The sequence below is a fragment of the Arthrobacter sp. Leaf69 genome, assembly GCF_001422645.1.
Lineage (GTDB): Bacteria > Actinomycetota > Actinomycetes > Actinomycetales > Micrococcaceae > Arthrobacter.
Map to the genome: position 1 here is coordinate 343,017 of NZ_LMLR01000010.1, position 455,254 is coordinate 798,270.

Sequence of the window (455,254 nt, forward strand, 5' to 3'; positions counted from 1 at the left end):
GATGCAAACCGGGCTGCCGATGAGGCCGCGCAGACAGCGGAGGAACGCAAGCTCGACGCCCAGCGCGCCAGCGACGCCCAGCGGGAGGCCGTGTCCACGGCCAGGGCGCAGCGCACCGTGCTGGTGGACCAGCTGGCGACCCTCAAGAACACCACCGTTGCGTTGGAATCGGCCCGCGTGGATGCCCTGGAGCGGCAGCGCCAGCAGGACCGGCTGGCGGCAGTAACGGCAGCCGCCGCGCAGGGCCAGGGTCAGGCGCCCGGCCCGCGGCCGGAGCCCCGGCCCGGCACCCTTCCGGACGCCGGGGACCCCGCCCCGGGAAACCAGGGTCCGCAGGCACCCGCCGCGCCCGCTCCGGCGCCGCCGGGCGCACCCGTTCCCGCGCCGGCGCCATCCGCGCCCGCCGTCCCCGCTCCTGCACCGGCACCTCAGCCCGCGCCGGCTCCTGCTCCTGCTCCTGCTCCTGCTCCTGCTCCTGCTCCTGCTCCTGCTCCTGCTCCTGGCGGATCCAACCAAACAGCGATCTCGGTGGCTCACGGCAAGGTCGGCGCGCCCTATTTCTACCAGTACGGCGGAACGGGCGCCCGCGGCTTCGACTGCTCCGGCCTGGTGCAGAACGCTTTCGCCGCAGCCGGAAAATACCTGCCGCGCACGGCGTCCCAGCAGTTCGCCCAGGCGCCCGTGCACGTTCCGCTCTCCCAGGCCCGGCCGGGCGACTTGCTGGTCTGGGGATCGGCACCGGGTTTCTACCACGTGGCGATCTACCTCGGCGGCGGCCGCGTGGTCCAGGCACTGAACGAAGACGCCGGAATCACCGTGACGGACCTTGCGTCCATGTCCGGGATGCAGCTCCACCCCGTCGCGGCCCGATACTGAGCCGTTCCCGCCGCATACATCTGACCGGCTCCTGCCGGGAACCCTCCCCTAGGAAAGCACGTCCTTCGTGATGAACCTGCCGTAGGCGAGCGCACCGAAAACGGCGACGTAGCCGCCCTGCAGCAGCGAGTTCGTCAGGAAGGAATCCCAGGCGACCGGCTGGCGAAGCAGGTCCGCGAAGTCCAGCCAGTAGTGGCTGAAGAGCCACGGGTGCAGCCACTCCAGCTGTGGCAGCGCGTCGAGGACCTGCGACACCACCGCGAGCACGACAGTGGACGCCATCGCCCCCACAGGCACGTCCGTGAGCGTGGACATAAAGAGCCCGATCGCCGAGAGGCCCATCAGGGAGACGGCAAGGTAGGCGGCAATCAACAGGAGCCGCAGCATCGCCTCCGACGCCCCGATCGAGTCCCCGGAGAGCAGGGTGACCGGTCCCACCGGGAAGAGGGCCGCTCCGATCGCGGCCCCGACCAGCGCCACCACGAGCGGCGCCGCGACGGCGAACGCCACCGCACCGGCGTATTTCACGAGCAGCAGCCTGACCCTGCCCGCAGGCGCGACCAGCAGGTACCGCAGGGTTCCCTGCCCGGCCTCGCCGGCCACGGTGTCGCCCGCCACCACACCCACGGTCAGCGGCAGGAACAGCGGAACGGAGACCAGCATGGCGGTCACGCCAACAAACAAACCGTTCTGGGTGATCCGGTCCAGGAACGCCGGACCCCGGCCGGGCGGCACCGCGGAGGACACCCGCACCGCCACGGCAATCAGGATGGGGATGGCCGCCAGCGCGCACAGCATGGCCCAGGTACGGCGGCGCCGGAACAGCACACCGAGTTCGGACGCCAGCAAGCCGCGGCTCTGGCCGCCCCGCCGGACGGTCTCCGCAGCGGGGGCGCCTCCTGGGGTGTGGCCGGGGCTGACACCAGCACCGGAGATGACACTGGGACTGGATTTTTCACTGGACAACGTCGAAGCCCTCCCCCGTCAGCGCCACAAAACGCTCCTCCAGGCTGACCTGCTCGGTCGCGAAACCGCGGACCCGGACACCTGCCGCCACCAGGGCGGCCACCACCGCCTCCGGTGCCACCGCCCCGTCAGCCCCCGCGGGAGGTACCCCGGCCGGAAGAGGCGCGTAGAGCACGTCCCCGGCGCCGTTGGAACCGGGGACGCTCACCGCCGCGCTCAGGCCCAGCCGGGCCAGCACCTCGGCCGCGGCGCCGGCGTCGGGCGTCAGCACCCGGATGCGGGCCTGTCCGTCCTGGCGCAACTCCGCGAGAGTCCCCTGGGCCACCAGCCGGCCCGCGCTCATGATGGCCGCGTGTGTGCAGATCTGTTCCACCTCGGCCAGCAGGTGGCTGGAGACGAACACGGTGGCGCCGTCCGCCGCGAGCGAGCGCACCAGGCTGCGGACCTCCCGGGTGCCCTGCGGATCCAGTCCGTTCGTGGGTTCATCCAGGACCAGGAGTTCGCGGGGGGCCAACAGTGCGTTGGCGATGCCCAGCCGCTGCTTCATGCCCAGCGAGTAGGCCCGCACTTTCTTGTCCGCGGCATGCGTCAGCCCCACCCGCTCCAGCGCCGACCGGACCCGGGCCTTCCGGGTGGCGGCGGGAGCACGCGGGTCCGCGGCGTCGAAGCGGTGCAGGTTGGCCGCGCCGGAGAGGAAGGGGTAGAAGGCCGGCCCCTCGACCAGGGCGCCCACGCGCGGCAGCACCTCGCGCAGTTGCCCCGGCATTTCCTGGCCGAGGAGCCGGACCGAGCCGCTGCTGGCCGCAGCGAGGCCGAGCATGAGCCGGATGGTGGTGGTTTTCCCGGAGCCGTTGGGGCCCAGGAAGCCGAAGACGGATCCCCTTGGCACGGCCAGGTCGACGCCGTCGACGGCTAGCTGGTGGCCGAAGCGCTTGCTGAGGCCGGTGGTCTCGATGCACAGGTCCGTCGCGTACGGTTCCGTCGCCGGCCCGGCGGCGGTCACGCGGCGGTCACGGGGCGGTCACGGGGCGGTCACCGCTGCGTGGCGGCGGCCTGCAGCCGCTCCAAGGGCACGGAACCGGCGAGGATACGCCCGTCGTCGAGGATCAGGACATTCACCAGCGACGTGGACACCAGCCGTCCGCCCGGCACGGCTACAGCGGCCTGTTCCAGCAGCGCGGCGGCGCCGGACGAGGTTCCTGCCGCGACGGAGGAGTCAGGCTGCAGCGGGTTGGCGGCCGCGGGGTCCTGAACCTCGGTCTGCGGCGGGATCTGGCCAGGAAGTGCTGCGGTTCCTGCGGGGAACTCCAGCACGGATTCCCAGCCGGTTCCGGTGACGGTGGGCCGCTTCGCGGTCTTCGCTGCGGCCGGGTCCGACGGCGGCACGGCGGCTTTTTCGTGATGCGCCGGCAGTGGGATCTCTTTGACGGTGGCCCCGGGCGGCGGGGTGAAATTGAAGATGGCGGAATCCGGGGTTTCAAGCGTGAGAGCAGTGAAGGCGACGCTGAACGCCGGCTCGGCCTGTCCGCGGGCCTTCACTTCGACGCCGAGCGGAAGTCCGCTGGCGCCGTCGACCGCGATGGCGACCGAATCCACCAGGGTGACCTCGGACGCGGGGGTGAGCACCAGATTGTAGGCTGCCCGTCCGGCGACCTGGACGTCCGGGCCGACGGTCACCTCAGTGCTCGCGTCGAGCTTGGCGAGGAGCTTGTCAGCCAGGTCTTCAGGCGTCGCCACGGCTCCGGGGCGGGCTTCATGGCGGCCGGCAGCATCGGCAGGAAGCTGGGCGTGGGCGGCGGTATTGTCCTTGGAGTTGTAGAACCAAAGCTCGTCGCCGTTCCGGACCGCGTTCCGTTCGGCCATCCGGTCCATGATCTGCACCCGCGCCTTGCCGGGCCCGTCAAGGTAGACGCGGGCCGTGTGCGGGCCGGTCAGCAGCTCCAGCCACGCGGTCTCCGCGGACCCCGCGCCGGGCCCGGTCTTCGGAAGTTCCGGCAGACCGATCTCGGAGCTTTGTTCCAGCGTCCCGGACAGGGATTTCTCGCCGTGCTGGGCGATCATCAGCAGCACCTGTTGCGGCGTCTTCTCCGGCAGCGGGTCCCCGGCGCTGGCGGGGAGGGACCCGGACAGGACACCGGCCGCGATCACGGCAGGCACCGCCACGGCGGGCATCCAACGCAGCCATCTGCGCGTCATTGCGACCGCGCTCCAACCTTGCAGCTCATGGTTCAACAGTACGCCTGGAAGGGTCACGATTCATCCCCGCCCCGGCAATCGGCCCGGCGTCCGGCACGACGGTGCCGGCGGCGCCGTCGATCGTGATGTTCTGCCCGGTGACGATCCGCGAGGTGGCGTCGGGGACGCCGACCACCGCGGGGATTCCGTACTCCCGGGCGACGACGGCGCCGTGCGAGTTGGGCCCGCCCATTTCCATGACCAGCCCGCCTGCGGTGAGGAACAGCGGCGTCCAGCCAGGATCCGTGGATGGCGCCACCAGGATCTCGCCGGGCTCCAGACGCGCACCCCGCGGTTCCAGGATGACTCGGGCCGCGGCCGTCACGATGCCCGCCGACGCTGGAGAGCCCGTGAGTACTCCCCCGGGTCCGGCCTCCGCCCTGCCCCGGGGCCCCTGCAGTGCTTCGGGTTCCGTTCCGTCCGAGAGCAGTACCCGCGGGATGTGCCGGCGGCCGAGTTCCTGCGCGTAGTCCTCATGGCGCTGCGCCACGAGATGCTGCAGCCGCCTCCCGCTGAGGCCTTCGCGGACCTCGGCCAGGTCCAGGAAGAAGACGTCGTCCGCCTCCCGGATGCGGCCGGCGCCGGCCAGTTCCGCTCCTATGACCTGGAGTTGCCCGCGCACCGCGGCCAGGGCTTCGACGATGTGGTACTTCGGCAGCTCACGCAGCCCGGCAAACATCCGGGTGCGCCGCAGTGCCGCACGCACCAGCGCTCCGCGCAGCCTGCTTCGCTCCCCGGCAAGCGCGGCCAACCGCGCCACATGCTCCTCGGCCTCCCGCGCCGCCTTGCTGAACTGCCGGTCCGGCGCCTGGCCGGGATCATCCAGCCGCAGATAATTGGCCAGGACACCGAGAATGTGGGCCGGGTCGTCGGACCAGCGGGGCATCCCCAGATCGATTTCCGCCACGGCCCGGTGGCCGTAGCGGCCCAGGAAACCGGCGAGCCCGGACTGCACGACGGCGGGGAGCCCGCGGGCGCGGTAGCGGCGGACCAACTCCGGCACGACTGCGTCATGCGCTGCGGCGCCATCGAATACTGCGTCATCAAACGCTGCGGCGTCGAAGACTGCGGCCGCTGCGGGGTCGGCCCGGATGGCCACGGCGAGTTCCCACAGGGCCAGGTCCATTTCGGTGGTCACGTTGTTGGGAAGTCCCCGCAGGACCGGTTGCAGCGCCCCGGGGCCGGCGTTGCCTCCCAGCAGCCTTCCGGCGGCTGCCAGCAGGGCAAACCCCAGCGCGGGCAGCGGCAGGATGTTGGGTACCACCGGAAAGAGTTCGTGCCCCAGGATGCGCTCCACATGGTCCAGCCGCTGCGCGGGCGTTGACCCGGCGGGCACCACCAGGGCAGTCCGGAACCGTTCGCCGAATTGTTGCGCCCGGCGCAGCGCCGCCTCCGGCCGGAAGAGGGCGCGGAGCAGGGACTCCGGAACCCGTGCGCGGGCCGCCACGGGGGCGATGTGCCGGAGCACCTGCCACGGGGACCTGACGGTGACGGAAAACCGGGGGTCGTCGAACAGCCGCCGCAGCACGGCCGCGGAACGTGCTTCCATGACGTCGAATACCCGCGGCACCACCGCCCGTCCAACGGTGCTGCGCACCACCGGCGTCAGGTCGAAGAAGAGGCGCTGGCCCGCCTGGACGTAGGGCCCCGGACCGTCGTGGGGCACCGGGACGTCAAAGTGCGCCGCGCGTGCCACGGACGAGGCAATCAGCCGGAATCCCGCCAGCCCCATCGGGGTCAGGGGGCGGGTCAGGCCTTGGGCCAGGCTGAAGCAGAGGTAGACCCGCGTCCCGTCCCGGACCCGCTGCCGCTCCGGCAGCGGGTAGAGGGTGGTGATGGGCCGCGACTGCGTCAACCACGGCATTCCCCCGGCGTCGATAGCCCATTCGAGGTCCTGCGGCGCGCCGAAATGCATTTCCGCCCGGCGGCCCAGCAGGTCCAAGGCCGCAAGGCGGGCATCGTCCAGGCAGGGCTGCGACCCGGAGCCGGACTGCTCGACCCGTTCGGTTCCGCCGCCCGGCAGCGGCCGGATGGCCACTCCCTTGCTCCCGATTCGGCGCTCAAGAATCTTCTGGGTGGCGCTGTCGATGACGAAGTGGTCCGGGTTGACTGCCCCGGACACCACCGCCTCGCCGAGGCCGGGGCTGGCGTCGACGACCGCCTCGTGCCGCCTTCCCGTCAACGGGTTCGCGGTGAACAGGACACCCGCCACGGCAGCGTCCACCATCCGCTGGACCGCCACGGCGAGAGACACCGTCGAGGGGCTGATCCCGTGGGTGGCACGGTAGCTCACGGCGCGGTCCGTCCAGAGCGAGGCCCAGCACTGCCGGACCGCCGCCAGGACGGCGTCGAAGCCCACAACGTTCAGGACGGTGTCCTGCTGGCCGGCGAAACTGGCGAAGGGCAGGTCCTCGGCGGTTGCGGACGAGCGCACCGCCACAGGCGCTTCCGTTCCCAGCGCCGCGTAGGCGGCCCGGACGGCGTCGGCAATGTCAGCGGGGACGTCGGCGGCGAGGACCAGCCGGCGGGCGGTGGAGGCCAGCCCGGCCAGCCCGGGAAAGTCGTCGGCGGCGGTCGCCGCGAGGGCGGTGTGGATGGCGTCGAGTCCGGCCGGCGAGGTGGCGCGCCGGTAGGCCCGCGTGGTCAGGACGAAGCCGTCCGGAACCGGCAGCCCTGCCCGCATCAGTTCACCGAGGTTGGCCGCCTTGCCGCCGACGTCGGGAAGCATCTCCGCGCTGACCAGTTCAAGCGGGAGCACGAGTTCCTGCAGGGGTTTGCGCCCCGGTTCCTGCCGCTGGTCCTGCGCTGGCGTGCCGGCGCCAGGGAGCTGCTCCACCCGCCGGCCCTCCCTTCAACGCCCGCCCGGTGTCCGTTCCGGGCTACGAGTCGCCGAGGATGGGGCCGAAGTTGACCCGGTCCGCCAGCCGTGGATCGTCCCGGTCCGGGACCACCATGACGGGGCCCTTGGCGTGGTGCAGGATGCCGTCCGAGGTGGACCCGAGCAGCATCCCGGCGAACCCGCCGCGGCCGCGGGTGCCGACGACCACAAGCTCCACATGCCTGCTGGCCTCGACGAGGATGTCCACGGGCGAGCCATCCACGAGCTGGGTCTCCACCGTGAGGTGGGGAAAATGGCTCCTGATCCACGCGGTACCGGCCTCGAGCTGCGCCCTGATGTCGGCGAAGAGCGCGTCACGGTCCATCGGCGCGGGGACCCAGGCCAGCGACCCGCTGTACTGCGGAACGGCGCACACCACCCGCAACGGCGCCGAGAGCCGCTCGGCCTGCGCCGCCGCCTCCAGCACCGCCACGCGGGCCTGTTCGGAGCCGTCGACGCCCACCACCACGACGTTTTCCACCGGCACGCGCCCGGACTTCGCGCGCTCCGCCAGGACATGTTTGTCGTCGGTGGTTTCGCCCAGGCGGTCCGAGCAGATCAGGGGCACCGTGACCGTGGGGCACTTGGCGTGCGCGGGGAGGGCGCTGCTGACGGAGCCCAGCAGCCGGCCGACGAAGCCGCCCCGGCCCCGGGTGCCGAAGACCAGCAGTTCGGCAGTTTCGGACATTTCCAGCAGGACCCCGGAGGCATCGCCGTTCTCGACGGAGGCGTCGACGTCGATGAGGTACCCGGCGACCTTGTGCACGGCCTGCTGCAGGATGGCCTCCGCGCCCTCCCGGATGACCGAATCATCCACGGTGGCGTACCCGCCGTCGAGCCCTGATGCCGCGAAGATCGGAACGGAATAGGCGGTCACGATGTGCAGCGGACGGCGCCGGCGCTCGGCTTCACGCGCGGCCCACACCAGGGCGCACTTGCTGTGGTCTGAACCGTCGACGCCGACCACGATCCCACGGGGAGCTGCGGACCCGCCGGGGACTTCCCCTGCCGGATCCGGATGCACCTGTTCTCGGCCCATGGGGTCCGCCTCCTCGCGATTCTTGCCTGATGTTGCGGCTATTCTGCCAGACGAGTCCGGGTGCAGCGTCCAATGGCGATGCGCCCGAAGAATCTGCGGGGTCGAACCCCTGATCTTCCCAACTATTCTCGGATTGCGGGGAACAAGCAAGCGGAGCGGACGTCCGCCGGGAGGGTGGTCTTCACCCAGGTTTTACGCAGTGTTTACACACCATCCGGCGGTCCTGAGCGCCAGCGGATTTGGCGGGCCGCGCCGCCCGGAAAGCCCGGAAATCCCGGGAGCCGCCAATGTTTCATCTGCTCTATCCAAGGCGGGAAATGTTAGGTATTCTTCGAGGCGTTGCTGAACCGAGACTCGTGTTTCAGAACGTGTCCGGGGCATCGGCTCCGCGACTTGCACCATTCGAGGAGGACCCTGCAGTGTCGAGCATGCCAATGTCCGGGGGAATCGAGCGGACCGCCGCCATCGTGATCGGCACCGGCCTGTCCGGTCTGGCCGTCGCGAGCGAGCTGCAGCGGCGCGGCGTGGACTCCATCATTGTGGACGGACTCGACCTGCTGGGCGCCGGCCAACCGGCCAACACTTCGTCGCTGCAGCGCTGCGATGCGGCCGACGCCGCCAGCTTGCGGGAACGCAACGAGATCCTCCGGCACCTGCGCAACTACGCCTCCAGCCACAAACTGGATGTGCGGAACAACATCAGGGCCCTGCAGCTGGACCATCTCGACGCCGGCATCACCGGACCCACCCAGCAGTGGGCGGTCCGCACGCCGGGCGGTGTGCTCCTGGCGGACCACCTGGTCCTGACCCGCTGCGCCCACAGCCAGCTGCGCCGGATGCTCTCGGAGCTCGGCATGGCTGCGGGCCACAACCTGATGGCGGCCATGCACGCCCTCGGGATGTACCTCGTGGGCGTGGGCGAACTCATCACCCCGACGCCGAAGGAAGTGCTGCGCCAGGCCAAGGTGGTGGGCCAGGCGATCTCCGCCAAGGTCTACCCCGACGGCTTCCCCGCCGTCCTGCCCGGGGGCTATGCCCTCGCCGCGCCGGCCTAGGCTGCGCACCGGCCAGGAGCCCGCTTTTTCTACCACAACGGGGTCATCTACGGCCCCTCAAGGGGCTGGCGGTTCCAGCGCGGAGTGAACCCGCGTTGCAACTTGTTAGCTCTTGGTGTCGCTTCCGGAGTCCGAGGTGAGCCGGCGCTTGGCCATCACGCCCAAGGCGATCACGATGCCGACCGCCGTGCCAACGAAAATCACTATGCTCCACGGGAAAGGCTCGGAGGAGTCGGCCGGCTGGGTCGGTTCCTGGGTGATGCCCGGCTGGGCGGTTCCCATGGTGGGAACCGCAGCAGCCCCCGTCGAGCCTGCCGCTGCCGCGGTGGCCGTAAACGTGAAGGTGCCTTCGATCGGGTGCGAGTCCGAACTGACCACCCGCCACACCACCGTGTAGGCCCCGGCCGGCGCCCCCGGCTTGAGCTTCTGCGAGGCCACGTTGTCCACGATCTCCACCGCGCCGTCGGCCCAGTTGGTGCCGGCGGCATCGTTCACCAGCATCTGCGAACCGAGCCCGAGAGGGTTCTTATTGAACGTGACCGACACCGTCTCCGGCGGCGTTGCCACGGTGGCGCCGGTGGCCGGGCTGGTGGACTCGGCGGCGTCGTGGGCCGAGGCCGGGGCAACGGCACCCAGCAGGGCGGCGGTGAAGATTGCGGCGCCCAGGAGGGCACTCAAAAGCTGTCGCATGAGGCGCATGGAAATGCTGCTCCTAGTGTTGTCTTCCTTACAGACTAGGCGAAAACGCACGGTTGGCCGCCGGGCGCCTAATAGGCTTGGGGTAACACCCATCACCCCCGGAGGACTAATGCAAGACCTAATGCTCAAGCAGGGCTCCGCACTTGACCGGTACTTCAAGATATCCGAGCGGGGGTCGAACTTCTCGCGGGAAATCCGCGGAGGCTTCGCCACGTTCTTCGCCATGAGCTACATCGTGGTGCTGAACCCGTTGATCCTTTCCGGCCCCGATTCCACGGGCGCCACCCTCGGCTTTCCCGCCGTCGCCGCCGTCACCGCGTTCGTCGCCGGCATCCTGACCATCCTGATGGGCGCGTGGGCCAAGCACCCCTTCGCAATGGCAACCGGCCTCGGGGTCAACGCCTTTGTCGCCGTGACGGTGGCCACCAACCCCGGCCTGACCTGGCCGGACATGATGGGCCTCGTGATGCTCTCGGGCATCACCATGCTGATCCTGGTCCTTACGGGTTTCCGGACTGCGGTCTTCAAAGCGGTGCCGGAGGGTCTGAAGACGGCGATCGTCGTCGGCATCGGCCTGTTCATCGCCCTGATCGGGCTCGTCAACGCAGGCTTTGTGCGCCGCATCCCGGATGTCGCCGGCACCACCGTTCCGGTCGGCCTGGGCTTCGACGGCAAGCTGATGGGCTGGCCCACCCTCGTCTTTATCTTCGGACTGATCCTCACCATCGCCCTCGTGGTCCGCAAGGTCAAGGGCGCGATCCTGATCGGCATCGTCGCCTCGACAATCCTGTCCGTGATCCTGGAATTCACGCTGCACATCGGCCCCAGCTTCGACGGCAAGACCTACAACCCGCAGGGCTGGTCCCTGGTGGCCCCGGCGTTCTCCGAATGGGCAGCCCCGGACCTGTCGCTGATCGGCCAGGCCAACCTGTTCGGCGCCTTCGAGCACCTGGGCTTTGTCGCCGCGACCCTGCTGGCGTTCGTGATCCTGCTGAGCATCTTCTTCGACGCCATGGGCACCATGGTGGGCCTGGCCACCGAGGCCGGCAGCATCGACAAGGACGGTAACATCCCCAACGTTGACCGCGTGCTGCAGGTGGACGCGCTGGGCGCGATCATCGGCGGCGGGGCTTCCGTGTCCTCGAACCAGATCTACGTTGAATCCGGCGCGGGTATCGGGGAAGGCGCCCGGACCGGGCTGGCCTCCATCGTCACGGGCCTGCTGTTCCTGGTGGCCATGTTCTTCACCCCGCTGATCAACCTCGTGCCGTTCGAGGCAGTGGCCCCGGCGCTCGTCATCGTCGGCTTCATGATGGTTTCCCAGGTCGGCAAGATCGACTGGCAGGACCTGGGCATCGCGATCCCGGCCTTCCTGACCTTCACGCTGATGCCGTTCACCTACTCGATCGCCAACGGCCTGGGCGCCGGCTTCATTACCTTCGTCCTGATCCGCACCTTCCAGGGCCGCGCGCGCGAGGTGCACCCGCTGATGTGGGCTGTGGCCGCGGCCTTCCTGCTGTTCTTCGCGATCGGCCCGATCGAGGCCGCCCTCGGGATGCACTAACCCCACCCATCGCCGAGGTGAGACTTCGCGCCCATGTTTGTCCAGACCATGGGCGCGAAGTCTCACCTCGGCGGCGTTTAAGCGGGATTTCCGGGATTTCGGACAGCACAACGGCGCCGCGGCTGGTTTTCCGGCCCGGGCTGCGGTGAGCTAGGGGCATGGTTTCTCCCGCGCCCGCCGTTGATGTCCCGCCGCAGCCTTGGACCGGACGGTTCGACGGCGACGGCCCCGAGCACCGCCGCTGGTGGCAGGCTGTCACCCCGTACGCCCCGCACGGCGCCCAGTCCCCTACCGTGCACCCCTCGTCCGCTGGCCCCGGCACGCCCTCGGCCCGCACCGGCTCCTCCCGCCCGGCAGTCATTCTCGGCTTCGGCAGCGACGCCGGGGTGCGCCGCAACAAGGGCCGCCCCGGCGCCGCCGAGGCCCCTGCGGCCATCCGTGCCGCCCTCGGTCCGCTCGCGTTCCACTTGGGCCGGGACCTGCACGACGCCGGCGACGTCACCGTCACCGGCGACGCCCTTGAGGCCGGGCAGGCGCGTGCCGGGCTCGCCATCACCAGCATGCTCGACGCCGGCCAGCTTCCCGTGGTGCTGGGCGGCGGGCACGAGACCGCGTTCGCGAGCTACCTGGGCGTGGCCGGTTCGGCGGCGGTCCGCGAGGGCCTGCGCGTGGGGGTGCTGAACCTGGACGCCCACTTTGACCTCCGCGATGAGGCCCGGCCCAGTTCCGGCACCCCGTTCCTGCAGATGGCCCGCGCGGAAGCTGCCGCGGGCCGCGAACTGAAGTACGCCGTCGTCGGGATCTCCGAGCCGGCCAACACCCGGGCGCTGTTCGGCACCGCCGCGGACCTTGGCGTGGACTACCTGCTCGACGAGGACTGCTCGGCGGAGGCCGCGCACACGTTCGTGGCGGCTTTCCTGGCGCAGGTGGACGCGCTGTACCTGACCATCGACCTGGACGTGCTGCCGGCCTCGGTGGCCCCCGGTGTGAGCGCGCCCGCCGCGTTCGGTGTGCCGCTGCCGGTCATCAGCGCCGTCTGCCGCCAGGTGGCCGCGAGCGGGAAGCTCCTGCACCTGGATGTGGCCGAGCTGAACCCGGAGTTCGACATCGACGGCCGGACCGCGCGGGTCGCCGCCCGGCTGATTAATACGCTGCTGGGGTAGCCGAGGCAGCAACAGCACAACGTCAAATGGGTGTTTTGGGCGCCTTGCCCTCGTCACCGTGCTGCTGCACTGCCTTCCGTTCGCGGAGCCGGTCCAGCCGGTTCATGACGGGAGCAGTGGTGGCCCCGTGCAGCACGATGGACATTGCCACGACCAGGCCGATGAACGCCCACAGTTCCTCTGCTTGGGCGTTGAAGTCACCTTTGCTGAGCGCGTACGCGAGATAGTACAGCGAGCCGATGCCGCGGATGCCGAAAAAGGCAATGGCAATCCGTTCCCGCGGACCGGTCTTGCCCCGGGCCAGGCCGATCCAGCCGGCGAGCGGACGGACGAGCAGCAGGAACGCCAGCGCCACCAGGATCTCCGGCCAGCCAATGCCGGCCAGCAGACCCCGGGCTATCGCGCCTCCCAGCAACACCAGAATGACCACCGTCATGAGACGTTCGAGCTGCTCGACGTAGGAGTGCATGACGCGATGGAAGCCGTGCGTGCGTTCCGCGGCCCGGATGGTCACGGCGCACACAAAGACGGCGATGAACCCATAGCCTTCCAGCATTTCGGTTATCCCGTAGGCGAGGAACGTCGCTGCCAGCGCCACAAAGCCCTCGGAGTGGTTGGACAGCCGGACGCTGTCACGGGCAGAGAAGAACAGCCGGCTCAACGCTTTCCCTGCCAGCCAGCCGACCAGCAGGCCCATGCCGATCCGCCACAGGACATCGGTGAAGAACCAGGGGACAAACCACTCTGACGGCGCAGGACCGAACAGGCTGATGGCAATGGCCAGGTAGACAAAGGGGAACGCCAGCCCGTCATTCAGGCCTGCCTCGGAGGTGAGGCCGAATCGGATTTCGTCTTCGCCACGCTCGGTTTCGCCCTCGTCGTCGGCAGGCTCGCCCACCTGCACTTCAGAGGCCAGCACGGGGTCTGTCGGTGCGAGCGCGGCTGCCACCAGCAGCGCCGCTCCAAGCCCCAGCCCCAGCGCCCAGAGCCCCAGCAGTGTCAGGGCGATAATGCAGATCGGCATGGCCACCCCCAGCATCCGCCAAGTGGTGGACCATGTGCGTCGTCCCACGGGACGGTCAAGGGCCAGGCCGGCGCCCATCAACGAGATGATGACGCAGATTTCCGTCAGGTGCGTGGTGAACTCCCCGTATTGCAGGGGATCCGGGTCCGGCAGCTCCGGGATGAAGGAAAAGGCCAGCATGCCGGCGGCCAGGAAGACCATCGGCATCGACAGCGGAGCGTTGCGCAACAGCTTGGGCAACAGTGCGGCGGCGAAGACGGCCAGGCCCGCCGCTGCGAAGATGATGCTGGGAGCCTCGAACACTGCGTATGCCTCCTGCCGGACCCCGATGCCCGGGGATGAATAGGGGCACCGTCCCTGCGGAACGGCGCCCCTTCACCAAGATACGCGTGTGTGGCGCGAAAACCGTGAGCGGCTAGCTGCGCCGCACCTCCACGCCGTCGGATTTCAGGAAAAGCCCGTTCTCAGCGCCGGACGATTCCGCCGGGACCAGCCAGAGAACATTGCCGCTCAGTGAGACTTCTTCGACCTCACCGGCCGCCAGAACCTGTGCATGCTTGAGGATTTCGATCCGATCGCCGGCCTTGAGGCTCCGCCAGTCGGAAACCGCCGTGGCCAAGGCCAGGCGCCTGGACATTACCGTCCCGCGTGCTTTCATTGAACTTCTACCCCTTTGTATATGTTCTTCGTCACAACTTCGTTGGTGTGACTTTCCATTTGTACTACAGTTCCCGCGCCCCCGCTGGCCGTGTTGCCCACTATTTCGGGGGCGCCGGGAATTGTTCACCGAAACTGCATTTTGTTTTTCCTCAGGCGAGATTTCCGACGGCGGATTCGGCTGCCGCCCGGACCTTGCCCGAGGCAACGAGGACGTCGGCCGCCTCCAGCTCCGGGGACAGGAACCTGTCGGTTCCCGGACCGTCGACGACGTCGCGTAGCGCCGCGATCACCGCGGTTCCCGCCGGACCCGGCACGAGTTCGCCGCCGGAGAGCTGGGTGCGGATGTCAAGCGCCCTCGCCGAGGTGACGAGTTCGATCGCCAGGACGCGGCGCAGGTTCTCCACGGCGCGGCGCAGCTTGCGGGCCGCGTGCCAGCCCATCGAGACATGGTCCTCCTGCATCGCGGAGCTCGGGATCGAGTCCACCGACGCCGGGACGGCAAGCCGTTTGTTGTCCGAGACCAGGCCGGCCTGGGTGTACTGGGCGATCATCAGGCCGGAGTCGACGCCGGGGTCGGCGGCCAGGAACGCCGGCAGCCCGTGCGAGCGGGCCGGGTCCAGCATCCGGTCGGTGCGGCGCTCGGCGATGGAGCTCAGGTCCGCGACGGCGATGGCCAGGAAATCCAGCACGTACGCCACGGGGGCGCCGTGGAAGTTGCCGTTTGAGCTGACGCGGCCGTCCGGCAGGACCACCGGGTTGTCGATCGCGGCCGCCAGCTCGCGGGAGGCCACCAGGGCGGCGTGGTCCACGGTGTCGCGGACGGCCCCGGCCACCTGGGGTGCGCAGCGCAGTGAGTAGGCGTCCTGGACCTTGGTGTCGTTGACCCGGTGGGAGGCCACGATCGGGGAATTGGAGAGGACCCGGAGCATGTTGTCCGCGGAGGCCGCCTGGCCCGGGTGCGGGCGGAGCGCGGCGTGCAGCTCGGGCAGGAACACCTGGTCGGTGCCAAGCAGCGCCTCGACGCTGAGCGCGGCGGTGATGTCCGCCGTCGTGAGCAGCTGGCGGATGTCCGCGATGGCCATCAGCAGCATGCCCAGCATGCCCTCGGTGCCGTTGACCAGCGCCAGGCCTTCCTTCTCGGCCAGGGTGACGGGTTCGATTCCGTGCGCGGCGAGCAGTGCGGCGACAGGTTCCTCGCCCCGCCCACCGTAGGTCACGCCGTCGGGCCCTGCGGCTTCGCCCTCGCCCATCAGGACCAGGGCGCAGTGCGACAGCGGGGCGAGATCTCCGGAACAGCCAAGCGAGCCGAATTCGCGGACCACGGGTGTGATGCCGGCGTTGAGGACATCCACCATGGTCTGCAGGACCACGGGGCGGACGCCGGTGCGGCCGGAGGCGAGGGTCTTGGCGCGCAGGAACATGATGCCACGGACCACCTCGCGTTCCACGGCCGGGCCCATCCCGGCGGCGTGGCTGCGGATCAGCGACTTCTGCAGCTGGGTGCGCAGGTCGTTGGGGATGTGCCGGTTGGCCAGCGCCCCGAAACCGGTGGAGATGCCGTAGGCCGGGACCTCGCTGTGGGCAAGGTCGTCGATGTGGGCCCGGACCTTGGCGACGGCATCGAGGGCGTCCTGGGCGATGGTCACCTTGGCGTCGTGGCGGGCGACGGCGACGACGTCGTCGGGGGTGACGCCGCTGGAGCCGAGGGTGACGGTGAGCGGTTCGTGGGTTGTGAGAGTCATGGTGATTCCTACTTCTTTGCTTCTGCGGAGTCTGTGGACTCCTGCATGGGGATGCGGACGCCGCGCTCTTTGGCGACCTCAACGGCGCGGTCGTAGCCGGCGTCGACGTGGCGGATCACGCCCATGCCGGGGTCGTTGGTGAGGAGGCGTTCGAGCTTCTGCGCGGCGAGGTCGGTGCCGTCCGCGACGGACACCTGGCCGGCGTGGATGGAGCGGCCGATGCCGACGCCGCCGCCGTGGTGGATGGAGACCCAGGTGGCGCCGGAGGCGGTGTTGAGCAGGGCGTTGAGCAGCGGCCAGTCGGCGATCGCGTCGGAACCGTCGGCCATGGCCTCGGTCTCGCGGTACGGCGAGGCGACGGAGCCGGAGTCGAGGTGGTCGCGGCCGATCACGATGGGCGCCTTGACCTTGCCCTCCTTGACGAGCTGGTTGAACAGCAGCCCGGCCTTGGCGCGGTCGCCGTAGCCCAGCCAGCAGATGCGGGCCGGGAGGCCCTCGAACTCCACGCGTTCCTGCGCGGCGTCAATCCAGCGGTGGAGGTGCTTGTTTTCGGGGAAGAGTTCTTTGATCGCGGCATCCGTGACCGCGATGTCCTCGGGGTCGCCGGAGAGTGCCACCCAGCGGAACGGGCCGAGGCCCTCACAGAACAGCGGCCGGATGTAGGCCGGGACGAAGCCGGGGAACTCGAAGGCGCGGTTGTAGCCGCCCTTGCGGGCCTCGTCGCGGATGGAGTTGCCGTAGTCGAACACCTCGGCGCCGGCGTCCTGGAACTCGACCATGGCCTGGACGTGCTTGGCCATCGAGGCCTGGGCCTTCTTGGTGAAGCCCTCCGGGTCGGCGGCGGCCTCGCGGTGCCATTCCTCCACGGTGATGCCTTCGGGGAGGTAGCTCAGCGGGTCGTGGGCGGAGGTCTGGTCCGTGACAATGTCGACCGTGAGCTCGCCGGCGTTGTGGCGGCGCAGGATTTCGGGGAAAACGGTGGCGGCGTTGCCGACGTAGCCCACGGACCAGCCGCGGCGCTCTTCCTTGGCCTTCAGGACTTTGGCGATGGCGGCGTCGAGGTCGGTCTCCACCTCGTCGAGGTAGCGCTTGCCGGCGCGGCGGCGCAGGTGGCTTTCGTCGACGTCGACGATCAGGCAGGCGCCGTCGTTCAAGGTGACGGCCAGCGGCTGCGCGCCGCCCATGCCGCCGCAGCCGCCGGTGAGGGTCAGGGTGCCGGCGAGGGTGCCGTTCTCGTCCCCGGTGAGCTTGCGGGCGATCGCGGCGAAGGTTTCGAAGGTGCCCTGCAGGATGCCCTGCGTGCCGATGTAGATCCAGGATCCGGCGGTCATCTGGCCGTACATCATCAGGCCCTCGGCCTCGAGCCGGCGGAACTCGGGCCAGGTGGCCCAGTCGCCGACGAGGTTGGAGTTGGCCAGCAGCACGCGCGGCGCCCATTCGTTGGTGCGGAAGACGCCCACCGGCTTGCCGGACTGGACCAGCAGGGTCTCGTCCTTCTCCATGGTTTCCAGGGTGCGGGTGATGGCGTCGAACGCGGCCCAGCTGCGGACGGCGCGGCCGGTGCCGCCGTAGACCACCAGGTCGTCGGGGCGCTCGGCGACCTCGGGATCGAGGTTGTTCATGAGCATGCGCAGCGGGGCTTCCGTCTGCCAGCTCTTGGCGGTGAGCTCGGTACCGCGGGCTGCTTTGACCGGGCGGGCACCGGTGGTGAAATCGGCGGGTGCCATGAGGGGCTCCTTTGTATCTTGGTGGTTCTGGGATTGAGGTTCTATATCAACTAAAGCCTGTCCGTAGCCGCGGAAACAGTGCCTGCAGACCGGTGCTGTCCGGGATTCCAGACCCTCGAACGCACCTCCCCCGCCCGCTGTTGCGCTATCACTTTTGGTGCCTAAATCGCAGGTACAAGCACCGTAAGTGATAGCGCAACGGGGGTAGGGACAGGGGTCAGGCGGAGGGGCGGCCGTGGATCCGGACGGAGAGTTCGTCGGCGACCTTCTGGACCCTCGCGGCGAGGGCGGGCCACTCCTCCGCCGGCAGCTTCTCCTCAAGGAAAGTCACGGCGACGGCGGCGGTGGGCCAGCCCACGTGGTCCGTGACGGCGGCGGCGATCGAGCCGAAGCCCGGCGTCACCTCCCCGTGTTCGGTCGCATAGCCGCGCTGCCGGACCTGGTCCAGGTGGGAGGACAACGCCGAGTACTTCATGATGGGCGACTCGGTCTCGTGCCGGGCGCTGAAGGCCGCCGCATTCGGGTACAGTGCCCGGACCTGTGATTTCGGCAGCGCCGCGAGGATAGCCCGTCCGCTGGCGGTGAGGTGGCTCGGGAGCCGGACCCCGACGTCGGTCACGAGGGAGGGCCGGTTCTTCGCCCGCTCCTCCACGATGTAGAGCACATCACGGCCGTGCAGCACGGCCAGGTGGGCGCTTTCGCCGATCACGTCCACGAGCGAGGCGAGCATCGGCCGGCCCAGGCGGGAGAGCGGCTCCTGCCGGGAATAGGCCGAGCTGAGCTCGAAGGCACTGATCCCGAGCCCGTACCGCTGCTCCTCATGAAGATGGAGTACGAATCCGTTGGCCTCCATCACACCGAGCAGGTGGTACACACTGGAGCGCGGCAGCCCCAGCGCGGAGGCAATGTTCGACGCCGCCATGGGCCCGCGCTTGGAGGCCAGCAGTTTCAGGATGCGCAGGGTATTTTCCGCCGCCGGAACCTTGGAGGCCACCTTTGCCGGGGCGGCCCGTGGCGCCGCTGTGGTGGAAGGCGGGGTGGTGCTGGTGGCTGGCATGTTTCCTCTTCATTGGCGCGGTGTCCGGTATCCCGTACTTAAGCATGCGCCCGGACCGCGCCTCCGGACGGCCCGGACCGCCTCGAATTGTCTGGAATCCCGGACATAGTGTCGTCCCGGGCCGGCTGCACCGCGCAGGAGGAACCCGCGGGCTTGCGCAGCCGGCTGCCGCGGCCGGGATGTCTGAAATCGAAGACACTAAGTGCCCGTGAGGCTCATCACAGCCGGGCTCAACATGGTCTGCTGGATAGCGATCCCCCTCCCAATGACGAGAAGGTATTCGCATGCAACAAGCCACTACGGACATCAAGCCAACGCCTCCTCCGGGACCGGGCAACGCCAACACCGTCAGCGCCGCCGTCGAGACTGTCCTGAACCGCGGACTCAACGTCCGCCACATCCGCTTCATGGCACTGGGCTCGGCGATCGGCACCGGACTGTTCTACGGATCGGCCTCGGCCATCCAGAAGGCCGGCCCGGCCGTGCTGCTGGCGTACATGATCGGCGGCGCCGCAGTGTTCATGGTGATGCGCGCCCTGGGTGAAATGGCCGTGCGCCACCCCGTGTCCGGTTCCTTCGGCCAGTACGCCAGCCGCTACCTCGGCCCGCTGGCAGGCTTCGTGACCGGCTGGACCTACGTGTTCGAGATGGCGATCGTGGCCATCGCGGATGTCACCGCCTTCAGCATTTACATGGGCTTCTGGTTTCCCGAGGTCGAGCGCTGGATCTGGGTCCTGGCGATTATCTTCTTCCTGGCGGCGCTGAACCTGCTCAGCGTCAAGGTCTTCGGCGAACTCGAGTTCTGGTTCTCGCTCATCAAGGTGGTGGCCATCATCGCGATGATCGCGGGCGGCGCCGCCATTATCGTCTTCGGCTTCCAGGCTGGCGGCGCCACCGTGGCCCCCGGACTGGGCAACCTCGTGGAGCACGGCGGACTGTTCCCCAACGGCTTCGAAGGACTCCTGGCCTCGTTCGCCGTCGTGATGTTCGCATTCGGCGGTATTGAAACCCTGGGCATCACCGCCGGCGAGGCTGCGGATCCGAAGAATGTCATACCCAAGGCCGTCAATACGGTTCCGGTGCGCGTGCTCCTCTTCTACGTGCTGACACTGGGTGTCCTCATGAGCCTGTTCCCCTGGAACGAGATCGGTACCAACGGCAGCCCGTTTGTCCAGATCTTCAGCGGACTGGGCATTCCGGCGGCACCGCACATCCTCAACGCCGTGGTCATTACCGCCGCGTTGTCGGCGATCAACAGCGACATCTTCGGCGCCGGCCGGATCCTGTTCGGCCTGTCCCGGCAGGGGCACGCCCCCGCGAGCTTCGGCAAGGTCTCCCGCCACGGCGTGCCGTGGATGACCGTGGTCATGATGGCGGGCATCCTGCTGGTGGGTGTAGTCCTCAACGCCGTCATTCCGGAGAACGTCTTCCTGCTGATCGCCTCGATCGCGACGTTCGCCACCGTCTGGGTCTGGGTGATGATCCTGGCCTCCCACGTGGCAATGAAGCGCGAGATCTCCCGCCAAGGGCTGCCGGCATCGGAATTCCCGTCCCCGTGGTGGCCCGCGGCGTCGGTGGCGACGATCGTGTTCATGGCCCTTGTCATCGGAATTCTGGGGGCGTTCGAGGACACCCGCGTGGCACTCTATGTGGGCGCCGCCTGGCTTGGACTGCTCGTGATCGGGTACCGGCTTTGGGTCCGCGGTCACGGCCGGCTCCGCGCCGAGCTCACGGACGAAACCGCGCAGCTCCCGCAGGTTCCGGCGGGAAGGTAGGGACGCCGGGGCCCCGCAGCCGGCCGCGGGGCTAAAATCAGTCATGGTCCCCGCCACCAACCTGCTGGCCTTTGCCCTCGCGGCCTTCCTCCTCATCGCCGTGCCGGGACCCAGCGTGCTGTTCGTCATCGGCCGGACGCTGGCCCTGGGCCGCAGGGGCGGACTTCTGAGCGTGCTGGGCAACGCCCTCGGGGAGCTGCTGCAGATCGCCGCGGTTGCGTTGGGCGTGGGGGTGGTGCTGGCCCAGTCCGCCGTGCTCTTCAGCGCGGTCAAGTTCGCCGGCGCGGCCTATCTCGTCTACCTCGGAATCCAAGCCATCCGGCACCGCGGCGGAGGTCCGACGACGGCGGAACCCTCGCGTCCGGCGTCGACGTTCAGGATCCTCCGGGAGGGATTCATCGTTGGTGCCACCAACCCCAAGTCGATTGTCTTCTTCGTTGCCGTGCTGCCCCAGTTCGTGGACTATTCCGCGGGCGCCATTCCGGTGCAGCTGGCGACGCTGGGGGCCCTGTTCCTAGCCATCGCGCTGGTCTCGGACAGCGGCTGGGCGCTGATTGCCGGCACGGCCCGGCGCTGGTTTGCGAGCTCACCCCGGCGCATCGCTGCCCTCGGCACCACCGGCGGGGCCATGATGATCGGGCTTGGCGGATTTCTTGCCCTCGCGGGGAACGCGGCGGAGCCCCAGCCCGGCAAGTAGTCGGCACAACGGCCCCAAGTGGTGCCCGGTCCGGCGGGCGTAGAAGTTACTCGTGTGACGAAAGGGACGCAGGGCTACAGTTGCTTCACGGCGGTACCGGACGGGCAGCGACAACGCCTGGGGAGCACACGCAGCTGGTCCGGAGCCGCCGATCTACCAAGTGGCACTCGTTTCGAAGGAGTGGTTCCGATGGCCCCAGCATCTCCACAGGCGCAACGCCAACGAGGCCGCGCGACCGCCCTCCTGTCGAAGTGGTCCAGCCGCGCCAGGTCATCGCGGATTCCGTTCCGGGTGGGACAGGTGCTGATCGGGGACGATCCCTTCAACGGCCGCCGCCTGGGCACAGTTGCAGTCATCGAGGCCCCCTTCGTAGGGCTCCGGACGGCCGGCAATACACCGGAGGACGTCCTGTTCTACGACTACCGGCAACTACGGTTCCCAGACTAGTGGACGGGCCAGATGACATGAGCGCAGCGAACGTTTCCTCCCACTTCCTGACCATCGCGGAAGTCGCTGCGGCAATGCGGGTGTCCAAAATGACCGTCTACCGGCTGGTGAAATCGCATGCGATTGCGGCCGTGCGGGTGGGCCGTTCGTTCCGGGTGCCGGAAGAGGCCGTCAACGACTACATCCGCCGCGCCACCGAACCGGCAACCAACGACCACACCGACGGCAAGGCGACGGACTGACCGGTGCCCTGGCCGGCCCGCCCAGCGCACCGGCGCCCGGTCAGCGGGCGGACCAGCCGCCGTCCATGGTGTAGCTGGCGCCGGTGACCATTCCGGCGTCGTCGGAGGCCAGCCACGCAACGAGGGAGGCGACCTCCTCGGGCTCGACGAGCCGCTTGACGGCGGCTTCGGTCAGCATGATCTTGGCGAGCACTTCGGACTCCGGGATCCCGTGCACTTTGGCCTGGTCCGCGATCTGGGACTCGACCAGCGGCGTCCGGACGTAGCCCGGGTTGATGCAGTTGGAGGTGACGCCGTGCGCGCCGCCCTCCAGCGCCGTGACTTTGCTCAGGCCTTCCAGTCCGTGCTTGGCCGAGACATAGGCACTCTTGAACGGCGAGGCACGGAGCCCGTGCACGGATGACAGGTTGATGATCCGGCCGAAGTTGTTCGCGTACATGTGCGGCAGCGCGGCGCGGATGAGCAGGAACGGCGCTTCCAGCATGAGCGTGATGAGGCGTCGGAAGTCCGCCGGATCGAAGTCCTCGATCGGGCTGATCTGCTGGATACCGGCGTTGTTGACGAGGATGTCGCAGTCCAGGCTCACTGCCTGGAGGGTCTCGACGTCGAGCAGGTTGACTGCCCAGGAGGTGCCGCCGACTTCGTCGGCGAGGGCGGAGGCCGCGGCCTCATCCACATCCGCGATCACCACTTTGGCGCCGCGTGCCGCGAGGGCGCGGACGCTGGCGGCGCCGATCCCGCCGGCTCCGCCGGTGACCAGGGCCTTGCGCCCGTTCAAGCTGCTCTCCATGTCTGCACTCCTCAAGTTCGCGGTCTTCAACGGCCCAGAGGAAGTGCGATGCACGGCACTGAGCAGCTTCACTGAGTATTGCCGCACATAGTGGGCGTTTCAATGGTCAAACCAGCACCCCTCATGTGCAGAATTGCAGATATGAATGCGAACCCCGATGACCTGCTAGTTCTCCTGGCCGTCTCCCGCTCCGCGAAGTTCACCACGGCGGCGCAGTCCCTCGGGCTGAACCACACCACGGTGTCGCGCCGGATTGCCGCGCTGGAGAAGGCCCTGGGCGGGCGGGTACTGTCCCGCGCGTCCGGCGGCTGGGAGCTGACGGACCTTGGCGCGGAAGCGGTGCAGGTGGCCGAGCGGGTGGAGGCAGCGATCCGGAGCCTCGAACAACCCGGCAGAACCCCGGACCCCATCACCGGCGTGGTCCGGATGACCGCGACGGACGGCTTCAGCGCCTACATTGCCGCCCCCGCGGTTGCCAGGCTGCGCCGCGACCACCCCGGGCTCAGCGTCGAGATCATCACCGTTACCCGGCGAGCGCTCCAGCAGCGTTCCGGGCTGGATATCGAGGTGGTGGTGGGCGAACCGCAGGTGCACCGGGCCGCGGCGGCCCGGCTCGGCGAGTACATGCTCGGCATGTACGCCTCCCGCGACTACCTTGCCGAGTACGGCACCCCCACAACAATCGAGGAACTGACCACCCATTCGCTGGTCTACTTTGTCGATTCCATGCTTCAGGTGGACGATCTGGATGCCCCGCGCCGGCTGGTCCCGACCATGCGGGACGGCCTGAGTTCCACCAACGTCTTCGTCCATGTGGAGGCGACGCGCGCCGGCGCCGGCATCGGGTTCCTGCCGTGCTTCGCGGCGGACCTGCATCCGGACCTGGTCCGGCTGCTGCCGGACGAGTTCGCCGAACTGCTGCCGTACTGGATGGTCCTGCGGCCCGACTCCATGCGCCGCCCCGCCGTCGCCGCGGTGGTGCAGGCGCTGCGCGAACAGACGAAGGCCCACCGCGAGGCGCTTATGGGCCGCGGCGGCTCATCGACTGCTCCGTAGGCGCCGTTTTAGGGCGCCAAAAGGGCCGTTACGGAGCAATCGGCGACGCCGGGTCCACAGTTTTCGGGTCATGGCGGACCGGGGCGCCGGCGGCAAAGGACCGCACCTTGGCGTCGTTCCAGATGTGGGCGGGCACCGCGCCGCCCAGCAGGCGCCGCGCCAGCCCGGGGTCGTCGTCGAACGGGACATCACTGCCGGCCATGATCATGTTCCCGTAGCGCCTGCCCTTGAGCATCGCCGGGTCCGCGATGATCACGGTGTGTTTGAACGTCTCCGCGATGGTCGCGGCGTCCTCGCGGGCGTTCTTCAGGTCCGGGGCGTCGCCGGAATTCACCACGTAGATCCCGCCGGGGGCAAGGACGCGCTGCACGTGCCCGTTGAATTCGCGGGTGGTGAGCGGCCGCGGCGTGAGCGAGCCGGCAAACACATCGCGGATGACCAGGTCACGGGTCTGCGGCGTCAGGCTTTCAGTCACCTCGCGGGCCTCCCCCACCCGCAGGCGCATCAGTGGCGCCTTCGGCAGGTCAAACCAGCCGCGGACATAATCTGCCAGCTTGCCGTCCAGTTCCACCACCACCTGGCGGGCCTCCGGGTAGGCGGCGTGGAAGTAGCGCGCCAGTGAGCATGCTCCCCCGCCGAGGTGCAGGGCGCGCAATTTTGGCCGCGGTTCCCGCGGCCAGCGCGACTCCACCAGGGCCGCGATCCAGCGCATGTACTCAAAGTCGAGGAACAGCGGATCCGCGAGGTCGATATGCGAACTCATGACGCCGTTGATCCGCAACAACCAGCCGCTGGAGTTGTCCTGGTCAGGGATGAGCTCGCAGTCACCGGTGTCGATGTAGTAAATGCCCTCCACGGGCCCGTCGGGGCGGCTGCCCTTCGGCACGTCCACCACTCCGGCCGTCTTCTCGGTGCTGTTCCGGCCGGCAGCCCTGCCCCGCTTCGCCATCAGCCATGCACCGTTTTGCTCATGTTTCCAGCCTAGTTCACCGGCCGCGGCGCCATCCCCCGCTATGGGCCCGCCGGGCTGGCCCGGTTTTGGCGGTATCCCCGGCGTCCCGGCCGTCCCCGCGCTGCGGCAACCCGCGGCCCGCCAAAGATGGGCCACATCCGCAGCGGCCGGACCGGGGCCCTCCGCCAGCCGAAAGAATTAAAACCAAGGGTACTTACTATTTGATAGTAATCATGCTTACTATTAGTTCCCCAGTTATTGCTGGTTCGTGATCAGCAGCCGATCTTGAAAGAGAGCGAAGATGACAGAGAACCAATGGCCCCAGGACGGCAGCTACGGCACGCCTACGGCCACCCAGCAGACTCCCCTCCGGCCGGAAACCACCTTCCCTCCGGTTCCCAACGGCAGCGGCGCAGGCACCTTCGATGACGGCAGCACCTCCAAGACCGACGTGGCCAGGGATGAGGCCGCGGATGTGAAGCGCCAGGCCGCAGACTCCGCCCACAGTGTGGCCGAGACCGCCAAGACCGAGGCCTCCAACGTCGCGGCCGAGGTGAAGACCAACGCCAAGGATCTCCTGCACCAGGCCAAGTCCGATCTGACCGACCAGGCCGGCACGCAACAGCAGAAGGTCGCGGACGGCCTGCGCTCGATTTCCACCGAACTGCACAGCATGGCCACCGCTTCAACGGAGCCCGGCGTGGCCACCGACCTGGTGCGCCAGGCCGCCGAGAGGTCCTCCGCCGTGGCGTCATGGCTCGACGGCCGCGACCCGGGTTCCCTCCTGACCGAGGTGAAGTCCTTCGCCCGCCAGCGTCCCGGCACCTTCCTGCTGCTCGCGGCCGGCGCCGGCGTCCTGGCAGGGCGGCTCAGCCGCAGCCTGAGCGCCGGGGCACCGGACACTCCGGGCACCAGCGCCACCCGGGTCCCGGACACCGGCACGGCGGTTCCGCCGCCGCCCGTCCAAATGCCTGCCCCTGGAGCCACGACGGCGGGCTACGCGGACACCAACCCCCCCAATCCGCTCCACGCCGACCCGCTCGGCAACGGCAACCGGCAGGACCGCTGGGCCTCCGAGCCCGCAGCTTCCGACCCGTTCGGCAACGGCGACCGGCAGGACCCGCTCCGCGACGATCCGTTTGACGGTGGCCGTCGATGACCAGCGAAATGCCCCACACCGCAGCCCACGCCAAAGCCGAAACGTCGTCCCTCGGCGATCTCCTGGGCGATGTCACGCGGGACATGTCCACCCTGATGCGGCAGGAAGTCGAGCTGGCGAAGGTCGAGCTCAAGCAGTCCGCGACCCGTGCCGGCAAGGGCGCAGGGATGCTGGCCGGTGCCGGCGTCGCGGGCCACTTCGTGTTGTTGTTCCTGTCCCTGGCGCTCTGGTGGGCGCTCGGGACCCTCATGGGGCTCGGCTGGTCCGCCGTCGTCGTCGCCGTCATCTGGGGAATCGTCGCAGCCATCCTGGCGGCCATGGGCCGCAAGGAACTCAACGCGATCAAAGGCATGCCCCAGACCGCCGAGACGCTTCAGGAAATCCCGCCCACCCTCAAGCCCACCCCCTAGGTACAGCGAGGAAACACGATGAGTGAAAACCCGGATGTCATCCGAGCAGATATTGAAGCAACCCGCGCGCGGCTGGGCACGAACGTCGATGCCGTCGCGGACAAGGTCACCCCGTCCCACATCGTCCAGCGGCAGACTGACAGAGTTAAAGAAAACGTCAAAGACGCCGTCTTCGGCGCGAAGGAGAAGGTCATGGGCTCTGCCGACCACACCGCGGGCACCATGCACTCGGCCGCCGGCAGCGCCGGGGCGCACCTGAGCGACGCCGGTGCCGCGATCGGGGATGCGCCCACCCAGGTCAAGACCAAAACCCAGGGCAACCCGCTGGCGGCAGGACTGATCGCCTTCGGGGCCGGCCTGCTGGTCTCCTCCCTGATACCGGCAAGCCAGAAGGAACGCGAAGCCGCGGATGCCCTGAAGACTGCGGCCGAACCGCTCACAACGGAACTCACCGAGGCCGCCAAGAACGTGGCAGAAGGCCTCCGGGAGCCGGCACAGGAAGCCGTGGAGAACGTCAAGGCAACAGCCGCCGACGCCACCGAGCACGTGAAGTCGGAAGGCCAGGGCGCCGTGGCGGACGTCAAGGACCGGACGGCCGAGGCCAAGGACAACGTCCAGCAGCTCTAGTCCCGCTTGACCCGGCCGGCCGCCCTGCGCACACGCGTGCGGGCGGCCGGCCGCTGTGCTTAACCCGATGAAAGAAGATTTCCCATGGCCCAGAACCCTGCCACGGCAGACAATGACTCTATGACCGACGCCGAAACGGCTGAGAGCAGCACCGCCAAGGCCCGCACGGCACCCGCTCCGGACGACTCCCGCAAACCGGACAGTCCGGCCGACGTCACCAAGCCCTCGTGGGAGTACATCGCGAAGAAGACCCTGCGTGAGTTCACGAAGGACCAGTGCCCTGACCTCGCCGCCGCCCTGACCTACTACTCGGTCCTCTCAATATTCCCCGCCCTCTTGGCCCTTGTGTCCCTGCTGGGCATCTTTGGTCAGGCTGAGAAGACCACGTCCGCGCTCTTGGAGATCGTCCAGGGTTTCGCGCCGGCTGAAACCGTCGAGGCGATCCGCCAGCCGATCGAGCAGCTCAGCAGTAACTCAGCAGCCGGACTCACCCTGGTGGTGGGCATTGTCACCGCCCTCTGGTCCGCGTCAGGCTACGTCGGGGCGTTCGGACGGGCCATGAACCGGGTCTACGAAATCGACGAGGGCCGGCCGTTCATCAAACTTCGGGGCACGATGCTGGCAGTCACTATTGCCACCGTGCTGATCGTCCTGGTCCTTTCAGCGATGCTGGTCCTGAGCGGGCCGGTGGCCGAGTCCGTCGGCAACACCATCGGCCTGGGCGGCGCCGTCCTGACGGCCTGGAACATTCTCAAATGGCCGGTGATCCTGTTGCTCGTGATCCTTGCGATCGCCATCCTCTACTACGCCACGCCGAACGTGAAGCAGCCGAAGTTCCGCTGGATGAGCCTTGGATCGGCCATCGCTTTGGTGATCTTCCTGCTGGCCTCCCTGGCCTTCGCCTTCTACGTGGCCAACTTCAACAGCTACGACAAAACGTACGGTGCGATCGGCGGCGTGATCGTCTCGTTGCTGTGGCTCTGGATCCTCAACATGTCCCTGCTGTTCGGGGCAGAGTTCGACGCCGAGATGGAGCGGGGCCGCCAGCTCCAGGCCGGCATCGAAGCCGAGGAAACCATTCAGTTGCCGCCCCGGGATACCAAGCAGAGCGACAAGCTGCAGGCGCGCGAAGAGGAAGACATCCAGCGCGGCCGCGAATTGCGTGAGCGGAGCAGTCGTGCGGACACCGACGCCGCCACGCCCCGGCCCGGTCCCGCCTCCGAGCCGCGCAACCCGCGGGACCAAAGCCCCTAGCCCTTCGGGGCCCCATGCGTTCTACTGGGGCCAAAGTACCGCCCGGAGGCGGACACAGCTGACCGGGAGGACGCATGACGGCACCCGATACAGGGCAGGGCCCCGGAACGGTGGCCGTGGGCTACGACGGCTCGGAGGCTGCGCAGGACGCCGTCCGGTGGGCCGCGGAATATGCCGCTGCCGGAAATTACAGGATGAGGGTGGTCCACGCCTGGGTCTGGCCGGTGTTCACCAAGAAGCTCGGCCCGGTCAAGGGCGTGGAGGGCAGCGGGCTGCGGCACTCGGCGGAGGCGATTCTCGCCGAGGGCGTTGACCTTGCCCGCACGTCCCTCGCCGCCGCCCGGACCGCCGCACAATCGGCACAAGCCGGCCCCACATCCTCTGCGCCTGTCCCCGCCGACGGAGCCGCGGAAGGAGTGGCCCCCGGCGCCACCGCCGGAACCGATTCCGACGTCGAAGGGGTCATGGAAGCAGGACTCCCGGCGCCTGTGCTGCGCGACGCGGCGGGTGACGCCCGCCTCCTGGTGGTCAGCAGCCGCGGCCTGGGGGGTGTGCTGGGGCATGTTGCCGGATCGGTCTGCCTGGCCCTGGCCGGGTCCTCGCCCTGCCCGTTGATGGTGATCCGCCGCCGGCGCGGCCCCGGGCAGGCCGCGGCCCCCGTTGTGGTTGGCATCGACGGGACGTTCCGGAGCTCCGCGGCGCTGGCCGGTGCCGCCCGTCTTGCCACGATCATCGGGGCGCCCCTGCAGATTGTCCATATCGACAAGACCTCCGGCAGGACCCGTGAAGGCCATGGCCGGCATGTCAGGCACGGCCAGGACCTGCTGGACCATTTCCTGGCGGAGGCCCGGTCGCTGGCCCCGGACCTGTCGATCACCGGCGTCCTGCGGGAAGGCCACGCGGCGTCCAAGGAACTACTGGCGGCCGCCACTGACGCCGAGGTCCTGGTGATTGGAACCCATAACCGTGAGGGCGGGCCCGGGAACACCGTCACCGCCGTCCTAAATAAGGCGCGCTGCAACGTCCTGATTACGCGCTGATCCCACCCACCGGACCACCGCCTTCAGAGGGGAGCTGAAGGTTTTAGCAGAGGAGGACGCCCGTGCGAGCCTGGCGGGTAGGACAGCCCGGACCGATGAGAAGCGGCCCCCTCGTGGCGGATGAGTGCCCCGACCCCATACCCGGCCCCGGGGAGGTGCTCTTGAAGGTCCGGGCTTGCGGGGTCTGCCGCACGGACCTTCACTTGGCCGAGGGCGACCTCGCCCCGCGGCACCCCGGCGTCATTCCGGGCCACGAAGTGGTGGGCGAAGTAGTGGCGTGCGGGCCCCGCGCCACACGGTTCTCCCCCGGCGACCGGATCGGGGCGGCCTGGCTCGGCGGGACCTGCGGCGTCTGCCGCTTCTGCCTGCGCGGGCAGGAGAACCTCTGCCTCTCGCCCCTGTTCACCGGCTGGGACCGCGACGGCGGCTACGCGGAACTCATGACGGTGGCCGAGGACTTCGCCTACCGGCTCCCGTCGAGCTTCCCGGACGAAGAAGCTGCGCCCCTGCTGTGCGCGGGCATCATCGGCTACCGCGCGCTTTCCCGGGCCGAGCTGCCGATCGGCGGCCGGCTCGGAATTTACGGCTTTGGCGGGTCAGCGCATCTGGCGGCACAGATCGCCCTCTACCGGGGTGCCCGCGTGTACGTGATGACGCGGTCGGAGGAAGCGCGCAACCTGGCCCTTGAGCTGGGGGCGACCTTTGTCGGCGGCGCCGATGAGCAGCCGCCGGATCCGCTGGACTCGGCCATACTGTTCGCTCCGGCCGGCGACCTGGTTCCGGTGGCCCTGCGGGCCCTGGACCGCGGCGGCACGCTCGCCGTGGCCGGCATCCACCTGAGTGACATTCCGCCGCTGCACTACGCCACGGAGCTGTTCCAGGAACGCCAGTTGCGCAGTGTCACGGCCAACACCCGGGCCGACGGCGAAGAGTTCTTCCGCATCGCCGCGGAGATCCCGCTGCGGCCCACCACGGTGCCCTATCCGTTCTCGGCCGCGGACCGGGCCCTGCTGGACCTGTCGGAGGACCGGATCACGGGCGCTGCCGTGCTGCGGATGGATTCCGCGTAGCCGGCGACCATGGGGCCGGGTCAGGCGGCCGGCGCGTCCGTGCGGGATCGCCCGGTCAGTCGTCCCGGCGCAGGAACTCGTGTTCCTGCCCGGCCCGGAGCAGCACCCGCCGCGTACCCACCCGCACCAGCACCGGGGCCGCGTCCCCGGGAGCTGCCGACACCCTCAGGCGGTCGCGCTCCAAATGCACGGCGAGCATCTGGTCCCGGTAGCGGACCCGGAAGTCCACGCGGCTGAGCTCCGCTGGCAGCCGGGGCGCGAAATCGAGGGCATCGCGGGTGATCCGCAGCCCGGCGAAACTGCGCTGCACGACGTCGATCGTCCCGGCCATGGCACCCAGATGGATGCCGGAGCTGGTGGTTCCGCCCTGGGTGTCGTCCAGGTCCGCGTCCAGAGCCTCCCGAAAGGTCACCCACGCCCGCTCGGGATCGCGCTGCGCCAACACCGAGGCGTGGGCCACCCGACTGAGCGTGGATCCGTGCGCCGTCCGGGCCAGGTAGAAGTCCACCGTGGCGGCCATCTGCGCGGAGGTGACGGCATAACCCATCCGGGCCAGGAACCGGATGAGCTGGTCCTCGCCCAGGACGTACAGCAGCATCAGGACGTCGGCTTGTTTGGCCAGCCGGTAATGATTGGTGCTGTCCCCTTCCGCCTCCAGGATCAGGTCAAGCCGCTCGATGAGCCCATAGCTGCGCCGGTAGTGTTTCCAGTCGAGTTCCCGGAGCGCACTGTAGCCGTCGAACTGGCTGATGACACCGTCGTCGTGGAACGGGACGAACATGCGCCGGCTGAGGTGTTCCCAGGCCGCGATCTCGGCGGCGGTGATCAGCAGCCGGGCGCGCAGTTCGTCCATATCGAAGCCCTGGACCGAATGCATGATCCAGACGGCTTGGTCGAAAACCCACGCCGCCATGATGTTGGTGTACGCGTTGTCGTTCAGTCCGCCGCCAGGGTTGCCCGGGTTGCCGGTGTGGTATTCGTCCGGACCCATAACGCCGCGGAGGTGGAAACGGTCATGCGCCGCATCGAATTCGGCCATCGACGCGAACAACCGTGCGACGTCGACGATGATTTCCGCACCGTGCCCGGTCAGCCACCCGCGGTCCTGGGTGGCCTCGAAGTACTGCCAGGCGTTGTAGGCGACAGCGAGTCCAACATGCCGCTGAAGCCGGGAATAGTCCGGCATCCAATGCCCGGACAGCCGGTTGAACAGCAGCTTAGGTGTCTGTTCGGTGCCGTCCCCGCCGCTTTGCCACGGGAACAGCGCCCCCTTCAGCCCGGCCGCCCGCGCGGCATCGCGCGCTGCACCGAGCCGCCGCCACCGGTAGTCGATCAGCTCCCGCGCGAGGGACGGCAGCCGGGAGTTGAGCAGCGGGAGGACGAACAGTTCGTCCCAGAAGACGTGGCCCCGGTAGCCCTCGCCATGCAGCCCGCGGGCCGGAACGCCGGCGTCCAGTTCCGCGGTGTGGGTGGTGAGCGTCTGCAGCAGGTGGAAGACGTGCAGGTTGAGGATGAGCTGCGCCTGGGAGCTGGCGTCGAACTCAATAACGAAGGGCTGGAGCAGGATCGCCCACGCGGCCTCGTGCTCGGCCTGCAGTGCCTCAAAACTGCCCGACGCGCGGGCCAGGACTGCCCGCGCGGCCGTCAGCGGCGAGGCAATGGCGTGGTCCCGGGAAGAGGTCACGGCCACGGTTTTCAGTACTGTCAGCTGCTCCCCCTCGGCCAGGGAAACATCGAAGCGGTGCGTATACAGGCCGCCCAGCTGCTCGGGAATCCCGGCCCCCGCCGGCCCGCCGGTCCGGACGACGGCGGTCCGGAGCGCGAGGCCGATCCCGATCCCGCTGGTGACGGTCCGGACTTCCACCGTGAGCTCCGCGGCGCCCGGGCCGGCCCCGGATGCGGAGACCTGGACGGACCCCAGATGCCGGTTGGACAATGCCGCGTCCTCCGGGACGTTGGAGTTGGTGACGTCCGTGTCGCAGCCGCTGCGGACACTCATGTCCCCGCCCCAGCCGACCGCCGTGATGACAGTCTCGAGCGCCGCGAGGTGCGGCGCGGCCATGGAGACGAGGCGGCGCTGCAGCAGCTGGAGCTGCCGGCCGGCGTCGTCCTCCAGGATCGCTTCCCGGGTCAGCACGGCACGCTTCAAATCCAGGGTGCGCCGCTCGCTGCGGAGCGAGAGCCCGCCCTCGGACCACCACGCACCGTCGCCGATCCGGAGGTCCAGAGGCAGCCAGTCGGGGATGTTGACCATGTGCTCGTCCACCGTCTCCTGGCCCAGGACAACGCTGCGCAGGGAGTTGTAGACGCCGGCGAGGTAGCTGCCCGGGTAGTGCACTTCCCCGGCGCGGTGCTCCGGCGCCGCACCCCTGGTGGCCAGGTAGCCGTTGCCCAGGGTGGTGAGGGCTTCACGGTGGCGTTCGTGCGCCGGGTCGAAGCCCTCGTAGACCAGCAGCCACGGGTGGGTGATGACGAGTCCGATATCAAGTTGGCTGAGATCTTCGACGACGACGTCGGCGCCCGCCGCCTCCAGCGCTTCCCGGCGCCCGTCCCGGTCGATGCCAACGACGAGCCCGAAGCCGCCGCGCCGCCCGGCTTCCACCCCGGCGGCTGAGTCCTCGATGACCATGGCCCGGGCCGGCGGAATCTCGAGCCGGCGCACCGCTTCCAGCGGCAGCGCGGGGGCCGGCTTGCCCCCGACGTCGCGGTCCAGGGCCGTCTGCCCGTCGATGACGTGATCGAAGACGTCCTCCAGTCCCGCGGCACCCAGCAGTGCCCCCGCGTTCCGGGCGGAGGTGGCCAGCACCACGGGAATCCGGCCCGCCTTCAGCCTGCCGAGCAGGTCCGCGGTACCGGGGAACGCCCGGACCGGGTTGTTGCCGAGCAGTTTCTCGAACAGTTCGCTCTGGCGTGCCGCGAGCCCGAAGGCTGTCCACGCCCCGGAGCCGTCCGTGGGCGAGCCGTCCGGGACTGCCCCGCCGCGGGAGCCGAGGAAGGCGGCTACCGCGCCCTCCCAGGTCCGGCCAGCCACCTGGTCCCGGTAGTCGTCGGCGGTAAACGGGTCCCGGCGGGTTCCGGCGGGCAGCCGCGGGTCCTGGAGGGCGTCGTCGAAGAGTTCCTTCCACGCCGCCGCGCGGAGCTCCGCCGTGTCCGTGACCACTCCGTCGAGGTCCAGGATCACGGCATCAACGGGGGCCAGGGCGGCGGCAACGGTGGGCGACTCCGTCATGCCACACCCGGATCCACGTTCCGGACACCGCGGCGGTCCCGTTCCGCCGCAATTACCTGCCCGTCCCGGGCTTCCCTGACGGCCATCAGCCCAGCAACGCATCGAGCGTGGTGAAGCCGTAACCGGCCTGCCGGATCCGCTCGATCATCCCGGGCAGGGCGTCTGCGTCCAGGGTGGTTCCGTCGTCGGGATTGGAACCGATGTGCATCAGCACGATCTCGCCCGGCTGCAGCCGTGCGAGCACGCGGTCCGCCACGATCCGCGCCGTGATCCCTCCGCTGCTGCCCTTCCAGCCCAGGGTATCCACGGTCCAGCGGACGGGAAGATAACCGTAGGCGTTGACCGTGGCGATGGTCCGGGCGTCCCGGTCGCCAAGGGGGAACCGGAACAGCGGACGGGGGTCCCCTCCGCCGGCCTGGATTGCCTGCTGTGCCGCCGAAAGCTGCTGTCCGATCGCGGCATCGCTGAGTCCGGTGAACCCCGGATGGGTCATGGAGTGGTTGCCCAGGCGGTGGCCGCCCGCGACGATCGCGGCGACTCCGACCGGGTTGGCCGCGGCCCAGTTGCCGGTCAGGAAAAACGTGCCGCGCACGCCTTTGGCGGCCAGCGTCTTCAGGATGCTTGGCAGCCCCGCCGAGTTGGCGCCGGCGTCGAACGTCAGGGCCACCACCCCTCCGGCCCCCGGAATCACTTCGAGGTCGCGGCCGGCCAGGGCGGCAGGAAACGGCGGGGGCGCCGGAGCGGGAGGCTTCGGAGCCGGGACGGCGGGCGGCGGTGCGGGAGCCGGTGCGGCCGGGACCGTTGCGCCGGCGGTGGTGGCCGGAGCGTCCGACGGTGGCGGCGAGGGCGCGGTACTGGCCGGCGTCATCGCAGACGGACTCGCAGTGGCCGAGGGCGAAGCCGGACTGTCAGTGGCCGAGGGCGGGTATGTCGGCCCCGCTGCGGGTGGCACCGACGAGAAGACGACCGCCAGCACCACCGCGGCGGCCAGCAACAGCACGGCGAGCGCAACCGCGAGCCATCGGCGTCGCTCGCCCCGGAAGATCGCCCACATGATTCACTGTGGCGCCGCCGGTCGCAGCGGGACTAGGGCTGAAAGGCCCGCGCGGCCTGCGGCGCGGCGGGAATCAGTCGGTCGGCCCGGCACCGGTCGAACAAGCTGATAAAGGCATCTTCCGTGCGGCGGTACCCGGTGAAGCCCGCCAGTCGGCTCTTGCTCATGTCTGTGACCACTTCGAGGTTCCGGCCCAGATCACCGTCTGTGTGCCACCAGGACGCGAGCCGTTCCAGTTGGGGTTCAGCCAGCCCATAGCGGGCGGCCATGTCCGCCCAGATGCCCTCCCTGCCGAGCATCTGCTGTTCCAGCGGGCGGGGCTGCCCGGAGTAGCCTTCGGGCTCGACGCCGAAATAGGCGGCCAGCGCGGGCCACATGCGCCGCCAGCGGAAGATGTCACCGTTGACGATGTTGTAGGCCTCGTCCGCTACCCCGTCGGCAGTGGCCGCCCAGATCATGTGTTCTGCCAGCAGACCGCTGTCGGTCATGTCAGTCAGGCTGTTCCATTGCGTCTCGGAGCCGGGAAAGATGAAGGGTTGCCCGAGTTCGCGGCAAATGGATGCCTGTACGGCGAGCGTGAGACCCATGTTCATCGCATTTCCGACCGCATGCCCTATCACCGTATGCGCCCGGTGGACGGACCAGCCGAAGCCTTGCTTCCCCGCGGCAGCCCATAACTCGTCCTCCTGGGCGTAGTAGAAGTTGGGCGTCGGCAGCCTCGGCTCGCTTTCGCGGAAGGGAGTGTCCGGCATCTCCCCCGCCGCATACGCTTCAAAGGGGCCCAGATAGTGCTTCAGCCCGGTCATGAGGGCCACATGCTTCACCGGGTGGCTGCTGAGGCTGGCGAGCAGGTTCCGCAGCATGGCCGCATTGGTCTCGATGTTTTCTTGTTCCGTGTTCATCCGCGACCAGGCGGTGTAGAACACGTGGCTCGGCCTTTCGCCAGCCAGGGCGGCCCGCAAGCTCTCCACCGAATTCAGATCCGCGCTCACCTGGCGGACACCGCCGCGCCGGATCCGGCTGCGGGACAGTGCCACCACGTCCCAGCCCTCATCCAGGAGCCTGTCGACCAGGGCGGATCCGGCAATCCCGGTGGCCCCAACCACCAAGGCAGTCTTCGTGTTGACGGTGTCTGAGCTGCTTCGCACGCCATTCCTCCTGATACTGTCCGTTGCGCCGTCACCGGGTCCCAGGCTGCGGGCCGTTCTGGCCGGGACGGCTCGCTCCCGGCCCGTTCCAGCGTCTCATGCCCGTGGGGGGGACGGTTCGCCCGCGCTTCGTAACCTGGGCCCGTACGGGCCTCCGGGGAAGGGGACGGCAGTAGGATGCAACTAGTGGAAGGCGCGTAAAGATAGCGCGAATTCGAAGGCAGGATATCCGTGAAACTCTTGCTCCGCTATCCGCTGGTTGCGGGCACGCTCGTTGCCCTGCTCGCGGTGCTGATACTCCTGCTGTCCGGGCAGCCGTTGATTGCGCAGATCGCAGCCAGCATCTATGCCCTGGCCGTGGCGGCTTACCTTGCCGTCGGGATGGCCCGCCGGCTGGCGGGCGGCCAGTGGGGCATCGACATCCTCGCGGTCACCGCGATCGTCAGCACCGTCCTGGTGGGCGAGTTCATCGCGTCCATGATCATTGTCCTCATGCTGGCCGGCGGGACCGCCCTGGAGGACTACGCCGCCGGCCGGGCCAAAAAGGAACTAACGTCCCTGCTGGAACGCGTCCCGCAGACGGCCCACCGCGAGCGCGGCGGCACCTCCGCCGCCGGAAGCACCGCCGCCGGAACCCAAACAGGAGAATCCACCGCATCCGAATCGCAAACAAACGGCCAGCACGAGGACGTGGCCGCCACTGATGTCCGGATCGGCGACATCCTGCTGGTGCGGCCCGGTGAGGTGGTGCCGCTGGACGGCGTCCTGCTCTCCGAATCCGGCACCTTCGACGAATCCTCACTCACCGGGGAGAGTCTGCCGGTGGAACGGGTCGCCGGCGATCCGCTGATGAGCGGATCCCTCAACGGCGAGGCCGCGGTCCGGATGCAGGTATCGGCCCTGATGGAGGATTCGCAGTACAGCCGCATTGTTGCCCTGGTCAAGGAAGCCTCGGAGAGCAAGGCACCCATGGTGCGGCTGGCTGACCGGTATGCCATACCCTTCACGGCCCTCGCCTACGCCCTGGGCGCCGCCGGCTGGATCATCAGCGGAGACCCTGCCCGGTTCGCCGAAGTGCTGGTGGTGGCCACTCCCTGCCCGCTGCTGATCGCTGCCCCCGTGGCGTTCCTCGGCGGGATGAGCCGCGCCGCGCATTCCGGCATCATCGTCAAATACGCCGGCGTCCTGGAACAACTGAGCCGGATCAAGACGGCCGCCTTCGACAAGACGGGCACCCTGACCTACGGCCGGCCCGCCCTGATCGGTGTCCGGACAGCCGGGTCCCTGACGGAGGACGAGGTCCTGGGTCTGGCGGCCTCGGCCGAACAGTATTCCTCCCATGTGCTGGCCGCCTCGGTGATGGACGCAGCGCGGGACCGCGGCCTGGTCTTCGAATCCGCCACGGAAGCCAGTGAATTCGCCACACACGGCGTCCGGGCCCGCTTCGACGGCCGCGACGTGGTGGTCGGCAAGCCCAAATTTGTCGCCGAATCGGCCGCCGGCGTCGCGGAAATGGCACTGGCCAGCGGCGAACTCGCCATTTACGTGGGCGTGGCCGGTGAATTCGCCGGCGCACTCGTGATGAGCGACCCGATCCGCACGGAAGCCCGCCGCACGCTGGCGGAGCTGGAGTCCATGGGCGTGACCCGGACAGTCATGCTGACCGGGGACGCGCTCGCCACCGCCCAGCACATCGCACAAGGGGCCGGCCTCACCGATGTCCGCGCCGAGTGCCTGCCGCCGGACAAGGTTGAAGCCGTCCGGTCCCTGCCGCTCCGTCCGGTCATGATGGTCGGCGACGGCGTCAACGACGCCCCCGTCCTGGCGGTCGCCGACGTCGGGATCGCCATGGGCGCACGCGGCTCGACGGCGGCCGGCGAGTCCGCCGACGTCGTGATCATCCTCGACGACCTGTCCAAGGTGGCGTCCGCCGTGCGGATCGGGCAGCGCACCGTGAAGGTGGCGCTGCAGAGCATCTGGATCGGCATCGGGCTGAGCGTCGCCTTGATGCTCGCGGCGGCGGCCGGCTATGTCCCGGCGATCGCCGGGGCCCTGTCCCAGGAACTCGTGGACCTGGCCACGATCCTCAACGCGCTGCGCGCGCTCAGTCCCGGCAAGAGTGCCGGCAGGGGCGCCGGGAAGAAGGGAACGGGCACCCCGGGGACGCGTCGAACGCTCGACGGCGGCGCTACCGGGCCGGCGCCTGTTTCTCGGCTTCCGCGATCCGCGGAACAGTCCTGAGGTAGCTGTCCGGGTTCAGCGAGATCGAGTCGATGCCCTCGCGGACCAGGAATGCCGCGAACTCCGGGTGGTTGCTGGGACCCTGGCCGCAGATGCCGATCTTGATCCCGGCGGCATGGGCCTTGCGGATGGCCTCGCTGATCATCGCCATGACGGCCTCGTCCCGCTCATCGAAGAGCGCGGCCAGCTGCGCCGAATCCCGGTCCACGCCCAGGACCAGCTGGGTGAGGTCATTGGAGCCGATGGAGAAGCCGTCGAAGCGGGTGGCAAACTTTTCCGCGAGGACAACGTTGGATGGGATCTCGCACATCATGTAGACCTGCAGGCCGTTCTCACCCCGGACCAGGCCGTTCTCCGCCATCACGGACAGCACCCGGTCCGCTTCCTGCGGGGTCCGGCAGAACGGGATCATCACGATGATGTTGCCGAAGCCGAGCTTCTCCCGGACCCGTTTGAGGGCCGCACACTCAAGGGCGAATCCCTCGCGATAGCGCTCGTCGTAGTATCGGGAGGCGCCGCGGAAGCCGAGCATGGGGTTCTCCTCCGGTTCCTCGAAGGCCGAACCGCCAATCAGGTGCGCGTACTCGTTGGTCTTGAAATCGCTGAGCCGCACGATCACGGGCCGGGGATGGTACGGCGCGGCGATCTTGGCGATGCCGAGGGCCAGGGCGTCCACAAAGTAGTCCTTCGGGTCCGCGTAGCTGCTGGTGAGGAGGCGGATCTGCTCTGCGTCCCCGGCGTCGGTGACCCGCTCCGGGTGGACCAGCGCCATCGGGTGGACCCGGATGAGGCTGCTGATGATGAATTCCATCCGGGCGAGCCCGACGCCGTCGGCGGGCAGCCGCCACCATTGGAAGGCGGCGGCGGGGCTGGCGATGTTGACCATGACTTTGGTGCGCGTTTCCGGCAGCTCCCCGAGGTCCACCTCCTCGGTGTCGAATGCCAGGCTCCCCTCGTACACGCGACCTTCATCGCCCTCGGCGCACGAAATGGTCACGGCCAGGCCTTCCGCCAGGACCGTGGTGGCGTTGCCGGTGCCGACGACGGCGGGGACCCCGAGTTCGCGGCTCACGATCGCCGCATGGCTTGTGGGGCCGCCGTGGTCGGTGACGATGCCGGCCGCCCGCTTCATGACCGGAACCCAGTCCGGGTCGGTCATCTCCGTGACAAGGATGGCGCCGTCGCGGAAATTCTCGATGTCCGCCGCGCTCCGGATCACGCACGCGGTGCCCTGCGCTATCGAGTCGCCGATCGCGGCGCCGGAGGCCAGCACCGTGCCGGTTTCCCGCAGGTGGTGGAGGGTGAACCGGGAGCCTGATTTCTGCGACTGGACCGTCTCCGGGCGGGCCTGGACCATAAACAGCTCCCCGGTCACGCCGTCCCGGGCCCACTCCATGTCCATCGGCCGCGCGTAGTGCTCCTCCACGCTCACCGCCCAGCGCGCCAGCGCGAGGATCTCGGCGTCGGCCAGGACGAAAGCGCGGCGTTCGGCGTCGGAGGTGTCCACCATCTTGGTCCGCGCATGGCCGCCCCGGCTGTAGACCATCTTCCGGTCCTTGGAACCGAGGGTCTTTTCAATGATCGGGCTGATGTCGCCCGCGCCCGCGGGAGCCGCCAGGAGCGGCTTGAACACAAGGTACTTGTCCGGGTTGATGGTGCCCTGGACCACGGTTTCGCCGAGGCCCCAGGCGGCGCTGACCACGGCCACGCGGGGGAAGCCCGAGTCGGTGTCGATGGAGAACATCACCCCGGAGGCGCCGACGTCGGAGCGCACCATCCGCTGGACGCCGATCGAGAGGGCGACATCGAGGTGGTCAAAGCCCTTGACCTCGCGGTAGCTGATGGCCCGGTCGGTGAACAGGGAGGCGTAGCAGCGGCGGCAGGCGTCCAGGAGTTCACGTTCCCCGGTGATGTTCAGGAATGTCTCCTGCTGCCCGGCGAAGCTGGCGTCCGGCAGGTCCTCGGCGGTGGCGCTGCTTCGGACCGCGACCGAGAGCCGGTCCTGGCCGGCGCGCTCCCCCAGGTCCCGGTAATGGGAACGGATGGATCCGGCGATGTCGTCGGGAAACTCGCTGTCCAGGAACAGCTCCCGGATGGCCTCCCCGGTGGCGCGCAGCGACGTTTCACCCGCGCGATAGGACTGGATCCGCGAGCGCATCGCGGCCTCGATCCCGTTGGCGTCGAGGAACCGGCGGTAGGCGTCCGCGGTGGTGGCGAAGCCGTCCGGCACCCGCACACCCTTGGCTTTGAGGGACTGGATGAGTTCGCCGAGGGACGCGTTCTTGCCGCCCACCTGCGGGACATCACCCATGCCGATCTCTTCGAACCACAACACCGGGGAGTCAGCCATGCACCCATCCTGTGGCGGCGGGCGGTCCGGGGTCAGAGTCTTTGGACCTTTGTGCCCGGTGTGGCAGTCCCGGCCCGGCGGTGGCGGGCGATCTTGTACAGCCAGTCGGCGAGCAGCACGGCGGGTATGGCGGCGAGCGCCACCGCCAGGCCACCGGGCGACGGCGGGGCGTGGCCCAGCAGGGCGGCCAGCGGTCCGAGGAACAGGAAGACGGCCAGCAGTCCCAGTTCGGCCAGCACCGCCCACACCAGCAGCCGGTTGCTGAACCAGCCGAGCCGCCAGGGCGGCACGGAGGCGCTGCGGCAGGCAAACGCGTTGGCCAGCTGGGCCAGGACCACGGTGGTGAACGCGGCTCCGGAGGCTGCCATCAGCACGTCCGCCGGGGGCAGTTCCGCGCCCGGCGTCCAGCCGGCACCGAGCAGCACGGCCGTGTACGCCGTCATTTCGAAGAAGGCCTCCACCGGGCCCAGCAGCCCGAACACCCGGAACATCAGCGCCTTGTCCATCAGGTGGCGGCGCTCCGGCGGCCGCTTCAGTGTTCCCTTGCTCGGGGCCTCGCTGCCCAGCGCCAGCGCGGGGAGCAGGTCCGTGCCGATGTCCAGTGCGAGGATCTGGAGCACGCTCAGCGCCAGCGGGAACCGTCCGCCCGAGAGGGCCCAGATGACGAAAGGGGTGAGCTCGGCGACGTTGTCCGTCAGGTGGTAGGTCAGGAAGCGCCGGATGTTCGCGTACGTGGCGCGGCCCTGCTCCACCGCGGCGATGATGGTGGCGAAGTCGTCATCCAGCAGCACCAGGTCCGCCGCCTCGCGGGCGACGTCCGTGCCGCTGAGCCCCATGGCTACACCGATGTCGGCCTGCTGGAGGGCCGGGCCGTCGTTGACGCCGTCACCGGTCATCGCCACCACATGGCCGCGGTGCTGGAGCAGGCGGGCCACCCGGAGTTTCTGTTCCGGGGTGACCCTGCTGACCACCACGCCGTCGCGGTCCAGCAGCGCCGCCAGGACGGCGTCGTCCTCGGGCAGGCTGTGTCCCTCCAACACCAGTTCGGGTGAGCCGATCAGTCCGGTTTCGCGGGCGATGGCGGCGGCGGTGAAGGCATGGTCGCCGGTGACCATGGCCACTTTGATGCCGGCCTCGCGGGCCGCCTCGAGCGCCACCCGGACCTCGGCCCGCGGCGGGTCGTGCAGGCCGATGAGTCCCAGCAGGGTCAGGCCGCTCTCCACTTCCTCGAGCCTGAAGTTGGCGCCCGGCGGGCCGGGCAAGCTCCGCTCGGCCACAGCCAGAACCCGCAATCCATGGGAGGCCATCTGGTCGACCATCTCCAGGGCGCGGCCGGCGCCGTCCTCGCCACACAGTGGAATCACGGATTCCGGTGCCCCCTTGACGAAGAGTGTGGTGCCAACGATCGCGGACTCCCGCAGCCGGCGCGGATCGAAGGCGAAGCGGTGCGACAGGTCGGGTTCCTCGGGTTGCTCCCCCGATGCTGCCAGCCGCGCGGCCAGCGCGCCTATGGCGGCCTCCATCGGATCGCCCTCGGCGATCCACCGGCCCTCGTGGGGCACCGCGCGGCCCACGGAGGCGGCCAGCGCGGCGATGCTGAGGTGCCGCGCCTCCCCGGCTCCCGTCCCGGTGACCTCAGCCTCCGGCCCGTACCCTGCGCCGATAATGCTGACCAGCCCGGCCGGGGTCCACACCTCGACGGCGTTCATCCGGTTCTGGGTCAGCGTGCCGGTCTTGTCCGTGCAAATGAAGGTGGTGGAGCCGAGGGTTTCCACCGCTTCCAGGTTCCGGACGAGCGCGTTGCGCTGTGCCATCCGCTGTGCCCCGACGGCCAGGGACAGCGTGACCGTGGGCAGCAGGCCCTCAGGCACCAGCGCCACCATCACGCCGATGGCGAAGAGGAACGCATCGCGCCAGGAGATGCCGACCAGAAGGGAGAGCACGAAGAACAGCGCGCCAATGCCCAGGGCCATCGCGGCGGTGATGCGGACGATTCGTTGCAGTTCCAGCGCCAGCGGACTCGGCGGAGCTTCGACCTTTCCCGTCAGGGCTGCGATTTCGGCGAGCCTGGTTTGCCCGCCCGTGCCCGCCACCACGCCTTCAGCCTGGCCGTTGACCAGGAAGGTCCCGCCATAAACGGTGTCGCCGGGGACTTTGGTGAGCGCCTCGCTCTCACCGGTAAGCATCGATTCGTCCACCGAACAGCCTGCCGCGACGGCCAGCCGGAGGTCCGCCGGGACCCGGTCGCCGGCCACCAGCAGGACGGCGTCGTCCGGGACGAGCTCGGTGGTGTGGATCTTGACGATCCGGCTGTCGCGGCGGACCGAGACCATCGCCGGGAGCAGTTCGCGGAGCTTCGCGGCCGCATGCTGGGCGCGCTCCTGTTGGATATAAGCGAACACCCCGTTGACCAGGATCACGACGACGATCGCGACGGCCAGTTGCGGCATGCCGGCCAGGTAGGCCAGTACGGAGGCACACCACAGCAGGATGGCGAAGAAGTGGGTCAGTTCGGCCAGTAGCCTCCGCCAGCCAGGCACCGTGCCGGCCTCGGGCAGCTTGTTCGCCCCGAATTGTTGCAGCCTTCGCGCCGCCTCCGCCGAGCTCAGGCCGGCGACGCCAGGCAGAGCGCCGGCGTCCGGGCCCCCGACGGGAGCCTCCGGTGTCACGGCTGGCCGGGGCCGCTCAGGCGTAGCACCGCAGACCGGCCCGGGTCAGGTAGCTCATGGATCGAGCGTGCTCCCGGTCGCCGCCGCAGGTTAGGGCCAAAGGTCACGCGGGCGTCTTCAGGCTCGTTCCAGCTCCGTAGCTTGGTCCGGGCCGGCGTACTCTCGATCAGACGCTTGGGCCGGGCACGAACTCGCGGACCTCTTGCGCGCAGCGGCAGGCGACGGCGATCTTGGCAGCCCGTTGATGGCCGGCAGGCTCGCCCCCTTGTGGTCTGTTACCGAACTCGGCTTAGCCTGGTGCAGGCTTGAGGCGGGGAAACAGCGCCTCGGCATTGCCGCGGTCTATCGACGCGCGCAAGGAGGGGGCCATCCGGTAATGCTCGTACTGCATGTTCAGGAAATCGATCCCCGGCGCCGGCGCAAACGGGAAGTCAGTGCCGTATGTGATGCGGCCAGGATCGGCCACCTCGAGCAGGCTGGGCAGCGCCGATGGGCTGGCGGACAGCGCGACGTCGTAATAAAACCGCCGCAGGACGGACTGTTCCTTATCTGTCAGCGCCGCCAGCGCGCTGAGAGCCAGTTCCCTATTGTTGAGCATCGTCAGCAGGATCCTGTAGGCGATGTAAGGCACGAAGCCGCCCGCGTGGGCGAGGATGAACTTGATTCCCGAATACTTCTCCATCGCACCGGACAGGATCAGGCTGAGTGCAGTGCGGGTGGTATCGAGCAGGAAATCTGCGGCGAAAGCGGGTATGCCCGGTACCGCCGGTGCGGGCAGTTCGCCGGGATGGATGAACACTACGGCCCGGCGGTGGTGAAGAAACTCCAGCAGAGGCTCAAAGCCCGGATCGCCCAGGTATCGTCCGTCGTTGTTGGCCAGCAGCACGATTCCGTCCGCGAGCAGGGTGTCCAGGGCGTACCGGGCTTCCGCGAGGGCACCTTCCACGTCCGGCAGCGTAAGGGTCGCGAAGAAGCCAAACCGCTCTGGCCGCCCGGCCACCACCTCGGCACTGTACTCGTTGACCTCCCGAGCCCACTGCCGCGTCTCAACTGCGTCCCCGAAGTACACTCCGGGCGTGGACAGGGACAGGATGCCGGTCTGCACGTCGTGCCTGTCCATGAACTTCATCGCTGAACGTTCGGACCACGACGGCAGACTTAAGCCGCCGGACCGGATGCCCTTGTCGCGCATCCAGCGTGCGTAGCCCGGCGGAACGATGTGCTGGTGTGTGTCGATGCGGTTCGGCCGGCTCATCCGGATCCTTGTCCACGTGCCCGTCGCGTTGATCCGCCGGACCCCGAAGATTAGCGGATGTGAACAATCTACTCGCCAGGGCCGCCAGGTGGGCAAAACGGGCGAACCATTGCTGGGTGTACTCTCGCCGAACTACCGCGTCAGACCGCTCGAGGAATCCGACCTCAAGAAACGGTTCGGCGAAGAATTCCAGCAATACCGCGACACGGTGCGCTGCTGGATCCATCACCCGTAGAAGCCTCAGCGCGGTGGTTCAGTTGGGAAGTGAGCGCACCACCCGGGCAGGCGAGCCCACAACAACGGAGTTTTTCGGTACGTCCTTTGTCACTACGGACGCAGCCCCCACGACGGCGTTATCACCGATCGTCACGCCCGGCAGAATGGTGGCGTTGGATCCGATCCACACATTGCGGCCAACGACGATAGGGGCCGGGTGCATGTCCGTGCGGCGGCTCGGCATCAGGTCGTGGTTGAGTGTGGCCATCACCGTGTTGTGCCCGATCAGGCAGTCGTCCCCGATGACGACACCGCCCTGGTCCTGAAACTTGCACCCCGAGTTGATGAAGATCCGTTTTCCGAGGGTGATGTTCTTCCCGAAGTCGGAGTAGAAAGGCGGGAAAACCGTCACGGATTCGTCAATTGGCTTGCCGGTCAGCTGGGCCAACAGCTCCCGCACCCGCGCCGGTTCCTGATATCCGCTGTTAAGCTCGCCGGTAATGCGCAGGGCATCCTGGCTTGCCCGGTGCATGAGATCATGCCAGGGCGAGTCCCCCGTTATGGTCCGGCCGGCATTAAGCATTTCAAGGAGATCGTCGAGTTCCATGTGTCCTTTCAGTCCGATGTCAGACGGAGTTTGCGTGCAAGGCGATTTTTGGCCTCGAAGACCTTCTGCGCCATGTGATCGCAGACGGTAGGCAGGCCAGCCCCAGCAGAAAGCCCAATGAGTGAAGGTCTCCGCTATCTCCTCCCGGGTGAACCCGTTGTATTGGAGGTTTCCTGACGGGGCGCAGCCGCTATGGATCCGGTAGCTGCCCAGCTGGCGAGCAGCCGCAGTCGCTCAGCGCTGGGCGAGCCGGGCTCGGCGGTGTAGATCATAAGGACGCAGCCCGGGTCGGCAGTGATAATGAGTTCTTCGTAGGCGAGAGTGAGTTCGCCGACGACGGGGTGGTTGAATCGTTTTGTGCCGGTCCCGTGGGTCCGAACGTCATGCGCGCCCCACAGCTGCCGGAATACATCGCTGCGCGTGGACAGCTCACCAACGAGGTCCTGGAGCCCCTTGTCGTTGGGGTCACGGCCGGCTTCGGCCCGCATGATCGCCACGCACATCTCAGCGAAGAGCTCCCAGTCAGGATAAAAATCGCGGGATGCAGGGTCGAGGAACTGGAACCGGGCCAGGTTCGGCGTACGACCGCCGGCGCCGAAGAGGGGCGCATAGAAGGCCCTGCCGAGCTCGTTCGTAGCTAGAAGGTCCTGGTTCTGGTCGCGAACGAAGGCAACGCCGTCGGTAATTGTGTTGAGCACCCAGTGCAGGCTAGGTCGACTGATGGCGTTTTTCGTGGATCGCCGGCGGGGACGCCCGGATAGCGGAATGCCGTCAGCTGCGCGGGCGAGGTCGAAGAGGTGGGTTCGTTCCGTGTCATCGAGGAGAAGGGCGCGGGCGATGGCGTCAAGCACGGACGAGGAGGCTCCGCCGATAGCACCACGTTCGAGCTTGGCGTAGTACTCGACGCTGACGTCGGCGAGTGTCGCAACTTCTGTGCGGCGAAGCCCGGCAACGCGTCTGTTCGGCCCGGCGGGAAGTCCGGCCTGTTCGGGGGTGATCTTTGCCCGGCGCGACATCAGGAACTCGCGTACCTCGGCTTTATTGTCCATGCCACGAGAATACGTCCCTGCGAACTTCGGTGGGGTCCCCTGCTGGTACACCCCTTGATAGAGACTCCCCCGCGGGATGGTCCGCGTGTTGACTGGATAAAGACTTACCAGCGGTACGCCCCCGACCAGCACGTAACCGCGCGAGCCGCCTGCGGGCAAGGAGACTAATGAACACCACCACCGTTCCGGCGCCGGCCCCGGTAGCTACCGAGCAGGCGAAACAACTGCCGCTCGCCACTCTGGCCGCTCTGGCGGTCATCGGCTTCGTCCTCGTCGCGACGGAGACCATGCCGGCCGGGCTGCTGCCGGTTATCGCCACCGGGATGGGCACCAGCGAAGGCACCGTCGGACTGTTCGTCAGCGCCTACGCCCTGGGCACAGTGATCATCACGATCCCCGCCATCACGATGACCCGGGGCATGCGCCGCAAGCCATTGCTCCTCGGCGCGGTCCTCGGCCTCATCCTGGCCAACACCACCACCGCCCTCTCAAGCGACGTAACCCTGTCACTGGTGTCGCGTTTCATCGCCGGCGCGTTCTCAGGAATCCTCTGGGGCATGCTGGCCGCCTACGGCCGGAAGATCAGCCCTCCCTCCCATGCAGGCTTGTCGCTGGCGATCGTCTCCCTCGGGGCACCCGTCGGATTCGCTCTCGGCACACCCTTGGGGGCCTGGCTCGGCACGACCTTCGACTGGCGGTGGGCCTTCGCCGGGCTCACCGCGGTGGCCGTTATCGCCGGTGTGCTCATCGCGGCGATCGCGCCCGATGCCGATGGGCAGCCCGGAACCTCCCGGCTTCCGCTGGCGCGGGTCTTCCGCATCCCCGGCATCGCCGTGATCCTGGCCGTCATCTTTACCTGGATGCTGGCCCACAACACCATCTACACCTACATCGCCCCGTACCTGAGGACTACGGGCAGCAGCCTCACCCTCGACGTCGAACTCTTCATCTTCGGCGTCGCCTCGATCGCCGGGATCATCATCACAGGCGCGCTCCTGGACCGCCACCCCCGCCCGTTGCTGCACGGAAGCGTCACCTTGTTCATCGCAGCCGCGGTGGTGCTGCTGGTCGGCCACACATCGGCCCCGGCGATCATCGCCGCGACCGTGCTGTGGGGGATCACGTTCGGCGGGGCGGCCGCCCAGCTCCAAGCCGCCCTCACCACCACCGGAGGCGCGGACTCCGACGTGGCGAACTCGTTCCTGCCGGTGGCGTTCAACCTTGCCATCTTCACCGCCGGCATCCTCGGCGCCGCCCTGCTGACGAATTCCAGCGGCCTGGTACTTGCGGTCGTGATGATCGTCGCCGGCCTGGCCGCACTCATGCTGACCATCTACGGACGCCGCACCGCATTCCCCGCCCGCCTCTAACAACATGAAACGGCCGCAGATTCGCCCTCCGCGCATCCCCGGAAAGGATCCACCTGTGAACACTCGCAACCGTTTTTCACCGGGAAAAGCCTTGCGGGCAGGCCTCGTGGCGCCTGTACTGGTTCTGATCGCTACCGCTATCGCTATGACTGGCTGCACCGGCAGCCCGGGCAGGAGCGCGTCCCGAACTCTCCGCCCGGGACCGCAGCCTCATCACCGTGGCCGTGCGCACCGCCGGCGGGAACACCGAGCAACTGGGCTTCCACCTCGGCCGCGCCGTCGACAACGGCGTAACCCAGGAAGAGCTCATCGAAGCCATCACCCACGTCACGATCTACGCCGGCTGGCCCAAGGGCATGGCCGCGATGGGCGTAGCCAAGCAACTCTTCATCGACAACAAGTAAGGAAAAATCATGAACATCGAACCCACCATGCCCACTGCGAAAAACCCGGCCGCGCAGTTCGCCGGCGACGTCTGGCTCGACCCGATCGCGCTGCCCCACGAGCCGGACCAGACGATGGTGGTCGCAACCGTCCGCTTCGCCCCCGGAGCTCGGACCGCCTGGCACTCCCACAAGCATGGCCAGTACCTGCGGGTCACCCAGGGCGTCGCCCGCTTCGGCGGCCGTGACGGCAGGATCATTGAAGTCCACCCGGGCCAGACTCTGTACACCCCGCCCGGCGAGGAGCATTGGCATGCTGCCGCCCCCGGTTGCTTCATGGAACACATCGCCATGCTCCAGAACTGCGAAGACCCCACCACCACGACAACCTGGGGCGAGCACATCACCGATGACGAGTACAACGGCGATTAGGCAGACCGGAACGGTTCGCGCGGCATCTGCCCGCCCCGGTCCGCGTCAGTCGGCCGCCGGTGCCCGGTGTAATCCCAGCGTGCGGAGGTAGGCGCCGAAGCCGTGCGGTGCCCTGGCGTGGATCCGGCCCGAGGTCAGTACGCGCATGCTGTCGGTGGCTGTCACGGTGAAGGCCCGGTTCCGGAGGCTTTGCACCAGGGTCCGGTCCTCGTGCGAGGCGAGCTTGGGGAAGCCTCCGGCGGCCAGGTATGCAGAGGCCCGGACCCCAAAGTTTGCTCCGTAGATGTGCGGGTGGTCCTCCTCGAAGGGATGCCGCTCCAACCAGCGCCGGCGCAGCTCCGCGTCCATCCCGGCGGGGTCCGGTTCCACCGAACCCAGCACCGCGTCGGCTCCGGCCTCGGCGAATTCCAGCTGGCGGACGAGCCAGTTTTCCGGAACCTGGGAGTCGGCGTCGGTGTTGGCCAGCCATGTCCGTCCCGCCCACGGCGGCGGTGTCCAGCGTTTGCCGGGCGGCCTCCGCCGGGTTGCACCGATACCGGCGGCCCGGATGCCGGCCGCGCGGCTTGCCCCGGCGTTGCGGAGGCTTACTTCGAGGGCGTTGAAGCGGCGGTCCGCCGCAACGTACTGGGCCGCGATGCCGGCGGAGCCGTCCGTGCAACTGTCCAGCACCACTGTCACCCGGACGTCCACTTCGGGCCGGACCCGGTGCAGCGCGTCGGCGGCGCGCTGCAGGGCGAGCAGGGCGCGGCCAAGGTGCTCCTCCTCGTTGTGCGCGGGGAGGACGACGGCGAACCGGTCGATGCTGAGTCCGCGGGGCAGCGGCAGGGCAAGGGCGGCCATCTAGCTGTCCGCTCCCGGCACGACGGTGGCTGCCGTCCGCTGATCCCCGCCGGGACGGGGCGCGATCAGGATTTCCAGGATGAAGTCGCGTTCCCGGTACAGTCCGGCGTCGGCCCAGCCGAGGTGGCGGCGCGCGGCGGCGTGGACGGAGTCGCCGTCGAGCTCCCAGCCGGAGACTGGGTGGCGCCAGTGGCACAGGGCCAGGGTGCCGCCGGGCAGGAGTGTGGCCTCGACCCGCTCGAACAGCTCCGCCAGTTCGCCGGGCGCGAGGTAGTAGCCCACCTCGGAGACCACGATCAGGTCGAACCGGCCCTCCGGCCAGTCCTGCGGGACGGTGAGGTGGCGGGTCCGGGCGGCCGGCAGGTGTTCGAGGCGCCGGGCGGCGTGGGCCAGCGCGGCGCTGCTCGCGTCGACGGCCAGGAAGGTTCCGCAGCGTTGGGCGAGTTCCACGCTGAGCGTCCCGATCGAGCAGCCGATCTCGAGTCCTGCAGTGTAGTTCCGGCCGGGCAGCGCCGCGAGGGTGAGGGAACGCTTGCGGTGTTCGTACCAGCTGGTCGTGTACTGCCACGGGTCGTCGTTGCCGGTATGGACGGCGTCAAAAACGCCTTCCGCGTCAGCGGCGGCGTACGCGCCCCCGGTGCCGGCGGCTCGGGCGGCCGGACGCTGCCACGCGAACGTCTCAAACGGCCGCTCAAAGTGCTCCAGGAATGACGGCGGGAGCAGCACCTCGTCGCCCGACTGGCCGGAGAGGGCGCGGACCTGGGAAGTGTGGGAGGCCATGGCCGCCGCCTTGGCCTGCTGCTCGGCAGGGGCCAGCGGCAGGCGCAGCCAGGACTGCCAGGCCGGGTCCGCGGCGTCGGCCCAGAGCCAGTACCAGATGGGGTATTCCAGCAGTCCGTGGCCGCCTGCGCCGGCTGCTTCGGCGGCGGCGGAGCCGAGCGTGTCGTGGTCCGTGTGGCCGTCGTGCCGGTAGGGGGCCACCAGCGTGATCTGCTCCGCCAGCAGTCCCGACTCGGCCGTCTCATCGGCGATGGCCTGCCGCAGTGCGGAGATCACCTCGGCCCGGTGTGCGGCGAGCTGGCCGTCCGGCAGGGCGAGGAAGCGCCAGTCCGGATCCGGCAGCAAGTAGCTGAGCCCGCCGCCGAATTCCTGGAGCCGGACGGCGGCGAGCTGTTCCGGCGTCGTGGTGGGTGAGTCCGGGTGGGAGGCCTCCCCCGCGGTGCACAGCAGCACCGTGACGCGGGCGCCGAGCCGCCGGAGCCGGGCCATCAGCCCACCGGCGCCGAGGGATTCGTCGTCCGGGTGCGCGGCGAGCACGATGAACGCCTGGCCGGCGAGTTCTCCGGCGTCGAGCGGCAGCTCCGGGAGCGCGGCCAGTCCGCTGGCGGCCCAGGCGTCCTCGCTGGTTCCGGCGTCCTGGTGCGTGAAGCTCACCACGGGTGGTCCCCTTTGAGCGTGAGGGCACCGAGCTGGGCGTCGTCGCGCATGCCGTGGTGCTGGCGGATGTACAGGGCGAGGTCAGCCATGCGCTTCCCGTAGACGGGGTCGAACGCCAGCGGCCCGGGGCCGAGGTTCTGGCTGACCAGCGTTTGGATGCGTTCGACGGCGGTGGCAGTGTTGCCGCGGACCCGCAGGGCCTCGCTCCACGTGCCGGGGCCCGAGAGGTCCCCGGCGTCGATCCGTGCGGCGGTCCGGGCGAGGTACGCGGTCAGGGCGGTGAGGGTGCGGTCGATCTCGCCAAGGTGGGCGAGCGCGAGCTGGTCCGGTTCGCGGCCGCCGTCGGCCGCTTTGAGCAGGGAGTCCTGGAAGCCGCGGGCCACGGCGACGGCGCCGCCCAGCCAGCAGGCGGCCACCCCCATGCCGCCCCAGGCGAAGCCGGGCCGGCGGTAGTACCAGCCGGCGTCGCCCAGGGGCACGGCCGGAACCGAGTCGAAATGCACGGTGCCGCTGGGGATTTCGCGGAGTCCCCGGCTGGTCCATTCCGGGTCCGCGAAGCCCACGCCAGGGGCATGGAGGTCGACGGCGAACGCGGCCCGGCCGCCGTCGTCCAGATGGGCGGTCACGACGGCGTGGTCCAGTTGGGCCGCTAGGGAGCACCAGGGCTTGGATCCCTGCAGCAGGAAGCAGCCGTCCGCCGGTTTGGCTTCGAGCCGCAGGCCCGCGGCTTCGGCGGCGAAGACACCCCAGGCGCCGTCGAAGTGGACACCGTCGAAGTCCGGGCAGTCCCAGCCTGCCAGCGCCGCGTGGCCGGCGGCCTGGGCGAGGATCGCGGAGGCGTCCAAGTGCGGTTCGATGGCCCGGCCGGCCGCGACGTCGACGGCGGTGACGGAGGCCAGGAGCTCCCATAGGAAGGCGGTGCGGCCCTCGCCAGGTTTCGGTGCGGCGTCGCCTGCGGCTTTGGCCAGGTCCAGCAACGCCGGGACGTCGCCGACGGCCGACAGTGCGTCGACCAGCAGGGGGTTGAGGCCCGCCAGATCCTCCGGCGCGGAACTGATCCTCACTGCGCGGGGCCGCGGGGAAGCGGAAGTCCGGTTCATTCGGCCTGCTCTCCTTCGAAGTGCGACTGGTGCTGCCGGCACCCATGCCGGCCGGGTGTGGCTACTGCTCGGTAGATCCAGCCCGTCCAGTAAATCTAAGCACACTTAGCACTTTCGGAAATGCGCTGCCAGCTGCTGGCCGGCGGCGCCGACTCCCGGCTGTTACAGCACCCGCGCCAAGGCGAAGCCGTCCCATCCTTTGGAGCCCACGGTCTGGATGACGGTGGCGTCCAGCCGCGGGTCCTCGCCGAACATGTTCAGCGCACTGATGATGCCGGGGGCGTTGACGGCGTCCATCGAGGGATCCAGCACGGCGCCTTCCCAGACCACGTTGTCCATCACGACGGCGGTGCCGGGCCGGCCCAGGCGGATGGCCCAGTCGAGGTAGTGCGGGTTGTTTTCCTTGTCCGCGTCGATGAAGACAAAATCGAAGGGCTCCGCGCCCTCGTCGGCGAGCGCCTGAAGTGTGTCCAGCGCTGCCCCGACCCGGATCTCCACGAGGTGGCCCAGCCCGGCGGAGTCCACGTTGGCGCGGGCCACCTCGGCGTGTTTGGGGAGGTATTCGCACGTGAGCAGCCGGCCGCCGTCGGGCAGTCCCTGGGCCATCCAGATGGTGCTGAAGCCGGCCAGCGTTCCGATCTCCAGCACGCGGCGGGCGCCCGAAAGCTGGACGAGCAGTTTCAGCAGTTTGCCGGCATTCGGGGCGACTTCGATCGGGGGCATGCCCGCCTCGAGGGCGGTGGTGACGGCGCGTTTCAGTGAGTTGTCAGGGCGGACCACGGCCTCGGAGAGGAAGTCCTCGACGGCGATCCACCGGCTGGTGGGCTGATGCTCGAACATGCCCTTCAGTCTTCCAGCTGGCCCGTCCCGGCGGTAGGCTCCGGGCCGTCGGGATTTTAGCCCGCGGCCGGGTCTGCGGCGTCCCGGAGGGCGTGTTCCAGGCGGTCCAGCTTTCCGGTGAGTTCGCCTGTGTAGCCCGGCCGGATGTCCGCCTTGATGACGAGGGAAACCCGGCTGCCGTAGCGGCCCACGGCCTCGGTGGCGCGCTTCACGACGTCGAAGACTTCATCCCACTCGCCCTCGATCGTGGTGAACATCGAGTCGGTGTGGTTGGGCAGACCGGACTCCCGCACGATCCGAACCGCGTCGGCGACGGCATCGTGGACCGACGCCTCGTCCGACCGGACGGCCGCGGAACCGGCGGGTGAGTCATCGGTGCGGACGGGACGGCCCGAGGGTGCGACGGAAAAGGCAAGCAGCATGGCTCCAGTCTCGCACGTGATCGGGCCCTGTGACGGCGTGGCTACGGGCCCGTTACTCTCCATTGCCGGGCCTGGACTGGGCCCCGGATCGGGCCGGAGCCGTCACATAAGGGACTACCCGGTAGTAACCTCCCGGCTACGGCTTAGCGTTGCTAACCTAAGCAAATGAACCGGGTAGCAGACCGCAGGCCGCTCCGCGCCGATGCCGCGCGGAACGTCGACAAGATCATCACCGCCGCCCGCCAGTGCTTCCGGGAGCACGGCCCGGAAGTCCCGCTGCAGACCATTGCCGTGACCGCCGGCGTCGGCCCGGCCACGCTGTTCAGGAACTTCGCCGACAAAGAGGAACTGGTCCTCGCGGCGCTGCACCGGCAGCTCGGACTGCTGGTTGATCCCGTCATCGAAGAGGCCCTGGCCGGGCCCGATGCCGCCGACGGCCTCTTCCGTGTCATCGATGCCCTCATGGGCGTAGCCAGCGAGGAAGCCAACCTGCTGGGAGCCGTCGCCGGCCGGCGCGGACTGCTCACCGGCATCACCGGTGACCTGATCGAATCCGTGGCCGTGCTCCTGGGCCGCGGCCAGGGGCAGGGAACCCTGCGCAGCGACATTTCCATGACGGACATGATCCGCCTGCTGGCCATGCTGATCGGCGTCGTGGACACCATGGAGGCCGGTTCGGATGCCTGGCGCCGTCCCGTCGCCCTCGTCGAGGACGCCATCCGCACGGAGCGCCCGACGCGTCCCCTCCCGCCGCAGGCCCCGCTGCCGGGCACCGCGTTCGACTCTTACCTCGGCTGACACCCGTGTCATGGGAAACCCTGGCGGGCGCCGTTGGCGGGGTCTTGGTGGTTTACGCCGTCCTGTTGCTCCTCCTGTGGGGCTATGCGCGCCGGCACCCGGAAACAGTCGCGATGAAGGATGCACTGCGGTTACTGCCGGACCTGCTGCGGCTCCTGCGGCGGCTGCTGGCTGACAAGTCTCTGGGCGCCGGTGTGCGGATACGGCTCGCCCTGCTCTTGGTGTACCTGCTCTCGCCGATCGATCTTGTGCCGGATTTCCTGCCCGTGATCGGCTACGCGGACGACATCATCATTGTGGCCCTCGTGCTGCGCTCGGTGATCGCGCGGGCGGGCGAGGAAGCGGTGCGCCGGCACTGGCCGGGAACGTCCGACGGGCTTCAGCTCATCCTCCGGCTCGCCGGCCTCGGGGCACCGCGGTAGGGTTTCAGGCGCTGAAGGCCGCCGCGGCGGGGGCACCGTCGAACCGCCGGAGGATCTCCTCGGCCACGATCCTGAGTTTGACGTTCCTGGTGTTGGAGACCTTGGTCAGCAGCTCGAACGCTTCCGACTGCGAGCAGCGGCTCTGGGCCATAAGAATGCCGGTGGCCAGGTTGATCACGGTCCGCGACCTCATCGCCTGCAGCAGGTCCCGGCTCATGCCCTGGGCGGTTTCGAACCGGACAGCCAGCCTGACCACCTTGGCGGCCCGGACGGCGAGCGCCTCGCAGGCTGCCACGGCGCCGTCGTCGAACGCCTCAGGCGACGCCGAAAAGAACGTCAGGGTGGCCGCCGCGTCCCGGTCCTCAAGCAGCGGCACGGCGAGAACGCTGCGGTTCCCGCGCTGGGCGGCGGCCCGCTGGTAGCGCCGCCATCTCGGATCCATCGTCGTGTCCGGCACCAGCACGGCCTGCCTGGTCTTCCGGGTCTCCAACCCCGGCCCCTCCCCGAGTCCGTCCTGCAGGCCGTCCAGGATCCGGGCCTCGGGGTTGCTGGCAGCCACAACCACCGTCCGGCGGGGCCGGGCCAGCCGCACGGAGCACAGTACTTCGCGGCCGGTTTCGGCTGAGGCAAACTCGGCGGCCAGGGCGGAGAGTTGGCGGAGGAAGTCCTCCAGCACGTCATTTTCGAGCAACAGATCCTGCAGACGCTCCGACAGCCGAGATCTGAACATCAGTCTTCCGCGGGCTTCTCTTTGGCCTCGTCGAGGTGGTGCTGCAGCTTCTCCTCGGCTTCCCGGCGCCGGCGCGACACATCGCGCAGTTCCCTGGTGGACTCGGCTCCCGGCGGAACGAACGGCTCGTGCGGTTTGGGATGCTGGCCCTTGCCGGGCGCAGGAGTATCCGGATCGTCTTTGTCGCTCATATCCGAATGCTCCCACGGGGCCCCGGCGGCAAGTAGGGACTAAAGACCGTTGCTAACCGGTCAGCTCCACCCCATGAGCCGGAGTCCGGCCGCGGCGCCGGCTCCGGCGAGGACGACCACCAGGAAGGGCGCCCGGAGCATCAGGGCGATGCCGGCGGCAGCAAGGGCCCCCAGCCGCGCATCCAGCACCAGGGCCTGGCCGGAGGCCACGGTGTTCACGATCGTGAGGGACGCCAGTAGGCCGATGGTCATGGTCCCGGCGATCCGCGACATCCGGGGGTCCCGCAGCACGCTCGCCGGGACCAGATAGCCCAGGAGTTTCCAGCCGTACGCCAGCACACAGGAGAGCAGCAGCCACATCCAAAGGGTCATGTGGCATCCCCCTGCGGGTGCGTGTGCGGGTGTTCCGCGTAGGGGTCCACGTCGGGTTCCAGCCCTTCGTCACTGCGGCCGTGGCTGAACCAGCCAATGGCAGCCGCCACCACCGCCGCCACCAGGATCGGCACCCCGGCGGGCACGAACGGTACGGCCAACACGGTGGCCAGGGCACAGACGACGGCGATCGCCACAGGTTCGCGACCCTTGAGCCGCGGCCACAGCAGCCCCAGGAACGCCGCGACGGCGGCGCCGTCGAGACCCCACTGCTTGGGATCCCCCAGCGCGCCTCCGGCGAGCGCGCCGACGGCGGTGAACACATTCCAGAGGATGAAGATCCCCAGGCCCGCGGTCCAGAAGCCGCGCTTCTGCTCGAGCGGATCCGTCTGCCCGGTGCTCGTGGCGGTGGACTCGTCGATAGTGACGTGGGCGGCGGCAAACCGGAGCAGGCCACGCGGCTGCAGCAGGGCGTTGATCTGCATGCCGTAGATCCCGTTGCGCATGCCGAGCAAGGTGGCGGCGCCCATGGCCGCGACGCCGGAACCGCCCCCCGCCACCACCCCGATGAACGCGAACTGCGAGCCGCCACTGAACAGCAGCAGGCTCAGGGCCATGGTCTGCCAGAAGTCGAGACCGGAGGTGACGGACAGTGCACCGAAGGACACCCCGTAGAGCCCGGTGGCGATGCTGATGGAGAGCCCCACCCGCACCGCCGGGGACTGCAGGAGTTTCACGGCCGGACCGGTTTCCGCGGGACAGGTTTTGTCAGGCTCCAGGCCCAGGCGATAAGCGGCGCCTGCAGCGGCAGCCGCAGGGAGTGGATGCGGCGCTGGCCGGGCGTCCCGTCCGGGCCGTAGGCCTTGCGCAGGGCGCCGAGGTGTCCTGCGATGAACAGCGTGAACATGGCCGTGACGCAGCCGGCGGCCGCGCGACGGGTCGCCGGAACCAGCAGCCCGACGGCGGCACCCGCCTCGAGCAGGCCGCTGACCGCCACCCATTCCTCCCGGGACAACACGGCCAGGGGGCTGTTGGACTGTTCGCCGGAGTCGTCGCGGCAGAGGAAGTCGGGCACAACGGGGCCGAAGAACCCGGGGTCCTCGAAGTGCTTGCCGGCGCTGGCCAGCAGCAGGGCACTCATCGCCACGGCAGAAAGCGTCTGGGTGTCCCGGCCGGACCAGCGAGATGGCATGGAACAACTCAATCACAGCGACGGACCCCTCGCTAACTGCGTCCGAAGGCGCCGGAAAGGGGACTTTCCGCAGGGGCCCATCCCGGGCAAACCGGCGTAGCTTGTTGACTATGAGCAGTGTGGTGGACATGACCGGTGTGGTGAAACGCTTCGGGTCCGTGACGGCCCTGGACGGACTGGATTTCGACGTGGCCGCCGGCGAGGTGCACGGCTTCCTGGGCCCCAACGGGTCCGGCAAGTCCACCACCCTGCGGCTCCTGCTGGGCCTGCTGCGTTCCGACGCCGGGTCCATCCGGGTGCTCGGGCTGGATCCGTGGCGCGACGTGGCGGCGCTGCACCGCAGGCTGGCCTACGTCCCCGGGGACGTTGCCCTGTGGCCCAACCTGACGGGCGGCGAGGTGATCGATCTGCTCGGCAGGCTGCAGGGTGGCCAGGACCGCGCCCGCCGCGACCGGTTCCTGGACCTGTTCGAGCTGGATCCCAGCAAGAAGGCCCGCACGTATTCCAAAGGGAACCGGCAGAAAGTGGCGCTTGTCGCCGCCTTGGCCACCGACGCCGAATTGTTCCTCCTGGACGAGCCGACGAGCGGGCTGGATCCGCTGATGGAGGACGCGTTCCGCGGCTGTGTCCGCGAACTGCGCGGGCAGGGGCGCACCGTGGTGCTGAGCAGCCATATCCTCAGCGAGGCCGAGGCCCTCTCCGACCGGGTCAGCATCATCCGCGCCGGGAAGGTCGTGGAGACCGGCCCGCTGGAGCAGCTGCGGCACCTGACCCGCACCTCGGTCACGGCCGACGTCGCCGCGGTGCCGCCCGGACTGGACCTCCTGCCCGGCGTTCACGACGTCGTGGTGACAGACCACCGGGTCAGCGCCCAGGTCGAGCCCGCCGGCCTGGGCCCGTTCCTGCACGCGCTGACCTCCGTGGGCCTGCACGCGCTGACCAGCCAGCCGCCGACACTGGAGGATCTGTTCCTGCGGCACTACGGCTCCGGAAACGACGCCGGCACCGGCGCCGGTACGGCCGTCGGCGCCGTTGCCGACAGCGCAGTCCCGCGGCGGTCCGGCGATGCCTGAGACCCTGGCGGGAACGGGCGTCCTGATCCGGCTCGGACTGCGGCGGGACCGCTGGTTGCTGCCCTTCTGGATTGCCGGTTTTGCCCTGGTTACCTACTCGACGGCGCTGGCCGGCACCGAACTCTACCCGGATACGGCGAGCCGGGTGGAAGCCGCCACCGCCCTGAACGCGACCGCCTCGATGGTGGCCCTGTTCGGGCGGATCTACGATCCCACCTCGATCGGTGCGCTGTCGCTGATCAAATACACCGCGTTTATGACCGCCATCCTGGCCGTCCTTATGGTGATCCTCGTCATCCGGCACACCCGCGGCGACGAGGAGAGCGGCCGCCTGGAGCTGCTCGGCGGCGGCCGGCTGGGCCGTGACGCGCCGCTGGCATCCGCCCTCACCATCAGCCTCGGCGCCAATGTGGTGCTCGGGCTGCTCGCGGCGGCCGCGCTGGCCGCCGGCGGGCTGCCGGCCGCCGGGTCTCTCGCGTTCGGCCTTGGCTGGGCCGCCACGGGGATGGCGTTCAGTGCCGTGGCGGGTCTGGCCGCGCAGCTGACCGCCAGTGCCCGGGCCGCCACCGGGCTCAGCATCGGGTTCATCGCCGTCACCTATGGGCTGCGCGCGGTCGGAGACCTGGCCGAGCCGGGGCCCTCCGTACTGTCCTGGCTCTCACCCATCGGGTGGAACCAGCAGATCCGGGCGTTCGCCGGGGACCGCTGGTGGGTGCTGGCGTTGCCGGTGGCCCTGTGCCTGGTCCTGGTCCCGGCCGCTTTTGTGCTCCGGGCCGGGCGCGACCTCGGGGCCGGCCTCCGCGCCGAGCGCCCCGGGCCGGCCGCCGGGTCGCTCTCCGGCGTCTGGGACCTGGCGGTGCGCCTGCAGTACCGTGTGCTCCTCGCTTGGGCCATGGCGTTCGTCCTTTTCGGCGTCGTGATCGGATCCCTGGTCAGCAACGTGGGGGAACTGCTGAATTCGCCAAACGCCCAGGACCTGATCAGGCTGCTGGGCGGCCGGGAAGCCCTGACGGACGCTTTCCTGGCCGCCGAGATCAGCATCATGGGCGTGCTGGCGGCGGCATATGGGGTGTCTGCGGCCAACCACCTGCGCAGCGAGGAGGCCGCGGGCCACACCGAAGCGCTGCTGGGCACGGCCACTACGCGCATCCGGTGGGCCAGCAGCCACTTCATGTTTGCCCTGGCCGGGGTCGCTGCGCTGCTCCTGCTGGCCGGGGTGTCGATCGGGGCGGGCGCCGCCTTCGCCATCGGCGACGCCGCACTGGTGGGCCGCAGCACCGTCGCCGCCCTGGCCCAGGTCCCGGCCGCGTGGGTAGTGACCAGCGTGGCGCTGGGGGTGTTTGGCTGGGCGCCGCGGCTGGCCGGGGCGGTCTGGGGCTTCCTCCTGGCCTTGGTGGCCCTGGGCGAATTCGGGGTGCTCTGGAACGCGCCCGAGTGGCTCATGGACCTTTCCCCGTTCAGGCATTCGCCGTTGCTCCCGGTGGACTCCGGGGGCCTGCCGGCGCTGGCGGCTCTCACCGTGGCCGCGGCGGCCGTCGCGGCGCTGGGCTACGCCGGCTGGCGGCGCCGCGACCTGGCAGCGTAGCCGGTGACTCTGCCCGTTTAGTGGCTCCGGGAGCCGGCCGACAGTTGGGCGAGGACCTGCGCCGGCCTGTTCGTGGTGATCTCGTGGATCCCGAGGCCCTGGCACAGGGCAACGTCGTTTTCCGAGTCCACCGTCCACACCCGGAAGCGGCGCCCGGAGCCGAGCCAGCGCCGGATGGTGCGGGAATGCTCGCGGACATAGTCAATCCCCGGACCGGCCAGCCCGGTCTCGCAGTCGTCCAGGATCCGCTCAGCTTCGGTCTGCGCTGCCTTCATGACGTTCGCCAGCGCCCCGCCGGTGAACGCGCCCAGGCCGAGTTCCTCCCGGAGTTCCTCGACGTTCACCTCGTCCACCAGTTGGCAGACGGCGGAGGCCGGGACTGACCTCAGCAGGTGCTTCACCGAGTCCGGGCTGAAGCTCATGAAGGACACCGTGATGTTGCCCAGCCGCGACGTCGCCGGATCCCAGCCTTCGGACCGGAGGACCTGCAGGACGCGGTCCTCGAGTTTGAGCTGAAAGGGGCTGGGGTGCTTGAACTCAATCGCCAGGCCGATTTCCCGGCCGGCGTTCCGCAGCAGCACCAGCAGTTCCGGGAGTGTCAGGAACTGGGCGGACCTGGCGCCATAGTCGTCCGGAATCCTGACGCCCTTCCAGGAGGAGAAGTCCAGTTGCCGGAGCTCGTTAAGAGTACGGTCCGCCACGGGGCCGGTACCGTCCGAGGTGCGGTCCAGGTTGGCGTCGTGCAGCAGCACCGCATGCTGGTCCCGGGTGAGGTGGATGTCGCACTCCACTCCGTCGGCGCCGTCGGCGATTGCCTGCAGGTAAGCGGCCCGGGTGTGTTCGGCGAACGCTTCGCTCGCCCCGCGGTGGGCGTAGACCAGGGGACGGGCTGCGGCGGACTCGTCAGTCGTCATGCTGCCACGTTAGCCGACGGGCCCCGCCAAAGCGGGGCTAGGCTGGGCACATGCAGGTGAACACTGAGCCAAGTACCCGTCCGGAAGGCCCCGGCGGCGCCGGAGAACGCACTGCCGGGGAGCCGGCCCGCCGCCGGTCCGTGGCATCGGGCGACGCCGAGAAGGCGGCCGCGCTGCGGAAGATGAAGCTGCTGGCGCTCTCGCTGCTGGTCCTGATGGCCGTCATTTTTGTGGTCGCCTTTGCGTTCCAGGAGCAGTACCCCTGGCTCGAATACGTCCGGGCCGCGGCTGAGGGCGGCATGGTGGGCGCCCTCGCGGACTGGTTCGCCGTGACAGCCCTGTTCAAGTACCCCATGGGCATCAAGATCCCGCACACCGCCATCATTCCGCAGCGCAAGGACCAGATCGGCGCCTCGCTGGGCGAATTCGTGGAAACCAATTTCCTCTCCGAACAGGTGGTCCACGAAAAGCTCGCCTCCGTTGACATCGCCCGCAAAGCCGGGACCTGGCTCTCCGGGCCCGGCGGCGCCGACCGCGTCGCCAAGGAAGGCGCCGCCGTCATCCGCGGGGCGTTTACGGTGCTCAACGACGACGACGTCCAGGCCGTGATCGAGGGCATGGTCCGCCGGCATCTGCTCGCCCCGCCGTGGGGTCCCCCGGTGGGCCGGGTGGCACAGCGGATCTTCGAGGACGGGCACCACCACGCCCTGGTGGACGTGCTGGTGGACCGCACCGTGGACTGGGTGCGGGACAACCAGGAAACGGTCAACCGGCTGGTCACCGACCGTTCGCCGACGTGGGTGCCGTCGTTCGTGGACGGGCTTGTGGGCGACAAAGTCTACGTGGAGATCCTGAAGTTCACCCGGGCCGTGCAGTCGGATCCGCAGCACCAGGTCCGCCTGTCGATCGACAAGTACCTCAAGGACCTCGCGCAGGATCTGCAGCATGATCCGGTGATGATCGCCCGGGCCGAAGGCATCAAAGCCCAGGTCCTCGGCGATCCCGAGATCCGCGAACTGGCCTCCCGCACGTGGGGCACCATCAAAGCCGCTCTGCTGTCCGCCGTCGACGACCCGCACAGCGAACTCACCGTACGGTTCAAAGCCGCCGTGCATGACTTCGGCACCCGCCTGGTGGTCGATCCCGAACTGGCCGGCAAGGTGAACAAGTGGATCGGGGACGCCGCGGGTTACCTTGTCCGGACGTACCGCTCGGACATTGCCGGCGTGATCACCGATACCGTGGCCCGGTGGGACGCCGAGGAGACCTCGCAGAAGATCGAGCTGCAGATCGGCAAGGACCTGCAGTTCATCCGGATCAACGGCACCGTGGTGGGGGCCCTTGCCGGGCTCGCCATTTTCACGGTGGCGCATCTGGTCTTCGGCTGACAATCCGCCACTCCTTGGGAAGTACGGCTAGGCGGCCATGACCTTGGCCTTTGCCCGGCCGGGCAGGGCAACGATCGTGAAGGCCAGCGCGGCCAGCGCCGTAAAGACCAGGAGCAGCAGCCCGATCGAGTAGCTGTGCGTCGCGGGATCGTACGTCGCTCCCATGATCAGCGGCGGGAAGTAGCCGCCCAAGCCCCCGGCCGCGCTGACCACGCCGCTGATGCTGCCGACTTTCCCCGGCGGGGCGAGCAACCCCACCCAGGCGAACACTCCGCCTGTTCCGAGGCCCAGCGCCGCCGCCATGGCGACGAACGTCAGGCCGGCGGGGACTTCGCCGTCGGGCTGCAGGTTCACCACCCAGGCCAGGACCGCGACGCCGGTCAGTGAGGTGATCACGACGGGCTTAGGCCCGAACCTGTCCGCGAGCACGCCGCCCACCGGCCGGGCCAGCACGGCCGCCAGCGCGAAGCCGGCGGTGCGGGCGCCGGCGCCGCTCGGATCGAAGCTGTACACGTCGCGGAGGTAGGTCGGCAGGTACGTCGCGAAGGAAACGAAGCCGCCGAAGACTACGGCGTAGAGGAAGCACATCTTCCACGTGATCGGGGTCTTCACGGCATCGAGCAGCTTGGGCAGGACGGGGAGGTTGTTGCGGGTCCAGCCCGGTGCTTCCTTCATCAGGAACCACACCAGGGCCGCCATGACCGCGAGGATCCCGGCGATCAGCAGGTGCGTGGGGAAGTAGCCGATTCCCGCGACCAGCCTCGGGTTCAGGAAGGCGGCCAGCGCCGTGCCGCCCATCCCGGCGCCGAAGACGCCGGTGGCGAAGCCGCGTCGCGACGGCTCGTACCAGGCACTGACGAACGGGATCCCGACGGCGAAAACGGTCCCGGCGACGCCCAGCAACAGCCCGGCACCGAGCACCAGGGCGAAGGAACTGAGGACCCCGCCGACGGCCACGAGCAGGATCGGCAGGATGGAGGCCAGCAGCACGAAGGTGAACATGGCCCGGCCGCCGTACCTGTCCGTCAAGGCGCCGACGACGATCCGGCCCAGCGAGCCGACGAAGACGGGCATGGCCACGAGCACGCCCGTAGCGGCCGGGGTCAGCTGAAGATTCACGGTATAGAAGGCGCCGAGGGTGGCCACCGAGTTCCAAGCCCAGAATCCGGCCACCGACGCCGAGGTGGCGAGCACGAGGTTGAGCGTCCGCCCCGCAGTGGCGGTTGAAGGAACAGGCCCGGATCCGGCCACTGGTCTTCCTCTCAGTTCGACGTCAGTTCAACAGGGCGGCACCGGTCCGGCTCAGCGGTTCCGGGTGTCCCGGTCGCGGGTCCCGACGGCGGACCAGCCGCGGCGGGCCGCGACGTTGGAGGTCCGGGCGTCCGCGGGGCCGGTTGTGCTGCCGTCCCGGTCCCGGTCCCGGTCCCTCGAGCGGTAGACGATGTAGGGGCGGAAGAGGTAGTGGAACGGGGCGGTGAAGGCGTGGACCAGCCGCGTGAAGGGCCAGATCACGAAGAGCGCCATGCCCATTAGGGTGTGCAGATGGAAGGAGAAGGGCGCAGCCGCCATCGCCGCGAGGTCCGGCTGGAAGATGAACAGGGAGCGGAACCATGGGGCCACGGTTTCGCGGTAGTTGTGTCCGTGCTCGCCCTCGAAGACGCTGGCCAGGGTGGTCCACAGGCCGAACACAATGGCGGCAGTGAGCACCACGTACATGGTCTTGTCGTTCGTGGTGGTGGCCATGAAAACCGGCCCCGTGGTGCGGCGGCGGTAGATCAGCAGAAGAATCCCGCCCAAGGTCCCCACCCCCGCGATCCCGCCCACCAGCAGGGCATTGAAGTGGTAGAAGTCCTGGCTCATCCCCGCCGCCTGGGTCCACGCCATCGGGATGACCAGGCCGAAGAAGTGGCCGGCGATCACGGCGAGCAGGCCAAAGTGGAACAGTGGTGAGGCGATCCGGAGCAGCCGGGATTCGTACAGCTGGGAAGACCTTGTGGTCCAGCCGAACTGGTCGTACTTGTAGCGCCAGACCAGCCCGCCCACCAGCACAACCACCATGACGTAGGGCAGCACGCCCCAGAGCACGATGTCCAGTGCGGAGATTCCGACGGCGGATCCGGGCTCGGCTTCGGATGCCAGCATGGTCAGGCCCCCTTCACGGGCAGCAGCCGCGGATCGTAGGGGTCCAGGCCCACCGCCTCGGTGGGTGGGCCGTAACCGGCCATCCGCATGACAGCCTGCTCGTCTGCCGGGGATTTCCCGGGCAGGGTGGCACAGATGGCCTGCAGGATCCGGGCGTGCGGAAGTTCGTCCCGGAGGAGCCCGAAGCGGAGCATCTCCAGGCTCGCCCGGAAGCGGGTCAGCAGGTCGCGGCCGGCGGCGAGGTCCACCAGCGCGGCGTACTCGAGGACCATCGGGAGGTAGTCCGGCAGTTCCCCGTGGGTGTCCACCAGGATGTCGCTTTGCCGGTAGGTTTTCTTGAAGTTACCCAGGACTTCGCCGCGGCGCCGCGTGTCCCCGTCCGTCCAGTAGGACAGATGCAGGGCGTGGCGTTTGCCGAGGTCGAACTCGCGCACGTAATGGGCCTGGCTCTCCATCGGGGGCGTGAATTCCAGCGAATCCAGCACCTCCCGGAAGTCCGCGGCGGCGCCGGGGAACTCGCCCAGCGCGGCGCGCATGAGCGGCACCCGGCCGATGAGGTCCTCGTCCGGGTAGGACAGGCACCAGGCCGCCGCGAGGTAGACCACCTGCTCGCGCCGGCTCACGGCCGTTCCCCCGCCGCCGGCGGGGCCGCTGCGGAGCCAGCGGGCGGCTTCTCCGGAAAAAGCCCCGTCGGCGCCCCCGTACCGTCCCAGTTCAGCAGGTTCACCCTGCCGCGCAGGGTGGTGTCGCCGGGCGCGGAGCCGGACGTCTGCCGGTCGCGGAGAGCGTTGAAGGTTTCCACGGCCACCGGGACGGGCCTGCCGCTGGCCTCGCCGAACGGGGCGGAATCCTGCATGCCAGGCCCGCCCTCGAAGTCCAGCGAGCAGCCCATCTCCTCCAGATCGTGGGCCTGTTCCACGTGGGCCTTCGGGATGACGTAGCGCTCCTCGTACTTCGCGATCGCCATCAGCCGGTACATCTCGTACATGGTCTGGCTGTCCATGCCCACGGCTTCGGGGATGGAGTCGTCGGGGTCGTTGCCGAGGCTGATGCCGCGCATAAAGGAGCGCATGGCCGCGAGTTTCTTCAGCACCGCGGTGACCCGGTCGGCGTCGCCGGCAGTGAAGAGTTCTGCGAGATATTCCACCGGGATGCGCAGCGCGTCGATGGCGCCGAACAGGTTGCCGGCGTCCTCGCCGTCGTGCCCCTGGTCCCGCAGCAGGTCCACCACGGGTGAGAGCGGCGGGACGTACCAGACCATCGGCATTGTCCGGTATTCGGGGTGCAGCGGCAGGGCGACCTTGTAGACCTTCGCCAGGGCGTACACCGGCGAGCGCCGGGCGGCGTCAATCCAGTCCTCCGGGATGCCCTGGGCCCTGGCCTCGGCCTGGACGGCGGGGTCGTTCGGGTCGAGCAGCACATCCATCTGGGCGTCGTAGAGTTCCTGGGGGTCCGTGACGGACGCCGCCCCGGTGACGGCGTCGGCGTCGTACAGGAACAGACCCAGGTACCGCAGCCGGCCCACGCAGGTTTCCGAGCAGACCGTCGGCAGCCCCACTTCCACCCGCGGGTAGCAGAACGTGCACTTCTCGGCCTTGCCGGTCTTGTGGTTAAAGTAGATCTTCTTGTACGGGCAGCCGGTGACGCACTGGCGCCAGCCGCGGCACTTGTCCTGGTCCACCAGGACAATCCCGTCCTCCACCCGCTTGTAGATCGCGCCGGAGGGGCAGGAGGCCATGCAGGAGGGGTTGAGGCAGTGCTCGCAGATCCGGGGCAGGTAGAACATAAAGGTCTGCTCGTAGGCGAACTTGATCTTGTCTTCGGAGTCCCGCCGGACCTTTTCCACGATCGGGTCCAGGTGCCCGTTTTCGGTGGAACCGCCCAGGTCATCGTCCCAGTTCGCCGACCAGGTGATCTTCGTGTCCTTCCCGGTGATCAGCGACTTGGGCCGGGCCACCGGGAAATCGTCGCCCAGGGGCGCGTCCACGAGGGTCTTGTAGTCGTAGGTCCACGGCTCGTAGTAGTCCTTGAGCTCGGGCTGGACCGGGCTGGCGAAGATCCCCAGGAGTTTCTTGACCCGGCCGCCGGCCTTGAGGACCAGCTTGCCGTGCTTGTTCAGCGCCCAGCCGCCCTTCCATTTGTCCTGGTCCTCGTAGCGGCGCGGATACCCCTGCCCGGGGCGGGTTTCGACGTTGTTGAACCAGACGTATTCGGTGCCCGCACGGTTGGTCCAGGCCTGCTTGCAGGTCACGGAGCAGGTGTGGCAGCCGATGCATTTGTCCAGGTTCATGACCATGCCCATTTGAGCCATAACACGCATCAGTACTGCACCTCCTGGGAACGACGGCGGACGGTGGCGACCATGTCGCGCTGGTTCCCGGTGGGGCCGAGGTAGTTGAACGCGTAGGCCTGCTGGGCGTACCCGCCGATCAGGTGCGAGGGTTTGACCAGCAGCCGGGTCACGGAGTTGTGGATGCCGCCGCGGCGTCCGGTGGCCTCGGACTTGGGCACATCAATGGTGCGTTCCTGCGCGTGGTGGACGTAGACGACGCCGGCCGGCATCCGGTGGCTGACGATGGCCCGGGCCACCAGGACGCCGTTGATGTTCAGGCACTCCACCCAGTCGTTGTCCTTGACCTGGATGGCCTCCGCGTCGGCGGGGCTCATCCAGACCGTTGGCCCGCCGCGGGAGAGGGAGAGCATCAGCAGGTTGTCCTGGTATTCGGAGTGGATGGACCATTTGGAGTGCGGCGTCAGGTAGCGGACCACCACCTCCATGGCCCCGTCCTGGCCGAGTCTGGGTTCGCCGAAGAGCTTGTGCATGTCCAGCGGCGGCCGGTAGATCGGCAGGGCTTCGCCGATGTCGATCATCCAGTCGTGGTCGAGGAAGAAGTGCATCCGGCCGGTCAGGGTGTGGAAGGGCTTGAGCCGTTCGACGTTGATGGTGAACGGGGCGTAGCGCCGCCCGCCCGTTTCGGAGCCGGACCATTCCGGGGAGGTGATCACCGGGACGGGGCCGGCCTGGGTCTGGGCGAAGGTGATGAATTTTTCCTCGGACCCCTCGGACAGGTCCGCCAGTTTCCGCCCGGTGCGCAGTTCCAGGTCCTTGAATCCCTGCACCGACAGGGCGCCGTTGGTGGTGCCGGAGAAGGCCAGGATGGCCTCGGCCATTTTCGCGTCGGTGTCGATCGCGGGGCGGCCGTCCGCGGCGCCGCCGAGCATCACCCCGTTGGAGCGGCTGAGCCGGTCCAACGCTCCAGCGAGTTTGTACGTGACGTTCTTAACCGTGAAGCCCAGTTTGTCGGCCAGCGGCCCGACGGCGGCCAGCTTGTCCGCGATGGCCGTGTAGTCACGCTCCACGACGGAAAAGACGGGCATGTTCTGCCCCGGAACCGCGGGGATGGACGTGTCCCGCCAGTCCCGCACGATTCCGCCGGGCTGGGCGAGTTGGCCGGGGGTGTCGTGCTGCAGCGGCACGCTCACGAGGTCCCGGCGCACGCCTAGGTGGGTCACGGCCTGCCGCGAGAACTCCTGGGCCAGCAGGTGGAACATGTCGAAGTCCGTTTTGGTCTCCCACGGCGGGTCGATCGCCGGCGTGAAGGCGTGCACGAAAGGGTGCATGTCGGTGGAGGACAGGTCGTGCTTCTCGTACCAGGTGGCGGCCGGGAACACGACGTCGGACAGCAGCGTGGTGGACGTCATCCGGAAGTCCGCGGAGACCAGCAGGTCCAGTTTCCCTTCCGGCGCCTGATCGTGCCATTTCACGTCCCGGGGTTTGAGGCCTTCGGCGTGGTCCTGGCCGAGCACATTGTTGTGGGTTCCCAGCAGGTTCCGCAGGAAGTACTCGTTGCCCTTGGCGGAGGAGCCGAACAGGTTGGAGCGCCACAGCACCAGGGTTCGGGGCCAGTTCTCCGGGGCGTCCACGTCCTCGATCGCCGGGTTGAGGGTGCGGTTCTTGAGCGCGTCCGCGATGTAGCCCGGGGTGTCCTTCGCCGTGCCGGCGGCGACGGCGGCCTCCGCCTCGTCCGCGAGGTCCAGCGGGTTGCGGTCGAACTGCGGGTAGAACGGCATCCAGCCGAGCCGGGCGGACTGGGCCAGTGCGTCGGCGGTGTGCATGCCGTCCATGGCCCCGGTGGACAGCGGGGACTTCAGCGCGTCCGCGGAGTAGCCGTCCTGCCGCCACTGGTCCGTGTGCATGTACCAGTAGCCAGTTCCGATCATGGTCCGGGGCGGGCGTGACCAGTCCAGGGCATTGGCCAGCGACAGCCAGCCGGTGACCGGCCGGGTCTTCTCCTGCCCCACGTAGTGCGCCCAGCCGCCGCCGTTGCGGCCCATGCAGCCGGTCAGCATCACGAGCGCCAGCACCGCGCGGTAGGTGGTGTCGCCGTGGAACCACTGGCAGATCCCGGCGCCCATGATGATCATGGACCGGCCCTTGGACTGCTCGGCGTTCAGGGCGAATTCGCGCGCCACCCGGATGCAGGCCTGCGCGGGGACGGAGGTAATCTCTTCCTGCCAGGCCGGGGTGTAGGGCGTCGCGGCGTCGTCGTAGCCAGCGGCCCACTCCCCCGGGAGCCCGGCACGGCCCACGCCGTATTGGGCCAGCATGAGGTCGAACACGGTGGTGACAAGCTGGCCCTCCACCTCCAGGACAGGTACTCCACGCCGGAGTACGCTGCCGGTGCCGTCCGCTTCCTCGAAGCAGGGCAACAGGATCTCGGCGCTCTCGGCGGACACTTCGCGCAGCGACAGCGCCGGTTCGATCCCTTCAAGGTCCAGGTTCCATTTGCCTTCGCCGCTGCCGGAGTAGCGGAACCCCAGGGAGCCGTTGGGGACGGCCGGGCGCCCGGCCGCCTTGTCGAACATTACGGTGCGGAACGCCGCGTCCTCGGCCCCGGCCTCGGCCGGGAGGTCCCGGGCGGTGAGGAACTTCGACGGGCTGAGGGAGCCGTCGTCGCGCCGTTCGAGCCGGACCAGGAACGGCAGGTCGGTGTACTGGCGGACGTAGTCTGAGAAGAACGGGACCTCCCGCTCGACGAAGAATTCCCTGAGCATCACGTGGCCCATCGCCATGGCCAGGGCCGCGTCGGTTCCGGCCTGGGCGGGCAGCCATTCGTCGGCGAACTTCGTGTTGTCCGCATAGTCCGGGCTGACCGTGACCACCTTCGTGCCGCGGTACCGCACCTCAGCCATCCAGTGCGCGTCCGGGGTGCGGGTCACGGGGACGTTGGATCCCCACATCATGAGGTAGCCCGCGTCCCACCAGTCCCCCGACTCCGGGACGTCGGTCTGGTCTCCGAAGACCTGGGGGCTGGCCACGGGTAGGTCCGCGTACCAGTCGTAGAAGGACGTCATCACCCCGCCGATCAGCTGGATAAAGCGGGTTCCGACCGCGTGCGAGACCATCGACATCGCGGGGATCGGCGAGAAGCCGGCGCAGCGGTCCGGGCCGTAGTTCTTGATCGTGTTCACATGGGCGGCAGCCGCGATTTCGATCGCTTCCTGCCACGACACCCGGACCAGGCCGCCCTTGCCGCGGGCCAGCTGGTAGCGGCGGCGCCGCTCCGGGTCTCCCACGATGTCGGCAAAGGCCAGCACCGGGTCGCCCAGCCGGGCCTTCGCCTCGCGGTACATTTCGACGAGGACACCCCGGGCGTAGGGGAAACGCACGCGCGTCGGCGAGTAGGTGTACCAGGAGAAGGCCGCGCCGCGCGGGCACCCCCGAGGCTCGTATTCCGGGCTGTCCGGGCCCACGGAGGGGTAGTCGGTCTGCTGTGACTCCCAGGTGATGATGCCGTCCTTGACGTACACCTTCCAGGAGCACGAGCCGGTGCAGTTCACCCCGTGGGTGGAGCGGACCACCTTGTCGTGGCTCCACCGGTCCCGGTAGAAGATGTCGCCCTTGCGGCCGCCTTCCCGGAACACCGCCCTGCCGTCGCCGGTCTGGTCCCATTTTGTGAAGAATCGGCCCAGCTTCAACATTGCGTCCGAGGCGGGTCCGTCTAACCCCGCGGAGCCTCCGGCAGTCATGCCTTCAAGCTAGGTTGCCGTTTCGGACCCGGATAGGGCCTTGCGGCACTGGCCAGAATCCGCCGGGCGGGGTGCTGGCGCCGGCCGTCGGGCAGGGCTCAGGCGAAGCTTTCCAGCTCCACTCCGGCGCCTACCAGGGCCGCGCGGATCGCCGTGGCCGTCTCGATGGAGCCGGGGCTATCGCCGTGGATGCACAGAGAATCCGGTTCGATCCGGAGCACAGTGCCGTCGACGGCCTCCACTTCGCCCTTGGTGGCGAGGCGGAGGGCCCGTTCGGCGATCCGGCCGACGTCGTGCAGCAGGGCACCGTCCTGCGAGCGCGGCACGAGCGTGCCGTCGGGCAGGTAGGCGCGGTCAGCGAAAGCCTCGGAGAAGACCGGGTGTCCGGCGTCCTTGGCGATCCCCAAGAGGGCCGAGCCCGGGAAGCCCAGGACGGGGAGTCCCGGATCGTAGGCCTGGATGGCGGCAACCACGGCGGAGGCCTGTTCGGCGTCGCGCACTGTCCGGTCGTAGAGAGCCCCGTGCAGTTTGACGTAGTCCACGGAGGCCCCGACGGCGTGCGCCACCCCGTCCAGGGCGCCGAGCTGGTACAGCACGGCGCCGAAAAGATCATCGAAAGTGATGTCCATGGCCCGGAGGCCGAATCCGGCCAGGTCCGGGTACCCGAGGTGGGCGCCCACCCGGACGTCCAGCTCGTAGGCTTCCCGGCACGTGTCCAGCATGGTCACGGGGTCCCCGGCGTGCAGCCCGCAGGCCACGCTGGCGCTCGTGACCAGCGGAAGCATCGCGGCGTCGTCGCCCATGGTCCAGGTCCCGAAGGACGCCCCCAGATCAGCATTCAGATCCAAAACGTGCCGCCTTTCTCCGCAGAGCTGTCCTTCGTGTCCTTCTCCTGCAGGGCTTCAGGGTGCCCCGCCTGCGGCGGGCCCCCGAGCTCTCCGGGAATGACGAGCGGCATCGGGCCGAACGCCTCCTTGGCGTTCGCGACGACGGCGCGGCCCATCACGCGGTTGCCGACGCCGCCCACGACGGCGCCGATGCCGAACGGCAACGCCCGGCCCAGCCAGGCCGTGCCCTGCTGTTTCAGGAGGGTCCGGAGGAACATCGTCTGGATCCGTTCCCGCACCGTGCCGAAGCCGGCCAGCGGTACCCGGCGGGAGAAGAGGGAACCCCACGCCTGCGTGGGGCCCCTGCCCTGCCCGGCTGCCTGCCCGCTCAGGGAGCTCAACAGCGCGGTGCCCTCCTCGCCCAGCATGATCGCCATGACCAGGGTGCTGGCCTTCTCGGGATCCACCAGCCGCACCCCGTGGAGTTCGGCCAGGGAGGTGGAGAACAGTGCGGTGGCTTCGAGGAACCCAACCGTGGCGGCGGCCGAGAGGCCCAGTGCCGCTGCGGTCCCGACGCCGGGGATAACGGCCGCCCCGCCCACCAGCGCACCGCCGCCGGTGACGGCGAGGAGATAGTCCCGTTCCAGCGTCGCGGCGAGCTGCGCCGCAGTGGCCTGGGGGTGCCTGCGCTGGAGCCGGCGGAGGTTCGCCAGCACCAACGGGCGCTGGACTTCAACGGCCCGCAGGAGCACATTGTGGACGCCAGGCTTGGGATTGCCCTGGGCATCGAACATCGCGTTGTGTGCTGACTTCTGGGCAATATTTATTGCCGGGTTGCGTAGCTTGGCCATCATCGCCTCTCCGTGAACCGTAAGTGTGCTGAGTTTCATCCGGTATTAACACTAGGCCACCGGCCCTTCCGCCCGCGCCTCTGCCGCCGAATGGCAACGCGGCTAAAGCGCCCGCGATTCGGCCACGGCCAGGAAGGCCGATGACGCCGGGCCCAGCGGTCCGGGGTACATGGTGGCGGCGCCGGGCCATTCGACTCCGAATTCCGTGAGCCGCCCGGTGCTGCACGGCAGGTAGACGTTGCTGAGCGCGGCGCTGGCGTTGCCGAGCTGGAAGTTGGGAGCGGCGAACTGCCGGCGGTCCAGAACACCGCTGATCTCCAGTTCGGCTTTCCGTCCGGTGGCCCGCAGACCCTGCCCGGCGTCGAGCTCGACGTCGAACTCGTCGCCCGTGTGGCTGATGCCGTCCAGCGGGAACCGGGCGGCCTCCGGGAAGTGGCGGGTCAGTTCGGTGGCCAGGGACGCGGCAAAGAACGCATCGGTTCCATAGCTCCGCCAGCCCTGTCGGGTGGCGACCAGCAGGGCATGACCTACGCCCCAGCGCGACCAGTCGGCCATCCAGAACGACGCGAAGCAGCTCGCCGGCTCGCCCGGCAGCAGCAGGCCGCCGGCATCCACCGGGTGCAGGGCGAGGCCCGCGTTGGTGCCGATGAATGCCAGGCTGCGCCGCGCCGTCACGGCGGCCGATGTGTTCATGACAGGAGCCTATCCGGGGGCGCCTCCGCTGCGCGGAAGCGCCCCGCCAGCTCCGGATCTAGCGCGGTGTCCGGATGAGCTTCTTGTTGACGAACTCATTCATGCCGAACCGTGCCAGTTCGCGCCCGACGCCGGAGCGTTTCACGCCGCCGAACGGCAGATCCGCCTGGGTTTCGGCCACGGAGTTGATGAACACCATCCCGGTATCCAGCTGGTCAGCCACATCCTTGGCCTTCTCGGCATCGGCGCTGAAGACCGCGCCGCCGAGGCCGTACGGGGAACCGTTGGCCAGCTCGATGGCTTCCTCCACGCCGGCGACCTTGTAGATGACCGCCGCAGGGCCGAAGAGCTCTTCCGAGAACGCCCGCATCCCGGGGATCACATCAGTCAGCACCGTGGGCTCGACGTAGGCGCCGGGGCCCTCGACGTGGTGACCGCCGGTCCGCAGGGTGGCGCCCTTGTCCACAGCATCCTGGATCTGCTCTATGAGGCCGTCGGCGGCACTCTGTGAGGAGAGCGGGCCGAACCGGGTGTCGGCCAGCAGGGGGTCGCCCGGCTTGATCGCGGACATCCGGGCGGTGAATTTCTCCACGAACGCCTCGTACAGGTCCTCGAGGATGATGAACCGCTTAGAGGCGGTGCAGGCCTGCCCGGCGTTCCCCATCCGTCCGCTGACGGCAGCCTTGACGGTGGCGTCGAGGTCCTCGGAGTCCAGGACAATAAAGGGGTCGCTGCCGCCTAATTCCAGCACGTACTTCTTCAGGTTCCGTCCGGCCACCTCGGCAACGGCCGAGCCTGCCCGCTCACTGCCGGTCAGCGAGACTCCTTGGACCCGGTCATCGGCGATGACCTCCGCCACTTGGTCGTTGCTCAGGAAGAGGTTGATGTAGGCCCCTTCGGGGAGCCCGGCATCCTTGAAGATCTGCTCGATGGCGAGGGCCGACTGGGGGCAGCTGTCGGCGTGCTTGAGCAGGATGGTGTTGCCGAGGATCAGGTTGGGGGCGGCGAACCGCGCCACCTGGTAGTAGGGGTAGTTCCACGGCATGATCCCCAGCAGCGGCCCGACCGGCGCGGAGCGGACGATGGCCTCGCCGCCGCCCTTGACCTCAAGGATTTCGTCCTTAAGGAAGGACGGGCCCTCGTCCGCGTAGTAGGCGTAGATGTCAGCCACGAGGCCCACTTCGCCGCGGGACTGGGCCAGGGGCTTACCCATCTCCGTGGCAATCAGCCGGGCCAGCTCGTCCCGGCGCTCCCGGTACAGCTCGGCCACCCGGGCAATCACCTTCGCGCGGGCCTCTACCGGCGCCGATTGCCAGCCCTTGAAGGCCGCCTTCGAGTCCGCCAGCGCGTGCTCCACCTCGGCCGCGGTGGCGAGGGGAAATTCCTTCAACGTTTCTCCGGTCGCGGGGTTCACTGTTTTGTAGGCAGTCATTAATCCACCATCTCCGTTTCTGAGTAGTCCAGCCCAACCGGTCCCCGGCCGCCGCCGCGTTGTTGCGGCAGTCCGGCCCTCCGGGCCCGGTACGTCGGAACGGGCTGCCCCGATAAGGTCACCCGTCCCACTAGGCGGCAACCCCGGCACCTGTCCTGCTATTCCATCCGGTCCCCGGGGGACGGCCCGCGTCCGCCGGGCTGGGACGGGTCCGGGCCGGCCCCTAGACTGGAGCCATGCGCTCACCGAGGGCCTTCCGTCCGTTCGTGCACCGGGAATACCGTGTGCTGATAGCGGCCCTGGCCATCTCCATTTTCGGCTCCGGGATGTGGGCCGTGGCGATGGTCTACGAGGTGATCCATCTGGGCGGGGGCCCGCTGGAGCTCTCCCTCGTGGCGGCCGCGGGCAGCGTGGGCCTCGTCGCTTTCCTGCTGGCGGGCGGCATCGCGGCGGACCGGTTCCCGCAGCGGCTCCTGATCATCGCGGTGGAGGGCGCCAACCTTGCCGTGATCGCCAGCATCAGCGGGCTGGCCATGCTGGGCTGGCTGCAGCTCTGGCATCTGGCGGTAGGAGCGTTTGTGCTGGGAGTCGGGGCCGCGTTCTTCTTCCCGGCCTACTCCGCCATCCTCCCGCGGATCCTGCCGCCGGAGGACCTGCTCGCGGCCAACGGCCTGGAGGGGACCATGCGGCCCGTCCTGCAGCAGGCCGCCGGCCCGGCCGTCGCGGGCATCCTGGTGGCCGCCCTCTCCCCCGCGCACGCCGTGACGGGTGTGGCGGCCTGCCACCTGCTGGCGTTCTGCATCCTCAACCTGCTCCGGCGCGAGCCCCTCCCGGGGACCGAAAGCTTGACAGCCGCGGAAGGCGGCACTGCACCCGGCCCGCGCGCGAAGACGTCCGTGCTGCACGACCTCCGCGAGGGCGTCAGCTACACAGTCCGGACCCCCTGGCTGCTGTGGACCCTGCTGTGGGCCTGCATCTCCGTACTGTTCCTGATCGGCCCCATCGAGGTGCTCCTGCCGTTCGTGGTCCGCGATCAGCTCGGCGGCGACTCGCGCACGTTCGGCTTCCTGCTCGCGGTCATGGGCATCGGAGGCGCCGCAGCCTCGTTGGCCACTGCCTCGTTCCCGCTGCCGCGCCGCTACCTCACCGTGATGATGGTGGGCTGGGGCGCCGGCAGCCTGCCGCTCGCCGCCGTCGGCATCATGGACAGCTTCTGGGCGCTGGCGGCCGCCCTGTTCATCTTCGGCGCCACCGGCGGCATGGGCATGGTCATCTGGGGCACGCTGCTGCAGCGCCGCGTGCCGCCGCACCTGCTGGGCCGGGTCTCAAGCCTGGATTTCTTTGTCTCGCTGGCCCTGATGCCGGTCTCCATGGCCCTCGCCGGACCGGCCGCGGAGGTGATCCCGGTGGGCCTCATCTTCCTGGTCGCCGGGACCGTGTGCCCGGTCATGGCTGTCGTCGCCATGATCGCCGCGCGAATGCGGGCCGATGAACAAGCCCACCCCTTGGAGGACGGCCGCGAGAGCATCGGCGCGGACGGGAGCCCCGGCGGCACCGGGGCCCGCTCCTAAGCAACGCGGGGACAGCTAGCGCCCATGTCGGCGGGGATCATGGGAGTGACCCCGCGTTGCTATGGCGTGCTCAGACCGCCGCGCGCACGATCGGGATGGACGCCGTCGGAAGTCCGCTCGGGAAGATCGTGGGTTCCGGCTCCGCGACCGGGGCCAACGGGACCCGGACCGGGTCGCCGCCGACCGTGAACAGTTCGCCGCGCACGTCAACGTCGAGCGGTGCGCCCTCACGCACGGTCAGGCTGATGGCACCCTGGTCCAGTTCGATTTTCAGGAGCCGGCCCTGGATCTTCAGGTGGAACGACAGCCCGTCCCAGTCGGCGGGCAGGCGCGGGTCGAAGTACGGCACCTCGCCCTGGTCCCGCAGGCCCGCGAAGCCGCTGACCAGCGAACTCCAGACCCCACCGGTGGAGGCGATGTGCACGCCGTCGATCGTGTTGCCGTGTGTGTCGTCAAGGTCGATGAACAAGGCATGGGTGAAGTGGTTCAGCGCGGCCTCGCCGTAGCCCACCTCGGCCGCCATGATGCCCTGCACGCAGGCGGAGAGCGTGGAATCGCCGGTGGTGATCGGATCGTAGAAGTCGAAGGCGCGGCGCTTTTCCTCGGCGGAGAAGTCCTGCCACTGCAGGAACATGGCCAGCACGCTGTCCGCCTGCTTGAGGACCTGGTGCCGGTAGATCACCAGCGGGTGGAAGTGCAGCAGCAGCGGGTACTTGGACCGCGGCGTGCTCCAGTCCCACGGCTCCAGGGTCATGAAGTCGTTGTCCTGCGAGTGCACCTGGAGGTCCTCGTCGTAGGGCAGTTGCATCCGGGTGGCTGCCTGCTCCCAGAACTCGCGTTCGGCGTCGTCGATCTCCGGGTGGTCCAGCGCCGCCGCGGCGCGCAAGTTAAACCGCGCCATGACGTTGGTGTACAGATTGTCATTGACGACGGCTGTGTACTCGTCCGGGCCGGTGACGCCGTGGATGTGGAAGAGTCCGTCCTTGCCGAAGAAGCCCAGGGACGCCCACATCCGGGCGGTCTCGATCAGCAGCTCGGAGCCCAGGGTCTCCTGGAACTCTTGGTCGCCGCTGGCCCAGATGTAGCGGTTGGTGGCGAAAGCGATCGCGGCGGCGATGTGGAACTGGGCCGTGCCGGCGGCGTAGTAGGCGCTGGCCTCAAGGCCGTTGATGGTGCGCCAGGGGAAGAGGGCGCCGTCCACGCTGAGCTCTTTGGCGCGGATCTTGGCCTCGGGCAGCATGTTGTGGCGGAACTCGAGGACCTGGCGGGCGTTGCCCGGGCTGGTGTACGTCAGGTACGGCATCAGGTACACCTCCTGGTCCCAAAAGTAGTGCCCCTCGTAGCCTGAGCCGCTGACCCCCTTGGCCGGAATGCCGGCGACGTCGGCGCACGCCGTGGCCTGGGCCAGCTGGAAGAGGTTCCAGCGGACCCCCTGCTGGAGTTCGGTCTGCCCGGCGAGGACGATGTCGCTCGTGGTCCAGTAGTTGCGGTAGTGCGCGGCGCTTTCAGCGAAGATGTCCGCGAGCGGTTTGAGGCCGGCTTCGGCGTCGTCGGCCAGGTCCGCAGAGGCCTGCCCGACGGCGTAGCTGACGCTCTTCTCCAGCACGAACGGCTCGTCGGCGCCGACGGCCAGGACGTAGCGGACGCTGCTGTCGTCCTCGTGCACCTGGGTGTCGAAAGGCTGCACGCCGGCGTTCGTCCAGTGGTCCACGGCCAGGCCGATCCGCTGTTTGGATTCGGCCGTCTCCCAGGACAGGCGCAGCGAGCCGTCGCCGCCGTCGAGCCGTACCGGAAGCAGCACGCGCCCGGCGTGCCTGCCCGCGCGGCGCGGGTCGTGGGCCGAGTGGTCCTCCACCGGCTGGTCCTGGCGGTTGATGACCGAGGAGGTCACGTCAGCGGAGACGTCCCGGTCCGCGGCAACTTCCAGCGAGATGCCGAGCGCGCCGCGGGACTCATAGCCGACGGCCCGGCGTTCGGTGGTGGTCACAGTGGCGCCGGAGCGGCACTGCCAGGTGATCCGGCACTCGTAGACTCCGGTCGCGAAATCGACGTTCCGCCGGTAATCCAGCACGGTGGATTCGTCCAGGCTCAGGCTTTCGCCGTCGATGATCACAGTGAAGTTGTTTGCATCCGGGACGTAGAGGATCCGCTGGCCGGTACGGGCGAAGCCGTAGGCGTTCTCCGCGTGCTTGATGTCCCAGGTTTCGTGGAAGCCGTTGATGAAGCTGCCCGGCAGCTCGGCGTCGGCGGCCGCCCAGTGGGCGCCGCGGATGCCGAGGTGCCCGTTGCCCAGGCTGAAGAGCGTCTCCAGGGTGCCGGCGTTGCCGGGGAGGTGGACGGTCTCCACCAGCTGCCAGGGGTCGTTGGGGAACCGTGCGCGGTCCGAGGTGATGAGGGCCATAGTGGGGGCTTTCCTTGTGGGCGGTGAAAGTGCTGCGGTGAACGTGGCTGCCGGGCGGATGGGAAGGCTAGAGGAGCTCGTCGAGGTCGTTGACCACGAGGGTGGCGCCGGCGGCCAGCAGGGTCTGCCGGCCGGCGCCGCGATCCACGCCGATCACCGAGTGGAAACGTCCCGCGCTTCCGGCCTGGACCCCGGAGACGGCGTCCTCGACGACGACGCAGGCCTCGCTGGGCAGGCCCAGCAGCCGGGCGGCGTACTGGTAGGTGGCCGGGCTGGGCTTGCCGGGCAGTCCTTCGGCCACGGCGACGATGCCGTCAACCACCACCGGGAAATAGTCCGAGAGCCCGGCGGCCTTGAGCACGGCCGGGGCATTGCGGGAGGAGGAGACGACGGCGAGCTTGAGCCCGCGGGCCAGCGCGGCGTCAATGAACCGGACGGAACCTTCGTAGGGCTTGACGCCGCCTGCCTCGACGATGTCGTTGAAGACCTTGTTCTTGCGGTTGCCCAGGCCGTGGACGGTATTGTGCGCCGGGTCGTCATCCAGCGGGCCCTCGGGCAGCACGATGTTGCGGGAGGCCAGGAAGTCGCGGACGCCGTCGAAGCGCGGCTTGCCGTCAATATGGTCGAAGTAGTCGCTTTCGCGGTATCCGGGCGCCTCGGGGACGGTCCGGAGGAACCCGTCGAAGAGTTCCTGCCACGCACGCTCGTGCACAATTGCGGTGGGCGTCAGGACGCCGTCGAGGTCAAAGAGGATGGCGGAGGCGCTGGTCCAGCTCGATGGCGTGCTGTTGGAAATCTCAGTCATGGTCGATGGTCCTTTCAGACGGGGTATCTAAATCGGCGGGCGGGCCGGCGGCCGTTGTGTCGGGCGCACCGGGGCGGGCCCGGAAACTCTTGGACGGCGGCACCATGCGGACGGCGCAGGCCGGCCGGCGGGTAGTGGAGGGCGCCGGTCAGCGCCGGCGGCGGGTGCTCTTGCGCTCTATCAGTTTGGTCTCCAGCACGTGGCTGGACGGCGGATTCGGGAGCCCCGAGCGGTGGAGCCGGTCAATCAGCAGGTTGGCCGCGAATGCGCCCTGGTCGGCCACCGGCTGGGAGATGGTACTCAGTCCCAGGAAACAGCTCATCTGATGATCGTCTATTCCTATGATGGACACGTTCTTGGGAGCAGACAAACCAAGATCCCTCAGGGCCATGAGGGCGCCGAAGGCCGTTTCGTCGCAGCCGGCGAGGATCGCGGAGGGCATCCGGCGGTTTTCGATCAGCTCGATCATCGCCCGCCGGCCGCCCTCGATGCTGGACCCGGCGTCGAGCACCAGGTCCGGGTCGACCGTCAGGTGATGTGCGCCGAGCGCCTGTTCGAAGCCCCGCAGCCGCTCGCTGGCGGTGATGAGGGAAGGCTCACCGGTCTCGCTGCCGGAGAGCATGGCCACGTCCCAGTGGCCCAGTCCCAGCAGGTGTTCGGTGGCGGCGCGGGCCGCTGCGGCGTTGTCGATTCCGACGTTGTCCCAGGGCACGTCGTGCATGCCCACACTGGCCACGGCCAGTCCGGAGCCGGCCAGGTCAGCAAGTTCGGCTTCGCTGAGGGCGATATTGAGGAGCAGGACGCCGTCCACCCGCTGGGACAGCCCGGCCAGGTCGCCGAAGAGTTTGCGGTGCACACTTTGCCGGTTCCGGAGGCTGATCAGGACGGTGTCGTAGCCTCCGCCGGCGAACACTTCCTCTGCCGCTTCGACGGCCTGCGCGAAGAACCATGCGGTGGCGGTGGGGGCGATGATGGCAATGGAACCGGTGCTGCCGCCGGCCAGCCGGGAGGCTGCCGGGGAGGCTTTGTACCCGAGTTTCGCGGCGGCGTCGCTGACCTTGGCCTGTGCGCTGACGGAGACGTTCGGAAGGTTGCGGAGGGCCCGGGAGACGGTGCAGATGGAGAGTCCGGAGAGTGCGGCGACGTCTTGGATGGTGGCGCGCGGCGCCTTGGCCTGCAGCACGGGCTCAGCCCTTTCTTCCCCCTGAAGTCGTGGGCCGGAAACATGGCCAAGGTCGAGTGTAAACGCTTACAAAATTGGCGCGCAAGTGGATAAACAAAGAAAAGGTCCTTTGGCCCTGCCGCACCGGTGTACTGGTGGCTAGGCAGCTCCGGGTGGGCCGTCCCGGCGCAGCACGTAGTGGCGGAGGAACGCGCTGACGTCCACCAGTTCGGCCGCCGAGATGGAGTGGCCCATTCCGGGGTAGGTCCGCGCCGTGAGACTGGTGTGCGCGTGGAGCCACTCCTCGGTGTGTTCCGTGGCGGCGTCGTTGATCACAAGGTCGTCCCGGTCCCGGCCCCAGAAGAACGGCGGGCGTGACTCGAACGATTCGCTCATCGCGAGGAGTTCGTTTTCCAGGACAAAGCCGGAGAGACCGACGGCGGCCCGGAACTGCGCCGGCCGCAGCCGCAGCAGGGTGCTGGCCATGGCCATGCCCTGCGAGTAGCCGAACAGGCTGACACTGCTGTGCTGCGCCTTGACGGATTCGATCCAGTCAAAGACCGCGTTGGTGGAGGAGATGACGTCGGCGAAGTCATGGGTCAGGAAGTAGTCCAGCAGGAACCAGCCGTAGCCGTCCCCGATTTCCTTGGGCCCGCGCAGCGCGGCGCAGGTGAATGCGGGCGGCAGGGAGTCGAACAGCTTCGCCATCCGGGACTCATCCCTGCCGTAACCGTGCATCATCACCAGCAGCGGCGTGCCGGGGCGTTCGTGTTCCGGCTTGGACCAGACGACTGTCTCCATCGGAACAGCCTAGCTTTCGGTGATCACCAGCGCGGTGCTGTGCCCGCCGAAACCGAAGGCGTTGGCTATGCCCGCCTTCGCGGGCTGGCCCGACACTGTGGCCCGGATGAGGTTAAGGTCGATCCCGGCGTCGGGCTCGCCAAGGTTGCTGGTGCCCGGGACCGCCCCGGTCTTCAGGGCCTGGATCATCACGATGGCGCCGAGCGCCCCGGCTCCGCCGAGGAGGTGCCCGGTGAGGGATTTGGTCGACGTGACGGGAACCTGGTTCCCCAATACGGCATTGATGGCTTCCGCCTCCAGGCGGTCACCCACGGGCGTGGACGTCGCGTGGGCGTGGACCAGGCCGATGTCCCCGGCGCCAAGTCCGGCCGCCGCGATCGCCTTTTCCATAACCCGGCGCTGCATGGCGGGATCAGCAGCGACGATGTCGACGGCGTCGGATGTCACCGCGGTCCCGGCCACGACGCCTAGGATGTCGGCCCCGCGGGCCCGGGCGTGGTCTTCACGCTCCAGGACCAGGATCGCGGCCCCCTCGGCCAGCACGAATCCGTCCCGGTCCCGGTCGAAGGGCCGGGACGCGGACTGCGGGTCCCCGTTGCGGGTGGACAGCGCCCGGATCTGCGCGAACCCGCTGACGATCAGGCCGTTGATGCAGGAATCCACGCCGCCGGCGATGACGACGTCGGCCGCCCCCGCCCGGATCATGTCGGCCGCCTGCGAGATGGCCTCGGCCCCGGAGGCGCAGGCGCTCACCGGGGTTCTGGCCCCGCCTTTGGCGCCTACCTCCATGGACACCCAGGCCGCCGGCGCGTTGACCATGATCCGGGTGAGGGTATGCGGGGATACCCTGCGCGGGCCGCTGGCATCCAGCGTCCGGGCCTGCTCCAGGGTGGTGTCCAGGCCGCCGTAGCCGGAACCGATCACCACAGCCAGCCGCTCCGGGTCAGCCTCGGGACGGCCGGCCTGTGCCCACGCTTCCCGGGCCGCGATCAGGGCCAGATGCCCGCAGCGGTCCATCCTCTTGTATTCGGGGGTGGTGAGCTGCGAAGCGACGTCAACGCCCACCCGGCCGGCCATGCGGACGGGGAGGCCCTGCGCCCAGTCCTCCTCCAGCGCCGCGATTCCGGAACGTCCGGCCAGCAGCGCGGCCCAGGTCTCGGGCGCGGTCCCGCCCACAGGGGTGACCGCACCGAGTCCGGTGACAACAACTCTGGGAGAAACTTCAGGCATGGGTACCGGCATTCTGTGAGGCCCTTCGGGCGGCCCGCGGGGACTGCAGGGTCGGCGGGTGTGCGGGGCGTGTGGCGAGCGGGAAGTGACGGCTTGCGGGCGGGGCGTGTGGCGGGCGGGAAGGGCGTGTGGCGACGGCTTGCGGGGGGACGGCAGGCGCGGGGCTGCCGCGATGCACCTTTTAAGAGTACGGGGATCCTGCGCCCGGGGCCGCCTCGGTGTCGCGACTGTGAATCCGCCACGGAATCGGACAACCGCACCCCGGATCCGCGCCGCGGTTGTCCAAAACCGCCGCGGAAAAGACTTTGACGTGCGGAAACTGCCGGAGTGGCGCAACGCGAATCGTTGAAACTACACACACCGGGCTGTAGCGTGACGGTGGACAGCATGCTTAGCAATGCCTATCCGTCCCACCGGACACAAGGAGCAAGTCATGAGAATCGGTTCCTCCATCTTCCTTATCGCCCTGGGCGCCATCCTGGCCTGGGCCATCGCCCCCGGACTGATCCCCAACGTGGACCAGACCATGGTGGGCTACATCCTGATGGCGGTGGGCGTGATCGGGCTGATCGCATCCCTGGTCCTGGCCTCCCCGGGACGCAGCCGCACCCGCCGGGTGAGCGAAACCCGCTCCGTCGTGGACCCCAACACCGGCGAAACCATCACCCGGAACGAGAGCCGCGACGCCGGCATCTAGTCCCGGCGGGCCGCAGTGAGCCCAACGAACAATCCCGACGCCGGGCCGGACCTCCAGGAGGTCTGGCCCGGCGTCTGCTGTTTGCCCCCTTCCCGGCGCGAAGACTGGACATGTCCCCCGAGCCCGCAAACCCACGAGGATGGACATGCCCCACGCCTGCTGCCACGGGTGAACATAACCCCCACCTGCCCACTCCCCGGCGCGAAGAGTGGGCATGTCCCCCCGGGAGCCCGTGAACACCCGATGCGGACATGCCCCGCGATTCAGACCCCGGCTGGACATAGTCCCCATCTGCCCACTCGCCGGGGCGAAGACTGGGCATGTCCCCCCGGCGCGAGAACCTGCGGGATGGACCTGCCCCGCGCCTGAGACCCCGGCTGGACATAGTCCCCACATGTCCACTCTCCGGCGCGAAGACCGGACATGTCCCCCGGGGGCCGGGGTGACTTTTCTGCGTTCATGTTGTTTTCCATTGACAAAGCAACAGATTCAAAGATAAAGTCAATCAAGTCCACCGCATGTGATGGCTATCACGGAAGTGGCAGGAAGGCCCGCAGTACTGACACAAAGGAGAGCCAGTGTTCGCCGAGGAACGCCAACAGTTGATTGTTGGGCTCATCACTGCCAGTGGCCGCGCCAGCGTCACGGACCTCGCCGAGCGCTTCAGCATCACCACCGAGACGGTCCGCCGGGATCTCGCCGCCCTCGAAGCCGCCGGCAGTGTGCGCCGGGTCCACGGTGGCGCGGTGTCCCCGGACCGCTTCAGCACCAACGAGGAGAGCATCCTGGTCCGGACCGACCAGCGGCAGCCGGAAAAGATCCGGATCGCCGAGGCCGCCCTGGCGCTCATCCCGCAGGACGGCACCGGCAGCGTCCTGATCGACGCCGGATCCACCACCGAGTCCCTCGCGGAGCTCCTGGCCGCCCGGACGGCAGCAACCACCGCGATCTCGGGCCCCGTCCCGGAGCTCGTGGTCATCACCCACTCCCTGCCCATCGCGGCCAGGCTGTCCGCCGAACCCGGTATCGCCCTGCACCTGCTGGGCGGGAAGGTCCGCGGACTGACCCAGGCCGCCGTTGGCCAGTCCACCGTCGAAGCCGCCCGCCGGATCCGCCCGGACGTCGCCTTCATTGGCACCAACGGCATCCACGCAGCCTTCGGGCTGAGCACTCCCGATCCTGAAGAAGCCGCTGTCAAGGCTGCCTTCGTCCAATCAGCACGCCGCATAGTGGTGTTGGCTGATTCCTCTAAGCTGGACGCCGAAACCCTGGTCCAGTTCGCCTCGTTGAAAGATCTGGACACCTTGATCACTGACACGAAACCCAGCCCGGACCTGGCCGACGCCCTCGCGGACGCCGGAGTGGAGGTGGTGGTCGCATGATCGTCACCCTGACCGCCAACCCGAGCCTGGACCGCACCGTGGCGTTGCCTGGACCCCTGCTCCGCGGCGAAGTCCAGCGGGCCGTCTCCGTCCGGCAGGAATCCGGCGGCAAGGGAGTCAACGTCTCCCGCGCCCTCGTCGCCTCCGGCATGACAACAGTCGCCGTGCTCCCCGGAGCCGAAGCGGACCCCGTCCTCGCCGGGCTCCGGGCAGGCGACGTCCCCTTCGCCGCCCTCCCGATCGGCGAGCCGCTGCGCAGCAACGTGGCGCTCACCGAGCCCGGCGGCGTCACCACCAAAATCAACGAACCCGGCCCGGTTCTCAGCGCGGACCAGCAGGAAGCCCTGATCGGGCTGCTGCTGGACCGCTCCCGCGGCGCCAGCTGGGTTGTCCTGGCCGGATCGCTCCCACCCGGGGTCCCGGCCGACTTCTACGCCACCGTCACCCGGCGGCTGCGCTCCATGGATCACGGCAATGAGGCTCCCCTCATCGCCGTCGATTCCTCCGGCGAACCGCTCGCCGCCGCGATCTCCGGCGATGCGCTGGGGAAACCGGATCTCCTTAAACCCAACGCCGAGGAACTGGTGGAACTGGCCGCCGCAGCCGGATTCGCCACCAACAAGTCCGCCGAGGAACTCGAAGCGGATCCGGAGGCAGCCGCGGTGGCCGCCGCCGCCGTCGTGCGTTCCGGGGTGGGTGCCGTGCTGGCAACACTCGGGTCCAAGGGTGCGGTGCTTGTGACGGCCGACGGCGCGTGGCTGGCCACGCATCCGCCGGTCACTGCGGTGAGCACGGTAGGCGCCGGCGATTCCTCGCTGGCCGGCTACCTGCTCGCCTCCGGCCAGGGCGCCGCCCCGGCCGATTGCCTCCGTCAGGCCGTGGCCCACGGTGCCGCCGCCGCTTCCCTGCCGGGCTCCACAGTCCCGGCAGTCCACCAAACCACCCCCGATGCCGTAACCATCACGGCCCTCCGGAAGGATTGACAGTGACTCAGCTCATTACTACCGAACTGGTCGAGCTCGACCAGAACCTGGGCAGCTCGCCCGAGGACGTGATCCGGCACCTGGCAGGCAAAGTTGCAGCCAACGGCCGCGCCACAGAAGTTGAAGGCCTCTTCGCCGACGCCTTCGCCCGTGAATCCAAGACCGCCACCGGCGTCCCGGGCGGCATCGCCATCCCGCATTGCCGCTCGACGGCGGTCACCGAACCGACGCTCGTAATGGCCCGGCTCTCCCAGCCGGTGGACTTTGGCGCCAAGGACGGTCCCGCGGACCTGATCTTCTTCATCGCGGCCCCCGAAGGCGCGGACCAGGAGCACCTCAAGCTACTCTCCAAGCTGGCCCGCTCCCTGATCAAAAAAGACTTCACCGCGGCCCTGCGCGCCGCCGGCTCCGAGGCCGAGGTGGTTGAGCTCGTGGAAGGCGCCCTCGCGGACAAGCCGGCGGCGGCGCCGGCGGCAGCTGCCGCCACCGGCGTCACTGCGGGCGCAACCGCCGACGCAAACGGCGAACCGGCCCCCTCCGAAGCGGCCCGTCCCAAGCGCCTGGTCGCCGTCACCGCGTGCCCCACCGGCATCGCCCACACCTACATGGCCGCCGATTCGCTTGTGGCCGCGGCAAAGGAAGTCGGCGTCGACCTGCAGGTGGAGACGCAGGGGTCCTCCGGCGCCAAGGCGCTGGACCCCGCCGTGATCGCCGCCGCCGACGCCGTGATCTTCGCCGTGGACGTGGATGTGCGCGGCAAGGAGCGTTTCGCCGGCAAGCCGGTCATCAACGCGCCGGTCAAGCGTGGCATCGACGAGCCGGACAAGATGGTTCAGGAGGCCCTCGCCGCTGCGGACAACCCCAACGCCCGCCGCGTCCCGCACTTCGGTGAGGACCAGGCGCAGCAGGAGGCCGAGGAGAAGGGCGAGCACTTCGGCACCAGACTGAAGAAGGCGCTGCTCACGGGCGTCAGCTACATGATCCCGTTCGTGGCAGGCGGCGGCCTGCTGATCGCCCTCGGCTTCCTGTTGGGCGGTTATGACATCACCGCTTTCGCGGACAAGATCCTGGCGGAGAACAGCCTCACCAATCTGCCGACCGAATACCCGGAACTCGCCTGGGGCCCGCTGGGCGCCTACCTGGGTGCCGTGATGTTCAAGATCGGCGCCCTGTCACTGGGCTTCCTCGTCCCTGCACTGTCCGGCTACATCGCGTACGCCCTCGCTGACCGGCCCGGCATTGCCCCGGGCTTCGTCGCCGGCGCCGTTGCCGTCTTTATGGGTGCCGGATTCATTGGTGGCATTGTGGGCGGCCTGATCGCCGGCTATGTGGCACACGCGATCGGAAAGCTCAATGTGGCCCGCTGGCTGCGCGGCCTGATGCCGGTGGTTATTATCCCGCTCGTGGCATCGTTCGTGGCATCGGGCATTCTGTTCGTTTTCCTGGGCGCCTACATTGCCTCGATCACCGCCGGGCTCAACAACTTCCTTGCCGGCCTCACCGGCGCCAGCGCCATCGCCCTCGGCGTCATCCTGGGCCTGATGATGTGCTTCGACCTCGGCGGACCGGTCAACAAGGTTGCTTACTCCTTCGCCGTCGCCGGCCTCGGCGCCGCCTCTGTCGCCAACCAGGCCCCGTGGCAGATCATGGCAGCCGTCATGGCCGCCGGCATGGTCCCGCCGCTGGCCATGGCACTCGCCTCCACCGTGCTGAACAAGAAGCTCTTCAGCCTGGCAGAGCAGGAAAACGGCAAGGCGGCCTGGCTGCTGGGAGCGTCCTTCATCTCCGAAGGCGCCATCCCGTTCGCCGCCGCGGACCCGCTCCGCGTCATCCCCGCCAGCATGCTCGGCGGCGCCGTGACGGGCGCCATCTCCATGGCAGCCGGGGTGGGATCGAAGGCCCCGCACGGCGGAATCTTCGTCTTCTTCGCGATCGACAACTTCCTGATGTTCGTTGTCGCCATCGCAGCCGGAACCGTCGTCACGGCCTTCGCAATCATCGGGCTCAAGCGCTACGCAGTCAAGAAGCCGGTTGATACGGTGGAACAGGTTCCCGTAGCCGCCTGAGCCGTCCAGAAAAACCTTCCTGGCTGATATTCCCCAAGCTGAAACCAAGGAGCAACAATGACCGAACGTAACGCCACCATTGCCAGCCGCGTCGGGCTGCACGCCCGACCGGCCGCGATCTTTGCCGAGGCTGCAGGCGAGTTCGATCTCGAAATCACCATTGCCCGCCTGGGCGAACCCGTTGACGAGGCCATGGATGCCGCAAGCATCCTGTCCCTCATGAGCCTGGGCGCGTCCCACGGCGAAGTTGTGGTGCTGCGCGCCGAGGGCGATGGCGCCGACGCCGCCCTGGAGCGTCTGGTCCAGATCCTCGAAACGGACCACGACGCCGAATAGCGTCACCGTCCGGCGACGCTGCCACCGGCTCCGAGGCCCGGTCGAACCCTGAAGAGGGTGCGGCCGGGCTTCTGCGTTCCGGCACCCTCGGGGGGTTCCCGGGAAATTCCTCAGCAAACTTAGTAACTGCTTGTCACGGCCCGGCCGCGCCGCTAGTTTGGAAACCACGGCACCACCACCCGTGGGCTGCCGCAGGACCAGTTCCCGGCCGAAGGAGACGCCCCGTGGCAACCGTGCAGCACAGCATTGAAGTCGACGTTCCCGTGTCCACCGCGTACAACCAATGGACCCAGTTCGAAACCTTTCCCGAGTTCATGAAAGGGGTCGCGGCCGTCGAACAGATCGACGAGACCTCCCTCCAGTTCCGCACCGACATCGCCGGCGTCCGTCGCGAATACTTCGCCCAGATCACCGAGCAGACGCCCGACCGGAAAATCGCTTGGGTCAGCACGGACAAGCCGCGCAACGCCGGGACCGTGACGTTCGAACCCCTCGGTGCCGAGCGCGCCCGGGTCAACGTGGAACTGGAGTGGGAGCCCGAGGGGCTCATGGAAAAGGCCGGCTCGGCCGTCGGTGCGGACAGCCGCCAGGTCACCGCGGACCTCGGCCGCTTCAAAGAGTTCATCGAATCCCGCGGCATCGAAACCGGCGAATGGCGGTCCTCGGTGGCCCGGGGCGAAGTGGAAGACACCACCGGCGGCCCCTACATCCAGCCAGGGAGGTAGCCGTGCCCACGAAAAAGAACGGCCCGCGGGGCGCCGAAAGCCCCAGCATCAAGGATCCGGAACTCTACGAAGAGCTGCTGGAGGACGGGGCGTCGAAGCAGAAGGCCGCCCGCATCTCCAACGCCGCCGCCAAGAAGGGCCGGTCGGCCGTGGGCCGCAAGGGCGGGAATGCCGGTGACTACGAGGACTGGACCGTCCCCCAGTTGAAGGCGCGCGCCAAGGAGATCGGCCTCAAAGGCTACTCGGCGAAGAAGAAAAGCGAGCTCATTTCCGCGCTCAGGAACTCCTGATCCCGGTGGCCGCCGGCCGGACCGGCTCCCGCTCAGGCCTCCTTGCGTGCGGCCCCATCGGCAGTCTTCGCGGCGGCAGCCTTCGGGGATGCCTTCGTGCCGCCGGTTTTCGCGGTGGTTTTGGCGGTGGTTTTCGTGCCGGCTTTGGGAGCGGCCCGGGAGGCCGACTTGGGCGCGGCCTTGGCCGCCGTCGACTTCGCGGCGGGCCTGGCGGCGGATTTGGCAGTGGATCCGGCGGTGGGCTTCCCGGTGGATTTGGCGGAGTCCGCTCCGGACACTGCCCCTCCCCCGCGTTTCTTCTCCAGGCTCCGCTTGAGCGCCTCCATCAGGTCGATCACCTCGCCACTGCCGGCCTCGGCCGCCGCGACGCCGAAGGTCTCCTCGGTGTCCAGGGACTCCCCCTTCTCCAGCTTCGCCTCGATGAGCTGGCGCAGCTGCAGCTGGTAGTCGTCGGTGAACTGGTCCGGCTCGAAGTCCGCCGCCATCGAGTCCACCAGCGCCGCGGACATCTCGCGTTCCTGCGCGGAGATGCGGATGGTGGTTTCGAGCGCGGGGAAGCTGGCCTCCCGTACCTCGTCGGCCCAGAGCAACGACTGCAGGACCAGGACGTCTCCGCGGATCCGCAGGGCCCCCAGCCGGGTCTTGTCCCGCAAGGCGAACTGGACGATGGCCACCCGGTCGGTGTCCTCCAGCGCCCGCCGCAGCAGCACATAGGCCTTGGGCGACTTGGAGTCGGGCTCAAGGTAGTAGCTCTTCTCGAACGTCATCGGGTCCAGCTGCTCGGCCGGCACGAACTGCACCACGTCAATCTCGTGGCTGTTCTCGGCCGGGATGGACTTCAGCTCCTCGCGGCTGAGGACCACCGTCCGCCCGTCGTCCTCGTAGGCCTTGTCGATGTCCTCGTAGTCCACGATCTTGCTGCAGACCTCGCAGCGGCGCTGGTACCGGATCCGTCCGCCGTCGGCATTGTGGACCTGGTGGAGGCTGATGTCGTGGTCTTCGGTCGCGCTATAGACCTTGACGGGCACGTTGACCAGCCCGAACGCTATCGCGCCTTTCCAGATGGCTCTCATGGATCAAGTGAACATCACAGTTGCAGGCAGGTGAAGACCTTTGACTGAAACCACGCCGGCCGGCGGCAGGGAGCGTGTCCGGGTTGCCGGCCGCGAAATGGTTATCACCAACCTGGACAAGGTCATGTATCCGGAGACGGGCACCACGAAGGCCGACGTCCTGGCCTATTACGCCGCGGTGGCGCCGGTCCTGATTCCGGCTGCGGCGAACCGCCTGGCCACCCGGAAACGCTGGGTGCACGGCGTCGGGACCGCCGATGCCCCTGGCGAGATGTTCTTCCAGAAGAACCTGGACCATTCGACGCCGGGGTGGGTGCCGCGGGCGTCCATCACCCACAAGGACCGCACCATCCAGTACCCGCTGGTCAATGATCCGGCCACCCTGGCCTGGCTCGCCCAGATCGCGGCCCTCGAGATCCATGTCCCTCAGTGGCGCGTGGATTCCCACGGCAACCAGATGCCTCCGGACCGGCTGGTGCTGGATCTGGATCCAGGCGAAGGGGCCGGGCTGGCCGAATGTGTTGAGGTGGCGAAGCTCGCCCGCACCATCCTGGAGGACGTGGGACTGGAGCCCGTACCCGTGACCAGCGGGAGCAAGGGCATCCACCTGTACGCCGCGCTCGACGGCACACAGAGCTCGGAGCAGATCTCCGAGTTCGCCCACGAACTGGCACGTTCACTTGAGGCCGACCACCCGGAGCTTGCCGTGAGTGACATGAAGAAGACGCTGCGCACCGGCAAGGTCCTGGTGGACTGGAGCCAGAACAGCGCCGCAAAGACCACTATCGTGCCCTATTCCCTGCGGGGCCGGCTCCGGCCCACGGTGGCGGCACCCCGGACCTGGCGCGAACTCAGCTCGCCGTCCCTGCACCAGCTCGACTACCAGGAGGTCCTGCAGCGGGTGAAGTCCGGCAAAGATCCCTTCGCCGTCATCTCCGGCAAGCGGCCGGGTCCCGACGCGGCGGCAACCGGCGACGCGGCGGCAACCGGCGACGGCGGTGACACCGATCCGCGGCTGGAGACGTACCGCGCCAAGCGGGACGCGGCGTCCACCCCGGAGCCGTTCACGGCCGAGCGCCACCGTGCAGGCGCAGAAGGAGCGGAACCCGGCGACGGCACGCTCCGGGAGAAGTTCGTTATCCAGGAACACCACGCCAGCCGGCTGCACTACGATTTCCGGTTGGAGCGCGACGGCGTGCTGGTGTCCTGGGCGCTGCCCAAGGGTGTCCCCACGTCCAAGACGAAGAACCACCTCGCGGTCCAGACCGAGGACCACCCGATGGACTACGCCGACTTCGAAGGCACTATCCCCAAGGACCAGTACGGTGCCGGGACCATCAGCATCTGGGACCACGGGTACTACGAGTGCGAGAAGTGGATCGCGGGCAAGGAAGTGATTGCCACCCTCACCGGACAGGACGACGGCGGGCTGGGCGGCGCCCGCAGGTTCGCCCTGATCCACACCGGCCGGGGCGACGACCAGTGGCTCATCCATCTGATGGACCCCCTCGCCGCGAAGGACTCGAAGGCGGGGCGGACCGCCCCGCCGCAGGACGATGAAGCGGATGCCGCCACAGCGCCGGCCGGTGGCCAGCCCGCCACCCTGGTTCCTGAGGACTTCAAGCCGATGCTGGCCAGCGCCGGGAGTATTTCCGACCTCCCGGACAAGGACTGGCAGTTTGAGCTCAAGTGGGACGGGGTGCGGGCCCTGATCGTCGGGGACGCGAAGTCCATCCGACTGATCAGCCGCAACGGCAACGACATGTCCGCCGCGTATCCGGAGCTGACGGACCGCACCTGCTGGCCGGAGCAGGATTTCATCGCCGACGGCGAGATCATCGCCGTCGGCCCGTCGGGGCGTCCCGACTTCGGGCTGCTGCAGGGGCGGATGAAGCTTACGAGGGCCGCCGACGTCGCGAAGGCGCGGGCGTCGACGCCGGTGCGGCTGATGCTGTTCGACCTTCTCGCCGAGCATGGCAAGGACCTCCGCCGGCTCCCGCTCAGCAAGCGCCGGACCGGGCTGGAAGCGTTTTTCACCCCCTCCGACTGCCCGGTGGAACTCTCCGGGCTGATCGACGGCGATATCCGGCACATCCTGGAAAGTGCCGAGGAGCTGGGGCTCGAGGGCGTGATGGCCAAGCGCACGGACGGCCGCTACGTCGGGCAGCGCAGCAGGTCCTGGCTCAAGCTCAAGTTCGAGCGCACCCAGGAGGTGGTGGTCGGCGGCTGGCGGCCGGGCAAGGGCGAGCGCGGGCAGTCCGTGGGCTCGCTCCTGCTGGGGATCCCGGACGGATCCAGGCTGCGCTACGTGGGACGGGTGGGCAGTGGCTTCAGTGCCCGCGAGCTACTGGAACTGCGCCAGCAGCTCGATGCGCTGCCGCGGAAGACCTCGCCGTTCAGCGACGTGCCGGCAGCCGACGCCTCGGACGCTCACTGGGTGAGCCCCAGACTGGTCGGCGAGGTCACCTACGGGGAATGGACCGGCAGCGGCAAGCTCCGGCATCCGGTCTGGCGCGGATGGCGGCTGGATAAGGAGCCGGGGGACGTGGTGGTGGAGGACGGCTGAGGGCAGCGAAAAGCCCGGGCCAACCGTTGCGGGTTGACCCGGGCTGATGCCGACCGGATTAATGCCGCCGGCCTGTAGCGCCGACCCGTGACCGCGGGCGGCGGTCAGGAGGAGTGCGGGGTGTCCGGCGGGGTGATCCGGTGAACCGCGTTCACCGCGGCCCCCTGAGCCAGCCGGCCGTGCTTGACGTCGTGTTCCTTGGGGTGGCGGTGTTTGCCGTTGCCGTCCGGCCACTGCTGCCCCCCGGCTGCGGAAGGCGGGGCGGGGCGTTTGGTTTCCGGGCCGGGCGCCTCATCCATGGACTCCGCCAGATGACTGGCAACCTCGGGATTGATGTCGTCTCCGAACTGGTGTTCCGCCATTGCTCTTCCTTCCGCTGTCGAATTACGCCGTCGAAATAAGCTGTGAAATGAAGTGTCCAACAATCGTAGGTCGGCGGCCTTGCGTTGTCTGTAGGGCTACCAGCGGACTTTCTTTTCCGTCGGACCCTGCTTGCCGCTGACGTGCGTGGGCTTGTGGCTGTGGCCAACACTTTGTGAGCCGGCGCCGCCCCGCGACTTGCTGGCGAGCATCTCCTTCTGGGCGTCGGTGAGGCGCGACTTGATGCCTTTCCCCTGCCCCTCCTTGGGCTGGGACGTGCCGTCCCCTTCGGCCCCGCTGTTGGTGCTCTTCTCGGTCTCTTTGCCAGTCATGGACTGTTCTCCTTGTGCGGCTTGGTGATCAGTGCTGCGCTGACTTCAACCCTAAGCGCATTCCTGATCCCGTGGGTACCCCCTTTTTCGCGGTGCAGCGAGGTCTCGGAGGGTCAGCCGGGAGTGGGACGGCCCCGTCCCGGGAAGCCTGATTTGGGCCGGAAAACCGGCTCGAGGCCGCGCCGCGGGGAAAAATTTTGCGGCGGCCACGCTGGAGGCCGGGGTTTCCCAGCATTGGCGCGGCGAAATGGCGGAAAAGATATCCGCCATTTCACCCCTGATCGGGGTCGAAACACCGGATGATACGGCACGAAACTCGGAAACACCATAGAAATCACGTAAAATTGAAAGCCTGCCCAGAGCGGGGCAGCTACAAGTCGCAAGCAAATGACCTCCATAGGAGCGGCCCAAATGCCCAAAGACCGAAGCACGACCGACTCTTCAGCAGGCGTTTTGAACGCCAGCGGAACCAACCAAGCCGCACCCTCGGGTGCGAAGAAACCTAAGCTGCGTACGCGGCGTCGGCTCAAAGAGTCCGACGTCAACGTCGTCAACAAGCCGATGCTCAAGAAGGCACTCGGCGGCACCATCGTGGGTAACACCATGGAGTGGTACGACGTCGGCGTGTTCGGCTACCTGATCACCACCATGGGACCGGTGTTCCTGCCTGAGGCGGACAAGAGCGTTCAGACGCTGTTCCTGCTGGGAACGTTTGCCGCCACCTTCATTGCCCGCCCCCTCGGCGGAGTCATCTTCGGCTGGCTCGGCGACAAGGTGGGCCGCCAGAAGGTCCTCGCCTGGACCCTGATGCTGATGGCTGCCAGTACTTTCGCCGTCGGCCTGCTGCCCGGCTACGCGCAGATCGGCATGTGGGCTGCGGCCCTGCTGGTGCTGCTCAAGCTCGTGCAGGGATTCTCCACCGGCGGCGAGTACGCCGGTGCCACAACCTTCGTAAGCGAATACTCCCCGGACAAGCGCCGCGGCTTCTTCGCCAGCTTCCTGGACATGGGCAGCTACCTCGGCTTCGCCCTCGGCGCCGCACTGGTTTCCGGACTGCAGCTGACCCTCGGCCAGAGCACCATGGAGGAGTGGGGCTGGCGGATCCCGTTCCTGATCGCCGGCCCGCTGGGCCTGATCGCGATCTACTTCCGTAACAAGATCGAGGAATCCCCCCAGTTCCAGGCCACCCTGGACGCCCAGGAAAACGTCGCCAAGGACGCTGCTGCCTCTGACGCTGCCGCATCCAAGGGCCCGGTGGGCATCGTGAAGGCCTACTGGCGTTCACTGATCGTCGCCATGATCCTGGTGGCAGCCGCGAACACCGCAGGCTATGCCCTGACGTCCTACATGCCGACGTACCTCACCGAGTCCAAGGGCTACGATCCGGTGCACGGCACCCTGCTGACCATCCCCGTGCTGGTCATCATGAGCCTCTGCATTCCGCTCACGGGGAAGCTGTCCGACCGGATTGGCCGCCGCCCCGTGCTGTGGATCGGTGCGCTCAGCACCGTGGTCCTGGCCGCCCCGGCGTTTATGCTGATCGGCGTCGGAGAAATCTGGTCCACCCTCCTGGGCCTGGGCCTGATCGCTTTCCCGGTGACGTTCTACGTGGCGAACCTGGCCTCGGCCCTGCCGGCGCAGTTCCCGACGGCGAGCCGTTACGGCGCCATGGGCATCGCGTACAACTTCTCCGTAGCCATCTTCGGCGGCACCACGCCCTTCATCGTTGCCGCCCTCATCGGCGCCACCGGCGATGACATGATGCCCGCCTACTACCTGATGGCCACCTCGGCGATCGGTGCAGTCGCGATTTACTTCCTGAAGGAATCGGCCCAGCGCCCGCTGCCGGGTTCCATGCCCAGCGTGGACACGCAGGCCGAGGCCAAGGAAATCGTTGCGAACCAGGACGAGAACCCGCTGATCGACCTCGTGGAGATGGACATGCCCTTCACCACAACCGCCGGTACGGGTGCTGATCCGACGGCACCGCGGGACACCGAAAAGGTTCCTGTCTAAGCCTGAGCTTGCCCTTCTGGCAGCCCGGTCCGGTTCATCCTGAGCCCGGCCGGCTAACCCAGGCTCTGTAGCAAAGTCCCGCCCGTTGAGGCCTGCCTTGTGTGATTACCCGTTGGGGGAACCACACAAGGCAGGCCTTAGGCGTGTCCGGTTGCAGGCCCTGCACCTGTCCCGTCCGGTCCCAGCCTGAAAAATTGGAGGCACCATGCAATCCCTCGGCGCGCATTTCCGCACGCTTCACAGCCTGGCACCGGCCAACAGGGACCACGCCTCGGCAGCGCGCGTTGCCGTCGGAGTCGCCGTCCCGTCCCTCGCACTCCTCGCCGCGGGCCGCCCGGAGCTGATGATCTATGCGGTGTTCGGTGCCCTGACCGGCATGTACGGTCGGAACGAGCCGCATCAACTGCGCCTCACGCACCAGGGCCAGGCGGCCTTCCTGCTCGTCGGCGGGCTGGCAGTCGGTGTCTTCCTTTCAATAGACCAGCTCCATTCCTGGGTGCTCGTCGTCACCGAAACCTTGCTGGCAGCAGCGGGTTCCCTCTTCGCGGACAAGGTCGCGCTGAAGCCCGCCGGCCCGTTCTTCGGGATTTTGGCACTCGGCGCCTGCGCCTCCGTTCCCACAACGGTGCACTGGCACACGGCGGTCCTGATCGGCGCCCTGTCGGCCGCCTGGTCCATGGTCGTGGGGTTCGGCGGCTGGGTGCGGGGCAGGGCGTGGGAACGCGGCGCGGAACGTGATGTCCCTGCCCTGCGCGGGGCCAGGCGCCGGTCAGCCTGGATCCATGCCGGCCGGTACCTTACCGCCGTCGGCGCGGCCGGCTCCGTCGGAGTCCTGAGCGGAAGCGGGCACCCGCACTGGGCCATGGCGGCCGCCGCCGTCCCCTTGGCGGGGGCGGATATGCCAAGCAGTGTGCACCGCGGCCTGCACCGGATTGTTGGCACCCTGGCGGGCCTTGTGGTGGTTGCTGTGGTGTTGTTCCCGTGGGACTTCTCCCCCCTCCGTTCTTTCCCCGGGCACGAGGCCGCCGTCCTGGCCCTCTTGGTGATAGGACTGCAATTCACCACGGAACTCTTCATGACCAGGCACTACGGGCTGGCTATGGTGTCCTTCACTCCCGTGATCCTGCTGATCACACAGCTGGCCGCACCGTCCGACCCCTACATTCTGGTGACCGAGCGCGCCGCCGAAACCCTGCTGGGCGCCCTGACGGGCATACTCGTCGTCGTGCTGATCCGCCGACGGCGGTGACGGCCCCTGCCGCCGGAGCGGCAGGCCGCACGGCCGCTCCCCCTTCCGCGGAACCCGGCGGGAGCGGCCGCAGCGGCCGCAGCGGGCGGGCCGGCTATTGCGGTTCGGCGGCCAGGAGCTCGGCGTGCTCCTCCGGCGTCAGGTCCTTTTGCCCGTCCATGACCGGAGGCGGGGAGAGCTTGTACGCGGCGTAGTACAAGCCGCCTGCGAGTGCCATGGTGATCAGCGGGGTGAGCTGCGAGACCACGGGCAGCGCTGTCTGCTCGGTCAGCAGGATGCCGGCGGCGGAGGCGATCACCCATGCGATGGCTCCGGCTGTCACTGGCTTCAGCCGCCCCGGCCGGACTTCCGGAAGGTACCGCTCCTCTTTCCAGTTGATGGCGATGTACGTCAGTGCGATCGCAACCCAGGCCGTGACAAAGACTCCCTGCCAGGCGAGCGCCTTCAGCAGGTAGCTCAGCACATCCGTGAGCATCAGCAGGTACGCCAGGATGCCGGAGACGATCACCCAGACATACCGTGGCAGGTTCAGGCCGAACGCCCGGTGGGCGAAGGCCGAGAGGTTTGTCGACGCGAGGAAGTAGTTGGCCGTGTTGATGCGGGTCTGCGAGATGAAGATGACCAGCACGCCCCAGATTCCCAGCGACGAAATGAAGGCCGTGACCACACCCGTCTCCGAGGCCTCGAGTCCCCAGGCACTCATGATGTAGATGCCGACGAGGCCGTTCAGGCCGAAGGTGAAGGCATAGAACACCCAGCCGAAGGTGACGCTGCCCAGGAACCTCCGGTCCTCGCGCTTGCCCATCCGGGCGTAGTCAAAGGTGTACATCATCATGATGTACACCCCCATGTAGATCAGATAGGACGTCAGCCAGCCGGGCAGCGCGGAGCTGGCCGCGGCCTCGCCGATCCAGTTGGTGGGGACTCCTTGGAGCACCGTCGCGGCGATCACCACGGCAACGAGCCCCGCGAAATAGAACGGGAGCAGGAAGCCGTTGAGCCGGTCCAGCCAGTGCTGGACGCCACCGACCGCCAGGGGAATGGCATAGATCACCACCGCGGCGTACCAGATCAGGATGTCGCCGCCAAAGTACTCGTGGAAAGCGACGGCGATGATGGAACCTTCAAAGACGGCGTAGTAGATGGCCGTCGCTGCGAAGATCAGTGACGCAAGCGCCGAGCCCAGCAGCCCGAACAGGGTGCGGGAGAAGACACTCACGGTCAGTCCGGTCCGGGCGGCGTAGCGCGAGAGCACCAGGTTGATGAGCCCGTAGGTGGCGATAGTGAGGACCATGCCGATGATGGTGTTCGGCACCCCCACGGCACCTGCCGAGGCGACGGCCACGTAGATCCAGAACATGGCCGAAAACAGGGCCCACCAGGCCATTGTCAGCGACCATTTGCCGACCCGCTGATCCGCGGGCATTACTAGATTTGAGTACGACAAGGCGACACCTCTGGTGTTGTAGTGATGCATTTATGGAACTGGTGGCGGGAGCCACGGGACTGCGGGGCGTTGGCTACCCCCAGATGGAACGGCGGAGGGCTTTTCCTTCCGCACGGGCCGCGACGGCCTCCTCCATGGTCACGGCTACGAACCGGGTCTTGGTGCCGGGTGCGCTGCGGGCAAGCTGGTCCATGTCCGCGCTGATGACGGTTGCGACCATGGCATAGCCTCCCCCGGACACTGCGTCGCGGTGCAGGACGATGGGTTCCTTGCCTCCGGGGATCTGGATGGAACCCACCGCATATCCGGCGTCGACAATGTTCGAAGGATCGGAACCAGCGCCGAAAGGCTGCTCCCGGGCCTTCCATTCGACGGCCGGCCCGCTGTACCGCAGGCCGGTCCGGTCGGCCACCGGGGTGAGCGTCCAGGTCGAATCCAGCAGGGTTGCGAGACCGGAGTCGGTGAGCCGGTGGTCGTAGAGGCCCAGAAGAACCCTGATCTCCGTTTCGCCCGGAAATGCCGGGCGCAGCTCGGGGGCGATTCCGGCGAGGACCTCCCCGGATGCGGTATCGCCGACCGGGACCTCGTCGCCCGCGGCGAGCTTGCGCCCTTTATAGCCGCCGAGGGCGCCGAGGGCGTAGGTGGAGCGGCTGCCCAGGACAAGGGGCACATCGATGCCGCCGCGGACGGCCACGTAATAGCGTGTACCGCCTTGGAGGAAGCCGAAGGAAACTTCGTCCCCTGCGGCGAGTTCGATGGCTTCCCATTGCGAGACGGTGGCCCCGTTGACTTTAACCTCCACCGGGGCACCTCCCACGGCAACGACCGCGGGGGCGGAGGTGCGGAATTTCGGGCCCAGATACGTGCATTCCAGCACCGCTTCCTCAGCGCTGTTGCCCACCAGGGCATTCACGATTTCCGCGGAGAGCTGGTCCATGGACCCGCCCTGCGGAATCCCCACGTTGTAGTGGCCGAATCGTCCCCGGTCCTGGACCGTCGTCGACAGGCCGGGTTCCAAGATCTCAAGAGTCATTGAGGTTCTCCAATAGCTTCGTGTTGTAGCTCTCGGGATCATCGAGGGCCTCAGCCAGGTCAAAGGTGACCGGCACCTGCTTGTAGACGAAGGTGCCTGCCTCCACCTGGTCCTTGATGCTCTTGTATTCGTCCTCATCGACCGGCCGAAACTTGACGATGTCGCCCGGCTTGAAGAAGACCATAAAGTCCTTGAAGTCGGCCAAGGACTGCGCGGGGTCGAAGATCGGGGCAGCCGCGATGCCGAACATCTGGTAGCCGCCGGCGCCGCGGACGGAGTAGATGCACGCGAAGCAGCCGCCATGACCGACTGTGAGGGGAGGTGTGTCCGTGCGCGGGCTGAGGTACTTCGGTACCTCCAACTGCTGCTCACGCGGCACCATCTGGAACATAAACGGCAGGCCGGCGACAAACCCGACCATGGAAACCAGCCACGGGCTGCTGTGATGGCGCCTGATGAACTCGGCGGCGCCGGAGAGGTTGTTGACCTCGGCCGCAAAGTCCAGGTCGGTCCCCTCGGGCCGCTGGTGACCGCTGCGGAAGCGGGCACCGGTTTCCCGCGTGTACGGATCGTCGTACCAGACCGGAACCTCGATCAGCCGCGTGTTCAGCACCGGGTGGGCGGTGTTGTCCACCTCCACTTCGATCTCGCGCATGGTTGCTTCCAGCTCTGCGGCGTCCAGCACATCGGGGTCGAAACGGACCAGCAGGGACGCGTTGGCGGGGCAGATTTCCGTGACACCAGCCAGCGCCCGGTCGCCGAGCCTGGTGGCCATCGAGTTGGATTTGAAGTTCGCGGCCAGGCTCATCGCCTCCGAGATTTCAACGAACAGGAACTCGTCGCCGCCCCAGGTGTAGCGCGCCGTCCCTTTGAGTGAGCCTGCGCCCAGGGTATCGCTCATGACAGGTCCCCCAGGATCTCCGGGCAGGTTTCGATGAACTTGGTGTGGTGCTCCACGGACTTCAGTTCCGGCCGGTGCAGCACGGCGCTCAGCAGCGGAATGGTTGTTGACACACCCTCGATGGTGATTTCGTCGAGGGCGCGGATGGACCGGCCGATTGCCTCGTCCCGGGTTTCGTCCCAGACGATAATCTTCGCCAGCAGCGAGTCGTAGAAGGGCATGACCGAGGACCCGGCGACGAACCCGGAGTCGATACGGACCCCGGGACCGCCCGGCCAGTCCAGGCGTTCCAGCAGGCCCGGACTGGGCATGAATCCCTTGGACGGATCTTCGGCGTTGAGCCGGAATTCGAAGGCATGCCCGCGGAAAACAACGTCTTCCTGGCGCATCCGCAGCGGCTCCCCGGAAGCTATCAGCAGCTGTTCCCGGACCAGGTCAAGGCCCGTGACCATTTCGGTGACGGGATGCTCCACCTGGAGACGGGTGTTCATCTCGATGAAGGAGACCTCGTGGTTGACTGCGTCGTACAGGAATTCGACCGTTCCGAGGCCCTTGTAGTGGCACTGCCGGGCGAGCTCCACCGAGGACTCCAGCATGTGCCGGCGGACGGCGTCCGGCAGGTCAGGGGCGGGCGCTTCCTCCAGGATTTTCTGCTGCCGCCGCTGCATGGAGCAGTCCCTGTCCCCGAGATGGACCACGTTAGTGCCGTCGCCCAGCACCTGCACCTCAACGTGGCGGGCGCGTTCCACGAACTTTTCCAGGTAGACGGCGGCGCTGCCAAACGCGGCCGCCGCTTCGGCCTGGGCCACCTCCACCGTCGAGGCCAGGTCCTCCGCCCGCGTCACGAGCCGGATTCCGCGCCCGCCGCCGCCAGCGGCCGCCTTGACCACCAGGGGGAAACCGATCTCGGCAGCGATCTCCAGCAGGGCGTCGCCGGTGGGGGCTTCTCCGTGCGTTCCGCGCAGGGTGGGAACGCCCGCATCCTCGGCCGCCTGCCTGGCCCGTGCTTTGTCCCCCATCAGCTCGATGGCTTCCGGGGACGGGCCCACCCAGATGAGTCCCGCGTCAATGACCGCACGGGCAAAGGCGGCGTTTTCGGACAGGAACCCGTAGCCGGGGTGCACGGCGTCGCAGCCGAAGTCGGCGGCCGCTTTGAGGACGGCGCCGTGGTCCAGATAGCTTTGGCTGGCGGGGGCTGGGCCAATGACCGCGTATTCGTCCGCAAGGCGCGCCGCCAGCCCGTCGACGTCGGGCTCGCTGGCCACCACCACCGTGTGGATCCCCAGTTCGCGGGCGGTGCGGATAATCCGTACTGCGATCTCACCCCTGTTGGCGATGAGCAGTTTCTTCATTGTTTTTCCTCTATTACTGCGATCACGTCGCCCGGATTGACGGTGCCTGAATCCGACACCTCAAACTTGACCAGGTTCCCGGACACTTCGGTCTTGACCTCGCTGAACTGCTTCATGATTTCGACGACGCCGATCGTCTGGCCCGCCTCGACGTGGTCGCCTTCCTGCACATAGGGGTCCTTGTCGGGGCCGGGCTTGCGGTAGAAAACTCCGGGAAGCGGCGAGGTGACTTGGTGTGACATGGTGTGCCTTTCAGTTGAGGTGTTAGGGGCAGTACATGACAGGTCATTGGCTACCGTCCGCCCAGGGCCGCCCGCACGGCCTCGGCCACGGCCGGGGAATTGGCGGCATCGGAGTGGACGCAGATGCTGGTGAAGTCGATGTGGACGGTTGAGCCGTCCGAGGTTTCCACGAGCCCGTCGTCGAGGACCCTACGGACGCGCTCAGCAGCCTTGGCGGGGTCCGTGGCCTCGGGCCGGCGCTGGATGATCAAGTGGCCCGCGGGGTTGTAGTTCAGGTCCACGTAGAGTTCGCCAACGAACGGCACTCCCATTTCCGCGCAGACGCTTTCGTGCGCCGTTCCGGCGAGCCCGAACATCGGAACTCCGTACAGCGCGGCGACCTTCGCTGCGGACCGCATCAGTTCGGGATCCCGTGAGAGCATCCCGTAGAGGGAGCCATGGGGTTTGATGTGGTTGAGTTCCAGTCCGGCTTTCTTCAGGAAGCCCACCAGTGCGCCCGTCTGGTAAAGGATGATGGACTCAACTTCGGCCGGGGTCAGTTTCATTTCCCGGCGGCCGAATCCGGTCAGGTCCGGCAGGCCCGGGTGCGCGCCGATCCGCACGCCGTGCTCTTTGGCTGCGGCCACGGTTTCTTCCATGGTGTCCGGGTCGCCGGCGTGGAAACCACAGGCCACGTTGGCCACATCGATGATTTCCATCAGCGCCAGATCATTTCCGAAGCTGTGCAGCCCGAACGCTTCGCCCATGTCCGAATTGATCTCGATGCTATTTTCCCCGCCGCTATTTCGTTCAGCAGCGGCTGTGACATTGCCCACATTAACATTGTTCATGCGTTCAACATTAGGGACTGCCCCATCCCTTACATAGTGGGCAAATGTCCACTATCTTTGGCAGCAGGTGTGCAGTCTGCACACCACCGTTCGGAGGGCAACGGGGCCCGGGGAAGGCGTTATGAGAGTCTCGGATCTGCTGGCGGAGGACTCGCTGCAACTCAGGTTGCATACGCCGTCCACGGCGAAGCGCCTGGCGACGTCCATCAGCTACACGGCCCCGGCGGAGTTCCTTGACCCCACCCCGTTCCTGGGCGCCAACTGCCTGCTGATCACCCACGGGATCGGTTTCAATTTCTTCGACCAACGGACGTGGGACGCCTACGTCGAACGGCTGGCAGGCGTCCCTGTTTGCGCCATCGCCTTCGTCACGGGAGTTGCGCACCGGCTGATACCCTCGCCGCTGGTGGAGGCTGCGAGGACCCACGCGATTCCCCTGTTGGAGGTTCCCAGTGTTGTTCCCGCCCTGCAGCTGCAGCGCTTCGTCACAAGTGTCCTCGAAGCCGAGCGGTTTGCCCTGACCCGTCAATCGTGGGAGCTGGCCGACCTGTGTGCCAGAGCCGCGCGGTCCGGCGGATCGCTCCGGGCCGTGCTGGCGGAAGTGGCCGCCGCGGCAGAGGGCCAGTGTGCCGTCTTTGACACCACCGGCGCCCTGATCAGCTGGTGGCCCGCCAGCTCACGCTGGACGGCGGAAGACCTCCGTCTTGATGCGCGGGGAACCTCCGGGGCCAGCTTCGCGCTGCCCACCGGCGGCACGGAGCATTTTCAGCTGGTGGTCCGGGGCGGGACCACCGGGGAACCGCTCGCCACCCTCATCGGACCGGCGTCATCCATCCTCGCCATGCAGCTCAATAGTGCGTTCAAAGTCAGCGCCCCGCACCAGGCCAAGCTGGAACGGCTGATGCAACAGTTGGAGGACTGGCAGGGTGTGGCCCTGAAGGAGCTGACCCGGACCTTCCGCGCCACCGGCCTGGACCCGCACGCCCCCACCTTCCTGGTGGTGGCCGAGCCGGACAAGGCTCAACTGCCGCATGCCTGGCGCATCCGGCTGGCCGTACAGGAGCACCTGAACAACGCCCACGTCTTCACGTATCGGGGCTCGTTCTACGCCCTCGCGCAGGCCCGGACGGACACCGCCGCGGACTGGGACGCCATTCCAGCCCGGCTGCTGGACTCTCTCCGGCAGGTGGTGCCCGGTCTGTCCCTCGTTATCAAGGGTCCCTTGGGCAGCGTGGATGAGCTGCGGCTCGGCCTCGCCCATGCGCAACGGCTGGTCCGCCAGGTCACGGGTCCCGCCATGGCCGCCCCGATGAGCATCGAGTCCCTGGTGCTGGCCACCGCCGGCAGCGGCGCCCACGCCGCAGCGGAAAATCTGCTCGCACCGCTGCGCACCTATGACCAGGCCAACAACGGCCGGCTGATGCCGACCCTGCGCGCCTACCTAGACCATGATGCCCAGCCATCCAGGGTCTGCCAGGCGCTGTACATCCACCGGAACACGCTGAGCAAGCGGCTGGCGCTGATGTCGCGGCTGCTCAACGTCCGCCTGGACACCCTGGACGGGCTGACAACGTGCATGCTGGCCGTCCGGATCACCGACGACGAGCCCTGACACCGGTGCTACTTAGGGCGGCGGGGCGGTCCGGCCACGAGCCGGTCCGGGAGGATCCGGGCGGCCGCGGTCAGCACCTTGTAGCGCCTGGTCGGGACGGAGACGGCCTTGCCCCTTTCGTTGTCAGCGAGGCCCTCACGCACCACCTGTTCGGCCTGCAGCCACATCCAGCGCGGGGTTACCGTCTTGTCCATGCCCATCCGGTCGTGGAACTCGGTATGGGTGAAGCCGGGGCAGACCGCTGTCACGGTCACGCCCCGTTTGGCGTAGGCCAGGTTGGCCCAGCGGCTGAAGCTGACAAGCCACGCTTTTGCCGCCGAATAGCTTCCCCGGGGAAGGAACGCTGCCACGCTGGCGACGTTGATGATCCGGCCGGAATGCCGGCTGAGCATGCCCTGCAGCGCGGCGTGAGTCAGTTGCATGGCGGTCTCGACGTGCAGCTTGAGGTGCCGGGTCTCCTCCGCGATGTCGTTCTCCTCGAAAGAACGCAGCAGGCCGGTCCCCGCATTGTTGACCAGGATTTCCACTGGGCGCGCCGGATCCGTGAGGCGGGCGACGACGGCGGCCACCCCGGCGTCGTCCGTCAAATCAGCGGAGATCACCTCGGTACTGATGCCATACCGTTTCTCCAGCTCCTCCGCCTTGGTTTGCAGCCGGGCGGCGTCGCGGGCCACCAGCACCAGGTTGTGCCCGTGGTCGGCAAGCTGGCGGGCGAATTCCGCGCCGATTCCGGCGGTTGCTCCGGTGATCAGGGCGGTGGTGCCAGCCGGTGCCGGGACGGGTGCAGGTGCAGTCATGGCGACAGCCTTATACGAGCCGGTCTCAGGCCAGGGCCGGACCGGCGGCCAGTTCGCCCTCCGCGGGACCGTTTCCGTCGCCCAGGTGCCGGTTCTGCAGCTCTTCGGTGGCCAGCTCGTACCAGGTATGCGCACCGAAAGACGGGCTGCTGGTGTCCAGGTGCCGATAGAGGGCATCGGCCAGTTGGCCCAGTGCCACGTCGGAGAGTGCCCGGACGGTGGCGGCGGGATCCAGGGTCCCTTCGAAGTATTCGGAGAGCGCCAGGCCGTTGATGGTGTTGAGCTCGTCAGGGATGGGGCTGCAGGCCTCGTCCAGTCCTGGATTCAGCGTCCCGCCAGCGGGAAGGCCGGCCGGAGTACCCGCGGGGAATCCCGGGGAAACGCCCGCGACGCCGACGGTCAGGGACTCAGCGGCGGCGTCGGGCAGCGGGACCGCGGCGAGCTCGCCCTCGAGGCCGGCGAGGACCTCGCCGTCGGATCCCACGTGCATCAGGCAGATCGGCAGGTCCGCAGGTTCCGCCAACGTGATGCGGAAGGGCACTTGTCCGGCAGCAGTCCCGTCAGGCGACCCGGCGCCGGTTCCCGGCGCAGCCGCGCTGGCGTCGGCGATGGACCTCAGCTGCAGGAGGATTTCCGGGTCGAGGTGGGACGAGCCATGAAGGTCAATGATGACGTTGGAACCTGCACCGAGCCGGCCCGCCCGCCGAATAATGTGCAGCAGTGCGGGGAAATCTGATTGGGTGAGGCAGCCGGTGACCTCGAGGGTCACGTGTCCGGGATCGACATCCACACGGACAAGCACACGCAGTTTATGGTTCACGGGGTTCTCCAAAAGGGACACGTCCAAGAGCCAACTGCATAACTCTGCTAGAACTTTACGGCGTTGTTGCTCCGGTCACAAGCAGAGCGGCCTTCCAAGGCGCACGCTGCGGCCTCAGGCCCCGGCCGGGGGCTGCTCGGGCCAGTCGATGTATTGGTTGTACGCGTCGTGCTTGCGCAGGTACCGGTACATAAAGGGGCAGTTGGGAATGATCCGCTTGCCGGATGCCACCACGTCGTCCAAGGCGAAGTGGGCCAGCACCTTGGCGAGTCCCTGGCCCTGGAATTTCTCCTCCGTATCGGTGTGGATGAAGTCCACATGCCCCGGCTCGTCGATGAAGCGGATCTGGACGGCCAGCTGGCCGCCGACGTGGAGCTCATAGTGGTGCAGCTCATCATTCCGGGTTGTGGACACGTTCGGACTGAACGTGTCTTCCGTGACTGCCGAGTTCTCCGTCATGGTTCGACATTGGCACTTAATGGCGGGTGTGGCAATGGCGGGTCAGATCCGCCGAGGCCCGGATCGGACACGAGCCGGGCCGGAATCCGGCCCAGCAGCAGGACGGCGAGCGCGAAGCACGCCGCTCCCCCGCCGAGCAGTCCCAGGGTCAGTCCGTTGAGCGCTGCGTCGGCCACCGGGACAAAGACGACGACGGCGGCCGTCACCACGGCGGCCGCCGGGCGGGACCGTGCGATTGCGACCGACGTCGGGCGTTCTTCGAGGCGGCCGAAGAGCGCCAGCACCGGCAGGAGCAGGCCGATCACGGCCAGCAGCACCAGCGGCCGGCCCCACCACCAGGCGGCGGTTCCGCCTGCCGGCTGGGGAAAGTCGGTCAGCAGCAGCACCCCGGACAGTGCCGCGAGCATGGGAAGGTGCCAGAGGTAGACGGTCATGGACCTCCGTCCGGCCAGCCCAATGAACCGCCGCACCGGCACCATCGCCGCGATGCTGGACAGCACCGGCCGGAAGAGCTGCAGGGCAGCGGCCTGCGAGCACCCGAGGAGCAGGAGGGTGAGGTTGGGCGGGTTGAGGTTCACCAGCATGTTCCCGGAGTACAGCCCCAGCCACACGAGGAGCCCCAGGAGCAGGTTGCTTGCCAGGATGATGCCCGCCAGTGCCGGCCGGCCGAGGGCAAGCGGGCCCCGGTCGGCGAGGAAGAATCCGAGCTGCTGCACGGCGCACCAGACGAAGACCATGTTGAGGTAGGCCAGCGTCGGCATCATCCCCCGCAGGCAGTCCACCGCCACCACTAACGCTGTGAGTCCCGTCAGGGTCAGCCAGGGCGCCCGGGCGTGCAGGCGCGCCAGGAGCGGGAGGTTCAGCTGCGCCGCGAGGTAGGCGGCGAGGAACCACAAAGGCATGCCTGCCCCGGAAACCGAGAGCTGGATGACCTGCGGGTCCACCCCGGTCAGCCGCGCAGCCCAGAGCCCGGTGAACATGATGGCAAGCAGGACAGCGGCGGGGCGTATGAGCCGCAGCATCCGCGCCTGCATAAAGTCGAACGTGTTGCCGCCCCGGGCCCGGAGGCGGCGCCAGGACTGCAGGCCGGTCATGCCGCCGACAACGAAGAAGAGCGGCATGACCTGCAGGACCCAGACCACAGGTTCGAACCAGCGCTGGTTGCCGAGGGTGTTGTCGGAGGTCACGGTGCCGTCGGGATGCAGCACCGGGCTCACCATCATGGTGTGCGATACCACCACGAGTGCAAGGCAGAAGAACCTGGCGAGGTCGATCACCAGGTCGCGGTCGGGCCTTACCGCCTGTCCGCTCCCTGCCCGCTGCCGTGGAACCATTGAGCCCCTAAGGAACCTGCCAACGCCCTGCCAGGGCTGTTGGGCGCCAACGCCGCTCTGTGTGCCTTCATTGTCGGCCTTGCAGGCGCCCTCGGCCAGTACCGTTGGGCACATTTCAGGTTCAGGGCGTCGGGTTCAGGCAGTCAGCAGCCCCACCACACCGAGTGCGACGGCGAGCAGCGGCGTCGCGCCCTGCGTGGCGGCCGCACGGAGGTACTTGCGTCCGCTCATGGCGAGAACGATCGAGGCCAGGAGCATGGATCCGCAACTGCTGAAGACCAGAGTCCATCCGACCGCAGGGTGCCCGAGGGCGATGGCCCCGGCACCGGCCAGGGCGCCGGCGGCGAGGAAAAGATTGTAGAAACCCTGGTTGTAGGCCAGCGGCCGCGTCGTTTCGGCGTCCGCCTGCGAGGTAACGCCGAAGCGCTTCCACGTGGCTGGCTGCACCCAGGTAATGGACTCCATGATGAAGATATACACGTGCAGCAGGGCCGCAAGCAGCGCAAAAACGAGGGAGGCCAGGATCATGTTCCTGATCCTAGCCTCCCCCCGATTTCGGAGCGGTTGTGGTGAGTCAGCGCGAGAGGGTGGCCAGCGCCGTGGCCGCGAAAGTCCCGGCCGAATTGTCCCATTCGGCCAGCAAACCCTGGAGGTTCTCGCCATCCCTGCGGTGCGTGCCCGTGCGTGCCTCGAGGGTTTCCAGGACGCCGGTGCGGAGCTCGGTGTTGAAGTTGACCTTGCCCACGTTCATGGCGGCGGCCTTGACCAGCTCGGCCGCGGGGATTCCGGAGGCGCCGTGCAGCACCAGGGGGACACGGGTCCGCACTGCGATGTCCTGCAGCACGTCCCATCGCAGCTCGGGTTCGCCCTGGTACCGGCCGTGGACGTTGCCCACGGCCACGGCCAGCAACTGGGCTCCAGTGCGGGCCACGAAGTCATCCACCTGGGCGGAGTCGGTGAGTCCGGCCGCCGGGGCGCTGCCTGCGGCGCCGGGACCGAAGGCCCGGTCCTCGTCGCCGGCGAGGCCGCCGAGTTCGGCTTCGATGACGGTCTCCGCTGAGCCGGAGCCGTCCAGCATGGCGCGGGCGGCACGGACCAGGGCGATGTTGGCCTCGTACTCCAGCGACGATCCGTCCACCAGGACAGAGTCGGCCCCGGCGGCAACGGCGTCGGCAATCACCGCGAGATCGGAGGCATGGTCGAGCTGGACGGCGATCGGGACCGCGGCGGAGTCGGCGAGGCCCCGGAGCGCCGCGACCAGCCGCAGGCCCTTGGCGGTGGCCGCAGTGCTGGGCGAGACCAGCAGGATGGCGCCGCGTCCGCCGTCCTCCGCCGCTGCCACCACGGCGAGCGCCGTCGTGAAGTCGTAGCAGGTGAAGGCCGGAACGGCCGATCCCTGCTGGAGGGCTGAAACTACCAGCTGATCGAGACGGGCACGCATCAGGCGCTCAGGCCTCCCACCAGGATCCAGGCCACAAAGGTCAGGGCGAAGCCGGCAAGGCCGAGGATGGTGGTGAGCACGGTCCAGGTCTTGAGTCCGTCCGAGACGGTGAGTCCGTAGTACCGCACTACAGTCCAGAAACCGGCGTCGGTCACATGGGACAGCCCAAGGGCGCCGAAGCCGATGGCAATGACGATCACGGCGGTCTGCGCCGGGGTGTAGCCGCCGGCCGTCACGGCGGAAGTGAGCAGCCCGGCGGTCGTCACGATGGCCACAGTTGCGGAACCCTGGGCGGCGCGGAGGGCCAGCGAGATGATGAAGCCGAGGACGATCAGGGGCAGGCCCAGCTGGTCCAGTGTCTCCGAGAGCGCCGCCCCAATGCCCGACGTGCGCAGCACTTCGCCGAACACGCCGCCGGCCGCGACCACCATGAGGATGGAGGCGATGGGCGGGAGCGCGCCTTCGAAAATTTCGCCGGTTTCGCGCAGCGACCACTGGCGGCGGACGGCCAGGAGGAAGAAGGAAAGTGCGACGGCGACGAGCAGTGCGAAGAACGGGTTGCCGACGAATGCTGCCACGCCGTACCAGTAGCTCTGCTTGTCGATCGTCAGCGTGCCGACGGTGCCGACGAGGATCTGGACGATCGGGGCGGCAATGAGGAAGATGATCAGGCCGGGACGCGGCGGCGCGACGACGTGGTGGTCCTTGCCCTCATGGCCTTCATGGATGATGTCCTTGGAGCCGAATTCGTCGAGCTGGGCCTTGACTCCGGGCAGGAGTTCGTAGTCCTTGCGGTTCATGATGGAGGCCACCCAGTAGGACAGGAAACCCAGCGGGACGCAGATGATCAGCGAGATGAGGGTGATGAGTCCGATGTCCGCGCCGAAGACACCGGCTCCGGCGACGATGCCCGGGTGCGGCGGTACGGCCACGTGGATGGCCAGCATGATGCCGGCCATAGGCAGGCCGAACTTGATGGGATGCACGTTGGCGATCTTCGCGAAGGCGTAGACGATCGGCACCAGCACAATGACGCCGACCTCGAAGAACACCGGGATGGCGACGAGGAACCCGACGCCGGTGAGGGCGACAGCGACGCGCTTGGCGCCGAGCTTGGCGGTGAAGTGGTCGGCAAGCGACTGCACCCCGCCGGAGACCTCGATCATTCGGCCGAGGATCGCGCCGAGGGCGATCAGCAGGGCGACCTTGCCCATGGTGCCGCCGACACCGGTGGCGACGACGGTGAAGACGTCCTTCAGCGGGATGGTGGATGCCACGGCGACCAGGATGCTGACCGTCAGCAGCGCCACAAACGCCTGGATCTTGAAGCGGATGATCATGACCAGCAAAATCGCAATGCCGATGGCGGCAATGGTCAGCAGCAGCGGAGTGCCGAGCTCCACGGCCGGTTTGATGACGGGGACGTCGGCCGCCCGCACCATCAAAGAGTTGATCAGGGGATTCATGTGGGGGTGTCTCCTTTGACGTCACTGCAGCCAGTGACCGGTGTTTCGCCGACGACGGCGGAAAGGGGGGATCCGCCGTCGTCGAGTTTGGGGAATCTGAGGCGGGAGCGGGTGCTAGGCGGTGCGCTTGGTGGGGGCGACGACCCTGATGACGGCGGAGTCGTCGGCGGCGGCGAGCCCCTGGGCCTGGCCGAGGAGGTACAGCTGCTCGGCGGCGGCGGCCACCGGGGCGGCGAGGCCGGCGGCGCGGGTGGCCTTGCCCACGATGCCCATGTCCTTGACAAAGATGTCCAGGCGGCTGAGGACCTCCGCGCCGTTTTCGGTGTAGGCCTCCAGGATGCGGGGCCCGCGGTTGGAGAGCATAAAGGAACCGGCGGCCCCGGCCTCCAGTGCTGCGAGGGTCTTGGCCTGGTCCAGGCCGAGGGCGTCCGCCAGGGCCATTGCCTCAGCCGCCGCGGCGATGTGGATGCCGCAGAGCAGCTGGTTGACGGTCTTGAGGGCCTGCCCGTCGCCGGGCTTGTCGCCCACGACGGTCAGGGTGGAGGCGAGCAGTTCCAGGACCGGGCGTGCCGTTTCCAGCGCCTGCGGTTCGGCGCCGACCACGATCAGCAGGTCTCCTTCGCCGGCGCGCTTCGGTCCGCCCGAGAGCGGGGCGTCGACGAGGGCGACGCCGAATTCCGCGAGGCGGGCGACGGTGGCCGGAATGGCTTCGGTGCCCACGGTGCTGCCCAGGATCACGACGGCGCCCGGCTTCAGTACGGAGGCCACGCCGTTCCCGCCGAAGAGGACGTCGTCCAGCTGTTCGCCGTTGCGGACCGCCAGCAGCAGCGCGTCGGCGCCCTCGGCGGCCTCACGGGCGGAGGAGAAGGTCTTGATGCCGGCCTCTTTGGCGAGCTTCAGCCGCGGCTCGGCGATGTCGAAGCCGTGGACGGTCAGCCGGGTTGCCAGCCGTGCGGCCATGGGCAGTCCCATGGCGCCCAGGCCGAGGACAGTGACTTTGTAGTTCATGGGTTTCTCCGTTGAATGAGGGGTTAGGGGGCAGCTGGGGAGAATGTGTTGCTGAGCTTGCGGGTGACCTGAGCCAGGGACTGGTCGTCACCCACGTTGCCGGCGAAGACGATGTACGGGATGCCCTTTGCGGGTCCGTCCACCGGCTCCCACAGGCTGACGATGCCCGGGAGCATGGGCCCGCGGACGATCGCGTGCCGGATCTCCAGGCCGTGGGCGGCGACGTCCGAGGACGTGATGCCTCCCTTGGCGATGACGAAGCGCGGCGGGAACGTCTTCAGGGTCCGGTTCACCACGGCGACGACGGCGGCGGACACGGTGCGGGCGATCCGCAGGCTCGCGGCGGCGTCGTCCGTCTTGATGAGCAGCCGGCTGGTGTGGAGGATGACATCGGCGCTGCGCAGGGCCTCCGCGACGGTCCGGACGATGCCGTCCAGGTACTCCTCGGCCCCGCCGCCCAGCAGTTTTTCGACGTCGATTTCCACGATGCGCGCCGCGCTGTGCTGTTCGACGAGGGCCTTGAGCTGGCGGGTGGTGACGCCGACGTGCGAACCGACGACGATCAGGCCGCCGGCGTCGGAGGGCGTGAGGCCCGCGTAGGCTTCCTCGCCGCTGAGTTCGGCGCGGATTTCCTGGCCGATGCGCCCCCGGACAAACGGCGGGCCCACCCGGTACAGGAGCTTCTTGCCCCGGCGTTCGGCTTCCTCCAGGCCCAGGGCCAGTGCGCGGAGATCGTTTTCGGTCACAATGTCGGCGACGATCGGGGTGGAATCCGTGGCGGACTCGATGGCGTCCGCAATGGCTTTGGCTGAGGCCAGGGGGTCCCCGTCCGGGGCGGCGGCACGGATGGTGTTCAGGTCCAGCACGATCACCGAATCCGCCGGGAACCGGCCTTCGGACTTTTCCTCGACGTACTTCGCCAGTTCGGAATTCGCGAAGCCGAAGCTCGCATCCCGGGCGAATTCGGTCTCGGCCACCGGAGTGAGCTTGCCGGCGTCCTCGCCGGTGCCGCGCATGTAGTGCACGCCGCCGATCGTCACGCGACCGGCGTCGGGGAATGCGGGGACGATCACGACGCCGTCCGTCACCTCGCCGGTGACAGCGGCGACGGTGGCCGCGATGGTGTCCGGTTCCAGCGGGTAGTGGCCGCGGAGGGTGGAGTCGCTGCGGCTGACGAACCCCAGGCGCAGCCCCGCACTGCTTGGATCGGCGCCGTCGGCTTCGAGGGCGGCCGCCGCGAGGGCGTTCCGGACCACTTCCTCGTTGCGGGCGGCAGCTTCGGCCGGGTCGAGGCTGCGGGTGTTGGTCAAGACGTAGACCGCGTCCTGGCGGCGGCCGTTGATGCGGTGGTTGAAAGCCCAGGTGAAGTCGGCGACTTCCCAGCGGGTGAGGACCGGCAGGTCCGCGACGGACTGCGTACCGGTGGGGTCGTCGTCAAGCACTACCAGGATCCGGGGGGCGGACGCGGACTGGGCCTCCACGGCTTCGGCGACGGTCCGGGCGGGAATCCGGACCTCCGCCGGAAAGGCGGCCAGCACATCTGCTTCGAAAAGCTCTGATTCAAAGGGCACTTGCACTCCATTGTGGGAACTCTGCTGCGGAACAAATTTGTAAGATGTCTGACATCTAACATCTGGATGCTAGTGTGGCATACGGCACAACGACGCGCAAGTAGACTTGTCCACCAGGAGCAACTCGGTGACAGCAGATGGGGAAAAGTGGCTAGGAAATCGCTGGTCGGCGTGGTCGCTGACGAACTGCTGGACCGTATCATTGCCGGCGAATTCCCGCCGGGCACATCGGTCCCCGGCGAGCTGGAGCTGAGCGCCCGCCATGAGGTGAGCCGCATGACGGTCCGCGAGGCGATGAAGACCCTCGAAGCCCAGCAGATCCTCAGCGTGGAGCGCGGCCGCGGGACCTTTGTGAACCCGCTGAGCCGATGGGCCTCCCTGGAGGCAGTCCTCCGGGCGGCCTCGGAGGGGAAGAACGACGCGGCTGCCGCCGTGCAGCTGATCGAGCTGCGCCGGATGCTGGAGTCAGGCGCCTGCGAGCTGGCGGCCGTCAGGATCAGTGACGCCGACCTGGAGGCCCTCTACGGGCAGCTGGAATCGATGCGCGTGGCGCACGAAAAGCACGATGTGGCCGCGTTTGTGGCGGCGGACCTCGCGTTCCACGACCTCATCCTGCGCGCCTCGGAGAATGTTTTTGTGGCCGTCCTGTTCGCCCCGCTGCACCGGGTGCTGGAAAAACGGCGGACCCAGACGTCCGAGGTGCGCGACATTCAGGCACATGCGATCGGCGAGCACCAGAAAATCGCGGATGCGCTGGCCACACGGGACCCGCACCAGGCGCGGGATGCAATGGACGCCCACATGCAGCAGACGCTGGATGACCTCAAGACCTACGTCCTGGCGGACCGGCCGGCCTGACTGGCGGTCCGGATGGCCCCGGGGGCGGGGTGACTGGCTGCGCCAGGCGGGGCTTAGGCCAGCGAGAGGAAGAGCTTCTCGAGCTCGGCCCGGTCCAAGGTGGGGTCCTCCTGCTGCATGCACTGCTGCAGGCCCGTGGCGATGATCGAGAATCCGGCCCGGTCCAGGGCGCTGGACACGGCAGCCAGCTGGGTCACAACACTCTTGCAGTCACGGCCCTCTTCGATCATCCGGGTCACGGCGGCGAGCTGCCCCTGGGCGCGGCGAAGGCGATTGATAACGGGCTTCATGTCAGTGGGATCGAGTTCCATTTTGTTCCTCCGGGATCAACAGGGTTCATTCCATGATATACCCCCCTATGTATTACTGATACCCCATAGGGTATGATGCCGCCCACTGCCGCCGCTGCCCGGGCATCAGGGGCCCCGACGGGGCCTCCTGCGGGGTGGTTCTGCACCGCTCGGGACCTAAGGACCTAGTGGATGCTGAATATTCGGCGTATTGCTAAAAGTGTGAACGCCGCCGGATTCCTGGATCCCGGCGCCGGCCAGGCCGGCGCACGGGTCCCCGCGCCGAGGCAGGGACCGGAGCACGGCGTGGCGTACGGCCCGCGGCGGGACATCCATTCGCGTGCAGCGTGGAACCCGGGGCTGTGGAGCCGCTATGTCGCTTTGGGGGATTCGTTCACGGCGGGCCTTGGGGATCCGGAGCCGCTGAGCCCCGGCGGCATGCGGGGCTGGGCGGACCGTATCGCCGAGGAACTCAGCGAGGGAAGAACGGATTTCCGGTACGCCAATCTCGCCGTCAGCGGCCTCCTCCTGCGCCAGATCCTCGACCGGCAGCTGGGGCCCGCGATCGCACTCAAACCGGACTTGGTCACGCTCTCAGCCGGCGGAAACGACCTGGTCTTCCACCGGAGCGATCCCGACCGGCTGGCCGCCGACCTCGACGCCGCAGTAGGCATGCTCAGCGCCACCGGGGCCACCATTGTGCTGTTCACTGGTCCCGACTGGCGCGATACACCGTTGCTGGGCCACAACCGGGGCAGGGTGGCCGTCTTCAACGAGAACATCCGGACCATCGCGGCGCGCCATCACGGGGTGATCGCTGATCTTTGGACCTTGCGCCAACTTGCCGACCCGCAGATGTGGGACCCCGACCGGCTGCACTTCTCGCCGATCGGGCACCACACCATCGCGGCCATGGTGCTGGAATCCCTGGGCGTGGCCCACACCCTCACGCCGCTGGAGCCCAAGCCCATGCCTGCCGCCAGCTGGCGGGACAGCAAGGCCGGGGACCTCGCCTGGTTCACCACCTACCTGCTGCCCTGGATGATCCGCCGGGTCCGGAAACGCTCCGACGCCCCGCCGCTGGCGCCCAAGCGCCCCGAGCCGGGGCCGGTCTACGGATCCTGAGGCGCACCATTCAGAGGGACGGCCTCCGGCCCTAGTCCCGCTGCGATCTGTCGGCTAATCTGCAGGAACGGCCCACCGCCGGGTATCGATGGCGATCACGAGGAGCGAAGTTGTCTAATCACACTTACAGCATTTCTGAAATTGTCGGAACGTCCAACGAGGGCGTTGATGCCGCCGTCCGCAACGGCATCGCCGAGGCGGCCAAGACCCTGCGGAACCTGGACTGGTTTGAGGTCAAGGAAATCCGCGGACACCTCGAGAACGGCGCTGTCGCCGACTGGCAAGTGACCATCAAGCTCGGATTCCGGCTGGAACGCTAACGTCCGACGCCGGCCCGCACGTTCCGTCGTCGAAGAACTCCGCGTGCAGTACACGCACTTGGGCCGCTCGGGCCTGAAAGTTTCCCGGCCCTGCCTCGGAACCATGAACGTCGGCCCCCAGACCGGGGAAGCGGATGCCCGCGCCATCATGGACTCGGCGCCGGGCGCGGGCATCAACTTCTTCGCCGGTTGTGGGCCCCCGCACCCGGGACCAACTCGATTCCACCTCCGCGCCATGGACCCGGCGCTCGATTCCGGCGCGCTCCGGCGGCTCGATGAAATCTTCCCGGGACACCGGACGGCACCGGGGGACTATGCGTGGTGACCGGCGAATTCATTGACGTCCGCGGGCGGCCCCGCCGCAAGGAGACGATCACGCCAGCCAAAAAACGGGACGACGAACCAAGAAATTACCCGCCACGAGGAGTTTTCACTCCCGGCCGAATGGCTCTTTGATAATAAGCATGATTAGTATTGGGGAAGAAGGATGAAGCGCACCCGGCAACCCGGGTGCCTCCTCACTGAAGAAGAAGGAACGATAAAAATGGGTTTTTTCGCATTTCTGATTCTGGGCCTCATCGCCGGCGCAATCGCTAAGGCAATCCTCCCGGGCAAGCAGGGCGGTGGCATTCTCATCACGCTGCTGCTCGGCGTGGTCGGCGCCTTCTTGGGCGGCTTTATCGGTAACGCGATCTTCGGCGTTGGCGTCAACGAGTTCTTCTCACTGTCGTCCTGGCTCCTGGCCATCGGCGGTGCGATCATCGTCCTGCTCGTTTACGGCATGATCACCAAGCGTTCAGCCCGCTAAAGCTGACGACCGGAAACCGGTCCCGGGAATTTTCCCGGGGCCGGTTTTTTGGCACACCCCCACTTTTTACCCGGCACCATCGAGGAACAGGAGTACCGCATGAAAGGCAAACTTCTTTTCGGAGCAGGAATCGCAGCAGGCTACGTTCTCGGATCGCGGTCCGGACGGGCCGCCTACGAGAAGCTCAAGACGCGGGCGGCGGCCCTCTGGGAAAGCCAGCCGGTCCAGGACAAGGTGGCCGCGGCGACCGAAGCGGTAAAGGAAAAGGCACCCGAGGTATCCGAGCAGCTCGGCGAAGCCGCCCGGCGGGCCGGAACTGTGATCGGCGCCGCGGTCCGCCGCGACACGCCCCCGACGGGGACAACAGGTGACGGGAGTGCAGCCGACGGCGGCATCCCCGCGCACAGCACCCATCCGGAGACCGTCAACCTCGGGACGTCCGTCGCAGCCGGGGCGGCCGACGTCGACTCGGACCCTGCACTGTCCGACCAGCACGGCCAGGACTGGTCCGACGAAGGCGGGGCCACCCGCGCCGGAGCCGCAACCAACGTCGATCCCGACAAGGAGTCCTAACTACTCCGGGGACCGCCGTCGCTCGGCCCCATCAAGCATCGGTGTTCCGATAACAACCGTGGCGTCCAGCTCCCCGGAGCGGGCCACACGGGCGGTGAGTCCGTTGCGCCGGAACAACTCGACGGTCTGCGGCGCCTGCCGCGGACTCGTCTCGATCAGCAGGTAGCCGCCGGGAGCCAGCCATCGCGGCGCCCCGGCGGCCACCCGCCGCTGAATCTGAAGCCCGTCTACACCGCCGTCGAGGGAAACCCGCGGCTCGTGCAGGCGGGCTTCCCGCGGCATGGTGCCGAGTTCGGCCGAGGGAACATACGGGGCGTTGACGGCGAGGACCGAAACCCGCCCGCGCAGCCGCTCCGGGAGGGCCGTGTACAGGTCCCCGACGTGAACCTCGCCGCCCAGCGGCATGACGTTGCGGGCCGCGCACTGTACCGCGGCCGGGTCGACGTCGGCAGCGTGCAGCTCCAGGGGCCCGGCCTGCGCCGCGAGCGCGGCACCGACCGCCCCCGAGCCGCAGCACAGGTCGACGACCACCGGCGCCCGTCCGGTGCTGCCTGCGCGGCCGGACCGTTTCACGAGCCTCGAAGCCTCACGGACCAGGAATTCGGTGCGCCGGCGGGGCACGAACACTCCGGTGTCCACTTCGATCCGTAGTCCACAAAATTCAGCCCAACCCAGGACGTGCTCGAGCGGAAGGCCGGATACCCGCTGCTGCACCAGGACGTCGAGGTGGTCCGGCGTTGTGGCAGCGCCGCAGAGCAGCCGGGCCTCCTCCTCGGCGAAGACGCAACCGGCTGCCCTGAGCCTCGTGATGACCGTGGGACTGGACGCGGGAGGGCCCGTCATGTCGCAGACCCCCTTCCGTTCATCGCGCCGGGAATCTCATGCTATCGAAATGGCAGGATGGCACCATGTCCACGAACAGTATGTCCTCCGGATCGTCGCTGCCGGTTCCGGCAGACGCGATATTGTCAGACGCCGCATTGTCAGACGCAGTACCGCCGGACGAGCTGATCTGGACCGGTTGTTACACCACGGACGGCGGCGGCCGCGGGACCGGGATCGGGGCCCTGCGCGCCCGTGCTGACGGAACGCTGAGCTGGCTGGGCGTCGCCGCCGCGGCCCCATCGCCGTCGTTCCTCGCCGTGCACCCCACCCGGGATGTGGTCTACGCGGTGGGCGAGGCGGCTGGGACCGTACGGGCATACCGGCGGTCCGGCGGCTTCGGCCTGGCCCCGGCCGGCCGGGACTGGCCGGCCGGAGAGGCGGCCTGCCATGTCGCCGTCGACCCGCGGGGCCGGTTCCTCGTGGTGACCTGCTGGGGCGATGGACAGGTCCTGCTGTACGAACTGGACCACGACGGCGGCATCATGGCACGGATTCCGGCCGCCGCTTCGATGATCCCCGGGCGTCCCAGCCGCGCCCACGCCAGCCTGACGCTCGACGACGGCAGGCTGATGACCACCGATCTGGGGCACGACCTCCTGCGGGTCTGGAACTACGCGCCCTCGCAGGGGCTGCAGCTGGACCACGAGCTGGCACTCCCCCGGGACAGCGGCCCCCGGCACCTCGTCCAGCACCCCGGCGGGAGCGTGCTGGTGGTGACCGAATATTCGATCGAAGTGGCCGTGGTGCAGCGCTCCCGCGAGTCCGGCATCTTCAGCCTGGCCGGGGTGGCCCCGGCTACCCGCGCCGGCGCCCTTCCCGGGGACTCCGCGGCAGAGATTGCCCTCTCCCCGGACGGGAGGCACGCCTACGTCGGGGTCCGCGGCTCCAACCGGATCAGCGTGCTCGATGTGGACAGCGACGGCGGTGCCCTCCGGCCCCTGGCCGATGTCCCCAGCGGCGGCGACTGGCCGCGGCATCATCTGGTCCGGAACGGCTGGCTGCATGTGGCGCACGAACGCTCCGGGAACGTGATGACCTACCCGCTTGATCCGGTCAGCGGTCTCCCCGGAGAGTCCGTGGGCAGGGTGGCGCTGGCGTCTCCGACCGCGCTGGTCCCCGCGGCGCGATAACGAGGGACATGCCCAGCCCTCACGCCAAGGAACGGGCATAACAGGACTATGTCCAACCTTCCCCACACCCAGTGGGCATGTCCCCCTGGGGCGTACACGGACGGGCCCGCGCAGCAACCCTGGCCGCGGGACATGCCCAGTCCACGCAGCCGACCCTGGGCACAAGGGCACTATGTCCAGCCCTCACCGCATCCAGAGGGCATGTCCCGCGCTAGCGTCTCGAAGATTTTCTGACCATTCGCTGGAATAACTTCCATGCAAGCGCTTACAGTTGTGACTTGGCTCTCAGTAGCCGGTCTCCCGCATCCACCCCTTCGTCGAGGCAACGTCGCTTACCGGAAGGTTCCCCATCGTGTTAATCCGCAGTACCAGCGCGGGCAAAAAGCCCGCACCCAGCCAGCGGCAGTGGCGTGCCGCGTTCCTCCGCACCGGAACCGCCGTGGCGGCGACCATCGTTACTGCGGCAGCCGCCGTCGTGATCCCGATGCCGGCCGCCCAGGCCACGCCCGCCCCGGACGATCCGTCGGCAGCCCACTCGCTCCGCGGCCCGGTGACCGACGAACGGTTCTACTTCGTGATGGCGGACCGCTTCAACAACGGCAGCACCGCCAACGACGGCGGCGGCCTCGGCCCGGATCCGATGATGTCGGGCTTCGACCCGACGAAGAAAGGCTTCTACAACGGCGGGGACCTCAAAGGCCTGCGGGACAAGATCGACTACATCCAGGGCCTGGGCACCACCTCGATCTGGCTGACCCCGAGCTTCAAGAACAAGGCGGTCCAGCCGGAGGACAAGTCGGCCGGCTACCACGGCTACTGGGTCACCGACTTCACCCAGATCGATCCGCACCTGGGCACCAACGAGGAGCTCAAGTCGCTCATCGACGAGGCCCACGCCCGCGGCATGAAGGTCTACTTCGACATCATCACCAACCACACCGCGGATGTGATCGGCTACGAAGAGGGCGACCGTGCGGCCTACAAGTCCAAGGACGCCGCGCCCTACCTGACCGCCGCCGGGGTCCCGTTCGATGACCGCGACTACGCCGGAACGGGCAGCTTCCCGGCCCTGGACGCGGCGAAGTCCTTCCCCTACACGCCGAAGCTGGCGCCCGGCGAGGAAAACCTCAAGGTCCCGGCCTGGCTCAACGACCCGACGCTCTATCACAACCGCGGCGACACCACTTTTGAAGGCGAAAACTCCTTCTACGGCGACTTCTTCGGCCTCGACGACCTCTTCACCGAACACCCGAAGGTGGTGAACGGCATGGCCGACATCTACGAGAAGTGGATCGGCGACTTCGGCGTGGACGGTTTCCGAATCGACACCATGAAGCACGTCAACGACGAGTTCTGGCAGCAGTTCGGCCCCCGGGTCCTCGACTACGCCAAGGCGCACGGCAAGGACGAGTTCTTTATGTTCGGCGAGGTCTTCGACACCTCCAAGAGCTTCACCTCGCAGTTCACCACCCGCAACAAGATGCAGGCCGTGCTCGACTTTCCGTTCCAAGATGCGGCCCGCAACTTCGCCTCCCGCGGCCAGGGCGCCAAGGAACTGGAGACCTTCTTCGCCGGCGACGACTGGTACACGGACGCCGACTCCAACGTCTACGAACTGCCCACCTTCCTGGGTAACCACGACATGGGCAGGATCGGCAGCTTCATCACCGCGGACAACCCGGACGCGGACGACGCCGAACGCGTCGCCCGCGACCGGCTCGCCCACGAGCTGATGTACTTCTCCCGCGGCAACCCCGTGGTCTACTACGGCGACGAACAGGGCTTCACCGGCCCCGGCGGAGACCAGGACGCCCGCCAGACGATGTTCGCGAGCAGGGTCCCGGACTACCTCGATGACGATCTGCTCGGCACCGACGCCACGCACGCGGGCGACAACTTCACCACCGCCCACCCGCTGTACCGCGGGATCAGTGAGCTCGCCACCCTGACCACCGAACATCCGGCGCTGCGCAACGGCGCACACCAGAACCGCTACGCCTCCGACGGGCCGGGCATCTACGCCTTCTCCCGTACCGACGCCAAGGACCAGCGCGAGTACGTGGTTGCCGTCAACAACAGCAAGCAGGCCCGGACGGCAGCGGTTCCCACCTACGTGGCCAAGCGCAGCTACAACCGCATCTACGGAGAAGCGGCCGCCGAGGTCAAGACCGCCGCGGACGGGAAGCTCACGGTCACGGTCCCGCCGCTGTCCGCCGTTGTCTACGAGTCCGCGGGCCGCATCCCGCATTCCAAGGCGGCACCCGCCGTGACACTGCAGGAGCCGGCGGCGTCTGCCGCGGACAACAGCCGCGTACGGATAGCGGCCGACGTCGACGGCAGTTCCTTCTATGAGGTCACCTTCCAGGCCCGCACCGCCGGCGGCAAATGGGCCCCGATCGGCACGGATGACACGGCGCCGTACCAGGTCTTCCACGACGTCTCCGCGCTGGACGCCGGCACGGCCGTGGAGTACCGCGCCGTCGTGCTGGACAACGGGTCGCACACCTCGGTGAGCAAGCCCCGCAGCGGCACCGTCCCGGCGCCGGTTTTGAGCCTGGCGTCCCCCAAGGAGGGCAGCAGCGTCCAGGGCAAGGTCGTAATCACTGCAGCCGCCAGCCCGGAAAAGGCCGACTACACCGTCCGGTTCGAGCGCAGCATCAGCGGCGGTGACTGGTCGGAAATCGGCCAGGACAGCTCCTCCCCCGCCTACACCGCCGTCGACGACCTGGGCGCGCTGGCGCTGGCGGACGGCACCCAGCTCCGCTACCGGGCCCTGATGGACGTTCCGGGCGTGGGCGAGGTGACCAGCGGGACCCGCACAGTCGTGGCCGGGGAGCTTCCCCAGCCTTCCTCGGTCACCGTCGCCGGGAGCCTCAACTCGGAAATGGGCTGCCCGGGTGACTGGCAGCCGGATTGCGGGGCCGCCCACATGACGCTGGATCCGGCGGACAAGATCTGGCGGCTCACCGCGGTCCTGCCCGCCGGCAGCTACGAATTCAAGGCAGCCCTCAACGGATCCTGGGACGAGAACTACGGCGCCGGCGGAACGCTCAACGGAAACAACATCACTCTGGACCACCCCGGGGGCCCGGTGACCTTCCGCTACGACAACAGCACCCACCTGCTGAGCGCCGTGTACGCCTCACAGCAACCGGGGGCCGTCGCGGCTGCCGGTGACATGAACTCGGAGCTTGGCTGCGCGGGCGACTGGATGCCGGACTGTGACGCGGCCCAGCTGATTCTGGATCCCACTGACCTGGTCTGGAAGCTGACCACCACCCTGCCAGCCGGCAGCTACGGGTTCAAAGCTGCCCTCAACCGCTCCTGGACAGAAAACTATGGGGCCGGGGGCGCCCCCGGCGGCGGCAACGTCAGCATCACGCACGACGGCGGGCAGATCACCTTCCGGTACGACCACTTCAGCCATCTCATCAACGCCGGCTGATCAGCGCCGCCACCAACCCGGAAGGGACCGACGTCCGGTTGGGTGCGCGGGTATTCAACCCGGACCGCGGGACATGTCCGCTCCCCGCACCCAGGGCTGGGCATATCAGCACTATGTCCAGCACTCGGAGCGGCCGGGGCGCATGTCCCGCGGAAGCTGGCCTGCGGCCGGCCCTCAGCGCCCCGCCGAGGCCCAGTCCAGCAGGCGGTCCAGGGGCCAGGTGGTGACAATCCGGGCCGCCGGCACGCCGTTGCGTTCAGCCCGCTCGGCACCGTACTGCAGGAAATCGAGCTGGCCCGGGGCGTGGGCGTCGCTGTCGATGCTGAACAGGCAGTCGGCGTCGAGGGCCACCTGAATGAGGGCGCCGGGCGGGTCCTGGCGTTCGGGCCGTGAATTGATCTCGACGGCGACGTTGTTCTCGGCGCAGGCCGCGAAGACCTCTTCGGCGTCGAACTCCGACGCCGGCCGTGTGCCCCGGCCGCCCTGAACCAGGCGGCCGGTGCAGTGGCCGAGCACGTTGGTGTGCGGGTCCGCGATGGCGCCGAGCATCCGGCGGGTCATGGTGCGCTTGTCGGCGCGAAGCTTCGAGTGCACGCTGGCGACCACGATATCCAGCCGGTCCAGCATCTCCGGGGTCTGGTCCAGGGTGCCGTCCTCGAGGATGTCGACCTCGATGCCGCGCAGGAGGCGGAAGCCGCCGTCGTCGGCGTTGATCTCCGAGACGACGTCGAGTTGTTCCGCGAGCCGCGCGGCGCTCAGCCCGTTGGCGATCTTGAGGTTGGGTGAATGATCAGTCAGCGCGAGGTACTCGCGGCCCAGCAGCCTGGCGGCGCCCACCATGGCCTCAATCGGGGATCCGCCGTCGGACCAGTCACTGTGGCTGTGCAGGTCGCCGCGCAGCGAGGCCAGCAACTCGCGCCCTCCCGGCACCAGAGGCTGGTCCCCCCGGCTCCGCAGGCCGCTCAGGTACTCCGGCACCCCGCCGTCCAGCGCCTCCCGGATGACCTGGAAGGTCCGGTCGCCAATCCCTTTGGTCCTTTTCAGCCGGCCATCACGGACCCGGGCAGCCAGTTCCTCCGCGTCCAGGCCGGCGATGATCCCGGCAGCCTTGCGGAACGCCTGGATCTTGAACGTCGGTGCGAGCTCGCGTTCAAGCCAAAAGGCAATCTCATTGAGGGCGTCGACGGCATCCATGGCACCATCTTCCACCCCATCCGCGGGCCGCGGACCCCCCGACGTGTCCGGATGTCGCGCCGATTTGGGCAGCGGGGCCTTCGTTCTGAGAGACTTGTCCCGGCCGGGGCCTGATCCGGCCGGGAACTACGCCGGCGGTCCTTGGGGAGGTCCGGCCTGGCAGCTGGGAATCTTCAGAATTATGGTGCTGCTCGACCGGTCCACGCTCATGGTGGTCTTCGCCGTGATGACGCTGACCATGCTGGTCCTTTTCTACTTCGACACCTACCGCAAGAGCCGGGCGCCCTTTGCCGGATGGTGGTGCGGCGCTGTCGCCTCCTTCTTCCTGGCCGCCGTCTTCTACTTCATGGGCGAGGTCCAGGAAGTGGCCTGGGCTCCCAGTGTGGGCAACGGTGTGATGGTGCTGGGCTCCGGCTGCGTCTGGGCAGGCACCCGCTCGCTGGCGGGCCGGAGGAACCGGCCCTGGCTGCTGGGGATTCCGGCGACGGCAGCCGTCGCCATTGACGTCGCCGTCCGGCACACGGACAACGCCCCGATCGGCAGCATTGTCCTGTTGGCCCTGATGGGGATGGCGATCGGGCTGGCCTCCGTGGAGCTGTGGCGCGAGCGGGCCGAGTCCTGGCACCTGGTCCGGTCCCTCGCCGTCGCAACGGCCGGCTGTGCCGCCTACTACCTGAGCCGGACCGTCGGGCTGGCCGTGCTGGGCCCCGCGGATCCGCTGTTCCAGGTGCTCTTCGGCACCGGCGTGACCCTGCTGATGGCCATGGTCCTGCTGGTGGTGGTCTCCTCCAGCATCACGTCGCTGAACTACGCCCGCCGGACCGAGGACCTGCAGGAGCTGGCCTACCGCGACGGGCTGACCGGGCTGCTAAACCGCGGGGAGTTTATGCACCAGGCCCACCGCCGGCTCCGGGCCAACCTCGCGGCCGGCGTCGACACCGCGATTGTCATGGCGGACCTGGACCGCTTCAAGGCAGTCAACGACCGGTTCGGCCATGACGCGGGCGACGGCGTCATCCGGGCTTTCGCCGAGGCATGCCGCTCGGCCGTGCGGGACGCGGACCTGGTGGGCCGCTACGGCGGCGAGGAGTTTGCCCTGCTGCTCGATGGCGTCGACGCGGAAGAAGCCGTCCGGATCGCCGACCGGATCAACGCCGCGCTGGCCGAAAAAAGTTCCCTGCCCCAGGGTGTGGACGCGCCGACGGCGAGCTTCGGCGTCGTCGACGCACGGGACCGGAACGCGGGGCTGCAGCGCCTCCTCCGGGAAGCCGACCGGGCCCTGTATGACGCGAAGGCGGCCGGCCGGAACCGGGCGGTGATCGGATTTACCGGGGCAGGCACCCAAGCGGGCTGAGCTGCCCGGAGTTTTGATCTGCCCGGGAACTCAGGAAGGGCGCGGAAGCTTTGCTGCGAGCCTTCCGGCCGCAGCGGCCGAAGGGCGCGCCGCGGGATCCATGGCGGTCATGGCGGCCAGCAACGACACCCAGGACGCGCCGACGCCGGCCGGAATCTCGGGATCGCGAAGGGTCCGCGCCACCAGGGATTCCACGGGGGTCCCCGGGAACGCCTTGGCCCCGGTGAGGCACTCCAGCAGCACGAGCCCCAGGGAATAGATGTCGCCGGGCGCACCCGGGTGCCGGCCGGCGGCCTGCTCCGGGCTCATGTAGTGCACGGTGCCGGAGGAATCGCCCGGCTCCAGCTCGACTCCGGCGGGGGTGGCGATGCCGAAATCCGCGATCCGGACCGCGGAGCGCCGCAGTTCGCTGACCAGGATATTGGCGGGTTTGATGTCCCGGTGAACCAGCCCGCGCCCATGGATGTGCGCAAGCCCGGACAGCGCCGACTCCGCCCACCGGGCCACGTCGCCGGTGTCGGCAGCGCCACTGCGGATCCGCTCGGCGAGGCTTCCGCCGTAGACATACTCCTCAACGAGGAAGGGGCGGCCTGCCCACTGGTCACCCGCCGGAACGACGCCTTCGGCGATGAACGTGACGATCGCGGGGTGGTCCAGTGACGCCAGGATGCGCGCCTCGGCGTGGATCCGTTCCGTCTGCCGCGGGTCAGGGCCCTCAGCGACCTTGATGGCGACGGGCCGGCCGTCCAGGAGGTCCGTCCCGCGGAACACCGTAGCGGTGGCGCCCCGGCCCAGCAGTTCATGGACGGCGAATCGCCCCGCCGGGGCATCCGGCAGGGCCAGCAGTTTGGCATCGAGTCCTGCGGCGGCGACCACAGGGGCCGTGGCGGCGGGCCGCTCCGCCAGGGCTACCCCGGAGTGCGGTGTCACCGGCTGAGCTCGGACAGGATGCCGGACGTGTGCACGATTCCGTCAAGCTGGAAGCCGCAACCGCAGCGCCAGAGCGGCGGCAGCTCTGCCGCGGCATCGGCCGGCGCGAAGGAGTACACGGACATGGTGGCCGAAGCCGGGGCCTTCCACTCCATGGGCATCCCGCAGTGGCTCGGCGCGGCCGCGCCGAGCGCTGCGGGCGCAGTGGCCGGTGCAGCAGCTGGCGCCATTGCGGCCACGGCGCCGGCGGAAAAACGAATCTCAGACATAGTTGGTAAGCATACATATAACTAGTCAGACTAGCTAGTTGCCGCTGAGGTTAATTTCCGCCGTGGTCCGTCGGCTCGGCAATAGCCTCACTCATTCGCCGCAGGAACCTGACCACGGTCCGCGCTTCCTCGTCGCTGAGCTCCTCCGCTACGGCCATCATGCGGCGGTGCATGTCCCCCAGCGTGGCCCGTACCTCGGCATCCGTGGCCCCCGTGGGGACGATCACCAGCGAGCGCCGGTCCGTGGGGTGGGGCTCGCGGCGGACATGGCCGCTGTTCACGAGCCGGTCAATCAATGACGTGGTGGAGGCGGTGGTGATTCCGAGGATGCGGCTGAGGTCCTTGGGCCCCGCCTGCTCGCCCGCGGCCTGGGCACGCAGCAGATATCGCAGCGCCAACAGGTCCGTCTCGCCCATCCCCATGGAATCCCTCGTGGAGCGCCGACGGGCAACTTCCACGTTGCGGTACTCGCGAAGCGCCTGGAGGACCGCGCCGGGCGGGTCGAGCCTGTCGTCGGGTCCATACCAGTACCCGGATCCGGTGGGGCTGTTCGCGTTCATCCGGCAATCCTAGCCGAACTGATAACTAGATCATCATGCGTTTTCGGCGGTTTCGGGGCAACAAAAAACCCCGGCACCCTGTCGCCAGGATGCCGGGGTTTTCCCGCTCTTCGCTAAAAGAGTGGGCCCTGTGGGGATCGAACCCACGACCCACGGATTAAAAGTCCGATGCTCTACCAACTGAGCTAAAGGCCCCAGCCGAATGCCCTAAAACAACGGATAAATCCGCCATTCGAGGGCCGATCAGCCCAGTCCATTTCTGGACGTTAATACTGTACCCCAGACCGGGACCGGTTTTTCGCACGGGGCGGGGACGACGCCGTCGGCCGTCACGGCGGTTGCAGCTGGGACCCGGCAACCGGCGGGCTGCACGCTCGATTCCCCGACAGCACTGGAGTAGCGTGGTGGCATGAGCGAGCAAGCAGGATCCAGCACCCCCGGACCGCCCCGGCACCACAAGCCGAAGCCCTTCGCCCCCATTGACTTTGAGCCCTTTGCGGGCGGGGCCGATCCCGCCCGCGTCTCCGAAGCGGCCCATCTCGCCGCGCAGGCCTTGGTGCGCCGAGGCCGCGACAGCGACGACCCCGTGGTGACCAAACGGCTCGTGAAGCTCGCCGACGAGCAGGGCCTGGAGGCCATCGCCGAAATGTGGGCCGAAAGCCCGGCACGCTCCCTTCCGGGAGCCCTCTGGCGGCTATACGCCCTCCGCGCCGCCACCATCCAGGACCCCGAGCGGATCTCCGTGTATTTCAAGGCCGGCAAGGACACCGCCCAGGTCTCGCACGTCGTCGCCGGCGCCGCCGAGCCGCCCGGAGCCGAGGAGATGAAGTCGATGGCGGACGCCATCCTCTCGGGCGCGTTCGACGGCGAGTTCGACGTCGCGCTGGAGCGTTCCGCCGCGTTCTGCCGCGTGGTGGCGCTCGGACAGGCCACCCTCGCCGACGGCGCCGAGCACGGGAACGAGGGCCACGCCAGCAAGCTCACCCGCAATTCGCACCTCCTGGTGAAAACCGCCGAGGACCTCGAGCACGCCGCCAACGCGTGGCGGCTGGGCGAGCTGGACTGAAGCTCATCGCGCGCCGCCGCTCCCCCGGCACGCATGCCTCCTGCGGACTGTCAATGTTGACTTGTCCCCGGCCACGTAGAAAACTAAAAGCGGTGCCGAACCGCGAAACCCCCGGGCTTCAACATTTAGCCGCCTAGAGCGGCCTACCGCCGAGAGGCGTATCCGGTTCGGCACCATTTTCATGCCCTGACCACCCCGTGAGAGCAACTGCCGAAGCCGACTGCACGGGCTGAACCGGCGCGGTACGGTCAGTTCCCGGTGAGCTCCGCATACAGCTTCTGGACACGGGCCTTGATGTCATCCCGGACCAGGCGCATGCGTTCCATGCCTTCGATGCCGCGTTCGGAGGGCTCGTCCGTGTCCCAGAGCTCGAGCCGTTTACCCTCAGGGGCGTCGACCTTTGCCTCGTTGCCCAGGACGATCACGACGTCGACCGCGTCCAGCACGTCGCCGGTAACCGGCTTGGGGTGTTCGCCGGTGATGTCGATGCCGAGTTCAGCCAGCGACTCCACGGACTGGGGGTTCAGCGCAGTGCCGGGCTTGGTCCCGGCGGAGTGCACCGTGACGGTCCCGCCAGCGAGCTGGTTCATCAGTCCGGCGGCGAGCTGGGATTTTCCGCCGTTCTTGCTGCAGACGAACAGGACACTGGGCTTTTTCGTCGTCTGGGTCATGCGTTTGGTTCTACCTTGTCTGAGTAGGGGGTGTTGAGCAGAGAGGCCGTCAGTCCTTTGACCCGCTCGTGGATCTCGTCGCGGATGATCCGCACGGCTGCAACGGGCAGGCCGGCCGGGTCTGCCAGCTCCCAGTCCTCGTAGCGTTTGCCCGGGTAGATCGGGCAGGAATCGCCGCAGCCCATCGTGATCACCACGTCGGAGGCGCGCACCACGTCGTCGGTGAGGGGCTTGGGGTAGTCCTTGGTGAGGTCCAGGCCCATTTCGGACATCGCCGCGACGACCGCGGGGTCCAGCTCGGCCGCCGGGAGGGAGCCGGCCGACCGGACATGGATCCTGCCCTTGGCCTCGACGGTGAGCAGGGCGGCGGCCATCTGGGACCGGCCGGCGTTCTGGACGCAGACAAACAGCACTTCGGGGACCTCGGACGCGACGGCGCCCTTGGATTTGGCCAGGGCACTGAGCCGGTCGATCGCGAAGTGTTCCGTGGTGGAGGGCAGGTACGTTTTGATCTTCGCAGTCCGGGCCAGCGCCGTGTAGGACTCGAAGACGTAGCGCTCCACCGTCTCCGCGGCGAACACGCCGGCAAACCGGTCGGCCAGGCGCGCGCTGATCCGGTGCAGGAGCTCGGTGTTGTCCTGCAGGCCCGTGCCGCGTTCAGGGTGGTCAATCATGTCAGCTCTCCAGTGTGCTCGGCGGACCGGGTCAGGCGTGGGTGGGTTCCTCGACGAGGGCGGTGGCGATGCTGTCGGCGTCGTCGAGGGCCGCGAGGTAGCGTTCGGCGTCCAGGGCGGCGGCGCAGCCGGTCCCGGCGGCCGTGATGGCCTGCCGGTAGCGGTGGTCCACGGCGTCCCCGCACGCGAAGACACCGGAGAGGTTGGTGACCGTGGTGGGCGAATCCACCTTGATGTAGCCCTCGGCGTCGAGCTCCACCTGGCCGTGCAGCAGTTCGGTGCGCGGGACGTGGCCGATCGCAACGAAGATGCCGGTGGCGGCCTGTTCCCGGGCTTCGCCGGTGCGGGTGTCGGTCAGGGTGACGCCGGTGACCTTGGTGTCCCCGTGGATCGCGGTGACGGCAGAGTTCCACGCGAAGCTGATCTTGGGGTTGTCCTTGGCCCGCTGCGCCATGATGCGCGAGGCGCGAAGCTCGCCCTTGCGGACCACCACCGTGACGGTCTTCCCGAAGCGGGTCAGGAACGTCGCTTCCTCCATGGCTGAGTCTCCGCCGCCGACCACAATGATGTCCTGGTCCCGGAAGAAGAACCCGTCGCACGTGGCGCACCAGGAGAGCCCGTGGCCGCTGAACTTCTTCTCCTCCGGCAGGCCGAGCTCCTTGTAGGCGGAGCCGGTGGCGAGGATGACGGCCGGCGCCTCGTGCGTCTCACCGGCTGCCGTGACCACACGCTTGAGGTGGCCCGCGAGCTGGACCTCTGTGACGTCGTCGAACACCACCTGCGCGCCGAACTTCTCGGCCTGCTGCTGGAGGCCGTCCATGAGCTCGGGGCCCTGGATGCCGCCGGGGAAGCCGGGGAAGTTTTCCACTTCGGTGGTGTTCATCAGGGCACCGCCGGCCGTGACCGCGCCGGCGATGACGAGCGGCTTCAGTCCGGCACGGGCGGCGTAGATCGCCGCCGTGTAGCCGGCGGGGCCGGACCCGATGATGATCAGCTGTTCGGTGTTTCCGGTGTCAGCGCTCACGGTATGCTCCTAGGCGGTCGGTTGGGGTGCAGGTTACTTGGCGGCGGGGACGAGGGAGGCGATGAGGCCCTCGATGCGGGCCTTGATGTCGTCGCGGATGGGGCGGACGGACTCGACGCCCTGGCCGGCCGGGTCCTCGAGTTCCCAGTCCTCGTAGCGCTTGCCGGGGAAGATCGGGCAGGTGTCGCCGCAGCCCATGGTGATGACGACGTCGGATTCCTTGACGGCCTCGGTGGTGAGGATCTTGGGAATTTCGGCGGACATGTCGATGCCGAGTTCGGCCATGGCCTCGACGGCGGCCGGGTTGACTTGGTCGGCGGGCTGCGAACCGGCTGAGCGGACATCGATCCGCCCCTCGCCCAGGGTGGTGAGGAAGGCGGCGGCCATCTGGGAGCGGCCGGCGTTGTGGACGCAGACGAACAGGACGGAAGGCTTCTTGGCGGTTTCGGTACTCACGGGTTTTCTCCTGGAATCAGTTGGGTCTCGGTAAGAGCGGGCATATTCGGAAAGCTAGGCAGTCAGCACGCGCGGGGCAAGGTCATTGATCCGGTGGGCGATGTCCTGGAAAGCCTGTTCAAAGGCTTCCTCGGTACCCAGGCGCAGCGGATCCGGCACTGACCAATGCACGCCGCCCAGACCACCCAGCTCCTCATGCGCGTTGTCACACACGGTCACCACGAAGTCCCCCTCCCCCGCCACCTGCTCCAGCTTGCGCGGAGCAACGTCTGCGAGGTCCATGCCGTGGCGACGGGCGACCTCGACGGCACCCCGGGCGATGCGGTCCGCGGGATGCGTTCCCGCCGACAGCGAGGGGATCTCGCTGACCTGCCGCCAGAGCGCGGCGGCCAGCTGGGACCGTGCACTGTTGCGAGTGCAGACAAACAGGACGCGGCGCGCACCGTGTTCCACCCCCGGCACCAGACCCTCCAGGGCGCCGGGGGCAAGCCGGATGTAGCTGCGCCGCCTGTCCGCTTCGGAACGGCGCCGGATCACCAGCCCGGCCTCTTCCAGCGCGCGCAGGTGGTGGGAGAGCAGGTTCGACGGCATCCCCAGCTCTGCCTGCAGCTCCGTCGGGGACAAGTCCCCCAGTGTCAGCAGGTCAACGATGCGCAGCCGCGCCGGGTCGGCGAGGGCCGCATGTTTGGCTACCCGCGCCCGAAAATCGTTCACTGCATCAATATTCATTGATTCAATTTTGACTGAGTTAATTCTTTCCGTCAAGCTGTTTCCATGACTTCCAACCAGCCGCCCCTCTGGCGCCGTGCCATCGCCGAACTGCTCGGCACCAGCCTGCTCGTCTGCATCGTCGTTGGCTCCGGGATCGCTGCACAGCAGCTCTCCCCCACCGATGTAGGCCTGCAGCTGCTCCAGAACAGCACCGCCACCGTGCTGGGCCTGACGGTCCTGATCCTGATGCTCGGACCCGTGAGCGGCGCGCATTTCAACCCCGTGGTCTCCCTCGCCGACTGGATCCTGGGCCGGCGCAGCGGGTCCGGATTGACCCTCTCCGAGCTGGGCACCTATGTGGCTGCCCAGCTCGTCGGCGCGGCGGGCGGGAGCGTGCTCGCGAACGCCATGTTTGAGGTGGGCACCTCCATCTCCGCCAAAGAACGCGCAACCACGGGGCACCTGCTGGGGGAGGTTGTGGCAACCGCCGGGCTTGTCCTGCTGATCTTCGCCCTCGCAGCCACGTCCCGCGGCGCCCTCGCCGCGCCGGCCGTGGGCGCGTATATCGGGGCCGCATACTGGTTCACGTCCTCGACGTCGTTCGCGAACCCGGCGGTGACGGTGGGCCGCATCTTCAGCGACACCTTCGCGGGCATCGCGCCGTCCTCCGTTCCGGCATTCGTCATGGCGCAGCTGGCCGGCGCGGCCGTGGGCCTGGGGCTCCTCCTGCTTCTGTTCCCCTCCGCACCCCGCGCCGCGGACGACGTCGTCCTTCCGCGCCGCTCCGAAAAGGCCAGCGCGTAGGCTTCGCCTGCAGCCGGAGGCGAATGGAGGGACACCGCGCTGATCGAACGGCGCACACGGGTCCTTTAGTACTTGTGCTGCAAGCACGGCGGCGGCGAAGGTAGTCGCTGGGAGATGACGACGCGAAGGCGACCAAGGAGGACACCATGAATGCCGAGACCCCCGCCACCGAGGCCCGGTTGCGTGCGATGCTGGAGAATATCCGGACGGCAACCGCCAACACGCGCCAAGCGATGGACTCACCGGGCGACGAGAACTGGGTGCAGGACGGCGAGTCGGATGCCGAGTACCTGCGGTCGATCCAACGGGACACGATCGCCAGACTTGACGCCACTGCCCGGGACATCGAAGCCCTGATGGCTCAGCGCCCGGACGGCTAGCCGAACGGGTCACAGCCCCCGCCGCACAAAGGTCGACGGGAGCTGGATCCACGTCAGGCAGGCAGGGAGCTGAGGGCGGTCAGGGCCGACAACTTCTCTTCACCGGCGGGCTCCTCGGGCAGCAGCGGAATGAGAGCCACCCTGTCCGCCAGGGTGTGCACCTTCGTCATCTGTTCCATTTCGCTTGCGGCGCGGGCCCGCAGGAACGGCGTCTCCGGGTGCGCGGCCGCAATCGAGTTATTGATGACCCAGGCCCACGGATGGATTCCGGCCCTCTCCAGGTCACCCTGCAATTCTTCGGCTTCGAGCACGGGCGTCGTTTCGGCCAGCGTGACAAGAACAACCTTGGTCTGCGCCGGATCCTGAAGCCTCATAAGGGGCGTCACGAAGCCCATGGTGCCGCCGACCTGACGGGCGATCTCCCGATGGTATGAACCGGTGGCGTCCAGGAGCAGCAGGGTGTGGCCGGTCGGTGCCGTGTCGATCACGACAAAGTGCCGGCGGGATTCCTGGACCACCTTGGAGAATTGCCGGAACACGGCCACCTCGTCGGTGCAGGGCGACAACAGGTCCTCGGCGAGGGCCGCGCGCCCGTGATCGTCCAGGTTCCGGCCCTTTGTCTCCATCACATGGGCCCTGTACTCCTGAATTGCCGCTTCCGGATCGATGCGCGAGACCGTCAGGCCCGGAATGGAACCATGGAGAGTTTCGGTGAGGTGGGCTGCGGGATCGGTCGTGGTGAGGTGGACCGCATGCCCGCGTTTGGCGAGGGCGACCGCAATGGCGGCAGCGACGGTGGTCTTCCCGACCCCGCCCTTGCCCATGCACATCACGAGGCCGTGGCCGTCGAGTTCCACTTCGTTCACCAGGGCGGCCAGCGGAAGGCCCTCAATTTCGGGGACCAGCGCGGCATCATCAGTGATATCGGCGTCGGAAGTGGCCGCGAACAGGGACTCGAGTGCCGGGATGCCGACCATATTGCCCGGCTTCAGATCCAATATGTCGCGCGGAAGTGAGGCGACGGCCTCGGGAATGGCCGCGATGGCAGCAGCCTCCCGGGCCCGCAAGGTCCGCGCCAGGTACTCGTCCCCTGCGGCTACCGGGAGGACGCCGTTGACGACGACGTACCCGCCACCGATCCCGATCTGGTTGAGTTCGAGATAGGTCCGCTCAATTTCGCTCAGGGACGAGGTCTGCGCACGGCTGACCAGGACAAGCCGGGTCCTTGCCGGGTCCGTGAGGGCCTGGACCGCCTTGGCGTACACCTGTTTGTGCTTCTCCAGCCCGGAGAGGGGGCCGAGGCAAGAGGGGTCTCCCTTGCCGGCAGCCAGGAAATCGGTCCACGAACCGGGCAGCTGGAGCAGCCGGATCGTGTGGCCGGTCGGCGCGGTATCGAAGACGATGTGGTCATACTCGCCGTAGGACCCACCGTCGGCGAGCAGGTTGGTGAACTCGTCGAATGAAGCGATCTCAGTGGTACAGGAACCGGACAGGCTCTCGGCGATCCCAGCCAGCTCCGACTCGGGCAGGAGGCCGCGGACGGGTGCGATGATCCGTTCCCGGTACGCCTCGGCTGCCTGCTCCGGGTTAATCTCCAGCGCAAAGAGACCCGGAACATCCGGGATGGCAGAGACGGCGTTTCCGATCGTCACGCCGAAGACCTGTCCGACATTCGACGCCGGGTCGGTGCTGACCAGCAGCACCCGCTTGCCGGCCTTTGCCAGGGTCAGGGCAGTCGCACAGGCCACCGAGGTCTTGCCAACACCGCCCTTGCCTGTGAAGAAAACGAACCGTGGAGTGTTCTCGAGGAATTTCACGCCGGACCTAGCAGCAGCTCGTGGTGTCGCTGCACAGAGCGGATTCGTAGATTCGGTTGGCAGGCATGTGGTTCTCCTTGAACTTGCAGCGGCTCGATCCAGCACCGGAACGCAGTGCCACATTCGCCCAGGTGGTCGTCACTGAATCCATACGAGGCCTTGAGCGTGGCACCATCACAGCATATCGATCATTTTCGATGCAAGATAGGGTCGGTGAGGGTTACGTTGGAGACGGCGCACCGGTCCGCCGTCATATTCCGAGGGGCCACCCGGGTGGTTTCCCGGCACTCTCAGGGCGGACGGTAAAGTAATGCACATGCGCGGGCCATCACCACGTCACACGCCCGGCAGAAAACTCCCGTGCACCTCCTTCCCGAAGACCGGTAACCACACGTGAAGCTGCGCCTTTTCCCACAGGAACCCGCCGGGCTGAATCTCCTTGCCCAGCTGGCACGCCAGATTGTGCTCGCCACAGGCACCCTTTCGGAGATCCTTGGCGCACCGGCCAGTGAGAACGCCCGGCTGGTGGAGGACATGCACAACCACGAGGCCAAATGCGCGGAGCTGCACTTCGCCCTGCTGACCCATATGCGGACCACTTTCGTGAGCCCGCTACCCCGCGAGGACATGTATGCCCTGTCCCGGCACCTCAATGATGCGATGGAAAAGCTTGATGCCGCCGCCGACCTGGTGTCCCTCTACAAGCTGGACCGCCTGCCGAAGCGCGCCGCGGACCAGTTAGAGATCATCAGCAGGCAGGCTGAGCTCACCGTGGATGCCATGCGGAACCTCGACAACCTGGACGAGCTCGAGGACTACTGGATCGAGGTCCTCCGGCTGGCCAAGCGCGCGGAGCGGTCCCATCGGGTCTGGGTGGCGGACATGCTCAGTGAAATGAAGTCGGCGCGGTACGCCCGCAACCGGGACATCGCCGACCAGCTGGTGGAAGTCACCAGGGACATGCGCCGGATCGCGACCCAGGTGGGCAGCATCATCGTCAAGGAATCATGACGTGACCATCTTCCTGTTTGCCCTGGTGGTGGTTTTCGCCGGGGCATTCGCCTTCCTGAACGGCTTCAGGGACGCCTCCGCGTCGGTGGCACTGGCCGTGCGGACCCGCGCCCTCACCCCCACGGTTGCGGTGCTGCTGGCCGGGTTCTTCAACTTCATCGGGGCGGGGTTGAGCGCCGCATTGGCCCTCGCCGTCAGCCGGACTTGGGTGCAGCTGCCGCCAGGAGAGAACGGGCTGGTCATCCTCGTGGCGGGTCTCGTCAGTGCCGTGCTGTGGGGGATCTACACCTGGTGGCGGGGTATCCCGTCGTCCTCGACGCATGCCCTCGTGGGAGGGCTGGCCGGCGCCGGTGTCGCGAGCGTCGCCGTCGGCGGGAACCCCGTCGGCGGCGTTGACACGTCCCTGCTCTTCCAGGTGGCGCTTCCGCTGCTGCTCTCACCCCTGATTGCTTTCGTCGGCGCCTACCTGCTGGTCTGGCCCGCGACGTGGGCCGCGCGGTATACGCCGCCGAACGTCGTGAACAGCCGCGCGCGGAGCGCCCAGAGCATTGCCGGGGGCGCCGTGGCGTTCGCCCACGGCCTGCAGGATGGCCAGCGCACCAGCGCCGTCCTGATCCTGGCGCTGCTGGCGTCCGGACTGTCCGACGGCGGCGAGCTGCCGGTCTGGGTGGCTCTGTTCACCGCGGTCCTGCTGACCGCCGGGACCCTGGCCGGCGGCTGGCGCATTTCGTACACCATGGGCTACCGGCTGATCCGGATGGATCCCCTGCGCGGTTCCGTGGCCCAGCTGTTCAGCTCGGCGATCCTGCTGGTGGGCGCGATCGGACTGCACTGGCCCATCTCCACCACGCACACGGTCACCTCGGCCGTGTTGGGCTCCGGTTCCAACCAGCGGTTCCCCGCCACCAACCGGAAGGTGGTGATCCGGGTGCTGCTGTTTTGGGTGCTCACACCGCTTGCCACCGCGGCAGTGGCGTTCGTGCTGGCCCTGTCCGTGTCACCGCTCAAGGACCTCTAGCGACTTAGCGACTCATCGGAGTAGAGCCGTTTATCCGAAGCGGCCGGAGACGTAGTCTTCCGTGGCCTTTTCAGTCGGGTTGCTGAACATGGTGTGGGTGTCGCCGTACTCGATCAGGCGTCCCGGCTTCCCGGTGCCCGCGATGTTGAAGAAGGCAGTCTTCTGGGACACTCGGGCGGCCTGCTGCATGTTGTGGGTCACGATCACCACGGTGTACTGGTCCTTGAGCTCATTGATGAGGTCCTCAATGGCGAGTGTGGAGATCGGGTCCAGGGCGGAGCAGGGCTCGTCCATCAGGATCACCTGGGGCTCCACGGCGATTGCGCGGGCAATGCACAGGCGCTGCTGCTGCCCGCCGGACAGGCCCGAGCCGGGCTTCGCGAGCCGGTCCTTGACCTCATTCCACAGGTTGGCGCCCCGCAGTGAGCGCTCCACCAGCGCGTCGGCCTCGCCCTTGGACATCTTCTGGTTGTTCAGCTTCACGCCGGCTAGCACGTTGTCCCGGATGGACATGGTGGGGAACGGGTTGGGCCGCTGGAACACCATGCCGATCTGCGAGCGGACGGTCACCGGGTCCACGCCGGGACCGTACAGGTTGTCGCCGTCGAGGAGCACCTCGCCTTCCACCCGGGCGCCGGGGATGACCTCGTGCATACGGTTCAGTGTGCGCAGGAAGGTGGACTTGCCGCAGCCGGAGGGACCGATGAAAGCCGTGACCGATTTGGCGTCGATGTTGATGTTGACGTCTTCAACGGCCAGGAATTTGCTGTAGTAGACGTTCAGGTCCTTGACGTCGATGCGCTTAGACATGATTTTCCTTCACTTGCTGGGGAAACGGGCTGAAGAGTTGGGCGGCCGGCGCCGGGCTAGCGGCCGGTCTTGGGGGCGAACGCGCGGGCGATCAGGCGGGCGATCAGGTTGAGCAGCATCACCAGGATGATCAGCACCAGGGCCGCGCCCCAGGCGCGCTGGGAGGACGGATCCGGGTTGGACGGCGACGTCGGGTTGAGGATCTGCGTGTAGATGAACGTGGGCAGCGAGGCCATCCAGCCGCTGAACACGTTGTAGTTGATCGAGGTCGCGAAGCCGGCGGTCACGAGGATCGGCGCGGTCTCGCCGATCACGCGGGCGATCGCCAGGGTGACGCCGGACGCGATGCCCGAAATCGCCGTCGGGATGACCACCTTGAGGATGGTGCGCCACTTGCGGACGCCGAGGGCGTAGGCGGCCTCGCGGAGTTCGTTGGGGACGATCTTCAGCATTTCCTCGCTGGAGCGGACCACCACGGGAATCATCAGCACGGACAGCGCGACGGCGGCGACGGCACCGGTTTTGGTGCCCGGCCCCACGATGGCGAAGAAGAACGCGGCCGCGAACAGGCCGGCCACAATCGAGGGGATGCCGGTCATGACGTCCACGAAGAAGGTGATGGAGCGGGCCAGGGGGCGGTCGTTGCCGTATTCCACCAGGTAGATGGCGGTCAGCAGGCCGATGGGCACCGAGATGATGGTTGCCACCAGCGTGATGAGCAGGGTGCCGATCAGCGCGTGGAAGATGCCGCCGACGACGGGCGCGCCCTCCTCGACGCTCTTGTTGTCGAAGGCGCCCGTGACACCGTTCATCGAGGTGGTCAGGAAGCCCGGGTCCATGAGTCCGGGAAGGCCGTTCACCAGCACCGTCCAGATCACGGAGACCAGGGGCAGGAGGGCGATCAGGAACGACCCGACGACGAGGCATGTGGCCAGTTTGTCCTTGGCCTTGCGGCTGCCTTCAACCGCTCCACTCCAGCCGACGAGGCCGGCCGCGAAGAGAATGGCGGAGACGAGGCCCCAGCCGAAGGCGTGGAAACCGATCAGTGCCATGATGGCGGCACTGAGCACCAGGGCCACGGCCAGGACAAGGTAGGGGGCCCATTTGGGCAGCTGGCCCTTGGTGAGGGCCGAGCGCTTCTTGACGGGGGTCAGGGTGGCGGTCATTTAGTTGGCTCCCGAGAATTCTTTGTGCCTGGTGATGATCCACCGGGCAATCATGTTCACGCCGAGGGTGATGACAAACAGGACGAGGCCCGCTGCGATCAGGGTGCTGACCTGAATCCCGCTGGCTTCGGGGAAATTCAGCGCAATCTCGGCGGCGATGGTCTGGTTGCCGGTCTGGATCAGGCTCGCGGTGAGGGCGCCGGAGGACAATACCAGCGCAACGGCCATGGTCTCGCCCAGCGCACGGCCCAGGCCCAGCATGACGGCGCTGATGATTCCGGGGCGGGCGAACGGCAGGACCGCCATTTTGATCATTTCCCACCGCGTGGCTCCGAGCGCCAGGGAGGCTTCCTCATGCAGCTTGGGGGTCTGCAGGAAGATCTCGCGGGTCAGGGAGGTGATGATGGGCAGGATCATGACGGCCAGCACGATTCCCGCGGTGAGGATGGTCTTGCCTGTGGCGGAGGCGGGGCCCTGGAAAATCGGCAGCCAGCCCATGTTGCTGGCCAGCCAGTTGTAGGCCGGCGAGATTTCCTTGGCCAGGAACGCCGCGCCCCAGGCTCCGTAGACCACGGAGGGAATGGCGGCCAGCAGGTCCACCACGTAACCCAGGCTCGAGGCGAGCTGCCGGGGGGCGAAGTGCGAGATGAACAGCGCGACGCCGATCGCGATCGGCGTCGCGATCACCAGGGCGATGGTGGCCGCGATGAGCGTGCCGATGACGATCGGCCAAATGTAGGCGAAGAAGCCTTCGCCGCCCTTGATCATGTCCGGGGAGGCCGTCAGGGCGGGGAATGCCTGGACAACCAGGAAGAGCGCCACTCCGAAGAGCACGGCCAGGATGAGGCACCCTGCGGCCAAGGTGGCTCCGGAAAAGACTTTGTCTCCGGCGCGGCCTGCGCCCCGGGACGAGGTCAGGGAGGTGGTGGTCACTTCATGATCCTTCGGCTTCGAAACTTTTGGTTCTTCGGACAAAACGCTCAGGTTCCCTGCCCCGGGCCGACGGTCGGTGACCGTCTGATCGGAACAGGGAACCTGGGTCAGGCTGGTGTTTCCACTATGCCTTGTGGCGCAAGGGATTCCCTACGACTTGACCTTGATGGCCTCGATGGAAGCCATTGCCTTGTCCTGCAGCTCCTTGGACAGCGGTGCGGACTTTGCGGCGTCAGCGGCTGCCTGCTGACCGGTCTCGGAGACCACGTAGTTCTCGAATGCCTTGACCAGGTCAACAGTTTCCTGGCTGTCGTAGGTGGAGCAGACGATGTGGAAGGACACGAGCACGATCGGGTAGGCACCCTCGATGGTGGTGGCACGGTCCAACTTGATGGAGAGGTCGTTGGCGTTGCGTCCCTCAACCGGCTTGCCGGCGTCGACTGCCTTGGCGGCAGCCTCGGCGGAGATCTTCGTGAAGGTCTCGCCCACCTTGATCTGCGCGACGCCGAGCTTGCCGCTGACGGCGGAGTCGTCGGCGTAGGTCACGGCGCCCGGGGTGTCGGTGACAGTCTTGACCACACCGGAGGTGCCCTTGGCGTTCTCGCCCTTCAGCGACGCCGGCCACACGCCGGAGGCCTTGTCGGTCCAGACCTCGGGGGCCGCAGCGGCCAGGTAGTCGGTGAAGTTGGAGGTGGTGCCGGAGTCATCCGAGCGGTTCACCGGGGTGACGTTGAGGTCCGGCAGCTTGGCGTCCGGGTTCATGGCAGCGATCGCCGGATCGTTCCACTTGGCGATTTCGCCGCGGAAGATCTTGGCAACGGTGGGGGCGTCGAGGTTCAGTTCCTTGACGTCGGGCAGGTTGAAGGCCACGGCGATCGGGGAAATGTAGACCGGGATGTTGATGGCGCCGTCGGGGCCGCACTGGGTGGTGGAGCTGGCGTACTCTTCGTCCTTGAGGTAGGCATCGGAGCCACCGAACTGGGCGGAACCGTCCAGGAGTGCCTTGCGGCCTGCGCCGGAGCCGTCCGGGGAGTACTGCACAGTGGCACCCTGGTTGGCCGAGGCGAAGTTGGTCTTCCACGCGTCCATGGCCGCACCCTGTGCGGAGGAACCGATACCGGTCAGCGTGCCGGTGGCCTTGGGGCCCGAGGCGGCGGGGGTCGCTGGAGCGGTGCCCGTTGCGTTGTCAGAACCACAGGCGGTCAGCGCGAGAGCGCCAGCTGCGATGACAGCGATTGCCGCGTGGCGGCCGAAGCGGAGTGCCTTCACTAGATGTACCCCTTCCAGGGATTTTCTATGCGTGCCGGGCCGGAGAAGGCCGGGCAGGGGATGCGTACGGTTTGTACCTTTATTGAAGGTAGGTGCCCCAGATGAAGAGAATGACCGTTCAAGGTGAACGAATGGTTAACGATGCCGTGACATTGGCTTACATCCGCCGGTTCCCTCTTGCGTTAGCTGAGTCACATCCGTAGGGGTTGTGGCGCGGCCGGCGCTCGAGGACCGAACAAATAGACTGGAGCGCATGGCCCCCGCCCCTGGACTCTCCGCAAGCACCCGGTTCCTGCGTCGACGGGTGCGCACCGGCCTGGTCCGGAGCCGGAACTCCCTGGTGCCGGCCATCCAGATGACCGCCTGCGCCGTGGGCGCCTACGCGTTCGCCGAGTACGTCCTGGGCCACAGCGGCCCGCTCTTCGCCGCCACATCATCCCTCATCTCCCTGGGCTTTTCCCGCGACCCCAGGCTGCGCCGCGTGATTGAGGTCGGCCTGGGGTGCACCCTTGGCATCGTGGTCGGGGACCTGCTGCTGCACTGGCTGGGCGCCGGAATCTGGCAGGCCGCCGTCGTGCTGCTGTTCTCAATCCTGCTGGCCCGCTTCCTGGACAGCGGCACGATCTTCACCACCCAGCTGGGGCTGCAGTCCCTGCTGGTGGTGCTGCTGCCGGCGCCGGCCGGGGGGCCGTTCACCCGCAGCATCGATGCCATCGTGGGCGGGGTGTTCGCCCTGCTGGTGACGATCCTGGTACCGAAGGACCCGCGCCGGGAACCCCGCAGTGACGTCAAGAAGCTCCTGCATGAGCTCGGCGAGGTGCTGCGCGAATGCGCCTCCGCGCTGAGCTACAGCGACTCCACCCAGGCCTGGCATGCGCTTATCCGGGGGCGGAACTGCCAGCCGCTGGTCGATGCCATGCGGCAGTCGCTGCGGGCCTCCGGCGAGGTGGCCACGCTGGCGCCCGCCTACCGCCGGCACCGGGAGGAGCTGGACCAGATGGAACAGTCGCTGGATTACATCGACCTCGCGCTGCGCAACAGCCGCGTCTTTGCCCGCCGCCTGACCAGCGCCATCAACCATGCGGCGTTGTCCGACGAGGCCACCCAGAACATCGCCGACGTCCTGCAGGACACGGCCGACGCCGTCGACGAACTGTCCCTGGGCCTTGCGGAAGTGCACGACGGCGTCCGCCGCTCGCACCTGCGGACCGCCCGGGCGGACCTGCGGGAAATCGCCGGCCGGCTGCATCCGCGGCTGCTGGACGTGCAGCGGCTCGAGGGCGAAACGGTGGTGATGCTGTTCCGCCCCCTGATGGTGGACCTGCTCGAAGCGGCAGGGGTCGACTCGCGCGAAGCCCGGGACATCCTCCCGCCGCTGTAACTGCCGTGGCGACCGTGGTTGTCGTATGCCGCGGATAGTGTGGAGCAATGGCTACCAAGACTTCCCGGACTTCCAAGGCGCCGGGCTACAAATGCGCGGAGTGCGGCTGGACCACAGCCAAGTGGGTGGGCCGCTGCGGCGAGTGCCAGGCCTGGGGCAGCGTTGAGGAAACCGGCGGCGCCGTGGCACGCACGACGGCGGCCACCACCGTGCTGGAGCCGGCCCGCCGGATCTCCGAGGTGGACGCCACCACGGCGGCTTTCCTTCCCACCGGCGTGGACGAACTGGACCGTGTCCTCGGCGGCGGGCTGGTCCCCGGAGCAGTGATCCTGCTCGCCGGCGAACCCGGCGTCGGCAAGTCGACCCTGCTGCTGGACGTCGCGGCGAAGTTTGCCCGCACCGCCCAGGACGTCCTCTACATCACGGGCGAGGAGTCCGCCGCGCAGGTCAAGCTCCGGGCGGAACGGATCGACGCCGTCGCCGAGTCCTTGTACCTCTCCGCCGAAACGGACCTTGGCCAGGCCCTGGGCCAGGTGGAGAAGCTCGAGCCGCGCCTGCTGATCGTGGACTCCGTGCAGACGCTGAGCAGCGCCGACGTCGAAGGCAGCGCCGGCGGTGTCTCGCAGGTCCGGGAGGTCACGGCCTCTCTGATCGCCGCGGCCAAACGCCGCAACATGACCACGCTGCTGGTTGGCCATGTGACCAAGGACGGCTCCATCGCCGGGCCCCGGCTGCTGGAGCACCTTGTGGACGTGGTGTGCCAGTTCGAAGGCGAGCGCCACTCCAGGCTGCGGCTGCTGCGTGCGGTCAAGAACCGGTACGGCCCCACCGACGACGTCGGCTGCTTCGACCTGAACGAGGACGGGATTGTGGGTCTGGCCGATCCGAGCGGGCTGTTCGTCTCCCGGACCAAGGAACCCGTGTCCGGAACCTGCATCACGGTGACCCTCGAAGGGCGCCGGCCGTTGCTCGCGGAGGTGCAGTCCCTGCTGGCCGAAAGCGCCAGCTCCCAGCCCCGCCGGGCAACCAGCGGGCTGGACAGTTCGCGGGTGGCCATGCTGCTGGCTGTCCTCCAGCAGCGGGCCGGGTGCCTGCTGAGCAAAGACGATTCCTACGTGGCGACCGTGGGCGGCGTGAAGCTCAGCGAGCCCGCGACGGACCTGGCGGTCGCACTGGCCGTTGCATCGGCCAAGTCCAAGAAACCCCTTCCGCAGCGGCTCATCGCTTTCGGCGAAGTGGGCCTGGCCGGCGAAGTCCGCCCGGTGCCGGGCATCAACCAGCGGATCCAGGAGGCCCACCGGCTGGGGTTCACCCACGCCGTCGTCCCCGCGAGCCCGAACGGCCCCGGCCCTGTGCCGGCGGGCTTCTCGGTGCGGGAAGTCGGGCATCTGGCCGAAGCGCTGGGACTTCTGATCAGCTGAGACCTCGTTGCGGCCTCCTTCCGGCGTGCCCGGGCGGCCCGAAAGGCGACTTAGGACCCTTCCCCGGGCGTGGTGTCCGGCGGATCATGGGACAAAAGACGGCCTCTGGCGGAGGGATCAGGCCATGATGGGGTATTACGGGAACGGCTTCGGCTGGATGTGGCTCTGGGGCCTGCTGTTGCTGATCGGAATCGGGGTGCTTGTGCTGCTCGCGGTCCGCCTCTTCACCGGCGGAGTAAGCCGTGGCGGGGCCGGTCCCTACGGCCCTCCCTACGGCGCACCACCCTACGGCCCGCCGGGGACTCCCCCGGGCGGCACCGGGTTCCAAGGCGGTCCAGGTTTGCCGGGCGGCAAGAGCCAGGCCCGCCTGATCCTCGATGAACGCTTCGCGAGGGGCGAGCTCACCGCGGAGCAGTACCGCGAAAATTTGAAAGTCCTCGGCGAGGAGCCGTAATGCGGCCCATCAGCCGCCGCGACGCCCTGCTCCTGGGCGGTCTGGGCACTGTGGCGACGGCAGCCGGCGCCGCCGGGCTGTGGTGGTCGCTGGCTTCCCCGCGGCAGCCGCTCGGCGGCGCGCTGACCGGGCCGGGACCCAATCTGCTGGGCCCCCCGGAGCTTCGCAGCGAGAACGGCAGGCTGCAGCTCACCCTCGACGCCGCCCGCGGGCAGGTGGAACTCGGGGGCCGGTCCGCCGGCGCACTCTCTTACAACGGCACCGTCCCGGGCCCCACCCTCCGCCTGCGGCCCGGTGATGAGCTCGGCATCAGGCTGGTGAACGGCCTCGACGAACCGACCAACCTGCACGTCCACGGCCTGCACGTGTCCCCGCAGGCCAGCAGCGACAACGTCTTCGTAGAGGTCATGCCCGGGGAAAGCTTCGACTACAGCTACCGGTTGCCCGCGGACCACCCCCCGGGTGCGTACTGGTACCACCCCCATCACCACGGGCTGGTCGCAGGGCAGATCTTCGCGGGGCTTTTCGGGGCGATCATCGTCGAAGAGCCCGAAGCCATCCCTGTAAATAGCGAACGGGTTCTGATTGTCTCGGACACCACCCTGGACAGTGCCGGGAACATCGCGGCGGTGACGCCGATGGAACGGATGGCGGGCCGGGAAGGTGAACTGCTCCTGCTCAACGGGCAAAGCCACCCGCTCCTCACCGCCCGCCCGGGCGAACGGGAACGGTGGCGGATCATCAACGCCTGCGTGGCCCGCTACCTCCGGCTCCGGCTGGACGGCCAGCAGCTGCAGCTGCTCGGCATGGATTCGGGACGGTCCGCCACGCCCGAACCCGTGGACGAACTCCTGCTCGCGCCGGGCAATCGCGCGGACCTGCTGGTGATCGCCGCCGCCGGCGAATCAGTGCTGCAGACCCTCCCCTACAACCGCGGCGGCATGCCGGGAATGATGGGACGGCGGCGGACCCCGGCCAGCGGGTCTGCCGCCCTGGCAGTCTTCCGGGTCGAGGGCGAATCCGGAACCCCGCCAGGTGCCGTGACCGCCCGGCCTGCCCCGGAAGACCTGCGCCCCGCAGCCGTGGCCGCGCGCCGGCAGCTGATCCTGGCCATGGGCGCGGGCCCGGGAGGAATGGGCGGGGGTATGGGCGGCATGCGGTTCAGCATCAACGGCCGCGAGTACAGCGAGGCCCGGACGGACACCATCGTCTCCGCCGGGACGGTCGAGGAATGGACGCTGGTCAACACCAGCCCCATGGACCACCCGTTCCACCTCCACGTGTGGCCGATGCAGCTCATCGAGGACAACGGTCAGGGCGCCGGCGCCGTGGTGATGCGGGACGTGGTGAACGTGCGGGCGAACAGCCGCGCCACGGTCAGGATCGCGTTCCGCGACTTCCGTGGCCGATCGGTCTACCACTGCCACATCCTGGATCACGAGGACCAGGGAATGATGGGGGTGATCGAGGTCCGCTAACGGGTGAATCCTCTTGTCAAGCATACCCCCTGGGGGTATGGTTGCCTCATCCGAACTGACGATGGATCTCCACGGGAGCGCATCATGGAACACCCGCACAGCAGCCACCCCGTCGGCGGCGGGCAGCTGAACCAGGCGAAAGCAGAACACGGCCGGCCGAACGAAGAACACTACGGGCACCAGCCCCACGGCGCGCCCGGAGCCGGCACCGCCCCACAGCCGGACGACGAGCATCTGGTTCACAGCCAGGGCCAGCACGCCGGGCACAGTGTGGCGATGTTCAAGAACCGGTTCTGGCTGACCCTGGCCCTGGCCGTACCCGTGGTCTTCTTCAGTCCGATGTTTGCGCACCTGCTCGGCTACCAGCCTCCGGTGTTTCCCGGCTCCGCCTGGATCCCTCCGGTGCTGGGAACGGTCATCTTCTTCTACGGCGGCCAGCCGTTCCTCAAGGGCGGACTCAGGGAGCTGAAAAGCCGCAAACCGGGCATGATGCTGCTGATCGCCATGGCCATCACGGTGGCTTTCACCGCCTCGTGGGTGACCACCCTGGGGATCGGCGGCTTCGACCTCGACTTTTGGTGGGAACTGGCCCTTCTGGTCGACATCATGCTGCTAGGACACTGGCTCGAAATGCGCGCGCTCGGCTCGGCCCAGGGCGCTCTGGATGCCCTCGCGGCGCTGCTGCCGGACGAGGCAGAACGCATCACCGAAACCGGAACCGAGACCGTCGCGGTGTCCGAGCTCAGGAGCGGCGACATCATCCTGGTCCGCTCCGGCGGCCGGATGCCGGCGGACGGGGCCGTGATCGAGGGGCAGGCCGAATTCGACGAGTCCATGATCACGGGCGAGTCCAAGACCGTCCTGCGTTCCCCCGGCGACCCCGTGACGGCCGGGACCGTCGCCACCGGCAACAGCCTCCGCGTCCAGGTAACAGCCATCGGCGAGGACACCGCCCTGGCCGGAATCCAGCGGCTCGTGGCCGAAGCCCAGGCGTCTTCCTCCCGGGCCCAGGCCCTCGCCGACCGCGCCGCCGCCTTCCTGTTCTACTTCGCTGCCGGCGCGGGCGTCATCACCTTCATCGTGTGGACACTGCTGGGCAGCGTGCCCGACGCCGTTGAGCGCACCGTGACGGTGCTGGTGATCGCCTGCCCGCACGCCCTGGGCCTGGCCATCCCCCTGGTCATCGCGATCTCGACGGAGCGGGCCGCCCGGGCCGGGGTGCTGATCAAGGACCGGATGGCGCTTGAGCGGATGCGGACGGTCGACGTCGTGCTGTTCGACAAGACGGGGACGCTGACGAAGGGCGAGCCGGAACTGAAAGACATTGCCGCCGTTGACGGAACCGGCCAGGACGGGCTGCTCGCCCTGGCCGCCGCGGCGGAGTCGGACAGCGAGCACCCCATGGCGCGCGCAATCGTGGCCGCTGCCCGCGTGCGCGGGCTGGCGGTGCCCCAGGCGAGCGATTTCACCTCCCTGACCGGACGCGGGGTGCGCGCCACGGTGGGCGGCCGGACGGTCCGCGTGGGTGGTCCGGCCCTGCTCCGGGAGGTGGGGGCGGCGGAGCCTCCGGGCCTGGCCGCCGCCACCGCCGCCTGGCGGGACCGCGGCGCGGCGGTGCTCCATGTGGTGGACGGCGCTGCCGTGATCGGCGCCTTGAGCCTTGAGGACGCGGTCCGGCCGGAATCCCGACAGGCCGTCGCGGCGCTCCAGCACCGGGGCATCAAGGTTGCCATGATCACCGGCGATGCCCGGCAGGTGGCCCGGGCCGTGGCCGCCGAACTGCAGATCGACGAGGTCTTCGCCGAGGTACTGCCCGCGGACAAGGACAAAAAGGTGGCCGAGCTCCAGGCGCGCGGCCTCAGGGTGGCGATGGTGGGCGACGGCGTCAACGACTCCCCCGCCCTGGCCCGGGCCGAGGTGGGGATCGCGATCGGCGGCGGGACCGACGTCGCGGTGGAGTCCGCCGGGGTGGTTCTGGCCGGGAACGATCCTCGGGCAGTGTTGTCCATGGTGGACCTGTCACGGGCGAGCTACCGGAAGATGTGGCAGAACCTCGTGTGGGCGACCGGCTACAACATCATCGCGGTGCCGCTGGCCGCCGGTGTCCTGGCCTTCGCCGGGGTTATCCTCTCCCCTGCCGCCGGTGCCGTGCTGATGTCCGCTTCGACGATCGTGGTGGCGCTTAACGCCCAGCTGCTGCGGGGCCTGAAACTCAACCCGGCCGACGTCGGCTGACCGGAAGGAGACACCCGTGCCGGAGAGCAACCCGCGCGAGTCATCATTCGGGAGATCCTATGCGCGCGTGGGTCCGCGGATGGACGCCCGCGGGGCCACGGACCACCGCAGGAGGCTTGTGGCGGCGGCGCGCGGCGTCGTCGTCGAAATCGGGGCGGGTTACGGCGCAACCTTTCCGTTCTATCCCGCCGCGGTAACGGGCGTGCTTGCCCTCGAACCGGACCCCACGCTCCGGGGACTGGCCCGGGCCGCGGCCGGCAAGTCACCGGTGCCTGTCACGGTGGAGGACGGCGTGGCGGAATCGTTGCCGGCCGCGGATGCCTCCGTCGACGTCGTCGTCTCGAGCCTGGTGCTGTGCAGCGTGGCCGACCAGTCAGCCGCCCTGACGGAAATTGTCCGGGTCCTGCGGCCGGGCGGCCTGCTGCTGTTCTATGAGCACGTCCGCTCGGCACACCGCGTGCTGGGGGCCGCCGAAGACCTGCTCACGCCGCTGTGGAGCCGGGTGGCCGGCGGCTGCCACCCAAACCGGGACACGGCCGCCGCGATCGCCGGGGCAGGCCTCGCCGTGCAGGACCTGGACCGCTTCGGCTTTTCGGTCCTTCCCGGCAACCCGCGGCTGGCCCATGTGTTGGGGGCGGCCAGAAAGCCCTGAGCGCCCCGTTGCGGGCGCCCTGGCTGCGGATGACCGCCCGGGCACACAAAAGGGGCGCCTGCCGCGATGGCAGACGCCCCATTCGTCAATCATTCAAACCGGTTGGAGCCGCGCTCAGGCCTTCTTCGGCGGCAGCGCCAGCTTGAAGACCTTTGCCCAAGTGGAGCCGACCTGCTTCCAGATGGGGCCGGTGGTGTACGGCAAGCCGTAGCGCTTGCAGATTTCCTGCACCTTGGGAGCCACCTCGGCGTAACGGTTGGACGGAATGTCCGGGAAGAGGTGGTGCTCGATCTGGTGAGAGAGGTTGCCGGTCATGAGGTGCATGAACTTGGAACCGGAGATGTTGGCGGATCCGATCATCTGCCGCACGTACCAGTCCCCGCGGGTTTCCCCTTCCACCATTTCCTCGGTGAAGGTGTCCGTGCCCTCGGGGAAGTGTCCGCAGAAGATCACCGCGTGGGCCCAGACATTTCGGACAGCATTCGCTGCCAGCGTGCCGTACAGCGCCTGCTTGCCGGAGCCGGTCAGCATTGCGACGGCGGGAGTGGCAGCGTAGTCCTTGGTGAACTGCGTGAGCGCCTTGCGGCCGAGGGCCTTGAGGTCCTTGGTGAGGGCCTCCTTGGTCTTGTTGCCCTCCTTGTAGTCGTTCAGCTCGAGATCATAGATCGCGATGCCCCACTCGAAGACCGGGGCCAACAGGGCGTTGTAGAGCGGGTTGCCCAAGTTGAACGGCTTCCATTCCTGGTCCGCGTCCATCCGCAGCAGGTTGTATCCGACGTCGTTGTCCTTGCCGACGACGTTGGTCCAGCGGTGGTGCAGATCGTTGTGGGTGTGCTGCCACGACCGGGCCGGGGTCACGAAGTCCCACTCCCAGGTGGTGGAGTGGATGTCCGGGTCCCGCATCCAGTCCCACTGGCCGTGCAGGATGTTGTGGCCCAGCTCCATGTTTTCCAGGATCTTGGCGAAGCTGAGCAGCGTGGTGCCGGTGACCCAGGCGGCCTTGTTCTTGCTGACCAGGAGCGCGGCGCGGCCGGAAATTTCCAGTCCGCGCTGGATCTTGATCATGCGCCGGATGTAGGCGGCGTCGCTGGCGCCGCGCTTGGCAAGGATGTCGTCCTTGATGGCATCGAGCTCGCGGCCCAGCTCGGCGACCTGCTCGTCGGAGAGATGCGCGGCGGCCGGCGGCCGAACGGTGGGGCTGCCTGTCTCGGCAAGGGCGCCGCGCCGCGTCTTCACGGCAGCGGGCACCTTGGCAGAGTCATTACCGCCCTGGGGTACTTCCTCGGAAACGTCAGGCTTGTCGGAAACAATCGTCATGCGTTGGTACTCCTCAGAGGTCGAGGTTAACGGGTCCGGCGGCTGCCGAAACACACGTCTGGATTAGTTGGCCGGGCTCGCCGTGGACTTCGTCCGTGCGCAGGTCACGGACCTGGCCGGCCCGGAGGGGGATAAGGCAGCTGTGGCAGATTCCCATGCGGCAGCCGCTGGGCATAAGGACGCCGGCGTCCTCGCCGACGTCAAGCAGCGGGGTGTCGCCGTCGGCTTCGACTTCGCGGTCCGACGCCTCGAACGTGACCAGGCCGCCGTCGTGCCCTTCCCCACCGGCAAGCTTGGTGCTGAAGCGCTCGATGGTGAGGCTGGCTTTCGACGGTTCCGCGGTGGCGGTCTCCGCCTCCCAGAGCGCCTCGGCGTCGTCCAGGAAGCTTTCGGGGCCGCATGCGTAGGCGGCGCGCTGGCGCCAGTCCGGGCAGAGCTGTTCGAGTCCGGCCACGGAGGTGAAGTCCAGCCGGCCGCGTTCGCCGGTGAACCAGTGAACCACGCGGAAGTTGGGGAACTGGTCCGCAAGTTCGGCCAGCTCCTCGCGGAAGATGGCGTCGGCTGGGGTCCGGGCGGTGTGGATGAGGACGACGTCCGAGTCCGGGCGGTGCGGGACCAGGGTGCGGATCATCGACATCACCGGCGTGATTCCGCTGCCGGCGGTGAGCATCAGCAAGGGCCGCGGGTGTTCAGGGAGGACGAAGTCGCCCTGCGGCGGCGCCAGGAAGAGCACGTCGCCGGGCTTGGTGTTGCGCACGAGGGTCCCGGACACGGCACCCATGTCACTGACGGTGATGGCCGGGTCCTTGCCGGCCGGGGCGCTGAGCGAGTACGACCGCCAGTGGCGGACGCCGTCGAGCTCGACGCCAATACGGGCCCACTGGCCGGCAAGGTGTGCTTGCCAGCCGCGGCCGGGACGGAAGAAAATGGTGGCGGAATCGGCCGTTTCTGGAACCACCCGGGTGACTACGCCGCGCAATTGGCGGGCAGAAAACACAGGGTTGAACAGCGACAGAATGTCTTCTGGAGCTAGGGGGGTGGTCAGTAGAGATGCGGCGCGCGCCAGCTTACGGAGCCGGATCATTTATCAATCTTATGTCAGAGCGGGTCATACTTCTTCACCCAAGGCATACGATCGACTAGAAGAAACTATTGCCCGGAAACAACTTTTGGACTCAGCCCCATGAACGCTTCCCCTGCCGGCGCCCCCGGCTCCCCCGCCTACGACCCGCCGTGGCTGGCCCTGCCGCGCGAGGTCAGCGACGTGCTCCGGCCCATGATGCCGGGCATCGTCGAGGCGATCATCGACGCCGTGCCCCAGCTCGTCCCGGCCTACGCCAGGCCGATTGAAGGCCGGTTCGGCCGCGGGCTGCGCCGCGGCGTGGCTGCCGCGCTGGACCGCTTCCTGCAGTTGCCGGGGACCCGGCTGCCCGCGCTTTCCGAGGAAAGCAGGCAGCTGGTGGCAGGGCTGGGGAGCGGCGAATTCCGGCAGGGCAGGAGCATGGATGCGCTGTTGAGCGCCTACCGGATGGGCGCCCGCGTGACCTTCCGCGAGATGTCCCGGGTGTCCGTGGAGCACCATCTGGGGCAGACCGTGGTGGTGGACCTGGGCGAATCGATCCTGGCCTACATCGACGAGCTGTCCGCGGTCAGCGCCGAGGCGTATGCCTTTGAACAGTCCGAACGGGCCGGGGCAGTGGACCGCCGGCGCACCGAACTGCTGGACCTGCTGCTGCTGGGACAGGCCGACGAGGCGGCCCTGCGCCAGACGGCTGCCATGGCGGACTGGTCCCTGCCGCCCCGGATGGTGGTGGTGACCCTGCCGGTGGACCGCTCCGCGGGACTGCGGCTCCGGCTGGGGCCGGGAACGCTGGTGATCGAACGGGAGACCGACGCCGTTGCCCTGGTTCCGGCGCGGAAGTCCAAGTCCGCGCGGGCGGATCTGGAGAAGGCGCTGCGGGGTCGCGGGGCCGCCGTCGGGCCGGCAGGCGGCTGGGAGAAGGTCCCGGATTCGCTGCGCCTGGCAGTGCTTGCAGCCTCGGTCCTGCCGCCCCGCGACGGTCCGGAGGATCCGCCGATCTGGGCTGACGATCATCTGGCTGAGGTGATCCTCGGCGCGGAGCCCTCCGCCATCGCCGAACTGGCCAACCGCCGCCTGGCGCCGCTGGAAGGGCTGCGTCCGGCCCAGCGCGAGCGGCTCGCGGAGACGCTGCTGTCCTGGTTGCGGCACTGGGGCCAGCGCGGCCCGGTGGCCGCAGAGCTCGGCATCCACCCGCAGACCGTGGGGTACCGGGCGGCGCAGCTGCGTGAGCTGTTCGGCGACACCCTGGAGGATCCGAAGGCGCGTTTTGAAATGGAGCTTGCGCTGCACGCTGGGAAGCGTTAGACAGCGCAGGCATTAAGCAGCGGAAGCGTTAGGTAACCTCGAGCCCTAGGCAGTGCCGCGGAGCGCTTCCCGGCTTTGCAGCCGCATCTCCAGGTCGTTCATAACGATGGCGGCCAGGTCCTGCAGCGCCCGGACGTCGTCGGCGCTGAACGTCCGCGGCTCCCGGTCCAGGATGCAGAACGTGCCCAGGTTGTGGCCGTCCGGCGTGCGCAGCGGGACTCCGGCGTAGAACTGCAGGCCGAACTCGCCCGCCACCAGCGGGTTGGCGAGGGTGCGGGGATCCCTGACGGCGTCTTCAATGACCCAGACGTCATCCTGCAGGATCGCCGAAGCGCACAGCCCCGGGTCGCGTCCGATCTGTGTGATCTCGGTGCCGTGGTGGGCCTTGAACCAGATCCTGTCATGATCCACCACGCTGACGATTGCCACCGGCACGGAGAACATCCGTGCCGCGAGTCCCGCGATCCGGTCGAAGGCACCGTCCGGCGGGGTGTCGAGGATCCGGTAGCGCTCGACGGCGCGCAGGCGCCCCTCTTCGTCACTTGCGCCCGGGGCGTTGTCCTTGCGGTGGCGGGCGGCGCTGTTGATGACTTCCTGGCGCAGGGCCAGTGACACTTCCCGGGCCGCGGGGCGCTGCGCCGGGTCGCGGGCCAGCATGGAGGACAGCAGCGCAACCCACATGGGAGCGAGTTCCTCGGGGATCTGCGGGTCGTGAAGCAGCCGGGCGACGGCGGACTGGATGGGAGCGCCGGGGTATGCCATCTTCCCGGTCAGTCCTTCGAGCAGCACCAGGCCGAGCGAATACACGTCGCTGGACGGGCCCGCCACGTCGCCGGCCGCCTGCTCGGGGCTGAGGTAGGCGGGGGTGCCGGAGGTTCCGCCTTCGTCCGGCACCGGGCCGTTGCGGGTGATGACGGCGACGCCGAAATCGGTGAGCTTGGCCCGCGGGCGCCGGTCATCGTTGCTGTAGTCCACGAGCAGGATGTTCGCGGGCTTGACGTCCCGGTGCACGATTCCATGGTGGTGGATGTAGGAGAGCCCGTCCGCCAGGTCATAGCCGATGTGGGCCATGTGCGCCGTCGAGAGCGGACCCTGGGCGCCGCGATGGCGCAGGTCCTGCCCTCGAACGAGTTCCATCACGAGGTACGTGAGCGGGTCGTTCCGGTCGCTCAGGTCCGCTCCGGCGTCGAAGAGCGTCACGAGCGCGTGGTGGCTCATTCCGGCCAGGATGCGGATTTCCTCACCCTGCCGGCGGGTCTGTTCAAGATTGTCGGCGTCGTTGCGGAAAAGCTTGACCGCCACATCGCGCTGCAGCAGTTCGTCATAGGCCCGGAACACGGAGGATTGGCTGCCCCTGCCAACGAGGTCCGAGATCCGGTACCGCCCGCTCAACAGATAGCCGGGTGCCATACGATGCTTCGGGGTGGCCGGCGTGGAACGCGCCGGTTCTGAAATGAGCTCTGTCAAGTAGTGTTCGTTGTCCCTTGTAGCGGGGTCCGCCGATGGCGTCAGGCAGATCAGTCCAATACCGGCATTCGTGAAGATCCGGCGCCCGCATAATTAGCAAGGTTACTTATGGTACCGCGATTTCCCGGTTCAGGAAGACCTTGGGCCCGGCCATTATTCCGCCCGGCAGCGGGCGGCGGCTGCTACTTCGCTGGGTTGTGCGTGCCGATCGGCACCAGCGTCAGGTCCGGGTGGTTCTTCTCGATCCGGCGCAGGGCCCACACGTCGTTGAACAGGGCGAGGTATTCGCCGTCGGAGCGCAGCAGCACCTCAGCGCCGGGCACGGTGGCCAGCGCCGGCATGGCGTCCGCCGTCGTAATCCTGGCAATGGAATACGGCAGGCGTTCCAGCCGCATCGGCGCGCTGAAATCATGCGCCATCCGGTCCTCCACCACTTCGAACTGCATGGGGCCGACGGCGGCCAGCACCGGCGCCTGATCGCCGCGGATGTCCGAGCGGAGCACCTGGATGACTCCCTCGTGCTCCAGCTGCTCGATGCCGCGGCGGAACTGCTTGAAGCGGCTGGGGTCCTTGGAACGGGCCACCTGGAAGTGTTCCGGGGCGAACAATGGGATGGCGGGGAACTCGACCGGGTGCTCGAGGAAGAGGCTGTCGCCCACCCGGAGCGAGGAGGCGTTGACGAGGCCCACCACGTCGCCGGGGAAGGCTTCGTCAATGACCTCGCGCTCCCGGCCGAAGACCTGCTGGGCATATTTGGTGGCGAAGGACTTGCCGGTCCGGCCCTGGGTCACCACCATGCCGCGTTCGAAGATGCCGGAACAGACCCGGATGAAGGCGACGTGGTCGCGGTGCGCCTTGTTCATGCCGGCCTGCACCTTGAAGACAAACCCGGAGAAGGGCGCATCGACGGGCCGCGGGGCGCCCTCGACGTCGGGCCGCGGGGCGGCCGGCGGGGCGAAGTCCACCAGGGCGTCGAGGATCTCCTTCACACCGAAGTTCAGGGCGGCGGAGCTGAAGAGGATCGGGGTGGCCTTGCCGGCGTGGAATTCGTCAACGTCGAACTCTAGGTTGGACTCGATGACAAGTCCGGCTTCATCGACGGCGTTGGACCAATCGTCGCCCTGGCTGGCCGCGGCCTCCTCGGGGGTGAAGTATTCGGTGAGGGCAATGTTGGCGCCCGCGTTGTTGCGCTTGAACTGGGCGAAGCGGTCATTGCGCAGGTCCCAGACGCCGCGGAAGTCACCGGAGATCCCGACGGCCCAGGTCAGCGGCATGGGCTGGAGGCCGGTGCGCTCGGTGATCTCGTCCATGAGTGCCAGTGCGTCCAGGCCCGGCCGGTCCCACTTGTTGATCACGGTGATGATGGGCAGGTTGCGCTGCTTGCAGACCTCAAAGAGCTTCATGGTCTGGGTTTCCAGGCCCTTGGCGGCGTCCACGAGCATGACGGCGCAGTCGACGGCGGCCAGCACACGGTAGGTGTCCTCGGAGAAGTCCGCGTGGCCGGGGGTGTCCAGGAGGTTGATGACGGTGTCGCGGTAGGCGAACTGCAGCGCCGCGGAGCTGATGGAGATGCCGCGGTCCTTTTCCATCTGCATCCAGTCCGAGACCGTCTCCTTGCGGTTGGCCTTGCCGCTGGAGGCGCCGGCGGTGCCGATCACCTTCGCGTGCAGCGCGAGCGCCTCGGTCAGCGTGGACTTGCCGGCGTCGGGATGTGAGATGACTGCGAAAGTCCGACGCCGGGCCGCCTGCTTGTGAATCTCCTGGACTCGGGCGGGGCTAAGGACTTCTTGAGACACGGTGCTACTTTCGCTGCGGCTTTGAATGGTTGCGGCCCCGGGCTGGGGGAATCCGGCTGGCCCGGCGGGATCGCGGGCTGTCCTGCCGGGAGTTCTGCGTAACTGCTGTGCTGGTTGCTGTGCTGACTACTGGGCTGACTGCTGTGCTGGATTTGGGCGGGCGGCGCCGGTCAGCCGGCGGCGCACCCCAAGGCTTCAAGTTTATCGCAGCCCAAGCCGCCGCCGCGAAGCGGTGCCAGCGCCGAAGAAGCTGCGTCCAAAAGTCCCCTCCGGGAAAGGGAGTTACCGGGGCATTCCGGAGGCGCCCCCGCGAAGGTCTTTTTGGACCACTTTGGGGCTTGTCCGTGCGGAACTTGGCCTGCTTTACCTCTACTATGGTGAGAGCGGGGAACCGAGTACTTTTGATCCTGCCGGCAACACTGGAAACCGGCGCACCTGCAGGCCGCGGCCTGCACCTTTGAAGGGAATATCTATGGCTCGGAGCCCTGAAGATTCACTCAAGGCGACGCTGGGCCGAGTGGCACCGGGCACCGCGCTCCGCGACGGCCTGGAGCGCATCCTCCGCGGGCGGACCGGCGCACTGATCGTCCTGGGCATCGACCGGACCATCGAATCCATCTGTTCCGGCGGCTTCGACATCGGCATCGACTTCTCTCCCACCCGGCTGCGGGAACTGGCCAAAATGGACGGTGCCATCATCTGCGACAAGGACGCCAGCAACATCCTGCGCGCGGCCGTCCAGCTGGTGCCCGATTCCAGCATCGAAACCCAGGAATCCGGCACCCGGCACCGGACCGCCGAGCGCGTTGCCATCCAGACCGGCGTCCCGGTGATCTCGGTCAGCCAGTCCATGCAGATCATCGCCCTGTACGTGAACGGGCTACGGCACGTCCTGGAAGGCTCGGAAAAGGTCCTGGCCCGCGCCAACCAGGCCCTGGCGACACTGGAACGCTACCGTTCACGCCTCGACCAGGTGACCAGTTCCCTGTCGGCCCTGGAAATCGAGGCCATGGTGACCGTCCGCGACGTTGCCGTGACCCTGCAGCGCCAGGAGATGGTCCGCCGGATTTCCGAGGAGATCTCCCAGTACGTGCTGGAACTCGGCGAGGACGGCCGGCTTCTCTCACTCCAGCTGGACGAACTCACCGTGGGCCGCGGTCCCGGCAGTGACGTGATCATCCGCGACTACTCCGGCGCGGACACGTCCGCCGAGGACATCGACCGCGCCGTTAAGTCGCTCGTGAACCTGGGGCCCACCGAGCTGATCGACCTGGGCAAAATCGCCGGGATTGTTGGCTTCGCCGGCGGCGAAGCCAACCTCGACGCCGTCGTCCAGCCGCGCGGCTACCGGCTGCTGTCCGGGCTCAAGGCCGTGCCGAAGGCCGTGGCCGACCGCCTCGTGGACCACTTCGGCGGCCTGCAGTTCCTGATGGCGGCCACCATCGATGATCTGATGACGGTGGACGGCATCGGCGACCAGCGCGCCCGGACGGTCCGCGAGGGCCTGAGCCGGATGGCCGAGGCAAGTCTGCTGGACCGCTTCCTCTAACCCCCGTCGAGTGCTTCTTACCTCCCCTTTTGAAGCCTCAAGACGGCATCTGGGCCCACGCCGGCAGGGTTCCCTGGCCGAACTTGTGAGGCGAGGGTGCCGGTGGGGAGCAACGGGGGTTAGTTGAGCTGGAACACGGCTTTGGGACTGGTTTTGTTGGCAAGCCGTGCGGTGAAGACGTAGTACGCGCCGCCCGCCCCCGGCTTGGCGTCGATCTGGGCGCACCCCTGCACGGTGCGGTTGCGCTGCCAGGGGAAATTCGCCGTCTCACTTTGACCCGGCGCGATGGTCTTCACAAGGTCCGTGGAGTCCGCCTGGCAGTCGGTGGATGAAAAGATCCGGTCTGAGCCGCTCGTGACGAGGAATTCCATCTGGGAAGTCCCGATATTGACCTTGCACGGGACCCTGTTGCCGTTGGTTACCTTGAGCGTGAGGAGCGGGTTCTCGCCGGCAGCGTAAGCGGGCTTGTCCGTTGCGGCCGTGACGGTCACGAGGTTCTGCTCGCAGCCGTTCCCCTCCGGAGATGCCGAAGGTGAAGCCGTGGGGGAAGCCGAGGGTCCCGGTCCGGCGGCGGGTCCGGTTGCCTGGCCCGGCGCGCCAGTCCCCCCGCCGGAGGAGGACTGCCCGGAGTTGAGGAGACTCGACACGGCGGCGAATCCCCCGATGGCGAGGGCGATCACCAGCAGCAGGGCGGCGCCGACGAACAGCCGGCGGCGGCGGTAGACAGGGCTGACCGGTTTCCGGGCCGGTTTCTGCGCGGGCTTCCGGGCAGGCTTGCCGGTAGGTTTCCGGGCAGGCTTGCGCACGGAATTGCCCGCCGTGCTGCGCCCCGCGGTTGCTCCGCTGCCGGAAGCCCCCGGCCGGGAACCGCGAGTTCCTGAATTGTCGTGCCTGCCCATCCTTCTAGGCTAGAGAACCGCGCCGGGTATGGCGCCCTCCCACGCCGCGGGCGGAGTGTGGCCCTCATCTATTACGCTGAATCCATCAAAGCTCTCGCCGATTCCCCCACTGCCCCTCTGGTTGCCGCGCGCCGGGACGCCACACCGGCGGCCCTTCCGCTGCCCGCGGTTCATAAGGCCCTTGCCACCTGGTTTGCGGCGAACGCCCGCGACTTGCCGTGGCGGGCTGCTGAATGTACTCCGTGGGGCGTGCTGGTCAGCGAGATCATGCTGCAGCAGACCCCTGTTGTGCGGGTGCTGCCGGTCTGGGAGGAGTGGCTGCGGCGCTGGCCGGAGCCTGCCGATCTGGCCCGGGAGCCTGCCGGCGAAGCGGTCCGGGCCTGGGGCAGGCTGGGATATCCGCGGCGGGCGCTGCGGCTTCACGCGGCCGCCGTCGCCATCGGCGCCAACCACGGCGGCCAGGTGCCCGGAACGTACCCGGAACTGCTGGAGCTGCCCGGGGTGGGGAGCTACACCGCGGCGGCCGTCGCCGCCTTCGCTTTCGGGCGCCGCGAGACCGTCGTGGACACCAACATCCGCAGGGTGCACGCGCGCCTGTTTTCCGGCGCGGCGCTGCCTTCGCAGTCGTTGAACGCCGCGGAGATGCGGCTCGCCGCGCAAACGCTGCCGGACGACGTCGGGTCCTCCGTCCGCTGGAACGCCTCCGTGATGGAACTCGGGGCGCTGGTGTGCACGGCGCGGTCGCCGAAGTGCCGGGAATGCCCGGTCAGCGGCTCCTGCGCCTGGCTCGCGGCCGGGGAGCCGCCGCCGACGTACACGCCCAAGGGGCAGTCGTGGCACGGCACGGACCGCCAGGTGCGGGGAGCCGTGATGGCGGTGCTCCGCGCGGCCGAGTCGCCGGTGGCTCCGGAGCTGCTCCAGCGGGCGGCCGCGGACCTTGGCTTCGAACCCGCCGGGGTCGGAATTCCGCTGGCTGCCCTGCACCGGCTCAACCCCGCCCCGGAACAGCTGGAGCGCGCACTGGCAGGGCTGCTTAGCGACGGGCTGGCCGAACTGCAGCCCTCCGGCTTCCAGCTTCCCGCCTGACCCCTTCCCGCCTGGTCCTTTGCCGGGCCCTAGCTGAACGGGACTCCCGGAACTACCCTGAAACATGCGCACCTTCGCGGTACTGGCGGGTCTTGGTTGCGCGGCACTGCTGGTCACCGGGTGCCAGCCCGTGACGGCATGCCCCGCGATTGGCCAGGCACAGGTGGTTGCATTGACCGTCGCGCGGGAGTACGCCGGATCCGTGAAGATCCTCCGGCTCAGGGCCTGCCAGGACGGCCGGTGCACGGAGGCTGACCTTGAGCTCTATCCCGGGAGCACGTCGGTGGACCAGGGCTGCGAACCGGGGCCCGACGGCGGGGACCGGCCTTGTTCGGCAACCTCCTCACCGGACGGCACGCTGACGGGAATGCTCGGGCTGGATCCGCTCACGGAGGCACCCATCGCAGTGACATCCAGCGGCACGGACCCCCGCGGCCGGCCCCTGCCGGTACGGACCCTGACCTTCACGCCCCAGGTTTTGCACCCGTATGGCGAACAATGCGGAAGATTCATCTCAGCCGGCGTGCTGCTGGATGCGGACGGGCTCCGGCAGGCCGGTTAGCCCGCGCGGGGAGAGGAGCACAGAGTGAACGAGAAGTGCATAAGCCGCTGGATCCGGGCCGGGCTGTGGGCACTGCCGGTCTCATGGCTTGTCACGGCCTGGTCCGCGCTGGAGCCGCAGCCGGACCAGGAGAAGGACCCGGCTGCCTGGGCCACGTTTGTCAGTTCCGGCTCGTACCAGTTCAGCCACCTGTTCGGCAGCACCGCCGGCACCATAATGGCGATCTTTGGGGTTTTCGCCCTGGGCTGCTGCCTGGCCAACAGCCGGATTGGTCGGCTGGCGCTGGCCGCGATGGTCACCGCCGTCGCCGGCACGGCTTTGCTCCTGGTACCCGCCGTGGTTTCCACCTTCGCCACCCCTGCAATCGGCAAGGCGTACCTGGCCGGGAACCAGGACGTGATGCTGCTGGAATTTCCCGGATCCATGACAGGGGCGTTCCTTCTCGGCCTCCTGCTCGCATTCGTCGGCAACGTACTGCTGGGAATCTCGGTGTGGCGTTCCCGCGTGCTCCCCCGCTGGGCCGGGGCCCTCTGGGTGAGCGGCGCCGTCGTGTTCTACGTTGCGGGTGTCGTCCTGGGGCTGGCGACAACCGGGAGCAGCCTGCCGACCCAGACGGCCGGAGCCGTGCTCATGGCCGTCGCCGGCGGGTGGATCGCGTGGAGCGGACCCCGGCAGGCCATGCCGGTCCCGGATCTGGCCGCTGCCGATGAGGCCGCGGGGTGAGACCGGTCCGTTAGGGCTCGCCGAAGCCCGCCCCGATCAGTCCCCGCAGATAATCGACGGCTTTGACGGCATCGGGTCCGCTGGCTTCGACGTGAAGCATCGTTCCTTTTCCCGCCCCGAGCATCATGAGTTCGGTCATCGAAGCACCGTCGGCGCCGTTGACGGTCACCTCGGCGTCCATGCCGGACAGTCCACCGGATATCTTCGCTGCCGGACGGGCGTGCATGCCGGCCTGGTTGATGAGTTCAAAGTCCCCTGTCGCTTCCGGGGGCCGGTGCTCGTGCGCATGCTGCGGCGCTGCCGGCGGCCGGTAGACCGCTTCCGCGGCCTCCTTCACGCCCGCGGCGTCGGCTCCGGCCTGGGCAGCCACAGCGGCGGCAACGAGCCCTTCGACCAGTGGGGCATCCGCCAGGAGCACGGAGGAGGGATCGGCCACGAATTCGAGGGCGGACTCGGCTGTCATCACGGCCGAGCCCAGATCCGTCAGGACAACCGTGCCGTCGCTGTTGGCGTCCGAAGCTTGTTCCAGCGCCGCCATGACGCGCTCGAGGCTGGTGCCGATCCGGCCGTCGTCGGTGCCGCCGGCGGGCAGGATCAGGACGTCGGGCGCCATCTGGACGGCAAGCTCGACGGCACCGTCGGCAATCTTTTCGCTGTGGGAGACGACGACGAGCTTGACCGTCATTCGGCCGCCCCGACGGCGGCCCGCAGGATCAGGGCGCTGGACACGGCGCCCGGATCCCGGTGGCCGATGCTCCGCTCCCCCAGATAGCTTGCGCGGCCCTTGCGGGCGAGCATCGGGTCGGTGGAGACAGCCCCGGCCTCGGCCGCCTCCGCGGCGGCCAGCAGGACCTTGCGCACATCGCTGTCTCCGGCGGCGGCCGCGGCGGCATCGACCGCCGGAGTCCAGGCGTCAACCATCGTCTTGTCGCCGGATTCGGCTTTTCCGCGGGCCACGATTCCGTCCCTTGCGGCCTGGAACGCTGAGGCGAGGGTGGCGGCGTCGACGTCGGCGGCGTCGCCCAGCGCCGTGCCCGCCCGGAGGAAGGCCGTGCCGTATAGCGGACCGGCGGCCCCGCCGACCTTGGACATCAGGGTCATGGCGGTCAGCTTCAGGGCCGCCCCTGCTGTTTCCGGCGGCGCCTCGGCAAGCTTGACCATCACCGCCTTGAAGCCGCGGTCCATGTTCTCACCATGGTCCGAATCGCCGATCGGCCTGTCCAGCTCGATGAGTTCTTCCCTGTGCTCCGCCATGGCGTCGGCCGAAAGTGCCAGCCACCGCAGCGCCCAGTTGACATCCAGTCCCACGGTCAGACGCCCCAACGGAGGGCGGGAGTGTGCACGGGAGCATCCCAGAGCGCCGTCATTTCATCGTCGAGGCGCAGGACGGTAATGGAGCAGCCCTGCATTTCGAGTGAGGTGATGTAGTTGCCCACCAGCGAGCGCTCCACGGTGATGCCCTGCCCGGCCAGCTGCTGCGCGGCACGGCGGTAGACGATGTAGAGCTCGCTCTGCGGAGTGCCGCCCATGCCGTTGACGAACAGGAGCACTTTGTCCCCGGAGGCCAGGCCGAGGTCGCTGACCACAGGCTCCAGCAGGCGGTCGGTGATCCCGTCGGCGTTCTCCATCGCAATGCGGTGCCGGCCGGGTTCACCGTGGATGCCGATGCCGATCTCGATTTCGTTTTCCTCCAGCACGAAGCTGGGCGCCCCGGCGTGCGGAACCGTGCAGGCGGTCAACGCGACGCCCATGCTGCGGACGTTCTGGTTGACCCGGTCGCCGATGGCGGCCACCGCGTCGAGGTTGTCGCCGCGCTCGGCGGCGGCACCGGCGATCTTTTCCACGAGGACCGTTCCGCCCACGCCGCGCCGTCCGGCGGTGTACAGCGAGTCCTGCACGGCGACGTCGTCGTTGACCAGCACGGTGCGGATGTCCACGCCTTCGGCCTGGGCCAGTTCGGCAGCGGTCTCAAAGTTGAGGACGTCGCCGGTGTAGTTCTTGACGATGTGCACGACGCCGGCGCCTGAGTTGACGGCGAGCGTCGCCGGGAGGATCTGGTCGGGTGTAGGCGAGGTGAATACGGCGCCGGGCACCGCCGCGTCGAGCATTCCCATCCCGACGTAGCCGCCGTGCAGGGGCTCGTGCCCGCTGCCGCCGCCGGAGACGAGCCCGACTTTCCCCGCCACCGGCGCGTCCTTGCGCACGATGTACTTGGGGTCCGCAAAGACGGTCACGAGGTCGGCATGGGCAAGCCCAAAGCCTTCCACTGACTCGTCAACCACTGCGCGGGGATCATTGATGAGCTTCTTCATGGCTGTGCTCCCTGGATGGTGTCCTGGCTGCTTGGTTGAACCCTACTACCGGGGCCCATGCCAGCGGTAGGCTCCGGATTCACAACCTCTGACGCGCAACCGGGGTTCTCTCTGACAGCAGCCGTCCCGGATCCGCGGGTGCGTCAGGTGGGCTTATCCGCCCACAACGGGAAGTTCGGCCAGGCGTCGCCGCCCAGCCAGGAAAACGGCGGCGCATGGTGCCGGCCCTGATCGGACCCGGGCGCGGGGCCGGACCGGGATCCGGCGCCCGGCTGATGGGCCGGCGCCTGGTCCTCGGCTGCCTGTCCCCCGGAGCCCGGGTCCGAGCCGGGTGCCGCCGGGGCCGCGCCCGCGATAGTCATTTGAAATGCGGAGAAATCTGGAAAAATGACGCGATCGTGCAATTTCTTGCCTCCGAAAGTTGGTCGGTCCACCCCCTGGACCGGGATCAGTTTATCCATCAAATTTATTGATGGGAAGACCCCGGCCTGCCCGGCTTCTGGCGCAGTTGCCGGATGCCAGCGGACCCCCGGAAGCGGCGTTCTCTGCGGCTTTCGGCGCCGTCTAACTACAGGGTTTTGATCATCCGGGTGTTGCCAAGGGTATTGGGCTTCACCCGGGCCAGGTCCAGGAACTCGGCGACGCCCTCGTCATGGGAGCGCAGCAACTCTGAATACACCACCGGGTCGACGGCGGTCTGGTCGGCCATGACTTCGAACCCGTGCTTCTTGAAGAAGTCCACCTCGAAGGTCAGGCAGAACACGCGGGCGACACCCAGGGCACGGGCGTCCTCCAGCAGGCGCTCCACCAGCAGATGGCCAACGCCCCTCCCCCGCCAGGCGTCCGACGCGGCGAGCGTACGCACCTCGGCGAGGTCCTCCCACATAACGTGCAGCGCACCGCAGCCAATCACTTCACCGCCGGAGGACTCTGCGATGCGGAACTCCTGCAGGCTCTCGTAATAGGCCACGGTTTCCTTGGCCATGAGGATCCGCTGGTCGGCCAGTGGCGCCACCAGCGTCTTGATCGCCCCGACATCGCTCGTGCGGGCAGGGCGGATGCGGATTGTCTCAGTCACAGGCCAATCTTACGGGGGCTGGACGTCCTTCCGATCAGGATCAGGCGAGGTGCCCAACGCACACGGCGGAGGAGGCTGGGACATTGACGTAGCGTGCGTCTAAGCGAGGAACGAGCGAGCACGCGGTAAATGTCCCAGCCTCCGAGCCGGAGGTGAGACGACGCGAGGAGCCTAGAGGCCCAGCTCCGCAGGCACGGGCAGATCCTTGTCGAGCAGGTTCCTGGCAAGGAAGTGCTCCACAACGCCGTACCAGACCTTGGCGTGCTGCGGCTGCAGGATCCAGTGGTTTTCGTCCGGGAAGTAGAGGAACCGGTGTTCGGTGTCGCCGTTCTCGTCGGCCGCGAGCCGGGACTTGGAGAGCAGTTCATACCAGAGGCGCAGGCCCTCGCCGATCGGGACGCGGTAGTCCTTGTCGCCATGGATGACGAGCATGGGCGTGCTGATGCTCTCCACGTGCAGGTGCGGGGAGTTCTCCAGCGCCATCTCCGCCGTCATCTCCTTGAGCCAGTACTGCGCGGCGTCGGTAGTGGGGCCGAACTGGTCCAGCGCCCAGAGGCTGGCGTGGGTGACGATTGCCTTGAAGCGGTCCGTGTGGCCGGCCACCCAGTTGGCCATGTAGCCGCCGAAGGAGCCGCCCATGGCGGCCGTGCGGGTCTCGTCGATGTCCGGGCGCTGCACGACGGCGTCGGTAATGGCCATCAGGTCGGTGAACGGAGCCTTGCCCCATTCGCCCCAGCCCCGCTGGATGTGGTGCTGTCCGTAGCCGGTGGAGAGGGCAGGGTCAGGCAGCAGCACCGCGTAGCCCCGGGCCACCAGCAGCCAGGGATTCCAGCGCCAGGTCCAGGCGTTCCACGAGCCGAGGGGCCCGCCGTGGATCCAGAGCAGCAGGGGCGCCGGGCTGCCGGCCGAGGCGCCTTCGGGGAGGGCCAGGTACGCCGGAACGCGGGTCCCGTCCGCCGCCGTCGTCTCGACGCGTTCCAGCGAGCCCTTGTAGTGGGGGCGCCCGGCGGGGGCAGGGAGACGGACGACGTCGCCAGTGGCAAGGTCGATCCGCACCGCTTCCGCGGGGAATTCATAGGAGCTGCGCAACGCGTACGCGGCGCCGCCGTCCGGGGCGACAACGACGTCGGTATACGCGGCGGTGTCTTTGGTCAGCCGGGTCACTTGGCCCGCACCGCCGCTGCCGGTCACGCTGATCCGGAAGACCGGCGAAGCGCCGTCGTCGTCGGCGGTGACGAGCACGGCCGAACCGTCGGGCAGCCAGGCGGCAGGGTGCGGCCAGCGGTCCCAGTCGTGGGCGAGCGGAGTCAGGCCGGCGTCGCCCGGCGCATCTCCGGACACGCTGCCCGAGACGTCGAGCAGGTGCAACTTGACCTGTGGGGCCGCGACCGGCGTGGTGTCGCTCTCGCTGAGGACCACGAGCGTCCGGTTGTCCGGGCTCACCGGGCCGGGGAAGTAGCTCATGCCCTCGGTATCCAGCAGGACGGTGCGGGTGCCGGTGGCGACGTCGATCGCGATCAGGATCGAGCGTGAATTCGCGCGGGCGAGCGGCTTGTTGAAGCTGCTGTAGATCGTTTTGCCGTCCGGGCTGACGACGGCGTCCGCGTCGCGGAGCGCGCTCCCGGCGTCGGGCGTCAGGTTGCGGAGCTTCAGCGGCGGCGCGGCGTCAACCGTTGCGGGCCTGCCCGGCTCCTGCTCCTCGCCCGGTTCGACGGCGAAGAGCCTGGGCTGGGCCGGCCCCAGGTCGGCGTCCCAGTAGCGGACGGGATAGCCGCTGTGCAGGATGGCGGCGACCTTGTTGTCCTTGCGCGCCTTGCGGCGATCCTCGTCGCTGTCCTCGTCCGTGGACCCGGCCAGCACGGAGGCGTTGACAAACAGTGCGCCGGTATCTTTCGCAGCCAGGAGTCCGCTGACGCCGCCGGCCCGGGTGAGCACCACGCGGGCCTCGCCGCCGTCCGCGGGCAGCATCCACAGCGCGTTCACGGGGTCTGCCTCGGGGGTTTCCGGGTCGGGGCGGGCGGAACTGAAGTACAGGTCGCCGCCGGCGGCGAACACGGCGCCGGCCTCCCCCTTGGCGCTGCGGGTGATCCGGCGGGCCTGCTTCTGCCCCCCGGGGTCCAGTTCCCACAGGGCTGTGCCGTATTCGGTGCCCTTGGCGTTGAGTGTGGCCACCGTGGTGACCAGCCTTCTGCCGTCGGGGCTCAGCGCCAGCCCGGACACCCTCGGGATGGCGAGGTAATGGTCCAGGTCATGGAAGGGTGTCTCGGGTTTTTCGCTCAGGGTCTCTGAATCGTTGGAAGCCATGCACCGATTCAACACCTACTGTGCGCCGGATCACATTATGTTCACTAATAGTGAAACATTACTTTCAGATAGGCAATGTTGCCGGGGCCGGGACGGGGGCGGGGGTTTAACGCAAAGGCCCCGCCTGCTCCTTGCGGAGCGGGCGGGGCCGTTGCGTCTTGCTTAGACGCTCGGAGCGATCTCCGGGATGCGTGGCTTGGCGTTGCCCGCGAAGGTGAACTTGGCGTCGTCGCCTTCGCCGTCCACATCCACCACAACGATGTCGCCGGCGTGGAGTTCGCCGAAGAGGATCTTCTCGGAGAGCTGGTCCTCGATCTCGCGCTGGATGGTCCGGCGCAGCGGCCGGGCACCCATCGCGGGGTCGTAACCGCGGGTGGCCAGGAGGACCTTGGCGGCGGGCGTGAGCTCGATGCCCATGTCCTTGTCCTTGAGCCGCTTCTCCAGGCGGCCAACGAACATGTCCACGATCTCGATGATCTCGTCCTGGGTCAGCTGCGGGAAGACCACAACGTCGTCAACACGGTTCAGGAACTCGGGGCGGAAGTGCTGCTTGAGTTCCTCCGTGACGCGGGCCCGCATCCGGTTGTAACCGGTCTGCGTGTCCGTGCCGGACTGGAAGCCGGTGGCAACGCTCTTGGAGATGTCCCGGGTGCCGAGGTTGGTGGTCATGATGATCACGGTGTTCTTGAAGTCCACCACGCGGCCCTGGGAGTCGGTCAGGCGGCCGTCTTCCAGAATCTGCAGCAGCGAGTTGAAGAGGTCGGCGTGCGCCTTTTCCACTTCGTCGAACAGGACCACGGAGAACGGACGACGCCGGACCTTTTCGGTCAGCTGCCCGCCCTCCTCGTAGCCCACGTAGCCGGGAGGGGCACCGAAGAGGCGCGACACCGTGTGCTTCTCCGAGTACTCGGACATGTCCAGGGTGATCAGGGCGTCTTCCTCGCCGAAGAGGAATTCGGCCAGCGCCTTGGCGAGTTCGGTCTTGCCGACGCCGGTAGGCCCGGCGAAGATGAACGAACCGCCCGGACGCTTCGGGTCCTTCAGGCCTGCACGGGTGCGGCGGATGGCCTGGGACAGGGACCTGATGGCCTCGTTCTGGCCGACAACGCGCTTGTGCAGCTCGTCTTCCATCTTCAGCAGTCGCGAGGACTCTTCCTCGGTCAGCTTGAAGACCGGGATGCCGGTGGAGTTCGCCAGCACTTCAGCGATGAGGTCCTCATCAACTTCGGAGATGTCATCCATGCCGCCGGTCTTCCACTGGCGTTCCTTCTCGGCACGCTCGGCAATGAGCTTCTGCTCCTTGTCGCGCAGCGAGGCGGCACCTTCGAAGTCCTGCGCGTCAATCGCGGATTCCTTCTCCAGCTTCATGGCGGCGATCTTCTCGTCCATGATCTTGAGCTCCGGCGGGGCGGTCATCCGGCGGATGCGCAGCCGCGCGCCGGCCTCATCGATCAGGTCGATCGCCTTGTCCGGCAGGAAGCGGTCCGAGATGTAGCGCTCGGAGAGGCTCGCCGCCGAGGCGAGGGCGCCGTCGGTGATGGTCACGCGGTGGTGCGCCTCGTACCGGTCACGGAGGCCCTTCAGGATCTCGATCGCGTGCGCGACGGAGGGCTCCTTGACCTGGATCGGCTGGAAACGGCGCTCCAGCGCGGCATCCTTCTCGATGTGCTTGCGGTACTCGTCCAGCGTGGTGGCACCGATGGTCTGGAGCTCGCCGCGGGCCAGCATGGGCTTCAGGATCGAGGCCGCATCGATGGCGCCCTCGGCGGCACCGGCACCCACCAGGGTGTGGATCTCATCGATGAACAGGATGATGTCGCCGCGCGTGCGGATCTCCTTGAGAACCTTCTTGAGGCGCTCTTCGAAGTCGCCGCGGTAGCGGGAGCCGGCCACGAGGGACCCGAGGTCCAGCGTGTAGAGCTGCTTGTCCTTGATGGTCTCCGGCACGTCGCCGCGGACAATCGCCTGGGCAAGGCCCTCGACGACGGCGGTCTTGCCGACGCCGGGCTCACCGATCAGGACGGGGTTGTTCTTGGTGCGGCGGGAAAGGACCTGCATGACGCGTTCCATTTCCGATTCGCGCCCGATCACCGGATCCAGCTTGTTCTCGCGCGCGGCCTGGGTCAGGTTGCGGCCGAACTGGTCCAGGACGACGGAACCGGCAGGAGTGCCTTCGGCCTGGCCGGGGCCGACGCCGGCTCCGGTGCTCTCCTTGCCCTGGTAGCCCGAGAGCAGCTGGATAACCTGCTGCCGGACACGGTTGAGGTCCGCGCCGAGCTTCACCAGCACCTGGGCGGCAACGCCTTCACCCTCGCGGATGAGGCCGAGCAGAATGTGCTCCGTGCCGATGTAGTTGTGGCCCAGCTGCAAGGCCTCGCGGAGCGAGAGTTCCAAGACCTTCTTGGCGCGGGGGGTGAAGGGGATGTGTCCGGACGGGGCCTGCTGGCCCTGGCCGATGATCTCCTGTACCTGCTCGCGAACGCCGTCGAGCGAAATGCTCAAGGACTCAAGGGCTTTGGCAGCAACACCTTCACCTTCATGGATCAGACCCAAGAGGATGTGTTCGGTACCAATGTAATTGTGGTTCAGCATGCGTGCCTCTTCTTGGGCAAGCACAACTACGCGACGGGCACGGTCCGTAAATCGCTCAAACATTTCGCCACACTCCTAGCTACGACGTACTTTGATGCTACGTGGCCGGGTTCAAGATTTGGGGCTTGTTCGCCACAGGGGAAACCGGGACGCCGTCGCCCCGTCACATCGGGGCCGGTTCGCGGTCCCGCGAATGCCCTGCGGCAACGGACCGGCGGGCACCCAGGCGGGCCTAGGGGCGGGTGTGAACCGGCCCGGTCCCGGCTGCGCTCCTGCCCGGTTGCTTCGTCCGGGCCGGGCGGCATACGGCACGTCCCCGGCTCCGGGCCGCGTTTTTGGCCGGCAACCGGGCCGGAACGCGGCGGCGCATCAGCCAGTCGAAGTATCACCACCTCGCATCAGCCCCGGCCCACCGGCATCTGCGCGCACACAACAATGCCCCCGTGCGAAGGCGGGGGCATTGTTGTTGGTCCTGCGGGCTCCGACGCCGCGCGCACGGCGCAGCGGTCCGGGGCCTGGATGCTAGGAATTCGCCTTTTGGTAGGCTTCCTGAATTTCAGCCTGAATACGGCCGCGGCTGTTTACCGCGTAGCCGTTATCGCGGGCCCACTGCCGGATCTGGGCAGAGTCCTGATTCCGGCCGGACGCAATCTTGGTCCGGGTGGCGCGGCCACTAGAGGTCTTGCGCGCGTGACTTACAAACCGCTCAACTGCGGCACGTAGTTCTGAAGCATTTTCCGCCGACAGGTCAATTTCGTAACTGACCCCGTCAAGGCCGAACCGGACGGTCTCGTCCGCGGATCCCCCATCCAGATCATCGACAAGGATGATTTTCACTTTCTGTGCCATTAATGACTCTCTTTCCAAAAGGACGAGCATTTAGTAAAAGCAGGATGTATCTGGTTAAAAGTATCCTCTGCTTTATGGCAACGAGTCAAAGCGAAAAAGAGTTTCCAAAGGAAAACCCAAGGGGGAATAGCCCGCTATTAGTTACGCCCGTTGGAATGACCCTCGTTGCGGAGGGTATCAGCCCCGTGGGCATTTCCTTCGGCTTCCGCCTGGGCACGCGCTTCGGCCTGGCGCTCCGATTTGTCGGCATTGAAAATCGATTTCATGGCAAACCAGAAGATCAGGCCCACCACCACGGAGGGAAGCAATACAGCGATGTACTCCATGATCAGTGTCCTTCGGGCTTCAGCAGCGGGAAGAGAATGGTTTCGCGGATGCCGGCGCCGGTGAAGAGCATGACCAGCCGGTCGATGCCCAGGCCGATCCCGCCCATCGGAGGGGCCCCATACTCCAGGGCGCGGAGGAAGTCCTCGTCCAGCTGCATGGCCTCGACGTCGCCGGCGGCGGAGCGGCGGGACTGTTCGGTGAGCCGGTCGCGCTGGATGACCGGGTCAATCAGCTCGGAGAACGCAGTGCCGCGCTCCATGCCGCCGATGATGAGGTCCCATGCTTCGATCAGGCGGTCATCCTCGCGGTGGTGGCGGGCCAGGGGCTGGGCGGACGGCGGGTAGTCGTAGACGAACGTCGGGTTCAACAGCGTCGGTTCCACCAGCTCACCGAAGAGTTCCACCACGAGCTTCTCGGCGTCCCAGTTGGCGTCGACCTTGACCTCATGCTTGTCGGCAAGCGCCAGGAGCTCGGCCACGGGGGTCGCCGGGGTGATGTCCTGGCCCACAAAGTCGGACAGTCCCGGGTAGACCGCCATCCACGCCCAGTCGCCGTCGAGGTTGATCTCCCCGGCCTCGGTCTGCAGGACGCGGCCCACGCCGGCGGCGTCAGCGGCATCGAGGATGAGTTCCTTGATCCGGTCCGCCATGACGAACTGGTCGGCCCAGGCCTCGTAGCTTTCCAGGGTGGTGAATTCGGGGCTGTGGGTGGAGTCCACGCCCTCATTGCGGAAGACGCGGCCCATGTCGTAGACGCGGTCAATGCCGCCGACGACGGTGCGCTTGAGGTACAGCTCGGTGGCGATCCGCAGGGTCATCTTCTGGTCGAAGGCGTTCATGTGCGTCTCGAAGGGGCGGGCCGTGGCGCCGCCGTGGACCAGTTGCAGCATGGGGGTTTCCACCTCGACGTAGCCCTGGCGGTGCAGGGTTTCGCGGATGGAACGCGTGATCGCGGCCCGGGTGTAGACCATTTCGCGGGCTTCGTCGCGGACGATGAGGTCCACGTAGCGCTGGCGGACGCGGGTTTCCTCGTTGAGGCCGGCGTGCAGCACCGGCAGCGGGCGGAGGGCCTTGGACGCCATGGACCAGGACTCGGCCATCACGGAGAGCTCACCGCGGCGGGAGGAGATGACCTCGCCCTTGATGAAAACGTGGTCGCCCAGGTCCACGAGGGCCTTCCAGTCGGCGAGCGCGTCCTCGCCGATGTTTGCCAGGCTCAGCATGACCTGCAGGCGGACGGCCTTGCCGTCAACGCCGCCCTCCTGGAGGGTGGCGAAGCACAGCTTGCCGGTGTTGCGGATGAACACAATGCGGCCGGTCACTCCGACGACGTCGCCGGTGGTTTCGTCGGCCTGAAGGTGCGCGTACTTTTCGCGGATGTCACTCAGTGAATGTGTGCGTTCAACACCCACCGGATACGCCTCGATGCCGCGCTCGATCAGCTTGGCGCGCTTCTCCATGCGGATGCGCGTCTGCTCGCTGGCGTCGTGGGAGTCGGCGGCGGTGTTCGGGGCGGAGGTGTTTTGGGAAGTCACAATTCCCAAGTTTACCGGGGATTCTGCCGGGGCAGGTCCCGCACGCCAAGGACGCCGAGGCCGCCGCGGAATAGACTCGGGGCTGTGGAGACGCGGACCATCTACACCGACGACGGCGAGGGGCACCTCGAGCTGCACACTTTCCGTCCGCCTGCGCACCCGGCCGCTCCGGCGCCGGGAGCCCAGGCGGCAGGACCAGCCACCGGTCAAGCACCCTGTCAGGGCATCGTCGTCGTGCACGGCACCATGATCACCGCCTCGCTGTACCGCCCGTTCGCGCGGAACATCAGCAGCCTGCTGGACCGTCCGGTGCACTGCTACAACCGGCGCGGGCGTGCCGGTTCCTCCCCGCAGCCGGCCGGGTACTCCGCGGCCATGGAGGTTGGAGACCTGGCTACGGTGATGCGGGAAACGGACTCATGCGACGTGGTGGCGCACAGCTATGGCGGCTTCGTGGCCCTGCAGGCGGCCCGGACGCTGCCGATCCGCAGAATGGTGACCTATGACGCCGCCGTGTCCCTCTCCGGGAACCTCACCCACCGCTGGCGGCCCGAGCTGGAGCGTTCGGTGGCTGCCGGGGAACTGGACGACGCCTGGGCGCATCTGGTCCAGGGCATCGAGGTGGGCGGACCCGTGGCCAAGCTCCCGCTCGGTGCGCTGCGGATGCTCAGCATCCTCTCCGCACGGACGAGCATGGGCGCCGAGATGCGCGACCTGCTTCCCACGGCCGTCGCGGAGATGCGCGCGGTGCTGGACGAGGACGCCGAACTGGCCGACTTCGCGGCCGTGACCACCCCCACGCTGATGCTGAGCGGCAGCTGGAGCCCGGACTACTTCACCGAAACGGGCCGGCAACTCGCCTCCGCCGTCCCTTCCATCGAGTGCGCCGTGCTGCCGGGTCAGCTCCACGAAAGCCCTCTGCGGCCCGGAATCCGGCTGCCCCGGGCCGTTGCGCGCTACCTTCTGGCCGGGGAAGGGACACTGCGGCGCCTCCCGGCGCGCAGGCGGCGGCTCAAGCTGGGCCGCTGAGGGGCGCGCCCTTACAATCGGTGGGCGACCCCTTCGAAAGGACCCTTTTGGCCAAGCTCTACTTCCGCTTCGGCGCGATGAACTCCGGCAAGTCAACGGGCCTGCTGCAGGCCGCCTTCAACTATGAGGAACGCGGCCAGCGGGTCTTGCTGGCCAAGCCGGATGTGGACACCAAGGGCGACGCCGACGTCGTCTCCCGCCTGGGCATGACACGTTCGGTGGACTTCCTGATCCCGGCCGGGGCCTCCGCCCGCGACCTGTTCACCGCCCAGGCCCACGGGGACGATCCCGACGCTCTGCTTAAACATGTGGACACGCAGCCGGTGGCCTGCCTGCTGGTGGACGAGGCCCAGTTCCTCGAACCGGACCAGGTGGACGACCTCTTCCGGATCGCCGTCCTGGACAACGTTCCCGTGCTGGCCTACGGCATCCGCACGGACTTCCGCACGCGGGCGTTCCCGGGCTCGCTGCGGCTGCTGGAAATCGCGCACACCCTCGAGGAACTCAAGACGATCTGCCGCTGCGGCCGCAAGGCCATTTTCAACACCCGCCGGGCGGGCGACGAGGTGGTCTTCGACGGGGACCAGGTCGCGATCGACGGCCAGGACGTCTGGTACGAATCGCTCTGCGGCTCCTGCTACCTGGAGGTCTCCGGCGGGCGGCTGGGCGGTTAGCTGGGCGGTTAGCTGGGCGGTTAGCTGCGCAGCCTCCCGGCGGCGCCGGTACCCTACTACGCCGTAGCTGCAGCCTCGGCTAGGCTCGGAGCATGACCCGCGAGAACATCAGAACCCCCGACGGTGCAACGATCGAGCTTTTCAGCACGGGTGCCGAACTCGCCGCGGCGGGCTCCGGCGTCGTCGTCGTTCCGGCTTCGATGGTGACCGCCTCCGACTACACACGCTTCGCCCAGAAGCTCAGTGCGTCCCTGGGACGCCCGGTGCACACGTTCAACCGGCGTGGCCGCGGCTCGTCCTCGCCGCAGCCGGAGGACTACACCCTGGACGTGGATATCCATGACCTCGATGCGGTGATGAAGCACACGTCCAGCACGGACGTTTTCGGGCACAGCTTCGGCGGCGCGGTGGCGCTGCACGCCGCCCGGACCCTCCCGGTGGAGCGCCTCGCCGTGTACGACCCCGCCGTCTCCGTGAACCACAGCGTGACCGCGGACTGGACCGCCGAATACGAGAAGGCGACGGCGGCCGGCGACGACGACCGCGCCCTCGCCGTCCTGCTCAGGGGCCTCGAGACCGGAAGCGCCCTGTCCCGGATGCCGCTGTCCATGCTGACCCTGGCGAACAAGCTTGCTGCGGGGACTCCGATCGGCAAGCAGATGCGCGAACTGATGAAGACCGGCGTCCGGGAGATCAAGGCCATCATCGCCGCCGACATGCCGGCCGAGCCGTTCCTGGAACTGCCGCTGGAGACCCTGATCATTGTCGGGGAGAAGAGCCCGGCGTACTTCGGAGTGGCCTGCGCCCAGATCCACGAGGTGCTCTCCGGCTCCAGCTACACCATCCTGCCGGGCATGGGGCACGACGGCGTCAACAAGGCACCGGACAAACTCATCTCCGCGCTCAGCGAGTTCTTCGCCAGCTAAGCACAAGGCTGCGCCAGAACTACGCGGCCTCCAAAGCAACGCGGGGTCACCTGGCGCCCATCCCAACGGGATTTATGGGCGGGAGGTGACCCCGCGTTGGATTAAGCGGCTAGTGGGAGACGGCGTGTTCCGCTGCGGGGTGTTCCACTGCAGTGGTCTTCCGCATCAGGGCGGCCAGCACGACGGCGGCGACGGCGATGACCGAGGCGGTCAGGAACGCCGCGTGCATCCCCGCGACCATGCCGGCACCGGCGGATACCACCGCGTAGATCGAGACGAGCAGCGCCGTTCCAGCGGCCCCGGCCACTTGCTGCAGGGTACTCATGATGGCCGAGCCGTGTGAATACAGGTGGGGCGGCAGCGGGTTCAGCCCGGTGGTAAACGCGGGGGTGAAGATCAGCGCCAGGCCGAGGCTGAGGCCCACGTGCAGGGCAATGATCCACCCGACCGGTGTGTCGGCGTCGAGCAGCGAAAACTGGAACAGTGCCAGCACCAGAAGCGACGAGCCCGTGACGGTCAGCGGCAGCGGGCCCACCTTGTCGAAGAGGCGTCCGATGAAGGGGCCCAGCAGGCCCATCGCGAGTCCGCCGGGCAGCAGGGTCAGCCCTGTTTCCAGCGACGTCAGCCCGCGGATTTCCTGCAGGTACAACGGCAGCAGAATCACTGCGCCGAACAGTGCGATCATAGCCACCACAAGGAGCAGCACGGACACCGTGAACATCCGGAAAGTGAAGGCGCGCAAGTCCAGCAGGGGCGCCGCGGACTTCTGCAGACGCAGCTGCCGGAGCACAAACGCCACCATGGCGATGACGCCCAGGGCCAGCGCAATGACGGCGGGCGAGCCGGGCCCGCCCTCGCCGCCGCCGATCTGGCTCAGACCGTAGACCAGTCCGCCGAACGCGGGGACGGTCAGCAGCACGGACAGGACGTCAAGCCGGGTCTTCTCCTTTTCGCCGATGTTGGTCAGGAACCTGGCGCCGATGGCGAAGGCGGCCACAGCGATCGGGAGGACGAAGACGAACATGAAGCGCCAGGAGAAGTGCTCAAGAATCAGGCCGGAAACCGTGGGGCCCATGGCCGGCGCCACCGAGATGGCGATGCTGACGTTGCCCATCACGAAGCCGCGGCGCGTCACGGGAACCAGGGTGAGGATGGTGGTCATCAGCAGGGGCAGCATAATTGCCGTGCCGCCGGCCTGGACGATCCGGGCGAGCAGCAGGATTTCGAACCCCGGAGCCAGCGCCGCGAGCAGCGTCCCGCCGGAGAAGAGGCCCATGGCCAGCATAAAAACGGCGCGGGTGGACAGCCGCTGGAGGATGAAGCCGGTCGTGGGAATCACTACGGCCATCGTCAGCATAAAACCGGTGGACAGCCACTGCACGGTGGGGGCGGTGACCCCCAGATCCACCATCAGCCGCTGCAGCGCGACGTTCATGATGGTTTCATTCAGGATCACCACAAAGGTCGCCACCAGCAGGGTGGCGATGACGGTCACCGATTCCCGGGACATCTTCGCCGGCCGGGCGGAAGCCTCCGCGGCGACCTGAGTCTGCGCGGCCGGCGCGGGATCGCCCGGGGGCTTGGAAGAGACGTCTGTAGACATAAGGGTTCCCTCAGGGAGTTGTGGCGTGGGGTCAGCGAGCGTCGTCGCTACATCAGGTGCCAACCTGCGATCCGCCGCGGTAATTCCCGGCGGTGGAGAAAACTTCCTGTGGCCTGAAATCCAACGCGGGGTCAGCTACGGTCCATGGGCGGCATCGGCATGGGCCGAATCTGACCCCGCGTTGCTTGATGGCGGCGGCGTTGGCCTAGGAGTCCAGCGGCACGTTGTCGATCAGGCGGACCTTGCCCACCGTGGCCGCGATGAGAGCCAGGCCCTCGCCGCGGAACGGCGTGTCCCGGCAGTTCTCCGCGAGCGGTTCCAGGGTGCGGGGATCCACCACGTCCAGGTAGTCCAGTTCCACAAGCGGCCGGGACCTGACGAGCGCCTCTACGGACTCAAGATCCAGCGGCTGGTGGGCGTTGGCCCGTTCCTCGATGAGCCGCAGCGCCCGCGAGAGCACCAGCGCGGCCTCGCGTTCCCCGGCGGAGAGGAAGCGGTTGCGGCTGGACAGCGCCAGTCCGTCGGCGGAGCGCACGATCGGCACCGGGACGATCTCCACGGGGAAGTTCAGGTCCGCGACCATACGCTGGACGAGCGCCAGCTGCTGGGCGTCCTTCTGGCCGAAGTACGCCCGGTAGGCCGGCACTTCCGGGCCGGCGGTCGCGCCGGGCATCCCGTAGTGCAGCAGCTTGGCCACCACGGTCAGGGCGCCGTCGAAGTGCCCGGGACGGGAGGCCCCCTCCCATTTCTCGGCCATCGGACCCGCGCTGATACGGACCCGGGGTTCCCCGCCGGGATAGACCTCGTCCACGTCCGGAGCGAACACCAGGTCCACGCCCACGGCGTCCAACAGCGCCAGATCGGCGTCCAGGGTCCGGGGGTACCGTGCCAGGTCCACGGCCTCACCGAACTGCAGCGGGTTCACGAAGATGCTGGCCACCACGACGTCGTTCTGCTCGACGGCGGTGCGTGCCAGCTGGGCGTGGCCCTCATGGAGGGCACCCATGGTGGGCACGAGGCCCTGCGAGGTGCCACCGTTCTCCCTGATCAGCCGGGCGCTTTCGATGCGGAGCGCGGCGGCCGTGGTCACGAGTTGGATCGCCAAGGTATGGACCTTCCTTAGGGTTGCGGGCCGTCGTGGTCCGGGCCCTCGAGGGCCTGCGTGATGCTATCGAGCTGGTCCGGTTTCAGCAGACCCCGGCGTCCGGCCCGCCGGGCCGTCGCCCGGGCCATGGCCAGGTACGCCTCCAGAATATCGCCGCCGGCGCCGCCGTCGTGCTCCCGCAGCGACCCAGCGTGCGCGGCCACGGTTCCGACATCGCCGCGGGCCACCGGCCCGGTCAGGGCCGACTCGCCGGAGGCGAGGGCGTTCTCCAGCGTTGCGCGCAGCAGCGGTCCGAGCATACGTTCGGGGGCCTCGACGCCGACCTCCCGGAGCAGCTGCGAGGCCTGGGCCACCAGGGTGACGAGGTGGTTCGAGCCGTGGGCGAGGGCAGCGTGGTACAGCGTGCGGTCTGCCTCGGCGATGGCGACGGGCTCCGCGCCCATCTCCACCACGAGGGCCTGCGCGATGGGCAGCATTGCAGCATCCGCCGTGACGCCAAAGGTGCAGTCCAGCAGCCGGGTAAGGTCCAGGCTCATCCCGGTGAAGGTCATCGCAGGGTGCAGCGCCAGCGGGACGGCGCCGGCGGCCCGGACGGGATGCAGGATTCCGACGCCGAAACGGCCGGACGTGTGGGCCACAAGCTGGCCGGGCTGCCAGGCGCCGAGCTTCGCCAGGCCCTCCACGAGCGGGCCGAGGGCGTCGTCGGGGACAGCCAGGAGCACCAGTTCGGCGCGTTCGACGATGTCCTGCACGTCGAGCACCGGGACACCGGGGAGCAGGGTTTCCGCACGCTCCCGGCTGGCGTCAGAGACCGCGGAGACTCCGATGATGGCGTGCTCCGCGCCGCGCAGCGCCGCCCCCAGGACGGCTCCGACCTTGCCGGCGCCGACGATTCCGATGCCGAGTCGTCCTGGTTTAGCCATGTTGCCGGTCATCCTGCCTGTTGGGTTCTTCGGTGCTTGAGGGTGCTTGGGTGCTTGAGGGCGCTTCACCGCTGTTGGGGTCGGCTGCGAGCGCCCGGACCTGGTCCAGCCAGTGCTCGCTGGTCTGCCGTTTGCGCGCGGTCCGGGCCCGGGCCGCCTGGGCGTCCAGCAGCGCCCGCCCCTCGTCCAGGCCGGCCTGGACCAGCCGCGGGGACACCGGGCCGGCCGTGGTGTGCAGGACCAGGTCCACCACGCGGAAACGCCGCGCGAGGGGGCCCTGCTCCAGCGCCATGGATTGGGTGCGCTGGTGCGGGACCACCACGAGGTGGCGCCACCAGCGGCCCGAGCGGATCAGCAGGGCCGTGCCGGTGGCGGTGAAGCCGTTGCGGCGCCAGCCCAGCGGTGCCAGCAGGCGGGCGCGCCGCGGCGTGGTGACAAAACCGCCGTCGTCCGTGCCGGGATCTGCCGGAGCAGCGGCAGCCGGATCTGCCGGAACCCCCGCCGGCCCGGCGAGGCCGTTGATGCCGGCCCTGAAGATCCTCACCGGGTCCGGGGTACCCGGATCGGGCAGGACAAGGGAGAGCATGGTGAGCACGTCCGGGAAGGTCCCCACCGGCAGCAGCGTGGTCCGGGATGAGCCCCCGCCGTCGTTCCCCGCGGCGCCGTACCCGGCGACGTTGACCTGGATCCGGTACCAGCCGAAAATCCGCCAGAGCGGGGGCTGGCTGATCCGCAGCGCCTGGATCCTGCCCGGCGGCAGGGTCTGTGCCTGCGTGTCCAGCAGGCCGTACCGCAGCCGGATACCATCCGGGGAAATTGCGGCGGTGAAGTTGTAGCCCCGGTTGATGGAGTTCCAGTACGCGGCCACGATGCCGAGCACGGCCGGGATCAGGAAGAGGTAGAAACTGCGGTTCTCCGTGAGGGCGGAGAGCACCACGGAGACGACGCCGCCGACGACCACGAACATACTCTGCTCGCTCAGCAGCAGCGACCCGATCAGGCGCCGCGGCGGGACGGTCAGGACGGCATGTTCGGGGGCCTCCGCAGCGGCCTCCCCCGGGCGCGCCTGGTCCTGCACCGCACCGGCGGCGCGGGCCAGGATCGCGGCCCGGAGCAGCCGCGCCTCGTCCATGCGGAGGTAGGCGAGCCGCACCGCGGATTCCCCGGCGTCGGCCACCTCGAACTTGAGCTCGGCCAGCCCGAAGATCCTGGCGAGCAGCGGCTGCACAATGTCGATGGCTTGGACGCGGTCCAGCCGGGCCTGGCGCTGCTGTTTGAAGAGGAATCCGGTGTTCAGCCGGACATATCCGTCTGCCACTTGATAGCGGGTGAAGTACCAGCTCAGGACGTAGCCGAGGACGGTGAGCAGCAACACCCCGCCGCCGCCGAGCAGCAGCCACGGGGCCCGGTCCGCGAGCCGTTCATCGACCAGGGGGCCGCCCTGGAGCACCCGTTCGAACGTATCCCGGAAGAAGAAGAAGGCGATCGCGGCCAGCGCCACCCAGCCGCGCACGAAGGGCGACGCGGGGTGCACGCGAAGCCACTCGCCGTCGGGAGCTCCGGCTTCGGCGCCGGCGGAGGCCTCCGGGGCGGCACCCGGCTTCACTGAGTTCCCATACCGGAGGTCGTCACGGCGAACCCGTCACAGTCCGGCCAGGCGGGCTTCACCGCGGGCGGAGAGCTGCTCGCGGAGCCGCGCACCTTCCGCTGCGGGCAGGCCCGGGATTTCCGCGCTGGTGCCGGCGGAGGCGGTGTGCAGTTTCAGCGTGCACAGCCCCAGGCCGCGTTCCACGGGCCCGGCGCCGATGTCCACGTACTGCATGCGGCCGTAGGGGACCACGAGGGTGCGCTGGAAGAAGATGCCGCGGCGGATGAGCAGGTCATCCTCACGCTCGGCGTAGCCGATGGCCCGCACCTGGCGCGGAATCAGCAGGAGCCGCCACAGGGCCAGGAGCAGCATCACCACAGGGATGGCGACGGCCAGCCAGAGGGGGAACGTCTGCCACACGCCGTTCAGGACGAGAACGAGCGGAAGGCACAGCACCGCCACCAGGAAGAGGGTGCCCAGCGCCCAGCCGGCAAGGCGCACCGTGACGTACTTCGGTGAGACGCGCAGCCACGTGATGCCCGGAGGGTCAATCGCCTCGGTATGCATACTCGCCTTCCGACTTGGGCTTACGCTTTTCCTGGCGACCCGGGGCCGACTCACCCTCGCCGTCTTCGGGGGGTATCCGGCAGAACCTTTCCACCATCAGGCCGACCACGATCATCACCAGGCCGCCGCCGGCCATGGCCACAGCCTGCCAGGCGAGGGTCTGGTCGCTGCGCAGGTTCCAGAGCCGCAGCTGGTCAACGAAGATCCCTGCGTGCCAGCCCAGCAGCACGCTGCCGGTGTAGGCGCAGGCCTGGGCGAGGACCAAGGTCCAGGCGGCCAGGATGGGGTTCAGCATTTTCTTCTTGTTGCCGTTCCGCCACCGCAGCACCCTGATGCCCAGCACGAGGGTGAGCACAACGATCACACCCATCGTGATCAGTGCGTTGAGCGGCAGTACCGGGGTGTTGAGGCCGTAGCGGGTGGTGAGCACGGCGGCGAGCCAGCCGAGGACCCCCACGGCCGAGCCGATCACAATAAGCGTCAGGGGGTTGGTCAGCTTCATCATTCCACCGCTCCGGCCACGCCGTGGAGGTTTTCGAAGCCGTCGAAGGGCACGAGGTCGGCGAAGTCAGCGGCCCTGGCGGCCAGTTCCCCCACGCGTTCGCCGTTCAGTTCCGCCGCGGGGTCGATGAGCGACCACGGGTACAGCACAAATGCCCGCTCAGCCGCCCGCGGGTGCGGCAGGGTCAGCTCCGGGTCGGAGCTGACCAGCTCCCCGTAAGTGATGATGTCGACGTCGAGGGTGCGCGGGCCCCAGTGCACGTGACGGACCCGCAGGTGCTTTTGTTCCACCGCGTGGCAGTGCCGCAGCAGCTCAAGGGGCGCAAGCGTGGTCTCGACGGCGATCACCATGTTAAGGAAGTCCGGCTGGCCGGCCGGCCCGCCGACGGCTTTGGTCTGGACGATCGGTGAGATCGCCAGGAGGCGGACCTCGGGCGGGTCAACGATGTCCGCGACGGCTGCCGAGAGCGTGTCGCTGCGCTCCCCCAGGTTGCTGCCGAGCGCGAGCACGGCGCGCGTGTAGTTCATCGCTGGTCCTGCCGGGTCCGCCGGACGCTGACAGAGACGTCGCCGAACTCGACTTCGATCGGAGCCTTGGGTTTGTGCACGGTGATGTCCACCGCGGCGACGGGGAACTTCAGCAGCACGTCCTCGGCGATCCGGACGGCCAGCGCCTCGATCAGATTCAGCGGTTCCCCCGTGATCCAGGTCCGGATGCACTCGGCCACCTCGCCGTAGTGGGCGGTGTCCAGCACGTCGTCGGAGGCTGCGGCGGGGCCGAAGTCCAGGTGCAGGACGGCATCGACCACAAACGGCTGGCCGTTCCGCCGCTCGAAATCAAACACTCCGTGATGGCCGACGGCGGTGACGCCGCTCAGCGTGATCTGGTCCATGGGTAGTCTGTCGGTTCAGCTGCGGCCGGGGGCGGCCGGATGAGCCGGCGACATGCGGGCGGCGACCTTGACGGCGTCGAGGCTGGGGCCGACGTCGTGCACGCGGACCGCCCAGGCGCCCCGGTAGGCGCTGATGGCGCTCACGGCGGCGGTGGCGTCGTCGCGTCCGGCCGGCGGGGCTGCCTTGCCCGCCACGGTGAGGAGGCTCCCGAGGAAACGCTTGCGGGAGGCAGCCACCAGGACCCTGTGGCCCATGGCCTGCAGGACGTCCAGGCGCTGGAGCAGTTCCCAGTTCTGCTCCTCGTTCTTCGAGAAGCCCAGTCCGGGGTCCAGGATGATCTGGTCCGGGGCGACGCCGGCCGCGTACAGCTTGTCGCGGACACCGGCCAGCTCCGCGGCTACTTCGTCCGCGACGTTCCCGTACTCGGCCAGGGAGTCCATGGTGCTGGCGTTGCCGCGGCGGTGCGTGAGGATGTACGGGGCCTTGCTGCGGGCCACCAGTTCGGCCATCTCCGGCTCCATAGTCAGTCCGGAGACATCGTTGATGATCGCGGCCCCCGCGTCCAGGGCGGCTGCGGCGGTGACGGCGTGTGTCGTGTCGATGCTGACCAGCGCGCCCGCCTTGACCAGCGCCTGGATCACGGGCAGGACCCGCTGCTGCTCTTCCTCGACGCCCACCTCGACCGCTCCCGGGCGGGTGGATTCGCCGCCGACGTCGATGATGTCCGCTCCGCCGTAGAACATCCGCAGGCCTGCGGCGATGGCGGTGTCCGCGGTGGCGTGCTTGCCGCCGTCGCTGAAGGAGTCCGGGGTGACGTTCAGGATCCCCATCACGAGCGTCCGGTCCGTGGGGAGATCCTTGAATTGCGCTGCCGGGCGCGACTTGCGCAGTACGGGCAGGGGCGAGGTCGCGGGGCCGGTGCCAGGGGCTGCGGCGAGGGAATCCATAGTCTGTGTTCTTACCTTCCGATGATGAGGCTCATGGCCTCGGCGCGGGTGGCCGGGTCATGGAGTTGCCCGCGCACCGCGCTGGTGACGGTCTTGGCGCCCGGCTTGCGGATGCCGCGCATGGACATGCACAGGTGTTCGCATTCGACGACGACGATCGCGCCGCGCGGTTTGAGGTGGGTGACAAGGGCTTCGACGATCTGGGTGGTCAGGCGTTCCTGGACCTGGGGGCGGCGGGCGAACATGTCCACCAGCCGCGCCAGTTTGCTCAGCCCGGTGACCTTCCCGTCGTGCGAGGGAATGTAGCCCACATGGGCCACCCCGTGGAACGGCACCAGGTGGTGCTCGCAGGTGGAGTAGAACGGAATGTCCTTGACCAGGACCAGTTCCTCGTGGTCCAGGTCGAACGTGGTGGCAAGGATTTCCGCCGGATCGTGGTGCAGTCCGGCGAACATTTCGGTGTAGGCCTTGGCAACCCGCTTCGGGGTGTCCAGGAGGCCGCTGCGGTCAGGGTCCTCGCCGATGGCCAGGAGGATCTCGCGGACGGCCGCCTGGATCCGGGGCTGGTCCACAACGGTGCCGGGAACGGACCCTCCCGCCGCCAAATCATCGGTGGCGGGAGCGTCGTCGTCGTCATTGAAGAAAGAAGTCACTGAAGAAGCCTAGCCGGGATGACCGTCGGGCCCGAGATCCGTTACACCGCCCTGGAACGGCTCCTGTCCGGAGACACCCTGGGCGTGCGGCGGGAACGTATCCAGCGGTTCCTCAAGGCGGGCTTCCTTGGCTTCTTCCTGGGCTTCCCGTTCGGCCTTCTCCATGCGGGATTCCACCGGGCCGATCTCCTGGATCGGGCGGGTCTCCTTGGAGAGCCAGATCTCGCGGAAATCGCGCTTCCGGATGTTGGTGAAGACCTGGGCGATTTCGGCCTGGTTAAGCGTCTCGCGTTCCAGCAGTTCGAGGGCCAGCTCATCCAGGACGTCGCGGTTCTCGACCAAGATCGCGTAGGCCTCGTCGTGGGCGCCCTCGATGAGTCGGCGCACTTCCTCGTCGACGATGTAGGCGATCTGGTCGGAGTAGTTGCGCTCGTGTCCGGCGTCGCGGCCCAGGAAGGGCTCGCCGCCGCCCTGGCCAAGGCGCACGGCGCCGACGCGTTCGCTCATGCCGAACTCGGTGACCATCTTGCGGGCGATCCCGGTGGCTTTTTCGATGTCGTTGGACGCGCCGGTGGACGGGTCGTGGAAGACCAGCTCCTCGGCGACCCGGCCGCCCATGGCGTAGGCCATCTGGTCGAGCAGTTCGTTGCGGGTCACGGAGTACTTGTCGTTCTCCGGAACCACCATGGTGTAGCCCAGGGCGCGGCCGCGGGGCAGGATGGTGATCTTGGTGACCGGGGCCGAGTTCCGCAGCGCCGCGGCCACGAGGGCGTGCCCGCCTTCGTGGTAGGCGGTGACTTTGCGTTCGTGTTCCTTCATAACGCGGCTGCGCTTCTGCGGGCCGGCCATCACTCGGTCAATGGCTTCGTCGAGGGCGCGGTCGTCGATCAGGTTGGCGTTTGAGCGGGCCGTCAGCAGGGCGGCCTCGTTGAGGACGTTGGCGAGGTCCGCGCCGGTGTAGCCGGGAGTCTTTTTGGCCACGGCTTTCAGGTCGACACCGGGAGCCATCGGCTTGCCCTTGGCGTGGACTTTCAGAATCTGGTCGCGTCCGATCAGGTCGGGGGCTTCCACCGAGATCTGGCGGTCAAAGCGGCCGGGCCGCAGCAGCGCCGGGTCGAGGACGTCGGGGCGGTTGGTGGCGGCGATCAGGATGACGTTCGTCTTGACGTCGAAGCCGTCCATTTCAACGAGGAGCTGGTTGAGGGTCTGCTCGCGTTCGTCATTGCCGCCGCCGATGCCGGCGCCGCGGTGGCGGCCGACGGCGTCGATCTCATCCACGAAGATGATGGCCGGGGCGTTGGACTTGGCCTGCTCGAACAGGTCGCGGACGCGGGAGGCGCCGACGCCGACGAACATTTCAACGAAGTCGGAACCGGAAATCGAGAAGAAGGGAACGCCGGCCTCGCCGGCTACGGCTCGGGCCAGGAGGGTCTTGCCGGTGCCGGGCGGGCCGTAGAGCAGCACACCCTTGGGGATCTTCGCCCCGACGGCCTGGAACTTCGCGGGTTCCTGGAGGAATTCCTTGATCTCTTCGAGTTCCTCGACGGCTTCGTCGGCGCCGGCGACGTCGCTGAACGTGACTTGGGGCATGTCCTTGTTGACCAGCTTGGCCTTGGACTTGCCGAACTGCATGACCTTGGAGCCGCCGCCCTGCATCCGGGAAAGCAGGAACCAGAAGAGGACGCCCAGGAGGAGGACCGGGATCAGGAGGGAGAACAGTCCGGCGAACCAGTTGTTCTCGACCGGCTGGTCGGTGTAGCCGCTCGGCGGCCGGGAGTCCGTGACGGCCTGGACCACACTCTCGGCGCGGGCGTTGACGTAGTAGAACTGGATGTTCTTGCCCTTGTCCTGGCCGTCAACTTGGTAGTTTTCCTTCAGGACCAGGTCCACACGGTTTTCCGCATCGAAGATCTTGGCCTGTTCGACTTTGCCGCCCTCGGTCAGCAGCGCCAGACCCTTGTCGGTGTCGACCCGGGTTGATCCGCCCGGGGAAAGGGTGGCAAAGGCCAGCAGGAGCATGCCGATAACAACGACAATCCAGATGCCCGGGCCCTTGAAGAAACTCTTAGCTTTCATCTGTTCGGGGCCAGGCCCCGTCCCTCCTGGTAGTGCTGCACGGCGACCGATCTGCGCGCGTGGGGTGCTGCGTCAGGTTCTAGCTATACACCGTCGCTGTAAGTCACGCACGGAATGGATCAAAAGTTCCCTGAGGGCGTAGCGGGCACAGGAGAGGATCGGCCCGGACTGCGCCGGGCCCGTCCTGCCGGACCTGTCCCGCCTGGCGGGGGCCGCTATTCGTAAACGTGCGGCGCCAGGGTGCCGACGAAGTCCAGGTTGCGGTACTTCTCGGCGTAGTCCAGGCCGTAGCCCACAACGAACTCGTTGGGGATGTCGTAGCCGACGTACTTGACATCGATCTGGACCTTCGCGGCCGTCGGCTTGCGGAACGCCGTGCAGATTTCCACCGAGGCCGTGCCGCGTGATTCCAGGTTGGTCTTGAGCCAGGACAGGGTGAGGCCGGAGTCGATGATGTCTTCGACGATCAGCACATCCTTGCCCATGAGGTCCGTGTCGAGGTCCTTGAGGATACGGACCACGCCGGAAGACTGGGTGCCGGAACCGTAGGACGAGACGGCCATCCAGTCCATTGACACGTGGCTGTGAAGAGCACGGGCGAGGTCGGCCATGACCATCACGGCGCCCTTGAGCACGCCTACGATCAGCAGATCGCGGCCTTCGTAGTCCTTGTCGATCTGGGCAGCGAGTTCGGTGATCCGTGACTGGATCTGTTCCCTGGAATACAGAACATGCTTGAGATCTGACTGGACGTCGTTTGAATCCACCAATAACTCCTGTGTAGATGCGGGGGCGACTATATTTGGGGCGGTTTTTGAGGCCGGAATACAAGCTTCCCACAGCGGGCCGCTTCGCGGGGAACCCCTTCGGGCCCCGCCTTCCCCTCGGCGAGGAGCTGGGCGAGGGAGAGACGGTAGACGCTGACCCCGCCGGGGAGCTCCACGGGACCTGCCGACCCCTGCCGGCGGAGCAGTGCTTCCGCGGCGAGCAGGCGCTGGTAGCCGGGCTGCTGGCCTCCGACGGCGGCCGCGGCTTTCGCGATGACGCGGAACCGTATAGCCGGCGGCAGTTCGCGCAGGGTTCCCTCCGGGAGGCTGATGGTGGCACCGGATTGTTCCCGGAGCCGGGCATAGGTACCTTCCGCCACGTCTTCGAGGTAGTCGGCGTCAAGTTGCAGGATGGCGGCGGTGCGCGCGAGCGATTCAGCCACCCCCGGCCCCAGCTTCTCCTCCAGCAGCGGCAGAACCTCAACCCTGGTCCGGGACCTCGCAAACGCCGGATCGGCGTTGCTCGGGTCGTGCCAGGGGTCCAGGCCTTCAACCTCACAGATCGCGAGGGTGTCCGCGCGGCGCAGTCCCAGGAACGGCCGCAGCAGGCGGTCCCGGGCGGGCCGCATGCCGGCCAGGGAACGGGTTCCGGAGCCGCGGGCGAGCCCCAGCAGCACCTGTTCGGCCTGGTCGTCGAGGGTGTGCCCGAGGAGGATGGCCCCGGCGCCGGTGTCGTCGGCGGCAGCTTCCAGGGCAGCGTGGCGGGCGTCCCGGGCCGCCGCTTCCGGGCCCATCCCGGTGGACGCAACGTCGACGGTCCTGATCTGCACGGGCGAGAGCCCCAGTTCCCGCAGCGCGGCCGCCGCGGCAGCTGCGACGTCGGCGGATCCGGGCTGCAGCTGGTGGTCCACGACGACGGCTCCGACAGTAACGGGGTGGCCGTCCACGTGTCCGCGGCGGGCGAAGTAGGCGGCCACGGCGGCGAGGGCCAGCGAGTCGGGCCCGCCGCTGCAGGCGACCAGGACCCGTTCCGGGTAGCCTGCGTCGGACAGCGCGTCCTGCAGCATTTTGCGCGCGGTGCCGACCACCGGCGCGAGCCGGCCGGGCCGGCGCCGTCCGCTGGATAGCTGTCCGCTGGAATGCCGTCCGTCGGAGAGCTGTCCGCTGGAGACGGGACTGGAAGTCACGGGAGTCAGTGCCCCATCCGTTCGAGCCAGAGCCTGGAGTCGTGGATTTCGGCCTCGCTCGGCAGGTGGTCGGCGGACTCCCAGACCCTGTTGAACCCCTCCATGCCGGCCACGTCCACCACTTCGCGGACAAACTTTGAGCCGTCACTGTACTGGCGCATCTTGGCGTCCAGCCCGAGCAGGTTGCGGATGAACTTCTCGATCACGCCGCGGTCCTTCGCCCGGGAGTTGAAGCGTTGCCGGATGGTCTTCACGGACGGCACGATGCTGGCATCGACCGCGTCCATCACCACATTGGCGTGCCCCTCGAGCAGACTCATCAGCGCGGTCAGCCGGGAGATGGCGGCCTTCTCCTCGGGGTTCTGCAGCAGGTCGACGATGGCGCCCCGGCTGGGGGCTGCGCCGGTCGCCGTGCGGTCCTTGAGCGATTTCGCCGCGGCGGACGCCCGCTCCATCAGGGAGTCCATGTTGCCGAGCAACTGGCCGCTGAGGTTTTCGATCTCGTCCAGCATGTGGTGCCGCAGCCACGGCGCCGCGGCGAACTGCACCCGGTGGGTCTGTTCGTGGAGGCAGACCCAGAGCCGGAAATCTTCGGGTTCAACGTTGATTTCACGCTCGACGGAGATGATGTTCGGCGCCACGAGGAGCAGGCGTCCGGCAGCGGGGGCCGTGGCGTTCTCGGCGAGCGCCGAGAAGGGGTCGTACTGGCCAAGTACCTTGCTCGAAAGGAAGGCCAGGATGGCTCCGAGCTGGCTGCCCGTGATGGCGCCGCTGACGCTGGCCGCGCCGGGATTCAGGGTACCCCGGCGGCCTTCGAGCATCTTTTCCATCGCCGGTTGGAGCATAACGGCGAAGCTCTGGGTGTTGGCCTTGGCCCAGGACGCGCGGTCCACCACCAGGACCGAGGAATCGCGCAGGTCGCGGGCGGCCTCCAGCCCGGTGATGTCATGGACGTGCGGCACGGAAATGTCTGCCATGAGCCGCAGGTTGTCCACGGCGGCGCCGATCTCCGCCGAGCTGAGGGTGGGCCCGGCTGGTGTCAGCCGTGCCGCGGTGGAAGCGGCAAGCTCCCAGTTGATGAGGGCTTGGGCTTGGGCTGATGTCTCGCCGGCAGAGGACTCCATACGCTCCATCAGATCACAAGGGCAGGACAATGCGCCTTAAATTCGTCGGGCTGCGGCCGCAGGCCCGTCAGCGGCAGCCGCAGCCGGCCAGGACGGAGGCGGTGCGGTCCAGCGCGGCCTTGTTCGCGGCACCGGGGGTCAGGCCGTTGCCGATGAAGGAAAACACCAGGAGCCGGCCGTCGGCGTCCACCAGGTACCCGCTCAGCGCGATGACCGTGTTCAGGGTGCCGGTCTTGGCACGGACCAGTCCCGCGCCGCGGGCCGTGGCCGCGTCCAGGTAGCGGTCCCCCAGTGTTCCGGTGAGCCCGGCAACCGGGAACCCGGCGAGGCCGGCACGCAGCCGGGTGTCCGCGCCCGAGGTGATGGCCCGGACCACTTCGGAGAGCTGCCGGGCGGAGACCTGGTTGGCGAGCGCCAGTCCGGAGACGTCGGCGGCACGCAGCGTGCCGGCGGGAATTTTCAGTTGTTCGAGCTGCCAAAGCACGGCTGCGACGGCGCCTTGGTTGCTCCCGGGCCTGCCGGAAGCGACGGCGGCCATGCGGCCGATCGCCTCGGTGAGGTAGTTGTCCGAGGTGCGCAGGAACAGGTCCACCTGCTGGCCAACGGTAGCGGACTGAACCTCGGCCAGGACCCTGCCAGAGCCGCTGCCCGCCGTCCCGCCGTCGCGTTGCGATCCGGCCGGAACCCGCGTGACGCCCGGCGCGACAGTCAGCCCGGCCGCGGGGGCGGCGGCCGCAAGCTCGGCCGAAAACGTCTTGGCGGCGCTCATCGCGGAGTCCTGGGGCCGAGGACCGGTGGTCTTGGCGGGGTCGAAGCGGGCCGAGTTCAGTGCCAGCGGGAACAGCGGAGCGACCTCGCCGGCGGCAACGTCCTCCGGGCTCCAGGCGGGGTTCAGCGCGGGGCCGGTGAAGAGGGAATCGTCCAGCAGCACCTTCACGGGGACGGAGACGCCGTCGTCCTTCAGTGCCCGGACTGTCGCCTTTGCCAGGCTGGCGAGCCCGGCATGGCCCAGCACGGCGTCCGGGGCTGATTCGCCGGCACCGAGGAGCACGTCTCCGCCGCCCGTGAGCACCACCGATCCGGGGGTGTCGCCTGCCACGACCGTGGTGCTGAAGCGGCGTTCCGGGCCGAGCGTGCGCAGGGCCGCGACGGCCGTGAGGAGCTTCATGTTGGAGGCCGGCACGCGGACAGCGTCGCCCGACCGGTCGAAGAGGACCTCCCCGGTGGCGGCGTCCTGCACCACCCCGGTGAAGCTCCCGGCGCCGTCGACCTTCAGGGTCTGGTTGAGTTGCGCCGCGAGGGAGCCGGGCTCCGGGACGGGGGCCGTGGCAGTGAGCGGTTCGATACTGTCCGGGTCGCCGCCCTGGGCGCCGCCGGCGGACAGTGTTCCGGGGACCTGGTGCCAGGGCGGGGCGGACGGCCCCGCGCTTGCGGGGGCGGGGGCGCCGAAGAAGCCCGGTGCGACGGCCAGGCCCGCGGGGAGCGCGAGCGCCACGACCAGCAGGGTCTGGAGCAGCAGCGGAAGGCTCCGCCGCAGCGGCCCGGTCACCGGGTCCGTGCCCGCGGGGCTCGTTCTGCGTTTCATGCTGCTGCTGGTCCTTTAGTCCTGAAATGTCCCCACTAGTTCCTGAAACCAGGGCCTCTCGCTATATCCTCAATAGTAGTCGGCGGCACCGGCGCTGCTTTTTGTGGATGTCTCGGGTGCCGCGAACCCCCTGAAATCGTCAAGGAGCAGTCCATGAAGCATGACGTGACCATCGAGATCCCCAAGGGATCACGCGTCAAGTACGAAGTCGACCACGAGACGGGCCGCGTCCGCCTGGACCGCGTCCTGTTCACCTCCATGCAGTACCCCACGCACTACGGTTTCTTCGAAAACACCCTCGGTGAAGACGGCGATCCGCTGGACGCCCTGGTGCTGCTGCAGGACTTCGACCTGCACCCCGGCGTCATCGTTGAGTCCCGCCCCATCGGCGTGTTCAACATGACCGACGACGGCGGCGGCGACGCCAAGGTCCTCTGCGTGCCGGCCGACGCCCGTTTTGATCACATCAACGAGATCAGCGACGTCAGCGAGTTCCTCATCAGGGAAATCGAGCACTTCTTCACCCGGTACAAGGACCTGGAGCCCGGCAAGTGGGTCAAGGCCGAGGGCTGGGGTGACCGCGCCGCCGCCGAGGCCGAACTCGAAGCCTCCATCAAGCGCTACGTCCCGCACACGCACTAGCGTTTTTCAACTCCAACGCGGGGTCACCTACCGCTTATCCGGCCAACGGATACGGGCGGTAAGTGACCCCGTGTTGCCGTTAACCGTGCTGTTGCCGCTAAGCGACGACGGCGGCTGCCAGTCGCGGGTCAGGAATGTATGAAATCGTGGGCTCATGAACGTCGCCCCTGCTTTTAGCCCTCCCTGCGGTCCGGTCACCGGATGGCGTGACGGTGACGTGGTGCGCGCCACCGGAATCCCCTACGCCACGGCGGGGCGTTTCCAGCCGCCCGCGAGCGCCCCCGACCGGACCGAAGTCCTGGCGGCCACCTCCCTGTCCCCGGCCTGCCCGCAGGGACCGGTCCCGTTCCTGGACGACATCCTCGGCACCCGCTACGGGGAACTCCCCGGCAGCGAGGACTGCCAGCGGCTCTCGATCACCATGCCGGCCGGCCTCACCGCGAACGAGCGCGTCCCGGTCATGGTGTGGCTCCACGGCGGCTCCTACACCTCGGGCTCCGGCGACCTCGCCATCTTCGACCCCCGCGCACTCGTCGCGGAAAACCGGGTCATTGTGGTGTCCGTGACGTACCGCCTGGGCCTGTTCGGCTACCTCGCCACCGGCACCGGCCGGCCCGCGAACCTCGGCCTGCTGGACCAGCTTGAGGCGTTCCGCTGGGTCCAGCGCAATATCGGCGCCTTCGGCGGCGATCCGGGACGGGTCACGGCCTTCGGGCAGTCCGCCGGCGGCGACGCCGTCGCCCACCTCATGGCGACGCCGGAGGCCCCCGCCCTCTTCCAGCGCGCCATCATCCAAAGTGCACCGCTGGGCATTGCGCGGGGCCGGGAAAAGATGAGCACCGCCATGGGCATCGCCGCCGAAACCGTCACCGAAGACACCCCGGCGATGGACGTCGTCGAAATTGAAGGGCACGTGTCGCAGGTGGCCCGGAAGTTCGGGCTGATCGCGGCCATGCCGTTCGGCACCCAGTACGGGCACACTCCCTTGCCGCCGGAATCCGGTATTGACGACGCCTGGAATGCCACGGCCGCCGGGATCGAGGTCCTGATCGGCCACACCTCCGAGGAAGCCCGGCTGTTCCTGCCGCGCAACCGCGCGGTCAGCCTCCTGACCAGGGTCCCCGTGCTCGGGGCCGCCGCGGTCAAAGCCATCAACTGGGCCGTGACGGAGGCGGTCTACGGCCGGGCCGCCCGGAAGTTCGCCCGCCGCCATGCCCAAGCGGGCGGCACGGCCTACAGCTATGTGCTGAGCTGGGCGGCGCCGGGAAACGTCTACGGCGCCGCGCACACCGTGGACCTGCCGCTCCTGTTCGGAAACAAGCAAACCTGGGCGGGAGCCGGCCTGCTGGCGGGTGCCTCGTGGGAGGAAATCAACGCCCAGGGCCGGGCCCTCCGCGCCGTCTGGGCCCGCTTTGCCGCGGGAGACGGCCTGGACAGCCGCGGCGGTCTGCCCGGTACCCTGCGGTACCACTCGGTTTAGTCCGGTGACGGTCATGGTTCCGGTTGCCTTCTGGGGCGGGAAGCGGTGAGGACACTCGGCGTCGACCTTGCCGCGGCGACCCGGAAAACCGCGGCCGCCGTCATCGTCTGGGGCAGCGGCACCGCCCGTCTGGAGCACCTGGCCCTCGACGTCGGCGACGCGGAGATCGTGCGGCTCTTCGGTGCCAGCGACATGACCGGGATCGACTGCCCCGTGGGCTGGCCCGACGCCCTCCTGCCTTTCCTTGCCGGGCATCTGGCCTTTCAGCCGCACCCCGTGCTGGACTACGACGGAATCGAGGGCCGCCGGCTGCTGGCGTACCGGGACACCGACCGCTTCGTCACCGCCCGGACCGGGCTGATCCCGCTGAGCGTCTCCGCCGACCGGCTGGCCCATCCCGCGATGCGCTGCGCCGTCATCCAAGCCAAAATCGCAGTGGTTCACGGACCGCAGGCCAGGGACGGCGGCGGCCGGCTCGCGGAGGTGTATCCGGCGGCGACGCTGAAGTCCTGGGGTCTGCCGGCCCGCGGCTACAAGGGGCGCGGCGGCGCCGAGGCGCAGCGGCTGGCCGAGATCCTGGACGGCCTGACGGAGGCTGCGCCGTGGCTTGACCTGGCCGGACACCGGGAGCAGCTGGCCGGCTCCGATGACATGTTCGACGCGCTCATCGCCTCCCTCACTGCGCGGGCCGTGGCCATCGGCGCGACGCTCCGCCCGGATGCCGGGCATGCCCGGGCGGCCGTGACTGAGGGCTGGATCCACGTGCCCGCCGGCGGGCTGGACGAACTTACCGGCGGGCTGGACGGGCTCCCCGGAACCCGGCCGTAGCGGGGCGCCCTTGTAGCAGGGGCTACTCGACGCCGAGGGTCCAGCCGCTGATATCCTCCGAGTCCTCGCCGTGGTCCCGGGTGTGGTTGTGCGCCCGGATGCGGCTGTCCTGCAGCGCCTGGCGCAGCAGCGAATGCTTCTCCGCCAGGCCCGGCACCCGGTCGATTGCGTCGATGGCGAGCTGGAAGCGGTCGATCCCGTTGAGCATGGCCATGTCGAACGCGGTCGTGGTGGTGCCTTCTTCCTTGTAGCCGCGGACATGCAGCCCGTCCTGGTTCGTCCGCCGGTACGACAGCCGGTGGATCAGCGACGGATAGCCGTGGTAGGCGAAGATGATGGGCTTGTCCGCCGTAAAAATCCCGTCAAAGTCCCGTGACGTCAGGCCGTGCGGATGTTCGTTGGCATCCTGGAGCCGCATCAGGTCCACCACGTTGACCACCCGGATCTTCAGCCCCGGGGCACCGGCCTTCAGCAGTTCCGCCGCGGCGACCGTCTCCACCGTGGGCACGTCTCCGGCGCAGGCCAGCACGACGTCGGGCTCCTCGCCGGGGATTTCGGAGCCGGCAAACTCCCAGATCCCCAGGCCTCGCTGGCAGTGGTGCGCCGCCTCGGCGGGGCCCAGCCACGTCGGCGAGGGCTGCTTGCCGCTGACCACGATGTTGACGTAGTCCCGCGAGCCGAGGCAATGCTCCATCACCGAGAGCAGGGTGTTCGCGTCCGGGGGAAGGTAGACGCGGATGACCTCGGCCTTTTTGTTCACGGCATGGTCGATGAAGCCGGGATCCTGGTGCGAGAAACCGTTGTGGTCCTGCTGCCAGACGTGCGAGGACAGCAGGTAGTTGAGCGAGGCCACCGGCCGGCGCCACGCCAGTTCCCGGTGCACCTTGAGCCACTTGGCGTACTGGTTGAACATCGAGTCGACAATGTGGATGAAGGCCTCATAGCAGCTGAACACGCCGTGCCGCCCGGTCAGCAGGTAGCCCTCAAGCCAGCCCTGGCACAGGTGTTCGCTGAGGACCTCCATGACGCGTCCGGCCCGGGCAAGGTGTTCGTCGAGTTCATCGATCCGGTACTGCCACACCTTGTCCGTGACCTCGTAGACGTCCTGCAGCCGGTTGGATGCGGTCTCGTCCGGACCGAACAGACGGAACGTCTCCGGGTTCTGGCTGATCACATCGCGGAGCCAGGAGCCCAGCGTGATCATGGCACTGACCCGCTCCACTCCCGGCCGTGCCACCGCCACCGCGTGGTCCTCATACTCCGGCAGCTTGAGGTCCCGCAGCAGCACGCCGCCGTTCGCGTACGGGGTGGCGCTCATCCGTAAGGGGCCAGCGGGGGCGTTCGCCGCGACGTCCGGGCGGAGGCGCCCGGCGTCGTCGAAGAGTTCGTCGGGACGGTAGGACTCGAGCCACTCGCCCAGCTGCGCCAGATGCTCCGGGTTGGTGCGCACTTCGGACAGCGGCACCTGATGGCTCCGCCACGTTCCTTCCACCGGCAGTCCGTCGACCACCCGGGGGCCGGTCCAGCCCTTCGGCGAGCGCAGCACAATCACGGGCCAGCGGGCCGCGGGGGCGTCCCCGGCTGCCACGCCGGCGGGTGATTCGCCGCTGCCGGATGCGCTCCGGCGCGCCGCCTGGATGTCCCGGATCTCCGTGAGGCAGCGGTCCAGGACGGCGGCGAAGTCCCGGTGCGCAGCCGCGGTGTCGTCCGGGTGGCCCACCGTCACGAAGTGCGGCTCGTGCCCGTAGCCGCGGAGCAGCTGCTCCAGCTGGGCTTCGGGCATGCGGGCAAGGATGGTGGGATTGGCGATCTTGTAGCCGTTCAGGTGCAGGATGGGCAGCACCGCTCCGTCCGCCACGGGGTCCAGGAAGTTATGGGAGTGCCAGCTCGCGGCCAGCGGCCCGGTTTCGGCCTCGCCGTCGCCGATGACGACGGCGGTGATCAAGTCCGGGTTGTCGAAGACGGAGCCGTAGGCGTGCGCCAGGGAGTAGCCCAGCTCTCCGCCCTCGCTGATGGAGCCCGGGGTTTCCGGGGCGGCGTGGCTGGGAATGCCGCCCGGGTAGGAGAACTGCCGGAAGAGTTCGGCCATGCCGGGTTTGTCGTCGCCGACGTTGCTGTAGATCTCGGAGTAGGTGCCCTCCAGCCAGGCGTTCGCCACCACCGCGGGGCCGCCATGCCCCGGACCGGCGATAAACAGCATGCTCTGGTTGTCCCGGCGGATGACCCGGTTCAGGTGGGCGTAGACGAAGTTGAGCCCCGGGGTGGTGCCCCAGTGGCCCAGCAGCCTGGATTTCGTGTCCCCGGCGCTCAGGGGTTCGCGCAGCAGGGGGTTGGAGCGGAGGTAGATCTGCCCTACGGACAGGTAGTTCGCGGCCCGCCACCAGCGGTCCACCAGCGCCAGTTCGGCCTCGTCGCCACCCGTCCGCCAGGCAGTCTCCGGCACAGTTTCGGGAGCCCGCCCCGGGGTGCCGCTGACGACTGGATCGGCGTCGGTGGTCCGGTCACGGGTCTGGTCACGGGTCACGGGATTCCTCACTTCACGGGGGACTTGGGCGGCGCGCAACCTCCATCGCAACATGTCCCCGGGGCGGACACAAGCCTGCCCGCACGTGTCAAGGGGCGGAGCTTGCCAGCCCCTTGCCACCGGGTAGTGTGGTCCCAGAATGTTCACGCTGACCATCAATCAAACAGACAGCCGGCGCGACGGCGACTGCGTGCCGCAGCTCCTCAAGGACCTGCGGCACATTCCCGCGCGCCTCGACTTCGACCGTTCGGTGGAAGACGAGGTCCAGGGCATTGTGGACGTCCCGCACCAGGCCGTCGAAGCGGCGATGATCGCGCTGCGGACCGGCAGCTGGTACGTCGGGATCGGCGTCGGGCCGGTCAACGAGCCGCTCCCGAACCAGATTAAAGACGCCTCAGGCCACGGGCTGATTTATGCCCGCCGGGCCGTGGACCGGCTGCGCAACGGCAAGGACCGGATTCCGGTGGCCGTCGAGGGACCACTGGCCGAGCTCGCGGCAGAGGCCGAGGCCGTGCTGCGGCTGCTGGGGCACATCGTGCACGACCGCAGCCCCGCCGAATGGCGCGTCCTGGACCTGCTGACGCCAGGCGTCCGCGGGCAGCAGAAAGCGGTGGCCGAGGAACTCGGGATCACCACCCAGGCGGTCAGCAAGGCCGTGGCGCGGGCCCAGTGGAATGAGGAACACGCGGCGCGTCCCGCCGCAGCCAGGCTCCTGGGCCTCATCCTCGAGGTGCACTGACACCTCCGTCCGGCCGCGTCGCTAGAGCAGCAGGCTGCGCAACACGTGGGCGGCGCCGTCGTCGAACACGGAGTGGGTGACCTCGTTCGCGGCGGCGATGACTTCCTCGGGCGCCTGGCCCATGGCCACACCGCGGGCTGCCCAGGTGAGCATCTCGATGTCATTGCGGCCGTCACCGACGGCGACGGTGCGGTGCGCCTCGACCTCCAGCCGGCCACGGAGATGCTCCAGCGCGCTGGCCTTCGTCACGCCTGCGGCGGCGATGTCCAGCCACGCCGTCCAGCCCACCGAGTACGTCACGCCGGCCAGGCCGATGTGCCGGATGGCCGTGTTGAACTCCTCGGGCGTGTTCTCGGCGCTGAAGACAACCACGCGGACCGCGGTGGCTTCCAGCATGGTCTGGAAGTCGACGCCGATGGCCTCCACGCCGAAGCTCATGTCCTGGAAGCGCTCGGTGGAGAGGAACGCGCCGTCCTCGTCCTCGAGGGCGTACTTGGCCGTGGGCAGCCGCTTGCGCAGTGCCCGCAGCACGGGGCCGGGGTCGAAGGTGGCCTTGTGCACGACCTCGTACCCGGCAGAAAGGCTGGAATCCAGCCGCAGCGTGACACCGCCGTTGGAGCACACGGCATAGCCGTTTTCGATGCCGATGTGCTCGATGATGGGCAGCGTCGCGTTGAGTGACCGGCCGGTCGCGATGGTGACGTGGTGGCCTGCGGCCACGACGTCCTGGGCGGCTTCGCGCACGGGCACGGACATGTGGCCGTCGTGGTCCACGAGGGTGCCGTCGACGTCGAGCGCGACCATCAGCTTGTGGGCTGCTGCGTTGTTGTTGTTCTCGTTGATGCGGTTGTTATTTCGCCGGTCATCGTTGCCGGCGACTGAGGTTTCAGTCAATGTTGTCATCTCACAAGTAGAGCAGACACCCCCGACGGCCGCTAGGACGCGCGCCACAGCGCGCGGTGAACCCGGGATGAACAGCTGTTGACGCCAATGACCCCGCGGCAGTCCGCCGGGTCATGGGCCGGAAACGGCGGCTCAGATGACGGGGAAGACCGTCATGCCGCCGAGGTACTTCTGCAGGGCCTGCGGGATGTTGACGGAACCGTCCGGGTTCTGGTGGTGCTCCAGGATGGCGACGATCCAGCGCGTGGTGGCCAGGGTGCCGTTCAGCGTGGCGACGGCCCGGGTGCCCTTGGGCGCCCCGTCCTCGGTCAGCACGCGTTCGCGGATGTTGAGCCGGCGGGCCTGGAAGGTGGTGCAGTTCGAGGTGGAGGTCAGCTCGCGGTAGGCGCCCTGCGTCGGAACCCAGGCCTCGCAGTCGAACTTGCGGGCGGCGGAGTTGCCGAGGTCCCCGGCCGCGGTGTCAATGACCCGGTACGGCAGTTCGCACTTGGCCAGCATCTCCTCTTCCCAGGCCAGCAGCCGGGCGTGCTCGGCCGCGGCCTCCTCGACCGTGGTGTAGATGAACATCTCCACCTTGTTGAACTGGTGGACCCGGATGATGCCGCGGGTGTCCTTGCCGTGCGACCCGGCCTCGCGGCGGTAGCACGAGCTCTGCCCGGCGTAGCGGACCGGGCCGGCGGAGAGGTCCAGGATCTCGTCCGCGTGGTAGCCGGCGAGTGCCACTTCGGAGGTGCCCACGAGGTAGAGGTCGTCTTCGGCGAGGCGGTAGATCTCGGCGTCGTGCTTGACGTCGAAGCCGGTGCCCTGCATGGTCTCCGGGCGCACCAGGGTGGGGGTGATCATCGGAACGAAACCGGCGTCGATCGCCTGCTCCATTGCCATCTGGAGCAGCGCCATTTCCAGCCGGGCTCCCGCACCGCGCAGGAAGTAGAACCGCGAACCGGACACCTTGGCGCCGCGCTCCATGTCGATGGCGCCGATCAGCTCACCGATCTCCAGGTGGTCCTTGGGCTTGAAGTCGGTGAACTCGCGGGGCGTGCCGACGGTCTTGACCACGATGTAGTCGTCCTCGCCGCCTGCGGGGACGCCGTCCTCGATGAGGTTGGGGATGGCGCGCAGCAGTTCGTCGTGGTCGGCCTGGGCGGCGTCGGCCTCGGCGGACGCGGCCTTGACCTGGCCGGCGAGGACCTTGACCTCCGCCAGCAGGGCCTGCTTCTCCTCGCCCTTGGCCTGCGCCACCTTCTTGCCGAAGGCATTCTGCTCGGCCCTGAGGTTTTCAAAGCGGATCAGGGCGGCGCGCCGGGCCGAGTCCGCGGCGATGATCGCGTCCACCACGGATTCGTCGGCGCCGCGGGCGCGCTGGCTGGCCCGGAACTTGTCCGGATTGTCGCTGAGGTCTTTTACGTCGATCACGTGACAAGACTATCCAATCCGGGCACCATTACCGGGCAATCGCCGGGCAATCAGGCCACCGGCCACGGGCGGGATAGTGTTGGAGCACAATGCGCGACTGGCTGCTGTACCTCATCATCGCTGGAGTCCTGGTGTTCGCCGTCTCCAGCTGGTGGGGGGTGCGCAGGCTCAAAGCCAGGCACGCGCGCAGCGCCGTGTGGGAGGAAACGCACAGTCCGGGGCTGGGCCAGCAAAAGGTGGCCGTGGTGATGAACCCGATCAAGTCCCGGTCCGATGAGGCCCGCACCCTGATTGAAACTGCGTGCGCCACCGCCGGCTGGGTGCCGCCGCGGTTCTTCGACACCACAGCCGAGGACCCCGGGGCCTCGCAGGCGCGCGCCGCGCTGGACTACGGCGCCGATGTCATTCTCGTGGGCGGCGGCGACGGCACTGTCCGGGTGGTGGCGGACGTCCTCGCCGGCACGGACACCGCCATGGCCCTGATCCCCCTCGGCACCGGCAACCTGTTGGCCCGCAATATCCACCTCGACCTAGGCGACCTGCAAGGCAGTGTCCAGACCGCCCTGTTCGGGCACCAGCGCTTCATCGATACGGCGCGGATGAAGGTTGAGAACTCCCGCACCGGCGAGGCCGCGGAACACACGTTCCTAGTCATCGCCGGCATTGGCATGGACGCCGAGGTGGTGGGAGACACCAACGACGGGCTGAAGAAGGCCGTGGGCTGGCTGGCCTACACCGAGGCGGGCGTACGGCACCTCCCCGGCCGCCGCAAGAAGGTGTCCATCTCGCTGGACGACCAGCCGGAACAGAGCCGGAAGATCCGCAGCGTGCTGTTCGCCAACTGCGGCCTGATCCCCGGCGGCATCGACTTCATCCCCCAGGCCATGATCGACGACGGAATGCTCGACGTCGTGGTGATGAGCCCGCGCAGCGCCATCGGCTGGCTGGCGATGTACTGGAAGATCGTGCTGAAGCACAAAAGAAACCTGCCGGTGATGACGTATTACCGCTCCGGCAAGATCACCATCCGCTGCGCGGAGCCGATGCCCACACAGGTTGACGGTGATCCGTCCGGTGAGGCCACGAAGGTCACCGTGCAGGTTGCCCCCGGCTCGCTGCTCGTCCGGGTCAAGGACGGCACCGAGGGAGATTAGGCGCCGGCGTCCTTCGCGGCGGCGTCCGCGTCGCCCGCGTCCGCGGCTGCGGTCTTCTTCGCTTCCGCGGCCGCCTTCGCGGCGCGCGCCTCGGACTGTTCGCGGATCATGGCCTGCTCCTCCTCGAAGCGCAGCCGGTCTGCACGGTCGGCGTCGTCGCCGTCCCAGTCCTGGTTGTCAGCGGTCGGCTTGGGATTCACGATCATTCCCTGGCCGTCATTTTCAAGGCTGGTTCCTGCCATGACCTGCTCCCTCGGTAGAGGACTTCCCCAATATGGATCAGGCAAGCATACGCACAGTTTCATAGGGGCGGAAGTGCCTGATGTGGCATTTGTCTACGCTGTGGGCGAAGCCCCGGACGTATATTCCGGCACCACGGATGCACCGGACAGTATGTCTTTCACCCAGGCATGCGCGGCCCGGAACGCCTGGTCCGAAGTGTGCGGCTCCACGACCGTCCGGTGCCCGTCGGCGCGGCCGTACGAACCCAGGAAACGGGTGGCGGGGCTGATCCGGTGCAGTCCGGCCAGGGCGTCCGCCACGCGGGCGTCGGCCACGTGGCCGTCGGCGTCGATGCTGAAGAAGTAGTGGCCCAGATACTGGCCGGTGGGGCGCGACTCGATCCGGCTGAGGTTCACGCCGCGGGTGGCGAACTGGTCAAGGATTTCCATGAGGGCCCCGGGACGGTCTTCCGGCAGGGGCACCACCACGGTTGTCTTGTCCGCACCGGTGGGCTCCGGCAGCTCGCCGGGCCGTCCGACCAGCACAAAACGCGTGACAGCTCCGGGGTTGTCGCCGATGTTCTCCGCAAGCACGGTGAGGCCCGGCTGCTCGGTCGCCACAATCGGGGCGCAGATGGCAGCGTCGTAGTGAATATCGCCCTCTAGGAGCCCGATCGCCGCCGCGGCCGTGGAGGATCCCGGAATGTATTCCGCGTCCGGAATGTTTTTCTCAGCCCAGAGCCGGCACTGTGCCCAGGCGTGGCCATGGGTGGAGATCCGGCGGATGTCTTCGATCCGTGTCCCGGGCCGTGCCACCAGCACGAAGCTGATCGGGACGAGGGCTTCGCGGAGGATCCGCAGTTCCTGACCGGTGGCGATGGCATCCAGGGTGGCGGTGACGCCGCCCTCCACGGAGTTCTCGATCGGCACCATCGCCGCGTCCGCCGAGCCGTCGCGGACCTTGTCCAGCGCCGTGTTGACGTTCGACGACGGTACGCGGACCGCGTCCGCCGCACCGGGAACCTGCATCAGGGCAGCCTCGGTGAAGGTGCCCGCGGGTCCGAGAAAGGTGTACGTGACGGGTGAGGCGGGCATCGGCGCTTCTTTCTTCACTTACAGGATGACGGGCTTGAGTCCGTTGTCGGACACCAGCGGCATTCCGGCTTCCAACCACTGGTCCATGCCGCCGGCCACGTTCAGCGCGGAGTACCCCTGGCCGGAAAGCCACTGGGCGGCACGGAAGGAACGGCCTCCGGTGCGGCAGATGACATAGAGGTCCTCGTCGGGATCCAGATCGTCAAGCCGGGCCGGGAGCTGGTCGAGGGGGATGTGCAGTGCGCCGGCGGCGTGGCCCGCCACCCATTCGTAGTCTTCGCGGACGTCGAGAATCCTGGCCCCGTCGGGGATATCGGACACGGTCACAGTGTCAAAGTCGCTCATGGTCGTCCCTCCGCAGAATGCATGGTCTTCCCCCCAGCGTATCGCCAGCCACCCGTTCCGCGGCGTCACCCGGCTGCAGGTTACGCTTCTTGGATGGCGCAAAGGAGACCCGCAGCAACGGACCGGCCCTCAACTCCCCGCACCTCCTCCCGCGGGACATGCCCTCCCCCGGCCGCGACGACCGGGCACAATGCCACCATGCCCACCCGCTCGCACCAACACTGGACATGTCCCACGAAGCGCCGCGCTATCGCCCGCGGGACATGCCCTCCCCCCGCCGCGACGACCGGGCACAATGCCACCATGCCCACCCGCTCGCACCAAGACTGGATATGTCCCACGGCGGGCCGCGCCAGGAACCCGTCGGAGCCGCGTTTCCGTGGCTGAAATCCATGAGCTCTCCGCCGTCGAGCTGCGCGACGCCCTGCGCTCCGGCGAGTTGTCCTCGCGGCAGTCCACAGGGCATTTCCTGGAACGGATCGCCGCCGAAAACAAGCACCTTGGCGCCTTCATCACCGTCACCGCGGAGCAGGCCCTGCTGGACGCGGCCGCAGCGGACGAATCCCACGCCCGGGCCGCGCGGGACGGAACCGGGCTGGCACTCCTGCACGGGATGCCGGTGGCGTTCAAGGACCTGACGGACGTTGCAGGCGTCGTGACCACCCACGGCAGCGCCGCACTGGACTACAAACCCGCCCTGGCCGACGGCGCCCTTGTCGCCGCACTCAAAGGTGCGGGGGTGGTCTCGCTGGGCAAGACCCAGGTGCCGGAATTCGGGCTGACGGCGTATAGCGAGAACCTGATCGCGCCGCCGTCGCGGAATCCGTTCGCCCTCAGCCGCAGCTCGGGAGGGTCCTCCGGCGGCAGCGCCGCGGCGGTCGCTGCCGGGCTGGTTCCCTTCGCCCCCGGGTCCGACGGCGGCGGTTCTGTCCGCATCCCGGCCGCCGCGTGCGGGCTGGTGGGCCTGAAACCCGGCCGCGGCCTGGTGCCGGCGGGGGAAAGCTCCGGGGACCCCGCCGGACTGGTGGCGTCCGGGCCGCTGGCCCGCTCCGCGGCGGACGCCGCACTGTTGCTCGATGCCCTGGTGCCCGGCGCCGGAACCGGCGAGTCCGCGGCACCCGCACCCGGCTACCATGAACTCGCCGCCCAGGACCCGCCCGGCGTCCGGATCGGAGTGAGCCTGGAGAGCCCGTGGCAGACGGTTTTCCCGTTCACGCCGGACGCCGAGGCGCTCCACGCCCTCGCCGAAGGCATCCGGCGGCTTGAAGCGGCCGGGCACGAAACCGCGGAAGCCTCCATCCGCTACGACAACCGTTACCCGGCCGCGTTCACCACTGCCTGGACCGCCGGCGTGGGGGGCGCCCGGATCGCCCCCCAGCGCGAGGCGCTCCTGACCCCGCTGACCCGGACGTTCCGGCGCCGCGCGCAGCAGCGCGGGCCGGCGAAGCTCGCCGAATCCCTCGCTTTCCTGCGCCAGTTCCAGCGGGACACCATCGCCCAGTACGCTGCCTGGGACCTGATGCTGATGCCGTCTCTGGCCCAGACCCCGCGCCCGGTCGGCTGGTTCACCGGGGCGGCCCACGGCGACGGCTACTGGCCGGCGTCCGAATGGGCAGGGGACGCCGACGGCGACTACCGCAAGCAGTGCGAGTACGCGCCCTGGTCATCCATGGTGAACGTGTGCGGGCTGCCAGCGATCAGCATTCCGGTGCACTGGACCGGCGGGGCGACGGGTGCCGGACTGCCGATGGGCGTCCAGCTGGTCGGGCCAATGGGTTCCGAGGCGCTGCTGCTGCAGGTGGCCGCGCAGCTGGGGTTCTAGCCTCGCGACCCGCCGGGGTGGGTGATTTCACGGGCGGGCGACGATACGGTTTAGCTGGGCAGCGCCACAACACGCCCCGCCTGGAAACCACATGAGAGGGATCGATGAAGATCACCGGTGCAGTACTTGAGGAAATCGGCCGTCCCCGCCCGTTCGCAGATTCCCGGCCTATCACCGTCTCCGAGCTGGACCTGGAGGGCCCCGGACCCACCGAAATCCTGGTCAGGATCGAGGCCGCAGGCATCTGCCATTCGGACCTGAGCGTTGTGGACGGCAACCGCGTGCGGCCGGTGCCGATGCTGCTGGGGCACGAGGCTGCGGGGCGCGTCGTCGAGGTCGGCGCGGACGTGACGGACCTCGCGCCGGGCCAGCGCGTGGTGATGTCCTTCCTCCCCCGCTGCGAACAGTGCGAGAACTGCGCCGAAGACGGCCGCCTGCCCTGCACCACGGGGTCGAAGAGCAACGGCGACGGAACCCTCCTGCACGGATCGATGCACCTGGACCGCGGCGGCGAGAAGGTCTTCCACCACCTGGGCGTCTCCGGCTTCGCCACCCACGCCGTGGTGGACCGCGCCTCGGCCGTGCGGGTGGACGACGACATCCCGGCGGACGTCGCCGCCGTCCTGGGCTGCGCCGTGCTGACCGGCGGCGGTGCCGTGCTGAACGCGGCCCGGCCCCGGCCGCAGGACAGCATCATGATCGTGGGACTGGGCGGCGTTGGCATGGCCGCGCTGATCACGGCAATCTCCCAGGGTGTTTCACGCATCGTCGCCGTGGACACCCTGGAGGAAAAACTCGAACACGCCCGCCGCCTGGGCGCCCACGAGACCTACACCCCGCAGCAGGTCCTGGCGGAGGGCGTCAAGGCGAAGTACGTGATCGAATGCGCCGGGAACCCGCGGGCCTTCGAAACTGCCTTCGCCGCGACCGCGGTGGGCGGGACCACGATCACCGCAGGCCTGCCGCACCCGGACGCCCGCGCCCAGATCTCGCCGCTGACCGTCACGGCCGAGGCCCGGACAATAATCGGCAGCTACCTCGGCTCCGCCGTTCCCGCTCGGGACATTCCCAAATACGCCCAGCTCTGGCGGGAAGGGAAGCTGCCGGTCGAAGAGCTCATCTCGGCGCGCATCGCCCTGGCGGACATCAACCAGGCGATGGACCAGCTGGCCGACGGGAAAGCGGTCCGCCAGGTCATCATGTTCGACGCCGAGTAGCCCCCGCCGGCCCGCGCCACACATCCCCGCCACACACCCCCGCGCCGCCCGCCCGTTGCGCTGTCACTCCTTGTTGTTATTCCGGGGGCAAAGCAACATCCAGTGATAGCGCAACGGGAGAAACACCGGGCGAATGACTTGCCCCGGGGCGCCGCGAATGTGACAATCCCGCGTCACACTGTCAGCATTAAGTAAATGAGCACTACTCATTTATCCCGTCCCCCCGCTACAACGCCGGGCGACACATCCTTTTTCGGCCACCCAAAGATGCTGGCCAGCCTCTTCTCCGTAGAGATGTGGGAGCGCTTCTCCTTCTACGGAATGCAGGGCATCCTGCTCTACTACATGTACTTCACGGCCGCCGAGGGCGGCCTGGGAATTGAGCAGGGCCTCGCCGCCGGCCTCGTCGGCGCCTACGGCGGCGGCGTCTACCTGTCCACCATCCTGGGTGCCTGGCTCGCGGACCGGCTGTTCGGTTCCGAAAAGGTGCTGTTCGGCTCCGCCATCCTGATCATGGCCGGCCACATCGGCCTCGCCGTCGTGCCGGGCATTCCCGGCCTGATCGCCGGCCTGGTGCTGGTCGGCGTCGGATCCGGCGGCCTGAAGGCCAACGCCACCGCCCTGGTGGGAAGCCTCTATCGGGAGAAGGACGAACGCCGCGACGCCGGATTCTCCATCTTCTACATGGGCATCAACGCCGGCGCGCTGATCGGCCCGCTGGTCACCGGCTGGCTGCAGGAAAGCCAGGGGTTCCATTGGGGCTTCGGCGCCGCCGCCGTCGGTATGGGCGTCGGACTGGTCATCTACGCGCTGGGCCGCAAGAACCTGCCCGAGTCGGCGAACCGGGTGCACAACCCGCTTGCCGCCGACGAGCGCACCAAGTATGGCCTGCGCTTCGGCGCCATTGCCGCCGTGATCGCGGTACTTTTGGCCACGGGCATCGTAAATGCGGAGAACCTGGCAATGTCCATGGCCTACGCGGCCATCGGCGCGTCCGTGCTCTACTTCGCCCTGATCTTCAGCAGCAAGAAGGTCAACGGGACCGAACGCCGGCGTGTGGGGGCGTTCATCCCGCTGTACATCGCCTCCGCCGCATTCTGGGCACTGTTCCAGCAGCAGTTCACCTTCATCGCCGTGTACTCCGAGGAGAAACTGGACCGCAACCTGTTCGGCTGGGAAATGCCGGCCGCCTGGGTCCAGTCCATCAACCCGGTGTTCATCATCATCTTCGCCGGCGTCATGGCTGCCCTCTGGACCCGGCTGGGCCGCAAGCAGCCCGGCTCGGCCCTGAAGTTCTCGATCGGCCTCTTTGTGATGGGCCTGGCGTTCCTGGCGTTCATCCCATTGGCCGGGGACGGCAAGACCCCGCTGCTGGCACTCGTGGGAATCCTGTTCCTGTTCACGCTCGCGGAACTGTTCCTGTCCCCAATCGGCCTGTCCGTGACCACCAAGCTGGCGCCGGAGGCCTTCCGCACCCAGATGGTGGCACTGTTCTTCCTCTCGGTGTCCCTGGGCACCACGCTGGCCGGCATCCTATCCGGGCTGTACAACCCAGAGGACGAACTGCCGTACTTCATCGGCATCGGCGGCACCGCGATGCTGCTGGCCGTCGGCCTGGCCGCGGCCTCGCCGGCGATCAAGAAGCTCATGGGCGGCGTACGCTGAGCCGATGACCTCCAGGCACCGCCCACCGCTTGAGTTCCGCGTTTACGTCCCCGCCGCAGGCGAGGCGTCCGACGTCGAACTCATGCCGGCGGGCGATGTCACCACCGGCGTGGTGCGGGTGGGCGGAACCATCCGCCGCCCGCACCAGCCGCAGTCTTTCGCTGTCGCCGCGTACCTCGACTGGCTGGAAGACGCCGGTTTCGATGGTTCCCCGCGGTTCCTGGGCCGGGACGGAGAGGGCCGGGACGTGCTGACGTTTCTGCCCGGACAGTGCTCCGGGCCGCTCCCGGAAGCCTGGGTCCGGTCCGAGGAGCTCCTGGTCTCGGTCGCGCAGCTGCTGCGCCGGCTGCACTCGGCCTCGGCCGGGTTTGCGCCGGGCGACTATCCGTTCCCGCCGCGCCCGATCCGGCAGGATCCGGCGGAGCTGGTCTGCCATCTCGATGTCACCCCGCAGAACGTGGTGGTCCGCGACGGCCGTGCCGCCGGCCTGGTGGACTTCGACCTCGCCGGCCCCACAACGGCTTTCAAGGACTCCTTCAACACCGCAATGCACTGGGTGCCGCTCCGGGACCCCGCCGACGCGTGGCCGGGATGGGAGGCGGCGGACCCGTTCCGGCGGCTCCGGATCTTCGCCGACGCGTACGGCTGGAACGACGAGGAACGGCGAAGCCTGCCCGCGTTTGGCATCGAGGCCACGCGGCTGAGCTACGAGCGGATGCAACACAACGCGCGGGAACTCGGCGGCGGCTGGGCGCGGATGTGGGACGAAGGCGTGGGCGAGACGATCCGCCGCCGCGGCACCTGGCTCGACGCCAACGCCGGCCGGCTGGTGGCGGCGCTTACGTCCGCCGGCGGAGGCTAAGCGCCGGACGACCCCAAGGTCGACCGTCCGACGGCCAGTCCCACCGCGATGAGCACGAATATCAGAACGGTCAACGCGATCCCTACATAACCCATCACCAGGCCGGCAATGGCCATGCCCTTGCCGGCCGGCTCGCGTTTGAGGGCCATGTGCCCGAGGATGACTGCTGCGAGCTGCGGCAGTAGGAAAAAGCCAAGGCCCACGAAGGTTGCGATGCCGCAACACAGGCTGGCGATACTCAGGCCCTTGGGTTCCGGCGGCAGACCGTAATAGGCCGGCTGGCCGTAGGCATTGAACGGGGTGCCCGGCTGGCCGTACTGCGGCTGTCCGCCATACGGCTGCTGGCCATACTGCGCCGGCGCACCGTAGGGCGGCTGGCCCGGCGCACCGTAGGCCGGCTGGGCGTACGGCTGCTGGGCGTACGGCGACGGCATGTTGTACGGTTCCGTGGGCTGGTTGTAGTCCGGCCCGGTCTGGCCGTATTGCTCGCCCGCGTAGCCCTGCGCTCCGGACGGTTGCTGCCCGTAGCCCGGCTGCTCGAACTCCGTCGTCGCGGGCGGCGTCGGCGCAGGAACGTCTGACTCCTGCGCCGGAATATACGACGGCGGCTGGTAGCCCTCAGGCGTCTCGTCTTTGTCCGGTTTCGGCTGGTCAGTCATGGTTTTCCCCTCGTGAAGTCTCAGGATTCAGCCTACCGCCGTCCCGGTTCCTTGAGCAGGACATTTCTGACGTCACAGGGGCCGTAATCCGTCGAAAACATGTTGCCTGCCACGACGGTCTGGCATGCTGGTGCCATGGCTAGCCGCGCGGGCACTGTTGCCCAACCCCAAGACCTTGTCGACCTCACTGCGCTTCTGGATGCGTACTACGATGTTTCACCGGATCTGGGCGACCCCGGCCAACGGGTGGCGTTCGGCACGTCCGGGCACCGGGGCTCCAGCCTGAAAGCCTCCTTTAACGAACCCCACATCCTGGCCATCACGCAGGCGATCGTGGAGTACCGGGCGGGCCAGGGGATCACCGGGCCCCTCTACCTCGCCAAAGACACGCATGCCCTCAGCGAGCCGGCCCAGAACTCCGCCCTGGAGGTTCTCGCAGCCAACGGCGTCAATGTGCTGATCGATGCCCGGCACGGCTACACCCCCACCCCGTCACTGAGCCACGCCATCCTGACGCACAACAACAACTCTCCCGCCGGGGCCCCGCAGGCGGACGGGATCGTTGTGACGCCGAGCCACAACCCGCCCGGCGACGGCGGCTTCAAGTACAACCCGCCGCACGGTGGGCCCGCCGACTCGGACGCCACCGGGTGGATCGCCAACCGGGCCAACGAACTGCTGGAGAACGGACTGCGCGGGGTCAAGCGCATCCCCATCGCCGAGGCACTCAGCGCCGGCACCACGGGCAAGTTCGACTTCCTCAGCAGCTACGTGGACGACCTACCCTCCGTCCTGGACCTCAATGCCATCCGCGAGGCCGGCGTCCGGATCGGCGCCGACCCGATGGGCGGTGCGTCCGTGGACTACTGGGGCGAGATCGGCGAACGCCACCACCTGAACCTCACGGTGGTCAACCCCACGGTCGATCCGCAGTGGGCGTTTATGACGCTCGACTGGGACGAGAAGATCCGGATGGACTGCTCCTCCCCGTCCGCGATGGCCTCGCTGATCAACCGGATGTCGGAGGGTGCCAGCTTCGACGTCGCTACGGGCAACGACGCCGACGCCGACCGTCACGGCATTGTGACGCCAGACGGCGGCCTGATGAACCCCAACCACTACCTCGCCGTCGCCATCGATTACCTGTACCGCCACCGGACCGGCTGGAACCCGCAGTCCGTGATCGGCAAGACCCTGGTTTCCTCCTCGATCATCGACCGCGTGGCCGAAAGCCTGGGCCGCAAGCTCGTTGAGGTGCCGGTTGGTTTCAAGTGGTTTGTCCCCGGGCTGCTCTCCGGCGAAGGCGCATTCGGCGGCGAGGAATCCGCCGGCGCCTCCTTCAACAAGATGGATGGCAGCGTGTGGACGACGGACAAGGACGGCATCCTGCTGGCCCTGCTGGCCTCGGAGATCACGGCGGTAACGGGCAAGTCGCCGTCGCAGCTGTACAAGGGCCTCACCGACCAGTTCGGTGACCCGGTCTATGCCCGGATCGACGCGGCGGCCACCCGCGAGCAGAAGGCTGCCCTTGGCAAGCTTTCCCCCTCGGACGTGACCGCCACCGAACTTGCAGGGGAAACCATCACGGCCAAGCTGACCGAAGCCCCGGGCAACGGGGCGGCAATCGGCGGGCTCAAGGTGGTCACGGAGAATGCCTGGTTCGCGGCGCGCCCCTCCGGCACCGAGGACGTGTACAAGATCTACGCCGAGTCCTTCAAGGGCGCCGAGCACCTCAAGCAGGTGCAGGCCGAGGCGAAAGCGCTGGTGGACGGGGTCATCTCCTAGCGGCGGTCCGGTGATGCGGGCGCCCGCGGTCGGCGGGCCGCCCGCTCAGGCTGTTTCTTCCTCGAAGCTGCCGGCGAGTACTGAGCGGTCACGGCCGAGGGTCTTCGCGCGGTAAAGGGCGGCGTCGGCGGAGGCGATCATCGCGTCAAGATCGACGCGGCCGGGAGCGGTCGACGCGATCCCGTAGCTGGACGTAGGCAGGCGCGGGATGAGCGGCGACGCCGACGCCTGCAGCCGGGCGCTGATGTCCGAGGCGATCTGGCCGGCCCGTTCCTGCGTCACTCCGGGCAGGAGGATGATGAATTCCTCTCCGCCGTAGCGGCCCACGAGGTCGGTGGAACGGACGGTGGACGTGCAGGCCTCCGCGAACGCCTGCAGGGCGGCGTCGCCGGCTGAATGGCCGTACTCGTCGTTGATGGATTTAAAGTGATCCAGGTCCGCCAGGATCAGCGACGCCGTGGTCCTTGTCCTGGTGAGGCGGCGCAGTTCGTCCTCGGCGAGGTCCAGGAATGCTGCGCGATTCAAGAGCCCGGTCAGCCCGTCCACGGTGGCTCGGGCGCGGAGGTCCTGGGTCTGCTGCTCGTAGCTCAGCTCGGCCATGGTGAAGGACGCCACCACCATGATCACCGCCGAACAGACCGTTGCCGGGACGGAGCCAAAGACCGTCAGAAAGACGTCGCCCTCCGGCCCCTCGATCACAAAGGCGACCAGGCGGCCAAGATAGAACGCCGCGAGAATGCCGGAACCCCACGCCAATGTGCGGTGCACACGCGAGAAGTGCCGGTCCAGCAGGAACAGTTCACGGCAGGCAAGGCCGATCAGCAGGCCCATGAATCCCAGATAGGCCGGACCGCCGGACCACACGTTGGTGGCGGGCTGGTCCAGCGCCGACACAACGGCCGTGATGGCGGGCCCTGCTGCCAGGTACCAGAACTTGGGGACCGTCGTCCGGAGGGAACGGGCCCCCGCCCAGATGCTGGACGCGCCCGCCACGAGAAACACGTTCCCCAGCGGGTTGGCCCAGACCTGGTGCGGCGTTCCGTCCATGAGGTACGCCGCATTGCCGGCCAGGAAAAGCAGGAGCGCCAGGCACCATGAGCCGCTGTACGTCGAACGTGTCCGGCGGAACGTGATGAAGTAAAAGAGCAGCAGCAAAGTCAGGTCAACTGCTGCCAATGCGACACGCAAGGTTGAGGTGTCAAGCGTCATGTAGTGGCCCCCCGGTCCGCACGCAATACCCCGATATTGCGTCGACTATGCGCCGCATTTGACCCTAGTATTGCACCCCGGCCGGATAAAGTGTGATCACCGTCTCGGATGTGACTTGACACGCCCTGCGGCTCGGCCGGCACGTCGGCCCCGAACCCCCAAGGCGGGGCCAACGGCCCTGTGGCAAGGGACCCGAAGCGGACTAAACTGGAAGCGGCCCCGGATGCGGCCTTGCGCTCAACCGCAGAATTGCGTCCCGAGTGCCTCCGGCCTGTCCCCCATGGTGCCGGAGGCACCTCCGCGTTAGTACAGCGCCGGAGGCACCTCCGCGTCAGTGACGGGTCGTGTCAGACGGTGCGGACAACATCCTCGTAAGCGAACTTCGGCTTGGCCGCGCCCCAGGCGTCGGCCGCGGGCTGCCCGATGTTGACCACCAGGAAGCTCTGCTGGCCGCCGTCGGGGAAAAAGGCCTTATCGATCGCGGTGAAGTCCGCGCCCGTCATCGGTCCGGCAGACAGCCCCAGGGACCGGACGGCGAGGATGAAGTACCCGGCCTGCAGGTGGGCGTTGTTGTTGCCGGTGGCCGCGGCAAGGTCCGGGTCGGCGTCGTACATGGCTTTCGGGGCGTTGTATCCGGGAAGGAAGTTGTCCCACTGTTCCTGCCAGGACGTGTCGTAGCTGAGGATGGCGACGAGCGGTGCCGCGGCGGTCTTGGCGCGGTTGCCGTTGGCAAGGGTGCCGACCAGGGTGGCGCGGGCTTCGGCGGACCGGACATAGGTCACGCGCAGCGGCTGCGAGTTGAACGCGGTGGGCCCGAACTTGGTGAGCTCGTAGATGGCCCGGGCCTGCTCATCGGTGACATCGCCGGTGAAGGTGTTGGGGGTGCGGGCCTCGGCAAAGATGGCGTCCACTGCGGCGGCGTCGATTACTGCTTCGTCATGGGCGATGGTCATGAGCGTCCCTTTCGCTGGGGTGCCCGCCGGCGGCGGCCACTGGTCACTGTCCATAGTTGCAACTTCAACTTCTGCCTCCTGCTTCCCGAAATGCCCCGTGACGTCCGGCACAGCGGCGCCGGCGGCGAAGCATGCCGGAAACACCGTCGCGGTAATGTTGCTCCGGAAGATTCCTTCCCTTCCGCCAAATATTCTCTGAAAGGCCCCGGCAATGAGCATGCTCGGAACCAAATGGAAGCTGCACGGCAACGGCAAGTCCATCCGCCCCGGCGAAGTCGTGAAGCCGGATGAACGCCTTGCCTGGCCGCTGACTCTTGGCATCGGGATGCAGCACGTTGTCGCCATGTTCGGCGCCACCTTCCTGGTCCCGATCATCACGGGCATGCCGCCGGCCACCACACTGTTCTTCTCGGGCATCGGCACCCTCCTGTTCCTGGTCATCACCAAGGGCCAGGTTCCGAGCTACCTCGGGTCCAGCTTCGCGTTCATCGCACCGATCATGGCCTCGCAGCAGCAGTACGGCGTCGCCGGAGCGCTCGGCGGTGTGGTGCTGGCCGGCGTCGGGCTGGCAATGATCGGCGCGATCGTGCAGAAGTTCGGTGCCGGGTGGATCAACCGCCTGATGCCGCCGATCGTCACGGGCGCCATCGTGGGCCTGATCGGCCTCAACCTCGCTCCGGCGGCGAAGGCCAACTTCGACGCCGCCCCGGTCACGGCCCTCATCACCCTCGCCACGATCATCGTGGTCAGCGTCTTCTTCCGCGGCATCCTGGGCCGGTTGAGCATCCTGGTCGGCGTGGTGGTCGGCTACCTCGTGGCGATGACCCGCGGCGAGGTGGACTTCTCCAAGATGGACTCCGCCGCCTGGGTGGGGCTGCCGTTCTTCCAGACGCCCGAATTCCACCTCGGCGTCGTCGGCCTGTTCGTTCCGGTGGTGCTGGTGCTCGTGGCGGAGAACATCGGCCACGTGAAGTCCGTGTCCGCAATGACCGGCCAGAACCTCGACGGCGTCTCCGGGCGGGCGCTGATGGCCGACGGCGCCGCCACCGTGCTTGCCGGCATGGGCGGCGGCTCCGGCACCACCACCTACGCGGAAAACATCGGCGTTATGGCCGCCACCAAGGTCTATTCGACGGCGGCCTACTGGGTGGCCGGCCTCTTCGCCATTGTGCTGAGCTTCTCGCCAAAGTTCGGCGAACTCATCGCCACCGTCCCGGCCGGCGTGCTGGGCGGCGCGGCGACGATGCTTTACGGCATGATCGGCGTCCTGGGCGTCAAGATCTGGGTGCAGGCCAAGGTGAACTTCTCCAACCCGATCAACCTGACCACGGCCGCCGTCGCACTGATCGTCGGCATTGCCGATTACACCTGGACCATCGGCGACCTGGTGTTCACCGGCATCGCGTTGGGCTCCGCGGCGGCGCTGGTGATCTACCACGGCATGACGGCGATCGCGAAGGTCCGCGGCACCGTCGCCGAGCCCGAAACCGAAGGCGCCGTGGCCGCTGCCACGGCCGCCGTGAAACGCGCGCCGAAGAAGCGCCGCTAACCGCTGCGCCGCAACCGCTGCGCCGCAACCAAAAGGCCGGCTCCCGGACACCCTAGGTGTTCGGGACCCGGCCTCAGCTGTTCGGGGCAGCGGCTTTAGCCGGCGTCGAAGGTTTCCTCATCGTCGTCGTCCTTGGGAGCCTGGTCGGATTTGCCTCCAGGCAGGTCCGTTCCCGATCCGTCCGGCAGCCCGGCGGCGTCCTGGCCCGGCTCGGAGGAGAAGGGCCGCCCGGCGTCGGGCTCCTCGGTGTTGGATGCGTCCATCTCCGCCTCCGCGGACGGCATGGCTGCCTCGGAGTTCTCCGAGGCGTCGGCGTCATAGCCGGGGGCTGTGCTGGCGTTTTCTGAACTCATTTGTTCCTCCGTTCCTCCGAAGCGACCCGCTCCGGGCTCTCCTGCACTGTCTTGGTCTTGGGCGCCGAACTGGCTCAGGTCCGGGGCGCCGGCCGGGTACGTTTCCCCGTCCGGGCTGTCCTGGCTGAGTCCTGCCGCGTCGAAGGCTTCCTCTTCCCGGGGCTGGGCGAACTTCCTGGTGTCTCCGCCGGGCAGCTCCTGCTCCGCCGTCGGCGTTCCGTAGCCGCCGGCTTCCTCGATGGGATCCTGCTGCTTTTCCTGGGTCATGCCGTTCCTCCCGTAGTGGAATGTTGAACTGCGTGGATTGTTACCGGAAATTCGTGAAGGCTCAGAGGCCTTTGCCGCCGGTGACGGGCAGTACCGCGCCGGAGATGTAGGAGCCGTGATCGGAGGCCAGGAGCACGTAGGCCGCCGCGAGTTCCGCCGGCTGCCCCGCACGCTGCAGCGGGGTGTCCTGGCCGAAGGACGGCAGCTTGTCCGGCCACTCGGTTGCCGGGATCAGGGGCGTCCAGATGGGGCCCGGGGCCACGGCGTTGACGCGTATTCCCTTCGGGCCGAGCTCCTGGGCCAGGGCCTTGGTGAAGGCAACCTGCGCGGCTTTGGTCATGGCGTAGTCGATGAGTTCGGGCGAGGGGTTGAACGCCTGGATCGAGGCCGTAGTGATGATCGACGCGCCGGCCGTCAGGTACGGTACCGCCGCCCGTGCGGTCCAGATCAGCGAGTAGAGGTTGGTCTGGAAGACGCGGTCGAACTCCTCGGTGGGGAGGGACTCGAAGCTGTCGCGGTTCTTCTGGTACGCGGCGTTGAGTACCACGACGTCCAGGCGGCCGAATTCGGCGAGCGCGTCATCCACGATCCGGGTGGCAAAGGCTTCACTGCGGCCGTCCCCGGCGATCAGCAGCGCCTTGCGGCCGGCTTTGCGGATCCACGCGGCAGTATCCTGCGCGTCCGCTTCCTCCTCCGGCAGATAGGAGATGGCGACGTCGGCGCCCTCCCGGGCGAAGGCGATGGCCACCGCTTTCCCGATCCCGGAATCTCCGCCCGTGATCAGCGCGGCCTTGCCGGCAAGGGCGCCGCTGCCCTGGTAGCTCTCCTCGCCGTGGTCCGGTTTGGGGTCCATGGGCGCGGTGAGGCCCGGCTGTTCCTGCACCTGCTCCGGGAAGGACCCGGAGTAGTAGCCGCCCCGGGGGTCGCGCGGCTGGTCCCGCTGTTTGCTTGAATCACTCATAGTCCACCTACCCAACGTGTCGGTTTTCCAGGGGCCGCTTCCGGGCCGCGGGCCATGGCCCGGACCCGCGGCGCGTCCCCGCGGAGTAAACAATTACACCCTACCCGGGATTCATCAGCAACCTTAGTATCGGCTTGAATTTCGTACCGCTCAAGCCTAGGTTGAAGTTGACTGCCGCCGCAGCCCGGCCATCATCCTCGTGGAGGCGCAAGTGTCAGACTTAGAGCCGGAGTCCGCTCCACAAGAGTCCGGACCAACTGAATCCGTGCAGGAACGGTCCGCGCAGGGCAGCAGGAACGAGTCCGCCGTCGAGAAACTGGACCGCAATTGGATGGAGCTGCTGCAGGAGCTTCGGGTGCTGCAGACCGGTGTGCAGATCCTGGCGGGGTTCCTGCTGACCCTGCCGTTCCAGTCGAGATTCGAGACGCTGGACGATTATCAGACCACCCTCTACCTCGCCAACGTGGCGCTGGCCGCACTGACCACGGCCCTGATTCTGCTGCCGGTGAGTGTGCACCGCCGCCTCTTCCGGCTGCACCTCAGGGCGGCCCTCGTGTCCAGCGCCGACAGGATCGCAAAGGTGTCGCTGGCCGGCATCGGGCTCCTCAGCGTCGGAACGTCGTCGCTGGTTTTCGACGTGACGGCGGGCCGGGCGGCGGGCCTGTGGGCCGGTGCGGTGCTCCTGACGGTGCTGCTGATCCTGCTGGTCTATGTGCCGAGCCGGTTGCGCCGGCAGGCTGAAAAGGAGAGCTGACGTGGCCAGAGCCGCAGGAGGGCACGGCAGGGCAGGGCAGCGGCGGACCGCGCGGGACTGGACGAAGGACCACGGCCTGCTGCTGGCGAACATTGCCCTGTTCCTGGTTTTCTTCGGCGGCATGGTTTTCAGCGGAGCCGCCGAATACAGCGAGGACCAACTGGCTCACGGCCAACCGGCCGTAACGCTGCTGGGCTATCTCGGCACCGGGGCGTTCCTCGAAGCGACGTTTGAGAACTGGGAGTCCGAGTTCCTGCAGATGGGCATGTACGTCATCCTGACGGTGTTTCTCTTCCAGAAGGGTTCCTCGGAGTCCAAGCCGGTGGGCCGGGAGGCCCCGCAGGATGAGGATCCCCGGGACGCGGACCTCAAGCCGGCCACCCCGTGGCCCGTCCGGCGCGGAGGCTGGATCCTCAAGCTCTATGAACATTCCCTGTCGATCATGTTCCTGCTGCTGTTCCTGGCGTCCCTTGCGCTCCATGCCGTGGGCGGGGCGAACGAGTACAGCTCCGAGCAGCGGAGCCACGGAGAAGCGCCCGTGACGGTCTTTGAATACCTGGCAACGAGCCGTTTCTGGTTTGAGTCCTTCCAGAACTGGCAAAGTGAGTTCCTGGCCGTCGCCGTCCTGGTCGGCGCCTCGGTGTACCTCCGCGAGCGTGGTTCCCCCGAATCCAAACCGGTCGCGGAGCCGCACTATGAGACGGGCGCCTGAGACACCTGCGCCTGCGCGCTAGGCCCCCTCAAGCACCTGACTGGTGGCCCAGGCGACGTACTTCGCGGCGTTCGCGACGGCGTCGTCCGGGCTCCCCGCCACGTCCAGCAGCTGCGCAGCGGCCACGACGCCGTGGGCGGCGAGCTCCTCCGGGGTGACCAGGATCCGTCCCGCGACCACAATCACCGGGATCCCGAGGCTCTGCGCGGCATCGGCGAGCGCGATCGGGGCCTTGCCGGTCAGCGACTGGGAATCCATTGACCCCTCCCCGGTGATCACCAGATCCGCCTGCGCCAGTTTGCCGGCCAGTCCGGTGAGTCCGGCCACCAGCTCGAACCCGCCTTCCAGCGCTGCGTCGCTGAACGCCAGGAACGACGCCGGGAAGCCGCCGGCCGCCCCGGCCCCGGGGACGTTGACGTCCCGGCCCGTGGACTCGCGCAGCACCGAGGCAAAGTTGCGGAGTCCGGCGTCGAGCAGTTCCACGGCGTCCTCGTCGGCGCCCTTCTGCGGGCCGAACACGTGGGCGGCACCGTCGCTGCCGTAGAGCGGATTCTGCACATCGACGGCGAGCCGGAACGTGACCGAACCCAGCCGCGGATCGAGGCCGCTGACATCGAGCCGTGCCACGTCCGCGAGCGACCCGCCGCCGAGCGGCACCACGTTGCCCGCCGAATCGAGCGGCTTGAGGCCGAGCGCGCGCAAGGCGCCGCTTCCGCCGTCGCTCATGGCCGAACCGCCCAGGCCCAGCACGACCTCCGTCGCGCCCGCGTCGAGGGCGGCGGCAATCAGCTGGCCGCAGCCGTAACTGTGCGCGCGCAGGGCGTTGGCGGGCGTGGGCTCCATGTGCGCCAGCCCTGAGGCCTGCGCGGTCTCGATCACTGCGGTGGCCCCGCCGAAGGCGTCCTTCCGGATCGCCCACGCCGCGCCCACAGGCGCCAAGATGGGGCCGACGACGGCATTCAGCCGCTCCTCGTACCCGGCGGCGACGGCCGCCTCCAAGGTTCCCTCGCCGCCGTCGGCCACCGGAAACTGGATGGCCTCGGCCTCGGGATAGACGCGCAGAGCGCCTTCGGCGATGGCGGCTGCTGCTTCGGCGGCGGTAAGGGAGCCCTTGAATTTGTCCGGGGCGATGAGAATACGCATGATCCCATCCTGCCAGTCCCGCAGGCGCGCCCGACGTCGGGACAACGGCGACAGGCCGTCGCGCCGGTAGTAACGTGGCAGCCACACAGAAACGACCCGAATTCAGGGGGCAACGGTGAACGTCAACGGCAAAACCCGACAGCACACGACCTGCCAGCCCGGCATGGCCGGGCTTCTGCTCGTCCGGCACGGCGAGAGCCAGGGCAACGTCGCCGCCACACTGGCGCACGAGTCCGGGGCGCACGTCATCAATGTTCCGGCGCGCGACGCCGACGTTGAGCTGTCCGGAACAGGGCGCGAGCAGGCGCTGGCCCTGGGCCGCCTGTTCGCCGGGTTCCCGGAGGACCGGCGGGCCGCCGTGTGGTCCTCCCCGTATCTCAGGGCGCGGCAGACGGCGGAACTGGCCGTGCACACCGGGGGCTGGACGACGCAGGTCACGCTGGACGAGAGACTGCGCGACCGCGAACTTGGCATCCTGGACATGCTCACCTCGGCCGGCGTAGAGGCCAGGCTGCCGCAGGAAGCGGAACGGCGGCGATGGCTGGGCAAGTTCTACTACCGCCCACCGGGCGGCGAATCGTGGGCAGATGTCGTACTCCGCCTGCGCTCCCTGATCGCCGACCTGGACCGCGCGTACCCCGGCCAGCAGGTGCTGCTGGTCTGCCACGACGCCATCATCTTGCTGATCCGCTACATCCTGGAAGGGCTGACGGAACGCCAACTGCTGGACCTCGCCGCCTCCACCGCCATCCTCAACGCCTCCGTGAGCCGATTCGTCCGGCCGGACGGCACCGGACCGTGGCGGCTGGAGAGCTTCAACATGGCTGACCACCTCTTGACCGAGGGAGTCCCCGTAACCGAACATGCCGGAGATGCCAATGTCCACCCACGCTAAGGCTGCCCCCGGGGGCGGCCAGGAGCCGGCCCGCCCTGAGCCCGTGACGCCGACCCTGCTGCGGGCCTGGCGGTTGCCCGGCGGGGGCTCCGGCAAGGACGACCGCGGATCGGTGCTGGTGATCGGCGGGGCGCGGATGACGCCGGGCGCCGCCCTGCTCTCCGGGGTGGCTGCGCTGCGCTCCGGCGCCGGACGGCTGACCCTGGCCGTGGCGGAATCCGTGGCTGTGCACCTCGCGGTCGCGCTGCCCGAGGCGGGCGTGCTCAGGCTGCCGGAAACCGCGTCGGGCACGGTCAAGGGCTCTTCGGCAGCCGCCGTCCTCGCGGCACCGGTCGAAGCCGCAGACGCGGTCCTGATCGGCCCGGGCCTGGACGACAAGGACGAGGCCACCGCCTTGCTCCGCGGGCTCCTCAAGGTGCCGGCGGGGAAGCAGCCGCCAGCCATCATCCTCGATGCCTTCGCCCTGGGCAGCCTGCCCGAACTGGCCGGGGAGCTGGGCCCTTGGGCGGGCCGGCTGATCCTGACCCCGAATGTCACCGAGGCGGGCATCCTGCTGGGGCACGACGCCGGGAACCTCGCCCGGGACGTGCCCGAGCTCGCGGAGAAGTACAGTGCGGTGGTGAGCTGCCAGGGTGTGATCGCGCGGCCGGTCGCGGCAGCCCGCCGAGCCGGCGCGGCTGAGGGCGGCGGGGCCCGGGCCTCGCTGTGGGAGATCACCACGGGACACAGCGGCCTGGGCACCTCGGGTTCCGGCGATGTGCTGTCCGGCACCATTGCCGGGCTGCGGGCGCGGGGAACCACAGACGCGCAGGCCGCCTGCTGGGGCACCCATCTGCATGCGGCCGCCGGCGACCGGCTCGCGAGCCGACTGGGCGCTCTCGGCTACCTCGCCCGCGAACTCACGGGGGAACTGCCGCCTCTGATGATGGAGCTCAGCTCCTGACCCGGCCCGACCGGCGTCAACTGGGGTCAACCCGGGTCAACCGGCCCAGCGGCCGCGTTCCAGCAGGACGTTCTTGAGCAGGTCCGCGCGGTCGGTGACGATCCCGTCCACCCCAAGGTCCAGCAGGCGTCGCATTTCCGCCTGATCGTTGACCGTCCAGACGTGCACCTGCAGCCCGTGCAGGTGGGCGCGCCGGACGAAGCCGGGCGTCACGACTGGTACGGCGCCGTAGCTGACCGGGACCTGCAGCGCCTGGACCCCCCGGAGCGCACGCCCTGCCGTGAGGCGCAGCAGGGACGCCGGGAGCACCGGGCCCAGCAGGACGAAGAGCGCGTTGGACACGATTCCGGCCGAACCCGCGGCGGGGCGGCTCAACTGCTTGAGCACGGCCCGCCGTCGACGGTCCGAGAAGCTGGCAATCAGCACCCGGTCGTGCAGGCCGTACCGTTCGATCGCCGCCGCCAGGGCGTCCACCGAGTTCCAGTCCTTGACGTCGAGGTTGAGCCGGACGTCCGGGAAGGCCGTGGCGAGTTCCTCGAACAGGGGGATGGGTTCCGTGCCGCCGATCCTTGCCCGGGCCACGGCCTCCGCCGGGAGTTCCGAGATCCGGCCGCGGCCGTCCGTGACGCGGTCCAGGGTTTCGTCGTGGAACAGCAGCAGGACGCCGTCGGCGGTGGTGTGGACGTCCGTCTCGAGATGCCGGAACCCCAGCTCGACGGCGGCGCGGAACGCCGCCATGGAATTCTCCAGGCCATCCCGGGAGAAGCCGCGGTGGGCCATGGCCAGGGGAAGATCAGGGCCGTCGCCACCGGCAGAACCGGAGGCAAAAAACGGGTGCGGGGTGCTCACACCTGAAGCCTATCCGAGCCCCGCGGGCCTCGCGGGCCTGCCGGCGCAGGTCAGTTGGCGGGCGGGAGGATCTCCACGCCGTCGCTGCAGTGCAGCAGCGTGCGGCCCCGGCCGCCGTCGAGGTCCACCCAGACGGCGGTGTGGTCCGCCGTTACGGCTTCCACCCGGCCACCGGTTTCGTAGCCCGGCGCCAGCCGCACGCTGACGCGGTCGCCCCGCTGCAGGCTTTTCCAGTGCGCGTCCGGCGCCGCCGGGCGCAGGGGCGTGTCGTCCATGTTCTTCGTGCGGTACCTGGCCATGATTTCCCACCGTCAGTCAGCTGATCCGTCGTGAGCTGTCAGCGTAGGACGCCAAGGTGAACGCCAGTTGACCGGGAGCTGGGAGTCCGGTGACTGCGGGTCAGGGCAACCGGACGCCCAGGGCAGCCAGCTTCGCCTCGAGGATCTGGGCGACGCCGTCGTCGTCAAAGTGCGGGGCCTGCTGCCCGGCGGCGAGGATGGCTTCCGGGTGGCCGCTGGCCATCGCGTAACCGTCGCCGGCCCAGCGCAGCATCTCGATGTCGTTGGGCATGTCCCCGAAGGCCACGACGTCGGCGGAGTCCACGCCAAGGGAGGCCGCATATTCGGCGAGTGTGACGGCCTTGTTCACACCGGGCAAGGACAGCTCCAGCAGGGCCATGTTCGGCGCCGAATGCGTCGCGGCGGCCAGGTGAGCGACGGCGGGGGTCACCTCAGCCAGGAACTCGTCGGCCGTCCCCTCCCGGACGATGGCCATGAACTTCACCACGGTGTCTACGGCCGTAAGGGTGCTGTGCAGCGGCGCGGGGGTCACCTCAGCCAGCAATGCGCTGCTGCCGGAGTTGAGGAACCCCGGTTCCAGGTGGAAGCCGGTCAGTGTCTCGGCGGCGAAGACGGCGGAGGGGCGCAGACGCTGGATGATGCGGCGCGCCTCGAAGACGGCGTCGAGCTGCAGACCCCGGGCCGACACAAGGCGGTCCGCCTCAAGGTCCCAGACGACGGCGCCGTTGGAGCAGATGACCGTTCCGGTGTGGCCCAGCCGGTCCTGCAGCGGGTGGAGCCAGCGCGGCGGGCGGCCGGTGACAAAGACCAGTTCGACGCCGGCCTCCCGGCACGCGTGAAAGGCCCGGACGGTCCGGTCACTGATTTTGCCGTCGTGGCCGAGGATCGTTCCGTCAATGTCACTTGCTACCAGCCGCATACCGCCAGTCTACGTTGGCGGTGCCTGCCTCGGCGCGGGGGCAGAGCCCTGGGGCTGCACGGAACCGTGTCCTGTGCGGCCGACGTCGCCGACGTCGAACTCGGCGCGGCTCAGCGCTCGTAGATACCGGTCAGGCTCACCTTGGCCAGGGTGTGCGGGGCGAGCTTTGCTTCGAGTTTCGCGGGGTGGGCTCCGGCGTCGAGCCCGGAGTGCGCTGTACCGAGGGCGTGGACCGTGATGATGTACCGGTGCGGGCCATGGCCCCTGGGCGGCGCCGCCCCGAGGTAGCCGGTGGCGCCGCCGTCGTTCTTCAGCTGGAAGGCGCCGGGCGGCAGGTGCCCGTGGCGAGATCCCGCCCCGGCCGGCAGGGAAGTGACGCCCGCGGGGAGGTCCAGCACGGCCCAGTGCCAGAAACCGCCGCGGCCGGGGGCGTCGGGGTCGAACACGGTGACGGCGTAGCTCAAGGTCCCGGCGGGGGCGCCGCTCCAGCTCAGTTGCGGGGACTCGTCCCTGGCGCCAGTGCCGGTTGAGGCGCCGCGCTGGGCCGGCGGGAGGGTCTGGCCGTCCTGGAATGACTCACTGCTGACGCGGAAGGACGGGGCATCGTGGTGTGTCATGGCTGCCTTTCAGTTGCTGGGGAGTTCTGCACTTTCAGCATCGTGACCCGTTTTCTTGGGTGCCTGCGCGCCGGCCTCCATCCGGTTCAGTTCCGCGCGGGTGGGCGGGTTGGCGCCGGCCCGGGACACGGTGACGGCGGCGGCCCGGGCGGCGTGGGCCAGGAGATCCCGGAGGCTTTCGGCGGAGAGCCCGCGCAGGTCCTTGCGGTTCTGCGCCCCGTCCAGGCCCAGGTCCACGATGGCGGACAGCAGCGCCGCCATGAAGGAGTCCCCGGCGCCCACCGTGTCGGCCACTTTCACGGACGGCGCCGGGAAGTCCGCTTCGCCGGCGGCGTTCACGCCCCAGGGCCCCTGGGCGCCGCGCGTGACCACCACCATGGCGGGGCCTTCCGAACCGCCGAGCGACAGCCAGCGCCGGGCCGAGTCCAGCGGATCCTCGCCCGGGTACAGCCATTCGAGGTCCTCGTCCGAGGCCTTGACCACGTCAGCCAGGGTGACGAACTTTTCCGCCTGCCGGCGAGCGTAGTCGACGTCGGCGATGATGCTGGGCCGGCAGTTGGGGTCAAAGCTGATGGTCGCCAAGGGATGGGCATGCTCGACGGCGGAGAGCACCTCGGCGGCGCCCGGGGCCAGCATCGTGGCAATCGAACCGGAATGCAGCAGCGTCGTTGCCTGCAACATAAACGGCAACCGGTCCGCGAGCCCGGGAAGCTCCCACGCGAGCTCGAACGTGTAGCTGGCGGCGCCGTCGTCGTCGATCAGGGCGGTGGCCACGGACGTGGGGAGCTCGTCCGGGCCTACCGGGAGGAGCACCGAGCTGGACTTCAGGTGGGCGGCCACCGATTCGCCGTAGGCGTCGCGTCCGTAGCGGCCGATGAACTGCACCGGATGGTCCAGCCGGGCCAGCCCCACGGCGACGTTGAGGGGGCTGCCGCCCACGTGGGCCTGGATACCGGAGGAACGCTGGACCACATCAACCAGGCCCTCGCCTATAACTGTGAGCATGCTCATACTCTGCCAGAGAACGCGGGCCGGTGCCCCAGTGTTTCGGCGGGCCTAGCCGCCACCGAAGGCGACCCCCGACTTTTCCAGCTGGATCCCGGCGGCCTCCGCGTCGTCGAACCTCGCATCGATGAGGACCACATCCCTGCCGGCGCGCTGCAGCAGGCTCGCGGCGATGCCGGCCCGGTAGCCGGAGGTGCAGTGCACCCACAGCCTCCCGACGGGGAGATCGGCCAGGCGCGGCAGCAGTTCGTGCAGCGGGACATTGACGGGCCCCGCCACCCGCGAGGCGGCGTACTCCTCGGTCCGCCGCACGTCGACGACGGCGTCAGCGCCGCCGGAGCGGGTGGCCGGGACGCCGTCCCAGCCCACGCAGGGAAAGGACGCGACGGCGGCGCGGGGCGCCAGGAAGTGCGGGTCCGTGCCGAGGGCGGCGTCGGGCGAGTCGACGCCGATGCGGGCGAGGTCACGGATGGCGTTCTCCACATCGGCGCGGGATCCGACGAGGGTCAGTTGCTCGCCCCACGGCATCACCCAGCCGAGATAGGTGCTGAAGCTGTTCCCGTAGCCAAAGCTCACGCTTCCCTTGAGGTGGCTGCTGGCGAAGGCCACGCGGCGGCGCAGGTCCACCACCCACTCACCGGCCTCCAGCCGGCGCATGAGCTCCCCGGCGTCGAGGGCTTCCGGCACGGTCAGGTCAGCGGGGCCGGGGCCGGCGGTGTTGGCGACCCCCATGTGGGCGTAATAGGAGGGGTAGGCCGTGAGGTTGGCGATGAGTTCCTGGACGAAGTGGTCCTCGTCGGGGTCCGTCAGGGCGTGGTTGCTGGTGAGCTGTGCGCCGATGGTGGACGATCCCGCGCCGCTGGCCGGGCCGGAGGAGCAGAAGGACCCGAAACCGTGGGTCGGGAACAGGCCGGCGCCGGGAGCGGCCTCCCCGGCGAGGCGGCGCACCGAAGCGTACTGGTCATGGGTCAGGCCGAGCGTGTCCTCGGTGCCGACCAGGTCCGTGCGCCCCACCGAGCCGTAGAGGAGGCTTCCGCCGGAGAAAACGGCCTGCTGCTCGCCGTCGTTCACGATAAAGGACAGGTGGGTGTGGGTGTGGCCAGGTGTCGCGACGGCTTTGACCGACAACGCACCGACCCGGACGGTCTGCCCGTCCGCGATCGGTTGCCGCTCGAAAGTAACCGGGTCCGCGGCGTTCACGAGGTAGCTCGCGCCGTGCGCCCTGGCCAGTTCGAGCCCGCCGGTGATGTAGTCGTTGTGGATGTGCGTCTCGGCGACATGGGTGATTCGCACGCCGGCGCCGCGCGCGGCCGCCTCGACGCGGTCTGTGTCGCGCTGCGGGTCGATGACCAGCGCCACGGAGCCGTCATGGACGAGGTAGCTGCGGTCCCCGAGTTGTGTGGTCTCGATGACGATGACGTCCATGATTCACTCCTGCGGTCCGGCGATCTGTGCCTCTCGCTTCCATGGTCAAACCCCTGAGGGTATGAGCGCAAGCCTCGTGCGGCGTGCGCCGGGCTGGCTGGGCCGGCAGCTGGGCCGGACTACTGGGCGGTGCCGCCCTGCTGGTACACATCAGGGATCCCGTCGTGGTCCGCGTCGACTTTCTCCTCCTCTTCGGCCTTCCGGTACTGCCGGTTCCGGGTCCGCAGCACCGTCATTGCCAGCAGGGCCGCCAGCACGGAGGCCGCGAGGATGCCCACCTTGGCGTGGTCGTCGTGGAGGCTGCCGTGGCCGAAGCTCAGCTCCGCCACGAGGAGCGAAACCGTAAAGCCGATGCCGGCCAGCAGGGACACCCCAAAGACGTCGATCCACTTGAAGCTCGTGTCCAGCCGGGCCTTGGTGACCTTGGTGAGCAGCCAGGTGGTGCCCATGATGCCGAGCGGCTTGCCGAGGACCAGGGCCATGATGATGCCGACAGCCACCGGGTCAGTCAGGGCCGAGCCGAGCCCTTCCCAGCCGCCCACGGCCACACCGGCAGAGAAAAACGCGAAGATCGGAACGGCGACGCCGGCCGATATCGGGCGGAACCGGTGCTCGAAGACCTCCGCGAGGCCCGGGCCGGCCTCCGGGCCGCCGCTGGCCTTCGACCGCAGGACCGGGACGGCGAAGCCGAGCAGCACACCGGCCACTGTCGCGTGGATCCCGGAGGCGTGGACGAGGGCCCAGGTGACGGCACCCAGCGGCAGCAGGATCAGCCACGCGGCTGACGCCTGGATTTTGAAGAAGCGCCGGTACCTATGCGCCAGATAGGTGTAGATGCCCAGGGGAATCAGGGCCAGCAGCAGCGGCATGGGCTGGAGGTCGCTGGTGTAGAAGACGGCGATGATGGTGATGGCGATCAGGTCATCCACGACGGCCAGGGTGAGCAGGAAGATCCGCAGGGCGCTGGGCAGATGCGAGCCGATGATGGCCAGCACAGCGACGGCGAAGGCGATGTCGGTGGCGGTGGGGATTGCCCAGCCGCGGAGGGTCTCCGGGCTGGCAAAGTTGACGATCGTGTAGATGATGGCCGGGATGGCGACGCCGCCCACGGCCGCCGCGACCGGCACGATCGACTTGTTGATCTGCCGCAGGTCCCCGGCGATGAACTCGCGCTTGAGTTCGAGGCCCACCAGGAAGAAGAAGATGGCGAGCAGCCCGTCGGCCGCCCACGCGCCCAGGCTCAGTTCCAGGTGCCAGGGTTCGTAACCGAATTTGAAGTCCCGCAGGGCGAAGTAGCTCTCGGACGCCGGCGAGTTGGCCCAGATGAGTGCGATCACGGCCGCCGCGACGAGCAGGGCGCCGCCGACCGTCTCCTTGCGGAGGATCTCGCCGATCCGGAGGGATTCGGCGTAGCTGCCACGGCCGAAGATCGTCAAACGCGGCCGGGTGGGAGGGGGTGTGGGGCTCATGCGGGAGTCCTAAAATTTGGGTCGACTGAACTATGCCGACCAGACTTCCCGGCGCACCTGTGTCCCAGTCTAGTGGGTCAGGGCATGGTGCTGAACCGTTCGGCCTTGGCTTTGCTGCCCTGGACGATGATCTGGTCGTCGTCGTACAGCACCGTTTGCGCCGTCGTGTGCCCCCAGGTGCCGCCGGGACGCTTGACGGCCACGATGGTGACCCCGAACTTGTCCCGGAGTCCGAGCACGCCCAGCGGCCGGTCCCGGACGGCGGAGGGCGGGCTGGTGCGGATCATCACGAAGTCGTCCTCGAATTCCACGTAGTCAAGGATTGAACCGAGGACCAGGTGCGCGACGCGCCTGCCCATGTCGTGTTCGGGCCGGATGACGTGCTCGACGCCGAGCTGGCCCAGGATCTCGGCGTGCGGTTCACTGATGGCCTTCGCCCAGATCTGGGGGCGCTGGAATTTCAGGATCCGTGATGTAGTCAGGATGCTGGCTTCGATGTCCGAGCCGATTCCGACGACGGCACGGTCGAATTCGTGGACCGAGAGCTGGCGCAGCGCCTCTTCCTTGGTGGAGTCGGCCCTGACCACGTGGGTGAGCCGCCCGTTGAAGGACTGGACGATTTCCTCGCTGGCGTCGATGCCGAGGACTTCGGTACCCTGGGCCTCCAGTTCCAGTGCCAGCGAGCCGCCGAAGCGGCCCAGGCCGATGACCACCACCGAGGACGCCTTGTCACTGGCGGCGGCGGAGTGGGACGAGAAGATATTCCTAGCCAATGAGGGGCCTTTCCTTGGGGTATTCATAGAGCAGGGGTCGTTCGCGCAGGGCCAGTGCCGCGCCCAGCGTGACCGGGCCCAGCCTCCCAACGAACATCAGCAGGATCAGTACGAGCTGTCCGGCCGGCGGCATGCCGGCCGTGATCCCGGTGGACAGCCCCACCGTGGCGAAGGCCGAAACGACCTCGAACAGGATCCGTTCCTGCCCGAAGTCGGTGATCAGCATCAGGAACATCGTGGACCCGGTGACCAGGGCGATCGCCAGCAGCACCACGGTAATGGCCTGGCGGTGCACAGCGCGGGAAAGCCGCTTGCCGAAGATGTTCACGGCCGTCCCGCCCTGCAGCTCGGTGCTGAGAATGAAGAACAGCACGGCGAACGTCGTGATTTTCAGGCCGCCGGCCGTACCGGCCGGGCCGCCGCCGATGAACATCAGGATGTCCATGCCCAGCCACGACACCGGATCCATCTGGGCAATGTCGATGCTGTTGAAGCCGGCGGTGCGGGTAATGACGGACTGGAAAAAGCCGGCGAGCACGCGCTCGGCGGGATGGAGGCCGCCCAGTGTGGCCGGGTTGGCCCATTCAACGGCAGTGAGGAACACGGTCCCGCCGGCCAGGAGGACGGCCGAGCCGACGACGACGAGTTTGGTGTTCATGCTCCAGAGGATCGGACGCCGGTACTGCCGGCCCAGTTCGAAGAGGACCGGGAATCCGAGTCCGCCGATGATCACGGCGGCCGCGATCGGCAGGCAGATCCAGGGATCTCCGACGAACCCCATGAGGTTGTCCGAGTACAAGGCAAAGCCGGCGTTGTTGAAGGACGAGATCGAATGGAACACCCCGTGCCAGAGCGCGTCGCCCAGCCCGTAGCCGTAACCGGCCCTGAAGCGGACCGCGAGAATCAACGCCAGCACTGTTTCCACGATCACACTGATGAGCAGAACACCGACCAGCACACGGCGGACGTCGCCGAAGCCGCTGCTTTTCGTCTCGGCGGCGGCAGATATCCGGGATTTCAGGCCCAGCCGACGGGCGGTCAGGACCCCAAGCAGCGTGCCGAAGGACATCACACCGAAGCCGCCGACCTGGATGAGGACCAGGATGACCACTTGGCCGAAGCCGCTCCAGAAGACAGGAGTGTCCACGGTGATCAGGCCGGTGACGCAGACGGCGGACGTGGCGGTGAACAGCGCTTCCAGCAGGCTGGCTCCGCCGCCGCCGGCCTTGGCCACCGGGAGCAACAACAGTCCGGTCCCGACGGCGACGGCCGCGGCGAAGCCCAGCACGATCACCTGGGCGGGGTGGCGCGGCGCGAACGCCCGGACGAACCGGGTGGAGCCCGCAGCCAGGGCGCGCAGAACCGCGGGAACTTCGACTTGCATAGGCGCCACGCTATCACCGGCCGTGCGGCCGTGCGTCCGTGGTTGACGGAGGTCAGCCGAGCAGTAACTGCACCAGTTCGCGGCACTTCCGGTACGCGGCAGCCTTCGGGTCGATCAGGGCGAAGTGGTCGCCCGGGACCTTCAGGAGCTGGACCGGGGCGCCGGCGGATTTGGCTGCCGCCGCGTAGGAATCGGACTGGCTCACGGGGACGGTGTCGTCGTCCGTGCCGTGAACGGCATAGACGGGGATCTTCAGCGGCACTGCGCTCATCGGATCGGCATACTTATGCCGTTTGGGGTATTTTTCCGAGGAGCCGCCCAGCAGGTTGCTGACCGCGCCGTTACTGAGGTTCAGCCGTTCGGCTTCAGCGAGGTTGAGCAGACCGGACTGGCTGACGACGCCGGTCAGGTGCACCGCGCCGCCGTCGTCCTTGCGGATCAACTGCCGGTCTGCGTCAGGGGCGCCGAGCTGGGCAAGGCGGCCCCGCCCCGCAGCCCAGACCGCGAGGTGCCCGCCGGCGGAGTGCCCCAGCGCCACCACCCGGTCCAGGTCAAGGCCGTGCTCACCGGCGATCTCGCCGAGTTTGTCGATGCCGGCGAGCACGTCCGAGAAGGTGTGCGGCCAGCCTCCGCCGTTCCCGGCGCGGCGGTACTCCAGGTTCCAGGCCGCCATGCCGTGCGCCGCGAGGTCCTTGGCCAGGGGTTCGCCGAGTTCCGCGCCGTACTGGGAGCGCCAGTATCCGCCGTGGATGACCACCACCACACCCTTGGTGCCGGCTGCCTCCGGCAGGAAGAGTTCCCCCCACTGGCTGGAGTCATCGCCGTAGCTGTACCTTTGCCGCTTCACACTGTCCTCCTTGGGGCCCGGTGAACAGGCGGCGGAGACTGCCCCCAGAGTCACCGTCGCTGCGGCCGCGATGAGAGCCCGACGCCGCACATCAGCCATGTGCCGAGCCTACCTTGAGCGCCGCGCGGCAGGGTGCAAGGCGGCATCGGGCTCGGGTTGGCCGCGGGCCGTCACCGCGGGGGTGTCAGCCCGCCGCCGTCGTACCCCGGCCGTAAGCTGGACGCATGGCGAGTAACTGGGATCGACTGGACCCGAAACTGCGCGAGTCCGTGCAGGAAAACGTGGAACTCTACGAGCGGGTGCGTCCTGCCCTGAAGCTGGTCACCCGCGAGGTCCTGCTGACGCTGCGGAGCATGCTCAAGGGCACGGAGGTGACGCCGCTGTTCGTTACCGGGCGCACCAAGACGGTCGAGTCCTTCCGCGAGAAGATCTCCCGCACTGAGGAGCCGCTGGAACCGGGCGGTCCGCCGGTGCTGAAGTTCCCGGATCCGTTCCGGACCCTGAATGACATGGTGGGCGTCCGCGTGATCACGAAGCTGCCGGCGGAAAACGCGGTGGTGGCCAACATCATCAAGCGCCAGCGCCAGCTCTTCGACTGCCGCGGCGACCGCGAGAAGGATATCGGCTCCATCGAGTCGGGGACCTACGGCTATTCCAGCCGCCACCTGATCCTGCGGACCATCCAGAACGAGGCGGTTAAGGAGTACCAGCAGGCCTTCAACCCGGAGGTCCCGGCGAACGGCAGCTACTTTTTCGAATGCCAGATCCGCACTGTGTTCGCGCACGCCTGGAGCGAGATCGAGCACGATATCCGCTTTAAGGCCGAGGACCCGCGGGCGTGGACCCCGCACTTCGACCGCCAGTTCACCGCCACCGCGGCCATGCTGGAAACCGTGGAGGGTGCCTTCGCTGACCTGCACGAACGTTACGAAGAGGTCCGCAGTTACTGGGACATGGACGGCGAAGGGGCAGCCCAGCTCACGCCGAACCGGATCCGCGACGTCTGGCGCACTCTCCTGCCGCACGTGGACCGGAAGGTCGACGACGACTGGGGCTGGGCCGCCGAGCTGATGGCCGCCCACGGCCTCAACCAGACCATGCAGCTGGCCGGGTTGCTGAGCGCCAACCGGATCACCGAGGTCCGCAGGGCCCTGGACCACCGCTACTCCCCCGGCCCGGACCGGCTCCTCGATGACCTGCTGCTCTGGCAGTACGGCACCAAACACATCGACCTCACCGCCGAACCGGCCGACGCCGTCCCGCACCCCCGGCGCGACAGCCTCCTGCGCCGTCTTAAGCAGATCGAGCGGTACCGCCTGACGCAGGGGTAGGCCGCCGGGCCAGCCCCTGTCAGGCGAACCGTGCCAGTGGGTTCTGCAGCCGGCCGGCCATCTGCAGTCCGCCGGAGGGGTCGGCCAGGTCCAGCATCTGCTGGTTGTTGCGCAGCTGCAGCCGGTTGAGGCAGGACAGCGGAAAATCCGAGGCGAACAGCTCATGCCGGGCAAACTGCTCCGCGAGCTCGGGGTGCTCGCCCTGGTACTCCCGGAGGACGGCCGCGGCGGTCCGCCAGAATTCCTCACCGCTGAGCGTGCCGTCTTCCTCCAGCAGCGCGCTGAGGAACCGGAAGATGCAGTCGAAGACGTCGGTGAAAATCGCCAGGACCTTCTCCTCGTCGGGGATCTCGGCCTTGATCCTGGCGACGTCGTCGGGCAGCTCCAGCCGGTCACCCATCACCACGATCTCCTCAGCGATGTCCTTCATGACGGCGCTGACCGGCACGCCATCCTCGAGAATCAGGATGACGTTTTCGCCGTGCGGCATAAACGCCAGCTCGTAGGCATAGAGGCAGTGGACCAGCGGGACGAGATACGCCTCGAAATACCGGCGCAGCCACGCCGTGGGCGCCAGCCCGGAACGCTCGATCAGCGCGGACACCATGGGCCTTCCCGCGGCGTCGACGTGGAGCAGGGACGCCATGGTGGCCAGTTGCTGCCCGTCCTCCAGGAGCGGCACGGGGCTTTCCCGCCACAGCGCGGACAGCATCTTCCGGTACGGTGAACCCTTCGCCGACGCGGCCTCGTAGTGGCCGTTGTGATAGCCGATGGCGGCCACCTCGCGGATGAGCGTCAGCCGGCGCTTCTGCAGGGCGGCGTCGCCGAGGATCAGGTCGCGGAGCCAGTCGTTGATGGCCGGGGTGGCCTTCATGTACTGCGGCGACAGCCCCCTCATGAACCCCATGTTCAGCACGGACATGGCCGTCTTGACGTAGCACTTCTCCGGCGACACCGTGTTGAAGAACGTCCTGATGGACTGCTGGGCCTGGTAGCTGTCCGCTCCTATCCCCAGATGGACGATGCGCTCCTGCGCTATTTCGGCCGCAAACGTCACCGTCAGCTTGTTGTCCCACTGCCACGGGTGGACCGGCATCAGGAAATAGTCCGCCGGGTCCAGGGCCCGGGCGCCCAGCTCTTCGTCGAAGTACGCGACGGCGGACGCCCCCAGTTCGGCGTCGAGGTGGTTCCGGTAACTGAGGCCCTCGGCGGACGTGAAGGTGGCCTGGTTCCGGTGCACCGCGATCCACTCGAGCTGCACGGGGGCACCGGTCTCCGGGGCGAAGGAGCGGTAGTCCGCGATGCCGAAGCCCAGCCGGCCGTTGTTGGCCACAAAACAGGGGTGGCCTTCGGTCATGCTCCGTTCGATGGTTTGGAAATCGATGGCGGCATCCGCCCCGCCGGTCACCCCGGCTGCCAGTTCAGCGGAGGAGGGCTGGCCCATCCACTGCTTGTAGGCGTGGCTGGAGAGCGTGCTGCTGATTTCCTCGAGGTAGACCGGGAGCATCTCCTCGCGGATCCCCAGGGTGTCCCGGAACTCGGTAATGAATCGCAGGGCATCGAGCTCCGCCTCCCCTTGGGGACATGCCCATTCTTCGGCCGCTGGCGCGGGCATGTCGGGATATGCCCGCGCCTCGAGGCGGCGGATGGACATGTCCACGATGGACCAGTGGTCGAGCTCCAGTTTCCGGGCCGAAAACCGGTACTCCACCGAGCCGTCGTCGCTGGTGACGCGGTAGCGGGCGGGCTCCGCGGCAACGGGACCGGGCCCCAGGAGTTCCGGCGTGAGGATCCGTTCATGCGAGAACTCGGCAAGGGCCTTGCGGACCACGTGCCGGTTGGCGACGGCCCAGCGTTCGGGGGTCAGGTGGACGGTTGCGTTGCCGGCCGTGAGGACGGATTCGAGTTCAGCGGTGGTCATAGCGGGGCTCCCTGGCGGATCGGGGATGAATGGAGGTTAACGCGGGCAGCGTGGAAGGCCTCCCGGGTACAGAAGCTGAGCAGCGCAGTCTTGCCGGGCAGGACCACCTCCCCGGCAGGCTGAAAGCCAAGCCGCGCGTTGAGGGCATGGATTTTGTGGTTCCGGGCGTCAGGCTCAACCACCACGCGCCCCACGCCCGGGTCGGCGAACAACCGGTCCAGCACCGCCTCCATCACCCGGGTGGTGAAGCCGGTCCGGACCGGCCCCTCCGGCGGGCCGACCAGCAGGTGCATCCCGATATCGCCGGACTGCGTGGCGTACACACCGGCCAGCGGCGACAGCGGCGGAAGGTACTCCTCCATCAGGAAGGCGGGGACGCCGCCGTCGAGCCCCATCAGCGCATGGTGGTGGCCGGTGGACTGGATCGTCGCGTACTCCTCCGCGACGTCCTGCACGGTGGCGGACTGCATCCCCCAAAAGGAGGCATAGGGCCGGGTGACCCAGCTGTGGAGGAGGGGTGCGTCGGTGTCCGGGTCGAAGCAGCGGAAGGTGAAACTCATGCGTTCACTCCTGCCGGCTCACGGTCAGCAGCCTTTCGGACGCCGCCCGGGAACCCGGCGGGCTCCCGCGTTCCGAACTGCTGGAACGCGATGCTTTGTTCCACCGGGTAGACCTCGCGGCCGGTGATGTCTCGCAGGATGCAGGAATTGCGGTAGGCGGCCATGCCCAGATCGGGCGTCACGAACCCGTGGGTGTGCAGCTCGGCGTTCTGGACGAAGATCTCGCCGGGTTCGACGCCGGTGCTGTAGTTGCGGTCGACGGCGAACCTGCCGAGGCTGTCCCGGGCGATGCGGTCCTGCACGCCGGCAAGGAACTCCGGCTCCCGGTAGCCGTACCCGGTGGCGAGCACCACGGCGTCGGTCTCCAGCGAGTAGTCGGTGTCCTGCTCCTCGTGCCGCAGCTGCAGGGTGTGGGAGCCGGTTGCCGGGTTCCAGGACGCGCCGGTGAGCGCCGAGTGCGTCAGCAGCCGGGTCTCCACGATGCCCGGGAGGCTCTTGGCATACAGGAGGTCGTAGATGGCGTCGATGAGCTCGGAGTTGATGCCCTTGTAGAGGCTCTTCTGGCTCTTGACCAGGCCGTCGCGCCGTTCCTGCGGGAGCGCGTGGAAGTAATCCACGTATTCGGGCGACGTCATTTCAAGGGTCAGTTTGGTGTACTCGAGCGGGAAGAACCGGCCCGAGCGGGTAACCCAGTTCAGCCGGTAGCCGTGGGCGTCGATCTCCTGCAGCAGCTCGTAGTAGATTTCGGCAGCGCTCTGGCCGCTGCCCACGATCGTGATGCTCCGCTGCTGCAGCAGTTCACTCTTCCGCGGCAGGTACTCGGCGTTGTGGAGGACCAGTCCGCCGGCGTCGACTATGCCGTCGCAGGCCGCCGGCACGTAGGGCGAGGTGCCGGTGCCCAGGACCAGCCGCCGGGCGTGCAGCACCTCCGGCCCGTCCGGGCCTTCCAGCGCCAGCCGGTACACGCCGTCGTCGTAACCGATCTCCCGGACGTCCGTGTCGAACCGGACGGAATCCAGCTGGCCCGCCACCCACTGGCAGTACTGGTTGTACTCGGCGCGCAGCGGATAGAAGTTCTCCCGGATGTAGAACCGGTACAGCCGTCCGGTCTGCTTGAGGAAGTTCAGGAACGAGTATGGCGACGTCGGGTCCGCCAGGGTGACCAGGTCGGCCATAAACGGAACCTGCAGGTGCGCGGGCTCCAGCATCATGCCCGGGTGCCAGTCGAAGGATTCCCGGCGTTCCAGGAAAACACCGTCCAGCCCGTCGACAGGTTCGCTCAGCGCGGCGAGGCCCAGGTTGAACGGCCCGACGCCGATCGCGGCGAAATCGTGGACGCGCCGGCTTGCGCTCTGGTTGCCTGCGTTCATGCCGACACCTCCGCGTCCTCGAGCAGCAATGCCCCGGTGGTCCGGAGCAGGTCAATGATGCTGCGGATGTCCTCCACGCGGGCCTCGGCGTTCAGCAGGGTGAACTTCAGGTAGTGCCGGCCCGCCACGGTGGTCCCCGCCACCACGGCCTCGCCCGAGGAGAAGACGGCGGAGCGGATGTCCTGGTTGAGGCGGTCCGCCGTGTCCTCGGCCAAGCGGCTCCCGTCCGGTTGCCGGGGGCGGTACCGGAACACGAGCGTGCTCAGTTGCGGCGCTGCGGCGAGCTCAAAGTCCGGATCCGAGGCCAGGACCTTAGCCACGCTCGACGCCAGGTCGATGGCCCCGTCGAAAAGCGCCCCGAGGGCATCGGCGCCCATGATCCGCAGCGTCAGCCAGAGCTTCAGGGCGTCAAAACGGCGGGTGGTCTGGATGCTTTTGTCCACCTGGTTGGGGCGGTCGACGGCGGAGACCGGGTTCAGGTAGTCGGCGTGGTAGGTCACGTGCCGGAGGGTCGCCGCGTCGCGGACCAGCAACGCGCTCGAGCTGACCGGCTGGAAGAAGGTCTTGTGGAAGTCTACGGTGACCGAATCCGCCCGGTGGATCCCGTCCAGCAGATGCCGGTGCCGCGCGGACACCATGAGCCCGCCGCCGTACGCCGCGTCCACGTGGAACCAGGCACCATGCTCACGGGCCGCCGCGGCCAGCTCGTCGAGGGGGTCGATCGCCCCGAAGTCGGTGGTGCCGGCCGTTGCCACCACCGCCATGGGCACGAGGCCTTCGTTGCGGGCGTGCGCCAGTTCCCCGCCCAGCGCCACGGGATCCATCCGGTGCTCCGGGCCGCAGGGCACGGACACGACGGCGTCGTACCCCAGTCCCAGCATGGACGCCGACTTCCGGATGCTGAAGTGGCTGTCCGCCGAGGTGAAGATGCGCAGCTTCTCCAGAAGGGAAGGCAGCCGGAGCCCGTCATTTTCCGGGTCGAGCTTCAGCCACTCCACGGCCTGGTTCCGTGCCAGCAGGAGGGCCTGGAAATTGGACTGGCTCCCGCCCGAGGTGAACACGCCGTCGGCGGAGCCGCCCAGCTGGAGCTGCCCGGCTGCCCATGAGATGAGCCTGCGTTCGATCATGGTGGCGCCCGCGCTCTGGTCCCAGGTGTCCATTGAAGAATTCACCGCGGACAGGACAGCCTCGGCGACGAGTGCCGGGATCACGACGGGACAGTTCAGATGCGCTGCGTACTTGGCGTCGTGGAAGTAGACAGCGTCCCGGAGGTAGACGCCCTCCAGCTCGTCAAGGGCAGCGGCGGTATCCGCCAGCGGGGTGCCCAGGTCCACGGCGTCTACGCGGCTCTTGAGCTCGGCGGGCGTGGCCCCGGTAAAGGGGCGGGTGCACTGCGAGACTTTGCCGGCCACCGCCGCGACACCCTCAAGAACCCGGGCCGTGTAGCCGCCCGCATTGCGGGCGTTGAAGAGGTGGGCGGTGGCATTGTGCAGCAGCTGTGCCGGTGAACCGGATCCGGTCTCGGTGCTGGGAGACAGGGGGTGAAAATCCGCGGGAATGACGGGCGCCACAGAAAGATCCTTTGTTTGACGTGAGTAGCATCGACTAAGCTAACCCTTACTTAGGCGAACCTTAACGTCAAACTTATGTGACTTAATTCCCGTCGGGGACGGCTAACGAGTGGAAAGGATGAGTGCCGCCTCCGGATTATGGCGGGCGCTACCGGTGGGCGTAGGTGAGGCAGTCAGCGTTGTCGACGCCTGGACCCACGTGCACCTCGGTCGCCTTGCACATCAGGTGGTCGTTATGGGCGCATTCGGAACGCTGGCAGGCACCGACGTCGGCCAGCACCTTGGGCAACCCGCCGTGAACGCCGATATCGATGAATGTGGCGCAGGAGGCGTGATCCTCGGCCCCGCCGACGGTGATGGCTGCGGCGTTGCAGTTGGAGTGGTCGTTAAAGGAGCAATTGGTCACACTGCAGTCGGCTACATGCGTCGTCATGGGATATTCCTCCGTGCTCCGGCCACCCGGGCTGGCGGCTCAGTGTGTCCACGGTAGGCCCGTCCACGGCAAACAAAAAGACCCAATTGTGTTACCTAATGCCGGCGAGCTCGACTAGCGCGCTACGCCATGGGCCTCCGGAACCGGGCGACGTACTTCCGCTGCCACGGGGTCTCGCTGGCGCCCCGGCGATAGTGTGCGCGCACGAAGGCCACGGCCTCCGCGGGCGGGACGCCGTCGAGGATGGCCAGGCAGGCCAGGGCGGTTCCGGTCCGCCCGCGGCCGCCCCAGCACGCGACCTCAACCCGCTCGGTCTCGGCTCGGCGCCACGCCTCCATAAGGGCGTCCAGGGTGTCGGCGTCGTCGGCCGGCAGGCCGAAATCCCGCCAGCGGACCCAGCGGGATTCCCAGGCCACCGGCGCCGGACGGTTTCCCAGCAGGTACAGGCCAAACACGGGCCGCGGGCCGGCCGGAATCGGCCTGATCAGCCCCCGGCCGCGGACAAGCCGGCCGGACGGGAGTTCAAGGACTCCCTCCTTGCCCGGCTCCCAGGTCTCCGTCATGATCCCGAGCGTAGTCCTTCCGTCGGCGACACGCACCGCACGCTCCCGTCCGGTACCCGAAGACCGGCCAAAAACCTCGGACACATCGGTGTCTTCCGGGCCCGGGCAGAAGTTACTGGGCGGGAACGCAGCCTAGTGGCCGGCGCCGAGCTTGCCGCCGAGGCGTTCGCGCATCAGGATGCTGGCGTCGTTGAGGCCGATGACCTTCACGTCTTTGCTGTGATGGTGGTATTTCTCGGTGATGGCGTCCAGCGCTGCGATGGTGGACGCGTCCCACAGGTGCGAGGCGTGCATGTCGATGACCACGTGCTCGGGATCCAAGGCGTATTCGAACTGGGTGTAGAGGTCGTTGGAGGACGCGAAGAACAGCTCTCCGTCCACGACGTAGGTAGCCGTTTCGTGGCCGCCGATGGTTTTGACGGTCCGTTCCACGGTGACGAAGTGGGCCACGCGGCGGGCGAACATCACCATGGCCACGAGTACGCCGACTCCGACTCCGATCGCGAGGTTGTGGGTAGCGACGGTGACGATGACGGTGGCCAGCATGACCGCGGTTTCGCTCTTGGGCATCATCTTCAGTGTCCGGGGGTGGATGCTGTGCCAGTCGAAGGTGGCGACGGAAACGAAGATCATCACGGCCACCAAGGCGGCCATGGGGATCAGGGACACAATGTCGCCGAGAACCACCACGAGAATGAGCAGGAAGACGCCGGCGAGGAACGTGGAGATGCGCGTCCGCGCGCCGGAAGCTTTGACGTTGATCATGGTCTGGCCGATCATCGCGCAGCCGCCCATGCCGCCGAAGAAGCCGGTGACGATGTTCGCGACGCCCTGCCCCCAGGCCTCGCGGGTCTTGGGTGAGCGGGTGTCCGTGATGTCGTCTACGAGCTTGGCGGTCATGAGGGATTCCAACAGCCCCACGAACGCCATGGCCAGCGCGAACGGGAAGATGACCTGCAGTGTTTCGAGCGTGAACGGCACGTTTGGCACGAACAGCGAGGGCAGCGAGTCCGGCAGCGCACCCTTGTCCCCCACCGTGGGGACCGCGACGGCGGCCAGGACGGTGACAAGGGTCAGGACCACGATCGCGACGAGCGGTGCGGGCACGGCCTTGGTGAGCCGGGGCAGGCCGAAGACGATCAGGAGGCCCGCCGCGGTGAGCGGATAGACCAGCCACGGCACGCCGATCAGCTCGGGGACCTGGGACAGAAAGATCAGGATGGCCAGGGCGTTGACGAAGCCCACCATCACTGAGCGGGGAATGAAGCGCATCAGCTTCGCCACGCCGGACAAGCCTAGGATGATCTGGAAGATGCCGGCCAGGATGACGGCGGCGACGAGGTAGTCCAGGCCGTGCGACTTCACCAGCGGGGCGATCACGAGGGCAACGGCGCCGGTGGCCGCCGAAATCATCGCGGGACGGCCGCCGACGAAGGCGATCGTCACCGCCATGGTGAAGGACGCGAACAGCCCGATCCGCGGGTCCACGCCGGCAATGATCGAAAACGCGATGGCCTCCGGGATGAGCGCCAGCGCGACGACGAGCCCGCCGAGGATCTCGGTTTTGAGCCGGCGCGGTGACCTCAGGGTCAACCGGACGGATTGCAGCTGTTCTGGAGCGAACACCGGAGGGTGTTCGGCTTTTGCGACGGCCATTGCTGGCTCCGTTCGTGGTCAAGAAGACGCGCGACGGCGGCTTCGTTCTGCTAATGATTGAGGGGCGCAGCGCCGCGCCGGCATGAGGGGGAATTAGTCTCTAAGGTCTCAACCCCACCACCCAAACCCTACCCTAACGTGATGGTAGGGTTTAAATCAGAACAGAACGGAGACCCTGATGACGGCTAAAACCGGCAGCACCAGCACCATGCACATCGGCGAATTGGCGGACAGGACCGGCCTGTCACTGCGGACCATCCGTCACTATGACGACGTCGGGCTACTGCCCGCGACGGCGCGCACCGACGGCGGCTTTCGCGTCTATTCAGAGGATGATTTCGAGCGTCTGATGGTTATCAAGCAGATGAAGCCGCTGGGGTTCTCACTGGAGGAAATGGCCGAGATCCTGGGTCTTCTTGCGAACGGACCGGGCGCGCCAGGATCTGCCGCGCGTCTCGCGGGAATCCTGGAACAGGCCGCACACCAGCGCGCCAAAATGGCCCGCAACCTCGCGCAGGCGGACGACTTCATCGCCATGCTAGGGCGCATCACCGCATAGGCACGCTCTACTGCCCGGTCAGCGGTACGCCAGCGAACTTCCTAAAATCGGACATATTCTCGGACCGGGCAGTCACGAACTGGCTTAGGTGTGGTCGCGATGGCACCATATTTGGATGCTTGAGGCAACCAAAACTTCGTCTGCCCCCGAGACCGGCGCGGTCCCGGCCAACCCAGCCCTCGCCGCCGAGGCGAAGATCGCCCGCATCGCGGTCACCATCTTCCCGCTGCTCGTCGTCGTCGCGGGCGTCGCGGGCTACCTGGTGCCGGGCGCTTTTAAGCACCTCGGTCCCAGCGTGCCGTACCTGCTGGGCATCATCATGTTCTGCATGGGCCTGACGCTGACGCCGCCCGACTTCGCCTCCGTGGCCAAGCGCCCCTGGGCCGTCGTTCTCGGTATTGTGGCGCACTACGTCATCATGCCCGGTGCCGACTGGATCATCGCCGTCGCATTGAATCTCCCACCGGAACTGGCCGTGGGGCTCATCCTCGTCGGCTGCGCGCCCTCGGGCACCGCGTCCAACGTGATGGCGTTCCTGGCCAAGGGCGACGTCGCACTTTCGGTCGCGATCGCCTCTGTGTCGACACTGATCGCCCCGGTGGTGACGCCGCTGCTGGTCCTGTTCCTGGCCGGGTCCTACCTGCAGATCGACGCCGGCGGCATGGTCCTGGACATCGTCAAGACGGTTCTCCTGCCGGTGATCGCCGGCCTGCTGGCACGCCTGTTCCTCAAGAAGCTCGTGGCCAAAGTACTGCCGGCCCTGCCCTGGGCGTCCGCCGTCGTTATCTCACTCATCGTCGCGATTGTGGTCGCCGGCAGCGCCAGCAAGATCGTCGCCGCCGGAGGGATCGTGTTCCTCGCTGTAGTGCTGCACAACGGCTTCGGCCTCGGCCTCGGGTACCTGGCCGGCAAGCTGGGGCGTCTGGATGACAAGGCACGCCGGGCGCTGGCCTTCGAGGTTGGCATGCAGAACTCGGGTCTGGCCGCCACACTGGCGACGGCGCATTTCAGCCCGCTGACCGCACTGCCCTCCGCGGTGTTCTCACTCTGGCACAACATCTCCGGCGCCGTCGTCGCGGCCTGGCTGGCGCGGCGCCCGCTGCGTGACGCTTAGCGGCTGTAACTCCACAGCGTCCCCCTGCGGGCCGCGGCTTCAGCCGGGCGGCCCGCAGGGGATACAGGTTTAGTACCCGGTGCTGCGTCCGCCGCTAAGGACGTCGGCGGTCCCGGACAGCCCCAGGCGGGTGGCGCCTGCCGCGATCATGGCCTGAGCGGCGGCCCAGTCCCGGATGCCCCCGGAGGCCTTGACGCCAAGCCGCGGACCCACCGTGCGTGCCATCAGCTCGACTGCGAGGACTGTGGCTCCGCCAGCCCCGTGGAAGCCCGTCGAGGTTTTGACGAAGTCGGCTCCGCTGCTTTCAGCGGCGTTACAGCACCGCACGATCTGCTCATCCGTCAGCGCCGCGGTCTCCAGGATGACCTTGAGCACGGTCGGCGCCGGCACGGCCTCGCGGACGGCGCTGATGTCCCGTTCGACGGCGTCGTAGTCACCGGCCCGGACCGCTCCGACGTCGATGACCATGTCGATCTCGTCGGCACCGTTGCGCACTGCCTCGCGGGCCTCCGCTGCCTTGACGCTGCTGTGGTGCTTGCCCGACGGGAAGCCGCAGACCGCCGTGATCCGGGTTCCCGTGCCAATGCCGGCCAGCGGCAGCATGGATGGCGAGACGCAGACCGACCAGGCCCCTAGGCGGGCGGCTTCGGCGGCTGCCTCCTCGGCCTCGGCCCGGGTTCCCGTGGACTGTAGGAAGGTGTGGTCCACGATCCCGGCCAGGCCGGCCGCATTCAGTTCAGTCATGATTCTCCTTGGGGGTAGGGGGCTACTTGCAGGTGGCCGTGTCGCCGATGCCGCGCAGGTAGGAGCAGAACTCGTCGACTCCGCTGCCGGTGACGAGCTTGCCCTGGAGCACCCGGGACTCTTCGACTTTTTCGCCGGCGGCAACGGCGTGGCCGATCTTGGCGACTTCCTGGCCGAGCGCGAACGGGGACTCGGCGTTCGTGGCGTACATCTCTCCGCTCTTCACTGCGGCGAGGGCATCACCGATTCCGTCGTTTCCGACGATCTTGATCGTGGCGAGCAGTCCCCGTGACTTGACGGCGGCCACCGCGCCGAGCGCCATTTCATCGTTGGCGCCGTAGATCCCGGTGATGCCCGGGTTGGCCTGGAGGATGTTGGTGGTGACATCGAGGGCCTTGCCCCGGTCGAAGTCTGCGGACTGCACGGCGACAACCTGCACGCCCGGGCATTCCTTCATTCCGGCTTTGAACCCTTCGGACCGGTCCCGTGCAACGCTGGTGCCGAGGAGGCCCTGCAGCTCAGCCACTTTGCCGGTACCGCCGACAGCGTCGCAGAGGGCTTTGGCGCCGTTCTTGCCCGCCTGGACGGCGTCATAGCCGATGAAGGCGGCCAGTTTGCCCTGATCGGGCACGCGGTCGAAGGCGACAACGGGGACGTTTGCCTGGTTGGCCTTGACGGTGATCGATCCGCCGGCTTCGCTCGAGGTCGGGTCAAGCAGCAGCACTCCGGGCTTCTTCACGAGCGCGGTGGTGGCCTGGTTCAGCGCGGCCGTGTCGTTGTTGTTGGCGTTCTGGACATCCAGGTTCACGCCGAGTTTCGCGGCCTGGTCCTTGGCGCCGTCGCCGACGGAGACGAAGAACGGGTTGTTGAGCGTCGAGATGACCAATGTGGCCGATTTCTGCTCGGCCCCCGCGCTTCCGTCGTCCGTGGAGCGTACGGCCGTGGTGACGCCTGCGCCGACCACCAGGAGGCCCGCCACGGAGATCATAGCGACCTTCGGAAGGAGGGGAGCCGGTGCGCCGGGGCCGGTTGCGGGCGCCGTCGTGGGCGTTGCCTCGGCGGGCCGCCCTGACCGGAAGATGCGCATCAGGACCCCGGAGTTCCGGTCCACAAACACGGCCAGCAGGATCACGGCGCCCTTGACGACGCTCTGCAGGAACGGGGAGACGTTGAGCAGGTTGAGCCCGTTGTCGATCATGGCCAGCAGGACCGCGCCGACCAGGGTGCCCAGAAGCGCTCCGCGGCCGCCGGCGAGGCTGGTCCCGCCGATGATCACGGCTGCGATGGCAGCGAGCTCCAGGCCGGTACCGGCGGTGGGCTGTGCCGTGCCGAGACGTGCGGTAAGGATGAACCCGGCGGTCGCGGCGAGGACGCCCGAAATCATGAAGGCCAGGATCTTGACCCGGTCGGTGCTGATGCCGGCGAGCCGCGCGGCGTCGGCGTTGTCGCCCGTGGCGTAGAGCTCGCGGCCGTACCGTGTGCGGGCCAGGATGTAGCCGAACAGCACACCGAGGACCAGCATGATCCAGATCGGGGTGGGAATGCCGAGCAGGTTGCCCTGACCCAGCGCCAGGAACGCCTCGTTGGTCACCTTCACGGGGTTGCCCTGGGAGAACTGCAGCGTCAGTCCGGCGAAGATGGACATTGTTGCCAGCGTGGCGATGAACGAAGGCATTTTGGCTTTGGTGACCAGCACACCGTTGATCAAGCCCGCCAGCGCGCCGACCGCGAGGCCTGCGGCGAGCCCGGCCACCACACCGTATTGGCTGATCACGCTGGCGGTGGTGATTGCGCTGAAGCCGAGGACCGCTCCGACGGACAGATCGATCTCGGCGAGGATGATCACGTATGTCTGCCCCGCAGCGATCAGGGCGACGACGGCGGCCGTGAGCAGGACGTTGAGCATGTTGGACGGCTGCAGGAACAGCGGTGTGGCGAAGACAAGCGCTATGGCCACGAAGGCCAGCATCCACACCGCGCGCAGCTGGTCACTGAAGAGGGATATTTTTTTCATCGGGATACGGTCTCCATTGCGTGTTCCAGGACGGACTGCTGGGTCAGGGCGCCGGAGGTCAGCTCAGCGTTGATGCTGCCTCCGCGCATGACCAGCACCCGGTCCGACATTTCGACTAGTTCGGGCAGGTCAGACGAGACAAGGACGACGGCGACGCCCTGGGCGGCGACGTCGTTGATGATGGAGTAAATCTCCGCCTTCGCGCCCACATCGACGCCGCGCGTGGGTTCCTCCATCAGCAGGATCGCGGGGTTGCTCAGCAGGCAGCGGGCCAGGAGGACCTTCTGCTGGTTGCCGCCGGAGAGTGTCCCGACGGCGTCGTCAATGCTGTTGCATTTGACGCTGAGCCGGGTGGAGATCTCCTGGCACCGGTCCCGCTCGCGTTTCAGGGTCACAATCCCGTTCCGGGTGATGGCGCCAAGGGTGGCCAGGGATTCGTTGTGCGAGATGGGCTGCGCTAGCGTGAGGCCCTCCGCCTGGCGGTCCGGGGTCAGGTAGGCCACGCCGGCGGTGATGGCGTGCCGGGGCGACTTCAGTGTCAGCGGCTTGCCGTCGATGCTGACGGAGCCGGCCGCGTTGTCCAGTCCGAACAGCGCGCGCAGGACCTCGCCCTTACCGCTGCCCATCACGCCGCCGATCCCGAGGACTTCTCCGGCCCGGACCTGGAAGGAAACCCCGTTGACGACGGCCGATTCCAGGTTCCGGACATCCAGCCGGACCCGGTCCGTGGCGTGGTGTTCCTTGGGGTAGAAGTTCTCCACCTCTCCGCCCACCATGGCGGACACGACGGCGGCTTCGGTCAGTTCGGCGGCGGTTCCCGTCTTCGATACGCGGCCATCGCGCATCACGACAATGCGGTCGGACAGTGCGAAGACTTCGGGGAGCCGGTGGCTGATGTAGATCACGGCGACGCCGGCCGCCTGGATCTTGCGCACTTGGGCGAACAGGAGCTCCGATTCGCGGTCGTCAAGGGCGGCTGTCGGCTCGTCGAGGATGAGCAGCTTGACCGAGTGGTTGAGGCAGCGGGCCAGCTGCACGAGCTGCTGCTGGCCGAAGCTGAGTTTCCCCACCGGAAGTCGGGTGTCGAGGTCAATCCCCACCTGGCTCAGGAGCTCGGCGGCGCGGGCATGCATCTTGTCCTTGTTGACGAACAACCTGCCGAACTCGCCGGTGCCGTCATGGGCAAAGATGTTCGAGGCAACGTCCAGCTGCGGGAACAGGTTGTTCTTCAGTTCCTGGTAGATGACCTGGATGCCTGCGCCCATGGCGTCCTGCGGTCCGCTGAACTTCCGCGGCACGCCGTCGATGGTGATCTCACCGGAATCGGGCTGGTAGGCCCCGGCGATGATGCGGGTCAGGGTGGATTTTCCGGCCCCGTTTTCGCCTACGAGGGACACGATCTCGCCGGGTTCGATGCTGAGGTCGACACCGCGGAGCACCCGGTTGGGGCCGAAGGACTTGGTGATGCCGCTGAGGGTGACTGTCATGTCAGTACACCACCCCGGCCACGAGGATCACGTTGGCGTAGGGGGTGAATTCGCCGGAGCGGACGGCGGCCCGGGAGTTCCTGGTCCGCTGTTTGAATTCCGTGTGCGGGACCAGCTCCAGCGGGATGCCGTGGCTGCCCAGCCGGTCCTTGAGGGCCTCAAGGAGTTCCGGGCTGTGCTCGGCGATCTCCGACGCCGCGATGGCGCCTTCCGCCTCGACTTCGGCCAGGACGACGTCCAGGCACTCCAGGAACCGGGGGACGTTAGCTGTCAGGGCAAGGTCGATCCGTTCCACGCCGGCCGGGATCGGCAGGCCGGCGTCGGTCACGACAAGTTCGTCGGTATGGCCCAGTTCCGAGATGACCCGGGCGAGGGATGCGTTGAGGGTACCGCTGTTTTTGCGCATAGTTGCTCCACTGCGTTGTAGAGGGATGGGGTGGTGGGTGGCTCTTCCGGCTAGCGGGCCGTGGCGGCCTGCCCGGCGAGGAACGCGTCAATGGCTTCACGCTGCGGGAGGCTGGGGCTGGCCCCGGCAACGGTGACAGCCAGCGCGCCGCCCGCCATGGCGCGGCGCAGGGACTCGTCCCAGTCCAAACCTTCGGCCAGCGCGCTGCCAAGCACGCCGGCAAAGGCATCGCCGGCGGCCGTGGTATCCACCGCGGTGACACGGAAGGGTTCCTGGAGGGTCTCGGTTGTGCTGTCTGCGGACGTCCGCTCAACGACGACGGCGCCGGCGCCGGCCAGGGTGACGACGGCACGCTGCACGCCGCGGTCGGTGAACCAGCGGCCCGCCGCGGTGGCTGATTCGTGATCTGTTACCTCGATTCCGGTGATGAGGCGCGCTTCGGTCTCGTTCGGGGTGACGATGTCCACGTGGGGCCAGAAGTCCTCGTCAAGGGCCGACGCCGGCGCCGGGGCGGGGTCCAGAATGACGGTGATGCCGCGGGCTTTGCACGCGCGTGCTGCCTCCAGCGCCGATTCGTGCGGGATCTCCAGCTGGATCAGGGCGACCTCGGCAGGACGTGCGGACTGGTCCAGGGATTCCCTGATGTGGCCCGGGCTCAGGTGGGAGTTGGCGAGCGGGATCATCACGATGTCGTTTTCCGCCGAAGCGTCCACCCGGATGTGGGCGATTCCGGTGGGGCCTTCAGTGCGCATCACGCGTGAGGTGTCGATGTTCTCTTCGGCCAGGGTCCCCAGGACCAGTTCGCTGAAGCCGTCATTGCCCACGCTTCCGATCAGGGATACCTGGCTCCCGGCGCGTGCCGCCGCCAGCGCTTGGTTGGCGCCCTTACCGCCGAGGACCATGGTGAAGGCGTTTCCGAGGACGGTTTCCCCCGGCTGCGGGAGGCGGTCGCTGAAACTGGTCAGGTCGCAGGTGATGCTGCCGATCACCAGTACATTCCCGTTTCCGGGCGCAGTTGTTGTCATGGGATTCCTTAGTGATGTGGTCAGGTGGGAGCGTTAGTTGGAGGCGGGAGCGGAGCAGGACTGCCGGATGGTCAGGCTGACCGGGAGGACTTTGTGCTCCAGCGGGGGCTGGTCGGGACTGCCGAAATGTTCAATCCGCTCGAGCAGCAGGTCCGCGGCGGCGTGGCCCTCGGCGATGGCGGGCCGCGAAATCACGGTGACAGGCGCCGGGAGCAGTTCCGCCAGGTCGAAGTCGTCAAAACAAAGGAAGGAGAGCTGCCCGGGGATTGACACGCCGGCGGCGTGCAGGGAGAGCAAGGCACCCTGGGCCATGGTGTTGTTGCCCACGAACAGTGCCGTGATTCCGGTGGGATTATCGATCAGCTCCTGGGCTGCGCGGCGGCCGAAATCACGGCTGAATTCGCCGATCTTGACGGCTTCGGCCGGGACCTGGATGCCGGCGTCGGCCAAAGTCTGCAGGAAGACCTGGTGGCGAACCCGTCCGGGGACGGTGTCCTGGCGGCCGCTGATGATGCCGAAGCTGCGGTGCCCCAGGGACAGGAGATAGTCTGCGGCGGCTTTGGCCCCGCTGGCGTTGTCGACGTGGACCAGGTCGAAGCCCGGCTCATCCCCCACGGTCCGGTCGATCAGCACTACCGGCTTGTTGAGGTCCGCCAGCATCCTGCGGGTGCGGTCGCCTTCTTCGGCCGGCACAATCGCCACGGCGTCGACGGCGTCGATGAGGTTGCCCAGGAGTTCCGATTCCGCGCTGAACTGCTCATCGCTGCTGGCCACGACGATGCGGAATCCCTGCGTCATGGCCCGTTCCTCGATGCCGCGGACAAGGGCGGCGAAGTACGGGTTGGAGATGTCGGGGACAATCACGGCAATGCTGTGATGCTTGCCCAGGCGCAGCCCGCGGGCACTGGCGTTGGGCCGGTAGCCGAGATCCGTGATGGCCTGCCGGATCGCCTCGGCACTGCGGACGTTTTCCCCGGCGAGCATGCGTGAGACGCTGGCGATCGACACGCCGGCAAGTTTTGCCACGTCATGGATGTTTGCCACGGATGCCCTCTCCTTTGAGTCGGCCGGGTCTGCTGGTCCGGCCCTTCTTGGCCGGGATGAGGCGCCGGTTGTGAACCCAATCACTCCGGCATTCGACAACTGTAAACGTTTTCAGTTGGATGTACAAGAGCTGGTTTGACCAGCTGTTTTGCCGGAGCGGCGTTCAGGAATCCCCGGACCCAAGTCCTGGGGGCGTGCCTGGGATGTCGCGTACGGAGACCTTCAGCCGGGCGATCAGCCGGGCCACGGCCCGCTCGGCGAGGGCATCCGCCGTCGTGCTGGTTCCGGTCGGCAGCACGTCGACGCCGGCCGGCGGCGGGGTGTCCGAGACGACCAGCTGGGCCACGCCGCGGTCCACGAGTTCCATCATGGCGCCGATGTCGGCGGCGGTGCGCTCGGCCGGGCGGGAGCCGAGGATGACGCCGTCGGCGCCGCCGGAGAGCATAAACGGACGCCAGCTGTCGCCGAGCAGGATGACCGGCTGGTAGCCGTGCCGGGGCAGGATCCGGGCCGCGGCCGTGGCAAGCTCCCGGTCCCGGGAATCGTCCAGATCGGTGATGGCCACAGCGACGACGTCGGTGCGGCCGCGCCGCATCCCGCGGGCGGCCCCGTTGGGCACATAGCCGAGTTCGTGGGCCGCGGCATGGACACGGTCCTGCGTGGGTTGGCTGATCCGGGTGTTTCCGCCGGGGCGGCCGGACAGCACGTAGGACACGGTGGTCAGGGACACGCCTGCCGCCTCCGCAACGTCGCGGATGGTGGGCTTGGATCCGTGGCGCACTGATGACTCCCGGGTACTTCTCCGCCGCAGCTTGGCGGCGGCCTTGAGGCTGGCTTCTCCTTGAACTGTAGCGGGAAATCACGCGCCAGGGTCACGAGGAGGACTTTCCGCCGGCTGCATTGTTAAGGGTTATGTACTCCTCTGGGCGGCCACCGCGCGAAAGGCGTAGCGTTCAGAGATGGCTGAGGACAGATACACCACCGAGAGGGACGGCTTCGGGCGGCTCCTGGCAGACCGTGAAGTCTGGCGGCAGGCGGCCACCATCCCGGCGGCCGGCGAGCTCACCGCACGCTGGCTGGAAGGCCGCAGCGAGTACCAGCCGGGGACCTTCACGCCCGGTTTCGACGCCGAAACCCGGGCCATCGCCGGCAGGCTCGCGGAGCTGGGCCGGAACGGGCTCTTCACCAAGGAATCGCAGCCCGGTGTGCTCTCGGAGGGACACGCGCAGCGTGCCTACGTGACAGGTTTCTGCAGTGCGGAGTCGGCGTCGGCGCTCCTGGAGCTGTCCGGCTGGACTGACCTGGTGACCGTGGCGCATGCTCCCGGAGAAGCCAGCCAGGCCTCCATCCCTGTGACCCTGCGGGACGGCGCCGTGGCCACGGTCCTCGGCAGCAGTGAAGGCCCGGTCAGCGACGAACAGCTCCGGGACTGGACCGAGGAGGCCAACGAAACCCTCGCCCTGCTTCTGGCCGAGTCCTGGTACGTGGAGGTCTTCGATCCGGTCTGGGGCCGGGACGGGGTCCTCCTGCCCGCAGTCCTCAATGCGCTGACGGGCGCAGAATCAGGCGGCCAAGGCTAATCCCAGCCGATGCTGGCGGCCTCGTCCAGGGTGCGTGCCTCGAAATGCTCCAGCATCTCGTGCATGCCCTCCAAGCTCTGCTTGAACATCTCGGACGCCCGCCACACTTCAGCCTGTTCCAGGGATTCCCACGGGCCGGTGCTGATGAACCGGTTCCGGACGTCGTGGTCATGCATCAGCACGGCCTTCGCGTGCGGGAAGTCTTCCTGGGTCTTGCGGGCCAGGTCCCGCCATGCCTGCACGAAATCATTCTCACGGCCGGGGTGCACCAACCAGATTCCCAGCGTATAAACCGACACGTCGATCGCCTCCAAAGTCTGCACGGGGTGGATACCCCTGATTATCGGCCCGTCCGCCGGCTTGCGGGTAGGGCCGATTTACCCGAGGGCGGCCCACCTGGCGGTTTCAAGAAGCCGGTGCGCCGGGCGCCAAGGATTTGTAGGCTGATGCCATGACTGAGACGCAGCAGAAGGCCGACCTCACCTGGTCCTACGGCACCCGGGCCCCCGAGCGGTTCTGTTCCCAGCTCATCGATTCGACCGAGGGGTACCGGATCGCCGTGCTCACCCTGATGGCCTGAGGACAGATGCCGGAATCCCGCGACGCCCCCCCTGCCTACATCCTGCGCGGCGCCCTCCTCACCGACGGTGCCCGTGCCGCGGACTCCGTTGTGGTGGTGACGGGCGGCCGCATCGCCTACGCGGGACCCGGCAGCCGCTACGATCGCGCGCAGTTTCCCGCCACCGAGGAGCTCCCGCTGCCGCCCGGCAGCTCACTGCTGCCCGGGCTTGTCGACCTCCACTGCCATGGTGCGGCCGGCGGCGGATTCCCGACGGGAGACGACAAAACGTGCCGGGAGGCAGCGGACTTCCTGCACCGCCAAGGGACCACCACACTGCTGGCCAGCCTCGTCACCGCCTCGGCCGACGAACTGCTGCGGTCCCTCGGCGTCCTCAAAGTCCTTGCCGCCGAGGGTCTCATCGCCGGAGTCCATGCCGAAGGCCCTTTCCTCTCCCACGCCCGCTGCGGCGCGCAGAATCCGCGCTGGCTCCGGGACCCGGATCCGGGCCTCCTCCGGGAGATGCTGGCGGCCGCCGGCGGTGCGCTGAAAACGATGACCTACGCACCCGAGCTTCCGGGCGCCGGCGAGCTGGTCCGGATACTCACCGAGCACGGTGTCACGCCCTCGCTGGGCCACACCGACGCCGATGCGCGGACGGCGGCGGCCTCACTGACCGAGGCCGCAGCGTTCGTGGGCAGCGCGGCGCAGGCAGGGGCTTTCGGGCCGCAGGCCCGGCCGACGGTGACCCACTTGTTCAATGGCATGCCGCCGCTGCATCACCGCAGCCCGGGGCCGGCCGCGGCCTGCCTGCGGCTGGCTGCCACGGGGACGGTTGCCGTCGAGCTCATCGCCGACGGCGTCCACCTCGACCCGGAGACGGTCCGGATGGTGTTCGACCTGGTCGGCGCCGGAAACATCGCGCTGGTGACGGACTCCATGGCGGCAACCGGACTGCCCGACGGCGACTACGATCTGGGCCCCTCCGACGTGGTGGTGCACGACGGCGTGGCCACTTTGAGAAGTAACGGCGCCCTGGCCGGGGGAACGGCGACCCTGCTGGAGGTTGTCCGCACCACGATCGCTGCCGGCGTGAGCCCGGCCGACGCCGTCCTGGCGGCAACCCTGGTCCCGGCCCGTGTCCTGGGCCTCGAAACCGAAATCGGAAGCCTCCGGCCCGGAATGCGCGCCGACCTTATCGCCGTCGACCCGGGCTTCGAGCTGGTGACGGTCCTGCGCGGCGGGCGGATTCTGGACTCCCCCGCCTGAGACCGGCGCGGCCTCCCGGGCTGGCTGGCTACGCGCCGGGCTGGCTGGGCGCCGCCGTCGTGCGTTCCCGCCCGGTTGCCGGGCGAAGCGGCCGCCTACGCCCCGACACGCCGGTCCTCCGGCGTGTCGGGGCGAAGCAACCGGGCAGGAGCGCACCGGATCATCAGGGAACCGGCCGGCTCAGGCGGGAACCTTGTCCGCCAGGCCGGAGCGGGCCGCGCGGACGGCCGGCACGCCGTCGCCGTCCTGGCCGTACAGCCAGTCGTTGTACTGGAAGTCGTTGTCCTTCCGGCTCTTGAAGAGCAGGTTGCGCAGCGTCCGGGCCAGTCCGGCGACGTGCCAGGATTCGCCCCAGACACGGGCGGTGCGCTGGACCCGTGCGGTGCGGCCGGCACGGTTGTTGTTGAACTCCTTGATCGCAGCGTCCCAGGCTTCCGGGTGCACGCCGTCGGCGGTGAAGACGGTGCCGTTGCTGACATCCTGCAGCGCTGCGGCGTCCTCGAGCGCCTGGCAGGCGCCCTGGGCGAGGTACTGGAGCATCGGGTGCGCGGCGTCGCCCATCAGCACCATCCGGCCGGCGACCCAGTTTTCGATCGGGTCGCGGTCGTACATGGGCCAGCGGATCCCCGTGGCCAGGTTCTTGAGCGCTTCCTGAACGGCCGGGACGCAGTCCTTGTACGCCGCCTCGAGCTCGTCCACTCCGCCGTACTGCTCCTCGCCGCGCTCGAACGAGGGGCTCTTGAAGACGGCAACGGTGTTCAGCAGCTCGCCCTTGCGCAACGGATACTGCACCAGGTGGCAGTCCGGGCCGAGGTAGACAATGACGTCCTCGAGGTCAGCCTTGGGGGTGTCCTCGGTGATCGGCACGGTGCCACGGTAGGCGACGTAGGCCGAGGAGACGGGCTCATCGCTGGCCACGAGCGGACGCAGGGTGGACTTGAGTCCGTCGGCGCCGATCACGACGTCGGCCTCGTAGTCCACACCGGCCGCGGTGTGGGCGACGCCGCGGCCGTTCACGGTTTCCACACTCTCCACCATGACGTCGTTGACCAGCTTGACGCCCGCCGCCTCGCAGCCTTCGAGCAGGACCCGGTGCAGGTCGCTGCGGTGGATCACGACATACGGTGCGCCGTAGCGGTCCGCGAACTCCCCGTTGAGGGTCTGGCGCGTCAGCTCCTCGCCCGAGACGGCGTCGCGGAAGACCAGGTGCTTGGGCTGGACGCCGATTTCCAGTGCCTTTTCCAGCAGGCCCCAGCGCTTCAGGACGCGGGAGGCGTTGGGGGCCATCTGCAGCCCGGCGCCGACCTCGCCGAATTCGGGGGCCCGTTCCACGAGGGTGACGTTGGCGCCGTTCTCCCGCAGCGCGAGGGCCCCGGCCAGTCCGGCCATTCCCCCTCCGATGACGAGGACATCGGTGGACTCTGCACCGGTGGACTGGACGTGCTCAGACATTGCTTGCTCCTGTTGTTGAGAGGGAGGGGGAAATTGAAGATTTGGATTTGAGTTTGAGGCCGACGGCGGCGAGGAGGACCGCGGCGATGGCGGCTGCCCCGGCGAAGGCGAGAAAATTGGAATTGACGCCCAGCCCGGCGGCCAGCAACAGGCCGCCCACCTGGGGTGCGGCGACGGCGCCGATGCGGCCCGTCCCCAGCGCCCATCCCAGCGCGGTTCCCCGCAGGTGTCCGGGATAGTGGCTCGCGACGGCGGCGATGATGAGGCACTGCGTGCCGTGGGTTCCGACGCCGGCCAGGACCAGCATGAGGTACACGACCGTGACTGACGGTCCGGTGACCAGGACCATCAGCGCGACGGCGGCGACGGCGGCCGCGGCGATCGCGGTCGGCACCGGGCCGAACCGGGTCCCGGCCCAGGCCGTGATGACCGAGCCGGCCACCGCACCCAGGTTGAGGGCGAGGGCGAAGGTCAGGGCGGAGCCCAGGTTGTAACCGGCCAGCTGCATGAGGTTCGGCAGCCAGGTGCCCAGCCCGTACCAGGCGAAGAGGGTGGCGATCGTCGCCAGGGCGAACAGCATGCTGACCCCCAGGTACGGGGCGCGGAGCAGGGAGGAGAAGCCGGACGGCTCCTTGATGGTGTTGGCCTTGCCGCCCGCCTTGCGGGCGGCCTTGTCTGCTGCACTGACCGGCGCCAGCGTCTCCGGGAGGTATTTCAGGCCAAGCGGCACCACGATCACCAGGGCCAGGCCCGCCACCAGGAACATCGACTGCCAGCCGAAGGCCGGGATCAGCTGGATGCCGACGAGGGCGGCGATGGACCCGCCGATCGGGACGCCGGACATCATCAGGGTGGCGATGGTGGACCGCCATTTGGTGGGGACCAGTTCGGCAACAAGGGCGTTCGCGGAGGGCACCAGTCCGCCAAGCCCGATGCCGGCGAGGAGCCGCAGGGAGCCGAAGACGGCGGCGTTGGGTGCGAAGGCGCAGAGGACGGTGAAGACCGAGAAGATAACAGCACAGCCCAGGATGGTCCGGCGGCGGCCCCACGAGTCGGCCATGCGGCCGGCAAAGATCGCCCCGATCATCATCCCGAGGAAAGCCATGGATCCGATGGTTCCGGCGGTGGCCTTGTTCAGGCCCCAGCCGGTTTCCGAGATCAGCGAGGACTGGACGGTGCCGTAGACGATGAGGTCGTAGCCGTCGAAGACCACCAGCAGCCAGCAGACAAGCACGGCAGCTGCCGAGCCTTTGGAGAACCGCGATGCAGACCCATCAGCGGTGGTGGGGGCGGAGGCCCCCGGCGATGACCGGTGCGGCGCCGCAGCGGGAGGTGTGTGATTCATGCCACTAACTGTCCTAGCCGCCGCAGGTGAACCACAATAGAATTCTGATGTGCAGAACAAGCCCCCGCCCGCATCAGCCCGGAAGCCCGTCCAGAAGCGGCCCACCTACTCCATCGAGGCAGTGGACAACGCGCTGCAGCTCCTGCAGCTGGTTCGCGACGGCGGGGCGCTGCGGCTCAAGGACGCCGCCGAGGAACTGGGGGTGGCGCCGTCCACCGCCCACCGCCTCCTGGCCATGCTGGTCTACCGGGGCTTCGCCGTGCAGGATGAAAACCGCCGGTACGTGCCTGGCCCGGCCATGGGCGTCGGGCCGGCCGGGCTGAGCTGGACCAGGCTCCTCCGCTCGCTCTCCCAGCCGCACATGGAACTGCTCTCCGCGCGACTCAACGAGACCGTCAACCTTATGGTGCGGGTGGGGACGAAAGTGCGCTTCCTGGCCACGGTGGAGGGAAACAACGTCTTGCGGGTGGGTGACCGGCAGGGGACGGTGATGCCTGCCAATAAAACCTCCGGCGGCAAGGCCATGCTCGCCGAGCTGGAACCACCGATGATCGACCAGCTCTTCCGCAGCAACAATGCAGAGATCGGCGGGGACACCATTCCGGCGGCGGAGTACCCTGCGTTCCTGCGCGAGCTGGAATCCATCCGCAACAACGGTTTCGCCGCCAATTTCGAAGGCACGGAGGACGGTGTGAGCGCCCTCGGCATCGCCCTGCACAACCGGCATGGGAACGTGGTGGGCGCGCTCAGCGTCGCCACACCCGCCACCCGCTTCCGAAAAGTGTTCGACGCCGGACTCGTCCCCGCACTGCGGGAAACGTGCCGGCAACTGGAGATCGACATCGCGGCCAATCCGGCCGACCCGGACTGAGCGACCGGCCCCGCCCCCGCCAATTCTGACCAGCAGAATATGTTGGGGGTCACACTGCCCCGTCCGTAGAGTCGAACTACGCCAATGAACTGTTCTGACCCTACCGAGGAGGCCCACGTGTCCATCAGCGCCGAGAACACGACTCACGAATCAGTGGCCGCCGGGCACACTGCCCCGGAGCCGACGCCCGAAGAGGCGGCCCAGCTGCAGGAGCTGTACCGGGATTTTGACCGCGAAAACCTGATCCCGCTCTGGACGGAGATCGCGGACCTCATGCCGATGGTCCCGAGCCCCAAGGCGGTGCCCCACGTCTGGCGGTGGAGCGACCTGTACCCGCTGGCTGCCCGCGCCGGCGACCTGGTCCCCGTGGGCCGCGGCGGCGAACGCCGCGCCATCGCCCTGGCCAACCCCGGCCTGGCCGGGACACCGTACGCCACTCCCACCCTGTGGGCAGCCATCCAGTACCTCGGTGCCCGCGAGACCGCACCGGAACACCGCCACTCGCAGAACGCGTTCCGCTTCGTCGTCGAGGGCGAGGGTGTCTGGACGGTGGTGAACGGGGATCCGGTCCGGATGTCCCGCGGGGACTTCCTGCTGACCCCGGGCTGGAACTTCCACGGCCACCACAACGACACCGATGAGCCGATGGCCTGGATCGACGGCCTGGACATCCCGTTCGTGCACTACGCCGACGCCGGCTTCTTCGAGTTCGGCACCGAACGCGTCACCGACGAGGCCACCCCGGACATCTCCCGCTCCGAGCGGCTCTGGGCCCACCCGGGCCTGCGCCCGCTCTCCGGCCTTGACGACACCACCAGCTCCCCCATCGCGGCGTACCGCTGGGAATACACGGACCGGGCCCTGCGCGAGCAGCTGCTGCTCGAGGACGAGGGCCACCCGGCCACCGTGTCCCAGGGCCACGCCGCGGTCCGGTTCACCAACCCCACCAGCGGCGGGGACGTGATGCCCACCATCCGGGCCGAATTCCACCGCCTCCGCGCCGGCGCCTCCACCGAGACGCTCCACGAGGTCGGCTCCAGCGTCTGGCAGGTCTTCGAAGGCTCCGGCTCCGTGGTCCTCAACGGCGAAACCAGGACCCTGGCGAAGGGCGACCTGTTCGTCGTCCCGTCCTGGGCCGCGTGGTCACTCCAGGCTGACGCTGTTTCTCAAACGGAGTTTGATCTGTTCCGCTTCAGCGACGCCCCCATTTTCGAACGGCTGAACTTCAACCGCACCTACATCGAAGGACGCAACAACAAATGAGACTCCTCACCCTCCGCACTGAAACCGGCACCAAGGCCGTGCGCCAGGACGGCGACACCCTCACCGAGATCGACGGGTTCGCCGACGTCGGAGACCTGCTCCGCTCAGAAGGCTGGGAAGCGACCGCGCAGAACGCGAACGGCGCCACGCACCCGCTCGAGGGCGCGGACCTCGACGCCGTGGTCCCCTCCCCCGGCAAGATCATCTGCGTGGGCCACAACTACCGCAACCACATCAAGGAAATGGGCCGGGAAGTCCCCGAGTTCCCCACCCTGTTTGCCAAGTACCAGGAATCCCTGATCGGCCCGAACGACGACCTGGCCCTGCCGCAGGAATCGGACACGGTCGACTGGGAGTCCGAACTCGCCGTCGTCATCGGCAAGAAAGGCCGCCGGATCAGCGAAGCCGACGCCGCCGACCACATCGCCGGGTACGCCGTACTGAACGACGTGTCCATGCGCGACTACCAGTTCCGCACCGTCCAGTGGCTGCAGGGCAAGACCTGGGAGAAGTCCACCCCGTTCGGACCCGCCCTGGTCACTAAGGACGAGTTCAGCGGCGGCCTCATGACCACCGCGGTGGACGGCGACATACAGCAGCAGACGCCCACGAACGACGTCGTCTTCACGCCCGAGTTCCTGGTCTCCTACATCTCGACCATCATCACGCTGAACCCGGGCGACGTCATCGCCACCGGCACCCCCGGCGGCGTGGGTCACGCCCAGGACCCGAAGCGCTACCTGCAGGAAGGCCAGCTCCTGGTCACCACCATCGAGGGACTGGGACAGCTGAAGAACCGCGTGGTCAAGGAAGCCTGATGGTTGCCCGCCACGACCAGACGACGGACCCGGAGCTGCTCGCGGCCCTGCTGCAGGCGCGCCGGGGCACGGCGTTCTTCGCCCGCAAGCTCAACGAGCTCAGTGATGCGGAACTCGACGGCGATTCGCTGCTGCCGGGCTGGACCCGCCGGCACATCACGGCGCACATCGGCTACAACGCCCGGGCCATCGCCCGCTTGGTCGAGTGGGCGGCCACCGGGGTGGAAACCCCGATGTACCCCTCCACCGAGGTCCGGGACCACGAGATCAACTTCGGGGCCACCCTGAGCCCGATCGCGCTGCGGCACCTCTTCGACCACTCCGCCGTGCACCTGAACGTCGAATGGCGGGACCTGCCCGAGGACGCCTGGCACCACAAGGTCCGGACCATCCAGGGCCGGGAGGTGCCCGCCACGGAAACGGTCTGGATGCGCAGCCGCGAAGTCTGGATGCACGCCGTCGATCTCGCCAACGGTGCAGCCTTCCGGGACATCCCGGTCCCCGTCCTGGAACGGCTCCTGGCGGACATCACCGGCGCCTGGAAAACCCGCGGCACCGACGCAGGCCTCCTGGTGAAGGTCACCGACCGCGGCCTCACCTTCGGGGACACGACGACGGCGTCCCCCACGGTGGTCTCCGGGCCGCTGGCCGCCGTCGTCGAATGGGCTGCGGGCCGCGGCAACGGCGGCGTCACCGCGGCAGGCCCCCGCGCCAACGGCGCTGGACCATCAAACGGCGCGGTCCCGGCCGCACCGAAGTGGATCTGAGCCCCCAGGGGATGTTCTAGTGAACGTGGGAGCAGGTCGCGGTCTCAGTTGACGCGGTGGTTTCAGCTGCGAGGGAGCGGATCGTTGCGATGAGCGCTTTGGTGCCGGGGTCCTTTTCAAGCTGGGCATAGACCGGTGCCGTGGCGGTTTTGAAAGCGGCGATCTGCTCCTCAGTTGCGGAGACCACCGTCCCGCCTTTTTGGCAGAAGGATGCGGCCCAATCGGCTGTCGGGGTCATGGATGCGGTGATTTGATCCCGGCTTTTGGTTGCGGCTTCCTGCAGGATGCGGCGTTCGTTGGCCGTCAGGTGAGTAAGAGTGGCCGAATTGACCACGAGGGAGTTGATCTTGGGGTAGAGGGGAAGATTGCCGACGACAGTTGAGGCCTTCGCAAACGAACTGGCTTTCTCGTAGGATGACTCGGCTGCCGTCAGGGTGCCATCCTCCAACGCAGCGGTGAACAGGTCCCCCACCAGCGCACGGGGTTGGGCTCCGAGGGAGGTCAGCGCGGAGTATGTGGTTTCCGAACGCGGAGCCCGGACCAGTTTTCCGTCCACGTCGGAGGGCGCCAACAACGGGCCGTCAAAGGAGAAGAGCAGCCGTTGCCCCTCCGGGAAGAGTGCCAGTCCGGTCAGCCCGACTTCGTCCAGGCCGGCCAGCATTCCAGCCGCGGCATCGGGGGAAACCAGCCTGGCCATCAGTTCATCAGAGTCAACGAGGAAGGGTGCGGACAGCCCGGCGAAGGATGTCACGCCTTCCCCTTCCCAGGTCCGGGTAGGGATCAGTGCCATGTCGAAATCGCCCGCTTCCACTGACTGCGCCACGACGTGGTTCCAGGCGTCAGCCTCGTCGCCGGCCGCCTTCAGCACCGGGTCGATACGGATTTCGCCGCGGGAAATTTCGTTCACCCGCCGGGCGAACTCGTCGATCTGCACAGCGCCCGGCCGGTCCGGACCCGTAGCGGTCGCGATGCTGAGGATCGTGGCATCATCCTGGCCCTGCGGCGCCTCGCGGGACGCGTTACATCCGGCAGATGCTGAAAGAACGGCCGCTCCGGCGGCGATGGCAATAACGATCCGGCGGGCGTTCATGGTGGCCTCTTTCGTCTTCAGAGGCTCCCCCTCGACGGTTGGGGGCGGCGGCAGGAAAGCCTCTGATTAGCAAGCTACGCCGCCCGGCAAACAGCATCCATACCAAGGCCGCAACTAATAGTCAGTTCACAGGTCCGTCACAGTTTTCATCGCCGTCCACACCTTCAGGCAGGCGCCCCCTCCGTGCCGCCCATTCCCGCGGTGAGCCAAAGGCGGCACGGGGCCCGGACCCTCAGCCCAGGTGGACGACGGGAGCGTCACCGTCCGTGCCGGCGAATTTCCCGCGGTGGATGGTGATGAGCAGCAGGGCGATTGGGGTGATCAGGATCGCGACGCCCGCGGCCCAGAGGAACACCATGGAGTAGCCGCGCGACAGGGCCGCCAGCGTGGTTCCGCCGGCTGTTGCGGCCGCGGCGATAGTGCTGAACAGGGCGATGCCCAGAGACCCGCCGATCTGCTGCGAGGCGTTGACCAGGGCGCTGGCCACGCCGGAATCATCCTGGTCCACCCCGAACAGAGCGAGGTTCTGCATCGGCACAAAGACCATGCCCAGGCCGACCCCCAGCAGGAGCAGCGCAGGCAGCATGGTGACGAAGTAGCTCCCCTCGGCGCTGACCTGTGTCAGCCACAGCATCGCAGCCGCCATAAAGACCGGACCCGCCGCCGTCGGGATCTTTGCGCCCAGTTTCGGCAGGTTCTTCGCCACAAGACCTGCCGTGATGATCAGCGCCACCGTCATGGGCAGGGACGCCAGGCCGGCGAGGAACGGTGCGAAGCCCAGCACGATCTGGATGTAGAAGTTGATGAAGAGGATGCCGCCGATGAGGACCGCGCCGGACAGAAGCGCGGCCAGGAACGCCGCCCCGCGGTTCCGCTCAGTGGCCACGCGCAGTGGCAGCAGAGGGTGCTTGACCTTCCGCTCGACGGCGACGAACAGCGCTATGAGCACCGCGCCGGCGGCAATGAAACCCCAGGCTTCGGGAGCGTCCCAGCCGTGTTCCGCGTTGGTGAAGCCGTATACGAGGGATCCCAGGCCCAGGGCGGCAAGCACCACTCCGGGCCAGTCGTACTTCGTGGACCCCTGCGCCTTGCTTTCGCTGACGAGTGACCATACACCGACGAGCGCGACGACGGCGATGGGCACGTTCACGAAGAAGCACCAGCGCCAGCTCACGTGTTCCGTCAGGAACCCGCCCAGCAACACGCCGACGGCGGCGCCGACGCCGGTGATGGAGCCGAAGATCGCGAACGCCGTGCCGCGGTCCTTCCCGCCCGGGAAGGCGACGGTCAGGAGCGCCAGGGCGGCAGGGGCCAGCAGCGCGGCGAACACACCCTGCAGTGCGCGGGCGCCGATGAGTTCCCCCGGCTGCTGCGCGATGCCGCCGATGAGGGACGCAACGGCAAAACCGACGGCGGCCACGATGAACGTCCGTTTGCGGCCCCAAAAGTCCGCGATCCTGCCGCCGAGCAGCAGGAAAGCGCCGAAGGCCAGGGCGTAGGCCGTGACCACCCAGGAACGCGTCGAGTCGCTGATGCCCATCTCGGTCTGCAGGCGCGGCAGTGCCAGGTTCACGATGGTGCCGTCCAGGACCACCATGAATTGCGCGAGGGCAAGGAACACCAGCGCCCACCACCGCTTCCTGGACACGCTCCCCTGCTGTACGTCTGCATTTGCTAGCTGTGTTGCCACGCCACGTTCCACCCTTCAAAGTAATAATACTTACAAAAGTATAACTACTTTGAGGAGTGGTCCGGGTGGCGATTGCGGTGATGCGGTCTACTCGGGCTCGGCGAGCAGCGCCGCGAGCCGCTGCAGGGCGGGCAGGCTGGCCGCGATCTGCTGGCGCTCTTCGGGCAGCAGCCGGGAGCTCGCCGAGGACAGCGCCTCGGCCCAGGCGCCCTCAAGGAGCGCCTTGATCCGCTGGGATTCCGCCGTCGGATGGAGGGCGACGTAGCGCTTGTCGGCCGGGTCGCGGACCCGGGTGACAAGGCCCCCGGCAACCAGTTCGCGGAGCTGGACGCTGACGTTGCTGAACTGCCGGCCGAGGCGGGAAGCGACTTCCGCGACGGTGATACCCGGGTGGCTTTCGATGACCCGGAGGATTTCGAGCACACCGTTGGGGAGCGGCCGGACGCCGGTGTCATTGTGTGATTTCCGGCGGATATCGGAGGAAATATCGAGTACCGAGACCGCAAGGGCGCGGTGGTCCACAGCCTCCGTCGGTCCTTCTTTTGCGCCAGCACTTTCCATGCCACCAGCATAGGCGCCGGGCCCCCGATGCCTATGCGGCCCGGGTGACGGGGGGCGCGACGGACGGGGCCCGGGCATCCGGCCGGCAGACGGGGCCGCCTTTCCTTTTGCGGCGGGAACAAGCAATAATCGGATGGTCAGCATACTTATCAATTCCGGTAATGACTGAAGGAGCGGCATGAGGGCACTTACTTGGCAGGGAAAGCGGTCGGTCAGCGTGGAGGAGGTTCCGGACCCGGTAATCCAGGAACCAACGGACGCGATCGTCAAAATCACCTCATCGGCGATCTGCGGTTCCGACCTCCACTTGTACGAGGTCCTCGGGCCATACATGAAAGCCGGCGACATCCTGGGCCACGAGCCCATGGGCATCGTCCAGGAGGTGGGCCCCGCGGTCTCTAACCTCAAGCCCGGCGACAGGGTGGTCATCCCGTTCAACATTTCCTGCGGCCACTGCTGGATGTGCAGGCAAGGCCTGCAGTCCCAGTGCGAGACCACCCAGGTCCACGCCCACAACAGCGGAGCGAGCCTGTTCGGCTTCTCCGAGCTGTACGGCTCGGTCCCCGGCGGGCAGGCAGAGTACCTGCGCGTGCCCCACGCCGACTACGGGCCGATCAAGGTGGGGCAGGAACTGCCCGACGAGCGGTACCTCTACCTTTCCGACATTCTTCCCACAGCCTGGCAGGGCGTGAAATACGCAGACGTCCCCGACGGCGGGACGCTGGCCGTCTTCGGGCTGGGTCCGGTGGGGCAGTTCGCCAGCAGGATCGGCCGGCACTTCGGCCAGCGGGTCATCGCTGTCGAGCCGGTTCCGGAGCGCCGCCGCATGGCCGAGAGGCACGGCGTGGAAACGGTCGATTTCACCAAAGACATCGGCGACCAGCTTCGCGACATGACCGGCGGCCGGGGCCCTGACGCGGTGGTCGACGCCGTCGGCATGGAAGCGCACAATTCGCCCGTCGGGGCCTTTGCCCAGAATGCGGTGGGCCTGTTGCCCGATGCCTTGGCCAAGAAAGCCATGGAGACTGCCGGCGTCGACCGGCTGGCAGTCCTCCACGCCGCCATCGACTCCGTGCGCCGGGGCGGGACCGTCTCGCTCAGCGGAGTGTACGGAGGAACGGCCAGCCCCATGCCCCTGCTCACTATGTTCGACAAGCAGATCCAGCTCCGGATGGGCCAGTGCAACGTCCGCCGGTGGACGGACGAGCTGCTCCCGCTGGTGGAGGAATCCGCAGACCCGCTCGGCGTCATGGACCTCAAAACCCACGAGGTCTCCCTCGACGGCGCCGCGGCCGCCTACGAGATCTTCCAGAAGAAAGAAGACGGCTGCATCAAGGTGGTGCTGAAGCCATAGCCGGACAACCGGTGCGTGCCGCCGTCGGCCCTGACATGCTGGTGAGGTGACATCGGTCTCGACGGAAAGTCCCCGTACCGCGCTCAGCTGGAAGCTGGTGCCGGCGGGGCTTGCCTCGGTGTCCGGCATGCTGTTGTTCGGCGCCGAGAAGGACCTTGGCTACGGAGTCCTCGCCATGGGCGTGGTCACGGCGGCTTTCATCGACCGCGCGTTGCTGCGGCACCTCGCGCTGATCGCCGCGGGAATGGTCATCATTAGCGTGGTGCCGCTGAACGCCGACTTGAGCATCCAGCACATGGTGCTCATGGGCGGCGCCCTCGCCCTGGCCGTGCTGCTGCCGTGGCTGGTGTCGCGCTTCATCTACGGCGAGAGGATCATCAGGTTTCCGGTGAACACCGGCCGCACATGGCCGCTGACCGCGAAGCTGTACCTGGTCGGCGTTGTGCTGCTCGGGTACTTCATCCTGCCGGCGTACCTGATCCGCACCGGGGTCTACCAAAACTGGCCGGATGCCTCCGACCCGACCATCTTTTGGCGGCTCTTTCTCGGCGTGCACGCTGTAGGCATCTGGGACGAGCTGTTCTTCATCTGCACCATGTTCACCCTGTTGCGGCAACACTTTCCGGACTGGCTGGCCAACATCCTGCAGGCCGTAGTGTTCTCGTCATTCCTGTGGGAGATCGGCTACCAGGCCTGGGGGCCGCTTCTGACGTTTCCCTTCGCGCTGCTGCAGGGCTACACCTTCAAGCTGACGAAGTCCCTCACCTACGTTGTGACTGTGCACCTGACGTTCGACTTCGTTCTGTTCCTCGCGCTGGTCCACGCCCACAACCGCGACTGGCTGCCGATTTTCCTGTACTGAGCCCTGCCTGGAATGAACCCTGCCTCGAACGAGGTGTCCGTCGTGCTGATTAGCCTTCGTCGCAGAGCAGGTGGTACCAGCTGTCGGCGAGCACCTCGAGCGCGTGGTCGCGGTTTGGCTCGAGCTTGCGGCGCGTCCAGAGCGTGGCGACGTAGTCGAGCTGGGTGAAGGCGAGCGTTCCCCGGATGTGGTGCGTTTCTTGGGAGAAGCGGCCGGCCAGGTGCATGCCGCGGACGATGTCGGAGATGACCTCTTCATGCCATCCGCGGACCAAAGCCCGCACCTCGGGATCGACGGCGGCGGCCTCGTCGAGCACGTCGAGGTACGGGCGGAAGACCGGCCAGAGCGCAGCGCGCGATTCGAGCCAGGCAAGGATTCCGTCCAGCTCGCCCGCCCGGACCACGTCGACGAGTCCGGCGGCGGTGGTCGTCGCCAGGTCGGGGCCATCCGCGCGGTCGAGCACGGCGTTGACGCGGGCCATGAAGTCCCTCATCAGGTCAGCACGCGAAGGGTAGTGCGCGTAGAAGGTCGCCCGGGTTGTCCCGGCCGCCACGGCGATCTCGTCGATGGTGGTCGCAGCGTAGCCCTTCTCGGTGAAGAGCTCGAGCGCGCGGTCGACGATCATGTCGCGGGTGAGCTGCTTCTGGGCCTCTCGCAACGACGACATGAGTCATATCCTATCCATGGTGTGCGGTAGTTGCCCGGCAGACGAGCAAAAGATGCGCTCCGGCAGGCGGCCCGACGTGCTGTATAGCGCGACGCCGCGCCTCAGGCGTTCACCGGCGCTGCCGGACGGAGTGCCCCAGGGCCGACGTCGGCCAGTCGGCGCAGTTTCGGGATGGGGATCCGGTAGTTGACCGCAGCGGCGGTTCCGGAGCCGTCGTCGTTCTCCCAGCGCAGGAGCCTAGACTCCGGGTCTTTGCCGGACTCGCAGTAGTCGGGCGCGCCGGCCACGGGAGTGAAGCCGACCGATTTGAGTGACAGACCGAAGCCCTCCGTCCAGAAATACGGCTGGAAGTTGAGTTCGGGGGCCGCGTCGCCCTGGAGCAGGCCGACGGCAGCGACCTTGGCCTGGTCGATGGCGCTGGTCCACAAGGGAACGCGCTGTACTCCGCGGCGGGTCGGGAAGGACGCCACGTCGCCGGCGGCAACGATCTCCGGCCGGAGCCGGCCGCGGGTGTCCACCCGCAGCGACCCGTCGACCAGGAGTGTGGAGCCCGCCAGCCAGCCGGTGTTTGGCTCGTCGCCGATGGCCGTGACGACGAGCTCTGCCTCCAGCTGGGTCCCGTCGGCCAGGACCACCCGCGCCGCGGCGTCGGAGTCTGCCCCTTCATCGAAGTCGATGAGGCGCGCCTTCCCGCCGCCAACGACCCTCAGGCCACGCCGGGCGGCGGCAGCGGTGAACATCCCGGACAAATGGCCACCCAGCTGGCGCGAGAGGGGCTGGACGTCGGAGACGAGCGTGACGTCGCAGCCAGCCTGCAGGCAACCCGACGCCACCTCCATGCCGAGCGGCCCGCCGCCGACCACAATGACCGACGGGCGCGCCGCGACGCGCTGTTTGAGCGTGATCGCGTCCTCGATCGTGCGCAGGGTGAGCTCCGGGGCAAAGCCGTCGTCCCGCGGCTCACGTGCTCCCTCCGTGGGGGCGAGGCGCTTCGCCCGGGAACCTGAGGCGATGACAAGGCCGTCATACGGCACTTCGCCGCCGCCGTCGAGCCGCACTATCCGGGCGTCGATGTCCAGGCCCGACACACTGACGCCGAGCAGCTCGGTCGCTTCGTGCGTCGGCTCGGGCAGTTTGTGGGCTTGCACGCCGTCGCCGCCGTTCCCGTCGTCGCCGTTCCCCTTAACACCGTGCAGCAGCGCCTTCGACAGGGCCGGGCGGCTGTAGGGGTGGTGGCGCTCAGCACCGACGACCGTCAGCTCGCCGTCGAAGCCGGCCGAGCGCAGCGAGTCGCAGGCCGTGAGCCCGGCGATGCCGTTGCCGACGACGACGATCCGACGCATTGTCATGCCGCCTCCAACCGGAGCGCGGCGACGGGGCAGACCCTGACCGCGGCCTTGGCGGCGTCGAGGTCGGCCCCGTCCACCTCCGGGACATCGATGAGGAGTTCGCCGTCGTCGTCGAGGTGCATGAGCGTGGGCGCGGCTTCCTCGCAGAGGCCGTGTCCTTCGCAGCGCGGCCGGTCGAGTTCGATCCTCATGCGGCCACCACCTTGGCAACGTGGAGCTTGTCGATGCTCCGCGTCATGTTGCTCGCGACCCGGGCCTCGTCGGTGATCGTGATCGACTGCACCTGCCGTGCGAGGGCGCCGACGATGGCGTGGCCCTCGAGCTTGGCCAGGCCCTGGCCGGCGCAGCCGTGCGGCCCGTAGCCGAAGGACAGGTGGTCCACGGGGTTGCGAGTCACGTCGAAAACGTCGGGATTTTCGTAGTGGCGGGCGTCGCGGTTGCCGGCGCCGAGGAGAACGCCCAGCTGGGCGCCGGCGGGAACCGTTACGCCGTCGATCTCCACGTCGCGGGTCGCCGTGCGGCCCCAGATGTGCAGCGGGGTCCAGTAGCGCAGCACCTCGGCGAAGGCTGCGGGGACGAGCTCCGGGTTCTCGCGGACAAGCTGGAGCTGCTCCGGGTGGCGGCCGAACAGCGCGACGATGTTCCCGATCGACGCGATGGTCGTGTCGACGCCTGCCCCCAGGTACTGGTGGATGATGTGCCCCGCGGAGCCCTCGGGGATGTCGCCCCGGGACTCGGCGTCGAAGATTCCGCGGCCGATCGAGCCGGGGGTGAGGTCGTCGCCGGTGACGGAAGAGCACCAGCCGTATAGCTCGCCGGCGATCGGGAAGCTCTCCTGGGTGCGTTGGTTCAACGGCCCAATGACCTGCATCGCGGCCTGCCCCCAGCGCAGCATGTTGTCCTTGACGTGTCCGCTGAAGCCGATGAGCTCGGCGACGATTTCAAGCGGGAAGGCGCGGGCCAGGGAGTCGATGGCCTCGAAGCTGCCGCTGGCCACGAGTTCGGCGACGAGCTTGTCCGCCTTCTCGTCAATGGTGACTTTCAGGCCGCGCAGGGCGCGGGGTGTGAGGTTCTCTGACAGCGTCGCGCGCAGCTGGGTGTGCACTGGCGGGTCGGAGGCGAGCGAGGTGCCCTGCAGCGCCTCGTTCACCATGGGGTTGAAGCCGAGCGTGGTGGACGAGAACGTCGACGGATCGCCGAGCACGTCGCGGATGATGTCGTAGCGCGTCACAACGTAAAGGTCGTTCTTGGGCAGGTGGACGACGCCGGCCTGCTCGCGGAGCGCGGCGTAGGCGGGGTAGGGGTCGACGAGGATGTCGTCGTCCCAGATGTCGATGGCTGATTCGGTGGGTGCAGTCACGCTGCTCTCCTTGCGGATAGTGGGTGGTGGTGGGTGAGGTGAAGCCGTCAGACTCAGACAGGCACTTCGGCGTTCTCCTCTGTCGCCTCCGCGACTGCCTCGGGCGCGGGCGCCGAGGAACGAGCGGAGATGAAGAGGGTGAGGATCGCGGAGGCGGCCGCCGCGATGGCAGCAACGAGGTACACCATTTGGAAGCCCTGGCCGAGCGAGGCCCCGGCCACGTCCTGGATCTGCTGCTGCGCAGCCGTGAGCGCCTGGACCATGCCGTCGACGGCCGGGGCGGGTGCGCCGCCGGCCAGCGCCTGGCCGGAGAACTGCGCGATGACGCCATCCCAGCCCGAGAGATAGCCCAGGGGCGGCACCTGGGAGAGCCCGGCGACGGCAGTGGCGGGCAGCCCCGCCTCGCCCAGGATCCCGCCGAGCGGGGCCGCGAAGATCGAGGCGCCAATGCCGAACGCGATAACCGAGCCGATGACCGGGCCGAGGGCGAAGCCAAGGTCGCGCAGGAGGTTCGTCGTCGCGGAGGCCATCCCGATGTGCTGGGGCGGGACGGTGTTGATCGCCACCGACGTGACGGAGCCAACGGTGAGCGCGAAGCCGATGCCCAGCAGCAGAAGCGGCGGAACGAACGCCGTCCACGGCGTACCGCCGAAGGCCTCGGGCGCGCCCAGGGAGAACGTCGAGAGCCAATAGCCGGAGACCGCCATCAAGGCGAAGCCCGAGGTCAGCACCCAGCGCGGCGCTACGCGGTGGATGAGCCAGCCCACTACCGGGATGAAGGCGAACGCCGGACCCTGGATGAAGACGAACAGCACCCCGACCTTCCACGTCTCGGCCAGGGCGAGACCGCCGACGGCGACGCTGGTGCTGAAGCAGATCGCCAGGAAGGCGAACATGCCGGTAACCGCGACGACGCCGGTGATCGAGTAGGCGCTGTTCTTGAAGAGCGAAAGGTGGATGAGCGGCTCTTTGGTGCGCGTCTCGATGACAACGAATAGGACCAACAGCAGGCCGCCGACGACGTAGCTCACGATGACATCCCAAGCGCCGAACCCGGCGTCGACCGCCTGAACGGTCGCGAAGAGCACGGCGATGAGTCCGAGCGCGAGGGTGAACTGGCCGGGCAGGTCGAGTTTGCGTCCCCGGGCAGCAGCGGAGTCCTTCGCCCGGAGCGCGACGAGGAGAACAACGACGGCGACGCCGGCCGCAACGAGGTAGGCCACACGCCAGCCGCTGAACACGTTCGGCGCGCCGGGTGCAGCGCCCGGCACCGTGAAAAACTGGGCCGTGAGGCCGGCGAGCACGGGTGAAATGACGGCTCCGAGCGACAGGAACCCGGCCCACGTGGCGATAACCCGGGCACGCGCCCGGTGGTCCGGGGTGATCGCCGCGATCATGGACAGCGAGATGGGAAAGAGGATGCCGGCCGCGATGCCGCCGACCGCCTGCGCGAAAATCATCATCTCGGTCGTCGGCGCCAGCGCAGCCAGGACGGAGCCGACGACGCTTAGGGCGGCGCCGGCGTACAGCAGCTTCTTGCGCCCGAACAGGTCGCCCAGGAGTCCCCAGCTCAGCTCGAACACCACGATCCCCATCAAGAACATGCCCGCGATCCACGTCAGGCCTGCGCCCGAAGTGTGGAATTCCGCGGCAAAGGTGCCGCTGAGGGCGCCCGGCAGTGCGTTGGTGATCTGTGCGAGGGTGACCGCGCTGTAGGCGGCGACGAAAGTCGCCCGTACCGAGCCTCGGCTCGACACCTTAATGGTCTGACTCATCGATGAAACTCCTTTGTTTCCGGTCGATTCTCCGGTGTTGCGCCGGGACTGGTGCCCTGCCGGACATCGGCTTTAACCGGGGCAGGTGTGGCGCTCCACACATTTTGGCCATTAGATTTACACGATGTCAAGAGTTTTAACGGACCGTGGGCTTTGCAGGCGCTTTGGGGGTCTTTTCATGTACATTGCGACTATTCACTTGACACGATGTAAAGAAACATGTGACGCTGGCTACACCGCAACGGAGCGACGCCGGCACAGTCAAGCTCCGCGGCCCCCTGCATCCAGTACCGATCTTCAAGGGAGAAGCCAGTGAGTCACACCCCACCCGTCGCCACCGGTGATACGTTCCACGCCCCCACCGGACAAACCGTCAACACGGTCCTTGGCCCCATCCCAGCCTCGGATTTGGGTGTGGTTGCCGTCCATGAGGCCTTGCTGTCGGTGCTGCCGGGAGCCCAGTACGCCCCCGACATCTCCATGGACCGGACGGAGATCTTCGAGGCCCTGGCCGCGAAGCTCAAGGACTTCCGCGAGCACGGCGGACGGACGATCGTGGACAGCACGGGCATGTTCCACGGTCGCGACGTGAAACTGTACGAGGCGCTGTCGCGCTCAACCGGGGTGCACATCGTGGCCTCGACGGGCATGGGTCCGGAGGAGATGCTCGGCGGCTACTTCCTGACGCCGCAGACCAACCCGCCGACGCCGTGGCCCGCCGAGAAGTTCGCCGACCTCTTCAGCAAGGAAGTCACCGAGGGCATGGTGGTTCCGCGCGTTGAACGTCGCGGCGCCGCCGGGCTCGTGACCACCACGGCCGACCGCGCCGGCATGACCCCCACCGAGGAAAGCCTGTTCCGCGGTGCGGCCAGAACGTCCTTGAAGACCGGCATCCCGGTCTCCATCCGCTTCGGCGCCGATGCCCTGCACGACCTCGACATCGTCCTGGACGAAGAGCTCCCGGCCGACCGGGTGCTCGTCGGCGGCCTCGACCGCAAGGACGCCAACGGCGCCGCCCTCGAGGTGGCTGGCCGTGGAGCGTTCGTCGGCATCGACCACGTGGGCCTGAACGACCACGCCGACTACCTCACCGACCATGACCGTGCCCAACTTGTGCTCGAGCTCGTCAAGGCCGGCCATGCCGACAAGATCATCCTTTCGGGCAACTCGATCGGCGTGGCCAAGGGACAGCCTGACTACGACCTGCCGTTCAGCCACGTCGTGTCCACGTTCGTGCCCTTCCTCAAGGCGCACGGCCTGAGCGACGAGGACGCCCGGCGCATCCTCGTGGAGAACCCGCGCAACCTGCTGACCGTTCGCTAGGAACGCGTCGGCCCCCCACTCAACAAACTTTCGAACCCCTGAGGTGAGTGAACGAATGACCAAGGTCAACACCGTGCTGGGAACCATCCCGGCCGAAGAACTGGAAATCGTGGCGGTCCACGAACACATCGGGTACGGCATGCCCGGCTCCGAACTGGACACCACATGGTGGAAGTCGCCGGAGCAGGCCTACGAGGAGACCGTGCCGAAACTGCGGAAATTCCGCGAAAACGGCGGCGGGACCTTTGTGGACGCCACGGGCATCTGCAACGGCCGCGACGTGGACTACTACAAGTCCCTGTCCGCCAAGACGGGCGTGCACATCGTGGCATGCACCGGCTTCGTCGGCGGCGACACAGCCCTGCCGCACTTCTCCCGCGCCACCGTGGACTACCTCGCGAAGGTGTTCATCCACGAGATCACCGTCGGCATCGGCAACACAGGTTCAAAGGCCGGCGTCATCAAGGTCGGCGTAAGCCGGGGCGGACGCATGACGGACCTGGACAAGCGGATCTACCGGGCCGCGGCCCGCGCCGCCGTCGTCACCGGCGCACCGATCCTGACCCACCTGGCCATAGATCCCGAACCGGCCGTGACCATCTTCAACGAAGAGGGCCTTTCGCTGGACCGCGTGCTCTTCGGCCACGCCGACGACGGCCTCAACGCTCCGATCACCCCGCACGATTGGATCTACGAGCAGGGCGGCCGCATCGGCTTCGACACCTTCGGCTACGACCTCGAGCTGCCGGATCCGCCGTTTTGGGGCCGCAAACGCGCCGAGCGCATGGAGCACTTCGTCAACCTGGTGAACAAGGGCTATGCGGACAAGCTCCTCGTCTCGGCCGACGCCAATTGCAGCCCGCTGGGCTGGCCGGGCGTCAAGGGCCACACCATCAACTACATCTTCGAGGACATGATCCCCGACATGCGCACCGCCGGCATCGACGACGCCACCATCAAACTCCTGCTCCAGGACAACCCGGCCGACTTTCTGTCGCTGAACGCCTGACCTGCGGACAGGCACCCACAACTTACCCGTTCCGCCAGGCATGGCCCCGGGCCACGAAAGAGTCAAGAAAGAGATGAAACCATGAAGGCTGAAGACATCAAGAACCTCAAGATCGCCGTCGTCGGCGCAGGCTACGGCGGCGCTGCGGCGGCCAAGGCCCTGAGCCTGCTCGGTGCGGACGTCACAGTCTACGAGCAGGCTCCCCAGATGGGAGAGGTGGGCGCCGGCATCGGCCTGCGTCCTGCCACCATGGCCCGGTTCCGCCAGTGGGGGATCTTCGACGCGGTCGCCAAGGTGAGCTCGGCGAGCGACTACTTTGAAATCCTCACGGCCACCGGCGAGCCGATCATGAAGGACACGTGGCCGGAGTTCGGCGACGAGAATCAGACGTACCTCATCCACCGCCGCGACTTCATCGAGGCCCTTCTCGGCGTGCTTCCCGAGGGCATGGTGCAGCTTGGCCACAGGCTGGAGACCATCGAGGACAAGGGCGGCCACTCCGTCCTGACCTTCGCCAACGGCAAGACGGTCGAAGCCGACCTCGTGGTCGGTGCCGACGGCATCAAGTCCGCGGTGCGCGAGCAACTCTTCAGCGACAAGGGCCCGGTGTTCTCCGGCGAGCACGCCTACCGGGTGGTGATCTCCGCCGACGACGCCCACGGGATGGTGGTCGACGACAACCTGCGGATGTACATGGGCAGGGGCACAAAGGTCTATCTGCTGCCGCTGCGGCACCGCAACCAGATGTCCTTCGACATCACCGCCCTGAATCCGGACGGGACCTGGGCGCCGGTCATCACGAAGGACGAACTCCTGAGGACGGTGGAAGGTTTCGACGAGCGGATCGTGGCGATTGCCCGCGGCCTGGACATGGACACCGTCAACATCCGTGCGGTCTACGACATCGACCCCGTGGACAGCTGGCACACCGACTCCGTTGTCCTGATGGGCGATGCGGCGCACTCCATGCTGCACCACCAGGGCCAGGGCGCGAACTCCGCCATCGAGGACGCCGGAGCACTGGCCGATGCGCTGGCCGAGGCCGGCTCGGTGCCGGAGGCACTGGCGCTGTTTCAGGCCACCCGCAAACCCGTCACGGATGAACTGCAGCGCATCTCGCGCCAGGGCTGGTCCGAGGAAGAGGTCAACGACGTCTTCCCGGGCCAGAAACCCCAGTCCCAACAGCCCGCCGCCAGCGCGGCAGCACCGGCAAAGGCCTGACCGCCATGACCATTCATCCTGAAATCGCCAAAATCTTGGCAACGTTGCCGGCACCCGCTGGTTCTCCCCTGGACCCCGGCGCCATGCGCACCGGGGAGGCTGCGCAGGTCCCGCCGCCGGGTGAGCGCCTCCCCCTCCACGCCGTCGAGGACGCGACGGCCATAACGCAGTCGGGCGAGGTGCCGGTGCGGATCTACACGCCGCTGGAAGCGGACGCCTACGGCATCCTGGTCTATTTCCACGGCGGCGCGTTCTTCCTGGGCAGCCTGGACACCCACGACCACGTCGCCCGCTCCCTGGCCAGGGAATCCGGCTACAAGGTCATCTCGGTCGGCTACCGCCTGGCCCCCGAAGCCTCCTTCCCGGCCGGCCTTGATGACTGCTACGGCGTGGTCCGCTGGGCCGCCGAACAGGGCGGCAGCCTGGGCTGGGACGGAACGAACCTCGCCGTCGCGGGCGACAGCTCGGGCGGCAACTTCGTGGCCGCTGTCACCGCCAGGGCCCACGACGACGGATTCGGCGCCATCACGCACCAGGTCCTGTTCTACCCGTCCCTGGACCTGGACTTCGACGTCGACCGCTACGCCTCGCTGCGGGAAAACGCCGAAGGCTACGGGCTGGAGACGGCGGGACTGCTGCCGTTCAACTCCTTCTACCTTGAGAGCGGGGCGGATCCGGCGGATCCCCTTGTCTCCCCCATCAAGAGGGCAGACCTCGCCGGCCTGCCGGCTGCACTCATCATCACCGCCGAGCACGATCCGCTGCGCGACGAGGGCGAGTTCTACGGCCGGCGCCTGAGGGAAGCCGGCGTGGACGCGGCGGTTCGCCGCTATGCGGGGGCCAACCACGGCTTCGTCCAGAACTTCTCCTGGATTCCGGAGTTTTACGGGGCGTTCGAAGAGACCGCCGCCTTTCTGGGCGGGAACGCCCGGAAATGACGGAGTCGGTCGCCGTTCAACCCCTGGTCTCCCCCTGGGGGAGGTTCGGTCTCTACAGCTTCTTCATCGACGCCCCGGAGCCGGCGATCGTCGACACGGGGATCGCGTCCTCGCCGGCCGAAGGCATGGTGCCTGCACTGGCGGCGATCGGCCGCCGGATCGAGGACGTCCGCTGGATCCTGCTGACCCACGGCCATATCGACCACATCGGCGGCGCTTATGCCCTGTGGGAGCTCACCGGACGGCGCGCGCAGGTGGTCATCCACGAGGCGGACGCACCGATGTTGCGCTCGCGCCGGGCCCACGTTGACGAATACCTGGCCGGCCGGGCGCAGTATCTGGATGACCCCGACGGCGAGGCGAAGCTGACTGACGCCACGAATGCCGTCATCTCGGGCGAGATGGAGCCCACCATGCTGGTGAAGGGCGGCGAGACCCTCTCGCTCGGCGGCGACGTCACCGTCTCCGTCCACTCGATTCCGGGCCACACCCCCGGCTCCGTGGCGTACGTCGTCGACGGACAAAACGACGTTTTCGTCGGCGATGCCGTCCAGGTCCACGGTGCGGCCAACGGTTTTCCCGGATTCGTGGATCCGGTCGGCTACCGCGCCAGCCTGCGGTACCTCCGCGATGAGATCCGTCCGCGGCACCTCTACCTGGGGCACCCGTATCGCCGCGCGGACGGCACACCATACGGCGTGGAGCTCGACGCCGGGCAGGCCGGGGAAGCGCTCCAGGCCAGCCTGGAGATCGAGGCCCGCGTCAACAGTGCGGCGTGCGGCTGCCTGGCTGCCGGACTGCAGGATTCAGGCTCCCCCTACGCACCCTTCGCCCGCGTGGCCGAGGAGCTTGGCTACGAGGGGGATCCCGCGCTGGAACCGTCCCCGTTCTTCACGACGCTCAACGGCTACCGCACGACATTCGACCACATGACCGAAGATGAGGAGATCAGCACTTATGGATGACTTCCAGCTACTGAATGCCGGCGGGGAAAAGATCGCCGTCCGCAAGGACCTCCGGGTCCCGATGCGGGACGGCGTCGAGCTCGCCGCGGACGCCTACCAGGGCGTCGAGGACAAACCGCGCCCGGCGCTGGTGGCGTTGAGCCCCTACGGCAAGGAACTGCAGGCGCTGGCCCTCACCACCCCGCCGCAGCGGCGCCCCAGCCCCATGTGGGACGGCTGCATCGAGGCCGGCGACATTGCCCGCATCGTCAAGGAGGAGTACGTCCACGTCATCGGCGACCTGCGCGGCTCCGGCCACTCGGGCGGCGAGCACATCGGCAACTACAACGCCGGCGGTGTCTCGCTGGGCCAGGATGCGTACGACTTCATTGAGTGGGTGGCCGAGCAGCCTTGGTGCGACGGCAATGTGGGCATGGTGGGCATCTCCTACTTCGGCTCCATGCAGGTGCTGGCCGCGGCCGAGCGCCCGCCGCACCTGAAGGCGATCTTCGTCTCCGGCGGCCACTACGACTTCTACGAGACCACCTACCACGGCGGCGTGATGTGGTTCATGCCGCGTGCTGCCCGCGAAGGCCGCGGCGGCGACTCCGGCTGGGCGTTCACCGACGGAGTCAAGTCCCGGATGATCGAAAAGTACTCGCCAGAGGAACTGAAGAAGCTCGTGGCCAAGCGCCTCGAGGATCCTGACGTCGCCGCGTGGCCGAACCTGGTCCACGTCCTGAACTATCCGAAGAACCACGAAGCATGGTTCGACATCGTGATGAACGAGCTCGACGGCGACTGGTACGAAGAGCGCAACCCCATCACCTTGGCCCCGAACATCGACATTCCAGTGTGGCTGCAGATCGACCAGGGCCGCGGGTGGACCATGGACGGCACGATCGAGCTGTTCAACGAGCTGAAGGGCCCGAAGAAGCTGGACATCGGCCCTTATCCCCCGATGCAGTCGCGCCCCTTCATCGAAGAGCACGACAAGATGTTCCGCTGGTATGACTACTGGATCAAGGGCATCGACAACGGCGTGATGGACGAGCCCGCCGTCAGCGTCTTCGTGGAGGGCTCCAGGGAGCTGGTAACCGCCGATTCGTGGCCGCCGAAGGACGTCGAGTACACGTCCCTCTTCCTGCGCCCGCGCCACAAGCTGTCCACCGAACCGGAGCTGATGGGGGCCGAGTACGCCGCCCCGGACGGCTTCTACCAGGCGCCGCTGACGGTGACAGACAAGGTGGAGATCATCAGCTGGTCCACCCCGCCGTTCGAGGAGGACACGGAGATGATCGGTACCGGCGCCGCGCACATTTTCGCCGCGATCGACCAGCCGGACACAAATTTCATCCTGCGCCTGTGGGACTACGCCCCCAACGGCAAGCGCCAGCTGATCACCAGCGGTTACCTCAAGGCCTCACACCGCGAACTCGACGGGCGGACCACCGAGGGCAACCCGTTCCACCCGCACACCCGGACCGTTCCGGTGGAGCCTGGGCAGATCGAGGAGTACGTGCTGCGCCTCTACCCGTTCGCGAACACGTTCGGGCCGGGTCACGTCCTGACGGTGGAACTGTCCAACGCCGAGCCGCTTGCAGACGAACACAACGCGCTGCTGCCGCCGGACGCGTTCCACCTGCCCGTGGGCCGGCCTGTCACGCATAAGATCTACCGCGACGCCGCCCACCCGTCCAGGCTGGTGCTGCCGTTCACCACGAACAAGGCGGCCGGGGACCCAGCGGGCTGACCCCACCGGTCACCTGGTGCTTCCTGCTCACTCAGCCAGCAGGAAGCACCAGTTCTCGACCATCAAATCCAGCGAAATGTCGCGGTCCACGGTCCAGCCGAGCCGCATCCAGCGCCGGGAGAAGAACTCCAGTTCCCCGAACGCCAGCGCGCACCGCACGCGGCGGCTGGACGGGTCAAACCGCCCGGCCCGCTCCAAGCCGGCCACCATGTCATCGATCGCGGTGTCGAACCACTGGTCCAGGGCCGCCTGGATATCCGGTTCACTCGCCGCGGCCTGGTGCGCCGCCACCACGTAGGGGCGGATTTCGGCCCACTGGTCAAATTTCCGGGCGAGCCAGACCCTGATCAGCTCACGGTCCCCGGACTCCACCACCGAATGCAACGGCGGAACGTCCGCCTCGGTCAGCATCTCGTTGGACCGCTCCACCAGCGACCGCATCAGCTGGGCCTTGGACGGGTAGTGCGCGTAGAAGGTGGCCCGGGTCGTTCCGACGGCGGCGGCGATGTCATCCACGGTCGTGGCGGCGTACCCCTTCTCCTCGAAAAGCTCCAGCCCTTTTTCGAGCAACAATCGGCGGGTCATCTGCTTTTGAGCTTCTCGAATGCTGGCCACTCCCCCAGATTAGTGCAGCCGGGCCTCCTCCGAAGAGGTACCTGGCAGGAGCGCAGTTTCGCCGTGACAGGAAGGGCGCCGCGGGGAAGTCTCCCCGCGGCGCCTGAGTTTACTGTGTGAATCGCGTTGCCCTGTGGATCGTTGTGCCCTACGCCGGAACAGCTGCGGCCGTGGGTTCACGGACCAGTTCGCTTGCGAGTTCGACGGCCAGATCTCCAACCACCTGCCCGTACAGCAGACCGCCTTTGGCTGCGCTGGACCCCGCGGCCGATGACAGGCAGCCGGTGGCGGGGGTCCGCTCTGGCACCACCGGGAGCCTGTCAAAGCGCGGCAGGACGGCGGCAGGACCGTCGACCAGGCGGTCCATGGCAACCCGGGCCGGTTCGAGGTGGAGCATGAGTGAGGTTTCCAGGACCCCGCCGTGCTCGATGTCCCAGCCCGGGAAGCCGTCGGGGTAGACCTGCGACAGCGTGTCCTGGCTGACAAAGTCCCAGTACGACAGCAGAAGCACGCTCTGCTGTGCCCCGGGCTCAATCCCAAGCTCGTCCAGGGCCAGGTCGATTCCCTCGTACAGGAACTGGTAGTTCTCGAAGTGGCCGTTGATGAAGACCACGTGCCGGACGCCCTGGTTCAAGAAGGACTTGACCAGGTTGCGCGCCACGCCGATCAGGGTGGCGCCATCAAGGCTGACAGTACCCGGGAGGTGGTTGCCGCCGCCGGACTTCTGCTGCGACTTGTACCCGTAGGCGATCGGCTGGGCAACCATTGCTCCCAGCCGCCGGGCGACCCCTTCCGCGAAGTGGGAGGACAGGATGGTGTCCGTTCCCAGTGGAAGGTGAGGGCCGTGCTGCTCCAGGGACCCGACGGGAATGAGAACAATCGTCTCCCCGGATGCCAAGGCTTCACGGTAGGCAAAGGCATCCAGGTCTTCCAGAAATACTGACTTGTCCATGCTGGTGATGCTCCTTGATGAGTGCTGGTCAGAGGCCGACGGGGGCGGTTGTGGCGGCTGGGAGGCCTGTCACGCCAGGTAGATCCGAGACCGGTGCCGCCTCCGCGGCGCCGGGCACCTGCAGGAACTTCCGGTGGAAGCGCGGACCCATCAGGGCGTAGGCCGTGGCACTGGACAGTCCACCGGCCAGCCAGGACAGATCCCATCCGCCAAGGGCGACGGCGATGGGGCCCTGCATTGCCGGTACCAGCCCGTACATAAACAGCCAGGTGGCAAAGATGCCGATGAGCAGGGAGGCGATGCCGGCGGGGTTCACGCCCGGCAGGCGCTTGGTGCCGACGGCGTCGAACAGCCGGGCCGGGTCACCGGGCCAGCGCTTCTCAATCCAGAAGTAGTGCACCAGCATGACCCCGCCCCAGGCGGCAACCCACGCTACGAGTCCGATCAGCCACGCGTCCAGGACAGCGGCGAAGTCCTCCTGGAAGATAAAGAAGACAACGGCGGCCAGTGAGAAGACACCGACGAACAGGTTGAGCTTGCGGCGGCTGATGGTGATGTCGAGGGCCTGCGTCGCGACCGAGAAGGTGTAAATGTTCAGGATGTTGGTGGCGATCGGCCCGTGCAGGACCATCAGCAGAACCGGGAGCGCCATCACACCGAAGTTCTGGACGATGAGTTTGCCGGGGTCGATCTCTCCGCTGTTGGTGGCCAGGCTGGCACCCAGGATCCCGAGCCAGACAACGGGGATGAACTGCCCCAGGACCGAGGCCAGGTAGACCTTGCGCTTCGGCACTTCGGTGCTGACGAAGCGGGAGTAGTCGGCGGCGTACGTGAACCAGGTGATGCCCCAGCCGATGCCGATCGCGGTCATAACAGCGCTCATGGCGGCGATGCGCTCCGAGCCCTCGAGGATATTGCCGGCCGGCCCGGCGTAGGACCAGTTGATCTTCATGCCGAACCACGCGACGGCGGACATCACGGCGAGGATGATGATGGTGGGCGGCACGGTCCACTTTTCAAAGGCCGCAATGGCCTTGTAGCCGAACCAGGCGATGGCGACCTGCGCGGCCATGATGGCCGTGGCGACGCCGATTTTCCAGGCGTAGTTATGGGCCGTCGGGTCCACCCAGCCGAGGGTGCCGAACAGCGCCATCACCAGGTCCAGGATGATCCAGGTGTTGACCGCGCACCAGCCGATGACCAGCAGGGCCTGGATGGCTGCCGGAAGGTAGTTTCCGCGACGGCCAAAGGCGGCCCGGGCCAGGACCATGCCAGTTGCCCCCGTCTTCTGCCCCAGCAGCACGAAGCAGCCGAAGAGCAGCATGCCGATCAGGTTCCCCAAAACCAGAACGGTGACGGTGTCGGCGAAGCCGAGGCCGAGGTGGATGCCGAGGGCGCCTAGCACCCAGTTGATCGGGGCGAGGTTGGCGCCGGCCCAGATCCAGAACTGACCGGAGACTTTCCGGGTCCGCTGGGATTCGGGAATGGGCTGAAGCCAGGCTTCGCAGTCTTCGCCGGCCGCCGGTGCGGGGGTGGCGGAAATCATAGGGGGTTCTTCACGCATTGGAGCCTCCGTGAGTGAGTGGGGTCCTTCAAGATTATGTGGCACATGCCACATCCGCCTATATATGATGTGTCTAGTTAATACTTGCCTTACGCGACGGAGTGTCATGCCAATACGTCTTCAGGATGTGCTCAACCACCCGACCCTCACGGCCGCCGATCCCGTCATCCGGGCGGGGGCAGGCAACGCTGCCAGAACCCAGCTCCGGTGGGTCCACTCAAGTGAGATTCTGGACATCGCCCCGTTACTTGACGGCGGGGAACTCCTGCTGACGGGCGGCGAAGCCCTCGCACTCGCTTCCGAGGAGCGGCGCATCACCTACATCCGCCAGCTGGCGGAGCGGGGCGTGGCCGCCTTAGCCATCGAAACCGGCGTCGCCCTCCCGTCGCTCCCGTCCTCGATGGTGGCGGCTGCCGAAGCAGCGGGCCTTCCCGTGATCGAGCTTCGCAAAGTGGTGCCGTTTGTCAGTGTTATGCAGGCGATCAACTCGTCGCTCGTGAGCGAGTCGGTTTCCCAGTTGCGGCAGGCAGATGAGGCCAGCCACGCGATGGCCGTTGAACTGGCGCACGGAGGCAGCCTGGACCGGATCCTGGCCGTACTCGCCGGCATCACCCACGCTGAGGTGACCCTGGTGTCGCTCACGGGCGCGACCCTGGCCAGCGCAGCGCCGGCGCGCGACGCGCCCGACGCGCATGACGCCGCCGACGCTGCCGGCTCGACGGCGGAGTCCGCGCCCACGCTGGCGGACCATGCACGCCTGATCCACATCGACGTTCCGGTACGCGGAATCCTGGCGGCGCAACTGTTGCTCCGTGTCCCGCCGGGCGAGGACGAGAACCTGGCCCGGACGGCGGGGAAACGCTCCGTGGATATTCTGGCGCTGGCCATGCTGCAGCGGATGTCGCCCGGGCTGCGGGAGGTGGCGGGAGCTGCGCTGATGCGCGCGATTGATTCCGGCAGCCAGCCCTGGCGGCTTCAGCAGTTGGCCTCAGCAGCCGGAATTCCGGCCTCCGCCCCGCTGGTCGCCGTGGTGGTGCGGTCGGAGATCTCACAACAGCTGCGGACGTCGGTGGAGCAGCATCTGGCCCGGACAGCGCGGTCCCACGCAACCTATGTCGACAACGCCGAGCTCCTGGCAGTGGCCAGCCTGGCCGGAGAAGCTTCGGAAGCGAGCCGGCAGGGGCTCCTGGCCGGACTGATGGAGCTGCCCGCCATGGCCGGGACGCTGGCTGCGGTAGGTCCGGTGGTGGCCGGAATTGCGGATGCTCCCTGGTCAGTGGCCGAGGCCAAGCTCACCCTCGAACTGGCGGACTCTCCTCGGCACGCCCGGCCGGGAGCCGACGGCGCATACAGTCCCGTCATCGACGCCGAGGCGTTCGCCGTCGAACGTCTCGCCGTTCAGGCCCTGGACCCGGACCAGCGACGGAACTTCGTACGCCGGCAGCTGGGTGCGCTCCTGGACCACGACGCACAACGCAATTCGCGGCTGCTCGACACCCTGGCTACGTGGCTGGACTGCGGGTGCAATACCGCCCACGCCGCCCGCGAGCTTCACGTGGAGCGGCAGTCCATGCATCAGCGGCTGCGGCGGATCTTCGACCTGTGCGGCGGTGACCCGCGGGACACGGGACGGCTCGCGGCATTGCATTTGGCCGCCCGGTTGGCGAAGCTCGCCTGACGCTCCCGCCCGCTCGTTAGCTCGGGCCGCGTTCCGGGTTTCCGGGCGGACGTCCGCCCAGGCGTGTAGTGACCTGATGCGCAGCCGCGGCACACGCCTCACCCAGGCTTTGCAGTCGCTCGCGGGACACACGGAACCGGGGGGCCGGGATAAGGACGGCGGCCACGACGTCGCCGCGGTGATCGTAAACGGGCGCGGCCACGCCGACTTCGTCGATGGATGATTCCCCGTAGTTGATGGCCCAGCCCCGGCGGGCAACGTCGCCGAGTTTGGCCTGGTAGTTATCCAGGCCGGCATCGTCCAGCCCCGGATAGGTGATGGTTCCGCTGCGGAGCAGGGCGCGGACCCGCTCGGCCGGTTCGGCCGACAGGAAGACCTGGACGGACGCACTCATGGCGTCCCGGTACCGGGCTCCCAGCGGAGTGGTGTGCTTGATTTGGTGGTGGCTGGCGATTTGCTCCACGCACATCGATTCGTTGCCGTTCCAGACCATCAGGGCGCTGGTTTCGCCGGTCTGTTCGGTGAGTTCGCGCAGGACCGGGTAGGCCACGCGGCGTTCCTCGAGCTCCGCGAGCAACGGGCCGGCAACGGCGATCAGGCCCAGGCCCAGGCGGAAACGGCGAGTTTCCGGGTCCCGTTCCACCAGGTGCTCCTGCTCGAAGGTGGACAGGATCCGGGACACCGTGCTCTTGTGCAGGCCGACCCGGTTGGCGATCTCGGTGACCCCAAGCAGCGGTTCATCGGCGGTGAAAGACCGCAGCACTGCGATGGCGTTGACGATGACGGAGGTGCCCTTCGTGTCGCCGTTTCCGTTGGTGTCAGGGGATTCTTCTGGACTCATGGTGATCCCATCATTCCGTACAGGGGACGAAAGCGGCGCCAGGTGGGACGTGGCGCCGCTTCCTTGCCGGTCGGGGATGGTCAGGCGCCCACGATGTTGTATTCCGGGCCGAAGGGGAACTTGGTGATGTTCTCGGCCCCGTCCTCGCCGACCACCAGAATGTCGTGCTCGCGGTAGCCGCCGGCGCCGGGCTGTCCGTCCAGCACGGTGATCATTGGTTCCATGGAGACCACCATGCCCGGTTCCAGCACGGTGTCGATGTCCTCGCGGAGCTCGAGTCCGGCCTCCCGGCCGTAGTAGTGGCTGAGGACGCCGAAGGAGTGACCGTACCCGAAGGTCCGGTTGGCCAGCAGTCCGTGGCCCACGTAGATCTCATTCAGTTCAGCGGCGATGTCCTTGCAGACCGCACCCGGCTTGATGAGTTCAAGGCCGCGCTTGTGGACTTCGACGTTGATGTTCCACAGCTCGAGGGCGCGTGCGTCGGGCTCGCCGTAGAACAGGGTGCGCTCCAGGGCCGTGTAGTAGCCGGAGGTCATGGGAAAGCAGTTCAGGGACAGGATGTCGTGTTCCTGGATCTTGCGGGTGGTGGCCCAGTTGTGGGCGCCGTCGGTGTTGATGCCGGACTGGAACCAGACCCAGGTGTCGCGGATTTCCGAGTTCGGGAAGGTCCGGGCAATTTCGTGGACCATCGCTTCGGTGCCGATCAGGGCGACCTCGTATTCGGTGATCCCGGCGGTGATGGCGTTGCGGATGGCCTCGCCGCCCAGATCACCGATGCGGGCCCCGTGCTTGATGACCTCGATCTCTTCGGCCGATTTGATCATCCGCTGGCGCATGGCGGCATGGGCGACGTCCACCAGGGTGGCCGACTCAAACGCCGCCTGGATCTTGTTGCGGTTGTCCAGCGGGAGCGAATCATCTTCGACGCCGATCCGGCGCGGGTTGATGCCGCGGGTGCGCAGCACCTCCTGGATGGCGAAGATGTAGTTGTCCCGGCGCCAGTCCGTGTAGACCACGTTGTCGCCGTAGCTGCGGCGCCAAGGCATGCCGGCGTCGATGTTGGCCGTGACAGTCACGGTGTCGTCCTTGGTGACCACCATGGCGTAGGAGCGGCCGAAGTAGGTGAAAAGGAAGTCGGAGTAGTACTTGATGGAGTGGTAGCTCGTCAGGACGACGGCGTCCAGGCTCTTCTCCGCCATGATCCGGCGCAGGCCGGACAGCCGGCGCTCAAACTCGGCATCGGAGAACGTGAGGCTGACCTTCTTGCCGTTGTTCAGGACCTTGAGGCGCTCCAGCTCGGCGATGGACGAAGCGTTGTCGGATGTAGTGATGGTCATTTTGGTGGTGCCTTTCTTCGATGATTTCTTCAGGGGGAAAGTTGGAACGGGTTGTTTTTTACCCGTGGGTCAGTGGTTCCTTGCTGGTCTCGCGGGAAAGTGCGACTGCAATCAGGGAAATGATTGCGGCCGCGACCAGGTACCAGGCCGGAGCAAGGTCGTTGCCCGTGGCGGCGATCAGGAGGGTGGCCATGAAGGGCGCGGTGCCGCCGAAAAGCGCGTTGGAGAGGTTGAAGCTGACCGCGAAGCCGCTGTAGCGGACACGGGTGGGGAACATTTCCGCGAGGAAGCTGGGCAGAGTGCCGTCATTGAGGGTGAGCATGGCGCCCAGCAGGATCTGGACCAGGACGATGACGAGGAAGCTTCCAGTTCCCAGCAGGGCGAAGGCGGGCACGGTCAGCACGATGAAGCTGATGGATGCGGCGATGAGCACCTTCTTGCGGCCGTAGCGGTCTGAGAGCATTCCGGTGAGGAAAATGAATCCGATGTACGTCAACAGCGCGATGGTGGTTGCGAGGAAGGATTCGGTTGCCCCGAGGCCAAGCTCGGAGGACAGGTAAGTCGGCATGTAGCTGAGGATCACGTAGAAGCCGACGGCGTTGAGCAGCACCGCGCCGACGGCCTTCAGCAGCAGCCGCCAGTGATTGCGGAAGAGCCCGAAAACGGGGGCCTTGATGGTCTGGTCCTCTGCTGCGAGCTCTCGGAATACAGGCGTGTCTTCGAGCTTGGTGCGGATGTAGCGCCCGATCAGGCCCATCGGGGCCGCAAGGAGGAAAGGCAGACGCCACCCCCAGCTCTGCATCGCCTCGGAGCTGAGCAGAGTGGTCAGCAGGCCTGCGAGCAGGGAGCCCAGAAGGAGGCCCGCCGCGGTGCTTGCCGGCACGACGGCTGCGTAGAGGCCGCGCTTGTTGGCGGGGGCGTACTCCACGAGGAATGCGGAGGCGCCGGCGTATTCACCGGAGGCTGAGAAGCCCTGGGCGACGCGGATGATCAGGAGCAGGATCGGAGCCCAGATGCCGATCGTGTCGTAGCCCGGAATCAGCGCGATGCAGAACGTCGCTCCGGACATGATCAGGATGGACAGGGAAAGGGCAGTCCGGCGCCCGACGCGGTCTCCGATGTGGCCCCACACGAAGCCTCCGAGGGGCCGGACCAGGAACGAGATCGCAAACAGAGCGAAGGTGAGCAGAAGCCCGGTCTGGGGATCTGACTCGGGGAAGAATACCGCCGCGATAGTAACGGCCAGGTAGCCGTACACGGCGTAGTCAAACCACTCCACAAAATTTCCGATAAAGCTCGCCGCGATCACCCGGCGGCGCGTTTCCTTGCTGACGCCGCCGCCAGGGTCTGCTGGGCCGTTCAACGTTGATTGGGCGGACGAACTACCGCCATGCCCGCTATTCGACTCCGGGCCGTTCGGTCCCGCAAGTGTGGCGGGGGAGGAAGTTTCGTTACTCATGTATCCACCAAAGGTTTTGGGGTTGCATTCAGTGCAACGCTGTTGCACCAGATTAGGCGTGACGTGAGACACAGTCAATGCTTTTGTATTTCCGGCCCGCAAATTAAAGGCAGCGGCGGCGGCTCCCCAGGGGTTACGAGCGAGCGAGCCGATGTGAAATTCGTTGCACTGAACGAAATATGGTTGCAGCGTCGGGGAAGGTGCCTACGGGAGCGTCATGTCCGCCTTGGCCTCGTACACGGGGAGTGTGGCTCGGCCGTGCCTCACTGAAGGTCCAAGCGCATCAGCACGCGGGGAAAGCCGTTGAGCACGGAGTCGGTGCCGGAAACCATGATGAACCCAGCCTCTTCGAAGAGCTTCCGGGTTCCCACGTAGGCCATGGTGAGGTCCACGTGGTGGCCCTGATTGTCCACCGGGTAGCCTTCGATGGCCGGCGCGCCGTAGCTGCGGGCGAAGTCGACGGCGCCCTTCAACAGCTGATGGGAGATTCCCCTGCCGCGATGCCCGGGCCGCACCCGGATGCACCACACCGACCACACGTCGAGGTCGTCCACGTGGGGGATCTTGCGGTTGCGGGCAAAACTGGTGTCTGCGCGCGGATGGACAGCCGCCCAGCCCACCACCTCGCCGCCGTCGTACGCGAGCACTCCGGGCGGCGGGTCCTGGCCCGTCAACTGCCTGACCAGTTCCCCGCGCTCCGGGCCGCGCAACTCCAGGTTCTGTTTGGAGGGGATGCGGTAGCTCAGGCACCAGCACACGTTGGCATCGGGCCGCTTGGGGCCCACTACTGCCTTTACATCCCCGAACTGAGTCGCCGGACGGACTTCGATGGCCATTGCGCAGAGTCCTCTCGTTTCCGATTCCGATTCTGCGCCTGACACAGGCCTCGCGCCTAGAGCACCGTCCGGATGGTCTCTTCGAAGCTCGTGACGTGGTGCAGAGCCAGCTCGGCCGCCTTGGTCGGCGTCCCCCGGGGCCACCGCCTTGAGCAGCTCCACGTGCTCGGTGATGTGGCCGCTCACCGAGGGCACCTTGTCCAGGACGAGGCACAAGATGCGTGCGTTTGCCCGGGTGGCCGCGCGGCGCGTCGCCAGCGGCTCGAGCAGCTCCCGGATCTCAGAGACGTCGGCCAGTTCCGTGAAATCCACATTGGTGGCGTCACGCGCCGTTCCATCCGGGGCGGCGCCGTGGCACACTGGGAAAACTATCGAGTGGCCGGGGGGGAATCCGAGTCAGGAGATTGTCATGGGCATTCTGATGCACCCCCACACTTCGTGCCGCCGATTGGCGGTGAGCACCACATGATGATCGGCTGGGCCTACCTTATGGCCGCGATCATGACCATTGACGCGCTCCTGCTGGGGCTGCTGCTGTTCAACGCGAAGTGGCCGAAGCGCTGGAAGAAGAACAGCTAAAGCCACATTCGGCGAAGGCCCGGCTCCCCCGCGCCTCAGGCGGTCGGGGCCAGCTCGGCAGCCGGCACCACCACGGCCCCGGTCGCGGTCGAATCCGGGTTCAGCATCCAACCGACCCGCTTGGCAGTGTTGAGCACCACCACGCTTTCCACGAGCTCGATTCCGGGGATCCGCTGCTGGAGTGCCTGTTCGGCGTTGAGGACCTCCGCCAGGGAATGCAGCCACATCAGGATCACGAAGTTGGTGCGGCCGGTGGTGGACGCAGTGAGCCTCACGTTGCGGAAACTGCGCAGCTCGGCGGCGGCCGCTTCGTGCTGTCCCGGCGGAACGTTGGCGAACCACTGGCAGCTGACCGGAAACCCCGAGTACTTCTGGGCGATTTCACACCGGAACGACAGAACCCGACTGGCCAGAACCCGGTTCAGCTGGCGCTGGACCGTGGCGGGGCTGCGTCCCAGGGCGCGGGCAATATCCGCAGCCGCCGCACGCCCGTCCCTGGCCAGGAACGGGATCAGGTCCAGGTGACTCTGAGGCAACGGCGCACCCTGGTGTGCAGGGGTTGCCGGGCCGGCCGCTTCGGGCCCGGCCAGGGCCTGAAGGGCGGCCAGCTGCGATTTGTCCAGGACGTTGAGCCGCCACGCGTACCCGCCGGAGTGCAGCCGGGTGCACAGCGCCGTCTGGTACTTGGTCAGGCCCGGGATCTCCTTGAGCTGCTCCACGACGATGTCGCTGAACCGTGACAGCGTGGGAGTGATGACGGTCAGCATGAGGTCGCGGTTGCTGGCCGCTTCTTCCACTGTGACCACTTCCGGGATGGCTGCCAGCGCGGCCGTCACCTCGGCCCGCAGCCTCATGTCGCAGTCCACATCAACCAGCGCCAGGCACATCTGCTTCGGGTCGCCCATCAGGTGAGCGGTGCTCCAGGCTGCACCGGAGGCCCTGAGCCGTTCCCAGCGGGCAGCCAGGGTGGTCGCGTGGACGCCCAGGATGCCGGCGGCATCCGACCAGCTGATCCGCGGCGCGATCTGCAGTGCATTGATGAGCCTGAGGTCTTCCTCGCTGATCTCCACCGGGCCCCCGCTGTCACTGAATGATTCCTGCTCTAACTATCCTAGTTTTGCATTTTTCCAGCCATTCCTCCAGCTGTGACACCAGTCACTCCACAATGGTTGTAAGGCACCTACCAACCGTTCGGAAAGAGGGAAACATATGTCGGTCACCGCCGATGCCAGGGAACTCCAGAGCCACATCATCCGGCTGCGCCACGAGTTGCATCAGGAACCGGAGATCGGCCTTCACCTCCCGCGCACCCAGGAGAAAGTTCTCAAGGCCCTCGACGGCCTGCCGTACGAAATCACCCTCGGCGAAACCACGACGTCGGTCACCGCAGTTCTGCGCGGCGGCGCACCGCACACTTCAGCCGACAAACCCGTGGTCCTGCTGCGCGCGGACATGGATGGCCTTCCCGTCCAGGAACGCACCGGCGTCGACTTCACCTCCCGGATCGACGGTGCCATGCACGCCTGCGGCCACGATCTCCACACCTCGATGCTGGCTGGGGCGGCCACCTTGCTCGCCGAACGCCGCGGGCAGCTGGCCGGCGACGTCGTGCTGATGTTCCAGCCCGGCGAGGAGGGCCACGACGGCGCGGGCCACATGATCCGCGAGGGGGTCCTGGATGCCGCGGGCCGCCGCGCGGACGCCGCCTACGGCATGCACGTGTTCTCCTCCCTGGAGCCGTACGGCCAGTTCGCCACCAAGCCCGGGGTGATGCTCAGCGCCTCGGACGGGCTGTTTGTCACCATCCTGGGCGCCGGGGGCCACGGCTCCGCCCCCCACACGGCCAAGGACCCCGTCACCGCAGCCGCCGAAATGGTGACCGCCCTGCAGGTCATGATCACTCGGCAGTTCAACATGTTCGACCCCGTCGTCCTGACCGTCGGCGTCCTGCGGGCCGGCACCGCACGCAACGTCATCCCCGAAACGGCACGCATCGAAGCGACCGTCCGAACGTTCTCCCACGCCTCCCGCGAACGGATGATGACCGCCGTCCCCACCCTCCTGAAGGGCATCGCCCACGCCCACGGCCTGGAGGTGGACGTCGAATACCGTCCCGAATATCCGCTGAGCATCACGGACGAAAACGAGACCCTCACTGCGGAGAAGACCATCCAGAACCTGTTTGGCGAGTCCAGGCTGACGCGTTGGGCCACGCCGCTCAGCGGATCCGAGGACTTCTCCCGGGTGATGGACGAGGTGCCCGGCACCTTTATCGGACTCAGTGCCGTCGCCCCCGGAGCGGACCACACCGCCACCGCGTTCAACCACTCCCCCTACGCCACGTTCGACGACGGCGTCCTCACCGACGGCGCGGCGCTGTACGCGGAGCTCGCCATTTCCCGGATCGCAGCACTGGCGGCCGGCCACCCCTCGCCCCTCGCTTCATAGCCCTAGATCTTTCGGAGAAATCATGACCACTATCATTGACCCGCAGCTCGCCGACCGGGCGGCCACGCGGAAGACGCTCCTCGGCACCGGCATCGGGAACGCCGTCGAATGGTACGACTGGGCCATCTACGCCACGTTCACGCCGTTCATCGCCAGCCAGCTGTTCAGCAAGGCGGATCCCGCCTCGGCGGTGCTGGCAACGCTGGCGATCTTCGCCGTCGGCTTTGTGGCGCGTCCGGTCGGGGGCTTCCTGTTCGGCTGGATCGGCGATCGGGTGGGCCGCAAGACCTCTATGACGCTCGCCGTCGGCCTCGCGTCGCTGGGCAGCCTCATGATCGGCGTCGCGCCGTCCTTCGCCACCATCGGCGTCTGGGCGTCACTGATGCTCCTGGTCGCCCGGCTGATCCAGGGCCTGGCCCACGGCGGCGAGCTGCCGTCGTCGCAGACGTACCTCTCCGAGGTGGCCCCGAAAGAGAAGCGCGGGCTGTGGGCCACCCTGATCTACACCTCGGGCACGGTGGGAATCCTGGCCGGCACCCTGCTGGGCGCCATTCTCAACATGACGCTGAGCACCGAGGCCATGAATGACTGGGGCTGGCGTGTGCCCTTCCTGGTCGGCGCCGCCATGGGCCTGTACGCGTTGATCATGCGCTCCAAGCTGCACGAGACCGAGGCCTTCGAAGGCGAAACGGCTTCCGAGAAGCGCGCGCCGATCTGGCCGCAGATCGTGAAGCACCGCAAGCAGGCCCTCCAGGTCATCGGGCTGACGGTGGGCCTGACGGTGATCTACTACATCTGGGGCGTTGTGGCCCCGAGCTACGCCGCCACCACCCTGAAGATCGATCGCGGGGAAACCCTCTGGGCCAGCGTGATCGCCAACATCGTGTTCATTGCCGCCCTGCCCGTCTGGGGCAAGCTGTCCGACCGGATCGGCCGCAAAAAGGTCCTTTGGGCCGGCGCCGCCGGCAGTGCCGTCATGCACTTCCCCATGACCTGGCTGCTGAAGGATTCAGCCTGGCAGCTGGCCGTGGCCATGTCAGTCATGCTGATCTTCATCGCCGCCAGCGCCGCGATTGTTCCGGCCGTCTACGCGGAACTGTTCCCTACCAGCATCCGGACCATCGGCGTCGGCGTCCCGTACTCCATCTGCGTGGCCGTGTTCGGCGGGACCGCCCCGTACCTGCAGACCTGGCTCGGCGCCCTCGGCCTCGCCAACGTGTTCAACGTGTACGCCGTAGTGCTGCTGCTGGTCAGCGCGCTGTTCGTCTTCACCATCCCGGAGACGAAAGGCAAGGACCTGACGCACTAGTTGCAACGGCTCGTCCGGGACGTTCCGGACTCCACGAAGTGCCCCCTACCTTTGCAGGCCAGGGGGCACTTCGCGGGTTGAAGGCCAACTTCCCTGAAGACTTTCAGCGACTGCGGGGTGTCTCTCCGTTGCCCACGGCTTCAATCCAGTCCACGGCTTCGTCCGAAAAATGGAACCCTGAGGGCCCGTTTTCCCCCACCCACCAGTCGCCGGATGCTACAGACCCGCCAGCATCCGCAATCTCAACGAGCGTCTCGGCCGGAACTGCGTCGCCGTTGTTGTCAATCAGCCATTCCCGCGTTGAGGGATTCAGCTTCGGCCACCATTGCTCCATGCTCATGCCCGCAGTCTGTCATGCCCCGACAGCCGCTGATAGTCCGGCCGAACCAGCTACCGCGGCGCCACGGTCACCGTGACGGAAGTTGACCGTATGCTGATCAGGAATCGGGACAACCAGCGTGCATGACCTCTTTGTGGATCCCGACGCGCGCCGGACCGGCGCGGGCCAAGCTCTGATGGACTATATCTTCGGATGGGCGGGGGCCCGGCCCCACGCTATGGTCCTTGACTGGCAGGCAAGCCCCTCCGCGGTTGCCTTCTACGAAGCGCTGGGCTTCCCGGCCGATCGCGTTGGGGACTTCCCCGACTATCCAGGTTTCACGCTGGACCTGCGCACCGGACCCCGGTGTGGTCGGCAGACGCCATGACCCACCGCATCGCAGTCGGCGCACTGGTCGGCCCGCTGGGCGTTCTGATGTGCCACCGGCGCCCATCATTGCAGTGGTACCCGGCCAAGTGGGATTTTCCTGGAGGCCACATCGAGGATGGCGAAACGGCCGGCGAGGCCCTGGCCCGGGAGCTCCTCGAAGAGGTCAATATCCGCATAGTCGTCCCCGAGGATGCGCCGACGTTCAGTATCCACGACAACCGCGGCGCAACCGACGGGTTGGCACTGTCCGGGTGGGTAATCACCGAGTGGTCAGGCGTTCCGGAGAACCTGGCCCGGGATGAACACGACGATATACGGTGGTTCACCCCAATCCAGGCCCTCGAACTCGACCTCGCACATCACGCTTACTTCGCCCTCCTGAAGCAGCTTTAACGGAGCACGCCCGCCCCGCGCCAGATGCAGGCGAAGTTCTTGCCTTGAACCGGTTTCAGGCGGCCTGCGCTGACAATTCGCCCTGCGGGTCGGCTCTCGCCACGACGCCCTCAACTTCTTCGCGGACGTTTGAATCCCCTCAGCTTCCCGTCACAGGCCTTCGATTCCGGGCAGGCGCCGGCGCCGAGCGCAGCTATAGCCTCCACCCTGCCGGAGTGCCAGTATGTTGAGAATCAGGCCCGGCGAGGGCGGCCCGGCTCCAGAAGGGATGGACGGTCATGACCTACATCTACAACTTCGGGGATGCGGGACCAGGTGACGTGGCCACGGCGGGCGGCAAGGGCGTGGGCCTGGGCGGCCTCGTTCAGGCCGGACTGCCGGTCCCTTCCGGGTTTGTGCTGAGCACCGCTGCCTATGCCGACTTTGTGGAAGCCAATCACCTTCAGGGCGGCATTCATGAGCTGGCTGCGCTGTCACCGACGGCGGCGCCACGGGACTACGAGGATGCCTCGAAGCGGATTCGTGCCCTGTTCAGCGGCGGAACCATGCCGGCAGCAATCGCAGGTGAACTCGGCGCCGCCTACGTGAAGCTGGGCAACGGGGATGCCGCCGTAGCGGTGCGCTCCTCAGCCACGGCGGAGGATCTCGCCTCGGCCAGCTTCGCCGGTCAGCAGGAAACCTTCCTAAACGTCCGCGGGGCGGAGGCCCTTGCCGCGGCCGTGACCGATTGTTGGGCTTCCCTGTGGACGGCGCGTGCCATGGCTTACCGGGCCCGTGAAGGCATCGGGCCGGACACGGTACGCCTCGCCGTCGTGGTTCAGCGGATGGTCGAGGCCGAGGCCGCCGGGGTGATGTTCACCGCCAATCCGGCCAACGGACGCCGCGACCAGACAGCTATCAGTGCCGCATGGGGCCTTGGCGAGTCCGTAGTCAGCGGAACGGTCACCACGGACGACGTCGTCGTCGAAGCGGGGACGGGCAGTGTGCTGTCGCGACGGACCGCTGACAAGGAGGTCATGACTGTCTACGCGGAGCACGGCACGCGGGAGCAGCCGGTGCCGGCGGCGCGCCGGCGCCAGCCCGTACTGGACGACCGGGCGGCGGCCGAGCTGGCCGGCTACGGAACACGGATTGCGGCGCATTTCGGGACGCCGCAGGACATCGAATGGGCACGGTCCGGTGGCGGGTTCTTCATCCTGCAATCCCGGCCCATCACCGCACTGCCCGAACCGGCCGCCGATATCCCGGACACGTGGACGGTGCCCTATCCGCACGGGCTCTACTTCCGGGCGAGCATCGTGGAACAGCTGCCCGACCCGCTCTCGCCGCTGTTCGCCGACATGATCGACGGCTCGGTGTCCCGGTCGCTGCGGGCACTGATGGCCGGCGCCGTCGGCAAGGACGTCATCCGCGAGGACGACGTCGGACTGCCCACCATTAACGGCTACGCCTATTACTACTACAGCAACTCGGGAATGTGGCGGGTGATGGGCAAGTCGCTGACCGCGATGCGCGCGCTGGCCCGCGGCAAGGCGCACATGGGAGTGGCCGGCTGGCGGGAATTCTCGCATCCCCGTTACGAGGAGGTGATCAAGGACTGGTCGGCGAAGCCCGTCGGGGAGCTCTCCGGCGAGGAACTGCTCGACGGGGTGCAGACGTTGCTGGACGCCGGTACGGTGTACTACACGGCCGTGCAGTCCATCATTCCGATCGCGGCCACCAGCGAAATCTCCTTCCGGGCCTATTACGACAAGTTTGTGCGCCGCGACGGGGATCCCCCCGCGCTGACGTTCCTCCTCGGCTACGACAGCGAACCCATCCGGACCGAGAAGTCGCTTTACGATCTCGCGGCCTGGGCACGGGAAGTTCCGGGGCTGGCCCAGGCGATCCTCACTGAACCCACCGCGGCACTGGCCGAGTCGCAGCGGACCGGGCTCCCGCCTGCCGGGGTGGACCCGGCCCTGTGGCAGCAATGGCATCCCCGCTTCCAGGAACACCTCGGCCGGTTCGGCCATGCGGTCTACAACCTGGACTTCGTCAGCCCGGTGCCGGCCGACGATCCCTCGCCGCTGTTGGAGACTGTCAAGTTTTACCTGCGGGGACACGGCAATGACCCGCACGAGCGCCAGCGGCTGTCGGCCGCCCGCCGGGAGGATGAAACGAGCCGAACGATCGCGCGGCTCGGGCCGAAACGCCGGACCGCGTTCCTCCGCCTGCTTCGGTGGGCACAAGGTGCGGCCCCGATCCGCGAGGATGCCCTGGCCGACGTCGGCCTGGCGTGGCCGCTGCTGCGGGGGATGCTCTTCGAGCTCGGTCGACGCCTGGTCGACTCGACTGTCATCGCCGAGCCCGCCGACGTCTTCTGGCTGCGCCACCGGGAGCTGCGCAGCGCCGTCGAGTTCGGGCTCGCGGGGGCGGGCACACAGGCGGCCGTGGCAATTACGGGGGCGGACAGGCCAGTCCGTGCCGGTGCCGTCGAAGAGCGCAAGATGCTGTGGCGGGGCCAGGCTAAGGCCGCGGCCCCGCAACTGCTGCCCGAGAGCCGGTGGATGGAGCGGGCCTTCGGCTCAATGATGCCGGCAGGGTCGCCGGACCAGCCCGGCGACATCATCAAAGGCGCCGGCGCCAGCTCGGGGCGGGTCAGCGCTCCTGCCCGCGTCCTGAGCGGACCTCAGGATTTCGCCGCGATGGTCCCGGGCGACGTCCTGGTCGCCCGCATCACCACTCCTGCCTGGACCTCTCTGTTCGCGATGGCCTCGGCCGTGGTCACCGACGTCGGCGGCCCGTTGAGCCACAGCTCCATCGTGGCCCGGGAGTACGGCATCCCTGCCGTGCTCGGCACCGGAGTCGCCACCCAACGGCTCACCAGCGGCCAACAGATCACCGTAGACGGAGACGCGGGCACTGTGACGACCGAGCGGCCACCTGTTACCCAGGGGCCGGGATCAGGGCACGCCAGTTAGCCGCCGTCGGGGTGCCGCATGGCCTGCACAACGGCGTCGCGCAGGGTGACGGCCAGGCCGCCGGGTCCGGCGAGTGTGCGCGTCCGCTCCTCTGCGCGGTTGATGCTCCATGCGTCAGAGCCGAGTCCACGGGTGATGTCCGCGAGGGTAACCGTGGCCTCGGCGGGAGGGTGATGCCCGTGACTATCCGCGGCGGCGTCGTGCAGATGCCCGACGATCAACAGGGTGCCGCCGGGGGCGACCCAATCGGCGATTCGTTCGTAAAAGGCCAGCTGCGGCATCGCGGGGTGCGCGTAGTTGGTGGTCACCAGGTCGAACCGGCGCCCCGGCTCCCACATCGTCAGGTCTGCCTCGACCCAGGCCAGCCTTCCGGACCCTGGCTGCGAGGCCACGCGCTCGGCTGCCTGCGCGAGAGCGGCGGCCGAGATGTCGGCGCCGGTCACCTGCCAGCCGTGCGCGGCCAGCCATGCTGCCTCTGCGCCCGTCCCGCAGCCGGCATCCAGCGCGGTGCCGGGGGCGAGACCGCTGGTTCCACTGGCGAGATAGGGGTTTGGGCCGCTCCCTGCCAAATCAGCCGGGGCAGCGTCGTGAGCCTGCTCCCAGTGCCCTTCCCAGTAATCCCTGTCGAAGCTGTGCGTCATCGGGCCACCACCACATCGGCCAACGCCGCTACCGTCCCTGCCATGTCGTACCCTTTCCGCCCGGAACTCACTTTCTACAGTCGATCGTGCCGATGGGCCGGGCAAATATGCAAGCAGCGTTGCCAAAATGGCAAAATTAGGGCGTGATCATGAGTTTCCTTCGTTGCTGAAAACGGTGATGGCGATCTTGCCTCGCACGTGTCCGGCGTCGAGATGACGCATGGCATCCCGTACCTCGTCGAGCGGGTATGTCCTCTCGACGCTTGGCGTCACCTGCCCGGCCTCGAGGAGGGGCGTGAGCCGTTCGAGGTCGCTGGCGCGCTCCTTGGAGGCGAGCATGGTAAGGCGCTGACGCACAAACAGGGACACAAAAGGAGCCCTTAGGCTCCGGCCGAAACCTCCTGTCCACTTGCCGCCTTCCTCGCCTCCGACGATCACGGCGGTGCCGGTGGGGGTGAGGGCGCGGCGCAGTCGTGACAGCGGCGGGTTCCCTCCGATGTCGAGGATCAGATCGAACTGACGCGCCCCGTCGGCGAAGTCATCCTGCGTGTAGTCGAGGACGTGATCGGCCCCGAGGGAACGCACCAGACCGGTCTTCCCGGTGCTGCTCACGCCGGTGACCTCCGCCCCAAGGGACTTGGCCAGCTGCACCGCGTAGGAGCCGACGCCGCCGGAGGCACCCAGGATCAGCACCTTCTGCCCGCGCTCTACCCGCCCGGCGTCAAGGGCCTGGAGGGCCGTGCCCGCCGAGATGGGAACCACCGCCGCCTGCTCGAAGGACAGGCTCAAGGGCTTGTGGGCCAGCTTGTCCTCCAGCGCGGCGGCGTATTCGGCGAACGCCCCCCGGGACATCCCGTACACCTCGTCCCCCACTGCGAAGCGGGACACGGCGGAACCGACCGCAGCGACAGTGCCGGCGACGTCGATGCCCGGCACCGGGTTCTTCGGCCTGCGGAACCCGAATCCCAGGACGCGCAGGAGATAGGGGCGCCCCGTCATCATGTGCCACGTTCCGCGGTCCATGCCGGCGGCGTGCACACGGATCAGGACCTCGTTCTCCGCGATGCGCGGCAGCGCGGCCCGGCCGGATTGAAGGACATCGACGGGACCGTACCCGTCCTGCACGATGGCGCGCATCGTACCCTCAGTGGTTCCGGAATTGTCCCCCGCCATCGCGCTGATGTGGTTCGTCATGTCGTGCCCTTTCAGAGGTTTCGTACTAAGTACGGTTAAAGTATCGTACTAAGTACGAATGGTCTATGGCCTGAGGAAACGTGGAGTGCAAATGCCTGCAGGAATGTCCCCGAGCCGCCCGCGGCTCAGCCGGGAGTCGGTGCTGCGCGGCGCCGTCGCGGTGGCCGATGCCGGCGGCATTGGATCCTTGACGATGCGCTCACTCGCGGACGCTCTCGAGGTCAAGCCGATGTCGATTTACCACCATGTCGCCAACAAGGATGACGTCCTTGACGGCATTGTTGACATCGTCTTCAGCGAGATCGACCTGCCCGTCATCGGCGGCGACTGGCACGCCGAGATGCGGCGGCGGGCCTCCTCGGCCCGTGAGGCGATGCGGCGCCATCCCTGGGCGATCGGGCTCGTGGAGACGCGGACGAGCCCCGGCCCGGCGACGCTGAAGCACCACAACGCCGTCATTGGCACTCTGCGCCAGGCGGGCTTCTCGGTGGAAATGACCGCCCACGCCTTCGCGTTGATCGACGCCTACGTTTACGGATTCGCCCTCTCGGAGGCCACCCTGCCCGTCAACGGCCCCGAAACCGTCACCGAGGTTGCCGGGCGGATGATGGATCAGTATTCCCCCGGGGACTATCCCCACCTTGTCGAGTTCACGGTCGAACACGTGATGAAGCCTGGCTACAACTACGGCGCGGAGTTCGAGTTTGGGCTGGACCTGGTCCTCGACGGCCTCGCGAGGTCGCTGCAGCACGCTGAGAGCGCCCGCAACACCTGGAGCGACTAGGCTGGAAGCGGCTCTCCAGTCCCCCCAGCTTGGAGAGCCAGGAAGTCTCCGCGCTTGAGTCCTCAGGATTCGCGCGGAGACTTTCCTTAATTCGGACGCCCGGACGTTCCGCGACCCTGCACGTCAGGAGGTTCGGTGCGGAAGTTGATCATTTTGTGCGTGCCGTCGCAGTAGGGCTTGATGGCGGATGCTCCGCATCTGCAGAGAGCGACGGTTTTGCGCTGCCGTGGCACGGGTTCCCCGGAGGGCATCACGACGTCGAAGTCGCCGCGGACCAGAATGGGCCCGTCGGGGCAGAGGACAAGCGAGGCGTTGGCGGGATGCAGGGGGATCTCGTTCATGAGTGGTTCCGATCTCGGCGCGGGGACGGGCAGGATCCGGGTCGTTATGTCGTGGCGGGTACAAGCGGGCGCAGCGAGGACCGGTCGTTTTCCCAGGCGTCCAGGAGGAGGGCGGCGAAGCGCGCGTCGATGCAGGACACCGCCGCCGCGCCGAAGAGAACGTCCTCGAGGAGATCCGGTTCCGCCTCGACGAGTCCCCCGGCAAGGTCCCTTCCGGCGATCTGCTCGTGGACAGCGTCCGCCTCGACGTGCTCGTCGAAGTAGCCGGTGACGGCCGCGTCAAAACCGAGACGCCGGAATCCGTTTCCGTACAGCTGGTTGGGGCGTGAGGAAGTCATCTCGTACATCGCCAGATGCCCTGCGATGGCTCCGCGGAGCCTCCGGTTCAACCCAAACAAGGACATCATGTTCACCGACGCCAGGGTGATGGCCGGTACGACGTCGACGTAGCCGCCATAGCTGTCCTTGAGTCCCAGGCCCCTCATGGTGCGGGCGAACAGTGCACTGTGCATGCGCTCCGGGCGACCGCCGCCGTACTCGTCGGCCTGGATTTCAACGAGGGCGGCCTTGGCCCGGCCGGTGAGGCGCGGAATGGCCCAGGTATGCGGGTCTGCTTCCTTGAGTTGATACAAGGACTTGTGGATCAGGAATTCGCTGAGCTGTTCGGCAGTCGCCTTCTTCGCCACGTGGCGGGAGACGCTGGGCCCGCAGTCACGGGCCGCCAGGTCAAACAGGAGGGCCGCGGTGGCATCGCTGCCTGGGGTTCCCGACACCGGCCGCCGGACGGAATCCGTCACCACGCCGGCCTCGGAGCGAAGCCACGCCTCGAAGGGTTCCTCCAGCAGTTGCCGGATTCCGATCAGCCCGGGGTGCCATTCCCAGCGGTCATCGACGCCGGCCAACCCGCCATAATGCAGCTCATAGAGGCAGAACAAGGCGAGCTGCACGTCGTCGTCGATCAGATCCTCGACCACGGCCATGCGCTCCGTGACGAGTGCGTGCAAGGCGGCCAAGGCGGACGGATCGGCGCCGGGGTCTCCGGTCAGGAGGGCGCACACTCCGGCGCTGATGGGTCCCCGTGGTTCTGGGATGTTCATTTATTCTCCTTGGCGACGGCGGAGGTGGTCGGTCCGCTGTGGCCCGTCATGGCGTCCGTGTCTTTCGTCGTCCGACCGGCAGGGTGGGTCGGCGGCCGGCAGGGGCATCCATCTGAAATCCGCATCGGCACTTCAGCACGTGGGCAGGGACGAATCCCCTTGGTGCGTTCGGCGGCACGGTCTGTCCGGCAGCGGAATTTTTGGCTAGTGCCACCCGATACATCGGTTCCCTGCAGTGGACGGCGGCCGACGCCGGATCGGAGGTGTCGCCCTTTCCGGTCCTGCCCAAAACGTCAGCGGCCAGCGTTGCGGTGGTTGCCAGAACCCGGGAGCCTCCGCATCGGGTGCAGGTGACGGCGAGTGCGAGGGTCTCCTGCCCTGAGTTCAGGTCGGTGACCGAGTCGGCGAGAAGGTGCCGGTCCGTGCGGCAGGTGGAGCACCAGGGGCGCCCGCCACGGGGCTGGTGGGCCTCACGGGGCACATACGTGTTGGATGTGCTGCTCACCCGGGTCAGACCAGGCCCGGGTAGCTGGCCAGGATGTAGTCCGCAGCGGCAGGGCCTTTCATGCGCAGGCCGGACCCCTTGGGGTGGATCTGCTTCTTTTTCATCGCCGCCCAGAAGGCCACTTCAGGCTGGGGCGCGGCCTGGTGAAGGAAGCACCAGCTGGTGTAGAGGCCGTAGAGGCGGCTCCGGCCCAGGGCGCGGTCGGACGCAGGGTCAGCTGTGGTGGCTTCCTGCAGGAATTTGTCGTACTGAGAATTTGCCATGAGTGGCTCGTTTCCTCGCGGTGCATTTGGTGCCGCCGTGTGGCTACAGCAGCTAAAGCCTCAAGGTCCTGCACGGGAGCACCGAAGCGTCATCCCGGGCTGCGTTACGGCAGTCCCGGGGTGGAAGAGTCGCCGTGGGTTATCCAGGTGCGGACACCGGCTGAACGTCTCTACAATGTAGACTCTAGGCGTAGACTACAGAATAAGCAACTTGCATCTTTTTGACTCGTTGCGGCCTGCAGCACCGACCCGAACGGAACATCATGTCACCCGAAGAGAATCCGGTACCGCCGGCGGCTCCCGGCACGAAGAAGCGGCTCAGCCGGGAGATTGTCCTCTCCGCGGCGCTGGAATTGGTGGACTCGGAAGGACTCGAGGCACTCACCATGCGCAGGTTGGGCCAGCAACTCGGGCGGGATCCCATGGGCCTGTACCGCTACGCGGAAAACCGCGCAGCACTGCTGGACGGCGTCTCCGAACTGGTCCTCAATGAACTGGCCATCTTTCCCGATGACCCCGACTGGCAGGCACAGCTGCGCCGCATTGCCCACGATCTGCGCGAGTTGGCACTCCGTCACCCCAATGTTGTGCCGCTCCTCGTGACCCGCCCGCTGTCCACCCCCCTGGGCCTGCGGCCGCTGGGGACGCTGCGGCCGCTGGAACAGATCCTGTCCCTGCTGATCGACGCCGGGTTCGCTCCCGCAGACGCCCTGCACGTTTACCGCGCCTACTACGGCTACCTCTACGGGCACATCCTCAACGAGCTGCAGGAGTTCATCGTCGACCCCGACGAAAATGAGGCCCTCCTCCGCCTGGGTCTTCATCGCTTGCCGCCAAAAGACTTCCCCCGCCTTCGGGCCCTCGCACCCGTCCTCGCCGACTACGACGGGAAGGCCGAACTGGACGAAGGAATCACCATCCTCCTCTCTGGCCTCGCCGCCCGACTCTCGCCGGAAGCGTAATCCGCTCCCTTTCGCAAGACGCCGCCGATGTTCCTCCTGTTCCGCCTCAAGACCGCCCCGAAGGACCAACCCGGCCGGGAGCTTACGTGGATTTCAACCCGACGCTGTTCGTGTCCGCCCAGTTAGCCAGCAGCTGCAGTCCGTCGTGGGACGCGGAGCCTGGTTCGGCGGAGAACACCAGCATCTGGAGGGTGCGGTCGGAGGCCAGGTCCAGCCCGAGGTAGTTCAGGTCGAGGTCGCCCACGAGCGGGTGGTGAATGCTCTTGACGCCGGTGCGGTGTTCGCGGACATCGTGCGCTCCCCAAAGCTTTCGGAAGAGGTCGCTGCGCGTTGAGAGCTCGCCGACGAGGTCGCTGAGCTGGCGGTCGTAGGGGGAACGGCCCGCTTCGACTCTGAGGAGGGCGACGACCTGTCTGGCGTTGGATTCCCAGTCCTGGTAGAACGTCTGGGCCCTGGCATCGAGGAACACGAAGCGCGCGGCGTTCACCGGCGGCCGGGCGTCGTCGAACATCTCCGAGAAGAGAGCCCGACCGAGGCGGTTGGTGGCGACCGCGTCGAGCCGGCCGTTCTGCACGAACACCGGAACGGTCGACATGGCGTCGATGGTCTGCTGCAAGGTCGGATTGACCTGGGTTTTGCGTGTCGGGCGTCTGCGCTGCGGGTGGGTCCCGGCATTGGCTGAGCGGATGAGCTGATAGAGGTGCGCGTGCTCGGCCTCATCCAGCTGGAGGGCACGACTGACCCCGTCGATCACTGCCTCTGACACTCCTTTGGCGTTGCCGCGTTCAAGGCGTTTGTAGTACTCCGAGCTCATGCCGGCCAGGAGGGCGACTTCTTCTCGTCGCAGGCCGGGAACGCGGCGCCGTCCGCCGTAGTCGGGCAGGCCCGCTTGCTGCAGGTCGAGTTTGGCGCGGCGCGAGATGAGGAACTTGCTGAGGTCGTCCCGGTTGTCCATGAAGTCGAAGGTACCGCACCCCGCGCTCCCTTGGGGGGTCCCTGTCAGGGAACCTCCAGATAGGGTCTCGCTGGCCCCTGCGCCGGCCTGTTGACTTTTAACATCAGCCGCCCGAACCGGCCGGCCAGGACTTGAGAAAGGCATCATCATGACCAACGTTTGGTTCATCACCGGAGCAGCCCGCGGCATGGGCGTCGACCTGGCAAAGGCCGCCCTCGACGCCGGCCACAGCGTCGTCGCCACCGCCCGCAACGCAGCCAAGGTCACCGCGGCGCTGGGCGAACACGAGAACCTTCTCGCCCTGTCGCTGGATATCACCGACGCCGCAGCGGCCGCTGCCGCCGCCGAGACCGCCGTCGGACGTTTTGGACGCATTGATGTTCTCGTCAACAACGCCGGCAACTTTTACGCCGGTTACTTCGAGGAGATCAGTGACGACCAGTTCCGCAGGCAGATGGAGACCAACTTCTTCGGCCCGCTGAGCGTCACCCGCGCGATCCTGCCGGTCATGCGCAAGCAGCGCAGCGGCCACGTCATCACCATCACCTCCGCCGCCGGCATCATCGGCCAGGAATTCTGCGCCGCGTACGCCGCCTCGAAGTTCGCCCTCGAAGGCTGGATGGAATCCCTCCAGTACGACGTCCAGCCCTACGGCATCCACACCACCATCGTCGAACCCGGCTTCTTCCGCACCGAACTCCTGGTCGAGGGCGCGTCCTCCATCTGGCCCGAACTGTCCATCGACGACTACGCCGAGCGCACCACCCGGACCATCGCAGCGTGGAAGAGCATGAACGGCCAGCAGGGCGGAGACCCTGCCAAGCTCGGCGCAGCCCTGGTCACCATCGCCGCCCTGGAGACCCCGCCACTGCGCTGGCAGGCCGGCGCCGACGTCATCGCGGGAGTCGAACAAAAAATCGCGGCTCTTCTCGAGCAGGTGAACGCGCACCGCGAACTGTCCTCCAACCTCCAGCTCGACGACGCCTAACCCGCACCACCCCGCCCTTCATCAGCCCGCCGACACGTCCAGAAACTTAGCCCAGGTCTGAAACGCCCGTGTAGGTCGCGTAAGTGGCGGGACCGGTTCGTTCGTACACCTGGAGGGTAAGTCCGCCGGGGGTGGTCTGACTGCTGACGAGGCGCAGTCCCGCTGACGCGCCGCCGTCGGGGAAGAGGCGGCGGCCGCGACCGACGATGACCGGAGCGACCACGAGCCGGAACTCGTCGATCAGCCCTGCGGCCAGCAGCGATTGCGCCAGCCGGGCGCTTCCGTGGATCTGGAGCTCCCGCCCGGGTTGCTGCTTGAGTTCTGCGACCTGCGCTGCGACGTCGCCCGAGAGGATGGTGGTCGGATTCCAACTGCCCGCAGTAAGAGTGTGCGAGGCGACGTATTTCGGCAGGCCATTCATGAGCACGGTGAAGGGATCGTCCGGATCTGTGATCTGCGGCCAGTCCCTCGCGAACGCGTCGTAGGTGCGGCGCCCGAGCAGAAGCGCGTCGGCCTGGCCGAGCCATGCCGCGGCCTGGCGGATGAATGCTCCGTCTATGAAAGGGACAAGCCATCCACCCTGGGTGAACCCGTCACTGGTGTCTTCCTCGGGCGAACCCGGACCCTGCGATACGCCGTCGACACTCACGAACTCGAATACCGTCAGCTTCATGGTCTCTCCTTTGAAACATCAGACCGGGAAGAATCAGCCGCCGACGTAGGCCGCGAGGTGCTCGCCGGTAAGGGTGGAGCGGGCGGCGACAAGCTCGGCCGGGGTGCCCTCGAAAACCACCCGCCCGCCGTCGTGACCGGCGCCGGGGCCCAGGTCGATGAGCCAGTCGGCGTGCGCCATGACCGCCTGGTGGTGCTCGATCACAATGACCGACTTGCCGGACTCGACCAGGCGGTCGAGGAGGCCCAGCAGGTTCTGGACGTCGGCGAGGTGCAGGCCGGTGGTGGGCTCGTCGAGGACGTAGACGTCACCCTTCTCCGCCATCTGGGTGGCCAGTTTGACGCGCTGCCTCTCGCCGCCGGACAGTGTGGTGAGCGGCTGGCCGAGGGTGAGGTAGCCGAGCCCGACATCCACCAGCCGGTCGAGGATCTTGTGTGCCGCCGGTGTCTTCGCCTCGCCGGCACTAAAGAACGCCTCGGCCTCGGTCATCGACATGGCCAGCACTTCGGCGATGTTGCGGCCGCCCAGCCGGTATTCCAGGACTGACGCCTGGAACCTCCGGCCTTCGCACTCCTCGCAGATGGATTCGACGGTGGCCATCACGCCCAGTTCGGTGAAGATGATGCCTGCGCCGTTGCAGCTGGGACAGGCCCCCTCCGAGTTGGAGCTGAACAGCGCGGGCTTGACGCCATTCGCCTTGGCGAACGCCTTGCGGATCGGCTCGAGCAGGCCCGTGTACGTTGCCGGGTTGCTGCGCCGCGAGCCCTTGATGGCCCCCTGGTCGATCACCACCACACCCTCGCGGCCGGCCACCGAGCCTTGGATCAGCGAGCTCTTACCCGAGCCCGCAACCCCGGTGACGACGCACAGCACACCGAGCGGAACGTCGACGTCGACGTCCTTGAGGTTGTGCGTCGACGCCCCCCGCACCTCGAGCGCGCCGGACGGCGTGCGCACCGATTCCTTGACCTTTGCCCGGTCGTCGAGGTGGCGGCCGGTGATGGTGTCACTCCTCCGCAGCCCCTCCACGCTTCCCTCGAAGCAAACGCTGCCGCCGCCGGTGCCCGCGCCGGGACCGAGGTCAACCACGTGGTCGGCGATGGCGATGGTTTCCGGTTTGTGCTCGACGACGAGCACGGTGTTGCCCTTGTCCCGCAGCTGCAGCAGCAGCTGGTTCATGCGCTGGATGTCGTGCGGGTGCAGGCCGATCGTCGGTTCGTCGAAGACGTAGGTGATGTCGGTGAGGGACGAGCCCAGGTGCCGGATCATCTTGGTACGCTGCGCCTCTCCGCCGGAGAGTGTGCCCGCGGGACGGTCCAGCGAGAGGTAGCCCAGCCCGATTTCGGCGAAGGAGTCGAGCAGGTGCTGCAGGCCTTTGAGGAGCGGCGCGACCGACGGCTCGTCGAGCCCGCGGACCCAGTCGGCGAGGTCGCTGATCTGTAGCTCGCACAGCTCGGCGATGTTCCTGCCGTGGATCTTCGCTGACCTGGCCTCCGGGCTGAGCCGTGTGCCGTCGCACTCGGGGCAGGCCTGGAAGGTGATGGCGCGCTCCACAAAAGCCCGGATGTGGGGCTGCATCGCGTCGACGTCCTTGGAGAGCATCGATTTCTGGATCTTCGGGATCAGGCCCTCGTAGGTGAGGTTGATGCCCTCGACCTTGATCTTGGTCGGTTCCTTGTAGAGGAGGTCGTGCATTTCCTTTTTGGTGAACTTCGCGATCGGCTTGTCCATGTCGAAGCCGGCGCCGCTGAAGATGCGGCCGTACCAGCCGTCCATGCTGTAGCCGGGGACGGTCAGCGCACCCTCGCCGAGCGACTTGGACTCGTCGTAGAGCGCCGTGAGGTCGAAGTCGGAGACCGAGCCCATGCCCTCGCAGCGCGGACACATTCCGCCGAGGTAAACCGCGTTCTGGACCACACTTTTCTCGACCCTCCCGCCGGCTTTTTCGGTGCTCATCACGCCGCTGGCCTTCCGCGTCGGGACGTTGAAGGAGAACGCGGTGGGGGGCCCCACGTACGGCGTCCCCAGCCGGCTGAAGAGGATGCGCAGCATGGCGTTGGCGTCGGTGGCAGTGCCCACCGTGGAGCGGGGGTTGGCTCCCATCCGCTCCTGGTCGACGATGATCGCCGTCGTCAGCCCTTCGAGGAGGTCGACGTCGGGCCGCGCCAGGTTGGGCATGAATCCCTGCACAAAGGCGCTGTAGGTCTCGTTGATCATGCGCTGCGACTCGGCGGCGATGGTGGCGAACACGAGCGAGCTCTTGCCCGAGCCGGAGACGCCCGTGAACACCGTCAGGCGGCGTTTCGGGATCTCAATGCTGATGTCCTTGAGGTTGTTCTCCCGCGCGCCCTGCACTCGGATCAGATCGTGGCTGTCCGCTTCGTGCAGTGCTGCCGGCTGCTGGTCCGTCCGTGCACCCGGCTGCGTTTCCGATGTCATGGCCATGCTCATCGTGTCTCCATCTCTTGGGAGGGCTGCCTGCTGATGCCCCTGACGGTCATGCTAGCAGCGGCTCATTGACCCCGCGGCTCCAGCGAGGTGACGTCCGTCAGCCAGATCATGGCGGCACTCCTGGAGGTGAAGAAGGCGTGCGGGTAATGCGTGTGCCGGCTCATGGCAGCCGCGATGACCCGGTCCACGGCGTTGGATCCGAGGACGGCGATAGCGAGCACACCCGTCGTCCGCGCGAACTCGTACCGCGCTGCCGCCGTGATCTCCACGTCGGACATTTCCGAGAGCATCGGCATCGGGATTCCGCCGCTGATCCGCTCCACGGCCAGCATGGCGTCCCTGGCGTCTTCGACGTCGACGAACGAGCCGGGACGCCAGACGGATTCAATGATCCCGGCGCGCACGCGCAAGGAATTCTTCCCTTCAGCGGCGACAGCTCGATCAGGCATCATTAACTTCATTCTAGGCCTGAGCAGGGACGATGCTTTGCAGCCGGTTCCCTCCCGGCCACACGAAAGAGGCCCGGCCGGTTCTCTCACCGGCCGGGCCCCTGCGCTGCGATTACAGCGTGGACGTGTCGATCACGAAGCGGTACCGCACATCGGAGGCGAGCACGCGCTCGTAGGCGTCGTTGATCTTCTTGGCCGGGATGACCTCGATCTCGGCGCCAAGCTGGTGCTCGGCACAGAAGTCAAGCATTTCCTGGGTCTCCCGGATGCCGCCGATCATGGATCCGGCGAAGGACCGGCGTCCCATGATCAGGGCGAACGCGTTCACCGGCAGCGGTTCCGCCGGGGCGCCCACGTTCACCAGGGCGCCGTCGAGGGTCAGCAGCTGCAGGTAGGAGCTGATGTCGATCGAGGCGCTGACGGTGTTGATGATCAGGTCGAAGGAGCCGGCCAGGTCCGTGAAGGTGTTTTCGTCGCTGGTGGCGTAGTAGTGGTCCGCGCCCAGCTTCAGTCCGTCCTCCTGCTTCTTCAGCGACTGCGAAAGGACCGTAACCTCGGCGCCCATGGCGTGCGCGATCTTAACGGCCATGTGTCCCAGCCCGCCGAGCCCGACGACGGCGACCTTCTTTCCGGGTCCGGCGCCCCAGTGGCGCAGCGGCGAGTAGGTGGTGATGCCTGCGCAGAGAAGCGGCGCGGCGACGTCGAGCTCGATGCCCTCGGGGATCCGCACGACGAAGTCCTCGGTCACCACCACGTGGGTGGTGTAGCCGCCCTGGGTGATGGTCCCGTCACGGTCCACGGCGCCGTAGGTGCCCGTGTTCCCGGCCAGGCAGTACTGCTCTTCGCCCTTCAGGCAGTTGACGCACTCGCGGCAGGAGTTGACCATGCAGCCAACGCCGACGCGGTCGCCGACTGCGTGCTTGGTGACGGCCGAACCGACTTCGGTGACGATGCCGGCGATTTCGTGGCCCGGTGCCAGCGGGTACTGCTGCGGGCCCCAGTCACCGCGGACGGTGTGGATGTCGGAATGGCAGATGCCGGCGAACTTGATGTCGATCAGGACGTCGTGCGGGCCGACATCCCGGCGCTCGATGGTGGTGGCGACGAGGGGTTCCGTCGCGGAAGTGGCGGCGTAAGCGTTAACGGTAAGCATGGATCTCCTGCTTGTGGATGGTCTTGGGGGGTTCCCCGGCGTCCGGCACGGGTCAGGTGCGGCCTTTCGGCCCGGACGTCTTCGGGGGGCACTATCCATCAAACACCACTGAGCTGCCGGTGAGGGAGGTCCTGCTGTGAGGGGTACTGGCAGGGACTCCCTTAAGCGGCCGCACCCTCTACCGTTGACGTATGGACAACCAAAGCGAAACCCGGGACTTCCTTGCCACGCGGCGGGCGAAAATCACCCCGGAGCAGGCGGGTTTGCCGGTCTATGGCGGCAACCGCCGCGTCCCCGGGCTGCGGCGAGGCGAGGTCGCCCTGCTGGCCGGGGTCAGTGTCGAGTATTACACCCGGCTGGAACGCGGAAACCTCTCCGGAGTGTCCGAGGGGGTCCTGGACGCCCTCGCGCGGGCGCTGCAGCTGGACGAGGCGGAGCGGGCGCACCTGTTCGACCTGGCCCGGGCCGCCAGCACCACCCTCAAGCCGCAGCGCCGCCGCGCCGCCGTCCAGCCCGTCCGGGCGAGCGTGCAGCTGATGCTCGACGCGATCACCAACGCCCCGGCGTTCGTGCGCAACGGGCGCCTGGACGTCCTCGCCGCAAACCAGCTCGGCCGCGCCATGTACTCCGAGATGTACGGCGGCCCGGTCCGGCCGGCCAACTTTGCGCGGTTCCTCTTCCTGGACGACCGTTCCCGCGGCTTCTACCCGGACTGGGAGCGCGCCGCGAATGACACGGTGGCGATCCTGCGTACCGAGGCCGGCCGCGACCCATACGACCGCGGCCTGACCGACCTGGTGGGGGAACTGTCCACCCGCAGTGAGGAGTTCCGGACCCGGTGGGCGGCCCACAACGTGCGCTTGCACTACACCGGCCGCAAGCACTTCCGGCACCCGGTGGTGGGGGACCTCCACCTCATGTACGAGGCACTGGATCTTCCGGCCGATGCCGGACTGTCCCTGCTCGTCTACACCGCGGAGCCCGGTTCTGCCACCGCGGACGGGCTGCGGCTGCTGGCCAGCTGGGCCGCGACGCAGCAATCCGAAGCGGACCAGGCGCAGAAGCCAGCGCCTACCCAATCAGGGCCAGCACCGCTCCAGCAGTAACGACGCCGCCGGCCTCCGCGCGGAGGCCCGTCACCGTCCCGTCGCGGTGGGCGGCGACTTGGGTTTCCATTTTCATCGCTTCCAGCACGACGACGGGATCCCCCGCCGAAACTGCGGCGCCCGGTGCGACGAGCCATTTCACCACGGTCCCGGCCATGCCGGCGCGCAGCTCCCCCGGGTCCGCGGCGGCAGAGCCGCCGTCGGAGGATCCGCCTTCTGACGCCCCGTCCACGGAGACTCCCGCTGGGACAGGACCACCGGAGCGCGCCCAGCCATCCAGCAGGTCCGCGGGCAGCCCGACGGCCATCCGGCGGCCGTCCACCTCGACGGTGATGGTGCGCCGTTCGCCGTCGGGCGCGGTGGTGCTGAAGCCCGGATCGGCGGAGATGGTGTCCGCGAAGNGGCCATCCGGCGGCCGTCCACCTCGACGGTGATGGTGCGCCGTTCGCCGTCGGGCGCGGTGGTGCTGAAGCCCGGATCGGCGGAGATGGTGTCCGCGAAGTCGGTTTCGATCCAGCGGGTGTGGATGCCGAGGCCGGCTTCGGAGGTGAAGTCCGSGGATTCGAGCACGGCGCGGTGGAACGGGAGCACGGTGGCCACGCCGGTGATGCTGATTTCGGCGAGGGCGCGGCGGGCGCGGCGCAGGGCCTGYTGCCGGTCCGCGCCGGTGACGATCAGTTTCGCCAGCAGGGAATCGAACTGCGGCGGAACGAAGGARCCGGAGCGGACGCCGGTGTCCAGCCGGATGCCGGGGCCGGTGGGGCCGTGGAACTCCTCMACGGTGCCGGGCGAGGGCAGGAAGCCGCGCCCCACGTCCTCGGCGTTGAGCCGGAATTCGAACGAGTGCCCGCGCGGCGCCGGGTCCGCCGTGATGCGCAGSGGYTCCCCCGCGGCGATGCGGAACTGTTCCTGCACGAGGTCGATGCCGGTGGTTTCCTCGGTGATGGGGTGTTCCACCTGAAGCCGGGTGTTGACCTCGAGGAACGCCACGGTGCCGTCCGCGGCGACCAGGAATTCCACCGTTCCGGCGCCGGAGTAGCCGGCTTCGCGGCAGACGGCCTTGGCGGCGTCGTAGATCTGGCGGGTCTGGTGGTCGCTGAGGAACGGCGCGGGYGCCTCCTCCACGAGTTTCTGGTGCCGGCGYTGGAGCGAGCAGTCGCGGGTTCCGACGACGACGACGTTGCCGTGCGTGTCCGCGAGGACCTGCGCCTCGACGTGCCGCGGCCGGTCGAGGTAGCGCTCCACGAAGCATTCACCGCGGCCGAAGGCGGCGATGGCCTCGCGGACGGCGGAGTCGAAGGCTTCCTCGACCTCGTCCAGGGCGCGGACCACCTTCATGCCGCGGCCGCCGCCGCCGAAGGCCGCCTTAATGGCGATCGGGAGGCCGTGCTGTTCGGCGAAGGCGCGGGCCTCGGCGGCGGATTCCACCGGGCCGTCGCTGCCGGCGACCAGCGGGGCGCCGGCCCGGACGGCGGTCTCGCGGGCGGTGATTTTGTTGCCCAGCAGGCGGATGGCGTCCGGCGTGGGGCCGATCCAGGTGAGTCCGGCGTCGAGGACGGCCTGGGCGAATTCGGCGTTCTCGGACAGGAAGCCGTAGCCGGGGTGGAGGGCGTCGGCGCCGGMGTCGGCCGCGGCGGCGAGCAGCTTGGGGATGTTCAGGTAGGTGTCCGCGGGCGAGTTGCCGCCCAGGGCGTAGGCCTCGTCCGCGGCGGAGACGTGCAGGGCGTCGGCGTCGATGTCCGCGTAGACCGCGACGGAGGCCAGCTGCGCGTCATCGCAGGCCCGGGCGATCCGGACGGCGATTTCTCCGCGGTTGGCGATCAGGACCTTGCGCATCAGTTACTCGCTTCTTGTTCGGGGGTGGTGATTTCGGTAATGGGGCTCTCGGCCCAGCGGAAGCGGATCTTGCCGCCGATCGGGAYCTGGGCCGCGCGGTCCAGCTGGGAGTCGAYCACCACGGCGATCACCGGGTAGCCGCCGGTGATCGGGTGGTCGGCCAGGAACAGCACGGGGAGTCCTTCCGGYGGAACCTGCAGGGCGCCGGCGACGGTGCCCTCGCTGGCGAGTTCGCCCTGGCGGGTGCGCTGCAGCGGGGTTCCCTGCAGGCGCATGCCGACGCGGTTGGACTGCGGTTTAACTTCCCAGTCCTGGSCGCAGAACGAGTCCAGGGCCKGCTGGTCGAACCAGTCGGCSCGGGGGCCGGGGACGACGTCGAGCACAGTGACGCCGGTGTCCGGGAAGTCCGGCTGCAGTTCGGGGTGTCCCACGACGCCGGACTCGGCTTCCCCGCCGGCGGCGAGGAGCTGGCCGGCGGCCAGCGGTGCCGGACCGATCCCGGACATGGTGTCCGTGGAGCGGCTGCCAAGCACCGGGGCGGTGTCCACGCCGCCGCGGACGGCGAGGTAGCTGCGGAAGCCGCTCTGCGGTGCNCGCCGGTGGCACATCAGAACGCCCAGCGGGCCGACCGGCGGCGAGGAGCTGGCCGGCGGCCAGCGGTGCCGGGCCGATCCCGGACATGGTGTCCGTGGAGCGGCTGCCAAGCACCGGGGCGGTGTCCACGCCGCCGCGGACGGCGAGGTAGCTGCGGAAGCCGCTCTGCGGTGCTCCGATGACCAGGGTTTCGCCGTCGAGCAGCGCGAAGGGGGTGGCCATGGGGACGGTCCGCCATGCTGGTTCGAAGTCGTCCTCGGACGGCGTCTCGACGGTCAGCTCAGCGGGCGCCCCGGTGACGGCGAGGACCTGGTCCCCGACGGCCTGCACCGACAGGCCACCGGCGACGGTTTCCACCGCGGCGGCCGACGGCGCGTTCCCGACCAGGCGGTTGGCCCGGCGCAGCGAGGCGCGGTCCAGCGCACCGGCCGCGGAGACGCCCAGGCCCGAGTGGCCGTAGCGGCCGAGGTCCTGGATCAGGCTCTGCAGGCCGGGTGAAACAATCCGCAGGCCGGACGCCACCTCCGGGGCGGACGCCTGGGCCGGGTGTTCCGGTGCCATGGTGACGATGTCGCGGACGGCGCGGAACTGGACCCGGTGCCCGGGGGCGGCCAGGGCGGGCTGTTCCCGGTCCAGGTCCCACATCCTGGCGCCCGTGCGGCCGATCAGCTGCCAGCCCCCCGGGGACCTGCGCGGGTACACGGCCGAATAGTTACCGGCCAACGCCACCGACCCCGCGGGGACCGCGGTGCGCGGGGAGCTGCGCCGCGGCACCTCAAGCACCTGGTCCTCCCCCACCATGTAGCCGAAACCGGGCGCGAAGCCAGCGAACGCCACCGTCCAGATCTGGCCCGTGTGGGCAGCGATCACGCCGTCGGGTCCAAGGCCGGTCAGCTGCCCCACCTCGGCGAGATCCTCGCCGTCGTACACGGTGTCGATGAGCACCAGTTCGCTGCCCTGCTCCGCCGGCGCGGTGAGCTCCAGCTCAAGGAGGGTTCTTCCGATGCGCTGGGCCGCTGCGGGCGAGTCCGCCCTGACCAGTACGGTCTCGGCGGCCGCGAGGACGTCCAGCTGCCCCGGAAGCGGTGCCTCGAGGAGCATGGCCTGCAGGGCCAGCACGTCCTGCGTTCCGGAAAGCTCCGCGAGCACCGCGCGGGTTCCCACGGGCCGCACCGAGCTCACTTTGGAAACTGCCGCGTTCTGTACCTCCAGGGTTTGCCCTGCTGTCTCAATCATGAGCTGCCTTCATCGTTGACGGTGCTTCGGGGTGGTCCGGCCCACTTAGGCGTGGGCGAATGCGGCCGTGCTGATGCCGGCGGCGGTCAGGGCCTCCCGGACTGCGGCGGCCATGGTGACGGCCCCCGGGGAGTCGCCGTGCACGCAGATGCTCTCGGCACGGATCTTCAGGATGGAGCCGTCGATGGTGCGGACGGCGGAATCGGAGGCCATCCGGAGGACATGCTCAGTGACCTCCGCGTGGTCGTGCAGTACGGCTCCGGGCAGGGTGCGGGACACGAGGGTTCCGTCCGGGTTGTAGGCGCGGTCCGCAAAGGCCTCGGTCACGGCGCGGAGGCCGGCGGCCTCGGCCAGACGGAGCACTTCGGAGCCCGGCAGGCCCAAGNCGGAACGAGTAATCTGTACTCGTTTAAGGGTTCCGTCCGGGTTGTAGGCGCGGTCCGCAAAGGCCTCGGTCACGGCGCGGAGGCCGGCGGCCTCGGCCAGACGGAGCACTTCGGAGCCCGGCAGGCCCAAGATGGACAGGTTCGGATCGACGGATTTTACGGCGTCGACCACGGCTTTCGCCTGCGCGGTGTGCGCCACGATCGCGTTGTACAGGCCGCCGTGCGGCTTGACGTASGCGACCTTGCCGCCTTCCGCGGCGGCGAGGGCCTGCAGCGCGCCGATCTGATAGACGACGTCGTCCGCGAGTTCGATCGGGTCAATGTCCAGGAAGCGGCGACCGAAACCTGCGAGGTCCCGGTAGCCCACATGGGCGCCGATCACGACGCCGGCGGCCACCGCCTCGCGGCAGGTCTTCCGGATCACGCTGGGGTCGCCGGCATGGAAGCCGCAGGCCACGTTGGCGCTGGAAACCGAACGGAACATCGCCGTGTCGTCTCCCANCGCGGCAGGTCTTCCGGATCACGCTGGGGTCGCCGGCATGGAAGCCGCAGGCCACGTTGGCGCTGGAAACCGAACGGAACATCGCCGTGTCGTCTCCCAGGCTCCAGCGGCCGTAGGACTCGCCGACGTCGCTGTTCAGGTCGATAGTTGCCATTTGTGATCCTCGTCTCATTGATTCCCTCTATCAAGGATGCATCAAATCCTCGGATTGTTCAACAATTCCTGGATTCCAGGATATGGCGGTCGTGTAAATTTTCACGTATGACGAGCGCCGAATCAGGATTCCGTGGCATTCCCGGCTCGGCCCCCGCGGGGGGCAGGCAGTCTCCCGACGAAGCTGGTGCGACCCTGGGGTTGGCGGCCCGGCTGCGGGTGGCCATCCCCTCGGTGGCGGACAGGGTTGCGGCGGAGCTGCGGCTCCAACTGGCGGAAGGGCTGCTGCTGCCGGGTGCACGGTTGACCGAGTCAACCATCTCCGAGGAGCTGGGCGTTTCCCGCAACACCGTCCGCGAGGCCTTTGCCGAGCTGGCCGCTGAGCGGCTGGTGATCCGGCAGCCCAACCGGGGCGTGTTCGTGGCGAGCCTGGGGCCGGGTGACATCCATGACGTCTACACCGTGCGCCGGTTCATCGAGGTGAGCGCCATTCGGGGCGGCGGGAGCCCGGAGCGGGTGGCGGCGGTCCGCGCGGCCGTGGAGGAAGGCAGGGCCGCGGCGACCGCAGACGATGAGGAAGCGCTCGGCACCGCCAACCAGCATTTCCACGGAGCGATCGTGGCGATGGCCGAGAGCCGGCGCCTCAACACAATCATGGGCCAGGTACTGGCGGAGATGCGGCTGTTTTTCCACAAGGCCACCGTGGATGCACACTTCTACCGCAGCTACCTCGACGACAACGAGGCAATCTGCGAAGCCTTGGAAGCCGGCCAGCTGGAGCGCGCCGCTGACCTGCTGCTGGCCTACCTGAACCGCTCAGAACAGAAGCAGAGAGCCGTCCACGGGGACTGAGCGAAGCGCACCGTTCCGGCGGCGCAACGTCCGCCGGCGTCGACGGGGGCGGGAGAAGCCCCGTCCGATTGTTGAACAATTCCTTGCGCAGATTGTTCAACAGTCTGTACAGTGGGTGGAAACAATCGTTGTGACGCAAGTCACCCAACTGTTGGGACCCCCATGGAAACCACCACCGTCAAGGCCGCGTTAAAGCCGGCCGCCCGGCGTTCCGCCCTGCTGGGCGCCATGTTCCTCATGGCCACCAGCGCCATCGGCCCGGGGTTCATCACCCAGACAACGGCCTTCACCGTCCAGCTCGGTGCCGCCTTCGCGTTTGCGATCCTGGTCTCCATTCTGGTCGACATCGCCGTGCAGGCCAACGTCTGGCGGATCATCGGCGTCTCCGGCCTGCGGGCCCAGGAGCTTGGCAACAAGGTCCTCCCCGGCGTCGGCTGGTTCCTCGCCGGGCTCGTCTTCCTGGGTGGCATCGTCTTCAACATTGGCAATATCGCCGGCACCGGGCTCGGCACCAACGCCATGATGGGGCTGGATCCCAAACTCGGCGGGGCCATCTCCGCCGTCCTGGCCATCCTCATCTTCCTCAGCAAGCGGGCGGGGGTGGCCCTCGACCGGATCGTGGTGATCCTCGGCGCCCTGATGATCCTGATGACCCTGTATGTTGCGGTGGTTTCCGCCCCTCCGCTGGGTGAGGCCCTCAAGAACACCGTAATGCCCGAGGAGATCGACTTCCTGGTCATCACCACCCTTATCGGCGGAACGATCGGCGGCTACATCACGTACGCGGGCGCCCACCGCATGCTGGACACCGGCGTCACCGGTGTGGCAAACGTCAAACAGATCACGCAGAGCTCGATCGTGGGGATCCTGGTCACCTGCGTCATGCGCATCCTGCTGTTCCTGGCCATCTTCGGTGTCGTCGCCGGCGGCGTGGCCCTGACCGGCGACAACCTGGCCGCGTCGGCATTCCAGGCCGCAGCGGGAGATATCGGCATGCGGGTCTTCGGTGTCATCCTGTGGGCTGCTTCCATCACCTCCGTGATCGGCGCGGCGTACACCTCGGTCTCGTTCGTGACGAAGTCCAGCACCAAAGACCGCACCCGCAACCTGATCACCGTCGGCTTCATCGCGTTCTGCACCGCGGCCTACCTGCTGATCGGCCAGGCCCCGCAGCAGCTCCTCATCTTCGCGGGTGCCTTCAACGGTCTCATCCTCCCCGTCGGATTCGGAGTGCTGCTCTGGGTGGCCTGGCGCCGCCGGGACCTCATGCAGGGCTACGTCTACCCCAAGGGCCTGCTCGTCATCGGCATTGTGGCCTGGCTGCTGACCTTGTTCCTCGGCTACAGCTCGCTGACCAGCCTTGCCAAGCTGTGGGCCTAGAACCCATGAAATTACGTGAGGTGAACGTGCCGTCCGGCGTCTCCCGTCCCGCAAACCCGGCAGGGCTGCTCCCGGCCGACGCGCGGGCCCTGTTCCGCGCCGGCCTGGTGACTCCCACCTCCGGCTGGAGCAGCGGCTACGCGCAGGCCAACCTGATCATCGTGCCCAAGGCGCAGGCCTTCGACGTTCTGCTGTTCTCGCAGCGTAACCCCAAGTCCTGCCCTGTCCTGGGCGTGCTGGATGCCGGGGACACGTCCGGGCCGCTACTGGCTGGAGGGGATATCCGCACCGATGTGCCGAAGTACGTGGTGTATCAGGACGGCCGGAAAGTCGACGAACCAACCGACATTTCGAACCACTGGCGCGATGACCTCGTGACGTTCATTGTGGGCTGCAGCTTCACGTTCGAATCCGCCCTCCAGGACAACGGCATTCGGGTGGCCCACATCGACCAGGGAGTGAACGTTCCCATGTACCGCACGTCGGTCCGCTGCGAACCGGCCGGACAAATGGCCGGTCCCCTGGTGGTCTCCATGCGCCCCATTCCGGCCTCCCAAGTGGCCGACGCCGTCCGCATCACCTCCCGCTATCCAGCCGTGCACGGCGCCCCGGTCCACGTGGGCAACCCCGCCGAGCTGGGGATCACCGATGTTGGCCGCCCGGACTTCGGCGACCCGGTCAGGGTCCCGGACGGCCATGTGCCGGTCTTCTGGGCGTGCGGGGTGACGCCGCAGGCAGCCGTGATGGAGTCAAAGCCGGCGCTGGCAATAGGCCACGCCCCCGGGCACATGCTCATTACGGATGCGCGCGATACGTCCTACCAGGTCCCGTAGCTTCAGTCCTGCGGAATGGCTCCAATATGCACCAGGAGTTCGTGCTCGGCGGCATCCAGGTACCGGCGCAACTCTGCCGCGGCTTCTTCCCTGTCGCCGGCCCGCAGCTGCGCCACCAGGGCGGCGTTGCGTTCCACGTAGTGGCTGTGGAAGTCGGACGTAGTTGCCATGGCATGGAAAACCAGCCGCATCTGGGCGAGGACCTTGTCCATCAGGGCGGCCACTGACGCACTGCCGGAGAGCGCCACGAGCGCCTTGTGCAGGTCCTGGTTGGCGTCGGCCATATCCGTCACGGACCCCGCATCCAGGGCGGCACGTGCCCGGCCGATGATGGCGTCCAAGGCGTCCAGGTTCTCAGCCCGGTAGTCTCCCCACAGCACGGCCGCCGGCTCGATCAGCCGGCGGACCCGGTAGATTTCGCGGACATCGTCGGCCTGTGGCGCGGAGACGAACACGCCGCGGTTGGGAATGCGCTGCACCACGGACTCACCGGCGAGGACGGTGAATGCCTCCCGCAACGTATTCCGTGAGACGCCTAGGACCTCGGAGAGTTTCTGCTCGGAGAGTTTCGTTCCCGGGGCGAGCTGGCCCGCCGAGATGCGCGAACGCAACACAGTGGCCACCCACGATCCGGTGTGGGCGTGGGTGGCCTGGACCTCGTCGGAGATCCCTTCAAGCGCGGCATTCATCGGCATGGATCCCAATCTACAGAAGAAGCGTGCGCTCCCGGCGCCACGTCCGGCGCGCGCGGTGCTGCGCGGCCCTTGAGTCCAGGCCCCACCGGAATATCGGCGCGCCGGGTATTTCGCGCGTCGTGGAAAATTTCCGAAGCGCTGGCCTATTCGGCCTCAGGGGCGCTGCTGGCCCGCACGACTAGCCGCGCGGGGTAGATCACCGGATCCCGGAAGGCCCCCGGGTCTTCGATATCCGCGAGAAGGAGGCGCCCTGCTTGGACGGCCATTTCCACAGTTGGCTGGTTTATGGTGGTCAGCGGCAGCTCGCCCGGCGCCGTCAGATGGTCGTCAAAGCCGACGACGGCGACGTCCCCGGGCACCGACCGCCCCGAGGCACGGATGGCCGTGATCGCGCCGCGGGCCATGAGGTCGGAGGCGGCGAAGATGCCGTCAAGCCCGCCGTCTTCGGCCAGGAGGCGTTCGGCTGCCTCGGTGCCCCCAGCGGGGGTGAAATCCCCGTGGGCGACCAGTCCTGCCGGCAGGCCGGCTTCCTTGAGGCCGGCCTGCCATCCGTCGAGCCGGTCCTCTGCCGCCGTCATGTCGAGCGGGCCGGTGATCGTTCCAAGCCGTGTCCGTCCGGCCGCTGCCAGGTGCAGCGCGGCCAGCCGGCCACCCTCGAAACTGTCCACATCGACGTAGTGGATGCCGAGCCCGGTATCCCAGGGCCGCCCGATGAAGACGGTGGGCAGGCCCGAGGCGGCGAGCTCTTCTGTCCAGCCATCCGCCTTGTGGTGCGAGACCACAATGGCACCGTCGACGTGGCCTCCACGAAGGTAGCGGACCGTCCGGGAGGGATCGCCGCCGGCCCGGGACATGAGCAGGACCAGCTGCATATCCGTCTCGCGCAGTGCCTCCGTCACCCCGGTGATGACGGCGGCGAAGAACGGGTCCATCATGACCCGGGCATCGGGTTCGTTGATCACCAGGGCAATGGACGAGGTCCGGCGTGTGACAAGGCTGCGCGCGGCCCGGTTCGGGGTGTAGCCGAGGGACAGCACCGCCGCGTCTACCGCCGCCTGGGCTTCCGGGCTGACCCGGGAGCCGCCGTTGATGGCCCGCGAGGCGGTGGAGCGGGACACTCCAGCCGCCGTCGCGAGGTCTTCAAGTGTGGGGCTGGGTCTGGCCGGCGCGGTTCGGAGACCCCGGTGGATCTGTTCGTTCATCACTTTGAGAATACGACATCCCCGGTCATGCCACGTGCGAGGCCGCCTGGCTGGATGGGAGGGCGTTCGACGCCGCCACCTTCGCGTACCAGAGGCCGCTCGCCTTGGGGATGCGTTCCAGGGTTTCGTAGTCGACCCGGACCAGCCCGAAGCGCTGGTGGTAGCCGTAGGCCCACTCGAAATTGTCCAGCAGCGACCAGGCGAGGTAGCCCCGGACGTCCGCCCCGGCGTCGATCGCGTCCCGCACCGCCCGCAGGTGGACGTCGAAGAAGGCGCGCCGGTCCTGGTCGTCGACGAATCCGTCGGCGTCGGGAACGTCGGGGTAAGCGGCGCCGTTTTCCGTCATGTAGAGCGGGATGCCGGCCGGCCCCGTGTACTCCCGCTGGAGCCTGGTCAGCAGGCGGGACAGGCCTTCGGGCTGGACCTCCCAGCCCATGCCGGTCACCGGGAGCCCGCGCGGCACCGAGTGCACTCCCTCGGCGGAGACAAACGGCGTTGCCGCCGGCCGCGAGGCCGATTCAGGTGCTGCCTGCGCTGTGGTGGTCACGGTCTCCGGCTGGTCCTGCTCTTCCGCGCGGCCCGGCGTCTTGGTCAGGGCCTCGCCCTGGTAATAGTTGACGCCGAGCAGATCCATGGGCGCCGAGATGATGCCCAGGTCACCGTCCTGCACCACGGTGTCGAAGCCGAGGCCGGCGATGTCTGCCAGCACGTCCGCGGGATACTCGCCGCGGAAGATCGGGTCGAGGAAAATGCGGTTGTGCATCCCGTCGATCCGCCGGGCCGCGTCCAGGTCGTCCGCCGAGTTGGGGTCGGCCGGATCGGCAACCGTGAGATTCAAGGTGATGCCGAGGCTTGCCTCCGGGTCGAGCCGGCGCAGTTCCGCAGCAGCCAGGCCGTGGCCCAGGAGGAGGTGGTGGGCCGCAGCGAGGGCGGCCGCCGGTTCCTGACGGCCAGGGGCGTGGACACCGGCGGCGTAACCAAGGAACGCCGAGCACCACGGTTCGTTGAGCGTGGTCCAGATGCGGACCCGGTCGCCGAGGGCCTCGTGCATGACGGCCGCATAGGCCGCGAACAGCGAGGCTGTTTCGCGGTTGGCCCAGCCGCCCTCATCCTCCAGTGCCTGCGGCAGGTCCCAGTGGTACAGCGTCAGCCAGGGAGTGATCCCCGCGGCAAGGAGCTCGTCCACCAGACGGGAGTAGAAGGCGATCCCCTCGGGGTTGGGCGTCCTGCCGTCCGGCATGCAGCGCGCCCACGACGTCGAGAAGCGGTACGCCTTGAGGTTCAGCGATTTCATCAGCTCAACGTCCTGGCCCGAGCGGTGGTAGTGGTCGCAGGCCACGTCGCCATTGTGGGCATCCGCGACGGCGCCCGGGACCCGGGCGAAGGTGTCCCAGATCGAGTCTTTCCGCCCGCCGGTGTGTGCTGCTCCCTCGATCTGATAGGCAGCGGTGGCCGCGCCCCACAGAAAACCCTCGGGGAATGTAATCGGGGTGGTGCTCATCCTTTGACTGCTCCTTGCATAATTCCTGAAACGAGTTGGCGCCCTGCCGCGATGAAGAGCAGCAGCAGCGGGATGGTGGCCAGTACGGCACCGGCCAGCACCACCGAGTAGTCCACAAAGTGTGCGGCCTGCAGCAGCTGAAGCGCTACCGGCAGGGTGGGATTTGAGGGGTCCAGCACAATGAAAGGCCAGAAGAAGTTGGTCCAGGTGGCGACAAACGTGAAGAGCGCCAGCATGGCCGCGGCCGGCCTCGCCGCGGGCAATCCTACATACCAGAAGGCCTGGATCATGGAGGCCCCGTCCATCCGGACAGCCTCGATGAGTTCATCCGGGAGGGCGTCGCGGAGGTACTGCGTCATCCAGAACACGCCGAAGGCCGTGACAATTCCGGGGACGATGACGGCCCAGAGGGTGCCGGTCCAGCCCAGCTTGGCCATCACAATGAACAGCGGCACCACGCCGAGCTGCGTGGGCACCGCCATGGTGGCGATCACGAAGACGAGCAGTCCCTTGCTCCCGCGGAAGCGGAGTTTGGCGAACGCGAAGCCGGCGAGGGTCGAGAAGATCACCACCGAGGCGGCCGTGACGGTGGAGACCAGGATGCTGTTGCCCATGGCTTTCCAGAATGGAATGCTGTCGAAGACTTTGGCGGCATTGGCCAGGAAGTTCCCGCCCGGAAGGAGCGGGATGCCCCGGCTCAGCGCAGTGCTGTCGTGGCTGCCCACCAGGAAAGACCAGTACAGCGGGAACAGGGAGGCCAGCAGGACGGCACCCAGGGAACCGTAGGTCAAGAGCCCGGGACGCCGGATGTCTCCGGCGCCGCCGCGGTTCCGGGGCCGCCCGGCCCGCGGGTTCGGGCGGTTGGCGGCTGCCATGGCGGCCCCCTTCCCGGCAGTCTGTCGGATCATGGGGATGGAGCTCATTTGCGGCCTCCCTGGTTGGCGATGCGCCGGGTGAGAAGGAAATTCACGAGGGCGATCAGCACAATCATCAGGAACAGCAGCCACGCCACCGCGGATGCCCTGCCAAAGTTGCGCTGGCCCCAGCCAAGCTCCCAGATGTACATGGTCAGTGTTTGCCACTGCCGGTCGGCGCCGCCGAGTCCGGACTGGTCGAACACCCGCGGCTCATCGAAGATCTGCAGCCCGCCAATGGTGGACGTGATGGCCACGAAAATCACGGTGGGCCGGAGCATCGGAACCGTCACCGACAGGAACTGGCGGACGCGGCCGGCCCCGTCGATGGTGGCCGCCTCGAAGACGTCGCGCGGGATGGCCTGCATCGCCGCCAGGAAGATCAGTGCGTTGTAGCCGATCCATCGGAAGTTCACCATCGTGGCGATGGCAAGGTGGCTGGCGAGCTGGTCGGAGTGCCAGCGGACCGGGTCAAGGCCCAGGAGGCCCAGAAGTTCATTGACGAGGCCGAACTGGTCGGCAAACAGGTTGTTGAAGATCAGTCCAACCGCCACAGGAGCCACAACGAAGGGCACCAGCACCCCCATCCGCCAGAACGTCTTGGCGCGCAGGTTGGCGTCCAGCACCGCTGCGATCAGCAGCGCCAGCACCACCTGCGGCACGGAGGAGAGCAGGAAGATGCTCAACGTGTTGCCCACCGCGTTCCAGAAGTACGGCTGCCCGAGGACAAAACCGAAGTTCTCCAGGCCGATGAACTTGCCCTGCCCGCCGATCAGGTTCCAGTTGTGCAGGGATACCCAGCCTGTGTAGAGCAGCGGAAACAGTCCCGTGACGGCGAACAGCAGGAAGAACGGCGAGATATAGAGGTAGGGCGACAGCTTGACGTCCCACTTTGATACCTGCTGCGAAAACGCGAGCCTCCGGACGTCCCTGTTGCCGGGTTTTTCCTCGTCAGTTGATTGGCCTTGGGGCCTGACCCGGTCCGTTACTGACATGGCCTAGAGCGACTTCACGGCCGTGAGGAACTTCGCCCAGGAGGCCTCGGCGTCGTCCGACTTGTCCACGTCAACGCGGGTGAGCGCCTGCTGCATGGCGTCATTGATGGCGAAGAACTTCGGTCCCTTGAACGGGGAGTCGCCGACGGCCTTGGCACGCTCTGCGAAGATCTTGCCGGTGGGGGCGTTGTTGAAGAACTCGTTGGTCTGGCCCAGCAGCTCCTCACTGGTCAGTGCCTCGACCTGGCTCGGGAACGTGCCCTTGGCGGTGAACGCCTTGACCTGCTGCTCGGGAGCGGTCAGCCAGGCTGCGAGTTTCTTGGCCTCAGCCTGGTTTTTGCCCTGCGACGGAACGGTCAGGTAGGAACCGCCCCAGTTGCCGCCGCCACCCGGGAAGACATTGGCGACGTCCCAGCCCTCGACTCCGGCAGCGTTGCCTTCAATGACACCAAGCATCCAGCCGGGGCAGAGGGTCGTGGCGAACTTCTGAGACTGGAAACCGGCCACCCAGTCGCTGCTCCATTGGCCCAGGTGCGCCGAGAGGTTATCCTTCGTCGAGGCGTTGAGGACCTTGGTGTAGACCTCCTTGACCTCCGGGTTGTCGGCGGCGATGACCGTGCCGTCCTCGTTCTCGTAGGCCTTCGACATCTGGTTGCTCATGCCCTGGTAGATGGCTCCGGCGGAGTCGAACCATGCCGGGCCCGTCCCTGCGGCGACGAACTTCTTGCCGGCGTCGAAGTAGCTGTCCCAGGTGGTGCCGAGCATCTTGGCGACAGATTCGCGGTCCGATGGCATCCCTGCGGCTTCAAGCAGTGCCGCGTTGTAGCAGACAGCCTCGGGTCCGGAGTCTGTGCCGTAGCCGATAAGGTGCCCGTCCTGGGTGGTGGCTGCCTCCGTCTTCCATTCCAGCCAGCGGCCTTCCACGGCAGGATCCTTCAGATCCACGAACTGGTCCGGGTACTCCTTGAGTTCGGACAGCCAGTCGACCTCGATGGCCTCGATGTCCGAAAGGCCTGATCCCGCCGCCAGGCGCGTGGTCAGGTTGTCGCGCGCTTCGTTCGTGGTGGCGGCCTTCTTGTGCTGGATCGTCACGTTGGGGTTGAGGGTCTCGTATTCCTTGAGCAGCTCCTCGTAGCCGAACTCGTTGAAAGTCGCGAGGCTGAGGGTGACCGGCTCCTTGCCTGTTTCGCCAGTGGGCCCGGCGGTCTTGGGGGCATCCGCGCCGCAGCCACTCAGTGCGAGTGTGAGGCAGGCGGCAGACGCCGACAGGGCGGCAAGTTTGCGAGGGAATTTCACGCGGGGACTCCTTTGTCAGGGTGTGGGGACCGGAGGGATGAGGGGCTGGCCGCCCCGGATCGGTCGATGAGAGCGTTCCCAGATCGATCATGGGAGCGCTCTCACCAGCATGGTGTCCTACATCACGCCGGATTGTCAACAGCGGAAAGCGGGCGCATCTCGAGCCCTTGCCCGGCCCTGGATGCGGTGTTAGGCTTCCCGGCGGGAGCGCTCCCACACCTCGCGGTCACCGGGAGCAGGGCTCCAGTTCCCCGGCGGCCCCGTGTGCATCCGCAGGGAAATCCGCCCCAACAGAGAGCAGGACCAGCAATGCCGCTAGCCCACTTCCGCCTCCGACCAGGGGCCTCGCAGCCCCGTCTCCGGAGGCCTCTGCGTCTCCACAGCCGGCTGTTCGCCGGCAGCGTCGCCGTCCTACTGGGCGTGCTGGCCACCGGCGCCGGAGCCGCATCGGCGGCCGATACCGCCGCACCGGCGAAGCCGGCCCCGGCCCAGCCGCAGCCCGCGAAAGCGAACACGGCGCCGGCGCCCGAGTTCGGTCCCAACGTCCGGATCTTCGACCCCAGCATGCCGGTGGCCGATATCCAGGCCACCGTCGACGCCATTCACGCCGAACAGGTCGACGACGAAATGGGCTCCAAGCGGTACTCCTTGCTGTTCAAGCCCGGCACCTATGGCAGCGCCGAGGAGCCCCTCATCGTCCAGGTCGGCTATTCGACGGAGGTCGCGGGCCTGGGCGATTCACCCACGGATGTCACCATCAACGGGCACGTGGACGTCTACAACCGGTGCCTGACCGCGGACAACTGCATCGCGCTGAACAACTTCTGGCGCTCATTGTCCAACCTCACCATCAACGTCACCGGCCTTGACGGCTGCCGGAGTTCGGCCAACTTCTGGGCTGCCTCGCAGGCCTCTCCCATGCGGCGGGTCAACATCACCGGTGGCAACCTGTCCTTGATGGACTACTGCACCGCCGGACCGCAGTACGCCAGCGGCGGTTTCATTTCCGATTCAAAGACCGGCCCTGTGATCAACGGTTCACAGCAGCAGTATTTCGTGCGTGACAGCAGCATCGGCGATTGGTCCAACGGGGTCTGGAACCAGGTCTTTTCCGGCGTGGATGGCGCCCCGGCGCAGTCCTTCCCGAATCCGCCCTACACCACCCTCGCGAGCACCCCGGTCAGCCGGGAGAAGCCGTACCTCACCGTCGACGCCGCTGGCCAGTACGGCGTCTTCGTTCCCGCGGTCGGCAAGGACTCCGCCGGGACCACGTGGGAAAACGGCCCGACGGCGGGCCGCAGCATTCCGCTCTCCGACTTCTTCGTGGCCAGGCCCGGCGATTCGGTCAAGACCATCAACTCCCAGTTGGCTCGCGGCAAGAACCTGCTGCTGACCCCGGGGGTCTACGACGTCGACCAGAGCATCGAGGTCAAGCGGGCGAACACGGTCGTACTCGGACTCGGCATGGCGACCCTCACCGCTGTCAATGGCGCCGTGCCGCTGACAGTGGCGGATGTTCCCGGCGTCGACATTGCCGCCGTCACCGTGGACGCCGGCGAGGTGAACTCGCCCGCGCTGATGCGGATCGGGAAGGCCATGAAGCCCGGAGCCGGCGGAGTCTCGAGCTCACTGAAGCACAGCGATCCGGCCAACCCCACCACGCTCCACGACGTGTTCTTCCGGATTGGCGGCCCGCACGTTGGCAAGGCCTCGCTCAGCCTGGAAGTCAACAGCGACAACGTGCTCCTGGACCACATCTGGGCCTGGCGGGCGGACCACGGCAACGGCGTCGGCTGGACAACCAACACGGGCGACAACGGCGTCATCATCAACGGCGACCATGTCACGGCCACCGGCCTTTTCGTGGAGCACTACCAGCAGTACAACGTCATCTGGAACGGCGAACACGGCAAAACGGTGTTCTTCCAGAACGAACTGCCCTACGACGCGCCCAACCAGGCCGCCTGGCAGCATGACGGTGTCCTTGGCTGGGCCGGCTACAAAGTCGCCGACTCCGTCAAGACCCACGAACTCTGGGGCGGGGGCAGCTACGTTTACAACAACGTGGACCCCACGATTCACGCCACCCGGGGCTTCGAAGTTCCGGTCACGCCCGGCGTCAGGCTTCACGGCCTGCTGACCGTCAACCTCGGTGCAGGGACCCTGGACCACGTCGTCAACGACACCGGCGCGCCGGTCTCGACGGACGCCGTCGGGGTGCCCAGCTACGTGGCCAGCTTCGGCTAAGGCGCCGCCTGCGGGCGGGATCCCATGTCCCGCCCGCCGGACGGCAGGCCCTTTCGGCCACCGCCCGACACGCCGTCAATCCCGCGCGGCGCTAATTTCCTGTCGCTGCCCGAATACCGGCGCGACAGGAATTTAGCGCGTCGAGGAAGTGGATCCGCGTCGCGGGCGTGACGTCGTGAGCCGCCCGTGCACGGCGGCCGCTCCCCAGACCGTCAGCAGGCAGGCGACCAGCAGCAGCCCGGCCTCGCCCAGGTCGATTCCGTCCAGCCAGGTGGTCACCGGGTCCTCGAGGCCGAAGGCGGCGTTGAAGAAACCGCCCAGGGTGATGAACGAAATGAACAGGGCCGACACGGCGGAGATCCCGGTGATCAGTGCGTTGAAGCCCAGCCGCCTTTGCGGACTGTGGATAGCTGAGCCGTACATACGCATCATCACCACCCCGTTGGCGGTGTCGCACAGCGTCATGGCGGCGGTGAACGCCAGCGGAAGGGCCAGGAGGGCCAGCGGGGAAACTCCGGCCAGGGATGCCGAAGTCGCCATGACCAGCAGCCCGATGGTGGTGGCGGTGTCAAAGCCCAGGCCGAACAGGAACCCGATGACGTAAATGTTCCGCGGCCGCTGGACCCGGCTGAGGGGCTTCGCCAGCAGCCGGGCCACGAATCCCCGGGCCTCAAGATCCTCGTCCCGCACCTCTCCGCCGCCCTGCGCACTCCGGTAAGCCTTCGAGGCCCGGAGAAAAGCGGAGCCGTTGAACAGGCCCATGGCCAGCAGGAAGGTCCCCGAGACCCCGCTGCCGATCAGGCCCAGCACGAGGTTTCCGGCGGTGCCGTCCGACATGAACTCGCCCACGATAGCGGCGCCGCCCACGGCGAGGATGCCGGCCAGGATCACCACCGAGCTGTGGCCCAGGCTGAAAGCGAACCCGACACTCACCGGGTCTTTCCGCTGGGCCACGAACTTGCGGGTCGAATTGTCGATGGCGGCGAGGTGGTCCCAGTCGTAGCTGTGTTTGATGCCCGCCGCATAGGCAGTCAGCACCAGGCCAAGTGCCAGCGGAGCGCCGGACGTCACCAAACCTGCGAGGAGAAGGACGACGGCGGCGGCGTGCAGGGCGACCACCGCACCGAAGGTGATGAACAACCGGGTCCGCAACGGGAGATTCCCCCGCTGACGGTACAGGGCGGCGAACGCGGTTAACGTGGTCATCAGTACTTCCTGAGGTCCAGGGGCGCCGTGCCGTGCCACCGCTGCCGGAGCAGCGCGGTGCAGGCCCCCAGCAGCCTCTTGAGTTCCTCGGTGCTGTTCGACAGGGACCGGAGTACCAGACCGCTGATGCCATCAACTGAAGAAGTCAACGAGACCCCCGTGCAGGCGTCGTGCCCATCGGTCAGTGCATGCAGTTCGTCCGCGAGTTCCTGGTCGACGCGCCCGTCGACGACGATCAGGGATCCCAGATGGCTGAAGCCCTCCATAAATCCCAGGCCGGTGACGTCGTGCTGGGGAGGCCGGATCAGCAGGTTGTCGAGCGCCAGCAGCCTGCCCCGCCCCGCGGATCCGATGGTGATCTCGGTCCGCAGCCGCAGTTCCTCGTAGCGGAACGCGGCGCCGTCCGGTGACCAGCCGGGAGTGATCACCTCTGACATGACCAGGCTCGACGTCGGGTGCATGGTGATGTGGGTGTTCTGCCGGTAGCTGGCTTCCCGGTAGGCGATCAGCTGGTCCGGCGCCAGTTCCAGCTGGGCCCGCTCCCCCAGCCGCAACCGCATCCGCTGCTCGGCAAACGAACCCGGTGTCCGGTAGACCTTGGTGGCCGACTGGGTAGTGAGCAGCAGCTTCGCCCCCGCCGCCACCTCCACGTCAATGACATACAGATCAGCCCCCAAATACGCCCCGCCAGGATTCACCACCACATAACAAACCTGCCCGGACCCATCCAAGTAATGGGGCCGCAAAACCCGCAAGGCGCCCTGATGAAACTGACGCGCGGCCACGGAGCGGCCCGCACGGTCGGCGATGACAAGCTCGAGGTGACCCATAGGCTCCCGGGCGTTCTGGTTGGCTCCGGCGGCTTCACCGGATTTGGGGCCGTGCCCGCTTCGCGGTGCCCGCCACGCCGCGGCCCCAAAATCCGGCCTCGCCGCCTCAGCGATCAGGTCACCAGCCCGCAGCCCGAGAATACTCATGACGCCAGGTCGAGCATCAGGACATCGCGCCGCACCCATTCGATGACCCGCTCCAGCCCTTCGTCGGTCTTGAGGTTGGTGAAGCAGAACGGCTTCTCGCCCCGGAATTCGCGCGAGTCCCGCTCCATCACGGCCAGGTCCGCGCCGACGTGCGGCGCCAGGTCGGTCTTGTTGATGATGAAGAGATCGGACTTGATCATGCCCTGGCCGGCTTTCCGCGGGATCTTCTCACCCTGGGCCACGTCGATGATGTAGATGGAGAAGTCCACCAGTTCCGGGCTGAATGTCGCGGAGAGGTTGTCCCCGCCGGATTCCACGAAGATCACCTGCAGGTCCGGGTGGCGCTTCCTAAGCTCCTCGATGGCGGCCGTGTTCATGGACGTGTCTTCGCGGATGGCCGTGTGCGGGCAGCCGCCGGTTTCGACGCCGATGATCCGGTCGATCGGAAGGATTCCGTTGGCGGCCAGGATCTTGGCGTCCTCGATCGTGTAGATGTCGTTGGTGATGGCGGCCATGGAGATCTCCCGGCTCATATGGCGGGTGAGTCGCTCCACCAGCTGGGTCTTGCCGGCACCCACCGGGCCGCCGATGCCGATTTTGATGGGCTCAGACATATTCTTCTCCAGACATATTTCTCGTGTGGCGGACTTAGCTCATAAACATGCGGGCACGCTGGCGTTCGTGCCGCATCTGCGAAATTTCAAGGCCGGGGCTGACCGCCCCGAAGTCGGAAAGGGCAAGGCTCCCTGCCCGTGCGACGGCGGCCGTTACGTCGCCGGCGGCCTGACGCAGCAGCCGCTGGCCGGCGTTCTGCCCCAAAGGAATCGCCCGGACGGCGTTCTGCGTCAACGACGTCGCCGTGGCGAACAGGTAGGCGGAGAGGGCCTCCGGCAGCGGGACGCCCAGGGAACGCGCGACGACGGCGAACGCCAGCGGCTGGTGGCCGGCGGCGCGGCCGGAACCCACCAGCTCCCGGTAGTCCGCCAGTTCAGCGGACGGAAAGATCTCCGCGCCGATCTCCAGCAGCCGGGTGCCCATTTTGACGCTGGCCTCGCGCAGCTGCCGGGGCAGCAGCTGGGCCGTCAGCAATGCATCCAGTTCAGCGACGGAAAAATCCTCATAGAGGAACCGGATAGCCAGGGCGTCCGAATAGGTCAGCTGCTGGCCCACGAAGGCGGACAGCCAGACCCCGAACGACGCCTCATCATGGACCCGTCCGCGCTCGATGTAGCTTTCAAACCCCAGCGAGTGAGCAAACGCCCCGGTCGGCAGCGCCGAATCGCACAGCTGCTGCAAAGCGAGCTGGTAAGGCGCGGGGCTAGTGGCTGTGTTCGGCATGGCGGAAGGGGACGGGCATCACGCGCTCCTGGCGGTCATAGGGCGCTCCGACGAGTTTGAGGTAGTCCTCCACGGTGTGGTCGTACTGGCAGACCATCACGGCGGCGCCATATTCCGAGGAGGGCTCGAAGAACTGGGCTTGCAGGTGCCGGTTCCCGAGGGAATGCGCCACCACGCCCATCTCGTGGATGGAACGCGGCGCGATGACCAGGACATCGGTGGGCAGCACCGACACGACGATCATGTTGGTGTCCGCGACGTGCAGGATGTCGCCGTCGCGCAGGTCCCCGGACCCGGACGGGAGGCGGATGCCGATTTCCTTGCCGTGGTCGGTGGTGACGCGCTGGACGCGTTTGACCAGCTGGGCGCTGGGCAGCACCACCTTTTCCCGGTGGAGCCCGGCAAAAGGGTCGGGTCCGGAGCGAAGGTCGTGGGTGTTGCCGAGGACCTTTTCGATGATCATGCCTGTCTCCTCCGGGAGCCTAGAAAAGGAAGTAGCGCTGCGCCATGGGCAGCACGTCGGACGGTTCGCAGGTGACGTCCTCGCCGTCGACGGTGACCCGGTACGTTTCCGGGTCCACGTCGATGTCCGGGGTGGCACCGTTGTACTTGAGGTCCGCTTTCGTGAGGCTGCGGATGCCGGACACGGGCCGGATGACTTTCTCCAGCCCGAGCTCCGCCGGGACACCGGAGTCGATGGCGGCCTGGGAAAGGAAAGTGATGGAGGACTGCTGCAGGGCCTTGCCGTAGGTGGCGAACATGGGCCGCATGGTGCGCGGCTGCGGCGTGGGGATGGAGGCGTTGGCGTCACCCATCAGCGCATAGGCGATCTGCCCGCCCTTGAGCACCAGGTCCGGCTTGACCCCGAAAAACGCCGGGTCCCAGAGCACCAGGTCCGCGAACTTTCCCACCTCCACCGAGCCGATGGAGTCCGCCATGCCCTGCGCGATGGCCGGGTTGATGGTGTATTTCGCCACGTAGCGCTTGATCCGGAAGTTGTCGCTCTCCGCGCCAAGGCCGGTCGCAGCGCCGTGCACACCGCCGCCTGCATTGTCCCCCTGGGGGTCTTTCAGCACGCCGCGTTGCCGCTTCATCTTGTCCGCCACCTGCCAGGTGCGGATGACCACCTCGCCCACCCGGCCCATCGCCTGCGAGTCCGAGGAGGTGATCGCGAAAATCCCCAGATCCTGCAGCACGTCCTCGGCGGCAATGGTCTCGGCGCGGATGCGCGAATCCGCGAAGGCCACGTCCTCCGGGATGTCCGGGTTGAGGTGGTGGCAGACCATGAGCATGTCCAAGTGCTCTTCGATGGTGTTGCGGGTGTACGGCAGCGTGGGGTTGGTGGAGGCCGGCAGGACGTTGGGCAGCCCGGCGATCTTGATGATGTCCGGGGCGTGCCCGCCGCCGGCACCCTCGGTGTGGAAAGTGTGGATCACGCGCCCGTCGATCGCCCGGATGGTGTCCTCCACGAAGCCACACTCGTTCAGCGTGTCGGTGTGGATGGCCACCTGGACGTCGAACTGATCCGCCACCTGCAGCGAGGTGTCGATCGAGGACGTCGTGGAGCCCCAGTCCTCATGGACTTTCAGTCCGATCGCCCCGGCGCGGATCTGCTCGGCCAGGGGCTCGACGGCGGACGCGTGCCCCTTGCCGAGCAGGCCGATGTTGATCGGGAGTCCTTCGGCGGCCTGCAGCATCCGCTGGATGTGCCATTTTCCGGGGGTTACGGTGGTGGCTTTGGTGCCCTCGGCGGGGCCGGTGCCGCCGCCGATCATGGTGGTTACGCCGCTGCACAGCGCGGCGGGAACCTGGTCCGGTGAGATGAAGTGGATGTGGGAGTCCACGCCGCCGGCGGTCAGGATCTTCCGCTCGCCCGCGATGATCTCCGTGCTGGCACCGATCACGATGTCCACGCCGTCGGTGATCTGCGGGTTGCCGGCCTTGCCGATCCGGAAGATATGGCCGTCCCGGAGCGCGACGTCGGCCTTGTAGATCCCGGTGTAATCCAGGATCACGACGTTGGTGATGACGGTGTCCGGAATGTCTTCCCCCTGGACGTCCCCGTCCCGGGTCAGTTGGCCGTTCTGGCCCATGCCGTCGCGGATCACCTTCCCGCCGCCAAACACCACTTCCTCGCCGTAGACGGTGAGGTCATTCTCGATCTCGAGGAAGAGTTCGGTGTCGGCGAGGCGGATGGCGTCGCCCGTCGTCGGGCCGTACAGGTCCGCGTATTGCCTGCGTGGCAACTCGAAGCTCATTTGCGTCCCTCCTCAACCGGGGCAAGCGGGCCGTTGACCGCGTTGCTGAGGCCGTAGACCTCGCGCCGGCCGGCCAGCTGGATCAGCCGGACGGTCCTGCTGTCCCCGGGTTCGAACCGGGCCGCCGTGCCCGCCGGGATGTCCAGGCGCCGGCCGGAGGCGGCCTGCCGGTTGAACGCCAGGGCGGCGTTCGCTTCGGCAAAATGAAAGTGCGATCCCACCTGTACGGGGCGGTCGCCGGTGTTGGTCACCACGACGTCGATCGCCTCGCGGCCCGCGTTGACCAGCACCGGCTCCGTGTTGAGGACGTATTCTCCGGGAATCATGCAGCTCCCCTATCGGATGGGATCGTGGACGGTGACGAGCTTGGTCCCGTCCGGGAACGTGGCTTCAATCTGGACGTCGTGGATCATCTCCGGGACGCCTTCCATAACGTCCTCGCGGCCCAGGACGGTGGTGCCGTAGCTCATCAGCTCCGCGACGGTCCTGCCGTCGCGGGCGCCCTCGATCAGCTCGTAGCTGATGATGGCCACCGCCTCCGGGAAGTTCAGCTTCAGCCCACGCGACTGGCGACGGCGGGCGAGGTCGGCCGCGACCACGATCATGAGCTTTTCCTGCTCACGGGGCAAGAGGTGCATGACGGATTCCCTTCACACCGGCGGTCACGGGCCTGGCGGCGCCGTGGTGTTGCCAGAGTAGACGGGGAACGTTTCCTGCAGGTTTCTTACGTCACAAACTGGTGTGCAGCTGACGCAAGCCGGGGCCTGGGTTCCAGCCCGCCTCACGGCCGGAACGTTGCCGGTACCCCGCCGGCGGGCAGCTTCCGCCCAGCCTCCCTTGTTAGGGTGGAGGCATGAAACTCCGCCTCGCCGCCCTGTCCGCTGCCACGCTCATGATCGCCCTGACGGGCTGCGGTCAGGTGCAGGACGCCGCGAACAAGGCCGTCAGCGATGGCGCGTCCCAGGTTGCCACGGCGGCCGGCAGTGAAGTGAAGAAGCAGGCCTGCGCGGTCGTGGAGGACGGCCTGGTCAGTGTCCAGGACAAGGAACTGCTGGGCGGTCTTGTCGCCGGTGCGGAAACCGCGGGTGTTCCCGCCGAGATCACCACCCCGTTGCGCCAGATCGCCGAGTCCGGCGACCAGGTCCCGGGCGATTCCGTCAAGGCCCTCCAGGACGCCTGCGCCAAGTAGCGGCCGCAGGACAAGGGCGGGCCTTAGCGCTTGCCCTTTTTCCGTGATCCCTTGCCCCGGCCCTTATCCGGGTTCGGCGCGTAGCGCTGCGCCACCTTGGGCTTCTTGACGGCCGGACCGCGGCGGTCCGGTTTCGGTTCCTTCTTCGGCTTCTCCTGCTGGGCGGAAGGCTGGCGGGAGCTCGCGGCGGTGCGGCCCCGGACGATCCCGATGAACTCCTCGATCACCTCATCCGTGCTGTCGCTCGGCCAGGCCACGGCAATCTCCGTCGTGGGTGCACCGGTGAGCTTCCGGGCCACGGTGTCCTTGACGTTGAAGTGCCGCGCCACGGACATCGGCAGGATCACCAGGCCGGCGCCGGTGGCCACCACCTGCAGGGCCATTTCCGGTCCGCCGAGTTCCGCCACGTCCAGGAACGTTTCCTTGGACAGGTCCGCCAGGGCCACCTCCTCGAACACCGAGATCTCGTGTCCCTTGGGCGCCACCACCACCGGCTGCTCCTCGTACAGGGGAATCACGCTCAGCCCTTCGCGCTCCACCGGCAGCCGGACGAAGCTCAGGTCCGCGGTTCCGTCGCGCAGCACGGCGAGCTGGGCGCCGTCGTCGGACATAAAGGAGTGCAGCGGAACATCAGGCATCCGCTCTTCCCAGCGCCGGGTCCACTTGCCCGGCGTCACGCCGGCGACGTACGCGAATCGCAACTCCCGCGCTGCTGCTTCGGCCGGGACGGCGGCGGTTTCGTCGGGGGTCTGGGGCGTTTCTTCGGCTGCGGACACATGTTCACAGTACCGCCCGGGCGGTCGCATAGCGGGTGTCAGTGCTCAGCGCCGGTGCCCAGTCAGGCTCTGGCCGGATACCCTTGAACCATGACCTCTGCAAACTCCCAGTCCATGAAGCCGGCCACCGTTGCCAAGAAGCTTGGCATCTACCTGCCCGCAACACCCCAGGAGTTCCAGGATTCGGTCATCTCCCGCGCCGATTTCGCCGAGCTTCAGGCCAACCCGCCGGAGTGGCTCGCCGAACTGCGCCGCAACGGCCCGCACCCCCGTCCGGTGGTGGCGCAGAAGCTCAACGTCTCCATCAGCGGCCTGGCCCGCGGCGGCGTCGAGGAAGCGCTGACGACGGCGGAAATCACCGCGCTGCTGCAGGCTCCCCCGGCATGGCTGGTGGCCGAACGCTCCACGCACGCTGCCGTCCGCGCCGAGGCCCAGCGGGTCAAGGACGAGGCCGCGAAAAAGGACGCCAAGAAGGCACGCACCGCCGCCGAGTAGCCGCGGTTCCTCGCCACTGGCTTGGCCCGGATCACGGCGAGGGTCATCTAGGTCCTGCTCAGTCCTGGTGGAGCTGGACGAAGTTCCCGCACCCGTCGTCGAACACCGCCGTGGTGCCGCCGGGACCGTCGGAGGGCTCGCCCTGGAACATCACGCCCTTGGCCGCGAGTCGATCGAACTCAGCCCGGACATCGGGCACACCGAAGACAATCGCAGGCATCCCGGCGTCGTGGAGTGCATTCATGTAGGTGGATCCGATCGGGTTGTCGCTGGGCTCCAGCAGGAGCCCGACCGATCCGCCGCCTGACCCTGCCGGGTCCTTCACGATGAACAGGTTGTGCTCCGGCATGACCAGAAGGCTCTCAAAGCCTAGAATTCCGGTGTAGAACTCGTAAGCGGCGGCGGGGTCTTTGACGTGGATACTGCACATTTTCAGTCGCATGGGCCCTAGGCTACGCCGGGACCCGACCGGGTGTGAACCGCACCCGCCGCGGCGGGTTCCCGCAAACCCCGGACCATTGACGGCCCGCCTTCCATGGATTCCAATGGAATCAGCGGAACCGCGCCCGCCCGGGCCGGATCCCTGGAGGTGTTGGAATGCCGTCCCTTTTCTATCCCGCCCCGTTCGCGCTGTGGCAGCTCCTTGCCCTGGCCGTCATCGTTGTGTGCGCTTCGGCAGGCTCGGTGTATCTCATCCGCAGGCACGTGGCCGCCGGCGGTGACGTCTTGCCGGATTCAGTATTCTGGGACGGTTTCGCCGGACTCGCCATCGTTGCGCCGGCCGTGATCCTCCCCGCCTTGGCAGCACCGTGGGCGGGCCTGCTGCTGGGAGTCCTCGCCGTTGCCTCCGCTGCCGCCTCCTATTTCTGGACACCCAGGGAACTCAGCCGGCAGGAGGCCCGGCGTGCGTCCCGGGACATCGCAGCCAGCAACGAGGCGGCTGCCGCCAGGCACCGCAGCCTCCTGGCAAGATGGCAGCGCTACGAATTGGACCCGGCGCTCAGCATCGACTACCCCGCCATGAGTGACTCCCGCCAGCCGGAGACCGCCGCCCTGATCCGCGCGATGAAGGACGCGGAGCGGCTTCGCGGCGGGACGGACGCAGGTTACGCCCCGGCCGTTGCGCGGCTGGAACAGGCCCTCGACGACGCCGAGCGGGCCGCCGGCGTCGGGCGCGAAGCCCCGGCCCGCCCTGCCGGATTCACCAGCACCGACCCGGCGCTCGGCTGAGCGCGCATCCCACCCGCTGGTCTCTGAGGCGGAACGTACCCACAGGCCACGGTCGTCCCCGGAAGGAAATCCCATGACAGACATCACCATCATCGGCAGCGGCAACATGGCCCGGGCGATCGGAACCCGCGCCGTGGCCGCGGGACGTTCGCTGCAGATCCTCAGCCGGTCCCCGGAACACGCCGCCAAACTCGCCGCCGAACTGGGAGCTGACACCACCTCCGGAGGACTGGGCGATATCCCGGAGGGTGACATCGTGGTCCTGGCCCTCTACTTCGAACCGGCCAAGGAAGTGGCGACGCACTACGGCGACACCCTGAGCGGCAAGACGGTGGTGGAGATCAGCAACCCGACCGACCCGGACTTCGATTCCCTCACCGTCGAACCGGGCTCCTCGGCCGCCGAGGAAATCGCCGCCTTGCTGCCGGGCGCGGAAGTGGTCAAGGCTTTCAACACGACGTTCGCCGGCCCGCTGGCGGCCGGGGCAAAGGGCGGGATGCCGCTGGACGTCTTCATCGCCTCGGACTCCGGGGACGCGGCCAACGCGGTCGCGTCGTTTGCGGCAGCCGCAGGACTCCGGCCACTAAAGGTTGGCGGGCTGAGGCATGCCCGGGAACTGGAGGGCTTCGAGCTCCTCGTCATGGCCCTGCAGGCCAACCCGGCCTACGAGTCCTTCGACTGGACCGCAGGGCCCAAGATCATCGACTAGGGACCTACAGTTCCACCGTGCCGCTTTCCCCCACGCTCATGCGGCTGTGCGTGACCTTGGATTTGACCCACTGCAGCACCGTCGCGGCGGTTCCGCCGGGGCTGGTCCAGTATTCAGCGGAGTCGGAATCGACGTGAAGGAGCACCACGTCGGGGGTATCCGGGCCGTCCGGGAACCAGGCCTCCACCATCTGGTTCCACAGCTCATGGATTTTCTGGCGGTCGGTGACGACTTCCGCCGTTCCGGCCACCGACACCCATTCCGTCCCCTTGCCGAACGAGACGTTGACTCCCGGGTGCGCCCGGACATGGGCCACCTGCGAAGTGGTGATCGACGTGAAGAACCACATGTCGCCGTCGTCCTTCACGTCCTGGACGGCCAGCGGCCGGCTGACGAGCGCGCCCTCTTCGTTGACGGTGGTGAACATCCCGATCCGCGAATCGTTGATGATGTCCGTAACTTTGCTGATGTTCTCTGCGTCCGACATGCTGTCACCTCGTTCTGGTTCCAAACAGGGGAAGGTCCCCCTCCCGCCAGCCTATTGGTAAGTTTGCTTACTTTCCAGTGGCCGGCGGGTGGAGGACCTTTGGTCCGTCGCGGTGGGGGCCTAGTACCCCCTCGGCAGGACCTTGCCCTTGAAGAACTCCGGGCGCACCTTGTACATCACCAGCATGAGGACCACACCCAGCAGGATGACACCCATGCCCAGGACGAACACAAGGCCAATCCCGCCGACGGATGAACCGGAGCCGTAGGCCGGATCCATGGAGTCATAGGCGGTCTTGAAGAACATCACCAGCAGGATGACGCCGCCCAGGAGCGGGGAGAGGAACTTGAAGAAGAACGCCTGCGCCCCGCTGAAGGCTTCGCTCCGGAAGAACCAGACGCAGGCCAGGGCGGTGATGCCGTAGTAGAAGCAGATCATCATGCCCAGCGCGGTAATGGTGTCCCACAGGGCGTTCTCCGAGGTGGTCCGGGTGATCACGTAGAAACCCGCGGCGGCGATGGCGGCGGCGATCGTGGCGTAGCTCGGGGACTTGAACGTGGGGCTGATCCGGCCGAACTGGGTCGGCAGCGCCTTGTAGTGGCCCATCGCCAGCAGCGTCCGGGCCGGTGAGACGAACGTCGACTGCAGGGACGCGGCCGAGCTGCTCAGGATGGACAGGGACATCAGGATGGCGAACGGACCCATGACCGGCCCGGCCAGGACGGCGAAGATGCTCCCCTGGTTTTCGGGGTTTCCGGCGCCCAGGCCTTCCTCACCGATGCCGGCGTACGTCAGCGTGGCCAGCGCGACGGTCATGTAGATGATCACGATGACGAGCACGGTGACGGTGGCCGCGCGGCCCGGGGTCTTCTCCGGGTTGCGGGTTTCCTCGTTCATGGTGAGGGTGACGTCCCAGCCCCAGTAGATGAAGATCGAGAGGGACACGCCGGCGGCGAAGGCCGAGAAGGATTCGACGGCAAACGGGTTGAACCACTCGGGCGTGATCGCGGTGGCATCGAAGGCGGTGCCGTTGGCGACGTGGCTGAAGGCGGCGATCGCAAACCAGCCGAGCACTAAGAGCTGGAACGCGACCAGCACGTACTGCACCCCCTTCGTGGTTTCCATGCCGCGGTAGGAGATCCAGCAGGCCAGCGCGATGAACACCAGCGTCGTGGCGATGTTCAGCGGCAGGTTCAGGGTCAGGTCGGCCAGTTCGGGGTTGCCGAACAGCTGGGCCAGCATCAGGTAGAAGAAGTCCACAGCCACGGCTGCGAGGTTGGAGAGCACGATGATCGTCGCGGCGATCAGTCCCCACCCGCCCATCCAGCCGATCCAGGGACCGAAGGCGCGCGATGCCCACGTGAAGGAGGTTCCGGCGTCGGGCATGGCGTTGTTCAGTTCGCGGTAGCCGAAGGCCACCAGCAGCATCGGGACGAAGCCCACCAGGAAGATCGCCGGCAGCTGGACCCCGACCTCGGCGACGGTGGGGCCCAGGGCCGCAGTCAGTGTGTAGGCCGGCGCAATACAGGACACACCGATAACGACGGCGCCGATCAGGCCCACCGATCCGGCCTTGAGGCCCTTGGCGCTCAGTCCTGCGTGGGTGTCGTGCGAGGTCTTGGCCGCCGCGTGTTCGGTGCTCATTGGGGTGCCTCTCCGGACGTGTCATTCGACGTGGACTGGTTCTGGTGCTTGAGTTCGTAACCGCTGGGAACCACCAGCATCGGGACCGGCAGGGCGCGCAGGATCCGGTTGGCGGTGCTGCCCAGAAAAATGGAGCGGGCCTGGGCAAGGCGGCTGGAACCGATCACCATGACCTCGCCGTCTTCCCAGTCGAGGTCATCCACGGCCTCTTCGATGCTCCGGCCCTGCGCGACGACGACGTCGGTCTTCGCCGCCAGCTGGACGCCCGACTGGTTGACCGGCGCGGCGGCCGCAACGGTCTTCTCCGCGTACTCGCGGGCGGCCGCAGCCGCGTCGCCGGAGTTGCCGCCGTCGAGCGCCAGCAGGGATACCACCCGCAACGGGACCTTCCGGTTCGCCGCCATGCCGATGGCGAAGTCGAGCAGTTTTTCGGCCCCTGCCCGGGTGCCAAGACCGCAGCTGATCCGGGTCAGGGCCTCCTTGCGGTGGTAGCCGTGAGGCGCCAGGGCCACCGGAACCGTGGATGCATGGAGCAGCGCACTGGCAACGGAACCGATGGTGAACCGCTTGAAGAGCCCGCCGCTGGTTGCCCCGATGACCAGGACGTCCGCCCCGAGTTCCTCGGCCGCCTCGATCAGTGCATGGGCATCGGAGTCGCCGCTGCGGATATGTGCCTCCGCCGGGACGTCGGCCGGAACGAGGGCGAGGGCCTCGTCGAGCCATTCACGTGCCTGCTCGTTAAGGAGGGTCTCGAAACCGGCTTTGGGTGCATGCGCGGCGCCGAACTGCTGGACCTCGGGCACCACCAGTACGAGGTCCAGGCTGGCGCCGCGTCCGCGGGCCATCGCTACGGCCAGATTGACGGCATCATGGCCTCTGGCATTGGCTGAATACCCCACTACGTAACGCATCTGGCCGATCCTTTCTGAACTGTTGGCGGGTTGGTTGGAGGCGATGGGCTAGCTGGCAGCTGCGGGGGCACGGTCTGCCGCTGCCACGATCCGGGCCGCCGTGCCGCGTCCCATCCGGACTGCACCGTCGACGTGCTGGTAGCCCTCGGCGGCGAGATCCGAGCACGACCAGTAGATGGGGCCGACCGGCGCGAGCTGGTCCTTGCCGTAGCGATGCAGTCCGCCGAGGTCGTAGCTGGCGGCATAGGCTCCGCGGGTCCATTCCTCGGACCCCCAGTCCGACTCGTAGTAGACCTTCGGCTCGAGGGCCTTGTCGCCCAGGAATCCGGCAATCGATTCCAGGATGCTCCGGCGGCGCTCCTCGGCGCTGAGCTCGAACATGGCGTCGGCCTTCTCATCCGAGACGAAGCCGACCAGCGTGCCGCGGGGATCTTCATGGTTGGTGTTGTCGTAGACCTCCTGGACCAGCGCTCCGGCCCCGAAGCAGGTTCCGGAGAGTCCGTCCTCCCGCCAGAACGGGCTGCTGTAGACGGCGTGGACCTTGATGACCAGGCCCAGAGACTGGTGCTGGTGCATCTGGTGCTGGCGGCGCGGCAGCGGCGGATTAAAGGAGACCCGGGAATACAGATTCGGCGGTACCGCCATGATCACGAAGCGCGCATTCACCGTGGCGCGTTCGGATACGGCGGTCACGGTGCGCCCTCCCGCATTTACTCCCGCGGCGGCACCCCAGTTGATGGTGCGCACTGGGCTGTCGAGCACCACGTCGTCGCCCAGTTCGGCGGCTATCAGCAGGGAGACCTGCTGCATCCCGCCGACGACCCGCTTGTCGAGGATGAAGTCCTCGTCGGTGAGGTGAGAGAAGGATCCGGCCGAGGCAGCCATCAGGACTGCCTGCAGGGCGGAGAAGGCGTGGGCGGGTTTGGTCAGCATGCCGCCGGCAATGAAGAGGCCAATGTTGTTGCAGGCTTCCTCGTCCGGGGAGTTTTCGCGCAGCCAGTGGTGGAAGGAAATGGTGTCCAGTTCACGCGCCTTGGGGTGGGCCCACGGCTCAGTGGGACCAATCTCGGCGGCCAGGGAATCCAACAGGGCGGTGAGCTTCGCCATTTCGGCCGCGGTGGTTTCGCTGACCGGGAACGTATCGCCCGTGTAGAGGGTGCGTTGGCCGTCGGAACCGATGTAGACGGACTGGCCCTCGCGGTACCGCGAGTAGGTCTGCAGGCCAAGCTCGTCGATGAGCGCCAGCAGTTCGGTCTGGTCCGGCGAGACCCACTGGCCGCCGATCTCAAGCATGGCGCCGTCGATCGTGTCGGTCCACGTGCGGCCGCCGACGCGGTCGCGTGCCTCCAGGACGGCCACGCTCAGTCCCGCCTTCTTTAGTTCCCGGGCTGCGGTCAGCCCGGCTGGGCCGGCTCCTACGATGACGACGTCGCGGTCAAGTTCCAGCATGATGTCCTCTCTGCGGCCGCCCGGAGTGATGCGGGCCACTAAATGAATGCCGTTCATTTAGACTATAGACCGTTCAGATGCATCAGGGAAGACCTCCCGTCCAAGAATTTTTCGCCCGTAAAGTCGCCCGTAAAGTAGGGGCACAATGGGAGCATCCAGGACAGCGACAGAAGAAAGGCCAGCAATGCCGGCATCAACCAGTGCCACTGCAGATCCGCACCGCCACGACGCGAAGCCGCGCCGTCGGGCGGGCAGGCCGGCTGCTGCCGTTCTCGACCAGGACGGCATCACCGCGGCGGCGCTCCAGCTCATCGGGAAAAGCGGCTATGAGGGGTTCACCATGGCTGCTCTGGCGCGGACGCTGAATGTGGCGCCGTCGGCTCTGTACAACCACGTCTCGTCCAAACGGGACGTCCTGGTCCTGGTTCAAGACCACTTGACGTCGTTCGTTGACGTGTCCGCCTTCGACGCCGAACCGTGGGACCGGGCGGTGCGCAGCTGGGCGTGGAGCTACCGCGACGTGTTCTCCAAACACACGCCGCTGATCCCGGTGATCGCGGTGCTGCCCGTCACCGATGCGCCCAAGACGCTGGCCATGTATGAGGCGGTCAGCGCCGGATTCCGCCGGGCGGGCTTCCCGCAGGAGCGCATCATTTCGGCAATCGTGGCCCTGGAATCCTTTATCTTCGGCTCGGCTTACGACGTCACCGCACCGTCAGACATCTTCGACTCGGGGAGCATGGCGGAATCGACGCCGAACTTCACGGCAGCCGTCGCGCGCCTGGCCGACCAGGGGTACGAAAACCAGGCCGACGTCGCCTTTGAACTCGGCCTGGGGGCCCTCGTTACCGGATTCGGCGCACTGCGGGGATAGTGCTGGGATAGTTGGGTCGGCGGGTTAAATGAAAAGAACCCCGGTCCGAAGACCGGGGTTCTTTCGATTGCGTGCGCGAGGGGGGATTTGAACCCCCACGCCCTTTCGGACACTGGCACCTGAAGCCAGCGCGTCTGCCGTTCCGCCACTCGCGCGCAACTTCTTCCACTCAATCGTGGCCCGGAATCCGGACCGCCAACCTCGTAAAAGCAGCGAGATCAAGCATAACGGACAACAACGGGAAAACACCAATCGGCCCCCGGAGGGGTGGCGCGGGAGGGTCCGCAGGGCCTGTGGGGTCGGGCACTTGGCCTGCCCCCGGCCCGTATCCCGGCACGGCGCGGCACGCGCAACGGAACCCTGCCGGCGCAGATGAAGCACGCACCCCGTACAGCGGCGCGCGCCGGTGTCAGCGCATGTCAGGGGCCGTCCGGCGCAATTTCCCGGCACGGAGTGGCGACGCGCATTAAGGCCATTCCCAGACTCGCCCAGTAGTATCTGATGTAGGAGTGCCCGTTACCAGCGGGCTCCCGCAGATGTGGGAAACCGAGTTCCGGAACGAATGCTGCCCTGCAGCCGTCACGAAAGGAGAAGGACCATGGGATTGCTGGACAAAGTCGAGCGCGGCATCGAAAAGGCCGTCCGCGGAGTCTTCTCCACCGGTTCTCGCGCCCAGGTGGAGCCTGTCGAGATCGCCAGCCACCTCCGCCGCGAGGTGGACAACAAGGCCATCACCATCGCCGCGGGACGGACCTTGGCCCCCAACGTCTTCGATGTCCTCCTCAGTGACGACGATTTCCAGCGGGCCCAGGAATGGGGCACCCCGCTGGCCGAAGAGCTGTGCGACGTCGTCATCAACCACGTGCGCAGCCAGGGCTACACGCTTCAGGGTCCGGTCCGGATCAGCTTCCGCCGTGACGAGGAGCGCCGGGCCGGCGACTTCGAAATCAAATCGCGGACCGAAAAGTCCCCCGCCGCCTCCGCGCCGGAACAGCCGGCGCATGGCGGCATGCCCGCCGCGCCGACGCGCCAGCCCTCCCGGATGCAGCCCGTCCTGGACATCGACGGGCAACGCTACTCCTTGAACGCGCCGTCGATCGTCCTGGGACGCTCCTCCGAGGCGGACATCCTGATTGACGACACCGGCGTTTCCCGCCGCCACCTGGAAATCCGCACGGGGTCAGGGGCAGCCCAGGCCGTTGATCTTGGCTCCACGAACGGCAGCTACGTCAATGGCCACAAGGTCGTGGGCTCCTCGGAGCTCACCGACGGCTCCACCATCACGATGGGACGGACCAAGATCATCTACCGCCTTTTGCCCGCCGGCCCAGGCGGCCGCCAGTGAGCGAACTGACCATCACCGCCTTGCGCTTCGGTTTCCTCCTGCTCCTGTGGGTACTGATCTTCAGCATCGTCGCGGCCATGCGCCGCGACCTCATGATCGGCCGCAAGGCAGCAGCAGGCGCCCCGACGGCGCGGCAGGTACGCAAGAACCCGGCCCTGGCCGAGCCCGCCGCCCCCGTCCGGCAGCAGCCCCGGCACCTGGTGGTGACCGAAGGCCCGCTCAAGGGCACCACCATCCCGCTGGCGGCCAGCCCCATCCTGCTCGGCCGCGCCCAAGAGGCGACCCTCGTCCTGGAGGATGACTATGCCTCCGGGCGCCACGCCAGGCTGTTTCCCCAAGGCAGCCGCTGGTTCATCGAGGATCTTGGCTCGACCAACGGCACCTATCTGGCCGATCAGCAGCTCACCAGGGCACTGCCCGTGGAGCTCGGTGTCCCCGTGAGAATCGGCAAGACGGTCATCGAATTGAGGCCGTAGCCGTGGCTGCCCCGGATTTGCCCGCAGACAGGGCTGAAGGCAACACTCCTGCCCCGACGCGGCCGCTCATCATGCGCTACGCCGCGCGCTCCGACGTCGGACGTGTCCGCGCGAAGAACGACGACTCCGCGTATGTGGGCCGCCATCTCGCCGTCGTCGCCGACGGCATGGGCGGACATGCCGGCGGCGACGTGGCTTCAGCCGCCACAGTGCTGGACATGATCCATCTCGACACGGATGACTACGACGGCGACGCCGGAACCGTCCTGGCCGACGAGATCCAGACCGCCAATTCGCTGCTCTCCGAACTCGTCCACATCAATCCCAAGCTGGCCGGCATGGGAACCACCGTCACGGCGCTCCTGCTGGCCGAGGGCAAACTGCACTTCGCCCACATTGGCGATTCCCGGGCCTACCGGCTGCGCAACGGCGAATTCGAACAGGTCAGCGTGGACCACACCTTCGTGCAGCGCCTCATCGACGAAGGCCGGCTCCGGCCCGAGGAGGCGGAAACACATCCGCACAAGAACGTCCTGATGCGCGTGCTCGGCGACGTCGACGCCAGCCCGGAACTGGACTTGGACACTCTTGACGTCGAACCGGGTGAGCGCTGGCTGCTTTGTTCCGACGGATTGAATTACGTGGCGGGCCACGTCGTGGAGCGCACAGTCCGCGAGACCAGGAACCTGCGCGAATGCGTCGAGCTGCTGGTCGATCTCACCCTTGAGGCCGGCGCTCCGGACAACGTCACGGTCGTGATGCTGGAAATCGCCGAACAGACCACCGATGACGTCCGCACCGCAGCGGTCGAGGTTGTCCCGGCCCCCTCGTCCTCCACCGTGACCGCGACCGTGTCCGAGAACACCCCGCGGCGATCCGGGAGCACCTTTGGGGCAGCGAAGACTATCGAAGCGCCCCGGAACACCGGCGACACCACAGTTGCCGCGGGCACCGGCGAGGCAGCAGCCCCGGAACCGCCCAAGGCCGCGGAACCGACGGCAGATGCCGGCTCCGGGGCTGACAAACCGGCCGGCAGCGACTCCGATCAGGCAGAACCCGCAACTTCCACGGATCCGCACCTGGGTGAGCATCTTTCTGCCGAGGTGCTCCGCGAGGAACTTGCCGGCCGCCCGCACGAACTCGTAGGCGCTGCGGCCGATGCCGCGGAATCCGGTTCCATCCCCACCATCCCGGGGCGCACCATGGCCCGGCGGGCAGCCACCGTGCTCACCCACAAGTCGGAGCAAGCGCGGGAAGAGGCCGAGGAGTACAAGCCGGCCGGCCGGCCCCACCGCTGGGTGACAGTCGCCATCGCCGCGTCCATCGCGACACTGATCACGGTGGGTCTCTGGCTCGGCTTTGCCTGGACCCAGACGCGTTACTACATCGGGGAGCACAACCAGCACGTGGCCATCTTCAACGGGGTCTCCCAGCGCCTGGGGCCCATCCAGCTTTCCACCCTCGAAGCGGAGACAGATATCCGGATGTCAGATCTCCCCGAATTCTCCCAGCAGCGGGTGCGCCAGACCGTGCCGGCCCGGGATCTCTATGACGCCCAGCGGATCGTGAAGAACCTGGAACGCACCGGCACCACCGCTCCCGCGGACGAGTGCATCACCCCGTCGCCGTCCCCGTCCGCTGCCACGCCGACAGGGACAGCGAGCCCCAAAGCCACGGCCAGTCCCAAAGCTACGGCGAGCCCTGGCGCAGCCGGTTCACCCTCACCCTCGCCCTCGCCCACCGCGCCGATCTGCGAGGCGGGCCAATGACACCCATCGATCCAACCCCCAAGCCGCGCCGGAACATCGAACTGGTCCTCCTGGCGCTGGCCCTCGCCGTCGGCATCGGCGCGAATGCCCTGGTAGGCGTGGACAAACAGAAGGCGTTCGACGCTGATTTCTGGTTCCAATCGAGCCTGCTGGCCGCAGCGGCCCTCGCCTTCCACGTCGTGCTGCGCTTCCGGGCCAAATATGCCGACCCAGTAATACTTCCGCTGGTGGTGGCCCTCAATGGGCTTGGCCTGGCCATGATCCACCGGCTGGACCGTGTCGGGGAAGACACGGGCAACAACCAGCTGCGGTGGACCTTGGTCGCGATGGCTGTCTCGATCGCCGTTATCTGGTTCCTCAAGGACCACCGGATCCTCCGCCGTTTCACCTACATCTCCCTGGCAGTCAGCGCAGTTCTCCTGATTCTTCCGCTGGTTCCCGGCATATCGGCCGGTGAGATCCTCGGTGCGCGGGTGTGGATCAAGTTCGGCTCCATGACTTTCCAGCCCGGTGAGATCGCCAAGATCACCCTCGCCATATTCTTCGCCGGGTATCTTTCCTCCAACCGGGACCTCATCCTGCTGGCCGGGCGGAAAGTCGGCCCCATCCAGTTCCCCCGGTTCAAGGACATGGGTCCCATGATCGCCGCCTGGCTGGTGAGCATCGGCGTCCTGATCTTCCAGCGGGACCTGGGCTCCTCGATCCTGTTCTTCGGTCTCTTCCTCGTCATGATCTACGTGGCCACAAGCCGGATCAGCTGGGTGATTATCGGCGTCGGGCTCATTGCGGCCGGCGGATTCGTCGCCTCCCGCGTCTTCTCCCACGTCGCGCTTCGGATTGATGGCTGGCTCAACGCCTTCACCGACGAGGTTTACGGACGGGAGTTCGGCGGCAGCCTGCAGATCGTGGAAGGCCTGTTCGGCATGGCCAACGGTGGGCTGGTAGGCACCGGCCTCGGTCAGGGACGACCCAACCTCGTTCCGTTCGCCAACAGCGACATGATCATTGCCTCCTTCGGTGAGGAACTGGGCCTGATTGGGCTGTTCGCGATCGTCCTGATGTACCTGCTGCTCTTCACCCGGGGCTTCCGCGCAGCGCTCGGCACCCGGGACGCCTTCGGGAAGCTGCTTGCCACCGGGCTCTCGTTCGCCATCGCGCTGCAGTGCTTCGTGGTGATCGGCGGCGTCACGCGGCTCATTCCGCTCACGGGCCTCACCACCCCGTTCCTCGCCGCTGGCGGCTCCTCGCTGCTGGCAAACTGGATCATCGTCGGACTGCTGCTGCTGATTTCGCATTCGGCCCGCGGCCCGGTGGACACCACCCCGCTGGCTCCAGGCGAGGAACCCGACGGACAGAAAGTAACCCCTGCAATGCCTTCGAAGCCGGCCGCCCTTCCCGGAAGTGGACGGACGAATCCGGACGCTCCAACCGAGGCGGTGAAACTGTGAATCAAGCCATTCGCAACTCCTGGATCGCCGCGATCGCCATGTTCGTGCTGATCTTCGGCGCCCTGAGCTACGTGCAGGTAATCGGTGCGGACGATCTTGAGGCCAATGCCTGGAACAAGCGCACCCTCCTGCAGAACTATTGCAACGACCGCGGAGCGATTATCGTCGGCGGCAAACCGGTGGCGGAGTCCGTGCCTGCCGCGGAAACCTGCATGTTCCAGCGCACCTACACGCAGCCGGAGCCGTATGCCGGGATCACCGGCTACTTCTCCCGGAGCTTCGGCGTCACCGGGCTGGAAAAGACGATGAACCAGGAGCTTGCAGGCAGCTCCGACCAGCAGTTCCTGGACCGGATCGGCCAGCTCTTCCTGGGTAACCAGCCCAAGGGAGCCTCCGTCGAACTCACGCTCGATCCAGAGATCCAGAAGCTCGCATTCGACCTCATACCGGACGGCCAGCGCGGATCGATCGTGGTGACCAACCCGAAGACCGGCGAGATCATCGCCATGGTGTCCAAGCCCTCCTATGACCCCAACCTGATCGCCACCCAAGACCCGGTGGCCGAGGCCGCCAACTTCGCCGAGCTGAACAAGGTGCCCGGGATCAACCTGAACCAGAACGTCAGCGGACCCACCGGGGAACTGCTGGCCCCGGGATCCGTCTTCAAGATCATTGACACGTCCGCGGCGCTGAAATCGGGAAAGTACAACAAGGACAGCATTCTGCCCAACCCGGCCGAAATGTCGTTCCCGGGGATCGACTACACGCTGCCCAACTACGCCGGCGGCAACTGCTACACCCGCGATACCGCGACTTTTGCCTTCGCCCTGCAGCAGTCTTGCAACACGCCGTTCGCCAGCATCGCCCTGGATCTGAACCAGAAGGCTATTGCGGATGAGGCGTCTAAGTTCGGCTTCGGGCAGGACTTTGGCGACCAGCTGAAGCTGGACTCCGCCCCGAGTTTCTTCCCCGAGGAAGAGCTGGATGACGCCAGCCTGGCGCAGTCCTCGATCGGCCAGCGGGACGTCCGCGCCACGCCGCTCCAGATCAACCAGATGACCGCCGCGATCGCCAATGACGGGGTGCAGATGAAGCCGAGCCTGATCAAGGCCGTACGCTCCCCGGACTTGCGGCCGATCAGCGAGCCGGAACCCCAGGTCCTGCGCACCTCCACCACGCCGGAGATTGCCCGGCAGATCAATGAGTGGATGGTCAGCGTCGTCAGTGAAGGCATCGGCCGCGGTGCGGCCGTGCCGGGCGTCCCGGTGGCCGGCAAGACCGGCACCGCAGAGCTCGGCAACGGCCTGAACAACTCATGGTTTACCGGGTTCGCCCCGGCGAATGACCCGCAGGTGGCTGTGACTATTGTCATGGAGGGCGTAGACATCACCACCGGCGCACAGCTAACCAGTCCGAATGCGAAGAAGATTTTTGAGGCGGTGTTGAATAAGTGAGGCCTTCATCAGGAATCACCCTCGGCGGCAGATTCCAGCTGACCACGCGCATTGCGATCGGCGGCATGGGAGAAGTCTGGAAAGCCAAAGACCTGATCCTTGGCCGCATCGTCGCCATTAAGGTGCTCAAGGAGGAGTACACGGGCGACCCCGGCTTCCTCCAGCGGTTCCGCGCCGAGGCACGCCACACCGCGCTCCTCAACCATGTGGGCATCGCCAACGTCTTCGACTACGGCGAGGAAGAGGGTTCCGCCTACCTGGTCATGGAGCTTGTCCCGGGCCAGCCGCTGAGCAGCATCATCGAACACGAACAGGTGCTGTCCCCGGACCGCACCCTGTCCATGATCGCCCAGACGGCGCGCGCCCTCTCGGTCGCCCATGCGCAGGGCCTCGTCCACCGCGACATCAAGCCCGGCAACCTCCTGATCACCCCGGACGGCCGCGTCAAGGTCACGGACTTCGGCATCGCCCGCCTCGCGGACCAGGTCCCGCTCACGCAGACCGGCCAGGTGATGGGCACTGCCCAGTATCTGGCCCCGGAACAGGCCACCGGCCAGCTGGCCACCGGCGCCTCGGACATTTACGCCCTCGGCGTGATCGGCTATGAGTGCCTCACCGGGCACCGTCCATTCTCCGGCGAATCCCAGATCGCCATCGCGCTGGCTCAGGTCAACGATGCTCCGCCGCCGCTGCCGGAAACCCTGCCGAAGCCGGTCCGCGCCCTGCTGATGTCCATGCTGGCGAAGGATCCCAAGAACCGCCCGGCCGACGCCCTCAAACTGTCCGAGGCCGCCGAGGCCATCCGCAACGGTGACATCGCCGCAGCGCACGCCGCCGTTCCGGGCATGCTGCTCTTTGAGCAGGCGACCGGCCCCATCACGGCGCCGGTGGACGTCCCAACGGCAGCGACCGGTGTGATTAGCGGCGCGGACCGGACGACGTCGGCGACGTCGGCTTTGCCTGTGGTGGGCGCTGCCGGCGCCGGCGCCGCGGCGGGGCTGGCTGCCGGAGCAGCCGCCGCCAGCGCGTACGGAGCCCGCAACACGCTGTCGCGGGCCGATGCCCTCGCCGCGGAACGCGATTGGGAGCAGGAGGACGACGGCGACTACGACGAGCCGGCCGAAGAGCCCGAAAAACGCGGCCGCAGCCCCTGGACGTGGCCTCTGATCGCACTGATCCTGCTGGTGCTGTTCTCGCTGGTGGGTATTGTGCTGACCCAGGCCGGAATCCTGTTCCCGGAGACGCCTGCGAGCAGCAGCGCGGCCACCACCACCAGCGCGAAGCCGACCACCACCAAAGCCTCGCCCACCTCCAGCAGCCCAAGCCCCACCAGCAGCTCCGCGACGCCGACCCAGTCCACGCCTGCCGCGATCAACCTGATTCCGGAAGAGTACTTGGGCAAGCAATACAACGACGTCCGCAGCGCGCTGATCGGCCTGGGGCTGACTGTCGACGGCGCCGAGGTCTTCAACGACGCCGCTCCCGGGACCGTCGTCGACATCAACCCGTCCGGGCCTGTCCAGCCGGGTGACACCATCACCGTGAGCTACTCCAAGGGCCCGGAAACCAAGGCCCCGGAGACGGTACCGGTACCGACGTTGCAGTCCGGAGCCAGCGAAAAAGCGGTCCAGAAGGCCATTGAGGATGCGGGACTGCGCTGGTCCAAGGGGGCCGACGTCGATCCGGCGAATGGCGAGGAAGCCGGCACGTTCGTCAGCTCCGAGCCCGCTTCGGGTAGCGATGTGCCTGCCGGCTCCGTCGTCACGTACCACCTGGCCAAGGCCCCCGCCGCGGAGCCCAGCCCGAGTCCAACGGGAACGTAGCCACCGTGCCCAATTCACCCCGCACCCCATCGCACCGGGAGGACCGCGGCCCCGTGAACACCCAGCGCGTCCTCAGCGGGCGCTATGAGCTGGGTGAGCTGATCGGACGCGGCGGCATGGCCGACGTCTTCCGCGGCCTGGACACGCGTCTAGGACGCACTGTGGCGGTCAAACTGCTGCGTCCGGACCTGGCCAGGGACCCCCAGTTCCAGGCCAGGTTTAAACGCGAGGCGCAGGCAGTGGCCGCGCTGAACCATCCCTCGATCGTTGCCATCTACGACACCGGGGACCACGCCGTCCCTGGGGACCACGAAGACACCGTCCGGGTGCCGTACATCGTGATGGAATTCGTCTCCGGGAAGACAATCCGGGACATGATCAGGGCCAAAGACGTCAGCATCGACCAGGCGATCGACTTCACGCTGGGCGTGCTCGCCGCCTTGGACTACAGCCACAAAGCCGGCATTGTCCACCGCGACATCAAACCGGCCAACGTGATGTTCTGCCCGGAATCCAACAGCGTGAAGGTCATGGACTTCGGGATTGCCCGAGCCATGGCGGACTCCGCCGCCACCATGACCCAGACACAGGCCGTGGTGGGGACCGCCCAATACCTCTCCCCGGAACAGGCCCGCGGCGAGACTGTTGACGCCCGGAGCGATCTCTATTCGGCAGGCTGCCTTCTCTACGAGATGCTTGCCGGCAGACCGCCCTTCATCGGCGACAGCCCGGTTTCCGTGGCCTACCAGCACGTGCGCGAGATCCCGGAACTGGTGAGCAGCCTGAACCCGGATGTCTCCGAGGCGCTGGACAGCGTGCTGATGAAGGCGCTGCAGAAGAACCGCGCGGACCGCTTCCAGGACGCCGCAGCATTCCGCCGTGCCCTCCGGGCCGCGCGGAGCGGCGTCGGAGTGGTCCCCCCGGCGGCCAGCGAAGCGGCGACCGATCCCCAGGACACGGTTCCGACGCCGGATACCGCCCCGACGGCGGCTTTCTCGGTTACCGGCGCCAAGTTCCTCGACGAAAATCCGACCGGCCGGCTACGTCCCGCGCTGGAGGACCCGGCCGATGATGACAACGCGCTGACGGCGCAGGGCGACGTCTACGGTGCCGAGGATACCGGCAGCCTTCCGCTGGTCCTGCCTCCCGAACGCGAGGACACCCCGCGTCAGAAGTCCCGCCGTCGGACGTGGATTGCCACCTTGGTGATCCTCACCGTCCTGGTGTTGGCAGGAGGCGGCCTGTGGCTTTACAACATGATGAACCAGGCGCCGCCGCCCGTGGCCAAGGTGCTGGTGCCGTCGGTGACGTCGCTGACCGAGACTGAAGCGCTCCAGAGGCTCTACAATGCGGGGCTGAAACCGCAGCTCAGCCGGCTGCAGCACGAGACCATCGCCAAGGGCGTGGCCGTGGGCACTGTCCCGGCCGAGGGGAGCTCACTGGATCCGAACTCGGATATCACCCTCAATATCTCCGAAGGCCCCAGTGTCATCGCCATCCCCGCGGACCTGCCCGGGCGCACCGAGGCGGCCGCCCGTGATGTGTTGCGCCAGAAAGGACTCGCCGGAGCACCGGGGACCACCATGGCCAACAGCCCCACGGTCCCGGCCGGGATCGTGATCACGACCAAACCGGCACCGGGTCAGAACGTGGCACCGGGCAGCACGGTGGAAATTATCGTGTCCACCGGCAAGGTGGCCGTTCCGCAGCTGGTTGGCCTCCCGCGCGCGGACGCTGAGGCCGCGCTGAAGGCTCTGGGCCTTGGCATGAACGCCACGGACGTCGAGAACTCCCAGGTGGAACCGGGAAAGGTCACTGGACAGGCCGACGCTGCGGAGTCGCTGGTGGAACAAGGCAAAACCGTCGCCGTGACAGTTGCCAAGGCTCCCGCGCCTCCGCCGTCCCCAAGCCCCACCCCCACGCCGACCCCGACGTCCACCAGGGGCGACAACGACCGGGACCGCAACAACTAAGTCTCCCTTGGCGGGCGTCCCCGCTAGTGCTTGATGAGCGGGCTCAGCGCCGAGGCGCGCTGCGCCGCGCCGGCCATGCCCAGGGACTCGAGCCAGTTGCCGAGCATTTGGTAGCCGCCTTCCGTGAGCACCGACTCCGGGTGGAACTGCACCCCGCAGAGGGGCGCGGTGCGGTGTTGGAGGCCCATAACAACGCCGCTCGCCGTCTCGGCGGTGATCTCCAGGACCTCCGGGATGCTCTCCCGGACGGCAGCGAGGGAGTGGTAGCGGGTCGCCGTGAAGGGCGACGGCAGCCCGGCAAAGACACTGCCGCCGCGGTGCTCCACGAGGGACGTTTTACCGTGCATTAGCTCGGGCGCGTGCGTGACTGTTCCGCCGTAGGCCTCGGCCAGCGCCTGGTGGCCCAGGCAGACACCCAACATCGGTTTGTTGTGGCGGCCGCACCACTTGATCAGCTCGATGCAGACCCCCGCCCCGGCGGGGTTTCCGGGACCCGGGGAGATGAGGACGCCGTCGCGCACTTCTGCGAGCTCGATCGCCTCGGCCAGGGTGACGTCGTCGTTGCGGACCACCGTGGTCTCCGCACCGAGTTCCTGGAGATATCCCACCAGGGTGTACACAAAGCTGTCGTAGTTGTCGACGACGAGGATTTTGGTTGTGCTCATGGCCTTGCTGAACCAATCGTTGAATCAGTGAACTGGGTGAATTGTGCCATCCAGGGAAAAAGGAACTGAACCATCAATACCAGCACGCCTGCGGCCAACACCAGCGCGGTGGCAATGCGAAGCCACAGGGGACCGGGCAAATGCCGGAAGATCCAGGCGTACACGGCTTAGCCCTCCCCGGAGGCGCGTTGGACCTGGCCGGCGATCTCCGGCGGGGGACCCGCCGACGTCGGTTGCCAGTGTTCCAGCAGCGAGTAGGCGACGATCCGTTCCTGGGAGCCGAACCGCGGATTGCAGCTGGTCATCGTGAAGTAGCGCTCCGTGGGGGTGGCCACCGGCTGCGTCGGCACCGGGAGCAGGACGTCCGTCCTGGCCGGAAGGACAACTTCGCTGTTCCGGAAGCTGTACACGTAGTAGCCGTCACGGGTCTGGATGTAGATCCGGTCCCCGGGAACCAGGGCGTCGATGTTGTCCAGGACCGCTCCATGGGTCTGCCGGTGGCCCGCCACCGCCACGTTGCCCACGGCGCCCGGCATGGCGGTTCCCTCATAATGCCCCAGACCGAGTGAGTCCAGCACGGCCGGGGTGGTTCCCTGGATCAGGGGCCGGGTGTAATCCGCACCGAACCTCGGAACATAGACAATGCCGATCGTCGAGCCCGCACCGGGTTCCGCGGCGACCTTCGGCAAACCGTGGTCGGTATCGGATGAGCCGGCGGGCGCAGCCGGGAGGTCACGGGCGAATTCGCTGATGACGGCACGCTGCCGGACATCCGCTGCCAGGTTGGTCCACCACAGCTGCCAGGCGATAAAGAGGAGCACGACTACGCCGGCGGTGATGAGCAGCTCACCCAGTACCTGGACGATGCGGAAGGAAATTCCGGCGCGGCGGGTCGACCCGGCAGCGGAATTCTCCTGCAGCTGCAGCACGTGGCCTCTCCTCCCGGACGTTCGCGGCGGACACCACTGTGGCCTGAACTACAGCTAGAATTGGCTCCGAATAAGAACTCAACCATGACCAAGAGCGCGCTGACCGCCGGTGGATTCCTCTTGCAGGATATCAAGCCAGGGTCCCGCTCCTGTTCCAGCCGTCTAGGAGGACCCGTGCCCGAGTCAAAGCGCCGCAAAAAGGCGAACCACGCAACGCCGCAGACTTCCGCCGCGCAGGCCTACAAACCCAACCCGGTCTGGTTCAAACCGGTGATGTTCGGTCTGATGATCATCGGCCTCCTGTGGATCATCACGTTCTACATCAGCGAAGGCACCCTTCCTGTCGCCGCCTGGGGATCCGCGAACATCATTGCCGGCTTTGGGATCGCCATCATCGGCTTCCTGATGACCACCCGCTGGCGCTCCTGACACCAGCAGCAACAGATGAAAGGCCGGTACACCGCGGGTGCCGGCCTTTTGCGTTAACTCGAGGCCCTGACGGGCCGATAATGCAGGGACATACGAGCGAAGGAACCTCAATGGATGCGGCAGTAACCGGTGCGGTAATCGGCGACGACGGCCTGGCACGGCCCCCGTGGGCGGCGGTTGATCCGAGGCTGCGCGAGTACTACGACACCGAGTGGGGGTTGCCGGTCCGCGATGAACAGGGACTGTACGAGCGCATCAGCCTCGAGGCGTTCCAGGCCGGCCTGTCCTGGGCCACGATCTTGCGGAAACGGCCGGCGTTCCGCGCCGCCTTCCACGATTTCCATCCCGACACTGTCGCCGCTTACACGGACGCGGATGTTGACCGTCTCCTCCTCGACGCCGGCATCGTTCGCAACCGACTGAAGATCCGGGCCGCCATCACCAACGCCCAGGCCACCATTGCGCTGAGGGACGACGGCGGACTGGTTGACTTCGTCTGGGCCTTCCAACCGGAGTCCACGCCCAGCCCAACCTCGCACGAAGAAATTCCCACCAGCTCCGCGGAGTCCATTGCCCTGTCCAAAGCCCTGCGGAAAAGGGGTTTCGCGTTCGTCGGGCCCACCACGATGTTTGCCCTGATGGAAGCGATCGGCATGATCGACACGCACCTGCTCGACAGCCACCGGCGGGGCACCTCAGGCATCTGGCCCCGCTGACGCCGCACTCCTGGGCACACGTGTGCACAACTACGCCCAGAGTTATCCACAGTGTGGATAACTCCAGGAGCCTTTACCCCCGCGGGTCCAGCGTTCCCGCGCGTGGTGGCCCCCGTCAACGGATCCGCCGCAAGTTCTTCCGTGGACTTTCACGGGCGTGAGTTATTAACAGTGTGGATTCCCTGTGGATAAGTTCAGTGGCGGAACGCCGGCACCGGATTCGTCATCCGCAGCGCGCGATTTCCGGGTGGGTTCGCTCCACTTGTGCTCCGTGGCCGGGTTATCCACTTAACAACACTCCGGTACCCACAACTTATCCACAGGTGGGGATAACCGTCCGATGCGAATGCTCCGGACACACTACTCAGGCCTTCTGGCGGCAATTTTGCCGGAAAAACTTGGAGCAACAAGTTATTAACACTGTGAACAACCCTGTTGAAATCAGATTTGAGCCCTGCGCCAGGATCGTCGCGGAGCGAGCGGCCCCGCCGCTTTCCCCACAGTCCGCCGCGCGGTCGCTGGCTGGCTGCGTTCTCCGACCGGGGTTGTCCACTTAACCACAGGGTCGCCCACAGGAGTTTTCCACAATTGTGGAGATCCTGGAGGGCGCCAGCCGGAAATCGCCAGTTGTGGCCCTCAGATCAGGGACGATGGCATGAACTACAGGCATGTAAGTTACCAACAGTGTGGATAACACCTGTGGACAACTTTCTGCGCGTCCGCACGCAGTGCCTCTTTTGGGCCGCGAAGGAGCTTGGTGGCCGCCACGCGGAAGGATGCGCAGGGCACGATGTGCTGTGGATAACAGGCAATGGCTGTGGGTAACGGTTTCGCCCGCGGCGCGCCCGGGCCTTTAGGCGTCTGGAGGAGGCCCCGCGAGTCTGCCCCGGCCCGACGCTCCAGCCCAGTTGCTTCCACCCTCACGCCGGGGTATCTGCGGCATTCCGGGGTTCTCACAAGCTGCCGCGTCTTCAAACAGCGAGCAACTGGGCAGGAACGTCGTAACGGGGGCGGGGAACGGATGGGGAAGTGCCCACGAGGGCCTGGTGCCCGCACGGAAGGGTCCCGTGGTCAGCGGCGCCAGCGAAGGACCTTAAGGTGCCACGAGCGGCGGGGCGCCGGTAGGGAAGGTCGCAGGGTCAGGTGCTGGCGACGCGGAGGGCCGAGACTGCGATCAGCAGGACCAAAACCAGCACCAGGCCGCCGGCCTGCAGCAGGCCCTGACGCGGTCCGCGGGGCGTGTAGGCCAGGACGGCCGCACACAGTGCACCTGTGACCGCACCACCAAGGTGGGCCTGCCAGGCGATCGATGGCACCACGAAGCCGATGACGCCATTAATAATGATCAGCACCCAGAGCTGCCGGGTATCGCCGCCGCGGCGCCGCTGGACCACCAGCATGGCACCGAAAAGCCCGAAGATAGCGCCCGAAGCTCCTACAACACCGCTCAGCGGCTGGCCCGGGACGTACGCAGGCGTCAACAGGAGGTAGCCGACTGATCCGCCGAGGGCCGACAGCAAATACACCGCGAGGAAACGGATTCGTCCCAGGAGCGGCTCAAGCGCCTGGCCAAACATCCACAGCATGTACATGTTGAGCACGATGTGGAGGATGAAACCCTGGGAATGCAGGAAAGCCGACGTCACCATCCGCCAGGGTTCGAAGACCCCGTACTCCGGGGAGGCATAGACCGTGGCAAAGGCCAGGTTTTGGTAGATCCCGTCGTTGGGAATCAGCCACTGGAAAACAAAGACCAGGGCACAGAGGGCGATGAGGGTATAGGTGACCACGGGCTTGCCGGTGGTCACGGTGCCGCCGTAGACGGTCTTGACGTCCGGCGTCGTACGTTTTGTTTCGTTGACACAGTCAACGCACTGGAATCCGACGGCGGCCGCCCGCTGGCAGTCGGGGCACGCAGGGCGCCCGCACCGCTGGCAACGCACATAGGCGGGCCGGTCCGGGTGCCGGGGGCACACCGGGATCTGCGCGGACGGCTCTGCCGCCGGAATTCCGTAGCTCATGCGCTGGGGTTAGAGCTTTTCTACGCTGATGCTCTTGATGGTGACGTCCTCGACCGGGCGGTCGCCCATTCCGGTGCGGACACCTTCAATGGCGTCAACGACCTTCTTGGAGTCATCGTCCGCCACTTCGCCGAAGATGCTGTGCTTGCCCTGCAGCCAGCCGGTGGGAATGGTGGTGATGAAGAACTGCGAGCCGTTGGTGCCGCGGCCCATCTGGATGCCGGCGTTCGCCATGGCCAGTTTGTACGGTTCGTTGAAGGTCAGTTCCGGGTGGATCTCGTCGTCGAACTTGTAGCCCGGTCCGCCCACGCCACGGCCCAGGGGATCGCCCGCCTGGATCATGAAGTCCTTGATGATGCGGTGGAAGATGGTGCCGTCATACAGCGGCGTCCCGGTCTTGTCCTCGCCGGACTCCGGGTGGGTCCAGGCCTTCTCGCCCGTGGCCAGGCCGACGAAGTTGTCGACGGTCTTGGGGGCGTGGTTGCCGAAGAGGTTGACGACAATGTCGCCCATGCTCGTGTGGATGGTTGCTTTTGCGGTTGCGATGGCAGTCATAGGCCTATTCTTCCATGGCACGCCAGTGCGCACAGGGCCCGCCCGCCAGTTCCGCGCTGGGTGAAATCCGCCCAAAATCGGCCTGAAGAATAGCCGGTGGGGTCCCGGACACGTAGGCTAACAGCAGAACCGTCACATTAATCGGGAGGTAGTTGTGAAGAAAACGGATCGTATTGCCCGTGAGCTGGAGTACTCGGTCAGCACAGGGGTAGAGAACGCCAAGGACTGGGCAAGCCCGCGGGTTGAGGCAGCAGTCAACTGGGCCGTTCCGCGTCTGCAGCAGGGCCTGGATACCGCTTCTCCCAAGATCCAGGAGGGGCTCAAGTCGGCGGCCTACAACCTCGCCGACAGCGTCGCGACGGTAACCCCGCGCCTCCAGGACGGGCTCGCCCACCTCGCACCAAAAATCAACGACGCCGTCGAGGGCGCCACCCCGCGCCTGCACGAAGCGCTGGACAAGGCAACCCCGGTGATCGCCAACGCCCGTGACCGGGTGGTCGTTGAATACCTGCCGAAGCTCTCGACCCAGATCGGCCAGGCGTCCGACGCCGTGCACCGCACGCTTGAGGGCGCTCCGGCCCACGTCGACGCCGTTGCGCAGAAGCTCAGTGACGCAGGGATCATCCACGCCGTCCAGGAGCAGGCGAAGACCGCTGGCAGCCACGTCAAAGTTGCTGCGAAAAAGGCTGGCAAGGCCGTCAACATCGAGGCAGCAAAGCCGCAGAAGTCCAAGCACCGCGGGTGGCTGATCTTCGGCATCATCGCCGCGGCTGCTGCCGCCGCGGCTGCCGCATGGAAGGCTTCCAAGCCGGTCGAGGATCCCTGGAAGACCCCGGCTCCCGTGACGCCCGCCCCCGTTCCGGCCACCACCGTCAACGAGGTCAAGGATTCCGTTAAGGAAGCTGCCGGCAAGGCCGGCGCGGCAACGGTCGCCGCAGCGGACGCCGTCGCGGATGTTTCGGGTGATCTCGCCAAGTCCACCGATGAGGCAGCTGACACGGCTAAGCATGCGGCGGAGGACGCCGTCGAGGACATCAAGGACGCCTCCGCCAAGGTTGCCACCGATGCGAAGACCGCGGTCCGGAACATCGCCGCCAGCCGGAACAACGGTTCGGACAAGAACACCGGCGCCTAGAGAGCGTCCAGGTTTCCTTCGGGAAGCCGTCGAGGGAGGGATTCCGCCAGGGGCGGGATTCCTCCCTTTTTGTGCCCCGAAATTTACCAGTTCGTAGCCTGACCCTGCCCGGCGCCGGGCGGGAAAATTTCCGTTGGTGCTAAATTTGTGGGGATGTCACCCGAAAAATCCTCTGAGGATGCCTTACACGATGCTGTGCAGACACCAGCTGTCTCTATCGTCATCCCGGCGTACAACGAGGAGAGTGTTATCCGGCAGTGTCTCATTGCCGCCGTGTACCAGTCTGTCCCGGCACACGAGATCATCGTCGTCGACAACATGTCGAAGGACCGCACCGCCGATATCGTCCGGCAAATGCAGCTGGAGTATCCGGAGAGCGCCATCATCCTGCTCAGCCAGGACCTGGTCCAGGGCTTGATCCCCACCCGCAACTTCGGCTTGGACCACGCCACGGGGGACATCCTGGGCCGGATCGACGCTGATTCGGTGCTGGAACCGGACTGGGTGGAACAGGTGCAGAAAGCTTTCCGGGACGAGGCAGTCCACGCCGCGACCGGGCCGGTTGTCTACTACGATATGCCGATGCGGCGCTTCGGCCTGAAGGCCGACGACAAAATGCGCCAACTGATGCTCCGGCTGGCTAAACACCAGTACCACTTCCTTTTTGGGTCCAACATGGCCCTCCGCCGGCCCGCGTGGGAGGTCATCCGGGCCGAAGTGTGCCGGGACGAAAAGGACGAAATGCACGAGGACATCGATTTGTCCCTGCACCTGGCCGACCATGACCTCCGGATCCAGTACTGGCCGCAAATGGTCTCCGGAATGTCCGCACGCCGGCTCGAAGACTCACCCCGCGACTACCGCTATTACGTGACACGCTTCGACCGCACGTACAAGGCCCACAACGTTAAGAAAATGGCGCTCAAGGCTCCTATGGTGGTCTTCTTCTCGGTGTACTTCCCGGCGAAGCTGCTGCGCGCGATCCACACGGTGAACACGGCCCAGACTGCCCGCCGCGGCGGCCAGTAGCGCCTAGCGCCGCAGGCCTTCGTCGTCAGTCCGTCCCAAGCTCCGCCAGCGGCGCTGCAGTCCGACGGGCCGAGCGGGAACCCCGCTGACCCACCACGACGACGGCGAGCCCCACCAGGATCATCGCCAGCCCGGCATAGGTGCCGGCCGGCAGGGTTTCGGACAGGAACGCAGCCGCGAGCAGCGCGGCACCGGGAATCTCCAGCAGGATGATCATCGATACCAGCAGCGGGCTCATCGTGGCGAGCAGGTGGTTGAAGGCCGTATGCCCAATCAGCTGCGCGCACACCGTGATTGCCAGGATGCCGAACCAGCCGGCGGCTTCGAACCCGCCAAGGGGCTGCTGTGAAAGCAGTGCCAGCACGGCGACGACGGCCGCACACATTCCGTAGCAGAGCGTCGTGTAGACGCCCGTGCTCATGGTCTGGCGTGCCTGGCCGCCGGCCAGGGTGTAGATGCCCGCCAGGGCCCCTCCTGCCACCGCCAGGAGGTCACCCAGCAGCGCTTCCGGTGAGGTACCCATGTCGAACCCCGTAATCGCAATGACGCCGCCGAAGGCAATGCCCAGCCCCACCAGCACCGGCCAGCGGTGTTTGACGCCCCGGAACATCTGGAAGATGGCGATCCAGCCGGACTGCAGACAGACCAGCGCGGTAGCTGCCGCGACAGAGGTCAACTGCAGCGAGGTGATAAAGCAGGCAAAGTGCAGCGCCAAGGCGACCGCGGCCGCCAGTGACCAGCGGAATTCCCGGCCGGTGACCCGCCGGAGCTGCCGGGGATCCCGGACCAACACGGGACCGGCCATGACCACGGACCCGATCGCGTTGCGCCAAAAGGCGATTGCCAGGGCACTGACCGACGTTGCCCCGAGGGTCGCGGCAATGAGCGGCCCGGATGAGGCCACACCGAGGACGCCCAGGGCCGCAAGGAAGAAGTTCACGGTCCAACAGTAGTGGGGACCAGTGGCCGCTCAACGATCGCATGGGTTCTTGACGGCCAATTACCGCGGTGACAGTCTTAAATCCGGTCTCACCTCCATCCACAAAGGAGACCATTATGGCCGCAATGATTCGCAAGAGCCTGGACAGTCCGGAAGAGACACGGCCCGTGAAAGACGGAATGGGCCAGGTGGAGTTGGTCAATCTCGACGCCGGCGCGGTGGGGCGGGCCACCTTCCTGCCCGGCTGGAAATGGTCGCAGCACGTCAAGCCGATCGCGCAAACGGAGAGCTGCCAGTTTGCTCATAAGGGGTACACCGTCTCGGGCCGCCTGAAGGTCGTCATGGATGACGGCGAGGAGAATGAGTTCGGCCCGGGTGACTTCGGTTATATCCCGCCGGGGCACGACGCGTGGGTTGTCGGTGACGAGCCATATGTGTTCATTGACTGGCAGGGCATGGACGACTACGCCAAACCCAAGGAGTGAAGCCGGCGGGCAGGTGCCAGGGCAGGTACCGGACCGGATGTTCCCGGGAATGCAAAAGGCCCCGGACCGCGTTTCCGCGATCCGGGGCCTTTCCTATGGTGGAGGCACGGGGACTCGAACCCCGAACCCCCTGCTTGCAAAGCAGGTGCGCTACCAATTGCGCCATGCCCCCATAAGAAGCAACCCGACAATCATACCCTAGTTCGGCGAGCTGTTTTCCAGCTCCCGATCCGGGGAATCCGGGCTAGTCGACCGTATCGGTTGACTCGCTCCAGACCGTTTTCCGGGCTTCGGATTCCTGCACTTTCTTGTAGAGCAGGACACCTGCGATCGTAGCTGCAACAACGAGCAACTTCTTCACATGCACCCCGTTCCGGCTCTTCGATAAATAAATATCAACCGAACCTCCACTTGAATCTGTACAGATTCCGTGGGCGTACCAGGACTTGAACCTGGGACCTCTTCGTTATCAGCGAAGCGCTCTAACCGCCTGAGCTATACGCCCCGATGCCTCATCGGGCCGAGATATGACTTTACAGCACATCCCGGCCCGATCTCAAATCGAGGCATTTCCCCGGGAAAATTCCGGGAAAAACATGGGATTAGTCGTCTGTCAGGGTGACGCCGATGCCGCCTACCAGGGTGGCTGAGATGTTGTACAGCACTGCCGAGAGCATCGACAGGGCCGTCAGCAGGACGACGTTGATGACCGCGATGATGGTGGCGAAGGAGGCCACCTGTCCAAGCGAGGCGACCTTCTTCAATTCGAAGCCACCGCCTTCGGAGCCGGCCAGGGTCCCCAAAAGGCCGTCGACCTGATCGAAGATGCCGGTCAGATCCAGAACCGTCCACAGCACGATCGCGGCCACGACGGTCACGATGCCCAGTGCCACGGACAGCAGGAAGGCCATCTTCAGGACTGACCAGGGATCAACCTTGCTCACCAGCAGGCGGGCGCGGCGGACCTTGGCTTTGGGCGCCGGCTTGATCAGCCCGGACGTGTTCTGTCCCGATGCGGCCGGACGCTGTCCCGGAGCCGCCGGGCGTCCCTGTGCCGGACGCTGCCCTGGCGCCTGTGGCCGCTGGGCCGTGCCGTTGGCCCCGCCGGGACGCTGTTCGGGACGGGACGGGGCACTCACCCGCGGTGCGGCAGCTGGCTGCCGCACTCCGCCGGGAATGCCGCTGTTCGTCTTGGGATATGAGTCGGAATTACTCACGCGTTACCTCCGGTGTTGTCTTCGTCCAGCTCGGCATTGCCTGATGACTCATCTGACTCCGGGGCCGGTGCTGATTCTTCCGCTGCGGACCCCTCATGTGATCCGGTATCTCCAGCCAACGTTACGTCATCCGGCGCCGATGCCTCACTTTCGGCGCCATCGCTTTCAGCACCGTCGTCGGTCTCGAGGCCGCGTTCGCTGTTCCGGGCCACCGCGATGATGCGGTCGTTCTTGTCCGGCTTGGCAAAAATCACTCCCATGGTGTCGCGGCCCTTGGCGGGGACCCCGGTCACCGAGGAACGCACCACCTTGCCTCCTTCCATCACCACCAGGACTTCGTCTTCCTCGTTGACGATCAGGGCGCCGACGAGATGGCCGCGTTCCTCCTGGTACTTGCCGACCTTGATGCCCAGGCCGCCGCGTCCCTGGAGGCGGTATTCCTCCACCGCGGTCCGCTTGGCGAAGCCGCCCTCGGTGACTATGAAGACAAACGATCCGTCCTGCACGACGTCGGCCGCCAGCAATTCGTCGTCCTCACGGAACTTCATGCCGGTCACGCCCGACGTTGCCCGGCCCATAGGGCGCAGTGCCTCGTCCGTGGCTGTGAAGCGGATCGACTGGCCCTTGCGGGACACCAGCATGAGGTCATCGGTTTCGGACACCAGCTGGGCCGAGACGAGCTCATCGCCGTCGCGCAGGTTGATCGCGATGACGCCCGCGGACCGGTTGGTGTCGTAGTCCTCCAGGCGGGTCTTCTTGACCAGGCCGCGCTTGGTGGCGAGCACCAGGTACGGGGCGTGCTGGTAGTCGCGCAGGTCCAGCACTTGGGCGATGTGTTCGTCCGGCTGGAACGCCATCAGGTTTGCCACGTGCTGGCCCTTGGCGTCGCGGCCGGCTTCCACGAGCTCGTACGCCTTGGCGCGGTAGACCCGGCCCAGGTTGGTGAAGAACAACAGCCAGTGGTGGGTGGTGGTGACGAAGAAGTGTTCCACGACGTCGTCGCCGCGCAGCTGCGCGCCTTTGATACCCTTGCCGCCACGCTGCTGCGAGCGGTAGTTGTCGCTGCGGGTGCGCTTGACGTAACCGCCGCGGGTAATGGTGACGACCATTTCCTCTTCGGGGATCAGATCCTCGATGGACATGTCGCCGTCGTAGCCCAGCAGGACCTTGGTGCGGCGGTCATCGCCGTGCTTGGCGACAATCTCGGCCAGCTCGGTGCTGATGATTTCACGCTGGCGCTCCTCGGAGGCCAGGATCGAGTTGTACTCGGTGATCATGGCCTCGAGTTCGGCATGCTTGTCCTGGATCTTCTGGCGTTCCAGGGCCGCAAGGCGGCGCAGCTGCATGTCCAGGATGGCCCGGGCCTGCACGTCGTCGATGTCCAGAAGCTCCATCAGCCCGTCGCGGGCCGCTTCGGTGGTGTTCGACGCACGGATCAGGGCAATTACCTCATCGAGCGCATCCAGCGCCTTGAGAAGGGCCCGCAGGATGTGCGCTTCCTCCTCCGCCTTCCGCAGCCGGTACCGGGTGCGGCGGGCAATGACGTCCATCTGGTGCGTAACCCAGTGCCGGATAAAGGCATCGAGGCTCAGCGTGCGGGGAACACCGTCAACGATGGCCAGCATGTTGGCGGCGAAGTTGTCCTGCAGCTGGGTGTGCTTGTAGAGGTTGTTCAGCACCACCTTGGCCACGGCGTCGCGCTTGAGCACGATCACCAGCCGCTGGCCGGTGCGTCCCGAGGTTTCGTCGCGCAGGTCGGCGATGCCGGAGATCTTGCCGTCCTTGACCAGTTCGGCAATCTTGATGGCCAGGTTGTCCGGGTTGGCCTGGTAGGGCAGTTCGGTGACCACGAGGCAGGTGCGGCCCTGGAGTTCCTCGACGTTGACCACGGCACGCATGGTGATCGAGCCTCGGCCCGTGCGGTAGGCGTCCTCGATGCCCTTGTGGCCCAGGATGGTGGCGCCGGTCGGGAAATCCGGTCCCTTGATGCGCACGATCAGCTCTTCGAGCAGTTCCTCGCGCGTTGCCGTCGGGTTGGCCAGGTACCACTGGACACCGTCGGCAACCTCGCGGAGGTTGTGCGGCGGAATGTTGGTGGCCATGCCGACGGCGATCCCCGAGGATCCGTTGACCAACAGGTTCGGGAAGCGGGCGGGCAGGATGGTGGGTTCCTGGTTCTTGCCGTCATAGTTGTCCTGGAAATCGACGGTTTCCTCGTCGATGTCGCGGACCATCTCCATGGCGAGCGGGGCCATCTTCGTTTCGGTGTACCGCGGTGCTGCGGCGCCGTCGTTGCCGGGAGAACCGAAGTTGCCCTGGCCCAGCGCCAGCGGATAGCGCATGGTCCAGTCCTGAATCAGGCGTACCAGCGCGTCGTAGATGGCGGTGTCGCCATGCGGGTGGTACTGGCCCATGACCTCGCCCACCACGCGGGCGCACTTGTTGAAGGAGCGCTCCGGGCGGTAGCCGCCGTCGAACATCGCGTAAAGCACCCGGCGGTGGACCGGCTTGAGGCCGTCGCGGACGTCCGGCAGGGCACGTCCCACAATCACGGCCATCGCGTAGTCGAGGTAAGACCGCTGCATTTCCGTCTGCAGGTCAACCTGTTCGACGCGGTCGGTCAGCACATCGGTGTCAGGGACAGTGCCTTCGATGGCGGCCTCATCATCGGCCGGGCCGGCCGGAACTTCTGGTGTTTCGTCACTCATAGTCTATATTTTCCGTTTCAGGTATATATCAGTCCGGGAATATCTGGGGCTCAAGCGGCCGTTAGATGTCCAGGAACCGAACGTCCTTGGCGTTCTGCTGAATGAAGTTACGACGCGATTCCACGTCCTCCCCCATCAGGGTGGAGAAGGTCTGGTCCGCGGCCAGAGCGTCGTCCATGGTGACTTGCAGCAGGGTGCGGTGCTCCGGGTCCATGGTGGTGTCCCACAGCTCTGTGTAGTCCATTTCGCCGAGGCCCTTGTAGCGCTGGATGCCGTTGTCCTTGGGAATGCGGCGGCCGGCGGCCTGGCCGGACAGCAGCCGCGCATCGCGTTCGCGGTCGCTGTACACGTAGTCGTGCGGGGCGTTGGACCACTTAATCCGGTAGAGCGGCGGCTGCGCAAGATAGACATATCCGTTTTCGATAAGCGGGCGCATGTAGCGGAACAGCAGGGTCATCAGGAGAGTGGTGATGTGCTGGCCGTCGACGTCGGCATCAGCCATCAGGACGATCTTGTGGTAGCGCAGCTTGCTGAGGTCGAAGTCCTCACCGATACCCGTGCCGAACGCGGTAATCATGGACTGGACTTCGGCGTTGCCCAAGGCCTTGTCCAACCGGGCCCGCTCCACGTTCAGGATTTTTCCGCGCAGCGGAAGAATGGCCTGGGTTTCCGGGTTGCGGCCCCGCTTGGCGGAACCGCCTGCGGAGTCGCCCTCCACGATGTAGACCTCGCACTTTTCCGGGTTCTTGGAGGAACAGTCCGAGAGTTTTCCGGGCATACCGAAGGACTCCAGCGGGCTCTTGCGGCGTGCGTTGTCGCGGGCTTTGCGCGCGGCCATCCGGGCCTGGGCTGCGGAGATGGCCTTGCGGATGACGTCCCGGGCCGGGCCCGGATTGCGCTCGAGCCAGTCGCCCAATCCATCGGTGACGACGCGCTGGACGAAGCCCTTCACCTCGGAGTTGCCGAGCTTCGTCTTGGTCTGGCCCTCGAACTGCGGTTCGGCCAGCTTGACCGAAATAACGGCCGTTAGGCCTTCGCGGATGTCATCACCGGTGAGGTTGTCATCCTTTTCCTTGATGATGCTCTTTTCCCGCGCATAGCGGTTGATGAGCGAGGTCATCGCGGCGCGGAAGCCCTCTTCGTGGGTGCCGCCCTCGTGGGTATTGATGGTGTTGGCGTACGTGTGGACGCTCTCGGAGTACGCGTTCGTCCACTGCATCGCCATTTCCAGGGCAATGTGCCGTTCCGTGTCCTCGGTTTCGAAGGCGATGACGTCCTCGTGGACCACATCAACCTTCTTGCCGGAGTTCAGGTGCTGCACGTAGTCCAGCAGCCCGTTGTCGTACTGGTAAACCACGGTGTGGAACTCGGCAGGGACTTCGCCTTCGGTCTGGACGACGTCGAGATCCAGGTCCCCGTCGTCGGACGGTTCCTGGGTCGCCTGCCTTTCATCGGTGAGCGTGATGCGCAGGCCCTTGTTCAGGAAGGCCATCTGCTGGAAGCGGGCGCGCAGCGTTTCGAAATCGAAATCCGTCACTTCGAAGATGCCGGCATCGGGGTAGAACGTCTGGGTGGTGCCGGTTTCGGTGGTCTCCTCACCCTTGACCAGGCCGCCCTGCGGCTTGCCGCCGTCGGCGAACGACATCCGCCAGACGTGGCCCTGCCGGCGGACCTCGGTGTCGACCCGGCTCGAGAGCGCGTTGACCACGGAGATACCCACGCCGTGCAGGCCGCCGGACACGGCGTAACCGCCGCCGCCGAATTTGCCGCCGGCGTGCAGGATGGTCATCACGACCTCCACGGTGGGTTTGTGCTCCGTCGGGTGCATGTCGACCGGGATGCCGCGGCCGTTGTCGACCACCTTGACCCCGCCGTCGGCCTGCAAAACGATTTCGATGTGGGTGCAGTATCCGGCCAAGGCCTCATCGACCGAGTTGTCCACCACTTCATAGACCAGGTGGTGCAAACCACGCGGTCCCGTGGAACCGATGTACATGCCGGGACGTTTCCGGACGGCTTCCAGGCCTTCGAGCACCGTGATGTCGCTGGCGCCGTAGCCGTGGGGAGTTGCGGACTCCGGCGCGGTGTCCGCCGCTTCAGCAACTACTGGTTCCACGGCCGGGATCTCTGCATTGTCGTTAGCCACAGGCGCTTTCGACTCCTCTTTTTCGTTATAGGCCGGCCGATGCCACTTCCCAGGGGAAACAGCTTCTGCCAACGGGCACGTCACTGACCACACCGGTGGTGCTGCTGGCTCGAGGATCCGTCTACCGCACGCGGATGTTGCGTCGGAAACGGACTCAGTCAACGTTTCACCGGCGCCCAGTTATCTTCCACGATTCTACCGTGTTATAGGGACGAAACCCGCATTCTAGGGGCTCAAACGGGAAGGAAAGTGCCGCTGGGAGGCCGCAGACTCCACCTGCAAGGCCCCAGGAGTACCGGACTAGGGTTCCTATACGGCTGCCGGGCGTCCGAGCGCCCTACACGCCGTTTGCGGATTTTTCAAGAGTTTTGCAAGGAGTGCTTCAGATCCGGTGCGCCGCGGGCCGCCGGAGGTGTCCGGAATTATCCGGAGTTATCCGTAAGTATCCCGCGGGCCGCGTCCGTTGACGGTTCGGCCGCCCTTACGCCAGCTCGGCGCCGCAGGTCCGAGGACCTGGATCTTCGTCACGACTCCGTCGCCGAGTTCCGTGCGGAACTTCTCCAGCAGGCTGATGCTGAGCAGGCGAAGCTGAGTGGCCCAGGCGGTGGAATCACAGCGGACGTGGAGGGTGGTGTCGGTAAAACTCTCCGGCGTGCAGTGCGCGGATATTTCCGGTCCCACCAGAGTTGCCCACTCGGCCATCACCGAACCAACTGCCACCGGTGAGCTCCAGCCGCGCTCCGCGACGAGCCGGCCAACCACTTTGCCGAGCCCCATCGGGTCCCTTCCGGTGCCGTGGAACTGTCCGAATCCGCGGGTGCCGCCGGTACCGCGGCCAGGCTTTTGCGGGGTGGTGCCGGGGCGTGGCGGGCCTTTGCGCCGGATTTCCCCCCGGGCCGCTGCCGCCTCGCGCATCCGGTTCAGTGCTGACTGGGCAGCATCGATATCGTCGGGATCGCGGCCCGGCTGCAGGCCTCCGTCGGTATCCTTATTCATCGATCTTCCCGCTCATCGATTCCTCCGGGTACAACTCTCACCCGCCGGCCGGCCAGTTCCACCGGGATGTCATCGTCGACGGCGGCAGTCACCAGCACCTGTTCCGCGCCGGATACTATTGCCGCCAGTTTACGCCGCCGCTGGACGTCAAGCTCGGCAAAGACGTCGTCCAGGATCAGGATGGGGGCGGACCCGCCGGTGCGGGCATCATCGAGCATCACGTAGTACGAGGCCAGACGCAGGGACAGGCACATTGACCAGGTTTCGCCGTGCGAGGCGTACCCCTTCGCAGGGGCCGTGCCGAGGGTGAGTTCCAGTTCGTCGCGGTGCGGTCCGACGAGGGAGATCCCCCTTTCCAGTTCCTTGCGCCGTGACGAGGCGAAGGCCTGGACGTAGCGTTCGGTGAGTTCGTCCACGGAAAGCTGGCGCAGGTCCTCGGCCGGACCTGCCGCTTCTCCGGCGGCAGCGGGGAAGGCAGCGGACGGCGCCGCGGCGCCGTCGTCCTCCAAGGCCCCCTGCAGCGTGGAGCGGTAGATGGCCCCCGCGTTCTTGGACCCATCGGTGAGCTGCGCGTAGGCGTTGTTGAGGTGGGGGCGGAGCCGTTCCACCAGTTCAAGCCGCGCATGCAACAGTTCGGCTCCCGCCCGCGCCATGTGCTGGTCCCAGACATCCAGGGTGGCCTCATGTCCGCTCGTGAATTTGCCGGCGCGGGCGGATTTCAGCAGCGCATTGCGCTGCTTCAGCACCCGGTCGTAGTCGCTCCGGGTGGCCGCGTGCCGGGGAACGAGGCTGACCAGGAGCTCATCGAGGAAGCGGCGCCGGCTGGACGGATCGCCTTTGACCAGGGCGAGATCCTCCGGGGCAAACAGCACGGTCTGGCAAATGCCCAGGATGTCCCGGGCCCGGACCGGGTTGCTGCGGTTGATCCTGGCGCGGTTGGCGCGTGAACTGTTTATTTCGAGTTCGAGCACCGTCGACTGCTCGCCGCGGACCAGTTTGGCGCGGATCATGGCCCGCTCCGTGCCGAAACGCAGCAGCGGGGCGTCCGAGCTGACCCGGTGGGAACTGAGCGTCGCCAGGTAGCCGACGGCTTCCATGAGGTTGGTCTTGCCGATGCCGTTTGAGCCGACCAGAACCGTCACGCCGGGCTCGAAGGTCAGTTCAACCTGGGCGTAACTGCGGAAATCGGTGAGCGAAAGTTGTTCTAGGTACACGCCGGATTCAGTATTTCAGGGCAGGACTATTTGGCCGGACGGGTCGCATGCCCGCCGAACTGGTGGCGCAGCGCGGAAACCATCTTCATCGCCGGTGAGTTGTCCTCGCGCGAGGAGAAGCGGGCAAAAAGCGCTGCCGTGATGGCCGGGGCGGGCACGGCGTTGGCGATTGCCTCTTCCACCGTCCAGCGTCCCTCACCGGAATCCTCGACGTAGTCGTCAATCGAGGCCAGCCCCGGATCCTCGTCCAGGGCCTTGACCATGAGGTCCAGAAGCCAGGACCGGACGACCGTTCCCTTTTGCCAGGCGCGGAACGTGCCGGGCAGATCGGTGACGATGTCCTTGGCTGCGAGGAGTTCATAGCCTTCCGCATAGGCCTGCATGAGTCCGTACTCGATGCCATTGTGGACCATCTTGGCGTAGTGGCCGGCGCCGATCCCGCCGACGTGGACGAAACTGTCGGCGCGGTCGCCCTCGGGACGGAGGGCATCGAAAACGGGCATCGCACGTTCAATATCCGCTGCGTCCCCGCCGGCCATCAGGCCGTAGCCGTTTTGCAGGCCCCACACGCCGCCGGAGACACCGCAGTCGGCGAACCGGATGTCCTTTTCCGCCAGCGCGGCGCCGTGTTTCTGGTCCTCGGTGAAACGGGAGTTGCCGCCGTCGATCACCAGGTCTCCGGCGTCGAGTCGGTCACCAAGGTCGGTGATGACGGCATCGGTGATATCGCCGGAGGGGACCATTACCCAGATCAGGCGGGGCGCCGGTACGGCGGCGATGAGTTCGTCCAGGGTCGCGACGTCGGTGATCTCCGGGTTGCGGTCAAACCCGGTGACTTCGAGTCCACCCTTGCGCAGCCGTTCGCGCATGTTGAAACCCATTTTTCCAAGGCCGATCAGTCCGATGTGCACTGAGATGATCTCTTTTCTGCGCTGGGGTGTTTCGGGTGGTGACGTCAGCCCACTGGCTGGCAGTTAAGGCCGTTTTGAACCTCAAACGGCCTCAGCTGCAGGCTAGTTGGGCAGCCGGACCGGCATAACCAGGTAACGGTAGTCGCCCTGATCCTCGCCGTCGGCGTCGTTCTGTGCCGTGATCATCGCCGGTTTGGGCGCGCTGGTGAAGGAGAACCGCACGAACTTGGTTTCGATGACACTCAGGCCTTCGATCAGGTAGTGCGGATTGAAGGCGACGGTGATGTCCTCGCCGGTGAGCTGCGCCTCGAGTTCTTCCGACGCCTGGGCGTCTTCGCCGGTTCCAGCGTCGAGGTGCAGCTGGCCCTGGGTGAAGGCGAGCCGGACCGGGGTGTTGCGCTCCGCGACGAGCGAGACGCGGCGGACGGCCTCGACGAGTTCCGAGGTCTGCACGGTGGCGTGGATCGGTGTGGATTCGGGGAACAGTGAGCGGATCTTGGGGTAGTCGCCGTCGACCAGCAGGGACGTGGTGGTGCGGCCGCCGCTTTCGAACCCGATGAGCCGGCTGTCGTCATCGGCGAGGGCCAGGTTGATGTCGCCGCTGCCGCCCAGGGTCTTGGCGACCTCGTTGAGGGTTTTGGCCTTCACCAGTGCGCTGGTGGAGATGCCCGGAGTGACGGGCTTCCACGGGACCTCGCGCATGGCCAGCCGGTACCGGTCCGTGGCCAGGAGGGTGATGAGGTCGTCCTCGATCTCCATTCGTACGCCGGTGAGGATGGGCAGGGTGTCGTCCTTGCTCGCCGCGATGATCACCTGGGAGACAGCCTGGGCGAAGGAATCGCCCTGGACGGTTCCGCTGATGGGAGGCAGAGCGGGAAGCGGCGGGTATTCGGCTTCCGGCATGGTGGCGAGGTGGAAGCTGCTGCGGCGGCAGGTCAAGGTGACTTTGTTGCCGTCGGTCTCGATTTCGACCGGTGCGGAGGGCAGGCTGCGGCAGATGTCTGCCAGCAGGCGTCCGGAAACCAGGATGGTGCCTTCGGTGGTGATGTCTGCAGGTATTTCGAGCCTGGCGGAGGTCTCGTAGTCGAAGCTCGAAAGGCTGACGGTACCGGCTTCAGCCTTGAGGAGCAGGCCGGAAAGTACGGGTACTGGCGGCCGCGGAGACAACGACCGGGCGGTCCAGGTCACGGCTTCTGCCAGGACGTCCCGTTCGACTCTGAACTTCACGGAAGGGTGCCGCCTTTCATTGCTGCTGTCATCGCTGGTAGCCGGGCCGCTGGCCCGGCGGGGAATCACAAAAGATGTCCAGGACGGACACACTGCAGACAGCTTAGCCGCAAGAAGTGTGATTCTCCCATCCCCGGGTTACATCCGTGTGGTTCGGCCGGGCCCGCCCGGCGCCCGTTTCCGGCCGGGGCCGGGACGGTCCTGGGCTGTGTGCGGAGTCCGGCGGGAAGTTGTTATTTGAGGGAATTTCATTTTCTAGGGATTAGTAGTGTTAATAACTGCTGTGGATACTGTGGATAACCCCGTTTGGCGGTGTGATTCCGCGGTTAAGCCCTGTTCATGGGCTGTGGGCGGAGCAGGTTTTAAACAGGGTGTGGATGGGGATAACATTTTTGGCCGTTCCGCTGATCCACAGACGCCTTAAGGGTTTTAAGCCCATTAACCGCGGTTGTCCCCTTAACTATCCACAGGCTTGTCCACAGGTGCCTGTTAATAAGGTAAGAGTGCGCGACCGGTCAGGCCAGGAACCAGCTCAGGAATTGCGCTGCTGCTGCTTGATCCGGTTGGTCAGCTCGGTGACCTGGTTGTAGATCACACGGCGTTCCGCCATCAGTTCGCGGATCTTCCGGTCCGCGTGGATGACCGTCGTATGGTCGCGGCCGCCGAGTTCCTGCCCGATCTTGGGAAGGGACATGTCCGTGAGCTCGCGGCACAGGTACATGGCGATCTGCCGGGCGGTCACCAGTGTCCTGGTCCGCGACTTACTGCAGAGCTCTTCCATGCTGAGCTTGAAGTAGTCGGCAGTCTGCGTGAGGATCTGCGCGGAGGTGATCTCCTGGGCTCCGTCATCGGTGATGAGGTCCTTGAGCACCATCTCGGCGAGGGCAACATCGACCGGCTGGCGGTTGAGGCTGGCGAAGGCCGTCACCCGGATGAGTGCGCCCTCGAGTTCGCGGATGTTGCTGGAGATTTTCGAGGCGATGTATTCCAGGGCATCGTCCGGCGCGGACAGACCCTCGCTGAGGGCCTTCTTCCGGAGGATCGCGATCCGGGTCTCGAGTTCCGGCGGCTGGATATCGGTCAGCAGGCCCCACTCAAACCGCGACTTCATGCGGTCCTCGAAACCGGCAAGCAGCTTGGGCGGCTGATCCGAGGTGATGACCACCTGCTTGTTGTTGTTGTGCAGGGCGTTGAAGGTGTGGAAGAACTCCTCCAGCGTCCGGTCCTTGCCGGCCAGGAACTGGATGTCATCGATCAACAGGACATCGACGTTGCGGTACGTCGTTTTGAAGCTGGTGCCCTCGTCGTCACGGATCGAGTTGATGAAGTCGTTGGTGAATTCCTCGGAGTTCACGTAGCGGACCCGGATCCCGCTGTAGAGCCGGCGGGCGTAGTGGCCGATCGCATGGAGCAGGTGGGTCTTGCCCAGACCCGAATCACCGTAGATGAACAGCGGGTTGTAGGCCTTAGCCGGCGCTTCGGCCACCGCGACGGCGGCAGCGTGGGCGAACCGGTTGGAGGAACCGATCACGAAGGTGTCGAAGACATACTTCGGGTTGAGGCGGCCGAACTCGTGGGAGGTGCTGGGCAGCATCGGCTGGGGCTTCAGTTCCACGGAGGGATCGGCCACCAGGGACAGCTCGACTGCGGGTTCCGGCTCTGTGTGGAGCGGCACCAGATCGGTGTCGACGTCGATCGCGCAGCGGATTTCGTCGGAGAACACGTTCCGGAGGGCGTCGTCGAGGGCCTCCTTCACCTGCGTCTGCAACACTTCGCGGGTGAGTTCATTGGGTACGGCCACCAGAAGGGTGGAACCGATCAGTCCCTGGGCTTGGGCGAGGATGACGAAGCCACGCTGCCGCGGTGAAACGCGGTGGTCGTTCTCCAGCAGGCTCACAACCCGCCGCCAGGAACTTCCGACAGTGTTGGCTTGGTTGGCTTCGTCTACTGTCATCAATCAGTTCCTCAAACTTGCTTGCCTGCATTACCTGCAGCCACAAGTCCCGAACCAGTGCGCTGGCCCCGGCTTAATCCACAGGGTTATGCACATGCCGTGGATAATCGGCTACTGGGACACTCTAGGCGATGAAAAGTCCAGAAGATAGCTGGGATCTGTCCTGTGGATAATCACACGGTTGTAGTTCGAAAACGGGGCGCGTGACGTGCTTCATCCACAGGCTGGGGAGGCAGTTAGCCACAGTTGGGGAAAGCCTGCGGCGCGACCCCCGGTTTGACTCGGGAGGGCGGCAAGCCCTAACGTTGTGAAGTCCCATGTGTACGCTTTTCGCCTCATTTGAATCTCTCCCGACGCCTCGCGTCTTGCGAGTCGAGGGAAGCGGCACATACAAAACTTAGCGTCGACCAGTTCTTCCCCTTGATCGGGTGGGCGCACCTTTGATCCCACTGGAGTAACTAACGTGAGCAAGCGGACTTTTCAGCCGAATAACCGCCGTCGAGCCAAGAAGCACGGCTTCCGCCTTCGTATGCGTACCCGTGCCGGCCGTGCCATCCTGGCAGCCCGTCGTGGCAAGGGTCGCACCGAGCTGTCGGCCTAAATAACTGACTCGTCGGTCCACATCCCTGTGCGAGTGTAAAGGTGCTGGCCACCCGCAACCGTCTGAGGACATCAACCGATTTTTCAACAACTGTACGTTCCGGTGTCCGCAATGGACGCCGGAACGTAGTGTTATATACGGCAGCTCTCGCTGCCGACGAACCAAGCCGGATCGGATTCATCGTTTCCAAGAGTGTCGGGAACGCTGTGGTAAGGAACCTCGTTAAGAGGAGACTGAGAGAAGTCGGTGCTTTGTCGTTGCAGAAATATGGCAGCGGGTTTGCCATCGTGGTCCGGGCCCTGCCCGCCTCGGCGGGTGCCGGCTGGGACCAACTGCGGGCAGACTATGACGCCGCCTTGGAAAGCAACATGAAACGGCTGGGCAGGAGCCTTCCGAAGGCTGCTTCTTCAGTTTCTTACGAGACAACACAGGAAGGGACCCCGCGTGCGTAACTCAACTGCCGCCGTCGTCCCCCCTGCAAGATCCGCAGCAGTTTGGCTGGGCCGGGCAGTCTGGAACCTGCCCCGCAATATCCTCATCCTGTTGCTTCTGGCGTACCGCAAGGTGATCTCACCGCTGTACGGCCAGGTTTGCCGCTTTTTCCCCAGCTGTTCCGCCTATGCGCTTGAAGCCATTACGGTGCACGGTGCGGTCAAAGGAAGCTGGCTGGCGGCCAGGCGTCTGTTGCGTTGCCATCCCTGGAATGCCGGTGGTGTGGACCATGTCCCCGCCGGAAAATGCGAGTGGCCCGCGGACCGCACCCCCACAATTGTTGTGCTGAACAACCCGGACAAGTACCTGGCTGCTCAGACTGATGGAGAAGGCCGCTCTGCGGCCTGACGAATAGGGATATCGTATGGACTTCTTTGAAACAATCATGTTTCCGTTCAAGTGGCTTGTGTCCGCCATCATGGTGGTCTTCCACGATGGCCTGAGCGCCATCGGCATGCCCGCCGCCAACGGCTGGACGTGGACGCTGTCCATCATTGGACTGGTGCTGGTGATCCGGGCCGCCCTGATTCCCGTGTTCGTCAAGCAGATCAAAGCCCAGCGAGGCATGCAGCTCCTGCAGCCTGATCTGAAGAAGCTACAGGACAAGTACAAGGGCAAGACCGACCAGCTGTCCCGCCAGGCCATGGCGCAGGAACAGATGGCCATGTACAAGAAGCACGGAACCAATCCGTTCTCGGCCTGCCTCCCCATGCTGATCCAGATGCCGTTCTTCTTTGCCCTGTTCCAGGTCCTCTCCGGCATTACTACTGCAGCCACCAGCGGTAAGAGCATCGGGGCGATGAGCCACGAACAGGTGGTGCAGTTTGATGAGTCGAGCATCTTCGGGGCCCCGCTCTCCGCGACCCTGCTGCACGGGACGCCTGAGGGCGGCAACGTGGTGGCGGTGTGGATCCTCTCGATCGTGATGATCCTGGCCATGACGGCCTCGCAGTTCATCACGCAGAAGCAGATCATGGCCAAGAACATGTCCGAAGAGGCCATGGCCAGCCCGTTCATGAAGCAGCAGAAGATGATGCTTTACGTCCTGCCGATCGTCTTCGGCGTGGGTGGCATCAACTTCCCCATCGGCGTCCTGATCTACTGGACCACCACCAACCTCTGGACCATGGCGCAGCAGTTCTTCGTTATCCGCCGCATGCCGACGCCGGGATCCCCTGCCGCGAAGGCCCTGGCCGAGCGCCGTGCCGCCAAGGGTCTGCCGGCCCTGCCGCTGACGGGCGCCAAGAAGGCCGAAGCCGAAGCCGCCGAAGCCGCCGCTGCCGCAGCTCTGGTAGCCAAGAGCCAGCGCGTCCAGCCACAACGTAAGAACAGGAAGAGGAAGTAATGTCCGCCGAAAGCACCGAACACGCTATTTCCGCTGAAACCTCCGAGGAACAGGATGACGCTTTGAGCGCCGTCCAGGATTCTGACGCAGGGTCCGAAGATTCGGAAGGCAAGGGCACGTCCGCCAGCCGCCTCGAAGAAGAAGGCGATGTTGCTGCGGACTACCTCGAGGAACTGCTGGACATTGCCGACATTGACGGCGATATCGACATCGAAGTCCGCAACGGCCGGACCTACATCTCGATCGTCGCTGAGGAAGAGGCAGCCGGTCTGGAGAGTCTGGTCGGCAAGGACGGCGAAGTCCTCGAAGCGCTTCAGGAGCTCACCCGTCTGGCTGTGCTGTCCGCAACGGAAAACCGCTCACGACTGGTGCTGGACATCAACGGGTATCGCTCGGAGCGGGCTGGCGAGCTGCAGAAGATCGCGGAAGACGCCGTCGCGTCCGTCAAGGACTCGGGCGAGACCGTGGCCCTGGCCCCGATGAGCGCCTACGAGCGGAAAATTGTGCACGACGCCGTTGCTGACCTGGGGCTCGTCAGCGAGTCCGAAGGCGAAGGCGCTGACCGCCATATCGTCGTTTCCGCAGACTGAAGCCGCCGGATAGCTTAATGGTTGAGATTACCGCGGCCGAACTGCAGGCAGCACAGACCATCTTCGGGGACCGCCTGGACCTGGCGAAGCGCTATGTCGAGCACCTGGCCACGTCAGGGACGGAGCGGGGACTGATTGGCCCCCGCGAAATTCCCCGGCTGTGGAGCCGCCACGTGCTGAACTGCGCCGTGATCGAGAGCCAGATTGCCGAAGGGAGCCATGTGGCCGACGTCGGCAGCGGCGCGGGCCTGCCCGGCCTCTGTCTGGCCATTGCGCGGCCTGATCTGGAACTGACCCTGATCGAACCCCTGGAACGCCGGGTGATCTGGCTCCAAGAAGTAGTGGACGACCTTGGGCTCGACAACGTCACCATCATGCGCACCCGCGCAGAGCTGGCTGTCGGTATGGTCAACGCCGACGTCGTCACGGCGCGCGCCGTCTCGGCCCTCACCAACCTCGCCGGACTGACCATTCCGCTGCTTGCGGGCAAGGGCGAAGTGGTGGCTATTAAGGGACGCAGCGCTGGTGAGGAAATCGAAAAAGCGGCCAAGGTGATCCGCAAGCTTGGCGGCACCCAGACGTCAGTGGTGCTCGTGGGTGAGGACCTCCTCGAAGAACCCACAACCGTTGTCCGAATCGTTGTGAATAAGCCTCAAAAGATTGCCTAGCATCAGCCCGGTGCCCTCGGACTCCAACGGTAAGAGGTTAGGCTAGTAACCGGCAGCAAGAGCCGAACGAGAGTGAGTGTGTCACAGTGACCAGTAGCGAAGCCTCCACACAGCGGATTCCACCGTTTGTGTCCCTGGGGTCCGCACGGGCCTTCGTTGCGCCTGCAATCACTCATGATTACTCCGGAAATCACACGGCAGCGGTTGCGAAAACGGCCGGGATGGCCAGCGTTTCACGTGAAACATCTGTTGCCTCCAGCGGCAACGTGTTGGACTCCATCGACGACTCCAGCCCCATTGCCCGTGAGCTCGCCCATGAGAACAAGCGGCGTGAACGGCTCTTGGGCCGCGAACTTCCGAAGCCGGAGAAGACCCGGATCTTCACCGTCTCGAACCAGAAGGGCGGGGTCGGCAAGACCACGACGACGGTCAACATCGCCGCCGCCCTGGCCGCCGCCGGCTTGAACGTGCTGGTCATCGACATCGATCCGCAGGGAAATGCCTCGACGGCTCTTGGAATCGAACACCACGCCGACGTTGACAGCATTTATGACGTGCTCATCAACGACATCCCGTTGCAGGACGTCGTTGCACCGTGCCCGGACATCGACAAGCTGATCTGTGCACCGGCCACCATCCACCTTGCCGGCGCTGAGATTGAACTGGTCAGCCTGGTTGCCCGCGAGCAGCGGCTCCGCCGCGCCATTGACGTGTATGCCAAGGAGCGGGCAAAGAACGGTGAGGAGCGACTGGATTACATCTTCATCGACTGCCCGCCGAGTCTTGGCCTGCTGACAGTCAACGCGTTCTGTGCCGCCAATGAGGTGCTCATTCCGATTCAGTGCGAGTACTACGCGCTCGAAGGACTGAGCCAGTTGCTCAAGAACATCGAAATGATTCAGAAGCACTTGAATGCCGACCTGGTTGTGTCCACGATTCTCCTGACCATGTACGACGGCCGCACCAATCTGGCCGCCCAAGTGGCAGCTGAGGTACGTGAACACTTCCCGGAGCAGGTTCTTGGAGCTGTGGTCCCTCGTTCGGTACGAATTTCTGAAGCTCCCAGCTACCAGCAGACCGTGATGACCTATGATCCTTCATCCAGCGGGGCCCTGTCCTACCTGGAAGCCGCCGCCGAAATCGCGGAACGTTAGAATCTGTTCAAGCATTGCACTAGCTAGAGCCCGGTGATGCCCGGCTCTTCCAATGGAGGGATTTATCCATGAGCGATAAGCGACGCGGCCTCGGCCGTGGACTTGGGGCACTCATTCCAAGTTCCGCCGCGGCGTCCGGCAACGGGTCAGCGCCGTCCCGTCCAGTGGATCTGTTTTTTCCTGAAGCACGCAAGCGGACGCCCGCTGCGGAGGTGTCCGCTGCGGTAGACCCCGATGTGGCTCCCGACGAGGAGGTAGCAGCAGAGCCGCTGGCACCTTCCGCGAACACATCTCCGGGCGGGGCGTCTGACGTCACGGATCGGAAGACGGCTGCCGGTGCGAAAAAGGCGCCGGCGCGGAAGGTTCCTGCATCCAAGGGTGCTTCTCCGGCGTCCGCATCAAAGACTGCCGCCGGCGTGCCGGCCGCCGAGGAAACTGCGGTTGTTCCCGATGCGGAAGACCAGGGAGTGGAACTCGTTGAGGTACCCGGTGTGCGTTTTGCCGAAATTCCGGTCACCGACATCCACCCCAACCGCAAGCAGCCGCGTTCAGTCTTTGATGAGGACGACATGGCGGAGCTGGTTCATTCAGTTCGGGAAATCGGTGTCCTCCAGCCAATTGTTGTCCGTACTTCAACTGAAAAGGGCGGAGAACCCTACGAGCTCGTTATGGGCGAGCGTCGGTGGCGTGCAGTACAGGCCGCCGGACTGGAAACCATCCCCGCAATTGTCCGTGACACCACCGATGACGACCTCCTCCGCGACGCCCTGCTGGAAAACCTGCACCGGAGCCAGCTGAATCCCCTCGAGGAGGCCGCGGCCTACCAGCAGCTGCTCGAGGACTTCGGCACCACGCATGAACAACTGGCTGACCGCATCGGACGCTCGCGCCCGCAGGTGTCCAACACCCTGAGGCTGCTCAAGCTTCCGCCGCTGGTACAGCGCCGTGTGGCCGCCAACGTTATCTCTGCCGGCCACGCCCGTGCCCTGCTGGCTTTGCCGGATGCCGCTGCCATGGAACGCCTGGCGCAGAAGATTGTTGCGGAAGGCATGTCGGTACGTGCGACCGAAGAAGCGGTGACGCTCTACCAGAATCCGTCCTCCGCCCCGAAGAACAACATTCCGCGTCCAGGGGCTCGTCACGAACGCCTGGATTATCTGGCTTCGTCGCTCTCTGACCGCCTCGATACCAACGTCAAGATTTCTCTTGGCGCCCGCAAGGGACGGGTTAGCATCGAGTTCGCCAGCGTGGAAGATCTGAATAGGATCATGGATGTTCTTTCGCCGGGAGCTTCCAACTAGCACCGGACCGGAGATAGGAAAGGACCCGTTTCACGTGAAACGGGTCCTTTTTTGTGCCAGGGGCCGACTCCTGGATTCGGTGACGTGGTTCGAGACAGCTGGAAGCGTCAAGTGAACGCACCTTGAGGATCTCCCTTCATGACACCAGGGGTGTGCCATACTGCGGCGACCGGCCGATTGCGACGGAGCAGCTGCCTGGGGGGCTTCCTGGAGTGTGATCCTCGCTTTGGTCTTGGAGCTCTGGGATCCCGGGCGAGAACTAGGTCGGCGTGTTTCACGTGAAACCGTGGGCTGACTAAGAAGTCCCAAGAATGGGGCGACTGCCTTCCATCCGGCGGTGAGATTCATAAGTTGGATCATCCAGTCGTGTCTCCACAATCCGGAGCCTCGGTCCACCATCAGCTGATCTGTTCTACACCTGCGGTAGCGTCAGTCCCCGCAATCAGAATGTTCTTGCCACTGGTCCTCTCGGGATGTGCCTTTCGATCATCCGGGTGGTGAGTCCAGGCCGCTCAAGGCACCTCTCACAGCAGAAGCGGCGTGGTTTCACGTGAAACAGTCAATCACTAGGAAGCTATTAGCAGACAGCTGTCCCCTATCGCTTGCTGTGATGTCCGATGCCGGGCCGCCGGGCGCTACTGGGCGACTCTCGCGTATTGCGCAGGGACATCGGGGCGTCACCAAGCCCCTGAGGAGGCAGGAGCGGCCGGGATCACCCCCAGCTGCGCTCAGGGAAGGCTCGGAACTTACCCGGCCCATACGGCACGCGCAGATGGGTTCTGCAGACCCTAGCGGATCCCCCCGACCGAACCGCAAAATTACGGTCTCAACCGCAGCTCCACAGGTCTAAAGCAAGCAGGAATCGCCAGATTGCTGTCCCGACAGTACCCCTGGAGACCAAAGAGGACCTTGAACCACAGGGTGGACCGGGTACCTTCGCTTGTGCTTGATTGCGTCCTCTTCGAGCGTAGACCTGCAAAAGACTGAAACTGGCTGCCTCGTCTACCACCTGTCGTGCGCTCGGAGCCGCTAGTTGGATTCCTTACCTTCACGCGATGATGGGTTCGGAGCCCAGCAAAGGGACAACGCCACCGGGCCATAGTGGTCGACGTGGAGGCTTTCCTTGTCGGCGCCTCCTGCGACGTGGTGAAGGCCGCTCGTAGCCCATTCCAGTGTGGCTACACGCGAACGCCAAGGGGCACGTTGTTGGTAGATGGTGGCGGTAAGGCGGCACGGCAGCCCCTCCGTGTGCTCGGCAATGGCGGGGAGACGTTGCGAGAGAGAGTCGATCCTGTAATCCCCTCCGCCCCAACTGCCGACGCTTTCGTCCTGGCAAACACGGCAAGTAGGGATCAGATTCTTCCTCGGAAACGACGGCACGTTGTGATGAGATCGACAAGGGCGCCTAGGCTCTGCGCCACGGAGACCGCCAGCAGAGTTCTTGCTCGTGGTGTGAACCTATGTGGCCGTGGATGTGAGAAGTGCCGGCCGTTCTCGGTCGACCAACCGGATGCCACTCCCCCGGAAGGCTCGTCGGGCCAGTCCCCCCGGGAGACTGATAAGGTCCAGCCATCAGAATCAAGCCAAGGATTTGCCGGACGGCGCACAGAGTTGGGACCCTGGGGATCAGACGAGTCTCCTTGGCAAGGCTGACAGAGTCGGGCCTTAGGAATCGTGCTGACTCCCTCGCAGGAGTCTGACCGAGTAGGGCTGTGGGATCAAGCGGAAAGCAGACGACGCTCCCCCGGAAAACTGGAAAAGATTGTCCGGTGAGTACGACTGCGGCGACCCGGTGGGCCGTCCCCCGAGGCTTGTGTGTTGCCCGGCTTGACGGGACCGTTTTGTAGTTGACGGGTCGCGGCGATTGCTTCCCTGGAGGTGTCGACAAGAGATTGGGTGCCGGGTCCCAACGCCTCCGAAGTTGCCTCCCGATTCGGGCCTGACCTGCATCGTTTGCGGGCTTGACCGGTCTTGTCCAATGGCACTCCCTAGGTGTCATAACCGAGCCCTGGGGCGTGGATATCCGGTGGATAGAGCGGTGGATATAGCTGTGGATAACTTTGTGGATTACTCCGACCGCCGGCCTGTCTCACCGCTGATTGCGTGTGGAAGGAAAGGCACGGAATCTGCAGGTGCGTCGGACCCCTCCGCCAAGGGCGGTCCCGTTTCACGTGAAACATCTCCGGCCATCTTCGAGTGAAGTGATTCACACCCGCCCGTGCTTTCTAATTCCCCCGTCCGGGGTTAATTTTCCGCTGAATCAGGCGGTTTATGGGCACATACGGGGATCCGCCCAGCGTCCCAGGCGGACGCTCTCGGCTGGGCAGTCCTCGATACTCCTCTCGGTGCAGACGAGACGGGGAACGCACCGTCGTTCCCGCAGCGGATAGACAGCCCCCACGGTTGTGAGAAATCCCTCAGCGCCTGTGGATAACTGTGTGAATAAGTTCTGTGGAGAACTTGGGGAGAAGAGCATCTTGTAACATCGAGTCAGGAGATTTCCTCGACCGGTCGGCGGCGATGCCAGCACGTGGATTCCTGGCAGCTGGGGGTCTGCGGCCGGAATGCCCCCCGGCCCACGGTGTCCTCTGATCTGCGCGGTGTGGCCCGGAACGTGGGTGCGCGGCCCGCTGCTCAAGATGCTTTGGGCATCGCGATTGGACCAGGACTGGGGCCGCCATTCACTGTGCCGGAGTGATGACATTGTCCAGTAGGCACGTGCTTCGTTGTGTGCTCACTCGGCGCACAACGGACGGTTCTTGTCCGGGTCGCTCATGTGGCGGGGTGATGTCCGGCCCATGAATGTGGAGACGCACGCTGCGCGTCGGCGCGTGCCTTTCCACGCTGACGCCTGGTTGGGTTCGGCATAGGGTCCAACAAGCAGAGGCGGGTCCATTGATGTACTAGACCCGTAGGTGCTTGTGTTTTCGACGGTGAAGCGAGTGAGCTCAGGTGCACTGCCCTCTCCCCTGACGGTGCCATGTCACCGGGATCGAACCACTCGCCAGCGCTGCACGGCTGGACCTGCCCGACAGGTGTTCCCACTCCGTTGGGGCTGGCGACAACGACCAGACAGGCCGAGAGAGGGGACCCAGACCTGTAGTGATCCACGGAGTTTCAAGCACCCCAGCAACAGGCGTATCGACGCCTGGTAGTGGCCCACTACTTCTCCTGGAGCATCCCTGGGGCGACCCTCGCCAGTAGGAGTCATCGCCCCGCTCCTTCTTCTCGGAGGGAGAGGATGCCGGCCGCGCGGAACGCGCGGCCGTGTCCGGACGTCAGGCTGGCGACAGGTGCCAGGCGGCGCCCGTTCCCGCAGTTGTTGGCCGGCAACCGATGGCATGTAACGGGATCTAAGAACGCCAATAGCGGCTGGTAACGACTGGCCAACGGTCCTGAATGGGCATAGTCGGCCACTTCGAAGCAGCAGTCCGGGAGGAGCCGTGGACATCGCGCGCGCAGCACTCAATCGGTCCGTGAGTGTTGGACAGCGACATGTCCTACCAACTGGCCGGGTTGTGTTTCACGTGAAACGCGAAGGCGTGCAGTATCCCGCTGGTACTGAGCGCCCGCATGGGAGGGGCTTCAACGTGTGACGGGTAGCTGCATAGCTATCCTGCATGCGCCTGCTCCCTGTGGGGCGCCCAAGCGACTGATAGCAGGCAGCGAATAATACCAAGGGTTCAGGAGCAGGGATCAGGGATCAGGAAATCAGGGAACCCAAACCTGGAACCGACGGAGCCCGAGGACAAGATCCCCCGAACCAGCAATCACGGAGTTCAGGAACCAGGAACCAAGGAATCCGGGCAGAGCGTTTCGAAGTCACAAAATTTGAGGAAGTGGACCGATGGAGGGCGAGCCCAAAGTCCACACCCGGCCATATCTGGGAGTTATGTATTACTTATTCGAATCCGCGTTCAGATTTCCGCCAGCGACACAACATGGACGGCAGCCGTGAGCCTGCAATGCTGTTTCACGTGAAACATGTCTGCCCTCTGTCATGCCCCCGTCCTCCGGACAAGCCAGTGGCAATGGCAGCAGCAGGCCGCACCCAGCGCTCTTGTTTTCGGCGAGATGGTTAAAGGCGGCTGGCAGTTGGCGGTGAAGGAGCACACGCTCCCCTCCTCATTTCCACGTATAACCGGAATATCTGCCCGATAGCCCCCCCTTGTCGGCCCATCATAGGGTTTCACGTGAAACATGTGACTGCACTCTATTCAAGTGATTTCCTGACGGTTACCCATGCTGGTGATGAGTGACCGTGGACGAGATGACGGATCACCGGGTCCGGTTGGGTGTCCCTGGAGGTGCATGCTCCCCGATACGTCTTAAGAGCTGCGGGTAGGGGCCGCCGGACAGTGTGCTGGCGCCAATACCCGTCCTCGACGCTACATTCACAGCCGACGTATCACTTTATGCCGTCAGATCGTCGCTGCGGGCCACATCGCTCTTGCGAGGGCTTGAGTGACGGCTGGACCAGGAGCGAGGCAGGTGCCGGTAGAGCAATCCGCGGGAGGCTGAAGAGATCCTCGCCAGTTTCTTGAAGAGTGCCATCCCCTTGGAGATCGTCCAGCCCCATCTGGGAGCTATTTCGTGAAAAGCTCGCAATTTTCTCTCGAATCTCCGTCTAACTTTGAATTGCATACGAAATCGGATTATGAGAATGCAAATCAGGAGTCTCGGACAGGCATGTCGCAGTATCGTGGCTCAGCAAGTGCACGCCAGAGAAAGCGTCCTCATGTTTCACGTGAAACACGGGCACACCCGCCGCAGAGTTCCACCGCTCGTTGTGGCACCCACCGCGCGTGTGAGGGAGCCGATACGTTCCACGTGGAATCGCGCACGTAGTCCGTCGAACGTGGGACGGTCAAATCCTCCAGGGTGCACCAGAGGCACTTCCGGCAATCGGCTAGTACGAAATGTCCGGAAGCCCCGATCGTTTCCCACTGGGGCCGCCGCCGCTCCCACCTAGCAGCGGGCCAGACGCCCTCCCCCGGAAGTCTGCAAGCGGGCTGCCCCGCGTGGGCAGAACGGCACGCTCAGGGATATCCAAAGCGTAATGCAATTCATCCCGATTGCTATCAACATAATAATCGCCGCCTAGGCGGATGTAGGGACAAAGTTGCCCCGCCCTTGGCCGAAAAGGATCCGCGACCCACAAAAAGGTGGCCCCGCTTCCTGGTCCGGAAGTAGGGCCACCTTAGGGTTTGGGCGGCGTCGCGCCGCCCGGAGGGAAACCTAGGACAAGACGTCCGCAAATTCCTTCTCGAAGAACTGCTTGGGGCGCGCCCCGATGACGGTGCCTGTCACTTCGCCGCCCTGGAACAGGTAGACCGCGGGGATGGACGTGATACCAAACTGGGCTGCGATTGCCGGGTTGTCGTCAACGTTTACCTTGACGACGTCCACCTTCTCGCTGTACTCAACGGAGATCTCGTCGAGGATGGGTCCGAGTTTGCGGCACGGTCCGCACCATTCGGCCCAGAAGTCCACAATGACCGGCTTGGCCGAAGCCAGTACGTCGGTGCTGAAACTAGCGTCAGTTACGTCTTTTGCGTTGCTCATAGCCCTGTCTCTCTCTTCGGTTGGTTGATGCTCGACGGATCTAGGCGTCGAAATCTGCGAGGTAGTGTTCGACGTCGAGGGCGGCCACGCAGCCGGAACCGGAGGCCGTGATGGCCTGGCGGTAGGTCGGGTCGATGACGTCGCCGGCGGCGAAAACGCCCTGGACGCTGGTCTTCGAGGTGCGTCCTTCGACGGCGATGGTTCCCTCCGGGGTCAGGTCCAGCTTCCCCTTGACGAGGTCCGTGCGGGGATCGTTCCCGATCGCAACAAACACGCCCGTGACGGCGAGTTCGGTCTCGGTGCCGTCCACAAGGTTCTTCAGCTGAAGTCCGGTGACCTTGTCCTGTCCCAGGACATCCTCGACGCCGGTGTTCCAGATGAAGCTGATCTTCTCGTGCGCAAGGGCGCGGTCGGCCATGATCTTGGACGCGCGGAGGGTGTCGCGGCGGTGGACGACGGTGACAGTCTTGGCGAACTTGGTGAGGAAGAGTGCTTCTTCCATTGCGGAGTCACCGCCGCCAATAACGGCGATGTCCTGATCCTTGAAGAAGAAACCGTCGCAAGTTGCACACCAGCTGACGCCGTGGCCGGAGAGTCGCTTCTCGTTGGGCAGGCCGAGCTCACGGTAGGCCGAACCGGTCGACAGAATGATGGACCGCGCCTGGAAGGTCTCCCCTGAGCCGATGGTCACGGTTTTGATGTCGCCGTCGAGATCCAGTTCGGTCACGTCCTCGAACTGGATTTCCGTGCCGAACCGGGCAGCCTGCTTCTCGAAGTTCTCCATCAGGTCCGGACCCATGATGCCGTCGGGGAATCCCGGGTAGTTCTCGACGTCGGTGGTGTTCATCAGTTCGCCGCCGGCGGTCACCGAGCCGGCCAGGAGCAGCGGCTTCAGGTTTGCGCGCGCCGTGTACACCGCGGCCGTGTAGCCCGCGGGGCCGGAGCCGACGATGATGACATCACGCACTTCGGACGCGGTGTTTTCTGCGTTGCTCACTGAACGGTGAACCTCTTCCTTTGTCGATGCGCCCGCCTGGGGTGGCCGGCCACATGGCACAACTACTACTGGGCGCTGAATATTCCGGTCTGACCGGGCACCACGGGACGGCGCCAAGACTCAGGGTACCGTCTTGGCGCCGGGGACCGCGGGGGTACTGGCTTGGTTACGGTCCCCTACTGGACCTTGATCTCGGCCAGGCGCAGGCCGAATCCGTAGCGCGTCTTCGGCGCCGCCAGCTTGGGCAGGGTCTTGATTGAGACGATGACGTACTGCGCTGTGACGGGTTCCTGCAGGGGCAGCGTGAGGTCCGGGGAGGTGAAGCTGTTGCTGCCCACCTGCTTGGCACCGTCCAAGGACGGGCGGTCGTTGGTGAAGACGCTGATGCTGCCGCCCGAGGCCCCCAACTGGCTGAGTGTCACCGAGGAAATCTTGGCAGGCTCTTTCAACTTGACGACGAGCGGAACACCATCGGGGGCGAATCCGCCCCAGCTGTCCGTGGCGAATTCCATGTCCGACCAGTAACTGGCGGCATTCCCGTCGAAGGTCTTGACCAGATCGCCGTCGTAGGTTCCGGCAAAGTCAAAGTCGCCCTGCCGCGTGACGCCCTCAATCGCGGGCGGAGCGGTGGCCGGCGCGGGGCTGCCGGTATCGGACGGCTCCGCCGAGGGTGTCGCGGGCGCGCTTGCGGAGGCAGTGGCGACGGCGTCGGGTTCCGGTGCGGACTTGAAGAGACTGCCGAGATTGGTAACAGCGAGAACCAGGCCGACCACCAGGACGGCCGCCAGAAGCCCGCCTACCAGCCAGCGCATGGACCGCGGCTCGCGCTGCGGCTCTTCATCGTTGCCGTAGTACTCGTCATCCTCTGCGGCTTCGCTGTTTCGGGCTGAGCCGGGGAAGTATCCCGGCGGCCGGTCCGCTGAACCGCTCGCGGCCATGGCGGCAGTCGCCGGGCCCGGGCGGGAGGTTTGCCGTTCGTCGGGGGCCGGCTGGTCGTAGTCGTCGTCGGACCACAGGGAAACCTTCGGCGTTTCGGCGGGAGCCGGTGGCTTGGAGTCAGGGGCAGCGGAGCGGGGCGCGCCTCCCTGCACGGGCTGGGGCGCCGTCGTGTGGGAAGCCGCTTCCTGCGGTGCCGTGTCGGGGGACGGGGCTTTCGCGGACGGCGCCGGCGCCGCGGCGGCACCACGGGCACCAGCAGCGGCGGCAGCTCCCGCCGCGCCAGCTGCTGCGGCACCTGCGGCCGGTGACGTTCCTGGACGCGAGGGCACGCGTGCCGGGGACGCGGGCGGAGCGGCCGGAGCGGCTCCGGATGCGGGGGCGCCCGGTTGGTTCTGCCCGTAGGTGATGTAGCCGGCGTCAACTTCTTCTTCGTCGTAGAGGCCGTCGTAGGTTTCGGGTTCGTGGGAACGCGGCTGGCCGAAGATTTCACTGCCAAGCGTGTCCGTAAAGAAGGGCTCCACGTAGGGCGGGTTGGAGGAGACAACCAGGTCCAGCAGGTCTGCGGCTGAGGTGTGGTTGGTGATGAGGTAGGTAGTGGCTTCGCTGACCCCAAGGTCGAGGATCTGCACGTTGCCGGGACGTTCGCCCGTGGCGACTTCCCGGGCGCTCTGGGCCACTTGATCCGCGTTGTCGGGCCCGGCCACGAGAATGCTCACCGCGCGGTTGAGCACCTGGTCCACACCGTCCAGCACCAGATCCTGGTCATGTGAGGTCAGTACAGTGGCAGTGACCTTGTAACGGCCACCTAGTACTGATCCGACATCGATCGGGTGGGACACGGGTTCCTCCTAGACTGTCCGGGAGTTGCCGAACTGATCACTTCATCAGTGACCGCGGGTCCCCCGGTAAGCCGGTGGACCCCTGGTCTGCAACTCCCCTTGTTAGTCTTCGATCCTAGCCGATGCAGTGTCCGCGCCGCGGAAGCACGGCGCTGCGACCCGACTGGTTACTATTTTTTCTTCTTGCCGCCGAACGGGAAATAAGGGTTGTGTCCCGCCGGTCCCTGGTAGGTCCGGCGTCCAGGCAGCGGGCTGTCCCCACGCCCCAAGCCGCCCTCCGCGGTGCTCGGCAAATCCTCGGCGGGAAGGTAACCGCCCTCCGGCCCGGCGCGTCCGGCGCGTTCGTCCTGTTCGCCAAGGTCAGGGCCGGCACGGAAGGATGCGGCGTCGAACTCCCCCGAAATTCTCGGAATAAGGCCGGTGTCCACCGAGACGGTGGCACGTTCCGGCCTGGTCCGCGTTGCGGCGGCGCCGTCCGGCAGGTCTTCGGCGCCGGGCTCGGCAGCCTGCCGGCGGCGCAGGCGGCCCAGCAGCGGCTGCAGCAGGTCGCTCAGCTCGGTCACGCGGAAGAGCTTCAGCAGGAGCAGGTAGGCCGCCAGCATGACGGGCCCGACGACGGCGATCGTCACCAGAGCGGCGATGGGGGTGCTCCAGGCGAAGCCATCCGGGCTGTAACTGCCCAGCAGCCACAAAGCCCCTGCCCCCGCCAGTGCGGAACCCAGCGCGGCGTAGCCCATCCTGATGTAGGAGTTGGCGATCCGCGGGCCGTCCAGATGGCCCAGGAGCCGGCGCAGGAAGACCGCGCTGACAATCACCGACAGGATGTTGCCGCCGGTGTAGAGGATGGCGATGGCGAAAATGATCTGATCGAACGGCAGGAACTGGATCGTGAAGGCGGCGACCACGTTCACGAGGGCCAGCACCAGCTGGATGAAGAACGGCGTCCGGGCGTCCTCGTTGGCGTAGAACACCCGGGACATCATGAAGTTGGCGCTCATGAAGGGCGTGCTCAGGGCCAGGATAGTGAGGGTTTGGGCCAGCATAACGCCGTCCTGTTTCACCCCGCCGGAGAAGAACATGCCCAGGGGCCCGGCCAGCGCGAAGAGCGCCAGCGCGCCGAAGACGGTGGCGACGGCCATGGTCCGCAGCCCGTGGGAGAGTGCGTTGCGCAGCGCCGCGCGGTCCCCGTCCTGCGAGGCCCGGGTCATCCGGTTGAACAGCACCGTGGCCAGCGAGAGCGCAATGATGGAGTGCGGGAGCAGGTAGAGCTGGCTGGCCACTTCCAGAACGGCGTTGCCCGGCATCGTGTCCGCGGCCGGGTCCCCTGCCTGTTCCAGGCGGAGGCGTTCCGCGCCCGGAATTGTGGCGATACGCATGACATAGAGGAACGCCAGCTGCCCGACGGCGGCCGTCGCCAGGGTCCAGACGCTCAGCCGGGCGGCATGTCCCAGGCCGACGCCGCGCCAGCCGAACCGCGGACGCAGGCCCAGGCGGAGCCTGAACACCGGGACCAGCAGGATGGCGGTCTGGGCGATCACACCGATGGTGGAGAACCCGGCCACCAGGAAGGTCTGGCTGGAGTCCCACGTGTCCAGCGTGTGCGGGTTGGCCACGTTGGCACCGAACATCCAGATGAACATGCCGAGGCCGGCGATCGCGACAATGTTGTTCAGGATTGGGGCCCACATCGCCGGCCCGAACGCGCCGTGGGCGTTGAGCACCTGGGTCAGCAGGGCGTACAGGCCGTAGAAGAAGATCTGCGGAAGGCACCAGAACGCGAAGGACACGGCGAGGGCCTTCTGCTGCGGCGAGTAACCCTGCGTCGTCAGCTCAATGACCCACGGCGCCAGCAGCGTCACCGCCAGTGTCAGGGCCAGCAGCACCAGCACCGCAAGCGTCAGCAGCCGGCTGATGTAGTCGGCGCCCTTGTCCGGAGCCTTGCTCGCCTTGATGATCTGGGGCACCAGGACGGCGTTGAAGACGCCTCCGGCCACCAGCAGGAAGATCAGGTTCGGCAGGTTGTTCGCGTTGATGAACGTGTCGTTGACGGTGGAGCCCAGGCCAAGGGCGGCCGCCAGCATCCAGGTCTTGGCGAAGCCCAGGAAACGCGAGACCAGCGTGCCGGCGGCCATGATGGCGCTGGAACGGACTTCTCCGGATTGGACAGCTTTGGAATCGGCGGTGCCGGAGTGTGCTGGGGTGGGTTTGGCAGATGACATCGTCTTCATCGTCTCACCCGGGCACGGCTTTAGGCGCTATCGGAGTCCGATAAGAGGCCTGCGTGGCCCTAGCGGTGCTCCGGCAGGACTTCCTTCGCGAGGTCCGCGATGCGGCGTTCGTTCGGGAAGGAAAGCTTCCGGGCCAGCTCATGGATGGGCACCCAGGCGACGTCCACGGCTTCCTTGTCGGGATCGTTCTCGATGGTCAGCTCCCCGCCCGTGGCCTGGAGGAGGTAGTGGTGGACGGTCTTGTGGACGCGGTGGCCGCTGACCGTGAACCAGTAGTCGATGCTTCCCAGCGGGGCGAGGATCTTGCCTTCGATGCCGGTTTCCTCGGCGATTTCCCGCACGGCGGCTTCCTCGTTGCTCTCTTTGCCTTCCGGATGCCCCTTCGGCAGGCACCATTCCAGCCGTCCGCCGCGATTAAGGCGGGCAATGATCGCAACCCGGAGCTCGGCGTCGGACGTGTCCACCACGACGCCGCCGGCGGAGACTTCCTCCACGGTGGGGAGGGAGGCCTGCCCGGAGTGCTGTACCGGCGCGACGTTGGCACCGATTGCCGATGGCAACGGTGCGTTTGTCCTCCTGCCGGGAGCGCTCGGTACGGGATGGGCCATGAAGTCCACTCTAACGACTCTTGTCCGCACTTGATGACCTAAACATGGCAGGAAAGTGGACGGCCGGGAAAGTGGATCGCCGGTTCCGTCCGCGCATTCGCTGCCGGTGGCGGACTTAGGGAGTATTCGGTGTGGTGCTGGCCGGGATTTCTGACAAGCTTAAGAAACTATGGCGCACGCACATCACAAGACTGACTCGCACACTGTTGATTTCCAGGTGGACCCTGTGGTCCTGGAGCTTGGGCAGCGGTTTGTTGACGCCGGCCACGAACTCTCCCTCGTGGGCGGACCGGTGCGCGATCTGTTCCTGGGCAGGACGTCTCCGGACCTGGACTTCACCACGGACGCCACACCGGACCAGACGGTTGCCCTCATCAAGAAGTGGGCTGACAACTATTGGGAAATCGGGCGCGCCTTTGGCACCATCGGGATGCGCAAGTCCGGCTTCCAGATCGAAATCACCACCTACCGCGCCGAGGCATACGATCCTGACTCCCGCAAACCCGTGGTGGCCTTCGGCAACTCGCTGACGGATGACTTGCTGCGCCGGGACTTCACCATCAACGCCATGGCCCTGCGGCTCCCCTCTTTGGAGCTGGTGGATCCGTTCGGCGGAGTCCGCGACCTGCACGCTTCCATCCTCGCCACCCCGGGCGCCCCGGAAGCATCCTTTTCCGACGACCCGCTGCGCATGATGCGGGCTGCCCGCTTCGCCGCGCAGCTGGGCATCACAGTGCACGAGGACGTCCGCGCCGCCATGTCCCGGATGGCGGAGCGGATCACCATGATCTCCGCGGAACGTGTCCGCGAGGAGCTGGTCAAGCTCATCTGCGCGGCGCATCCCCGGGCTGGCGTGGACCTGCTAGTGGACACCGGGCTGGCCGACTTCGTGCTGCCTGAAGTCTCCGCGCTGCGCCTCGAATCGGACGAACACCACCGCCACAAGGATGTGTACCAGCACTCACTCCAGGTCCTGGAGCAGGCCTCCGCCCTCGAATCGGATGCCGACGGCGCCGTGCCCGGCCCGGACTTTGTGCTGCGGTTCGCAGCGTTGATGCACGACGTCGGGAAGCCGGCCACGCGCCGCTTCGAACCGGGCGGCGCCGTGAGCTTCCGCCACCACGACATGGTCGGATCCAAACTGACGACTAAACGGATGAAGGCGCTGCGCTTCGACAACGACACCATCAAGGCCGTAGCAAAGCTGGTGGAGCTGCACATGCGCTTCTACGGCTACGGCGATGCGGGCTGGAGCGACTCCGCGGTCCGCCGCTATGTCACCGACGCGGGCCCCCTCCTGGAACGACTGCACCGGCTGACCCGCTCGGACGTGACCACCCGCAACCAGCGCAAGGCCGAGCGGCTCGCCTTCGCCTACGACGATCTTGAAGCCCGGATCGCGGCCTTGCGCGAGCAGGAATCCCTCGAAGCCGTTCGCCCCGACCTGGACGGCGGCCGCATCATGGAACTCCTGGGACTCAAACCCGGACCTGTCGTCGGGCGCGCCTACAAGTTCCTTCTGGAGGAACGGATGGAGCACGGCCCGCTGGACCCCGCCGCGGCCGAAGCCAAACTGCACGAATGGTGGGCGGCGCAGCCCGAATCCGCCGTCGCGCTCTCAACAGAGGAGTCCTAAGTGAGTGCACCTGTCAACGGCCCCCGTCCGCAGCTGTGGATCCTGCGGCACGGCGAAACCGAATGGTCCAAGAGCGGCCAGTACACCGGCCTCACCGACCTCCCGCTCACCGTAGAGGGCGAGCAGCAGTCCGTGGAGGCGCGCAAGGTGCTCGACGCCGTCGATTTTGACCTGGTGCTGACGTCGCCGCTGCGGCGTGCCCGCCGCACCGCGGAACTGGCTGGCTTCCCCGACGCCCAGCTGGAGCCACTCGCCGTTGAGTGGGACTACGGCGACTACGAGGGCATCAGCTCGGACCTGATCCGCAAGGACAACCCGGACTACCTGATCTGGACCCACGGCGTACCGAACGGCGAAGCCCTCGACGACGTCGCCGCGCGCGCGGACAAGATTGTGGCCCGTGTGCTCGAATCCGGCCTGGACAACGTGCTGATCGTTGCGCACGGCCACTTCTCCCGGATCCTCACCGCCCGGTGGCTGGGGCTCGATCCCCACGAGGGCCGGCATTTCATTCTGGGAACTGCGAAAGTGTGCACGCTCGGCTGGGATAAGAGGACCCCGGCAGTGGTCCGATGGGGCCTATAAATGCGGTTTAGAAAATAACTTCAAGAAAGTTTATGAATTCGGTAGTCAAGTACCGCCGACATAGGGTATTTTTATTTCTGACCCCAGAGCGTCCTGCCGGGGTCGAGGCGCGCGTCGCCCGGCCAGTCAGCCGGAGCTACGGCATAACAGAAAAGGAGGTTGGGAGAAATGATTACTTTGACTAGCGGATGGATGTACTTCGTCACCGCCACCCCGGCCTCTGTCGCTGAACCGCGCCCAAATTTCGGCCCGACTGCCTCCTGACCCCTTCCCCCCGCGGCCCGGTTTTGACCTAGGCCCGGAGCCAAGGCGATACCGGCACTTCTTCTTCCTGGGAGTGCCGTGACAGCGGACTGACCAGGCGGAACCACGCGGTTGCGCAGTATCCCCAAAGTTCGGAACCCAGCTTCCTGTTGGGGTTGCCGCACTCCCGCGTTCAGGGGCCAACTTTCCGCTTTTGCGTAACCATTAATTAGTGCCGGGTAATTCCCTGCCCAATTGCGGCCTTTTCATCCTCAATTCACAGAGGCCTTAATTGGCATGCCCAATTACTCCCCTTTCCGTCAACACCAAAGAGAGGTCCACCGTGACTATTGCCAGCTCCACACCCAGACCATGCAGCACGAAACCCCGGAGGGAGGTGACCACTATGAAGCAGAAACTCCAGTCGCTCCTGCGCCTGGGCAGCCAGCCGGCCCCGAGGCACACGGCGCTGTTCAACGGACAACTCCTGGACCAGAAACGCGAGGACGTCTACGTCGTTATGCACCAGATGGGCCTCATCCGCTGAGGCAGTCCCGGCCACCGAAGGAAAACTGATGACTGACCTCGGAACTGATCCGCAAGGAGCCCACGCGGCGACGCGTGGGCTCCCCTCTTTAAGCGCCAGCGCCTAAGCGCCAGCGCCAATCCGGGCGCCCGGTCCACACCCGCCCGGCCATCCGCCCGGCGCAGCACATCCAGCCGGACCCGCCCCGGTAAGCTCAGGGACATGCAGGAGACAAAGCCGCCGGAGCAGCGCCGACGCGTCCGACTGGTCATTCCGAGCCGCAACGACCCCACGCTGAGGAACTTCACGGAACTGATCGGCGGACCCATGGGCCGCCGCTCTGCCCCCGGCATCGTCTCCCCCGGATTTTTCACCGTGGAACGTGTCCTGATCCTGCTGACCGTCCTGGCATCTGTCATCGGCATCCTGCTGAAGTCCTATTGCCGCAGCAACGGGTGGGAAACCCCGGGCCAGTTCTATGCGACCTGCTATTCGGATTTCCCGGAGTTGTTCAAGAACCGGGGGCTGGGCGACGGGGCCTTCCCCTTCATCACACAGGGGACGTTCTTCGAATACCCCGTCCTCATGGGCTTCATCGCCGGAGCCACGGCCCTGCTGGTGCCCGGCGAGGGCGTCTCGGCCACGCGCATCCTGGCCTACTTCGACATCAACGCCGCCTTGATCCTGGCCGTCTGGATCGTCACGGTGGTCGCCACGGCACGGATGGCCCGCCGTCGGCCGTGGGACGCGGCAATGGTCGCGGTGGCCCCCGGCATGATCCTGGCCGGCACGATCAACTGGGACATGTGGGCTGTGGGGCTCCTGGCCCTGGGAATGTACTGCTTCTCCCGGAACAAACTGGTGCTGGCCGGGATCTTCATCGGCCTGGGCACGGCCACGAAGCTCTACCCGGTGCTGGTTCTTGGCGCGGTCCTGCTCCTGGCCCTGCGCACCGGGCGGATCCGCGGCGTCCTGGTCACCGCCGGCGCCGCAGCCGCCGCGTGGCTGGCGGTCAACCTCCCGGTCGCCGCCGTCAACCCGGAGGGCTGGAAATACTTCTACGATTTCACCGAGGACCGGCCCGCCGGCTACAGCTCGCCCTGGTTCGCCTACAACCTCGTCGCCGGTCGGCTGGGCTTGCTCCCCCTGCAGCCCGAGGCGATCAACACCCTGGCAATGAACCTGTTCGTGCTGGCCTGTGTGCTGATCGGTGTGCTGGCCCTGACCGCACCCCGGCGGCCCCGGCTCGCGCAGCTCACTTTCCTGATCGTTGCCGCATTTATCCTGACCAACAAGGTCTACTCACCCCAGTTCGTCATCTGGCTCATCCCGCTGCTTGCCCTCGCCCGGCCCCGTTGGCGGGACTTCCTGATCTGGCAGACCTTCGAGGCGCTGCACTGGGCGGCAGTCTGGATGTACCTCGGACAGGTGACGAGCGGCGGTGTCTCCCAGCACAATATTGATATGCCCTACTACGTCCTCGCCGTGGTCTTCCATATGGCCGCCACGGGCTACCTGATGGCGCGGGTGGCCCTGGAGATCTGGGATCCCGGCCATGACGTTGTCCGCCGGCACGGGACGGATGATCCGCAGGGCGGGCCGTTCGAAGGCCTTCCGGACCGGTTACGGGTGGATCTGCTGCGCCCCTCGGCCTCCGTGCTGCCGTGGCGAAAGGCCCCCGCAGATGCCTGATGTTGCCGTCGTCGGGTCAGGACCCAACGGGCTCGCCGCGGCGGTAACCCTGGCCCGTGCCGGGCTGAAGGTGCACGTCTACGAGGCGGCACCCGCCCCCGGGGGCGGGCTGCGCACCGCCGAGCTCATGGAGCCCGGCCACTTTCATGATGTGTGTTCGGCAGTGCACCCGATGGCCCTGGCCTCGCCGTTTTTCCGGCAGTTCGAGCTCTCGCGGCGGATCCGGCTGGAGGTGCCCGACGTCTCCTACGGCACGCCGCTCGACGGCGGCCGGGCAGCGCTGGCCTACCGCTCCCTGGAGCGGACGGTTGCGCACCTGGGGCGCGACGGCGGCGCCTTCGGACGGCTGATGGCCCCGCTGGTGCAACGGGCGGACGGCGTCGCGGACCTGACGCTAAACCAGCTGCTCCGGCTGCCGCGCGACCCGGTCGCTGCCGCCCTGTTCGGCGTCCGTGTCCTGGAGCAGGGCTCGGGGCTGTGGGGGGTGAGGTTCCGGGAGGAACTGGCGCCCGCGCTGCTGACCGGCGTCGCGGCGCACGCCGTGGCGCAACTGCCCGCCCCCGCCGCGGCCGGAGCGGGCCTGATGCTGGGGACACTGGCCCACACGGTCGGCTGGCCGGTCCCGGTCGGCGGCTCCGGGGCGATCGCGCAGGCCTTGGTGGCGGACCTTGAAGCGCACGGCGGGGCGGTGGAAACCGGGGCCAGGATCGGGTCACTGGCGGAGCTGCCCCCGGTCCGCGCCACCTTGCTGGACGTGGCGCCGCCCGGACTCCTGAGACTGGCGGACGGCAGGCTCCCCGACCGGTACCGCCGCGCCCTTGAGCAGTTCCGGTTCGGCAACGGGGCATGCAAGGTGGACTTCATCCTCTCCGGCCCGGTCCCGTGGGCAGCGTCCGGACTGGCCGACGCAGGCACAGTCCACGTCGGCGGCACCCGTGCGGAGATGGCCGAAGCCGAAAACCTCGTCGCCGCGGGGCGGCATCCGGACCGCCCCTATGTCCTGGTCTCCCAGCCCTCGCGCTTCGATTCCGGGCGGGCACCCGGCGGCCGGCACATCCTCTGGAGCTACTGCCACGTGCCGGCGGGTTCCAGCGTGGACATGGCCGAGGCAGTGATGTCCCAGCTGGAGCGCTTCGCCCCGGGATTCCGGGACCTTGTCATCAGTCTGCAGGTCACCACTGCCGCTGAGCTTGGTGCCTACAACGAGAACTACGTCGGCGGTGACTTCAGCGCCGGCCTGATGGACCTCCGGGGGATCATCCGGCGCCCCGTCCTGGGACCCGTTCCCTGGCGGACTCCCCTGCCCGGCGTGTACCTGTGTTCCTCCTCCACGCCACCCGGTCCCGGTGTGACCGGGATGCCGGGATACCACGCCGCAAGATATGCCTTGAAGGACATATTTGGTCTCGCGGTTCCGCGCCTCGGGATCTAGGACGCCCCCGCGCTCAGCCCCGGGCCGCGCTGACCGCCTGCGGGGCGGAGAGCCTGCCGTCGCGCATGCTGGCCACCGTATCCGTCATCGGGACGAATCCGGTGTCATGGGTGACCATGACCGTGGCCACCTCGAACTCGTCGGTGACCCGGCGCAGGAGTCCCACGATTGCCTCGCTCCGTTCCCGGTCAAGGGCTGCCGTGGGTTCGTCCACCAGCAGCACCGCGGGATCCCCCATCAGCGCACGGGCAATATTGACCCGTTGCCGCTGCCCTCCGGAGAGCTGGTGGGGACGCTTGCCGGCAGCGGGAGCCAGGCCAACGAGATCCAGAAGCGCTGCGGCGCGCGTGGCCGCCGCCCGCGCCGGCTTGCCGCGCAGGTGGTCGCCGATAACCAGTTGCTCCAGGGCCGTGAGGGACGGCAGCAGATTGGGCTGCTGGAAGATGATGCCGATCCTGTCGCGGCGCAGCGAGGTGCGGTCAGCTTCCGACAGGCCGCCGGCGTCGATCCCGTCGATCACCACAAGGCCCGCGGTGGGCCTGACGAGCGTGGCGGCGACGGCCAATAGAGAGGACTTGCCCGATCCGGACGGCCCCACAAGGGACAGGAACTCCCCCGGGGCCAGTTTCACGTTGACGGCATCGAGTGCCTTGAGGGTGCCGTCGCCGTCGGGGTACTGGAGGGTGACGTCGACGAGGTTGAGGGCGTTTTTCATGAGGTATGCCTTTCGGGGAATGCTGATGCGGGGGTACTAGTTGCCGCCGAGGGCCAGCAGGGGATCCACCCGGGTGATGCTGCGGACCGCCAGGGCGGCCCCGGCGAGACCGAGGACCACGATCCCCGCGATGGGCAGGAGTATGGTCTCCGCGGTCAGCAGGAACGGGGCTGCTGTGGCTGCGAGGACCCCGCCAGCCACCCCGGCGGCACCCCCGGTCACCGCACCGGCCAGCAGCACCACCGCAGCCTGGACCATGGCGTCCTTGAGGACATAGCCGGAGGACGCGCCGAGGGCCTTGAGGACGGCGATATCCCGGGTGCGCTGGACGGTCCAAACGGTCAGGAACGCCACGATGACCAGGGCCGAGATGCCGTACAGGAAGGCCTGCATGAGCAGGAGGGAACCGTTTTCGCTCTTGTAGGAGCTGAGGGCCTGGAACGAACCGTCCCGGGTGGTGCTGACGGTCCCGGCCGCCGCGTTGGCGGCGTCGACATCGAGGGACTGGCCGCCGTCGGACGTGACCGCGATGATGGTCGCAGCGGCGTCCTTGCCGGTGATGTGGGCCAGCGTCCGCCAGTCGGCGAGGGTGGTCCACACAACGCCGGTATGGGAATACCACTGGTCCGGGACGACGGCGGACACGGTCAGTTCGGTGCCGCCCACCGTGGCACGGCTCCCCGCCTGCAGCTTGAGTTCCTTGGCAAGGCTGGCGCCGACCACCACCGTTCCCTCGGCCACGGGGCCCGGCGCCAGGCCGGAGCCTTCGGTTCCGAAGACCGCGACGCTGGCCGTCCCGGACGGCGAACCGGCCGGGCCAAGAGCCTGGAAGCGGCTTTGGCTGATACCCAGCAGACCGGCGTCCGCAACACCCTCGCGGGCGGCCCAATCAGCCAATTGTGTGCGGGTGACCTCCGACTCGGTGAAGGACGCCTTGGCGCTGTCGCCGGCGGGAGCCCCGAAGACTATCTGGTCCGCCGGCAGTGCGGCGAGGGCCGACGTCGACTGGTTGCCCAGCCCGGCCGTGAGGCCGGAGAGCAGCACCAGCAGCAACGTGATGAGCGCGACGACTCCGCCCATCAGAACAAAGCGTCCTTTGGCGAAGCGGAGGTCGCGGAGAGCGAGATACATGGGAGTCCTTTTCACGGGGATTGTGGTCTTGGTTCCAGCCTCCCGCCGCGGTTCCGGTCCGGCATCGCCCGCGCGGCTGAGCCTGCAGGGCGGAGTGGTTGACCCGCCGGTCAACCAAACGGTTGATAGTGGCGCGGCGGCAGGGATTCGGGCGGATCCGGCCCCGTCCGGCACTACGCTGAAAGCATGGATGTCAAGGTTCACAGTGCGCCGGAGGTGACCGCTACGGGCGGCCCGACGAGTGCTGCCGTGATTTTGCGCGTCCTCCGGGTGTGCCTTCACAGCGGCTTTGCCGTGCTCCTGCTCGTCGCCGTGGCGCGGCTGTTCAGCACCGGACTTCGGGGCGCGGACTGGCTCATCGTGGGCCTCGCGCTGGTTCTCGCCGCCGTCTACGTGCTGGGTACCGTCCTGGAGAAACGGCACTCCTCGGATTCGTCCCGGTTTGATCCCCGGCCATATTCGACCCTGTGGCTGGCCGCCGTCTGCCTGCTCTGGCTGCTGCTGATCTGGGCCAGCCCCGACTTCGTGTGGCTGGCCTTCCCGCTCTTTTTCCTGCAGCTGCACGTGCTGACGCTGCGGCTGGCGCTGCCGGCGATAGCCCTGAGCACCGTGCTGGTGATTGTGGCGCTCTGGTTCCACAACACCGGGGCTGACGGGGCCGCCCTGCAGTTGCCGATGGTGCTGGGACCTGCCTTCGGGGCCGCCTTTGCCGTGGTCACCGGGTTGGCCTACCGGGCGCTCTACCTGGAAGCCGAAAGCCAGCGGCTTGCCGCCGAGGAGCTGCGCCGCACCCGCACCGAACTTGCCCGCAGCCAGCATGACGCCGGCACGCTGGCCGAACGCGCCCGGCTGGCCCGCGAAATCCATGACACGCTTGCCCAGGGCTTCTCCAGCATTGTGCTGATGGGCCGTTCGGCGGAAAAGGCCCTCGACGACGGGGACACCGCTACGGCCCGCGACCGGCTCCGGACCGTCCAGGAGACGGCAGCTGCGAACCTGGCCGAGGCCCGCAACTTTGTCCGCGGCCTGCAGCCCCCCGCACTTGCGGGCGACACAGCGTTGAACACAGCGGGAAACACAGCGGACCCAGCGGGCAACGCCGCACAGCCCGCGGCGGAGGACCCCCTGGTCAACAGCCTGCGCCGGCTCTGTGAAAAGACCGAAACCGAGGCCGCCGCCCGCGGCACCCGGCTGCGGTGCCGCTTCGACCTTGAAGGAACCCCGGTGGACCTTCCCAACCCGTACCGCACCACCCTGCTTCGGGCCGCACAGGCAAGCCTTGCGAACGTGTGGGTGCACGCCAAAGCGGAGACCGCCGTCGTGACCCTGTCCTTCCTGGGCAGCGAAGTGGCGATGGATATCTACGACGACGGCGCAGGGTTCGACCCCTCGGCGGTTACGGCCCCCGCCGGCCGTCCGGACGGCTCCGGCTACGGACTGAAATCGCTCCAGGAACGGGTGGCTGCGCTGGCCGGCAGCCTGGACATCGAGTCCGCATCCGGCGAGGGAACGGTGGTGGCCATCCGGCTCCCGCTCGGGGAGTCCCCGGCACGGAACGAACCGTGAACGATATCCGTGTGTTGCTGGTCGATGACCACCCGGTGGTCCGGGCTGGACTGCGGGCCATGCTGAGCGACTTCGAAGGCATCACTGTCGCCGCGGAAGCGGCCGACGGCGGTGCAGCCCTGGCCGAGCTGTCCCGGCTCCATACCCTCGGCGAGCCGGCCGACGTCGTGCTCATGGATCTGCAGATGGGCGCCGGCATGGACGGTGTCACGGCGACCGGCAGGATCAAAGCGGGCGAGGCCGGACAGCCCGCTCCGCCGGTGCTCATCCTCACCACCTATGACTCCGACGCCGACATCCTCGCCGCCGTGGAAGCCGGGGCCAGCGGTTACATGCTCAAGGACGCGCCGCCGGAACAGATCCGCCAGGCGGTACTCTCGGCCGCGGCGGGAAAGACCGCGCTGGCACCCGAAGTGGCCGCCCGGCTCATGGGCCGTATCCGCAATCCAGAACCGGTCCTGTCCGCCCGCGAGATCCAGCTGCTGGAGCTGCTCGCCACCGGCCTGGGGAACCGGGCCATCGCCAAGCAGCTCTTCATCTCCGAGGCCACGGTCAAGACCCACCTCGTGCATATTTACGGCAAGCTCGGCGTGGACAACCGCACGGCCGCGATCTCCGTGGCGACGCAGCGCAGGATCATCCGGCGCTTCTAACTCCCTTTCTCACCCGGGCCGCCGCGCTGCTGCCCAGTTACCCGTTGCCAGCGGTGTTCCCCGTTGCGGATAATCCCCGGAATTCCGCGGAACTTCATGACTCCGGGGCGGGTGCACTCCGGAGCAACCGGGCGGGAACGTCAGGCCGGGGTCGGGATATCGTGTCCTCGGCAGGCCGTATGTGACAGGGGCATTGTCAGCAGCACGGTGCATAATGGCGCGGTGGGGAACATTTCGAAACTTTCAGCTGCCCTTATTGGTTTGATTCTCGGCGCCTCGCTGGTGGCCTGCGACGACGGCAGGGCCGGTGCGCAGGACGCCGCGAAGCAGCTGGCATCCGCTGTCTCAGCGCTCGACGTCGGCTCGGTCGCCTTCGAGGGCCAGGAGTCCGGCGCGGCCAATGAGCAGCTCAAAGAGGTGTTTAAGGCACTGGACCCGCTCAAACCCTCGGTGGCGAGCGGTGAGCTGCAGCTGGAGTCCGAGACAGCCACGGTTCCGCTCAGCTACAGCTGGAAGATCGGCTCCGGGGAGTGGAAATACACCGTCTCCGCCCAGCTGAAGAAGTCCGGCGACAAATGGCTCACGGTGTGGACCCCGGAGCTGCTGGTTCCCGGCCTGGCAGCCGGCGAAGTCCTGGGCACCTCCAGCGACTCCCCGCCGCGGGCCGACATCCTCGGCGCCGGCGGCGCCAAGCTGGTCACCGAACGGCCGGTGGTGAACGTCGGCATCGACAAACCCCTGCTGGCCGCCGCCGATCCGGCGGAGTCTGCCACCCGCCTCGCCGAACTGGTGGGAGTGGACCCCGCGGCCTACGTGCAACAGGTCCAGGCGGCCGGCCCTGAGGCCTTCGTTACCGCCATCACCCTGCGCCAGGACGGCCGGACCATCACTGACGAACAGATCGCCGCAATCCCCGGGGCCCGGGCAATCGCCGATTCGCTTCCCCTCGCCCCCACCCGCACCTTCGCCCGGGCCTTGCTGGGCACTGTGGGGGAGGCCAGCGCCGAGCAGATTGAGAAATCCGGCGGCGCCCTCCTAGCAGGCGACACCACCGGCACCGGCGGGCTGCAGCAGCAGTACGACGCGCAACTGCGGGGTACCAGCGGCACCCAGGTCTATGCCGAAAAGGCGGGACTCACCGCCGAGCAACGGCGGGCCCTGCTCAACGGCGGGCGCCGGGTCCTGTTCCAGGTCGATATGAAGGCCGGGACTCCGCTGAAAACCACCCTGGATCCCAAGCTCCAGCAGCTGGCCGAGGACACCCTGGGGAAGGTGGGCCCGGCCTCGGCCATCGTCGCCCTCCGGCCTTCCAGCGGGGCCGTCCTCGCCGCGGCCTCCGGACCGGGCAGCAACGGCTACGACACCGCGCTGCTGGGCCAGTACGCCCCCGGTTCCATCTTCAAAATCGTCGATTCCCTGGCCATGATCCGAAACGGCATGAGCCCGGATTCAACGGTTGACTGCCCGGCCACCCTGTCCGTGGACGGACGGACCTTCAAAAATGCCGAAGGCTACCCTGCCGCCTCGCTGGGTTCCGTGACGTTGCGCGACGCCTTTGCGCACTCCTGCAACACGGCGTTCATCAACGCCCGGGACAAGGTCAGCCAGGCCCAGCTGGAATCCGCCGCCACGTCCCTCGGCGTCGCCGTGGAAGCCCCCGCCCTCGGGGCCGGCGCGTTCCTCGGCTCGGTTCCGGGCGAGGCCTCGGGGACCGAGCACGCGGCCTCCATGATCGGCCAGGGGAAGGTACTGATGTCCCCGCTGGCCGCCGCCATCATGGCCGGCTCTGTCGCGAAGGGCTCCCCCGTCTCCGCGCAGCTTGTGCTGAACCCCGACGCCGGCGACGCGGCTGCAGGCACCGAAACAGCCGCCCAGGCCACCCCGTCGGAGGGCACGACGGCGTCGTCCGCCCCCGCCCCGGCAAAATCCTCCGGCACGCCGGTGACGGCAGCGGAGGCCGCCGCACTGAAGGACATGATGCGCGCGGTGGTGACCTCCGGCCATACCGGCTTCCTCGCCTCCGTCCCGGGCGCCCCGGTCGCGGCCAAAACCGGAACAGCCGAATTCGGCAAGGACAACCCGCCCAAGACGCACGCCTGGATCGTGGCCGTTCACGGGGACCTCGCGGTCGCCGTGTTCGTCGAGGAAGGCGGACTGGGCGCCACCGTCTCGGGTCCGCTGCTGAAGGAATTCCTGACGGCCGCCGGCTGACCCCTCCCTTGGGGCGGCGCCGGCCCGCCGCCACGGCCGTGGGAGGATGGAAGTGTGGCTCATATTGACGTTTCCAACATCGATTACTTCCTCTCCGACGGCACCCAGCTGCTCAACGGCGTGACCTTCAAGGTCCCGGACGGCACCAAAACCGCACTCATCGGGCCGAACGGAACCGGCAAGACCACGCTGTTCCGGATCATTTCCGGCGACCTCGTTCCCGACGAAGGCGTGATCGGCCGATCCGGCAACATGGGCATCATGCGCCAGTTCGTTGGCCAGGTACGGGACGAATCCACCGTCCGCGACCTGCTGGTCTCCGCCGCCCCGCCGGCACTGGCAGCAGCAGCCCGCGCCGTCGATGAAGCCGAACTGGCCATGATGGAGCACGACGACGAGCCCACCCAGATGAACTACGCCCAGGCGATCGTCGACTGGGGCGACGCCGGCGGGTACGACGTCGAAACGGTCTGGGACGAGGTCTGCATGGCCGCCCTCGGCCTGCCGTTCGACCGTGCGCAGCACCGCCCGGCGTCGAGCCTCTCCGGCGGCGAGCAGAAGCGCCTGGTGCTTGAGGCGCTGTTCGCCGGCCCCGACGAGCTCCTGCTCCTCGACGAGCCGGACAACTACCTCGACGTCCCCGGCAAGCGCTGGCTTGAGGCCAAGCTGAACGAGTCTAAGAAGACGGTCTTCTTCATCAGCCACGACCGCGAACTGCTCAACAACGCCGCGGGCCGCATCGTCACGTTGGAACCGGGCATCAACGGCGCCGGCGCGTGGATCCACGGCGGCGGCTTCGGCTCCTATGTGGACGCCCGCGCGGACCGGAACGCCCGCTTCGAGGAGCTCCGCAAGCGCTGGGACGAGGAGCACGTGAAGCTCAAGGAACTCGTCAACATGTACAAGAACAAGGCCGCGTTCCGCTCGGATATGGCCAACAGGTACCACGCCGCGCAGACGCGCCTGGCGAAGTTTCTCGAGGCCGGGCCGCCCGAGGCGCTGCCGATCGAGCAGAACGTGCAGATGCGGCTCAAGGGCGGCCGGACCGCCAAACGTGCCGTCGTCGCCGACAAGCTGGAGCTCACCGGGCTGATGAAGCCGTTCTCCACGGAGGTCTGGTTCGGGGACCGCGTCGGCGTGCTCGGTTCCAACGGCTCCGGCAAGAGCCACTTCCTGCGCCTGCTCGCCACCGGCGGCACCGACCCGGAGCGGGAGCACCTGCCGGTGTCCGACGTCGACATCGCCGAAGTCCCGCACGAGGGCACGGTGAAACTCGGCGCCCGGATCCGGCCCGGCTTCTTCGCCCAGACCCATGTCCGGCCCGACCTGCTGGGCAAGACCCTGCTGGAAATCCTGCACCGGGGCGACGAGCACCGGTCGGGGCTGGGTCGAGAGGCGGCGGCCGGCGCCCTGGACGGTTATGGGCTGGCATCGCAGTCGGAGCAGAAGTACGAATCCCTCTCCGGCGGGCAGCAGGCGCGGTTCCAGATCCTGCTCCTGCAGCTCTCCGGCGCAACCCTGCTGCTGCTCGACGAGCCCACGGACAACCTGGACCTGCACTCGGCCGAGGCGCTGGAGCGGGCCATCGACCACTTCGAGGGCACCGTCCTGGCCGTGACGCACGACCGCTGGTTCGCCCGGACCTTCGACCGGTTCCTGGTCTTCGGCTCCGACGGCAGGGTCTACGAATCGGCCGAGCCCGTCTGGGACGAAAAACGCGTCGAACGCGCCCGCTGACCCGACGCTCCCTCACGTCCTGCACGTTTTGCGCCGACGCTTCCTCATCTGGTGAGGGAGCGTCGGCGCTTTTCGTGCGCAAGATGCGGGAGGGTTGGGCTATTTGGGGGTGTCGCGCTTGTTCTCGCAATGTCGGGGCGCTGCTGCGCAATAAATGATTAAATGATCACGCCGCGCTAGCATATGTTCATGAACACTGACGAGCGGCACCGCCGCATCGGCGAGCTGTTGCGCCACCGGGACCATGTGAGCGTCGATGAGCTAATGGCCGAATGCGGCGCCTCGGGTGCCACGATCCGGCGCGACCTGGACGTGCTGGAGCTCCACGGGGTTCTCCGCCGGGTCCATGGCGGCGCCCGGAGCCTCGTGCTGCGGGGGGAAACCCCCGAATACGGCCAACGCGAACTCGAGGACCACGCCGCCAAGGTGCGGATTGGAGCCGGGGTGGCCGCCCTGCTGAAGGACCGCGGCCACGTCTGGCTGGACAGCGGCACCACGGCCACCGAGGTGGCCCGCCAGCTGCAACAAAGGGAATTGACCCTGATGCCAATGTCGTTGCAGGCCGTTAATGCGATTGCCGCCGGCGGGACGGCGGCCGGCCGGCGTCCCGAACTGCTGTTGCCCGGCGGGCGCCTCCTCCCCGGGGAGCTGTCCTTCCGCGGCCCCATGACGGAATCCTCCATCCGCTCGCTGCGGTTCGACACGGCCATTGTGACGCCCTGCGCACTGAACCTCCGGGACGGACTGCTGGCCCACGACCTTGAGGATGCCGCGGTGAAACGTGCCGGCGTGGAATCCGCGGGCCGGGTGATCGTCGCCTGCTCCGGAACCAAATGGAACGCCAGCGCCGTCGCGCTCGTCGCATCCCTCGATGCGGTGGACGTCCTCGTCACGGACAAGCAACTGAGCCCCGACGAACGTGCCCGGCTCACCCAACACTCGGTGGAAGTAGTGATCGTATGACTAAGACGGCAACCCGACCGCAACTCAAGGCCGCTGCCGCGGCGACCTTCCTGATTTTCGGGATCAACGGGCTCGTGTTCGCCAGTTGGGCCGCCCGGATTCCCGCGGTGACGGACATCCTGCATATTTCCTCGGGACAGATGGGAACCCTGCTGCTGTGCGTCGCGGCGGGCTCCCTGATCGCACTGCCCACCGCCGGCCACGTCGTGGGCCGCATCGGGACGGCCAATGCCGTCCGGGCCGCGGGCCTTGTCGCCGCCGTGGCCGGCGTCGGGGTGGCTCTGGCGCTGCTGGCGGAGTCCGTCCCCGGGACTGCCATCGCACTGGTCTTCTTCGGCATGGGGATCGGGCTCTGGGACGTCTCCCAGAACATAGAAGGCGCCGACGTCGAGCACAAACTCGGGCGCACCATCATGCCGCAGTTCCATGCCGCCTTCAGCGGCGGCGCGTTCCTGGGGGCCCTGATCGGAGCGGGCCTGGCAGGGCTTGGGGTCGGGCTCCCGGCGCACCTGCTGGTGATCGCCGCCATCGTCGCCGTGCTGACGCTGTTTGCGCCGCGCTACTTCCTGCCGCATACCCCGGCGCCCGCGCCGGCGGCAGGGGAACCGCGGGAACACAAGGGCCGCTCGGCCTGGCGGGACGGACGAACACTGCTGATCGGTGTGGTGGTGCTGGGCGCGACGCTCACCGAGGGGGCCGGCAACGACTGGATCGCCAAGGCCGCGGTGGACGGCCTGGATGCCACGGAGTCCACCGGGGCCCTGCTGTTCGCTGCCTTTGTCCTGGCCATGACCGCAGTGCGCTTCTTTGGCGGCCGGGCGATCGACGCCTACGGCCGGGTGGTTGTGCTGCGTGCCAGCATGGGCGCCGCCGCCGCAGGGCTGGGACTCTTCGTACTGGCCGGCAACCTCTGGCTGGCCACGGCCGGCGCGGTGCTCTGGGGCGCGGGAGCCGCCCTCGCGTTCCCGATGGGCATGTCCGCCGCGGCCGACGACCCGAAATACGCGGCGGCCCGTGTGTCCGTGGTGTCCACGATCGGCTACGTCGCCTTCCTGGCCGGGCCGCCGTTGCTGGGCTACCTCGGTGATCTGATCGGAATCCGGCTGGCGCTGCTGGCCATCATGATTCCGATTCTAGGAGCGCTGCTGCTCGCCGGCGCCGCGAAGCCCTTGCGCGCCACGTAAGCAGGCGGCGGGCGTCTCCATTCTCCTGGATGCATATGTCCTGGTAGAACAGCCAGAGCAGGAGCACCACCGGGACCGCCAGGCACACGCTTCCCACGGTGTCCACGAGCCAGTGGGCGGACAGATATGTCCGGCTGACCATCATGGCCAGCACTCCGAACGCCGCGATCACCCAGGCCCAGGCGCGCCCCGCAAGGAGAGCCACCACCACGAGGAATGCCGTGGTGCTTGCCACGTGACCGGACGGGAATGAACCCGTGTCGGTCAGGACGATCGTGTTGTCCGGACGGTCCCGCAGGATGCCGGCCTTGAGGATCTGGGTGAAAATCAGGACGGCGATGCCGGCGACCGCGGCGAAGACGGCCGTCTGCGGGCGCCTTCTCAGCAGCAGTGCTGCAACGACCAGCGCATGGAGCACAAGGACACCCCGGTAACCGGCCAGGTTGAGGAAGGCGTTGATCCCGTCCCAGAACGGGCTGCGCAGGGCGGCGATCCCACGGGCCCAGCCCTCGTCCAGGCCCTGGAAAGGCGGCAGCCGCACCTCCGCAACGAGGAGTCCCCCAAGGACCGCACCGAGGGTGAGCAGGGCCGTGCTGGCCGCGATCACGCGGCCCGTGGACAATCGCTGAGGATCCAGCACTCGGGTCATTGCCCCATCCTAGCCAACCGGGATGGCCTGGCATCCGCACGCTGCTGCCGCCGAATCCTTCGGCAGCTGCCTTGCCTGACAGCGCGGCCCCCGCCCCGGCAGTAGGGTGGTCGCATGCGAAGCATCTTGCGGAGGGCGCCGGGCCGGTTCGAACGACTGGACCGGACGCTGGTACGCGCCGTGTCCGGCCTCCCCGGCGGCAGTCATGACGAATTCTTCCGGCGGCTGTCCGCCGTGGCGAACAAGGGCAAGCTCTGGTTCGGCATCGCCGCCGTGATGGCGCTCTTCCCCGGGAGGACGCGCCGGGCCGCCGTCCACGGGTTGCTGGCGCAGGCCGTGGCCTCAGCGGTCACGAACTTAGGTTTCAAGACCCTGTTGCCGCGCGCCCGGCCGCTGCCGGAGCACCTTCCGGCCTTCAGGTTCGTCCATCCCCAACCCACCAGCTCATCCATGCCCTCGGGCCATTCCGCCTCTGCCGTGGCGTTCGCCGTCGGCGCCGGACTGGTGCGGCCGGCCCTTGGCGCCGCGTTGGCCCCCCTCGCGGCGGGCGTCGCCTACTCGCGGGTCCACACCGGCGCCCACTGGCCCTCGGATGTGTTCTTCGGATCGGCGATCGGTGCGGGTGCCGCCGTGGTGACCCGAAAGTGGTGGCCCGTGCGGCCGCCATTTCCCGAGGTCCGGCGGAGCGCCGTTGTAGCCGCGAAGCTGCCGGGGGGCGAAGGCCTGGGCATCGCGGTCAACACGCTGGGCGGCTCCTATGCGGCGGAGACCGCAGCTGCCCTCCAGAAAGTATTCCCCAAGGCGTATATAAAAGAAATCTCCCCGGACGAGGACGTCACGGAGGAAATCTCCCGGGTCGCCGGCCGCCCCGGGATCGTGGCACTGGGCGTCTGGGGCGGGGACGGGACCGTTGGCACGGCGGCTGCGACCGCCGTCGAGCATTCCCTCCCGCTCCTGGTTCTTCCGGGCGGGACGCTGAACCATTTCGCGCGGGACGCCGGAACTCCCACCCTCGAGGCCGCCGTTGAAGCCGCGTCCCGCGGCGAAGCGGCACGGGCGGACCTTGGCCTGGTGGCTGTGGAGCGCGGACTGCCGGACAGCCCCGCACGGCTCCACCTGGCCATGCTCAACACGGCGAGCATCGGCCTCTACCCGAACCTCGTGCGCCGGCGCGAACTGCTGCAGCCCGCGCTCGGCAAACCCGTGGCCGGCGTCGTTGCAATGTTCCGGACCTTTGCCGCCGGAACACCCACCACCCTGGTGGTCGACGGGGTGCGGCACAAACTCTGGATCCTGTACGTCGGGCGCGGACGGTACTACCCCCGCGACCATGCCCCGCTGGTGCGCCCGGTCCTGGATGACGGCGTCTTCGACCTCAGGCTCATCACCGCGGATGAATCATTCGCCAGGCTCCGGCTGCTGTGGTCCGTGCTGACAGGAACCGTCGCCACGTCCCGGATCACACACCTGAGCGAACGCAGCAGCATCCGGGTGGAACCGGGCGATACATCCATGGTCCTTGCGGTGGACGGCGAGGTCATGCCGGGGGTGCGTGGCGTCGAGTTCTCGGTCCTGTCCGGCGCCCTGACGTACTACTCGCCGGCATCCTGACACCCGGACGCCGTCATCCTCCCGGACTACCCTGAGTCGACCCTGAATCATCCCTGAGACCGGCGAAATCGGTGCTTCGCCTCGGTAGCGTGGTGTGTACACACCCCCTACTGCTAGGTAAAGGAACGCTTCCATGATCGAAGCACGAGGCCTGACCAAGGTTTACGGCGAAAAGACCGCCGTCGCCGGAGTCAACTTCACCGTCGAAGCCGGCCGGGTCACCGGCTTCCTGGGCCCGAACGGGGCCGGCAAATCCACCACCATGCGCATGATCATGGGGCTGGACCGGCCGACGTCGGGCTCCGTCACCGTCAACGGCGTGCCGTTCGACCGGCACCACGCGCCGCTGCGCGATGTCGGCGCCCTGCTGGACGCCAAGGCGGTCCACACCAGCCGTTCGGCCTACAACCACCTCCGGGCAATGGCCGCCACGCACAGCATCCCCAAGAAGCGGGTGCACGAAGTCATCGAAATGACGGGCCTGGCCGATGTGGCCAAGAAGAAGGTCGGCGGCTTCTCGCTCGGCATGGGACAGCGGCTGGGGATCGCCGCGGCGCTGCTCGGGGACCCACAGACCGTCATCCTGGACGAGCCCGTCAACGGCCTGGACCCGGAAGGCGTTGTCTGGGTCCGCAACCTCGTCAAATACCTGGCCTCCGAGGGGCGCACCGTCTTCTTGTCCAGCCACTTGATGAGCGAAATGGCCGTCACCGCTGACCACCTGATTGTGATCGGACGCGGCAAGATCATCGCCGACGCCCCCATCCAGGACATCATCAACGGCAAGGGCCGGATCCGCACCCGCGTCCGCACCGACCAGCCGGACCAGCTGATGCAGCTGCTCGCGGGGGACGGCGTTTCCGTGGAACTGCAGGACAACGAACTGCTCGAGGTCACGGGCCTGGATCCGCGCCGGATTGCCCGCGCGGCCCTCGACAGCCACGTCATGATCTACGAACTCACCCCGCTGCAGGCCAGCCTCGAGGAGGCCTATATGGAGCTGACCAAGGATGAGGTCGAGTACCACTCGCTGATCACCACGGGCGACCACGCCCCCGTCCCGTCCGGAGGCAACTGAACCATGAGTTCCACCACTTTTGAACCCACCCCGCCAAGCCGCGGCGAGCACGGCGGAACGGCCGGCAACACGGCAAACAACACGGCAGGCAACCGGGCCGGCGACAGCCTCAGCACCGGCCCGGGCCCCAGCTTCCCCCGGGTGCTGAACTCGGAATTCATCAAGTTCCGCACTCTCCTGTCCACGCTGATCCTGCTGGGCTGCACCGTGCTGGTGGTTGTGGGCTTCGGTGCCCTCTCCGCCTGGGGCACCGGACAGTTCGCCGAGGCTGCCAGCACCGACCCGGAAGCGGCCGCCGCCTTCGCGGCCCAGGGCGGGGACCTCGCCGTCGGCGTCCCCACGTCCGGCATCGCGTTTGCCCAGCTGATCCTGGGTTCGCTCGGGGTGCTGCTGATGAGCTCCGAGTTCACCACAGGCATGGCCCGCTCCACCTTCGCGGCCGTCCCCAAGCGGCTTCCGGCGTTCGCCGCCAAGCTGCTTGTGGTCATGGTGACGGCGTTCGTCCTCACCGCCGCCTCCGTGTTCCTGGCAGGCCTCGTGTCCCTGCCGATCCTGGACAACTACAACCTCAACCTGGACCTCTCCAGCTCGCAGTCGGTGAAGATGCTGCTCATCAACAGCCTCTACGTCGCCGCCGTCGCCGCCATCGGCATGGCCCTGGGTGCGATCATCCGCAACTCCGCCGGTGGCATCATGAGCCTGGTCGGGCTGTTCTTTGTGGCCCCGATTGCCTTCCAGCTGATCCCGGGCGACTTCTTCGTCGAGGCCCGCAAGTACCTGCCCGGCAACACGGTCGAACCGATGATCGCCGTGGAGCATCTCCCGGACGCCCTGGAAGCCTGGCAGGCAGCCTTGGTGCTGGGCGCCTGGGTGGTCGTCCCCGTGGTCCTGGCCGCCGTGCTGCTCAAAAAGCGGGACGTGTAGTCCGCCCGTGCTCACCGTTTAGGCTCAGAGCATGATCGATGCAGTTCCAGTGCAGGACGCGCCGGCCGGCCAGGCCGACGCGTCCCTCGCTGAAATCACCGCGCGGCGCCGCGGCCGAGTCCGGCGCTACCTGTTCCAGCATCCGCGCGCCATGGATGCCGTGGTGGTGGCCTGCTACCTGCTGCTTGTCACCCCGACAGCGGTGGAATCGGCGCTCGACGGCGTCTGGCCGGTTGCGCTGCTGCTCGCGGCGACTGCGGTGGCCCTGGCGTTCCGGCGGAGCCACCCGGTCGCAGTGGCGGCCGTCGTGGCGCTGCTCGAGGTGGGGGTGACGCTGCTCCACCCCTGGGGTTCCAACGTTTCTGCCGGGTTGTGGTTTGCGCTTTACTCCGTGGCGGTGGTGCGCAGCCGGCGTTTCGCCCTCGCGACCCTGGCCGCGGCCACGGCGCCGCTGGTGCTCCTGTACTTCCTGCTGGCAGTGGGTCCCCTGGATGGCCGGTTGCCGGATATGGGGGTCAGCACGCCGGAGAACTTCCAGCTCATCACCAGTATCGCGGCCGCGGTGAGCATCACCCTCTCCAATGTCATTGCCACCGGGATCGGCGTCTCGGTCCGGCAGCGGCGCGAGCACGAGCATGAGATTGCCGCGTGGGCAGCGAGGACCGCGCGGCTCGCGTCGGTCACGGAACGCAACCGGATCGCCCGCGAGATGCATGACATCGTGGCGCATTCACTGACGGTCATGATCAGCCTGTCGGACGGGGCCGCCGTCGTGGTCAAAAGGAACCCCGCGCAGGCCGCGGCGGTCCTCGGGGAACTCTCCCGCACAGGCCGCGCGGCGCTGGCGGACATGCGGCGCGTCCTTGGCGTGCTGCGCGACGACGCGGGCCCCGCGCAGGCGCCGCGGGAGCCGCTCGCCGCCGGGGACAACCTGGGCAAGCTGCTTGAAGGCTTCCGCACCGCGGGACTCCCGCTGCACTACACCCACACCGGGCCGTCGCTGCCGGACGACGCCGCGTTCCGGCTGACCGTTTACCGGATCGTGCAGGAGTCGCTGACAAATGTGCTGCGCTACGGCCGTTCCCTGGGCCGGGTGGATGTGGCGGTTGTCCGCGACGGACCCACTGTCACGATCGACGTCGTCGACGACGGCAGGGGCTCCGTCGACTCCGGCGGCTCCGCCGCGGCGCCGGCGTCGCGGGATTCCCCCGGGCCGGTGGGCACCGGGCAGGGCCTCGCCGGCATGCTGGAGCGGGCCCGGATCTACGCCGGCACCGTGCAGGCAGGACGGAGCGGGGACCGCGGCTGGCGCGTGCACGCCGTCCTGCACTGGAACGGCGACAACGAAAGCACGGGCACATGAGTCAAGGGGAACCGATGAGTACCGGACCGATCCGCGTCCTGCTGGTGGACGACCAGCCGCTCCTGAGGATGGGCTTCCGCCTGATCCTGGACGGCGAGGATGACCTGAGTGTTGTGGGCGAGGCGTCCGACGGCGCCGAAGCGGTGCGCCAGGTCCGGGACCTCGCGCCCGACGTCGTGCTGATGGACGTGCGGATGCCGGTGCTGGACGGGATCGGGGCCACGCAGGCCATCGCCGCCTCCGGTGCCCGCGCAAAGGTTATTATCCTGACCACGTTCGACCTCGACGAATACGCATTCGCGGGGCTCCGGGCCGGTGCCTCGGCCTTCCTGCTCAAAGACGTGGCGCCCGCCGAACTGGTCAGCGCCGTCAGGGTGGTGGCGAGCGGCGACGCGGTGGTGGCGCCCCGCGTCACGCAGCGGCTGCTGGAAACGTACGTCCGGGGCGGCGGGGCGGGAGCGGGCGGCCGGGCCGCTGGGCAGGGGGCCCCCACCGGGGGCCGGGCTACCAGTGACCCGCTGCTGGAGGACCTGACCCCGCGCGAAGCCGAGATGCTCGGAGCGATGGCTGAGGGGCTCTCCAACGCCGAAATTGCGCACCGGTATTTCCTCTCGGAAGCCACCGTGAAGACGCACGTGCGCCGGATCCTCAACAAGCTGCACCTGCGCGACCGGGTCCAGGCCGTGGTGTACGCCTACGAGACCGGCCTGGTGGTGCCCAGCAATCCGGACTACTGAGGCAGCGGTCGAGGGCACAGCATCCGGCGGCGGAGCCTGAAGCAGTGGTTTCAGGCACATTTCTGAATTGCCCTTGAGGCAACTTTCGTTGCCTCACGGGCCTTGTTCTTGGCATTATGCCCGGCCCGGGCTCCCGTCATTTGTGGGATTGCACAGAACGGGCGCTTCCCCGCCCGGTCTAGGGTGAAACGTCAATGTGGTCCGCCGCACAACTTTCAACGATCCACCCGCGGACCCGCACAATCCACGAAGGACGGCGCTTCATGCAGGCTGACCAACAGCTTTCCAAATCCCTGAAACCCCGGCATCTGTCCATGATCGCCATCGCCGGCGTGATTGGCGCCGGGCTGTTCGTCGGCTCCGGCGCGGCGATCCAGCAGGCAGGCCCGGGGATTCTGGTCGCCTACGCGGCGGCGGGACTCGTCGTCATCCTGGTCATGCGGATGCTTGGCGAGATGGCCGCGGCCAACCCGGAAACAGGCTCCTTCTCGACGTACGCGGACAAGGCGCTGGGCCGCTGGGCAGGATTCAGCATCGGCTGGCTGTACGCCTGGTTCTGGATCATCGTCCTGGGCATCGAGGCCACGGCGGGCGCGGCGATCATGCACCGCTGGGTCCCGGGGGTCGACCAGTGGGTCTGGGCGCTGCTGCTGATGGTGGTCCTGACTCTGACCAACCTGGGTTCGGTGAGGTCCTTTGGCGAGTTCGAGTTCTGGTTCGCGTCCATCAAGGTGGCGGCGATCGTGCTTTTCCTGCTCTTCGGCGTCGCGGCAATCCTCGGCTTCATCCCGGGCGTCCCGGCCCCCGGCGTAAGCAACCTGTTGGAAAACGGCGGCTTTATGCCCAACGGACCCGGTGCCGTGCTGGCGGGCATCCTCGTTGTTGTCTTCTCCTTCTTCGGCGCTGAAATCGCCACCATCGCCGCCGGCGAGTCTGAAAATCCCGTCGACGCGGTCAAGAAGGCCGTGAAGTCCACCGTCTGGCGCATCCTCGTGTTCTACATCGGGTCCATCGCGGTTGTGGTCACCCTCCTGCCCTGGAACTCCGCCTCCGTGGCCAAGAGCCCCTATGTCGCCGTCATCGAGCTGTACGGCATCCCGGGCGCCGGCACCATCATGGACATTGTGGTGCTGACCTCCGTGCTGTCGTGCCTCAACTCCGGCCTGTACACCGCCAGCCGGATGCTGTTCTCGCTCTCCCGCCGCGGCGACGCGCCGCGGTCCTGGATGCGGATCTCCAAGCGCGGCGTTCCGGCCGCCGCCGTCCTGGCCTCCACCGTGGTGGGCTTCATCACCGTTGGCCTGAATTACATCGCCCCGGACACGGTGTTCCTGTTCCTGGTCAACACCTCGGGCGCCATTGCCTTGTTCGTGTGGCTCGTGATCGCCGGCTCGCAGCTGATCCTGCGCCGCCGCATGGGCGCCGCTGCCAAGGACCTCCAGCTGAAGATGTGGCTCTTCCCTTATCTGACCTGGGTGGCCATCCTCAGCATCGTCGCGCTGCTGATCGGCATGCTCCTCCTGGAATCCACGCGCGAATCACTGCTGCTCTCCCTGGCCCTCGCCGCCGTTGTGGTCGGTATCGGGTTGTGGCGCTACCGCAAGAACGGCGGGAAGTTCCCGGCCGCGGTCAGCAACGGAACCGACGCCGGCAAGGACGGGACCAGCGAGCCTGCCGAAGACGTCACCGTGGGCGCCGGCCCGGCGGCGTAGCACCGCGGGACATGCCCGGTCCTGGGGCGCCGCCCGGCCGCAGACTCGGCGGCACCGCGGGACATGCCCAGTCTTGGTGCCCTGCGGTGGACATGGTGGCATGCTGTCCACTCGGCGAAGCCAAGGGAGAGCATGTCCCGCGGGCCTGGGGGGACATGCCCAGTCCTGGCCGCCGGGGAGGGCATGTCCCGGAGGCCTGCCGGCGCCCGGACTGCTCCGGAGCCAGCCACAGCACCCTCACAGGGAGGGCCTAGCCAAGGCATAGTGCTCCGGGGTTGCATGGACGCATGACCCCTACCCCGCAGCCCCCGCATGAACCGCACCCCAACCACGATCGCGGCCTGGAATTCGACCTCTCCACCCTCCTGAGCCGCCGCTCGCTGGGCATGTTCCTCGGTGCCGGAGCGGCTGCCGCCCTGGCCGCGTGCACCCCGGGCGGTTCCACAGCGGGCGGATCGTCCGCCTCCACGGGAGCGGCGGCGGCGTCCGCCCCGACGTCGGCGGCCTCCGGCACCGCGGCGGTGACGGCCACGCCCTCCGCCTCTGCCTCGCCGACACTGACCCGCGCGATCGCCGAGTGCGGCGTGGAAATCCCGGAGGAGACCGCCGGACCGTATCCCGGCGACGGCTCCAACGGCCCGAACGTCCTGGCAGCCTCGGGCGTCGTCCGGAAGGACATCACCTCCAGCTTTGGCACCTCCAGCACCACGGCCGACGGCGTGCCGCTCACCGTCACGCTGACCCTCCTCGACAACGCCAACGGCTGCGCACCCCTGGGCGGGGCCGCCGTCTACGCCTGGCACTGCGACAAGGACGGCAGATACTCCATGTACGACGCCGGGCTGACGAACGAGAACTTCCTTCGCGGCGTGCAGGAGGCCGACGCCAACGGCCAGGTGACCTTCCAGACGATCTTCCCCGGCGCGTACAGCGGCCGCTGGCCGCACATCCACTTCGAAGTCTTCGAGTCCATGGACAACGCGACGGCGGCTGGGCAGGTCCTCGCCGTGTCCCAGATCGCCCTGACCGACGCTGCCTGCAAGGAGGTCTACGCCTCAGCCGGTTATGAATCCAGCGCCCGGAACTTCCCCCGGACCACGCTGACGTCAGACAACGTCTTCGGCGACGACGGCGGCATCTACCAGCTGGCCACAATGACGGGATCGGTGTCCGGCGGATACACGGCCGGGCTCAACGTCACCGTCTAGGCACCCGTCGGGCCGACGGCACGGCGCTAGACTCGGAGCCATGCCTTCACAGTCCAACGCCGCAGCCCACATTCAGGACCTCGGCGCGTACGTTACCGCGTCGCCGTCGAGCTTCCACGCCGTCCACGAGGCCGCCCGCCGGCTTGACGAGGCAGGATTCACCGCCCTGGACGAGCTCCAGCCCTGGGCCCCGGCCTCCGGCGGCGGCGCCGGTAAGTCCTACATGATCCGCGACGGCGCGATCATCGCCTGGGTGACGCCGGAGACGGCCGGCCCCACCACCGGTTTCAACATCCTGGGTGCTCACACCGATTCGCCGTCGTTCAAGCTCAAGCCCAAACCCACCACCGGTAAGTTCGGCTGGCTGCAGGCCGGCGTGGAGGTCTACGGTGGCCCCCTGCTCAACTCCTGGCTGGACCGCGAACTGCAGCTCGCCGGGCGCTTGGTGATGCGCGACGGCACCCAGCACCTCACCGCCACGGGGCCGCTGCTGCGGTTCCCCCAGCTGGCCATCCACCTGGACCGCGCCGTGAACGAGGGGCTGGCCTTGGACAAGCAGCAGCACATGAACCCGGTCTACGGGCTCGGGGACCCAGCGGGGGAGGACCTGCTGGGCCTGCTGGCCGACCGGGTTCCGGGCGCGGACGTGGACTCGGCTCAGATCGGCGGCTACGACGTCGTCATCGCGGACACCCAGGCCCCCGCCGTCTTCGGCGCGAAGGGCGAGTTCTTCGCCTCCGGCCGGCTGGACAACCTTTCGGCCACCCACGCCGGGCTCGCGGCGCTGATCGCCCACGCAAACGCGCCGCAGCCTGCGGGGGCGCCGATTGCCGTGCTGGCCGCGTTCGACCATGAGGAGATCGGCTCCGCCTCCCGGTCCGGAGCAAGCGGGCCCATCCTCGAGGACGTGCTGGTGCGCATTTCCGACGGTCTTGGCGCCACGGCTAGCCAGCGCCGTCAGGCCTTCGCGGCGTCGTTCTGCGTGTCCGCCGACGCCGGCCACGCCGTCCACCCGAACTACGCCGAGCGGCACGATCCGGCGAACCGGCCGGTCCTGAACGGCGGCCCGCTGCTGAAGATCAACGCCAACCAGCGCTACGCCACGGACGCCACCGGCGCCGCCCTCTGGGCGCGGCTGTGCGCGGACGCTGGCATCCCGTACCAGGAGTTCGTCTCCAACAACGTGATGCCGTGCGGCTCCACGATCGGGCCGCTGACGGCGACCCGCCTCGGCATCCGGACGGTCGACGTCGGGGTGCCCCTGCTGTCGATGCACTCCGCCCGCGAACTCTGCGGCGTCGAAGATCCGTACAGGCTGGCGAAGGTGACGGAGCTGTTCTTCCGGACGCGGGCGTAGGAACAGGGCCTGGCCCGGATTTTGCGCCTAAGGTACCGGGAGAGGCGTTCCTCGGATTTAGACCGCCCTGAAAGTCTAAAGTGTCAGCCGGTACGTGTGGTGCGAGAACTCATTCTCAAAAGTGTCACTAAAGGAATGGTCGGTGACGCGTAGAGTTCTATTCTCACCAATGACCTCGACGGTAGACCCAGTGATCTCCGGGGGAATGACGAACGTCTTGAGGCCGGGAACCTGGTGCAGACCGATGCCCGCAAAAATGTACGCAGAACCGTCATAGACCTTCAGCATTGTGTCTGTGGATTTGTTAAAGCTGAACTGATACGACTGCGTGTTCAGTACGGGGGCTAGCGACTGAATTTCGGCATTTATCTCCGCGACCCGGTCGAGTCTGGCCCGATCACACTCGACAAGTGAATAGAACCCACAAATCGAACCGTTGTTGTGCTGAAAGTAGGCTAACCCCCGTGCTTCATGGATGATGGCGGACCATACGGCCCCCTCGATTTGATCCGGCGTAATCGTTCGGGATCCGGAGTCGGTGAGTAGCGGCATCGCGGCCTCTACGAAGATCCAATTAGGATGCTGCCCGGCCGGATCCTGGTACGCGCGCATTCGATCAACCACCCAGCCATAGGAACCGGCAGACGCGGGGCTGGATTCGGCTGGCCAATGCGGAGAATGGGTCATCTGGTCATCCACGAAGGGACTGGTGTAGGCGTACTTGTCCACACTGGCCACATCCACGATTTTCATGAGTTGGACCATGCTGCCCCGGGCCCAGTACGTGTCAAGGACGCCGTTTGCGTAGTTTGCCATTGTGAAGCGGCCGTCGCCGAAGGCGTGAACGCGCTCCACTTTGCTGATCTGATCAGCGAGGTTTTCCGCTGGATTTGAACCCGTGCAGCCGATCCCCATGTCGCATTCATCTGATATGAACCAGCCAACAGCCTGGGGGTCGTCTCCCACCTCTGATTGTGTCCACTCGTCCTGCGGAAGGACGAATATGCCTTGCTTTGTAATGCTCGAAAGCGAGGAGCCGTCATGTTCCGCCCCCATGTACGTATTAATGCCCAGTGCTTTCAGCGCCGCCGCATGTTCAGGTTTTCCCATGAAAACTGATATCGGAAAGAAGCTGGGATCTGTCCAGCCGGCATCCCGGGGTTTGGGAAACTGACTCCAGTACCCAGGACCGCCCTCCCAAGGAATCCTGGCCAGACTGGGTAAGGGACCCACCAGAGCAAGCGTGGAGCTGCTTTGCTTGGCCGCAGGTTCCGGTAATGTTCCTGGCCGGAAGCCGAATAGTGCGCCGATCGCGATGGATGTGATGACGAACACCAAAACAGCGGCAGGCCCGAACTTTCGGATCTGGGGCATGGGCTGGCCCGTACGCGGATGCAGGGTTGGGTTTCTGAACATTTGAACTCCCAAGGTCTTCGGGATGAGCTGCCTGTGGTCGGTGGGCAATCAGGGGAGATCGGCGACCCGTTCCGGGGTGGTGAAAGATCTCGCAGCGGCGGCACGAGCCAGGCGGGCGAGGGTTTTCGCGCTGCCCTGATGGCTGAACGATGATTCCACTCGACGACGCCCTGCTGCGCCGAGCTTGCGGCAGAGATCCGGCTGGGATACGGCCCTGAGCATGGACGCGGCCAGCAAGTCTGGTCGGCCAGGGCGGACGAGGATGCCACTGATCCTGTCATCCACCAACTCGGGGACACCGCCGGAGTCGGTGACGACGACGGGCACCCCCATTGACATGGCTTCCATAATTGCCACTCCGAGGGGCTCGGCATGGCTGGCGAGAGCGAAGAGGTGTGCACGAACCAATTCGCTCCGGACGGACGCAGCCGGTGCTGCTCCAAGCAGCCGGACTCGAGATTCGAGGCCCAGCACCACGATCATTCGCTCAAGTTCGCGACGGTAACCCTGCCCACCCAGTTCGTCCTCACCCGCAATAACCAATTGCACATCCGTGCCGTTCTCTACCATTTCCTGCACGGCGAGTAGCAGCACGTCATGGCCTTTACTTGGATTCAGACGACCGCAGGAGAAGACTCTGAGCGGGCCGTGGCCGGGCCACGGCAAATACGAGTCGTGACGGGTGAACTCTTGGACGTCGACTCCCATCGGTGACACTTCGACTTCACACGGCAGGTCAGTTCCCAGCGCCGACTCGACGTCACGTTTCAAGCCCTCAGTGATGACTACGCCGAAAGCCGCCATGCTCCATTTCAGATTTTGGTTGTGCCCGTAGTCGCTCAGAGGACCGTGAAGAGTCAGGCTGTACGGTAATCCCGTCAGGAGATGCGCATACATAGCAATGTAGGCAGAATTGCCGCAGGAGTGCACGTGCACATGCTGCCATCGGTTCAGTCGGGCCAGACCGGCGAGTCTAGCGCCCAGCACCACCCACCCCAATTGCCGCGCGCAAACGCGGAAGCGGGTCGCAAGACTTCCTGATGTGGCCTCCCGCTGTGCTGCGCCGCGGACCGTCAGGATTAATGCGGAAAACGCCCCCGGCCGTCTTCGACGAAACCCGCTTATGGTCGTCCGGAACGCACCAATTGAGCATTCGGCCAAATAGGTTGTGACTCCCTGTGCCGTCGCCGCCCATTCTTGCGCCGCCAACTGATTCTCAGGGCTCCTGGTGGACACCACATCTGCCGAAACGTGCAGCTGGCGCAGCACATCCAGCTCCCGCCAGAAAAAGCTGTGCGTGTTCCCCGGAAATTCAGGTACAAGGTAGCCGAGCCGAAACTCGTGGATTGCTGTTCTCTCGGTCACCTCGCCAGCTCGGACATTCTCTTGCTTTCCTCTGCGCCGTTCGCAGGCGTCGCGAGCGCCTCACCGGGGGAGGGCTCGGGGTCGGGGCTCCGGAAGGGTGGCTCCATGTGGTTCGGTGCGTTCTTCGCGTCCTTCGCCAAAGGAGCCCTGAGCCTGATTCTGTTTCTTGATTCCGCCTCGATCTCCGCAACGTCTCCGAGCCCGGACTGTCGGCGAGTGCGGGTCACCGATATCGAATGGGCGATCGAGACGGCCCCGAACATGAGCACTACTCCCGCGAGGAACACCGCGATCAGTGACCGCAGCCTACTGGAGAATTGTTCCGTAGCCTTGTCGGGAGGGGCGACCATTATTGAGGAGAACAGATAGGCGTCGTCCGCGCCATTAACCTTCTGTCCGTCGTAGAGATATTTTTCGAGTGTACTTCCGAGAGCACGGGTGGTTGCGAATGACTTCTCAGGAGTTTCAGCAATTCCGGTGATGTCGACCAGGAAGCCATTGATGCCGCCAACGCCGCGGCTGACTGTATATTCCGGGCTCAGTCCCTGTTCTTTGAGTTTGTCGGCCATGGAACTGTCGTTGAGTCGGGTCAGGAGCACCTGAACGATCAACGAAGGATCCGAAGAACGCAGATATGGATTCTTATCATTCAGCTTCCCGAGTTCCGGGTTGTTGAGCAGATCCTGCTGAGTCGGTATGTCCGGATTGATCATGGCATACGTGGCGGACGTTTCGTAGGACCGGGGGGCAAACTGAAATACGTACAGCCCGGCAGCCAAAGTCAAAAGAAGAATCGGGATAGAAACGATTCGATGCCACCAAAGCGTTCTCAAAACTGCTAAGGGATCCACTGCAGTCCTCCTGGTAATTTATGACTCGAAACCATTTCTTTGCGGAGTTGGATCTGCACCCCGTCGCCAAGGCTCATAGCCTCTTTCTCTGCTCTTGCCATGACCCAAACAGCTCCACCTAGGCCAATCAGAACTGGATATGTGAGGGCAAAAACAGGGAACGACAGGGAATCGAATGTTAGGGAACAAATCCCGGCGACGAGCCCACCGGCTCCGACAGCACCTGCCAAGGACTTCAACTGCGGGTTCCGGGACGACCGAGCGGCCAAAATGCCGGAAATGCCGGGAACAATCAGATAAATCGCAACCGCAAATAGACCAACGAGGCCGAGCGTTACCGCCGCATTCAAGTACTCGTTGTCAAGGATGTGGATTGCAGAATCAGGCTCATAATTGCCAGGCCCCGCGCCAAAGAGCGGACGCTGGGCCACCATCGCTTCGACCCGGGGGTAGTTGTTTGTTCGGGTAGAAATGGACGGGTCCGAACTTGAGGATGTCACTGTTCCAGTTAGCGTGCTTACAAGTCCGGGAACACCCAAAAAGAGGCCGGCAAGGGCGACTGGCGACGCGATAAGGGCCCATATACGCGGAACGGCGGGGAGGAACGGTATGAACACGGCCAGCCCAACCACAAGGCCAAGGACTCCGGAACGCGAGACGGTTGATGCGATGGCAAATATCAAAAGCGACGTGCCTAATAGCCTAAAACCGATCCAACGGCCCTGGTCATAGATCGCACGCCATATGGACAACGGCAGAAGCATGGCGGACACTACGGCCAGTTCGATCGAGTGGAAAGTGCTGCCTGCAACGCGCAGTAGCGCACCCCTTGATTGGAACGGTGTGTCCCCGCCGTTGTACGTGAAGCCGGGCATTGCGTACTGGAACCACTCCATGGGGTTTATCCCGAAAGCGAACTGGGCCAGTGCAACGAGGCAGCAAAAAAACGCACCGGCCAGAAGGGCTCGGATGAATACCATGGCATCAGAAAGCGTTCGGACGACCTCGCCGACGACGAGCACTATGCCTGCGCTGGCCATCAACAGGATCAACCATCGGTCTGCGGAGGCACGCGCCATTTCGGTACTTCCCCCCGTGATTCCCGCGTACAAGGCAGCGTAGGAAGCGCAAGTCGCCACGAACAACGCCGCAAGCGCTACGCGTCCGGGATGCCGGACCTTTATCGGGTTATGGAGCCCAAAGAGGACCGAAAAGATCCAGAGGAGAAAAACGAGAACCGCCAGCATCATCGGCACGGTGCCGGCCGCACCAACCGGTTTGAACACCATGGACGACGGAAAAAAGAAGATGCAGAATGCCATGGCGCGCAGAAGGAACGGTACTTTCTGCCTCTTCAACCTATCGACCGGAGGGGACGCCGCCGAGGTGGAGTTGCCTGCCACAGAGCGACTTTCCCTCTCGGATTGCTGTGGTTGCATCCGATGCCGGCTCATGGGGCCGCCTCCGCTGTTGGGGGCAGCGCAAACTCGTTAGCCGGCGTGCGACAGATCCGCTCAATTTCCTGAGAAACAAGAACTGACGGTAGGCGCCATGTCCGCCGGACGGATTCTGCCAGGTGCCGGGCCCTGCCTTCGATGTCCGCCGCGGAAACAGCTTCCGAAAGTCCATGTGCGATTCCAGCAGGAGTGGCCGGCACCCAGATGGCTGCCGTCGTGGATAGATCGGCTCTGGGGAATGGATGATCGTTCATCACAGGCACGTTGCCGGCGGCCATCAGTTCTTCGGCAACCAGAGAAATATTGGTGAAGGAGAGGGCAACGCTGGCAATCGTCCGGTTGTACAAAGCGTTGAGCTCGGACGGCCTTAAGGATCCATGATTCGTGACGGGGATGTTCCAGTCCGACACGGTGTCTCCGAAGATGTGAATTTCCTGGTCTGGGTGCTGAAGATGAAATATCTCTAATGCAAGCTTCGCCAGCAGATATCCACGACGGTCCACGCTTCGCTTGGCATAGTAGACAATGCCGGCGCGGGGTGCCGAATCACGGCGGAGAAGCTTGTATGTACTCGTATCGCATCCGAAGGGAACCGTTGCATCTGCTGTGATACCCAATTCGCTCTGAAGCCTGGATGCGACCATTTCGCCGAGCGCTATATTGGTAAACCCGAATCGGTACGTGTCTTCAGCCAAGGCGTAGAGGGCACCGCGGGGATAGAAATACGGTTCATAGTCCTGGATGAAATAAAAGCAGTTAACTGCGGAGGGGGCCCTCCTTGCCACGACGTGGGCAGTGCCCCAGGAGCTGGCAACAAGGGCATGCATGCCACCAATTGCTCCAGTCGCGCTGCGGATTCCAGCCCTGATATTAGGCCAATACCGCCGAATCACCGGCTCATGGCGGGCAACGTCATCCGAGTTCCGGTCATATAGCAGCAGTGTGCATTCGTGACCCCGCTGCTCCGCTTCTTCGACCATGCGGAAGAGCGTCGTGTGGCCGCCGGATCCCGGGCCCGGAGGCGAGCACACCCAGCCGATCCGAAGTGACGCGTCTGGAGTTCGCGAAGGGTGAGGGGGGCGCATCCCGCTGGAATCAACAAGGTCCTCGATGCGTACGGGCAGCTCCGCACGCAAAAAGTCGTAGCGCTGGTCCATCTTCAGCGCCATACGCCGCAAAAGCGCCGGGGCAAATCCCGCCGGGCCAGTGGACTGAATGCGCTGCCAAAAGTGGGCAGGAGACCGATGTGACGGGATCAAGATATACCTCTAGGGGTGCTATCCCGGCCCGCCGCTAAATAATCTGCGAAGCCAGCGAGTGCTTGCGTCCGGTGCTCATGGGTGACACCTGATTTGGCTGAAATCATGACCGATAAGACATCCGCGGGGGCTCCATGGAGCATCCGGGTGATTTCCGCTCCGTTCAATGGCACTTCATCGGAGTAGTTGACGCTCTTCATGCGTGACGTCGCGGCGGGCGGGCCCCCTTGTACTTCGTCTACGTACGTCCCGTAGAGCATCATCTCCGAGAAGTGGAGCTGGGAGCCTATTGCGGACTGCCAAGGCCGGCCGCTGACGTCTTCAACCCGCTTAAGCGTGGCGCGGACGATTTCTGGATCCCAGACGCAGGGCCAGCAGATGTAGTCCGTCAAGGTCCCGGTTTCAGGGGGGTCCAACCCCAGGAGGGCCCTTGCTGATTCGAGCCACACACGGTGCCGGGGCAGTCCGGAATGGATCGCTCCCGGGTTCCGGTACATTTCCAGCAGGCCATCCTTCCGGAAGGACTCAATGTCCGTCGGCGCGACCATCACCATGTCGGAATCAACGAGGAGCACGGCGTCGGCCTTCAGGGTGGCTGACGCAGACAACTTAATCAATTGTTGGGCTATCCAGCCCCTGACGGGTGGCCACGGATGCGAACGGTTGATCCACAAATTGACGCCGGGCGCCTTCCACATCGAACTCGGCAGGAATTCGCCAGCCTCGTGGATTTCGGTCCTACTGTTCAAGAGCATTCGGAACAAAGGAATGTCCTGCCCTGGAACGACTATGTGATGGATGACGTTTTCGGGCATCCAGCGAAGGACCGAGCGATTGAGTTCCCGGCACAGTTCGGCGTCTGGCCCATAGCTGGGTGTCAGGACGGCGAGTTCTGGTTTAGATCCCATGGCTTCTCCGACGACCCCAGCGAACGCACGCCGCGACATTCCGGGAGTTGGACCGGCCCCGGCCGGGAAGTTGCTGGGTGCGTTCCGTCGCCGTGTTTTGGCTGGAAAAATCCATGGGCCCCCCATTCAATCGCTAGGAAAACGGTTGAGTCAGGGTTATGTAAGTCGTCGGCTTGAAGACACTTCCGCCCCGACCTACTAATCTGCCGCCCCGAGTACGCTCGGGGTTGGAGCGAAACCCTGACCAAATGGCTGTGCTTTTGCAAATATAGGCTGGGCGTCTGCCGGGGGACTAGGCCGCATGGATAGTCGAGTAGGGCAGTGACTGAAGTCGAGTAGTTTGCCCGCCCAGTACTCGTTTTTCGTCCCGGAACCTCCAACACCGGTCTCCGGCACAAGGGGGCACGGTCACCCCTACGCCGTCCTAGAAGGCCAGGCTGATCACGAGGCTGATCGTCGTCGCGAGGATGACGGTCCCAAAGAGGTAGGAAAGCAAGCTGTGCTTGAGCGCCTCCGCCCGGATGCCGTGGCTCTGCAGGGCGGTGTCCGAGACCTGGTAGGTCATGCCGAGGCTCGTGGCGAGATAGGCGAAGTCGGTGTACTGCGGAGGCCCTTCCTGATTGAAATCGACGCCGCCCACCGCCGTCCCGGCTTTCCCGCCCGTGCCGTAGTACAACTCGGCGTACCGCAGCGTGAACAGCGTCTGCACCAGCATCCACGACAGGGCGACCGATGCCAGCGCCAACAGGCCGCCGCCAAAGCGGGACCCGCCGCCGCTGGAATGGGTATCGACGACGACGGCGGCCACCGCGCCGAGGCTGGCGACGTTGGCCGCCAGGATCAAGAGGTCCGTTGTACCGCGGGACGGGTCCTCCGCCGTGGCGTGCGCCCGGGTTTCGGCGGGGTTGAAGCGGCCGATCGCCAGCCAGACCCACGCGACGTAGGTCAGCGCCGCGACTCCCCAGCCGACGGCGGGCGCCGCCACCCAGTACCCGTTCAGTGCCGTGACCGCGGCCGCGGCGGCCCCCGCGGTGAGCATCACCGCAAAACGCAGCCGGCTGCGGCGCACGGGCCGGGCGGGCGGTAATCCGGTGGTCATTCCCCGATCATGGCACAGCGTTGTCCACATGGAGGTCCTCTTCGCTTCCGGCTCTCCGGCATCTGTGCCTACGCTGGCAGGGCGTGGAATCGTGGAATACGGCCCCGATGCACTATGCTATTGAAGTCTGTGCTGCGCCCTGCCCCCGTTCCTGGGGGTGATGCGGGCACACGGCACCGCAAATGAACCTCCTGTTACGGAAATGCCGTAACCGCTTAGCCCAAAGGAGGTGGGTTCACATATGCGTCCTTACGAATTGATGGTAATCATCGACCCCGAGGTCGAAGAGCGTACCGTTGAGCCAACGCTTCAGAAGTTCCTGAACGTCATCACGACCGATGGTGGAACCATCGAAAAGGTTGACATCTGGGGCCGTCGTCGCCTGGCTTACGAAATCCAGAAGAAGTCTGAAGGTATCTACGCCGTGGTGAACTTCACCGCTGAGCCGGCTACCGCCAAGGAACTTGACCGCCAGCTGAGCCTCAATGAGACCATCATGCGCACCAAGATCACCCGCCCCGAAGAGCAGAAGGTTGTTGCTGAGTAATCAGCCGCACCTCATTCTTTAACCCCGCAGGAACGAACAAGGAGGCAGTAGATGGCAGGCGAAACCACTATTACGGTCATCGGTAATCTCACCAATGACCCCGAACTGAGGTTCACACCGTCAGGTTCGGCAGTAGCGAATTTCACCATCGCGTCTACTCCCCGCACCTTCGACCGCCAGTCCAATGAGTGGAAGGACGGGGAAACCCTGTTCCTCCGCGCGTCGGTATGGCGTGAAGCCGCCGAGAACGTCGCCGAATCCCTGACCAAGGGCATGCGCGTGATCGTTTCGGGCCGGCTGAAGAGCCGTTCCTACGAAACCAAAGAAGGCGAGAAGCGCACCGTTATCGAGCTTGAGGTCGATGAAATTGGCCCCAGCCTGCGCTACGCCAACGCCAAGGTCAACCGCACCCAGCGCTCCGGCGGTGGGGGTGCCGGCAACGGCGCCCAGGGTGGCTTCGGCGGCGGCAACAGCGGCGGCGGCTTCGGCGGCGGCTCTGGTGGAAACCAGGGCGGCGGCAACTCGGGCGGAACCTGGGGCGGCAACCAGCCCGCACAGCAGCAGGATGACCCCTGGGCCACGCCCGGTGTCAGCAATGCAGGCGGCGGCTGGGGCAACGGCCCGGATTCCGAACCTCCCTTCTAAACAACATCTAAGGTTCGACGTCGGAACCCGCCGGAACGCCACAAGGCGGACGGGCGCTGACCGGCGTCGGATCACCACCATCCCGTGGATCAATATCCACGGGCTCCATCGAATAGGAGCTCCACGATGGCTAAGGCTGAACTCCGTAAGCCCAAACCAAAGTCCAACCCCTTGAAGGCCGCTGACATCACTGTCATCGACTACAAGGACGTAGCATTGCTGCGCAAGTTCATCTCCGACCGCGGAAAGATCCGCGCCCGTCGCGTCACTGGCGTCACGGTGCAGGAACAGCGCAAGATCGCCCAGGCAATCAAGAACGCCCGCGAAGTTGCTCTGCTGCCTTACTCCGGCGCTGGCCGCGGCTAAGGAAGGGATTAACTAACATGGCAAAGCTCATTCTGACCCACGAAGTAACCGGTCTCGGTGCTGCAGGCGATGTTGTCGAGGTCAAGGACGGTTACGCACGTAACTACCTGCTGCCCCGCAACTTCGCTCTGACCTGGTCCAAGGGTGGCGAGAAGCAGGTTGAGTCCATCAAGGCTGCCCGCGCCGCCCGCGAGCACGCTTCCCTGGAAGACGCTCAGAAGCAGGCCGCTGCACTCTCCGCAAAGCCGGTCAAGCTCGTTGTCAAGGCTGGCGAGACCGGACGCCTGTTCGGCACCGTCAAGCAGGGCGACGTGGCCGACGCTGTTGAGGCCGCTGGCCTTGGCCGCATCGACAAGCGCAAGGTGGAACTGCCGGCGCACATCAAGTCGGTTGGTTCCTACCAGGCCAACGTCCGCCTCCACGCTGACGTTGCCGCTGTGATCGATCTCGACGTAGTCGCAGGCAAGTAGCCCTCACCGGCTCTGCAGTCCTGAACTGCTGGAAGGCCCCCGCCTTCGGATTCCCCTGAGGAACCGGACGCGGGGGCCTTCTGCGTTATCCCAGACGGGACGCTCAGCCGTGGTGCAGAACCGTCCTGACATGCCGGTACCCCTCCCGGATCAGCTCGGCGAGGACCGCCACGTCGATGTCATCGAGCTTGGTGACATAGAGGCAGCCCGCGCCGGTCTTGTGCTTCCCCAGCCGGCCAAGGAGTTCCGCCGCCTCGGGACCATAGGTCAGTCCGTACAGCGACAGGCTGGCCTTCCGCGGTGAGAACCCGACGGCGGGAGCATCGCCTTCGCGCCCGGTCCCGTACTTGTAGTGGTACTCGCCGAAGCCCACTATCGTCGGGCCCCACATCGCGGCCTGCTGCCCCGTGATCCCGGACATCAGGTCCAGCAACCGGAGCCCGTCCTCCCTGCGGACGGGATGCTCGACGGCGGCGAGGAACTCCTCGACGGACGCGCCGGTTGCCACGGTCTTGTTTTGGGTCTTGTTCACGGCCATGGGGGCAGTCTCGCAGACCGCGCCACCCTTGTCAGCCGCAACGGCGTGGGTGGTAGCCTGCTGCGGTGACCCGGAACCCTGCGCCTGCGCCCCGTCTGCGTCCCTTCGGGCAGGTGGACGTTTTCTCTGCCGAGCCCTACCGCGGGAATCCGCTGGCTGTCGTCGTCGATGCCGAGGGTCTCCCGGCGGACGTCATGCAGCAGTTTGCCAACTGGACCAACCTCGCCGAGACCACTTTCTTGCTGCCGCCCACCGACCCTGCGGCCGATTACCGGGTCCGGATCTTCACCGGCAGCGAAGAGTTCCCCTTTGCCGGCCACCCCACCCTCGGCTCGGCGCACGCCTGGCTCGAGGCCGGCGGCATCCCCCGGCAGGACGGCGTGCTGGTCCAGGAGTGCGGCGCCGGGCTGGTCAGGGTCAAGGGCGACGGCGGCCGGCTTGCCTTCGCGGCGCCGCCGCTGACCCGGTCGGGACCGGTGTCCGAGGCGGAGCTGTCCCAAGTGGCCGCCGGACTGGGCATGTCGCGGGAAGCGCTCCTGGACGCGTCGTGGCTGGTCAACGGGCCGAACTGGATCGGCGTGCTGCTGGAGTCGGCGGAGGCAGTCCTGTCCATTAGACCCGACTATGCGGCGATGGCCGGACTCAAGGTCGGCGTGATCGGTCCCTACCCTGCCGGATCCGGGGTCGGCTTCGAAGTGCGCACCTTCATTCCGGGCGACGCCGCGGCGGAAGACCCCGTCACCGGCAGTTTCAACGCCGGCGCGGCCCAGTGGCTGATCCGCAGCGGCCGCGCCCCGGAATCCTACGTCGCGGCGCAGGGAACGGCGCTGGGCCGGGCGGGACGGATCCATGTCGACGCCGTGGGGGACGACATCTGGGTCGGTGGCAGCTCGGTGAGCTGCATCGAAGGCTTTGTCCTGCTCTGACCCCCAGATGCCCTATCCCTTACGGTTGCCATTCCGGCGTCAGAGGGACCAAAAGTGATAGGGCAACGGAGGCGGGAATAAACGGCGCAGTGCACTCCTTTTACAGGTACATGCAAACGCATGCATCAGGGCTCAGGCCCCCGCCTCACATCAGGAGCACTCCGTGGAAACCCGCCGTATCACCGTTCTTTCCGCCGGACTCGGCGTCCCGTCGTCGAGCCGCCTGCTGGCGGACCAGCTGGCTGCCTCTGTGGAGCGCCAGCTCGCCGCGGCCGGATACGCCGTCCACATCGAGACAGTGGAACTGCGGGACCTGGCGGTGGATATCGCGAACAACTTCGTGACGGGCTATGCGGCGCCTACGCTGGCCGGGGTGATCTCCGGAGTCGAGGCGTCGGACGGCATCATTGCCGTCAGCCCCGTTTTCAGCGCCTCCTACAGCGGACTTTTCAAATCGTTTATCGACGTCCTGGACCCCAAATCGCTGGAGGGGAAGGCAGTGCTGCTCGGCGCCACTGCCGGCACGGACCGGCACCAGATGGTCCTGGACTTCGCCATGCGCCCTCTGTTCACGTACCTCCGCACCCGCACCGCCAACACCGCAGTCTTTGCCGGTCCGCAAGACTGGGGCAGCAACGACGATGGCGGCTCAGCCCTTTCGACCCGGATCGAGCGGGCGGCGGGGGAGTTTGCCGGCCTGCTGCAGGGCGCGCAGCCGCAACGGAAGTCGGCGGCACAGGCGTCGCTGCCGTTCGAACAGTTGCTCGCCGGCATTTCCGGCCGGCCCTAGGGTTTCCGGCCGGCCCAAGTATCGCCGGCCGCCGGCGAACCATTATGCACGCCCGGTCGTTGTGCGGGACATGAAATGTCCTGTGGATTCAATTGACCTGATCATGAGCGAACGCAGTGGCGTCGAGATCGATTACTGCCCCCAGTGCCGCGGCGTCTGGCTGGACCGGGGCGAGCTGGACAAAATCCTGGACCGCGCTGCGGAGACCATGGCCCCGGTGCCCCCGGCTCCACCGGCGCCTATGCCTCCGACGACGCCCGGCCACATCCCGCCCCCGCTCTACAACCTGGACCCGCGCAGGGATGACCGGCGTACGGATGACCGCCGCGACGATGACCGACGGTACGACGAGCGCCGGGACCGTCCGCGCTTCGACCAGCCGCGATATGACGACCGCCGCCGTCCGAAGAAGAAGGAAGGCTGGCTCGGGGAACTGTTCGACTTCTAACCCCCGCGGGGCCGGTTCTGCCGTCGGGTCAGCCTTCGGGCTCAGTCCTCGAGAAGGGCGATGAATTCCCGGGCCTGTTTGATGGAAATGTCCGAGTGGCGCGTGAGGGCCTCAGCAGCGGCTTCGGTGTCGCCGCTTCTGGCGAGGGTGCGGATCCTGCCGTAGATCTCATCGTTGAGCATGTTGCTGCTGACCTCGCGTGTCACATCGCCCTTGCTGGCGATCGCCCGGTAGCGGTACGCGAACCGCTGCGGCGCGTCGTCGTCGTCCTCTACGGGTGCCGGCTCCGCGGGCTCGGGCCGGAAGGGCTGCGGGTGGGCCGCCAGGGCCCCCACGGCGTCACGGGAGGCCCTCAGGCCGTCTCCTGTGGCCTCAAAGTACAGTTTGATGGCGGCCATGGCCTGCCCTTGGGCGATCAGCGCATAGAGGCGCCGGTGCTGCTCCTGGTTGAGCTTAGCCGCAGAGGTCCGGGCTAGCTCAACTGGATCCTTTCCTGGCTGAGGGGCGGCCTCCGGCCGGGTCCGGGAGCCGCGGTGGCCGAGGGTGCGGGCTCCCACGAGGACGCCGGCAGCGACGAGCGCCAGAATAAGGAGGGGGACAAGCAGGGATTCCATGAAACTACAGCCGATCTACAAAATTCTTGGCGGTCAAAAGATCTGAATGGGTTGCCTGCCGCAGCAGTTTGATGGCCTGGAGCTTCTTGCCGTTCCGGGCCAGCGACTGGAGTTGCAGGGCGAACTGGGGATTGAGCTGGCCTCCCGGCAGGACGGGGCCCTGGTAGCCGGGTTGCCCGACGGCGGGTGCTGATCCGGTCTGGGCGCGCAGCGCCTGACGGGCGTGGTCCGCCTGCTGCGACTGCTGCTGTTCGTTCTGGCTGGGCCGGGTGACGGCGTCCACGCGGGCACGGGCGGCGGTGGCGGCCTGGACCTGGGCGGCGTAGTGGGCCTGCGACCGGACCGCCAGTTCTTGCTGGTAGCGTTCCGCATCGGACACGCCGAAGTCGCGCGGCTTGAGGGCCGTGGTAAATGCCCAAAGGACCGCCGCCAGTATAAGGGCAGGCAGTATGACCAGCAATACATCGCCCATGTGAAGAGCTTATGCCAGATCGCAGTTATCCACAGCACATTCTGCGATTGGCATACAGTGCGCCGCCGGGAACCGGCCTTTGCCGCCCACGACACCCTCCGGCGGAATCTCCGTGAGGACCATCACTTAATGTGCATATTTCCGGTCATGTGTGGCCTCATATGCCGCCCGGTATCCCCAGCCACAGACCTGGGTCTGTGGATGAGCGGCAGCGAACATTCTTTTGTGTCCACACGGTGAACACGGTGTTTCCGCAGGTCAGGGCCGAATGGCGGCCGCAACATTTTTTCTATCCACAGCTGTTCACACAGGCTGTGCACAAGCAGGGGGCAGTAGTGCACAGCTTATCCACAGGGGTGGCGGCCAGTCGGGTTGGTGACTGCCGGATCGGGCGATACCGTTGCTGGATATCGAGCCTTGGATACCGAAATCCGGTGCCGGCTGCACGACGCGTTCTTTCCAACCGGCCCGTTGGGGGCCGGACCCCGGGCTGTGGAAAACCGGCAGAGCCGGAGGGCGGCAAAGTGTCGGAGCCGGCTGATACTACTTAACCGTCGGGCCCACGCCGGCGTCGACGCTGCCGGGCACCAAGGCCCGGAGGACACCCGTCGCCGGCGCACGGATTTTCGCCGCGGCACACAATGGAGGACGGCAGTTTTGTCAGTTACGCATCTGGACTCAGTCGAGGGGACCCGGGGAGCCGAGGGCAGCCGCAAGCCGCCGCAGGACATTCCCGCCGAACAGTCCGTCCTGGGCGGCATGATGCTGTCCAAGGACGCCATTGCCGACGTCGTCGAGATCCTGCGGGGCGTCGACTTCTACCGTCCTGCGCACGAGACGATCTACGAAGCGATCATCGACCTCTACGGCCGCGGTGAACCTGCCGACGCCGTGACCGTGTCGGATGAACTGACCAAGCGGGGCGAGATCAACCGGGTGGGCGGCCCCGCCTACCTTCACGAGCTCATCCAGACCGTTCCCACGGCCGCCAACGCCGGCTACTACGCCGAAATCGTGGGTGAGCGCGCGGTGTTGCGCCGCCTGGTCAATGCCGGCACCAAGATCGTCCAACTCGGCTACGGCCAGGACGGCGAGGTTGAAGACCTGGTCAACCAGGCCCAGGCGGAGATCTATGCCGTGGCGGAGCGCCGCACCGCAGAGGACTACGTTGTCCTCAAGGACGTGATGGAGTCCACCGTGGACGAAATCGAAGCGTCCGGCCACCGCGAGGAGGGAATGACCGGCGTTCCCACGGGCTTCTACGAACTCGATGAGCTCACGCATGGCCTGCACCCCGGCCAGATGATCGTCATCGCGGCCCGCCCCGCCGTCGGTAAGTCCACCTTCGCCCTGGACTTCGCCCGCTCGGCGGCCATCAAGAACAACCTCGCCACCGTGATGTTCTCACTCGAAATGGGCCGGAACGAGATCGCGATGCGCCTGCTGTCCGCCGAGGCCACGATCGGCCTCCAGGACCTGCGCAAAGGCACCATCAAGGATGAGCAGTGGTCCAAGATCGCCACCACGATGGGCCGGATGAATGAGGCCCCGCTCTTCATCGACGACAGCCCCAACATGTCCCTGATGGAAATCCGGGCCAAGTGCCGCCGGCTGAAGCAGCAGCATGATCTCAAGCTCGTCATCCTGGACTACCTCCAGCTGATGAGCTCCGGCAAGAAGGTGGAGTCCCGCCAGCAGGAAGTCTCCGAGTTCTCCCGTGCGCTGAAGCTGCTGGCCAAGGAACTGCAGGTCCCCGTCATTGCCCTGTCACAGCTGAACCGTGGCTCCGAGCAGCGCCAGGACAAGCGGCCCATGGTCTCGGACCTGCGTGAATCCGGTTCCATTGAGCAGGATGCCGACATGGTCATCCTGCTGCACCGCGAGGACGTCTACGACAAGGAATCGCCGCGTGCCGGCGAGGCGGACATCCTGATCGCCAAGCACCGTAACGGCCCCACGAAGGACATTGTGGTCGCCTTCCAGGGCCACTACTCGCGGTTCGCCAACATGGCTGCCGACGCCGGGGGCGGCGGCTTCTAGCTGCCCGGCCCAGGCGCCGCCGGCCCCAGCAGGTGGTTGGGCAGCCGGTTTCCCGGTGCCCGGCCCCGGATCTCCAGCAGTTCGCGGGCATGGGCGTGCAGCCGCTTGTCCTCCTCGGACACCGGCACCCATTGCGGGATCGGGACGGACGTGCCGTGCTCGTCGCGTGCCACCATCACGGTCAAGCAGTAGGTGGTGAGCTCCAGTTCGCGTCCCTTGGGGTCTCCCGAGCGGACATGGACAGCGATGTGCATGCCCTTCGTCCCGGTGTAGACCAGCCGCGCTTCCACTTCCACCACGTGGCCGATCAGCAGCGGCCGGTAGAAGCGCACTCCACCGGAAAAGACGGCCACCGTGTCCATCCCGCAGTACCGGGAGGCGCAGACGTAGGCTGCTTCGTCGATCCATTTCATGACGATGCCGCCGTGCACCTTGCCGCCCCAGTTCACATCGGTGGGTGCGGCCACAAAGCGCAGGACCACATTCTCGGCGGTCCCGGCGCCGGTGTATTCCTGTCCGCTCATCGCCTGGACGATGTCTTCGCGGACTTTGATCCGCGCCAGGGCATGGTCGCGCTGTTCGATTTCATCAGGCGTCACGGGCACAAACTGCGGCACGGGGATCGGCTTGCCGTCCTCGCCCACAGCCACGAAAATCACCATGCACTGGCTGCGCATCGTGGCCGCGCCGCCCTTCGGATCGCCCGAGGACAACACGGTCCGGATGTGCATGGAGGACCGGCCCGTGTAGACAATCGTCGCTTCCACTTCAACCATGTCCCCGCTGTTGACCGGATCCGCGAAGTGGATGTTCCCCACGTAGGCCGTCACGCAATAGGACTTGGCCCAGCCCACCGCGGCGGCGTAGGCAGCCTTGTCCACCCATTCGAGGACCGTGCCAGCATCAACCGAACCGCTGTGGCCGACGTCGGTGGGGGCTGCAAGGAAGCGCAGGGTCACGGAGTTGGCGGCGTTGTCACTCATGGTCAAAGTTTACTGACCGGCCGGGTTTGCGGCGCGGAGGGGGACACAATCGCGCACCGGAACGCCATAAGCGGCGCGCCGTCGCGGCATACCGTACCGGGCAGGTACAACGGCGGGCGGCCACCCGGAGGTGACCGCCCGCCGCCGTGCGCCGCAAGGCGCCGGGGACTCCCTTAGGCCAGGACGCTCAGCTTGGATCCGCTGCGGCCGAAGAGGGCCCTGTCCACGGAGACCTTGCCCGCACCGACGAAGGTCAGGGCCAGGGCGGCGGCAGCCAGGATCAGCACGAGTTCGTAGCCGCCCGTTGCAGCAAAAATGCCGGCCGGGGCATGGACCAGGAACAGGGCGCCGAGCATGTTCACCGCGAGCAGGGCAGCGAACACGCGGGTGAGCACGCCGACGATCAGTGCGACGCCGCCGACGAGTTCGAGGGTGGCGATCACCGGGGCGGCGACGTTGGCGGCGGGGACGCCCATCTGGGCGAACGCGGCCTGCGTGCCGGCAATCGTGAACTCATTGAATTTCTGCCAGCCGTGCGCGGCGAAAAGGAATCCCGTGACGATACGCAGGATCGTGCGGGCCGAGGTGGTGAGTGTGGGCTGGTTCATGGGGGTGCCGTTCTGACGCAGGAAGAGTGGCAGCTGGAGACCGCCACGGATTTAGTTGAAGATTCAACTTCTAGTGTTCCGGCACTTACTTGAAAAGTCAACTAATGCGAAGCCGTACGACGCTCGCCGTGCCGTTAGGGTGGTTTCGTGTCCGTTTCCGCCCCCACTCCCGCCACGCTCCCGTCTGCGGCAGGCCGCCGGCGGGAGATCCTGCGTCTGGCGGTGCCCGCTTTCGGTGCGCTAATCGCCGAACCGCTGTTCCTGCTCGCGGATGCGGCGATTGTCGGGCATCTCGGGGTCGCGCAGCTCGCGGGTGTCGGGTTGGCGTCGGCGGTACTCCACACGGTGGTGGGGCTGATGGTATTCCTCGCTTACTCCACCACTCCCGCCGTGGCGCGGGCGATCGGCAACGGCCAGCTGCCCAGGGCCCTCGCGGCCGGGCGGGACGGCGTCTGGCTGGCCCTGCTGCTCGGCGTGGTCCTGGCGACCGCCGGCTTCCTGGCTGCCGAACCACTCGTCGACCTCATGGGTGCCAGCGCCGAGGTGCGGGCCTTCGCCGTGGACTACCTGCGCTGGTCGATGCCCGGACTCGTCGCGATGCTGCTCATCTTCGCGGGCACCGGCGTGCTGCGCGGCCTGCAGGACACACGCACGCCGCTCCTTGTAGCGGCCGCCGGCTTCACCCTGAACGTCGCGCTGAACCTCTTCCTGGTCTACGGGCTGCAGTGGTCCGTCGCCGGCTCGGCGATCGGCACCAGCATCGCCCAATGGGCCATGGCGCTGGTCTACGTGGTGATGGTCGGGCGCAATGCCCGCCGCCACGGAGTGGCCCTGCTGCCGGACTGGCGCGGCGTCCGGTCCCTGAGCAAATTGGGCTCGTGGCTGATGCTGCGGACGCTCAGCCTGCGCATTGCGATTCTCGCCACGGTGGTGGTGGTCACGACCCAAGGGCCGGTCAACCTGGCCGCCCACCAGCTCGCTATGACGGTCTTCACGTTCCTGGCGTTCGCCCTCGATGCCCTCGCGATTGCCGCCCAGGCGCTGATCGGCAAGGAACTCGGTGCCTCCCGCCCGTCCGGGGCGCGGGAGCTCACCGGAACCATGGTCCGCTGGGGCCTCGGCTTTGGTGCGATCACAGGACTCCTGCTGGCGGTCGCGGCACCGTGGGCGGGGCGGCTCTTCACGTCCGACGCCGGCGTCCAGGCTGCGCTCACGCTGGCCTTGTGGGTGCTCGCGGCCGGGCAGCCGATTGCCGGCTATGTCTTTGTCTTGGACGGCGTGCTGATTGGTGCGGGGGATGCCAAGTACCTGGCGATTGCCGGCGTCGTGAACCTCGCCGTGTATCTGCCGCTGCTGCTGGCCGTGGGACAGTCCGGTGCCGGCGGCGGTGCGGGCCTGCTCTGGTTGTGGGCGGCGTTCTCCCTGGGATATATGACGGCCCGGGCCGTCACGCTGGGCCTCCGCGCCCGGACGGACCGGTGGATGGTGCTCGGCTCGCACTGAGCACCGGCGCGCACGCGGGCGGCTTCGCACTAAACTGGACCGGTGACTCTCCACGCAGCCCCTGACGCCTCCGCCGCCCTGCCCGCCGCGGCCGATCTTTGGAAGCCGGTGCTGGTCCGGGCCGCCGTCGCGCTCGGCTTCGGCGCCGTGACAGTGTTCTGGGCGGCGCCATCCGCGGAGGGCATGGGCTGGGCCGGCGGCCTCTACCTGCTTGCCACCGGCGTGGTGCTGCTCTGGAGCGTGAACAAGACCGGCCTCCGGCCCGGGTCGCCAGCCAGCAAGATGCTTTCCGCCGCTGGCGCCGTGCTGACCGGAACCGGCGCCGCCGTCGGCCTCCTTCCGAGCAGTCTGGTCTTCGGAGTGCTGGCAGCCGTGGGCCTTGGCCTCGCCGGCGCTGCAGAGCTCTACCTCGGCATCACCCACCGCGGCCGGTCCGTGCTGGCCCGTGACTGGATGGCCTCCGGCGCCGTGGGGCTGGGCACTGCTGGCCTGCTGCCGTTCTTCATCGACCTCGGTCCGCACGCGCTGCTTGGCGTCGCGGGCGGCGGTGCCATCATCAGCGGCGTGCTCTGGACGCTGGCGGGGCTGACCTTGCGGCATGATGCGCGGGCCGATTCCGCGGAGGCCGTAAACTAGTAGAGACAGGTTCTACCTTGCGTAGAACGATTGCGGGAACACAACGGCCACGCCTGGCGGCGTCGGCTGCAGGAGGAAAGCACCTTGGCACAGCAGAAATCTGGAGAACCGCGCAACCTGCGGACCTCGGTCAAGGGCCCACTGATGTTCTCCGCTTTCTGGGCTGTGGTGGCTTTCGTTGCCACCCTCATTTTCGCCTCCGGCGGCACGGCCAAGACACCCCGCTTTGATCTGGCCTTCATTGCCGCGGGCATCGCCTTCATCGTGATTCTGGTGGTACTCGCCATGCTGTCGATGGGCCACAAGCCCAACGCTGAACATCTCGGCAAGGGCTCCGGCGTCAACCTGAGCTCGCGGAACTCCGGCCACGGTGGCCACCCGGCCACCCGGCCGGAAGCCGGCGCCCCGGACGCCCCCGGCGACCGCAGCTAGAGTCTTCCGCTCAGGACGCGGCTTTCCGGGCCCGGTACGCTGCCACGTGCGCGCGGTTGGCGCAGTTGCCCGTGTCGCAGTAGCGCTTGGAGCGGTTCCGGCTGAGGTCCAGCACGACGGCGTCGCAGTCGTCCGCGGCGCACACCAGCATGCGGTCCATCTCCTTGCTGCGGATGACGTCCACCAGGGCCATCGCGGCTTCGGTGCTCATCCGGTCCGCCAGCGGCGCTTCCGGCGTGGTGGCGTGCAGATGCCAGTCCCACTGATCATGTTTGACCAGCTGGGGGAGTGCCCGTGCCTGCCTCAGCAGCCTGTTCACTGTGTCCACCGCGGCGGATTCATCCGCGAGCCACAGGGCGGCGAGCTCGGCGCGGAGACGGTGCACGCTGGCCAGCTCGGCCGCGTCCCGGGTCCGCGAGCCGGTGAATCCCTCCGCTTCGAGGAACCGGTCCAGGTCCAGCTCCGTGGCCAGCTGTTCGTCCCCGTTGGCCGCGGAGTTGATCAGGTTGACCACGGACCGCAGCGCCACCTCTGTGTCAGGGGCAAAAGGCATCTTGACTCCTTACGTCGGCGTGGCGTACTGTCATGAGCATAACCCTACTTTACTCCTGACAGGAGGCAGCCCGTGTCTGCCGCACGCCGCACCGCCGAAGCCCCGGCCAAGATCGCTTCCGGAATGCACGCCCCCGGAAAACGTGGTCCCGGCAAGCCCGGCGCGGCACCCGGTTTTCTGGCGTCCGGCCTCGGGGTTGCCCTGTTTTCCTCGGCCGTCTTCGGACTCTCGGGGTCCTTTGCCAAGGCGCTGCTGGAGACCGGCTGGACCCCCGGGGCGGCCGTTACGGCCCGACTCACCGGCGCCGCGCTCATCCTGGCGGTTCCCGCCATTCCGGCACTGCGAGGGCGCTGGCACCAGCTCAGGGACAACTGGCTCACGGTCCTCCTCTTCGGCTTCATCGGCGTCGCAGCCTGCCAGCTGTTCTACTTCAACGCCGTGGCCAGGCTGTCTGTAGGGGTGGCCCTGCTCCTGGAATATCTCGCTCCGGTGCTCATCGTGCTGTGGCTCTGGGCCGCCAGCCGCCGGCGCCCGCGGCCTCTGACCATCGCCGGAACCCTGCTGTCCCTCGGCGGACTGGTCCTGGTCCTGGACCTCACGGGAGCCGTGAAGATCGACGTCATCGGTGTGCTGTGGGGGATCGCGGCCGCAGTCTGCCTGGCTATCTATTTCTTCATCACGGCCAAGGAAAACGACACCCTCCCGCCGATCGTCCTTGCCTCCGGCGGGCTGATGGTCGGCGCCGTCACCATGTGGCTCGCCGCCGCGACCGGCCTGCTGCCGATGGCCTTCAGCACCGCCGACACCCGCCTGGGTCCCTGGGTCACCCCCTGGTGGGTGGCCCTCGGCGGACTGGTGCTGCTGGCCACCGTGCTGGCCTACGTCTCGGGGATTGTGGCTGCGCGGGCCCTCGGTTCCAAGGTGGCGTCCTTTGTCTCGCTGACCGAAGTGCTGTTCGCCGTCATCTGGGCGTGGCTGCTGCTGGGTGAACTGCCCGGACCCATCCAGCTTCTGGGCGGGCTGCTGATTGTCGGCGGCGTTGTGCTGGTCCGGCTGGACGAGCTCCGGACGCGGACCGGCGCCGGTGCGAACGCGGTGCCGTCAGCGCTCGACCATGCGAACGACGTCGAACCCGTGCCGTAAAAGGGGAGCTGACACGAACCGGCCCGGACGCTGCTGCGTCCGGGCCGGTTCGATGTCTGCGGGCTTCCTGCCTAGCGGGAAGCGCTTTCCTGCTCGGTGGCGTTGCGGCTGGCCTGCTTGCCGGCCTCCTGCAGTGCCTGGGAAACCTTCGCCAGGGCGGCAACGTGCTGGCCGTTCCNAAGCGCTTTCCTGCTCGGTGGCGTTGCGGCTGGCCTGCTTGCCGGCCTCCTGCAGTGCCTGGGAAACCTTCGCCAGGGCGGCAACGTGCTGGCCGTTCCACTCGCTGCGGAACTTGTCGGCGTCCGGGCCCTTCCAGTCGGTGCCCTCAAGCACCTTGGTCAGCAGCGACTTCTGCTTGTCGATCTCGGACGAACCGGCCTGCAGCTTCGTCCCAAGAGTCTTGAGCTGAGCAATGTCTGCACCCCAAATAGCCATTCGAAAAATCTCCTCAAGTGATAGCAGCGGACCCGGCACTGCCGGCGTCCCCTCGGATTCCGGCTGCTCCGGAAGATCCAGTGCCCCCAAACTATCCTGCCGGCCGAAAAACTGTCGATGGGCAGCCCTCCCCATGCCCTCGATCCCGGACGCAAGGCCCCCTAGCATGGAGATATGTGCCGAAACATCCGGACCCTCCATAATTTTGAACCGCACGCCACCACCGCAGAGGTGGAAGCGGCGGCGCTGCAATACGTGCGCAAGATCAGCGGCAGCACCAAGCCGTCCAAGGCCAACGAAGAGGCCTTCAACCGGGCTGTGCACGAGATTGCCCACGTGACGCAGCACCTGCTCGACTCCCTGGTGACGCACGCCCCGGCCAAGGACCGCGAGGAGGAAGCCGCGAAGGCGAAAGCCAGGGCAGCTGTCCGCTACGGCGCGGCCTGAGAGGCGTCCCTCCGAAGGGCGACTACTTGCCGAAGCTGCGCAGCCGGAGCGAGTTGGCCACCACCAGCACGGAGCTGGCCGCCATCGCCGCGCCCGCGATCATCGGGTTGAGCATGCCCAGGGCTGCCACCGGGATCCCCACCGCGTTGTAGAAGAAGGCCCAGAAGAGGTTCGTCTTGATGGTCGCCAGCGTCCGGCGGGACAGTTCGATCGCCTGCGCGACCTGGCCGAGATCGTTGCCCATAACCGTCAGGTCGGCCGCCTCGATGGCCACATCGGTGCCGGATCCCATCGCGATGCCAAGGTCTGCCTGCGCCAGCGCCGCCGCGTCGTTGACGCCGTCACCGGCCATGGCCACCGTGGCGCCGGCGGCCTGCAGTTTCCGCACGGCCTCGACCTTGCCGTCCGGCAGTACCCCGGCGAACACGTCCTCCGGAGCGATCCCGACGGCGGCGGCCACCTGCGCGGTCACCGCGGCGTTGTCCCCGGTCAGGAGGATCGGCCGGAGGCCGAGCCCGCGGAGCCGTGAGATCGCGGCCGCGGAGCCCGGCTTGACCGTGTCGCGCAGGCTGATGATTCCGGCGGGCTCCCCGTCCACGGCAACCCAGATCGCGGTGGCCCCGGAGTCTTCGGCGCAGCTGAACGCCGCCAGCTGCGCGGCATCCGGGTCTATGCCGTTCTCCTGCAGCCACCCCGTGCGGCCGGCTGTGATGATCCGGCCTCCGACGGTTCCCTGGACGCCGCCGCCGGGCGCGGAGCGGAAGTTGACGACGGCGGGCAGCACACCGGCGTCCGCGCCGGAGCGGTCGTGTCCGCGTTCTGCCAGGCGTGCGGCGGCGGCCACGGCGCGGGCGATCGGGTGTTCGGAGGCGTCCTCCACCGCTCCGGCCAGCCGCAGGACCTCCGCCGGGGTGGCGGTCCCGAACGCCGCGGTGCCGTCGACGGCGAGGTGGCCCGTGGTCACGGTGCCGGTCTTGTCCAGCAGGATGGTGTCAACGGTCCGGGTATCCTCGAGGACCTGCGGGCCCCTTATCAGGATGCCCAGCTGCGCGCCCCGGCCGGTTCCGGTGAGCAGCCCCACCGGGGTGGCCAGGCCCAAGGCGCAGGGGCAGGCGATGACCAGCACGGCGACAGCGGCCGTGAACGCGGCACGAAGGTCGGCGTTGCTGACCGCCGGTCCGGCCGCCAGCAGCCAGCCGCCGAAAGTCGCTGCGGCGATGGCCAGGACCACCGGTACAAATACGGAGCTGATGCGGTCCGCGAGGCGGGCGATCGGCGCCTTGCCGGACTGGGCCTGGGATACCAGCCGGCCCATCTGGGCCAGTGTGGTTTCGGCGCCGACACGCGTGGCCCGGACCAGCAGGCGGCCGGAGGTGTTGATGGTGGCGCCGGTGACCGGGCTGTCCGGGCCGACTTCCACGGGCACGGATTCGCCCGTGACCAGCGAGGCATCGACAGCGGAGGAGCCTTCGACGACGATGCCGTCCGTCGCGATTTTCTCGCCTGGGCGGACCACAATGAGGTCGCCCACGGCCAGCCGGTCGGCCGGCAGCTGCTGCTCCCGGCCGTCCCGAAGGATGGTGGCATCCTTGGCGCCGAGGTTCAGCAGGGCCTTGAGGGCGTCGCCGGCCTTCTTCTTGGCATTGGCCTCCAGGTATCGGCCCAGCAGCAGGAAGGTGGTGACCACCGCGGCGACCTCGAAGTACAACCCGCCGGAATCCATGCCCTCCATCCCCGCCGGGTGGTCCGTCATCCGCGGGTCCGCGAAGAGCTGCCAGGCCGAGAAGACATAGGCCGAGGTCACGCCGATGGAGACGAGCGTGTCCATGGTGGACGAGAAATGGCGGGCGTTGATGGCGGCTGCCCGGTGGAAGGGCCACGCCGCCCAGGTGACCACGGGCAGGGCCAGGATTCCGGCGGCCCAGCCCCAGTTCGGGAACTGGAACGCCGGAAACATCGAAATCAGGAACACCGGGACAGTGAGGATGGCCGCGACGATCAGGCGCGGGCGGAGCTTGGCTGCGGCGGCGGACGGCGGGTGGTCGCCTGAAGCGACGCCACCGGCGACATGCTCCGCGTGCTCGGCGGGTTCCAGTGTGACCTTGGGGACGCGAACTGTGGCCTTGTAGCCTGCTGCCTCCACCGTGGCGGTGATCTGGCTGTCCGTGATTCCTGCGGGGACTGTGACTCGGGCCGACTCCAGGGGCAGGTTGACGGAAGCGGTGACGCCGTCGAGCTTCCCGAGCTTGCGTTCGACGCGGCTGACGCACGAGGCGCAGGTCATGCCGTCGATGTCGAGCTCGATCACCCGGGTTCCGGGCTGGTCCAGAAGCTGCTCTCTACTCACCGTGTTTCCCTGTCTGTTGTGGTGTTGCGTGGACGTGCGGCGGGTGATCAGGCCTCGTTGGCCACCACCAGATAGCCTGCTTCGGCAACGGCTTCGCCGATCTCGGAGGTGGACAGGGCTCCGGCCGAGATAATGGTGACGGTGGAAATGCCGCCGGAGTTGAGGTCGACGTCGACCTTCTCGACCCCGGCGAGGGCTTCGAGCTCCTCGCTGACGGAGGACACACAGTGGCCGCAGGTCATGCCGGAAACGTTGACGGTGGTGGAAACGGTGCTCATGGCTGGCTCCTGGTGAGTGGACGGCTGGTTCATCAGCCCGATGGTGTGGTGAGTGGTGTTGCCGCTACCGCAGCAGGCGCCCGATGGCATCGGTGGCCTCCTTGACCTTGAAGTCGATGGCCTCAGCCCGAAGCGCCGCGTCCGGTTCGGCCGCGGCCCCGACAACGCAGTGGCCGATGTGCTCCTCCACCAGGCCGAGGCTGACGGCGTGCAGGGCCTTGGTGACAGCTGCGACCTGGGTGAGGATGTCGATGCAGTACTTGTCCTCATCGACCATCCGGGCGATGCCGCGCACCTGGCCCTCGATCCGTTTCAGCCGCAGGAGGTACGCCTCCTTGTTGGCGGAGTAGCCGTGCTGCTGATGCGGTGCGGCATCGGCACCGTCCATGGCGGGGACTGGGGCAACGGGTTCGTTCATAAGGACAACATATACCCCGAGGGGGTATGTAGCAAGTACCCCATGGGGGTATTGGCGTCCGGTGCGGCGGGGACGCCGGGACACAAAAAAGCTCCGGAGTGCGTTATTGGGGGATACGCACTCCGGAGCAGTCTTTGGGCAGGCGCCCCATCGTTCGCGCCTACTGATTAAAGCTTACTTGGCGGTAGGCAGGGAAAGGAAGCACCCCGAATAAGTACTTTCGCTTTATTTTCGGGCGGCCTGCGGCGCCTCCGGCCCGACGTTCCAGGACAGCTGGGTCGCATGGAAGTCGAAGTGCGCCACCGGGTACGTGTAGACGTCCGCGAGGGTCATGCTCTCCTTGAAGAACGGGTCCCAGCGGGTCGGGAAGTGCATCCGGCATGCCAGTCCGGCCTCCGTTTCCCGCCGCAGGCGCCGTTCCAGCGCCGAGGTCACCCGGCGCAACTTGGCGGCCATCCGCCGGCGGTTGAAGATTCGTGCGCCTCCCTTGGATCCCCAGTCGTTGATGATGTCGAACGGTACGGTCCCGGCATTCAGCAGCCCGGCGAAACCCCGGTTGACGGAATCAGGCAGCCGTCCGAAGATCCGCACCAGCGGAAGCAGTGCCAGCACCACGATGTAGCCGAACACCATGTGGTAGAGCAGCTCCTCGTTGGTCCATCGGGTGCCCGCGCTGCGGCGGTGGAGCTCTTCGGGCGACATGAGCGCCAGGGTGGTCTCCACGTCCATGCAGTTGCGCCGGTAGGCGTCAGCAACGGCCTCGCGGTCCAGCGGGTCGGTCACGCTGGGTCGGGCGTCATGTCAGGCGCCCGCTTGGTCCGGTGGTGGATCGCGGCCCTGATCGGAACGATGAGGATTGGATGGTCCTGATGGTGGCTGAGCCACGCGGCCACCGAACCGTTGAGGGCAGCGGAGATCCGGTGACCCAGGCCGGGTTCGGGTGTGCCCACGATGATCATCGCGGCGCCGACTTCGGCCGCCAGCCTGCCCAGCGCCCGGGCCGGATCCCCGGCCAAAGTCCGTAGGGTCCACTGGACCCCAAGGGCATCGCAGGCTAAGCCGATGCCGTTCCGCAACTCCTGTGTCACTGCCCGGATTTCGGCGCTGTCCGTCTCAGGGTGCAGTGAGAGCCGGTGGGCGGACCGCGCGGGATCCCACTCCACGAGATAACTTGCCTCATCCACGTGGGCGCAGATCAGCTGGACGGAGAGTTTCGAGGCCAACGAAGCGGCAGTCTGCAGCACTTCGGGGCTCTGTCCCGGGAGCACGCCGACCACAAGGGGCGGCGGACCACTCGGGCGTTCGGCGGACATACTCAATTGTGGATCCCGTCCTGCGCCAGGAACAGGGCCTTACTTCCCGGTCTTGCCGCGCGCCAGTGAAGCGGAATCGGCCCTGTGCGCCCCCGACGGCCGGTCGAGGGACGTCGCTCCGACGCGGGACACAGCTCCGGCGATCCCGGCGGCGGCAGGCCGCCGCGGCGTCCCGGGGGCGGCCAAGCTCAGCCCGCGGAGCGGCCGTGGGCCAGCCCGGTGGGGAACCCCACCAGCACGGGCTCGGGCGTGCCGCAGCAGCCTCCCGCCGTCTCCAAGACAGGATCGGCGGAAACAGCCGGGATGTCGCAGCTGGTGCCGGCATCGGAGGAGCAGACGCCGGTCTCCGGAAGTTCCAGCAGGACGGTGTCCGCGGCCTCGCGGTCTCCGGCCAGGGCGGCCGCGACGGAGCGTACCTGCTCGTAGCCGGTGGCCAGCAGGAAGGTGGGCGCCCGGCCGTAGGATTTCATCCCCACGATGTAGAAATCCTTGTCCGGGTGGGCCAGCAACCTGGCGCCGTGCGGCGCAACGGTGCCGCAGGAGTGGAACTCCGGGTCGATCAGCGGGCCAAGTTCACGCGGGGCCTCGACGGCCGGATCCAGTTCCAGCCGGAGTTCCCGCAGGATGTCCAGGTCCGGGCGGAAGCCGGTGCAGGGCACAACGACGTCGGCCTCGAGGGTGCTGCCGTCGGCGGAGCTGACAGTGACGCCCGCGGACGACGCTGTGAGGGCGGTGATCCCGAATCCGGTGTGCAGCTCCACGGTGCCGGCCTCGACCAGGCGGCGGAGCCGGCTGCCCAGCTGCCCGCGCGCGGGGAGGCCGTCGGCGTCGCCGCCGCCGTAGACTTTCTCGGGGGAGGCGCCCCGCACGGCCCAGAGGATTTTCGTGTCCGCCTCCTGCGTCGCCAGGTCTGCAAGGTTGATCAGCGTGTTGGCCGCGGAGTGTCCCGCGCCGACCACCAGGACCCGTTGTCCGGCGAACCGGGCACGCTCGCGGCCCAGGACATCCGGGAGCGCGCCGGAAATCCGCTCCGCGGCGGCCGCTTCACCCGCGGCCGGCAGCCCGGAGGTGCCGAGCGGATTGCGGGTGTCCCAGGTGCCGGAGGCATCAATGACGCCCGCGGCCCGGTACTCGTGGACTTCGCCTGCCGCGTGTTCGACCCTGAGCAGGAACGGCGTTGTGTCGCGGCCGCGGCTGTGGGTCTTGTCCATCCCGAGCCGCGTCACCTCCACGACGCGGGCACCGGTGTGCAACCGGGTGGCGATGGCCGGCAGCGCGGCGAGGGGCGCCAGGTAGGAATCAACGAGATCGCCGCCGAAGGGCAACGCCGTGGGGCGCGGTGCCTCCCAGCCGGACGCGGCCAGGAGCCTGGTGGCAGCAGCGTCGACGTTGAACCGCCAGGGCGAGAAGAGGCGGATGTGGCGCCACTGTTCGATCGCGGCGCCCGCCGCCGGGCCGGCCTCAAAGATCAGCGGCTCGATGCCGCGCTCCAGGAGGTGGGCCGCCGCGGCGAGGCCGATCGGGCCTGCTCCGATGACGGCGACGGGAAGATTCGTGCTCACAGCCATTGTGTCCCCTTCCAAATATTGATAGTTGTCGATATGCCGAGTATCTCCCGCTATATCGACGCCTGTCAATATGAGTGCATAATGGATGTATGACAGCACTCCAGATTGTTGAGCCAGCGGCGGCCGATGCGTGCTGCACCTCGTCCGGGTTGCCCGTGCTGGGTGCCGAGGAGGCGCAGGGCAAGGCCCAGCTCTTCAAGGCCCTTGCCGATCCAAACCGCTTGCGGCTGCTGTCCATCGTCAAGGCGTCCGACGGCGGAGAGGCCTGCGTCTGCGACCTCACCGAGCCGCTGGACCTCGGTCAGCCGACGGTTTCCCACCACCTCAAGATCCTCGTCGACGCCGGCCTGCTGCGCCGCGAAAAGCGGGGCACCTGGGCTTACTACTCCCTGGTTCCCGGCGCGCTCGAGCGGACCGCGGGCGTGCTCTCTGACCTGTAGGCCGCCAGAGTCGCGCGGCTCTTGAACACCTCCGATGCGGGGCCTACGGTTTAAGAACTGAGGAAAGGGTGACCGCCGTGGAAATCTTCATGTGGTGGCTGGATCTGGATCTGGCGAGCAAGGAGTGGCTGCGGGAAAACCTGCGCGCCGCAGAGTTGCCGTTGCCCGTGCTGCAGGGGATTGCCGAAGCCGGCGGACCCCACCCGGATGACGTTTCCGGGGTCCTGACCGACGCCGACTGGGACTTCATCGAGACGCAGTCCGAATTCGTAGACTGACAAAAACGGACCCATTCCGGCGCCGAAAAACCATTGCGGCCATCTTCGCAGGGTGGTTGCATGGGGGGCATGGCTACCGCAGAAAGTTATGTCCTGGCGATCGGCACCAAAAAAGGTCTCTGGCTGGCGACGAGCCCGGACCGCAAAGACTGGTCCCTCTCCGGCCCGCATTTCCTGATGAGCGAAGTCCCCAGCATCGGCATTGACACCCGAGACGGCCGGACCCGGATCCTTGTCGGAGTCCGCTCCGAGCACTGGGGACCCACCGTTTTCCACTCCGATGACCTGGGCGAAACGTGGAACGAGCCCGAACAGGGCGCCATCCGCTTCCCTGAGGGCACCGACGCGGCCCTGGAGCGGGTCTGGCAGATCCATCCCGACGCCGAGTCCCGTCCCGGCGTCGTCTGGGCCGGCTGCGAGCCGATCTCGGTCTGGAAGTCCACCGACGGCGGTGAACACTTCGAGCTCAACCGCGGGCTCTGGGACCACCCCCACCGCGGCGAATGGGGTGCCGGTTACGGCGGCGCCGCGGCGCACTCGATCGTCGTCGACCACACCGGAGAGAAGGTCCACGTCGCGATGAGTACCGGCGGTGTCTACCGTTCGCTGGACGGCGGGAGCTCCTGGGAGCCGCGCAACAAGGGAATCTCGGCCTACTTTATGCCCGATCCCAACCCGGAATTCGGCCAGTGCGTGCACAAGATCGCGGCCGATTCCGCCGTCGACGGCCGGCTCTACGCGCAGAACCACCACGGCGTCTACCGCAGTGACGACGACGCCGAGAACTGGGAATCCATCGCGGATGGCCTTCCGGCGGACTTCGGTTTCGTGATGCTCACGCACCCCGGGCGGGCCGGTACCGCCTGGGTGATCCCGCTCAAGGCCGACGGCGAACGGATTCCCCCGGAGGGCAGACTCGCGGTCCACCGGACCGACGACGCCGGGGCGACCTGGAAGCGCCTGGACGCCGGGCTGCCCGAAAAGGAATTCAATTCCGTGCTTCGGGACGCCGCCTGCGTTGACACGGCAGAGCCGGCCGGCGTGTACTTTGGCACCCGCGGCGGCAGCGTCTACGCCAGCGCCGACGAGGGTGAGCACTTCGCCGAGGTGGCCTCGCACCTGCCGGACGTGCTGTGCGTTCGTGCCTCCGCCGTGTCCGGCGCCGCTTTGCCAGGCGCCGCTTTGTCCGGATCAGCGGTGTCCGCATCCGCGGCGGGCGCCTGAGTCGCGTGCCCGGAATTAGTGTGGTGTTGCCCAGTGTGCTCCAGCCGCTGGCCGGCGGGCAGTCCTTCCTGACTGCGCCCGCCGACACAGCGGTGACGGTGGAGGGTGTCCTGGACGAGGTGACCGGGGAGTACCCGGCGCTGTCGAGGCGGTTGCGGGATGAGACCGGGGCGATCCGACGCTACGTGAATATATACGTCAACGGGAATGAGATCCGCCGCCTGCAGGGCCTGGCCACGGAGGTTTCCCCCGGCGGGGAGGTCCTGATCATCCAGTCCGTCGCGGGCGGCTAGCAGCCTCAGGCGACCCGCCAGAGGCTGCACTCGTCCGTGTTGATGGCTTTCCGCGTGCCGGACTGCCGGTCCATGATCCACACGACGCCGATTCCTGGCGCGGTTTCCTGGACGCTGCCGCGGCGGATCACGACGTCGTCGTAATTCGGGCCGACTTTCAGCCGCGCCTCGATCTCGTCGCCGCGGTGCAGCTGATCCAGGGCACGGATACGGGTTACATGGGCGTTGGCTTCCTTCAACATGGCGGGGCCTCCTGGACTGGAGAGTGGTGCCTGCTCTTGCCGGCACTTCCAGTGTCCTGCGCCAATGTTGCCGCCGCGTTTCGGCCCGGTAAGACGTGCGTAAGCGTTCGACGCCGGGGGAGTTGCCGGCGTCAGGGCCCGGCGGGGAGATTTAAGGGACCCGGTGCCTTGCGGCCCGGCGGCTCAGGGGATGTGGCGTTCGCCCGGGCGCTGGATCCGGAACCACCGGTATCCGTACCGGCCCAGCTCCAGCTCGAATCCGCCGTCGTCCGCCAGGCCGATGTCCTGGCCGTCCAAAAGGTCCCGCAGGTACGCGCCCTCGAAACCGGACTCCGGGTCCCCGGCCGGGCCGACATTCGCCGCCACCGAGGCCGGTTCCGCCCCGAAATTGTGGGCCAGGACCACCGTGGATCCGCCCCAGGAACACCGGTGCAGAAGCACCTTCGAGGCGGGCTGTTTGATGAGTTCGAAGTCGCCCCACCCCAGCTCGGGGCTTTCCCGGTAGCGCTGGATCAGGGTGGCCATGAAGTTCCACAGCGACTCCGGGTCACGCTTCGCCGCGGCGGCGTTGACGGTCTTCGGCCCGAAGTAGCCGTCCACCACCTGCGCCACGAGGTCCTTTGGGGCGGCGGTCGAGAATCCGCCGTTCTCGGTGTCATTCCATTGCATGGGGGAACGCACGGCCGAACGGCCTTTCGCCGAGAGGTCCTCTCCCATGCCGATTTCCTCGCCGTAGAAGAGCACCGGGGTTCCGGGCAGCGCAAACATAAGCGAGTACACCATACGGATCCGGGCGGGGTCGCCGTCGAGCATGGTGGGCAGCCGGCGGCGCAGGCCGCGGCCGTACATCTGCATGTCCTCGTCCGGCCCGAACACGGCAAAAACCTCCTCGCGCTCGGCGTCGCTGAGCTTGTCCAGGGTCAGTTCGTCGTGGTTGCGGACAAACATGGCCCACTGGTTGTCCGGATGGATCTTCGGGCGGGCGCTGAGTGACTTGGCCAGTGGCCGGGCGTCCTCCCGGGCGAGGGACAAGTACAGGTTCTGCATGGACAGGAAGTCGAACTGCATGTTCAGCTCGTTCCCGGCCGCGCCGCCGAAGTACTTCAGCTGCTCCTTGTAGGGCACATTGACCTCGCCCAGCAGCAGGCCGCTGCCGTTGCGGCGGTTGAGGAAGCTGCGGAGCGCGCTGAGGTAGTCGTGCGGATCGACCTGCGCCGAACCTTCCTTGGACGTGCCCTGCAGCTCCAGGAAAAACGGGACCGCGTCGAGGCGGAAGCCGTCCAGTCCCAGCTGCAGCCAGAACCCCATGGACTTGGCGATCTCGTCCCGCACCTTCGGATTTGCCACATTGAGGTCCGGCTGGTGCTTGGCGAACATGTGCAGGTACCACTCACCGGTGGCCTTGTCCTGGGTCCAGATGGACGTCTCCTCGCCGGGGAACACCACCTGCTCCGACGTGTCCGGGGGCGTGTCCTTGCGCCAGACGTAGTAATCGCGGAACGGGTTGTCCACCGACTTGCGGGACTCCACGAACCAGGGGTGCTTGTCCGAGGTGTGGTTGAGGACAAAGTCCGCGATCACGCGCATCCCCCGGTCTTTCGCGGTCCGGATGAACTCCACCACGTCGCCCAAATTGCCCAGCCGCCGGTCCACGCCGTACAGATCAGTGACGTCGTAGCCGTCGTCCTTGTCCGGGGTGGGGTAGAAGGGCATGAGCCAGATGCACGTCACGCCCAGGGCCGCGAGGTAGTCCACACGCTGGATCAGGCCGCCGAAATCGCCGGTGCCGTCGCCGTCGCCGTCGAAGAATGTCTCCGGGTCCAGGCAATAGATGACGGCGTTTTTCCACCACAGGTCCGAGGTCTTGGCGATTCTCACAGCAGCACCTCCCGGTCCTGCCGCGGGCTCCCGGACGCGCGAAGCTGCGGGAGCACGTGTTCCGCGAAAGTATGGATGAACGGCGCCTGCTCCTGCCCGACGAAGTGCAGGTACAGCTCATCGAAGCCCAGTTCGAGATATTCGGAGAGCCACTGCGCGTGCTGCCCGGTGTCCGCGGAGATGTTCACCACCTTGCGGACCTGTTCCTCGCCGACGTCGGCACTGACGCCGTCGAAGTGGGCCGCCGTCGGGAGGTCCCAGGGGATGGGCGGGGCGAAGACGTTGCTGCGCCACTGGTCCAGGGCCACCGCAACGGCCTCCTGTTCCGTCGGCGCCCACGACAGGTGCACCTGCAGCACGGCCTTGCCCCGGCCGCCGGCGTCGCGGTAGGCAGCGAGCATGTCCCTCAATTTCGCGTGCGGCTGGTTGACCGTCACGAGCCCGTCCGCCCAGGCCGCCCCGCGCCGAGCGGTTTCCACGCTGACGGCCGGGGCGATGAGCGGCGGCTTGATTTCCGGCACATCCCAGATCCTGGCCTGATGGACGGTGACCAGGCCGTCCCGGGTCACTTCCTGGCCGTCATGGAGTTCGCGGATGATCTGGACGGCTTCCTCGAGCCGCTGCTGCCGGGTCGCCTTGTCCGGCCAGACCTCGCCGGTGACGTGCTCGTTCATGTACTCGCCGCTGCCCGGCGCCAGCCAGAACCGGCCGGGGAACATGTCCGCCAGGGTGGCCGACGCGTGCGCGATGATGGCCGGGTGGTAGCGCTGGCCGGGCGCCGTGACCACACCAAGGCGCAGCTTGGTGGTGGCCAGGGCTGCCCCCAGCCAGGACCAGGCAAAGCCCGAATGCCCCTGCCGGGCGGACCAGGGCTCGATGTGGTCGGAGCACATGGCGGCGTCGAAACCCGCCTGCTCGGCCAGCTGCACGTCCTTGAGGAGCCGGCCGGGGCTGATCTGTTCATGGGAAGCGTGGAAACCGAGGGTAGCCATTGTTCATGTCTACCGTCGCCCCGGCGGGTTGTCGAGGAAATCCAGCCCGGCCGGCCTCTGGCGGGCGGCGTCAGGCGGGACCACAATGGGGCCTATGCAACTGCCCCTGATGCCCCCGGTCGCGCCCATGCTTGCCAAGTCTGTGCCGTCCCTGCCCGAGGGCGCGATGATGTTCGAGCCGAAGTGGGACGGGTTCCGGTCCATCATCTTCCGCGACGGCGGGGACGTGGAGATCGGCAGCCGCAACGGCAAGCCCCTGACCCGCTACTTCCCCGAACTGGTCGAGGCGCTGAAGGCAAACCTCCCGCCGCGCTGCGTGCTCGACGGCGAGATCATTATGGTCGGGGCCTCCGGTGACCGGCTCGACTTCGACACCCTGCAACAGCGGATCCACCCGGCCGCGAGCCGGGTCCGGCTGCTGGCCGAGCAGACGCCGGCGAGCTTTGTCGCGTTCGATCTGCTGGCGCTCGACGACGAGGACCTCACCGGCCGTCCCTTCGCCGAGCGGCGCGGGGCCCTGGAACGCGTGCTCGCCGGGAGCGCGGCGCCGATCCACCTCACCGCCGCGACCCGGGACAGGGGAACCGCCGGGGAATGGTTCCACCAGTTCGAGGGAGCCGGGCTCGACGGGATCGTCGCCAAACCGCTGGACGGGCCATACCTGCCGGACAAGCGCTCCATGTTCAAGATCAAGCATGCACGCACAGCCGACTGCGTTCTCGCCGGGTACCGGGTGCACACGTCCGGCCCGGACCGGGTCGGTTCGCTGCTGCTGGGACTTTACGACGACGCCGGAAGACTCGCCAGCGTGGGCGTGGTGGGGGCCTTCCCGCTGCAGCGCCGCAAGGAACTTTTCGAGGAACTTCAGCCACTGGTGACCAGTTTCGAGGACCACCCCTGGGACTGGGGCCGGCAAGAGGCCGGGACCCGTACTCCGCGCAACGCCGAGGGCAGCCGGTGGAGCGGGAGCAAGGACCTCACCTTCACTCCGCTCCGGCCGGAGCGTGTGGTGGAGGTGAAGTACGACCACATGGAAGGCGAGCGGTTCCGCCACACGACGCAGTTTGTGCGGTGGCGCCCGGACCGGGACCCGCGTTCGTGCACTTACGAACAGCTCGAGGAGCCGGTCAAGTTCGATCTGGCCGTGGTGCTGGGTACCGGCGGGGACTGATCCGGCGCATCTGGTCGGCGCCCCGTTTGCGGAGACGGCTCCCGACGCTCCCGCCCGGTTGCTTTTGCACCGCACTCCGGGGACACGGAAAAACCCGGCGTGTCCTGAGGAACACGCCGGGCTTCCGGGGGTGCGGCCCGAAGCAACCGGGCAGGAACGCTGAGCGCGCTACTTGACGCCGAGCTCCTTGGTGGGAATCTTGAAGGATTCCTTGGCGGTCAGGGCCGAGACGGCCGAGATCAGGCAGATGACGGCGGTGAAGATGCTGATCTGGACCCAGCCGCCGGGCTTGGTGCCTCCCATGGCGGCGACGATCGCCGGGGCGAAGCCTGCCATCAGGAAGCCGAGCTGGGTGCCGATGGCCAGGCCGGAGAAGCGGACCTTGGTGGTGAACATTTCGGCGTAGAACGCGGGCCAGACAGAGTTGGCGGCCGCGTAGCCGAAGGAGAAGAAGCCGATGGCGGCCAGGAACATCAGCGGGACACTGCCGGACTCGAGGCTGAGCAGGAACACCGGCGTCAGGACGGCGCTGGCGACGGCGCCGTAGATGAAGACCGGCTTGCGGCCGATCCGGTCCGCGAGCATGCCGAAGAGCGGCTGGGTGCCGAGGGCCAGGAAGTTCGCGCCGACGACCAGCCAGAGGGTGGTGGTGCCGTCCACGCCGGCGACGTTCTTGGCGTAGGCGATGGCCAGCGTGCCGAACACGGTGGAGACAGCGGCGATGAAGGCGCATGCGACGACGCGGAGGACATCGCGCCAGTGGTGCTTGAGCAGGTCTGCGACGGGAAGCTTGGAGATCTGCGCGTTCTTCTGGGCTTCCTCGAACGCGGGCGGCTCGTGCAGGGTGCGGCGGATGAAGAACGCAACAATCACCACGACGGCGCTGAGCCAGAACGGGATGCGCCAGCCGATGCCGTACTTGATCTCGTCCGGCAGGGCCAGGACGGGGATGAAGACGAGGGCCGCGAGGATCTGGCCGCCCTGGGTGCCGGTCAGGGTCCAGGAGGTGAAGAAGGCGCGACGGTTATCCGGGGCGTGTTCCAGTGTCATGGACGAGGCGCCCGCCTGCTCGCCGGCCGCGGAAAGGCCCTGGCAGAGCCGCGCCAGCACCAGCAGGGCCGGAGCCCACCAGCCGATGGTGTTGAAGTCCGGCAGGCAGCCGATCATGAACGTTGAGGCTCCCATCAGCAGGAGTGTGAACATAAGGACCTTGCGGCGGCCCACCCGGTCACCGAAGTGCCCCAGGATAACGGCGCCGATCGGCCGGGCGACGTAGGCGAATCCGAAGGTCGCGAAGGACATGATCGCCGCATTGGCGCCGGCGTCGGGGAAGAAGACCGTGGGGAAGATCAGTGCGGCGGCTGATCCGAAGATGAAGAAGTCGTAGTACTCGACGGCGCTGCCCAGGAAACTGGCGAGGGCTGCCTTCTTCGGCGTCCCGGCCGGTGCGTCAGTGCCCGGCGTCGTAGACGGGAGTGTCTGGCTCATGGAGTTCCTTTGTGTGACGACATTGTCGCGGATGGATCAGGAAGGTCTCGGCCGCCGCTGGCTTAAGTGTGCGGCAGCAGAAGGTTCGTGGAAAGACCCGGGACGAGTAGCCACATGGTGGGAGCTACTTGTGCCATGTAGCAATCATGACTGTGAGGGCGGTCACTTGTCAATAAAAATAATCACCATCTAGAAATAGCTCTCACCATGTGAGAGCATTTACCTATGAGTGTGAATCAAGACACAGAAGTGCCCGAGGCTGCCGCTGCCCCTCCGGCCCCTGCCCGCAAGGGTGCAAAGGCCCCCCGGGGGGATGCGAAGGGGGATGCGAAGGAAGACTCCCGGACGGACATGGTCGGCAAGGCCCTGGGCCTGCTGGTCCTGCTCGGCGATGAGCCCCGCGGTGCCAGCGCCGCGGAGTTGTCCCGCAGGGCGGAACTGCCCTTCAGCACCACCTACCGCCTGCTGGGTTCCCTGACCCGGGACGGCTTTGTGGACTACGAGCCGGACGGGCGCCGCTACCACTTGGGCCTGCGGATCTTCCAGCTGGGGCAGCGCGTGTCCAACCACCACGGGTTCGCCGGCACGGCCCTGCCGATCCTGCGGCGCGTCACGGACGAGACGGGCGAAGCCACTATCCTCTCCGTGCGCGACGGAAACCACCACCTCACAGTCAACAAAGTGGACGGACCGCAGACCTTCCGCGTCACGAGCGATCCGGGACACCTGGGCGCACTGCACACCACCTCGGTCGGCAAAGCGCTCGTGGCCTTCGCCGACGACGCCACCCGCAGCCGGCTGGTCGACGAGCTTGAGCTGGAGCCGCTGACCGAATTTTCCATCACGGACCGGGAGGCATTCCGGGCGGAGATCGAACTGGTCCGCCAGCGCGGCTTCGCCGTCATGGACCAGGAGAACGAACTGGGCATGCGGGCTGTCGCCGTTCCGGTGCTCAACGCCCAGGGCGCCGCCTTCGCCTCCCTCGCCACGGCAGTCCCGGTCTTCAGGATGAGTGTCGAGGCCCTCGTGGCCTTGGTCCCGCTGCTCCAGTCGGCTGCGGCCGAGCTGTCCGCCCGGCTGCCGCAGCAGTGAGGCGGCCATGAAATTTCCCGGTTTGTTCGGTAGTAGAACAACAGTGCAACATGCGAACATTTCCGGTACTGTAATTTCCAACACCCGGCCCGCGGACGTCGCCTCGTGCGTCACCGCCCGCCGAGTGCCGTTGTCAAAGGAGCTATACGGATGAGTAACCGAGCAGAGTCCTTCCTCGTGGGCCTGATAGGCGATGGCGTGATGCCGTCCCTCACGCCCCCCATGCACGAACGCGAAGGCGATGTGCAGGGCCTCCGGTACCTCTACCGCCCCATCGACCTCACCGAACTGGGGCTTCCCGGCCAGAGTATCGGCGAGCTCCTGACCGGCGCCTACCGCCTGGGCTTCAACGGCCTGAACATCACCCATCCGTGCAAACAACTGGTATTGGAGCACCTGGACGAGGTCGCCCCCGACGCCCGGCGCCTCGGCGCAGTCAACACGGTGACCATCCGGGACGGCCGTTTCATCGGCCACAACACCGACTTCTCCGGATTCGCCGCCGCCCTCGCCTCCGGCCTGCCGGGAGCCAGGCTGAACCGCGTGGTGCAGCTGGGGGCCGGGGGTGCCGGCTCCGCCGTCGCCTACGCCTTGCTCACCGCAGGGGTCCGGGAACTTGACCTGGTGGACACCGATCCCGCCCGCTGCGCGGCCCGTGCCGCTGAACTTGCCGGCTTCTTCCCGGACCAGCTGGTCACCGCGCGGACGACGGCGGAGCTTCCGCACCTGATGCCGCTGGCCGACGGCCTGGTGCACTGCACACCGGTGGGCATGGCCGCCCACCCCGGTGTCCCGCTGGACATGTGCCTCGTGACACCCCGGCACTGGGTGGCGGACATTGTGTACCGGCCGATCGAAACCGAACTGGTCCGTGAAGCCCGCGCCAAAGGCTGCGAGGTGCTCGACGGCGGCCGGATGGCCGTGGGTCAGGCAGCTGACGCCTTCCGGATCTTCACCGGCCGGGAGGCTGACGCGGACCGGATGCGCGCGCACTTCCTGGAACTCGTCGCCGCCGAAGAGGTGGCCGCCTGATGCGCACCGGAATCGCCACAGTCTGCCTCTCCGGCACGCTGCGGGAAAAGATGCAGGCCTGCGCCAGCGCGGGCTTCGACGGTATCGAAATTTTCGAACAGGACCTCGTCACCTCCCCGCTGAGCCCGGAGGACGTCCGCACCATGGCCGCGGACCTGGGCCTGACCCTGGATCTGTACCAGCCGTTCCGCGACTTCGACAGCGTGCCCGGGGACCTGCTGGCCGCCAACCTGCGCCGCGCGGAGGCGAAATTCCGGCTGATGTCCCGCCTGGGCATGGACACCATCCTGGTCTGCTCCAACGTCGCCACTGCCAGCATTGACGACGACGGGCTCCGGGCCGAACAGCTCACCGCCCTCGCCGCCCTCGCGCGGGACCACGGCGTCAAGGTGGCCTACGAGGCGCTGGCATGGGGGAAGTACGTCAACGACTACGAGCACGCGCACCGGCTCGTCGCAGCAGTGGACCACCCCAACCTGGGCACGTGCCTGGACTCGTTCCATATCCTCTCCCGTGACGCGGACACCGCCCCGATCGAATCCTTCGACCCGGAGAAGATCTTCTTCGTCCAAGTGGCTGATGCTCCCAAGCTGTCCATGGATGTCCTGTCCTGGAGCCGGCACTACCGGGTGTTCCCGGGTGAAGGCCAGTTCGAACTCGCCAAGTTCATGGGACATGTGGTCCGGGCCGGCTACACCGGCCCGGTGTCCCTTGAGGTCTTCAACGACGTGTTCCGCCAGTCCGACGTCGAACGGACCGCTGTGGACGCGATGCGGTCGCTGATCTGGCTGGAGGAGCAGAGCGCCAAGTGGCTGGACGCGCATCTGGCCGCCGGAAACGGTGCCGGCAGTGCCGGAACTGCCGCGACAAGCCGCCGCCGGTACGCGATGGAGCTCGCCACGCTCCCGCAGGTGGCCGAGCCCGCCGGCTTCAACTTCGCCGAGGTCAGGGCCGCGGACACCACCGGCCTGGAAACCTTGCTTGGCCAGCTGGGATTCGATTTCAACGGGCGCCACCGGACGAAGAACGTGCAGTTGTGGACCATGGGCCACGCCCGCGTGATCATCAACGAGGATTCCTCCCAGGAATCCCGCACCTCCGGGACGGCGACCGCACCCGCGATTTCCGCCCTGGGCTTCGACGTCGATTCCCCCGTCGTCGCCGCCGCCCGGGCCCAGCAGCTCAAGGCCCCGGCCGTGCCCCGCAAAAGCCAGGCCGACGAGGAAATTTTCCAGGGCTTCGCCGCCCCCGACTCCACCGAGATCTTCCTGTGCCAGGGCAGCCCCGACGGCACCGCCGTGTGGACCCACGAATTCGGCGAGGGGCGCGAAGCCCCCGCCGTCGCGGCAGCGTCCCGGAATGCGGTCATCGACCACGTCAACCTCGCCCAGCCCTGGCAGCACTTCGACGAGGCCGTCCTCTTCTACACCAGCGCCCTGGCCCTGGAGCCGCAGCCGTACGCGGAAGTCGCCAGCCCCACCGGTTTGGTCCGGTCCCAGGTGATGCTCACCCGCGACCGCGGCGTCCGCCTCGTGCTGAACCTGGCCCCGCTGATCCAGCGCGAAGGCGCCGCCCCGGACGGGACTGCCGGCCCCCGCCCGGAGGCAACCGGCCAACGCCGCACCTACCAGGAACACATCGCCTTCGCGGTGGATGACCTCGTCGCGACGGCCCGCGCCGCCAAAGCACGCGGCCTGGACTTCCTCCAGATCCCGGCGAACTACTACGAGGACCTCGACGCCCGGTTCGGCCTGGACCCCGCCTTCCTGGCGACCCTCCGGGAGCTCAACCTCCTCTACGACCGCGACGCCGACGGCGAGTTCCTGCACTTCTACACCGCCACCGTGGGCAGCGTGTTCTTCGAAATGGTGGAGCGCCGCGGAGCCTACGACGGCTACGGGGCGCCCAACGCCCCGGTGCGGCACGCCGTCCAGTACGACCACCTGCACCAGCTAAACCCCACCCGCTGACCACACTCCCTGACCGACAACACCACACCCCACGAAAGGAGGCTGCTGTGCCTGAAGAGTTCAACCTTGAAACCTACAACGCGGATCCGCTCACCGAGGTCGTGTCCGACGCCGCCACGGAGGCCGCACCAAAGACGTATGCGAGTGCTGTCCCTGCCGGGGACGATGCCGCTGAGTCGCAGGCGGACCTCAGCGCCGAAATGAAGGCCCTCGGCGACGCCTACGCCCAGGCCCTCCGGAACGGCGCCCCGGCAGAGATCCAGCCGCGGCTGGACTACGCGCCGTACCGCAGCAGCGTCCTGCGCCACCCCACCAAGGACCTGCACCACGCGGACCCGGAGACCATCGAGCTGCACTCTCCCGCGTTCGGGCACATGGACGTGCACGCGCTGGAGGCGGACCTCACCATCCAGCACGGCGGGGAACCGCTGGGCGAACGCATCGTCGTCTCCGGTCGGGTCCTCGACGGCGACGGCCGGCCGGTCGCCAGCCAGCTGGTCGAGATCTGGCAGGCGAACTCCGCCGGCCGCTACATCCACAAGCGGGACCAGCATCCCGCACCGCTGGACCCCAACTTCACCGGCGTCGGCCGCTGCATCACCGGCGCCGACGGCTCCTACAGCTTCACCACCATCAAGCCCGGCGCCTACCCGTGGAAGAACCACCTGAACGCCTGGCGCCCGGCCCACATCCACTTCTCCCTGTTCGGCCAGGAGTTCACCCAGCGGATTGTCACCCAGATGTACTTCCCCGGTGACCAGCTCTTCCCGCTGGACCCGATCTACCAGTCAATCGTGGACCAGGACGCCCGCGACCGGCTCGTCGCCACGTACAACCACGAGCAGACCAAACCCGAATGGGCCCTGGCGTACAACTGGGACATCGTCCTGACCGGTTCCAAGCGGACTTGGACAGAGAACGAGGCCCTGGGGGCAGAAGGAGACGACCATGAGTAACCCCACCAAACTGATTCCGACCCCCGGCCAGACCGTGGGACCGTTCTACGGCTACGCCCTGCCCTACACCAAGGACCGCGAACTGCTGGCCCCCGGCTCCCCGGGTTCCATCCGTCTGCAGGGCACGGTCTACGACGGCGCCGGCCACCCCATTCCCGACGCGATCCTGGAAATCTGGCAGGCCGACGCCGACGGCAAGGTCCCACACCGCACGGGTTCCCTGGTCCGTGACGGCTACACCTTTACCGGCTTCGGCCGCAGCGCCGTCGGCAACACCGGCGTCTTCACCTTCACTACGGTGAACCCGGGCCCCACCGAGGAAGGCGCGGCACCGTTCATCGCCGTGGCGGTCTTCGCACGCGGCCTCATGAACCGGCTCTTCACCCGGATCTACCTGCCGGAGGACGAGGCCGCCCTGGCCGCCGACCCCCTGCTCCGCTCGCTCGATCCGGAGCGCCGCAGGACGCTGATCGCACGCCGCGACGCGGATGGCGGCCTGACCTGGGACATCCGGCTCCAGGGCGACGGCGAAACCGTGTTCCTTGATTTTGAAGGTGCCGGCCCCGAGGGCGCCTCGCAGTGATCTCCCAAGACAACAGTGCTGGCACAGCGGACGGCGCCGGCCGCCAGGGCGACGTCGGCCTCCAGGGTGACTTTGGACTACTCAGTCCCGTCTCGGCGTCACCGGTCGTGGCGGCGCTGACCGGGGACCGGGCGGTACTGGCCGCCATTCTCCGGGTGGAGGCCGCTTGGGCCACGGTCCTGGAAGGCGCGTCCCTGGCGCCTGCCGGATCCGCCGCGGTGGTAGACGCGGCCGCCGACGTGAGCCGCTACGACCTCGCGGGCCTTGCCGTGCGCGCCCAGGGCGGCGCCAACCCGGTGATCCCGCTGCTGGCGGACCTCCGCGGACACGTCGCAGCCCTTGATACCGCGGGGATCGGCGCCGGACAGGCCGTGCACACCTCGCTGACCAGCCAGGACGTGCTCGATTCAGCCCTGATCCTCCTGGCCAGGGACGCCGTCGGCGGACTGCTCACCGAACTGAAGGCAACGACGGCGGCGCTGGCCGCCCTCGCGGAACAGCACGCGGCCACGCTCTGCGTGGGCCGCAGCCTCACCCAGCACTCCCTGCCGTTCAGCTTCGGGCTCAAGGCGGCCCAATGGTTCCACGGCCTCGCCGCCGCCGCGCGCCGCCTCGAGGCGCTCGAGTTCCCAGTGCAGACCGGAGGGGCGGCCGGGACCCTTGCGGCCGGCACCGTACTGACGGCACGCTCTGGACTCAGCCCCTTTGATCTGTCCGACCGGCTGGCCGCAGAACTCGGCCTCGCCGCCGTCCCGGCCCCGTGGCACACCAACCGCCTCGCCGTCACGTCCCTCGGCGACGCCCTGGCCGCCGTGACCGACGCCGCGGGCAAGATCGCGTCCGACGTGCTGTTCCTGAGCCGCCCGGAGGTCGCCGAACTCGCTGAACCACGCGCCGCGGGACGGGGCGGGTCCTCGGCCATGCCGCAGAAGCAGAACCCGGTGCTGTCCGTGCTGGTGCGCAGCGCAGCCCTGCAAGCCCCCGGCCAGGCCGCCCAGCTGCACCTGGCCGCCGCCAACTTCAACGATGAACGCCCTGACGGCGCCTGGCACAGCGAATGGCCTGCCCTCCGCCAGCTCCTCCGCCTCGGCCTCGGAGCCTCGATCCAGCTCCGGGAACTTGCCGAAGGCCTGCAGGTCTTCCCCGGGGCCATGCGGCGCAACCTGGACCTCGCCGGACCGCTGCTGCTCAGTGAAGCCGTCACGGCCGCCGTCGCACCGCTGCTTGCCGGACAGCCAGGGGCCGGACTGTCAGGTGCTGACGGCAAGCAGTTGCTGCAGT

At 67.3% G+C, this 455,254-nt stretch carries 423 protein-coding genes, 4 tRNA genes and 6 pseudogenes (2 of these 433 only partly in view); 180 read left to right on the forward strand and 253 right to left on the reverse strand.

From position 1 onward, the window contains the following. Positions 1-876: the 3' portion of a C40 family peptidase gene (locus tag ASE96_RS06890; RefSeq protein WP_056429237.1), read on the forward strand. It extends 600 nt beyond the left edge of the window; only the last 876 of its 1,476 coding nucleotides appear in the window; its start codon lies off the left edge, out of view; it ends in the stop codon at positions 874-876. Between the two features lie 48 nt (positions 877-924). Here the strand turns inward: ASE96_RS06890 and ASE96_RS06895 are convergent, their stop codons facing one another. The 5 genes from ASE96_RS06895 to ASE96_RS06915 form a co-directional block, all read right to left on the reverse strand. Further along, positions 925-1,725, reverse strand: coding sequence for an ABC transporter permease (locus tag ASE96_RS06895; RefSeq protein WP_056427894.1), 801 nt, complete (start codon positions 1,723-1,725; stop codon positions 925-927). Between the two features lie 106 nt (positions 1,726-1,831). Then, on the reverse strand, positions 1,832-2,845 hold the full coding sequence (locus tag ASE96_RS06900; RefSeq protein WP_056427897.1) for an ABC transporter ATP-binding protein: 1,014 nt from the start codon (positions 2,843-2,845) through the stop codon (positions 1,832-1,834). Between the two features lie 29 nt (positions 2,846-2,874). After that, positions 2,875-4,038 (reverse strand): LolA family protein, encoded by a 1,164-nt coding sequence (locus tag ASE96_RS06905; RefSeq protein ID WP_056427900.1) that lies wholly within the window; start codon positions 4,036-4,038, stop codon positions 2,875-2,877. Between the two features lie 25 nt (positions 4,039-4,063). After that, on the reverse strand, positions 4,064-6,805 hold the full coding sequence (locus tag ASE96_RS06910) for a PEP/pyruvate-binding domain-containing protein (protein WP_082492658.1): 2,742 nt from the start codon (positions 6,803-6,805) through the stop codon (positions 4,064-4,066). A 151-nt stretch (positions 6,806-6,956) separates the two neighbouring features. Then, a complete protein-coding gene (locus ASE96_RS06915; protein WP_056427902.1) occupies positions 6,957-7,994 on the reverse strand; it encodes a universal stress protein in 1,038 nt (345 codons plus the stop codon). Positions 7,995-8,422: 428 nt separating this feature from the next. Here ASE96_RS06915 and ASE96_RS06920 point away from each other — a divergent pair, with 428 nt between their 5' ends. Next, on the forward strand, positions 8,423-9,049 hold the full coding sequence (locus ASE96_RS06920; protein ID WP_056427905.1) for a hypothetical protein: 627 nt from the start codon (positions 8,423-8,425) through the stop codon (positions 9,047-9,049). Between the two features lie 105 nt (positions 9,050-9,154). On the opposite strand, the gene ASE96_RS06925 is transcribed toward ASE96_RS06920, so the two are convergent. Next, positions 9,155-9,748 (reverse strand): copper resistance CopC family protein, encoded by a 594-nt coding sequence (locus ASE96_RS06925; RefSeq protein ID WP_056427908.1) that lies wholly within the window; start codon positions 9,746-9,748, stop codon positions 9,155-9,157. A gap of 121 nt (positions 9,749-9,869) precedes the next feature. On the opposite strand from ASE96_RS06925, the gene ASE96_RS06930 reads away from it, so the two are divergent. Both ASE96_RS06930 and hutG read left to right on the forward strand, forming a co-directional pair. Beyond that, complete coding sequence (locus ASE96_RS06930; RefSeq protein ID WP_056427911.1) at positions 9,870-11,312, forward strand: NCS2 family permease; 1,443 nt, start codon at positions 9,870-9,872, stop codon at positions 11,310-11,312. Positions 11,313-11,470: 158 nt separating this feature from the next. Beyond that, on the forward strand, positions 11,471-12,475 hold the full coding sequence (hutG, locus tag ASE96_RS06935; protein WP_056427914.1) for a formimidoylglutamase: 1,005 nt from the start codon (positions 11,471-11,473) through the stop codon (positions 12,473-12,475). Between the two features lie 22 nt (positions 12,476-12,497). Here hutG and ASE96_RS06940 read toward each other — a convergent pair whose 3' ends face one another. The 5 genes from ASE96_RS06940 to ASE96_RS06960 form a co-directional block, all read right to left on the reverse strand. After that, positions 12,498-13,802 (reverse strand): cation:proton antiporter, encoded by a 1,305-nt coding sequence (locus ASE96_RS06940; protein ID WP_056427916.1) that lies wholly within the window; start codon positions 13,800-13,802, stop codon positions 12,498-12,500. A 112-nt stretch (positions 13,803-13,914) separates the two neighbouring features. Next, positions 13,915-14,157: a hypothetical protein gene (locus ASE96_RS06945; protein WP_056427919.1), complete on the reverse strand. Its 243-nt coding sequence runs from the start codon at positions 14,155-14,157 to the stop codon at positions 13,915-13,917. Between the two features lie 151 nt (positions 14,158-14,308). Further along, positions 14,309-15,901 carry a histidine ammonia-lyase gene (gene hutH / locus ASE96_RS06950; protein ID WP_056427923.1) on the reverse strand — a complete coding sequence of 531 codons (1,593 nt, stop codon included), beginning with the start codon at positions 15,899-15,901 and terminating at the stop codon, positions 14,309-14,311. A gap of 8 nt (positions 15,902-15,909) precedes the next feature. Continuing rightward, complete coding sequence (locus ASE96_RS06955) at positions 15,910-17,628, reverse strand: urocanate hydratase (RefSeq protein ID WP_056427927.1); 1,719 nt, start codon at positions 17,626-17,628, stop codon at positions 15,910-15,912. A gap of 217 nt (positions 17,629-17,845) precedes the next feature. Beyond that, positions 17,846-18,685 (reverse strand): IclR family transcriptional regulator, encoded by an 840-nt coding sequence (locus ASE96_RS06960; protein ID WP_056427930.1) that lies wholly within the window; start codon positions 18,683-18,685, stop codon positions 17,846-17,848. A gap of 284 nt (positions 18,686-18,969) precedes the next feature. Between ASE96_RS06960 and ASE96_RS06965 the strand changes: the two genes are divergently transcribed. The 4 genes from ASE96_RS06965 (at position 18,970) to ASE96_RS06975 (ending at position 21,846) form a co-directional block, all read left to right on the forward strand. Continuing rightward, positions 18,970-20,460, forward strand: a complete 1,491-nt coding sequence (locus ASE96_RS06965) for an amino acid permease (protein WP_056427933.1) — start codon at positions 18,970-18,972, stop codon at positions 20,458-20,460. Positions 20,461-20,503: 43 nt separating this feature from the next. Next, positions 20,504-21,157 (forward strand): LysE family translocator, encoded by a 654-nt coding sequence (locus tag ASE96_RS06970; RefSeq protein WP_056427935.1) that lies wholly within the window; start codon positions 20,504-20,506, stop codon positions 21,155-21,157. A gap of 189 nt (positions 21,158-21,346) precedes the next feature. Next, positions 21,347-21,604, forward strand: coding sequence for a hypothetical protein (locus ASE96_RS19125; protein ID WP_200913006.1), 258 nt, complete (start codon positions 21,347-21,349; stop codon positions 21,602-21,604). A gap of 17 nt (positions 21,605-21,621) precedes the next feature. Further along, positions 21,622-21,846, forward strand: a complete 225-nt coding sequence (locus tag ASE96_RS06975; RefSeq protein WP_056427937.1) for a helix-turn-helix domain-containing protein — start codon at positions 21,622-21,624, stop codon at positions 21,844-21,846. 40 nt (positions 21,847-21,886) lie between these two features. Here ASE96_RS06975 and ASE96_RS06980 read toward each other — a convergent pair whose 3' ends face one another. Then, entirely contained in the window at positions 21,887-22,636 is a 750-nt protein-coding gene (locus tag ASE96_RS06980) for a 3-hydroxybutyrate dehydrogenase (RefSeq protein ID WP_056427939.1), read from the reverse strand. A 141-nt stretch (positions 22,637-22,777) separates the two neighbouring features. Here ASE96_RS06980 and ASE96_RS06985 point away from each other — a divergent pair, with 141 nt between their 5' ends. After that, positions 22,778-23,692: a LysR family transcriptional regulator gene (locus ASE96_RS06985; RefSeq protein WP_056427942.1), complete on the forward strand. Its 915-nt coding sequence runs from the start codon at positions 22,778-22,780 to the stop codon at positions 23,690-23,692. A gap of 28 nt (positions 23,693-23,720) precedes the next feature. Here the strand turns inward: ASE96_RS06985 and ASE96_RS06990 are convergent, their stop codons facing one another. Further along, positions 23,721-24,641: a spermidine synthase gene (locus tag ASE96_RS06990; RefSeq protein WP_056427944.1), complete on the reverse strand. Its 921-nt coding sequence runs from the start codon at positions 24,639-24,641 to the stop codon at positions 23,721-23,723. A 304-nt stretch (positions 24,642-24,945) separates the two neighbouring features. Between ASE96_RS06990 and ASE96_RS06995 the strand changes: the two genes are divergently transcribed. The 6 genes from ASE96_RS06995 (at position 24,946) to ASE96_RS07020 (ending at position 30,204) form a co-directional block, all read left to right on the forward strand. Next, complete coding sequence (locus ASE96_RS06995; protein ID WP_056427948.1) at positions 24,946-25,803, forward strand: hypothetical protein; 858 nt, start codon at positions 24,946-24,948, stop codon at positions 25,801-25,803. Next, positions 25,800-26,213 carry a phage holin family protein gene (locus ASE96_RS07000; RefSeq protein ID WP_200913007.1) on the forward strand — a complete coding sequence of 138 codons (414 nt, stop codon included), beginning with the start codon at positions 25,800-25,802 and terminating at the stop codon, positions 26,211-26,213. The genes ASE96_RS06995 and ASE96_RS07000 overlap by 4 nt, the downstream gene beginning before the upstream one ends. Positions 26,214-26,231: 18 nt before the next feature. Then, the gene (locus ASE96_RS07005) at positions 26,232-26,840 is read left to right on the forward strand and encodes a DUF3618 domain-containing protein (protein WP_056427952.1); all 609 of its coding nucleotides are present in this window, start codon (positions 26,232-26,234) and stop codon (positions 26,838-26,840) included. Between the two features lie 84 nt (positions 26,841-26,924). Beyond that, positions 26,925-28,094 carry a YihY/virulence factor BrkB family protein gene (locus ASE96_RS07010; protein WP_235500158.1) on the forward strand — a complete coding sequence of 390 codons (1,170 nt, stop codon included), beginning with the start codon at positions 26,925-26,927 and terminating at the stop codon, positions 28,092-28,094. A 74-nt stretch (positions 28,095-28,168) separates the two neighbouring features. Then, a complete protein-coding gene (locus tag ASE96_RS07015; protein WP_056427954.1) occupies positions 28,169-29,134 on the forward strand; it encodes a universal stress protein in 966 nt (321 codons plus the stop codon). 62 nt (positions 29,135-29,196) lie between these two features. Further along, the gene (locus tag ASE96_RS07020) at positions 29,197-30,204 is read left to right on the forward strand and encodes a zinc-dependent alcohol dehydrogenase family protein (RefSeq protein WP_082492623.1); all 1,008 of its coding nucleotides are present in this window, start codon (positions 29,197-29,199) and stop codon (positions 30,202-30,204) included. A 55-nt stretch (positions 30,205-30,259) separates the two neighbouring features. Here ASE96_RS07020 and ASE96_RS07025 read toward each other — a convergent pair whose 3' ends face one another. From ASE96_RS07025 to ASE96_RS07035, 3 genes are all read right to left on the reverse strand, one after another. Continuing rightward, positions 30,260-33,433, reverse strand: coding sequence for an HAD-IA family hydrolase (locus tag ASE96_RS07025; RefSeq protein WP_056427960.1), 3,174 nt, complete (start codon positions 33,431-33,433; stop codon positions 30,260-30,262). An 85-nt stretch (positions 33,434-33,518) separates the two neighbouring features. Beyond that, on the reverse strand, positions 33,519-34,487 hold the full coding sequence (locus ASE96_RS07030) for a polysaccharide deacetylase family protein (protein ID WP_056427963.1): 969 nt from the start codon (positions 34,485-34,487) through the stop codon (positions 33,519-33,521). 32 nt (positions 34,488-34,519) lie between these two features. Continuing rightward, positions 34,520-35,635: an SDR family oxidoreductase gene (locus ASE96_RS07035; RefSeq protein WP_056427965.1), complete on the reverse strand. Its 1,116-nt coding sequence runs from the start codon at positions 35,633-35,635 to the stop codon at positions 34,520-34,522. A gap of 231 nt (positions 35,636-35,866) precedes the next feature. Here ASE96_RS07035 and ASE96_RS07040 point away from each other — a divergent pair, with 231 nt between their 5' ends. Beyond that, entirely contained in the window at positions 35,867-37,876 is a 2,010-nt protein-coding gene (locus ASE96_RS07040; protein WP_082492624.1) for a heavy metal translocating P-type ATPase, read from the forward strand. On the opposite strand, the gene ppsA is transcribed toward ASE96_RS07040, so the two are convergent. The 3 genes from ppsA to ASE96_RS07055 all read right to left on the reverse strand — a co-directional run bounded on the left by ppsA (position 37,824) and on the right by ASE96_RS07055 (position 44,150). After that, a complete protein-coding gene (ppsA, locus tag ASE96_RS07045; RefSeq protein WP_056427968.1) occupies positions 37,824-40,226 on the reverse strand; it encodes a phosphoenolpyruvate synthase in 2,403 nt (800 codons plus the stop codon). The genes ASE96_RS07040 and ppsA overlap by 53 nt on opposite strands. Before the next feature lie 32 nt (positions 40,227-40,258). After that, positions 40,259-42,895, reverse strand: coding sequence for a cation-translocating P-type ATPase (locus tag ASE96_RS07050; protein ID WP_156367525.1), 2,637 nt, complete (start codon positions 42,893-42,895; stop codon positions 40,259-40,261). 289 nt (positions 42,896-43,184) lie between these two features. Continuing rightward, entirely contained in the window at positions 43,185-44,150 is a 966-nt protein-coding gene (locus ASE96_RS07055; RefSeq protein ID WP_056427971.1) for an amidohydrolase family protein, read from the reverse strand. A 16-nt stretch (positions 44,151-44,166) separates the two neighbouring features. On the opposite strand from ASE96_RS07055, the gene ASE96_RS19350 reads away from it, so the two are divergent. Then, on the forward strand, positions 44,167-44,385 hold the full coding sequence (locus ASE96_RS19350; protein WP_200913008.1) for a hypothetical protein: 219 nt from the start codon (positions 44,167-44,169) through the stop codon (positions 44,383-44,385). Positions 44,386-44,403: 18 nt separating this feature from the next. Here the strand turns inward: ASE96_RS19350 and ASE96_RS07060 are convergent, their stop codons facing one another. Both ASE96_RS07060 and ASE96_RS07065 read right to left on the reverse strand, forming a co-directional pair. After that, positions 44,404-44,973 (reverse strand): sugar O-acetyltransferase, encoded by a 570-nt coding sequence (locus tag ASE96_RS07060; protein WP_056427974.1) that lies wholly within the window; start codon positions 44,971-44,973, stop codon positions 44,404-44,406. A 134-nt stretch (positions 44,974-45,107) separates the two neighbouring features. After that, on the reverse strand, positions 45,108-46,022 hold the full coding sequence (locus ASE96_RS07065; protein WP_056427977.1) for a helix-turn-helix transcriptional regulator: 915 nt from the start codon (positions 46,020-46,022) through the stop codon (positions 45,108-45,110). Between the two features lie 167 nt (positions 46,023-46,189). Here ASE96_RS07065 and ASE96_RS07070 point away from each other — a divergent pair, with 167 nt between their 5' ends. The 3 genes from ASE96_RS07070 (at position 46,190) to ASE96_RS07080 (ending at position 48,207) form a co-directional block, all read left to right on the forward strand. After that, complete coding sequence (locus ASE96_RS07070) at positions 46,190-47,392, forward strand: MFS transporter (RefSeq protein ID WP_056427980.1); 1,203 nt, start codon at positions 46,190-46,192, stop codon at positions 47,390-47,392. 149 nt (positions 47,393-47,541) lie between these two features. Beyond that, positions 47,542-47,796: a carboxymuconolactone decarboxylase family protein gene (locus ASE96_RS07075; protein WP_082492625.1), complete on the forward strand. Its 255-nt coding sequence runs from the start codon at positions 47,542-47,544 to the stop codon at positions 47,794-47,796. Positions 47,797-47,805: 9 nt separating this feature from the next. Continuing rightward, complete coding sequence (locus ASE96_RS07080) at positions 47,806-48,207, forward strand: (R)-mandelonitrile lyase (RefSeq protein WP_056427983.1); 402 nt, start codon at positions 47,806-47,808, stop codon at positions 48,205-48,207. A gap of 45 nt (positions 48,208-48,252) precedes the next feature. Here ASE96_RS07080 and ASE96_RS07085 read toward each other — a convergent pair whose 3' ends face one another. The 5 genes from ASE96_RS07085 to ASE96_RS07105 form a co-directional block, all read right to left on the reverse strand. Beyond that, positions 48,253-49,047, reverse strand: coding sequence for a glycosyltransferase (locus tag ASE96_RS07085; protein ID WP_056427986.1), 795 nt, complete (start codon positions 49,045-49,047; stop codon positions 48,253-48,255). Continuing rightward, positions 49,048-50,484, reverse strand: a complete 1,437-nt coding sequence (locus ASE96_RS07090; protein ID WP_056427989.1) for a bifunctional PIG-L family deacetylase/class I SAM-dependent methyltransferase — start codon at positions 50,482-50,484, stop codon at positions 49,048-49,050. Beyond that, the gene (locus tag ASE96_RS07095) at positions 50,478-51,584 is read right to left on the reverse strand and encodes an acyl-CoA dehydrogenase family protein (RefSeq protein ID WP_056427992.1); all 1,107 of its coding nucleotides are present in this window, start codon (positions 51,582-51,584) and stop codon (positions 50,478-50,480) included. The genes ASE96_RS07090 and ASE96_RS07095 overlap by 7 nt, the downstream gene beginning before the upstream one ends. 162 nt (positions 51,585-51,746) lie before the next feature. Continuing rightward, complete coding sequence (locus tag ASE96_RS07100) at positions 51,747-52,424, reverse strand: O-methyltransferase (RefSeq protein ID WP_056427994.1); 678 nt, start codon at positions 52,422-52,424, stop codon at positions 51,747-51,749. Between the two features lie 56 nt (positions 52,425-52,480). Further along, positions 52,481-52,846 (reverse strand): thiamine-binding protein, encoded by a 366-nt coding sequence (locus ASE96_RS07105; RefSeq protein WP_056427997.1) that lies wholly within the window; start codon positions 52,844-52,846, stop codon positions 52,481-52,483. A 165-nt stretch (positions 52,847-53,011) separates the two neighbouring features. On the opposite strand from ASE96_RS07105, the gene ASE96_RS07110 reads away from it, so the two are divergent. Together ASE96_RS07110 and ASE96_RS07115 are read left to right on the forward strand one after the other, a co-directional pair. Further along, positions 53,012-53,644, forward strand: coding sequence for a TetR/AcrR family transcriptional regulator (locus ASE96_RS07110; protein ID WP_056428001.1), 633 nt, complete (start codon positions 53,012-53,014; stop codon positions 53,642-53,644). Positions 53,645-53,649: 5 nt separating this feature from the next. Further along, entirely contained in the window at positions 53,650-54,066 is a 417-nt protein-coding gene (locus tag ASE96_RS07115; RefSeq protein ID WP_056428003.1) for a YkvA family protein, read from the forward strand. Positions 54,067-54,070: 4 nt separating this feature from the next. Here ASE96_RS07115 and ASE96_RS07120 read toward each other — a convergent pair whose 3' ends face one another. From ASE96_RS07120 to ASE96_RS07140, 5 genes are read right to left on the reverse strand one after another with little or no spacing between them, the layout of a single operon-like run. Further along, positions 54,071-54,796, reverse strand: coding sequence for a GAF and ANTAR domain-containing protein (locus tag ASE96_RS07120; protein WP_056428005.1), 726 nt, complete (start codon positions 54,794-54,796; stop codon positions 54,071-54,073). Then, positions 54,796-54,987 (reverse strand): hypothetical protein, encoded by a 192-nt coding sequence (locus ASE96_RS07125; RefSeq protein ID WP_056428015.1) that lies wholly within the window; start codon positions 54,985-54,987, stop codon positions 54,796-54,798. Before ASE96_RS07125 ends, ASE96_RS07120 begins: the two co-directional genes overlap by 1 nt. A gap of 60 nt (positions 54,988-55,047) precedes the next feature. Continuing rightward, the gene (locus ASE96_RS07130) at positions 55,048-55,359 is read right to left on the reverse strand and encodes an AzlD domain-containing protein (RefSeq protein ID WP_056428018.1); all 312 of its coding nucleotides are present in this window, start codon (positions 55,357-55,359) and stop codon (positions 55,048-55,050) included. Beyond that, positions 55,356-56,096, reverse strand: a complete 741-nt coding sequence (locus tag ASE96_RS07135) for an AzlC family ABC transporter permease (protein ID WP_200913009.1) — start codon at positions 56,094-56,096, stop codon at positions 55,356-55,358. The genes ASE96_RS07130 and ASE96_RS07135 overlap by 4 nt, the downstream gene beginning before the upstream one ends. After that, positions 56,093-56,551, reverse strand: coding sequence for a DoxX family protein (locus tag ASE96_RS07140; RefSeq protein WP_056428022.1), 459 nt, complete (start codon positions 56,549-56,551; stop codon positions 56,093-56,095). Before ASE96_RS07140 ends, ASE96_RS07135 begins: the two co-directional genes overlap by 4 nt. A gap of 110 nt (positions 56,552-56,661) precedes the next feature. Here ASE96_RS07140 and ASE96_RS07145 point away from each other — a divergent pair, with 110 nt between their 5' ends. Further along, positions 56,662-57,624, forward strand: a complete 963-nt coding sequence (locus ASE96_RS07145) for an ABC transporter ATP-binding protein (protein ID WP_082492626.1) — start codon at positions 56,662-56,664, stop codon at positions 57,622-57,624. After that, the gene (locus tag ASE96_RS07150; RefSeq protein ID WP_056428026.1) at positions 57,617-59,209 is read left to right on the forward strand and encodes an ABC transporter permease; all 1,593 of its coding nucleotides are present in this window, start codon (positions 57,617-57,619) and stop codon (positions 59,207-59,209) included. Before ASE96_RS07145 ends, ASE96_RS07150 begins: the two co-directional genes overlap by 8 nt. Positions 59,210-59,226: 17 nt before the next feature. Here ASE96_RS07150 and ASE96_RS07155 read toward each other — a convergent pair whose 3' ends face one another. Then, positions 59,227-60,123, reverse strand: a complete 897-nt coding sequence (locus ASE96_RS07155) for a glycerophosphodiester phosphodiesterase (RefSeq protein WP_056428029.1) — start codon at positions 60,121-60,123, stop codon at positions 59,227-59,229. A 50-nt stretch (positions 60,124-60,173) separates the two neighbouring features. Between ASE96_RS07155 and ASE96_RS07160 the strand changes: the two genes are divergently transcribed. Further along, positions 60,174-61,511 (forward strand): DUF445 domain-containing protein, encoded by a 1,338-nt coding sequence (locus ASE96_RS07160; RefSeq protein WP_056428031.1) that lies wholly within the window; start codon positions 60,174-60,176, stop codon positions 61,509-61,511. 27 nt (positions 61,512-61,538) lie between these two features. Here the strand turns inward: ASE96_RS07160 and ASE96_RS07165 are convergent, their stop codons facing one another. The 9 genes from ASE96_RS07165 to ASE96_RS07205 form a co-directional block, all read right to left on the reverse strand. Then, on the reverse strand, positions 61,539-62,762 hold the full coding sequence (locus ASE96_RS07165; protein ID WP_056428032.1) for an MFS transporter: 1,224 nt from the start codon (positions 62,760-62,762) through the stop codon (positions 61,539-61,541). Positions 62,763-62,813: 51 nt separating this feature from the next. Next, positions 62,814-63,653 (reverse strand): respiratory nitrate reductase subunit gamma, encoded by an 840-nt coding sequence (narI, locus tag ASE96_RS07170; protein WP_056428033.1) that lies wholly within the window; start codon positions 63,651-63,653, stop codon positions 62,814-62,816. Between the two features lie 2 nt (positions 63,654-63,655). After that, positions 63,656-64,276 carry a nitrate reductase molybdenum cofactor assembly chaperone gene (gene narJ, locus ASE96_RS07175; RefSeq protein WP_056428034.1) on the reverse strand — a complete coding sequence of 207 codons (621 nt, stop codon included), beginning with the start codon at positions 64,274-64,276 and terminating at the stop codon, positions 63,656-63,658. Then, entirely contained in the window at positions 64,273-65,973 is a 1,701-nt protein-coding gene (gene narH, locus ASE96_RS07180; RefSeq protein ID WP_056428035.1) for a nitrate reductase subunit beta, read from the reverse strand. Before narH ends, narJ begins: the two co-directional genes overlap by 4 nt. Beyond that, positions 65,973-69,683 carry a nitrate reductase subunit alpha gene (locus ASE96_RS07185; RefSeq protein ID WP_056428038.1) on the reverse strand — a complete coding sequence of 1,237 codons (3,711 nt, stop codon included), beginning with the start codon at positions 69,681-69,683 and terminating at the stop codon, positions 65,973-65,975. The genes narH and ASE96_RS07185 overlap by 1 nt, the downstream gene beginning before the upstream one ends. A gap of 98 nt (positions 69,684-69,781) precedes the next feature. After that, complete coding sequence (locus tag ASE96_RS07190; protein ID WP_056428041.1) at positions 69,782-70,531, reverse strand: LamB/YcsF family protein; 750 nt, start codon at positions 70,529-70,531, stop codon at positions 69,782-69,784. Then, positions 70,522-71,361, reverse strand: coding sequence for a hypothetical protein (locus ASE96_RS07195; RefSeq protein ID WP_056429245.1), 840 nt, complete (start codon positions 71,359-71,361; stop codon positions 70,522-70,524). The genes ASE96_RS07190 and ASE96_RS07195 overlap by 10 nt, the downstream gene beginning before the upstream one ends. Positions 71,362-71,463: 102 nt before the next feature. Beyond that, positions 71,464-72,054 carry a hypothetical protein gene (locus tag ASE96_RS07200; RefSeq protein ID WP_056428044.1) on the reverse strand — a complete coding sequence of 197 codons (591 nt, stop codon included), beginning with the start codon at positions 72,052-72,054 and terminating at the stop codon, positions 71,464-71,466. 58 nt (positions 72,055-72,112) lie between these two features. After that, positions 72,113-73,486, reverse strand: coding sequence for an NAD-dependent succinate-semialdehyde dehydrogenase (locus tag ASE96_RS07205; protein WP_056428047.1), 1,374 nt, complete (start codon positions 73,484-73,486; stop codon positions 72,113-72,115). A gap of 236 nt (positions 73,487-73,722) precedes the next feature. Here ASE96_RS07205 and ASE96_RS07210 point away from each other — a divergent pair, with 236 nt between their 5' ends. Further along, positions 73,723-75,057 (forward strand): MFS transporter, encoded by a 1,335-nt coding sequence (locus ASE96_RS07210; protein ID WP_056428050.1) that lies wholly within the window; start codon positions 73,723-73,725, stop codon positions 75,055-75,057. A gap of 70 nt (positions 75,058-75,127) precedes the next feature. Here the strand turns inward: ASE96_RS07210 and ASE96_RS07215 are convergent, their stop codons facing one another. The 5 genes from ASE96_RS07215 to ASE96_RS07235 all read right to left on the reverse strand — a co-directional run bounded on the left by ASE96_RS07215 (position 75,128) and on the right by ASE96_RS07235 (position 81,456). Then, positions 75,128-77,458 (reverse strand): glycoside hydrolase family 65 protein, encoded by a 2,331-nt coding sequence (locus ASE96_RS07215; protein WP_056428051.1) that lies wholly within the window; start codon positions 77,456-77,458, stop codon positions 75,128-75,130. 67 nt (positions 77,459-77,525) lie between these two features. Further along, positions 77,526-78,263: an HAD family hydrolase gene (locus ASE96_RS07220; protein ID WP_056428054.1), complete on the reverse strand. Its 738-nt coding sequence runs from the start codon at positions 78,261-78,263 to the stop codon at positions 77,526-77,528. Positions 78,264-78,411: 148 nt separating this feature from the next. Then, entirely contained in the window at positions 78,412-79,446 is a 1,035-nt protein-coding gene (locus ASE96_RS07225) for a LacI family DNA-binding transcriptional regulator (protein ID WP_056428056.1), read from the reverse strand. 138 nt (positions 79,447-79,584) lie between these two features. Further along, positions 79,585-80,226 carry an alpha/beta hydrolase gene (locus ASE96_RS07230; protein WP_056428057.1) on the reverse strand — a complete coding sequence of 214 codons (642 nt, stop codon included), beginning with the start codon at positions 80,224-80,226 and terminating at the stop codon, positions 79,585-79,587. A 9-nt stretch (positions 80,227-80,235) separates the two neighbouring features. Beyond that, complete coding sequence (locus ASE96_RS07235) at positions 80,236-81,456, reverse strand: beta-ketoacyl-[acyl-carrier-protein] synthase family protein (RefSeq protein ID WP_056428058.1); 1,221 nt, start codon at positions 81,454-81,456, stop codon at positions 80,236-80,238. A gap of 433 nt (positions 81,457-81,889) precedes the next feature. Between ASE96_RS07235 and ASE96_RS07240 the strand changes: the two genes are divergently transcribed. From ASE96_RS07240 to ASE96_RS07270, 7 genes are all read left to right on the forward strand, one after another. Beyond that, entirely contained in the window at positions 81,890-82,153 is a 264-nt protein-coding gene (locus tag ASE96_RS07240; RefSeq protein WP_056428060.1) for a DUF6458 family protein, read from the forward strand. A 578-nt stretch (positions 82,154-82,731) separates the two neighbouring features. Then, entirely contained in the window at positions 82,732-83,535 is an 804-nt protein-coding gene (locus tag ASE96_RS07245) for a DeoR/GlpR family DNA-binding transcription regulator (RefSeq protein WP_056428063.1), read from the forward strand. Then, positions 83,532-84,518 (forward strand): 1-phosphofructokinase family hexose kinase, encoded by a 987-nt coding sequence (locus tag ASE96_RS07250; RefSeq protein ID WP_056428066.1) that lies wholly within the window; start codon positions 83,532-83,534, stop codon positions 84,516-84,518. The genes ASE96_RS07245 and ASE96_RS07250 overlap by 4 nt, the downstream gene beginning before the upstream one ends. Positions 84,519-84,520: 2 nt before the next feature. Next, positions 84,521-86,584 carry a PTS fructose transporter subunit IIABC gene (locus tag ASE96_RS07255; RefSeq protein WP_056428069.1) on the forward strand — a complete coding sequence of 688 codons (2,064 nt, stop codon included), beginning with the start codon at positions 84,521-84,523 and terminating at the stop codon, positions 86,582-86,584. Positions 86,585-86,641: 57 nt separating this feature from the next. Continuing rightward, positions 86,642-86,920: an HPr family phosphocarrier protein gene (locus tag ASE96_RS07260; RefSeq protein ID WP_056428072.1), complete on the forward strand. Its 279-nt coding sequence runs from the start codon at positions 86,642-86,644 to the stop codon at positions 86,918-86,920. Positions 86,921-87,144: 224 nt separating this feature from the next. Continuing rightward, positions 87,145-87,645: an SRPBCC family protein gene (locus tag ASE96_RS07265; protein WP_056428074.1), complete on the forward strand. Its 501-nt coding sequence runs from the start codon at positions 87,145-87,147 to the stop codon at positions 87,643-87,645. A 2-nt stretch (positions 87,646-87,647) separates the two neighbouring features. Continuing rightward, a complete protein-coding gene (locus ASE96_RS07270; protein ID WP_056428077.1) occupies positions 87,648-87,935 on the forward strand; it encodes a DUF7218 family protein in 288 nt (95 codons plus the stop codon). A gap of 32 nt (positions 87,936-87,967) precedes the next feature. On the opposite strand, the gene ku is transcribed toward ASE96_RS07270, so the two are convergent. Next, the gene (gene ku, locus ASE96_RS07275; protein ID WP_056428079.1) at positions 87,968-89,008 is read right to left on the reverse strand and encodes a non-homologous end joining protein Ku; all 1,041 of its coding nucleotides are present in this window, start codon (positions 89,006-89,008) and stop codon (positions 87,968-87,970) included. A 97-nt stretch (positions 89,009-89,105) separates the two neighbouring features. Here ku and ASE96_RS07280 point away from each other — a divergent pair, with 97 nt between their 5' ends. Then, on the forward strand, positions 89,106-91,574 hold the full coding sequence (locus ASE96_RS07280; RefSeq protein ID WP_056429247.1) for an ATP-dependent DNA ligase: 2,469 nt from the start codon (positions 89,106-89,108) through the stop codon (positions 91,572-91,574). Positions 91,575-91,678: 104 nt separating this feature from the next. Here the strand turns inward: ASE96_RS07280 and ASE96_RS07285 are convergent, their stop codons facing one another. Further along, a complete protein-coding gene (locus tag ASE96_RS07285; RefSeq protein WP_056428082.1) occupies positions 91,679-91,936 on the reverse strand; it encodes a hypothetical protein in 258 nt (85 codons plus the stop codon). Between the two features lie 96 nt (positions 91,937-92,032). Beyond that, positions 92,033-92,266: a hypothetical protein gene (locus ASE96_RS07290; RefSeq protein WP_056428085.1), complete on the reverse strand. Its 234-nt coding sequence runs from the start codon at positions 92,264-92,266 to the stop codon at positions 92,033-92,035. Positions 92,267-92,677: 411 nt separating this feature from the next. Here ASE96_RS07290 and ASE96_RS07295 point away from each other — a divergent pair, with 411 nt between their 5' ends. Next, the gene (locus ASE96_RS07295) at positions 92,678-94,282 is read left to right on the forward strand and encodes an MFS transporter (protein ID WP_056428088.1); all 1,605 of its coding nucleotides are present in this window, start codon (positions 92,678-92,680) and stop codon (positions 94,280-94,282) included. Positions 94,283-94,487: 205 nt separating this feature from the next. Then, the gene (locus ASE96_RS07300; RefSeq protein WP_056428089.1) at positions 94,488-95,531 is read left to right on the forward strand and encodes an FUSC family protein; all 1,044 of its coding nucleotides are present in this window, start codon (positions 94,488-94,490) and stop codon (positions 95,529-95,531) included. A 94-nt stretch (positions 95,532-95,625) separates the two neighbouring features. Here the strand turns inward: ASE96_RS07300 and ASE96_RS07305 are convergent, their stop codons facing one another. The 6 genes from ASE96_RS07305 to pxpA all read right to left on the reverse strand — a co-directional run bounded on the left by ASE96_RS07305 (position 95,626) and on the right by pxpA (position 101,336). Next, positions 95,626-96,957: a purine-cytosine permease family protein gene (locus tag ASE96_RS07305; protein ID WP_056428090.1), complete on the reverse strand. Its 1,332-nt coding sequence runs from the start codon at positions 96,955-96,957 to the stop codon at positions 95,626-95,628. Between the two features lie 94 nt (positions 96,958-97,051). Next, complete coding sequence (locus ASE96_RS07310) at positions 97,052-98,011, reverse strand: biotin-dependent carboxyltransferase family protein (protein WP_056428091.1); 960 nt, start codon at positions 98,009-98,011, stop codon at positions 97,052-97,054. Continuing rightward, on the reverse strand, positions 98,001-98,912 hold the full coding sequence (locus ASE96_RS07315) for a 5-oxoprolinase subunit B family protein (RefSeq protein WP_056428094.1): 912 nt from the start codon (positions 98,910-98,912) through the stop codon (positions 98,001-98,003). The genes ASE96_RS07310 and ASE96_RS07315 overlap by 11 nt, the downstream gene beginning before the upstream one ends. Continuing rightward, a complete protein-coding gene (locus ASE96_RS07320) occupies positions 98,909-100,264 on the reverse strand; it encodes an acetyl-CoA carboxylase biotin carboxylase subunit (RefSeq protein WP_056428097.1) in 1,356 nt (451 codons plus the stop codon). The genes ASE96_RS07315 and ASE96_RS07320 overlap by 4 nt, the downstream gene beginning before the upstream one ends. After that, on the reverse strand, positions 100,261-100,506 hold the full coding sequence (locus ASE96_RS07325) for an acetyl-CoA carboxylase (RefSeq protein ID WP_056428100.1): 246 nt from the start codon (positions 100,504-100,506) through the stop codon (positions 100,261-100,263). Before ASE96_RS07325 ends, ASE96_RS07320 begins: the two co-directional genes overlap by 4 nt. 50 nt (positions 100,507-100,556) lie before the next feature. Beyond that, positions 100,557-101,336: a 5-oxoprolinase subunit PxpA gene (gene pxpA / locus ASE96_RS07330; RefSeq protein WP_082492627.1), complete on the reverse strand. Its 780-nt coding sequence runs from the start codon at positions 101,334-101,336 to the stop codon at positions 100,557-100,559. A 121-nt stretch (positions 101,337-101,457) separates the two neighbouring features. On the opposite strand from pxpA, the gene ASE96_RS07335 reads away from it, so the two are divergent. Continuing rightward, a complete protein-coding gene (locus ASE96_RS07335; protein ID WP_056428105.1) occupies positions 101,458-102,948 on the forward strand; it encodes a helix-turn-helix domain-containing protein in 1,491 nt (496 codons plus the stop codon). 8 nt (positions 102,949-102,956) lie between these two features. Here the strand turns inward: ASE96_RS07335 and ASE96_RS07340 are convergent, their stop codons facing one another. The 9 genes from ASE96_RS07340 to ASE96_RS07380 all read right to left on the reverse strand — a co-directional run bounded on the left by ASE96_RS07340 (position 102,957) and on the right by ASE96_RS07380 (position 111,844). After that, complete coding sequence (locus ASE96_RS07340) at positions 102,957-103,745, reverse strand: SDR family NAD(P)-dependent oxidoreductase (RefSeq protein ID WP_056428110.1); 789 nt, start codon at positions 103,743-103,745, stop codon at positions 102,957-102,959. A gap of 25 nt (positions 103,746-103,770) precedes the next feature. Next, positions 103,771-104,565: a hypothetical protein gene (locus ASE96_RS07345; RefSeq protein WP_056428112.1), complete on the reverse strand. Its 795-nt coding sequence runs from the start codon at positions 104,563-104,565 to the stop codon at positions 103,771-103,773. Positions 104,566-104,679: 114 nt separating this feature from the next. Further along, on the reverse strand, positions 104,680-105,024 hold the full coding sequence (locus tag ASE96_RS07350; RefSeq protein ID WP_056428114.1) for a GNAT family N-acetyltransferase: 345 nt from the start codon (positions 105,022-105,024) through the stop codon (positions 104,680-104,682). Further along, entirely contained in the window at positions 105,021-106,358 is a 1,338-nt protein-coding gene (locus tag ASE96_RS07355; protein WP_056428115.1) for an acyltransferase family protein, read from the reverse strand. The genes ASE96_RS07350 and ASE96_RS07355 overlap by 4 nt, the downstream gene beginning before the upstream one ends. A 135-nt stretch (positions 106,359-106,493) precedes the next feature. After that, positions 106,494-106,886, reverse strand: a complete 393-nt coding sequence (locus ASE96_RS07360; RefSeq protein ID WP_056428118.1) for a DUF1304 domain-containing protein — start codon at positions 106,884-106,886, stop codon at positions 106,494-106,496. Between the two features lie 46 nt (positions 106,887-106,932). Continuing rightward, positions 106,933-107,799, reverse strand: coding sequence for a class II fructose-bisphosphate aldolase (locus ASE96_RS07365; RefSeq protein WP_056428120.1), 867 nt, complete (start codon positions 107,797-107,799; stop codon positions 106,933-106,935). Next, on the reverse strand, positions 107,799-109,265 hold the full coding sequence (locus ASE96_RS07370; protein ID WP_056428122.1) for a GntP family transporter: 1,467 nt from the start codon (positions 109,263-109,265) through the stop codon (positions 107,799-107,801). Before ASE96_RS07370 ends, ASE96_RS07365 begins: the two co-directional genes overlap by 1 nt. Before the next feature lie 114 nt (positions 109,266-109,379). Next, positions 109,380-110,273 (reverse strand): NAD(P)-dependent oxidoreductase, encoded by an 894-nt coding sequence (locus ASE96_RS07375; protein ID WP_056428127.1) that lies wholly within the window; start codon positions 110,271-110,273, stop codon positions 109,380-109,382. 23 nt (positions 110,274-110,296) lie between these two features. Next, positions 110,297-111,844 carry a four-carbon acid sugar kinase family protein gene (locus ASE96_RS07380; protein ID WP_056428130.1) on the reverse strand — a complete coding sequence of 516 codons (1,548 nt, stop codon included), beginning with the start codon at positions 111,842-111,844 and terminating at the stop codon, positions 110,297-110,299. 147 nt (positions 111,845-111,991) lie between these two features. Here ASE96_RS07380 and ASE96_RS07385 point away from each other — a divergent pair, with 147 nt between their 5' ends. Further along, complete coding sequence (locus ASE96_RS07385) at positions 111,992-112,702, forward strand: FadR/GntR family transcriptional regulator (RefSeq protein ID WP_056428133.1); 711 nt, start codon at positions 111,992-111,994, stop codon at positions 112,700-112,702. Between the two features lie 53 nt (positions 112,703-112,755). Here ASE96_RS07385 and ASE96_RS07390 read toward each other — a convergent pair whose 3' ends face one another. Continuing rightward, positions 112,756-113,013, reverse strand: a complete 258-nt coding sequence (locus tag ASE96_RS07390; protein WP_056428136.1) for a metal-sensitive transcriptional regulator — start codon at positions 113,011-113,013, stop codon at positions 112,756-112,758. A 171-nt stretch (positions 113,014-113,184) separates the two neighbouring features. On the opposite strand from ASE96_RS07390, the gene ASE96_RS07395 reads away from it, so the two are divergent. The 5 genes and pseudogenes from ASE96_RS07395 (at position 113,185) to ASE96_RS07415 (ending at position 115,818) form a co-directional block, all read left to right on the forward strand. Beyond that, positions 113,185-114,117: an SGNH/GDSL hydrolase family protein gene (locus ASE96_RS07395; protein WP_082492628.1), complete on the forward strand. Its 933-nt coding sequence runs from the start codon at positions 113,185-113,187 to the stop codon at positions 114,115-114,117. A 110-nt stretch (positions 114,118-114,227) separates the two neighbouring features. Further along, positions 114,228-114,437 (forward strand): dodecin, encoded by a 210-nt coding sequence (locus tag ASE96_RS07400; RefSeq protein ID WP_056428140.1) that lies wholly within the window; start codon positions 114,228-114,230, stop codon positions 114,435-114,437. Positions 114,438-114,480: 43 nt separating this feature from the next. Next, a pseudogene (locus ASE96_RS19805) lies at positions 114,481-114,621 on the forward strand (aldo/keto reductase); the annotation flags it as partial. 360 nt (positions 114,622-114,981) lie between these two features. Beyond that, a complete protein-coding gene (locus ASE96_RS07410; protein ID WP_056428147.1) occupies positions 114,982-115,245 on the forward strand; it encodes a GlsB/YeaQ/YmgE family stress response membrane protein in 264 nt (87 codons plus the stop codon). Between the two features lie 99 nt (positions 115,246-115,344). Continuing rightward, positions 115,345-115,818: a YtxH domain-containing protein gene (locus ASE96_RS07415; RefSeq protein WP_056428150.1), complete on the forward strand. Its 474-nt coding sequence runs from the start codon at positions 115,345-115,347 to the stop codon at positions 115,816-115,818. Here ASE96_RS07415 and ASE96_RS07420 read toward each other — a convergent pair whose 3' ends face one another. Next, positions 115,819-116,661, reverse strand: a complete 843-nt coding sequence (locus ASE96_RS07420) for a putative protein N(5)-glutamine methyltransferase (protein WP_056428153.1) — start codon at positions 116,659-116,661, stop codon at positions 115,819-115,821. A gap of 65 nt (positions 116,662-116,726) precedes the next feature. On the opposite strand from ASE96_RS07420, the gene ASE96_RS07425 reads away from it, so the two are divergent. Further along, on the forward strand, positions 116,727-117,833 hold the full coding sequence (locus ASE96_RS07425; RefSeq protein ID WP_235500161.1) for a lactonase family protein: 1,107 nt from the start codon (positions 116,727-116,729) through the stop codon (positions 117,831-117,833). A 484-nt stretch (positions 117,834-118,317) separates the two neighbouring features. Further along, entirely contained in the window at positions 118,318-121,278 is a 2,961-nt protein-coding gene (locus ASE96_RS07430) for an alpha-amylase family glycosyl hydrolase (RefSeq protein ID WP_082492661.1), read from the forward strand. A gap of 174 nt (positions 121,279-121,452) precedes the next feature. Here ASE96_RS07430 and ASE96_RS07435 read toward each other — a convergent pair whose 3' ends face one another. After that, positions 121,453-122,472: a PHP domain-containing protein gene (locus tag ASE96_RS07435; RefSeq protein ID WP_056428156.1), complete on the reverse strand. Its 1,020-nt coding sequence runs from the start codon at positions 122,470-122,472 to the stop codon at positions 121,453-121,455. 181 nt (positions 122,473-122,653) lie between these two features. Between ASE96_RS07435 and ASE96_RS07440 the strand changes: the two genes are divergently transcribed. Beyond that, positions 122,654-123,826 carry a GGDEF domain-containing protein gene (locus tag ASE96_RS07440; protein ID WP_056428159.1) on the forward strand — a complete coding sequence of 391 codons (1,173 nt, stop codon included), beginning with the start codon at positions 122,654-122,656 and terminating at the stop codon, positions 123,824-123,826. A 30-nt stretch (positions 123,827-123,856) separates the two neighbouring features. Here ASE96_RS07440 and ASE96_RS07445 read toward each other — a convergent pair whose 3' ends face one another. From ASE96_RS07445 to ASE96_RS07455, 4 genes are all read right to left on the reverse strand, one after another. Then, positions 123,857-124,756, reverse strand: coding sequence for a serine/threonine-protein kinase (locus ASE96_RS07445; protein WP_235500162.1), 900 nt, complete (start codon positions 124,754-124,756; stop codon positions 123,857-123,859). Continuing rightward, complete coding sequence (locus ASE96_RS19140; RefSeq protein WP_156367526.1) at positions 124,753-125,025, reverse strand: hypothetical protein; 273 nt, start codon at positions 125,023-125,025, stop codon at positions 124,753-124,755. The genes ASE96_RS07445 and ASE96_RS19140 overlap by 4 nt, the downstream gene beginning before the upstream one ends. A gap of 50 nt (positions 125,026-125,075) precedes the next feature. After that, complete coding sequence (locus ASE96_RS07450) at positions 125,076-125,585, reverse strand: MarR family winged helix-turn-helix transcriptional regulator (RefSeq protein ID WP_056428161.1); 510 nt, start codon at positions 125,583-125,585, stop codon at positions 125,076-125,078. Between the two features lie 122 nt (positions 125,586-125,707). Further along, positions 125,708-125,780: transfer RNA gene (locus ASE96_RS07455), tRNA-Lys, on the reverse strand. Between the two features lie 214 nt (positions 125,781-125,994). Here ASE96_RS07455 and ASE96_RS07460 point away from each other — a divergent pair. After that, positions 125,995-126,651, forward strand: coding sequence for a hypothetical protein (locus ASE96_RS07460; RefSeq protein WP_056428162.1), 657 nt, complete (start codon positions 125,995-125,997; stop codon positions 126,649-126,651). Positions 126,652-126,899: 248 nt separating this feature from the next. Here the strand turns inward: ASE96_RS07460 and ASE96_RS07465 are convergent, their stop codons facing one another. The 5 genes from ASE96_RS07465 to ASE96_RS07485 are packed head-to-tail and all read right to left on the reverse strand — an operon-like array spanning position 126,900 to position 130,205. Further along, positions 126,900-127,322, reverse strand: a complete 423-nt coding sequence (locus ASE96_RS07465) for an arsenate-mycothiol transferase ArsC (RefSeq protein WP_056428163.1) — start codon at positions 127,320-127,322, stop codon at positions 126,900-126,902. Continuing rightward, the gene (locus ASE96_RS07470) at positions 127,319-127,996 is read right to left on the reverse strand and encodes an arsenate reductase ArsC (protein WP_056428166.1); all 678 of its coding nucleotides are present in this window, start codon (positions 127,994-127,996) and stop codon (positions 127,319-127,321) included. The genes ASE96_RS07465 and ASE96_RS07470 overlap by 4 nt, the downstream gene beginning before the upstream one ends. Before the next feature lie 31 nt (positions 127,997-128,027). Further along, positions 128,028-129,020 carry a thioredoxin-disulfide reductase gene (trxB, locus tag ASE96_RS07475; RefSeq protein WP_056428169.1) on the reverse strand — a complete coding sequence of 331 codons (993 nt, stop codon included), beginning with the start codon at positions 129,018-129,020 and terminating at the stop codon, positions 128,028-128,030. A gap of 33 nt (positions 129,021-129,053) precedes the next feature. After that, on the reverse strand, positions 129,054-129,476 hold the full coding sequence (locus tag ASE96_RS07480) for an arsenate reductase ArsC (protein WP_056428171.1): 423 nt from the start codon (positions 129,474-129,476) through the stop codon (positions 129,054-129,056). Between the two features lie 54 nt (positions 129,477-129,530). Then, positions 129,531-130,205, reverse strand: coding sequence for a metalloregulator ArsR/SmtB family transcription factor (locus ASE96_RS07485; RefSeq protein ID WP_056428173.1), 675 nt, complete (start codon positions 130,203-130,205; stop codon positions 129,531-129,533). 45 nt (positions 130,206-130,250) lie between these two features. On the opposite strand from ASE96_RS07485, the gene ASE96_RS07490 reads away from it, so the two are divergent. Then, entirely contained in the window at positions 130,251-130,991 is a 741-nt protein-coding gene (locus ASE96_RS07490; RefSeq protein WP_056428174.1) for an aquaporin, read from the forward strand. A 146-nt stretch (positions 130,992-131,137) separates the two neighbouring features. After that, positions 131,138-131,371 carry a hypothetical protein gene (locus ASE96_RS07495; protein ID WP_056428175.1) on the forward strand — a complete coding sequence of 78 codons (234 nt, stop codon included), beginning with the start codon at positions 131,138-131,140 and terminating at the stop codon, positions 131,369-131,371. 53 nt (positions 131,372-131,424) lie between these two features. On the opposite strand, the gene arsA is transcribed toward ASE96_RS07495, so the two are convergent. Then, on the reverse strand, positions 131,425-133,188 hold the full coding sequence (arsA, locus tag ASE96_RS07500) for an arsenical pump-driving ATPase (RefSeq protein ID WP_056428176.1): 1,764 nt from the start codon (positions 133,186-133,188) through the stop codon (positions 131,425-131,427). A 393-nt stretch (positions 133,189-133,581) separates the two neighbouring features. Between arsA and ASE96_RS07505 the strand changes: the two genes are divergently transcribed. Together ASE96_RS07505 and ASE96_RS07510 are read left to right on the forward strand one after the other, a co-directional pair. Further along, entirely contained in the window at positions 133,582-134,199 is a 618-nt protein-coding gene (locus ASE96_RS07505; protein WP_056428177.1) for a DUF47 domain-containing protein, read from the forward strand. Between the two features lies 1 nt (position 134,200). Continuing rightward, on the forward strand, positions 134,201-135,217 hold the full coding sequence (locus ASE96_RS07510; RefSeq protein WP_056428178.1) for an inorganic phosphate transporter: 1,017 nt from the start codon (positions 134,201-134,203) through the stop codon (positions 135,215-135,217). Between the two features lie 30 nt (positions 135,218-135,247). Here ASE96_RS07510 and pstB read toward each other — a convergent pair whose 3' ends face one another. From pstB to pstS, 4 genes are all read right to left on the reverse strand, one after another. Next, the gene (gene pstB, locus ASE96_RS07515) at positions 135,248-136,027 is read right to left on the reverse strand and encodes a phosphate ABC transporter ATP-binding protein PstB (protein WP_056428179.1); all 780 of its coding nucleotides are present in this window, start codon (positions 136,025-136,027) and stop codon (positions 135,248-135,250) included. A 56-nt stretch (positions 136,028-136,083) separates the two neighbouring features. Beyond that, positions 136,084-137,193 (reverse strand): phosphate ABC transporter permease PstA, encoded by a 1,110-nt coding sequence (gene pstA, locus ASE96_RS07520; RefSeq protein ID WP_056428183.1) that lies wholly within the window; start codon positions 137,191-137,193, stop codon positions 136,084-136,086. After that, positions 137,194-138,126, reverse strand: coding sequence for a phosphate ABC transporter permease subunit PstC (gene pstC / locus ASE96_RS07525; RefSeq protein ID WP_056428186.1), 933 nt, complete (start codon positions 138,124-138,126; stop codon positions 137,194-137,196). It abuts the gene before it with no gap. 150 nt (positions 138,127-138,276) lie between these two features. Beyond that, the gene (pstS, locus tag ASE96_RS07530; protein ID WP_056428188.1) at positions 138,277-139,395 is read right to left on the reverse strand and encodes a phosphate ABC transporter substrate-binding protein PstS; all 1,119 of its coding nucleotides are present in this window, start codon (positions 139,393-139,395) and stop codon (positions 138,277-138,279) included. A 253-nt stretch (positions 139,396-139,648) separates the two neighbouring features. Here pstS and ASE96_RS07535 point away from each other — a divergent pair, with 253 nt between their 5' ends. The 6 genes from ASE96_RS07535 (at position 139,649) to ASE96_RS07560 (ending at position 147,016) form a co-directional block, all read left to right on the forward strand. Then, the gene (locus ASE96_RS07535) at positions 139,649-140,776 is read left to right on the forward strand and encodes an FUSC family protein (protein WP_056428193.1); all 1,128 of its coding nucleotides are present in this window, start codon (positions 139,649-139,651) and stop codon (positions 140,774-140,776) included. Positions 140,777-140,823: 47 nt separating this feature from the next. Further along, the gene (gene radA, locus ASE96_RS07540) at positions 140,824-142,197 is read left to right on the forward strand and encodes a DNA repair protein RadA (RefSeq protein ID WP_056428196.1); all 1,374 of its coding nucleotides are present in this window, start codon (positions 140,824-140,826) and stop codon (positions 142,195-142,197) included. 124 nt (positions 142,198-142,321) lie between these two features. After that, entirely contained in the window at positions 142,322-142,651 is a 330-nt protein-coding gene (locus ASE96_RS07545; RefSeq protein ID WP_056428198.1) for a hypothetical protein, read from the forward strand. Next, positions 142,651-144,129, forward strand: coding sequence for a multicopper oxidase family protein (locus ASE96_RS07550; RefSeq protein WP_056428202.1), 1,479 nt, complete (start codon positions 142,651-142,653; stop codon positions 144,127-144,129). The genes ASE96_RS07545 and ASE96_RS07550 overlap by 1 nt, the downstream gene beginning before the upstream one ends. A gap of 84 nt (positions 144,130-144,213) precedes the next feature. After that, complete coding sequence (locus ASE96_RS07555; RefSeq protein ID WP_056428205.1) at positions 144,214-146,364, forward strand: heavy metal translocating P-type ATPase; 2,151 nt, start codon at positions 144,214-144,216, stop codon at positions 146,362-146,364. A gap of 16 nt (positions 146,365-146,380) precedes the next feature. After that, positions 146,381-147,016 carry a class I SAM-dependent methyltransferase gene (locus tag ASE96_RS07560; protein WP_056428209.1) on the forward strand — a complete coding sequence of 212 codons (636 nt, stop codon included), beginning with the start codon at positions 146,381-146,383 and terminating at the stop codon, positions 147,014-147,016. 114 nt (positions 147,017-147,130) lie between these two features. On the opposite strand, the gene ASE96_RS07565 is transcribed toward ASE96_RS07560, so the two are convergent. Further along, on the reverse strand, positions 147,131-148,333 hold the full coding sequence (locus ASE96_RS07565) for a fatty acid desaturase family protein (protein ID WP_056428212.1): 1,203 nt from the start codon (positions 148,331-148,333) through the stop codon (positions 147,131-147,133). A 13-nt stretch (positions 148,334-148,346) separates the two neighbouring features. Continuing rightward, entirely contained in the window at positions 148,347-149,417 is a 1,071-nt protein-coding gene (locus tag ASE96_RS07570) for a ferredoxin reductase (protein ID WP_056428214.1), read from the reverse strand. Positions 149,418-149,516: 99 nt separating this feature from the next. Here ASE96_RS07570 and ASE96_RS07575 point away from each other — a divergent pair, with 99 nt between their 5' ends. Then, positions 149,517-150,719, forward strand: coding sequence for a PucR family transcriptional regulator (locus ASE96_RS07575; protein ID WP_056428217.1), 1,203 nt, complete (start codon positions 149,517-149,519; stop codon positions 150,717-150,719). 45 nt (positions 150,720-150,764) lie between these two features. On the opposite strand, the gene ASE96_RS07580 is transcribed toward ASE96_RS07575, so the two are convergent. Next, on the reverse strand, positions 150,765-152,129 hold the full coding sequence (locus ASE96_RS07580; protein ID WP_056428220.1) for a GAF domain-containing serine/threonine-protein kinase: 1,365 nt from the start codon (positions 152,127-152,129) through the stop codon (positions 150,765-150,767). Positions 152,130-152,368: 239 nt separating this feature from the next. Beyond that, positions 152,369-153,982, reverse strand: a complete 1,614-nt coding sequence (locus ASE96_RS07585) for a peptide chain release factor 3 (protein ID WP_056428222.1) — start codon at positions 153,980-153,982, stop codon at positions 152,369-152,371. Between the two features lie 472 nt (positions 153,983-154,454). Here ASE96_RS07585 and disA point away from each other — a divergent pair, with 472 nt between their 5' ends. After that, positions 154,455-155,531 (forward strand): DNA integrity scanning diadenylate cyclase DisA, encoded by a 1,077-nt coding sequence (disA, locus tag ASE96_RS07590; RefSeq protein WP_056428223.1) that lies wholly within the window; start codon positions 154,455-154,457, stop codon positions 155,529-155,531. Between the two features lie 119 nt (positions 155,532-155,650). On the opposite strand, the gene ASE96_RS07595 is transcribed toward disA, so the two are convergent. Beyond that, positions 155,651-156,430: a hypothetical protein gene (locus tag ASE96_RS07595; RefSeq protein WP_056428225.1), complete on the reverse strand. Its 780-nt coding sequence runs from the start codon at positions 156,428-156,430 to the stop codon at positions 155,651-155,653. Positions 156,431-156,679: 249 nt separating this feature from the next. Between ASE96_RS07595 and ASE96_RS07600 the strand changes: the two genes are divergently transcribed. From ASE96_RS07600 to ASE96_RS07610, 3 genes are all read left to right on the forward strand, one after another. Beyond that, complete coding sequence (locus ASE96_RS07600; protein ID WP_326951972.1) at positions 156,680-157,516, forward strand: A/G-specific adenine glycosylase; 837 nt, start codon at positions 156,680-156,682, stop codon at positions 157,514-157,516. A gap of 64 nt (positions 157,517-157,580) precedes the next feature. Further along, a complete protein-coding gene (locus ASE96_RS07605; RefSeq protein ID WP_056428227.1) occupies positions 157,581-158,078 on the forward strand; it encodes a hypothetical protein in 498 nt (165 codons plus the stop codon). Between the two features lie 24 nt (positions 158,079-158,102). After that, positions 158,103-158,801: a hypothetical protein gene (locus ASE96_RS07610; RefSeq protein WP_056428231.1), complete on the forward strand. Its 699-nt coding sequence runs from the start codon at positions 158,103-158,105 to the stop codon at positions 158,799-158,801. Between the two features lie 10 nt (positions 158,802-158,811). Here ASE96_RS07610 and dhaM read toward each other — a convergent pair whose 3' ends face one another. From dhaM to lysS, 10 genes are all read right to left on the reverse strand, one after another. Continuing rightward, positions 158,812-159,486, reverse strand: coding sequence for a dihydroxyacetone kinase phosphoryl donor subunit DhaM (gene dhaM, locus ASE96_RS07615; protein ID WP_056428234.1), 675 nt, complete (start codon positions 159,484-159,486; stop codon positions 158,812-158,814). Then, positions 159,483-160,109 carry a dihydroxyacetone kinase subunit DhaL gene (gene dhaL / locus ASE96_RS07620; protein WP_056429257.1) on the reverse strand — a complete coding sequence of 209 codons (627 nt, stop codon included), beginning with the start codon at positions 160,107-160,109 and terminating at the stop codon, positions 159,483-159,485. Before dhaL ends, dhaM begins: the two co-directional genes overlap by 4 nt. Positions 160,110-160,111: 2 nt before the next feature. Then, a complete protein-coding gene (gene dhaK / locus ASE96_RS07625) occupies positions 160,112-161,113 on the reverse strand; it encodes a dihydroxyacetone kinase subunit DhaK (protein WP_056428237.1) in 1,002 nt (333 codons plus the stop codon). A gap of 143 nt (positions 161,114-161,256) precedes the next feature. Further along, positions 161,257-161,475 carry a hypothetical protein gene (locus ASE96_RS19145; RefSeq protein ID WP_156367527.1) on the reverse strand — a complete coding sequence of 73 codons (219 nt, stop codon included), beginning with the start codon at positions 161,473-161,475 and terminating at the stop codon, positions 161,257-161,259. Between the two features lie 206 nt (positions 161,476-161,681). Then, on the reverse strand, positions 161,682-162,191 hold the full coding sequence (locus ASE96_RS07630) for an amino-acid N-acetyltransferase (RefSeq protein ID WP_056428239.1): 510 nt from the start codon (positions 162,189-162,191) through the stop codon (positions 161,682-161,684). Between the two features lie 171 nt (positions 162,192-162,362). Beyond that, on the reverse strand, positions 162,363-164,495 hold the full coding sequence (locus ASE96_RS07635; protein ID WP_200913010.1) for a S9 family peptidase: 2,133 nt from the start codon (positions 164,493-164,495) through the stop codon (positions 162,363-162,365). 162 nt (positions 164,496-164,657) lie between these two features. After that, on the reverse strand, positions 164,658-167,150 hold the full coding sequence (locus ASE96_RS07640) for an ATP-dependent Clp protease ATP-binding subunit (RefSeq protein WP_056428245.1): 2,493 nt from the start codon (positions 167,148-167,150) through the stop codon (positions 164,658-164,660). 459 nt (positions 167,151-167,609) lie between these two features. Next, positions 167,610-167,936, reverse strand: a complete 327-nt coding sequence (locus ASE96_RS07645) for a histone-like nucleoid-structuring protein Lsr2 (RefSeq protein ID WP_056428247.1) — start codon at positions 167,934-167,936, stop codon at positions 167,610-167,612. A gap of 137 nt (positions 167,937-168,073) precedes the next feature. Continuing rightward, positions 168,074-168,262, reverse strand: coding sequence for a hypothetical protein (locus tag ASE96_RS07650; RefSeq protein ID WP_056428250.1), 189 nt, complete (start codon positions 168,260-168,262; stop codon positions 168,074-168,076). Between the two features lie 2 nt (positions 168,263-168,264). Then, positions 168,265-169,797 carry a lysine--tRNA ligase gene (gene lysS / locus ASE96_RS07655; protein WP_056429259.1) on the reverse strand — a complete coding sequence of 511 codons (1,533 nt, stop codon included), beginning with the start codon at positions 169,795-169,797 and terminating at the stop codon, positions 168,265-168,267. Positions 169,798-169,881: 84 nt separating this feature from the next. On the opposite strand from lysS, the gene ASE96_RS07660 reads away from it, so the two are divergent. The 3 genes from ASE96_RS07660 (at position 169,882) to ASE96_RS07670 (ending at position 172,426) form a co-directional block, all read left to right on the forward strand. Further along, positions 169,882-170,826, forward strand: coding sequence for an alpha/beta fold hydrolase (locus ASE96_RS07660; RefSeq protein ID WP_056428252.1), 945 nt, complete (start codon positions 169,882-169,884; stop codon positions 170,824-170,826). A gap of 47 nt (positions 170,827-170,873) precedes the next feature. Then, on the forward strand, positions 170,874-171,500 hold the full coding sequence (locus ASE96_RS07665; protein WP_056428255.1) for a thymidine kinase: 627 nt from the start codon (positions 170,874-170,876) through the stop codon (positions 171,498-171,500). A gap of 92 nt (positions 171,501-171,592) precedes the next feature. Beyond that, positions 171,593-172,426 (forward strand): alpha/beta fold hydrolase, encoded by an 834-nt coding sequence (locus tag ASE96_RS07670; protein WP_056428258.1) that lies wholly within the window; start codon positions 171,593-171,595, stop codon positions 172,424-172,426. 109 nt (positions 172,427-172,535) lie between these two features. Here ASE96_RS07670 and ASE96_RS07675 read toward each other — a convergent pair whose 3' ends face one another. The 15 genes from ASE96_RS07675 to dacB all read right to left on the reverse strand — a co-directional run bounded on the left by ASE96_RS07675 (position 172,536) and on the right by dacB (position 187,946). Next, complete coding sequence (locus ASE96_RS07675; protein WP_056428260.1) at positions 172,536-174,029, reverse strand: DHA2 family efflux MFS transporter permease subunit; 1,494 nt, start codon at positions 174,027-174,029, stop codon at positions 172,536-172,538. A gap of 205 nt (positions 174,030-174,234) precedes the next feature. Then, positions 174,235-175,134, reverse strand: a complete 900-nt coding sequence (gene panC, locus ASE96_RS07680) for a pantoate--beta-alanine ligase (protein WP_056428265.1) — start codon at positions 175,132-175,134, stop codon at positions 174,235-174,237. 14 nt (positions 175,135-175,148) lie between these two features. Next, positions 175,149-176,057 (reverse strand): Rossmann-like and DUF2520 domain-containing protein, encoded by a 909-nt coding sequence (locus ASE96_RS07685; RefSeq protein ID WP_056429261.1) that lies wholly within the window; start codon positions 176,055-176,057, stop codon positions 175,149-175,151. Beyond that, positions 176,050-177,663, reverse strand: coding sequence for a PH domain-containing protein (locus ASE96_RS07690; RefSeq protein ID WP_056428266.1), 1,614 nt, complete (start codon positions 177,661-177,663; stop codon positions 176,050-176,052). The genes ASE96_RS07685 and ASE96_RS07690 overlap by 8 nt, the downstream gene beginning before the upstream one ends. Positions 177,664-177,699: 36 nt before the next feature. Continuing rightward, complete coding sequence (locus ASE96_RS07695) at positions 177,700-178,212, reverse strand: PH domain-containing protein (RefSeq protein WP_056428269.1); 513 nt, start codon at positions 178,210-178,212, stop codon at positions 177,700-177,702. Further along, positions 178,193-178,714: a DUF3180 domain-containing protein gene (locus tag ASE96_RS07700; RefSeq protein WP_056428270.1), complete on the reverse strand. Its 522-nt coding sequence runs from the start codon at positions 178,712-178,714 to the stop codon at positions 178,193-178,195. Before ASE96_RS07700 ends, ASE96_RS07695 begins: the two co-directional genes overlap by 20 nt. Next, complete coding sequence (gene folK, locus ASE96_RS07705) at positions 178,714-179,241, reverse strand: 2-amino-4-hydroxy-6-hydroxymethyldihydropteridine diphosphokinase (RefSeq protein WP_056428273.1); 528 nt, start codon at positions 179,239-179,241, stop codon at positions 178,714-178,716. The genes ASE96_RS07700 and folK overlap by 1 nt, the downstream gene beginning before the upstream one ends. Then, complete coding sequence (folB, locus tag ASE96_RS07710; protein WP_056428277.1) at positions 179,238-179,606, reverse strand: dihydroneopterin aldolase; 369 nt, start codon at positions 179,604-179,606, stop codon at positions 179,238-179,240. Before folB ends, folK begins: the two co-directional genes overlap by 4 nt. A 15-nt stretch (positions 179,607-179,621) precedes the next feature. After that, entirely contained in the window at positions 179,622-180,554 is a 933-nt protein-coding gene (gene folP, locus ASE96_RS07715) for a dihydropteroate synthase (RefSeq protein ID WP_056428282.1), read from the reverse strand. An 11-nt stretch (positions 180,555-180,565) separates the two neighbouring features. Then, positions 180,566-181,207, reverse strand: a complete 642-nt coding sequence (gene folE, locus ASE96_RS07720; RefSeq protein ID WP_442853885.1) for a GTP cyclohydrolase I FolE — start codon at positions 181,205-181,207, stop codon at positions 180,566-180,568. A 9-nt stretch (positions 181,208-181,216) separates the two neighbouring features. Then, entirely contained in the window at positions 181,217-183,283 is a 2,067-nt protein-coding gene (gene ftsH, locus ASE96_RS07725) for an ATP-dependent zinc metalloprotease FtsH (protein WP_056428285.1), read from the reverse strand. A 215-nt stretch (positions 183,284-183,498) separates the two neighbouring features. Then, a complete protein-coding gene (gene hpt / locus ASE96_RS07730) occupies positions 183,499-184,050 on the reverse strand; it encodes a hypoxanthine phosphoribosyltransferase (RefSeq protein ID WP_056428288.1) in 552 nt (183 codons plus the stop codon). A 29-nt stretch (positions 184,051-184,079) separates the two neighbouring features. Beyond that, on the reverse strand, positions 184,080-185,117 hold the full coding sequence (gene tilS, locus ASE96_RS07735; protein ID WP_200913024.1) for a tRNA lysidine(34) synthetase TilS: 1,038 nt from the start codon (positions 185,115-185,117) through the stop codon (positions 184,080-184,082). Positions 185,118-185,242: 125 nt separating this feature from the next. Then, on the reverse strand, positions 185,243-186,361 hold the full coding sequence (locus ASE96_RS07740) for a zinc-dependent metalloprotease (RefSeq protein WP_056428291.1): 1,119 nt from the start codon (positions 186,359-186,361) through the stop codon (positions 185,243-185,245). A 67-nt stretch (positions 186,362-186,428) separates the two neighbouring features. Then, positions 186,429-187,946: a D-alanyl-D-alanine carboxypeptidase/D-alanyl-D-alanine endopeptidase gene (dacB, locus tag ASE96_RS07745; protein ID WP_056428294.1), complete on the reverse strand. Its 1,518-nt coding sequence runs from the start codon at positions 187,944-187,946 to the stop codon at positions 186,429-186,431. Between the two features lie 153 nt (positions 187,947-188,099). Here dacB and ASE96_RS07750 point away from each other — a divergent pair, with 153 nt between their 5' ends. The 3 genes from ASE96_RS07750 (at position 188,100) to ASE96_RS07760 (ending at position 190,896) form a co-directional block, all read left to right on the forward strand. Then, positions 188,100-188,588, forward strand: a complete 489-nt coding sequence (locus ASE96_RS07750; protein ID WP_056428296.1) for an inorganic diphosphatase — start codon at positions 188,100-188,102, stop codon at positions 188,586-188,588. 154 nt (positions 188,589-188,742) lie between these two features. Then, positions 188,743-190,068 carry a carboxylesterase family protein gene (locus tag ASE96_RS07755; protein ID WP_056428299.1) on the forward strand — a complete coding sequence of 442 codons (1,326 nt, stop codon included), beginning with the start codon at positions 188,743-188,745 and terminating at the stop codon, positions 190,066-190,068. Positions 190,069-190,113: 45 nt separating this feature from the next. Beyond that, positions 190,114-190,896, forward strand: coding sequence for a DUF429 domain-containing protein (locus ASE96_RS07760; protein ID WP_056428303.1), 783 nt, complete (start codon positions 190,114-190,116; stop codon positions 190,894-190,896). A gap of 22 nt (positions 190,897-190,918) precedes the next feature. Here ASE96_RS07760 and ASE96_RS07765 read toward each other — a convergent pair whose 3' ends face one another. Next, positions 190,919-193,339 carry a phosphoketolase family protein gene (locus ASE96_RS07765; protein WP_056429266.1) on the reverse strand — a complete coding sequence of 807 codons (2,421 nt, stop codon included), beginning with the start codon at positions 193,337-193,339 and terminating at the stop codon, positions 190,919-190,921. Positions 193,340-193,559: 220 nt separating this feature from the next. On the opposite strand from ASE96_RS07765, the gene ASE96_RS07770 reads away from it, so the two are divergent. After that, entirely contained in the window at positions 193,560-194,159 is a 600-nt protein-coding gene (locus ASE96_RS07770; RefSeq protein WP_056428306.1) for a MarR family transcriptional regulator, read from the forward strand. A gap of 21 nt (positions 194,160-194,180) precedes the next feature. On the opposite strand, the gene ASE96_RS07775 is transcribed toward ASE96_RS07770, so the two are convergent. Both ASE96_RS07775 and serS read right to left on the reverse strand, forming a co-directional pair. Beyond that, positions 194,181-195,062 carry an HAD family hydrolase gene (locus ASE96_RS07775; protein WP_056428310.1) on the reverse strand — a complete coding sequence of 294 codons (882 nt, stop codon included), beginning with the start codon at positions 195,060-195,062 and terminating at the stop codon, positions 194,181-194,183. A 132-nt stretch (positions 195,063-195,194) separates the two neighbouring features. Further along, positions 195,195-196,475 (reverse strand): serine--tRNA ligase, encoded by a 1,281-nt coding sequence (serS, locus tag ASE96_RS07780; protein ID WP_056428313.1) that lies wholly within the window; start codon positions 196,473-196,475, stop codon positions 195,195-195,197. A gap of 89 nt (positions 196,476-196,564) precedes the next feature. Between serS and ASE96_RS07785 the strand changes: the two genes are divergently transcribed. Beyond that, positions 196,565-197,629 (forward strand): diacylglycerol/lipid kinase family protein, encoded by a 1,065-nt coding sequence (locus ASE96_RS07785; RefSeq protein WP_056428317.1) that lies wholly within the window; start codon positions 196,565-196,567, stop codon positions 197,627-197,629. On the opposite strand, the gene ASE96_RS07790 is transcribed toward ASE96_RS07785, so the two are convergent. From ASE96_RS07790 to ASE96_RS07800, 3 genes are all read right to left on the reverse strand, one after another. Next, positions 197,626-197,871 (reverse strand): hypothetical protein, encoded by a 246-nt coding sequence (locus ASE96_RS07790; RefSeq protein WP_056428319.1) that lies wholly within the window; start codon positions 197,869-197,871, stop codon positions 197,626-197,628. The two genes, ASE96_RS07785 and ASE96_RS07790, sit on opposite strands and share 4 nt — an antisense overlap. Before the next feature lie 93 nt (positions 197,872-197,964). Then, on the reverse strand, positions 197,965-198,945 hold the full coding sequence (pheA, locus tag ASE96_RS07795) for a prephenate dehydratase (protein ID WP_056428321.1): 981 nt from the start codon (positions 198,943-198,945) through the stop codon (positions 197,965-197,967). A gap of 18 nt (positions 198,946-198,963) precedes the next feature. Then, positions 198,964-199,290: a rhodanese-like domain-containing protein gene (locus ASE96_RS07800; protein WP_056428324.1), complete on the reverse strand. Its 327-nt coding sequence runs from the start codon at positions 199,288-199,290 to the stop codon at positions 198,964-198,966. 379 nt (positions 199,291-199,669) lie between these two features. Between ASE96_RS07800 and ASE96_RS07805 the strand changes: the two genes are divergently transcribed. The 4 genes from ASE96_RS07805 to ASE96_RS07820 all read left to right on the forward strand — a co-directional run bounded on the left by ASE96_RS07805 (position 199,670) and on the right by ASE96_RS07820 (position 204,856). After that, the gene (locus ASE96_RS07805; protein ID WP_056428327.1) at positions 199,670-201,112 is read left to right on the forward strand and encodes an amidase; all 1,443 of its coding nucleotides are present in this window, start codon (positions 199,670-199,672) and stop codon (positions 201,110-201,112) included. A 104-nt stretch (positions 201,113-201,216) separates the two neighbouring features. Then, positions 201,217-202,329, forward strand: a complete 1,113-nt coding sequence (locus ASE96_RS07810) for an alcohol dehydrogenase catalytic domain-containing protein (protein ID WP_056428330.1) — start codon at positions 201,217-201,219, stop codon at positions 202,327-202,329. Between the two features lie 195 nt (positions 202,330-202,524). Beyond that, positions 202,525-203,994, forward strand: coding sequence for a peptide MFS transporter (locus ASE96_RS07815; RefSeq protein ID WP_056428333.1), 1,470 nt, complete (start codon positions 202,525-202,527; stop codon positions 203,992-203,994). 4 nt (positions 203,995-203,998) lie between these two features. Then, positions 203,999-204,856, forward strand: a complete 858-nt coding sequence (locus ASE96_RS07820) for a phosphotransferase (protein ID WP_056428336.1) — start codon at positions 203,999-204,001, stop codon at positions 204,854-204,856. On the opposite strand, the gene ASE96_RS07825 is transcribed toward ASE96_RS07820, so the two are convergent. Beyond that, entirely contained in the window at positions 204,853-205,515 is a 663-nt protein-coding gene (locus tag ASE96_RS07825; protein WP_056428339.1) for a DUF4190 domain-containing protein, read from the reverse strand. The two genes, ASE96_RS07820 and ASE96_RS07825, sit on opposite strands and share 4 nt — an antisense overlap. Before the next feature lie 135 nt (positions 205,516-205,650). Between ASE96_RS07825 and pgm the strand changes: the two genes are divergently transcribed. Further along, entirely contained in the window at positions 205,651-207,300 is a 1,650-nt protein-coding gene (gene pgm, locus ASE96_RS07830; protein WP_056428341.1) for a phosphoglucomutase (alpha-D-glucose-1,6-bisphosphate-dependent), read from the forward strand. A gap of 45 nt (positions 207,301-207,345) precedes the next feature. On the opposite strand, the gene ASE96_RS07835 is transcribed toward pgm, so the two are convergent. Beyond that, positions 207,346-208,509 (reverse strand): GGDEF domain-containing protein, encoded by a 1,164-nt coding sequence (locus ASE96_RS07835; protein ID WP_056428344.1) that lies wholly within the window; start codon positions 208,507-208,509, stop codon positions 207,346-207,348. A 347-nt stretch (positions 208,510-208,856) separates the two neighbouring features. Then, on the reverse strand, positions 208,857-209,462 hold the full coding sequence (locus ASE96_RS07840) for a malonic semialdehyde reductase (protein ID WP_056429268.1): 606 nt from the start codon (positions 209,460-209,462) through the stop codon (positions 208,857-208,859). A 211-nt stretch (positions 209,463-209,673) separates the two neighbouring features. Here ASE96_RS07840 and ASE96_RS07845 point away from each other — a divergent pair, with 211 nt between their 5' ends. Beyond that, positions 209,674-211,011 carry a uracil-xanthine permease family protein gene (locus ASE96_RS07845; RefSeq protein ID WP_056428346.1) on the forward strand — a complete coding sequence of 446 codons (1,338 nt, stop codon included), beginning with the start codon at positions 209,674-209,676 and terminating at the stop codon, positions 211,009-211,011. 95 nt (positions 211,012-211,106) lie between these two features. Here ASE96_RS07845 and ASE96_RS07850 read toward each other — a convergent pair whose 3' ends face one another. Beyond that, positions 211,107-211,631 carry a hypothetical protein gene (locus tag ASE96_RS07850; RefSeq protein ID WP_056428348.1) on the reverse strand — a complete coding sequence of 175 codons (525 nt, stop codon included), beginning with the start codon at positions 211,629-211,631 and terminating at the stop codon, positions 211,107-211,109. A 61-nt stretch (positions 211,632-211,692) separates the two neighbouring features. Further along, complete coding sequence (locus ASE96_RS07855; RefSeq protein ID WP_056428351.1) at positions 211,693-212,592, reverse strand: SDR family oxidoreductase; 900 nt, start codon at positions 212,590-212,592, stop codon at positions 211,693-211,695. 265 nt (positions 212,593-212,857) lie between these two features. Here ASE96_RS07855 and ASE96_RS07860 point away from each other — a divergent pair, with 265 nt between their 5' ends. Further along, positions 212,858-213,346, forward strand: a complete 489-nt coding sequence (locus tag ASE96_RS07860; protein WP_056428354.1) for a DUF6328 family protein — start codon at positions 212,858-212,860, stop codon at positions 213,344-213,346. A gap of 1 nt (position 213,347) precedes the next feature. Beyond that, positions 213,348-214,058 (forward strand): DUF6766 family protein, encoded by a 711-nt coding sequence (locus ASE96_RS07865; protein WP_056428358.1) that lies wholly within the window; start codon positions 213,348-213,350, stop codon positions 214,056-214,058. 18 nt (positions 214,059-214,076) lie between these two features. On the opposite strand, the gene ASE96_RS07870 is transcribed toward ASE96_RS07865, so the two are convergent. Continuing rightward, positions 214,077-215,201 (reverse strand): glycerate kinase, encoded by a 1,125-nt coding sequence (locus tag ASE96_RS07870; protein WP_056428361.1) that lies wholly within the window; start codon positions 215,199-215,201, stop codon positions 214,077-214,079. Between the two features lie 163 nt (positions 215,202-215,364). Here ASE96_RS07870 and ASE96_RS07875 point away from each other — a divergent pair, with 163 nt between their 5' ends. Continuing rightward, positions 215,365-216,096, forward strand: coding sequence for a histidine phosphatase family protein (locus tag ASE96_RS07875; RefSeq protein ID WP_056429270.1), 732 nt, complete (start codon positions 215,365-215,367; stop codon positions 216,094-216,096). Further along, the gene (locus tag ASE96_RS07880; protein ID WP_200913011.1) at positions 216,080-217,039 is read left to right on the forward strand and encodes an ADP-dependent NAD(P)H-hydrate dehydratase; all 960 of its coding nucleotides are present in this window, start codon (positions 216,080-216,082) and stop codon (positions 217,037-217,039) included. Before ASE96_RS07875 ends, ASE96_RS07880 begins: the two co-directional genes overlap by 17 nt. A 36-nt stretch (positions 217,040-217,075) precedes the next feature. Here ASE96_RS07880 and ASE96_RS07885 read toward each other — a convergent pair whose 3' ends face one another. The 10 genes from ASE96_RS07885 to ASE96_RS07930 all read right to left on the reverse strand — a co-directional run bounded on the left by ASE96_RS07885 (position 217,076) and on the right by ASE96_RS07930 (position 226,626). Beyond that, on the reverse strand, positions 217,076-217,888 hold the full coding sequence (locus ASE96_RS07885) for a glycerophosphodiester phosphodiesterase (protein WP_056428363.1): 813 nt from the start codon (positions 217,886-217,888) through the stop codon (positions 217,076-217,078). 50 nt (positions 217,889-217,938) lie between these two features. Continuing rightward, complete coding sequence (locus tag ASE96_RS07890) at positions 217,939-218,187, reverse strand: hypothetical protein (protein WP_056428366.1); 249 nt, start codon at positions 218,185-218,187, stop codon at positions 217,939-217,941. Positions 218,188-218,287: 100 nt separating this feature from the next. Beyond that, positions 218,288-219,106 carry an HAD family hydrolase gene (locus ASE96_RS07895; protein WP_056428368.1) on the reverse strand — a complete coding sequence of 273 codons (819 nt, stop codon included), beginning with the start codon at positions 219,104-219,106 and terminating at the stop codon, positions 218,288-218,290. A 110-nt stretch (positions 219,107-219,216) separates the two neighbouring features. Continuing rightward, positions 219,217-219,723, reverse strand: coding sequence for a YbhB/YbcL family Raf kinase inhibitor-like protein (locus ASE96_RS07900; RefSeq protein WP_056428373.1), 507 nt, complete (start codon positions 219,721-219,723; stop codon positions 219,217-219,219). Between the two features lie 9 nt (positions 219,724-219,732). After that, the gene (locus tag ASE96_RS07905; protein ID WP_082492662.1) at positions 219,733-220,728 is read right to left on the reverse strand and encodes a carbohydrate kinase family protein; all 996 of its coding nucleotides are present in this window, start codon (positions 220,726-220,728) and stop codon (positions 219,733-219,735) included. Positions 220,729-220,779: 51 nt separating this feature from the next. Then, positions 220,780-222,153 carry an MBL fold metallo-hydrolase gene (locus ASE96_RS07910; protein ID WP_056428377.1) on the reverse strand — a complete coding sequence of 458 codons (1,374 nt, stop codon included), beginning with the start codon at positions 222,151-222,153 and terminating at the stop codon, positions 220,780-220,782. Positions 222,154-222,272: 119 nt separating this feature from the next. Further along, on the reverse strand, positions 222,273-223,622 hold the full coding sequence (gene nhaA, locus ASE96_RS07915) for a Na+/H+ antiporter NhaA (RefSeq protein WP_056428380.1): 1,350 nt from the start codon (positions 223,620-223,622) through the stop codon (positions 222,273-222,275). Between the two features lie 77 nt (positions 223,623-223,699). Beyond that, complete coding sequence (locus ASE96_RS07920; RefSeq protein WP_235500165.1) at positions 223,700-224,395, reverse strand: potassium channel family protein; 696 nt, start codon at positions 224,393-224,395, stop codon at positions 223,700-223,702. Next, entirely contained in the window at positions 224,388-225,779 is a 1,392-nt protein-coding gene (locus ASE96_RS07925; protein WP_082492633.1) for a TrkH family potassium uptake protein, read from the reverse strand. The genes ASE96_RS07920 and ASE96_RS07925 overlap by 8 nt, the downstream gene beginning before the upstream one ends. A gap of 52 nt (positions 225,780-225,831) precedes the next feature. Next, complete coding sequence (locus ASE96_RS07930; RefSeq protein WP_056428384.1) at positions 225,832-226,626, reverse strand: alpha/beta hydrolase; 795 nt, start codon at positions 226,624-226,626, stop codon at positions 225,832-225,834. Positions 226,627-226,850: 224 nt separating this feature from the next. Here ASE96_RS07930 and ASE96_RS07935 point away from each other — a divergent pair, with 224 nt between their 5' ends. Beyond that, the gene (locus tag ASE96_RS07935) at positions 226,851-227,957 is read left to right on the forward strand and encodes a GTP pyrophosphokinase (RefSeq protein ID WP_056428387.1); all 1,107 of its coding nucleotides are present in this window, start codon (positions 226,851-226,853) and stop codon (positions 227,955-227,957) included. A gap of 19 nt (positions 227,958-227,976) precedes the next feature. Here ASE96_RS07935 and ASE96_RS07940 read toward each other — a convergent pair whose 3' ends face one another. From ASE96_RS07940 to ASE96_RS07970, 7 genes are all read right to left on the reverse strand, one after another. After that, positions 227,977-229,878, reverse strand: coding sequence for an IucA/IucC family protein (locus ASE96_RS07940; protein WP_056428391.1), 1,902 nt, complete (start codon positions 229,876-229,878; stop codon positions 227,977-227,979). After that, entirely contained in the window at positions 229,875-230,438 is a 564-nt protein-coding gene (locus ASE96_RS07945; protein ID WP_056428394.1) for a GNAT family N-acetyltransferase, read from the reverse strand. Before ASE96_RS07945 ends, ASE96_RS07940 begins: the two co-directional genes overlap by 4 nt. Further along, positions 230,435-231,808: a lysine N(6)-hydroxylase/L-ornithine N(5)-oxygenase family protein gene (locus tag ASE96_RS07950; protein WP_056428396.1), complete on the reverse strand. Its 1,374-nt coding sequence runs from the start codon at positions 231,806-231,808 to the stop codon at positions 230,435-230,437. Before ASE96_RS07950 ends, ASE96_RS07945 begins: the two co-directional genes overlap by 4 nt. Further along, the gene (locus ASE96_RS07955) at positions 231,805-233,379 is read right to left on the reverse strand and encodes a pyridoxal phosphate-dependent decarboxylase family protein (RefSeq protein WP_442853886.1); all 1,575 of its coding nucleotides are present in this window, start codon (positions 233,377-233,379) and stop codon (positions 231,805-231,807) included. The genes ASE96_RS07950 and ASE96_RS07955 overlap by 4 nt, the downstream gene beginning before the upstream one ends. Positions 233,380-233,527: 148 nt before the next feature. Then, complete coding sequence (locus ASE96_RS07960) at positions 233,528-233,812, reverse strand: DUF1540 domain-containing protein (RefSeq protein ID WP_056428399.1); 285 nt, start codon at positions 233,810-233,812, stop codon at positions 233,528-233,530. A gap of 122 nt (positions 233,813-233,934) precedes the next feature. Continuing rightward, positions 233,935-234,375 (reverse strand): protein-tyrosine phosphatase family protein, encoded by a 441-nt coding sequence (locus tag ASE96_RS07965; RefSeq protein ID WP_056428402.1) that lies wholly within the window; start codon positions 234,373-234,375, stop codon positions 233,935-233,937. A gap of 132 nt (positions 234,376-234,507) precedes the next feature. Continuing rightward, positions 234,508-236,031 carry a SulP family inorganic anion transporter gene (locus tag ASE96_RS07970; RefSeq protein WP_056428405.1) on the reverse strand — a complete coding sequence of 508 codons (1,524 nt, stop codon included), beginning with the start codon at positions 236,029-236,031 and terminating at the stop codon, positions 234,508-234,510. A 178-nt stretch (positions 236,032-236,209) separates the two neighbouring features. On the opposite strand from ASE96_RS07970, the gene ASE96_RS07975 reads away from it, so the two are divergent. Together ASE96_RS07975 and ASE96_RS07980 are read left to right on the forward strand one after the other, a co-directional pair. Then, entirely contained in the window at positions 236,210-236,590 is a 381-nt protein-coding gene (locus ASE96_RS07975; RefSeq protein ID WP_056428408.1) for a helix-turn-helix domain-containing protein, read from the forward strand. Positions 236,591-236,705: 115 nt separating this feature from the next. Beyond that, positions 236,706-237,704: a bile acid:sodium symporter family protein gene (locus tag ASE96_RS07980; RefSeq protein ID WP_056428412.1), complete on the forward strand. Its 999-nt coding sequence runs from the start codon at positions 236,706-236,708 to the stop codon at positions 237,702-237,704. Between the two features lie 69 nt (positions 237,705-237,773). Here ASE96_RS07980 and deoC read toward each other — a convergent pair whose 3' ends face one another. From deoC to ASE96_RS08015, 7 genes are all read right to left on the reverse strand, one after another. Continuing rightward, positions 237,774-238,448, reverse strand: coding sequence for a deoxyribose-phosphate aldolase (gene deoC, locus ASE96_RS07985; protein ID WP_056428415.1), 675 nt, complete (start codon positions 238,446-238,448; stop codon positions 237,774-237,776). Between the two features lie 22 nt (positions 238,449-238,470). After that, entirely contained in the window at positions 238,471-240,462 is a 1,992-nt protein-coding gene (locus ASE96_RS07990) for an ABC transporter permease/substrate-binding protein (RefSeq protein ID WP_056428417.1), read from the reverse strand. Beyond that, entirely contained in the window at positions 240,459-241,949 is a 1,491-nt protein-coding gene (locus tag ASE96_RS07995) for a sugar ABC transporter ATP-binding protein (RefSeq protein WP_056428421.1), read from the reverse strand. Before ASE96_RS07995 ends, ASE96_RS07990 begins: the two co-directional genes overlap by 4 nt. Before the next feature lies 1 nt (position 241,950). Next, positions 241,951-242,355 (reverse strand): D-ribose pyranase, encoded by a 405-nt coding sequence (gene rbsD / locus ASE96_RS08000; protein ID WP_056428425.1) that lies wholly within the window; start codon positions 242,353-242,355, stop codon positions 241,951-241,953. Between the two features lie 50 nt (positions 242,356-242,405). Further along, positions 242,406-243,380, reverse strand: a complete 975-nt coding sequence (locus tag ASE96_RS08005) for a ribokinase (protein WP_056428427.1) — start codon at positions 243,378-243,380, stop codon at positions 242,406-242,408. A gap of 33 nt (positions 243,381-243,413) precedes the next feature. Beyond that, positions 243,414-244,424, reverse strand: a complete 1,011-nt coding sequence (locus ASE96_RS08010) for a LacI family DNA-binding transcriptional regulator (protein WP_056428430.1) — start codon at positions 244,422-244,424, stop codon at positions 243,414-243,416. Between the two features lie 163 nt (positions 244,425-244,587). After that, on the reverse strand, positions 244,588-245,205 hold the full coding sequence (locus ASE96_RS08015) for a LacI family DNA-binding transcriptional regulator (RefSeq protein WP_056428434.1): 618 nt from the start codon (positions 245,203-245,205) through the stop codon (positions 244,588-244,590). Positions 245,206-245,383: 178 nt separating this feature from the next. Here ASE96_RS08015 and ASE96_RS08020 point away from each other — a divergent pair, with 178 nt between their 5' ends. Next, entirely contained in the window at positions 245,384-246,004 is a 621-nt protein-coding gene (locus ASE96_RS08020) for a DUF6919 domain-containing protein (protein WP_056428437.1), read from the forward strand. Here ASE96_RS08020 and ASE96_RS08025 read toward each other — a convergent pair. Beyond that, entirely contained in the window at positions 246,001-246,327 is a 327-nt protein-coding gene (locus ASE96_RS08025) for an antibiotic biosynthesis monooxygenase family protein (protein WP_235500166.1), read from the reverse strand. The genes ASE96_RS08020 and ASE96_RS08025 overlap by 4 nt on opposite strands. 128 nt (positions 246,328-246,455) lie before the next feature. Here ASE96_RS08025 and ASE96_RS19710 point away from each other — a divergent pair, with 128 nt between their 5' ends. Beyond that, positions 246,456-246,584, forward strand: a complete 129-nt coding sequence (locus ASE96_RS19710; RefSeq protein WP_268753747.1) for a hypothetical protein — start codon at positions 246,456-246,458, stop codon at positions 246,582-246,584. A gap of 6 nt (positions 246,585-246,590) precedes the next feature. After that, a complete protein-coding gene (gene nagA / locus ASE96_RS08030) occupies positions 246,591-247,832 on the forward strand; it encodes an N-acetylglucosamine-6-phosphate deacetylase (protein ID WP_056428439.1) in 1,242 nt (413 codons plus the stop codon). A gap of 180 nt (positions 247,833-248,012) precedes the next feature. Here the strand turns inward: nagA and ASE96_RS08035 are convergent, their stop codons facing one another. Both ASE96_RS08035 and ASE96_RS08040 read right to left on the reverse strand, forming a co-directional pair. Beyond that, positions 248,013-249,284, reverse strand: a complete 1,272-nt coding sequence (locus ASE96_RS08035) for an FAD-dependent oxidoreductase (protein ID WP_056428441.1) — start codon at positions 249,282-249,284, stop codon at positions 248,013-248,015. After that, entirely contained in the window at positions 249,277-250,629 is a 1,353-nt protein-coding gene (locus ASE96_RS08040; RefSeq protein ID WP_056428444.1) for an MFS transporter, read from the reverse strand. Before ASE96_RS08040 ends, ASE96_RS08035 begins: the two co-directional genes overlap by 8 nt. Positions 250,630-250,678: 49 nt before the next feature. On the opposite strand from ASE96_RS08040, the gene ASE96_RS08045 reads away from it, so the two are divergent. The 4 genes from ASE96_RS08045 (at position 250,679) to ASE96_RS08060 (ending at position 254,348) form a co-directional block, all read left to right on the forward strand. Continuing rightward, positions 250,679-251,500 carry an IclR family transcriptional regulator gene (locus tag ASE96_RS08045; RefSeq protein WP_056428447.1) on the forward strand — a complete coding sequence of 274 codons (822 nt, stop codon included), beginning with the start codon at positions 250,679-250,681 and terminating at the stop codon, positions 251,498-251,500. Positions 251,501-251,617: 117 nt separating this feature from the next. Beyond that, positions 251,618-252,763: a cupin domain-containing protein gene (locus ASE96_RS08050; protein WP_056428451.1), complete on the forward strand. Its 1,146-nt coding sequence runs from the start codon at positions 251,618-251,620 to the stop codon at positions 252,761-252,763. Then, positions 252,760-253,581: a fumarylacetoacetate hydrolase family protein gene (locus tag ASE96_RS08055; protein ID WP_056428454.1), complete on the forward strand. Its 822-nt coding sequence runs from the start codon at positions 252,760-252,762 to the stop codon at positions 253,579-253,581. The genes ASE96_RS08050 and ASE96_RS08055 overlap by 4 nt, the downstream gene beginning before the upstream one ends. Then, a complete protein-coding gene (locus ASE96_RS08060; protein WP_056428457.1) occupies positions 253,581-254,348 on the forward strand; it encodes a maleylpyruvate isomerase family mycothiol-dependent enzyme in 768 nt (255 codons plus the stop codon). The genes ASE96_RS08055 and ASE96_RS08060 overlap by 1 nt, the downstream gene beginning before the upstream one ends. A gap of 16 nt (positions 254,349-254,364) precedes the next feature. Here the strand turns inward: ASE96_RS08060 and ASE96_RS08065 are convergent, their stop codons facing one another. The 3 genes from ASE96_RS08065 to ASE96_RS08075 all read right to left on the reverse strand — a co-directional run bounded on the left by ASE96_RS08065 (position 254,365) and on the right by ASE96_RS08075 (position 257,689). Further along, positions 254,365-255,438 (reverse strand): TRAP transporter substrate-binding protein, encoded by a 1,074-nt coding sequence (locus ASE96_RS08065; RefSeq protein ID WP_056428461.1) that lies wholly within the window; start codon positions 255,436-255,438, stop codon positions 254,365-254,367. A 232-nt stretch (positions 255,439-255,670) separates the two neighbouring features. Then, positions 255,671-257,086: an MFS transporter gene (locus tag ASE96_RS08070; protein WP_235500167.1), complete on the reverse strand. Its 1,416-nt coding sequence runs from the start codon at positions 257,084-257,086 to the stop codon at positions 255,671-255,673. Positions 257,087-257,215: 129 nt separating this feature from the next. Beyond that, positions 257,216-257,689 (reverse strand): MarR family winged helix-turn-helix transcriptional regulator, encoded by a 474-nt coding sequence (locus ASE96_RS08075; protein WP_056428464.1) that lies wholly within the window; start codon positions 257,687-257,689, stop codon positions 257,216-257,218. Positions 257,690-257,867: 178 nt separating this feature from the next. Here ASE96_RS08075 and ASE96_RS08080 point away from each other — a divergent pair, with 178 nt between their 5' ends. Together ASE96_RS08080 and ASE96_RS08085 are read left to right on the forward strand one after the other, a co-directional pair. Further along, entirely contained in the window at positions 257,868-259,043 is a 1,176-nt protein-coding gene (locus ASE96_RS08080) for a zinc-dependent alcohol dehydrogenase (RefSeq protein ID WP_056428467.1), read from the forward strand. Between the two features lie 46 nt (positions 259,044-259,089). Continuing rightward, the gene (locus tag ASE96_RS08085; protein ID WP_056428469.1) at positions 259,090-259,905 is read left to right on the forward strand and encodes a CPBP family intramembrane glutamic endopeptidase; all 816 of its coding nucleotides are present in this window, start codon (positions 259,090-259,092) and stop codon (positions 259,903-259,905) included. Between the two features lie 49 nt (positions 259,906-259,954). On the opposite strand, the gene ASE96_RS08090 is transcribed toward ASE96_RS08085, so the two are convergent. The 5 genes from ASE96_RS08090 to ASE96_RS08110 form a co-directional block, all read right to left on the reverse strand. Beyond that, the gene (locus ASE96_RS08090; protein ID WP_056428472.1) at positions 259,955-260,572 is read right to left on the reverse strand and encodes a TetR/AcrR family transcriptional regulator; all 618 of its coding nucleotides are present in this window, start codon (positions 260,570-260,572) and stop codon (positions 259,955-259,957) included. 101 nt (positions 260,573-260,673) lie between these two features. Beyond that, the gene (locus ASE96_RS08095) at positions 260,674-261,921 is read right to left on the reverse strand and encodes an NAD(P)/FAD-dependent oxidoreductase (RefSeq protein WP_056428476.1); all 1,248 of its coding nucleotides are present in this window, start codon (positions 261,919-261,921) and stop codon (positions 260,674-260,676) included. Then, positions 261,918-262,112 (reverse strand): ferredoxin, encoded by a 195-nt coding sequence (locus tag ASE96_RS08100; protein WP_056428479.1) that lies wholly within the window; start codon positions 262,110-262,112, stop codon positions 261,918-261,920. Before ASE96_RS08100 ends, ASE96_RS08095 begins: the two co-directional genes overlap by 4 nt. Further along, positions 262,109-263,281: a cytochrome P450 gene (locus ASE96_RS08105; RefSeq protein ID WP_056428482.1), complete on the reverse strand. Its 1,173-nt coding sequence runs from the start codon at positions 263,279-263,281 to the stop codon at positions 262,109-262,111. The genes ASE96_RS08100 and ASE96_RS08105 overlap by 4 nt, the downstream gene beginning before the upstream one ends. Positions 263,282-263,334: 53 nt before the next feature. Continuing rightward, positions 263,335-265,056, reverse strand: coding sequence for an MFS transporter (locus tag ASE96_RS08110; protein ID WP_056428485.1), 1,722 nt, complete (start codon positions 265,054-265,056; stop codon positions 263,335-263,337). Between the two features lie 312 nt (positions 265,057-265,368). Here ASE96_RS08110 and ASE96_RS08115 point away from each other — a divergent pair, with 312 nt between their 5' ends. The 6 genes from ASE96_RS08115 (at position 265,369) to ASE96_RS08140 (ending at position 272,244) form a co-directional block, all read left to right on the forward strand. Then, the gene (locus tag ASE96_RS08115; RefSeq protein ID WP_056428488.1) at positions 265,369-266,379 is read left to right on the forward strand and encodes a phosphotriesterase family protein; all 1,011 of its coding nucleotides are present in this window, start codon (positions 265,369-265,371) and stop codon (positions 266,377-266,379) included. Positions 266,380-266,434: 55 nt separating this feature from the next. Continuing rightward, the gene (locus ASE96_RS08120) at positions 266,435-267,388 is read left to right on the forward strand and encodes an aryldialkylphosphatase (protein WP_056428493.1); all 954 of its coding nucleotides are present in this window, start codon (positions 266,435-266,437) and stop codon (positions 267,386-267,388) included. Positions 267,389-267,469: 81 nt separating this feature from the next. Next, positions 267,470-268,609: an FAD-dependent oxidoreductase gene (locus ASE96_RS08125; RefSeq protein WP_056428496.1), complete on the forward strand. Its 1,140-nt coding sequence runs from the start codon at positions 267,470-267,472 to the stop codon at positions 268,607-268,609. A gap of 5 nt (positions 268,610-268,614) precedes the next feature. Continuing rightward, entirely contained in the window at positions 268,615-269,547 is a 933-nt protein-coding gene (locus tag ASE96_RS08130; RefSeq protein ID WP_056428500.1) for an alpha/beta hydrolase, read from the forward strand. Beyond that, complete coding sequence (locus tag ASE96_RS08135) at positions 269,544-270,512, forward strand: MBL fold metallo-hydrolase (protein ID WP_056428503.1); 969 nt, start codon at positions 269,544-269,546, stop codon at positions 270,510-270,512. The genes ASE96_RS08130 and ASE96_RS08135 overlap by 4 nt, the downstream gene beginning before the upstream one ends. Continuing rightward, the gene (locus ASE96_RS08140) at positions 270,505-272,244 is read left to right on the forward strand and encodes a CocE/NonD family hydrolase (protein WP_056428506.1); all 1,740 of its coding nucleotides are present in this window, start codon (positions 270,505-270,507) and stop codon (positions 272,242-272,244) included. Before ASE96_RS08135 ends, ASE96_RS08140 begins: the two co-directional genes overlap by 8 nt. Positions 272,245-272,271: 27 nt before the next feature. Here the strand turns inward: ASE96_RS08140 and ASE96_RS08145 are convergent, their stop codons facing one another. The 3 genes from ASE96_RS08145 to ASE96_RS08155 all read right to left on the reverse strand — a co-directional run bounded on the left by ASE96_RS08145 (position 272,272) and on the right by ASE96_RS08155 (position 275,357). Continuing rightward, positions 272,272-272,859, reverse strand: a complete 588-nt coding sequence (locus ASE96_RS08145; RefSeq protein ID WP_056428509.1) for a TetR/AcrR family transcriptional regulator — start codon at positions 272,857-272,859, stop codon at positions 272,272-272,274. Between the two features lie 148 nt (positions 272,860-273,007). After that, positions 273,008-273,811: a creatininase gene (locus tag ASE96_RS08150; protein WP_056428512.1), complete on the reverse strand. Its 804-nt coding sequence runs from the start codon at positions 273,809-273,811 to the stop codon at positions 273,008-273,010. 28 nt (positions 273,812-273,839) lie between these two features. Continuing rightward, positions 273,840-275,357, reverse strand: a complete 1,518-nt coding sequence (locus ASE96_RS08155) for a purine-cytosine permease family protein (protein WP_235500168.1) — start codon at positions 275,355-275,357, stop codon at positions 273,840-273,842. A gap of 124 nt (positions 275,358-275,481) precedes the next feature. On the opposite strand from ASE96_RS08155, the gene ASE96_RS08160 reads away from it, so the two are divergent. After that, the gene (locus ASE96_RS08160) at positions 275,482-277,053 is read left to right on the forward strand and encodes a PucR family transcriptional regulator (RefSeq protein WP_056428518.1); all 1,572 of its coding nucleotides are present in this window, start codon (positions 275,482-275,484) and stop codon (positions 277,051-277,053) included. A 16-nt stretch (positions 277,054-277,069) separates the two neighbouring features. Here the strand turns inward: ASE96_RS08160 and ASE96_RS08165 are convergent, their stop codons facing one another. From ASE96_RS08165 to ASE96_RS08185, 6 genes and pseudogenes are all read right to left on the reverse strand, one after another. Beyond that, on the reverse strand, positions 277,070-277,894 hold the full coding sequence (locus ASE96_RS08165) for an IclR family transcriptional regulator (RefSeq protein ID WP_056428521.1): 825 nt from the start codon (positions 277,892-277,894) through the stop codon (positions 277,070-277,072). 80 nt (positions 277,895-277,974) lie between these two features. Further along, a complete protein-coding gene (locus ASE96_RS08170) occupies positions 277,975-279,231 on the reverse strand; it encodes an aminopeptidase P family protein (RefSeq protein WP_056428524.1) in 1,257 nt (418 codons plus the stop codon). A 58-nt stretch (positions 279,232-279,289) separates the two neighbouring features. Next, on the reverse strand, positions 279,290-280,690 hold the full coding sequence (locus ASE96_RS08175) for an MFS transporter (protein ID WP_156367528.1): 1,401 nt from the start codon (positions 280,688-280,690) through the stop codon (positions 279,290-279,292). Positions 280,691-280,953: 263 nt separating this feature from the next. Further along, a complete protein-coding gene (locus tag ASE96_RS08180) occupies positions 280,954-281,526 on the reverse strand; it encodes a GNAT family N-acetyltransferase (RefSeq protein ID WP_056428530.1) in 573 nt (190 codons plus the stop codon). 56 nt (positions 281,527-281,582) lie between these two features. Then, positions 281,583-281,847: pseudogene (locus ASE96_RS19750) on the reverse strand (GntR family transcriptional regulator); the annotation flags it as partial. 293 nt (positions 281,848-282,140) lie between these two features. Next, positions 282,141-283,175 (reverse strand): Lrp/AsnC family transcriptional regulator, encoded by a 1,035-nt coding sequence (locus ASE96_RS08185; RefSeq protein ID WP_056428533.1) that lies wholly within the window; start codon positions 283,173-283,175, stop codon positions 282,141-282,143. A gap of 139 nt (positions 283,176-283,314) precedes the next feature. Between ASE96_RS08185 and ASE96_RS08190 the strand changes: the two genes are divergently transcribed. Together ASE96_RS08190 and ASE96_RS08195 are read left to right on the forward strand one after the other, a co-directional pair. Beyond that, positions 283,315-284,553, forward strand: coding sequence for a M20 metallopeptidase family protein (locus ASE96_RS08190; RefSeq protein WP_056428535.1), 1,239 nt, complete (start codon positions 283,315-283,317; stop codon positions 284,551-284,553). A gap of 22 nt (positions 284,554-284,575) precedes the next feature. Next, a complete protein-coding gene (locus ASE96_RS08195) occupies positions 284,576-285,862 on the forward strand; it encodes an MFS transporter (RefSeq protein ID WP_056428538.1) in 1,287 nt (428 codons plus the stop codon). Positions 285,863-285,965: 103 nt separating this feature from the next. Here the strand turns inward: ASE96_RS08195 and ASE96_RS08200 are convergent, their stop codons facing one another. Then, on the reverse strand, positions 285,966-286,202 hold the full coding sequence (locus tag ASE96_RS08200) for a hypothetical protein (protein WP_056428542.1): 237 nt from the start codon (positions 286,200-286,202) through the stop codon (positions 285,966-285,968). Positions 286,203-286,320: 118 nt separating this feature from the next. On the opposite strand from ASE96_RS08200, the gene ASE96_RS19810 reads away from it, so the two are divergent. The 3 genes from ASE96_RS19810 to ASE96_RS08215 all read left to right on the forward strand — a co-directional run bounded on the left by ASE96_RS19810 (position 286,321) and on the right by ASE96_RS08215 (position 289,927). Next, on the forward strand, positions 286,321-286,569 hold the full coding sequence (locus tag ASE96_RS19810; RefSeq protein ID WP_056428545.1) for a GNAT family N-acetyltransferase: 249 nt from the start codon (positions 286,321-286,323) through the stop codon (positions 286,567-286,569). Further along, complete coding sequence (locus ASE96_RS08210; protein ID WP_056428548.1) at positions 286,566-286,964, forward strand: NUDIX domain-containing protein; 399 nt, start codon at positions 286,566-286,568, stop codon at positions 286,962-286,964. Before ASE96_RS19810 ends, ASE96_RS08210 begins: the two co-directional genes overlap by 4 nt. 278 nt (positions 286,965-287,242) lie before the next feature. Further along, complete coding sequence (locus ASE96_RS08215; protein ID WP_056428551.1) at positions 287,243-289,927, forward strand: PEP/pyruvate-binding domain-containing protein; 2,685 nt, start codon at positions 287,243-287,245, stop codon at positions 289,925-289,927. Here the strand turns inward: ASE96_RS08215 and ASE96_RS08220 are convergent. Together ASE96_RS08220 and ASE96_RS08225 are read right to left on the reverse strand one after the other, a co-directional pair. Beyond that, positions 289,924-290,568 (reverse strand): class I SAM-dependent methyltransferase, encoded by a 645-nt coding sequence (locus ASE96_RS08220; protein WP_056428553.1) that lies wholly within the window; start codon positions 290,566-290,568, stop codon positions 289,924-289,926. The two genes, ASE96_RS08215 and ASE96_RS08220, sit on opposite strands and share 4 nt — an antisense overlap. A gap of 147 nt (positions 290,569-290,715) precedes the next feature. Next, a complete protein-coding gene (locus ASE96_RS08225) occupies positions 290,716-291,762 on the reverse strand; it encodes an NAD(P)-dependent alcohol dehydrogenase (RefSeq protein ID WP_235500169.1) in 1,047 nt (348 codons plus the stop codon). Positions 291,763-291,853: 91 nt separating this feature from the next. Here ASE96_RS08225 and ASE96_RS08230 point away from each other — a divergent pair, with 91 nt between their 5' ends. Beyond that, entirely contained in the window at positions 291,854-292,546 is a 693-nt protein-coding gene (locus tag ASE96_RS08230) for a TetR/AcrR family transcriptional regulator (protein WP_056428556.1), read from the forward strand. Positions 292,547-292,632: 86 nt separating this feature from the next. Here the strand turns inward: ASE96_RS08230 and ASE96_RS08235 are convergent, their stop codons facing one another. The 3 genes from ASE96_RS08235 to ASE96_RS08245 all read right to left on the reverse strand — a co-directional run bounded on the left by ASE96_RS08235 (position 292,633) and on the right by ASE96_RS08245 (position 294,752). Next, positions 292,633-292,887: a CDGSH iron-sulfur domain-containing protein gene (locus ASE96_RS08235; RefSeq protein WP_056428558.1), complete on the reverse strand. Its 255-nt coding sequence runs from the start codon at positions 292,885-292,887 to the stop codon at positions 292,633-292,635. A 44-nt stretch (positions 292,888-292,931) separates the two neighbouring features. Continuing rightward, entirely contained in the window at positions 292,932-293,984 is a 1,053-nt protein-coding gene (locus tag ASE96_RS08240; protein WP_056428562.1) for an iron-containing redox enzyme family protein, read from the reverse strand. A gap of 510 nt (positions 293,985-294,494) precedes the next feature. Continuing rightward, positions 294,495-294,752, reverse strand: coding sequence for a hypothetical protein (locus tag ASE96_RS08245; RefSeq protein WP_056428565.1), 258 nt, complete (start codon positions 294,750-294,752; stop codon positions 294,495-294,497). Between the two features lie 263 nt (positions 294,753-295,015). On the opposite strand from ASE96_RS08245, the gene ASE96_RS08250 reads away from it, so the two are divergent. Beyond that, positions 295,016-295,714, forward strand: a complete 699-nt coding sequence (locus ASE96_RS08250) for a TetR/AcrR family transcriptional regulator C-terminal domain-containing protein (protein WP_056428568.1) — start codon at positions 295,016-295,018, stop codon at positions 295,712-295,714. A gap of 82 nt (positions 295,715-295,796) precedes the next feature. On the opposite strand, the gene ASE96_RS08255 is transcribed toward ASE96_RS08250, so the two are convergent. Further along, positions 295,797-296,669 (reverse strand): helix-turn-helix transcriptional regulator, encoded by an 873-nt coding sequence (locus ASE96_RS08255; protein WP_056428571.1) that lies wholly within the window; start codon positions 296,667-296,669, stop codon positions 295,797-295,799. 148 nt (positions 296,670-296,817) lie between these two features. Between ASE96_RS08255 and ASE96_RS08260 the strand changes: the two genes are divergently transcribed. Then, the gene (locus tag ASE96_RS08260; protein WP_056428575.1) at positions 296,818-297,657 is read left to right on the forward strand and encodes an SDR family NAD(P)-dependent oxidoreductase; all 840 of its coding nucleotides are present in this window, start codon (positions 296,818-296,820) and stop codon (positions 297,655-297,657) included. Between the two features lie 46 nt (positions 297,658-297,703). Here the strand turns inward: ASE96_RS08260 and ASE96_RS08265 are convergent, their stop codons facing one another. From ASE96_RS08265 to ASE96_RS08280, 4 genes are all read right to left on the reverse strand, one after another. After that, a complete protein-coding gene (locus ASE96_RS08265; RefSeq protein ID WP_056428577.1) occupies positions 297,704-298,330 on the reverse strand; it encodes a dihydrofolate reductase family protein in 627 nt (208 codons plus the stop codon). Positions 298,331-298,363: 33 nt separating this feature from the next. Further along, positions 298,364-300,769: an ATP-binding cassette domain-containing protein gene (locus ASE96_RS08270; RefSeq protein WP_056429285.1), complete on the reverse strand. Its 2,406-nt coding sequence runs from the start codon at positions 300,767-300,769 to the stop codon at positions 298,364-298,366. 74 nt (positions 300,770-300,843) lie between these two features. Next, complete coding sequence (locus ASE96_RS08275) at positions 300,844-301,233, reverse strand: DUF7793 family protein (protein ID WP_082492638.1); 390 nt, start codon at positions 301,231-301,233, stop codon at positions 300,844-300,846. A gap of 109 nt (positions 301,234-301,342) precedes the next feature. Further along, on the reverse strand, positions 301,343-302,383 hold the full coding sequence (locus ASE96_RS08280) for an NAD(P)-dependent alcohol dehydrogenase (protein WP_056428582.1): 1,041 nt from the start codon (positions 302,381-302,383) through the stop codon (positions 301,343-301,345). 191 nt (positions 302,384-302,574) lie between these two features. On the opposite strand from ASE96_RS08280, the gene ASE96_RS08285 reads away from it, so the two are divergent. Next, entirely contained in the window at positions 302,575-303,489 is a 915-nt protein-coding gene (locus ASE96_RS08285) for a helix-turn-helix transcriptional regulator (RefSeq protein ID WP_056428586.1), read from the forward strand. Here the strand turns inward: ASE96_RS08285 and ASE96_RS19525 are convergent. From ASE96_RS19525 to ASE96_RS19155, 7 genes and pseudogenes are all read right to left on the reverse strand, one after another. Next, the coding region (locus ASE96_RS19525; RefSeq protein WP_326951836.1) for a biotin/lipoyl-containing protein at positions 303,455-303,890 on the reverse strand (436 nt) is incomplete at its 5' end. The two genes, ASE96_RS08285 and ASE96_RS19525, sit on opposite strands and share 35 nt — an antisense overlap. 1 nt (position 303,891) lies before the next feature. Continuing rightward, a pseudogene (locus tag ASE96_RS08290) lies at positions 303,892-305,325 on the reverse strand (acetyl-CoA carboxylase biotin carboxylase subunit); the annotation flags it as partial. Beyond that, the coding region (locus ASE96_RS08295) for a biotin-dependent carboxyltransferase family protein (protein ID WP_162238817.1) at positions 305,325-305,918 on the reverse strand (594 nt) is incomplete at its 5' end. The pseudogene ASE96_RS08290 and the gene ASE96_RS08295, both read right to left, overlap by 1 nt. Before the next feature lies 1 nt (position 305,919). Further along, positions 305,920-307,155, reverse strand: a pseudogene (locus tag ASE96_RS08300) (carboxyltransferase domain-containing protein); the annotation flags it as partial. 45 nt (positions 307,156-307,200) lie between these two features. Continuing rightward, positions 307,201-307,540, reverse strand: a 340-nt coding sequence (locus tag ASE96_RS19530) for a LamB/YcsF family protein (protein ID WP_235500170.1), incomplete at its 5' end; no start/stop codon positions are given. Position 307,541: 1 nt separating this feature from the next. Then, positions 307,542-308,042, reverse strand: a pseudogene (locus ASE96_RS19535) (LamB/YcsF family protein); the annotation flags it as partial. A gap of 1 nt (position 308,043) precedes the next feature. Then, a pseudogene (locus tag ASE96_RS19155) lies at positions 308,044-308,197 on the reverse strand (LamB/YcsF family protein); the annotation flags it as partial. Between the two features lie 107 nt (positions 308,198-308,304). On the opposite strand from ASE96_RS19155, the gene ASE96_RS08310 reads away from it, so the two are divergent. The 3 genes from ASE96_RS08310 to ASE96_RS08320 all read left to right on the forward strand — a co-directional run bounded on the left by ASE96_RS08310 (position 308,305) and on the right by ASE96_RS08320 (position 311,261). Continuing rightward, the gene (locus tag ASE96_RS08310; protein WP_082492641.1) at positions 308,305-309,048 is read left to right on the forward strand and encodes a GntR family transcriptional regulator; all 744 of its coding nucleotides are present in this window, start codon (positions 308,305-308,307) and stop codon (positions 309,046-309,048) included. A 162-nt stretch (positions 309,049-309,210) separates the two neighbouring features. Next, positions 309,211-310,428, forward strand: a complete 1,218-nt coding sequence (locus ASE96_RS08315; protein ID WP_056428593.1) for an NRAMP family divalent metal transporter — start codon at positions 309,211-309,213, stop codon at positions 310,426-310,428. A 5-nt stretch (positions 310,429-310,433) separates the two neighbouring features. Further along, the gene (locus ASE96_RS08320) at positions 310,434-311,261 is read left to right on the forward strand and encodes a putative hydro-lyase (RefSeq protein WP_056428595.1); all 828 of its coding nucleotides are present in this window, start codon (positions 310,434-310,436) and stop codon (positions 311,259-311,261) included. Positions 311,262-311,263: 2 nt separating this feature from the next. Here ASE96_RS08320 and ASE96_RS08325 read toward each other — a convergent pair whose 3' ends face one another. The 6 genes from ASE96_RS08325 to ASE96_RS08350 form a co-directional block, all read right to left on the reverse strand. After that, complete coding sequence (locus tag ASE96_RS08325) at positions 311,264-311,956, reverse strand: GntR family transcriptional regulator (RefSeq protein ID WP_056428598.1); 693 nt, start codon at positions 311,954-311,956, stop codon at positions 311,264-311,266. Positions 311,957-312,099: 143 nt separating this feature from the next. Next, positions 312,100-313,158 carry a LacI family DNA-binding transcriptional regulator gene (locus ASE96_RS08330; RefSeq protein ID WP_056428600.1) on the reverse strand — a complete coding sequence of 353 codons (1,059 nt, stop codon included), beginning with the start codon at positions 313,156-313,158 and terminating at the stop codon, positions 312,100-312,102. A gap of 25 nt (positions 313,159-313,183) precedes the next feature. Beyond that, on the reverse strand, positions 313,184-314,659 hold the full coding sequence (locus tag ASE96_RS08335) for a glycoside hydrolase family 1 protein (RefSeq protein ID WP_056428603.1): 1,476 nt from the start codon (positions 314,657-314,659) through the stop codon (positions 313,184-313,186). Further along, positions 314,656-315,582, reverse strand: coding sequence for a carbohydrate ABC transporter permease (locus ASE96_RS08340; RefSeq protein ID WP_056428606.1), 927 nt, complete (start codon positions 315,580-315,582; stop codon positions 314,656-314,658). Before ASE96_RS08340 ends, ASE96_RS08335 begins: the two co-directional genes overlap by 4 nt. Continuing rightward, positions 315,579-316,568 (reverse strand): carbohydrate ABC transporter permease, encoded by a 990-nt coding sequence (locus ASE96_RS08345; protein WP_056428609.1) that lies wholly within the window; start codon positions 316,566-316,568, stop codon positions 315,579-315,581. Before ASE96_RS08345 ends, ASE96_RS08340 begins: the two co-directional genes overlap by 4 nt. A gap of 3 nt (positions 316,569-316,571) precedes the next feature. After that, entirely contained in the window at positions 316,572-317,864 is a 1,293-nt protein-coding gene (locus tag ASE96_RS08350; RefSeq protein ID WP_056428612.1) for an ABC transporter substrate-binding protein, read from the reverse strand. Positions 317,865-318,173: 309 nt separating this feature from the next. Between ASE96_RS08350 and ASE96_RS08355 the strand changes: the two genes are divergently transcribed. Then, positions 318,174-320,111: a hypothetical protein gene (locus tag ASE96_RS08355; protein ID WP_056428616.1), complete on the forward strand. Its 1,938-nt coding sequence runs from the start codon at positions 318,174-318,176 to the stop codon at positions 320,109-320,111. Positions 320,112-320,243: 132 nt separating this feature from the next. On the opposite strand, the gene ASE96_RS08360 is transcribed toward ASE96_RS08355, so the two are convergent. From ASE96_RS08360 to ASE96_RS08395, 8 genes are all read right to left on the reverse strand, one after another. Then, positions 320,244-321,317: a HoxN/HupN/NixA family nickel/cobalt transporter gene (locus ASE96_RS08360; protein ID WP_056428619.1), complete on the reverse strand. Its 1,074-nt coding sequence runs from the start codon at positions 321,315-321,317 to the stop codon at positions 320,244-320,246. Beyond that, positions 321,317-322,147 (reverse strand): urease accessory protein UreD, encoded by an 831-nt coding sequence (locus tag ASE96_RS08365; protein ID WP_056428623.1) that lies wholly within the window; start codon positions 322,145-322,147, stop codon positions 321,317-321,319. The genes ASE96_RS08360 and ASE96_RS08365 overlap by 1 nt, the downstream gene beginning before the upstream one ends. A gap of 143 nt (positions 322,148-322,290) precedes the next feature. Further along, positions 322,291-322,908 carry an urease accessory protein UreG gene (gene ureG, locus ASE96_RS08370; RefSeq protein WP_056428625.1) on the reverse strand — a complete coding sequence of 206 codons (618 nt, stop codon included), beginning with the start codon at positions 322,906-322,908 and terminating at the stop codon, positions 322,291-322,293. Positions 322,909-322,942: 34 nt separating this feature from the next. Then, positions 322,943-323,632 (reverse strand): urease accessory protein UreF, encoded by a 690-nt coding sequence (locus tag ASE96_RS08375; RefSeq protein WP_056428628.1) that lies wholly within the window; start codon positions 323,630-323,632, stop codon positions 322,943-322,945. Beyond that, entirely contained in the window at positions 323,613-324,095 is a 483-nt protein-coding gene (gene ureE, locus ASE96_RS08380; protein WP_056428632.1) for an urease accessory protein UreE, read from the reverse strand. The genes ASE96_RS08375 and ureE overlap by 20 nt, the downstream gene beginning before the upstream one ends. A 19-nt stretch (positions 324,096-324,114) precedes the next feature. Continuing rightward, positions 324,115-325,890 carry an urease subunit alpha gene (ureC, locus tag ASE96_RS08385; protein ID WP_056428636.1) on the reverse strand — a complete coding sequence of 592 codons (1,776 nt, stop codon included), beginning with the start codon at positions 325,888-325,890 and terminating at the stop codon, positions 324,115-324,117. Then, complete coding sequence (locus ASE96_RS08390) at positions 325,887-326,216, reverse strand: urease subunit beta (protein WP_056428638.1); 330 nt, start codon at positions 326,214-326,216, stop codon at positions 325,887-325,889. Before ASE96_RS08390 ends, ureC begins: the two co-directional genes overlap by 4 nt. Positions 326,217-326,225: 9 nt before the next feature. Then, positions 326,226-326,528: an urease subunit gamma gene (locus ASE96_RS08395; protein WP_056428642.1), complete on the reverse strand. Its 303-nt coding sequence runs from the start codon at positions 326,526-326,528 to the stop codon at positions 326,226-326,228. A gap of 215 nt (positions 326,529-326,743) precedes the next feature. Here ASE96_RS08395 and ASE96_RS08400 point away from each other — a divergent pair, with 215 nt between their 5' ends. After that, positions 326,744-327,079, forward strand: coding sequence for a hypothetical protein (locus ASE96_RS08400; RefSeq protein WP_056428646.1), 336 nt, complete (start codon positions 326,744-326,746; stop codon positions 327,077-327,079). A gap of 23 nt (positions 327,080-327,102) precedes the next feature. Here ASE96_RS08400 and ASE96_RS08405 read toward each other — a convergent pair whose 3' ends face one another. After that, positions 327,103-327,855 carry a LysR family substrate-binding domain-containing protein gene (locus tag ASE96_RS08405; RefSeq protein ID WP_200913012.1) on the reverse strand — a complete coding sequence of 251 codons (753 nt, stop codon included), beginning with the start codon at positions 327,853-327,855 and terminating at the stop codon, positions 327,103-327,105. 90 nt (positions 327,856-327,945) lie between these two features. Between ASE96_RS08405 and ASE96_RS08410 the strand changes: the two genes are divergently transcribed. Beyond that, the gene (locus ASE96_RS08410) at positions 327,946-328,350 is read left to right on the forward strand and encodes a DUF5997 family protein (protein WP_056428648.1); all 405 of its coding nucleotides are present in this window, start codon (positions 327,946-327,948) and stop codon (positions 328,348-328,350) included. A gap of 58 nt (positions 328,351-328,408) precedes the next feature. Here ASE96_RS08410 and ASE96_RS08415 read toward each other — a convergent pair whose 3' ends face one another. After that, positions 328,409-328,792: a VOC family protein gene (locus ASE96_RS08415; RefSeq protein WP_056428650.1), complete on the reverse strand. Its 384-nt coding sequence runs from the start codon at positions 328,790-328,792 to the stop codon at positions 328,409-328,411. 155 nt (positions 328,793-328,947) lie between these two features. On the opposite strand from ASE96_RS08415, the gene ASE96_RS08420 reads away from it, so the two are divergent. Together ASE96_RS08420 and ASE96_RS08425 are read left to right on the forward strand one after the other, a co-directional pair. Beyond that, positions 328,948-329,580, forward strand: a complete 633-nt coding sequence (locus tag ASE96_RS08420; protein ID WP_056428654.1) for a hypothetical protein — start codon at positions 328,948-328,950, stop codon at positions 329,578-329,580. A 73-nt stretch (positions 329,581-329,653) separates the two neighbouring features. Then, the gene (locus ASE96_RS08425; protein WP_056428656.1) at positions 329,654-330,289 is read left to right on the forward strand and encodes an NADPH-dependent F420 reductase; all 636 of its coding nucleotides are present in this window, start codon (positions 329,654-329,656) and stop codon (positions 330,287-330,289) included. Positions 330,290-330,293: 4 nt separating this feature from the next. Here ASE96_RS08425 and ASE96_RS08430 read toward each other — a convergent pair whose 3' ends face one another. From ASE96_RS08430 to ASE96_RS08445, 4 genes are all read right to left on the reverse strand, one after another. Further along, positions 330,294-330,776, reverse strand: a complete 483-nt coding sequence (locus tag ASE96_RS08430; RefSeq protein ID WP_056428658.1) for a pyridoxamine 5'-phosphate oxidase family protein — start codon at positions 330,774-330,776, stop codon at positions 330,294-330,296. Positions 330,777-330,896: 120 nt separating this feature from the next. After that, positions 330,897-332,420, reverse strand: coding sequence for an APC family permease (locus ASE96_RS08435; protein ID WP_056428660.1), 1,524 nt, complete (start codon positions 332,418-332,420; stop codon positions 330,897-330,899). After that, complete coding sequence (locus tag ASE96_RS08440) at positions 332,417-333,331, reverse strand: universal stress protein (protein ID WP_056428662.1); 915 nt, start codon at positions 333,329-333,331, stop codon at positions 332,417-332,419. The genes ASE96_RS08435 and ASE96_RS08440 overlap by 4 nt, the downstream gene beginning before the upstream one ends. A gap of 48 nt (positions 333,332-333,379) precedes the next feature. Further along, positions 333,380-334,780: a flavin monoamine oxidase family protein gene (locus ASE96_RS08445; protein WP_056429289.1), complete on the reverse strand. Its 1,401-nt coding sequence runs from the start codon at positions 334,778-334,780 to the stop codon at positions 333,380-333,382. A gap of 184 nt (positions 334,781-334,964) precedes the next feature. On the opposite strand from ASE96_RS08445, the gene ASE96_RS08450 reads away from it, so the two are divergent. Continuing rightward, entirely contained in the window at positions 334,965-335,654 is a 690-nt protein-coding gene (locus ASE96_RS08450) for a TetR/AcrR family transcriptional regulator (RefSeq protein ID WP_082492642.1), read from the forward strand. A gap of 72 nt (positions 335,655-335,726) precedes the next feature. Here ASE96_RS08450 and ASE96_RS08455 read toward each other — a convergent pair. Further along, positions 335,727-335,809, reverse strand: a tRNA-Leu gene (locus tag ASE96_RS08455). Between the two features lie 443 nt (positions 335,810-336,252). Here ASE96_RS08455 and ASE96_RS08460 point away from each other — a divergent pair. The 7 genes from ASE96_RS08460 to pknB are packed head-to-tail and all read left to right on the forward strand — an operon-like array spanning position 336,253 to position 345,942. Continuing rightward, on the forward strand, positions 336,253-336,999 hold the full coding sequence (locus tag ASE96_RS08460; protein WP_056428670.1) for an FhaA domain-containing protein: 747 nt from the start codon (positions 336,253-336,255) through the stop codon (positions 336,997-336,999). After that, on the forward strand, positions 336,996-337,475 hold the full coding sequence (locus ASE96_RS08465) for an FHA domain-containing protein FhaB/FipA (RefSeq protein WP_056428672.1): 480 nt from the start codon (positions 336,996-336,998) through the stop codon (positions 337,473-337,475). Before ASE96_RS08460 ends, ASE96_RS08465 begins: the two co-directional genes overlap by 4 nt. Before the next feature lie 2 nt (positions 337,476-337,477). After that, positions 337,478-339,244, forward strand: coding sequence for a PP2C family protein-serine/threonine phosphatase (locus tag ASE96_RS08470; RefSeq protein ID WP_056428676.1), 1,767 nt, complete (start codon positions 337,478-337,480; stop codon positions 339,242-339,244). Continuing rightward, entirely contained in the window at positions 339,241-340,692 is a 1,452-nt protein-coding gene (locus ASE96_RS08475; protein WP_056428679.1) for an FtsW/RodA/SpoVE family cell cycle protein, read from the forward strand. Before ASE96_RS08470 ends, ASE96_RS08475 begins: the two co-directional genes overlap by 4 nt. After that, complete coding sequence (locus ASE96_RS08480; RefSeq protein WP_056428682.1) at positions 340,689-342,146, forward strand: peptidoglycan D,D-transpeptidase FtsI family protein; 1,458 nt, start codon at positions 340,689-340,691, stop codon at positions 342,144-342,146. Before ASE96_RS08475 ends, ASE96_RS08480 begins: the two co-directional genes overlap by 4 nt. Then, entirely contained in the window at positions 342,143-343,969 is a 1,827-nt protein-coding gene (locus ASE96_RS08485) for a protein kinase domain-containing protein (protein WP_056428685.1), read from the forward strand. The genes ASE96_RS08480 and ASE96_RS08485 overlap by 4 nt, the downstream gene beginning before the upstream one ends. A 5-nt stretch (positions 343,970-343,974) precedes the next feature. Continuing rightward, positions 343,975-345,942 (forward strand): Stk1 family PASTA domain-containing Ser/Thr kinase, encoded by a 1,968-nt coding sequence (gene pknB / locus ASE96_RS08490; protein WP_056428689.1) that lies wholly within the window; start codon positions 343,975-343,977, stop codon positions 345,940-345,942. A gap of 23 nt (positions 345,943-345,965) precedes the next feature. Here the strand turns inward: pknB and ASE96_RS08495 are convergent, their stop codons facing one another. Beyond that, positions 345,966-346,607, reverse strand: coding sequence for an aminodeoxychorismate/anthranilate synthase component II (locus tag ASE96_RS08495; protein WP_056428692.1), 642 nt, complete (start codon positions 346,605-346,607; stop codon positions 345,966-345,968). Between the two features lie 167 nt (positions 346,608-346,774). Next, positions 346,775-347,536 (reverse strand): class E sortase, encoded by a 762-nt coding sequence (locus tag ASE96_RS08500; RefSeq protein ID WP_056428694.1) that lies wholly within the window; start codon positions 347,534-347,536, stop codon positions 346,775-346,777. 174 nt (positions 347,537-347,710) lie between these two features. Here ASE96_RS08500 and ASE96_RS08505 point away from each other — a divergent pair, with 174 nt between their 5' ends. Next, positions 347,711-347,965 (forward strand): cell division protein CrgA, encoded by a 255-nt coding sequence (locus ASE96_RS08505; RefSeq protein WP_056428697.1) that lies wholly within the window; start codon positions 347,711-347,713, stop codon positions 347,963-347,965. A gap of 110 nt (positions 347,966-348,075) precedes the next feature. Beyond that, positions 348,076-348,681, forward strand: coding sequence for a DNA-3-methyladenine glycosylase I (locus ASE96_RS08510; protein ID WP_056428700.1), 606 nt, complete (start codon positions 348,076-348,078; stop codon positions 348,679-348,681). A 1,139-nt stretch (positions 348,682-349,820) separates the two neighbouring features. Here ASE96_RS08510 and ASE96_RS08515 read toward each other — a convergent pair. Then, entirely contained in the window at positions 349,821-350,702 is an 882-nt protein-coding gene (locus ASE96_RS08515) for a rhomboid family intramembrane serine protease (RefSeq protein WP_056428703.1), read from the reverse strand. A 9-nt stretch (positions 350,703-350,711) separates the two neighbouring features. Beyond that, complete coding sequence (locus ASE96_RS08520; protein ID WP_056428705.1) at positions 350,712-351,257, reverse strand: peptidylprolyl isomerase; 546 nt, start codon at positions 351,255-351,257, stop codon at positions 350,712-350,714. Between the two features lie 154 nt (positions 351,258-351,411). Between ASE96_RS08520 and ASE96_RS08525 the strand changes: the two genes are divergently transcribed. After that, positions 351,412-352,392, forward strand: coding sequence for a hypothetical protein (locus ASE96_RS08525; protein ID WP_056428709.1), 981 nt, complete (start codon positions 351,412-351,414; stop codon positions 352,390-352,392). A gap of 153 nt (positions 352,393-352,545) precedes the next feature. Beyond that, positions 352,546-353,421, forward strand: a complete 876-nt coding sequence (locus ASE96_RS08530; protein WP_056428710.1) for a glycosyltransferase — start codon at positions 352,546-352,548, stop codon at positions 353,419-353,421. Positions 353,422-353,446: 25 nt separating this feature from the next. Here the strand turns inward: ASE96_RS08530 and ASE96_RS08535 are convergent, their stop codons facing one another. Next, positions 353,447-354,361 (reverse strand): DMT family transporter, encoded by a 915-nt coding sequence (locus ASE96_RS08535; RefSeq protein WP_056428713.1) that lies wholly within the window; start codon positions 354,359-354,361, stop codon positions 353,447-353,449. A 116-nt stretch (positions 354,362-354,477) separates the two neighbouring features. On the opposite strand from ASE96_RS08535, the gene ASE96_RS08540 reads away from it, so the two are divergent. Next, entirely contained in the window at positions 354,478-354,846 is a 369-nt protein-coding gene (locus ASE96_RS08540; protein WP_056428716.1) for a cupin domain-containing protein, read from the forward strand. Positions 354,847-354,942: 96 nt separating this feature from the next. Here ASE96_RS08540 and ASE96_RS08545 read toward each other — a convergent pair. The 11 genes from ASE96_RS08545 to dnaA form a co-directional block, all read right to left on the reverse strand. Beyond that, positions 354,943-355,018 (reverse strand) — tRNA-Ala (locus ASE96_RS08545). A gap of 72 nt (positions 355,019-355,090) precedes the next feature. Then, positions 355,091-355,213: a DLW-39 family protein gene (locus ASE96_RS19540; protein ID WP_442853887.1), complete on the reverse strand. Its 123-nt coding sequence runs from the start codon at positions 355,211-355,213 to the stop codon at positions 355,091-355,093. A gap of 64 nt (positions 355,214-355,277) precedes the next feature. Further along, positions 355,278-355,351 (reverse strand) — tRNA-Ile (locus ASE96_RS08550). A gap of 97 nt (positions 355,352-355,448) precedes the next feature. Next, positions 355,449-356,063, reverse strand: coding sequence for a DUF3566 domain-containing protein (locus tag ASE96_RS08555; RefSeq protein ID WP_056428719.1), 615 nt, complete (start codon positions 356,061-356,063; stop codon positions 355,449-355,451). Beyond that, positions 356,060-358,771, reverse strand: coding sequence for a DNA gyrase subunit A (gene gyrA / locus ASE96_RS08560; protein ID WP_056428721.1), 2,712 nt, complete (start codon positions 358,769-358,771; stop codon positions 356,060-356,062). The genes ASE96_RS08555 and gyrA overlap by 4 nt, the downstream gene beginning before the upstream one ends. Positions 358,772-358,832: 61 nt before the next feature. Further along, positions 358,833-360,917: a DNA topoisomerase (ATP-hydrolyzing) subunit B gene (gene gyrB / locus ASE96_RS08565; protein ID WP_056428724.1), complete on the reverse strand. Its 2,085-nt coding sequence runs from the start codon at positions 360,915-360,917 to the stop codon at positions 358,833-358,835. A gap of 432 nt (positions 360,918-361,349) precedes the next feature. Beyond that, entirely contained in the window at positions 361,350-361,913 is a 564-nt protein-coding gene (locus ASE96_RS08570) for a DUF721 domain-containing protein (protein ID WP_056428729.1), read from the reverse strand. Continuing rightward, positions 361,910-363,127 (reverse strand): DNA replication/repair protein RecF, encoded by a 1,218-nt coding sequence (gene recF / locus ASE96_RS08575; protein WP_056428732.1) that lies wholly within the window; start codon positions 363,125-363,127, stop codon positions 361,910-361,912. Before recF ends, ASE96_RS08570 begins: the two co-directional genes overlap by 4 nt. A gap of 26 nt (positions 363,128-363,153) precedes the next feature. Then, the gene (gene gnd, locus ASE96_RS08580; protein ID WP_056428735.1) at positions 363,154-364,038 is read right to left on the reverse strand and encodes a phosphogluconate dehydrogenase (NAD(+)-dependent, decarboxylating); all 885 of its coding nucleotides are present in this window, start codon (positions 364,036-364,038) and stop codon (positions 363,154-363,156) included. 102 nt (positions 364,039-364,140) lie between these two features. After that, complete coding sequence (dnaN, locus tag ASE96_RS08585) at positions 364,141-365,265, reverse strand: DNA polymerase III subunit beta (RefSeq protein ID WP_056428737.1); 1,125 nt, start codon at positions 365,263-365,265, stop codon at positions 364,141-364,143. Between the two features lie 532 nt (positions 365,266-365,797). Next, positions 365,798-367,219 (reverse strand): chromosomal replication initiator protein DnaA, encoded by a 1,422-nt coding sequence (gene dnaA / locus ASE96_RS08590; protein WP_056428740.1) that lies wholly within the window; start codon positions 367,217-367,219, stop codon positions 365,798-365,800. A 463-nt stretch (positions 367,220-367,682) separates the two neighbouring features. On the opposite strand from dnaA, the gene rpmH reads away from it, so the two are divergent. The 8 genes from rpmH to ASE96_RS08620 all read left to right on the forward strand — a co-directional run bounded on the left by rpmH (position 367,683) and on the right by ASE96_RS08620 (position 373,370). Further along, complete coding sequence (gene rpmH, locus ASE96_RS18790; RefSeq protein ID WP_003800212.1) at positions 367,683-367,820, forward strand: 50S ribosomal protein L34; 138 nt, start codon at positions 367,683-367,685, stop codon at positions 367,818-367,820. Between the two features lie 41 nt (positions 367,821-367,861). Further along, positions 367,862-368,272, forward strand: a complete 411-nt coding sequence (gene rnpA, locus ASE96_RS18795; RefSeq protein WP_082492643.1) for a ribonuclease P protein component — start codon at positions 367,862-367,864, stop codon at positions 368,270-368,272. Next, the gene (yidD, locus tag ASE96_RS08595) at positions 368,265-368,660 is read left to right on the forward strand and encodes a membrane protein insertion efficiency factor YidD (protein ID WP_056428743.1); all 396 of its coding nucleotides are present in this window, start codon (positions 368,265-368,267) and stop codon (positions 368,658-368,660) included. The genes rnpA and yidD overlap by 8 nt, the downstream gene beginning before the upstream one ends. Before the next feature lie 16 nt (positions 368,661-368,676). Continuing rightward, a complete protein-coding gene (yidC, locus tag ASE96_RS08600; protein ID WP_056428744.1) occupies positions 368,677-369,657 on the forward strand; it encodes a membrane protein insertase YidC in 981 nt (326 codons plus the stop codon). Further along, entirely contained in the window at positions 369,657-370,247 is a 591-nt protein-coding gene (locus tag ASE96_RS08605) for a Jag family protein (protein ID WP_056428747.1), read from the forward strand. Before yidC ends, ASE96_RS08605 begins: the two co-directional genes overlap by 1 nt. 17 nt (positions 370,248-370,264) lie before the next feature. Further along, positions 370,265-370,915, forward strand: a complete 651-nt coding sequence (gene rsmG, locus ASE96_RS08610) for a 16S rRNA (guanine(527)-N(7))-methyltransferase RsmG (RefSeq protein WP_056428750.1) — start codon at positions 370,265-370,267, stop codon at positions 370,913-370,915. Positions 370,916-371,001: 86 nt separating this feature from the next. Continuing rightward, on the forward strand, positions 371,002-372,069 hold the full coding sequence (locus ASE96_RS08615) for a ParA family protein (RefSeq protein ID WP_326951866.1): 1,068 nt from the start codon (positions 371,002-371,004) through the stop codon (positions 372,067-372,069). A gap of 68 nt (positions 372,070-372,137) precedes the next feature. Beyond that, complete coding sequence (locus ASE96_RS08620) at positions 372,138-373,370, forward strand: ParB/RepB/Spo0J family partition protein (RefSeq protein WP_056428753.1); 1,233 nt, start codon at positions 372,138-372,140, stop codon at positions 373,368-373,370. 5,238 nt (positions 373,371-378,608) lie between these two features. Here the strand turns inward: ASE96_RS08620 and trxA are convergent. The 5 genes from trxA to ASE96_RS08645 all read right to left on the reverse strand — a co-directional run bounded on the left by trxA (position 378,609) and on the right by ASE96_RS08645 (position 384,546). Then, positions 378,609-378,935, reverse strand: a complete 327-nt coding sequence (trxA, locus tag ASE96_RS08625) for a thioredoxin (protein ID WP_056428755.1) — start codon at positions 378,933-378,935, stop codon at positions 378,609-378,611. Positions 378,936-378,975: 40 nt separating this feature from the next. After that, on the reverse strand, positions 378,976-379,932 hold the full coding sequence (gene trxB / locus ASE96_RS08630) for a thioredoxin-disulfide reductase (RefSeq protein ID WP_056428757.1): 957 nt from the start codon (positions 379,930-379,932) through the stop codon (positions 378,976-378,978). A 176-nt stretch (positions 379,933-380,108) separates the two neighbouring features. After that, positions 380,109-381,710 (reverse strand): hypothetical protein, encoded by a 1,602-nt coding sequence (locus ASE96_RS08635; protein ID WP_056428760.1) that lies wholly within the window; start codon positions 381,708-381,710, stop codon positions 380,109-380,111. A 170-nt stretch (positions 381,711-381,880) separates the two neighbouring features. Then, a complete protein-coding gene (gene murJ, locus ASE96_RS08640; RefSeq protein ID WP_056428762.1) occupies positions 381,881-383,929 on the reverse strand; it encodes a murein biosynthesis integral membrane protein MurJ in 2,049 nt (682 codons plus the stop codon). A gap of 68 nt (positions 383,930-383,997) precedes the next feature. Next, positions 383,998-384,546 (reverse strand): NUDIX hydrolase, encoded by a 549-nt coding sequence (locus tag ASE96_RS08645; protein WP_395940335.1) that lies wholly within the window; start codon positions 384,544-384,546, stop codon positions 383,998-384,000. Positions 384,547-384,715: 169 nt separating this feature from the next. Between ASE96_RS08645 and ASE96_RS08650 the strand changes: the two genes are divergently transcribed. From ASE96_RS08650 to ASE96_RS08665, 5 genes are all read left to right on the forward strand, one after another. Beyond that, positions 384,716-386,182: a CCA tRNA nucleotidyltransferase gene (locus ASE96_RS08650; RefSeq protein ID WP_056428768.1), complete on the forward strand. Its 1,467-nt coding sequence runs from the start codon at positions 384,716-384,718 to the stop codon at positions 386,180-386,182. Beyond that, complete coding sequence (locus tag ASE96_RS08655) at positions 386,183-386,767, forward strand: histidine phosphatase family protein (RefSeq protein ID WP_056428771.1); 585 nt, start codon at positions 386,183-386,185, stop codon at positions 386,765-386,767. Positions 386,768-387,416: 649 nt separating this feature from the next. Then, complete coding sequence (locus ASE96_RS19355; protein ID WP_186329155.1) at positions 387,417-387,557, forward strand: hypothetical protein; 141 nt, start codon at positions 387,417-387,419, stop codon at positions 387,555-387,557. A 201-nt stretch (positions 387,558-387,758) separates the two neighbouring features. Then, positions 387,759-389,228, forward strand: a complete 1,470-nt coding sequence (locus ASE96_RS08660) for a glycosyltransferase family 87 protein (RefSeq protein WP_056428774.1) — start codon at positions 387,759-387,761, stop codon at positions 389,226-389,228. Then, positions 389,221-390,660, forward strand: coding sequence for a phytoene desaturase family protein (locus tag ASE96_RS08665; protein ID WP_056428775.1), 1,440 nt, complete (start codon positions 389,221-389,223; stop codon positions 390,658-390,660). The genes ASE96_RS08660 and ASE96_RS08665 overlap by 8 nt, the downstream gene beginning before the upstream one ends. Positions 390,661-390,673: 13 nt before the next feature. Here the strand turns inward: ASE96_RS08665 and ASE96_RS08670 are convergent, their stop codons facing one another. Next, positions 390,674-391,375 carry an ABC transporter ATP-binding protein gene (locus ASE96_RS08670; RefSeq protein WP_056428778.1) on the reverse strand — a complete coding sequence of 234 codons (702 nt, stop codon included), beginning with the start codon at positions 391,373-391,375 and terminating at the stop codon, positions 390,674-390,676. Positions 391,376-391,411: 36 nt separating this feature from the next. Continuing rightward, complete coding sequence (locus ASE96_RS08675) at positions 391,412-392,506, reverse strand: ABC transporter permease (protein WP_056428781.1); 1,095 nt, start codon at positions 392,504-392,506, stop codon at positions 391,412-391,414. Positions 392,507-392,692: 186 nt separating this feature from the next. Between ASE96_RS08675 and ASE96_RS08680 the strand changes: the two genes are divergently transcribed. From ASE96_RS08680 to ASE96_RS08705, 6 genes are all read left to right on the forward strand, one after another. Beyond that, positions 392,693-394,072, forward strand: coding sequence for a sensor histidine kinase (locus tag ASE96_RS08680; RefSeq protein WP_056428783.1), 1,380 nt, complete (start codon positions 392,693-392,695; stop codon positions 394,070-394,072). Then, complete coding sequence (locus ASE96_RS08685) at positions 394,069-394,725, forward strand: response regulator (protein ID WP_056428786.1); 657 nt, start codon at positions 394,069-394,071, stop codon at positions 394,723-394,725. Before ASE96_RS08680 ends, ASE96_RS08685 begins: the two co-directional genes overlap by 4 nt. Positions 394,726-394,947: 222 nt before the next feature. After that, positions 394,948-396,936: a penicillin-binding transpeptidase domain-containing protein gene (locus ASE96_RS08690; protein WP_056428790.1), complete on the forward strand. Its 1,989-nt coding sequence runs from the start codon at positions 394,948-394,950 to the stop codon at positions 396,934-396,936. A 54-nt stretch (positions 396,937-396,990) separates the two neighbouring features. Further along, on the forward strand, positions 396,991-398,673 hold the full coding sequence (locus ASE96_RS08695; protein ID WP_056428793.1) for an ABC-F family ATP-binding cassette domain-containing protein: 1,683 nt from the start codon (positions 396,991-396,993) through the stop codon (positions 398,671-398,673). A gap of 189 nt (positions 398,674-398,862) precedes the next feature. Further along, complete coding sequence (locus ASE96_RS08700) at positions 398,863-399,636, forward strand: DeoR/GlpR family DNA-binding transcription regulator (protein ID WP_056429294.1); 774 nt, start codon at positions 398,863-398,865, stop codon at positions 399,634-399,636. After that, positions 399,633-400,820 carry an MFS transporter gene (locus tag ASE96_RS08705; protein WP_056428797.1) on the forward strand — a complete coding sequence of 396 codons (1,188 nt, stop codon included), beginning with the start codon at positions 399,633-399,635 and terminating at the stop codon, positions 400,818-400,820. Before ASE96_RS08700 ends, ASE96_RS08705 begins: the two co-directional genes overlap by 4 nt. Here the strand turns inward: ASE96_RS08705 and ASE96_RS08710 are convergent. Then, the gene (locus ASE96_RS08710; RefSeq protein ID WP_056428800.1) at positions 400,756-401,469 is read right to left on the reverse strand and encodes a phosphatase PAP2 family protein; all 714 of its coding nucleotides are present in this window, start codon (positions 401,467-401,469) and stop codon (positions 400,756-400,758) included. The two genes, ASE96_RS08705 and ASE96_RS08710, sit on opposite strands and share 65 nt — an antisense overlap. A 114-nt stretch (positions 401,470-401,583) precedes the next feature. On the opposite strand from ASE96_RS08710, the gene ASE96_RS08715 reads away from it, so the two are divergent. The 8 genes from ASE96_RS08715 (at position 401,584) to ASE96_RS08750 (ending at position 411,459) form a co-directional block, all read left to right on the forward strand. Then, positions 401,584-403,080, forward strand: a complete 1,497-nt coding sequence (locus ASE96_RS08715) for a bifunctional phosphatase PAP2/diacylglycerol kinase family protein (protein ID WP_056428804.1) — start codon at positions 401,584-401,586, stop codon at positions 403,078-403,080. Between the two features lie 133 nt (positions 403,081-403,213). Continuing rightward, positions 403,214-404,158 (forward strand): ABC transporter ATP-binding protein, encoded by a 945-nt coding sequence (locus ASE96_RS08720; protein WP_056428806.1) that lies wholly within the window; start codon positions 403,214-403,216, stop codon positions 404,156-404,158. Positions 404,159-404,161: 3 nt separating this feature from the next. Beyond that, on the forward strand, positions 404,162-405,082 hold the full coding sequence (locus tag ASE96_RS08725; RefSeq protein WP_056428809.1) for an ABC transporter permease: 921 nt from the start codon (positions 404,162-404,164) through the stop codon (positions 405,080-405,082). A gap of 31 nt (positions 405,083-405,113) precedes the next feature. Beyond that, entirely contained in the window at positions 405,114-406,445 is a 1,332-nt protein-coding gene (locus tag ASE96_RS08730) for a sensor histidine kinase (RefSeq protein WP_056428811.1), read from the forward strand. A 14-nt stretch (positions 406,446-406,459) separates the two neighbouring features. After that, complete coding sequence (locus ASE96_RS08735) at positions 406,460-407,182, forward strand: response regulator (RefSeq protein ID WP_056428814.1); 723 nt, start codon at positions 406,460-406,462, stop codon at positions 407,180-407,182. A gap of 263 nt (positions 407,183-407,445) precedes the next feature. Beyond that, complete coding sequence (locus ASE96_RS08740; protein ID WP_056429296.1) at positions 407,446-408,894, forward strand: amino acid permease; 1,449 nt, start codon at positions 407,446-407,448, stop codon at positions 408,892-408,894. A gap of 287 nt (positions 408,895-409,181) precedes the next feature. Then, on the forward strand, positions 409,182-410,102 hold the full coding sequence (locus tag ASE96_RS08745) for an intradiol ring-cleavage dioxygenase (RefSeq protein WP_056428816.1): 921 nt from the start codon (positions 409,182-409,184) through the stop codon (positions 410,100-410,102). A 40-nt stretch (positions 410,103-410,142) separates the two neighbouring features. Continuing rightward, positions 410,143-411,459 (forward strand): M18 family aminopeptidase, encoded by a 1,317-nt coding sequence (locus ASE96_RS08750; RefSeq protein WP_056428820.1) that lies wholly within the window; start codon positions 410,143-410,145, stop codon positions 411,457-411,459. 75 nt (positions 411,460-411,534) lie between these two features. Here ASE96_RS08750 and ASE96_RS08755 read toward each other — a convergent pair whose 3' ends face one another. The 7 genes from ASE96_RS08755 to ASE96_RS08780 all read right to left on the reverse strand — a co-directional run bounded on the left by ASE96_RS08755 (position 411,535) and on the right by ASE96_RS08780 (position 419,814). Next, a complete protein-coding gene (locus ASE96_RS08755) occupies positions 411,535-412,875 on the reverse strand; it encodes a hypothetical protein (protein ID WP_235500173.1) in 1,341 nt (446 codons plus the stop codon). A 48-nt stretch (positions 412,876-412,923) separates the two neighbouring features. After that, on the reverse strand, positions 412,924-414,240 hold the full coding sequence (gene epsE, locus ASE96_RS08760) for an exopolysaccharide biosynthesis GT4 family glycosyltransferase EpsE (RefSeq protein WP_235500175.1): 1,317 nt from the start codon (positions 414,238-414,240) through the stop codon (positions 412,924-412,926). Next, positions 414,237-415,091 carry a hypothetical protein gene (locus ASE96_RS08765; RefSeq protein ID WP_056428822.1) on the reverse strand — a complete coding sequence of 285 codons (855 nt, stop codon included), beginning with the start codon at positions 415,089-415,091 and terminating at the stop codon, positions 414,237-414,239. Before ASE96_RS08765 ends, epsE begins: the two co-directional genes overlap by 4 nt. After that, positions 415,079-416,494, reverse strand: a complete 1,416-nt coding sequence (locus ASE96_RS08770; RefSeq protein ID WP_235500176.1) for an O-antigen ligase family protein — start codon at positions 416,492-416,494, stop codon at positions 415,079-415,081. The genes ASE96_RS08765 and ASE96_RS08770 overlap by 13 nt, the downstream gene beginning before the upstream one ends. A gap of 47 nt (positions 416,495-416,541) precedes the next feature. Then, the gene (locus ASE96_RS18800) at positions 416,542-417,705 is read right to left on the reverse strand and encodes a glycosyl transferase group 1 (RefSeq protein WP_082492666.1); all 1,164 of its coding nucleotides are present in this window, start codon (positions 417,703-417,705) and stop codon (positions 416,542-416,544) included. A 98-nt stretch (positions 417,706-417,803) separates the two neighbouring features. Further along, the gene (locus tag ASE96_RS08775) at positions 417,804-418,715 is read right to left on the reverse strand and encodes a DUF6492 family protein (protein ID WP_235500177.1); all 912 of its coding nucleotides are present in this window, start codon (positions 418,713-418,715) and stop codon (positions 417,804-417,806) included. Positions 418,716-419,139: 424 nt separating this feature from the next. After that, the gene (locus ASE96_RS08780; protein WP_056428832.1) at positions 419,140-419,814 is read right to left on the reverse strand and encodes a DUF1345 domain-containing protein; all 675 of its coding nucleotides are present in this window, start codon (positions 419,812-419,814) and stop codon (positions 419,140-419,142) included. A gap of 241 nt (positions 419,815-420,055) precedes the next feature. On the opposite strand from ASE96_RS08780, the gene rpsF reads away from it, so the two are divergent. The 4 genes from rpsF (at position 420,056) to rplI (ending at position 421,842) form a co-directional block, all read left to right on the forward strand. Next, entirely contained in the window at positions 420,056-420,361 is a 306-nt protein-coding gene (gene rpsF, locus ASE96_RS08785; RefSeq protein WP_056428835.1) for a 30S ribosomal protein S6, read from the forward strand. A 51-nt stretch (positions 420,362-420,412) separates the two neighbouring features. Continuing rightward, the gene (locus ASE96_RS08790; RefSeq protein ID WP_024366240.1) at positions 420,413-421,006 is read left to right on the forward strand and encodes a single-stranded DNA-binding protein; all 594 of its coding nucleotides are present in this window, start codon (positions 420,413-420,415) and stop codon (positions 421,004-421,006) included. A 126-nt stretch (positions 421,007-421,132) separates the two neighbouring features. Continuing rightward, positions 421,133-421,372, forward strand: coding sequence for a 30S ribosomal protein S18 (gene rpsR / locus ASE96_RS08795; protein ID WP_003800144.1), 240 nt, complete (start codon positions 421,133-421,135; stop codon positions 421,370-421,372). 17 nt (positions 421,373-421,389) lie between these two features. Then, on the forward strand, positions 421,390-421,842 hold the full coding sequence (gene rplI / locus ASE96_RS08800; protein ID WP_056428837.1) for a 50S ribosomal protein L9: 453 nt from the start codon (positions 421,390-421,392) through the stop codon (positions 421,840-421,842). A 103-nt stretch (positions 421,843-421,945) separates the two neighbouring features. Here rplI and ASE96_RS08805 read toward each other — a convergent pair whose 3' ends face one another. Next, positions 421,946-422,380, reverse strand: a complete 435-nt coding sequence (locus ASE96_RS08805; protein WP_056428840.1) for a DUF1801 domain-containing protein — start codon at positions 422,378-422,380, stop codon at positions 421,946-421,948. A gap of 65 nt (positions 422,381-422,445) precedes the next feature. Here ASE96_RS08805 and ASE96_RS08810 point away from each other — a divergent pair, with 65 nt between their 5' ends. The 3 genes from ASE96_RS08810 (at position 422,446) to ASE96_RS08820 (ending at position 424,544) form a co-directional block, all read left to right on the forward strand. After that, positions 422,446-423,306, forward strand: a complete 861-nt coding sequence (locus tag ASE96_RS08810; protein ID WP_056428841.1) for a PhzF family phenazine biosynthesis protein — start codon at positions 422,446-422,448, stop codon at positions 423,304-423,306. Between the two features lie 163 nt (positions 423,307-423,469). Next, positions 423,470-424,096 carry an FMN reductase gene (locus ASE96_RS08815; RefSeq protein ID WP_056428845.1) on the forward strand — a complete coding sequence of 209 codons (627 nt, stop codon included), beginning with the start codon at positions 423,470-423,472 and terminating at the stop codon, positions 424,094-424,096. 70 nt (positions 424,097-424,166) lie between these two features. Next, on the forward strand, positions 424,167-424,544 hold the full coding sequence (locus tag ASE96_RS08820; protein WP_056428849.1) for a TFIIB-type zinc ribbon-containing protein: 378 nt from the start codon (positions 424,167-424,169) through the stop codon (positions 424,542-424,544). A gap of 41 nt (positions 424,545-424,585) precedes the next feature. On the opposite strand, the gene ASE96_RS08825 is transcribed toward ASE96_RS08820, so the two are convergent. Together ASE96_RS08825 and ASE96_RS08830 are read right to left on the reverse strand one after the other, a co-directional pair. Continuing rightward, positions 424,586-425,158 (reverse strand): hypothetical protein, encoded by a 573-nt coding sequence (locus ASE96_RS08825; protein WP_056428863.1) that lies wholly within the window; start codon positions 425,156-425,158, stop codon positions 424,586-424,588. Between the two features lie 4 nt (positions 425,159-425,162). Next, the gene (locus tag ASE96_RS08830) at positions 425,163-425,630 is read right to left on the reverse strand and encodes a hypothetical protein (protein WP_056428864.1); all 468 of its coding nucleotides are present in this window, start codon (positions 425,628-425,630) and stop codon (positions 425,163-425,165) included. Positions 425,631-426,287: 657 nt separating this feature from the next. Here ASE96_RS08830 and dnaB point away from each other — a divergent pair. Continuing rightward, positions 426,288-427,670 (forward strand): replicative DNA helicase, encoded by a 1,383-nt coding sequence (gene dnaB, locus ASE96_RS08835; protein WP_056428865.1) that lies wholly within the window; start codon positions 426,288-426,290, stop codon positions 427,668-427,670. On the opposite strand, the gene ASE96_RS08840 is transcribed toward dnaB, so the two are convergent. Both ASE96_RS08840 and ASE96_RS08845 read right to left on the reverse strand, forming a co-directional pair. Then, entirely contained in the window at positions 427,667-428,653 is a 987-nt protein-coding gene (locus ASE96_RS08840; RefSeq protein WP_056428866.1) for an acyl-CoA thioesterase, read from the reverse strand. The two genes, dnaB and ASE96_RS08840, sit on opposite strands and share 4 nt — an antisense overlap. Before the next feature lie 173 nt (positions 428,654-428,826). After that, complete coding sequence (locus ASE96_RS08845) at positions 428,827-429,261, reverse strand: DoxX family protein (RefSeq protein WP_056428869.1); 435 nt, start codon at positions 429,259-429,261, stop codon at positions 428,827-428,829. Positions 429,262-429,408: 147 nt separating this feature from the next. Here ASE96_RS08845 and ASE96_RS08850 point away from each other — a divergent pair, with 147 nt between their 5' ends. The 3 genes from ASE96_RS08850 (at position 429,409) to ASE96_RS08860 (ending at position 431,832) form a co-directional block, all read left to right on the forward strand. Continuing rightward, positions 429,409-430,764 (forward strand): MATE family efflux transporter, encoded by a 1,356-nt coding sequence (locus tag ASE96_RS08850; protein ID WP_056428872.1) that lies wholly within the window; start codon positions 429,409-429,411, stop codon positions 430,762-430,764. Between the two features lie 42 nt (positions 430,765-430,806). Next, a complete protein-coding gene (locus ASE96_RS08855; protein WP_056428878.1) occupies positions 430,807-431,400 on the forward strand; it encodes a hypothetical protein in 594 nt (197 codons plus the stop codon). 84 nt (positions 431,401-431,484) lie between these two features. Then, positions 431,485-431,832, forward strand: a complete 348-nt coding sequence (locus tag ASE96_RS08860) for a hypothetical protein (protein ID WP_056428880.1) — start codon at positions 431,485-431,487, stop codon at positions 431,830-431,832. 10 nt (positions 431,833-431,842) lie between these two features. Here ASE96_RS08860 and ASE96_RS08865 read toward each other — a convergent pair whose 3' ends face one another. After that, positions 431,843-432,385 carry a CGNR zinc finger domain-containing protein gene (locus ASE96_RS08865; RefSeq protein WP_056428882.1) on the reverse strand — a complete coding sequence of 181 codons (543 nt, stop codon included), beginning with the start codon at positions 432,383-432,385 and terminating at the stop codon, positions 431,843-431,845. Positions 432,386-432,508: 123 nt separating this feature from the next. Between ASE96_RS08865 and ASE96_RS08870 the strand changes: the two genes are divergently transcribed. Both ASE96_RS08870 and ASE96_RS08880 read left to right on the forward strand, forming a co-directional pair. Next, the gene (locus tag ASE96_RS08870) at positions 432,509-433,528 is read left to right on the forward strand and encodes an EamA family transporter (RefSeq protein WP_056429302.1); all 1,020 of its coding nucleotides are present in this window, start codon (positions 432,509-432,511) and stop codon (positions 433,526-433,528) included. Between the two features lie 609 nt (positions 433,529-434,137). After that, positions 434,138-434,410 (forward strand): DUF2277 domain-containing protein, encoded by a 273-nt coding sequence (locus ASE96_RS08880; RefSeq protein WP_056428885.1) that lies wholly within the window; start codon positions 434,138-434,140, stop codon positions 434,408-434,410. 22 nt (positions 434,411-434,432) lie between these two features. Here the strand turns inward: ASE96_RS08880 and ASE96_RS08885 are convergent, their stop codons facing one another. From ASE96_RS08885 to ASE96_RS08910, 6 genes are all read right to left on the reverse strand, one after another. After that, positions 434,433-436,694 carry a heavy metal translocating P-type ATPase gene (locus ASE96_RS08885; protein ID WP_442853892.1) on the reverse strand — a complete coding sequence of 754 codons (2,262 nt, stop codon included), beginning with the start codon at positions 436,692-436,694 and terminating at the stop codon, positions 434,433-434,435. 110 nt (positions 436,695-436,804) lie between these two features. Next, positions 436,805-437,035, reverse strand: coding sequence for a heavy-metal-associated domain-containing protein (locus tag ASE96_RS08890; RefSeq protein ID WP_056428892.1), 231 nt, complete (start codon positions 437,033-437,035; stop codon positions 436,805-436,807). A gap of 64 nt (positions 437,036-437,099) precedes the next feature. Further along, on the reverse strand, positions 437,100-437,453 hold the full coding sequence (locus ASE96_RS08895) for a metal-sensitive transcriptional regulator (RefSeq protein WP_056428895.1): 354 nt from the start codon (positions 437,451-437,453) through the stop codon (positions 437,100-437,102). 225 nt (positions 437,454-437,678) lie between these two features. Continuing rightward, positions 437,679-438,236: a DinB family protein gene (locus ASE96_RS08900; RefSeq protein WP_235500178.1), complete on the reverse strand. Its 558-nt coding sequence runs from the start codon at positions 438,234-438,236 to the stop codon at positions 437,679-437,681. Beyond that, on the reverse strand, positions 438,233-438,766 hold the full coding sequence (locus tag ASE96_RS08905) for a universal stress protein (protein ID WP_056428897.1): 534 nt from the start codon (positions 438,764-438,766) through the stop codon (positions 438,233-438,235). The genes ASE96_RS08900 and ASE96_RS08905 overlap by 4 nt, the downstream gene beginning before the upstream one ends. Positions 438,767-438,954: 188 nt before the next feature. Then, complete coding sequence (locus ASE96_RS08910; RefSeq protein WP_056428900.1) at positions 438,955-440,334, reverse strand: NAD(P)-binding domain-containing protein; 1,380 nt, start codon at positions 440,332-440,334, stop codon at positions 438,955-438,957. Between the two features lie 89 nt (positions 440,335-440,423). Between ASE96_RS08910 and ASE96_RS08915 the strand changes: the two genes are divergently transcribed. The 4 genes from ASE96_RS08915 (at position 440,424) to ASE96_RS08930 (ending at position 442,569) form a co-directional block, all read left to right on the forward strand. Beyond that, positions 440,424-440,774: an ArsR/SmtB family transcription factor gene (locus ASE96_RS08915; RefSeq protein WP_056428903.1), complete on the forward strand. Its 351-nt coding sequence runs from the start codon at positions 440,424-440,426 to the stop codon at positions 440,772-440,774. A gap of 77 nt (positions 440,775-440,851) precedes the next feature. Further along, positions 440,852-441,052: a hypothetical protein gene (locus ASE96_RS08920; RefSeq protein ID WP_056429305.1), complete on the forward strand. Its 201-nt coding sequence runs from the start codon at positions 440,852-440,854 to the stop codon at positions 441,050-441,052. A gap of 60 nt (positions 441,053-441,112) precedes the next feature. Further along, entirely contained in the window at positions 441,113-442,276 is a 1,164-nt protein-coding gene (locus ASE96_RS08925; RefSeq protein ID WP_056428906.1) for a WD40/YVTN/BNR-like repeat-containing protein, read from the forward strand. A gap of 5 nt (positions 442,277-442,281) precedes the next feature. Then, complete coding sequence (locus ASE96_RS08930; protein WP_056428908.1) at positions 442,282-442,569, forward strand: MoaD/ThiS family protein; 288 nt, start codon at positions 442,282-442,284, stop codon at positions 442,567-442,569. 5 nt (positions 442,570-442,574) lie between these two features. Here the strand turns inward: ASE96_RS08930 and ASE96_RS08935 are convergent, their stop codons facing one another. From ASE96_RS08935 to ASE96_RS08945, 3 genes are all read right to left on the reverse strand, one after another. Then, on the reverse strand, positions 442,575-442,811 hold the full coding sequence (locus tag ASE96_RS08935) for a hypothetical protein (RefSeq protein ID WP_056428911.1): 237 nt from the start codon (positions 442,809-442,811) through the stop codon (positions 442,575-442,577). Positions 442,812-442,994: 183 nt separating this feature from the next. Further along, on the reverse strand, positions 442,995-444,689 hold the full coding sequence (locus tag ASE96_RS08940) for an alpha-amylase family protein (protein WP_056428914.1): 1,695 nt from the start codon (positions 444,687-444,689) through the stop codon (positions 442,995-442,997). Further along, positions 444,686-445,681 carry a TIGR03885 family FMN-dependent LLM class oxidoreductase gene (locus ASE96_RS08945; protein WP_056428915.1) on the reverse strand — a complete coding sequence of 332 codons (996 nt, stop codon included), beginning with the start codon at positions 445,679-445,681 and terminating at the stop codon, positions 444,686-444,688. The genes ASE96_RS08940 and ASE96_RS08945 overlap by 4 nt, the downstream gene beginning before the upstream one ends. Before the next feature lie 94 nt (positions 445,682-445,775). On the opposite strand from ASE96_RS08945, the gene ASE96_RS08950 reads away from it, so the two are divergent. Further along, entirely contained in the window at positions 445,776-446,852 is a 1,077-nt protein-coding gene (locus ASE96_RS08950; RefSeq protein ID WP_056428919.1) for an ATP-dependent DNA ligase, read from the forward strand. Positions 446,853-447,020: 168 nt separating this feature from the next. Here the strand turns inward: ASE96_RS08950 and ASE96_RS08955 are convergent, their stop codons facing one another. Then, positions 447,021-448,340, reverse strand: a complete 1,320-nt coding sequence (locus tag ASE96_RS08955) for an MFS transporter (protein ID WP_056428921.1) — start codon at positions 448,338-448,340, stop codon at positions 447,021-447,023. Positions 448,341-448,565: 225 nt separating this feature from the next. Here ASE96_RS08955 and ASE96_RS08960 point away from each other — a divergent pair, with 225 nt between their 5' ends. From ASE96_RS08960 to ASE96_RS08985, 6 genes are all read left to right on the forward strand, one after another. Further along, a complete protein-coding gene (locus ASE96_RS08960) occupies positions 448,566-449,432 on the forward strand; it encodes an IclR family transcriptional regulator (RefSeq protein ID WP_082492646.1) in 867 nt (288 codons plus the stop codon). Positions 449,433-449,582: 150 nt separating this feature from the next. Further along, positions 449,583-450,464, forward strand: coding sequence for a shikimate dehydrogenase (locus tag ASE96_RS08965; RefSeq protein WP_056428927.1), 882 nt, complete (start codon positions 449,583-449,585; stop codon positions 450,462-450,464). Then, entirely contained in the window at positions 450,464-452,434 is a 1,971-nt protein-coding gene (locus ASE96_RS08970; protein ID WP_056428929.1) for a bifunctional sugar phosphate isomerase/epimerase/4-hydroxyphenylpyruvate dioxygenase family protein, read from the forward strand. Before ASE96_RS08965 ends, ASE96_RS08970 begins: the two co-directional genes overlap by 1 nt. A 47-nt stretch (positions 452,435-452,481) precedes the next feature. Continuing rightward, positions 452,482-453,390 carry a protocatechuate 3,4-dioxygenase subunit beta gene (gene pcaH / locus ASE96_RS08975; RefSeq protein WP_442853888.1) on the forward strand — a complete coding sequence of 303 codons (909 nt, stop codon included), beginning with the start codon at positions 452,482-452,484 and terminating at the stop codon, positions 453,388-453,390. Then, positions 453,383-453,973: a protocatechuate 3,4-dioxygenase subunit alpha gene (gene pcaG / locus ASE96_RS08980; RefSeq protein ID WP_056428932.1), complete on the forward strand. Its 591-nt coding sequence runs from the start codon at positions 453,383-453,385 to the stop codon at positions 453,971-453,973. The genes pcaH and pcaG overlap by 8 nt, the downstream gene beginning before the upstream one ends. Before the next feature lie 107 nt (positions 453,974-454,080). Beyond that, positions 454,081-455,254: the 5' portion of a lyase family protein gene (locus ASE96_RS08985; protein ID WP_235500191.1), read on the forward strand. 305 nt of this gene lie beyond the right edge of the window; only the first 1,174 of its 1,479 coding nucleotides appear in the window; the start codon lies at positions 454,081-454,083; the stop codon falls past the right edge of the window.

Excerpts from the sequence above, each read along its gene's own strand:
- ASE96_RS06905 (WP_056427900.1), bottom strand. The coding sequence starts at position 4,038 with ATGACGCGCAGATGGCTGCGTTGGATGCCCGCCGTGGCGGTGCCTGCC.
- ASE96_RS06910 (WP_082492658.1), bottom strand. The coding sequence starts at position 6,805 with ATGCTTCCCGACGTCGGCGGCAAGGCGGCCAACCTCGGTGAACTGATG.
- ASE96_RS06915 (WP_056427902.1), bottom strand. The coding sequence starts at position 7,994 with ATGGGCCGAGAACAGGTGCATCCGGATCCGGCAGGGGAAGTCCCCGGC.
- ASE96_RS06920 (WP_056427905.1), top strand. The coding sequence starts at position 8,423 with ATGCCAATGTCCGGGGGAATCGAGCGGACCGCCGCCATCGTGATCGGC.
- ASE96_RS06925 (WP_056427908.1), bottom strand. The coding sequence starts at position 9,748 with ATGCGCCTCATGCGACAGCTTTTGAGTGCCCTCCTGGGCGCCGCAATC.
- ASE96_RS06930 (WP_056427911.1), top strand. The coding sequence starts at position 9,870 with ATGCTCAAGCAGGGCTCCGCACTTGACCGGTACTTCAAGATATCCGAG.
- hutG (WP_056427914.1), top strand. The coding sequence starts at position 11,471 with ATGGTTTCTCCCGCGCCCGCCGTTGATGTCCCGCCGCAGCCTTGGACC.
- ASE96_RS06945 (WP_056427919.1), bottom strand. The coding sequence starts at position 14,157 with ATGAAAGCACGCGGGACGGTAATGTCCAGGCGCCTGGCCTTGGCCACG.
- hutH (WP_056427923.1), bottom strand. The coding sequence starts at position 15,901 with ATGACTCTCACAACCCACGAACCGCTCACCGTCACCCTCGGCTCCAGC.
- ASE96_RS06955 (WP_056427927.1), bottom strand. The coding sequence starts at position 17,628 with ATGGCACCCGCCGATTTCACCACCGGTGCCCGCCCGGTCAAAGCAGCC.
- ASE96_RS06960 (WP_056427930.1), bottom strand. The coding sequence starts at position 18,685 with ATGCCAGCCACCAGCACCACCCCGCCTTCCACCACAGCGGCGCCACGG.
- ASE96_RS06965 (WP_056427933.1), top strand. The coding sequence starts at position 18,970 with ATGCAACAAGCCACTACGGACATCAAGCCAACGCCTCCTCCGGGACCG.
- ASE96_RS06970 (WP_056427935.1), top strand. The coding sequence starts at position 20,504 with ATGGTCCCCGCCACCAACCTGCTGGCCTTTGCCCTCGCGGCCTTCCTC.
- ASE96_RS19125 (WP_200913006.1), top strand. The coding sequence starts at position 21,347 with ATGGCCCCAGCATCTCCACAGGCGCAACGCCAACGAGGCCGCGCGACC.
- ASE96_RS06975 (WP_056427937.1), top strand. The coding sequence starts at position 21,622 with ATGAGCGCAGCGAACGTTTCCTCCCACTTCCTGACCATCGCGGAAGTC.
- ASE96_RS06980 (WP_056427939.1), bottom strand. The coding sequence starts at position 22,636 with ATGGAGAGCAGCTTGAACGGGCGCAAGGCCCTGGTCACCGGCGGAGCC.
- ASE96_RS06985 (WP_056427942.1), top strand. The coding sequence starts at position 22,778 with ATGAATGCGAACCCCGATGACCTGCTAGTTCTCCTGGCCGTCTCCCGC.
- ASE96_RS06990 (WP_056427944.1), bottom strand. The coding sequence starts at position 24,641 with ATGGCGAAGCGGGGCAGGGCTGCCGGCCGGAACAGCACCGAGAAGACG.
- ASE96_RS06995 (WP_056427948.1), top strand. The coding sequence starts at position 24,946 with ATGACAGAGAACCAATGGCCCCAGGACGGCAGCTACGGCACGCCTACG.
- ASE96_RS07000 (WP_200913007.1), top strand. The coding sequence starts at position 25,800 with ATGACCAGCGAAATGCCCCACACCGCAGCCCACGCCAAAGCCGAAACG.
- ASE96_RS07005 (WP_056427952.1), top strand. The coding sequence starts at position 26,232 with ATGAGTGAAAACCCGGATGTCATCCGAGCAGATATTGAAGCAACCCGC.
- ASE96_RS07010 (WP_235500158.1), top strand. The coding sequence starts at position 26,925 with ATGGCCCAGAACCCTGCCACGGCAGACAATGACTCTATGACCGACGCC.
- ASE96_RS07015 (WP_056427954.1), top strand. The coding sequence starts at position 28,169 with ATGACGGCACCCGATACAGGGCAGGGCCCCGGAACGGTGGCCGTGGGC.
- ASE96_RS07025 (WP_056427960.1), bottom strand. The coding sequence starts at position 33,433 with ATGACGGAGTCGCCCACCGTTGCCGCCGCCCTGGCCCCCGTTGATGCC.
- ASE96_RS07030 (WP_056427963.1), bottom strand. The coding sequence starts at position 34,487 with ATGTGGGCGATCTTCCGGGGCGAGCGACGCCGATGGCTCGCGGTTGCG.
- ppsA (WP_056427968.1), bottom strand. The coding sequence starts at position 40,226 with ATGGCTGACTCCCCGGTGTTGTGGTTCGAAGAGATCGGCATGGGTGAT.
- ASE96_RS07055 (WP_056427971.1), bottom strand. The coding sequence starts at position 44,150 with ATGAGCCGGCCGAACCGCATCGACACACACCAGCACATCGTTCCGCCG.
- ASE96_RS07060 (WP_056427974.1), bottom strand. The coding sequence starts at position 44,973 with ATGGAACTCGACGATCTCCTTGAAATGCTTAATGCCGGCCGGACCATA.
- ASE96_RS07065 (WP_056427977.1), bottom strand. The coding sequence starts at position 46,022 with ATGGACAATAAAGCCGAGGTACGCGAGTTCCTGATGTCGCGCCGGGCA.
- ASE96_RS07070 (WP_056427980.1), top strand. The coding sequence starts at position 46,190 with ATGAACACCACCACCGTTCCGGCGCCGGCCCCGGTAGCTACCGAGCAG.
- ASE96_RS07080 (WP_056427983.1), top strand. The coding sequence starts at position 47,806 with ATGAACATCGAACCCACCATGCCCACTGCGAAAAACCCGGCCGCGCAG.
- ASE96_RS07085 (WP_056427986.1), bottom strand. The coding sequence starts at position 49,047 with ATGGCCGCCCTTGCCCTGCCGCTGCCCCGCGGACTCAGCATCGACCGG.
- ASE96_RS07095 (WP_056427992.1), bottom strand. The coding sequence starts at position 51,584 with ATGAACCGGACTTCCGCTTCCCCGCGGCCCCGCGCAGTGAGGATCAGT.
- ASE96_RS07100 (WP_056427994.1), bottom strand. The coding sequence starts at position 52,424 with ATGTTCGAGCATCAGCCCACCAGCCGGTGGATCGCCGTCGAGGACTTC.
- ASE96_RS07105 (WP_056427997.1), bottom strand. The coding sequence starts at position 52,846 with ATGCTGCTTGCCTTTTCCGTCGCACCCTCGGGCCGTCCCGTCCGCACC.
- ASE96_RS07110 (WP_056428001.1), top strand. The coding sequence starts at position 53,012 with ATGAACCGGGTAGCAGACCGCAGGCCGCTCCGCGCCGATGCCGCGCGG.
- ASE96_RS07120 (WP_056428005.1), bottom strand. The coding sequence starts at position 54,796 with ATGTTCAGATCTCGGCTGTCGGAGCGTCTGCAGGATCTGTTGCTCGAA.
- ASE96_RS07125 (WP_056428015.1), bottom strand. The coding sequence starts at position 54,987 with ATGAGCGACAAAGACGATCCGGATACTCCTGCGCCCGGCAAGGGCCAG.
- ASE96_RS07130 (WP_056428018.1), bottom strand. The coding sequence starts at position 55,359 with ATGACCCTTTGGATGTGGCTGCTGCTCTCCTGTGTGCTGGCGTACGGC.
- ASE96_RS07140 (WP_056428022.1), bottom strand. The coding sequence starts at position 56,551 with ATGCCATCTCGCTGGTCCGGCCGGGACACCCAGACGCTTTCTGCCGTG.
- ASE96_RS07145 (WP_082492626.1), top strand. The coding sequence starts at position 56,662 with ATGAGCAGTGTGGTGGACATGACCGGTGTGGTGAAACGCTTCGGGTCC.
- ASE96_RS07150 (WP_056428026.1), top strand. The coding sequence starts at position 57,617 with ATGCCTGAGACCCTGGCGGGAACGGGCGTCCTGATCCGGCTCGGACTG.
- ASE96_RS07155 (WP_056428029.1), bottom strand. The coding sequence starts at position 60,123 with ATGACGACTGACGAGTCCGCCGCAGCCCGTCCCCTGGTCTACGCCCAC.
- ASE96_RS07160 (WP_056428031.1), top strand. The coding sequence starts at position 60,174 with ATGCAGGTGAACACTGAGCCAAGTACCCGTCCGGAAGGCCCCGGCGGC.
- narI (WP_056428033.1), bottom strand. The coding sequence starts at position 63,653 with ATGCTGGCATCCGAAGCCGAGCCCGGATCCGCCGTCGGAATCTCCGCA.
- narH (WP_056428035.1), bottom strand. The coding sequence starts at position 65,973 with ATGCGTGTTATGGCTCAAATGGGCATGGTCATGAACCTGGACAAATGC.
- ASE96_RS07185 (WP_056428038.1), bottom strand. The coding sequence starts at position 69,683 with ATGACTGCCGGAGGCTCCGCGGGGTTAGACGGACCCGCCTCGGACGCA.
- ASE96_RS07195 (WP_056429245.1), bottom strand. The coding sequence starts at position 71,361 with ATGGCCAAGCTACGCAACCCGGCAATAAATATTGCCCAGAAGTCAGCA.
- ASE96_RS07200 (WP_056428044.1), bottom strand. The coding sequence starts at position 72,054 with ATGAACACATCGGCCGCCGTGACGGCGCGGCGCAGCCTGGCATTCATC.
- ASE96_RS07205 (WP_056428047.1), bottom strand. The coding sequence starts at position 73,486 with ATGACTGCCTACAAAACAGTGAACCCCGCGACCGGAGAAACGTTGAAG.
- ASE96_RS07210 (WP_056428050.1), top strand. The coding sequence starts at position 73,723 with ATGCGCTCACCGAGGGCCTTCCGTCCGTTCGTGCACCGGGAATACCGT.
- ASE96_RS07215 (WP_056428051.1), bottom strand. The coding sequence starts at position 77,458 with ATGGCCCTCATCACCTCGGACCGCGCACGGTTCCCCAACGACCCCTGG.
- ASE96_RS07220 (WP_056428054.1), bottom strand. The coding sequence starts at position 78,263 with ATGACTGAGATTTCCAACAGCACGCCATCGAGCTGGACCAGCGCCTCC.
- ASE96_RS07230 (WP_056428057.1), bottom strand. The coding sequence starts at position 80,226 with ATGGAGACAGTCGTCTGGTCCAAGCCGGAACACGAACGCCCCGGCACG.
- ASE96_RS07235 (WP_056428058.1), bottom strand. The coding sequence starts at position 81,456 with ATGCCTGAAGTTTCTCCCAGAGTTGTTGTCACCGGACTCGGTGCGGTC.
- ASE96_RS07240 (WP_056428060.1), top strand. The coding sequence starts at position 81,890 with ATGAGAATCGGTTCCTCCATCTTCCTTATCGCCCTGGGCGCCATCCTG.
- ASE96_RS07250 (WP_056428066.1), top strand. The coding sequence starts at position 83,532 with ATGATCGTCACCCTGACCGCCAACCCGAGCCTGGACCGCACCGTGGCG.
- ASE96_RS07260 (WP_056428072.1), top strand. The coding sequence starts at position 86,642 with ATGACCGAACGTAACGCCACCATTGCCAGCCGCGTCGGGCTGCACGCC.
- ku (WP_056428079.1), bottom strand. The coding sequence starts at position 89,008 with ATGAGAGCCATCTGGAAAGGCGCGATAGCGTTCGGGCTGGTCAACGTG.
- ASE96_RS07280 (WP_056429247.1), top strand. The coding sequence starts at position 89,106 with ATGGTTATCACCAACCTGGACAAGGTCATGTATCCGGAGACGGGCACC.
- ASE96_RS07285 (WP_056428082.1), bottom strand. The coding sequence starts at position 91,936 with ATGGCGGAACACCAGTTCGGAGACGACATCAATCCCGAGGTTGCCAGT.
- ASE96_RS07290 (WP_056428085.1), bottom strand. The coding sequence starts at position 92,266 with ATGACTGGCAAAGAGACCGAGAAGAGCACCAACAGCGGGGCCGAAGGG.
- ASE96_RS07295 (WP_056428088.1), top strand. The coding sequence starts at position 92,678 with ATGCCCAAAGACCGAAGCACGACCGACTCTTCAGCAGGCGTTTTGAAC.
- ASE96_RS07300 (WP_056428089.1), top strand. The coding sequence starts at position 94,488 with ATGCAATCCCTCGGCGCGCATTTCCGCACGCTTCACAGCCTGGCACCG.
- ASE96_RS07305 (WP_056428090.1), bottom strand. The coding sequence starts at position 96,957 with ATGCCCGCGGATCAGCGGGTCGGCAAATGGTCGCTGACAATGGCCTGG.
- ASE96_RS07310 (WP_056428091.1), bottom strand. The coding sequence starts at position 98,011 with ATGACTCTTGAGATCTTGGAACCCGGCCTGTCGACGACGGTCCAGGAC.
- ASE96_RS07315 (WP_056428094.1), bottom strand. The coding sequence starts at position 98,912 with ATGAGCGATACCCTGGGCGCAGGCTCACTCAAAGGGACGGCGCGCTAC.
- ASE96_RS07320 (WP_056428097.1), bottom strand. The coding sequence starts at position 100,264 with ATGAAGAAACTGCTCATCGCCAACAGGGGTGAGATCGCAGTACGGATT.
- ASE96_RS07325 (WP_056428100.1), bottom strand. The coding sequence starts at position 100,506 with ATGTCACACCAAGTCACCTCGCCGCTTCCCGGAGTTTTCTACCGCAAG.
- pxpA (WP_082492627.1), bottom strand. The coding sequence starts at position 101,336 with ATGAACAATGTTAATGTGGGCAATGTCACAGCCGCTGCTGAACGAAAT.
- ASE96_RS07335 (WP_056428105.1), top strand. The coding sequence starts at position 101,458 with ATGAGAGTCTCGGATCTGCTGGCGGAGGACTCGCTGCAACTCAGGTTG.
- ASE96_RS07340 (WP_056428110.1), bottom strand. The coding sequence starts at position 103,745 with ATGACTGCACCTGCACCCGTCCCGGCACCGGCTGGCACCACCGCCCTG.
- ASE96_RS07350 (WP_056428114.1), bottom strand. The coding sequence starts at position 105,024 with ATGACGGAGAACTCGGCAGTCACGGAAGACACGTTCAGTCCGAACGTG.
- ASE96_RS07355 (WP_056428115.1), bottom strand. The coding sequence starts at position 106,358 with ATGGTTCCACGGCAGCGGGCAGGGAGCGGACAGGCGGTAAGGCCCGAC.
- ASE96_RS07360 (WP_056428118.1), bottom strand. The coding sequence starts at position 106,886 with ATGATCCTGGCCTCCCTCGTTTTTGCGCTGCTTGCGGCCCTGCTGCAC.
- ASE96_RS07365 (WP_056428120.1), bottom strand. The coding sequence starts at position 107,799 with ATGCGTGCCCGTCTCGATCAGCTGGTAGTTTCAGCCCTCCAGCAGGGA.
- ASE96_RS07370 (WP_056428122.1), bottom strand. The coding sequence starts at position 109,265 with ATGAATCCCCTGATCAACTCTTTGATGGTGCGGGCGGCCGACGTCCCC.
- ASE96_RS07375 (WP_056428127.1), bottom strand. The coding sequence starts at position 110,273 with ATGAACTACAAAGTCACTGTCCTCGGCCTGGGCGCCATGGGACTGCCC.
- ASE96_RS07390 (WP_056428136.1), bottom strand. The coding sequence starts at position 113,013 with ATGGAACTCGATCCCACTGACATGAAGCCCGTTATCAATCGCCTTCGC.
- ASE96_RS07395 (WP_082492628.1), top strand. The coding sequence starts at position 113,185 with ATGCTGAATATTCGGCGTATTGCTAAAAGTGTGAACGCCGCCGGATTC.
- ASE96_RS07410 (WP_056428147.1), top strand. The coding sequence starts at position 114,982 with ATGGGTTTTTTCGCATTTCTGATTCTGGGCCTCATCGCCGGCGCAATC.
- ASE96_RS07415 (WP_056428150.1), top strand. The coding sequence starts at position 115,345 with ATGAAAGGCAAACTTCTTTTCGGAGCAGGAATCGCAGCAGGCTACGTT.
- ASE96_RS07420 (WP_056428153.1), bottom strand. The coding sequence starts at position 116,661 with ATGACGGGCCCTCCCGCGTCCAGTCCCACGGTCATCACGAGGCTCAGG.
- ASE96_RS07425 (WP_235500161.1), top strand. The coding sequence starts at position 116,727 with ATGTCCACGAACAGTATGTCCTCCGGATCGTCGCTGCCGGTTCCGGCA.
- ASE96_RS07430 (WP_082492661.1), top strand. The coding sequence starts at position 118,318 with ATGCCGGCCGCCCAGGCCACGCCCGCCCCGGACGATCCGTCGGCAGCC.
- ASE96_RS07435 (WP_056428156.1), bottom strand. The coding sequence starts at position 122,472 with ATGGATGCCGTCGACGCCCTCAATGAGATTGCCTTTTGGCTTGAACGC.
- ASE96_RS07440 (WP_056428159.1), top strand. The coding sequence starts at position 122,654 with ATGGTGCTGCTCGACCGGTCCACGCTCATGGTGGTCTTCGCCGTGATG.
- ASE96_RS19140 (WP_156367526.1), bottom strand. The coding sequence starts at position 125,025 with ATGTCTGAGATTCGTTTTTCCGCCGGCGCCGTGGCCGCAATGGCGCCA.
- ASE96_RS07450 (WP_056428161.1), bottom strand. The coding sequence starts at position 125,585 with ATGAACGCGAACAGCCCCACCGGATCCGGGTACTGGTATGGACCCGAC.
- ASE96_RS07460 (WP_056428162.1), top strand. The coding sequence starts at position 125,995 with ATGAGCGAGCAAGCAGGATCCAGCACCCCCGGACCGCCCCGGCACCAC.
- ASE96_RS07465 (WP_056428163.1), bottom strand. The coding sequence starts at position 127,322 with ATGACCCAGACGACGAAAAAGCCCAGTGTCCTGTTCGTCTGCAGCAAG.
- ASE96_RS07470 (WP_056428166.1), bottom strand. The coding sequence starts at position 127,996 with ATGATTGACCACCCTGAACGCGGCACGGGCCTGCAGGACAACACCGAG.
- ASE96_RS07485 (WP_056428173.1), bottom strand. The coding sequence starts at position 130,205 with ATGAATATTGATGCAGTGAACGATTTTCGGGCGCGGGTAGCCAAACAT.
- ASE96_RS07490 (WP_056428174.1), top strand. The coding sequence starts at position 130,251 with ATGACTTCCAACCAGCCGCCCCTCTGGCGCCGTGCCATCGCCGAACTG.
- ASE96_RS07495 (WP_056428175.1), top strand. The coding sequence starts at position 131,138 with ATGAATGCCGAGACCCCCGCCACCGAGGCCCGGTTGCGTGCGATGCTG.
- pstB (WP_056428179.1), bottom strand. The coding sequence starts at position 136,027 with ATGTCTAAGCGCATCGACGTCAAGGACCTGAACGTCTACTACAGCAAA.
- pstA (WP_056428183.1), bottom strand. The coding sequence starts at position 137,193 with ATGACCGCCACCCTGACCCCCGTCAAGAAGCGCTCGGCCCTCACCAAG.
- ASE96_RS07535 (WP_056428193.1), top strand. The coding sequence starts at position 139,649 with ATGGCCCCCGCCCCTGGACTCTCCGCAAGCACCCGGTTCCTGCGTCGA.
- radA (WP_056428196.1), top strand. The coding sequence starts at position 140,824 with ATGGCTACCAAGACTTCCCGGACTTCCAAGGCGCCGGGCTACAAATGC.
- ASE96_RS07545 (WP_056428198.1), top strand. The coding sequence starts at position 142,322 with ATGATGGGGTATTACGGGAACGGCTTCGGCTGGATGTGGCTCTGGGGC.
- ASE96_RS07550 (WP_056428202.1), top strand. The coding sequence starts at position 142,651 with ATGCGGCCCATCAGCCGCCGCGACGCCCTGCTCCTGGGCGGTCTGGGC.
- ASE96_RS07555 (WP_056428205.1), top strand. The coding sequence starts at position 144,214 with ATGGAACACCCGCACAGCAGCCACCCCGTCGGCGGCGGGCAGCTGAAC.
- ASE96_RS07565 (WP_056428212.1), bottom strand. The coding sequence starts at position 148,333 with ATGACGATTGTTTCCGACAAGCCTGACGTTTCCGAGGAAGTACCCCAG.
- ASE96_RS07570 (WP_056428214.1), bottom strand. The coding sequence starts at position 149,417 with ATGATCCGGCTCCGTAAGCTGGCGCGCGCCGCATCTCTACTGACCACC.
- ASE96_RS07575 (WP_056428217.1), top strand. The coding sequence starts at position 149,517 with ATGAACGCTTCCCCTGCCGGCGCCCCCGGCTCCCCCGCCTACGACCCG.
- ASE96_RS07580 (WP_056428220.1), bottom strand. The coding sequence starts at position 152,129 with ATGGCACCCGGCTATCTGTTGAGCGGGCGGTACCGGATCTCGGACCTC.
- disA (WP_056428223.1), top strand. The coding sequence starts at position 154,455 with ATGGCTCGGAGCCCTGAAGATTCACTCAAGGCGACGCTGGGCCGAGTG.
- ASE96_RS07595 (WP_056428225.1), bottom strand. The coding sequence starts at position 156,430 with ATGGGCAGGCACGACAATTCAGGAACTCGCGGTTCCCGGCCGGGGGCT.
- ASE96_RS07605 (WP_056428227.1), top strand. The coding sequence starts at position 157,581 with ATGCGCACCTTCGCGGTACTGGCGGGTCTTGGTTGCGCGGCACTGCTG.
- dhaM (WP_056428234.1), bottom strand. The coding sequence starts at position 159,486 with ATGACGGTCAAGCTCGTCGTCGTCTCCCACAGCGAAAAGATTGCCGAC.
- dhaK (WP_056428237.1), bottom strand. The coding sequence starts at position 161,113 with ATGAAGAAGCTCATCAATGATCCCCGCGCAGTGGTTGACGAGTCAGTG.
- ASE96_RS19145 (WP_156367527.1), bottom strand. The coding sequence starts at position 161,475 with ATGACTATCGCGGGCGCGGCCCCGGCGGCACCCGGCTCGGACCCGGGC.
- ASE96_RS07635 (WP_200913010.1), bottom strand. The coding sequence starts at position 164,495 with ATGGCTTCCAACGATTCAGAGACCCTGAGCGAAAAACCCGAGACACCC.
- ASE96_RS07640 (WP_056428245.1), bottom strand. The coding sequence starts at position 167,150 with ATGTTTGAGCGATTTACGGACCGTGCCCGTCGCGTAGTTGTGCTTGCC.
- ASE96_RS07645 (WP_056428247.1), bottom strand. The coding sequence starts at position 167,936 with ATGGCACAGAAAGTGAAAATCATCCTTGTCGATGATCTGGATGGGGGA.
- ASE96_RS07650 (WP_056428250.1), bottom strand. The coding sequence starts at position 168,262 with ATGGAGTACATCGCTGTATTGCTTCCCTCCGTGGTGGTGGGCCTGATC.
- ASE96_RS07670 (WP_056428258.1), top strand. The coding sequence starts at position 171,593 with ATGACCCGCGAGAACATCAGAACCCCCGACGGTGCAACGATCGAGCTT.
- ASE96_RS07675 (WP_056428260.1), bottom strand. The coding sequence starts at position 174,029 with ATGTCTACAGACGTCTCTTCCAAGCCCCCGGGCGATCCCGCGCCGGCC.
- ASE96_RS07685 (WP_056429261.1), bottom strand. The coding sequence starts at position 176,057 with ATGGCTAAACCAGGACGACTCGGCATCGGAATCGTCGGCGCCGGCAAG.
- ASE96_RS07695 (WP_056428269.1), bottom strand. The coding sequence starts at position 178,212 with ATGCATACCGAGGCGATTGACCCTCCGGGCATCACGTGGCTGCGCGTC.
- ASE96_RS07700 (WP_056428270.1), bottom strand. The coding sequence starts at position 178,714 with ATGAAGCTGACCAACCCCCTGACGCTTATTGTGATCGGCTCGGCCGTG.
- folK (WP_056428273.1), bottom strand. The coding sequence starts at position 179,241 with ATGAACTACACGCGCGCCGTGCTCGCGCTCGGCAGCAACCTGGGGGAG.
- folB (WP_056428277.1), bottom strand. The coding sequence starts at position 179,606 with ATGGACCAGATCACGCTGAGCGGCGTCACCGCCGTCGGCCATCACGGA.
- folP (WP_056428282.1), bottom strand. The coding sequence starts at position 180,554 with ATGGATTCCCTCGCCGCAGCCCCTGGCACCGGCCCCGCGACCTCGCCC.
- ftsH (WP_056428285.1), bottom strand. The coding sequence starts at position 183,283 with ATGAAAGCTAAGAGTTTCTTCAAGGGCCCGGGCATCTGGATTGTCGTT.
- tilS (WP_200913024.1), bottom strand. The coding sequence starts at position 185,117 with ATGCTGCAGGACGCGCTGTCCGACGCAGGCTACCCGGAACGGGTCCTG.
- ASE96_RS07740 (WP_056428291.1), bottom strand. The coding sequence starts at position 186,361 with ATGGAGTCCTCTGCCGGCGAGACATCAGCCCAAGCCCAAGCCCTCATC.
- dacB (WP_056428294.1), bottom strand. The coding sequence starts at position 187,946 with ATGAAACGCAGAACGAGCCCCGCGGGCACGGACCCGGTGACCGGGCCG.
- ASE96_RS07750 (WP_056428296.1), top strand. The coding sequence starts at position 188,100 with ATGAAGCATGACGTGACCATCGAGATCCCCAAGGGATCACGCGTCAAG.
- ASE96_RS07755 (WP_056428299.1), top strand. The coding sequence starts at position 188,743 with ATGAACGTCGCCCCTGCTTTTAGCCCTCCCTGCGGTCCGGTCACCGGA.
- ASE96_RS07770 (WP_056428306.1), top strand. The coding sequence starts at position 193,560 with ATGTTCACGCTGACCATCAATCAAACAGACAGCCGGCGCGACGGCGAC.
- ASE96_RS07775 (WP_056428310.1), bottom strand. The coding sequence starts at position 195,062 with ATGACAACATTGACTGAAACCTCAGTCGCCGGCAACGATGACCGGCGA.
- ASE96_RS07785 (WP_056428317.1), top strand. The coding sequence starts at position 196,565 with ATGCGCGACTGGCTGCTGTACCTCATCATCGCTGGAGTCCTGGTGTTC.
- ASE96_RS07790 (WP_056428319.1), bottom strand. The coding sequence starts at position 197,871 with ATGGCAGGAACCAGCCTTGAAAATGACGGCCAGGGAATGATCGTGAAT.
- pheA (WP_056428321.1), bottom strand. The coding sequence starts at position 198,945 with ATGCCCGCCTCACCCGTCACGTACACCTTTCTCGGACCCGCGGGCACC.
- ASE96_RS07800 (WP_056428324.1), bottom strand. The coding sequence starts at position 199,290 with ATGAGCGACTTTGACACTGTGACCGTGTCCGATATCCCCGACGGGGCC.
- ASE96_RS07810 (WP_056428330.1), top strand. The coding sequence starts at position 201,217 with ATGAAGATCACCGGTGCAGTACTTGAGGAAATCGGCCGTCCCCGCCCG.
- ASE96_RS07815 (WP_056428333.1), top strand. The coding sequence starts at position 202,525 with ATGAGCACTACTCATTTATCCCGTCCCCCCGCTACAACGCCGGGCGAC.
- ASE96_RS07820 (WP_056428336.1), top strand. The coding sequence starts at position 203,999 with ATGACCTCCAGGCACCGCCCACCGCTTGAGTTCCGCGTTTACGTCCCC.
- ASE96_RS07825 (WP_056428339.1), bottom strand. The coding sequence starts at position 205,515 with ATGACTGACCAGCCGAAACCGGACAAAGACGAGACGCCTGAGGGCTAC.
- pgm (WP_056428341.1), top strand. The coding sequence starts at position 205,651 with ATGGCTAGCCGCGCGGGCACTGTTGCCCAACCCCAAGACCTTGTCGAC.
- ASE96_RS07835 (WP_056428344.1), bottom strand. The coding sequence starts at position 208,509 with ATGACGCTTGACACCTCAACCTTGCGTGTCGCATTGGCAGCAGTTGAC.
- ASE96_RS07840 (WP_056429268.1), bottom strand. The coding sequence starts at position 209,462 with ATGACCATCGCCCATGACGAAGCAGTAATCGACGCCGCCGCAGTGGAC.
- ASE96_RS07845 (WP_056428346.1), top strand. The coding sequence starts at position 209,674 with ATGAGCATGCTCGGAACCAAATGGAAGCTGCACGGCAACGGCAAGTCC.
- ASE96_RS07850 (WP_056428348.1), bottom strand. The coding sequence starts at position 211,631 with ATGACCCAGGAAAAGCAGCAGGATCCCATCGAGGAAGCCGGCGGCTAC.
- ASE96_RS07855 (WP_056428351.1), bottom strand. The coding sequence starts at position 212,592 with ATGAGTGATTCAAGCAAACAGCGGGACCAGCCGCGCGACCCCCGGGGC.
- ASE96_RS07870 (WP_056428361.1), bottom strand. The coding sequence starts at position 215,201 with ATGCGTATTCTCATCGCCCCGGACAAATTCAAGGGCTCCCTTACCGCC.
- ASE96_RS07875 (WP_056429270.1), top strand. The coding sequence starts at position 215,365 with ATGGCCGGGCTTCTGCTCGTCCGGCACGGCGAGAGCCAGGGCAACGTC.
- ASE96_RS07880 (WP_200913011.1), top strand. The coding sequence starts at position 216,080 with ATGTCCACCCACGCTAAGGCTGCCCCCGGGGGCGGCCAGGAGCCGGCC.
- ASE96_RS07890 (WP_056428366.1), bottom strand. The coding sequence starts at position 218,187 with ATGGCCAGGTACCGCACGAAGAACATGGACGACACGCCCCTGCGCCCG.
- ASE96_RS07895 (WP_056428368.1), bottom strand. The coding sequence starts at position 219,106 with ATGCGGCTGGTAGCAAGTGACATTGACGGAACGATCCTCGGCCACGAC.
- ASE96_RS07900 (WP_056428373.1), bottom strand. The coding sequence starts at position 219,723 with ATGACACACCACGATGCCCCGTCCTTCCGCGTCAGCAGTGAGTCATTC.
- ASE96_RS07905 (WP_082492662.1), bottom strand. The coding sequence starts at position 220,728 with ATGCTCACAGTTATAGGCGAGGGCCTGGTTGATGTGGTCCAGCGTTCC.
- ASE96_RS07910 (WP_056428377.1), bottom strand. The coding sequence starts at position 222,153 with ATGGACGTCATCGTCATCGAGACCACACAACTCGGGGACCGCAGCTAC.
- nhaA (WP_056428380.1), bottom strand. The coding sequence starts at position 223,622 with ATGAGCCCCACACCCCCTCCCACCCGGCCGCGTTTGACGATCTTCGGC.
- ASE96_RS07925 (WP_082492633.1), bottom strand. The coding sequence starts at position 225,779 with ATGCAAGTCGAAGTTCCCGCGGTTCTGCGCGCCCTGGCTGCGGGCTCC.
- ASE96_RS07935 (WP_056428387.1), top strand. The coding sequence starts at position 226,851 with ATGGCGAGTAACTGGGATCGACTGGACCCGAAACTGCGCGAGTCCGTG.
- ASE96_RS07940 (WP_056428391.1), bottom strand. The coding sequence starts at position 229,878 with ATGACCACCGCTGAACTCGAATCCGTCCTCACGGCCGGCAACGCAACC.
- ASE96_RS07945 (WP_056428394.1), bottom strand. The coding sequence starts at position 230,438 with ATGAGTTTCACCTTCCGCTGCTTCGACCCGGACACCGACGCACCCCTC.
- ASE96_RS07950 (WP_056428396.1), bottom strand. The coding sequence starts at position 231,808 with ATGAACGCAGGCAACCAGAGCGCAAGCCGGCGCGTCCACGATTTCGCC.
- ASE96_RS07960 (WP_056428399.1), bottom strand. The coding sequence starts at position 233,812 with ATGACGACGCATGTAGCCGACTGCAGTGTGACCAATTGCTCCTTTAAC.
- ASE96_RS07965 (WP_056428402.1), bottom strand. The coding sequence starts at position 234,375 with ATGACGGAGACCTGGGAGCCGGGCAAGGAGGGAGTCCTTGAACTCCCG.
- ASE96_RS07970 (WP_056428405.1), bottom strand. The coding sequence starts at position 236,031 with ATGGCCGTCGCAAAAGCCGAACACCCTCCGGTGTTCGCTCCAGAACAG.
- ASE96_RS07975 (WP_056428408.1), top strand. The coding sequence starts at position 236,210 with ATGACGGCTAAAACCGGCAGCACCAGCACCATGCACATCGGCGAATTG.
- ASE96_RS07980 (WP_056428412.1), top strand. The coding sequence starts at position 236,706 with ATGCTTGAGGCAACCAAAACTTCGTCTGCCCCCGAGACCGGCGCGGTC.
- deoC (WP_056428415.1), bottom strand. The coding sequence starts at position 238,448 with ATGACTGAACTGAATGCGGCCGGCCTGGCCGGGATCGTGGACCACACC.
- ASE96_RS07990 (WP_056428417.1), bottom strand. The coding sequence starts at position 240,462 with ATGAAAAAAATATCCCTCTTCAGTGACCAGCTGCGCGCGGTGTGGATG.
- ASE96_RS07995 (WP_056428421.1), bottom strand. The coding sequence starts at position 241,949 with ATGACAGTCACCCTCAGCGGCATCACCAAGTCCTTCGGCCCCAACCGG.
- rbsD (WP_056428425.1), bottom strand. The coding sequence starts at position 242,355 with ATGCGCAAAAACAGCGGTACCCTCAACGCATCCCTCGCCCGGGTCATC.
- ASE96_RS08005 (WP_056428427.1), bottom strand. The coding sequence starts at position 243,380 with ATGACAACAACTGCGCCCGGAAACGGGAATGTACTGGTGATCGGCAGC.
- ASE96_RS08020 (WP_056428437.1), top strand. The coding sequence starts at position 245,384 with ATGGCTGAGGACAGATACACCACCGAGAGGGACGGCTTCGGGCGGCTC.
- ASE96_RS19710 (WP_268753747.1), top strand. The coding sequence starts at position 246,456 with ATGACTGAGACGCAGCAGAAGGCCGACCTCACCTGGTCCTACGGCACC.
- nagA (WP_056428439.1), top strand. The coding sequence starts at position 246,591 with ATGCCGGAATCCCGCGACGCCCCCCCTGCCTACATCCTGCGCGGCGCC.
- ASE96_RS08035 (WP_056428441.1), bottom strand. The coding sequence starts at position 249,284 with ATGTCTGAGCACGTCCAGTCCACCGGTGCAGAGTCCACCGATGTCCTC.
- ASE96_RS08040 (WP_056428444.1), bottom strand. The coding sequence starts at position 250,629 with ATGAATCACACACCTCCCGCTGCGGCGCCGCACCGGTCATCGCCGGGG.
- ASE96_RS08055 (WP_056428454.1), top strand. The coding sequence starts at position 252,760 with ATGAGACTCCTCACCCTCCGCACTGAAACCGGCACCAAGGCCGTGCGC.
- ASE96_RS08060 (WP_056428457.1), top strand. The coding sequence starts at position 253,581 with ATGGTTGCCCGCCACGACCAGACGACGGACCCGGAGCTGCTCGCGGCC.
- ASE96_RS08065 (WP_056428461.1), bottom strand. The coding sequence starts at position 255,438 with ATGAACGCCCGCCGGATCGTTATTGCCATCGCCGCCGGAGCGGCCGTT.
- ASE96_RS08075 (WP_056428464.1), bottom strand. The coding sequence starts at position 257,689 with ATGGAAAGTGCTGGCGCAAAAGAAGGACCGACGGAGGCTGTGGACCAC.
- ASE96_RS08080 (WP_056428467.1), top strand. The coding sequence starts at position 257,868 with ATGAGGGCACTTACTTGGCAGGGAAAGCGGTCGGTCAGCGTGGAGGAG.
- ASE96_RS08090 (WP_056428472.1), bottom strand. The coding sequence starts at position 260,572 with ATGTCGTCGTTGCGAGAGGCCCAGAAGCAGCTCACCCGCGACATGATC.
- ASE96_RS08095 (WP_056428476.1), bottom strand. The coding sequence starts at position 261,921 with ATGACAATGCGTCGGATCGTCGTCGTCGGCAACGGCATCGCCGGGCTC.
- ASE96_RS08100 (WP_056428479.1), bottom strand. The coding sequence starts at position 262,112 with ATGAGGATCGAACTCGACCGGCCGCGCTGCGAAGGACACGGCCTCTGC.
- ASE96_RS08110 (WP_056428485.1), bottom strand. The coding sequence starts at position 265,056 with ATGAGTCAGACCATTAAGGTGTCGAGCCGAGGCTCGGTACGGGCGACT.
- ASE96_RS08120 (WP_056428493.1), top strand. The coding sequence starts at position 266,435 with ATGACCAAGGTCAACACCGTGCTGGGAACCATCCCGGCCGAAGAACTG.
- ASE96_RS08125 (WP_056428496.1), top strand. The coding sequence starts at position 267,470 with ATGAAGGCTGAAGACATCAAGAACCTCAAGATCGCCGTCGTCGGCGCA.
- ASE96_RS08130 (WP_056428500.1), top strand. The coding sequence starts at position 268,615 with ATGACCATTCATCCTGAAATCGCCAAAATCTTGGCAACGTTGCCGGCA.
- ASE96_RS08135 (WP_056428503.1), top strand. The coding sequence starts at position 269,544 with ATGACGGAGTCGGTCGCCGTTCAACCCCTGGTCTCCCCCTGGGGGAGG.
- ASE96_RS08140 (WP_056428506.1), top strand. The coding sequence starts at position 270,505 with ATGGATGACTTCCAGCTACTGAATGCCGGCGGGGAAAAGATCGCCGTC.
- ASE96_RS08150 (WP_056428512.1), bottom strand. The coding sequence starts at position 273,811 with ATGGACAAGTCAGTATTTCTGGAAGACCTGGATGCCTTTGCCTACCGT.
- ASE96_RS08155 (WP_235500168.1), bottom strand. The coding sequence starts at position 275,357 with ATGATTTCCGCCACCCCCGCACCGGCGGCCGGCGAAGACTGCGAAGCC.
- ASE96_RS08160 (WP_056428518.1), top strand. The coding sequence starts at position 275,482 with ATGCCAATACGTCTTCAGGATGTGCTCAACCACCCGACCCTCACGGCC.
- ASE96_RS08165 (WP_056428521.1), bottom strand. The coding sequence starts at position 277,894 with ATGAGTCCAGAAGAATCCCCTGACACCAACGGAAACGGCGACACGAAG.
- ASE96_RS08170 (WP_056428524.1), bottom strand. The coding sequence starts at position 279,231 with ATGACCATCACTACATCCGACAACGCTTCGTCCATCGCCGAGCTGGAG.
- ASE96_RS08175 (WP_156367528.1), bottom strand. The coding sequence starts at position 280,690 with ATGAGTAACGAAACTTCCTCCCCCGCCACACTTGCGGGACCGAACGGC.
- ASE96_RS08180 (WP_056428530.1), bottom strand. The coding sequence starts at position 281,526 with ATGGCCATCGAAGTCCGTCCGGCGACTCAGTTCGGGGATGTAAAGGCA.
- ASE96_RS08190 (WP_056428535.1), top strand. The coding sequence starts at position 283,315 with ATGTCGGTCACCGCCGATGCCAGGGAACTCCAGAGCCACATCATCCGG.
- ASE96_RS08195 (WP_056428538.1), top strand. The coding sequence starts at position 284,576 with ATGACCACTATCATTGACCCGCAGCTCGCCGACCGGGCGGCCACGCGG.
- ASE96_RS08200 (WP_056428542.1), bottom strand. The coding sequence starts at position 286,202 with ATGAGCATGGAGCAATGGTGGCCGAAGCTGAATCCCTCAACGCGGGAA.
- ASE96_RS08210 (WP_056428548.1), top strand. The coding sequence starts at position 286,566 with ATGACCCACCGCATCGCAGTCGGCGCACTGGTCGGCCCGCTGGGCGTT.
- ASE96_RS08215 (WP_056428551.1), top strand. The coding sequence starts at position 287,243 with ATGACCTACATCTACAACTTCGGGGATGCGGGACCAGGTGACGTGGCC.
- ASE96_RS08220 (WP_056428553.1), bottom strand. The coding sequence starts at position 290,568 with ATGACGCACAGCTTCGACAGGGATTACTGGGAAGGGCACTGGGAGCAG.
- ASE96_RS08225 (WP_235500169.1), bottom strand. The coding sequence starts at position 291,762 with ATGACGAACCACATCAGCGCGATGGCGGGGGACAATTCCGGAACCACT.
- ASE96_RS08230 (WP_056428556.1), top strand. The coding sequence starts at position 291,854 with ATGCCTGCAGGAATGTCCCCGAGCCGCCCGCGGCTCAGCCGGGAGTCG.
- ASE96_RS08235 (WP_056428558.1), bottom strand. The coding sequence starts at position 292,887 with ATGAACGAGATCCCCCTGCATCCCGCCAACGCCTCGCTTGTCCTCTGC.
- ASE96_RS08240 (WP_056428562.1), bottom strand. The coding sequence starts at position 293,984 with ATGAACATCCCAGAACCACGGGGACCCATCAGCGCCGGAGTGTGCGCC.
- ASE96_RS08245 (WP_056428565.1), bottom strand. The coding sequence starts at position 294,752 with ATGGCAAATTCTCAGTACGACAAATTCCTGCAGGAAGCCACCACAGCT.
- ASE96_RS08250 (WP_056428568.1), top strand. The coding sequence starts at position 295,016 with ATGTCACCCGAAGAGAATCCGGTACCGCCGGCGGCTCCCGGCACGAAG.
- ASE96_RS08255 (WP_056428571.1), bottom strand. The coding sequence starts at position 296,669 with ATGGACAACCGGGACGACCTCAGCAAGTTCCTCATCTCGCGCCGCGCC.
- ASE96_RS08260 (WP_056428575.1), top strand. The coding sequence starts at position 296,818 with ATGACCAACGTTTGGTTCATCACCGGAGCAGCCCGCGGCATGGGCGTC.
- ASE96_RS08265 (WP_056428577.1), bottom strand. The coding sequence starts at position 298,330 with ATGAAGCTGACGGTATTCGAGTTCGTGAGTGTCGACGGCGTATCGCAG.
- ASE96_RS08270 (WP_056429285.1), bottom strand. The coding sequence starts at position 300,769 with ATGACATCGGAAACGCAGCCGGGTGCACGGACGGACCAGCAGCCGGCA.
- ASE96_RS08275 (WP_082492638.1), bottom strand. The coding sequence starts at position 301,233 with ATGATGCCTGATCGAGCTGTCGCCGCTGAAGGGAAGAATTCCTTGCGC.
- ASE96_RS08280 (WP_056428582.1), bottom strand. The coding sequence starts at position 302,383 with ATGCTTACCGTTAACGCTTACGCCGCCACTTCCGCGACGGAACCCCTC.
- ASE96_RS08285 (WP_056428586.1), top strand. The coding sequence starts at position 302,575 with ATGGACAACCAAAGCGAAACCCGGGACTTCCTTGCCACGCGGCGGGCG.
- ASE96_RS08310 (WP_082492641.1), top strand. The coding sequence starts at position 308,305 with ATGACGAGCGCCGAATCAGGATTCCGTGGCATTCCCGGCTCGGCCCCC.
- ASE96_RS08315 (WP_056428593.1), top strand. The coding sequence starts at position 309,211 with ATGGAAACCACCACCGTCAAGGCCGCGTTAAAGCCGGCCGCCCGGCGT.
- ASE96_RS08320 (WP_056428595.1), top strand. The coding sequence starts at position 310,434 with ATGAAATTACGTGAGGTGAACGTGCCGTCCGGCGTCTCCCGTCCCGCA.
- ASE96_RS08325 (WP_056428598.1), bottom strand. The coding sequence starts at position 311,956 with ATGCCGATGAATGCCGCGCTTGAAGGGATCTCCGACGAGGTCCAGGCC.
- ASE96_RS08330 (WP_056428600.1), bottom strand. The coding sequence starts at position 313,158 with ATGAACGAACAGATCCACCGGGGTCTCCGAACCGCGCCGGCCAGACCC.
- ASE96_RS08335 (WP_056428603.1), bottom strand. The coding sequence starts at position 314,659 with ATGAGCACCACCCCGATTACATTCCCCGAGGGTTTTCTGTGGGGCGCG.
- ASE96_RS08340 (WP_056428606.1), bottom strand. The coding sequence starts at position 315,582 with ATGAGCTCCATCCCCATGATCCGACAGACTGCCGGGAAGGGGGCCGCC.
- ASE96_RS08345 (WP_056428609.1), bottom strand. The coding sequence starts at position 316,568 with ATGTCAGTAACGGACCGGGTCAGGCCCCAAGGCCAATCAACTGACGAG.
- ASE96_RS08355 (WP_056428616.1), top strand. The coding sequence starts at position 318,174 with ATGCCGCTAGCCCACTTCCGCCTCCGACCAGGGGCCTCGCAGCCCCGT.
- ASE96_RS08360 (WP_056428619.1), bottom strand. The coding sequence starts at position 321,317 with ATGACCACGTTAACCGCGTTCGCCGCCCTGTACCGTCAGCGGGGGAAT.
- ASE96_RS08365 (WP_056428623.1), bottom strand. The coding sequence starts at position 322,147 with ATGGGTCACCTCGAGCTTGTCATCGCCGACCGTGCGGGCCGCTCCGTG.
- ureG (WP_056428625.1), bottom strand. The coding sequence starts at position 322,908 with ATGTCTGAGCCCATCAAAATCGGCATCGGCGGCCCGGTGGGTGCCGGC.
- ASE96_RS08375 (WP_056428628.1), bottom strand. The coding sequence starts at position 323,632 with ATGCCGAACACAGCCACTAGCCCCGCGCCTTACCAGCTCGCTTTGCAG.
- ureE (WP_056428632.1), bottom strand. The coding sequence starts at position 324,095 with ATGATCATCGAAAAGGTCCTCGGCAACACCCACGACCTTCGCTCCGGA.
- ureC (WP_056428636.1), bottom strand. The coding sequence starts at position 325,890 with ATGAGCTTCGAGTTGCCACGCAGGCAATACGCGGACCTGTACGGCCCG.
- ASE96_RS08390 (WP_056428638.1), bottom strand. The coding sequence starts at position 326,216 with ATGATTCCCGGAGAATACGTCCTCAACACGGAGCCGGTGCTGGTCAAC.
- ASE96_RS08395 (WP_056428642.1), bottom strand. The coding sequence starts at position 326,528 with ATGCACCTCTTGCCCCGTGAGCAGGAAAAGCTCATGATCGTGGTCGCG.
- ASE96_RS08400 (WP_056428646.1), top strand. The coding sequence starts at position 326,744 with ATGAAACTCCGCCTCGCCGCCCTGTCCGCTGCCACGCTCATGATCGCC.
- ASE96_RS08410 (WP_056428648.1), top strand. The coding sequence starts at position 327,946 with ATGACCTCTGCAAACTCCCAGTCCATGAAGCCGGCCACCGTTGCCAAG.
- ASE96_RS08415 (WP_056428650.1), bottom strand. The coding sequence starts at position 328,792 with ATGCGACTGAAAATGTGCAGTATCCACGTCAAAGACCCCGCCGCCGCT.
- ASE96_RS08420 (WP_056428654.1), top strand. The coding sequence starts at position 328,948 with ATGCCGTCCCTTTTCTATCCCGCCCCGTTCGCGCTGTGGCAGCTCCTT.
- ASE96_RS08425 (WP_056428656.1), top strand. The coding sequence starts at position 329,654 with ATGACAGACATCACCATCATCGGCAGCGGCAACATGGCCCGGGCGATC.
- ASE96_RS08430 (WP_056428658.1), bottom strand. The coding sequence starts at position 330,776 with ATGTCGGACGCAGAGAACATCAGCAAAGTTACGGACATCATCAACGAT.
- ASE96_RS08435 (WP_056428660.1), bottom strand. The coding sequence starts at position 332,420 with ATGAGCACCGAACACGCGGCGGCCAAGACCTCGCACGACACCCACGCA.
- ASE96_RS08440 (WP_056428662.1), bottom strand. The coding sequence starts at position 333,331 with ATGCGTTACGTAGTGGGGTATTCAGCCAATGCCAGAGGCCATGATGCC.
- ASE96_RS08445 (WP_056429289.1), bottom strand. The coding sequence starts at position 334,780 with ATGCTGGAACTTGACCGCGACGTCGTCATCGTAGGAGCCGGCCCAGCC.
- ASE96_RS08450 (WP_082492642.1), top strand. The coding sequence starts at position 334,965 with ATGCCGGCATCAACCAGTGCCACTGCAGATCCGCACCGCCACGACGCG.
- ASE96_RS08460 (WP_056428670.1), top strand. The coding sequence starts at position 336,253 with ATGGGATTGCTGGACAAAGTCGAGCGCGGCATCGAAAAGGCCGTCCGC.
- ASE96_RS08475 (WP_056428679.1), top strand. The coding sequence starts at position 339,241 with ATGACACCCATCGATCCAACCCCCAAGCCGCGCCGGAACATCGAACTG.
- ASE96_RS08495 (WP_056428692.1), bottom strand. The coding sequence starts at position 346,607 with ATGAGCACAACCAAAATCCTCGTCGTCGACAACTACGACAGCTTTGTG.
- ASE96_RS08510 (WP_056428700.1), top strand. The coding sequence starts at position 348,076 with ATGGATGCGGCAGTAACCGGTGCGGTAATCGGCGACGACGGCCTGGCA.
- ASE96_RS08515 (WP_056428703.1), bottom strand. The coding sequence starts at position 350,702 with ATGAGCTACGGAATTCCGGCGGCAGAGCCGTCCGCGCAGATCCCGGTG.
- ASE96_RS08520 (WP_056428705.1), bottom strand. The coding sequence starts at position 351,257 with ATGACTGCCATCGCAACCGCAAAAGCAACCATCCACACGAGCATGGGC.
- ASE96_RS08530 (WP_056428710.1), top strand. The coding sequence starts at position 352,546 with ATGTCACCCGAAAAATCCTCTGAGGATGCCTTACACGATGCTGTGCAG.
- ASE96_RS08540 (WP_056428716.1), top strand. The coding sequence starts at position 354,478 with ATGGCCGCAATGATTCGCAAGAGCCTGGACAGTCCGGAAGAGACACGG.
- gyrA (WP_056428721.1), bottom strand. The coding sequence starts at position 358,771 with ATGAGTGACGAAACACCAGAAGTTCCGGCCGGCCCGGCCGATGATGAG.
- ASE96_RS08570 (WP_056428729.1), bottom strand. The coding sequence starts at position 361,913 with ATGAATAAGGATACCGACGGAGGCCTGCAGCCGGGCCGCGATCCCGAC.
- dnaA (WP_056428740.1), bottom strand. The coding sequence starts at position 367,219 with ATGACAGTAGACGAAGCCAACCAAGCCAACACTGTCGGAAGTTCCTGG.
- yidC (WP_056428744.1), top strand. The coding sequence starts at position 368,677 with ATGGACTTCTTTGAAACAATCATGTTTCCGTTCAAGTGGCTTGTGTCC.
- ASE96_RS08605 (WP_056428747.1), top strand. The coding sequence starts at position 369,657 with ATGTCCGCCGAAAGCACCGAACACGCTATTTCCGCTGAAACCTCCGAG.
- rsmG (WP_056428750.1), top strand. The coding sequence starts at position 370,265 with ATGGTTGAGATTACCGCGGCCGAACTGCAGGCAGCACAGACCATCTTC.
- ASE96_RS08620 (WP_056428753.1), top strand. The coding sequence starts at position 372,138 with ATGAGCGATAAGCGACGCGGCCTCGGCCGTGGACTTGGGGCACTCATT.
- trxA (WP_056428755.1), bottom strand. The coding sequence starts at position 378,935 with ATGAGCAACGCAAAAGACGTAACTGACGCTAGTTTCAGCACCGACGTA.
- murJ (WP_056428762.1), bottom strand. The coding sequence starts at position 383,929 with ATGTCATCTGCCAAACCCACCCCAGCACACTCCGGCACCGCCGATTCC.
- ASE96_RS08645 (WP_395940335.1), bottom strand. The coding sequence starts at position 384,546 with ATGGCCCATCCCGTACCGAGCGCTCCCGGCAGGAGGACAAACGCACCG.
- ASE96_RS08650 (WP_056428768.1), top strand. The coding sequence starts at position 384,716 with ATGGCGCACGCACATCACAAGACTGACTCGCACACTGTTGATTTCCAG.
- ASE96_RS19355 (WP_186329155.1), top strand. The coding sequence starts at position 387,417 with ATGAAGCAGAAACTCCAGTCGCTCCTGCGCCTGGGCAGCCAGCCGGCC.
- ASE96_RS08660 (WP_056428774.1), top strand. The coding sequence starts at position 387,759 with ATGCAGGAGACAAAGCCGCCGGAGCAGCGCCGACGCGTCCGACTGGTC.
- ASE96_RS08665 (WP_056428775.1), top strand. The coding sequence starts at position 389,221 with ATGCCTGATGTTGCCGTCGTCGGGTCAGGACCCAACGGGCTCGCCGCG.
- ASE96_RS08670 (WP_056428778.1), bottom strand. The coding sequence starts at position 391,375 with ATGAAAAACGCCCTCAACCTCGTCGACGTCACCCTCCAGTACCCCGAC.
- ASE96_RS08675 (WP_056428781.1), bottom strand. The coding sequence starts at position 392,506 with ATGTATCTCGCTCTCCGCGACCTCCGCTTCGCCAAAGGACGCTTTGTT.
- ASE96_RS08680 (WP_056428783.1), top strand. The coding sequence starts at position 392,693 with ATGGATGTCAAGGTTCACAGTGCGCCGGAGGTGACCGCTACGGGCGGC.
- ASE96_RS08700 (WP_056429294.1), top strand. The coding sequence starts at position 398,863 with ATGAACACTGACGAGCGGCACCGCCGCATCGGCGAGCTGTTGCGCCAC.
- ASE96_RS08705 (WP_056428797.1), top strand. The coding sequence starts at position 399,633 with ATGACTAAGACGGCAACCCGACCGCAACTCAAGGCCGCTGCCGCGGCG.
- ASE96_RS08710 (WP_056428800.1), bottom strand. The coding sequence starts at position 401,469 with ATGACCCGAGTGCTGGATCCTCAGCGATTGTCCACGGGCCGCGTGATC.
- ASE96_RS08715 (WP_056428804.1), top strand. The coding sequence starts at position 401,584 with ATGCGAAGCATCTTGCGGAGGGCGCCGGGCCGGTTCGAACGACTGGAC.
- ASE96_RS08720 (WP_056428806.1), top strand. The coding sequence starts at position 403,214 with ATGATCGAAGCACGAGGCCTGACCAAGGTTTACGGCGAAAAGACCGCC.
- ASE96_RS08725 (WP_056428809.1), top strand. The coding sequence starts at position 404,162 with ATGAGTTCCACCACTTTTGAACCCACCCCGCCAAGCCGCGGCGAGCAC.
- ASE96_RS08730 (WP_056428811.1), top strand. The coding sequence starts at position 405,114 with ATGATCGATGCAGTTCCAGTGCAGGACGCGCCGGCCGGCCAGGCCGAC.
- ASE96_RS08735 (WP_056428814.1), top strand. The coding sequence starts at position 406,460 with ATGAGTACCGGACCGATCCGCGTCCTGCTGGTGGACGACCAGCCGCTC.
- ASE96_RS08740 (WP_056429296.1), top strand. The coding sequence starts at position 407,446 with ATGCAGGCTGACCAACAGCTTTCCAAATCCCTGAAACCCCGGCATCTG.
- ASE96_RS08745 (WP_056428816.1), top strand. The coding sequence starts at position 409,182 with ATGACCCCTACCCCGCAGCCCCCGCATGAACCGCACCCCAACCACGAT.
- ASE96_RS08750 (WP_056428820.1), top strand. The coding sequence starts at position 410,143 with ATGCCTTCACAGTCCAACGCCGCAGCCCACATTCAGGACCTCGGCGCG.
- ASE96_RS08755 (WP_235500173.1), bottom strand. The coding sequence starts at position 412,875 with ATGTTCAGAAACCCAACCCTGCATCCGCGTACGGGCCAGCCCATGCCC.
- ASE96_RS18800 (WP_082492666.1), bottom strand. The coding sequence starts at position 417,705 with ATGGACCAGCGCTACGACTTTTTGCGTGCGGAGCTGCCCGTACGCATC.
- ASE96_RS08775 (WP_235500177.1), bottom strand. The coding sequence starts at position 418,715 with ATGGGATCTAAACCAGAACTCGCCGTCCTGACACCCAGCTATGGGCCA.
- ASE96_RS08780 (WP_056428832.1), bottom strand. The coding sequence starts at position 419,814 with ATGACCACCGGATTACCGCCCGCCCGGCCCGTGCGCCGCAGCCGGCTG.
- rpsF (WP_056428835.1), top strand. The coding sequence starts at position 420,056 with ATGCGTCCTTACGAATTGATGGTAATCATCGACCCCGAGGTCGAAGAG.
- ASE96_RS08790 (WP_024366240.1), top strand. The coding sequence starts at position 420,413 with ATGGCAGGCGAAACCACTATTACGGTCATCGGTAATCTCACCAATGAC.
- rpsR (WP_003800144.1), top strand. The coding sequence starts at position 421,133 with ATGGCTAAGGCTGAACTCCGTAAGCCCAAACCAAAGTCCAACCCCTTG.
- rplI (WP_056428837.1), top strand. The coding sequence starts at position 421,390 with ATGGCAAAGCTCATTCTGACCCACGAAGTAACCGGTCTCGGTGCTGCA.
- ASE96_RS08805 (WP_056428840.1), bottom strand. The coding sequence starts at position 422,380 with ATGGCCGTGAACAAGACCCAAAACAAGACCGTGGCAACCGGCGCGTCC.
- ASE96_RS08820 (WP_056428849.1), top strand. The coding sequence starts at position 424,167 with ATGAAATGTCCTGTGGATTCAATTGACCTGATCATGAGCGAACGCAGT.
- ASE96_RS08825 (WP_056428863.1), bottom strand. The coding sequence starts at position 425,158 with ATGGAATCCCTGCTTGTCCCCCTCCTTATTCTGGCGCTCGTCGCTGCC.
- ASE96_RS08830 (WP_056428864.1), bottom strand. The coding sequence starts at position 425,630 with ATGGGCGATGTATTGCTGGTCATACTGCCTGCCCTTATACTGGCGGCG.
- ASE96_RS08840 (WP_056428866.1), bottom strand. The coding sequence starts at position 428,653 with ATGAGTGACAACGCCGCCAACTCCGTGACCCTGCGCTTCCTTGCAGCC.
- ASE96_RS08845 (WP_056428869.1), bottom strand. The coding sequence starts at position 429,261 with ATGAACCAGCCCACACTCACCACCTCGGCCCGCACGATCCTGCGTATC.
- ASE96_RS08865 (WP_056428882.1), bottom strand. The coding sequence starts at position 432,385 with ATGCCTTTTGCCCCTGACACAGAGGTGGCGCTGCGGTCCGTGGTCAAC.
- ASE96_RS08870 (WP_056429302.1), top strand. The coding sequence starts at position 432,509 with ATGCACGCCCCCGGAAAACGTGGTCCCGGCAAGCCCGGCGCGGCACCC.
- ASE96_RS08880 (WP_056428885.1), top strand. The coding sequence starts at position 434,138 with ATGTGCCGAAACATCCGGACCCTCCATAATTTTGAACCGCACGCCACC.
- ASE96_RS08885 (WP_442853892.1), bottom strand. The coding sequence starts at position 436,694 with ATGACCTGCGCCTCGTGCGTCAGCCGCGTCGAACGCAAGCTCGGGAAG.
- ASE96_RS08890 (WP_056428892.1), bottom strand. The coding sequence starts at position 437,035 with ATGAGCACCGTTTCCACCACCGTCAACGTTTCCGGCATGACCTGCGGC.
- ASE96_RS08895 (WP_056428895.1), bottom strand. The coding sequence starts at position 437,453 with ATGAACGAACCCGTTGCCCCAGTCCCCGCCATGGACGGTGCCGATGCC.
- ASE96_RS08905 (WP_056428897.1), bottom strand. The coding sequence starts at position 438,766 with ATGTCCGCCGAACGCCCGAGTGGTCCGCCGCCCCTTGTGGTCGGCGTG.
- ASE96_RS08910 (WP_056428900.1), bottom strand. The coding sequence starts at position 440,334 with ATGGCTGTGAGCACGAATCTTCCCGTCGCCGTCATCGGAGCAGGCCCG.
- ASE96_RS08915 (WP_056428903.1), top strand. The coding sequence starts at position 440,424 with ATGACAGCACTCCAGATTGTTGAGCCAGCGGCGGCCGATGCGTGCTGC.
- ASE96_RS08925 (WP_056428906.1), top strand. The coding sequence starts at position 441,113 with ATGGGGGGCATGGCTACCGCAGAAAGTTATGTCCTGGCGATCGGCACC.
- ASE96_RS08935 (WP_056428911.1), bottom strand. The coding sequence starts at position 442,811 with ATGTTGAAGGAAGCCAACGCCCATGTAACCCGTATCCGTGCCCTGGAT.
- ASE96_RS08945 (WP_056428915.1), bottom strand. The coding sequence starts at position 445,681 with ATGGCTACCCTCGGTTTCCACGCTTCCCATGAACAGATCAGCCCCGGC.
- ASE96_RS08950 (WP_056428919.1), top strand. The coding sequence starts at position 445,776 with ATGCAACTGCCCCTGATGCCCCCGGTCGCGCCCATGCTTGCCAAGTCT.
- ASE96_RS08955 (WP_056428921.1), bottom strand. The coding sequence starts at position 448,340 with ATGAGCCAGACACTCCCGTCTACGACGCCGGGCACTGACGCACCGGCC.
- ASE96_RS08960 (WP_082492646.1), top strand. The coding sequence starts at position 448,566 with ATGAGTGTGAATCAAGACACAGAAGTGCCCGAGGCTGCCGCTGCCCCT.
- ASE96_RS08965 (WP_056428927.1), top strand. The coding sequence starts at position 449,583 with ATGAGTAACCGAGCAGAGTCCTTCCTCGTGGGCCTGATAGGCGATGGC.
- ASE96_RS08970 (WP_056428929.1), top strand. The coding sequence starts at position 450,464 with ATGCGCACCGGAATCGCCACAGTCTGCCTCTCCGGCACGCTGCGGGAA.
- pcaG (WP_056428932.1), top strand. The coding sequence starts at position 453,383 with ATGAGTAACCCCACCAAACTGATTCCGACCCCCGGCCAGACCGTGGGA.